This is a genomic window from Flavobacterium sp. 270 (assembly GCF_004368785.1).
Taxonomy (GTDB): domain Bacteria; phylum Bacteroidota; class Bacteroidia; order Flavobacteriales; family Flavobacteriaceae; genus Flavobacterium.
In genome coordinates, this window is the sequence record NZ_SODM01000001.1 from 749,727 (window position 1) to 1,211,099 (window position 461,373).

The 461,373-nt window shown below is 34.2% G+C and carries 421 protein-coding genes and 2 pseudogenes (2 of these 423 running past the window's edge); 232 read left to right on the forward strand and 191 right to left on the reverse strand.

The window, feature by feature from the left end:
• Positions 1 to 626, reverse strand: partial view of a M1 family metallopeptidase gene (locus EV144_RS03190; RefSeq protein ID WP_134146118.1) — the 5' end (the start) only. 1,645 nt of this gene lie to the left of the window's left edge; only the first 626 of its 2,271 coding nucleotides appear in the window; the start codon lies at positions 624 to 626; the stop codon falls past the left edge of the window.
• Positions 627 to 811: 185 nt separating this feature from the next.
• Here EV144_RS03190 and EV144_RS03195 point away from each other — a divergent pair, with 185 nt between their 5' ends.
• The 3 genes from EV144_RS03195 (at position 812) to EV144_RS03205 (ending at position 2,912) form a co-directional block, all read left to right on the forward strand.
• Positions 812 to 1,663: an aldose 1-epimerase family protein gene (locus EV144_RS03195; RefSeq protein WP_134146120.1), complete on the forward strand. Its 852-nt coding sequence runs from the start codon at positions 812 to 814 to the stop codon at positions 1,661 to 1,663.
• A 9-nt stretch (positions 1,664 to 1,672) separates the two neighbouring features.
• Positions 1,673 to 2,221, forward strand: a complete 549-nt coding sequence (locus EV144_RS03200; RefSeq protein WP_134146122.1) for a GNAT family N-acetyltransferase — start codon at positions 1,673 to 1,675, stop codon at positions 2,219 to 2,221.
• A 136-nt stretch (positions 2,222 to 2,357) separates the two neighbouring features.
• The gene (locus EV144_RS03205; RefSeq protein WP_134146124.1) at positions 2,358 to 2,912 is read left to right on the forward strand and encodes a DUF3575 domain-containing protein; all 555 of its coding nucleotides are present in this window, start codon (positions 2,358 to 2,360) and stop codon (positions 2,910 to 2,912) included.
• Here the strand turns inward: EV144_RS03205 and EV144_RS03210 are convergent.
• Together EV144_RS03210 and EV144_RS03215 are read right to left on the reverse strand one after the other, a co-directional pair.
• Positions 2,907 to 3,137 carry a VF530 family DNA-binding protein gene (locus EV144_RS03210; RefSeq protein WP_134146126.1) on the reverse strand — a complete coding sequence of 77 codons (231 nt, stop codon included), beginning with the start codon at positions 3,135 to 3,137 and terminating at the stop codon, positions 2,907 to 2,909. The two genes, EV144_RS03205 and EV144_RS03210, sit on opposite strands and share 6 nt — an antisense overlap.
• A 96-nt stretch (positions 3,138 to 3,233) precedes the next feature.
• A complete protein-coding gene (locus tag EV144_RS03215) occupies positions 3,234 to 3,872 on the reverse strand; it encodes an outer membrane beta-barrel protein (RefSeq protein ID WP_134146128.1) in 639 nt (212 codons plus the stop codon).
• Positions 3,873 to 4,010: 138 nt separating this feature from the next.
• Between EV144_RS03215 and smpB the strand changes: the two genes are divergently transcribed.
• From smpB to EV144_RS03230, 3 genes are all read left to right on the forward strand, one after another.
• Entirely contained in the window at positions 4,011 to 4,466 is a 456-nt protein-coding gene (gene smpB / locus EV144_RS03220; RefSeq protein ID WP_116754153.1) for an SsrA-binding protein SmpB, read from the forward strand.
• A gap of 80 nt (positions 4,467 to 4,546) precedes the next feature.
• Entirely contained in the window at positions 4,547 to 5,185 is a 639-nt protein-coding gene (locus tag EV144_RS03225; RefSeq protein ID WP_134146130.1) for a hypothetical protein, read from the forward strand.
• Between the two features lie 86 nt (positions 5,186 to 5,271).
• On the forward strand, positions 5,272 to 6,279 hold the full coding sequence (locus EV144_RS03230; RefSeq protein WP_134146132.1) for a helix-turn-helix domain-containing protein: 1,008 nt from the start codon (positions 5,272 to 5,274) through the stop codon (positions 6,277 to 6,279).
• A 25-nt stretch (positions 6,280 to 6,304) separates the two neighbouring features.
• On the opposite strand, the gene EV144_RS03235 is transcribed toward EV144_RS03230, so the two are convergent.
• Complete coding sequence (locus tag EV144_RS03235; protein WP_134146134.1) at positions 6,305 to 6,946, reverse strand: protein-L-isoaspartate(D-aspartate) O-methyltransferase; 642 nt, start codon at positions 6,944 to 6,946, stop codon at positions 6,305 to 6,307.
• A gap of 119 nt (positions 6,947 to 7,065) precedes the next feature.
• Here EV144_RS03235 and EV144_RS03240 point away from each other — a divergent pair, with 119 nt between their 5' ends.
• The 10 genes from EV144_RS03240 to EV144_RS03285 all read left to right on the forward strand — a co-directional run bounded on the left by EV144_RS03240 (position 7,066) and on the right by EV144_RS03285 (position 16,239).
• Positions 7,066 to 8,073 carry an RDD family protein gene (locus EV144_RS03240; RefSeq protein WP_134146135.1) on the forward strand — a complete coding sequence of 336 codons (1,008 nt, stop codon included), beginning with the start codon at positions 7,066 to 7,068 and terminating at the stop codon, positions 8,071 to 8,073.
• Between the two features lie 77 nt (positions 8,074 to 8,150).
• Complete coding sequence (locus EV144_RS03245; protein ID WP_134146137.1) at positions 8,151 to 9,116, forward strand: Gfo/Idh/MocA family protein; 966 nt, start codon at positions 8,151 to 8,153, stop codon at positions 9,114 to 9,116.
• Positions 9,117 to 9,204: 88 nt separating this feature from the next.
• Entirely contained in the window at positions 9,205 to 10,098 is an 894-nt protein-coding gene (locus EV144_RS03250) for a 3-hydroxyacyl-CoA dehydrogenase family protein (RefSeq protein ID WP_134146139.1), read from the forward strand.
• A gap of 12 nt (positions 10,099 to 10,110) precedes the next feature.
• Positions 10,111 to 10,770, forward strand: coding sequence for a YggS family pyridoxal phosphate-dependent enzyme (locus EV144_RS03255; protein WP_134146141.1), 660 nt, complete (start codon positions 10,111 to 10,113; stop codon positions 10,768 to 10,770).
• Between the two features lie 62 nt (positions 10,771 to 10,832).
• The gene (locus EV144_RS03260; RefSeq protein WP_134146143.1) at positions 10,833 to 12,194 is read left to right on the forward strand and encodes an exonuclease domain-containing protein; all 1,362 of its coding nucleotides are present in this window, start codon (positions 10,833 to 10,835) and stop codon (positions 12,192 to 12,194) included.
• A 28-nt stretch (positions 12,195 to 12,222) separates the two neighbouring features.
• On the forward strand, positions 12,223 to 13,062 hold the full coding sequence (locus EV144_RS03265; protein WP_134146145.1) for an ion transporter: 840 nt from the start codon (positions 12,223 to 12,225) through the stop codon (positions 13,060 to 13,062).
• A 164-nt stretch (positions 13,063 to 13,226) separates the two neighbouring features.
• Positions 13,227 to 14,147: a tRNA (adenosine(37)-N6)-dimethylallyltransferase MiaA gene (gene miaA / locus EV144_RS03270; RefSeq protein WP_134146146.1), complete on the forward strand. Its 921-nt coding sequence runs from the start codon at positions 13,227 to 13,229 to the stop codon at positions 14,145 to 14,147.
• A gap of 52 nt (positions 14,148 to 14,199) precedes the next feature.
• Positions 14,200 to 14,856, forward strand: coding sequence for a hypothetical protein (locus EV144_RS03275; protein WP_134146148.1), 657 nt, complete (start codon positions 14,200 to 14,202; stop codon positions 14,854 to 14,856).
• A gap of 2 nt (positions 14,857 to 14,858) precedes the next feature.
• A complete protein-coding gene (locus tag EV144_RS03280) occupies positions 14,859 to 15,452 on the forward strand; it encodes a hypothetical protein (protein WP_134146150.1) in 594 nt (197 codons plus the stop codon).
• Positions 15,453 to 15,492: 40 nt separating this feature from the next.
• Complete coding sequence (locus tag EV144_RS03285; RefSeq protein ID WP_134146152.1) at positions 15,493 to 16,239, forward strand: acyl-[acyl-carrier-protein] thioesterase; 747 nt, start codon at positions 15,493 to 15,495, stop codon at positions 16,237 to 16,239.
• A gap of 75 nt (positions 16,240 to 16,314) precedes the next feature.
• Here the strand turns inward: EV144_RS03285 and EV144_RS03290 are convergent, their stop codons facing one another.
• From EV144_RS03290 to EV144_RS03360, 15 genes are all read right to left on the reverse strand, one after another.
• Positions 16,315 to 16,860: a hypothetical protein gene (locus EV144_RS03290; protein ID WP_134146153.1), complete on the reverse strand. Its 546-nt coding sequence runs from the start codon at positions 16,858 to 16,860 to the stop codon at positions 16,315 to 16,317.
• Positions 16,847 to 17,536 carry a peptide chain release factor H gene (gene prfH, locus EV144_RS03295; RefSeq protein WP_134146155.1) on the reverse strand — a complete coding sequence of 230 codons (690 nt, stop codon included), beginning with the start codon at positions 17,534 to 17,536 and terminating at the stop codon, positions 16,847 to 16,849. Before prfH ends, EV144_RS03290 begins: the two co-directional genes overlap by 14 nt.
• A gap of 12 nt (positions 17,537 to 17,548) precedes the next feature.
• Positions 17,549 to 18,940: an RtcB family protein gene (locus tag EV144_RS03300; RefSeq protein WP_134146157.1), complete on the reverse strand. Its 1,392-nt coding sequence runs from the start codon at positions 18,938 to 18,940 to the stop codon at positions 17,549 to 17,551.
• A 613-nt stretch (positions 18,941 to 19,553) separates the two neighbouring features.
• Positions 19,554 to 20,270 carry a response regulator transcription factor gene (locus EV144_RS03305; protein WP_134146159.1) on the reverse strand — a complete coding sequence of 239 codons (717 nt, stop codon included), beginning with the start codon at positions 20,268 to 20,270 and terminating at the stop codon, positions 19,554 to 19,556.
• A gap of 3 nt (positions 20,271 to 20,273) precedes the next feature.
• The gene (locus tag EV144_RS03310) at positions 20,274 to 21,860 is read right to left on the reverse strand and encodes a sensor histidine kinase (RefSeq protein ID WP_134146161.1); all 1,587 of its coding nucleotides are present in this window, start codon (positions 21,858 to 21,860) and stop codon (positions 20,274 to 20,276) included.
• 59 nt (positions 21,861 to 21,919) lie between these two features.
• Positions 21,920 to 22,516 (reverse strand): dephospho-CoA kinase, encoded by a 597-nt coding sequence (gene coaE, locus EV144_RS03315; RefSeq protein WP_134146163.1) that lies wholly within the window; start codon positions 22,514 to 22,516, stop codon positions 21,920 to 21,922.
• A gap of 1 nt (position 22,517) precedes the next feature.
• Entirely contained in the window at positions 22,518 to 23,516 is a 999-nt protein-coding gene (locus EV144_RS03320) for a glycosyltransferase (protein WP_134146165.1), read from the reverse strand.
• 124 nt (positions 23,517 to 23,640) lie between these two features.
• Complete coding sequence (gene fabV, locus EV144_RS03325; protein WP_134146167.1) at positions 23,641 to 24,831, reverse strand: enoyl-ACP reductase FabV; 1,191 nt, start codon at positions 24,829 to 24,831, stop codon at positions 23,641 to 23,643.
• Positions 24,832 to 24,936: 105 nt separating this feature from the next.
• On the reverse strand, positions 24,937 to 26,589 hold the full coding sequence (gene recN, locus EV144_RS03330; protein WP_134146169.1) for a DNA repair protein RecN: 1,653 nt from the start codon (positions 26,587 to 26,589) through the stop codon (positions 24,937 to 24,939).
• 52 nt (positions 26,590 to 26,641) lie between these two features.
• Entirely contained in the window at positions 26,642 to 27,526 is an 885-nt protein-coding gene (locus tag EV144_RS03335; RefSeq protein ID WP_134146171.1) for a DUF4835 family protein, read from the reverse strand.
• Positions 27,527 to 27,599: 73 nt separating this feature from the next.
• On the reverse strand, positions 27,600 to 28,814 hold the full coding sequence (coaBC, locus tag EV144_RS03340) for a bifunctional phosphopantothenoylcysteine decarboxylase/phosphopantothenate--cysteine ligase CoaBC (protein WP_134146173.1): 1,215 nt from the start codon (positions 28,812 to 28,814) through the stop codon (positions 27,600 to 27,602).
• Between the two features lie 7 nt (positions 28,815 to 28,821).
• Entirely contained in the window at positions 28,822 to 29,139 is a 318-nt protein-coding gene (locus EV144_RS03345; protein ID WP_007807938.1) for a DNA-directed RNA polymerase subunit omega, read from the reverse strand.
• 9 nt (positions 29,140 to 29,148) lie between these two features.
• On the reverse strand, positions 29,149 to 29,943 hold the full coding sequence (locus tag EV144_RS03350) for an outer membrane protein assembly factor BamD (protein ID WP_134146175.1): 795 nt from the start codon (positions 29,941 to 29,943) through the stop codon (positions 29,149 to 29,151).
• A gap of 134 nt (positions 29,944 to 30,077) precedes the next feature.
• On the reverse strand, positions 30,078 to 30,959 hold the full coding sequence (gene dapA, locus EV144_RS03355) for a 4-hydroxy-tetrahydrodipicolinate synthase (protein WP_134146177.1): 882 nt from the start codon (positions 30,957 to 30,959) through the stop codon (positions 30,078 to 30,080).
• A gap of 14 nt (positions 30,960 to 30,973) precedes the next feature.
• The gene (locus EV144_RS03360) at positions 30,974 to 31,486 is read right to left on the reverse strand and encodes a DUF6913 domain-containing protein (protein ID WP_134146179.1); all 513 of its coding nucleotides are present in this window, start codon (positions 31,484 to 31,486) and stop codon (positions 30,974 to 30,976) included.
• 47 nt (positions 31,487 to 31,533) lie between these two features.
• Here EV144_RS03360 and EV144_RS03365 point away from each other — a divergent pair, with 47 nt between their 5' ends.
• Positions 31,534 to 32,313, forward strand: coding sequence for a 5'-nucleotidase C-terminal domain-containing protein (locus tag EV144_RS03365; RefSeq protein WP_134146181.1), 780 nt, complete (start codon positions 31,534 to 31,536; stop codon positions 32,311 to 32,313).
• A 132-nt stretch (positions 32,314 to 32,445) separates the two neighbouring features.
• A complete protein-coding gene (locus EV144_RS03370) occupies positions 32,446 to 33,357 on the forward strand; it encodes a bifunctional metallophosphatase/5'-nucleotidase (protein ID WP_134146183.1) in 912 nt (303 codons plus the stop codon).
• Here the strand turns inward: EV144_RS03370 and EV144_RS03375 are convergent.
• From EV144_RS03375 to rpsF, 11 genes are all read right to left on the reverse strand, one after another.
• Positions 33,344 to 34,039 (reverse strand): lysoplasmalogenase family protein, encoded by a 696-nt coding sequence (locus EV144_RS03375; RefSeq protein ID WP_134146185.1) that lies wholly within the window; start codon positions 34,037 to 34,039, stop codon positions 33,344 to 33,346. The genes EV144_RS03370 and EV144_RS03375 overlap by 14 nt on opposite strands.
• Positions 34,026 to 36,032 carry an NAD-dependent DNA ligase LigA gene (gene ligA, locus EV144_RS03380; protein WP_134146187.1) on the reverse strand — a complete coding sequence of 669 codons (2,007 nt, stop codon included), beginning with the start codon at positions 36,030 to 36,032 and terminating at the stop codon, positions 34,026 to 34,028. Before ligA ends, EV144_RS03375 begins: the two co-directional genes overlap by 14 nt.
• Positions 36,033 to 36,276: 244 nt before the next feature.
• On the reverse strand, positions 36,277 to 38,211 hold the full coding sequence (locus EV144_RS03385) for an OmpA family protein (protein WP_134146189.1): 1,935 nt from the start codon (positions 38,209 to 38,211) through the stop codon (positions 36,277 to 36,279).
• Between the two features lie 11 nt (positions 38,212 to 38,222).
• On the reverse strand, positions 38,223 to 39,155 hold the full coding sequence (locus EV144_RS03390) for a type IX secretion system membrane protein PorP/SprF (RefSeq protein WP_134146191.1): 933 nt from the start codon (positions 39,153 to 39,155) through the stop codon (positions 38,223 to 38,225).
• Between the two features lie 44 nt (positions 39,156 to 39,199).
• The gene (locus EV144_RS03395; RefSeq protein WP_134146193.1) at positions 39,200 to 52,600 is read right to left on the reverse strand and encodes a gliding motility-associated C-terminal domain-containing protein; all 13,401 of its coding nucleotides are present in this window, start codon (positions 52,598 to 52,600) and stop codon (positions 39,200 to 39,202) included.
• A 189-nt stretch (positions 52,601 to 52,789) separates the two neighbouring features.
• Positions 52,790 to 53,011, reverse strand: a complete 222-nt coding sequence (locus EV144_RS03400; protein WP_134146195.1) for a hypothetical protein — start codon at positions 53,009 to 53,011, stop codon at positions 52,790 to 52,792.
• Between the two features lie 1,634 nt (positions 53,012 to 54,645).
• On the reverse strand, positions 54,646 to 55,119 hold the full coding sequence (locus EV144_RS03405) for a DUF6495 family protein (protein WP_134146197.1): 474 nt from the start codon (positions 55,117 to 55,119) through the stop codon (positions 54,646 to 54,648).
• Between the two features lie 108 nt (positions 55,120 to 55,227).
• On the reverse strand, positions 55,228 to 58,398 hold the full coding sequence (locus EV144_RS03410; RefSeq protein WP_134146199.1) for a TonB-dependent receptor: 3,171 nt from the start codon (positions 58,396 to 58,398) through the stop codon (positions 55,228 to 55,230).
• A gap of 100 nt (positions 58,399 to 58,498) precedes the next feature.
• Entirely contained in the window at positions 58,499 to 58,939 is a 441-nt protein-coding gene (rplI, locus tag EV144_RS03415) for a 50S ribosomal protein L9 (protein ID WP_134146201.1), read from the reverse strand.
• Positions 58,940 to 59,009: 70 nt separating this feature from the next.
• Positions 59,010 to 59,306, reverse strand: a complete 297-nt coding sequence (gene rpsR, locus EV144_RS03420; RefSeq protein WP_002987043.1) for a 30S ribosomal protein S18 — start codon at positions 59,304 to 59,306, stop codon at positions 59,010 to 59,012.
• A gap of 5 nt (positions 59,307 to 59,311) precedes the next feature.
• Entirely contained in the window at positions 59,312 to 59,653 is a 342-nt protein-coding gene (rpsF, locus tag EV144_RS03425) for a 30S ribosomal protein S6 (protein ID WP_134146203.1), read from the reverse strand.
• Between the two features lie 178 nt (positions 59,654 to 59,831).
• Here rpsF and EV144_RS03430 point away from each other — a divergent pair, with 178 nt between their 5' ends.
• A complete protein-coding gene (locus EV144_RS03430) occupies positions 59,832 to 60,530 on the forward strand; it encodes a LytR/AlgR family response regulator transcription factor (RefSeq protein ID WP_095381883.1) in 699 nt (232 codons plus the stop codon).
• 2 nt (positions 60,531 to 60,532) lie between these two features.
• Here EV144_RS03430 and priA read toward each other — a convergent pair whose 3' ends face one another.
• From priA to nadC, 5 genes are all read right to left on the reverse strand, one after another.
• A complete protein-coding gene (priA, locus tag EV144_RS03435; protein WP_134146205.1) occupies positions 60,533 to 62,983 on the reverse strand; it encodes a primosomal protein N' in 2,451 nt (816 codons plus the stop codon).
• 24 nt (positions 62,984 to 63,007) lie between these two features.
• On the reverse strand, positions 63,008 to 63,760 hold the full coding sequence (gene bla-B1-FLAV, locus EV144_RS03440; RefSeq protein WP_134146207.1) for a subclass B1 metallo-beta-lactamase: 753 nt from the start codon (positions 63,758 to 63,760) through the stop codon (positions 63,008 to 63,010).
• Between the two features lie 24 nt (positions 63,761 to 63,784).
• Positions 63,785 to 64,216, reverse strand: coding sequence for a DUF2147 domain-containing protein (locus EV144_RS03445; protein WP_134146209.1), 432 nt, complete (start codon positions 64,214 to 64,216; stop codon positions 63,785 to 63,787).
• Positions 64,217 to 64,220: 4 nt separating this feature from the next.
• Entirely contained in the window at positions 64,221 to 65,141 is a 921-nt protein-coding gene (locus EV144_RS03450) for a YihY/virulence factor BrkB family protein (RefSeq protein ID WP_134146211.1), read from the reverse strand.
• Between the two features lie 144 nt (positions 65,142 to 65,285).
• Positions 65,286 to 66,143, reverse strand: coding sequence for a carboxylating nicotinate-nucleotide diphosphorylase (nadC, locus tag EV144_RS03455; RefSeq protein WP_134146213.1), 858 nt, complete (start codon positions 66,141 to 66,143; stop codon positions 65,286 to 65,288).
• Positions 66,144 to 66,357: 214 nt separating this feature from the next.
• Between nadC and EV144_RS03460 the strand changes: the two genes are divergently transcribed.
• The 7 genes from EV144_RS03460 to rlmH all read left to right on the forward strand — a co-directional run bounded on the left by EV144_RS03460 (position 66,358) and on the right by rlmH (position 71,920).
• The gene (locus tag EV144_RS03460) at positions 66,358 to 67,458 is read left to right on the forward strand and encodes a DNA alkylation repair protein (protein WP_134146214.1); all 1,101 of its coding nucleotides are present in this window, start codon (positions 66,358 to 66,360) and stop codon (positions 67,456 to 67,458) included.
• Positions 67,459 to 67,722: 264 nt separating this feature from the next.
• Complete coding sequence (locus EV144_RS03465; RefSeq protein WP_134146216.1) at positions 67,723 to 68,604, forward strand: pirin family protein; 882 nt, start codon at positions 67,723 to 67,725, stop codon at positions 68,602 to 68,604.
• A gap of 2 nt (positions 68,605 to 68,606) precedes the next feature.
• A complete protein-coding gene (locus EV144_RS03470; RefSeq protein ID WP_134146218.1) occupies positions 68,607 to 69,002 on the forward strand; it encodes an OsmC family protein in 396 nt (131 codons plus the stop codon).
• 6 nt (positions 69,003 to 69,008) lie between these two features.
• The gene (locus EV144_RS03475; protein WP_134146220.1) at positions 69,009 to 69,293 is read left to right on the forward strand and encodes a GNAT family N-acetyltransferase; all 285 of its coding nucleotides are present in this window, start codon (positions 69,009 to 69,011) and stop codon (positions 69,291 to 69,293) included.
• Positions 69,294 to 69,509: 216 nt separating this feature from the next.
• Positions 69,510 to 70,925, forward strand: coding sequence for an adenosine deaminase (locus EV144_RS03480; protein ID WP_134146222.1), 1,416 nt, complete (start codon positions 69,510 to 69,512; stop codon positions 70,923 to 70,925).
• 88 nt (positions 70,926 to 71,013) lie between these two features.
• Entirely contained in the window at positions 71,014 to 71,328 is a 315-nt protein-coding gene (locus EV144_RS03485; RefSeq protein WP_134146224.1) for an antibiotic biosynthesis monooxygenase family protein, read from the forward strand.
• A gap of 118 nt (positions 71,329 to 71,446) precedes the next feature.
• Positions 71,447 to 71,920: a 23S rRNA (pseudouridine(1915)-N(3))-methyltransferase RlmH gene (gene rlmH, locus EV144_RS03490; protein WP_134146226.1), complete on the forward strand. Its 474-nt coding sequence runs from the start codon at positions 71,447 to 71,449 to the stop codon at positions 71,918 to 71,920.
• A gap of 87 nt (positions 71,921 to 72,007) precedes the next feature.
• Here the strand turns inward: rlmH and EV144_RS24320 are convergent, their stop codons facing one another.
• Together EV144_RS24320 and folP are read right to left on the reverse strand one after the other, a co-directional pair.
• Positions 72,008 to 73,093 (reverse strand): hypothetical protein, encoded by a 1,086-nt coding sequence (locus EV144_RS24320; RefSeq protein ID WP_243854607.1) that lies wholly within the window; start codon positions 73,091 to 73,093, stop codon positions 72,008 to 72,010.
• A gap of 383 nt (positions 73,094 to 73,476) precedes the next feature.
• Positions 73,477 to 74,301, reverse strand: coding sequence for a dihydropteroate synthase (gene folP / locus EV144_RS03500; RefSeq protein WP_134146228.1), 825 nt, complete (start codon positions 74,299 to 74,301; stop codon positions 73,477 to 73,479).
• 158 nt (positions 74,302 to 74,459) lie between these two features.
• On the opposite strand from folP, the gene EV144_RS03505 reads away from it, so the two are divergent.
• From EV144_RS03505 to tpiA, 6 genes are all read left to right on the forward strand, one after another.
• Positions 74,460 to 75,002 (forward strand): DUF1599 domain-containing protein, encoded by a 543-nt coding sequence (locus tag EV144_RS03505; RefSeq protein ID WP_134146230.1) that lies wholly within the window; start codon positions 74,460 to 74,462, stop codon positions 75,000 to 75,002.
• 84 nt (positions 75,003 to 75,086) lie between these two features.
• Entirely contained in the window at positions 75,087 to 76,208 is a 1,122-nt protein-coding gene (locus EV144_RS03510; RefSeq protein ID WP_134146232.1) for a BT_3928 family protein, read from the forward strand.
• A gap of 116 nt (positions 76,209 to 76,324) precedes the next feature.
• Positions 76,325 to 76,795 carry a hypothetical protein gene (locus EV144_RS03515; RefSeq protein ID WP_134146234.1) on the forward strand — a complete coding sequence of 157 codons (471 nt, stop codon included), beginning with the start codon at positions 76,325 to 76,327 and terminating at the stop codon, positions 76,793 to 76,795.
• A 41-nt stretch (positions 76,796 to 76,836) separates the two neighbouring features.
• Positions 76,837 to 77,499 carry an alpha/beta hydrolase gene (locus tag EV144_RS03520; protein WP_134146236.1) on the forward strand — a complete coding sequence of 221 codons (663 nt, stop codon included), beginning with the start codon at positions 76,837 to 76,839 and terminating at the stop codon, positions 77,497 to 77,499.
• Between the two features lie 292 nt (positions 77,500 to 77,791).
• Positions 77,792 to 78,289 carry a TlpA family protein disulfide reductase gene (locus EV144_RS03525; RefSeq protein WP_134146238.1) on the forward strand — a complete coding sequence of 166 codons (498 nt, stop codon included), beginning with the start codon at positions 77,792 to 77,794 and terminating at the stop codon, positions 78,287 to 78,289.
• A gap of 90 nt (positions 78,290 to 78,379) precedes the next feature.
• Positions 78,380 to 79,132 (forward strand): triose-phosphate isomerase, encoded by a 753-nt coding sequence (gene tpiA / locus EV144_RS03530; protein ID WP_134146240.1) that lies wholly within the window; start codon positions 78,380 to 78,382, stop codon positions 79,130 to 79,132.
• A gap of 115 nt (positions 79,133 to 79,247) precedes the next feature.
• Here tpiA and EV144_RS03535 read toward each other — a convergent pair whose 3' ends face one another.
• Positions 79,248 to 81,581, reverse strand: a complete 2,334-nt coding sequence (locus tag EV144_RS03535; RefSeq protein ID WP_134146242.1) for a hypothetical protein — start codon at positions 81,579 to 81,581, stop codon at positions 79,248 to 79,250.
• Complete coding sequence (locus tag EV144_RS03540) at positions 81,541 to 82,677, reverse strand: hypothetical protein (RefSeq protein WP_134146244.1); 1,137 nt, start codon at positions 82,675 to 82,677, stop codon at positions 81,541 to 81,543. The genes EV144_RS03535 and EV144_RS03540 overlap by 41 nt, the downstream gene beginning before the upstream one ends.
• 124 nt (positions 82,678 to 82,801) lie before the next feature.
• Here EV144_RS03540 and prmA point away from each other — a divergent pair, with 124 nt between their 5' ends.
• The 11 genes from prmA (at position 82,802) to EV144_RS03595 (ending at position 90,803) form a co-directional block, all read left to right on the forward strand.
• Positions 82,802 to 83,635, forward strand: a complete 834-nt coding sequence (gene prmA / locus EV144_RS03545) for a 50S ribosomal protein L11 methyltransferase (protein WP_134146246.1) — start codon at positions 82,802 to 82,804, stop codon at positions 83,633 to 83,635.
• 34 nt (positions 83,636 to 83,669) lie between these two features.
• Positions 83,670 to 83,945, forward strand: coding sequence for an ATP-dependent Clp protease adaptor ClpS (locus tag EV144_RS03550; RefSeq protein ID WP_134146248.1), 276 nt, complete (start codon positions 83,670 to 83,672; stop codon positions 83,943 to 83,945).
• A 63-nt stretch (positions 83,946 to 84,008) separates the two neighbouring features.
• Positions 84,009 to 85,280 (forward strand): sterol desaturase family protein, encoded by a 1,272-nt coding sequence (locus EV144_RS03555; RefSeq protein WP_134146250.1) that lies wholly within the window; start codon positions 84,009 to 84,011, stop codon positions 85,278 to 85,280.
• 8 nt (positions 85,281 to 85,288) lie between these two features.
• Positions 85,289 to 85,969 (forward strand): lysoplasmalogenase, encoded by a 681-nt coding sequence (locus tag EV144_RS03560; protein WP_134146252.1) that lies wholly within the window; start codon positions 85,289 to 85,291, stop codon positions 85,967 to 85,969.
• Between the two features lie 78 nt (positions 85,970 to 86,047).
• Positions 86,048 to 86,500 (forward strand): 2-dehydro-3-deoxyphosphooctonate aldolase, encoded by a 453-nt coding sequence (locus EV144_RS03565; RefSeq protein ID WP_134146254.1) that lies wholly within the window; start codon positions 86,048 to 86,050, stop codon positions 86,498 to 86,500.
• Between the two features lie 150 nt (positions 86,501 to 86,650).
• Positions 86,651 to 87,091: a hypothetical protein gene (locus tag EV144_RS03570; protein WP_134146256.1), complete on the forward strand. Its 441-nt coding sequence runs from the start codon at positions 86,651 to 86,653 to the stop codon at positions 87,089 to 87,091.
• Positions 87,092 to 87,418: 327 nt separating this feature from the next.
• On the forward strand, positions 87,419 to 88,237 hold the full coding sequence (kdsA, locus tag EV144_RS03575; RefSeq protein ID WP_026982277.1) for a 3-deoxy-8-phosphooctulonate synthase: 819 nt from the start codon (positions 87,419 to 87,421) through the stop codon (positions 88,235 to 88,237).
• 18 nt (positions 88,238 to 88,255) lie between these two features.
• The gene (locus EV144_RS03580) at positions 88,256 to 89,161 is read left to right on the forward strand and encodes a hypothetical protein (protein WP_134146258.1); all 906 of its coding nucleotides are present in this window, start codon (positions 88,256 to 88,258) and stop codon (positions 89,159 to 89,161) included.
• Positions 89,162 to 89,273: 112 nt separating this feature from the next.
• Positions 89,274 to 89,948, forward strand: a complete 675-nt coding sequence (locus EV144_RS03585) for a YiiX family permuted papain-like enzyme (RefSeq protein WP_134146260.1) — start codon at positions 89,274 to 89,276, stop codon at positions 89,946 to 89,948.
• Positions 89,949 to 90,040: 92 nt separating this feature from the next.
• The gene (locus EV144_RS03590) at positions 90,041 to 90,493 is read left to right on the forward strand and encodes a hypothetical protein (RefSeq protein ID WP_134146262.1); all 453 of its coding nucleotides are present in this window, start codon (positions 90,041 to 90,043) and stop codon (positions 90,491 to 90,493) included.
• Positions 90,494 to 90,497: 4 nt separating this feature from the next.
• Positions 90,498 to 90,803: a hypothetical protein gene (locus EV144_RS03595; RefSeq protein WP_134146264.1), complete on the forward strand. Its 306-nt coding sequence runs from the start codon at positions 90,498 to 90,500 to the stop codon at positions 90,801 to 90,803.
• 216 nt (positions 90,804 to 91,019) lie between these two features.
• Here EV144_RS03595 and EV144_RS03600 read toward each other — a convergent pair whose 3' ends face one another.
• From EV144_RS03600 to corA, 12 genes are all read right to left on the reverse strand, one after another.
• Positions 91,020 to 92,408, reverse strand: coding sequence for a M20/M25/M40 family metallo-hydrolase (locus EV144_RS03600; protein ID WP_134146266.1), 1,389 nt, complete (start codon positions 92,406 to 92,408; stop codon positions 91,020 to 91,022).
• 169 nt (positions 92,409 to 92,577) lie between these two features.
• Positions 92,578 to 94,485 carry a discoidin domain-containing protein gene (locus tag EV144_RS03605; protein ID WP_410501174.1) on the reverse strand — a complete coding sequence of 636 codons (1,908 nt, stop codon included), beginning with the start codon at positions 94,483 to 94,485 and terminating at the stop codon, positions 92,578 to 92,580.
• 81 nt (positions 94,486 to 94,566) lie between these two features.
• Positions 94,567 to 95,346: a glycerophosphodiester phosphodiesterase family protein gene (locus EV144_RS03610; protein WP_134146270.1), complete on the reverse strand. Its 780-nt coding sequence runs from the start codon at positions 95,344 to 95,346 to the stop codon at positions 94,567 to 94,569.
• Between the two features lie 121 nt (positions 95,347 to 95,467).
• Positions 95,468 to 97,768: a beta-glucosidase BglX gene (gene bglX / locus EV144_RS03615; RefSeq protein ID WP_134146272.1), complete on the reverse strand. Its 2,301-nt coding sequence runs from the start codon at positions 97,766 to 97,768 to the stop codon at positions 95,468 to 95,470.
• A 10-nt stretch (positions 97,769 to 97,778) separates the two neighbouring features.
• Positions 97,779 to 98,492, reverse strand: coding sequence for a prolyl oligopeptidase family serine peptidase (locus EV144_RS03620; RefSeq protein WP_134146274.1), 714 nt, complete (start codon positions 98,490 to 98,492; stop codon positions 97,779 to 97,781).
• Positions 98,493 to 98,502: 10 nt separating this feature from the next.
• Positions 98,503 to 99,867: a glucoamylase family protein gene (locus EV144_RS03625; protein ID WP_134146276.1), complete on the reverse strand. Its 1,365-nt coding sequence runs from the start codon at positions 99,865 to 99,867 to the stop codon at positions 98,503 to 98,505.
• 76 nt (positions 99,868 to 99,943) lie between these two features.
• Positions 99,944 to 101,425, reverse strand: coding sequence for a RagB/SusD family nutrient uptake outer membrane protein (locus tag EV144_RS03630; RefSeq protein ID WP_134146278.1), 1,482 nt, complete (start codon positions 101,423 to 101,425; stop codon positions 99,944 to 99,946).
• Between the two features lie 4 nt (positions 101,426 to 101,429).
• Positions 101,430 to 104,432 carry a SusC/RagA family TonB-linked outer membrane protein gene (locus tag EV144_RS03635; protein ID WP_134146280.1) on the reverse strand — a complete coding sequence of 1,001 codons (3,003 nt, stop codon included), beginning with the start codon at positions 104,430 to 104,432 and terminating at the stop codon, positions 101,430 to 101,432.
• A 243-nt stretch (positions 104,433 to 104,675) separates the two neighbouring features.
• Positions 104,676 to 107,420: a LuxR C-terminal-related transcriptional regulator gene (locus tag EV144_RS03640; protein ID WP_134146282.1), complete on the reverse strand. Its 2,745-nt coding sequence runs from the start codon at positions 107,418 to 107,420 to the stop codon at positions 104,676 to 104,678.
• A gap of 101 nt (positions 107,421 to 107,521) precedes the next feature.
• Positions 107,522 to 108,706: an acetate/propionate family kinase gene (locus tag EV144_RS03645; RefSeq protein WP_134146284.1), complete on the reverse strand. Its 1,185-nt coding sequence runs from the start codon at positions 108,704 to 108,706 to the stop codon at positions 107,522 to 107,524.
• A 135-nt stretch (positions 108,707 to 108,841) separates the two neighbouring features.
• Positions 108,842 to 110,935, reverse strand: coding sequence for a phosphate acetyltransferase (gene pta / locus EV144_RS03650; RefSeq protein ID WP_134146286.1), 2,094 nt, complete (start codon positions 110,933 to 110,935; stop codon positions 108,842 to 108,844).
• Positions 110,936 to 110,994: 59 nt separating this feature from the next.
• Positions 110,995 to 112,065 (reverse strand): magnesium/cobalt transporter CorA, encoded by a 1,071-nt coding sequence (gene corA / locus EV144_RS03655; protein ID WP_134146289.1) that lies wholly within the window; start codon positions 112,063 to 112,065, stop codon positions 110,995 to 110,997.
• Between the two features lie 157 nt (positions 112,066 to 112,222).
• Between corA and EV144_RS03660 the strand changes: the two genes are divergently transcribed.
• Positions 112,223 to 112,930 (forward strand): hypothetical protein, encoded by a 708-nt coding sequence (locus EV144_RS03660; protein WP_134146291.1) that lies wholly within the window; start codon positions 112,223 to 112,225, stop codon positions 112,928 to 112,930.
• A gap of 152 nt (positions 112,931 to 113,082) precedes the next feature.
• Here the strand turns inward: EV144_RS03660 and EV144_RS03665 are convergent, their stop codons facing one another.
• The 3 genes from EV144_RS03665 to EV144_RS03675 all read right to left on the reverse strand — a co-directional run bounded on the left by EV144_RS03665 (position 113,083) and on the right by EV144_RS03675 (position 115,422).
• Positions 113,083 to 113,655 carry a DUF6252 family protein gene (locus EV144_RS03665; RefSeq protein WP_134146293.1) on the reverse strand — a complete coding sequence of 191 codons (573 nt, stop codon included), beginning with the start codon at positions 113,653 to 113,655 and terminating at the stop codon, positions 113,083 to 113,085.
• 179 nt (positions 113,656 to 113,834) lie between these two features.
• The gene (locus EV144_RS03670; RefSeq protein ID WP_134146295.1) at positions 113,835 to 114,275 is read right to left on the reverse strand and encodes a hypothetical protein; all 441 of its coding nucleotides are present in this window, start codon (positions 114,273 to 114,275) and stop codon (positions 113,835 to 113,837) included.
• Complete coding sequence (locus tag EV144_RS03675; RefSeq protein WP_134146297.1) at positions 114,265 to 115,422, reverse strand: AAA family ATPase; 1,158 nt, start codon at positions 115,420 to 115,422, stop codon at positions 114,265 to 114,267. The genes EV144_RS03670 and EV144_RS03675 overlap by 11 nt, the downstream gene beginning before the upstream one ends.
• Positions 115,423 to 115,731: 309 nt before the next feature.
• On the opposite strand from EV144_RS03675, the gene EV144_RS03680 reads away from it, so the two are divergent.
• Both EV144_RS03680 and EV144_RS03685 read left to right on the forward strand, forming a co-directional pair.
• A complete protein-coding gene (locus EV144_RS03680; RefSeq protein WP_134146299.1) occupies positions 115,732 to 116,781 on the forward strand; it encodes a restriction endonuclease in 1,050 nt (349 codons plus the stop codon).
• 126 nt (positions 116,782 to 116,907) lie between these two features.
• Positions 116,908 to 118,047: a hypothetical protein gene (locus EV144_RS03685; RefSeq protein ID WP_134146301.1), complete on the forward strand. Its 1,140-nt coding sequence runs from the start codon at positions 116,908 to 116,910 to the stop codon at positions 118,045 to 118,047.
• 13 nt (positions 118,048 to 118,060) lie between these two features.
• Here EV144_RS03685 and EV144_RS03690 read toward each other — a convergent pair whose 3' ends face one another.
• The 12 genes and pseudogenes from EV144_RS03690 to EV144_RS03745 all read right to left on the reverse strand — a co-directional run bounded on the left by EV144_RS03690 (position 118,061) and on the right by EV144_RS03745 (position 134,071).
• Complete coding sequence (locus EV144_RS03690) at positions 118,061 to 120,331, reverse strand: UvrD-helicase domain-containing protein (protein WP_166670531.1); 2,271 nt, start codon at positions 120,329 to 120,331, stop codon at positions 118,061 to 118,063.
• Positions 120,321 to 122,168: an ATP-dependent nuclease gene (locus EV144_RS03695; RefSeq protein ID WP_134146305.1), complete on the reverse strand. Its 1,848-nt coding sequence runs from the start codon at positions 122,166 to 122,168 to the stop codon at positions 120,321 to 120,323. Before EV144_RS03695 ends, EV144_RS03690 begins: the two co-directional genes overlap by 11 nt.
• Before the next feature lie 130 nt (positions 122,169 to 122,298).
• A complete protein-coding gene (locus tag EV144_RS03700) occupies positions 122,299 to 123,735 on the reverse strand; it encodes an RES family NAD+ phosphorylase (protein ID WP_134146307.1) in 1,437 nt (478 codons plus the stop codon).
• A 75-nt stretch (positions 123,736 to 123,810) separates the two neighbouring features.
• Positions 123,811 to 125,733, reverse strand: coding sequence for an AAA family ATPase (locus tag EV144_RS03705; protein ID WP_134146310.1), 1,923 nt, complete (start codon positions 125,731 to 125,733; stop codon positions 123,811 to 123,813).
• 342 nt (positions 125,734 to 126,075) lie between these two features.
• Entirely contained in the window at positions 126,076 to 127,866 is a 1,791-nt protein-coding gene (locus EV144_RS03710; RefSeq protein WP_134146312.1) for a hypothetical protein, read from the reverse strand.
• On the reverse strand, positions 127,866 to 130,022 hold the full coding sequence (locus tag EV144_RS03715) for an AAA family ATPase (protein WP_134146314.1): 2,157 nt from the start codon (positions 130,020 to 130,022) through the stop codon (positions 127,866 to 127,868). Before EV144_RS03715 ends, EV144_RS03710 begins: the two co-directional genes overlap by 1 nt.
• Positions 130,019 to 130,669 (reverse strand): hypothetical protein, encoded by a 651-nt coding sequence (locus tag EV144_RS03720; protein ID WP_134146316.1) that lies wholly within the window; start codon positions 130,667 to 130,669, stop codon positions 130,019 to 130,021. The genes EV144_RS03715 and EV144_RS03720 overlap by 4 nt, the downstream gene beginning before the upstream one ends.
• A 195-nt stretch (positions 130,670 to 130,864) precedes the next feature.
• Positions 130,865 to 131,335 (reverse strand): annotated as a pseudogene (locus EV144_RS03725) (JAB domain-containing protein).
• Positions 131,336 to 131,563: 228 nt separating this feature from the next.
• On the reverse strand, positions 131,564 to 132,880 hold the full coding sequence (locus tag EV144_RS03730; RefSeq protein ID WP_134146318.1) for a PcfJ domain-containing protein: 1,317 nt from the start codon (positions 132,878 to 132,880) through the stop codon (positions 131,564 to 131,566).
• Positions 132,877 to 133,257, reverse strand: coding sequence for a Cas9 inhibitor AcrIIA9 family protein (locus EV144_RS03735; protein ID WP_134146320.1), 381 nt, complete (start codon positions 133,255 to 133,257; stop codon positions 132,877 to 132,879). The genes EV144_RS03730 and EV144_RS03735 overlap by 4 nt, the downstream gene beginning before the upstream one ends.
• Positions 133,258 to 133,286: 29 nt before the next feature.
• The gene (locus EV144_RS03740; protein ID WP_134146322.1) at positions 133,287 to 133,646 is read right to left on the reverse strand and encodes a hypothetical protein; all 360 of its coding nucleotides are present in this window, start codon (positions 133,644 to 133,646) and stop codon (positions 133,287 to 133,289) included.
• Between the two features lie 35 nt (positions 133,647 to 133,681).
• Positions 133,682 to 134,071 carry a single-stranded DNA-binding protein gene (locus tag EV144_RS03745; RefSeq protein ID WP_134146324.1) on the reverse strand — a complete coding sequence of 130 codons (390 nt, stop codon included), beginning with the start codon at positions 134,069 to 134,071 and terminating at the stop codon, positions 133,682 to 133,684.
• Between the two features lie 361 nt (positions 134,072 to 134,432).
• On the opposite strand from EV144_RS03745, the gene EV144_RS03750 reads away from it, so the two are divergent.
• Together EV144_RS03750 and EV144_RS03755 are read left to right on the forward strand one after the other, a co-directional pair.
• On the forward strand, positions 134,433 to 135,044 hold the full coding sequence (locus tag EV144_RS03750; protein ID WP_134146326.1) for a hypothetical protein: 612 nt from the start codon (positions 134,433 to 134,435) through the stop codon (positions 135,042 to 135,044).
• 9 nt (positions 135,045 to 135,053) lie between these two features.
• A complete protein-coding gene (locus EV144_RS03755; protein WP_134146328.1) occupies positions 135,054 to 136,463 on the forward strand; it encodes a potassium channel family protein in 1,410 nt (469 codons plus the stop codon).
• A gap of 147 nt (positions 136,464 to 136,610) precedes the next feature.
• Here EV144_RS03755 and EV144_RS03760 read toward each other — a convergent pair whose 3' ends face one another.
• The 5 genes from EV144_RS03760 to EV144_RS03780 form a co-directional block, all read right to left on the reverse strand.
• Complete coding sequence (locus tag EV144_RS03760) at positions 136,611 to 138,971, reverse strand: type I restriction endonuclease (RefSeq protein ID WP_134146330.1); 2,361 nt, start codon at positions 138,969 to 138,971, stop codon at positions 136,611 to 136,613.
• A gap of 817 nt (positions 138,972 to 139,788) precedes the next feature.
• Positions 139,789 to 141,078: a competence protein CoiA gene (locus EV144_RS03765; protein WP_134146332.1), complete on the reverse strand. Its 1,290-nt coding sequence runs from the start codon at positions 141,076 to 141,078 to the stop codon at positions 139,789 to 139,791.
• A gap of 202 nt (positions 141,079 to 141,280) precedes the next feature.
• A complete protein-coding gene (mobC, locus tag EV144_RS03770; protein WP_134147525.1) occupies positions 141,281 to 143,257 on the reverse strand; it encodes a conjugal transfer protein MobC in 1,977 nt (658 codons plus the stop codon).
• A gap of 18 nt (positions 143,258 to 143,275) precedes the next feature.
• Positions 143,276 to 144,568, reverse strand: coding sequence for a relaxase/mobilization nuclease domain-containing protein (locus EV144_RS03775; protein WP_134146334.1), 1,293 nt, complete (start codon positions 144,566 to 144,568; stop codon positions 143,276 to 143,278).
• Positions 144,556 to 144,945 carry a plasmid mobilization protein gene (locus EV144_RS03780; protein WP_134146336.1) on the reverse strand — a complete coding sequence of 130 codons (390 nt, stop codon included), beginning with the start codon at positions 144,943 to 144,945 and terminating at the stop codon, positions 144,556 to 144,558. The genes EV144_RS03775 and EV144_RS03780 overlap by 13 nt, the downstream gene beginning before the upstream one ends.
• A 362-nt stretch (positions 144,946 to 145,307) precedes the next feature.
• On the opposite strand from EV144_RS03780, the gene EV144_RS03785 reads away from it, so the two are divergent.
• The 3 genes from EV144_RS03785 to EV144_RS03795 all read left to right on the forward strand — a co-directional run bounded on the left by EV144_RS03785 (position 145,308) and on the right by EV144_RS03795 (position 147,780).
• Entirely contained in the window at positions 145,308 to 145,601 is a 294-nt protein-coding gene (locus tag EV144_RS03785) for a hypothetical protein (RefSeq protein ID WP_134146338.1), read from the forward strand.
• 285 nt (positions 145,602 to 145,886) lie between these two features.
• The gene (locus tag EV144_RS03790; protein ID WP_166670532.1) at positions 145,887 to 147,398 is read left to right on the forward strand and encodes a MauE/DoxX family redox-associated membrane protein; all 1,512 of its coding nucleotides are present in this window, start codon (positions 145,887 to 145,889) and stop codon (positions 147,396 to 147,398) included.
• Positions 147,399 to 147,483: 85 nt separating this feature from the next.
• Positions 147,484 to 147,780 (forward strand): DUF6520 family protein, encoded by a 297-nt coding sequence (locus EV144_RS03795; RefSeq protein ID WP_134146342.1) that lies wholly within the window; start codon positions 147,484 to 147,486, stop codon positions 147,778 to 147,780.
• 55 nt (positions 147,781 to 147,835) lie between these two features.
• Here EV144_RS03795 and EV144_RS03800 read toward each other — a convergent pair whose 3' ends face one another.
• The gene (locus EV144_RS03800; RefSeq protein ID WP_134146344.1) at positions 147,836 to 148,321 is read right to left on the reverse strand and encodes an alpha/beta hydrolase family protein; all 486 of its coding nucleotides are present in this window, start codon (positions 148,319 to 148,321) and stop codon (positions 147,836 to 147,838) included.
• Between EV144_RS03800 and EV144_RS24400 the strand changes: the two genes are divergently transcribed.
• The 18 genes from EV144_RS24400 (at position 148,233) to EV144_RS03890 (ending at position 167,623) form a co-directional block, all read left to right on the forward strand.
• The gene (locus tag EV144_RS24400) at positions 148,233 to 148,499 is read left to right on the forward strand and encodes a hypothetical protein (protein WP_262712213.1); all 267 of its coding nucleotides are present in this window, start codon (positions 148,233 to 148,235) and stop codon (positions 148,497 to 148,499) included. The genes EV144_RS03800 and EV144_RS24400 overlap by 89 nt on opposite strands.
• A gap of 13 nt (positions 148,500 to 148,512) precedes the next feature.
• Positions 148,513 to 149,196, forward strand: a complete 684-nt coding sequence (locus EV144_RS03810) for a conjugal transfer protein TraI (protein WP_134146346.1) — start codon at positions 148,513 to 148,515, stop codon at positions 149,194 to 149,196.
• Between the two features lie 16 nt (positions 149,197 to 149,212).
• The gene (locus EV144_RS03815) at positions 149,213 to 149,830 is read left to right on the forward strand and encodes a hypothetical protein (RefSeq protein ID WP_134146348.1); all 618 of its coding nucleotides are present in this window, start codon (positions 149,213 to 149,215) and stop codon (positions 149,828 to 149,830) included.
• Between the two features lie 11 nt (positions 149,831 to 149,841).
• Positions 149,842 to 150,477 (forward strand): TerB family tellurite resistance protein, encoded by a 636-nt coding sequence (locus EV144_RS03820; RefSeq protein WP_134146350.1) that lies wholly within the window; start codon positions 149,842 to 149,844, stop codon positions 150,475 to 150,477.
• Between the two features lie 4 nt (positions 150,478 to 150,481).
• Entirely contained in the window at positions 150,482 to 151,678 is a 1,197-nt protein-coding gene (traJ, locus tag EV144_RS03825) for a conjugative transposon protein TraJ (RefSeq protein WP_208326833.1), read from the forward strand.
• A gap of 29 nt (positions 151,679 to 151,707) precedes the next feature.
• The gene (traK, locus tag EV144_RS03830; RefSeq protein ID WP_243854609.1) at positions 151,708 to 152,316 is read left to right on the forward strand and encodes a conjugative transposon protein TraK; all 609 of its coding nucleotides are present in this window, start codon (positions 151,708 to 151,710) and stop codon (positions 152,314 to 152,316) included.
• Between the two features lie 6 nt (positions 152,317 to 152,322).
• Positions 152,323 to 152,580, forward strand: a complete 258-nt coding sequence (locus tag EV144_RS03835) for a hypothetical protein (RefSeq protein ID WP_134146354.1) — start codon at positions 152,323 to 152,325, stop codon at positions 152,578 to 152,580.
• A gap of 11 nt (positions 152,581 to 152,591) precedes the next feature.
• The gene (traM, locus tag EV144_RS03840; RefSeq protein WP_134146356.1) at positions 152,592 to 153,881 is read left to right on the forward strand and encodes a conjugative transposon protein TraM; all 1,290 of its coding nucleotides are present in this window, start codon (positions 152,592 to 152,594) and stop codon (positions 153,879 to 153,881) included.
• A gap of 11 nt (positions 153,882 to 153,892) precedes the next feature.
• Positions 153,893 to 154,735, forward strand: coding sequence for a conjugative transposon protein TraN (gene traN / locus EV144_RS03845; protein ID WP_134146358.1), 843 nt, complete (start codon positions 153,893 to 153,895; stop codon positions 154,733 to 154,735).
• Between the two features lie 37 nt (positions 154,736 to 154,772).
• Positions 154,773 to 155,936, forward strand: coding sequence for a hypothetical protein (locus tag EV144_RS03850; protein ID WP_134146360.1), 1,164 nt, complete (start codon positions 154,773 to 154,775; stop codon positions 155,934 to 155,936).
• Positions 155,937 to 155,961: 25 nt separating this feature from the next.
• Entirely contained in the window at positions 155,962 to 156,990 is a 1,029-nt protein-coding gene (locus EV144_RS03855; protein WP_134146361.1) for a hypothetical protein, read from the forward strand.
• Positions 156,990 to 157,274, forward strand: coding sequence for a hypothetical protein (locus EV144_RS03860; protein ID WP_133525771.1), 285 nt, complete (start codon positions 156,990 to 156,992; stop codon positions 157,272 to 157,274). The genes EV144_RS03855 and EV144_RS03860 overlap by 1 nt, the downstream gene beginning before the upstream one ends.
• Before the next feature lie 653 nt (positions 157,275 to 157,927).
• The gene (locus tag EV144_RS24450; RefSeq protein WP_134146363.1) at positions 157,928 to 158,155 is read left to right on the forward strand and encodes a DUF6965 family protein; all 228 of its coding nucleotides are present in this window, start codon (positions 157,928 to 157,930) and stop codon (positions 158,153 to 158,155) included.
• 397 nt (positions 158,156 to 158,552) lie between these two features.
• Positions 158,553 to 159,737, forward strand: coding sequence for a DNA polymerase IV (dinB, locus tag EV144_RS03870; protein ID WP_134146365.1), 1,185 nt, complete (start codon positions 158,553 to 158,555; stop codon positions 159,735 to 159,737).
• On the forward strand, positions 159,737 to 162,793 hold the full coding sequence (locus EV144_RS03875; RefSeq protein WP_134146367.1) for a DNA polymerase III subunit alpha: 3,057 nt from the start codon (positions 159,737 to 159,739) through the stop codon (positions 162,791 to 162,793). The genes dinB and EV144_RS03875 overlap by 1 nt, the downstream gene beginning before the upstream one ends.
• Positions 162,794 to 162,921: 128 nt before the next feature.
• Positions 162,922 to 163,332, forward strand: a complete 411-nt coding sequence (locus EV144_RS03880; RefSeq protein ID WP_134146369.1) for a hypothetical protein — start codon at positions 162,922 to 162,924, stop codon at positions 163,330 to 163,332.
• A gap of 140 nt (positions 163,333 to 163,472) precedes the next feature.
• Positions 163,473 to 164,012, forward strand: a complete 540-nt coding sequence (locus EV144_RS03885; protein WP_134146371.1) for a sensor histidine kinase — start codon at positions 163,473 to 163,475, stop codon at positions 164,010 to 164,012.
• 329 nt (positions 164,013 to 164,341) lie between these two features.
• The gene (locus tag EV144_RS03890) at positions 164,342 to 167,623 is read left to right on the forward strand and encodes a CheR family methyltransferase (RefSeq protein ID WP_166670533.1); all 3,282 of its coding nucleotides are present in this window, start codon (positions 164,342 to 164,344) and stop codon (positions 167,621 to 167,623) included.
• A 216-nt stretch (positions 167,624 to 167,839) separates the two neighbouring features.
• Here EV144_RS03890 and EV144_RS03895 read toward each other — a convergent pair whose 3' ends face one another.
• The 3 genes from EV144_RS03895 to EV144_RS03905 all read right to left on the reverse strand — a co-directional run bounded on the left by EV144_RS03895 (position 167,840) and on the right by EV144_RS03905 (position 169,449).
• Entirely contained in the window at positions 167,840 to 168,142 is a 303-nt protein-coding gene (locus tag EV144_RS03895; RefSeq protein ID WP_133525763.1) for a hypothetical protein, read from the reverse strand.
• A 595-nt stretch (positions 168,143 to 168,737) separates the two neighbouring features.
• Entirely contained in the window at positions 168,738 to 169,088 is a 351-nt protein-coding gene (locus EV144_RS03900) for a hypothetical protein (protein WP_133525762.1), read from the reverse strand.
• The gene (locus EV144_RS03905) at positions 169,081 to 169,449 is read right to left on the reverse strand and encodes a hypothetical protein (RefSeq protein WP_133525761.1); all 369 of its coding nucleotides are present in this window, start codon (positions 169,447 to 169,449) and stop codon (positions 169,081 to 169,083) included. The genes EV144_RS03900 and EV144_RS03905 overlap by 8 nt, the downstream gene beginning before the upstream one ends.
• Before the next feature lie 1,280 nt (positions 169,450 to 170,729).
• Between EV144_RS03905 and EV144_RS03910 the strand changes: the two genes are divergently transcribed.
• On the forward strand, positions 170,730 to 171,185 hold the full coding sequence (locus tag EV144_RS03910) for a hypothetical protein (RefSeq protein WP_243854610.1): 456 nt from the start codon (positions 170,730 to 170,732) through the stop codon (positions 171,183 to 171,185).
• Positions 171,186 to 171,198: 13 nt separating this feature from the next.
• On the forward strand, positions 171,199 to 173,739 hold the full coding sequence (gene ligD / locus EV144_RS03915; protein ID WP_134146375.1) for a DNA ligase D: 2,541 nt from the start codon (positions 171,199 to 171,201) through the stop codon (positions 173,737 to 173,739).
• Here the strand turns inward: ligD (EV144_RS03915) and EV144_RS03920 are convergent.
• Together EV144_RS03920 and EV144_RS03925 are read right to left on the reverse strand one after the other, a co-directional pair.
• Complete coding sequence (locus EV144_RS03920; protein WP_134146377.1) at positions 173,736 to 174,506, reverse strand: Ku protein; 771 nt, start codon at positions 174,504 to 174,506, stop codon at positions 173,736 to 173,738. The genes ligD (EV144_RS03915) and EV144_RS03920 overlap by 4 nt on opposite strands.
• 998 nt (positions 174,507 to 175,504) lie before the next feature.
• Positions 175,505 to 175,753: a hypothetical protein gene (locus EV144_RS03925; protein ID WP_133525758.1), complete on the reverse strand. Its 249-nt coding sequence runs from the start codon at positions 175,751 to 175,753 to the stop codon at positions 175,505 to 175,507.
• Between the two features lie 363 nt (positions 175,754 to 176,116).
• Between EV144_RS03925 and EV144_RS03930 the strand changes: the two genes are divergently transcribed.
• Positions 176,117 to 178,108 (forward strand): PAS domain-containing sensor histidine kinase, encoded by a 1,992-nt coding sequence (locus tag EV144_RS03930; RefSeq protein WP_134146379.1) that lies wholly within the window; start codon positions 176,117 to 176,119, stop codon positions 178,106 to 178,108.
• Between the two features lie 108 nt (positions 178,109 to 178,216).
• Here the strand turns inward: EV144_RS03930 and EV144_RS03935 are convergent, their stop codons facing one another.
• Positions 178,217 to 178,726, reverse strand: coding sequence for a response regulator (locus EV144_RS03935; RefSeq protein WP_166638460.1), 510 nt, complete (start codon positions 178,724 to 178,726; stop codon positions 178,217 to 178,219).
• A 331-nt stretch (positions 178,727 to 179,057) separates the two neighbouring features.
• Positions 179,058 to 179,456 carry a hypothetical protein gene (locus EV144_RS03940; protein ID WP_134146381.1) on the reverse strand — a complete coding sequence of 133 codons (399 nt, stop codon included), beginning with the start codon at positions 179,454 to 179,456 and terminating at the stop codon, positions 179,058 to 179,060.
• Positions 179,457 to 179,834: 378 nt separating this feature from the next.
• On the opposite strand from EV144_RS03940, the gene EV144_RS03945 reads away from it, so the two are divergent.
• The 14 genes from EV144_RS03945 (at position 179,835) to EV144_RS04010 (ending at position 194,556) form a co-directional block, all read left to right on the forward strand.
• The gene (locus EV144_RS03945) at positions 179,835 to 180,491 is read left to right on the forward strand and encodes a DUF6766 family protein (protein WP_133525754.1); all 657 of its coding nucleotides are present in this window, start codon (positions 179,835 to 179,837) and stop codon (positions 180,489 to 180,491) included.
• A 53-nt stretch (positions 180,492 to 180,544) separates the two neighbouring features.
• Positions 180,545 to 182,719, forward strand: a complete 2,175-nt coding sequence (locus EV144_RS03950) for a hypothetical protein (protein ID WP_166670534.1) — start codon at positions 180,545 to 180,547, stop codon at positions 182,717 to 182,719.
• A gap of 164 nt (positions 182,720 to 182,883) precedes the next feature.
• A complete protein-coding gene (locus tag EV144_RS03955) occupies positions 182,884 to 183,642 on the forward strand; it encodes an SDR family oxidoreductase (protein WP_133525752.1) in 759 nt (252 codons plus the stop codon).
• Between the two features lie 178 nt (positions 183,643 to 183,820).
• Positions 183,821 to 185,962 (forward strand): catalase, encoded by a 2,142-nt coding sequence (locus EV144_RS03960; RefSeq protein ID WP_133525751.1) that lies wholly within the window; start codon positions 183,821 to 183,823, stop codon positions 185,960 to 185,962.
• 18 nt (positions 185,963 to 185,980) lie between these two features.
• A complete protein-coding gene (locus EV144_RS03965) occupies positions 185,981 to 186,562 on the forward strand; it encodes a ferritin-like domain-containing protein (RefSeq protein WP_133525750.1) in 582 nt (193 codons plus the stop codon).
• Positions 186,563 to 186,661: 99 nt separating this feature from the next.
• Entirely contained in the window at positions 186,662 to 187,471 is an 810-nt protein-coding gene (locus EV144_RS03970) for a mechanosensitive ion channel family protein (RefSeq protein ID WP_134146385.1), read from the forward strand.
• 8 nt (positions 187,472 to 187,479) lie between these two features.
• The gene (locus tag EV144_RS03975; RefSeq protein WP_134146387.1) at positions 187,480 to 188,220 is read left to right on the forward strand and encodes a transporter; all 741 of its coding nucleotides are present in this window, start codon (positions 187,480 to 187,482) and stop codon (positions 188,218 to 188,220) included.
• A gap of 10 nt (positions 188,221 to 188,230) precedes the next feature.
• Positions 188,231 to 188,959: a DUF72 domain-containing protein gene (locus EV144_RS03980; RefSeq protein WP_133525747.1), complete on the forward strand. Its 729-nt coding sequence runs from the start codon at positions 188,231 to 188,233 to the stop codon at positions 188,957 to 188,959.
• Between the two features lie 590 nt (positions 188,960 to 189,549).
• Positions 189,550 to 190,689 (forward strand): glycosyltransferase, encoded by a 1,140-nt coding sequence (locus EV144_RS03985; protein WP_133525746.1) that lies wholly within the window; start codon positions 189,550 to 189,552, stop codon positions 190,687 to 190,689.
• A complete protein-coding gene (gene glf, locus EV144_RS03990) occupies positions 190,686 to 191,819 on the forward strand; it encodes a UDP-galactopyranose mutase (protein WP_133525745.1) in 1,134 nt (377 codons plus the stop codon). Before EV144_RS03985 ends, glf begins: the two co-directional genes overlap by 4 nt.
• Positions 191,820 to 192,962 (forward strand): hypothetical protein, encoded by a 1,143-nt coding sequence (locus tag EV144_RS03995; RefSeq protein WP_133525744.1) that lies wholly within the window; start codon positions 191,820 to 191,822, stop codon positions 192,960 to 192,962. It abuts the gene before it with no gap.
• 23 nt (positions 192,963 to 192,985) lie between these two features.
• Positions 192,986 to 193,426: an adenylyltransferase/cytidyltransferase family protein gene (locus tag EV144_RS04000; protein ID WP_133525743.1), complete on the forward strand. Its 441-nt coding sequence runs from the start codon at positions 192,986 to 192,988 to the stop codon at positions 193,424 to 193,426.
• 1 nt (position 193,427) lies between these two features.
• Positions 193,428 to 194,039, forward strand: coding sequence for an SET domain-containing protein (locus tag EV144_RS04005; protein WP_133525742.1), 612 nt, complete (start codon positions 193,428 to 193,430; stop codon positions 194,037 to 194,039).
• A gap of 34 nt (positions 194,040 to 194,073) precedes the next feature.
• Entirely contained in the window at positions 194,074 to 194,556 is a 483-nt protein-coding gene (locus EV144_RS04010; protein ID WP_133525741.1) for a CinA family protein, read from the forward strand.
• Positions 194,557 to 194,669: 113 nt separating this feature from the next.
• On the opposite strand, the gene EV144_RS04015 is transcribed toward EV144_RS04010, so the two are convergent.
• Both EV144_RS04015 and EV144_RS04020 read right to left on the reverse strand, forming a co-directional pair.
• Entirely contained in the window at positions 194,670 to 194,903 is a 234-nt protein-coding gene (locus tag EV144_RS04015; RefSeq protein WP_133525740.1) for a hypothetical protein, read from the reverse strand.
• A gap of 3 nt (positions 194,904 to 194,906) precedes the next feature.
• A complete protein-coding gene (locus EV144_RS04020; protein WP_208110905.1) occupies positions 194,907 to 195,164 on the reverse strand; it encodes a hypothetical protein in 258 nt (85 codons plus the stop codon).
• A 410-nt stretch (positions 195,165 to 195,574) separates the two neighbouring features.
• On the opposite strand from EV144_RS04020, the gene EV144_RS04025 reads away from it, so the two are divergent.
• The 5 genes from EV144_RS04025 (at position 195,575) to EV144_RS04040 (ending at position 198,631) form a co-directional block, all read left to right on the forward strand.
• A complete protein-coding gene (locus EV144_RS04025; RefSeq protein ID WP_134146389.1) occupies positions 195,575 to 195,805 on the forward strand; it encodes a hypothetical protein in 231 nt (76 codons plus the stop codon).
• A 37-nt stretch (positions 195,806 to 195,842) separates the two neighbouring features.
• Positions 195,843 to 196,025: a DUF3606 domain-containing protein gene (locus tag EV144_RS04030; protein ID WP_133525737.1), complete on the forward strand. Its 183-nt coding sequence runs from the start codon at positions 195,843 to 195,845 to the stop codon at positions 196,023 to 196,025.
• A gap of 17 nt (positions 196,026 to 196,042) precedes the next feature.
• Positions 196,043 to 196,216, forward strand: coding sequence for a hypothetical protein (locus tag EV144_RS24070; RefSeq protein WP_166638458.1), 174 nt, complete (start codon positions 196,043 to 196,045; stop codon positions 196,214 to 196,216).
• A 55-nt stretch (positions 196,217 to 196,271) separates the two neighbouring features.
• Positions 196,272 to 198,329, forward strand: a complete 2,058-nt coding sequence (gene ligD, locus EV144_RS04035) for a DNA ligase D (RefSeq protein ID WP_134146391.1) — start codon at positions 196,272 to 196,274, stop codon at positions 198,327 to 198,329.
• A 77-nt stretch (positions 198,330 to 198,406) separates the two neighbouring features.
• Complete coding sequence (locus tag EV144_RS04040; RefSeq protein WP_133525735.1) at positions 198,407 to 198,631, forward strand: hypothetical protein; 225 nt, start codon at positions 198,407 to 198,409, stop codon at positions 198,629 to 198,631.
• A 444-nt stretch (positions 198,632 to 199,075) separates the two neighbouring features.
• On the opposite strand, the gene EV144_RS04045 is transcribed toward EV144_RS04040, so the two are convergent.
• Positions 199,076 to 199,657: a ferritin-like domain-containing protein gene (locus EV144_RS04045; RefSeq protein WP_166670535.1), complete on the reverse strand. Its 582-nt coding sequence runs from the start codon at positions 199,655 to 199,657 to the stop codon at positions 199,076 to 199,078.
• 378 nt (positions 199,658 to 200,035) lie between these two features.
• Between EV144_RS04045 and EV144_RS04050 the strand changes: the two genes are divergently transcribed.
• From EV144_RS04050 to EV144_RS04065, 4 genes are all read left to right on the forward strand, one after another.
• Positions 200,036 to 200,410 carry a response regulator gene (locus tag EV144_RS04050; protein ID WP_134146395.1) on the forward strand — a complete coding sequence of 125 codons (375 nt, stop codon included), beginning with the start codon at positions 200,036 to 200,038 and terminating at the stop codon, positions 200,408 to 200,410.
• Positions 200,411 to 200,490: 80 nt separating this feature from the next.
• A complete protein-coding gene (locus tag EV144_RS04055) occupies positions 200,491 to 200,847 on the forward strand; it encodes an SPW repeat protein (protein WP_133525732.1) in 357 nt (118 codons plus the stop codon).
• Between the two features lie 189 nt (positions 200,848 to 201,036).
• Positions 201,037 to 201,231 carry a hypothetical protein gene (locus tag EV144_RS04060; RefSeq protein ID WP_134146397.1) on the forward strand — a complete coding sequence of 65 codons (195 nt, stop codon included), beginning with the start codon at positions 201,037 to 201,039 and terminating at the stop codon, positions 201,229 to 201,231.
• Positions 201,232 to 201,389: 158 nt separating this feature from the next.
• The gene (locus tag EV144_RS04065; RefSeq protein ID WP_133525730.1) at positions 201,390 to 202,328 is read left to right on the forward strand and encodes a hypothetical protein; all 939 of its coding nucleotides are present in this window, start codon (positions 201,390 to 201,392) and stop codon (positions 202,326 to 202,328) included.
• A 170-nt stretch (positions 202,329 to 202,498) separates the two neighbouring features.
• Here EV144_RS04065 and EV144_RS04070 read toward each other — a convergent pair whose 3' ends face one another.
• The 5 genes from EV144_RS04070 to EV144_RS04085 form a co-directional block, all read right to left on the reverse strand.
• The gene (locus EV144_RS04070; RefSeq protein WP_133525729.1) at positions 202,499 to 202,750 is read right to left on the reverse strand and encodes a Rho termination factor N-terminal domain-containing protein; all 252 of its coding nucleotides are present in this window, start codon (positions 202,748 to 202,750) and stop codon (positions 202,499 to 202,501) included.
• Positions 202,751 to 202,788: 38 nt separating this feature from the next.
• Complete coding sequence (locus tag EV144_RS04075) at positions 202,789 to 203,022, reverse strand: hypothetical protein (RefSeq protein ID WP_133525728.1); 234 nt, start codon at positions 203,020 to 203,022, stop codon at positions 202,789 to 202,791.
• Positions 203,023 to 203,044: 22 nt separating this feature from the next.
• Positions 203,045 to 203,182 carry a hypothetical protein gene (locus EV144_RS24075; RefSeq protein WP_166638456.1) on the reverse strand — a complete coding sequence of 46 codons (138 nt, stop codon included), beginning with the start codon at positions 203,180 to 203,182 and terminating at the stop codon, positions 203,045 to 203,047.
• Between the two features lie 144 nt (positions 203,183 to 203,326).
• Positions 203,327 to 204,340 (reverse strand): chemotaxis protein CheB, encoded by a 1,014-nt coding sequence (locus EV144_RS04080; RefSeq protein WP_133525727.1) that lies wholly within the window; start codon positions 204,338 to 204,340, stop codon positions 203,327 to 203,329.
• Between the two features lie 103 nt (positions 204,341 to 204,443).
• Complete coding sequence (locus EV144_RS04085; protein ID WP_133525726.1) at positions 204,444 to 205,613, reverse strand: zinc-dependent alcohol dehydrogenase; 1,170 nt, start codon at positions 205,611 to 205,613, stop codon at positions 204,444 to 204,446.
• Between the two features lie 229 nt (positions 205,614 to 205,842).
• Here EV144_RS04085 and EV144_RS04090 point away from each other — a divergent pair, with 229 nt between their 5' ends.
• The 5 genes from EV144_RS04090 to EV144_RS04105 all read left to right on the forward strand — a co-directional run bounded on the left by EV144_RS04090 (position 205,843) and on the right by EV144_RS04105 (position 210,096).
• Entirely contained in the window at positions 205,843 to 207,426 is a 1,584-nt protein-coding gene (locus EV144_RS04090) for an FAD-dependent oxidoreductase (RefSeq protein ID WP_133525725.1), read from the forward strand.
• An 8-nt stretch (positions 207,427 to 207,434) separates the two neighbouring features.
• Positions 207,435 to 208,013 (forward strand): flavodoxin family protein, encoded by a 579-nt coding sequence (locus EV144_RS04095; RefSeq protein ID WP_133525724.1) that lies wholly within the window; start codon positions 207,435 to 207,437, stop codon positions 208,011 to 208,013.
• A gap of 120 nt (positions 208,014 to 208,133) precedes the next feature.
• Complete coding sequence (locus EV144_RS24080) at positions 208,134 to 208,271, forward strand: hypothetical protein (RefSeq protein WP_166638455.1); 138 nt, start codon at positions 208,134 to 208,136, stop codon at positions 208,269 to 208,271.
• A 97-nt stretch (positions 208,272 to 208,368) separates the two neighbouring features.
• The gene (locus EV144_RS04100; protein WP_243854611.1) at positions 208,369 to 209,250 is read left to right on the forward strand and encodes an SDR family NAD(P)-dependent oxidoreductase; all 882 of its coding nucleotides are present in this window, start codon (positions 208,369 to 208,371) and stop codon (positions 209,248 to 209,250) included.
• Between the two features lie 168 nt (positions 209,251 to 209,418).
• Positions 209,419 to 210,096 carry an SRPBCC family protein gene (locus EV144_RS04105; RefSeq protein ID WP_133525723.1) on the forward strand — a complete coding sequence of 226 codons (678 nt, stop codon included), beginning with the start codon at positions 209,419 to 209,421 and terminating at the stop codon, positions 210,094 to 210,096.
• 194 nt (positions 210,097 to 210,290) lie between these two features.
• Here EV144_RS04105 and EV144_RS04110 read toward each other — a convergent pair whose 3' ends face one another.
• Entirely contained in the window at positions 210,291 to 210,581 is a 291-nt protein-coding gene (locus tag EV144_RS04110; RefSeq protein ID WP_133525722.1) for a hypothetical protein, read from the reverse strand.
• A 253-nt stretch (positions 210,582 to 210,834) separates the two neighbouring features.
• The gene (locus tag EV144_RS04115) at positions 210,835 to 211,452 is read right to left on the reverse strand and encodes a ferritin-like domain-containing protein (RefSeq protein WP_134146401.1); all 618 of its coding nucleotides are present in this window, start codon (positions 211,450 to 211,452) and stop codon (positions 210,835 to 210,837) included.
• Positions 211,453 to 211,691: 239 nt separating this feature from the next.
• Between EV144_RS04115 and EV144_RS04120 the strand changes: the two genes are divergently transcribed.
• Together EV144_RS04120 and EV144_RS04125 are read left to right on the forward strand one after the other, a co-directional pair.
• Complete coding sequence (locus EV144_RS04120) at positions 211,692 to 212,084, forward strand: STAS/SEC14 domain-containing protein (RefSeq protein WP_134146403.1); 393 nt, start codon at positions 211,692 to 211,694, stop codon at positions 212,082 to 212,084.
• Positions 212,085 to 212,086: 2 nt separating this feature from the next.
• Positions 212,087 to 212,488, forward strand: coding sequence for a YidH family protein (locus EV144_RS04125; RefSeq protein WP_133525719.1), 402 nt, complete (start codon positions 212,087 to 212,089; stop codon positions 212,486 to 212,488).
• A gap of 163 nt (positions 212,489 to 212,651) precedes the next feature.
• Here EV144_RS04125 and EV144_RS04130 read toward each other — a convergent pair whose 3' ends face one another.
• Positions 212,652 to 212,891, reverse strand: coding sequence for a hypothetical protein (locus EV144_RS04130; RefSeq protein ID WP_134146405.1), 240 nt, complete (start codon positions 212,889 to 212,891; stop codon positions 212,652 to 212,654).
• Between the two features lie 321 nt (positions 212,892 to 213,212).
• On the opposite strand from EV144_RS04130, the gene EV144_RS24085 reads away from it, so the two are divergent.
• Both EV144_RS24085 and EV144_RS04135 read left to right on the forward strand, forming a co-directional pair.
• On the forward strand, positions 213,213 to 213,389 hold the full coding sequence (locus EV144_RS24085; RefSeq protein ID WP_166638454.1) for a hypothetical protein: 177 nt from the start codon (positions 213,213 to 213,215) through the stop codon (positions 213,387 to 213,389).
• Between the two features lie 24 nt (positions 213,390 to 213,413).
• On the forward strand, positions 213,414 to 213,881 hold the full coding sequence (locus EV144_RS04135; RefSeq protein WP_134146407.1) for a hypothetical protein: 468 nt from the start codon (positions 213,414 to 213,416) through the stop codon (positions 213,879 to 213,881).
• Positions 213,882 to 214,029: 148 nt separating this feature from the next.
• Here the strand turns inward: EV144_RS04135 and EV144_RS04140 are convergent, their stop codons facing one another.
• The gene (locus tag EV144_RS04140) at positions 214,030 to 214,467 is read right to left on the reverse strand and encodes a hypothetical protein (protein ID WP_133525716.1); all 438 of its coding nucleotides are present in this window, start codon (positions 214,465 to 214,467) and stop codon (positions 214,030 to 214,032) included.
• A 650-nt stretch (positions 214,468 to 215,117) separates the two neighbouring features.
• On the opposite strand from EV144_RS04140, the gene EV144_RS04145 reads away from it, so the two are divergent.
• The 10 genes from EV144_RS04145 to EV144_RS04190 all read left to right on the forward strand — a co-directional run bounded on the left by EV144_RS04145 (position 215,118) and on the right by EV144_RS04190 (position 228,739).
• Positions 215,118 to 215,501 carry a response regulator gene (locus tag EV144_RS04145; protein WP_133525715.1) on the forward strand — a complete coding sequence of 128 codons (384 nt, stop codon included), beginning with the start codon at positions 215,118 to 215,120 and terminating at the stop codon, positions 215,499 to 215,501.
• 139 nt (positions 215,502 to 215,640) lie between these two features.
• Entirely contained in the window at positions 215,641 to 218,919 is a 3,279-nt protein-coding gene (locus EV144_RS04150) for a CheR family methyltransferase (protein ID WP_133525714.1), read from the forward strand.
• A gap of 210 nt (positions 218,920 to 219,129) precedes the next feature.
• On the forward strand, positions 219,130 to 219,435 hold the full coding sequence (locus tag EV144_RS04155; protein WP_133525713.1) for a hypothetical protein: 306 nt from the start codon (positions 219,130 to 219,132) through the stop codon (positions 219,433 to 219,435).
• A 71-nt stretch (positions 219,436 to 219,506) separates the two neighbouring features.
• A complete protein-coding gene (locus EV144_RS04160) occupies positions 219,507 to 219,743 on the forward strand; it encodes a hypothetical protein (protein ID WP_133525712.1) in 237 nt (78 codons plus the stop codon).
• Positions 219,744 to 220,167: 424 nt separating this feature from the next.
• The gene (locus EV144_RS04165) at positions 220,168 to 221,088 is read left to right on the forward strand and encodes an SDR family oxidoreductase (protein ID WP_166638463.1); all 921 of its coding nucleotides are present in this window, start codon (positions 220,168 to 220,170) and stop codon (positions 221,086 to 221,088) included.
• Positions 221,089 to 221,300: 212 nt separating this feature from the next.
• Positions 221,301 to 222,020, forward strand: a complete 720-nt coding sequence (locus EV144_RS04170) for a YqjF family protein (RefSeq protein WP_133525710.1) — start codon at positions 221,301 to 221,303, stop codon at positions 222,018 to 222,020.
• A gap of 735 nt (positions 222,021 to 222,755) precedes the next feature.
• Positions 222,756 to 224,267, forward strand: coding sequence for an ATP-binding protein (locus tag EV144_RS04175; protein ID WP_134146409.1), 1,512 nt, complete (start codon positions 222,756 to 222,758; stop codon positions 224,265 to 224,267).
• 689 nt (positions 224,268 to 224,956) lie between these two features.
• Entirely contained in the window at positions 224,957 to 225,376 is a 420-nt protein-coding gene (locus tag EV144_RS04180; RefSeq protein ID WP_133525708.1) for a hypothetical protein, read from the forward strand.
• A gap of 124 nt (positions 225,377 to 225,500) precedes the next feature.
• Positions 225,501 to 227,285: a chloride channel protein gene (locus EV144_RS04185; RefSeq protein WP_134146411.1), complete on the forward strand. Its 1,785-nt coding sequence runs from the start codon at positions 225,501 to 225,503 to the stop codon at positions 227,283 to 227,285.
• A gap of 143 nt (positions 227,286 to 227,428) precedes the next feature.
• Positions 227,429 to 228,739 (forward strand): DUF389 domain-containing protein, encoded by a 1,311-nt coding sequence (locus tag EV144_RS04190; RefSeq protein ID WP_134146413.1) that lies wholly within the window; start codon positions 227,429 to 227,431, stop codon positions 228,737 to 228,739.
• Here the strand turns inward: EV144_RS04190 and nhaA are convergent.
• From nhaA to EV144_RS04215, 5 genes are all read right to left on the reverse strand, one after another.
• Positions 228,726 to 229,928, reverse strand: a complete 1,203-nt coding sequence (nhaA, locus tag EV144_RS04195; protein ID WP_134146415.1) for a Na+/H+ antiporter NhaA — start codon at positions 229,926 to 229,928, stop codon at positions 228,726 to 228,728. The genes EV144_RS04190 and nhaA overlap by 14 nt on opposite strands.
• Positions 229,929 to 230,492: 564 nt before the next feature.
• On the reverse strand, positions 230,493 to 231,968 hold the full coding sequence (locus EV144_RS04200; protein ID WP_134146417.1) for a DUF1254 domain-containing protein: 1,476 nt from the start codon (positions 231,966 to 231,968) through the stop codon (positions 230,493 to 230,495).
• 25 nt (positions 231,969 to 231,993) lie between these two features.
• On the reverse strand, positions 231,994 to 233,337 hold the full coding sequence (locus tag EV144_RS04205) for a DUF1214 domain-containing protein (RefSeq protein ID WP_134146419.1): 1,344 nt from the start codon (positions 233,335 to 233,337) through the stop codon (positions 231,994 to 231,996).
• A gap of 94 nt (positions 233,338 to 233,431) precedes the next feature.
• On the reverse strand, positions 233,432 to 234,256 hold the full coding sequence (locus EV144_RS04210; RefSeq protein WP_134146421.1) for a hypothetical protein: 825 nt from the start codon (positions 234,254 to 234,256) through the stop codon (positions 233,432 to 233,434).
• Positions 234,257 to 234,925: 669 nt separating this feature from the next.
• Positions 234,926 to 235,216 (reverse strand): IS6 family transposase, encoded by a 291-nt coding sequence (locus tag EV144_RS04215; protein WP_133525701.1) that lies wholly within the window; start codon positions 235,214 to 235,216, stop codon positions 234,926 to 234,928.
• A 307-nt stretch (positions 235,217 to 235,523) separates the two neighbouring features.
• On the opposite strand from EV144_RS04215, the gene EV144_RS04220 reads away from it, so the two are divergent.
• Positions 235,524 to 235,763: a hypothetical protein gene (locus EV144_RS04220; protein ID WP_133525700.1), complete on the forward strand. Its 240-nt coding sequence runs from the start codon at positions 235,524 to 235,526 to the stop codon at positions 235,761 to 235,763.
• A complete protein-coding gene (locus EV144_RS04225; RefSeq protein ID WP_133525699.1) occupies positions 235,753 to 236,499 on the forward strand; it encodes a zeta toxin family protein in 747 nt (248 codons plus the stop codon). The genes EV144_RS04220 and EV144_RS04225 overlap by 11 nt, the downstream gene beginning before the upstream one ends.
• Before the next feature lie 532 nt (positions 236,500 to 237,031).
• Here the strand turns inward: EV144_RS04225 and EV144_RS04230 are convergent.
• The 5 genes from EV144_RS04230 to dnaK all read right to left on the reverse strand — a co-directional run bounded on the left by EV144_RS04230 (position 237,032) and on the right by dnaK (position 242,125).
• Positions 237,032 to 237,373 carry a helix-turn-helix domain-containing protein gene (locus EV144_RS04230; protein ID WP_133525698.1) on the reverse strand — a complete coding sequence of 114 codons (342 nt, stop codon included), beginning with the start codon at positions 237,371 to 237,373 and terminating at the stop codon, positions 237,032 to 237,034.
• Between the two features lie 107 nt (positions 237,374 to 237,480).
• Complete coding sequence (locus EV144_RS04235; RefSeq protein ID WP_133525697.1) at positions 237,481 to 238,230, reverse strand: hypothetical protein; 750 nt, start codon at positions 238,228 to 238,230, stop codon at positions 237,481 to 237,483.
• A complete protein-coding gene (locus tag EV144_RS04240) occupies positions 238,227 to 239,486 on the reverse strand; it encodes a site-specific integrase (RefSeq protein ID WP_133525696.1) in 1,260 nt (419 codons plus the stop codon). Before EV144_RS04240 ends, EV144_RS04235 begins: the two co-directional genes overlap by 4 nt.
• Positions 239,483 to 240,037, reverse strand: coding sequence for a helix-turn-helix domain-containing protein (locus tag EV144_RS04245; protein ID WP_133525695.1), 555 nt, complete (start codon positions 240,035 to 240,037; stop codon positions 239,483 to 239,485). Before EV144_RS04245 ends, EV144_RS04240 begins: the two co-directional genes overlap by 4 nt.
• A gap of 204 nt (positions 240,038 to 240,241) precedes the next feature.
• Entirely contained in the window at positions 240,242 to 242,125 is a 1,884-nt protein-coding gene (gene dnaK, locus EV144_RS04250; RefSeq protein ID WP_134146423.1) for a molecular chaperone DnaK, read from the reverse strand.
• A 342-nt stretch (positions 242,126 to 242,467) separates the two neighbouring features.
• On the opposite strand from dnaK, the gene EV144_RS04255 reads away from it, so the two are divergent.
• The 8 genes from EV144_RS04255 to EV144_RS04290 all read left to right on the forward strand — a co-directional run bounded on the left by EV144_RS04255 (position 242,468) and on the right by EV144_RS04290 (position 248,191).
• Positions 242,468 to 242,941, forward strand: coding sequence for a hypothetical protein (locus EV144_RS04255; RefSeq protein ID WP_134146425.1), 474 nt, complete (start codon positions 242,468 to 242,470; stop codon positions 242,939 to 242,941).
• 30 nt (positions 242,942 to 242,971) lie between these two features.
• On the forward strand, positions 242,972 to 243,292 hold the full coding sequence (locus tag EV144_RS04260) for a hypothetical protein (RefSeq protein WP_134146427.1): 321 nt from the start codon (positions 242,972 to 242,974) through the stop codon (positions 243,290 to 243,292).
• Entirely contained in the window at positions 243,267 to 243,986 is a 720-nt protein-coding gene (locus EV144_RS04265; protein WP_134146429.1) for a TauD/TfdA family dioxygenase, read from the forward strand. Before EV144_RS04260 ends, EV144_RS04265 begins: the two co-directional genes overlap by 26 nt.
• 57 nt (positions 243,987 to 244,043) lie before the next feature.
• Positions 244,044 to 245,309 (forward strand): Na+/H+ antiporter, encoded by a 1,266-nt coding sequence (locus EV144_RS04270; RefSeq protein WP_134146431.1) that lies wholly within the window; start codon positions 244,044 to 244,046, stop codon positions 245,307 to 245,309.
• Positions 245,310 to 245,327: 18 nt separating this feature from the next.
• The gene (locus EV144_RS04275; RefSeq protein ID WP_134146433.1) at positions 245,328 to 246,047 is read left to right on the forward strand and encodes a hypothetical protein; all 720 of its coding nucleotides are present in this window, start codon (positions 245,328 to 245,330) and stop codon (positions 246,045 to 246,047) included.
• Between the two features lie 20 nt (positions 246,048 to 246,067).
• Positions 246,068 to 246,529 (forward strand): SRPBCC family protein, encoded by a 462-nt coding sequence (locus EV144_RS04280; RefSeq protein WP_134146435.1) that lies wholly within the window; start codon positions 246,068 to 246,070, stop codon positions 246,527 to 246,529.
• 48 nt (positions 246,530 to 246,577) lie between these two features.
• Positions 246,578 to 247,672: a nuclease-related domain-containing protein gene (locus EV144_RS04285; protein WP_134146437.1), complete on the forward strand. Its 1,095-nt coding sequence runs from the start codon at positions 246,578 to 246,580 to the stop codon at positions 247,670 to 247,672.
• An 81-nt stretch (positions 247,673 to 247,753) separates the two neighbouring features.
• The gene (locus EV144_RS04290; RefSeq protein WP_134146439.1) at positions 247,754 to 248,191 is read left to right on the forward strand and encodes an acyl-CoA thioesterase; all 438 of its coding nucleotides are present in this window, start codon (positions 247,754 to 247,756) and stop codon (positions 248,189 to 248,191) included.
• A gap of 78 nt (positions 248,192 to 248,269) precedes the next feature.
• Here the strand turns inward: EV144_RS04290 and EV144_RS04295 are convergent, their stop codons facing one another.
• Entirely contained in the window at positions 248,270 to 251,266 is a 2,997-nt protein-coding gene (locus EV144_RS04295; RefSeq protein WP_243854612.1) for a LamG-like jellyroll fold domain-containing protein, read from the reverse strand.
• A gap of 194 nt (positions 251,267 to 251,460) precedes the next feature.
• Between EV144_RS04295 and EV144_RS04300 the strand changes: the two genes are divergently transcribed.
• From EV144_RS04300 to EV144_RS04330, 7 genes are all read left to right on the forward strand, one after another.
• On the forward strand, positions 251,461 to 252,315 hold the full coding sequence (locus EV144_RS04300; RefSeq protein ID WP_134146441.1) for a mechanosensitive ion channel family protein: 855 nt from the start codon (positions 251,461 to 251,463) through the stop codon (positions 252,313 to 252,315).
• On the forward strand, positions 252,302 to 253,144 hold the full coding sequence (locus tag EV144_RS04305) for a maleylpyruvate isomerase N-terminal domain-containing protein (RefSeq protein ID WP_134146443.1): 843 nt from the start codon (positions 252,302 to 252,304) through the stop codon (positions 253,142 to 253,144). The genes EV144_RS04300 and EV144_RS04305 overlap by 14 nt, the downstream gene beginning before the upstream one ends.
• Before the next feature lie 113 nt (positions 253,145 to 253,257).
• Positions 253,258 to 254,250 (forward strand): alpha/beta fold hydrolase, encoded by a 993-nt coding sequence (locus EV144_RS04310; protein ID WP_134146445.1) that lies wholly within the window; start codon positions 253,258 to 253,260, stop codon positions 254,248 to 254,250.
• A gap of 135 nt (positions 254,251 to 254,385) precedes the next feature.
• The gene (locus EV144_RS04315; protein ID WP_134146447.1) at positions 254,386 to 254,775 is read left to right on the forward strand and encodes a DUF1398 domain-containing protein; all 390 of its coding nucleotides are present in this window, start codon (positions 254,386 to 254,388) and stop codon (positions 254,773 to 254,775) included.
• Positions 254,776 to 254,796: 21 nt separating this feature from the next.
• Positions 254,797 to 255,654, forward strand: coding sequence for a ThuA domain-containing protein (locus EV144_RS04320; protein ID WP_134146449.1), 858 nt, complete (start codon positions 254,797 to 254,799; stop codon positions 255,652 to 255,654).
• Between the two features lie 12 nt (positions 255,655 to 255,666).
• Positions 255,667 to 256,521, forward strand: a complete 855-nt coding sequence (locus tag EV144_RS04325) for a sulfurtransferase (protein ID WP_134146451.1) — start codon at positions 255,667 to 255,669, stop codon at positions 256,519 to 256,521.
• A gap of 15 nt (positions 256,522 to 256,536) precedes the next feature.
• Positions 256,537 to 257,766: an ATP-binding cassette domain-containing protein gene (locus EV144_RS04330; RefSeq protein ID WP_134146453.1), complete on the forward strand. Its 1,230-nt coding sequence runs from the start codon at positions 256,537 to 256,539 to the stop codon at positions 257,764 to 257,766.
• A gap of 117 nt (positions 257,767 to 257,883) precedes the next feature.
• Here the strand turns inward: EV144_RS04330 and EV144_RS04335 are convergent, their stop codons facing one another.
• Positions 257,884 to 258,927: an RluA family pseudouridine synthase gene (locus EV144_RS04335; RefSeq protein ID WP_134146455.1), complete on the reverse strand. Its 1,044-nt coding sequence runs from the start codon at positions 258,925 to 258,927 to the stop codon at positions 257,884 to 257,886.
• Entirely contained in the window at positions 258,917 to 259,540 is a 624-nt protein-coding gene (locus tag EV144_RS04340) for a PASTA domain-containing protein (RefSeq protein WP_134146457.1), read from the reverse strand. The genes EV144_RS04335 and EV144_RS04340 overlap by 11 nt, the downstream gene beginning before the upstream one ends.
• A 270-nt stretch (positions 259,541 to 259,810) precedes the next feature.
• On the opposite strand from EV144_RS04340, the gene EV144_RS04345 reads away from it, so the two are divergent.
• From EV144_RS04345 to EV144_RS04360, 4 genes are all read left to right on the forward strand, one after another.
• Positions 259,811 to 260,782 carry a D-alanine--D-alanine ligase gene (locus EV144_RS04345; protein ID WP_134146459.1) on the forward strand — a complete coding sequence of 324 codons (972 nt, stop codon included), beginning with the start codon at positions 259,811 to 259,813 and terminating at the stop codon, positions 260,780 to 260,782.
• A 218-nt stretch (positions 260,783 to 261,000) separates the two neighbouring features.
• The gene (locus EV144_RS04350; RefSeq protein WP_134146461.1) at positions 261,001 to 261,693 is read left to right on the forward strand and encodes a DUF421 domain-containing protein; all 693 of its coding nucleotides are present in this window, start codon (positions 261,001 to 261,003) and stop codon (positions 261,691 to 261,693) included.
• A 140-nt stretch (positions 261,694 to 261,833) separates the two neighbouring features.
• Positions 261,834 to 262,292 (forward strand): pantetheine-phosphate adenylyltransferase, encoded by a 459-nt coding sequence (gene coaD, locus EV144_RS04355; protein ID WP_134146463.1) that lies wholly within the window; start codon positions 261,834 to 261,836, stop codon positions 262,290 to 262,292.
• Positions 262,293 to 262,363: 71 nt separating this feature from the next.
• Complete coding sequence (locus EV144_RS04360) at positions 262,364 to 262,942, forward strand: PhnA domain-containing protein (protein ID WP_134146465.1); 579 nt, start codon at positions 262,364 to 262,366, stop codon at positions 262,940 to 262,942.
• A 202-nt stretch (positions 262,943 to 263,144) separates the two neighbouring features.
• On the opposite strand, the gene EV144_RS04365 is transcribed toward EV144_RS04360, so the two are convergent.
• Together EV144_RS04365 and EV144_RS04370 are read right to left on the reverse strand one after the other, a co-directional pair.
• Positions 263,145 to 263,588 carry a hypothetical protein gene (locus EV144_RS04365; RefSeq protein ID WP_134146467.1) on the reverse strand — a complete coding sequence of 148 codons (444 nt, stop codon included), beginning with the start codon at positions 263,586 to 263,588 and terminating at the stop codon, positions 263,145 to 263,147.
• Between the two features lie 312 nt (positions 263,589 to 263,900).
• Positions 263,901 to 265,259, reverse strand: a complete 1,359-nt coding sequence (locus EV144_RS04370; RefSeq protein ID WP_134146469.1) for a DEAD/DEAH box helicase — start codon at positions 265,257 to 265,259, stop codon at positions 263,901 to 263,903.
• 236 nt (positions 265,260 to 265,495) lie between these two features.
• Here EV144_RS04370 and EV144_RS04375 point away from each other — a divergent pair, with 236 nt between their 5' ends.
• On the forward strand, positions 265,496 to 267,223 hold the full coding sequence (locus tag EV144_RS04375; RefSeq protein WP_134146471.1) for a M14 family metallopeptidase: 1,728 nt from the start codon (positions 265,496 to 265,498) through the stop codon (positions 267,221 to 267,223).
• Between the two features lie 243 nt (positions 267,224 to 267,466).
• Here the strand turns inward: EV144_RS04375 and EV144_RS04380 are convergent, their stop codons facing one another.
• On the reverse strand, positions 267,467 to 268,075 hold the full coding sequence (locus tag EV144_RS04380; RefSeq protein WP_134146473.1) for an NUDIX hydrolase: 609 nt from the start codon (positions 268,073 to 268,075) through the stop codon (positions 267,467 to 267,469).
• A 7-nt stretch (positions 268,076 to 268,082) separates the two neighbouring features.
• Here EV144_RS04380 and pyrE point away from each other — a divergent pair, with 7 nt between their 5' ends.
• From pyrE to EV144_RS04395, 3 genes are all read left to right on the forward strand, one after another.
• The gene (pyrE, locus tag EV144_RS04385) at positions 268,083 to 268,727 is read left to right on the forward strand and encodes an orotate phosphoribosyltransferase (protein WP_134146475.1); all 645 of its coding nucleotides are present in this window, start codon (positions 268,083 to 268,085) and stop codon (positions 268,725 to 268,727) included.
• 133 nt (positions 268,728 to 268,860) lie between these two features.
• Positions 268,861 to 269,253: an SRPBCC family protein gene (locus EV144_RS04390; RefSeq protein WP_134146477.1), complete on the forward strand. Its 393-nt coding sequence runs from the start codon at positions 268,861 to 268,863 to the stop codon at positions 269,251 to 269,253.
• Positions 269,254 to 269,623: 370 nt separating this feature from the next.
• On the forward strand, positions 269,624 to 270,316 hold the full coding sequence (locus tag EV144_RS04395) for a hypothetical protein (protein WP_134146479.1): 693 nt from the start codon (positions 269,624 to 269,626) through the stop codon (positions 270,314 to 270,316).
• Positions 270,317 to 270,337: 21 nt separating this feature from the next.
• On the opposite strand, the gene EV144_RS04400 is transcribed toward EV144_RS04395, so the two are convergent.
• On the reverse strand, positions 270,338 to 271,066 hold the full coding sequence (locus tag EV144_RS04400) for a biotin--[acetyl-CoA-carboxylase] ligase (protein ID WP_134146481.1): 729 nt from the start codon (positions 271,064 to 271,066) through the stop codon (positions 270,338 to 270,340).
• Positions 271,067 to 271,159: 93 nt separating this feature from the next.
• Between EV144_RS04400 and rsfS the strand changes: the two genes are divergently transcribed.
• From rsfS to EV144_RS04435, 7 genes are all read left to right on the forward strand, one after another.
• The gene (gene rsfS / locus EV144_RS04405) at positions 271,160 to 271,531 is read left to right on the forward strand and encodes a ribosome silencing factor (protein ID WP_007809313.1); all 372 of its coding nucleotides are present in this window, start codon (positions 271,160 to 271,162) and stop codon (positions 271,529 to 271,531) included.
• A gap of 15 nt (positions 271,532 to 271,546) precedes the next feature.
• Positions 271,547 to 273,472: an ATP-dependent zinc metalloprotease FtsH gene (gene ftsH, locus EV144_RS04410; RefSeq protein ID WP_134146483.1), complete on the forward strand. Its 1,926-nt coding sequence runs from the start codon at positions 271,547 to 271,549 to the stop codon at positions 273,470 to 273,472.
• A 114-nt stretch (positions 273,473 to 273,586) separates the two neighbouring features.
• Positions 273,587 to 274,195, forward strand: coding sequence for a lactate utilization protein B/C (locus EV144_RS04415; protein ID WP_134146485.1), 609 nt, complete (start codon positions 273,587 to 273,589; stop codon positions 274,193 to 274,195).
• Position 274,196: 1 nt separating this feature from the next.
• A complete protein-coding gene (locus tag EV144_RS04420; RefSeq protein WP_134146487.1) occupies positions 274,197 to 275,087 on the forward strand; it encodes a phosphatidate cytidylyltransferase in 891 nt (296 codons plus the stop codon).
• Positions 275,077 to 275,730, forward strand: coding sequence for a phosphatidylserine decarboxylase family protein (locus tag EV144_RS04425; protein WP_134146489.1), 654 nt, complete (start codon positions 275,077 to 275,079; stop codon positions 275,728 to 275,730). Before EV144_RS04420 ends, EV144_RS04425 begins: the two co-directional genes overlap by 11 nt.
• A complete protein-coding gene (locus tag EV144_RS04430) occupies positions 275,731 to 275,991 on the forward strand; it encodes an acyl-CoA-binding protein (RefSeq protein WP_134146491.1) in 261 nt (86 codons plus the stop codon).
• A gap of 8 nt (positions 275,992 to 275,999) precedes the next feature.
• On the forward strand, positions 276,000 to 276,782 hold the full coding sequence (locus tag EV144_RS04435; protein ID WP_134146493.1) for a superoxide dismutase: 783 nt from the start codon (positions 276,000 to 276,002) through the stop codon (positions 276,780 to 276,782).
• Between the two features lie 286 nt (positions 276,783 to 277,068).
• Here EV144_RS04435 and EV144_RS04440 read toward each other — a convergent pair whose 3' ends face one another.
• Positions 277,069 to 278,940, reverse strand: coding sequence for an alpha-amylase family glycosyl hydrolase (locus EV144_RS04440; RefSeq protein WP_134146495.1), 1,872 nt, complete (start codon positions 278,938 to 278,940; stop codon positions 277,069 to 277,071).
• Positions 278,941 to 279,224: 284 nt separating this feature from the next.
• Here EV144_RS04440 and EV144_RS04445 point away from each other — a divergent pair, with 284 nt between their 5' ends.
• The 7 genes from EV144_RS04445 (at position 279,225) to EV144_RS04475 (ending at position 288,288) form a co-directional block, all read left to right on the forward strand.
• Complete coding sequence (locus EV144_RS04445; RefSeq protein ID WP_243854613.1) at positions 279,225 to 280,886, forward strand: OstA-like protein; 1,662 nt, start codon at positions 279,225 to 279,227, stop codon at positions 280,884 to 280,886.
• Between the two features lie 129 nt (positions 280,887 to 281,015).
• Positions 281,016 to 282,209, forward strand: coding sequence for an aspartate aminotransferase family protein (locus EV144_RS04450; protein ID WP_134146497.1), 1,194 nt, complete (start codon positions 281,016 to 281,018; stop codon positions 282,207 to 282,209).
• Between the two features lie 197 nt (positions 282,210 to 282,406).
• Entirely contained in the window at positions 282,407 to 283,804 is a 1,398-nt protein-coding gene (locus EV144_RS04455; protein WP_134146499.1) for a tetratricopeptide repeat protein, read from the forward strand.
• A complete protein-coding gene (locus tag EV144_RS04460) occupies positions 283,804 to 284,553 on the forward strand; it encodes a shikimate dehydrogenase family protein (RefSeq protein WP_134146501.1) in 750 nt (249 codons plus the stop codon). The genes EV144_RS04455 and EV144_RS04460 overlap by 1 nt, the downstream gene beginning before the upstream one ends.
• Before the next feature lie 65 nt (positions 284,554 to 284,618).
• Positions 284,619 to 285,365, forward strand: coding sequence for a lipid A phosphoethanolamine transferase (locus tag EV144_RS04465; RefSeq protein WP_134146503.1), 747 nt, complete (start codon positions 284,619 to 284,621; stop codon positions 285,363 to 285,365).
• A gap of 192 nt (positions 285,366 to 285,557) precedes the next feature.
• On the forward strand, positions 285,558 to 287,546 hold the full coding sequence (locus EV144_RS04470) for a DUF349 domain-containing protein (RefSeq protein WP_134146505.1): 1,989 nt from the start codon (positions 285,558 to 285,560) through the stop codon (positions 287,544 to 287,546).
• A 325-nt stretch (positions 287,547 to 287,871) separates the two neighbouring features.
• The gene (locus EV144_RS04475) at positions 287,872 to 288,288 is read left to right on the forward strand and encodes an OsmC family protein (RefSeq protein WP_134146507.1); all 417 of its coding nucleotides are present in this window, start codon (positions 287,872 to 287,874) and stop codon (positions 288,286 to 288,288) included.
• 210 nt (positions 288,289 to 288,498) lie between these two features.
• Here the strand turns inward: EV144_RS04475 and EV144_RS04480 are convergent, their stop codons facing one another.
• Both EV144_RS04480 and gyrA read right to left on the reverse strand, forming a co-directional pair.
• Positions 288,499 to 289,767, reverse strand: coding sequence for a tetratricopeptide repeat protein (locus tag EV144_RS04480; protein ID WP_134146509.1), 1,269 nt, complete (start codon positions 289,765 to 289,767; stop codon positions 288,499 to 288,501).
• A gap of 38 nt (positions 289,768 to 289,805) precedes the next feature.
• Complete coding sequence (gene gyrA, locus EV144_RS04485) at positions 289,806 to 292,445, reverse strand: DNA gyrase subunit A (protein WP_134146511.1); 2,640 nt, start codon at positions 292,443 to 292,445, stop codon at positions 289,806 to 289,808.
• A 257-nt stretch (positions 292,446 to 292,702) separates the two neighbouring features.
• On the opposite strand from gyrA, the gene EV144_RS04490 reads away from it, so the two are divergent.
• From EV144_RS04490 to EV144_RS04500, 3 genes are all read left to right on the forward strand, one after another.
• Positions 292,703 to 295,249: an ATP-dependent Clp protease ATP-binding subunit gene (locus EV144_RS04490; RefSeq protein WP_134146513.1), complete on the forward strand. Its 2,547-nt coding sequence runs from the start codon at positions 292,703 to 292,705 to the stop codon at positions 295,247 to 295,249.
• 139 nt (positions 295,250 to 295,388) lie between these two features.
• A complete protein-coding gene (gene rimK / locus EV144_RS04495; protein WP_134146515.1) occupies positions 295,389 to 296,759 on the forward strand; it encodes a 30S ribosomal protein S6--L-glutamate ligase in 1,371 nt (456 codons plus the stop codon).
• A 115-nt stretch (positions 296,760 to 296,874) separates the two neighbouring features.
• The gene (locus EV144_RS04500; RefSeq protein WP_134146517.1) at positions 296,875 to 297,393 is read left to right on the forward strand and encodes a DUF421 domain-containing protein; all 519 of its coding nucleotides are present in this window, start codon (positions 296,875 to 296,877) and stop codon (positions 297,391 to 297,393) included.
• A gap of 3 nt (positions 297,394 to 297,396) precedes the next feature.
• Here the strand turns inward: EV144_RS04500 and EV144_RS04505 are convergent, their stop codons facing one another.
• The 4 genes from EV144_RS04505 to hutH all read right to left on the reverse strand — a co-directional run bounded on the left by EV144_RS04505 (position 297,397) and on the right by hutH (position 302,543).
• A complete protein-coding gene (locus EV144_RS04505; RefSeq protein ID WP_134146519.1) occupies positions 297,397 to 298,797 on the reverse strand; it encodes an SMI1/KNR4 family protein in 1,401 nt (466 codons plus the stop codon).
• A gap of 170 nt (positions 298,798 to 298,967) precedes the next feature.
• Complete coding sequence (locus tag EV144_RS04510; RefSeq protein WP_134146521.1) at positions 298,968 to 300,302, reverse strand: inorganic phosphate transporter; 1,335 nt, start codon at positions 300,300 to 300,302, stop codon at positions 298,968 to 298,970.
• 33 nt (positions 300,303 to 300,335) lie between these two features.
• Positions 300,336 to 300,980 (reverse strand): DUF47 domain-containing protein, encoded by a 645-nt coding sequence (locus EV144_RS04515; protein WP_134146523.1) that lies wholly within the window; start codon positions 300,978 to 300,980, stop codon positions 300,336 to 300,338.
• A gap of 48 nt (positions 300,981 to 301,028) precedes the next feature.
• Positions 301,029 to 302,543, reverse strand: a complete 1,515-nt coding sequence (gene hutH, locus EV144_RS04520; protein WP_134146525.1) for a histidine ammonia-lyase — start codon at positions 302,541 to 302,543, stop codon at positions 301,029 to 301,031.
• 645 nt (positions 302,544 to 303,188) lie between these two features.
• On the opposite strand from hutH, the gene thrA reads away from it, so the two are divergent.
• The 7 genes from thrA (at position 303,189) to EV144_RS04555 (ending at position 311,436) form a co-directional block, all read left to right on the forward strand.
• Positions 303,189 to 305,636, forward strand: a complete 2,448-nt coding sequence (thrA, locus tag EV144_RS04525) for a bifunctional aspartate kinase/homoserine dehydrogenase I (protein ID WP_134146527.1) — start codon at positions 303,189 to 303,191, stop codon at positions 305,634 to 305,636.
• Between the two features lie 126 nt (positions 305,637 to 305,762).
• On the forward strand, positions 305,763 to 306,686 hold the full coding sequence (locus EV144_RS04530; protein ID WP_134146529.1) for a homoserine kinase: 924 nt from the start codon (positions 305,763 to 305,765) through the stop codon (positions 306,684 to 306,686).
• Between the two features lie 388 nt (positions 306,687 to 307,074).
• The gene (thrC, locus tag EV144_RS04535) at positions 307,075 to 308,364 is read left to right on the forward strand and encodes a threonine synthase (protein WP_134146531.1); all 1,290 of its coding nucleotides are present in this window, start codon (positions 307,075 to 307,077) and stop codon (positions 308,362 to 308,364) included.
• Between the two features lie 140 nt (positions 308,365 to 308,504).
• On the forward strand, positions 308,505 to 309,416 hold the full coding sequence (locus EV144_RS04540) for a GIY-YIG nuclease family protein (protein WP_134146533.1): 912 nt from the start codon (positions 308,505 to 308,507) through the stop codon (positions 309,414 to 309,416).
• 227 nt (positions 309,417 to 309,643) lie between these two features.
• Positions 309,644 to 309,967 carry a hypothetical protein gene (locus tag EV144_RS04545; protein ID WP_134146535.1) on the forward strand — a complete coding sequence of 108 codons (324 nt, stop codon included), beginning with the start codon at positions 309,644 to 309,646 and terminating at the stop codon, positions 309,965 to 309,967.
• 5 nt (positions 309,968 to 309,972) lie between these two features.
• Positions 309,973 to 310,476 carry a hypothetical protein gene (locus EV144_RS04550; RefSeq protein ID WP_134146537.1) on the forward strand — a complete coding sequence of 168 codons (504 nt, stop codon included), beginning with the start codon at positions 309,973 to 309,975 and terminating at the stop codon, positions 310,474 to 310,476.
• Positions 310,477 to 310,857: 381 nt separating this feature from the next.
• Positions 310,858 to 311,436: a hypothetical protein gene (locus tag EV144_RS04555; protein WP_134146539.1), complete on the forward strand. Its 579-nt coding sequence runs from the start codon at positions 310,858 to 310,860 to the stop codon at positions 311,434 to 311,436.
• Positions 311,437 to 311,441: 5 nt separating this feature from the next.
• Here the strand turns inward: EV144_RS04555 and EV144_RS04560 are convergent, their stop codons facing one another.
• The gene (locus EV144_RS04560) at positions 311,442 to 312,212 is read right to left on the reverse strand and encodes a hypothetical protein (protein WP_134146541.1); all 771 of its coding nucleotides are present in this window, start codon (positions 312,210 to 312,212) and stop codon (positions 311,442 to 311,444) included.
• Positions 312,213 to 312,368: 156 nt separating this feature from the next.
• On the opposite strand from EV144_RS04560, the gene EV144_RS04565 reads away from it, so the two are divergent.
• On the forward strand, positions 312,369 to 312,875 hold the full coding sequence (locus tag EV144_RS04565) for a GNAT family N-acetyltransferase (protein ID WP_134146543.1): 507 nt from the start codon (positions 312,369 to 312,371) through the stop codon (positions 312,873 to 312,875).
• Positions 312,876 to 312,980: 105 nt separating this feature from the next.
• Here the strand turns inward: EV144_RS04565 and EV144_RS04570 are convergent, their stop codons facing one another.
• The 3 genes from EV144_RS04570 to EV144_RS04580 form a co-directional block, all read right to left on the reverse strand.
• Positions 312,981 to 313,364, reverse strand: coding sequence for a DUF3037 domain-containing protein (locus EV144_RS04570; RefSeq protein WP_134146545.1), 384 nt, complete (start codon positions 313,362 to 313,364; stop codon positions 312,981 to 312,983).
• Positions 313,354 to 314,136 carry a HipA family kinase gene (locus EV144_RS04575; protein WP_134146548.1) on the reverse strand — a complete coding sequence of 261 codons (783 nt, stop codon included), beginning with the start codon at positions 314,134 to 314,136 and terminating at the stop codon, positions 313,354 to 313,356. The genes EV144_RS04570 and EV144_RS04575 overlap by 11 nt, the downstream gene beginning before the upstream one ends.
• A gap of 299 nt (positions 314,137 to 314,435) precedes the next feature.
• On the reverse strand, positions 314,436 to 315,284 hold the full coding sequence (locus EV144_RS04580; RefSeq protein ID WP_134146550.1) for an NAD(P)H-hydrate dehydratase: 849 nt from the start codon (positions 315,282 to 315,284) through the stop codon (positions 314,436 to 314,438).
• A gap of 234 nt (positions 315,285 to 315,518) precedes the next feature.
• Here EV144_RS04580 and gcvT point away from each other — a divergent pair, with 234 nt between their 5' ends.
• From gcvT to EV144_RS04620, 8 genes are all read left to right on the forward strand, one after another.
• Positions 315,519 to 316,601 (forward strand): glycine cleavage system aminomethyltransferase GcvT, encoded by a 1,083-nt coding sequence (gcvT, locus tag EV144_RS04585; RefSeq protein ID WP_134146552.1) that lies wholly within the window; start codon positions 315,519 to 315,521, stop codon positions 316,599 to 316,601.
• 338 nt (positions 316,602 to 316,939) lie between these two features.
• Positions 316,940 to 318,970 carry a S41 family peptidase gene (locus EV144_RS04590; RefSeq protein ID WP_134146553.1) on the forward strand — a complete coding sequence of 677 codons (2,031 nt, stop codon included), beginning with the start codon at positions 316,940 to 316,942 and terminating at the stop codon, positions 318,968 to 318,970.
• A 294-nt stretch (positions 318,971 to 319,264) separates the two neighbouring features.
• The gene (locus tag EV144_RS04595; protein WP_134146555.1) at positions 319,265 to 319,981 is read left to right on the forward strand and encodes a YebC/PmpR family DNA-binding transcriptional regulator; all 717 of its coding nucleotides are present in this window, start codon (positions 319,265 to 319,267) and stop codon (positions 319,979 to 319,981) included.
• 221 nt (positions 319,982 to 320,202) lie between these two features.
• A complete protein-coding gene (locus tag EV144_RS04600; RefSeq protein WP_134146557.1) occupies positions 320,203 to 320,595 on the forward strand; it encodes a hypothetical protein in 393 nt (130 codons plus the stop codon).
• Between the two features lie 55 nt (positions 320,596 to 320,650).
• On the forward strand, positions 320,651 to 321,196 hold the full coding sequence (locus EV144_RS04605) for an HD domain-containing protein (RefSeq protein WP_134146559.1): 546 nt from the start codon (positions 320,651 to 320,653) through the stop codon (positions 321,194 to 321,196).
• A 539-nt stretch (positions 321,197 to 321,735) separates the two neighbouring features.
• Positions 321,736 to 322,215, forward strand: coding sequence for a hypothetical protein (locus EV144_RS04610; protein WP_134146561.1), 480 nt, complete (start codon positions 321,736 to 321,738; stop codon positions 322,213 to 322,215).
• 17 nt (positions 322,216 to 322,232) lie between these two features.
• Positions 322,233 to 322,532, forward strand: coding sequence for a hypothetical protein (locus tag EV144_RS04615; protein WP_134146563.1), 300 nt, complete (start codon positions 322,233 to 322,235; stop codon positions 322,530 to 322,532).
• 176 nt (positions 322,533 to 322,708) lie between these two features.
• The gene (locus tag EV144_RS04620; protein ID WP_134146565.1) at positions 322,709 to 323,374 is read left to right on the forward strand and encodes a hypothetical protein; all 666 of its coding nucleotides are present in this window, start codon (positions 322,709 to 322,711) and stop codon (positions 323,372 to 323,374) included.
• 145 nt (positions 323,375 to 323,519) lie between these two features.
• Here the strand turns inward: EV144_RS04620 and EV144_RS04625 are convergent, their stop codons facing one another.
• From EV144_RS04625 to EV144_RS04640, 4 genes are all read right to left on the reverse strand, one after another.
• Complete coding sequence (locus tag EV144_RS04625; protein ID WP_134146567.1) at positions 323,520 to 324,431, reverse strand: LamG-like jellyroll fold domain-containing protein; 912 nt, start codon at positions 324,429 to 324,431, stop codon at positions 323,520 to 323,522.
• A gap of 316 nt (positions 324,432 to 324,747) precedes the next feature.
• Positions 324,748 to 325,638, reverse strand: coding sequence for a LamG-like jellyroll fold domain-containing protein (locus tag EV144_RS04630; protein WP_134146569.1), 891 nt, complete (start codon positions 325,636 to 325,638; stop codon positions 324,748 to 324,750).
• 211 nt (positions 325,639 to 325,849) lie between these two features.
• Positions 325,850 to 326,890 (reverse strand): PLP-dependent cysteine synthase family protein, encoded by a 1,041-nt coding sequence (locus EV144_RS04635; protein ID WP_134146571.1) that lies wholly within the window; start codon positions 326,888 to 326,890, stop codon positions 325,850 to 325,852.
• A 69-nt stretch (positions 326,891 to 326,959) separates the two neighbouring features.
• Positions 326,960 to 329,020, reverse strand: a complete 2,061-nt coding sequence (locus EV144_RS04640; RefSeq protein WP_134146573.1) for a S9 family peptidase — start codon at positions 329,018 to 329,020, stop codon at positions 326,960 to 326,962.
• 145 nt (positions 329,021 to 329,165) lie between these two features.
• Here EV144_RS04640 and EV144_RS04645 point away from each other — a divergent pair, with 145 nt between their 5' ends.
• Complete coding sequence (locus EV144_RS04645; protein ID WP_026982166.1) at positions 329,166 to 329,486, forward strand: YbaB/EbfC family nucleoid-associated protein; 321 nt, start codon at positions 329,166 to 329,168, stop codon at positions 329,484 to 329,486.
• 143 nt (positions 329,487 to 329,629) lie between these two features.
• Here the strand turns inward: EV144_RS04645 and EV144_RS04650 are convergent, their stop codons facing one another.
• Positions 329,630 to 330,649 carry a threonine aldolase family protein gene (locus EV144_RS04650; protein ID WP_134146575.1) on the reverse strand — a complete coding sequence of 340 codons (1,020 nt, stop codon included), beginning with the start codon at positions 330,647 to 330,649 and terminating at the stop codon, positions 329,630 to 329,632.
• A gap of 150 nt (positions 330,650 to 330,799) precedes the next feature.
• On the opposite strand from EV144_RS04650, the gene prfB reads away from it, so the two are divergent.
• The 4 genes from prfB to lpxD all read left to right on the forward strand — a co-directional run bounded on the left by prfB (position 330,800) and on the right by lpxD (position 334,907).
• A protein-coding gene (gene prfB / locus EV144_RS04655) for a peptide chain release factor 2 (protein ID WP_134146577.1) occupies positions 330,800 to 331,898 on the forward strand; the annotation gives its coding sequence in 2 pieces (ribosomal slippage) (positions 330,800 to 330,862 and positions 330,864 to 331,898; 1,098 coding nt in all).
• Positions 331,899 to 332,753 (forward strand): hypothetical protein, encoded by an 855-nt coding sequence (locus tag EV144_RS04660; RefSeq protein ID WP_134146579.1) that lies wholly within the window; start codon positions 331,899 to 331,901, stop codon positions 332,751 to 332,753. It abuts the gene before it with no gap.
• Positions 332,754 to 332,802: 49 nt separating this feature from the next.
• Positions 332,803 to 333,249 carry a peptide-methionine (R)-S-oxide reductase MsrB gene (gene msrB / locus EV144_RS04665; protein ID WP_134146581.1) on the forward strand — a complete coding sequence of 149 codons (447 nt, stop codon included), beginning with the start codon at positions 332,803 to 332,805 and terminating at the stop codon, positions 333,247 to 333,249.
• Between the two features lie 659 nt (positions 333,250 to 333,908).
• On the forward strand, positions 333,909 to 334,907 hold the full coding sequence (gene lpxD, locus EV144_RS04670) for a UDP-3-O-(3-hydroxymyristoyl)glucosamine N-acyltransferase (RefSeq protein ID WP_134146583.1): 999 nt from the start codon (positions 333,909 to 333,911) through the stop codon (positions 334,905 to 334,907).
• Between the two features lie 132 nt (positions 334,908 to 335,039).
• Here the strand turns inward: lpxD and EV144_RS04675 are convergent, their stop codons facing one another.
• From EV144_RS04675 to EV144_RS04690, 4 genes are all read right to left on the reverse strand, one after another.
• On the reverse strand, positions 335,040 to 335,246 hold the full coding sequence (locus tag EV144_RS04675; protein ID WP_134146585.1) for a hypothetical protein: 207 nt from the start codon (positions 335,244 to 335,246) through the stop codon (positions 335,040 to 335,042).
• Between the two features lie 17 nt (positions 335,247 to 335,263).
• The gene (locus EV144_RS04680) at positions 335,264 to 335,575 is read right to left on the reverse strand and encodes a DUF3817 domain-containing protein (RefSeq protein ID WP_134146587.1); all 312 of its coding nucleotides are present in this window, start codon (positions 335,573 to 335,575) and stop codon (positions 335,264 to 335,266) included.
• A gap of 5 nt (positions 335,576 to 335,580) precedes the next feature.
• Positions 335,581 to 336,039, reverse strand: coding sequence for a hypothetical protein (locus EV144_RS04685; RefSeq protein ID WP_134146589.1), 459 nt, complete (start codon positions 336,037 to 336,039; stop codon positions 335,581 to 335,583).
• A gap of 68 nt (positions 336,040 to 336,107) precedes the next feature.
• Positions 336,108 to 336,698, reverse strand: coding sequence for a TetR/AcrR family transcriptional regulator (locus EV144_RS04690; RefSeq protein WP_134146591.1), 591 nt, complete (start codon positions 336,696 to 336,698; stop codon positions 336,108 to 336,110).
• A 176-nt stretch (positions 336,699 to 336,874) separates the two neighbouring features.
• On the opposite strand from EV144_RS04690, the gene EV144_RS04695 reads away from it, so the two are divergent.
• The 5 genes from EV144_RS04695 (at position 336,875) to hemN (ending at position 341,583) form a co-directional block, all read left to right on the forward strand.
• Positions 336,875 to 338,503, forward strand: coding sequence for an acyl-CoA carboxylase subunit beta (locus tag EV144_RS04695; protein WP_134146593.1), 1,629 nt, complete (start codon positions 336,875 to 336,877; stop codon positions 338,501 to 338,503).
• Between the two features lie 124 nt (positions 338,504 to 338,627).
• On the forward strand, positions 338,628 to 339,050 hold the full coding sequence (locus tag EV144_RS04700; protein WP_134146595.1) for a DoxX family protein: 423 nt from the start codon (positions 338,628 to 338,630) through the stop codon (positions 339,048 to 339,050).
• 110 nt (positions 339,051 to 339,160) lie between these two features.
• Positions 339,161 to 339,508: a hypothetical protein gene (locus tag EV144_RS04705; protein ID WP_134146597.1), complete on the forward strand. Its 348-nt coding sequence runs from the start codon at positions 339,161 to 339,163 to the stop codon at positions 339,506 to 339,508.
• A gap of 114 nt (positions 339,509 to 339,622) precedes the next feature.
• Positions 339,623 to 340,099 (forward strand): hypothetical protein, encoded by a 477-nt coding sequence (locus EV144_RS04710; protein ID WP_134146599.1) that lies wholly within the window; start codon positions 339,623 to 339,625, stop codon positions 340,097 to 340,099.
• 119 nt (positions 340,100 to 340,218) lie between these two features.
• Complete coding sequence (hemN, locus tag EV144_RS04715) at positions 340,219 to 341,583, forward strand: oxygen-independent coproporphyrinogen III oxidase (RefSeq protein WP_134146601.1); 1,365 nt, start codon at positions 340,219 to 340,221, stop codon at positions 341,581 to 341,583.
• Positions 341,584 to 341,585: 2 nt separating this feature from the next.
• Here the strand turns inward: hemN and EV144_RS04720 are convergent, their stop codons facing one another.
• The 8 genes from EV144_RS04720 to EV144_RS04755 form a co-directional block, all read right to left on the reverse strand.
• A complete protein-coding gene (locus tag EV144_RS04720) occupies positions 341,586 to 342,287 on the reverse strand; it encodes a sulfite exporter TauE/SafE family protein (protein WP_134146603.1) in 702 nt (233 codons plus the stop codon).
• A gap of 4 nt (positions 342,288 to 342,291) precedes the next feature.
• The gene (locus tag EV144_RS04725) at positions 342,292 to 342,744 is read right to left on the reverse strand and encodes a FixH family protein (protein WP_134146605.1); all 453 of its coding nucleotides are present in this window, start codon (positions 342,742 to 342,744) and stop codon (positions 342,292 to 342,294) included.
• Positions 342,745 to 342,756: 12 nt separating this feature from the next.
• Positions 342,757 to 344,175 carry a cytochrome c oxidase accessory protein CcoG gene (gene ccoG / locus EV144_RS04730; protein ID WP_134146607.1) on the reverse strand — a complete coding sequence of 473 codons (1,419 nt, stop codon included), beginning with the start codon at positions 344,173 to 344,175 and terminating at the stop codon, positions 342,757 to 342,759.
• An 18-nt stretch (positions 344,176 to 344,193) separates the two neighbouring features.
• Positions 344,194 to 345,129 carry a cbb3-type cytochrome c oxidase N-terminal domain-containing protein gene (locus EV144_RS04735; RefSeq protein ID WP_134146609.1) on the reverse strand — a complete coding sequence of 312 codons (936 nt, stop codon included), beginning with the start codon at positions 345,127 to 345,129 and terminating at the stop codon, positions 344,194 to 344,196.
• A gap of 3 nt (positions 345,130 to 345,132) precedes the next feature.
• Positions 345,133 to 345,327: a CcoQ/FixQ family Cbb3-type cytochrome c oxidase assembly chaperone gene (locus EV144_RS04740; RefSeq protein WP_134146611.1), complete on the reverse strand. Its 195-nt coding sequence runs from the start codon at positions 345,325 to 345,327 to the stop codon at positions 345,133 to 345,135.
• A 7-nt stretch (positions 345,328 to 345,334) separates the two neighbouring features.
• Positions 345,335 to 347,521 (reverse strand): cytochrome-c oxidase, cbb3-type subunit I, encoded by a 2,187-nt coding sequence (gene ccoN / locus EV144_RS04745; RefSeq protein ID WP_134146613.1) that lies wholly within the window; start codon positions 347,519 to 347,521, stop codon positions 345,335 to 345,337.
• A gap of 2 nt (positions 347,522 to 347,523) precedes the next feature.
• Entirely contained in the window at positions 347,524 to 347,715 is a 192-nt protein-coding gene (ccoS, locus tag EV144_RS04750) for a cbb3-type cytochrome oxidase assembly protein CcoS (protein WP_134146615.1), read from the reverse strand.
• Positions 347,716 to 347,833: 118 nt separating this feature from the next.
• Entirely contained in the window at positions 347,834 to 350,218 is a 2,385-nt protein-coding gene (locus tag EV144_RS04755) for a heavy metal translocating P-type ATPase (protein ID WP_134146617.1), read from the reverse strand.
• A gap of 202 nt (positions 350,219 to 350,420) precedes the next feature.
• Here EV144_RS04755 and EV144_RS04760 point away from each other — a divergent pair, with 202 nt between their 5' ends.
• Entirely contained in the window at positions 350,421 to 351,107 is a 687-nt protein-coding gene (locus tag EV144_RS04760; protein WP_134146619.1) for a Crp/Fnr family transcriptional regulator, read from the forward strand.
• Here the strand turns inward: EV144_RS04760 and mazG are convergent.
• The 3 genes from mazG to def all read right to left on the reverse strand — a co-directional run bounded on the left by mazG (position 351,102) and on the right by def (position 353,099).
• A complete protein-coding gene (gene mazG, locus EV144_RS04765; RefSeq protein ID WP_134146621.1) occupies positions 351,102 to 351,872 on the reverse strand; it encodes a nucleoside triphosphate pyrophosphohydrolase in 771 nt (256 codons plus the stop codon). The genes EV144_RS04760 and mazG overlap by 6 nt on opposite strands.
• A 101-nt stretch (positions 351,873 to 351,973) precedes the next feature.
• The gene (locus EV144_RS04770) at positions 351,974 to 352,471 is read right to left on the reverse strand and encodes a DUF5606 domain-containing protein (RefSeq protein ID WP_134146623.1); all 498 of its coding nucleotides are present in this window, start codon (positions 352,469 to 352,471) and stop codon (positions 351,974 to 351,976) included.
• Between the two features lie 37 nt (positions 352,472 to 352,508).
• On the reverse strand, positions 352,509 to 353,099 hold the full coding sequence (gene def / locus EV144_RS04775; RefSeq protein WP_134146625.1) for a peptide deformylase: 591 nt from the start codon (positions 353,097 to 353,099) through the stop codon (positions 352,509 to 352,511).
• A 201-nt stretch (positions 353,100 to 353,300) separates the two neighbouring features.
• Here def and EV144_RS04780 point away from each other — a divergent pair, with 201 nt between their 5' ends.
• Positions 353,301 to 355,523 (forward strand): FUSC family protein, encoded by a 2,223-nt coding sequence (locus tag EV144_RS04780; protein WP_134146627.1) that lies wholly within the window; start codon positions 353,301 to 353,303, stop codon positions 355,521 to 355,523.
• Positions 355,524 to 355,562: 39 nt separating this feature from the next.
• On the opposite strand, the gene EV144_RS04785 is transcribed toward EV144_RS04780, so the two are convergent.
• The 5 genes from EV144_RS04785 to EV144_RS04805 form a co-directional block, all read right to left on the reverse strand.
• Positions 355,563 to 357,059 (reverse strand): malate:quinone oxidoreductase, encoded by a 1,497-nt coding sequence (locus tag EV144_RS04785; RefSeq protein WP_134146629.1) that lies wholly within the window; start codon positions 357,057 to 357,059, stop codon positions 355,563 to 355,565.
• Between the two features lie 123 nt (positions 357,060 to 357,182).
• Complete coding sequence (gene ruvX / locus EV144_RS04790) at positions 357,183 to 357,599, reverse strand: Holliday junction resolvase RuvX (RefSeq protein ID WP_134146631.1); 417 nt, start codon at positions 357,597 to 357,599, stop codon at positions 357,183 to 357,185.
• A gap of 19 nt (positions 357,600 to 357,618) precedes the next feature.
• The gene (locus tag EV144_RS04795; RefSeq protein ID WP_134146633.1) at positions 357,619 to 357,897 is read right to left on the reverse strand and encodes a type II toxin-antitoxin system RelE/ParE family toxin; all 279 of its coding nucleotides are present in this window, start codon (positions 357,895 to 357,897) and stop codon (positions 357,619 to 357,621) included.
• Complete coding sequence (locus EV144_RS04800) at positions 357,887 to 358,132, reverse strand: hypothetical protein (protein WP_134146635.1); 246 nt, start codon at positions 358,130 to 358,132, stop codon at positions 357,887 to 357,889. The genes EV144_RS04795 and EV144_RS04800 overlap by 11 nt, the downstream gene beginning before the upstream one ends.
• Before the next feature lie 143 nt (positions 358,133 to 358,275).
• The gene (locus tag EV144_RS04805) at positions 358,276 to 358,902 is read right to left on the reverse strand and encodes a PAS domain-containing protein (RefSeq protein ID WP_134146637.1); all 627 of its coding nucleotides are present in this window, start codon (positions 358,900 to 358,902) and stop codon (positions 358,276 to 358,278) included.
• A 284-nt stretch (positions 358,903 to 359,186) separates the two neighbouring features.
• On the opposite strand from EV144_RS04805, the gene EV144_RS04810 reads away from it, so the two are divergent.
• Complete coding sequence (locus EV144_RS04810) at positions 359,187 to 360,002, forward strand: 2,3,4,5-tetrahydropyridine-2,6-dicarboxylate N-succinyltransferase (protein ID WP_134146639.1); 816 nt, start codon at positions 359,187 to 359,189, stop codon at positions 360,000 to 360,002.
• An 84-nt stretch (positions 360,003 to 360,086) separates the two neighbouring features.
• Here EV144_RS04810 and EV144_RS04815 read toward each other — a convergent pair whose 3' ends face one another.
• The 3 genes from EV144_RS04815 to EV144_RS04825 all read right to left on the reverse strand — a co-directional run bounded on the left by EV144_RS04815 (position 360,087) and on the right by EV144_RS04825 (position 362,574).
• Positions 360,087 to 360,833, reverse strand: a complete 747-nt coding sequence (locus EV144_RS04815; protein WP_134146641.1) for a glycosyltransferase family 2 protein — start codon at positions 360,831 to 360,833, stop codon at positions 360,087 to 360,089.
• 7 nt (positions 360,834 to 360,840) lie between these two features.
• A complete protein-coding gene (locus EV144_RS04820) occupies positions 360,841 to 361,554 on the reverse strand; it encodes a polysaccharide deacetylase family protein (RefSeq protein WP_134146643.1) in 714 nt (237 codons plus the stop codon).
• Positions 361,555 to 361,824: 270 nt separating this feature from the next.
• Positions 361,825 to 362,574, reverse strand: a complete 750-nt coding sequence (locus EV144_RS04825; RefSeq protein ID WP_134146645.1) for a glycosyltransferase family 2 protein — start codon at positions 362,572 to 362,574, stop codon at positions 361,825 to 361,827.
• Positions 362,575 to 362,683: 109 nt separating this feature from the next.
• On the opposite strand from EV144_RS04825, the gene EV144_RS04830 reads away from it, so the two are divergent.
• Entirely contained in the window at positions 362,684 to 363,751 is a 1,068-nt protein-coding gene (locus tag EV144_RS04830; RefSeq protein ID WP_134146648.1) for a glycosyltransferase family 9 protein, read from the forward strand.
• 20 nt (positions 363,752 to 363,771) lie between these two features.
• Positions 363,772 to 364,542, forward strand: coding sequence for a glycosyltransferase family 2 protein (locus EV144_RS04835; protein ID WP_134146650.1), 771 nt, complete (start codon positions 363,772 to 363,774; stop codon positions 364,540 to 364,542).
• Here the strand turns inward: EV144_RS04835 and EV144_RS04840 are convergent.
• Together EV144_RS04840 and EV144_RS04845 are read right to left on the reverse strand one after the other, a co-directional pair.
• The gene (locus EV144_RS04840; RefSeq protein WP_134146652.1) at positions 364,523 to 365,296 is read right to left on the reverse strand and encodes a Kdo domain containing protein; all 774 of its coding nucleotides are present in this window, start codon (positions 365,294 to 365,296) and stop codon (positions 364,523 to 364,525) included. The genes EV144_RS04835 and EV144_RS04840 overlap by 20 nt on opposite strands.
• Before the next feature lie 12 nt (positions 365,297 to 365,308).
• Entirely contained in the window at positions 365,309 to 366,091 is a 783-nt protein-coding gene (locus tag EV144_RS04845) for a DUF5672 family protein (RefSeq protein ID WP_134146654.1), read from the reverse strand.
• Between the two features lie 313 nt (positions 366,092 to 366,404).
• On the opposite strand from EV144_RS04845, the gene EV144_RS04850 reads away from it, so the two are divergent.
• Complete coding sequence (locus EV144_RS04850; RefSeq protein ID WP_134146656.1) at positions 366,405 to 366,974, forward strand: L-threonylcarbamoyladenylate synthase; 570 nt, start codon at positions 366,405 to 366,407, stop codon at positions 366,972 to 366,974.
• A 91-nt stretch (positions 366,975 to 367,065) separates the two neighbouring features.
• Here the strand turns inward: EV144_RS04850 and EV144_RS04855 are convergent, their stop codons facing one another.
• Positions 367,066 to 368,190 (reverse strand): cysteine desulfurase family protein, encoded by a 1,125-nt coding sequence (locus EV144_RS04855; RefSeq protein WP_134146658.1) that lies wholly within the window; start codon positions 368,188 to 368,190, stop codon positions 367,066 to 367,068.
• Positions 368,191 to 368,276: 86 nt separating this feature from the next.
• Here EV144_RS04855 and EV144_RS04860 point away from each other — a divergent pair, with 86 nt between their 5' ends.
• Positions 368,277 to 369,290 (forward strand): hypothetical protein, encoded by a 1,014-nt coding sequence (locus EV144_RS04860; RefSeq protein ID WP_134146660.1) that lies wholly within the window; start codon positions 368,277 to 368,279, stop codon positions 369,288 to 369,290.
• A gap of 147 nt (positions 369,291 to 369,437) precedes the next feature.
• Here EV144_RS04860 and EV144_RS04865 read toward each other — a convergent pair whose 3' ends face one another.
• Positions 369,438 to 369,989 carry a Smr/MutS family protein gene (locus EV144_RS04865; RefSeq protein ID WP_134146662.1) on the reverse strand — a complete coding sequence of 184 codons (552 nt, stop codon included), beginning with the start codon at positions 369,987 to 369,989 and terminating at the stop codon, positions 369,438 to 369,440.
• Entirely contained in the window at positions 369,979 to 370,164 is a 186-nt protein-coding gene (locus EV144_RS04870; protein ID WP_134146664.1) for a hypothetical protein, read from the reverse strand. The genes EV144_RS04865 and EV144_RS04870 overlap by 11 nt, the downstream gene beginning before the upstream one ends.
• A 107-nt stretch (positions 370,165 to 370,271) precedes the next feature.
• On the opposite strand from EV144_RS04870, the gene EV144_RS04875 reads away from it, so the two are divergent.
• Positions 370,272 to 370,556 (forward strand): DUF2752 domain-containing protein, encoded by a 285-nt coding sequence (locus tag EV144_RS04875; RefSeq protein ID WP_134146666.1) that lies wholly within the window; start codon positions 370,272 to 370,274, stop codon positions 370,554 to 370,556.
• A 17-nt stretch (positions 370,557 to 370,573) separates the two neighbouring features.
• Here EV144_RS04875 and EV144_RS04880 read toward each other — a convergent pair whose 3' ends face one another.
• On the reverse strand, positions 370,574 to 371,275 hold the full coding sequence (locus tag EV144_RS04880; protein WP_134146668.1) for a DUF1003 domain-containing protein: 702 nt from the start codon (positions 371,273 to 371,275) through the stop codon (positions 370,574 to 370,576).
• A gap of 190 nt (positions 371,276 to 371,465) precedes the next feature.
• On the opposite strand from EV144_RS04880, the gene EV144_RS04885 reads away from it, so the two are divergent.
• The 4 genes from EV144_RS04885 to EV144_RS04900 all read left to right on the forward strand — a co-directional run bounded on the left by EV144_RS04885 (position 371,466) and on the right by EV144_RS04900 (position 374,797).
• Positions 371,466 to 372,257: a serine O-acetyltransferase gene (locus EV144_RS04885; RefSeq protein WP_134146671.1), complete on the forward strand. Its 792-nt coding sequence runs from the start codon at positions 371,466 to 371,468 to the stop codon at positions 372,255 to 372,257.
• A gap of 1 nt (position 372,258) precedes the next feature.
• Complete coding sequence (gene cysM / locus EV144_RS04890; RefSeq protein WP_134146673.1) at positions 372,259 to 373,146, forward strand: cysteine synthase CysM; 888 nt, start codon at positions 372,259 to 372,261, stop codon at positions 373,144 to 373,146.
• A gap of 101 nt (positions 373,147 to 373,247) precedes the next feature.
• The gene (locus tag EV144_RS04895; protein WP_134146675.1) at positions 373,248 to 374,234 is read left to right on the forward strand and encodes an aldo/keto reductase; all 987 of its coding nucleotides are present in this window, start codon (positions 373,248 to 373,250) and stop codon (positions 374,232 to 374,234) included.
• Positions 374,235 to 374,386: 152 nt separating this feature from the next.
• Positions 374,387 to 374,797 carry a hypothetical protein gene (locus EV144_RS04900; RefSeq protein ID WP_134146677.1) on the forward strand — a complete coding sequence of 137 codons (411 nt, stop codon included), beginning with the start codon at positions 374,387 to 374,389 and terminating at the stop codon, positions 374,795 to 374,797.
• A gap of 6 nt (positions 374,798 to 374,803) precedes the next feature.
• Here EV144_RS04900 and EV144_RS04905 read toward each other — a convergent pair whose 3' ends face one another.
• A complete protein-coding gene (locus tag EV144_RS04905) occupies positions 374,804 to 375,898 on the reverse strand; it encodes a sensor histidine kinase (protein ID WP_243854614.1) in 1,095 nt (364 codons plus the stop codon).
• 112 nt (positions 375,899 to 376,010) lie between these two features.
• Between EV144_RS04905 and rlmD the strand changes: the two genes are divergently transcribed.
• The 3 genes from rlmD to EV144_RS04920 are packed head-to-tail and all read left to right on the forward strand — an operon-like array spanning position 376,011 to position 378,787.
• Positions 376,011 to 377,423: a 23S rRNA (uracil(1939)-C(5))-methyltransferase RlmD gene (gene rlmD / locus EV144_RS04910; RefSeq protein WP_134146679.1), complete on the forward strand. Its 1,413-nt coding sequence runs from the start codon at positions 376,011 to 376,013 to the stop codon at positions 377,421 to 377,423.
• Positions 377,424 to 377,436: 13 nt separating this feature from the next.
• Positions 377,437 to 377,994: a DUF6452 family protein gene (locus tag EV144_RS04915; RefSeq protein ID WP_134146681.1), complete on the forward strand. Its 558-nt coding sequence runs from the start codon at positions 377,437 to 377,439 to the stop codon at positions 377,992 to 377,994.
• The gene (locus EV144_RS04920; protein WP_134146683.1) at positions 377,966 to 378,787 is read left to right on the forward strand and encodes a DUF6048 family protein; all 822 of its coding nucleotides are present in this window, start codon (positions 377,966 to 377,968) and stop codon (positions 378,785 to 378,787) included. Before EV144_RS04915 ends, EV144_RS04920 begins: the two co-directional genes overlap by 29 nt.
• Before the next feature lie 175 nt (positions 378,788 to 378,962).
• On the opposite strand, the gene EV144_RS04925 is transcribed toward EV144_RS04920, so the two are convergent.
• A complete protein-coding gene (locus EV144_RS04925; protein WP_134146685.1) occupies positions 378,963 to 379,202 on the reverse strand; it encodes a hypothetical protein in 240 nt (79 codons plus the stop codon).
• A gap of 167 nt (positions 379,203 to 379,369) precedes the next feature.
• Entirely contained in the window at positions 379,370 to 380,527 is a 1,158-nt protein-coding gene (locus EV144_RS04930; RefSeq protein WP_134146687.1) for a class I SAM-dependent RNA methyltransferase, read from the reverse strand.
• A gap of 158 nt (positions 380,528 to 380,685) precedes the next feature.
• On the opposite strand from EV144_RS04930, the gene EV144_RS04935 reads away from it, so the two are divergent.
• From EV144_RS04935 to EV144_RS04985, 12 genes are all read left to right on the forward strand, one after another.
• On the forward strand, positions 380,686 to 381,450 hold the full coding sequence (locus tag EV144_RS04935; protein WP_134146689.1) for a class I SAM-dependent methyltransferase: 765 nt from the start codon (positions 380,686 to 380,688) through the stop codon (positions 381,448 to 381,450).
• 20 nt (positions 381,451 to 381,470) lie between these two features.
• Positions 381,471 to 382,139: a ZIP family metal transporter gene (locus tag EV144_RS04940; protein WP_134146691.1), complete on the forward strand. Its 669-nt coding sequence runs from the start codon at positions 381,471 to 381,473 to the stop codon at positions 382,137 to 382,139.
• A gap of 266 nt (positions 382,140 to 382,405) precedes the next feature.
• The gene (gene murQ / locus EV144_RS04945; RefSeq protein WP_134146693.1) at positions 382,406 to 383,218 is read left to right on the forward strand and encodes an N-acetylmuramic acid 6-phosphate etherase; all 813 of its coding nucleotides are present in this window, start codon (positions 382,406 to 382,408) and stop codon (positions 383,216 to 383,218) included.
• Positions 383,219 to 383,360: 142 nt separating this feature from the next.
• Positions 383,361 to 383,582, forward strand: a complete 222-nt coding sequence (locus EV144_RS04950; protein WP_134146695.1) for a DUF6095 family protein — start codon at positions 383,361 to 383,363, stop codon at positions 383,580 to 383,582.
• A 27-nt stretch (positions 383,583 to 383,609) separates the two neighbouring features.
• Positions 383,610 to 383,771: a hypothetical protein gene (locus EV144_RS24090; protein ID WP_166670536.1), complete on the forward strand. Its 162-nt coding sequence runs from the start codon at positions 383,610 to 383,612 to the stop codon at positions 383,769 to 383,771.
• 75 nt (positions 383,772 to 383,846) lie between these two features.
• Positions 383,847 to 384,419: a pentapeptide repeat-containing protein gene (locus tag EV144_RS04955; RefSeq protein WP_134146697.1), complete on the forward strand. Its 573-nt coding sequence runs from the start codon at positions 383,847 to 383,849 to the stop codon at positions 384,417 to 384,419.
• A 2-nt stretch (positions 384,420 to 384,421) separates the two neighbouring features.
• Entirely contained in the window at positions 384,422 to 384,997 is a 576-nt protein-coding gene (locus EV144_RS04960) for a DUF1572 family protein (RefSeq protein ID WP_134146699.1), read from the forward strand.
• A gap of 235 nt (positions 384,998 to 385,232) precedes the next feature.
• Complete coding sequence (locus tag EV144_RS04965) at positions 385,233 to 385,604, forward strand: DNA topoisomerase IV (RefSeq protein WP_134146702.1); 372 nt, start codon at positions 385,233 to 385,235, stop codon at positions 385,602 to 385,604.
• A gap of 145 nt (positions 385,605 to 385,749) precedes the next feature.
• On the forward strand, positions 385,750 to 387,669 hold the full coding sequence (locus tag EV144_RS04970) for a DUF294 nucleotidyltransferase-like domain-containing protein (RefSeq protein WP_134146704.1): 1,920 nt from the start codon (positions 385,750 to 385,752) through the stop codon (positions 387,667 to 387,669).
• 2 nt (positions 387,670 to 387,671) lie between these two features.
• Complete coding sequence (locus EV144_RS04975) at positions 387,672 to 388,298, forward strand: PolC-type DNA polymerase III (RefSeq protein WP_134146706.1); 627 nt, start codon at positions 387,672 to 387,674, stop codon at positions 388,296 to 388,298.
• A 173-nt stretch (positions 388,299 to 388,471) separates the two neighbouring features.
• Entirely contained in the window at positions 388,472 to 389,953 is a 1,482-nt protein-coding gene (locus tag EV144_RS04980; RefSeq protein ID WP_134146708.1) for an alkaline phosphatase PhoX, read from the forward strand.
• A 68-nt stretch (positions 389,954 to 390,021) separates the two neighbouring features.
• The gene (locus EV144_RS04985) at positions 390,022 to 391,809 is read left to right on the forward strand and encodes a cytochrome-c peroxidase (RefSeq protein ID WP_243854615.1); all 1,788 of its coding nucleotides are present in this window, start codon (positions 390,022 to 390,024) and stop codon (positions 391,807 to 391,809) included.
• A gap of 57 nt (positions 391,810 to 391,866) precedes the next feature.
• On the opposite strand, the gene EV144_RS04990 is transcribed toward EV144_RS04985, so the two are convergent.
• On the reverse strand, positions 391,867 to 392,445 hold the full coding sequence (locus tag EV144_RS04990; protein WP_243854616.1) for a hypothetical protein: 579 nt from the start codon (positions 392,443 to 392,445) through the stop codon (positions 391,867 to 391,869).
• 3 nt (positions 392,446 to 392,448) lie between these two features.
• Here EV144_RS04990 and EV144_RS04995 point away from each other — a divergent pair.
• Positions 392,449 to 393,417 (forward strand): annotated as a pseudogene (locus EV144_RS04995) (AAA family ATPase); the annotation flags it as partial.
• A gap of 61 nt (positions 393,418 to 393,478) precedes the next feature.
• Here EV144_RS04995 and EV144_RS05000 read toward each other — a convergent pair.
• The 7 genes from EV144_RS05000 to ychF form a co-directional block, all read right to left on the reverse strand.
• Complete coding sequence (locus tag EV144_RS05000; protein WP_134146710.1) at positions 393,479 to 396,199, reverse strand: DNA gyrase/topoisomerase IV subunit A; 2,721 nt, start codon at positions 396,197 to 396,199, stop codon at positions 393,479 to 393,481.
• A gap of 155 nt (positions 396,200 to 396,354) precedes the next feature.
• Positions 396,355 to 398,223 carry a DNA topoisomerase IV subunit B gene (locus EV144_RS05005; RefSeq protein WP_134146712.1) on the reverse strand — a complete coding sequence of 623 codons (1,869 nt, stop codon included), beginning with the start codon at positions 398,221 to 398,223 and terminating at the stop codon, positions 396,355 to 396,357.
• Between the two features lie 158 nt (positions 398,224 to 398,381).
• Positions 398,382 to 399,560: a nicotinate phosphoribosyltransferase gene (gene pncB, locus EV144_RS05010; RefSeq protein ID WP_134146714.1), complete on the reverse strand. Its 1,179-nt coding sequence runs from the start codon at positions 399,558 to 399,560 to the stop codon at positions 398,382 to 398,384.
• 98 nt (positions 399,561 to 399,658) lie between these two features.
• Positions 399,659 to 400,633, reverse strand: coding sequence for a transglutaminase domain-containing protein (locus tag EV144_RS05015; RefSeq protein WP_134146716.1), 975 nt, complete (start codon positions 400,631 to 400,633; stop codon positions 399,659 to 399,661).
• A gap of 3 nt (positions 400,634 to 400,636) precedes the next feature.
• A complete protein-coding gene (locus EV144_RS05020) occupies positions 400,637 to 401,161 on the reverse strand; it encodes an NADPH-dependent FMN reductase (protein WP_134146718.1) in 525 nt (174 codons plus the stop codon).
• Between the two features lie 173 nt (positions 401,162 to 401,334).
• The gene (locus EV144_RS05025; protein ID WP_134146720.1) at positions 401,335 to 402,252 is read right to left on the reverse strand and encodes a YihY/virulence factor BrkB family protein; all 918 of its coding nucleotides are present in this window, start codon (positions 402,250 to 402,252) and stop codon (positions 401,335 to 401,337) included.
• A gap of 331 nt (positions 402,253 to 402,583) precedes the next feature.
• On the reverse strand, positions 402,584 to 403,678 hold the full coding sequence (gene ychF, locus EV144_RS05030; protein ID WP_134146722.1) for a redox-regulated ATPase YchF: 1,095 nt from the start codon (positions 403,676 to 403,678) through the stop codon (positions 402,584 to 402,586).
• Between the two features lie 313 nt (positions 403,679 to 403,991).
• Between ychF and EV144_RS05035 the strand changes: the two genes are divergently transcribed.
• Positions 403,992 to 406,658, forward strand: a complete 2,667-nt coding sequence (locus tag EV144_RS05035; RefSeq protein ID WP_134146724.1) for a TonB-dependent receptor — start codon at positions 403,992 to 403,994, stop codon at positions 406,656 to 406,658.
• 77 nt (positions 406,659 to 406,735) lie between these two features.
• Here EV144_RS05035 and EV144_RS05040 read toward each other — a convergent pair whose 3' ends face one another.
• The gene (locus EV144_RS05040) at positions 406,736 to 407,902 is read right to left on the reverse strand and encodes a hypothetical protein (protein WP_134146726.1); all 1,167 of its coding nucleotides are present in this window, start codon (positions 407,900 to 407,902) and stop codon (positions 406,736 to 406,738) included.
• 168 nt (positions 407,903 to 408,070) lie between these two features.
• Complete coding sequence (locus EV144_RS05045) at positions 408,071 to 408,421, reverse strand: 4Fe-4S dicluster domain-containing protein (RefSeq protein WP_134146728.1); 351 nt, start codon at positions 408,419 to 408,421, stop codon at positions 408,071 to 408,073.
• Positions 408,422 to 408,588: 167 nt separating this feature from the next.
• Between EV144_RS05045 and EV144_RS05050 the strand changes: the two genes are divergently transcribed.
• The 6 genes from EV144_RS05050 (at position 408,589) to EV144_RS05075 (ending at position 413,662) form a co-directional block, all read left to right on the forward strand.
• Complete coding sequence (locus EV144_RS05050; RefSeq protein WP_134146730.1) at positions 408,589 to 409,683, forward strand: acyl-CoA reductase; 1,095 nt, start codon at positions 408,589 to 408,591, stop codon at positions 409,681 to 409,683.
• A gap of 93 nt (positions 409,684 to 409,776) precedes the next feature.
• On the forward strand, positions 409,777 to 410,847 hold the full coding sequence (gene serC / locus EV144_RS05055; protein ID WP_134146732.1) for a 3-phosphoserine/phosphohydroxythreonine transaminase: 1,071 nt from the start codon (positions 409,777 to 409,779) through the stop codon (positions 410,845 to 410,847).
• Between the two features lie 204 nt (positions 410,848 to 411,051).
• Positions 411,052 to 412,002 carry a D-2-hydroxyacid dehydrogenase gene (locus EV144_RS05060; protein ID WP_134146734.1) on the forward strand — a complete coding sequence of 317 codons (951 nt, stop codon included), beginning with the start codon at positions 411,052 to 411,054 and terminating at the stop codon, positions 412,000 to 412,002.
• Between the two features lie 102 nt (positions 412,003 to 412,104).
• Positions 412,105 to 412,671: a hypothetical protein gene (locus EV144_RS05065; RefSeq protein ID WP_134146736.1), complete on the forward strand. Its 567-nt coding sequence runs from the start codon at positions 412,105 to 412,107 to the stop codon at positions 412,669 to 412,671.
• 211 nt (positions 412,672 to 412,882) lie between these two features.
• Complete coding sequence (locus tag EV144_RS05070) at positions 412,883 to 413,323, forward strand: DUF6146 family protein (protein ID WP_134146738.1); 441 nt, start codon at positions 412,883 to 412,885, stop codon at positions 413,321 to 413,323.
• Positions 413,324 to 413,356: 33 nt separating this feature from the next.
• Complete coding sequence (locus tag EV144_RS05075) at positions 413,357 to 413,662, forward strand: DUF6787 family protein (protein ID WP_134146740.1); 306 nt, start codon at positions 413,357 to 413,359, stop codon at positions 413,660 to 413,662.
• A gap of 2 nt (positions 413,663 to 413,664) precedes the next feature.
• Here EV144_RS05075 and EV144_RS05080 read toward each other — a convergent pair whose 3' ends face one another.
• Together EV144_RS05080 and EV144_RS05085 are read right to left on the reverse strand one after the other, a co-directional pair.
• Complete coding sequence (locus EV144_RS05080) at positions 413,665 to 413,955, reverse strand: hypothetical protein (RefSeq protein ID WP_134146742.1); 291 nt, start codon at positions 413,953 to 413,955, stop codon at positions 413,665 to 413,667.
• Between the two features lie 6 nt (positions 413,956 to 413,961).
• A complete protein-coding gene (locus EV144_RS05085) occupies positions 413,962 to 414,681 on the reverse strand; it encodes a phosphodiester glycosidase family protein (protein WP_134146744.1) in 720 nt (239 codons plus the stop codon).
• A 135-nt stretch (positions 414,682 to 414,816) separates the two neighbouring features.
• On the opposite strand from EV144_RS05085, the gene EV144_RS05090 reads away from it, so the two are divergent.
• The 3 genes from EV144_RS05090 to EV144_RS05100 all read left to right on the forward strand — a co-directional run bounded on the left by EV144_RS05090 (position 414,817) and on the right by EV144_RS05100 (position 417,951).
• Positions 414,817 to 415,482, forward strand: a complete 666-nt coding sequence (locus EV144_RS05090; RefSeq protein WP_134146746.1) for an ABC transporter ATP-binding protein — start codon at positions 414,817 to 414,819, stop codon at positions 415,480 to 415,482.
• A gap of 51 nt (positions 415,483 to 415,533) precedes the next feature.
• The gene (locus EV144_RS05095) at positions 415,534 to 416,298 is read left to right on the forward strand and encodes a TIGR02757 family protein (RefSeq protein ID WP_134146748.1); all 765 of its coding nucleotides are present in this window, start codon (positions 415,534 to 415,536) and stop codon (positions 416,296 to 416,298) included.
• A gap of 300 nt (positions 416,299 to 416,598) precedes the next feature.
• The gene (locus tag EV144_RS05100) at positions 416,599 to 417,951 is read left to right on the forward strand and encodes a DEAD/DEAH box helicase (RefSeq protein ID WP_134146749.1); all 1,353 of its coding nucleotides are present in this window, start codon (positions 416,599 to 416,601) and stop codon (positions 417,949 to 417,951) included.
• A 153-nt stretch (positions 417,952 to 418,104) separates the two neighbouring features.
• Here EV144_RS05100 and EV144_RS05105 read toward each other — a convergent pair whose 3' ends face one another.
• Positions 418,105 to 419,217, reverse strand: a complete 1,113-nt coding sequence (locus EV144_RS05105) for a lactonase family protein (RefSeq protein ID WP_134146751.1) — start codon at positions 419,215 to 419,217, stop codon at positions 418,105 to 418,107.
• Positions 419,218 to 419,500: 283 nt separating this feature from the next.
• On the opposite strand from EV144_RS05105, the gene EV144_RS05110 reads away from it, so the two are divergent.
• The 6 genes from EV144_RS05110 (at position 419,501) to EV144_RS05135 (ending at position 425,061) form a co-directional block, all read left to right on the forward strand.
• Positions 419,501 to 421,429, forward strand: coding sequence for a vWA domain-containing protein (locus EV144_RS05110; RefSeq protein WP_134147540.1), 1,929 nt, complete (start codon positions 419,501 to 419,503; stop codon positions 421,427 to 421,429).
• Positions 421,430 to 421,532: 103 nt separating this feature from the next.
• On the forward strand, positions 421,533 to 422,783 hold the full coding sequence (locus tag EV144_RS05115; RefSeq protein WP_134146753.1) for a dihydroorotase: 1,251 nt from the start codon (positions 421,533 to 421,535) through the stop codon (positions 422,781 to 422,783).
• 4 nt (positions 422,784 to 422,787) lie between these two features.
• Positions 422,788 to 423,114, forward strand: a complete 327-nt coding sequence (locus tag EV144_RS05120) for a hypothetical protein (protein WP_134146755.1) — start codon at positions 422,788 to 422,790, stop codon at positions 423,112 to 423,114.
• Between the two features lie 118 nt (positions 423,115 to 423,232).
• Positions 423,233 to 423,883: an alpha/beta hydrolase gene (locus tag EV144_RS05125; protein WP_134146757.1), complete on the forward strand. Its 651-nt coding sequence runs from the start codon at positions 423,233 to 423,235 to the stop codon at positions 423,881 to 423,883.
• A gap of 3 nt (positions 423,884 to 423,886) precedes the next feature.
• The gene (locus tag EV144_RS05130) at positions 423,887 to 424,477 is read left to right on the forward strand and encodes a hypothetical protein (protein ID WP_134146759.1); all 591 of its coding nucleotides are present in this window, start codon (positions 423,887 to 423,889) and stop codon (positions 424,475 to 424,477) included.
• A gap of 14 nt (positions 424,478 to 424,491) precedes the next feature.
• Positions 424,492 to 425,061 (forward strand): cysteine hydrolase family protein, encoded by a 570-nt coding sequence (locus EV144_RS05135; protein WP_134146761.1) that lies wholly within the window; start codon positions 424,492 to 424,494, stop codon positions 425,059 to 425,061.
• 145 nt (positions 425,062 to 425,206) lie between these two features.
• On the opposite strand, the gene EV144_RS05140 is transcribed toward EV144_RS05135, so the two are convergent.
• The 3 genes from EV144_RS05140 to EV144_RS05150 are packed head-to-tail and all read right to left on the reverse strand — an operon-like array spanning position 425,207 to position 426,959.
• Positions 425,207 to 425,632 carry a hypothetical protein gene (locus EV144_RS05140; protein WP_134146763.1) on the reverse strand — a complete coding sequence of 142 codons (426 nt, stop codon included), beginning with the start codon at positions 425,630 to 425,632 and terminating at the stop codon, positions 425,207 to 425,209.
• A 46-nt stretch (positions 425,633 to 425,678) separates the two neighbouring features.
• Positions 425,679 to 426,182, reverse strand: coding sequence for a hypothetical protein (locus tag EV144_RS05145; RefSeq protein WP_134146765.1), 504 nt, complete (start codon positions 426,180 to 426,182; stop codon positions 425,679 to 425,681).
• Positions 426,183 to 426,194: 12 nt separating this feature from the next.
• Positions 426,195 to 426,959, reverse strand: coding sequence for an MBL fold metallo-hydrolase (locus EV144_RS05150; RefSeq protein WP_134146767.1), 765 nt, complete (start codon positions 426,957 to 426,959; stop codon positions 426,195 to 426,197).
• A 90-nt stretch (positions 426,960 to 427,049) separates the two neighbouring features.
• Here EV144_RS05150 and EV144_RS05155 point away from each other — a divergent pair, with 90 nt between their 5' ends.
• Positions 427,050 to 428,510 carry a TonB-dependent receptor gene (locus tag EV144_RS05155; protein WP_134146769.1) on the forward strand — a complete coding sequence of 487 codons (1,461 nt, stop codon included), beginning with the start codon at positions 427,050 to 427,052 and terminating at the stop codon, positions 428,508 to 428,510.
• Positions 428,511 to 428,716: 206 nt separating this feature from the next.
• Here EV144_RS05155 and bcp read toward each other — a convergent pair whose 3' ends face one another.
• Positions 428,717 to 429,169, reverse strand: coding sequence for a thioredoxin-dependent thiol peroxidase (gene bcp / locus EV144_RS05160; RefSeq protein WP_134146771.1), 453 nt, complete (start codon positions 429,167 to 429,169; stop codon positions 428,717 to 428,719).
• Between the two features lie 261 nt (positions 429,170 to 429,430).
• Here bcp and EV144_RS05165 point away from each other — a divergent pair, with 261 nt between their 5' ends.
• On the forward strand, positions 429,431 to 430,081 hold the full coding sequence (locus EV144_RS05165) for an endonuclease III domain-containing protein (RefSeq protein WP_134146773.1): 651 nt from the start codon (positions 429,431 to 429,433) through the stop codon (positions 430,079 to 430,081).
• Between the two features lie 174 nt (positions 430,082 to 430,255).
• On the opposite strand, the gene EV144_RS05170 is transcribed toward EV144_RS05165, so the two are convergent.
• The 9 genes from EV144_RS05170 to EV144_RS05205 all read right to left on the reverse strand — a co-directional run bounded on the left by EV144_RS05170 (position 430,256) and on the right by EV144_RS05205 (position 444,718).
• Entirely contained in the window at positions 430,256 to 431,317 is a 1,062-nt protein-coding gene (locus tag EV144_RS05170) for a tetratricopeptide repeat protein (protein WP_134146775.1), read from the reverse strand.
• Positions 431,318 to 431,917: 600 nt separating this feature from the next.
• Positions 431,918 to 432,061, reverse strand: a complete 144-nt coding sequence (locus tag EV144_RS24095; protein WP_166670537.1) for a hypothetical protein — start codon at positions 432,059 to 432,061, stop codon at positions 431,918 to 431,920.
• 50 nt (positions 432,062 to 432,111) lie between these two features.
• Positions 432,112 to 432,696 carry an RNA polymerase sigma factor gene (locus EV144_RS05175; protein WP_134146777.1) on the reverse strand — a complete coding sequence of 195 codons (585 nt, stop codon included), beginning with the start codon at positions 432,694 to 432,696 and terminating at the stop codon, positions 432,112 to 432,114.
• Between the two features lie 328 nt (positions 432,697 to 433,024).
• Positions 433,025 to 433,783, reverse strand: a complete 759-nt coding sequence (locus EV144_RS05180; RefSeq protein ID WP_134146779.1) for a family 16 glycosylhydrolase — start codon at positions 433,781 to 433,783, stop codon at positions 433,025 to 433,027.
• A gap of 79 nt (positions 433,784 to 433,862) precedes the next feature.
• Positions 433,863 to 435,521, reverse strand: coding sequence for a family 16 glycosylhydrolase (locus EV144_RS05185; RefSeq protein WP_134146781.1), 1,659 nt, complete (start codon positions 435,519 to 435,521; stop codon positions 433,863 to 433,865).
• Positions 435,522 to 435,532: 11 nt separating this feature from the next.
• The gene (locus tag EV144_RS05190; RefSeq protein ID WP_134146783.1) at positions 435,533 to 437,146 is read right to left on the reverse strand and encodes a hypothetical protein; all 1,614 of its coding nucleotides are present in this window, start codon (positions 437,144 to 437,146) and stop codon (positions 435,533 to 435,535) included.
• A 12-nt stretch (positions 437,147 to 437,158) separates the two neighbouring features.
• Complete coding sequence (locus EV144_RS05195; protein WP_134146785.1) at positions 437,159 to 438,640, reverse strand: RagB/SusD family nutrient uptake outer membrane protein; 1,482 nt, start codon at positions 438,638 to 438,640, stop codon at positions 437,159 to 437,161.
• Positions 438,641 to 438,651: 11 nt separating this feature from the next.
• A complete protein-coding gene (locus tag EV144_RS05200) occupies positions 438,652 to 441,717 on the reverse strand; it encodes a SusC/RagA family TonB-linked outer membrane protein (protein ID WP_134146787.1) in 3,066 nt (1,021 codons plus the stop codon).
• A 241-nt stretch (positions 441,718 to 441,958) separates the two neighbouring features.
• Positions 441,959 to 444,718 carry a triple tyrosine motif-containing protein gene (locus EV144_RS05205; protein WP_134147542.1) on the reverse strand — a complete coding sequence of 920 codons (2,760 nt, stop codon included), beginning with the start codon at positions 444,716 to 444,718 and terminating at the stop codon, positions 441,959 to 441,961.
• Positions 444,719 to 445,128: 410 nt separating this feature from the next.
• Between EV144_RS05205 and uvrA the strand changes: the two genes are divergently transcribed.
• Complete coding sequence (gene uvrA, locus EV144_RS05210; protein ID WP_134146789.1) at positions 445,129 to 447,924, forward strand: excinuclease ABC subunit UvrA; 2,796 nt, start codon at positions 445,129 to 445,131, stop codon at positions 447,922 to 447,924.
• Between the two features lie 114 nt (positions 447,925 to 448,038).
• Here uvrA and EV144_RS05215 read toward each other — a convergent pair whose 3' ends face one another.
• From EV144_RS05215 to EV144_RS05240, 7 genes are all read right to left on the reverse strand, one after another.
• Positions 448,039 to 448,338, reverse strand: coding sequence for a hypothetical protein (locus EV144_RS05215; RefSeq protein ID WP_243854617.1), 300 nt, complete (start codon positions 448,336 to 448,338; stop codon positions 448,039 to 448,041).
• A 243-nt stretch (positions 448,339 to 448,581) separates the two neighbouring features.
• Positions 448,582 to 450,234: a mechanosensitive ion channel family protein gene (locus tag EV144_RS05220; RefSeq protein WP_134146791.1), complete on the reverse strand. Its 1,653-nt coding sequence runs from the start codon at positions 450,232 to 450,234 to the stop codon at positions 448,582 to 448,584.
• 96 nt (positions 450,235 to 450,330) lie between these two features.
• Entirely contained in the window at positions 450,331 to 451,800 is a 1,470-nt protein-coding gene (locus EV144_RS05225; protein WP_134146793.1) for a lipopolysaccharide biosynthesis protein, read from the reverse strand.
• 45 nt (positions 451,801 to 451,845) lie between these two features.
• Positions 451,846 to 453,132 (reverse strand): glycosyltransferase family 4 protein, encoded by a 1,287-nt coding sequence (locus EV144_RS05230; RefSeq protein WP_134146795.1) that lies wholly within the window; start codon positions 453,130 to 453,132, stop codon positions 451,846 to 451,848.
• Positions 453,133 to 453,438: 306 nt separating this feature from the next.
• Positions 453,439 to 453,609: a hypothetical protein gene (locus tag EV144_RS24100; protein WP_166670538.1), complete on the reverse strand. Its 171-nt coding sequence runs from the start codon at positions 453,607 to 453,609 to the stop codon at positions 453,439 to 453,441.
• The gene (locus tag EV144_RS05235) at positions 453,610 to 456,048 is read right to left on the reverse strand and encodes a YfhO family protein (RefSeq protein WP_134146797.1); all 2,439 of its coding nucleotides are present in this window, start codon (positions 456,046 to 456,048) and stop codon (positions 453,610 to 453,612) included. It abuts the gene before it with no gap.
• 50 nt (positions 456,049 to 456,098) lie between these two features.
• Positions 456,099 to 456,392, reverse strand: a complete 294-nt coding sequence (locus EV144_RS05240; RefSeq protein WP_134146799.1) for a DUF4834 family protein — start codon at positions 456,390 to 456,392, stop codon at positions 456,099 to 456,101.
• 122 nt (positions 456,393 to 456,514) lie between these two features.
• Between EV144_RS05240 and EV144_RS05245 the strand changes: the two genes are divergently transcribed.
• Both EV144_RS05245 and EV144_RS05250 read left to right on the forward strand, forming a co-directional pair.
• The gene (locus EV144_RS05245) at positions 456,515 to 457,501 is read left to right on the forward strand and encodes a transporter (RefSeq protein ID WP_134146801.1); all 987 of its coding nucleotides are present in this window, start codon (positions 456,515 to 456,517) and stop codon (positions 457,499 to 457,501) included.
• Positions 457,502 to 457,554: 53 nt separating this feature from the next.
• Positions 457,555 to 458,673, forward strand: coding sequence for a GNAT family N-acetyltransferase (locus EV144_RS05250; protein WP_134146803.1), 1,119 nt, complete (start codon positions 457,555 to 457,557; stop codon positions 458,671 to 458,673).
• Positions 458,674 to 458,764: 91 nt separating this feature from the next.
• On the opposite strand, the gene EV144_RS05255 is transcribed toward EV144_RS05250, so the two are convergent.
• Both EV144_RS05255 and EV144_RS05260 read right to left on the reverse strand, forming a co-directional pair.
• Complete coding sequence (locus EV144_RS05255; RefSeq protein WP_134146805.1) at positions 458,765 to 459,247, reverse strand: hypothetical protein; 483 nt, start codon at positions 459,245 to 459,247, stop codon at positions 458,765 to 458,767.
• Positions 459,248 to 459,369: 122 nt separating this feature from the next.
• A complete protein-coding gene (locus EV144_RS05260; RefSeq protein ID WP_134146807.1) occupies positions 459,370 to 460,632 on the reverse strand; it encodes an aminotransferase class I/II-fold pyridoxal phosphate-dependent enzyme in 1,263 nt (420 codons plus the stop codon).
• A gap of 367 nt (positions 460,633 to 460,999) precedes the next feature.
• Between EV144_RS05260 and EV144_RS05265 the strand changes: the two genes are divergently transcribed.
• Positions 461,000 to 461,373: the start of an NYN domain-containing protein gene (locus EV144_RS05265; RefSeq protein ID WP_134146809.1), read on the forward strand. The gene runs 403 nt beyond the window's last position; 374 of the gene's 777 nt are visible here — the first part of the coding sequence; it begins with the start codon at positions 461,000 to 461,002; the stop codon falls past the right edge of the window.

Sequence of the window (461,373 nt, forward strand, 5' to 3'; positions counted from 1 at the left end):
GTTTCTAAAACTCCCATTCTGTCAGATCCTTCAAAAGGAGCAATAAACGAAAATTCAATTTTAATTTTTACAGAAGCTCCTTTTGCGGCTAATTCCTGCGGAAGGAAAATCTGCATTCTAGTATCGGTAATGATATATTTTACAGCAGTTTCGGTTTTATTTTTTCCTGTAGAAATTACTTTTACTGATTTTATCTTATTTCCACCATCAAAAACCTGACCTTGAGCACCGTTACGACTTCCTGTTAATGGTACAACGGCATTTCCTCTTGAATCTTCTTTGAATAAATTCTGATCTAAATACAACCATAAAAATGATAATTTATCAGGGCTATTATTTGTATAGGTAATTTCGTCTGTTCCTACAATTTCATTTGTAGTTCCGTTAAGCTTCGCCGTTAATTGATAATCAGCTCTGTTCTGCCAGTACTCTACTCCCGGCTGACCGCTTGCTGTACGCGTAGATGTTCCGTTTTTAGTATAAAAATTTGGTGCAAATGCATCGTGATAATTATAATTATTTACTGGATTTGCTGTTGTAGATGCAGGCGTTTGCTGCGCCCAAACAGAAGAAATCCCAACAAATAAAGCCATGGTCAAAGTGACTTTTAAGGAATGCTTTTTCATATTTTTTAGCTGTTTATGTAGCAAATTAATGAAAAAAAAAGCTATCGAAAGAGAAAACTGGAAAGATAAATTGAATTTTAGCAAAATTTTATCAAAAAAATAAATTAAGCTTTTTTCCTAAAAAAATAAAATTTATAAAATACATTTACATCAATATAAAATTTATTCATTTCAATCTTACCACTTTGAATACAACAATCTCAAATTCAACACTAACTGCTTCAATAAAACATTTGGGGGCAGAATTGTTTTCATTAAAAGACAATCAAAATAAAGAATATATCTGGGAGGGAAACCCTGATTTTTGGGGTAAGCATTCTCCTATTCTTTTTCCTATAGTAGGCACTTTAAAAAACAATACTTATACAATTGAAGGAAAAGAATATCAATTACCGCGACATGGTTTTGCTCGCGACATGGAATTCATTCTAATTGAAAAAACCGAAAACAGCGCTGTTTTTTCTTTACAATCTTCTACAGAAACACTATCAAAATATCCTTTTGAGTTTGAATTACAGCTTATTTATACATTGCATGAGTATACTTTGGATATAGAATATAAAGTTATTAATAAAAGTGAAAATAAAATACCTTTTTCTATTGGAGCGCATCCAGCGATTGCTTTACCAGAAAATTTTGAAAATTATGCTTTTAAATTTGAAAAACAAGAAACTCTTACCTATTATCTTTTAGAGAATGATTTGATTTCTAATAAAACTAAAGTTTTGGAAACAAATAACAATGAAGTTCCTTTAAATTATGAATTATTTAAAAATGATGCTTTAATTTTTAAGGCTTTAGAATCAAATTCGCTTACGATTTTAGAAAATTCTAAACCATATATTAAAGTAGATTTTGAAGATTTTCCGAGTTTAGGAATCTGGACCAAAGAAAAAGCGCCTTTTATTTGTATAGAACCTTGGTTTGGCTATTCTGATACCGATAGTAATTCGGGAGATTTATTTGAGAAAGAAGGAATTATTGTTTTGGATGCTAATGCAGATTTCAATTCAAAATTTAGTATTAAAATATTATAATTCATAGAGATGTTAGAATTTAACTTTAGTCCTTTTCCAGTTATAGAGACAGAACGCCTGCTTTTAAGAAGAATAACTAATGATGATGTCAATGAAATTTTCGACTTGCGTTCGAATCCTGAAACCATGAAGTACATTCCGCGTCCGTTGGTAAAAAACAACGACGAAGCTTTGGCTCACATTACTATGATTGATGATAAAGTAAATGACAATACAGGAATTAATTGGGCAATTACTTTAAAAGATAATCCAAAACTATTAGGAATTATTGGATACTACAGATTACAGCCTGAAAATTATCGTGCAGAAATTGGTTATATGTTATTACCCAAATTTCATGGAAAAGGAATTATTTCTGAAGCCGTGATGCGATTAATACGATACGGTTTTCAAGATTTAAAACTACATTCTATTGAAGCAGTTATTGACCCTGAGAATATCGCTTCTGAAAAGGTATTACAAAAGTGCAGTTTTGTAAAAGAAGCTCATTTTAAAGAATCTGATTTTTGGGATGGTCAATTTCGCGATAAGGTAATATACTCATTATTAGAAAAATAACTTTTCGTTTGTTTTAAAAAGAAATAATTCACATTAAAACCTTATTGTGATGCACTAGAAACTATTCTATTGCGTTATATTTGCACGCAAAATAAGGAATCCAAACCTTATTATTTCCTAAAAACAAATAATTATTATGAGAAAATTTTTGCCACTAATTGTTCTTTTATTTACAATTCAATTACAAAGTCAAACTTTTATAAAATTTAATGCTGCTACAGCGTTAGTTGCCATTCCAAATATTGGTATAGAAACTAGTATTGGAGAAAAAACTACTGTAAATTTAGATGCTATGGCCTCTTTCTGGAAGTCTTTTAATGGTCATAGCCCAATGGAATTTTACACTTTTACGGCTGAATTACGTTATCATTTTAAAGAAAAATATAATGGTTTTTATGTTGGTGGTAATGCTGGACCAGATATTTATAAACTACAAAAATGGAATTATTTCGATTCGAATAGGTATGAACACGGTTATGGTTATCGTTTGGGAGTTAGTGTTGGATACAATATAAAACTCAACGATAAGTTTGTATTAGATATTTTTGCTGGCGGTGGCTGGCATCAAGGTTTTTATCATGGTAAATATAATGACGGAACTCCTGGTCGTTATGATAAGGCACAAAATTGGAACAAAAGCGGTGAATGGCTTCCGTACCGTGGAGGCGTAATGATTTCGTATAAATTATAGTTTAAAAAATTTAGGAAGCGATTTTATATAAAGATCTTCGACTTTTTTACGAGCCCAATCGGTTTTTCTTAGAAATGTGAGACTTGATTTTACGCTCGGATTTGATAAAAAACATTTTACAGGAATTAATTCTCCTAAAGTATCAAAGCCATAATAGTCTACTAATGATTCAACTATTTTTTGAAGTGTAATACCGTGAAGAGGATCTTTTGATTGATTTTCCATTTTATAAAATTTAAATAATATTAAAAGACCGTACTTAAAAGTACGGTCTTTCTTTTTTACAAAATTAGTAAAATCATTTCCTAATCTTTCTATGAATTAGAATAAGAATTTAAACCCAACAGAAAGTGGAGACGTTAAGTTTGGATTACTTCCTCCAAGCGCTGTATTGTAATATCCATCAACATTTGCAGCATGAGCAAGTCCGAAGTTTGTAACTGTTGTTTTTTCTCCATCTTTAGGATCAAGAGTTGTAGAAGTAAAATTGGCTAAGTCATAAGAAAACTCAACAGAAAAATTTTTGGTTACAAAATAATCAAATCCACCAGAAAGTGATAATCCAACCTGATTTACTTTTAATTCGCTTTCTTTTTCTTTTCCAGTAATTACAGGCAATGCTAATTGGCCAAAGAAATAAAGAGAACCGGCAACATTCCAATATTTTCTAGCCAAAGGCTCAATTACAATTAAATCTGTTTTTGCTGCAGTTCCATCATTAGAATCAGCTTTAATATTAATATATCCTACTGCAGCTCCAACTGCAACAGAAGGCGTTACAAATGTCCCAACAATTGGAAGTACAGATAAACTTGTATTTTTTACATCTGCCGTTTTAGTCTGTTGATAACCAAATTGAGAGGTTACAAACCAAGCGCCTTTTAAACCCTGGCTTGCATCTTGAGCTTTTGCAGCTAATCCGATTAATACTAAACTAACTAATGTTACAATTTTTTTCATTTTGAGTTTGTTTTAAATTATTCAACAAACTTATGAGTAAGCTTTTCTATCAAGAATGATGAAAATCATAGATTAAAAAAAAACTTTAATTATCTTTAGCAGTAATAAAGTTTTTCAATTTTGTCTTACATTTGCACTATGTTAAAATCAGTCAATATACTTAATAAAAGAGCACGCTTCGATTACGAAATAATCGATACTTATACTGCCGGAATTGTTTTATCGGGAACCGAAATCAAATCTATACGATTAGGAAAAGCGAATATTACAGAAAGCTTTTGTGAATTTAGCAACTTAGAACTTTTTGCAATCAACACTTATATTGAAGAGTATTCTTTTGGAAATCAATTCAATCATAAATCTAGAAGCGAACGTAAACTACTTTTGAATAAAAAGGAATTAAAAACGCTTCATAAAAATGTTCAGGCAAAAGGACTTACTATTGTTCCGCTTAAATTATTTACTAATGAAAAAGGACTTGCTAAACTTCAGATTGGACTTTGTAAGGGTAAGAAAAACTATGATAAACGCGAATCTCTAAAAGAACAGGATACAAAACGCGATTTAGACAGAATCAAAAAAGCTTATAATTAAAAAGCGTTTTTGAGCTAAATAATTGTTTTCTAATATTTTATACTTAAATTTACTGTAGTATTAATCTTAAGTATAAATTTATGAAGAAATATACACTTGTTTTAATCATTCTTCTTCTTATCGGTTGTGGCAGTAATACTTCTATTGTAAGCAGCTGGAGAGATCCCAAAATAACAGTTGCTCAGGAACAATTTAAAAAAGTTCTAGTGGTAGTTTTGGTTAAAGACGAAGCTTCGAGAAGAACGGCAGAAAACAGAATTGCTTCAAGCAGTCCGATTTTCAAAACTTCATACCAATACATGAATGGCACAACTTTGCATCTTAGTAAAGAGCAACAGTTAAAAATTCTTCAAGATGAAAACTTTGATGGCGTTGTTACAATGCGTTTAGTAAGCAAAGAAAAAGAAACCAATTATGTTCCTGGAAGTTACACAGGAATGTATTACGGAGGTTTTGATGGTATGTACACTGGGATATATGGTTACGGATTTGGAAATTGGTACGGAATGTATTCGCCAGCTTTCTATGATCCAGGATATTATCAGGAAACAACTTCATACATGGTGGAAACAAATGTTTTTTCATTAAAAGAAAATAAATTAATCTGGACAGGAACTACAAAATCAGAATATGTAACAGATGTTGGTCAAACCGTTGATGCTATTATGCAGGCTGTTGTAAAAGAAATGAGAAAAGACGGCTCTCTTCCTTCAAAATAGAATTTTCAAAGAAAGCAGTAATTTTATTATTGCTTTTTTTACATATGATTAATTGACTAATTTTGTCAAGACTAAAATTTTCATAAATGAAAAATCTTTTAAGAAATGCTCGTGAAAATAAAGGATTTAAAACCCGCGAACTAGCACAGCTTTCTAATATTGACCAGGCATTAATAAGTAAATTTGAATCGGGCACAAGAAAACCAACGAAAGATCAAATTACTCAACTGGCACAGCTTTTAGAAATTGATTATGAAACATTAATGATTGCCTGGCTTAAAGAAAAAATTCTTTATGAGATTGGCGATGAAGAATTTGCTTTGAAAGCTTTACTTTTAGCAGAACAGGAAATTCAAAATAGAAGAAAGAAAATAAACTCAGTAATTTTATCTTCACTTCAATCTGTTTTAGATGAAATCGAAACATTAAAAAATCAAATACAATCTTTTGATCATTTTGAATTACGTCAGGTTTCTAAAACTTTAGAATTAGAATTCATACATCAAAGTATTAGCCTAACCGGAAATTCTTTCACATTAGAAGAGACTAAATCTGTTATCAACGACGGATTGACTATTTCTGATAGAACCATGCAAGAACATCTGGAAGCAATAAATTTTCAGGAAGCGGTAGCTTATATAAAAAACCTGATCAATAAAAAAACAGGTGTAAATGAAAAAGAATTCCTCACATTACATAACTTAATTTTAAAAGGAATTACATCAGAAAATCCAGGAAAATATAAAAATGATCCACTGATTATTCGCGAGATGAATTTATTTTTTAATTGGGTTGAAACTCATAAAAACAGCTTACATCCCATAATTTTAGCTTCAGAATCCTATCTTAAATTATTAGAAATAAAACCTTTTGAGAATAGGAATAAACAAATGGCAAATTTAATATTCAATTGGATATTACTCCAGCATGACTATATATACACAACATTTAATAAAAATAATGATGCCTTGAATGAATATTCAACTGTCATAAAAGAATACCAAAACAAAAATGACAAATCAATCTTTACCAATTATATTCTTCGATTAGAAAAAGAAAACTTAAGTCGCGCCATTAAATTGGTGTCAAAATAAAAGCCCATTTTAAATGGGCTTTCTATTAATTTTTATCTTCTAACAAAGGAACAAATCTAAATTCTCCAAACTCGTGTTTTTCAAACTGAGTTTCGTTTTTACGAATTAACAACGTCATTATCTGGACATCTTCTCCTAACGGAATCACAAGCCTGCCTCCTATTTTTAATTGTGCCATTAACGGCTGCGGAATAAATGGTGCACCTGCTGTAACTATAATACTATCAAAAGGAGCAAAATTGGGCAACCCTTTATAACCATCTCCAAACGAAAGATGTTTGGGTCTGATATTTAATTTTGGAAATAAAACTGATGTTGTTTTAAACAATTCCTTTTGTCTTTCAACACTAAACACTTTAGCGCCAAGCATACACAAAACGGCTGTCTGATAACCTGAACCTGTACCAATTTCCAAGATTTTGTGTTCTTTTTGAACCTCTAATAACTGCGATTGAAATGCAACTGTATAAGGCTGCGAAATCGTCTGCCCCGCTCCTATAGGAAATGCCTTATCTTGGTAAGCATAATCTTCAAAACTTGAATTCAGAAAAAGGTGTCTCGGAATTTTTTTTATCGCCTCCAAAACAGCTCTATCGGTAATCCCTTTCTGTTCTAAAGTGCTTACTAATTGATTACGAAGTCCTTGATGTTTGGCAGTGTCTTTCAAAATGGGAAGGTTTTATTTTTGCAAAAATAAGAAAACAAATTATGAATTATCAAGTACTTTTTAATCATTTAATTTCTATTTTTGGTTTTTTATTTAACTCAGATAAATACTAATAATATATGAAGAAAATTATACTTGGCTTGTCTTTGTTTTTTTCCTTAATGGGAATTATAAGATCCTATTTTTTTGTTTTTTATGATTTTAGTGAAGTAACCGATTTTTTGAGTTTTATTATCTTTAACATCCAGGCATATAGTTTTGCCGGATTAGAGATTTACGTTAAAACGCATTTAATAAATGGGCGTTTAGAAAATGATTATATTTCAATGGCACTTTTAAATTTATCTTTTTTTCTAACTTTTTTAGCAGGAACCATTATTTATTACTTTTCACATTATAAAGAAACTAGATTATTAAAGTTTAATTATTCTTTAGTATTTTTAAATTCAATGATTTATATATTATCTCTTATTATTAATTTGAAAGAGAACAAATTGAATATTTACGCCTTTATTTACATCTTACTTGCTTTATTGTACATATATATTTCTTATAGGTTCATTACGAAAGATTTGAATGCTTTTGAATCCAAAATATTAGCAGATGAAAAAATAAAAAATGATGACGATCTTAAAAATGTATCAAATAACAAACGTTTTTTAAATTTATTCATCGATAATACTTTAATATTTGTGGTATCATATAAATTTATTGAATATGCAGAAAGACATGAGAATATCAATACAATATTTACCTCTTTTAAATCAATTGTAGGTGAAAAATTTAGTGCACTATTATTCTTTTGTATAATCAAATTTATCTACTATGTAATTTTTGAATTAGTATTTAAATCAACACCAGGAAAGTTCTTAACTGGATGTTACGTAACTGACGAAGATGGAGATATACCAACTTCTTCAGCCATCTTAAAACGTACTGTATGCAGATTTATACCTTTAGAAAGTTTTTCTTTTTTTGCTGGAATAAATATTCATGATAATTATTCAAGTACTATTGTTACAAATAACAAAAAAGATCTAACTAACGAAAAGTTATATTTATATACATTAGTAATTAATTTTATTATAATCTTAATTATTTATAGCCTTTGTCAATATCCCTATTAATTAAATCCAAAAATCTTTCTGACATTCATTTTCACTTTCAACAAATAAATTCTATTTTTGTTTAAAATACATTTCTCATGTTAAAAGTAGGAGTTTTAGGTGCTGGTCATCTTGGTAAAATACATTTACGCTTATTACAACAATCTGACAAGTACGAATTAGTTGGATTTTACGACGAAAATCAAGAAAATGCCGAAAGAATTTCAAAAGAATTTGGCTATAAAAACTTCAGCACAATTGCTAAACTTATCCACGCTGTCGATGTAATCGATATTGTAACGCCAACACTTTCGCACTACAAATGCGCAAAAGTGGCGATAAAATCAGGTAAACATATCTTTATAGAAAAACCAATTGCCAATACTGTAGAAGAAGCCGAAGAAATTATCGCTTTAGCAAAAGAATACAATGTAAAAGGTCAGGTTGGTCACGTAGAGCGTTTTAATCCTGCATTTATAGCAACCAAAAACATGATCGAAAATCCGATGTTTATAGAAACACATCGTTTGGCAGAATTTAATCCGCGTGGTACAGATGTGCCTGTCGTTTTAGATTTAATGATTCATGATATCGATGCTATTTTGAGTGTTGTAAAGTCGAAAGTAAAACATATTGACGCCAGTGGAGTTTCTGTTATCAGCGACACGCCAGATATTGCAAATGCAAGAATTGAATTTGAAAGTGGCTGTGTTGCTAATTTAACTGCAAGCAGAATTTCATTAAAAAACATGCGTAAATCCCGTTTCTTTCAGAAAGATGCTTATATTTCAGTTGATTTCTTAGAGAAAAGATGCGAAGTAGTTCGTATGAAAGACGCGCCAGAAGTTCCTGGAGATTTTGATATGATCCTGCAAAATGCTGAAGGTGTAAAAAAACAAATCTATTTTACGAATCCTGATGTTGAGCAAAACAACGCAATTTTAGACGAATTAGAATCTTTTGCTAACGCAATTAGTACCGATACGACTCCTGTTGTAACGCTTGAACAAGCTACAGATGCCTTGAGAGTAGCGTATCAAATTATTGATTGTTTCAAAAAATAAATAAATCTTTAAAAATAAATTAGCCACGAATTCACGAATAAATTGGTGAATTCGTGGCTAAATCATAAATATAATACCAATATATAATATGAAAACTATAGCAGTAATTGGCGCAGGAACAATGGGTAACGGAATTGCACATACTTTTGCGCAAAGTGGTTTCACGGTAAAATTAATCGACGTTTCTGAAAAATCATTAGATAAAGGAATGGCAACTATTGCTGCAAATCTTGATCGTATGCTTTCTAAAGGATCAATTACACAGGAAGATGTTGCTAAAACGATCACCAATATTATTACCTATACTGATATTAAAGACGGAGTTGTTGGAGTTGATTTAGTTGTAGAAGCTGCTACAGAAAATGTAGAATTAAAATTGAATATTTTCAAACAATTAAACGAAGCTTGTTCGCACAATACAATTTTAGCAACCAATACCTCTTCAATTTCAATTACACAAATTGGAGCCGTTGTTGCACATCCTGAACGTGTTATCGGAATGCATTTTATGAATCCAGTGCCGATTATGAAACTGGTAGAAATCATTCGTGGTTACAACACAAGCGATGAAGTGACCAAAATAGTAATGGAATTATCCGAGAAATTAGGTAAAACTCCGGTTGAAGTAAACGATTATCCAGGTTTTGTGGCAAACAGAATTTTAATGCCAATGCTAAACGAAGCAATCGAAACGTTATACAATAAAGTAGCCGGCGTTTATGAAATTGACACGGTAATGAAATTAGGAATGGGACACCCGATGGGACCGCTTCAATTGGCTGATTTTATTGGACTTGATGTTTGTCTTGCTATTTTAAACGTTATGTACGACGGTTTCAAAAACCCGAAATATGCTCCTTGCCCACTATTAGTAAATATGGTTCGCGCAGGAAAATTGGGTGTGAAATCTGGTGAAGGTTTTTATGATTACAATGAAAGTAAAAAGGCTGAGAAGATTTCGAAACAATTTATTCTTTCATAAAAAGAAAAAAATATGTCAATAGCATCAAATTTAAATACCATAAAAGCTTCATTACCAGAAAATGTAACCCTAGTTGCTGTTTCTAAAACAAAACCTGTTTCAGACTTGATGCAAGCGTACGAAGCAGGTCAGCGCATTTTTGGAGAAAATAAAATTCAGGAAATGACCGAGAAATGGGAAGAAATGCCAAAAGACATTCAATGGCATATGATTGGACATGTGCAAACAAATAAAGTCAAATTTATGGCACCATTTGTGAGTTTGATTCATGGTGTTGACAGCTTCAAATTATTACAGGAAATTGACAAACAAGCTATTAAAAACAATAGAATTATAGATTGTTTGCTTCAAATATATATTGCCGAAGAAGAAACTAAATTTGGTTTAGACGAAAAAGAATTAAACGAACTTTTAACTTCTCCAGAATTCAAAGAATTAAAAAATATTCGTATCTTAGGATTGATGGGAATGGCGACTTTTACAGACGATCAAAACCAGATAAAAAAAGAATTTACAAATCTAAAATCTACATTTGATTCCATTCAAAAATTACAAACTGAAAACTGCCAATTAGATACCATATCGATGGGAATGTCCGGAGATTATAAATTAGCAATTGAATGCGGAAGCACAATGGTTAGAATTGGAAGCAGTATTTTTGGAGGGCGCTAATTTAATTAACAAACGTAAGATGCAAAATTTGCGTCTCTACATATAGACACTGAACGCATAATTTGTACGCAATATTAGACATAGAAACAACTGGAGGACAGTTTAATGAAGAGGGAATTACCGAAATCGCCATCTATAAATTTGATGGATATGAAGTAGTTGACCAGTTTATTAGTTTGGTCAATCCCGAAATTCCGATTCAGCCCTTTGTGGTGAAATTAACCGGAATCAATAATGCTATGCTGCAATCTGCACCCAAGTTTTTTGAAGTTGCAAAACGCATCATCGAAATGACTTCAGATTGCATTATTGTAGCACATAATGCCTCTTTTGATTACAGAATTCTTCGTACCGAATTTCGTCGTTTAGGCTATGATTTCGAAGCAAGAACCTTATGTACAGTCGAACTTGCCAAAAAACTAATTCCAGAGCAAACTTCTTATAGTTTAGGAAAATTAGTTCGCGCACTCGGAATTCCGATGGCAGACAGACATCGCGCCAGCGGAGACGCGATGGCAACCGTAAAGTTATTTAAAATGCTTTTGGAGAAAGACTTAGAAAAAACAATCGTAAAAGATTTTATAAAACTCGAAGTCGAAAAAGGAATCGCTCCAAAATTCTTAGATCTTGTTTCTCAAATGCCTGCCAAAACCGGCGTTTATTATATTCATAATGAAGGTGGAAATCTGATTTATATCGGCAAAAGCCAAAACATCAAAAAAAGAGTCAATCAGCATTTTACCGGAATCACCACAAAAAGCAAAAGAATTCAGGCTGAAGTTTTTACCATTAAATATGATGAAACCGGAAGCGAACTAATTGCACTTTTAAAAGAAAGCGAAGAAATAAAAATAAACAGACCGCGATACAATCGTTCGCAGAAAAAAACATTTTTTCCTTACGCGATTTATGCAGAAAAAGATTCAAACGGTTATATCAATTTAAAATTGGAAAAAGCAGACGGACGCAAAAAAGAAATTGCTTCCTACGCTTCTTTACAAGATGGAAAAAATGCGCTTTTTAGGTTTACGTCTAAATATCATTTGTGCCAAAAACTAACCGGATTGTACATTACCAAAAAAGAATGTTTTCAATATAAAATAAAAGAATGCGACGGCGCTTGCATTGGCGAAGTTACGCCCGAAATATACAATGCTCGCGTACAGGAATTTATCTCTGAAAACAGCTTCGAAAATAAAAGTATGATTTTATTAGACCGTGGCAGAAATGTAAATGAGCGAAGTGCCATTTTAATAGAAAACGGAATTTATAAAGGTTATGCGTATTACGATTTAAATTATCAGATCACTAATATCGAAATCCTAAAAAATATCCTGATCCCGATGCAGCATAATCGCGATGCAAAAAACCTCATTCAAAATTACATGCGTAAAAGCAAGAACTTAAAAATTCTTCATTTTTAGTACTAAAAACTTTACGTATCTTCGCGTTATGACAAAAAGTAAATCAAAATACGAGATATTTAGAGAAAAAATCAAAATCGTTCTCTACGGCACCAACACCATTCTCGGCCGTATGTTCGATTTGGTACTTTTGGGGCTCATCTTGTTAAGCGTACTTTTAGTAATGCTCGACACAGTCGAAGGCATAAACCACAAATATCATGAGCAATTACTTATTTGTGAGTGGGTTATCACCGTATTTTTTACATTAGAATATGTCCTGCGTGTCATTTCGATTCAAAAACCTGTTAAATATGTCTTTAGTTTCTACGGAATTATCGATCTATTGGCAATATTACCCATGTATCTTTCGATATTTTTTCCGGCAACAAGCGTACTTACAATCGTACGAGTGCTTCGTTTTTTCCGATTATTCAAAATTCTGCATATTCCGCAAATTTCGCATCAATCCTTTCAGCTAAAAGAAGCACTCGAAGCCAGTAAAGAAAAAATTCTGGTCTTCATATATTTTGTCATGATTAGCGCCGTAATTATCGGAGCGATGATGTACGTAGTCGAAGGTAAAGAAAGCGGCTTTACAAGTATACCTGTCGGCATTTATTGGTCTATCGTAACCTTAACAACAGTCGGTTACGGAGATATTTCACCAGCAACCCCGCTAGGTCAGTTTTTAGCCTCTCTCGTTATGATAATGGGTTACGGAATCATTGCCGTGCCAACCGGAATTGTAACCGCAGAATTTGCCAAAAGCAGTTTAAGAAACAACTCCGTAAGCACAAAAAAGACCTGCAAAAAATGCAATTCGCAGGTACATTTTGACAATGCAAAATATTGTTACGAATGCGGAACTGTATTACCAAATAATTAATTTATGAAGCCAATCCAGCTGTACACTTCAACTCCTCATTACAATTGTTGTTTTTTTAAGGCATAAAAGCAGCTTCTCCCGAAGCGTCGGGAGTCGCTCTTTTACACCAAAAAAAACGAACAATTATAATTCCGGGGTTTCCGTTTCCATCTGGGCTAAAAAATATGAAGTATCTAATCACCATTGTCGGACCAACAGCTATAGGTAAAACTGCTTTAAGCATTGCTTTGGCACAACATTTTAATTGCGAAATCATTTCCTGCGACAGCCGTCAGTTTTTTAAAGAAATGACCATTGGCACCGCCGTTCCCAATCAGGAAGAATTGGCATCTGCGACGCATCATTTTATTCAAAATAAATCCATTTTCGAAAATTATACCGTTGGCGATTACGAAAAAGAAGCTTTACAAAAACTCGAAGAATTATACAAAACCAATGATTTTGCCATCTTAATTGGCGGTTCTGGATTATATGTTGATGCTGTTTTAAAAGGTTTCGACGAATTTCCCGAAATTGAATCTTCAATAAGAACCGAAGTAAATTCAAATTACGAAAAACTCGGAATCGAATATCTTCAGAAACAATTGCAACAATTAGATCCTGATTATTTTCAAAAAATAACAATCGAAAATCCACAGACTTTACAAAATCCACAACGTATGATGCGCTTTGTAGAAGTCTGCATCGGAACTGGAAAACCGTATTCTTCCTTTTTAAATCAAAAGAAAAACAATAGAAACTTCACTCCTATTTTAATTGGTTTAGAAGCCGAAAGAGAAATCATTTACAGCAGAATCAACCAAAGAGTTGATATTATGATGAATGAAGGATTACTTGTAGAAGCAGAAGCTTTATATCCAAACAAAGCCTTAAATGCGCTTCAAACTGTTGGGTACAGAGAATTATTCAGTTATTTTGATGGAGAATTTAAACTTGATTTTGCTATCGAAGAAATCAAAAAGAATACAAGACGTTTTTCTAAACGTCAATTAACCTGGTTCAAAAGAAACCAAAACACAAAATGGTTTGACTACAGCACAAACCGACAAAATATAATTGATTACATTAATTTAAAATTAAAATGAGAATTTTTTAAAAGTATTCTATATATTTAGATCATCTTAAAATTCTCACTAAATGCAAAAAACTTTACTTCTCTTTTTCTGTATTTTAATATGTTCGTCCTGCACAATTCAATATGATGGCGAAACAAGAATTGTTGTTCAAGGACAGTTAATTGACAAAAACAACAAACCTCTTTCTAATAAAAAAATAGAAATACAAACTTATTCTGGAGATACTTTTGTCGGCAGTGATTTAATAAGTTATACCGACACAGATGCAGATGGGAAATTTACTTTGATTTTTCCTGCTCCAAAAGGTGATGGAATCAGTATCATAACTTCGATTAATGACGAATATAACGAATTTCAATCTAAGCATATAAACGCTCTAAAGAAAAATTTCAGTAATTATAAATTAGACCTTAATAAAATTGTTTTATACGAAAACAATGATATTACCCAATTAGACTTGATTTTAAACAAAACGTCAACAAATAAAGAAATAACAGAAGCTCATATTGAAGGTCTTCAAGCAGATATTCATTTAGATTTAAATGCTGATGGACTAGAAAATCGATACTTAAATACACACTTTGATGTTATTAAAAATCAAAATGTAAAATTGAGTTACACCATAGTCGATTATTCAAATCCTTCTCAAACTGCTGCAAAACACGAAGCGGTTATTACAATCAATTCTGATAAAGTAACCCATATTATAACGTACTAATTATGAAATACAACGTTTTATTATTTTTATTATTTCTTCAGTTTTCGTACGGTCAGGAAACCGAAAATAAAAGACCTGTAAAATTTAATCACGATATTAGAATAAATGCTTTAGTTCCGTTTAATTCTGGCGATAATTTTTTAGCAAAAGCCAATGACCCACAATTTGGGATTGGAGTAAATTTTAGTTTTTTACGAATTTATGATTTTAAACTTGGTGCGGGCTACGACTATATTTATTACAATACAACCGATATAACGAGGGCTGGTAATGTAGAAAATGCCAGATTTAACAGCGTATATGGTGACATCTCTTATGAAATAAAAATAATCAAAAAGCTAAATATTGAGCCTTATTTTGGTATCGGTTCTGACAAAATCAATTTTAAATCACAGGATAGAAATTATGGACACCAAACAGGAAATGATTTTATAATTGGGTTTAATACCGATTATCAACTTGCTAAAAGATTGTCTGCATTTGTTGGTTTATGCTATTTAGAATCAAAACTAGATATTAATACCTCACCAGAATTTGTTTCGTTTTATAAAAATTCAAAAATGCTTCAATTGAATATTGGTTTAAAAATTCATTAATTTTGTATTCGTTTAATATCAAAATAAAAGAATACACAAAATGCCAATATCTCCAAATTTCACTTCAGTTCTAAGTAAAGACTGGGAAATCAATTTCACACAATGCACGCCAACGGGTTACCTAAAATATACCGATTTGTGCAACCTGTTGCAATTAACTGCAGCAGCACATTCTGAAGTTGGAGGAATCAGCTTTACCGATATGCAGAAATTTGACCAAGCTTGGGTTTTGAGCAGAATGCGTGTAGAAATTACCGCTTTACCAAAATGGCAGGATGTTGTAACGGTAAAAACATGGATCAACAGCCTTGAAAATTCACGCTCTGTACGTGCGTTGGAAATGTATGTGAATGGAGAAAAAATAGTAGGAAGCGAAACATTTTGGGCTGTTTTTAACACCAAAGCCCGTCGTCCGGAAGCATTGGCTTTACCATATGAACATTTTGAGCTTTTCCCAGAAAACAGAGCCACTGTAGAGGGCTTTTCTAAAATAAATATCAATCCGGAAAAAGAATCTGTTTTCGAAAAAACGGTTTATTTATCGGATTTAGACATTGTAAATCACGCTAATAACGTAAAATATTTAGAATGGTGTCTTGACCACGTTGAGCCAAAAAGAATTCTGAAGCAAGAAATTAAAAGTTTTGAAATGAATTTCTTAAAAGAACTTTCTCTAAACGATCAGGTTATCATTCACGAAAGTGAAAACGAAGACCAAACCGAAGTTACTTTCAGCATTACAAAAGACGACAAAACTTGCTTTGCTCTTGAATTGCATTGGAAATAAAAAAAGTTTCAGGTTTCAGGTTTCAAGTTTTTGAAACCTGAAACTAAAAAAACCTGAAACTTAATTTTACTTTTATCAATTTTTCTTTGATTTCTTTTTTGAATCTTTTTTAGATTTCTCAGGCTTTTTTTTCTTGCCTTTAACTAAATCAATTTTGCCTTTAATTCTTTTCTCAATTTCTGTAATTCCCGAATCATAATCATGCTGAATAGAATGAAGTTTGGCCGATTTTATTTCTTTTAAAGCTTCTTTAAATTTATGCTGTACTTCAAGCAATATGGCTTTCTTAATGAAAATTTCAGTCTTATTTATTCCTTTAATAGTCAAAGCAAAGTCGATTAGTTTTTGAGCTTCATCATAATCTTCATTCAAAATCAAAGCCTGCAAATAATACGGATAAACCTCAAGAGCATGAATATTAATCGCTAAAGCTTCCTGAAAATAAGACTTTGCATCTTCATAATTCAAGAGTTGCTCTGCCTGAATTCTTCCATACAAACATAAAACCATTGTGTTTTTATCATTATAAGAAAAAGCATAATCTAAAGATTCTATAGTTCCTTCAAGCCAATACGGATAATTATCCAAAGCCTGAAAAAGGTATTTATCAATTGTTTTCATTTCGTAAATCGTTTTTTAATTTTTGACGAGTTCCTTTGTAACTTTTCTCGATTTTATTGCGTTTAAAGTCAGTTCCGGAAAAAACGCGAATAGGATTTCCACGCTGAATATTCAGCTGATTTTCCCATTGTTTGCCAACATGATTTTTAAGTTGTTGGAGCGTCTCGTCTTCTAGTTTTTTAATTAATCTTTCTGTTGCCAGCTTTTTGTTTTGATGCTGCGAACGGCTGTCCATAGAAACCACCGCAATTCCGGTCGGAATATGAGTTGCCCTTACAGCAGAACTCACTTTATTTACGTGCTGACCGCCAGCGCCGGAACTTCGCATTGCCTGATATTGAATATCATTTTCTGAAACTGAAAATCCCTTTTGAGGTTCGATTTCAAAGATTCCAATAAACCAGTTTTTGCGTTTGTGCATTTTCCTAAACTGACTTTGCCCAATCCACTGAATTGTTCCAACCCAGGAATTCACAAATTGAGCTGCGTTTTTTCCTTTTATAGCAATCGAAGCTGTTTCTACAGTTCCGTTTTCTTCACCAGATTCTCTTTGTAGTAAAACGGTTTCCAGTTCTTGCTCGCGCGCTTCATCCAAAACTTTTTTAAGCACTTGGGCAACTACCCAAGTGCATTCTGCAGGTCCGCGACCCGCTGTTATCTGAATTATCTTTTCCATTTTTAAATTTCTTTATCGATCCATTCTAACAATCTTCGGAGTAAAAGTCCCAAGAATATCAACGAGTTCTGTTTGGTTTGCCATTACTTTTGTAATGTCTTTGTACGCCATTGGAGCTTCATCAATATTTCCTCCAATCAAGGTTACATCATTGGCTTTTAATACTTTTTTGATTTCGCTTTGCGTAAAAGTAGCTTTGCATTTAGCTCTCGAAAATAAGCGCCCTGCACCATGCGATGCCGAATTTAAACTTGCTGCATTTCCTTTTCCTTTTACAATGTAGCCCGGCGCAGTCATAGATCCCGGAATAATTCCCAACTGGCCTTCGGCCGCTGGAGTTGCTCCTTTTCTGTGCACAATGCATTCCTTCCCATCAACCATTTCTTTCCAGGCAAAATTGTGATGATTTTCAATCGTAACTACAACTCGCTTTCCTATCGCTTTTGCAATTCTCCTGTGAATATCATCGTGACAAGCTTTAGCATATTCTCCTGCCAAATTCATTGCCAACCAATATTCCTGACCGTCATGCGTATTCAAATCCAACCAAGCCAGATGTTGCACATTTTTTGGCAACGGACATTGTTTCGTCGCCATATACGTGTAATGTTTGGCAATATTTGCACCCAAACCTCTTGAACCGCTGTGCGAAAGAACAGCAAAGTATTCGCCTGCTCCTAACTTCCATTCATTTTCAGGATTTTCAATCTTAGCGATTCCAAATTCCACAAAATGATTTCCTCCGCCTGAACTTCCCAATTGCTTATACGCTTTTGGTAAAAGATTCTTTAACAGCGGAATATCTTGAAATTCACTTTTGTAAAAAACATCATGATCTACTCTGTTTGCGTGCGTTTCGTTCATTCCGAATTTGGTGTTATCTTTCAAAATCGCCTGCAGTTGATGTTCTTTTCCTTTGAAATAAGATGCCGGAATATCAAATATTGATAAACTCATTCGGCACCCAATATCTACTCCAACTCCATACGGAATAACCGCGTTGTCTGTTGCTAATACGCCGCCAATTGGCAATCCGTAACCAGAATGTGCGTCTGGCATTAAAGCTCCAGCAACTGAAATTGGCAATTTTAAAGAATCATACAATTGAAATTTTGCCTGCTGGTCAATCTCATTTTCTCCAAAAATGCTGAAAGGCGCCCTTGTTGTTTTCAATTGATGCATTCTTACCTGCACCGGATTTACTAAGCCTTCTGCGACTTTTCCCCAGGTTCCGTGACCTTCAAATTTTTCGGGGTGAAGTAATACTTCTTTCGCTTCTGTTAGAATAGACTCTTTTTTTTCTCTTTTTCTATATCTGTTTATCTGCCCTAAGGCGATGTTTATTGAATTATTTTTAGGAAAGCCTAACTTAATCAGGTCTTTTCCGGATAATTTATTTCCCATAAATTTTATTATTGTAACTGTTTTTTTTTGCATGCTATGCTGGTTCAAACAAATGGTCTGAAACAAACATAAGCGTACGGCATCTTTTACTCGTTGAGTAAATAATTGATCGTTATTCGGGAAAGTTTTGAAGTGTCTAGAATAAAAAAAGCCCGAAACTATTTGTCTTCGGGCTTTTTTATATATCTAAAAAGAATTTCTAAGATTGAAATAAGCCACGAAGAAGCGATGCACCAAATCCGTTTGGTGTGAAGCTTTGAGATGTTGATTTAAGTACAAACATTTTTTCTTCGTTATTAAGGGTTTATTATTTTTTTCGTCTGCAAAGATTCGTAATAGTTTTTTGATTTTCCAAATTTATTTTAAGAAAAATCATTCTAAAAAATATCTACTTAATACTTAAAAAACACTAAAACACTAAACAACAACAAGATAATACTTAAAACTTAATCAAGTTTTTTTTAGCCACAAAGTCACAAAGACGCGAAGAAAGATAAAAAACTTTGTGTCTTTGTGACTTTGTGGCTAAAATAAATGTAAACTTATTGTGTCAATATCAAGCATAAAAAAAAGCCCTGATTTCTCAGAGCTTATATTTTTTTAGGTGAATTCGTTATTCAGTTACTTTGCTTTTTACAACCAATCTGAAACCTTCTCCGTGAATATTTAGAATTTCTACATCTTCATCAGATTTTAGATATTTTCTAAGTTTAGCGATGTAAACGTCCATACTTCTTGAAGTAAAATAGTTATCATCTCTCCAGATTTTAGTTAATGCTAACTCTCTTGGCATTAAATCATTTTCATGAAGGATTAACATTTTTAGCAATTCGTTTTCTTTTGGTGATAATTTTATTGGTTCATCATTTTCAAAAGTTAAGAATCTCAATTTTGAATTTAAGTGGAATTTACCAATATTAAATTCAAACTGAACTTGTTCTGCTTTTGTATCAGCAGATTTTCTTTGAATGATTGCTTTGATTTTCATCAATAAAACTTCTGAATCAAAAGGTTTATTCAAATAATCATCAGCACCTGCTTTATATCCTTTTAAGACATCTTCTTTCATCGATTTTGCCGTTAAGAAGATAATAGGCACTTCACTGTTTTTCTCTCTAATTTCTTTTGCTAAAGTATAACCATCTTTATAAGGCATCATTACATCCAGAATGCATAAATCATATACATCTTTTTTGAACTTTTCGAAACCTTCCATACCGTTTTTAGCTAAAGTAACTTCAAAGTCATTTAACATTAGATAATCTTTAAGAACAGCGCCAAAATTTAGGTCATCTTCTACTAAAAGTATTCTTTTGTTAGTATTTTCCATATTTTAATTTATTAATGGTATTTTTATTATAAAGGTGCTACCTTTTCCTTTTTCGCTTTCAACATATACTTGACCGTTGTGATCCTCAACTATTCTTTTTACATACGCCAGACCTAAACCATGTCCTTTTACGTTATGTAAATCTCCTGTATGTTCTCTGTAAAATTTCTCAAAAACTCGTTTCTGAGCTATCTTACTCATACCCAAACCATGATCTCTTACTTTTATCAGAATCATGTCTTTGACATTTTCTGTAAAAATTTCAATTTTAGGTGCATCTGGAGAATATTTTATGGCATTTTCTAAAATATTTACCAACACATTTGTAAAATGCACTTCGTTTATTAAAGAAGTTGTTCTGGCGGCATTATAATGCCTTACAACGGTTCCTTTTCTGTCTTCTAATATTAAATTTACGTGCTCTATTGCATCGTCAATAATATCGTGTATTACTGTAGGCTCTTTTGTAATGTCTAATTCTCTTTTTTCTAACTTAGAAATACGAAGGACATTTTCTACCTGAGCATGCATTCTTTTATTCTCGTCTCTGATCATTTGAAGATAGCGAAAAACTTTCTCTTTATCCTCAATAATCTTAGGATTTTTTATCGCATCAAGTGCTAAATTTATCGTTGCTATTGGTGTTTTAAACTCATGCGTCATATTATTAATAAAATCGGTCTTGATTTCAGAAATATGCTTTTGACGTAATAATTGATTTAATGCACTAGTGTAAGCTACAATTATAATTAATGTAAAAACTATTGACAGGATCGTAATGCTTAACAATTCTGATAACAAAAATTTCTTTTTATGGGGAAACGTAATAAATAATTCATATTTACTATTTCCTTCATTATCGGTATAAATAGGCACGTGGTAACTTGCATCTTTATCGTAATGAAAACCATTAGATCTTACTTTTGTCGCTAAACCACTGTTTAGTACACCGTACTCAAATTTGGTGTTTACACCGTATTCTTCCAGTTCCTTCTTTAGCAGTTTTTGAAGTTTATCTTTTGTAATTCTTCCTTCTATTGGGGTTAAGGAAGCAATATCTTTGTACTGAATCTGTTGCTGTACTTTGTTTAATATATCTAAACTACCTGATTTCTCAATTTTAAGATCTGGTATGATTGTCTGCCCTAAGGAATTATTATCAATACCGTTATTGTTGTTATAAACTTCTGTTACTCGTTTTGAGCTAAAATTTTTAAATCTTTCGCTGCTGAATTTTTTATTAAAAAGCGATCCGCTTACATCGTAATCTTCTGAGGTAAGTGTATTAGAATAAACAATTGTCTTGTTTGTTTTTGTATTTCTCTGAACGTAAAGAACTTCAAGTAAATCTTCTTTTTTTGGAATTTTACCTGTGCTGTCTTTTATTCTATTATACTTATCATAAAAGCTATATTCTTCTTGTTGTTCCAACTTATCGGCAACATTACCAATAACTTGAGTAACATGATATTTAAACTGTTCGTCGTTATTTTTAAAAGACGAGTTGAACCAATATACTTGAACTAATATTATCCCTATTAAGGACAAGCTCATCAGTAAAACAAGTATTCTAAAAAATAATTTATTCATCGAAACAAAATTAATATTTTAACAATATACTAAATAATACATTAACCAAATATTAACATTTAAGACTGATTTTGTTTTATATTTAAAATTTTAAGAATTTTAACAACTTCTTCTTTAGCAATTTTAAGATTGTCGTTATTAATAACAAAATTGCTTAAAGAAATTCGTTTTTCATCATTCCACTGCATATTCATCCTGCTTAAGACCTGTTCACGAGTGGTATTGTCTCTTTTTAAAACTCTTTCAATTCTTACCTCCTCTGGGGCAGTAACGGTAATAATTACATCGCATTCTTTATATCGGCCGCTTTCAAATAAAATCGCGGTTTCATACATTACATATTCGTATTCTTTTTTTTCTGATACCCATTTTTTAAAATCATCGATAACAGCAGGATGAACCAATGAATTTAATTTTGCTAATTTATCAGCATCATTAAAAACAATTTCAGCCATTTTTGCTCTGTTTAAAATATTATCATCAAATAAAGACTCCCCAAAAGCCTTTTTTAATTCTTTGATAATACTTTCAGACTGCATTACTCTTTTAGCTCCATCATCGGCAATATAAACAGGGACACCCAATTCTTTAAAATAATCAGCTATCGTTGTTTTACCACTGCCAATTCCGCCTGTCAAGCCAATAATTTTTGTCATACTAGATTTTAAAAAACATACGAGGAAAAGCTTCTTGTGGTTTTCTTTTTAGTAAAATAATTTTTACAAATGATTCTAAGAATCCTATACCATAACCATAAAATTGTTTTCCTACTGCAATTACAGAAAGATATCCAATTTTAATGCTTTTATTTTGAATACTTGCTGTAAGAAAAATTATAACGAAATATACAAAATATAATTGTAATAAAATATCAATATTGAAAATTAACAATAAAAAAGCTAATAATAATCCTAACATAAAGACCGTAGGAAAAAAGAAAGTAAGCTTATTATGTTCTGGATACCAGCTATTTAAAATAGGTCTAGCATTACCAAATTTGTTTACTTGTATCGAAAACTTTTCCCAGTCAATTCTGCGTTTGTGATATACATAAGCTTCTGGAAACAATCGGGTTTCAAAACCTAAATTCCATAAACGGATTGACAAATCGGGATCTTCTCCTGGATGGATATTTCCAAAACCTTTTGAAGCTTCAAAGGCTTTTTTAGAAATTCCCATGTTGAAACTGCGCGGCTGAAATTTGTTAATCTTCTCAGAACCACCACGAATACCTCCTGTTGTAAGAAAGGAAGTCATTGCAAAATTAATCGCTTTCTGAATATCAGAAAAACTATCGAGCGCCTTATCAGGACCTCCAAAACAATCAACATATTTCTCATTTAACGCCTTTCTAACTTCCGTTAAATAATTAGGCGGAATAATGCAGTCTGAGTCAAAAATGATAAAATAATCTCCCCTTGCCTTCTGCATTCCGAAATTTCTTGAATCTCCCGGGCCTGAATTTTCTTTAAAATAATACGAAATATTAAGCTTTCCATCATAAGTCATTACTACATCTCTGCACGGAATTGAAGATCCATCTTCAACAAGAACAATTTCAAAAGCTTCATTATAATCAGATTTTGTGAGACTTTCTAAAAGTTCATCAACTTCATCCGGGCGATTATACACGGGTATAATTAAAGAAAAAATCATAACAGGGTTTGCGTATTAAAGTGGCAATTTTTTAAATTTCAAAATTTTAACAAAGATAGGCTATATTCATAAAAAAACCATCAATTTTTGATTGATGGTTTTTGTAATCCTTTAATAATGCTGTTTATTTGATGCTTTCAATTTCAACAACTTCATTTGCTTCTGCATTATAATCAACGCCTGCAAACTCAAATCCGAATAAGTTTAAGAAATCATTTCTATACCCAGCTAAATCTCCTATTTCTGGCAACGTTTCAGTTGTAGCGTCTAACCAAAGTTTAGCCACTTTCGCCTGAACATCATCACGCATTTCCCAATCGTCGATTCTGATTCTTCCTTTATCGTCTACAGGAACCTCAGATCCATTGTAAAGTCTGTCTTGAAACAAACGCTGAATCTGCTCGATACATCCTTCGTGAATTCCTTCTTCTTTCATAATTTTATACAAAAGAGAAATATATAACGGAATTACCGGAATTGCAGAACTTGCTTGTGTTACCAATGCTTTATTTACAGAAACGTATGCTTTTCCTCCTATAGATTTTAAACTGTCTGTAATTGTAAAAGCTGTAGCTTCTAAATGGTCTTTTGCACGACCAATTGTACCTTTACGGTAAACTGCTTCTGTTAATGAAGGCCCGATATAAGAGTAAGCAACTGTAACAGCGCCATCAGCTAATAAATTTTCTGCTTTTAAAGCATCAATCCACATTGCCCAGTCTTCACCACCCATTACAGCAACTGTGTTTTCGATATCTTCCTCGTTTGCAGGAGCTATAGAAACTTCAGAAACTTTTCCTGTATGAAAATCAACTGTTTTATTTGTAAAAGTCTGTCCAATTGGTTTTAAAACCGAACGATGCGTAACACCTGTGTTAGGATTTGTACGTACTGGAGAAGCCAAACTGTAAATTATAAGATCTACTTGTCCTAAATCAGCTTTAATTAAATCAAGAGTTTCTCTTTTTATTTCATTTGAAAAAGCATCTCCGTTGATACTTTTTGCATATAGACCTGCTTTGTGAGCTTCTTTTTCAAATGCTGCAGAATTATACCAGCCTGGAGAAGCTGTTTTTCCTTCAACTGGCGGCTTTTCAAAAAACACTCCGATAGTTGATGCATCAGATCCAAAAGCACTTGTGATTCTTGACGCTAATCCAAAACCTGTTGAAGCCCCAATTACCAATACTTTTTTAGCACCGGCAATTGTTCCTTTTGATTTTACATATTCGATTTGATTTTTAACATTTTGCTCTGCTCCCTTTGGATGGGCTGTCAAGCAAATAAAGCCTCTCATTCTAGGTTCTATAATCATATTTTCTTTTTTATTCGTTAATATAGCAATTGTCCGTTGAGACAATTAATTAACTTATTTACCTTTGTTTAACTCGTTTTTAGATCACAAATATAAAGTATTTCTTTAGTTCAACAAGGCTTTGGCGTGATTTAAAGCCGAATCAGAAACTACTGCTCCAGATAACATTTGAGCAATTTCTATAACTCTTTCGTCCTGAGATAAAAGCTTTAATTCTGATTGTGTATCGTCGTCTGTTGTTGATTTGAAAACTTTAAAATGAGAATCTCCTTTTGCAGCAATCTGTGGCAAATGCGTTATCGCAAAAATCTGCATTTTACTACTCATTTCTTTCATGATCTCCCCCATTCTAATCGCAATTTCTCCAGAAACTCCTGTGTCAATTTCGTCAAAAATTAAAGTTGGAAGTTTAGAATATTGTGCTAAAATTGCTTTTACAGCCAGCATAATACGTGACATTTCTCCTCCTGAAGCTACTTTTTTCAGCAAACCAAAATCTGTTCCTTTGTTGGCAGAAAATAGAAATTGCAATTCATCTTTTCCGTTTTGAAAATAGGTTTCTGATGGCAGAAGTTCCATTTTAAAACGAACATTTGGCATTCCTAATGTTTCTAAAATAGCAATTAATTGATTTGATAAAACCGGAATTGCTTTTATTCTATTTTCGTGTATTGTATTAGAAAAACGATCTAATTCTATCACTTTTTCATCAATTGCTTTTGATAAAACAGCAATATCTTCATCCATATTATCTAATTCAAGAAGAATATTTCCAAGATCAGTCTGAATTTGAAGCAATTCATCAACCGAACTTACGTTATGCTTTTTCTGTAAATTAAATATTAATTGCAGTTTTTGGCTTACAATTTCTAATTGCGCCGGATCGTTTAATAATTTTTCTGAACTGTTTTGCAATTCTTTAGAAACATCATCAAACTCAATTGCAACGCTTGTTATTCTATCAAATAAAGCTTGATATTCTGGCGAAAAAGTCGCTATTTTTTGTAAAGAAGCTTTGATTTCGTTTAGATTATGAAAAACACCAAATTGTTCTTCATTAGCAATTGCCAAAGATTTATCAATAGATTCTTTGATGATTTCGACATTATTCAGTTTCTCAAAATCAACTTCAAGTTCTTCTTGTTCTCCTGATTTTAATTTAGCCGAAACCAGTTCATTCAATAAAAAAGTATTGTATTCCTGCTCTTTTCCAGAATCACTTTGTTTTTTCAACAAAGCATTCATTTTAGATTTATCTGATTTGTATGCTTTTAGCAACGTTTGATATAAAACAATAGTTTCAGCATTGTTTGCAATGGCATCAATTATTTTGAACTGAACGCTTTCATCTGACAATTCCTGAGTTTGCTGCTGCGAATGAATATCAATCAAAAATAAGCTCAAATCCTGTAATTCCTGAAGATTAACGGGACTGTCATTTATAAAGGCACGAGATTTTCCAGAAGGTAAAATTTCACGTCTAATGATCGTATCGTCTTCATAATCTAAATCATTCGCTTCAAAAAACTCTTTTAAGTTGTATTTAGAAATTTCAAAATGCGCTTCGATTACACATTTTTCTTCTTTATTTTTTAAAGAAGTAAGGTCTGCTCTTTTTCCTAAAACAAGGCCAATTGCACCTAAAATGATAGATTTTCCTGCGCCTGTTTCACCTGTAATTATAGAAAAACCTTTTGAAAAATCTATAGCAAGTTTTTCTATCAGAGCATAATTTTTAATCGACAGTGAAGTAATCATGAGGAAAATTTATAAATATAGAAGGTTAGTAAAGAATGATGGTGCTTGACAATTAAAATTTAATCTGCGACCATTTGGTGGTATTTAATGGCGAAACTTTATTTAAAACATCTGTTAAGTCTGTAACCGGAATATTTGGCCCTCCAGAAAATATAGAGACAATTTCGTCTGATTTTGCATCAAAAAAGACACGGGTTAAAAAAGCATTTGGTTTAACTGCATTTAACTTGGCGATGTTTAATAAAGAAGCTTTAATTTTTTCTTTTGAAGTTTTTAAATCTGCACTCATTCCATCTAATCCTGTATGATATGCAAACATGATCTGACGTAAATCACTATAAGTTGGCGAAACCATATCGTTTATCAAATAATAACGATTTTGAAGTCCATCTGACTGGCTCCAGCCTTTAAAACCGCCTTGCTGTGCAACGTTGGCGATATTTTGTGCTGTTTCAAGATATTGAGTTCCTCCTGCTTGTTGAAATGTATCTGCATCTATTCCTAAAATTAAATAACTGTAAAAAGAAACTACAGATACAAGATTAGAGTCGAAAGTACTTGGATTAAACAATAATGGCTCATATTCTGTATATCTAAAATTAAAATCTTTATCGTTAAAATTTAGAATTGGCGAAGAATATGTTGAATTATAAATCAATCTGGACGCTTGTACCTGAATTGTTCCGGTAAATTGATCGGAACTATTTGAGGACAATGTAATATACATTGAGCAGTTAATACGTTCGTTTTGTTTTAGGGCAACTCCTGTCCAATCTGTTTTATTCACAAATTCAGACAAAGAAGTCTGCAATGTTTTAAAAACCTGCTGATTTGGATTTGGAAGTCTTTCCGTATTTATAGTTACTGTACAATTTAGCTGCTGCGCTTGTGCAGAGCCAACAATCAAGAGTAGTAAAAGAGTAACTATTTTATTCATAGCACGCGAGAATATTTTATTTTTAATCATCATTAGAATTTTCTATTGATGCATTAACGCAGATTTTAAAACTTTATGATTTCAAAAAGTAAGAAATCACTTTGTTTAAAATATCAACAGCTACAAATTCTTTTGATTTTAATTCCATTGGTTCGATTTTAAAATCTTTATCAATAAAGGTAACTTTATTGGTTTCTTTTTTAAAACCTGCACCTTCGTCTTGCAACGAATTTAGAACAATCAAATCTAAGTTTTTTTTCTGAATTTTCAACTTAGCATTTTCAATTTCATTCTCTGTTTCTAAAGCAAATCCAATTAAAAACTGATTTTTTTTGATTGCTCCTAATGAAGATAAAATATCTTTGGTTTTTTCGAGTTCAATCGAAAATTCGTCCGGAGCTTTTTTTATCTTTTGCAAAGCTACTACTTTTGGCTTGTAATCTGCCACTGCCGCAGCGGCAATTGCCACATCAGCATCATTAAAATGCAGATGACAGGCATCGTACATTTCTTGTGCAGAAACTACATTTATTACTTCAATCGAAGTATTTTTTACTTTAAAGTGTGTAGGCCCGGCAACTAAAATAACCTGTGCTCCTAAACTTGCTGCCTGATTGGCAATATCAAAACCCATTTTTCCGGAAGAATGATTTCCTATAAAACGTACAGGATCTATTGCTTCGTAAGTTGGTCCGGCAGTAATGAGTATTTTTTTTCCTTTAAGAGGTAATTTGCTTTCTAAATCGGCTTCGAGAAAAGCGATAATATTTTCTGGTTCTGCCATTCTGCCTTCTCCAGATAAGCCACTTGCCAGTTCTCCATTTTCAGCAGGAATCATTATGTTTCCAAACTGTTTTAAGGCATTAAAACTAGAAATTGTAGAAGGATGTTTATACATATCCAAATCCATTGCGGGCGCAAAGTAAACAGGACATTTGGCAGATAAATAGGTTGCTATCAAAAGATTATCGCAGTTTCCTGTTGTCATTTTAGACAATGTATTGGCCGTTGCCGGAGCAATTATCATGAAATCAGCCCAAAGTGCCAACTCAACATGATTGTTCCAGACAGCGTCTTCATTATCTTCATTAAAGAAACTGGAATGTACGGGATTTTTTGATAATGTAGATAAGGTAAGCGGGGTTACAAAATCCTTAGAAGCAGGTGTCATTATCACTTGGACATGTGCACCTGCTTTTATAAAAAGTCGTACCAATGGGGCTGTTTTATAGGCTGCAATTCCACCAGAAACTCCTAGTAAAACTTTTTTACCGTTTAAAACTGACATTGTACTATTATTTGTTTGAACCTCTGTGGTATGTTTTACCATCTAACCATTCCTGAACAGCTAGAGCGTGTGGTTTTGGTAATTTTTCGTAAAATTTAGAAACTTCAATTTGTTCTTTATTTTCAAAAACTTCTTCAAGACTGTCATTGTAAGTAGCAAACTCTTCTAATTTCTCAGTTAATTCTTTTTTGATTTCAGAATTAATTTGATTTGCTCTTTTAGCCATAATTGTGATTGCTTCATACACATTTCCTGTTGGCTCTTCAATAACTGTTTTATTGTAAGTTATTGTATTTACAGGAGCATTCGTCTTTTTTAAATCCATGACTTTATTTTATTTAGTAAATTTTTGTAAATCTGTTTCCACTCTAGCATTCATTTCGTCTGCTTGTTTTTTGTATTTTGTGTCTGCTTTAAACTTTATTAAGTTAGCATAAGACACTTTTGCAACGTTTAAACGATCCTGCATTTTTGAAGGAATACTGTTTATTGCTAATTGATATGCCGAATCGTATTTGTAAAATAAGGCATCTTCTTTAAATGGTGTTCCAGGAAAATCAGCGATAAAATTATCAAAGGCAATTAATGCTGATTTGTAGTCTGAAATTGTATTGTATCCTTTAGCATTTTCGTATGCTTTTTTCTCTAGTTTTCCGTTTAAAACCTTTACAACTTCATTGGCTTGAGCAATGTATTCTGAGTTTGGATAATTGTCTATAAAAGCTTGTAATTTCTCTAATGCTTTTACTGTATCTGATTGATCTAAACTGTAAACAGGTGCTAATTTTGAATAACTGTAAGCGCCTAAAAATGCTGCTTCCTGTACTTTTTCGCTTCGAGGATATCCTGAAACAAAACTTTCAAATTGATAACCTGCTAAATAATATTGTTTTGTTTTGTAGTAAGATTGTGAAAACATATAAAAAAGCTTTTCAGCCTGAGGTTTACCTCTATATGTTGGCGCTAATTGCTCAAAAAGACGAATTGCTTTATTGTATTTTCCTGCATCGTACATTTTTGTTGCCACATCAAACTTCGCTGCAACGTCTTCATTTTTTAATGCCTTTTGGTAATCGCTACAAGAACAAAAAAGGACAACAACAATTAATAGAGATACTATTTTTTTCATTTTCTTATTTATTATGATTTCTTAGACAATTATGCCAAAGCAAAATCACACCGAAGTTCCGGTGGCAAATTTAGTTATTAATTTAGCTACTACAAAATATTTTTTGGTATAATAAAATACCGTCAAATTTACTCTTATTTAATGCTGTTTTTTACAAATTCGTTCAATCTTTCTGCTAAAGAATCATCTACTGTTACCAATGGCAAACGCACAGTATTCTCAGCAATACCAAGGGCTTGAAAGATTTGCTTGATTCCTGCTGGGTTTCCCTGCTCAAAAATCATATCAATACAATCAGAAAAAAAGTATTGTGTTTTAAATGCTTCATTTACTTTTCTATTCAATCCTAAACGAATCATTTCTGAAAATTCTTTCGGAAAACCTTGTCCAATTACAGAAATTACTCCTGCTCCACCGGCTAAAACTATTGGTAAAGCGATCATATCGTCTCCAGAAATTACAAGAAAATCTTTTGGTGCATTTTTTATAATCTGTAAAGCCTGCGCCATATCTCCTGCTGCTTCTTTGATAGCTACAATATTTTTAAAGTCATTTGCCAGACGTACTACCGTTGATGGCAACATGTTACTGGCTGTTCTTCCCGGAACATTGTATAAAATTACAGGAATTGGAGATGCTTCTGCAATGGCTTTAAAATGCTGATAAATCCCTTCTTGCGTTGGTTTATTGTAATATGGTGAAACAGAAAGTATAGCATCAAAAGCGCTAAAATCTCCTGTCTTTAATTCTTCTACAATCTGCATAGTATTATTACCGCCAACACCAAGTACTAAAGGTAATCTTCCTTTATTTACATCAATAACTGTGGTGATAACTAATTCTTTTTCGGCTTGTGTAAGGGTGGCATTTTCTGCTGTTGTACCCATAACTACAAGATATTCAATCCCGCCGTCTATCGAAAAATTAACGATACGCTGTAAAGCCTCGACGTCTACTGAAAAATCTTTTTTAAATGGGGTTACAAGTGCAACACCAGTTCCTATTAATGATTGCATATTCTATTTTATAATTATTTTATATTTTTTAAATACTTAAACAGTTCTTTAACGAAAAGTTTATAGTTTTCTATATCAGTATTAATCATCCAACGATTTAAATTTTTATCTACTGATGAAAATCCTACCTTAAATTTAGCTTTTGATTTTTGCGTTACAAGCATTAAAATTGCTTTTTCTGCATCATAATAACTTATCAAAAGATCAAATTCTGTATTGACAAATTCTTCTAGAAAATCTTCTGTTATTTCTCCTTTCCAATCGATTGCTTTTTTATCAAAAGTTGGTCTTGAGTAGACTTTTTTCTTTTCTAATTTGCCTCTGTATACAGCAATTTTAACACTTTCGGGAGCTATTCCCTGTTGTATTAGTGTTTCGATTAGTTTTTCTGAATGCTGAAATTTTGTTTCATCTATCAATAAACCAATTGTTTGAACATTGCTTGTAAAGACTTCGCTTTTTATATTATTGAGGTTTTTATTTAATGTTTTTTTTACAAAAAACTCCTTTATATAATTTAAAAACATAGTACTTTTGCCAGATTACAAAATTAATTATTTAAGTCGCATTTAAGATGGTAAAACTAAAAAAGTATAACGGATTTTTAAAACTTTTTGTTATATTCTTAACACTTTTTTTTACAGTTTCCTGTAGTCAGAAAAATTACAATTTAACGAAGATAGAAGGAAAGCAACTTCCGATATCAGAAAAGACAAATGAAACTCCGGAAATTGAAAAATTTATTAAGCCCTATCGTGACCATATTAATAGAGATTTAGATAGTGTTCTGGCATATTGTCCTGAAACACTGGACAAAAGCACTGGAAAATGGCAAACGAGTATTGGAAACTTATTGGCAGATGTCTGCGTACAAAGAGGAAATATTGTTTTTAAAGCCCGCGAAAACAAAACTATAGATTTATGTCTTTTAAATCATGGCGGTATTCGTGCTATCCTGCCAAAAGGAAATGTAACTAGCAGAACTGCTTTTGAAATTATGCCTTTTGAAAACAATTTAGTTGTTCTTGCTATGAAAGGACAGCAAATTGAAGATATAGCTGCTTATATTATTAAGGAGAAAAAACCGCAGCCATTATCTGGAATGACTTTTACAATTACGAAAGCTAATACGGCAAAAAATATTCTGGTTCAGGGAAAACCTCTTGACATCAACAAAATTTACTATGTTGCCACAAACGATTATCTGGCTAATGGCGGTGACAACATGAGTTTCTTTGCCAAAAATGTTCAGAAATTTGATTTAAACTATAAACTTCGAAATGTGTTGATTGATTATTTTAAAGAGGTTGACACGATTCCGGTAACAAAAGATATTAGAATTACAGAAGAATAAAAAAGTTTGCTACGAATTACACAAATTTACACGAATTAATGTTTTCGTTTGACACGAAAAAAATTAGCGAAATTTGTGAAATTCGTGGCAAAAAAGCACCCAATTATATAGTTTCCGCAAAAAATATACAAAATGAAAAGAAGAGATTTTATCGAAAAAACAGCTGCAAGTACTGCCTTATTAAGTTTAGGTTTGTCTTTGAGCAGTTTTGGAACTGAAGATATTAAACATTTAACCATTCTACATACAAACGATGTTCACAGCCATATTGATCCTTTTCCGGCTGATGATCCGCGTAATCCAAATCAAGGCGGTGTTTCGCGTCGTGCAGCTTTAATTGAAAGTATCCGTAAAGAAAACCCAAATGTACTTTTGCTTGATGCGGGTGACATTTTTCAGGGAACTCCGTATTTTAACTATTACGGCGGAGAACTTGAGTTTAAGTTAATGAGCATGATGAAGTATGATGCTTCTACTATTGGAAATCATGATTTTGATAATGGTCTTGATGGTTTGTATGCGCAAATGCCTCATGCCACTTTTGAGTTCATTAATTCTAATTATGATTTTAAAAATACCGTGATGAACGGGCTTGTAAAACCGTATAAGATTTTTAATAAAAACGGTATTAAGGTTGGTGTTTTTGGTGTTGGTATCGAGCTTGCTGGTTTGGTTGACAAACAAATGTATAAGGAAACAGTTTATAACGATCCTGTAGAAATTGCTCAGGAAATGACTCAATTATTGAAAAAACAGGAAAAATGCGACTTGGTTATCTGCCTTTCTCATTTGGGTTATAAATATAAAGATGATGAGAAGAAAATTTCTGATTTGAAATTTGCAGCATTAACTCAGGATATTGATTTGATTATTGGCGGCCACACCCATACATTTTTGGACAAACCAACTGTTTTAAAAAACAAAGCCAATCAGGATGTACTAGTAAACCAAGTTGGATGTTACGGTATAAATTTAGGCCGAATTGATTTTTATTTCGACAAGGATAAAGCACACACGAATCAAGGTAAATCTATTGTTGTATAAGCCTTCTCCGTTTTGATTTTGCCTTTTCGAGAAAATATTCGACCATAAAATAGTAGCCTAATATTTGCGTGATATCGCGTATTAATACTAGAACTACTGAGTAGGTAAAGTACTCGTTGAAAATGTAAAATATATCCGAAAAGATATAGCTTATCGCCATTAAAGACATTAATAATGCAATATGAGTACCTTTTGTGATGTAGCTTACAAACGAGAAATAACTCATAAGGCTTAAAACGATTCCGTAAAAAGTATAAATAATATTAAACTTTTTCATGTTATCGAATTGCAGGCTTAGTACAGAAATCAGCAGATAAACAATAAAAATTACAACTATAGAAGTTGGCAGAATATCTTTTTTTGCCAACTTTAATTTTTCGTGTTCTCTTATAAATATTTTAAAGATTAAGAGGTACACAATCATGAAACTTAAAACGCCTCCAATTTCTGAAACCTCAACATCCATAAGGTCAAAAACCTGGCCTACGAAACAAAATAAAAAGATTAAACCTTCTGTTTTGCCAATTTTAAACTCGCTGCTTATTAAAAAATAAATGAATATGGCAGGCAGTACAATTGCTTTGGCGTAAACTGCCAAGAAATCTTGTTGTGTCCAATCAAAAATAATTGTAAACAGCAAGGCTAAAAAAAACAAAATTAAAGACGGTTTATTCGCTTTCATTTAATTTGGTTATAAAATCTTCTTCGGACAATATTGGAATATTCAATTTACTCGCTTTTTCTAATTTGGCTGGTCCCATATTGTCTCCTGCAACAACAAAATCTGTTTTTGCGGATATAGAACTTCCTACTTTTCCTCCATTATCTTCGATTGTTTTCTTTAATTCATCTCTCGAAAATTGAGCAAAAACACCTGAAACGACAAATGTTTTACCGATGAATTTTTCAGTAGCATTGGGGTTTATTTTTTCTACAATTTCAAATTGTACACCTTGATTTTTTAAACGTTCTATTATAATTCTGTTTTCTTCATTTTCAAAAAACTCGATAACGCTTTTTGCAATTCTTTCTCCAATTTCATCCACTAAAATTAAATCCATTAAAGAAGCCTGGCTTAATGCGTCGATATTCTTATAATGTTTGGCTAGTTTTTTTGCAACAGTTTCGCCTACAAAACGAATTCCTAAGGCAAATAATACGCTCTCAAAAGGAATTTCTTTTGATTTTTGAACTCCATTTACTAAATTCTCTGCAGATTTTTGCGCCATTCTTTCTAAATGCAAAATGTCAGCTACTTTTAATTCGTATAAATCAGCATAGTTATGAACTAAACCATTTTTGAAAAGTAAAGCCACAGTTTCGCCTCCAAGTCCTTCAATATCCATTGCTTTTCTGGAAATATAATGCTGAATTCTACCGATAATCTGCGGCGGACATCCATAAAAATTAGGACAGTAATGATTGGCTTCTCCAACATTTCTAACTAATTCTGTCTGGCATTCCGGGCAATAGGAAATATAATGTGTTACTTCTGAGTTTTCTGGTCGTTTTTCTAAATCTACTGCAATGATTTTCGGAATGATCTCTCCTCCTTTTTCTACAAAAACGGTGTCGTTTATTCTAATGTCTAATTTTTCGATTTGATCTGCATTGTGCAATGAAGCTCTTTTTACAATTGTTCCTGCCAATTGTACCGGCTCTAAATTGGCTACCGGAGTTATTGCTCCTGTACGCCCAACCTGATAAGAAATGGATTTTAGTTTTGTTGAAACCTGCTCAGATTTGAATTTGTAGGCCATAGCCCAACGCGGCGATTTTGCTGTATATCCTAATTCGTCTTGAAAATGTAAGTTGTTTACTTTTATTACAACGCCATCTGTTTCATAAGGTAATTTATGACGCTGGGTATCCCAATGGTCTATAAACTCAAAAACTTCCTGCATGCTGTGAACCAACTTGGCTTCGTTTGGAACTTTAAATCCCCATTTTCTGGCAGATTCTAATCCTTCGTATTGTGAAGAAAAAGGCAGGTTGTTTCCAGTTACAAAATACAATAAACATTCTAGCGGACGTTTTGCAACTTCTGCACTGTCTTGTAGTTTTAAACTTCCGGAAGCTGTATTTCTTGGGTTTGAATATGGAGTTTCGCCTATTTCAATTAATTCCTGATTCATTTTTTCAAATCCGGCAAAAGGCAGAATGATTTCGCCTCTTATATCAAATTTTGGAGGATAGTTTCCTTTTAATTGTAAAGGGACTGATTTTATTGTTTTGATGTTGTTGGTTACCTCATCTCCCTGAAATCCGTCTCCGCGCGTTAACGCCTGAACTAATTTTCCGTTTTCGTAGGTAATGCTAATTGAAGCTCCATCGTATTTTAATTCGCAGGTATATTGTAAATCTACATTTCCGAGTACTTTTTGAATTCGGGTTTCCCAATCCAGCAAATCTTCTTTAGAATAAGAATTATCCAGCGAGTACATTCTGGTTTGATGCGCAATGGTTTTGAAATTTTTGGTAATTGATCCTCCTACTCTTTGTGTTGGCGAGTTTTCATCAAAAAATTCTGGATGTTTGCTTTCTAAATCTTGAAGTTCTTTTAATTTAATATCAAAATCATAATCAGAAATTGTGGCGTTATCTAACACATAATAATTATAATTGTGTTGGTTAAGTTCGTTCCTTAAATTTTGAATGGTTTCTTGAATACTCATAAATATTAAAATAATGCGGATTGTAAGTCTGAATAAATGAATCTCAAAATTAGGATTATTTTTATTCAAATGCATTAAAAAACAAAAGTTTTAAAAAATCAAAAATCAAGCTGTAAATTCATACAGCCTGATTTTCTTCTTGTCCATCATTCTTAAAAAAGAATTAAGAAAAACCAACTTCCAATGGTTTCTTGGTTTTATATTTAAGCTCTGATAATCAAATTATTAAAACTCAAATATAAAACTATTTTTGGATAATGATAAAGTCGGAACGTCGGTTTAACAAATGCTCTTCTTCGGTACATTTTACGCCGTTTTTACATTTGTTTATTAATCGACTTTCTCCATAACCAATAGCGCTTTCAATTCTTGAAGCATCAATATCCTGCGAAATAATATAATCGCGTGTAGATTTGGCTCTGTTGTCTGAAAGTTTTAGGTTGTAAGCGTCTTTTCCTCTTGAATCTGTGTGTGATTCAATTTTGATTCTGATGTTTGGAAATTTTTTCATGATAAAAACTACTTTGGTCAATTCTTCGATTGCCAAAGGTGTAATATCATATTTGTCGTAATCAAAATAAATTGGGTTTACATCTACTTTTTCTACTCCTTTTTTCTTCACAACCAAATCGTCGTAATTGCTAAGTTCAAAGTTGATGTCTTTTACTTCGCCTTCATTTTCAGTTCCAGTTTCAACTGTTCTTTCATCACTGCTGTAATTTGGTTTTGCGGCGATCATTTTAACTACTTTTCCGCACGGAACTACTATCGCATATTTCCCTTCATAATTGGTTTTTGTTTCGCCAAGAACTTCACTATAAGAATTATATGCCATAACTACAACATCTGTAAGCGGCAGTTTCGATTTTCTGTCTAATGCCATTCCCGAAATATTCTGATTGCAGACTGGTTTTCCTTTTACAAAAGAATAAATGTCATCGTCGCCTTTTCCTCCTGCTCTGTTGGAAGAAACATATCCATATACACCTGCTTTATCGAGTACAAAAGAAAAATCATCTTTGTTACTGTTTATAGGCGCACCTAAATTGCGTGGAGTCGAGAAAGATCCGTCAGACATCATTGTACTTTCGTACACATCTAAATCTCCCCAGCCGTAATGTCCATCTGAAGAAAAATAAAGTACTCCGTTTCTGAAAAAAGGGAAAACTTCATTACCAAAAGTATTAATTTTTGGTCCCAAATTTACTGGCGAGCTCATCGTTCCGTCGGCTGCAATTTTTGCGTAATACAAATCTGTTTCGCCATAACCGCCCGGCATATCAGAGGCAAAGAAAAGCCATCTTCCGTCTTCACTTAAATAAGGATGTCCTACAGAATATTCGTCACTGTCGAAAGCTACTTTTTGCGGATTTTCTAATTTATTATTTACGATGTCGCCTTTGATGATCTGAAAATTATTGATTTTGTTTTCATCTACAACCAATTTATTTTTCTTCACAATATTGGTCGAATAGTAAATCGTTTTTCCGCTGCTGTCAAAAGATGCCGTTGCTTCGTGGTATTTGGTCATTACATTGGCTAAAAACAATGTTTCGTTGAACAAACTTCCGTCGGCAGGATTTCTTTCGGCCAAATACAGATTTAGAAAAGGCTGATTGTTCCAGGTGTATAACTTTTCGCTGAATTTTGTAGTATCTCTTGCGGATGTAAATACTATTTTATCCATGAAATAAGTGGCACCAAAATCAGATTTACTGGTATTAATATCTAAATTTTTAATGGTATAAAGAGATTTTGCTTTTGCCAGACTGTCCATTTGTGCTTTTTGCGCAACGTATCGATTGACTTCTTTTTGATCTCCTTTTTTCGTTAAATATTCTTTTGTAACTCTATCTGCTTCATCATAATCCATAACGGCTTTCATGGATTGAATGTAGCGTAAATAGTAAATATCGGTTAAATTATTGCCTTGTGCTTCATATAATTTTCTATACCATTTTAGCGCATTTTGCGAATCTGAAATAAAATAATACGAGTCGGCAGCATTTTTTAACGTTTGAGTCGATGGGCTTTTTATGTTTTGTAAAATTTCCTCGTATGCTTTTGAAGCATCTGCGTAGGAATAATTTTTAAACAAAGCGTCGGCTTTTTTTAAATTAGTCTGAGCATAACTAAATGTAAAACTCACGACTAAACTTAGGATATACAATTTTTTCATAGGTTTTAGATTTAGAAGAATCGAGGAGATTTAATTTTGTCTTGACTTTTAATGAACTGATAACGAAGGATGATTTCGTGTGAACCATCGTTGTATTTGTTCAATTCGCTTACGGTATAATCGAAAGCGTATCCGATGTAGAAACTTTTTGATATTTGGAAACCTGCCAATATACTAACAGAATCATCTGTTCTGTAGGCACCTCCAATTACAAATTTTTCTGCGATCATAAAATTCGCCGATACATCAGCAGAAAGTGGTGCTCCACTTACTGCTTTTACTAAAAATGCCGGTTTGAATTTTAAATTCGGACTTAAGTCAAAAACATAACCTCCCATTAAAAAATAATGCATACGCTCATAATCTACAGATTCCTGAACATCATCGTAATAATCGTTTTGAATGAAGTTTGGAATTGAGGCTCCTATATACCATTTGTCTGTGTAGTAATAGATACCTGCTCCAACTGCTAATTTCATCTGATTATCAATGTTTTGATTTAACAAAACATCATTATTATTATAATATCTTCCTTTACTCCAATCTATGTTTAACATTCTCATTCCTGCTTTTAGACCAAATGCTAATCTTTTTTCATAACCTAGAGGTACTGAATAAGAGAAGTTTCCGTCAAGATAGAGTTCGTTTGATGGACCAATTTTGTCGTTTACGACGCTTAATCCTAAACCAACTTTCTCGTTTCTAAGCGGTGACTGAATAGAAAACGATTGTGTCTGCGGCGCACCAGAAATTCCAACCCATTGAGAACGGTGGAGTAATGTTGCTTCTAAATTGCCGGTAGACCCAGCATAAGCTGGATTTACCGCCATTGTATTGTACATATATTGTGTGTACTGTGGATCTTGCTGTGCACTGGCACAAACCGTGATAAAAGAACATATTAGAATGAAATATGTTTCTATTGATTTTATATATAGTTTCATAACGATACTTATTTAGTTAATTAAATTAGATGATTAATAGAAGCTTATCTCATAATAGATAACCAGCCTTTTTTAACCGTTCCATCTCCAATGGTTATCACATAAAAATAAGTACCTGTTGGCAGCATATCTCCTCTATTAACAACTCCGGAAACATTGGCTGTTCCGTCCCAATCGTTTTCATAATGTACTTTGCTGTATACTAATGCACCGTATCTGTTATAAACTTTCAACTCGTTATTTGGATGTGTTTCGATACAGTCGATTCTGAACAAGTCGTTGGCTCCGTCATTATTTGGAGTAAACTCATTGTAAACTGTTAAACATATTGGTTCAACAGAAGCCGAAGCTGAATTGTTTGATGCATCAACATCTAATGGAGTTGAGATTTCTACAGTTGCCACATTTAGATAATTACCGCTTGGTAATACTTCAGCCACAATGGTTAACGTAACACTTTGTCCAGCATTTAAAGTTGGAATTGTCCAAAGCTGTGTTCCGTTATCGTATGTTCCTAAAGTTGTAGAAGCACTTATTAAATCATAACCACTAGGCAATAAATCACTAACTATTGTATTAATAAAACTACCTTCTCCAACATTGTTTACTGTTACAGTAAAGGTTACATGATCACCAAAATTAGGTGTCGGATTGTCTACTGTATTGGTAATTGTTAGATCAGAACATGTAGCAACGGTAACGTTTAATGTTTTAGTCGTTGTTTCGTCGCAGGTGTTAACGTAAGTAACTTTAACTGTACCTGGACCAATATCAGACCATGAAACTGTTACAGATCCGTCTGCGTTTCCGCCTCCAGAAGTAATGGTTCCGTTGGTAACTGACCAAACATAATTTGATTTTCCGTTTGCTATTGAATAAGTCACTCCTTGGAAAACACATGGTGTATTATCTGTAGAAGTAAGCTGTACTAAAGCATCGTTTTCAAAAGCAATTGTTATTGCTAATCTTGCCGCGCTGTCACAACCATTTGTTGTATTGCTTAAAGCTCCTGCATAATATGTTCCAGCTACAAGTGGCGTATTTGCCGCTAATGCTGTTCCTCCAGTTGCAGCAGAATAGAATACTACATTTGGCTCATTTACCAATATATTCGCTATTGTTGGTATTTTTGATAAACAGAATGTTTGTGTTGTTCTAGGTGTTGTAACAGTACCCGGAGTATTAACAATTACATTGACTGCTAATCTTACTGGATTTTCACATCCTATTGCACTTGAAACTGCACCGTAATAAGTACCAGTTGCTAAAACTGTTGCTGATGGAAGTGCTGTTCCGCCTGTTGCTGTTGTATACCAAATTACATTTGCTTCATTTACCTGAATATTACCAACTATTGGCGCATTTAGCGTACAGAAGTTTTGAGTAGCTGCATTTGTAGTTGGTGTTGCACTTGGGTTAACAACTGTAACATTTACTTGTAAACGTGTTGTGCTTTCACAACTTGTCAGCGGATCTATAATGTTTCCATAATAAACTCCTGTTGTTAATGCTGTTGTTGCAGGAATTGCTGTTCCGCCAGTTGCTGTACTGTACCAAACTACATTGGTTTGATTTACCTGAATACTTGCAATTGTTGGTGCATTTACTGAACAGAAAGATTGTGATGCATTGTTGGTTGTTGGATTAATTGTGTTTCCAACTGTAACAGTTACCATTAATCTTACTGAACTTTCGCAGCCTGTTACCGGATCTTTTATAGCGCCATAATAAACTCCTGTTGCTAAAGCTGTTGTTGGAGCAATTATTGTTCCGCCTGTTACAGTAGCATACCATACTACATTCGCTTCGTTTACCTGAATATTTGAAACTGTTGGATTTGTTCCTGAACAGAAAACCTGAGTTGCAGCAGTTGTTGTAGGCGTTGCAGGATTAGTTACTGAAATAGTAACAGCTAATCTTACATTGCTTTGACAACCTGTTGTTGCATCTAATAATGCAGCATAGTAAATTCCATTTGCTAATGCTGTTGTTGCCGGAATCGCTGTTCCGCCTGTTGCAGTGCTGTACCAAACCACATTTGTTTGATTAGTTTGAATATTTGCCACTGTCGGCGCATTCACTAAACAGAAATCTTGTGTTGTATCTGTTGTAGTTGGCTTTCCTGGATCGGTTACTGAAATCGTAACGGCTAATCTTACATTGCTTTCACAGTTTGTTACCGCGTCTAATAAAGCAGCATAATAAACTCCGTTTGCTAAAGCTGTTGTTGGAGCGATTGCTGTTCCACCTGTTGCAGCAGCATACCAAACTACATTGGTTTGATTTACCTGAATGTTTGCAACTGTTGGTGCATTTACTAAACAGAAATCTTGTGTTGTATCTGTTGTAGTTGGTGTGCCCGGATCGGTTACAGAAATCGTAACGGCTAATCTTATTGAACTTTCGCAATTTGTAACTGCATCTAATAATGCTGCATAATAAATACCACTTGCTAAAGCTGTTGTCGCTGGAATCGCTGTTCCGCCTGTTGCTGTGCTGTACCAAACTACATTAGTTTCATTAGTTTGAATATTCGCAACTGTTGGCGCATTTACTAAACAGAAGTCTTGTGTTGTATCTGTTGTTGTAGGCGTTGCAGGATCGGTTACAGAAATCGTAACAGCTAATCTTACATTGCTTTCACATCCCGTTACTGTATCAACTAATGCTGCATAATAAATTCCGCTTGCTAAAGCTGTTGTCGGAGCAATTGCTGTTCCACCTGTTGCAGAAGCATACCAAACGACATTTGTTTCGTTAGTTTGAATATTGGCAACTGTTGGAGCATTCACTAAACAAAAATCTTGTGTAGTATCTGCTGTTGTTGGTGTTCCCGGATCATTTATTGTTACGGCTATTGCTAATCTTACAGTGCTTTCGCAGTTTGTTGCTGCATCAAAGATTGCCGCGTAATAGTTTCCGGTTGCTAAAGCTGTTGTTGTTGGAATTGCTGTTCCGCCTGTTGCAGCGGTGTACCAAACTATTGTTCCTACAGCCGGTGCATCAATTTGAATACTCGCAACTGTTGGAGCATTCACTAAACAAAAATCTTGTGTAGCATCTGCTGTCGTTGGTGTTCCCGGATCATTTATTGTTACGGCTATTGCTAATCTTACGGCACTTTCACAGTTTGTCGCTGCATCAAAGATTGCCGCATAATAATTTCCAGTAGCTAAAGCTGTTGTAGTTGGAATTGCTGTTCCTCCTGTTGCAGCTGTGTACCAAACTATAGTTCCTACTGCCGGTGCATCAACCTGAATGTTTGCCACTGTCGGTGCCTCTAATAAACAGAACTCTTGTGTTGCATCCGCAGTTGTTGGTGTACCTGGATCGTTTACTGTTACAGCTATAGCTAATCTTACAGCGCTTTCACAGTTTGTTGCTGCATCAAAGATTGCTGCATAATAATTACCCGTTGCTAAAGCTGTGGTTGTTGGAATCGCTGTTCCGCCTGTCGCAGCTGTGTACCAAACTATTGTTCCTACTGTTGGTGAATCAACCTGAATGTTTGCTACTGTCGGTGCTGCTAATAAACAGAATTCTTGTGTCGCATCTGCTGTTGTTGGTGTTCCCGGATCGTTTACTGTTACGGCGATTGCTAATCTTACAGCACTTTCACAGTTTGTTGCTACATCAAAGATTGCTGCGTAATAGTTTCCAGTAGCTAAAGCTGTTGTAGTTGGAATCGCTGTTCCGCCTGTTGCAGCTGTGTACCAAACTATTGTTCCTACTGCTGGTGCATCTATTTGAATGTTGGCAACTGTCGGAGCATTCACTAAACAAAAATCTTGTGTAGTATCTGCTGTTGTTGGTGTGCCAGGATCATTTACTGTTACGGCGATTGCTAATCTTACAGCACTTTCGCAGTTTGTAGCTGCGTCAAAGATTGCTGCGTAATAATTTCCAGTAGCTAAAGCTGTTGTAGTTGGAATCGCTGTTCCGCCTGTCGCAGCTGTGTACCAAACTATTGTTCCAACTGCTGGTGCATCTATCTGGATATTGGCAACTGTTGGCGCTGCTAATAAACAGAACTCTTGTGTAGCATCCGCTGTTGTTGGTGTTCCCGGATCATTTACTGTTACGGCTATTGCCAGTCTTACGGCACTTTCACAGTTTGTTGCTGCATCAAAGATTGCTGCGTAATAGTTTCCAGTAGCTAAAGCTGTTGTTGATGGAATCGCTGTTCCGCCTGTTGCAGCTGTGTACCAAACTATGGTTCCAACTGCTGGTGCATCAATTTGGATACTCGCAACTGTCGGAGCATTCACTAAACAAAAATCTTGTGTAGTATCTGCTGTTGTTGGTGTTCCCGGATCATTTACTGTTACGGCTATGGCTAATCTTACAGCACTTTCGCAGTTTGTGGCTGCGTCAAAGATTGCTGCATAATAATTTCCGGTTGCTAAAGCTGTTGTAGCTGGAATCGCTGTTCCGCCTGTTGCAGCTGTGTACCAAACTATTGTTCCAACTGCTGGTGTATCTATCTGGATATTGGCAACTGTCGGAGCTGCTAATAAACAGAATTCTTGTGTTGCATCTGCAGTTGTTGGTGTTCCCGGATCGTTTACTGTTACAGCTATTGCTAATCTTACAGCACTTTCGCAGTTTGTTGCTGCATCAAAGATTGCTGCATAATAGTTTCCAGTAGCTAAAGCTGTTGTTGTTGGAATCGCTGTTCCGCCTGTTGCAGCTGTGTACCAAACTATTGTTCCAACTGCTGGTGTATCTATCTGGATATTGGCAACTGTCGGAGCTGCTAATAAACAGAACTCTTGTGTTGCATCCGCAGTTGTTGGTGTTCCCGGATCATTTACTGTTACAGCTATTGCTAGTCTTACAGCACTTTCGCAGTTTGTAGCTACATCAAAGATTGCTGCATAATAATTTCCGGTTGCTAAAGCTGTTGTTGATGGAATCGCTGTTCCTCCTGTTGCAGCTGTGTACCAAACTATTGTTCCAACTGCTGGTGCATCAATCTGAATGTTGGCAACTGTCGGAGCATTCACTAAGCAAAAATCTTGTGTAGTATCTGCTGTTGTTGGTGTTCCCGGATCGTTTACTGTTACGGCTATGGCTAATCTTACAGCACTTTCGCAGTTTGTTGCTGCATCAAAGATTGCTGCGTAATAATTTCCTGTAGCTAAAGCTGTCGTTGTTGGAATCGCTGTTCCGCCTGTTGTAGCTGTGTACCAAACTATTGTTCCAACTGCTGGTGTATCTATCTGGATATTGGCAACTGTCGGAGCTGCTAATAAACAAAATTCTTGTGTAGTATCTGCTGTTGTTGGTGTTCCCGGATCGTTTACTGTTACGGCAATTGCTAATCTTACAGCACTTTCGCAGTTTGTTGCTGCATCAAAGATTGCTGCATAATAGTTTCCAGTAGCTAAAGCTGTTGTTGTTGGAATCGCTGTTCCGCCTGTTGCAGCTGTGTACCAAACTATTGTTCCAACTGCTGGTGTATCTATCTGGATATTGGCAACTGTCGGAGCTGCTAATAAACAGAACTCTTGTGTTGCATCCGTAGTTGTTGGTGTTCCCGGATCGTTTACTGTTACAGCTATTGCTAGTCTTACAGCACTTTCGCAGTTTGTTGCTGCATCAAAGATTGCTGCATAATAATTTCCGGTTGCTAAAGCTGTTGTTGATGGAATCGCTGTTCCTCCTGTTGCAGCTGTGTACCAAACTATTGTTCCAACTGCTGGTGCATCAATCTGAATGTTGGCAACTGTTGGAGCATTCACTAAACAAAAATCTTGTGTAGTATCTGCTGTTGTTGGTGTTCCCGGATCGTTTACTGTTACTGCTATGGCTAATCTTACAGCACTTTCGCAGTTTGTGGCTGCGTCAAAGATTGCTGCATAATAATTACCGGTTGCTAAAGCTGTTGTAGTTGGAATCGCTGTTCCCCCTGTTGCAGCTGTGTACCAAACTATGGTTCCTACTACTGGTGTATCAATCTGGATATTGGCAACTGTTGGAGCTGCTAATAAACAGAATTCTTGTGTTGCATCTGCAGTTGTTGGTGTTCCCGGATCGTTTACTGTTACGGCTATGGCTAATCTTACAGCGCTTTCACAGTTTGTAGCTGCATCAAAGATTGCTGCATAATAGTTTCCTGTTGCTAAAGCTGTTGTAGTTGAAATCGCTGTTCCGCCTGATGCAGCTGTATACCAAACTATTGTTCCTACAGCCGGTGCATCAACTTGAATACTAGCAACTGTCGGTGCTGCTAATAAACAGAATTCTTGTGTTGCATCCGCAGTTGTTGGTGTTCCCGGATCGTTTACTGTTACGGCTATTGCTAATCTTACAGCACTTTCGCAGTTTGTCGCTGCGTCAAAGATTGCTGCATAATAATTACCGGTTGCTAAAGCTGTTGTAGTTGGAATCGCTGTTCCGCCTGTTGCAGCTGTGTACCAAACTATTGCTCCAACTGCTGGTGCATCTATTTGGATATTGGCAACTGTTGGAGCATTCACTAAACAAAAATCTTGTGTAGTATCTGCTGTTGTTGGTGTTCCCGGATCGTTTACTGTTACGGCGATTGCTAATCTTACAGCACTTTCACAGTTTGTTGCTGCATCAAAGATTGCTGCATAATAATTTCCAGTTGCTAAAGCTGTTGTAGTTGGAATCGCCGTTCCGCCTGTTGCAGCTGTGTACCAAACTATTGTTCCAACTGCTGGAGTATCTATCTGAAGACTGGCAACTGTTGGAGCTGCTAATAAACAGAACTCTTGTGTCGCATCCGCAGTTGTTGGTGTTCCCGGATCGTTTACTGTTACGGCTATCGCTAATCTTACAGCGCTTTCACAGTTTGTGGCTGCATCAAAAATTGCTGCATAGTAATTGCCGGTAGCTAAAGCTGTTGTAGTTGGAATCGCTGTTCCGCCTGTTGCAGCGGTGTACCAAACTATTGTTCCTACAGCCGGTGCATCAACTTGAATACTGGCAACTGTCGGTGCTGCTAATAAGCAGAATTCTTGTGTTGCATCCGCAGTTGTTGGTGTTCCCGGATCGTTTACTGTTACGGCTATTGCCAGTCTTACAGCACTTTCGCAGTTTGTAGCTGCGTCAAAGATTGCTGCATAATAATTACCCGTTGCTAAAGCTGTCGTCGTTGGAATCGCTGTTCCGCCTGTTGCAGCTGTGTACCAAACTATGGTTCCCACTGCTGGTGTATCTATTTGGATATTAGCAACTGTTGGAGCATTCACTAAACAAAAATCTTGTGTAGTATCTGCTGTAGTTGGTGTGCCTGGATCGTTTACAGAAATTGTAACCGCCAATCTCACTGAACTTTCACAATTTGTTACTGCATCTACAAGTCCTCCGTAGTAAACACCGCTTGTTAAAGCTGTTGTTGATACAATTGGTGTACCTCCTGTTGGAGATGCATACCAAAGAACTCCCGTTTGATCGGTTTGGATACTTGCAAATGTTGGAGCATCTAATAAACAGAAATCTTGTGTAGTGTCTGTAGTAGTTGGTGTTCCCGGATCACTAACGATAATTACTGCTTCCTGAAGATCTCCTGCTAAATTTTCACAGCTTGTATCGCTTGATACTGCTGCAAAATAAGATATTGGACTCAACGCTTTTGTTAATCCTGTAGCCGTTAAAGCTCCTGTTGTTGCATTTATTGCATAAGTAACTCCGTTAATTGAAGCACCATCTGCAATAGGCAGCGTTTTATTATTATCTAAATACCAAGTAAATATCGGATTTGTTAATGATGTAGTTGGTGTTAATACTCCATCAACATCATGACAAATTACTGCATCATCAACTGTAATATCTGTTGCTGTAGATGGTGGTAAAATTATAAATGTAATTTGTTTTCTATCTGCTGCTGCAGTTTCACAAAATTCATTTGAACTAACTCCAACATAATAAGTATATGTTCCCGGAGTTAAACCGTTTACAGTTAATTGATTTGTTATTGCACCCGGAATTAACTGGCTTGTAGTACCATTAAAACTATACCAGTAATAGACAGGATTTGTTAATAATGGAGTGCCACTTAAGCTTGTTGCTAAAGTTACAGTGCCACTTGGAGAACAAATTGAAGTTGTTGTTCCTCCATTTAAAGTAATGTCTGTTAAGGCATTTACTGGACTTGATGCTCTAACCTCAACGGTTACTTCACCTCTTGCCAAAGCTTCACAACCGTATCTTACAGGCTGAACATAATAAGTATAAATGCCTGCTGCCAATGTAGCCGGAACTGTATAAGTAATACCATTAGCAACGACGTTACCTCCTGTTGGTGCATCATACCAAACGTATGTAGAACAGGCCTCTTCTGGTATTCGTAAGGTGACATCTGTTCCCGGACAAACCGTTACCTTATTATTAGGATCAGCTCCTATTACTTCCGTATTGGCAACTCTTTCAACGGTATGAACTCTTAATTGATCTAATACTCCAACCACTCCTCCTAAACGAATTCTAACTCTATCGTATGGTTCCGGTTGTGAATTTACAAGAACTACAGCCATTGCATTTCCTGTTAATAATCTTAGATTTAGTAATGAACTACTATTATCAATTGGTGTTCCTACTGCAACATTTCCTAAATAGCGCTGTACACTAAATCCTGTAAGTAAGTTTACACCTAAAATAGTTCCTGGTTTTGAAATTACTATTCTTAATGTGTCGCTTACGATTGATGGAGTTTTAAATGCTACGGTTAAATCAGCTGCAGCAAGTGCCCCAACACCGCTGTACATGGTAGCATAAGTTGTAATATCATTATCTGCTACATTCCATGCATCGCTTACCCCAACTGTAGCAGTTAAAGCTCCTACGCCTAAATCTGTTGCTCCATAATAAATATCCTGAATATCTCCAGGCGTACAAGCTACTGTAGCTACAGATTTTGTATAATAAGCGTCAAATACTTTTGTATTTTGAGCAACACTTAAAATTGATGCTGATTGAATTCTAATTCCATCATAATCTTGTGGACCTGTAGCATTTGCAGGAACAAAAGTAAATTCGAATGCACTATCGCCAGACAATAAATTTAAAAGTGATCCTGAAACAGATTGTAAAGCTCCAATATCAACTCCGTTTTTAGTTCCGATTACTGATAAATTTTGTCCTAATGCTACTGCACTATATTCAGATCCTAATTTAATAGTTACTGGAGTTCCTTTTACAATATTAGCCGGCCATTTTAAATCCTGCCAAGTTGTTCCAATACCTAAAAGTCCTACTCCTGTAGTAATTGTAGAGAACGTTTGAGGATTTCCGTCAACCGCAGCTGCTCCGTTTGTTACTGCTCCGGTTATAATTGAATTTGATGTTTGTGTAGTTGCATACACTCTTTCAGTTAATAACTGACAAGTGCTTATATCAACAACATTTACAGTAACAGTACCTGTTCTTGAGCAATTTGCATTACTCGCAACTACTGTATATGTATATACTCCTGGTGTATTTAAAACTCCAGTTGTAAATGCAGGTCCAGTTAAAGCATTTCCTTGCTGATCAAACCAAGCTATAGTTCCGTCTGATGTTGCGTTTAATAACACACTATCTCCTGGATTTATAGAGATTGAAGAAGTTGTGATATTCAAAGTTGGCAATGCATTAATTGTAACTGTTACTGGTAATTTAACAGATGGACAAGTAACGCCGTTACCTTGAGCCTGAATAGAATAAGTACCACTTAAAGTTATATTTGCTGCCTGATCTGCAGTTATTGCATTATTTGATGGATCATAAAAAGTATACGTTGTATTTCCTGTATTATCATACGGTGTAATAGCATCTTTAAGATTTACACTTCCGCATCCTACTAATGGCGCTGCAGCAACTACTAAAGGAGTTAATACAGGATAAGTTACTGTTACTTCTTTTAAATCCCCAGCTGCATTTTCGCAATTTGCTGTAGAAACTACAGAAACAAAATAAGAATATGGTGCACCCGCACCAGTTAATCCTGTTACAGTTAATGCACTAGTCGTTGGGTCAATAGCGTAAGTCTGACCTACAGAACCTGTACCACCATCAACTATTGGAATCGTTTTTGCCTGATCTGCATAATATTTAAATTGTGCTCCGGCAAAAGCTGCCGTTGGAGATAAAACAATTCCTCCTGCACAAGTCGCTTCTTGAGGAGTTGCAATTGTAATATCAGCTGCAGTTCCATAAGGAAGTACAGTTACAGTAACAGGCTGACGAACACTATTAATACATGTTCCTCTTGTTGCTTCTAAATAAAAAGTCGTAGTATTAGCTAATGGCAATGTTGGATTAACAGCTGCTACAGCTCCTCCTGTTGGTGAATCATACCACGTAAATGTTTCAGTTCCTGAAGCAGTAGCTGCCAATGTTGCAGTTCCTCCTGCACAAATAGGCGCAGCATTACCAGTTATTGTCGCATTTGGATATCTGTATGAAGCTCCGTAAATTTTTAGACTTCTTAACAAAGAAACCGTTCCGCCTAATCTAATTTCAATTTTGTTAAATGCTGCTGCAGTTGTAAAACTAGCTTTAAATCTATTTCCTGATAATAATTGTACATTTAATAAATTACTAGTAATATTTACTCTGTCATTATTATAAGTAGTCCCGTTATATGTTGCCAAACTTATATAAGATAAAAGACTTAAATCAAGAAGTCCTCCAGGAACCTCTAATTCTACATCAATAATATCTCCTGCTTCTCCCGGATTCGGAAAAGTTAATGTTTGTTGTATATAACTTCCAAGTAAGCCAACTGTTACAGGTATAGTAAGTGTAGAAGCTGTGTTGATGTTTCCATCTACAGCATTAGCATCATCAGCAGAATTACAAAGTACACATAATAAGCCCGGATCTAATTCTACAAGTTGTGAATTAGGCTGCAAACAATTACTAACTGTATTAATAACAACCACATTTACAGCAGTTCTTACACTGCTTTTACAACCTCCAACTGTATTTCTTGCTTCAACATAATATGTTTTATTAGCCGTTAAAGCTGGTGAAGGAGTAAATGTTTCAATATTAGTAGCCAAAGCAGTTCCACCAGTTGCAACATCATACCAATCGTAATCAACACCAACAACTGGATTTGAAACTTGTAAAGCAACATTTTGTCCAGATTGAATTATTACGTTAGATGATACCACAGTTGGTGCTGCTGGCAATGGAGTAACAATTAGAGGTATCTCAGTTCGTGCAGGCGATATACAAGTTCCAATTACAGCTTCAACAAAATAACTTGTATTTGTTGTTAAAGCTGGAGTTGTAAACGAAGTACCTGTAGTTACTAAATTTCCTCCGGTAGCTGCATCGTACCAATTGTAAGTTGTTCCCACAACCGGTGATGTTACCGTAATGGTAGAAGTTCCTCCAGCACATAAATTTACCGGAGAAGCACTCAATGCAGGTGCAACAGGATCATTAACTAAAACGGTTACAGCAGAACGTTCGCTGTTTACACAACCATTTCTAGTTAATTCAACATAATAAGTTGTTGTTGCTGCTAATGTCGGAGTAGGAAATGCAGCTGTAGATGCTAATGCAGTTCCTCCGGTAGCGGCACTAAACCATTGCACACTTTCACCAACTGCAAGAGCAGCAGTCAAAGTTGTATTTTGTCCGCTGCAAATTGTTTTAGTTCCGGTAATTGCTGGAACTTTATATCTATAAGTAGCCTGATAAATATCTAAGCTGGTCAATACAGTAACTGCAGCTCCAAATCGAATTTCTACACGATCAAAATTTGCTCCGGCTGTTATACTCGCTTTAAAACGATTTCCACTTAATAATTGTAACGTAACCAACGAGTTGTTAGTAATTAAAACTCTATCATTATTATAAGTGGCTCCGTTATAGGTGGCTAAACTCACACCGCCTAATAAGGCAACATCAGCTAAACCACCGGGTAAAGCCAGTTCTACATCAACAATATCTCCTGCTTTTCCAGGATTATTAAATTGAACTGTCTGTTGAATATATCCGCCAAGTAATCCAACCGGAAGTGTCAATCGTGCAAAAGTTGCAGGATCACCATCAACTGAATTATTAGGATCTGTAGAAGTACATAATAAACAAAATCCGTTTGTACTCGTCTGTTGTGCACCAGCTCCTAAACATCCGCCAGGGGAAGTAGTAATAACAGTAACCGTTACCGGAATTCTTGAAGCACTTACACAATTTCCCGTTGCGCTTTGAGCCTCTACATAATACGTTTTTGTAGCTGTTAAAATTGGTGTCGTAAAGGTTGGCATGTTTGTCGCAACTGCTATACCACCTGTTGGCGCTTCATACCAATTTAAAATAACACCCGGTTCAGAAGTCATTGCGTTTAAAATCGCATTTTGTCCTGATTGAATAGTTACACTTTGCGTAAGTACAGTTGGCACTGATGGCACAGCAGTAGCTACTACATTAACCTGAGTTCGGGAACTTAAACAAGTTCCTATTGAGGCTTCGACATAAAAGCTTGTAGTTCCCAAAGGAACTGTTGGCGTATATGAATTTCCTGAAGCTAATGAAGGACCTCCAACAGGTCCTGCGTACCAATTATAAGTAGTTCCTGAAATTGGATTAATTACCGATAAAGTTGTTGATTGTGTAGCACCAGTAGAACATATTGCAGTTCCTGTTGTATTTATCGCTGGTGCTATAGGATTAGAAACATTTATAACAACAGGCAGACGATCATTTCCTTCACAGCTTGTCGCTCTTGATACACCTATATAATAAGTAGTATTAGCTGTTAAATTTGGCGTTGTAAAAGAATCACCTGTTATCAAAGGAGTTGTAGATGTTGCTGAGTCATACCAGGCAATATTAGTTCCTACTGCAGGTGTTGCAGATAGCGCTATTGAAGTTCCAGAACAAATTGTCTGTGCCAAACCTCCTGATACAGTTGGTTTTGCAAAATCTAAACGAACATCGTAAATTCTTAGATTAACTAATAAACTTAAAAGTCCACCGGCCTGAATTTGTATTTGATTGGTATCACCAGTTACAGTAAACCTTACCTGAGCAACTGAGTTACCATTTAGCAAATTCAAATTCAAAATTGGACTATTAAGCGATACGCTTGCGCCAACATTCGTTCCAGACAGCTTGGCCTGAACAGACACATTAGAAAACAAACTCAAATCCAACAAACCATTGCCTGTACCTAGATACATTACAATTTGGTCTCCCGCTTTCGCAGTCTGATTCAGTGTCAAGGTTTCTTGTGCAAAACACGCTAAACCAACTGCATTGGTCAGGGTTGCATAAGTCGCTAAGCCTGCGTCATTATCGTAAGCATTAGCAGGACTATCTACATTTAAACCTACACATAATAATCCGCCAACGCTGTTTGTTTGAGACACAGGTCTGCAAAACGATTGGCCAAACGAATTAGTACATACAAGTAATAAAAATAATAGTCCTAATAATCTCTTCGTGAAGAAGAAATCATAAATAGTAAAATTTTTTTTCATAATTTGGAAGATTAGAAAATGGACAATAAAATACTTGTTGCAATAAGCACGGGTGCTTAAGCAATTATAAAAACATTAAAAATCAATGAGTTAAAACGTAATTAAGAATCTTGGCAAATAAGAATTCAAATTACATTTCATAAAAAATATGTTTTCTGTTTATAAATAAACAGCAGAGAGAGCGTAACTTTATCCTGTCGAAAAAGCAGCAGATTTTACATGATGCCAAACATTTGCTGCAGGACTGTTTACATTTAAACTTACACATAACAATCCGCCTTCACTATTGGCTTTCGGCATAGAACCGTAAAACAATTTGTCAAGTGAATTTACACATTCATGTAATAGAATTAAAAGTCCTGAAAATCTCTTCTGAAAAGCGAGATCATAAAAATTAAATTTCTTTTTCATAATTTGGAAGATTAGAAAATGGACAATATTATGGCCGTTGCAATAAGCAGGAACGCTTAAGCAATTACAAAAACACTAAAAATCAATTAGTTAAAACATAATTTAAAAACTTGGCAAATAAGAACTCAAATTATATTTCATTAAAAAATATTTTATGGTTAATAAAATATTTACCGCATACTTATCCTGTTGAAAAAGCAGCTAAGCTTACATTATAACAACAAGCGTTGGCAGAATCATTTACATCTAATGTTGTACACGATAATTTAGCATGGTTAGTGGATTGCGACATAGAGCCACAAAACGATTGACCAAATAAATTAGTGCATGCAAACAATAAAAGTAAAAGTCCCGATAGCCTCTTTTGAAAGCAGAGATCATAAAAAATAAAGTTTTTTTTCATAATTTGGAAGATTAGAAAATGGACAATATTATGGCTGTTGCAATAAGCAAATAGGCTTAGGCAATCAAAATAAACGTTAAAAATCAATTGGTTGAGATGTAATTTAAAATCTTATAAAATAAGAATTGACATTACATTTCACTTAAAAAAAATGTTATTATGTACAAAAAACACTTAAGAACATATTCATCCTTTCGGAAAAAATAAAAACTTTTAGGGAATATTGATCTAAATCAATCTTCCATCCGGAGTGATTTGTTGTGCATAAATTTTCTAAAAAGAAAATTTAAATAATTGAACGGGGGAGTTCTTTAAAATATGCAGCTGCATTCAATAATTATAGAAGGTGATTAGTCATTCTATAAATTTTGCCTATTTAGAATTAATTCTAAAAATTGAATACATTAAATTTTAAACAATATTTCTTTGATTAAAGAAATACAAAAAGTTATCTATTAACAAGCCTCAGAGACTGGGGGTTGAAAATAAACAACTGACATAGGGAGATTTTTTTTGAAATAAGTTTACAAATAAATTAAAAGTAAATTTGAGAAACAATTTAATATTGTTTCTGAAAGTCAAAAATAAATCTAATATAATGAAAAGACCAAATGCAAACTCGATAAAGAAAGTAACTGTCAATTCCATAAGCAAACTAATTTAGTTAGTATTAAAATCTTCAAATTTGAATCCTAAAAAACATCAAAAAAATTATAATTCATTTTACCATATAAGTAATTAAAATATAGAACATTTTGATGTTGTTTAAAAAAGCAACAAAATGATTTTGTTTAACTTTTGTTTCTTAAAATTAAGAAAAATTTAAATATTAACCAAACTTTAAAACCCTTGTGTTTTCGGACTCTCAAAAAAAATAGTTTGAAAAAAAAGGTTAAAACATCAGAAAAATCAATGTATTTCAAGCAAAAAATGAATATGATAAATTTTACAAATAATTAAACAGTTTTTCGTTAAAGTTTTAAAAAGTAGTACAAATACTACAATAAAAAAGTTACAATCGATTGTTTTTTTAAGAAAAGTATCTTTTATGAAGAATAAAACTTACAATTTTTATACAAATTCAGTTTTATTGAATAATTATAAAAAAACAGGTAGAAATACGGGGGCAATAAAAATTAAAAATGTAAACAAATGTTAAAAAACAAAAAAAAGGCAAATAATTTAACACCAATCATTTACCTTTTTTAACTAAGTTTTATCTTATAAAATATTAAGATTCAATAATTGTATTGATCTGTTTAAACAATTGTCCATCGCTTAAGAAAGCTCCCTGCTGAATTAATTCAAAAATAGAACCGTTTCTATCCTCAGTAAAAACCTTCTTTCCAACCTTCATTTCAATGTTCTCTGTAAACATATTATCACTCAGCCATTGCAAACCATCTTTTGTTAGAAAATCGGTTTCAGGAACCAATGATTTTAGCACAATCGACTGAACATGAGTATCAAAACATTGAAACAAAAAGATATGATTTCTAGAAAAATGCTCTAAAAATTCCGCTCTGGACAACACACCTTCCCAGATCAAATCCGAAAAAATATCAAGTTCCTGCTCTGCCACTTCTGGTTTATTTTCTTTAATAGAATCCCATTCTGCTTTATCAATCGCTTGTGTCGCTAAAAAGCTAGAAAATTCTGCATGTAATTCATCAAATTGCTCTTTTGTTAATCTTGCGTATTTCATTATTATTTTTTCAAATTATGTCCCTAAATAGCTTTTTAATTTTCTAAAGTATTAGACAAAAAAAGCCCCCTCAAATGAGGGGGCAAATTTACAACATTTTTTAGCGGACTAGAAAATATATCTAATACCAAATTGCATCTGCCATCTGGAGTTTAAACTAGCATCATAACTAAATGTTTTAGTTTGTGTGTTAGTAAAAGTATAAGTTGGCGTATTTCCTGCAACTGTAACACCAATTGGCTGTACACTTGTAGGCACCTGAACAACTCCCCAATCTGAATTAAGCAAGTTGCCAAGATTTAAAATATCAATACTAAACTGAATCGTATTCTTTTTTTCTGAAGCCGAAGAAACTTTAAAATTATAATCCTGAAGGAATTTAAAATCCCATTTTCCTCTCCACGGAGAAATTGCTCCATAACGCTCGGCATATTGGCCTCTTCTGCTTCTCAAATATTCATCTTGTTCAATAAATTTATTAAAAGCGTCACCTTGTCCAGCTCCGGTAAATGTCATTTGTTCAATTTCTGCCGTCGTAGGAATATAAATTAGATCATTAACAGCAGATCCGTCATTATTAATATCACCTCCATACGTATAGCTAAAACGACCTCCCTGAGCATATTCAAAGAAAGTAGAAACAGTTGAAGCCCATTTGTCATTTCCATACTTCCATTTTTTTGAAGCAACACCAATAAAACGGTGATTATCTCCATATTTAGAATTAGAAAGAACATCTTTATTTACATTACCCAACGCAGGATTAAAGGCAAATGCATCACCGGTAATTTCTGCTTCTATTGAATTCACATCCTTAGAAACCAAATAATTATAAGCTAAACTTGCGTAAAGACCATTATCAAAAGTTTTCTGAAGCTTAATAGAACTGTTAAAAGCAAATCCTTTATTAGAATTTGTCATTACATAAGCATTATTGGCTCCTTTATCTGCGGCAGTATAAATCATTCTTCCATCTACGCCTCCCAAAGTTCCTGTTGGATCTTTTAAACCCCAGTTCTGTACGTGTACACCATTAATATCTTTATTATAAGACATATCCAGCGTTAAAATATAATTACCCTCAAACTTATAATCAAATCCTAGACTCGTTCTCCAAACCTGTGGCCATTTGTAATCCGGATCCATAATCTGAAAAAAACTGTCATCTGCCCCACTTACCTGATTACCAAGCCAAACAAAAGGAATTCTACCTGTAAAGATTCCCGATCCTCCACGCAGCTGCGAAGTTGCTTTTCCTTCAATATCCCAATTAAAGCCCAATCTCGGCGACCATAAAATTTTATCACTTGGTAAATCTGTCGAAATTAATTTTACCGCATTTCCAGTAGCCGGATCAAAATAATCTACAGTATTATCTCTTCCTGCTCCACCATTCTCAGTATCAATATATTTTTGAATTAAATCTGCCGTATTAAAGTACAACGGTTTATCTGCTCTTAAACCCAACGATAGCTTAAAATTATCCGCAATACTCCAATCATCTTGTGCATAAAAAGCCCATTGTCCCACATTTAATTCTGCCAATTTCCAGCCATTATCAGCTCCAACTGCAAAATTATTTTTAGCATCATAAATATCCTGAGCATACTGTAAATTTTGAGCAACTATACTCGTTGCATACGGCTGAGCAGCATCATTTAAAAAATCCTGCGTAGTAAAATAAGGCGTGAAAAAAGTTCCGGCATAACCATTCGGATTTCCGAAATTATCATATCCACCAAGATTAAATGAATTAGCAAATTTGAATTTCTCAAAAGAAGTTCCAAATGTAAAAGAATGTTTTCCAACTGTGTAATTCAAATTATCAGTAATCTGAATTACTTTTTGGTCTAAAGTATTGTTTATAGAAAAAGGCTCGTGACCCGCAATAATATAATTTGCTCCCGATCCGTCCTGAATATTAATTACCGGAGCTGGTTTAGAAAATGGATTTCTATAATCATTAAAATGCGTATATCCGGCTTGCAATTTATTAGAAACCGTTTCACTGAATTTAGAATTCAGTTCCAGCAAAAAAGAACTCAGTTTATTATTAATCTGATAGCCAGAATTTTGAAATTGAAGAATCGATGCATTCGGACCTCTAAATCCAAGAGCCGTTGGGTGTGCTGGTTTATCTTTAGAAGCATCAAGGAAATTGTAAATAACCGCTAATTTATGATTATCAGTAATATTCCAATCTACTTTAATAATTCCTTTACTAGAATTTGATTCATGAATAAAGCCCTGATAAGCACCTGTATCATAACCTAAATTTGCCAATGCATTTTTAACCGCTATTAAATCCGATTCTAAAACTCTGGATTCATTAATCCCAGTAACGCCGTCATTATTATTAGCAACAAAATTAGAACCTAAATCGCTTCTTTTATCAATTTCAAAATTTCCAAAAATGAATAATTTATCTTTAATAATCGGAGCTCCTAAACTAAATCCTGCCTGAGTTTGCTCTAAAGAAGGTACAAAGATTTTTTCGCCTTTTATTTTACTTCCCGTCAAATCTTGATTTCTATAAAATGCATAAGCCGTACCATGAAACTCATTTGTTCCAGATTTTGTTACCGCATTTACAGAAGCCCCCGTAAATCCAGATAATGTTACATCATAAGGAGCAGTTGCAACTTGAATTTGATCGATGGCGTCTAATGAAATTGGCTGAGAACCAGTCTGACCTCCCGGAGTTGCGGCATCTAATCCAAAAGGGTTATTAAAAATTGCTCCATTTAAAGAATAATTATTGTACTGATCGTTTCTACCTCCAAAAGAACCTCCGCTTGCCGTTGGTTCTAAACGTGTGAAATCATCCGCCGATCTGGAAATTGTTGGTAAAGCCGTTAATTCTCTTCTGCCAATTGTAGTTTCGGCACCAGTTCTATTGCTTTGAAATACTTTGTTTTTGGATACGACTTTGACTTCTTCTAAAGTTTGGCTTTGATCATTTAAAACAACATCTAGATTAAATGCTTTTCCTAAATCAAGATACACATCATTATATTCCTGATTTTGATAGCCTACAAAAGTAACCACAATTTTATATGGGCCGCCAATTCTCATATTCAAAATATTAAATCTTCCGTCTTCATTAGATAAAGAAGAATATTTTGATCCTGTAGGAGTATGAATTGCCAAGATGGTTGCTCCTGGCAGAAGTTCGTTGGTAGAACTTCTTACAATACCCTTAATACTCGATGTTGTAGTCTGCCCTAAACCGATGTTAAGGCTAAAGACACATAGTAATAATGCAAAGATTTTTTTCATTTTCCCGGTTTTGAGTGAGTTAATTCCCTCAAAATTAGGCAAAAAAAAATCACTCCTAGGAGTGATTTTTATAATTTATTAACAAAAAGCTAACATACTGTTATTTTTCTGCAACAATTTCGTATGGTAATTCAACAATTACATCTCTGTGTAAACGGATGCTTGCAGTATATTTTCCTGTACGTTTTACGATACCGCTTGTGATGAATTTTCTATCAATAGCGTTACCAGATTTTTCTAATGCCTCAGCAATATCGATGTTTGTGATAGAACCAAAAAGTTTCTCTCCACCAGCTTTAGCAGTAAGTTTAATCTCAAGAGCTTTAAGAGTTTCAGCTTGAGCTTTTGCATCTGCAACAACTTTAGCTTCTTTGTGAGCTCTTTGTTTTAAGTTTTCAGCTAAAACTTTTTTAGCAGAAGGAGTTGCTAATGAAGCAAATCCTTGAGGAATTAAAAAGTTACGACCGTAACCTGGTTTTACTGATACTACATCATCTTTAAACCCTAGGTTTTGTACGTCTTGTTTTAAAATAATTTCCATGTTGTTGTCCTTTATATTTCAGAAGTTAGGTTCCATTTGACCGGAAACCAACAACTATTTTTTTAATATACTATTTTAATAAATCGGCCACGTATGGCATTAAAGCTAAGTGACGAGCTCTTTTTACAGCTACAGAAACTTTTCTTTGGTATTTTAATGAAGTTCCAGTTAAACGACGTGGAAGAATTTTTCCTTGCTCGTTAACGAATTTCAATAAGAAATCAGCATCTTTATAATCGATGTATTTGATTCCTGATTTTTTGAAACGACAGTACTTTTTAGTTTTGTTTGTTTCAATGTTTAAAGGCGTTAAATATCTGATATCTCCGTCTTTTTTTCCTTTTGCAGATTGTTCTATTGTAGACATAATAATTAAGCTTTAGTAGATTTTAATTTAGTTCTTCTTCTTTCAGCCCAAGAAATAGCATGTTTATCTAAACTTACAGTTAAGAAACGCATAACTCTTTCGTCACGTCTAAATTCAGTTTCAAAAGCAATTAGAACTTCTCCAGCTACTTTGTACTCAAATAAGTGATAAAAACCACTTTTTTTGTTTTGGATTTCGTAAGCCATTTTTTTAAGACCCCAATCCTCTTTAGATACCATTTCAGCTCCTCTGCTAGTAAGAAATTCTTCAAATTTCGTTACTGTTTCCTTCACCTGAACCTCAGATAAAACGGGATTTAAAATGAAAACAGTTTCATAATGATTCATAAATACAATATTTATTTGTTAAAATTGGGTGCAAAAGTAATCATTAAATTTATATATACAACACTTTTTTTCTTTTATTCGTTATAATGCAAAAAATAACCCACGACTTTAGTTTTTTTACCAAATAAATAATACATTTACTATTGCTATCCTGAATTTATTCTAAATTTTAAATGTTATGAAGCTAAACTGTGTTGTTGTAGATGATAGTTCTATACAGAGGACAATTATTGCAAAATTAGTTAATAATCACCCAGGTTTGCACTTAATCGGGGACTTTTCTAATGCAATTGAAGCAAAAAGCTGTATTTCTCTTAATAATATTGACTTAATTTTTCTTGATATAGAAATGCCTGTTATTAATGGTTTTGATTTCCTTGACGGACTAAAATCAAAACCTCAGATTATATTTATTACTTCTAAAGCGGAATATGCTTTAAAAGCTTTTGATTATGATGCTACTGATTACCTGCAAAAACCAATCGCTGTTGATCGCTTTAATGCTTCGGTAAAAAGAGCAATCGATATGCATTTACTTAAAAAAGAAGTAAAAGAAGAAGAAGGCGAACATATTTTCATTAAAAGTAATCTTAAAAAACTAAAAATTTTTACAGCAAAAATCAAATGGATTGAAGCTTTTGGTGATTATGTAAGAGTGGTTACCGAGGACGATAGTAATTTGGTACTTTCTACAATGAAATCTTTTGAAAATGATTTATCAAAAGAAAAATTTATTCGCGTACACAAATCGTACATTATTAATATCGATAAAGTGGAACGCTTTAACAGTAAATTTGCTGAAATTGGAATTACTAAAATTCCTTTAAGCAGAAACAAAAAAGAAGACTTAGTAAGAGCACTTTCTACTTCTTCTTAAATTTAATAAAAATCGACGTTTATTACAACTTTTATAGCTCTGTATTGAGCAACAGCTTCAAAACTATTCAGCATTTTCTGAATAGTTTTTTTTGTGCCTCCTAACGGCACATTCTGCGGAATTTTAATTAAGATAGTACGAATGTATTCATTTCTGATTCTGCTTATCGCCGGCTCTTCTGGCCCGAGAACAGGCATTCCCAAATTCTGGCTTAAAACCTGATACAGCCACATAGAACCTTCCTTTAATTTATCAAAATCCTTGTGCTTCAAAGTCAGCTTTATGATTCTGAAATAAGGCGGATATTTATAAATTTGACGGTCATACAACTGTTCCTTATACATACCTATATAATTATGGTTTGTAACCTGCTGAATCGTATTGTGATTCGGATTATAAGTCTGAATAACTACTTTACCTTGTTTTTCTGCTCTTCCGGCTCTTCCGGCAACCTGAGTCATCATTTGATAACTGCGCTCAAAAGCTCTAAAATCAGGATGATGCAACATATTATCGGCATTCATAATTCCAACAAGACTTACATTATCAAAATCCAAACCTTTTGCCAGCATTTGAGTTCCAACCAAAATATCTATTTCTCTATTTTTAAAAGCATCAATGATTTTTTCAAATCCAAATTTACCACGCGTTGTGTCCTGATCCATTCGGCTGGTTTTAGCCTGCGGAAAAAGAGACAATAATTCCTGCTCAATTTGTTCTGTTCCAAAACCTTTTGTGGTCAAATCAATACTAGAACAGCTGTGACAATGGGTTGGTTTTGCAATAGCATAACCGCAATAATGACATCGAAGCTGATTTTTATGTTTATGGAAAGTCAAACTCACATCACATTGCTGACAATGCGGCACGTGCCCGCAAGTCATACATTCTATTATAGGCGAATATCCTCTTCTGTTTTGAAACAAAATCACTTGTTCACCCAAAGACAAAGCTTCGGCAATTTCTTCTATTAAAAGATCACTAAAATGCCCCGTCATTCGTTTTCTAAAATGCTTGTCTTTAAGATCGACCAAAAGAATTTCAGGCATTCGAACATTATTATAACGTTCTGTAAGCGATACTAAACCGTATTTATCGGTTTGTGTATTAAAGTACGTTTCTATGCTTGGCGTTGCCGATCCTAAAAGCACTTTGGCTTTATGAAAATTAGCCAAAACTATTGCAGAATCTCTGGCATGATATCTTGGGGCAGGATCAACTTGTTTAAAAGTCTGCTCATGTTCTTCATCAACAATCAATAAACCTAAGTTTGCAAACGGCAGAAATAAAGCCGACCTCGCTCCTATTACGATCTGTGCTTTTTCGGCATTTTCGAGTGTTTGTTTCCAAACCTCAACTCTTTCATTATTACTGTATTTGGAATGAAAAACCGCTACTTTATCTCCAAAATGAAGACGCAGACGAGAAACCAATTGCGTAGTAAGTGCAATTTCCGGCAATAAATACAACACTTGTTTACCAAGTGCTAAATATTCTTCTATTAACTTAATATAAATCTCTGTTTTCCCGCTTGACGTTAAGCCATGAAGAAGACAAACTTCTTTCTCAATTAAATTTTGTTTGATTGCTGTAAAAGCTGTTTCCTGAGCTTCGCTTAATTGCAATTGCTTGTCCGAAGCTTGCCCTTGATAAGAAACACGATCGTGCTGCAGAAAATATTCTTCAAGGATTTCTTTTTCTATTAATACTTTTACAACTGCCGAAGTTGAATTTGAAACTTCGGTTAATTTTTTAACTGTAATAGGTTTCTTTTCTGTAGCTCTTAATTGAAAATAAGCTAAAACAATTTCTTTTTGTTTAGCAGCACTTTTAAGAACTTCCAGCAATTGTCCTAAACCTTCGTCTGTTTCGTATTTGGTATGTAATTTCACATAACGAATCAGCTTTGGTTTGTAACTTTCTTTTATTTCTTCTTCTAAAAAAATAATATCTTTTGAAATCATTTTTTGAAGAATGGGGATAATGTTTTTCTTATTTAAAATCGAGATTATATCCTGAACTTTAAGAGAACTTTGGTGGTGTAATGCTTCGTATATCAAAAATTCATCATCAGAAAGTTCGCTGTCATTTATAACAACATCCGCTTTATGCGAAATAATCGTTTCACTTTCTAATAATAAGCCACTTGGAAAAGCACCACGGTACACGTCGCCAATACCACACATATAATAATCTGCAATCCAAAGCCAGTGTTTAATCTGGATTTCGGTCGCAATGGGTTTTTCGTCTAATATTTGATGAATTTCTTTTGCTTCGTATAAGTTTGGAGCATTTTCATGAATATCCAAAACCAACGCCGTGTATATTTTACTTTTACCAAAAGGCACCGTAACCCGCATTCCTTTTTTTATAAAATGGAATTCAGTTTCAGAAATACGATAAGTAAATGATTTAGCTAAAGAAAGCGGTAAAATAACTTCGACGAAATACATGTAAAGATTTTATAATCTGTAAAATTACTTTTTATTTAATTTATTAGACGTTTTTGAGTTATTATATTCCTGAACTAATTTTAAAGTATGAATGAGCGATGTTGTATCTGCCCAATCTTCATGACCTGGAATAATATATACCGGATTTTTAAATTTCTGCTGTACTTTTTTAATCGATTTTTCCCATTCTTTTACATCAGAATCGGCAAGATAACCTAAATCTTTCGCGGAAGCGCTTTTTATAAAACAAGCTCCGTAAAGCACTTTTTCTTTATCAAACCAAACAATAATATTATCAGGTGCATGTCCCTTTCCCGGATAATAAACTTCAAATTTATGCTGCCCAACTGTAAATATTGTATCATTTGGCACTATAAATTCGGCTCTTGGTTTATTCTCTTTCTTTAAAATTTCATCGGTAAGTTTTCCAGAGTAAGTCTTTCCTTTTTGTTTATAAAATGCAATTCCTCCTGCTCTATCATCATGAGAATGCGTTGCAAAACACATTATAACTTCTTTGTTATGTCTTGCTTTTATAGTGTCTAATAAAGGCTGAAACTGGGTTTCGTCCCAGGGCGCATCAAATAAAACAACACCTTTGCTGGTTACAAGATATAGCGCATTGGCAGAAATTAAAGTTCCGTTATAATCATGAAAAGTTTTATAAACATAAAAGTCACCCGTAAGATGACTTATTTGCAATGGCGAATTCTTAGTTTGTCCAAAGCTGTTTGACAGTATGGTTAAGAAAAAAATTATCGATGCTAATTTTCGCATTTTTATGATTTCAAAAATGATTTTTTAGTTTTTCACTCGTGTCCAGTATTGCGTTCTTCCCATAATAGCAACTCCTACATAACCACGAAGTTTTAGTTTATCAGCAGAATCTAATGTAATATAACATTTGTATTTTTTACCGTTTGTAGGATCTAAAATTGTACCTCCATTATACTCCTCACCGTCTTTTTTAAGACCGTTAATAATAACCATGCCTAAAATTGGCTTGTTTTTTTCGGCTCCGTCACATTTAGTACAAACATCTTTTTTATGGCTTTCACGCAGAATCTCTACAACTTTACCATATACTTTACCCGATTTCTCATAAACCTCAACAACTGATTTTGCTTCACCTGTTTCGTCATCAATCGTTTTCCATTTTCCAATAACAGTCTGGCTCTGAATTGATCCTATTGTTAGGAAGAATACACCAATCGTTAACATCCAATTTTTCATAATATTATTTCTTTTTTTGTTTTAATTTTCTGATAGAAGCGTTCAATTCGAACCCTAAAAGCAGAATCATACAGTTTATCCAAATATAAAACATTAGAATTAATAATGTCCCAATAGAACCATAAAGTTCGTTGTATTTTGAAAATTTTATAACCCAAATCCCAAAAAAGAACGAAGATATAACAATTAAGATGGTTGTAAAGACGGATCCAATGCTTATAAAAGGCACTTTATTGTACTGTTTAGTACCATAACGTAATAATATTGAGGATGTTATCAATATCATTAAAACTACAAATAAATATCGGCCTAAAATTATGAGTGGAATGTTGTCACTAAGTACATCCTGAATGATTGTTTTTTGGATAAATACCTCAAAAACGACAATTGTAGCTACTGTAACAAACAAAATAATAGTCATGACGAGCGAAATCGCCAGCGCAACTAAATACTGGCTGAAAAACCCACGTTTATCAAAGACATGTTTAGAAGATTCAAAACCACTTAAAATCCCGTTAATACCATTTGCCATCAAAAAAATAGAAAGCAAAAATCCCGATGATAATAATCCCGAATGACTATTATTTAAGATATCACTAATAATCTTATTGATTGCATCGTACGTATTTGGAGGAACGCCTTGCTGTACAAACTGCAAAAAATCCTGCTGAAATCCTTCTATCGGTATAAAAGGGATTAAGTTTAAAATAAATAAGGCAAACGGGAATAAAGCCATAAAAAAACTAAAAGAAACGGCACTCGCATGATACGAAAATGCTCCTTCAATAATTCCCAAAGTGTACATTTCAAGGAGATCATACAAGGAGAAACCTTCTAACCACGGAAGTTTTATGTTTTTAAAAAGCCGAACTACAGAACGCAGCAACGGTATTTTTTCAATCCGATTCTCTATCTCTTGAGACATAGCTTTATTTTAGATTTTTGATTTTAGAATGTAGATTTTTGATTTTTAGAATATAGAGTATAGATTTTAGAATATAGATTTATAAAATAGTATTTAAGTCAATTCTAATTAAACTCATAACTTATAATTCAAAACTCATAACTTTTAAAACGCTTTTAAACTCAAATCCATGTTGTAAACAGAATGTGTTAATGCTCCTGATGAAATATAATTTACACCGCATAACGCATATTCTCTAATGGTTTTTTCGTTGATGTTTCCCGAAGATTCTGTCTGGCATTTTGTGCCAATTAACTGTACAGCAGTTTTTGTATCTTCATAATTAAAGTTATCGATCAGGATTCTATGAACGCCGTCGCTCAAAAGGATTTCACGAATTTCATCTAAATCTCTGGCTTCTACAATAATTTTTAAATCCAGATTATTTTCTTTCAAAAATTCTTTGGTTTTCTTAATCGCCAATGTAATTCCTCCTGCAAAATCAATATGATTGTCTTTTAGCATTACCATATCATAAAGCGCAAAACGATGGTTTTCGCCACCGCCGATTTTTACAGCCCATTTTTCGGCTACTCTAAAATTTGGCGTTGTTTTACGTGTATCTAATATTTTAGTACCTGTCCCTTCAAGCAACTTTGCGTATTGACTTGTTTTTGTGGCAATTGCAGACATACGCTGCATGGTATTAAGAACTACTCTTTCTGATCTTAAAATAGATTGTGAACTTCCCGAAACCTCAAAAACAACTTCACCATATTCTACGTGCGTACCGTCTTCGATAAAAGTTTTAATTTTTAAGGAAGGATCTACATATTCAAAAATCATTTTTGCAAGTGCAACACCTGCAATAACGCCTTGATCTTTTACTAATAATTTAGCTTGACCGTGTGCTTTTTCTGGTATACAAGCTAACGAGCTGTAATCGCCTGAGCCTACATCTTCGCGAATTGCATTACTAATTAATAATTTTAATTCGGCTTGAAATTGTACTTCGCTAATCATTTTTTATACATTTTATTAAGATGCTAAAATAGGATATATTTTGTGGATTTAAAAGCTTCGGCACTTCTAAAAATTTTAAAACTCAAAAATACAGTTTAATTATTGAAAGAAAAAACTTAAAAAATAAAAACACCTGCATATTTAAATTTTCATACTAAAACCGACTTTAATTTTAAGAAACATTAAATATCTTTGAGGTTCATTAAACAAAATTATGGGACTAATTAAAGATATTTACTCGGTTGCTTTTTACGAAAATTTTGGTCAGGCTGTCGCCGAAGTACTTCCGGGATTCAATAAACAAAAGTTTATCGATACCATTTATGAAGGCGATTTTGCTCAAAAAGAATGGAAAGACCGAATGAAACATACTACTGTTGTCTTGCATCAGTTTATGCCGGAGAATTTTGGCGAAGCCACAGCTGCAATTGATAAAATCATTAATAAGCTAAAGAAAAATAAATTTACAGAAGGAAATCTGGCGTTTATCTTTTTTGCCGATTATATCGAAATGTACGGTTTAGACGATTTTAAAACTTCGGCAAAAGCCTTTGTTTCTATTACACAATTTATTAGCTGTGAGTTTGCCGTTCGTCCGTTCATTTTAAAATACAAAGAAAAAATGATCGACGAAATGACAAAATGGTCTTTGCATGAAAGTGCTCATGTACGCCGTTTAGCCAGCGAAGGAAGCCGTTCGAGGTTGCCGTGGGCAGCGGCAATTCCGTTTTTGAAGAAAGATCCAACTTCGATTTTGCCTATTTTAGAAAATCTAAAAAACGATCCCTCTGAATATGTACGTCGAAGCGTTGCTAATAGTTTGAATGATATTGCTAAAGATAACCCCGAAATTGTGCTGGAAATTGCCGGAAAATGGAAAGGTTTGAGTAAAGAAACCGACGGAATTATTAAACACGGATCAAGAACTTTATTAAAACAAGGTCATCCCGAAATTCTAAGTCATTATGGTTTAGAAAGTTCTAATATTGAACTTTCTGATTTCGAAATTAAAACGCCTGTTGTAAAAATTGGAGAATATCTGCAGTTTCAATTCAACCTGAAAAACCTTAATAAAGACCCCAAAACAGTTCGTTTAGAATATGCTGTTCATTATAAAAAAGCAAAAGGACATTTAGCAAAAAAAGTATTCAAAATAAGTGAAAAAATCTATCAGCCTAATCAATTAATTAAAGTCGAAAGAAATCAATCTTTCAAAATAATCACAACCCGCGTTTTTCATACGGGAATTCATGAACTTTCTATTATTATTAATGGAACTGAGAGTGAAAGTTTGAAATTTGAATTGAAAGATTAAACACGAATTGCACTAATTAGCACAAATTTCTCCATTTTTGTCAGGCTGAGCGAAGTCGAAGCTCTCATGCTGAATCACTTTGCGGGGCTTCGACTTCGCTCAGCCTGACAAAACTAGACTTTACTTTACAATAACATAAATGAATTGCATACTCATTCCTTTTTCTTACTTTTATAGTTAATACCAAAAATAAAATTTGTTAATCTAAATTAAGTTACAAATTTCCATCACAACTGTAATTTTGTTTCAACTAAAAAATACCACATGTCAAACATCAGTTTAATAATCGAAGAACGCGCCGCTAATATTGGCAATTTTATGGTAGGGAGATTACTTCCCTTTCGTGAAAAAAGAGCCGTTGGACCCTTTGTATTTATCGATCATATGGGACCTGCACATTTGAGTGACCATGAAAACATGGATGTGCCCCCACATCCGCATATCGGACTTTCTACTCTTACTTTTTTATTTGAAGGAAGCATTATGCACCGTGATAGTTTGGGAACAGAATTAGAAATAAAACCTGGCGCTGTAAACTGGATGACGGCTGGAAAAGGAATTGTACATTCTGAAAGAACGCCAGAATATTTAAGACATTCTGATAAAATGCTTCACGGACTTCAGATTTGGGTTGCGCTTCCGAAAGAATTAGAACAAATGGATCCGAATTTTGCTCATGTTGAAGCATCTGATATTCCGCATTGGGAAGAAAATGGCGTTTCTTATAAATTAATTGCCGGAGAAGCTTTTGGCAGAAAATCGCCAGTTCCTGTTTATAGTCCGTTATATTTCATTGAAATAAAAAGCGAAACGACTCAAAAAATCAATATCGGAAAAGATTTATTTGGAGAAAGCGGTTTGTATATTTTGGAAGGAAGCATTAAAAGTGGTGAACATACTTACGACCCAAAACAAATCCTGATTACCAACGACAGCACTTTATGTGAGTTTGAAATTACAGCAAATTCTACCGTTTATATTTTTGGAGGAACTCCGTTTCCGGAAGAACATTTTATCTTTTGGAATTTTGTTTCTTCTGATAAAGAATTAATCGAAAAAGCCAAAAGAGACTGGACAGCACAAACATTCCCAAAAGTTCCGGGAGAAACCGAATTTGTACCATTACCTGAACCAAGAATCAAATAACTATGGATACTATAGCAGCACAAATTGACACGCGATTATATCGCACCGAAATAAAATCAGCAAGTGGCAATATCCTAATTGCAGATGAACCTCAGGAAATTGGCGGTAAAAATTTAGGTCTAAATCCGACAGAACTTTTAGCAGCTTCATTGGCTTCCTGCACAGTAATAACTTTACGAATGTACATTAATCGTAAACAATGGGAAGTCTCTGAGATAAACGTAAAAATTGATTTTGAAAGAGATTCTGAACGAAGTGTATCGGTATTTACAAGAAAAATAGAAGTAATTGGCGAGGTCGATGAAACGCAAAGACAGCGATTAGAGGTAATTGCGAACAGTTGCCCAATACATAAAACACTAACACATTCAATAGAAATTAAAACTACATTAATATAATAATCAATGGAAATTCAACAAATAAACGATACCAGAAAAGGCTATTTTGAGGCTGTAGAAGACGGAAAAGAAGCTGGCAAAATGACTTATACCTGGGCCGGAGATTCTAAATTTATTATAGATCACACAGAAGTCAGTGATGAATTTGGAGGAAAAGGTGTTGGTAAAAAACTTTTGATGGCCGTTGTAGATTATGCCAGAACAAATAACGTAAAAATAATTCCGCTTTGTCCTTTTGCAAAAAGTGTTTTTGATAAGGTTGAAGATATACGAGATGTACTTTCTTCTTAAGAAACAGAGGTTCAGAGGCTTTTTACTTACTATAATAGAGACGCACAGATGTGCGTCTTTTTTTATCTCTTTAATTATTAAGGATGCTCTCTTTGAACCTAACCTTTGAACCTCTGAACCTTTGAAGCTCTGACACTCTGAAGCTTTGAAGCTTTAACAAAAATTTTCAAATCTCCTCTAAAACTCTTACATTTGCATGTAATTTAAACCTAGACTATGACAAGGATAATTACATTTTTCTGTTTTTTTATTGCTCAAATTGGCTTTTCTCAAACGGCTGCGACATATTTAGAAAAAATTAGAAACAACGAAGCACTTTCTACTGCTTTTTTTCAACAAATGCCTAAAGGAGGCGATTTACACCACCATTTTTCAGGATCTGTTTACGCAGAACCTCTTCTGGAAAGAGCTATTGCAGAAGACTTTTATCTGAATTTAGAATCTATGGCAGTTTCTAAAACCAAACCAGCAAAAGGCAATTGGGAAACTTTTTCTTCGCTTAAAAATAACGGAAAACTAGATTTTTACAAACAACAGGTTATGCAAACGTGGTCTGCAAAAGATTACAACGGATCTGTTCCTTCTGATGATTTGTTTTTTGATTCTTTCCAGAAATTCGAAACCACTATCGCAGGTCATTTTGCTGAAGGTTTAATCGAATTAAAAAAACGCGCCATTGCCGAAAATGTAAGTTATATCGAAACACAATTATCTACAATTCCCTGCGATATGAATGTTTCTGATTTAAGTGATTTCAATACAAAACTTCGCCAAACAGAAACACAAAAAGACGAAAAAGCGGCTTTTAAACTTTTAGATGAATTGTACAAATCTTTACAGCAAAAAGACGCTAAAAAATACGCCGAAGATTTCAACACCAACTTTATAGCAAAACTGCACAAAGATCTTAAAATGGACGACGATCGTTTTACGATGCGTTATCAAAATTTTGTGCTTCGTTTTATGGAACCGGTAGATTTATTCAAAAATCTAGTGATTGCTTTTATCTCAGCAAACGACAGCAAATTGGTTGCCGGGGTAAATATTGTTTCTCCCGAACATGGCGATAATTCTATGAAAGATTATTGGCTGCACATGATTATGTTTAAATACTGTCATGCAAAATACAGCGACGTAAAATATACGCTTCATGCGGGCGAATTAACTTTAGGATTGGTACAACCGGAAGAATTAACATGGCACATAAATTCGGCTATATATATTGCCGGTGCTAATAGAATTGGACACGGAGTTGATATTGCTTACGAAGCTAATTCATATGATTTATTACGTTATATGACAAAAAATAATATTCCGATTGAGATCAATTTAGCTAGCAATGAATTTATATTGAAAGTAAAAGAAAACAGACATCCATTTTCGCTTTATAAAGAGTTTAACGTGCCAATTGTAATCAGTACAGACGACGCCGGAATTCTGAGAACCAATATGACAGAACAATATGTTTTACTGGCAAAAAGATATCCTGATGTAACTTACGAAACGATTAAAAAATACGTTTACAACAGTATAAATTACAGTTTTATTAAAGATGAATCTGTAAAAAAACAACTTTTGAAAGATTTGGATAATCATTTTAAAACTTTTGAGACAAAATTCTCTAACAATTAAAAAATCAGCTGAATCTGCTAAATCTGCGAGAGAAAAATATAGTTCCCGCAGATTTAGCAGATTTGGCAGATATTTCAAATAAGATTATATGATTCTGGAAGCTGCTTTTCTTTATGTAAAACCTGATTTGGCACATCAATTTGAAAATGACTTTGCCAAAGCAAGTCAGTATATTTCGTCTATCGATGGTTATTTAGGGCATCGTTTAGAAAAATGTCTTGAAGTTGAAAACAAATATCTTTTATTGGTTGATTGGAATACGCTCGAAGACCATACAGTTGGTTTCAGAACTTCTTCCGAATATTTAGAATGGAAAAAGCTTTTACATCATTATTACGAACCTTTTCCTGTTGTAGAGCATTTTGAAACCGTTTTTGAAAATAAAAAAAAGCACACAGATTAGATCGATTAAACGGATTGGCACAGATTTCTTTAAGTATTAATTCGTGAAAATTCGTGTAATTCGTGGCAAAAAAATAATCCGTGTTAATCCATAAAATCTGTGGCAAAAAAACAAAACAATGAATATCAAACTTATCGCCATTGGCAAAACAGACAATAAAGCTTTACAAACTTTAATCGACGATTATACGAAGCGTTTGTCTTTTTATATCAAATTTGATTTGGAGATTATTCCTGACATTAAAAACGTTAAGAATTTATCTGAAAGTCAGCAAAAAGAAAAAGAAGGCGAATTGATTCTTTCGAAACTTACGCCAACCGATCAATTGATTTTGTTGGATGAAAATGGAAAAAACTTCTCGAGCGTTGGTTTTTCTGAAGAACTGCAAAAGAAAATGAATTCGGGTATTAAAACCCTGGTTTTTGTAATCGGCGGACCTTACGGATTTTCGGATACGGTTTATAGTAAAGCGCAAGGGAAAATTTCGCTTTCGCTAATGACGTTTTCACATCAAATGGTACGTTTATTTTTTATCGAACAATTGTACCGCGGATTTACTATTTTAAGAAATGAACCTTATCATCATCAGTAAAGATTTTGTTTCAGGTTTTCTTTGTTTTAGGTTTTAGGTTATTAGCCGCAAAGACGCTAAGTCGCAAAGCTTACTTTAAAATTAAGTTTACAAGATAAATTCTACTGGAAGTCTATCAAGATTGTAAGTCACATGTTTATGCAGTAAAATTTTATATTGAAGATATTCTTCGTAACTCATATTCTTATCAAATACAAATACTAAATCTGGTACTTTATTAAATTTTATACTGTAAAATTGCTTTAATATTTCTGATATTTTTATTTCCACATTTCCCATAAAAACCTGTTTTTTACCTTTCGTAAAGTAAACCACAAAATTTTCTTTATTTGGTCTTTCCATTTTATAATACACTTTCGTGAAAGGAACAAAAGCTAAATTCTTTCCGATTGAATCGGCATACGAATAATAGTTTTCAGCTTTTTCGTTTTTGTGTGCTTTTTCGGCGCGCTTTTTTTCCTGTAGTTTTATCACTTCCGGAATTACTAATTTTAGCGGTAAACGTTTATCAATATTAAAAATCCAATTGGTAGAAATGATGCTGTTTTTTCGGTTTACCTCTGCAATAGTATCTTTGCCATCGATTTTAAAAAAGATATAAATCGGCGAAAGATCTTCTACGTTTTTAACGATTGAAACGTTTGATTTTGGTAATAAAACGTCTTCTTTTTTTCCGCAGGAAACAAGAAGAGAAATAACCAACAGAATGCTGAAAAATTTTAGTTTAAACAATTTGAAACTGAATATAGTAATAAAAAACAGAACACTTCCAAATACAAGTATTCCTAAAAAAGCATCAATTAAATAACTTAAAATTTCTGTTACGGTATAATATTTAAAAATCAAACCCGGAACTTTCCAAACTACTAAAAATGCGGGAAGAAACATCAGGATAATAGTTCCTGTTTTTTTTATTTTAGAATCAGAATCAGAAAAATTGAATCTCAAGAAATTGCAAAAATTATCAATTACAGAACAAAACAGTAATACACACAAAATCAAAAAGTAACTAAAAAGAATAACATTGTTTTCATCAATATAAATATATTTATTACTTAATATTTTTAATTGTAATACATCTTTGTCAGTACCAAACATAGCTTGTAAAGCTGCTTTCAAATAAGTAAAAACATAATCTATACTCCATAAATTATTTTGATATTTTAATATCATAAACGAACAAATAATACCAATAGAGCATATAATTGTAGGAACGAATAGAATTATTATTTTTTTATATAATCTCTTAGTAAAAAAAGCAAAAGGCAAATCTTGTTCTGCAATAGCACGCTGCTCTTCTATTTCTGAAGTTTTCCCAAATATATTTATAAAAGAACTAGTCGGAAGCCATCCCAAAATAAAATTAGTTTCTCCGATTTTTTTAGTGTACAGAGAAAATCTTGGGCTTACAAAAATTGAAAATTCTAAAACTCTAATCCTAAATATAGAACATAGTAATAGATATAAAGAATTACACAAAAACATAAATAAAACAATTAAAAAACCTAGAATTACCAATTTGAAATTAAATAGATTCATAAAAATTAAATGTTTTATTATAGATTAAGTTTATTAAACAAAGTAACACATTCTACCGCCTCTTTCACATCATGAACACGAAGAATTTTTGCGCCTTTTGTCAAAGCAATTGTATTTAAGAATGTAGTTCCGTTTAAGGCTTCTTGCGGTGTATTATTTAATGTTTTATAAATCATCGATTTTCTCGAAATTCCAGACAAAACAGGCAATTCTAAAAGATTAAAAAGTTCCATTTTCTGCATTACTTCATAATTCTGATCAGTTGTTTTGGCAAAACCAAAACCAGGATCCATAATTAAATCGTTGATTCCTAAACTTCTTGCTTTTGCCACTTTTTCAGAAAAATAAAAAAGCATTTCTTTTATAATATCTTCATATTGCGTCATACTCTGCATGGTCTGCGGATTACCGCGCATGTGCATCATTATGTACGGAACATTGTATTTGGCAATTACATCAAACATATTTTCGTCAAGTCCGCCCGCTGCAATATCATTTATAATTGCTGCACCGCTTTCTATACTTGCTTTTGCAACTTCAGCTCTAAAAGTATCAATCGATAATAATGTATCCGGAAAATGCTTCAAAATCAATTCAATCACCGGAACAATGCGCTCAATTTCTTCTTGTTCAGTCACAAATTCTGCACTTGGTTTACTGGAATATGCACCGATATCGATAAAATCTGCGCCTTCAGAAAGCATTTTTTCTACCTGAGGAAGTATTTCAGATTCGTTATTATATTTTCCGCCGTCAAAAAAAGAATTTGGAGTTACATTTAGAATTCCCATTATTTTAGGAATACTCAAATCTATCAAACGGCCTTTACAGTTTATAAACATTTTGCTTTAAGTTTTTGTTTCAGGTTTGAAGTTTTAAGTTTCAGGTTGCCATTAACAATTTGTTTAGAAAAAACTTGAAACAAAGAAAACCTGAAACTTGAAACTATATAATATAATCCTTATTTTTGAAGAAATTTTAGCAAATATACAGCATATAAATGAAGAATACTTCCTTAGAATTTGATAATGTAATTACGGTTTGCCGCACTTTGTTTATCAATAAAATGACAGATTACGGCAGTGCATGGCGTATTTTACGACTGCCTTCGCTTACAGATCAAATTTTCATAAAAGCACAAAGAATCAGAAGTTTACAAGAAAATGAAATTCGTAAAGTTGATGAAGACGAAAAAGGAGAATTCATCGGCATTATCAATTATTCAATTATGGCTTTGATTCAGTTAGAGTTAGGTGTTGTAGACCAGCCAGATTTAAACGTAGAAAAAGCAACCGAATTATACGATGCTCAAGTTAAAATAACCAAAGATTTAATGGAAGCCAAAAACCATGATTACGGCGAGGCGTGGCGCGATATGCGCGTGAGTTCGCTTACCGATTTGATCCTCCAAAAACTCCTTCGTGTAAAACAAATTGAAGACAATAAAGGAAAAACTATCGTTTCTGAAGGTATCGATGCTAATTATCAGGATATGATTAATTATTCTGTTTTTGCTTTAATATTAAATCCAATTAATAAATAAAAATCCAATACTAAAATCCCAAATTCCAATACTGAAAACTTGGAATTTGGGATTTAAAAAATTGGAATTTAAATAAATCACCCCATGAAAAACATAATTACTCAATTCTCCCGCATTTTTGTCGGCGTACTTTTTATCATTTCCGGATTAATAAAACTGAATGATCCAGTTGGTTTCTCTTATAAACTGGCAGAATATTTTAGCGAGCCGGTTTTCAATATGCCTTTTTTAGAGCCTTTGGCTTTAGGATTAGCGATATTTTTAGTGATTTTAGAAGTAGTTTTAGGAGTAATGTTATTGGTGGGTTACAAATCTAAAATGACCATTTGGGCTCTTTTACTTTTAATCGTTTTCTTTACATTCCTTACCTTCTACTCTGCTTATTTTGATGTGGTAAAAGATTGTGGTTGTTTTGGAGACGCTTTACATTTAACGCCTTGGCAGTCATTTACTAAAGATGTTGTATTGCTTTTCTTTATCTTAATTTTATTCATTAATCAACGATTAATTAAACCATTATTTTCTACGCCACAAACCAATTTTGCAGTTTATGTAAGCGTTGTTTTATGTGCATTTATGGCGGTTTGGGTTTTAAATCACAATCCGATAAAAGATTTCCGTCCGTTTAAAGTTGGAAACAATATCGAGAAAGGAATGGAAATTCCGGAAGGCGCGCCAAAATCTGTTGTAGAAATGATTTTCATCTATAAAGTAAACGGAGTTGACAAAGAATTTACCGAAAAAGAATTAGGTAATATTCCAGCCGGAGCCACTTTTGTAGACAGAAAAGACAAAGTGATTACAGAAGGTTATGTGCCTCCAATTCATGATTTTACAATGGTAAAAGACGATTCTGATTATAAAGAAGAATTATTAAAAGAACCAAAATTAGTAATTTTTGTTACTTATGATTTGGCTTTATCTGATCCAGCGGGAATGAAAAAACTGGAAAAAGTAAATCAGGAGGCAAAAGCAAAAGGATATAAAGTTATTGGAATGACAGCTTCTGGCCCAGAAGAAATTGCAAAAGCAAAGAAACAATACGGCTTAAATGTTGATTTTTATTTCTGTGATGCAACAGCTCTTAAAACAATAGAAAGAGCAAATCCAAGTATTGTAGTTTTACATAAAGGGACTGTGGTTCAGAAAGTACATTATAACGATGCTGATGATTTAAAGTTTTCTGACATTGCTTATAGCCTTTAGAAAATAATATATTATTTTAGTTGACGCCAATATTCTTTTTATAGATTATTGGCGTTTATTTTTATCATATATATTTGAATAATTGCAAACATTAAAAATCTTATAAATTTCAATTAATGAAAAATTACACTTCTTTTCTTTTCTTATTTCTAATTCTATCTTGCAACAACAAACAAAGTCAGGTTCAACAAATTAATCCAAATGAACTTCATATCAATACTATTGTTCATGATTCTTTAACCTCAGAACAAATAGAAAAGATAAAAACTATTCACAATGTATTTGCAGAAGTTGATAAAAGCAGTTTGGAGCAGACTATAACAGATTTTAAAAGAGATTTACATCCTGAAAGTGAAATAGAAATTTGGCTTCAAATGGCAAATGCCTATGAAGGTTATCTTAGCAAAAACAAAAAAAATCTAGAAGAGAAAAAAGAGGTTTTTAAATTAATCCTGTCTCGATCAATGCAAAGTACTGAAGAAACTATTAAAAATACAGATTTAAAATACCTGAGTAAAGAAGATGCAGAAGAAGTTTTAAGTTTTTATACGAATGTTCCAAAACCTTTAACAGTTGAACATAAATAATAATTCTAAAATGCAGTTATAAAATCTAAATAAAAACCACAATGAAAAATTTATTTAATCAAATCTTTTTTCTATTTATCTTATTTTTTAGCATTTCAGGTTTTACCCAAACAAAAACAAATCCAGATCAAGCCTACATCTTTTTCCTTCACAATAAATTTATCGAAGAAAACGACCTCAACGTTGCGCATCCAGAATATGGAAAAGCCGAATACAACGAAATTATTAATTCTTTTAAAGCTTCTAACTTTATTGTTTTCAGCGAAAAGAGAAAGAAAGATACCAATGCCGCAGATTATGCAGAAAAGGTTGTAAAACAAATTAAAGGTCTTCTAAAAAAAGGAGTTAAGCCAAATAAAATTACCGTAATCGGAACTTCAAAAGGTGGTTACATCGCACAATACGTTTCTACTTATCTGGAAAATCCAGATGTGAATTTTGTTTTTATTGGTTGTTTTCGAGCTATAGATATTACAGAAATTCCAGATATTAATTTCTGTGGTAATATTTTAACGATTTACGAGAAATCAGATATCTATGGCGTGTCTGCGATTAAACGTAAAGAAACTTCAAAGCTGAAAGTAAATCATTTTAAAGAAATCGAATTGAATACCAATCTCAAACATGGCTTTTTATACAAAGCTTTAGACGAATGGATTGTTCCGTCTAAAAAATGGGCTAATGGAGATTATGAGCTTAAATAAAATCTAAAGTTCAAAAACATTTTTCACGACGTTTTTTTATCTGTTTTTTACTTTAGACAAATAAAAAAACATCATTTTTTTATTCCTTAAAAAATCGATTCTCGAAATTTCACTCAAAAAATCAATTTTCACAACGAACTATTACGATTTCAGACCCAATTTTCTAACCGAAATTTCTGGTTTTGTGATAAAATAATGCTGTGTTCAAATTTTGTTAATCTCCATTTGGCATTCGAATTGTTTGATTAACTTTGTGAATTCAGTACTATATTTAAAATAACAATAAACTTATATGAAACAAATTGCTTTATTACTAATTGCATTTATTACTTTTTCATGTTCTCAAGCACAAAAAACAAGTTTCTCTGAAGGAGCTTTGTCTGAAAAATTATTAACTCTTGACGGAAATCAAATTACTTTTAAAAAAATATTAAAAAAATACAAAGGAAAAACTTTGGTTATCGAAGTTTGGGCTTCTTGGTGCGGTGACTGTGTAAAAGCAATGCCTAAAGTAAAAGAACTTCAAGCCAATAATCCTGATGTTTCTTACTTATTCCTTTCTGCTGATAAAACGGCTGAAAAATGGAAAATCGGAATTGATAAACACGCACTTAACGGCGATCATTTTATGATGAATGACGGTATGAAAGGTGTTTTTGGAAAAGCAATTGATTTGGATTGGATTCCGAGATATATTATTGTTGACAAAACGGGTAAAATTGTATTGTACCGCGCTATCGAAACTGATTTTGATAAAATCAACGCTACATTACAAGGGTTAAAAAAATAATTTCAATGTCAATTGCAAAAAATCAATTGCAATACAAATGAAAATAAAACTTCAAAAAACAAAAATTAAAAGAAAACAAAAACTACCAAAATGAGAAAAAAGATTGTTGCAGGAAACTGGAAAATGCATAAAAACGCAGCACAGACTGAAGAATTATTAAGTGAATTAATTACTAAAATACCAGCGCAAACAAATGCACAAGTTATTGTGGCTCCAACATTTGTAAATTTACAAGCTGCAGCTGCAAAAGTAAAAAACACTACTATTAGTGTTTCTGCTCAAAACGTTCACCAAGCTGAAGGCGGTGCTTTTACTGGAGAAATTTCTGCAGAAATGTTAACTAGTATTGGTGTAAATACAGTGATTCTTGGTCACTCTGAGCGTAGAGCTATTTTTCACGAAAGTGATGCTTTAATTGCTAATAAAGTAGATACAGCATTAAAACATGACATGACAGTTATTTTCTGTTTTGGAGAAGAATTAAAAGATCGTCAATCTGGAAATCATTTCAATATTGTTGAAAATCAATTACGTGACGGTTTATTTCATATTGCAAAAGAATCTTGGTCTAAAGTTGTTCTAGCTTACGAGCCTGTTTGGGCTATCGGAACTGGAGAAACTGCTTCACCAGAGCAAGCACAAGAAATGCACGAATTTATTAGAGAAGTGGTACGTAAAGCTTTTGGAGCTGATATCGCTGACGAAGTCTCTATTTTATACGGTGGTTCTGTAAAACCAGAAAACGCTAAAGAAATTTTCTCTAAACCAGATGTAGACGGTGGTCTTATTGGTGGTGCAGCTTTAAAAGCAGATGATTTCTTAGCTATTGTTACGGCTATCTAATTTTAGATTTTAAAATCCTTATATAAAAAAAAGCGTTCGCATAGCGAACGCTTTTTTTATGCTTATTATTTCTTCACTTATAACTTATAACTCTAAACTCCTAACTTTAAAAAGCCTAATTTATAAACCATTGCAGCATCGGGCAATCGTATTTTTTGAAAGTTGAAGTAGTTTTATAAACCGAATAAAAATCATATAACTCCTTGCCTGCTTTAAACGGACTTGGTTTGTCTTCTACAGCCACATAATCGGCGTAGAAACCGTAATAATTACATTCAAAAAGCATTAAACTCGCCATTGCTTTCTGGTCTCTAGTTTTAGCCATTTTTAATGCTTTTTCATAATAGAATTTAGCCAATTTTAAGCCGTAGTAATTTCCATTTTGATATTTCTTTTCTGTCTCACTGTTTTCTCCATAAATATAATCGATATAAGAATCACTTCCAGACGACCAGTCATATGCCAGCATCATCCAGGAATTTCCTAAATACGAAACATTAAAATAAGCGTGTGCCAATTGCAGATTGCTTTCTGCTGTATTTTGTTTTTTCAGCTCGATCAATTTGGCAATAAAATCGGTTTTATTAAAATGATAATCGAATTTTCGTTCTTTATCTTTTTGCAATATTTTTGGTAGAAATGGATTTTCGTTTAGATAACTTTTGTACTCATAATTTTTATCCCAGAAATCTTTTGGCATACTAGAAAAGGTGCTGTAAGCCAATTCTAAATTATTGTTTCTAAAAGCAATTGTTCCTTTTAGATCTCTGTAATAATCTGCATTTGGCGCAATAGTTCCGGAGCAAATATATTTTTCAAAAGGCGTTTTATCTTTTTTCTGCTGTAAAGCAATCAAACGATCTGTATCTTCTACGGTGGCGTGACGGTCAAAATAACCAATATACGTGTAATAATACGGATTATTGTAGATCGAATAATCTCCTGCATTTTTATTCTCCGATTTCATAAACAATAATCCAGCCGTAACTCTATCGCCTTTTTTGAAAAATTCATCACTGGCAATTCGGTATAAAGTGTACAGATTTTTAAATAATCCGTTGTCTTGTTCTACTAAATTTTCAACAGAATCGAAATAAGTAAAAAGCTGATTTTGTACTTTTTCACTCTTTAGATCTTCTTGTTTTAATGCGACCAAAGCAAGCTGAATATTTTTCTGCATTTGTATAGACGCATTAGCATTCGCAGAAATCATATTGGTATATTTTTTCCCTAAATCTACCTCATCATCAATAAAACAAAGTTGTGCAATTGCTGTTGTTACATACTCTTTTTGCTCTCCAGAAGTTTGTTCACGAATACTTATCAAAAAGTCTTTTACTTGTCTTAAATACAAAATATCTTTAGAGAAATTTTCTTCTTTTGCTTTCACATAATTCTGATACCAAACTTCTTCATTAAAAACAACCGATGGAGATCCAGTTGTGTATTGAGGCGTAAAAATCCAATCTTCGAGTTTATTGATTTCTCTTCCAATCAAAAAGCTCAAATACATACTATTTGGACTTAATTTATAGACTTCTTCAATATTTTTTAAATCTGGCGCCGGATTGCGAAAACCTTCAATGGATAAAATTACGCTTCGTTCTTCATCGTTTTGTGCTAAAGCCAATGTTTCCTGCGTTAATTTCCAATTATAATGCTGTAAAACGGCAAACGATTTTTCTTCGCAAGTTGCAAAAACTTTACTTAACAAATAGTTTTGCAAAGGCAGATTATCAATACACAAAGCTTTATAATACAATGCCCACGGCTCTAAAATTGTGTTTTTATTATTGGCAAAATAGGTATCGTATAAACGAATAACTTCTTCTTTATCTTCGCTGTAAAAACTGTATCTTAAAATTAAAAAAGCATAACGCTGTTTTAAAAAAGCATCTTTTGCTTTGCTAATCTTTTTATCAAAATTATTTACGTCTGCTAGTTTATGATCTTTACTTTGATAACCAATAGTTTCCCACGATTCCCATTTTACATCAGTATTACTGTTGTATTCCAGTTTTTTGGCAAACAAAATATATTCTAAAAAAGCTTTGTTTTTAGGTCGCAATAAAGTTTCTATAAAAGTGTTTTTCTCAAAAACCTTTTTTAAAGAATTTGTTTCATAAGCGGTTTCAAATTGTTCTGCATCGGTTTGATATAAAATGAAATTAACATCATCTGTATTAATCTGATTTCCTAATTTTTTCTTCCATTCTAAACAATTTAATTCCTTGTCCGCATCAGAAAATTTATCTGTAAAATAATAGCTGTCTGCGGCATAATAAAATGGCATGAGTTTAAAAAAACCTTCCCGTTGTGCTCTAAACAAACTCAATCTGCTGGCTTCTCCCGATATACTCCAACCACAGGCAAAAGAAACCTGAAAGCTTAAAACTAAAAGTAAACTGCTAAAAACGCGCATAAAAATCGGATATGTTTTGTGTTCCATAATCGTTTATGTATTTATTATCAAAAGAGAAAAACGTAACTCTGGTTTGGTTGTCAATCTTAATTTTGTCTTTGATAATCGAAATCATTTTGTCTAATTCTTTATCAGAAATTTTCTCAATTCTAATTTCATCACCATTTCGCAAATACGTCTGCCCTACCAAAATATCGTCTTGCAAAACATATTTATCTGTATCTGTTTTCTTTAGTTTTATAGTATCACTTCTCAATTCATTATAATCAGATAAAATTCCTTTAAACTGATTTCCCCTAAAAACGACTGCCCAGCTGTACAAAGGCAACGCAATATCCAATGGGAGCTTATAATCGCCGTGTGTAATATATTGCGCCAATTCATCGCTGGTTCCGATAGAATTTTTGGTCTTAAAATCGTCTGGTTTTGTCAGGTTATAACACATTAGCAAACCTTTATCTACTGGCGGTGTTCCGGCTTTTTCGGCATATTTATATTGCCAAAGTCTAATTGTTGAAGCAATTTTAGAAGCCGGTGAATTTTCTTTTATTCTTTTAAGCAGATAAAAATAATTCTCCTTTGATTTTTCTGTCCAATCGCAATCAATTAGAATTTCTTTAAAATCAACTTTTAATTTTGACAATTCTGCTGCTTTTACAGAATCATAATTTAATGGTTTAGCATTTTCTTTTCTGGTATTAACTTCCGGATACATTATTTCGTAAGTTCGTGTTTGGGCTAAATTTTCATTCATTGCAATGCCAATTTTCTGAACGCGTCTGGCAATTCTGGCCGCTAAACTGTCTAATTGTTTTTTATTAGACTGCAAAACAACTTCATTCGTAATAAAAATACTTGGCGTTATATCAGGATTACTTTTACTCAGATTAATATCTTTTATGGTGGCAACCGGCAGCGGTTCTTTTGAGTACGGATTCCAATCGACATCAAAAAAACGAACATACAGATGTTTTACATTCATATTTTTCATCAGCGAATCTTCTTCTTTTTGAAAATTCAGCTCTGTTTTCCAATAACAAAATGACCGAACTACTTCGTGTTCTTTTTCACAGCTCGCTCCATTTAACGCTGCAAAAAGCAAAATAAAAATGATATTCTTCATATTTTAAAAATCCTTACAAATTCAACTCAAATTCAACTCAAAATTAACACTAATTAATGTAAGGATATAGAATATTTATAAACAACTTCTGCTTTGTATTCTTACCTTTGCAAAAAAATTATTTATGTCGAATATATATTTAGGGTATCATTTTACAATTGAACCAAAAGAACCAGGATCAGAAATTCTAATTGCTGAATTAGGCGAAAAAGCATTTGAAACTTTTACTGAAACAGAAACCGGAATCTCTGCATATGTAAAGAAAGATTTATGGGACGAGAATATTCTGGACGACATTTATATTTTACAATCGGAAGAATTTAAGATTGAATATACAGTTGAAGAAATCGATCAGGTAAACTGGAACGAAGAATGGGAAAAGAATTTTGAACCGATTGATGTTGATGGAAAATGCCATGTTCGCGCTCCTTTTCACGAAAAAACGGATGCTGAATTTGATATCGTAATCGAACCTAAAATGAGTTTCGGAACGGGACATCATGAAACTACACACATGATGATTCAGCATTTATTAGAAATGAATGTTGAAGGCATGAAAACTTTGGATATGGGTTGTGGTACTGCAATTTTGGCTATTTTAGCCGAAATGAAAGGTGCTCAGCCAATTGACGCTATTGATATTGACAATTGGTGTTATTTGAATTCTATCGAAAATGCTGAACGCAATAACTGTAAACATATTACCGTTTATGAAGGCGATGCTGCCTTATTGCCAGGTAAAAGTTACGATTTGATTATTGCAAATATCAACCGTAATATTTTGTTGAACGATATGCAGACTTATGTAGATTCTTTGAATCCAAAAGGAACTATATTATTCAGTGGTTTCTACGAAGAAGACATTCCGTTTATCGATGCTTCGTGCACAGAAAAAGGTTTGACTTATGTTAAAAAATTTCAAAGAAACAACTGGGTTTCATTAAAATACGTAAATTAGTTAGTAATTACAACAGTACAAAAAACTAAAAAAAATGAGTACTAAAGAAAAAGTAAAAGAGAGGGTTCGGGAAAAAGAAGCTGTTGGTTTTAATAACGAAATCATTGTTTACAATGACGACGTAAACACTTTTGATCACGTAATTGAGACTTTAATGCGTGTTTGCAGCCACACACCCGAGCAGGCAGAGCAATGTTCCTTAATTGTACATTACAACGGAAAATGCACGGTAAAGACAGGTCCGATGGATAAATTAAAACCACAATGTACACAACTTTTGGAAGCTGGACTAAGCGCCGAAATTGTTTAATTGCGAATAATATAAAAAACATTCAATTTTATTTTATATTTGAATAAAATTGAATGTTTTTTTATGGAAGAATACGGAAAGATATTAATTATCGCAATGCCTATTTTTTTGACATTAATTGTAATCGAGAAAATTTACGGCATTTATAAGAAAGACGATACTGCGCCTTTAATAGACAGCGTGTCCAGTATAAGCTCTGGAATTACCAATTCTGTAAAAGATGTTTTGGGGCTTAGTGTAACTTTTCTTTCGTATGAATGGCTGGTTTCTAAAATTGCTTTACAGCATTTAGAAGTTAGTGTTCTCTCCTATTTCATTGCTTTTTTTGTAATTGATTTTTATGGCTATTGGAGCCACAGACTGGCACATCAAATTAATTTTTTGTGGAATAAACACGCCATTCATCACAGCAGTGAAGAATTTAATCTTGCCTGCGCTTTAAGACAGCCCATTGCAAGTTTACTAAATCTATTTACTTTTCTATTGATTCCTGCAGCGTTGCTTGGCGTTCCGGCCACGGTGATTGCTATTACTTTACCGCTTCATTTATTTCTTCAGTTTTGGTATCATACCAAACACATTAAAAAAATGGGTTTTGTAGAAAAAATTCTTGTAACGCCTTCTCATCATCGGGTACATCATGCTATAAATCCAGAATATTTAGACAAAAATCATTCGCAGATCTTTATTTTTTGGGATAAACTTTTTGGGACTTTTCAGGAAGAACTAGATAATGTTCCGCCAGTTTTTGGTATTACAAGGCCGGCAAATACCTGGAACCCAATTCGTATTAATTTTCAGCATTTGACTTTATTGATTAAAGATGCGTGGCACGCACCAAAATGGAAAGATAAATTGACTATTTGGTTTAAACCAACGGGCTGGAGACCAGAAAATTTTGAAGAATTATATCCTGTAAACAAAATTGAGAATGTTTTTGATTTTAATAAATACGGCACGCAAAATTCTCAAAAACTAATTTATTGGTCTGTGGCACAAGTATTAATCACGCTTTTGTTTGTGAGTTATTTGTTTGATAATATTGCCAAAATTGGTTTGCCTAACATCTTTATTTACGGTTTTTTTATTTTTACCACTATTTATAGTTATACAGAGTTAATGGACAAAAGCAAGTACGCTGTTCTTTGGGAAGGACTTCGTTTTGTTGTCGTAATCGCGATTATAATGTATTATGGCGATTGGTTTGGTTTAAATCATGTTTTTTCCTCTAGTAATTACATCATTTTTAGTTATTTTAGCTTATCGCTTTTAGCTTCTATCTATTTTGTAACGATAGATTTTAAAACGAACCAAAACCAAACCGTAACTTCATAACCCCTATTATGAAAAACTCTTTATATTTTAAAATTTACATTGCGTTTAGTATCTTTTATCTTTTGATATTATTTTTACAATATGAGAGTTTCGATTTATTTCTAAAACCAATTTTAATTCCGCTTTTAGGTTTTGGAGTTTATTTTCAGCCTAAATTTCGCTTGCGAAAAACACTTCTAAAAGCTTTACTCTTTTCATGGATTGGCGATGTGGTTTTACTTTTTGCCGATATTGCCGAAATCTATTTTATTTTAGGATTGGTTTCCTTTCTAATTTCTCACCTTTTCTACTGCCTTCTATTTAATAAACAAACCAAAACTCAGAATAAAAGAAACAAAGTTTTATTTATCATCGGAAGTATTACCATTGCAGTTTATTTAATCGGGATGATCTCTTTTTTAATGCCGACTTTGGGCGATTTAGAAATTCCGGTAATTGTTTATGCCAGTATTATTTCTACAATGCTTTTGTTTGCTTTTAATGGATTTTTGGTTTGGGAAAAATCCGGACGTAATTATGTTTTTTTAGGAGCGCTGTTTTTTGTAATTTCAGATAGTATTCTGGCAGTAAATAAATTTCATTCTCCTATAGAAAAAAGTCCCTTTTTTATTATGTTAACTTATCTTGTGGCACAATATCTGATTGTAATTGGTATCATAAAACTTAATACTAACCGTGTCGAGGTTTAATCTGTTCTTTCTTAATTTAGATTAATGAAATAAAATGATTTTACTACTTACATTTGCAATACAAAATACGTTTTGAACATGAAAAAAATAACACTTTTTATCGTTTTAATTCTTTCAACTGCTTCTTGCATCAGCACAAAATCTACTTTGAAAAATGTAGATGACAATGCACCGGATTTGATCTTAAAGCAAAACAATACTTTTGCAATTACACTTTTTGCTACAGACAAAAAATACGGTTTTGATCCCGACTATCCTGTCAATATTTTTTACAGAAATACTAATGATGAAACTTTAAACGAAACTCGTTTCCTAAACGCTTTAGCAGGTCCAAACGGTGAAAAAATCACTTATACAAAATTAGAAACCTGTTGCCCTTTCCCGACCAAACGAAGCAATATGGGCGCTGGTTTTCTAAATGTTTACGAACTAAAATGGGAAGGTCAAAAGAAACCTGCTAAACTTTATTTAAACATTTACGAAAAAGGAATTTTAATGGTTCCGATGGGATTGAGTTTGAAGAAAGACTAGATTTAATTTTGATTGCGGGCACGAGCGGGACGCTCGCGCTAGCGATATGTAAACCTATTTAATGACAAGACAGTCATTGTATTTTCGCTGGCGCGAGCGTCCCGCTCGTGCACGTAAGGATGCTAAATTCAACTTTGCAATAATTATAACATGATTAAAACAAAAACAGCTTTTATAATTTTTATCGTTTTATTGCTTTTTGCATTTCCTTACTCCATTATACTTTCATCTTTTGATTCTGATTTTTTATCATCTATAATACCTGGCTGGAATACTACAATATATCCTTCAGGAGCTGTAGTTAAATTCTTTATTCTGCTATTTGTTTGTATTTTTTTATGGGAACTTTCAAAAATATCTACTGATGTAAGTGTAAAAAAAGCCATAATCTATTTTTTATTAACTATTCCAGCAATCTTAGCTGCAAAATTAAATCTTTATGAAATTTTTAATTTTAATTCAGATAATCCTGAAAATTTAATAGTACACATTAAAGTAATAACTTTTATAACTGTATTTATAAACACTATATTCTATCTGGGACAAATTCTATTTTGGATTTATTATAAGAAGCAACAAAAATTAACTTAATTTCTATCGCTAGCGCGAGCGTCCCGCTCGTGCACATACGTATATTAAGTCTTCTTAATAATCAAATATTCTAAATAAAATTAACTTAATTTCTCATAATTCCACTAAGGTCTAGTCCTGATAGAAGTGGAAATCATTTTTGTCTAAAATCTATTTTTTCCTGACTGGGCAGAGCGACTAACGCAAGCTTTTGAATAGATATTGGTAAAAAATATATTTTAAAGAAAAGTATTACAATTTTAACTTTTGTATTCATAAAAAAAACTTAAATCTTCATCTCTAAATCATAAATCATAACTACCTTTGCACTGTCAAAAAATTCATACTATGAACATACAACATATTCCACAAATTAAGCATACTGATAGCGGCAATTTCTTTTTACTAGCGGGGCCTTGTGCCATTGAAGGAGAAGAAATGGCTCTTAGAATTGCTGAAAAATTAGTTGGTATTACCGACAAACTTCAGATCCCTTACGTTTTTAAAGGATCTTTTAAAAAAGCAAACCGTTCTAGAATTGATAGCTTCTCTGGAATTGGTGACGAAAAAGCATTAAAAATCTTAAGAAAAGTATCTGAAACTTTTCATGTTCCTACTGTTACAGATATTCATACGAATGAAGATGCTGAAATGGCTGCACAATATGTAGACGTTTTGCAAATTCCGGCTTTCTTGGTACGTCAGACCGATTTAGTTGTCGCTGCTGCGAATACTGGAAAAGTGGTAAACTTGAAAAAAGGACAATTTATGAGTCCTGAAAGTATGAAACACGCGGTACAAAAAGTATTAGACTGCCACAACGAAAACGTAATGGTTACAGATCGTGGTACTATGTTTGGCTACCAGGACATGATTGTTGATTTTAGAGGAATTCCTACTATGCAGCAATATGCTTCTACAGTTCTGGATGTTACGCATTCTTTGCAACAGCCAAACCAAACAGCGGGTGTTACAGGCGGTAGACCAGATATGATCGAAACAGTTGCCAAAGCTGGTATTGCTGTAGGTGTTGACGGTATTTTTATCGAAACTCATTTTGATCCTGCTAATGCTAAAAGCGATGGCGCGAACATGTTACATTTAGACTATTTTGAAGGCCTAATGACCAAGTTGGTTGCTATCAGAAAAACAGTTAACTCATTTTAAATTATAATACTAAGTTCATTGAAAACAAAATTTTTATTTTTTGTTCTATTAGGTTTTTCATTAAACACTTTTGCACAAGAAGAAGTTACAGTAGAAAGATATACAGCTCACAATAAAGGAAAATTCTTTGTGTCATGGGGTGGTAACAGAGATAGTTTTACTAAATCTGATGTGAATTTCAGAGGTAAAGATTACAACTTTACAGTTGAAAACATGAAGGCTCACGATAAACCAAAAGGCTGGCATGTTGATTACATCAATCCGGCGAATATGACGATTCCGCAGACTAATCTTAGATTAGGTTATTTTTTTAGCGATCACTACAGTGTTACTGTTGGTTTAGATCACATGAAATACGTGATGACTCAGAATCAGATTGCAAATGTTACCGGAAACATCGATTTACCTGCAGATCAATCTGGTTCTATCTATAATGGAGTTTACAATAATACGCCTGTAGATATGTCTCAAAATGGTGCTATTGAAGGCGGTTATGAAAAAGGTGCAACTCAACCAGGTGTTCCTGCTTTTTTAATGTATGAGCATACAGATGGTTTAAACTACATTAATACTGAGGTTTCCAGACATGATGATATCTCAAAATTGTTTAGTTTACCAAATACAGATAAAGTTCAGATTAGTTTAACTGAAGGTTTGGGTGCTGGGGTTTTAATGCCGAAAACAAATGCAACTCTTTTAGGAAAAGAACGTCATGATGATTTTCACGTTTCTGGTTATGGCTTATCTGCAAAAGCAGGTATCAACTTTACTTTCTTCAAGTATTTCTATGTACAAGGAGAATTAAAAGGCGGTTACATCAACATGCAGGATATTAGAACTACGCAAAGTAATGAAGATAAGGCTTCTCAGGATTTCTTCTTCTTTCAAAGAATTATTATGTTTGGAGGAATTTTTAGACTCTAAAAAATACTCTAATTTATATTTTAAAAATAGCTGTCATTTTATTTGGCAGCTATTTTTTTTATCATTTACTTTGCAACTCAAAGTACTTTAATTGTACTTTTAAAAATATAAAATGAAAAAGTCAAAATATTTTCTTGTCGTTACTTTCTTAATTAGTTTTGCTTGCGCATTGTACGTTACGATGCAGGTCTTTCCGATGGATTCGTTTGGGAAAAACAAAACCGCAACGGGAGTTTTAAGTCAAGTTCAGGACGGAGATATTATTTTTCAAACGTCGGAATCAAAACAGTGCGAAGCGGTGAGAATCGCAACAAAATCTAAGTTTTCTCACTGTGGTATTATCTTTATTATTAATGGCAGACAATTTGTTTTTGAAGCTGTACAGCCTGTAAAACTCACATTGCTTGAAGATTGGATTAAACACGGCAGAGATAGCAAATATGTGGTAAAAAGACTGAAAAATTCTGCGACCGTTTTAAATGCACAAACCCTTGAAAAAATGAAGACTTACGCCAATACGTTTATGGGCAAAGAATATGACGCTTATTTTGAATGGACGGACACTAGAATTTATTGTTCTGAATTGATCTGGAAAATCTACAAAAATGGCGCTGGCGTTGAGCTATGTGATTTACACGAATTGAAAGATTTTAATTTGGAAGATGAAAGGGTGCAAAAAATCTTAAAAGAAAGATATGGAAACGATATTCCACTTGACGAAAAAGTGGTTTCTCCTTCTAACCTAGACGATTCAAAATTATTAGTTACTGTTATTAATACTTATTAGACACCATAAAAAGCTAATTCAAATCCTATTAGCTTTTTTATTTACTATTTTACTTTGAAATTCAAAGAACTTTTAAAAAAAACCAACCCAAAATGAAAGACAAAATAATTGAGCAGTTATACGAAAGCACAAAAAAGCCGTATCAAAAATATTTTAAAAAGAATAAACCGTGGAATATTGACAAAACTCAATTATTAGATTATCCAGAATATAGTTTGGGATATGCTCTGGGAAATTTTCTTTATAAAAATCATTTTGAAATACAGGAAAAATTAGAAGATCACGACATCATTCATGTCCTGACAAAAACAGGTGTTTCTGTAACTGAAGAAATTGGAATGCAATACTATCTTTTGGGAAACGGAAAAAAGAGCTTGTATTTGTTTTTAGTGATCTTATCCGGAACACCTTTTTATCCTAAATCCTTTTTTTATTTCATGCAGCAATTTAAAAAAGGATACCGCGCACATTCTTTTTATTATCTGAATTTTTCTAACATGCTGCACATGCCTATAGAAACGATTCAAAAAACTTTTAAAATCTAATCTTATGAAATCAATTAATAGAAAACCTTTTGAAGAAACGCAGTCTATTGACTTAACTATTGGAACTTTAGTAATCACTACCATTTTGTTTGTGCTGTACATGGTTTCTAATGAAAGTTCTAACATTTTGGTTCTTGCTTCGCCTTTTGCAGCTTCGATGCTGTTTCTTAATGCGATAATGTTCTTTCATTTAGTAGATAACTTTATCAAACTTCCAGAACAACGAATGGATATTGGAATTAAAATCCTGATTTTACTTTCTAACATTCCTATTACTTTTTTGTATTATTCAATTGTAATGAAATTATAGATTTAAAGTATATTAATAAACTAGTACATCAATCTTGTCGTTTCGAGCGGAGTCGAGAAATCGCACTCGTATCTCCACAATCAAAATCTAATCTTTGTCGAGCTACTTGCGGAGATTTCTCGACTCCGCTCGAAATGACAAGATTGTCGACTTAGAGATTTTAAGGCATAAAAAAAGCTGCAATTGCAGCTTTTTTTTATTTTCAGGAATTGATTCTTAGTTTGCTTTTGGAAGTTCGATTCCGTTTTGATCAATAAGATAGATTAATGAAGTCATTGTAGCGGCTCCAAGTTCTAATTCTCTTTTATTAACTGCATCAAATTTATCATTTGCTGCGTGGTGATAATCAAAGTAACGTTGTGAATCTGGTTTTAAACCTGCTTTTACAATCGCTTTTGAGGTTAAATGACTAATGTCTGATCCTGCGTGTCCAATTGTAAAACTATGAACTAAATAAGGCTCAAAAAAATCTTTAAATCCTTGTATTTTTTTCACGTTAGCATCGTCTGCTTCTATAGAAAATCCTCTTGGAGTAAATCCGCCAGAATCGCTTTCTAAAGCAAAAATATGGTTTTCGTTATTTTTCTTAGATTCTTCTTCGTATTTAGCACCACCTTTTCCGCCGTTTTCTTCATTCATAAACAAAACAACACGAATTGTATTTTTTGGTTTGTAATTTAAGTTTTTAAGGATACGAACAACTTCCATACTTTGTACTACTCCTGCTCCATCATCCTGAGAACCATCTGCTAAATCCCAAGAATCCAAATGGCCACCAACAACCATAATATTTCCAGGATTTACTGTACCGGTTAATTCACCAATTACATTATACGATAAAACGTCTGGAAGTGTTTGACAAGATTGTTTAAAATAAAATTTTAAAGCCGGGTTTACTTTTAATGATTTACTTAATAATTCTGCTCCGTTTGTACTGATTGCAGCTGTCGGGATATATTGCTCTTTTGGAAGATCACCGTAACTCTGTGCTCCTGCATGTGGGAAATCATCTAAACGTAAGTTCATCGAACGAACAATTGTTCCTACTGCACCAAATTTTGCAGCTTCTTTTGCTCCGGCAAATCTTTGGTCAACACAGGCTCCGTAAGATACAAATGTTTCAATATTTTCTGGGTTCATTGGTCTGTTGAAGAACACAATTTTTCCTTTTATTTTATCTCCTAATGCAGCTAAATCGCTAATTCCCTGTACTTCGATTATTTCTGCAGTAAGACCTGTTTTTGCAGTTGCTACAGATCCTCCTAAAGCGCAGATAGGCACAGCCGTTTTTTCTTTTCCATTCAAAATAAAAGCGGTTTCTTTTTCGCCGCGAACCCAATGAGGAACCATTACTTCTTGCAGATATACTTTATCCAATCCTAAGCTTTCTAATTGTCTTTTAGTGTATTGAACTGCTTCTTCGGCAGTTGCAGAACCTGATAAACGCGCGCCAATATCGTTAGATAAATATTCTAACCAGCTGTAGCATTTTGACTCGGTTAAAGCTTTTTTATAAAATAGTTTAATGTTTTTTTCATCATTTGACTGTGCAAAAGATGTCAATCCGTTTAAAACTAAAACAGTTAAAAGAATCGTTTTTTTCATGGTTTTTATAGCATTTTTGGGTTATTGCTTACTTTTTTTGTAAGCAAGACAAAGGAACAAAATTCCTTACAATTCAGACCCCTTTTCTTAAACCAATTCTCAAAAAAAAACCTCAAATAACAAATTTTTAGTTTGTTGTTTGAGGTTTTTAAATTTCAATAAAAGAAAATTATTTTACTTCTATAATCTTATTTTTTGTTCCAATTCCATTTTCGTTAAAAGGTTCAATTGTAAAGTAATATTTTGTTCCTTTATCCAAACCTCTAAAATCATAAGACTCATCTCCATAAACCATTATGCTATTGTATAGTTTATCTGGAGAAATTCCGTAATAAATATTATAACCAATGGCATCTGCCTGTTTTTTCCACGAAATCATCGCGTTTCTGGAATCAGCTGCATTTCTATTCACTTTAAAATTAGAAACCGTTTTTGGTTTATCTGCTAATCCATTTCCAAAAACTCTAAAATCAGAAACAGCAAACAGTCCGGAAGCATTATGAATGTTCACCATTTTGATATAACGCGCTTTGATTGCTTTTGACAATTCAACATAATCATGCGGAACATCTTTATCATTATTGGATTTATCAACCACTAATGTCCAGTTTTGGGCATCATCAGACATAAAGATTTTATATTGATAATAAATGTCCATCGCTTTATTGTACTGTGTTGCTTTATGATCTGCATAATTGATTTGCAAAGCATTAATTTCCATTTTTCTTCCTAAATCAAGTTGTAACCATTCGCCAGAATCGCTTGTTTTTGCCGACCAATAACTTTGAATGTTTTCATCGGTAAGATTTTCCGGGCCGTAGCAAAACTTTTCATATACTTTTTTACCCCCGTTATCTACTCGGTGCGTTTCTACTTCCATGCAATCTTCAGAAGAAGAAACGGTTACCGGTTTTTTATACGAAAGCAACATCCATCCAGAAGAAGCTCCTTTCGTCTGATCGCGCTGACTTGTTGGCAACACAATCGGGAAATCGCCGTAAGAAGTAATAGAATACATTACATCATCTTTATCAAATCCGGCAGGAAACATATCAACACGACGCTCAAAACGGTCTTTTATAGAAATTTTGCAAGTTCCTGTATTCCAGTAATTTCCAAAATTATCGGCAAAAGTATTTCCGTGTCCGGCTCCTATTACAAAACCTCCAGGTTTATAAGACATCGGATTGTGTTTTTGGTAAGTAAATGGTCCAAGCGGGTTGTCTCCAACATGCACACCATTTGCATAACCTTTAAACTCGGTTGCCGGCGCTCCGTACTGCATATAATATTTTCCGTTGTGTTTGGTCATCCATGCGCCTTCAATAAAATTTCCCCACGGTGCAGGTTCCATATCATTGTTTGGACCAAAACGCTCCCAGCCATGCGAGGCAGGATCTAAATTAACAACGGCTTTTGCTTGTCCGTAAGGCTTTTGAATATCTTCTACTTCTGTTGCTGCATAAAGCGGTGCGTAATCTGCTTGATTTCCTTTTGGAAGCCAAGTATTGTAATCTACCTCAACGCCTACAAGCGGCAGTTTTCCGCTTGAACCGTAGTACATATATACTTTTTTATCATCATCCTGAAAAATTGCAGGATCCCATGTTGGCAGCATTGCTCTATTTACATGTCTTGTCCATCTTCCTGATTTTGGATCTGCAGATTTCCAAACCGGGTGATCTTTTTGCCAAGTCGAACCTACATAAAATAGCGTATCGTTTACTACCCAAGCAGCAGGCGCACATTGATCATCGTCACCGGGATTTCTTTGGAAACTTCCGTAAACAAAGTTCCAATCTGACATGTCTTTGCTCCAGAAAAATCCTGCCTGATTGGTGGCAAATAAATAGTAATCTCCTTTGTAGGTAATAATTACGGGATCTGCACTCGAACGACGCGATTCTGGAATACCGTTGTGATTTTTGGTTGTAAAATTGTACCCAATATTTATAGGATTACAATAAGTTGTCGCCGGTCTATTGGGATCGAACCATTCTGTTTTTCCGGCAGTTTTTTGCGCCGAAATAGTAGTGTTAAAGCCAATCAAAAGCAACAAAATTCCTTTTGAAAGCATTAAAAATGTATTTTTCATTATCTAATTTTTTATGATTACCAAAAGCTTTAATAGTATTAAGAGAATTAAGGCTGTCATAGGTTAATTTTTATTCTTCAGTTTTTGTTCCAGAAGTTCAGGTTCGTTTGTGGTTATGTAATTGAATTTATTAGCAATAATCCAATCCATATCAGCAGCTTCATTTACTGTCCAGGCGTTTAGAATAATTTTATTGTCTTTTGCTTCTTTTATCCATTCCGGATGTTTTTTGAAAACCGAAAAATGATAATCAACTCCAGAAATATTATCTAGTTTTACTTCTTTTGGAGATTTATTTCCTTCTAAATACTGCAAAACGACTTTATTATCTACTAGTCTTATTTGTTTTAGAATGTCATAATCAAAACTAATGTAGATGGTATTTTTTTCTGCTTTAAGCCTTTTTACAGTTTCAACCGTTTTCAAGGCCGTATTTTTTCCTCGCTCTTTACTGATTTCTGATGGTTTTATTTCGCAGACCAAAAGTGTATGTTTATTATTTCTCTCTCCTTCAGAAATGTATTCGTATAAAGTCGGCAGTTTCTCTCCGTTTGAAAGTTTAAATTTCTGCAAGTCAGCATAATTGGTTTCTTCAATCAGCATTTTATTATAATGCGCATCGTGATTTATTACAAGCGAATCATCGGCTGTCATCCAGACATCAAACTCTGAACCTGCATTTTTCATATCAATTGCGTGTCTAAGCGATGCAATTGAGTTTTCCGGAAGGTTGTTTTTTTTCCATGCGCCGCGATGAGCAACGATACCCGTTTTTTCGACATTACAGGATGAAAAAATAATCAATATCAAAAGATTAACTGAAAGTATTTTAAAAGTATTCATTGTATAATAAGTTTAAATTCTATTTATCAGAAGAAAAATAATTCTTCTTTTACTTGTTTTTCTTTTAAAAAAAAGCCCTTCGCTAACCAAACGAAGGGCCGATCAATAATAAATAAACCAACTATTTAGTTAACTCGAAACTAACTTTCTTATCTGCGTTTGAATTTGTTCCAACAAAAACATCAAACTTTCCAGGTTCTGCTATAAACTGTAAATCAGAATTATAGAATTTTAAATCTTCTACTGTGATATCAAAACTCACCGTTTGTTTTTCGCCTTTTTTAAGCGTTATTTTTTGAAATCCTTTTAGTTCTCTAACCGGTCTTGTTACCGATCCAACTAAATCTCTAATGTATAATTGAACTGTTTCTTTTCCGTCAAAATTTCCTGTATTCGTAACGTCAACAGAAACGGTTACTTTTCCTGTAAAGTTCATTTTATCTGATGAAATTTTCACATTTGAATAATCAAAAGTGGTATAACTTAAACCAAATCCAAATGGAAATAATGGCTCGTTTCTTTCGTCAATATAATTTGATCTGAATTTTTCAAATTTTCCTTCTGTGTTAGAAAGTGGTCTTCCTGTATTTTTGTGTGCATAATAAATTGGCACTTGTCCTACGCTTCTTGGAAAAGTTGTTGTTAATTTTCCTGAAGGATTAACGTCTCCAAATAAAACATCTGCAATTGCATATCCAGCTTCTGTTCCTGCAAACCAAGCATTTAAAATTGCTGGAACTGTTGCTTCTTCTTCATTTATTACTAAAGGACGACCGTCAAATAATACTAAAACAACTGGTTTTCCTGTTTTAATTAAAGCTTGCAATAAGTCTTTTTGTGCTTGTGGAATTTCTAATTTTGTACGGCTGCTAGATTCTCCGCTCATTTCTGCAGATTCTCCAAGTGCAGCAACAATTACATCAGATTGATTCGCCACTTTTAAAGCTTCTGCTAATAATTCTTCTTTAGAACGTCCGTCGCGGTGTAAGGTTTTACCAAACATTGTTGCGTTCGTTTCAAAAGTTTCATCGTAATCTAAGTTGCTTCCTTTTGCATATAAAACTTTAGTATCTTTTCCTCCTACTTCTTTGATTCCTGCTAACAATGAAATTGCATTTTCCATTCTTGTAGCAACACTCCAAGTTCCCGGCATATTTTCTTTTGCATCTGCCAATGGTCCGATAAGTGCAATAGTTCCCGATTTTTTAAGCGGTAATACGTGGTTTTGATTTTTCAATAAAACCAAAGACTGCGATGCGATTTGGCGTGCTTCTTTTCTGCTTGCTGTTGTAAAAATTTCAGTTTTTGCTCTTTTTTCGTCGCAATATTTGTATGGATCTTCAAATAAACCTAAATCATATTTTGCTTCTAAAATTAATCGTACAGCATTATCGATTGTTTGGATAGTTACTCTTTTTTCGTCTAAAGATTTTTTCAATGTTGTTAAAAAACCTTCTCCAACCATATCCATCTCTACACCAGCGTTTAATGCTAAAGCAGAAACGTCTTGTAAGTTACCCATTCCGTGTTCGATCATTTCAGGGATTCCTGTAAAATCGGTTACTACGAAACCTTTAAAACCCCATTGTTTTCTTAAAACATCGGTCATTAACCATTTGTTTCCAGTTGCAGGAATTCCGTCGATTTCATTAAAAGATGCCATTGCAGAACCTACACCTGCATCTACAGCCGCTTTGTAAGGCGGAAAATAATCATTAAACATTCTGATGTGACTCATATCTACAGTGTTATAATCACGTCCTGCTTCTGGAGCACCGTATAAAGCAAAGTGTTTTACACAAGATAAAATAGAGTTGTTTTTAGACAAATCATGCTGTTGGTATCCATTTACCATTGCTTTTGCAATTTGGCTTCCTAAATACGGATCTTCTCCTGAACCTTCAGAAACTCTTCCCCAACGTGGATCACGAGAAATATCTACCATTGGCGAAAATGTCCAGTTGATACCGTCTGCACTTGCTTCCTGAGCAGCAATCTGAGCACTTCTTTCGATTAAACCCATATCCCAGGTACAAGATAATCCTAACGGAATTGGGAATGTTGTTTCGTAACCGTGAATAACGTCCATTCCAAAAAGCAACGGAATTTTTAAACGGCTTTGTTCAACAGCTATTTTTTGTACTTCTTTAATTTTTTGAACTGATTTAATGTTGAACAAACCTCCCACTTTACCTTCAGCAATATTTTTTGCTACATTTGAGCTGTTCGCTTGACCTGTAGTAATATCTCCTGATGTCGGCAAGTTTAACTGACCCAATTTCTCGTCTAAAGTCATTTTTGAAATTAACTCTGCTACAAATTCAGACTTTGGTTTAATTTTCACTGTAGTTTTAGTGTTCTTCTTTTGAGCATAACCCAAAACAGCACATCCTAAAAAAAGTAAGACTAATTTGTTTTTCATTCTATTATATTTATTTGTTCGTATTTGTTTTTTTCTGCTTAAACATCCAGTCATAAATAGCCTGATTGTCATAAACCCTTGTCCAGCTGTCGTGGCCGGCATCATCAAAAATAGTCAATTGCACATCTTTGGCATTGCACTTTTTTAGCTCTTTGTAAACGGTTATTGCATAATCTACTTTTACAACATCATCCATTAATCCGTGATAAATTCTGGTTGGAATATTGGCTATTTTACAAACTTCTTCTAACTGAATTAAATCAACAAAGCCAGCGACAGGTACGTTTGCGGCAAATAGATCGGGATGTGCAAAAGCCAAATTCCATGATGCCCAGCCTCCTGAGCTCAAACCAGTAACATATATTCTTTCTGAATCTATTTTATTTTCTTTTTGAATTTTCAAAATCAATTGATAAATGGATTCTGTATCCCAATTTTCATCTTCTTTGCATTGAGGAGCGAGAACATAAGCGTCTAATTCGTGGCTTTTTAAATACTTTAATGGGCCATGAATTTTGACTTTTTCAATGTCGGTTCCTTTTTCTCCATCACCAGAAATAAAAACTATTAATGGCTTTTTATCTTTTGTATTTGCTGGTTTGTACAGCGCGTAACCTAATTCGTAATTGGTTACTACGACTGTTTTTAGTTTTCCAGTTGTTTCGCTTTGCGCAAAACCAAATGCCGAAAATAATAGTATCAATAATGTTATTTTATATTTCATTTAATGGCTTTTAGATTCCGTATTTATTTGATTTAAATCCAAGTTTTGTTAAACCTTGTTTTACTTCCGGAGCATTCATAAATAATTTCCACAATAAGCCTGAACGGTAATTTTCGATCATTACTACTTCTGGTCCTTGATCTATTGCTAAATATCTTTTTGCTGTCCAGTTATTTTCTAAACTTACTGCGTCATAAAAGCCTGCAGTTCCCCAAGTTTCACTTTTATGATTTTCGTATAAATTGCGTATCACGGCAATTGATTCTTTTGGCGTATAAACTATTGAACTGATTGCTCCTGTTGGCGAAATAACGCCTTTGTCATTACTTGGCATGTGTGCATCATAACCTATTGATCCGTCAGGGTTTCTAGAATATGAGGCCGTTAATCCCCAATAATCTGCTCCGTAATATTTGAACTTTTTAGGGTTTTCGATACAATATTTATAATCGATTTCAACTTGATTTTTATTTAAATCCCAGTAGTTAGCATATTTATCGCTTAACTGATTTGGATCTAATCCAACATAAGAGTAATGCGCCCAGAATAATGGCCCTCCAAATTCTGCAGCACCATTGTGTTTTAGAATTAACGGAAGATTATATTTGGTATTAGAAGAAACAATAGCACCGTTTCTTGCCCAGCCTTCATGATATACTTTTGGATCTATCGAATGTGTTGGCGAAGATGCAGCCATGATATACGTAATTAAACATTCGTTGTATCCTTCTAGCGGAAAATTCATCTGCCAATCATAAGTTGGTGACCAATGCCAATACAATACATTTTTATTGTTGGTAAACCATTGCCATTCTACACCTTTCCAAAGTGCATCGTATTTTGCTGCTACAGCTTTCTCCTTTTCATTACCTGTTTTTAAATACTCACGAACAGTAATTATTCCTGAAATTAAAAATGATGTTTCGACTAAGTCTCCTCCATTATCTTTAGTCCCAAATGGTTTTACTTTTCCGGTATTTCCATCAATCCAGTGTGACCATGCTCCGTGAAAACGATCTGCTTTTGCAAGGAAATCAGCAATTTTATCTAATCTTTTTACTCCTTCTTCTTTTGTAACATATCCTCTGTCTATTCCAGATACAATTGCCATTAGTCCAAAACCTGAACCTCCGGTTGTAACTATATGTTTATCATTATCAGGGTAATTTCCGTCGGGATGAAAACGTTCTCTTGCTAAACCAGAATTTGGCTCTGCATAATCCCAAAAATATTTGAATGTTTGTTTTTGAACAGCGTCTAATAACTGATCGTCTGATAGTTTCTCTACAGAAGTGGTATTACTTTCTTTTTTATCCGAATGAACTCCGCAACTAAAAAAAGTTAGCGATAGTAATAGGAGTGAAAATCTAATCATTTCTAAAGTTTAATTTTAATATGGTAAATAAAATCACTTCCTCCAGAATTTGAAGGAAGTGATTTAAAGATTTTAATTAATAACCGCCTGGGTTTTGAGATGATAAACCTGCAGCTTGCTGTAGGAATGATGATGGAATTGGATACAATTCGTGTTTACCAACTACGAAAGTTTTTCCGTTCGGAAAACTAGGGCTTACATCAGCTTTCATTGCTGCTGCTGCTTGTCCTGTTCTAATAAGATCAAACCATCTGTCATGCTCAAAAGCTAGTTCTACTCTTCTTTCTTTCCAGATTGCAGTTCTTACGTCTGCCTGAGAAACCGCCGGAGTATCTCCTAAATTTGCTCTGTGTCTTACTTGATTTAAATAAGGAATTGCTGCAGAAGTTTGTCCTAATTCGTTTAAAGCTTCCGCTTTCATTAATAAAACTTCAGCATATCTTAAATATCTAAGATTGGTGTCTGTAAATTCCTGATTGTAAAATGCAGAAGAATAAGCTTTATAATTATATCTTGGATTACTTACGGTTGAAGGTACTTCTCTACCATCGTACAAAGTTGTTCCTCTAAAAATAATTGTTGCATTTTTTCTAACGTCTCCTGCTTCATATGCATTAGCAAGTCCTTCTGTTGGAGTATTGAATCCCCATCCCCATCCTCCAGCACCTCTTGGCGCTTGAGAAACACTGTAATTTCCGATTCCGAATCCTGGAGAAGAAGTTGTACCAATTCCGTTGATTTCAAAAATTGATTCTGGACCAAATTCTCCTTCTTTTTTAAACTGTATAGAATAATCAGACACTAAAGAATATCCTGTAACTTTATCACAGTTGTCAATAACTTTCTGCCAGTTTTTTTGGTACAAATTTACTTTTGCTAATAATGCATAAGCTGATCCCTGAGATACTCTTACTACATCTGCTCCTGTGTAAGTAGATTTTAATGGTAATTCCTGAGCTGCTGTATTTAAGTCACTTTCTATAAAGGCATAAACTTCAGCTGTAGTTTTACGTGTTAACTGCATAATTCTATCTTCATCATTACCAGGAATTGGTAAATGATCTACGATTGGCACTCCGCCAAATCCTTTTACCAAAGTAAAGTACATAAAAGCTCTTAAAAATTTAGCTTCTCCGTCTAATCTTGTTTTTAAAGCTGGAGTTACCTGATCTAATTTTGGCAACATTGCTATTGCCTGATTAGCTCTATTAATTCCTGCATAATTATAATCCCAAATACTTTGAAATGAAGGTGTTGAAGCATTATAAGTTAAAGCATCCAAAACATCTTTATCTGTACCTGTGTCTCCCGGATCAGATCCTTTGTCTGCATCATCAGAAATAATACTTGTTGCTCCGTTCCATGCAAAAGAAGACATGTCCCAAGCTAAAAATATGTTATAAACACTATTTATCATGGTAGTTGCTCCCTCATTACTATTAACTAATTCAGGGTCAGCAGGAATAGTTGCAGTTTGATCTACATCTAAAAATTCGTTTGAACATCCTGAAAAAAATAATCCAGAAAGTACAAAGAGTGATATATATAATCTTTTCATAATATTAAAATTTTAAATTAGCCCCAATAACAAATGATCTTAATGCCGGGTAAGCATCTAACTCAACTCCTTGAGTTCCTTTAACCAATTCACCATCTCCTAAAACTTCTGGCGAAAATCCTGAGAATTTCTGAGTGATGAATGGATTCATTGCATTTACATAAATTCTACAGAAACTGATAAAATTATCTTCGTTTAAAGGCAGTTTGTATCCTAAAGTAATGTTGTTGATTCTAAAGAAATCTGCTGATTCTAAATAGTAATTTGATGCTACTGGAACTTGGTTAAATGGTGCTGGATTTGAAGCATTTGTATTTGTTGGTGTCCAGAAATCTGTAGCTAAAGAAGCTTCTATATTCTCACCGTAAAAACGTTGTGCTTTTTTACCGTTGTACACTTTTGCTCCACCTGTACCGTAACCGTCTACAGAGAAGTCGATATTTTTATAATTTAATCCAAGAGTAACTCCGTAGTTCGCTGTTGGCAATACAGAACCCATATATTTTCTATCGCGGTTTTGGTCTAAAGCTCCCTGAGCAACTTTATCACCGTTTGCGTTAAAATATAACATTTGTCCGTTTGCAGGATCTACACCAGCATAATCGTATATGTAGAAACTACCAAGAGATCTGCCTACAGAAGTATTATCTAATATTTTAGTAACCTGACCGTTTCCTAAAGAACCTCCATTAGTTGTAGCTAACTGAACATTTTTTAGACTAGTCAATTCATTTTTGTTATGAGAGAAATTTCCTCCTACCCAGTAACTTAAGTTATCTGTGATTTTGTCATCCCAACGTAATGAGATTTCATAACCTTTGTTAGATACTTCTCCTACGTGTGTTGGAGATTCTAATGTAATTCCTGAAGTTGAGTATGGCTTAACATTTAAAATTGCATTATTAGTGTTTTTGTCATACACATCAAAAGTTCCTTTTAATCTGCTGTCTAATACTTCAAAATCTAAACCTACAGAAGATTCTTCTACAATCTCCCAAGATAAATTTGGATCAATTTGAGAGTTGATAGTAATACCAGAAACTCCATTGTAATCTAATCCAGAAGTAAATGACTGCACATTTAATGGTACATTTTGATTTCCTAATTTACCCCAAGAACCTCTAAGTTTTAATAAATTCAATCCTTTTACATCAGATAAAAAGCTTTCTTTTGTTACAATCCATCCTAAACCAACAGATGGAAAAGTTCCCCAACGATTGTCTTTAGAAAATTGAGAAGATCCGTCATGTCTTAAAGTACCCGTTAATAAATATCTGTCCATTAATTTGTACTGAAAACGTCCAAAGTAAGAAGCCAATCTTCTTTGATTCAAAGCTTCATCTTTATAACCTGTTACAGAAGACGCAACATTCACTCCTTCTAATGACCAATAATTAGAATTTGGATCTACATTTTTTCTGTCAATAGTTAATTTTTCTCTTGTTCCAGTTACATTAGACTCGATACCAGCTGTAACCTCAACATCATGTATTTCACCAAAAACTTTATTATACGTTAAGTAGTTTGATAAATTCCAGTTGAAATATTGATCTCTGCTTCTCGTTAATGTGTTTTTATTTAAACTGCTTGTATCATATCCTGACGCTACTCTGCTAGGATCTGCAGCTAACCAAAGTGCTAAATTATCAACATAATTATATTGCTTGTAAGTATAATATTCAGCATTAAATTGTGAAGTAAATTTTAATGATTTTGTAATGTCAAAATCCAATTTCAATCCACCTTGTAAGATAACTGTTTGTTGTTGTTCGTTAGCATAATCTAATGCAACAACTGGGTTTCCTACTGAATTGAATGAGTTTCCTGTTTCTGAAACTATACCATTTGAATCAAAAGGCACACCATATTTTCCGTCAGGAAAACGTACAGGAACTAATGGAGATTGTCTGTATGCTGAAGTAAATGCACTTAATGGTTTAGGCGTATTTTTGATTGAACTCACACTAAAATTCTGAGTTAATCTTAATCTGTCTGAAATTTTAAATTCATTATTACTTCTAAAAGTATTACGACCGTAATCTGTTCCGTTTAGAATACCTTTTTCTTCGTAATTACCAGCACTTAAGAAATATTTAATATTTTCTGATGAGCCTGAAAGCGAAACGTTATTTTGAGTATAAGTTCCTGTTCTTGTAATTTCGTCAAACCAGTTTGTATTATAAGGCTGATTTGCAGAAAATCTTCCGCTTGGGTAATCTTTTATTAACGCTGCATTACTATATTGTACGTATTGCGCACTATCTGCCATTTTAACTTTCTTTAAAGGTGTTCTAAAACCTGCATAGCTATCTATATCTACGGTTAGTTTTCCTTTACCTGCTTTAGTTGTAATCATGATTACACCATTTGCACCTCTTGTACCATAAATAGCAAGAGCAGAAGCATCTTTTAAAATTTCATAAGAAGTAATATCATTAGTATTGATATTATTAATGTTATCCGTTGGCATACCATCTACTACATATAAAGGACTTCTTCCTCCTAATGCGGTACCAACACCTCTAATAACAACTGAAGGCTTACTTCCTGGCTCATCTGATGTCGCTACCTGAACACCAGCAGCTTTACCTTGTATTGCCTGAGAAGCATTTGAGACTTTCATTTTGGTAATTTCTTCTGACTTGATTGAGCTGACAGCAGAAGTATTATCAATTTTCTTTCTCGTACCGTATCCAATTACTACTACTTCTTTTAGAGCAGTATCACCAGATTCTTTTAATGTGATTGTCATTGCACCTGCGGTCGCCGGTACAGATACTGAGTCAAAACCAAGCATAGAGATTTTTAGAGTTTCTCCAACTTTTGCATTAATGGCAAAGTTACCATCAAAATCAGCATCAGCAGAAGTTCTGGATTCTGGAGCACTTATTATTGCACCAGGTACTCCCATGCCGCTGCTATCTAAAACTTTTCCTTTTATTGTCTGTCCAGACATATACGCTGGCAGCAGAAGGAGCGCTAAAAAGCTAAAAATAAAATTTTTCATACAGAATGTATCGTTTAAGTTAGTAGAGCCAAATTAAACAATTACATCGTTGTAGTACATCAAATGCCACTACTACATAGCTACATCACTACATCATAATTCTTTATTAATAAGCTTTAAATCAATATTTTGACCTGATCTAAATTTTCATTAACATTACCTTATGATGTAGTAATGATGTATTGGAATTATATAAAAAAAGGATTGTAAAAATATAATATGTTCAAAAAATACATACCAATCTTACACAGTTAATAAAAATTTTGAGAGGTTTTCGTCTTGAGTTAGATTTAGTTTCTTTCTTAAACGATATCTGTGCAGTTCTACGCCTCTAAAAGAGATGTTCATCATAGGAGCAATTTCTTTTGAAGAAAGGTTCATTTTAAGATAAACACAGAGTTTAATATCTTTTGGAGTTAGATTTGGAAACTTCTTTGTGAGGTTAATAATAAACTCATTGTGAATTTGATTAAGGTTAGTTTCAAAAGTTTCCCATTCGTGTTTATTCACTTCGTTTATCTTAATTGCTTTTTTGATTTCGCTTTTAAGCTTATTAAAGTCTTTTTCAGAATCTAAAATATTCTGAATGTTCTCAATCATTTCGCTTTGTTTTGCAATTGATAAAGATTTCCCTGCAACTTCAGAAGATTTTGTTTGTAATTCTAATTCCAGAATGTGTTTTTCATATTCTTGTACATTGAGTTCATTTTCTGCTTTTAATTCCATCTCAAGAATTTCTCTTTGATGCTTCAATTCTTCTCCTTGTAGTTTTAACTTTTGTGTATAACGCAGCTTATTCCATTTATAATAGAAAAACAAAACTCCTCCTATTATTAATAGATACAATAAAATCATCCAAAATGAAAAATACCAAGGCTGTGCAACATTAAAGCTAAACTCTGATACTTTTTCCTGACTTGCGCCATCGTGTTTGTATATAGCGACAGAATGATAACCGCTGCTTAAGTTGTTAAGTACAATTACGCCATCTGAAACTGGAATAAAATCTTTCCCTTTATTTAATTTATAAAACAAATTTGGTTTACTGGCTCCGTAAATTCCAGAAATTACATTTATTTTAAGTTCTTTATTGAATTTAATTTTAGCATCATTTTCAACTAAAATATCATCGCTAAAAGCTTCTACTTTTAGTTTTTTGTGCTGTTTGTTTTCATATTTTAATTGTAGTGAGATAAAACCATCATCGAGATTTAAGAGATAATGATTGTCATATTTGAAAATTCTCAGGTTTTCGTTAATCAACTTTCCTTTATAATATTTCTCCTGAATGATATTCCATATAAATTTATTTCCCTCTGCATAAATATGATACAGAATTCCGTTTTGCAATACCATAAAATGATCTTCATCTATGGCGATGATATCTGATACATTTTTAAAATTAGCATCAAACAATTCGTTCTCTTCGAGTTTATTGGTAATCGAATTATAAGTGTACCAGGAATTGTTGATTAAGAAAAGTATCTCTTTTCTAAACTCAAAAATTTTAATGCCAAAATCGTTTTTTATTTTACTTTGCTGCGTAACGTTTTCTATTTTTTTCGTTTTGTAATTATCATCTAATAGAACACGATACAAGCCACGATAATTATCTGCTGCCCAAATTTCGTTACGTTTGTTTTGAGCTACGTATTTTATAGGTTTTGTAAGGTCTTTAATGATTTTAAACTTAGATAAATCAGAGAGATCGTCGTAAACTAAAATACCGCTGTAAGTAGATTGAAAATAAGTATTATTGATACTGCTTTTAGATAAATTCCATCCCCCGCTTACGCCATTAATTTTAGTCAGCGCGCCATTATCATAAGAAAAAGTTCCGTCGTTATGACCAATAACATAATTACTGCCAATTTTAGTAATATTCCAACCTTGGCCTTGCGTGTTGGGCATCATATTAAACCTGCCGGAACCAAACTCAAAAATACCATGATTTGAGGCAATTAAATATCCTTTATTCGTAGTTGCAACAGAGTAAACAGATCCTAATATTCCCGAATTATCATAAAAAAAAGAAATTGGAGAATTGACTTCTACGTGAGCAATTCCATTGTCTAAGCCAAGCCACAAATCATTTTCTTTATCAAAACCTATGCTTAAGATCGAATTGTTCATTAAAACATTGTTCCGATCAATATTCTTATAAGAATTAGAATTTAGATCTAAAATAAAAACACCTCTGTTTCCTGTACCGATAACCAATTTATTGCCTTTAATAAATTTGGCAACGTTTATTGTAGCCGATTTTAAAGTTTCATTTAATGGATTATTCCACGGTTTTAATCCGTTTTTTTCAACAATAAAGACCCCTTTTTTCTGTGTAAAAATATAGGTCTCGTTTTTGTATTTTTCTACGGCATGAACAACGGTATTTTTTAAAATATCCCATCCTTTTGGATTGCTGATATATTTGCCGTTCATTTTGTAAATACCATCTTTTACAGAAGCTGCATAGAGGTTTTTATCGACAAAAAAGCAATATGATATTAGAGATGGAAATTTTATTTTCTGAATGGTTTTTCCATTATAAATAAAAACATCATTGAAAGACTGAAAATAAAGTGAATCATTAAACCTGAATATTTTCCAAATTTCCTCGTTGTCTTTTTCATCAAATAATCTCAGGTTTTTGGTAATCGAGACATAATGCATTTTGCCTTCTTTTCTATACCAATAACCAAATTCTTTGTAAGAACCAGAATATATTTTATCTCCTTCTATTAAAATGGAGCGGATTATGGTTTTATTTGGCAGTGTATATTTTTCCCAGATCACACCATCATATCGTAACAGATAATGATTGTTCGCAAAATACATCGCATTATCATTTCCCTGCGCAACATTCCAGATTTGGTTATCTCCCTGATAATCTGATTTGCTGTAATTTTCTACGAAAGGAAGTAATTCTTGAGCTTGAATTTGAGAAGTGATGAAAAAGAAGAAAAGTAATTTTATAAGTATCGATTTCAAAATATTCAGATTTATATTCAAAGATACTGACAAATATTTAATTTCTATAAGTAAAAAAGCTTCTCGATTGAGAAGCTTTTTTACTTATAATATAGGATTTCTTAATTATGAAGCAAATGATAAACCTGATTTGCAATTTCGTATTCTTCATCAGTTGGCACAACCAGAATTTTAGTTTTAGAAGATTGTGTATTGATCTCTCGTATTTCTTTAGACCGAACCTGATTTTTTTCATCATCAATTTCAATTCCAAAATAATCCAAATCTGTACAAACTAGCTTACGCATATAAGAAGAGTTTTCTCCTATTCCAGCGGTAAAAACAATCGCATCCAAACCATTTAATACGGCAGTATAAGAACCAATAGTTTTTTTAATTCTATACGCATTCATTAATAAAGCCAGCTGGCAGTCTTTGTTTCCTTTTGCTGCTTCAGATTCGATATCACGCAAATCGCTATGACCTGTAAGGCCAAGCATACCGCTTTGTTTTAATAAAATCGAATTTACTTCGTCTGCTGTATAACCCAGACTTTTTACCATATAAAAAATTACCGACTGATCAATATCTCCGGCACGTGTACCCATTATAAGACCATTTGAAGGTGAAAATCCCATCGTGTGATCGATGCTTTTTCCGTCTTTAATCGCAGTCATACTGCAGCCATTTCCGAGGTGAATGGTAATAATTTTAGAATGATGTTCTAAATATGCTATCGCTTTCTCTGATACATATTTGTGGCTCGTTCCGTGAAAACCGTAAACTCTTACTTTATTTTCTGTGAGAAGATAATTTGGAATTGCATATTTATAAGCCTGAACTGGAATCGTCTGGTGAAAAGCAGTGTCAAAAACAGCAACTTGTTTAGCGTCTGCAAAAATTTCTTCGGCTACATTTATTCCAACTAAATGTGCTGGATTATGTAGTGGAGCCAATTCTGAAAGTTCCTTTATTTTTTCTTTTACTTCTTCTGTAATAATCGTGGTATCAGAAAAATAACTACCGCCATGCACGACACGATGCCCAACTGCTCCAATTTCTGATGTTGATTTTATAACTCCTTTTTCTGGATCTAAAAGCAAGTCGGCTACTTTCTGTAAACCAACTTTATGCGTTGGAATTGGCAATAATTCTTCATAAGAATCTGATACAGTTTTAAAAGTAATATTTGAAGTTTCTAAGCCAATTCTATCGATCATTCCCGTACAAATTACTTTGTTTTCGGGCATTACCATTAATTGATATTTTATTGATGAACTTCCTGAGTTTATGATTAGTATTTTCATTTTTTAAGGTTCTAAGAGGCTAAGGTTCTGAGGTGCTAAGCTTTTTTTTAAAGTTGCTAAGAGGCTAAGTTTCTAAGCAGATCTTCATTAAAAGCTTCAATATTTTTAATTTTTAATTCCTAATTTTTAATTGACTTATAATCCCTGCGCTTGTATCGCGGTAATTACAACTGTATTTATAATATCGTCAACGGTACAGCCTCGGCTTAAGTCATTTACAGGCTTATTTAAGCCTTGTAACATCGGACCGATGGCTAAAGCTCCGGTTTCTCTCTGAACGGCTTTATAAGTATTATTTCCTGTATTTAAATCAGGAAAAATAAGCACGCTCGCCTGTCCGGCTACTTCAGAATCTGGCATTTTGCTTTTTCCGACACTTAGATCAACTGCGGCATCGTACTGAATTGGTCCTTCGATTTTTAAATCTGGTCGTTTTTCTTTTACTATTGCTGTAGCAGCTCTTACTTTATCTACTTCATCACCTTTTCCTGATGATCCAGACGAATAAGAAAGCATTGCTATTTTAGGTTCTATTCCGAAAGCGAGACTTGACTCTGCAGACGAAATCGCAATTTCTGCCAATTGTTCTGCAGTTGGGTTTGGGTTAATGGCGCAATCTCCAAAAACCGAAACTCGATCTTCTAAACACATAAAAAATACAGAAGAAACTACTGATGAATTTGGTTTTGTTTTAATGAATTGTAATGCCGGTAAAATGGTATGTTGTGTAGTATGTGCTGCTCCCGAAACCATTCCGTCTGCGTGACCTTTGTACACCATCATAGTTCCGAAATACGAAACATCTTCCATTAAATCCCTTGCCATTGTAATGCTTACATTTTTGGCTTTTCGGAGCTCATAATACGTGTTAGCGTAATCTTCGTAAAGTTTAGATTTTATAGGATTGATTATGTTTACTTTAGAAAAATCAAAAGTAAGTCCGAGTTCTGTAACTTTACTTTCGATTTGTTTTTTATCTCCAATTATCGAAATATCAACCACATCCATGTCTAATAATCTTGACGCTGCCATGATAATTCTATCGTCATTTCCTTCTGGCAAAACGATATGTTTTCGATGTTCTTTGGCTCTTTTAACCATGTTGTATTGAAACATTTTTGGCGTCATGCCTTCTGGCTGAAAAGTGATCAATCTTTCGGATAAAGCATCAATAGCTACGTATTTTTCGAAAGTACTAATTGATGTTTCAATCTTGTGTGTATTGTTGGCATAGATTTCTGATCTAATGCTTCCTATTTTATTGGTAATATGATACGTTCCGCCATCAACCGCAATAATGGGAACAATTGCAGAAAGTCCTTCTATGAGTTTTAAAATACTGTCTTCCGGAATGATATTTCCTGTCAGGATAATTCCTGAAATAGTCGGATAATTAGCTGATTCATTAGCTTGTAATGCGCCCAAAATGATGTCTGAACGATCACCAGGCGTAATAACTAATGCATTATTATTTAAATGAACTAGATAATTATGCAATTGCATTGCTCCTACACTGTAATGTCCAATTTCGTTGTTTAAGTAATTTTCTCCAAATAAAACCTTGGCATTCAATTCATTTACAATTTCCTGCATCGTCGGATTATTCAAACTGGATATTAGCGGAATCGTATTTACCAAAACATTGGCTGGTAAATTTTTCTGCAGACTTTTTGTAACCAATTCTATATTTTTTGGCTGTACTTTATTGGCGAAAACAGATAAAACTTCAACTTCTTTTACTTTAAAGGAATCATAAACCAAATAAAGACTGTCTACTAATTCATCTAAAGTTTTCCCGATTCCAGATCCGATAATTATGGTTGGAATTCCGAGGTTTTTTGCAATTAAAACGTTTGTGTCCAGTTCTATTGAAGTTCCTTCTCCGGTAAAGCTTGTACCTTCGACCAAAACAAAATCAAAACGTTCTTCAAGTCGTTTGTATTTTTCGATAATCAAATCTAAAACTTCGCCTATTTTACCTTTATTTTTCTTTTTGATCAATCTGCTTTTGGTAATCGCATAAGCATCTTCAAACTTTATATCAAGGTTAAAATGCGAAAGAACTGTTTCTATATGATTGTCTACTTCGCCATCTACAAAATCTTCTACAATGGGTCTGAAATAACCAACTTTGGCCGTTTTTCCGATCAAAATACTCATTAAACCGAGTGTTATAATAGACTTTCCGCTATTCTGATCGCTTGTGGCAATATATACTGCTTTACTCATAACTATATTTTGAAGTGTAATAAATGTATTTTACATCTTTTTTTTAATGGAAATAAATGCTAAAACCAACGTCTTTTTTTGAAATAGATAATTAAAGCTATCACTAACAAAACCATACTGAACATGACAATAAAATAGCCGTTTTGCGTTTTTAATTCCGGCATATTTTCAAAATTCATTCCGTAAACTCCAACTATAAATGTAAGCGGAATAAATATGGCTGAAATGATCGTAAGCGTTTTCATAATTTCATTCATTTTTCGGCTTTGTTCCGAAAAATAAAAATTAGAAGCGCTTTCTAATGAACTCATATCAGATTCAATTTGTTCTAAAAGTTCTAAACTTTTTTGATGAAGTCTAATAAAAAAATTAAAGGTTTCTTTTTCAATTCCATTATACGTATCGTCATCTTTAATTGTTTTTAAATAATAAAGCGAATCCCGAAGCGGTACAATCGAACGTTTTAAAAAGTTTAAATTATCACGGTGATTTTCAATTTTCTCCAGAATAATTGGTTTTGCATCTTTTTTAGTCTGGTTAATTAAGGCTTCTACTTTATCTTCCTCATCTTCAAGCGTAATATAAAAATTTTCCATTACAGCATCCAGCAATAAGTAAAGCAAATAATCGACTTTTTTAGTTCTGACAATTCCGGCATGCGTGCGAATTCGCTCTCGAATGTGTGTAAAAAAATCGCTTCTTTTTTCCTGAAAAGATATTAAAATTCCATCTTTTAAAATAAAACTAATTTGCTCGGCGCTAATACAATCTGAATCTTCAGCAGGCAAAAGTGATTTTATATTGAAAAATAAAATATCCTCTTGTTCCTGAAGTTTGGTTCTCTTGGTTGTATTTAAAATATCTGCCAAAAGAAAGTCATCTAATTGAAAATGAGTCCCGATGGTTTTAATTAAATCAATATCGTTTAATCCGTGGATATTCAACCAGTTATTTTTTGTGTAATCGATACAGGTATCTAATGCCAGAATATTAAATCTATCATATTCAACTACATCTGTATTATTATAAACAAAAAGCTGCATCTCAGTCCGATGCTCTCTGTGAATACCTGTATATTCTAAATTAGTATGGTTTAACTTGCGTCCTTTCTTGTATTTAAGCTTTCTCATTCATGAAATGATTTATATAGTAATATTACAAAAAAGAATCCGAATGGGAAATGACAATTGTCAGTTTAACGGAGAGATTTTAAATAATTAAAGCAAAATAATAATTACTTATTATTAAAATTATTATTGCTAAATTTCCTTCACCAATAAAAGAAAAATGAGCCAAAAAATAAAAATCTCAATTCCAGAACCTTGTCATGAAAATTGGCTGGAAATGTCTCCAACAGAAAAAGGCCGTTTTTGCAGCAGTTGTCAAAAAAACGTAATGGATTTTACGAAATCTTCTGATAGGAAAATTATCAAAGAATTCAATACAAGCACAGATATTTGTGGACGCTTTCTAGTTAGCCAAACGAATAGAGAATTAAGTATTTCTAAAGAAAAAAAATCAATTTGGCTGGCAACAGTTTCTACAATAATAAGCTTATTAAGCTCTGGAAATCAGGAATTATTAGCACAGGGATCGGCTAAAAAGGAACAAACCGAAAACAAAATCAATACAGTAAATATCTTAAAGGAGAATGAGAATGAGAACGACAATGAAGAAATAGAAATTAACGGCCAGATTATCATTGATGATACAAATCCAAATTTTGAAGAAGTTGAAATTCTCGTTTATAACAAGAATAAAATATTTCATCCTTCTGCTGACGGTACGTTTTGCTTTACTGCAAATAAAAAGGATTCACTTATATTTAGCAAAACGGGTTTTGATAATTATAATACAATCGTATACAAACTATCTAAATTTGCTTACATAGAATTCTTTAAAGAAAATGAGAGAGTGAGTAATAGCTATACTGTTGGTGGTGCTTATGCCGTGAAAAAAAGAAATTTTTGGTATCGTCTTTTTCATAAAAATTAAATCAAAAAACCGAGAAAACCCGACAAGGTGTTAAAAACCTGTCGGGTTTATCAGAAAGTAAAATTACAACCCCCAATTGCAATTCACTCAAAGCAAACCTGACAGATTTTTAAAACCTGTCGGGTTTATTTCATTTTTATATATAATATTTTTTATTGCGCCTTAATAACTTTATAAGGTAAATTTTTAAAAACTCCTTTGGTAACTTCAAAAACATTTGGAGTTACGATTTTAGTCTGTAAAGCACCTACTTTTTCAGCTTTGAAACTAAATGTACCTGAAACTGTTTTTTTATCAGCATCCATAGCTGTAATCGTTATTTTTCCAGATTTAGGAAAATGCTCTCCATAAGAATTTCCATCTATAAGATAATAATTCAAAAACAATGCATTACTAGTGGTAACTACTGGTGTATCAACATCATCATCCTGATCTGTAAAAGTGTATTCTTTTAACGGCATTGCATCATTAGTTGTCAATTCACTTTCACAAGCCAATAAAAGCATTTGCGAATCGTCCTGAACATTGATATCAAAACGCTGTCCGCCGTCTTCACCTGGAACTTTAATTAAAGTAACACTGGTGATTTTTGTAGCTTTCCATTCAGTTCCATTGATTGTAGCTGAAACTGAGCCATTCTCATTGTTTTCTTCATTATCATCACTGCTGCAGCCTGCAAATAAAATTGATAACGATAATAATCCAATGCTTAATAATTTTTTCATGAGTGGTATTTATTTTGGTTTTGGTTAAGCAAAAAAACTACTAAAAAACCAGAAAAACATACGGGAAACCACATTGTAGAAAAATAATTTGAAAATAAAAAAAACGATAGGGTTTCAAAGCCTGTCGGATTTAACTTAAAAATTAGGACATAAAAAAACCGAGTCATTTCTGACTCGGTCTATTTTGGAATATATGGACAACATTTATTTTTAATTTCTAAAAGCCTTCCATATTTTTTAGCAAAAGCTTGTTTCAAATTATTAGTTTCTGTTCCTGACAATGGATTTCTGGAACTAACAATAAATCCAAATCTTTTTTCTTTAGGAATTTTAATAATACTAGATTCAAAAATGCTTATTGCACTAACTATCTGATCTAAAGCAACCTTAACGTCCTTTCCTTTTAATTCTACAAAATAAAATTCATCATTAGAATGTCTTACAAAACCAAAATCACATTTTTGAACTTGCTTTGAAGTTATTAAACAATCATCAATTCTAATTCTCGTAAAACACTCATTCGAAATAATTTCAAATCTTTTTCCATTCTCAGAAGCAACTTTACTTTTCAAACAACAATCTTGATTTGCTTCAATAAGATCATCAAAATTATTGTGCATATCGTAACTCTGTTAATTTATCAAATTCTTCAGAAATAATATCTGAAACTCCATCAATTGCATTAGTATCGATACTTCTGAATTCCTCATTTTTGATTGAATATACTTTTCCATCATTACGAACTTCATAAACAGAAATATCATCATACTCTATCCATTTGTCTTCAGATACAATCGAATTTATTTTTTCTTTTAAATAAGGATGTTCATTGAAAGTGTTTTTTGCAAGCATTAATGTATCAAGAGAGGAAAGAATATATGGACTATGGGTTGTTATTATAACTTTATGTTTAATGCTATTTACTTTTGATATAACATGGTCAATCAATTTTTTTTGTTTGATTGGAAATAAATTCAATTCTGGCTCTTCAATAATTATTCCTTTACTATAATTAAAAGTAACATCATTAGTTTTAATTTCATAATCAAGTACAAGTAATAAGGGAATTAATGATTGTACACCGCTTGATGCTTCACTTAATAACACTTTAGCATTGTTTATAAAAACTTCATCTATACCCTTATTATAAGTATAATTCAAAGCAAAACTTTCATATTTTACTTCTTTCATTTCATCTCTCGCAACTTCATATTTAGCTGCAAAATCTTTATAGCATTCAGGTAAAGCAACATTATTAGCTAATAAACCAAAAAGAGAGTTTCCAATTAAAGAAAATAGAATTCTTTCTGCAGGTACGTATGTTGAATTTCTATTTTTTAAAAAATGGTTTAGCGAAAACTTGAAAAAAATTTCTTTATCAAAATCTACAAATTGCGAAAGAACTGATTCTTTAGTTAATTCGTCTAATTTATTTTTAACATTATTAAGATTTTTATGTTTAAGCTTAACATCAACTAAAAAGATCTCATCATCTACCAATTGACATAAAACGTCATTCCCATCACAATATTTAATTTCTGTGTTATTTGTATCAAAATTAATATTATACCTTTTCAATTGACTTTTAAAATCTATTTTTAAAGAATCTGTAAGTGATAATAATAAAAAACTATCTCTAAATATCAAGATTAGCTTTGCCAAAACACTTTTTCCTGTAGAAGTATCTCCGATAAACACAACATATTTAGTCAAATCTATTTCAGCTTCTTTTATAGGTCCAAAATTTTTAACTATTAACTTTTCCATTTCTTATTTGTAATTACAATGTAAATATAACTAAAAAACCGAGTCATTTCTGACTCGGTTTTCATATTCAATATAAAAAAGTAAATTATTTTACTTCTTCAAAACTAACAAATACTGTATATCAACAATTTACAAATATATGGTACAAATAAGGTACAAATTAAATCTAATTTATTTCTAGAAAGCAGGTACTGAATAGAAAAAACATAACTATTAAATGAAAGGTTTTTCCGCTCATCTGACTTATATTAGAACAAAACTCTATTATTTTTACAAAGTTATTTTATAATAGTCCTTAAAACAATTTAAATGTCCTTAGAAAAACATATAGATTTTAATCAATTAACCCCTGATCAGTTCGAAGAGTTATGCTTCGAACTTTTGATTAAGCATGGCTTTACATCGATTACCTGGCGACAAGGTGGAGCCGATAATGGCAGAGACATAGAAGCAGATTTATCCATTTCTAATGGGGTGCTTGGTACATTCAATGAAAAGTTCTTTTTCGAATGTAAGAGATATGAAAAAGGGGTTCCTCCGTCTGAACTAAATTCAAAAATAGCATGGGCTGATGCTGAAAAACCGCAACATATAGTATTCTTTATTTCTTCGTACCTTACTAACAATGCAAGAGAATGGATTGAAAAAGTTAAGAAAGACCGATTTTTCAAAATTCATGTTGTCGAAGGAAAGACATTAAGTAGATTACTTGCCCAGCACGATGACCTGATTTCAAAATATTTTATAAAAAACAAATTTATTAATCTTTTAGATGAAACAATAAGTAAGTGGACTCTACATAACCTTACACCAAATTTTTGGACTTACTATTATCTTTTAGATAACCTCGACAAAGAGTCGCTGACTACCAACCAACTTGTATATCTTTATGTTCTATATTTCACTAACTATTCTAAATTAGAGGAACTGGAAAATGAAATTTATCATGGAATAGAAATTTCGGATCACATATATGAGCTAAGTGAAATACTAAAGAAAAAACATTCATGTGATCATTCGGTTTTAATTGGCGAATTTGATTTTGATACCCTAAGTGATGAAGGCTATCTAAAAGCGGACGAGGAAAGCAACTTAAAATTCAAATATGATTTTATTGCTTGTGAGGCTTCAACAAAACAACCAGATGGAAAAAGCTACAAATTATGTTATTATCTATTTAGACGTTTATCAGAAAATGAAAGTATTGAAATAATACTTCATCATACTTCGTCATTAGATTTTAAAATCCGCTACTCCAACAGCTACAATTTTGAACAATTCAGGGAAGCTCTAAACCTTGTCAACTTACGTCAGCCATTTCAGGATGAAGTTTTAGTACTTAGTAGTAATATGAAATAGAATTAATTCAGACTTTACTTTACTTCGTTTAATTTCACTGTTAGCTAATTAAATACAGAAGATAAAGCAGAAATATATGTTTTTTTTATATTTACTTAATACATTTTCACTAATCAAAATCAATAAATGCTACACGATTACGAAAAAATGACTTTTGAAAGAATACAAACTTTACCTCAAGGATTTTATCTTTCTTATGATAATGACGGAAATGTAGTTCTTTCGATTAAAGCAGTTGCCGGTGTAGTTACTTCTATTGTAAAGGGCTGCCCTATCACTTTATATTTAATTAAAGATGAAAAACTGACTACTTTGTATATTATTGATAATCCACAAATGCCATTATATTTTAAAGGGATGGATTTTACAGACAAACACACAGAATTCCCAAATTTCGAGGAAGTTGTGATAGAGCTGATCAAAGCAGAAAGTTTTTCATTAGTATTGTTGAACGAAGCAAATTATCAAATTGCAAATTCAAAAATCAACAAAGCAAATTCAATTAACATATTTAAAAAATGGCTTGGAGATAGTGAGCAAGTTTTTGAAATCATACTTTCCAACACCAGCTTAAAAACTGAAAACATGCCAATGTACATTGATTCATTTCAAAATAAAATATGGGATTACAAACTAATTCACAACAAAGCATATTTTAAGTTTGATGAGTACACTAAAGATGGAAAACATGGATATCATCAAGAGTTTTCATTTAGAAATATTCTTTCAATTTACTACGAACCAAATAAGGAATTATTTCATTCTATCAAAAAATCAAATGGAGAGGAATTTACAGATTTCGTTCTAATTTATGAAAGAGCGGTAGTGCTAATTGAATCAAAATATACTATTAGCTCTAAACAAACTATGTTTAATAAAGCAATAAGTAAAGCAGTAAAACAACTTGCGAATGCGGAAAAAACAGCAATAGAAAAGCCTGACTTCATTGCCGACCCTAAAGTGCGACAGGGGTTGGCAAATTTTGAAGTCCTTTTAAAAATATGCATTTTTTATGACGATGGAAGAGATTTATCAAACTCTTTTAAAAACATTTCTGCAAGTTTTACCCCTGAAACTTTACCTATTTTTATATCCATAGATATTTTTTATCAATTCGCTTCTTACCTACAAATTCATAATGAGAATTACAAATATTACATTATTAAAAATCTTCTGAGAATTAGAGCCGACTATTCAAAAAAGAACCAAATTATTATAATTAATGGTTTTAATATAAATACTGGCGTAATAGAACTTGTTAAATAGTACTAATTATATGTTATGTTACTAACAAAGCTTTATCTATCTCCCAAATTCCGCCTTTTGTATGACATAACATATCTAAGTAATCTTTTATATTTTCTTCAAGAACCACAAAACAAAGTAAATGCGTCGGTCTTGAAAATCCTACGTACATCATTTTTAAAGCTTCTTTTGCCCTGGCATCACCATCACTTCGATAATTATGATATTGGTTAAATAATGGATTAGGCAGAATTTCTTCAGGTCTTGTTTTTGTGCCTACTCTAGCAACTACCCTTAACTTGCTTGTTTCATATTTGAAATAAGAGGATTCAATATACATTGTGGCACAGTGGGTCTGTCCTTTTACGGCATGGATAGACTGTAGATCAATGTTTATTTCTTCATTAGAAGAAACCGAAACAGCCGGATTTTCTTCTTGTTCGAAGTTTACAGAATCGACAAATTCTTCTGACCTGCTTATGGAGCATGCTATAAAATCCTCTTCTTCAGCTGACCATCTTAAACCAATGAAGTCCGGGCCTTTTATAAATATTTTCAGATCTTGAAAAACCTCTTCTTTTTTTCCGTTAACAGTTGCATCAAATGCCCATGAGAATAGTTTAGCTTTAAAATCATTATAATATTCATCCCCCTGATTTTTCAAAAACTGCATTAGGGTGGATTTGGTAAATTTCCTTCCTCTTCCGTCGCGGATATACTCAAGGTCCAGGATTCTTGTAAGGCTGTTAAGAATGGAAGCTCTGGCAGCTCCCAGAGTCAATGCTCCTGCGTCGAAATGATAGATATATTTCTTCAGACAGTTAAAGTCCTCTTTTCTGACCCTGCTTTCCTTTGTATACTCGGAAAACAGCTTTTTCAGATAAAGTTCACTATTATCCTCCTCTTTGTCTGTTACCCAGCTAATTATCTTAAAGCCATTTTCAATATTTTTATCGCAGTTGTTTAACTGATGCTTTTTTATTAATTCAATAAATTTGCTTTTAATCTCTTTCCCTGTCGTGTCTCTGTTAATTAAAATTAAATGGGGATTTAAATCTGAATCTTTAAAAAGTCCCGTGACCTTATAGTTTTCAGGTCTCTGCAGTACAAATTTATCTACCAGATCAGCCGTTTTCGAACTTAGGCGCAGTGAATTTTGAATTCGCAGATCGACATAGGATTCTGCCTCCGCCTCTTCTCTTGTAATCCAGTCACAGGTCTGCTTTACTTTCCTGCCTGAACTGTAAATTGCCTGGTTTTTATCACCTATCCTCTGTATTACAGTTGGCGATTCTTTTCCAAAAAATATCTGATCAACGATATTTATCTGGTTGATTTCCAGATCCTGCATCTCGTCCACAAAAACATACTTGAAGCGCTTCTGGAGAATATTTTTCAAATCTGTATTGGATAAAATGAACTTTAAGGATAAGTCAAATGAGTCAATGTACTTAAAATAACCCTGTTTTCTAAGTTCATCATAAATCGTTTTGAGCTCCGCACCAGAAGGGGAAGAAAAAACCAGCCTTTTTTTCCAAGTTTTGGGAAAAATATCAGAATAAAAGCAGCAATCTTCTTCATTATATTCTATTCTTTTGACAAGCTCAATGATTTCAGTTAATGAAGGCTCATATCCTTTCAAAGTATTATTGAAATCGAACAGTATTTTTCTTTCCGTCTGTGTGAGCAGACTGGAGGTTATACGATCATAATTTTTTTGTATATTAAGAAGGGAATCATTTTTATCAATAAATTCTAGACTCCTAAACTTAACCAGCTGCTGTTTTTTATCAGCTATGCCATATTTCCCTAAAAAAACTTCTGTCAATGTATTGCGGCTTTCTTTGAGATATCGGCTTAAAATTGCATATATCTTGGATGATTTATTGTAAAAGATCTCTCTCGCAACCTTTTCATTAGAGAGTTCATCTTCATTTTTCGTGATATAGCTCCCATACTGTTCAAAACAAGCCTGGTTAGCAACATATCTATTGACAAAACTTTGAATAGTCCCTACATAATTTGGATATTGAAAAAGCTGCGGACAATGCTTCTTTATCTTTTTTTCAATTTCTTCAACCGCCGTATTGGTGTGGGCCAAAACTAAAATTCCAGATCCGTCTTCAAAAGGCATATTTTGTGCAATGCAGTACAGCTTCGCAATCAGCGCGGTCGTTTTTCCGCTGCCGGGAACAGCTAGGAGATCGCATGTTTCAAGATTTTTAATAAAATCTCTTCTTTCCTCATCAAAACTGCCACTGATAAATATCTTTTTTGCTTGAGTGATAAATTTTTCAATTTCCATTTTTACAGGCATGTTTAATTGCAGCGGCGATATAATAAAACGAGTCATCTTTCTTAAAACTGATCGTCTGCATTTTTTTAATCTCTTCACTCAACTCATAAGCCAGCTGCGTCTTTTGAAGACTTTTGCTCAATAACAGCTTTGCGAGTCCAATTTCCCACTCCATCTCACTGCTGCATGAAGTGAAAGTATCACTATGCACATTTTTTAAAACTTCTTTAAACAGACTGCCTAACAGTTCGGACCTTAATATGCACCATTCAAAAGTCCAAAACGGAGAAACAAACGGAATTACGAAATCACTATTTTTATCCAGGACTGCTTTCTTTTTTTCACTTCTAATCGTCTCAATGTCGTCAATTTTCTGCTTAATAAATTCATACTGAATATTCTTCCCAATTTTTATCGGCTTATCATCAGTACCAAGTTTTGGCTCTCTCTCATATTCTCTTTGGTCCAAATCAGTGATTACTGATACAGGCACTCCAAGTTCATCATCATCTGCCCTTAGGAAAATTTTAGAAAAGTGCAGATAGGCTGTGGATCCTACATTTACAATAGAGACTTCATTTTTAGTTAAGTCACAATTCATTTTTGAGGCGATTTCAGGAATTAGGATTTCTTCTGACCATCCTTCAACCAGAATTACTCCTCTTGCAAAAAAAAGATTGGATTTGGTTACATCCAAAAATCTTTTTAAGAATTCATAACTATTAGCATACTTACCTTCCTTTATCTCAGAACCTAAAAAAGTGTATTCTTCTCCCAAGGGAAAAACATTGCTGTTTTTACATATGATTAAAGACTTCAAATCAACTTTAGAGGCAATATTGGGACTGTGTGTACTGAGAATGAACTGAATATCGCTTTCGGCTTCTCTATCGAGCGTCTGAATAATCTTCATTTGGGCCTGGGGATGCAGGTGGGCTTCCAATTCTTCTATGAGGCATAACTTCAGACCCTCATAATTTTCCTTTTTTAAATGCAGCAGCTCCGCCGCCATAAAAAGCCGGTTCATTGTGCCTAATCCCAAGTTAGTGTGCTCATCAATGCCCAAAGATATTTTTTCAAGGATGCTTTTAATTTCGGCTTCTGTTATGTCAAATTTTGAAAAATGCCTTTCATCTATAAAATTTTTGAGAAACTTATTAATTGGTTTAACGATCTGGTCTTTATTGCTCTTTTGTCCTGTGGCTTTTTCATCATTATTGAAATAATCTTTAATCAAAGCATTCGCATCATCAAAGATTTCTTCCAAGTCATGTTTTCTGCCTTTTTCCTTTTTAAACAGTTTATGCTCCTGTAAAATCTGGGAGAGCCTGGAATTTTTCTTAGCCATCAACTCACTGTCAGCATCACGAAGAGCCTTAAGATATGTTGTTTTCAAGTACTCTCTCGCTTCTGCATTTAAAATATAACCTGTCCCATCCATGCCAGCTTTCACATCTGACGGGATTATTTTATCCTCTCGTAATTCCGCCTGATAAATTAGAATAAGCTTTGGTCTTGAAAGCCCATTTTCCAGCTCCCAGCCCAGCCATTCTATAAAATGCTTTGCTTCATCATTTGAGATGCCTTTAAAGTGCACTTCAATTCGCAACTTTTGCGAATCTTTAGCAAAATCCGATCTCTCCACTTTGATCCACTCGTATGCGTGGGTTTTGAGCACCAGTTTTAGTGCATCTATAATCGCAGACTTACCTGAATCATTCTCACCAATGAGAATGTTCATCCCTTTCTGAAAAGGAACTTCCAGATCAGCTGTTTCGATGTCAAAACCATTAGATCCTGAACCATACTTTCTAAAATTCCATAATTTTAATTCTGCTATATACATAAAATTTTTTAATGAAATACTTAATTTATGTTGGCAATAATATGTCATCCAAAAATAAATTAACATTTTTTAGATTATTTAAATGTTTGACATTCTATTGATGTCTGCTTCAAATCTTATTGATATTATTTTATTTATCTTCCACTTCATCAGATGAAATCTTATACTCTGTGCGATTAACATCGTATACTACGCTTTTAATTTCCACAGACTTAATGTGCGAAACTCTAATTGAATCCAAATCAATTGATAATGTCCCCTCTCTAAGATCAGCATCGTTTCTTTCCCATTCTTGTCCAGGTAAATCGAAAGGAAAATTTTGGGAATCTTTATCAGCATCTGGCTTTGATGGCATTCGCACCCACACTTTATAATCGTGCACTAATTCCTCACCATCCCAATCCATAAGGCTTACTTCAATAGTTGAACCCTTGATAACTTCAGGCGCAATAACTTTGGAAGCAGAATTAAATAAAGTTACATTAAGCCCTCCATCGGATTGAGCCGAAGGAAATATTATCCCATCAATTCTAAACTCTGATGCTAAAAACTCTGCAACAACTTGTGTAGCTAAATATTCAGCATGTTCGTCATCTGGCATTACCGGTTTAGTCAATCGTTGACTTAATTTTTTTAGAAATATTATATTCGTTATTCGACGAGCATAGCTTTCATCAAAATAACTTCCCTCTATATTTGTTAGCTTGAGAGCGCTTAAATCAAGTACCTGTAAAGTTCTCTTAATTTCAAAACGTGCTACTGCCACCTTACAACCTACTGGAGGTCTAATTTCTGCCAACGCTGTTTCAGGATTGACCGATCCGTAAAAAACTGAAATGCCTCTAGAGTTCATTCTACCTGCGGTAGCATATTCAGAAGGCGGCGGGCCAATTTCTTTATCGGGAAACTCCAGCGCGATTTTAAGTCTGTTATCGGATTGAAATGCCCTTGCCCTAAAGAGATGCCTCAATTGATTTTTAGGTCCAATTTTACGCACCACTGGTTTTTTTTTATGAGTATGCAAAGATTCAATATCCTCAAAAATAGATTTTAGAAGTTGCTCATGATTTTTATTAAAAAACCGAGTGCTAGTCTTAAGAGTATGCTCGAAATTTTCCCACTGCATCTGCCATTCAAAATCGTCGTGACTTTTAATTTCGTAAGATGAACCACTTTCAAACTCACTATTTTCTCCCATTTCCGCTGCGGAATGATCATAATGCCGATCTGCTAATATTTCTTGGACATCTGCCGCAATTTCTTCTTCAATTTCTGCAGCTTCCATAATTGCTTCAATTACTGGCATTCCATTATTTTCCCAACCAGAATTTTGCAGTTGATAAAAAGACCAGTTTTCTGGGGGATTTTCTGGTGATTGTATGTAATGCTGTTCAAATGCACTCTCTATTTTATCAGCTAAATCAATTAATGAAAAACCTTCAAGTCCATCATTTCCACAATAGGAACAACTGATTTTTGAACCAGTGTTTTTTATTATATTTTTTAAATGATTTTCACCTACACAATCATAACAAATATATTTTTCTGTACTAGTATCCGAATTCATAACTACTCACATTTTAGTAATAAATTGATATTGCGGCTTTATATATAAATAATGAGCTCTTGATAAAAGTACTCATTAAGATGCTGTAATTGCTTTAAAGAGTTGAATCCACTTTTCAATATATTCTTTTGGAATAGCATCTGTTTTTTTATTTTTTAATTGAGTCTTAGCAGCCATTGATACTACCACTTTCCAACCTTTTTCCAAGGTAACTCCGTTAGCTATTGCAAATTCTTCAATTTGACTAACAATTGGTCTTGACGGCGTGTAACTATCTTCAAAATCTACTTCATCTAAAGAATTAAAAAGTTTGTCAATAGCTTTTTTCAACAACTGATATGGTATCAAATCTTCTACTTCAGTTTGCTCAGTTCCGGTATATGCTTTCACTTCCAGTATTCTAGTTTCGAATCCCTTATATAATCCATCCAACAGCCTTTTCTTTGCATCTTCTCCACTTTTATCAGAATCTAAGATTATATGTGGCAAGTCATTTGCTTTACTTGATATCATACTAACCACTCCTGGTACACCTTTTACTCCACCTGACGGTATAAATACAATTTCCTGTTCAGGAGTTAAAAGCGATTCTCGAATCAAAAACCCTTTAATAGCACTAAGATAAAATTGGTCAGATGGCCCCTCAACCACTACACCCTGACAACCTTGTAAAAGAACATCTGAAACACTTAATCCTAAAGCAGCATGAACTGCATAAATGGATTTTTCATTTAGAGCATCACTACCTTGTCTTAAATTACTTGATGCGACTGTATATCCATCTTTGTCCATATACACTACTCTACATCTGTCAATATTAGAAGTATCGACAATAAACGGAGAATGAGTTGTGTTAATAATTTGATTATCCTCAGATAAATTATTAAAGAAAAGAGCTAGATCCTTTTGTGCTAAAGGATGTAAAGTAAGTCCAGCTTCATCAAGTAATAATATTGCATCTTTGTGGTTTTCTTGACTCTCTACGAGAAAAATCAGATAAAAACTAATAAACCATTGCAATCCTGTACTTCTAAGTTCTAATGCTACTTCATCTGTCCTGATACTATCTGAAACCCAAATTCGAAAATAATCGCCATCTGCTTCAAATCTAAATTTATATTCACCTTGTTTCCACCATTCTCTAAATTTCTTAGTTAAATCTCCAGACGCTGATTGTAAAAGGATACTACGTTCTTCTTTATCATTTTCTGCATCTTTAATTTCAGCGCTCGTGGGTTGTACATTTGCATGTCCTCCATTACGTTGAATTGCCATTTCTTTTGGATCTTTTCCTAATTCTAAGATTTCTTGTGGATCTAACTTAACAAAGTCAAAAAGTACTCTCAATGTTCTAACTTGGTCTTCATTTATTTCAATACCGCTTACACTTTGACCGTTAAGCCATTTAATTACATTTGGAAGATAGATTTTGGATGATAAATTGCCATAATTTGAATAATAAACAAAAGATGGTAATACATCTAGAATTGCCTGATGTAAATCTGCATCTTTATATGGAATAATAGTTAATTCTTCTTGTTTTAGTTCTTCTTCACCCTCTACTTCTGCAGCTTCTTCTCCTTTAACAATTTCGATGTTAGCTTTTTCCATTTTCGTTGATATTGGATTACCGCTCGGAAACTCGAATGTATAATGTCGATCATAATAACGTCTCACAATAACAGATTTATCTCGTTGTAAATTACATTCAATTTTGGATTCAATATAGGCTATGCTCTCATCATCAATTTCAAACTCAGCAGTTATAAATCCTATGTCTTGCGGAGTTTTTCGAAAGGTACTTAATTTAGAAACTGGCATATCGTGCAAGATATCAATACTTCCTTCTCTAGCAGGGTTTAATTTCCATAACGCTAAAAGTAAATTTGACTTTCCTGCTTCATTTATTCCTACCAATGTGGTTACATCATCGCAATCAATCCAACCACTATCAACAACTGACCGGAAGTTTTCTACTTTATATCTTTTTAATATCATAGTTAATAAATTTTTGAACAGGTTTGTTTCTTATTTTTAATCCAGAAGAATTGATCTTTTAGAATTTATATCTTTTTTGTAAATGGTAAGAAAGGTAAAAGGGCTTTTTCTACGAAAGAAATCGAAACAAGAAAGCAAATTTTACAATCACACACAATACGTATTTATACTTGATTTATTCTAAAATAAAATTTTCACATTAATATCTTAAAGAGTTGCAAAAATTAATTAGGAAAAGAATCGAGACATCCATTTATTGTCAACTCAAAAAGAATGTCCTATTCTTAGTTAATTGTTTGTTTGACTTTACACTTCTTAATTTATGGACTGCGTAACAAGGTACTATTTATAGGTGCTTTTCGAACTTGGTCCGGTACGATTTCCCGGTATCACCGCTGAAATCACGAAATCAGGATAACTGACCGCCAGATTTGTTGAGGGTTTCAGGTGATGGATTCTAAACCAGTCTTTAAAATTAGCAGGCGCTTCTTTGGCCTTATCACTGAGCTCAAGGAGAACAAAAATTCCCAGCTGGTCATATCCGGAGGTATAGGTCTGGGCCTGTGCAATATAATTCTTCTCCAAAGCGGCCTGATCGGGTCTGAAGAGTGATTTCTTTAATTCGATTGGGATGGTAATAATGTCTTTTTGATAAAGTATATCCACACGCCCTCCGTCAACAAATTTTGCTCTCTCATGCCCAAGCCCGTCCGCAATCTGGGAATGCTCGAAAAAAGAAATCATGCTCTCCTGCAAATCCTGCTCGCTGGCATCCTGTCCTTTTCCGTTTGTTTCTAACTTACTGTAAAGGAATGGAAAACGGCTTTTATCATTGTCTACAAAAGTGAGTCTGGAATATCTGATAACCTCTTCCAGTATTTTCAGAAATGCCGTTTTTCTCTCCTGATCGTAATTTTTAAGAAGGGAATCTATCTCTAATGACAGGGTAAGATAAACCTGCTCTCCATAAATGCTTCCGGTCTTAAAAGGCAGCTTATTGCTGATGTCATTCTTGAGAAGCTCCGCAATGGCTTTCTCCCAAGGCAGGTTTTTATTTATTATCTTCTGGTAGGCGGCAATTCCGTCGTCTCCAAATTTCTGCTGCAGGGAAATCAGAAGCTCGTAATTTTCTGGATTGGGCTGCTCAGCATCGGGGAAAAACCCCGTTATTTTATCTATAAATTGTATAAGGTCTTCTTTAGCTGCGGATTTGAGCTTATTGAGCCTTTTCTTTTCTGCCTGAAGATGGACTTTATAAATATGAGCTTCTACTGTACTGAAGAAATTGTCATCAATACTTTTCATGAGCCCTTTGGCGTTACCATTAAAACTCCGGTATAAGCCGATCTCTGCATTGAGATCCATCAGAACGCGAACATTTGTGCTGAAGTCCAGCCACTCTTCTGATGAGCGCAGCATATCATAACTGGATTTGATATTTCTGATCATTTTAAAAATCAGAAAATCAAGCTCTAGCCCGTCCCTTTCATAAAGGTTTCTGAGGAGCAGTGCCTTTTCAAGAGCCGATAATTTTTCATCTGAATCTGTGGCATTATCAACTATGGCGGCCAGTATCCATTGTAGCAGCAGCAGATAATAAGCCGCATCGTCACGATTTTCCACTGAATCTGATGCTGCCTGAAAATACCGCTGTGCCTGCTGAAGGTTTTCGATCAGCTCTTTTATATCATCGCCGTCTATATTTTCCGAAATGGCGAACAATCCCAGACATATCAAACACTGGCTGGCTATATCAGCATTGGGGCTATCAGAAAGCCTTTTAAGGTTTTCCTTTGTCTGCGCTGTGAATACCTCTGGAAAATAGGGCAGATATTTCAGGCTTATAACCAGCAGTTCCTCCTGATCGCTGTTCAAAAAATCATTAACCAGCCCAGCAGTTTTAAATCTGTTGGCCAGCATTCCCGTTAAGGTCAGGTCACTGATAATTTTAAAGCAGGAGCGTCTTACATAGAGGTTTGGGGAGTTCTCTGCTCCCAAAAACAGAACATCGGACAGCTCCGATGCGCTTAACTGACTGGCCTCATCACTGGTGTAAATGTTATCTAAAAACAAAACCTGCTCAAAGATGCTTCCTGTTTTAAAAAGGTCTGAGTGTTTCTGATAATTATCCATTAAAAAACAAATTCATCTGCGTTTTTCATAAAAGTGCGCTTTTTATCGGTGATCTCAGAGAATTCCCTTAAAGCAGAGCCCACAAATATCTGCAGTTCATTTTCAAATCTGTCATTCACATTTTTAAAAATTTCCGCTAGCCCTTTAAGATGCTGGGGCACCATTTCTTCGCTTCCGGGCGAGTCAAATATCAGAAAGCGCGGATGTCTTCCCAGACTGTGTTCAATATCGAGCTGGATCAGACTGAGATAAAAAGCCAGTTTTGCCCTGAGTTTTTCCCCTTCGCTCAAGTCATTAAAGCCGATCTGCACTTCATTCTGGGTGTATATCAATTCATATTTTTCATTAATGCTGACCTGTGTAATGCTTTTCAAACCAAAGGCATTCACTTCTTTGAGTATGAGTGTCTCCAGTTTTTCTAAAATATCCTGATTTAACCTGCTTCTTTTTTTCTCCAGCGAAGAGAGTGCAAACTCCAAAACAGCTCTTTTTAGATTCAGGCTTTCAAACTCTTCCGAAACTGGGCTACTTTCCGCGCGCTTTATTTCTTCGAGCTGGAAATCCAGCACGGCCTGTTCCTTTATGAGCTGTTCCTTCTTTTCGAGCTGCTCTTTGTGCTTTTCACGTTCTATGCCTATCTGGGCAATATGTTCTTCTATTTCACTCATTCTTTTATTGTCTGCTTCGGCAGTTGGAAGCGAAGAAATCTTTTCATTGTAATTTTCCGCATTCTTTTTTGCCTCGCCGATAAGTACTTTTTTCTCATCGAGACTTTTAATTATTTTTTCCAGACGCTGCTGATGCGTTGTAATTTCCTCCTGGATCTGAGCTGATTTCTGGTCGATTTCATCCTTCTCTATCTTCTGATCCTTTGGTTCTTCCCCGCACAGGCTGCAGACATGATGCTCTTTCTCCTTTTCCTTTTTAGTCTCGCTGACTGTGATTTCACAGTGCGGACAAGACTTAATATCCAGATTGGTAAAGAAGCTCTGGGACTGGCTGTAAAGCTCCATGTTCAGGACCTGCCTTTGAAGCCTTACAATTTCCGCTTCCACTTTCTTCCGGTCGCTCTTCAGGTTATCAGATTCATCTTCAATACGGTTTTGCCTTGATTTTTCCCCTTGATAGGACTCGGTAAGTTCTCTATGCTCTTTTCTGACTCTGGCAACCCTTTGCTGAACTTCGGCATATTCCTCCAATAAAGGGCGCTCCTGAAAAATAATTGCTACATTATCGGTACCTGTCTCCAGTTCCGCCGTTACTTCGTTATATTTTTTCTCAAGTCCCGCTTTCAAAGATTTGGCCGTATCGGCCTTTGTTCCGCTGACAAGCTTTAGTTGGCCAAGACTCACATTCACGAGGTCCTGCTGCACTTTTAGCATATTTATAGGATAAGTTAGCGGCAGTCCCAGAACCATTTCGAAGATTTTTTTTCCCTGCAGTCCAATGCCTTCCTGTTCGAAGAATAAATGCTTGTAATTACTGGATTCCAAATAAATTGATTTAAAATAGGTCGCCCAACTCAGACTTGAAGTATTTAGGTCAACTGAATCCTTTGCGCTGTTTTTCTGGGTAAATTTCAAGACATAATATGAAAACTGCTCAAAAAAGAAACTCTGGAGTTTCTCTTCAAGTTCCAATGCGCTTCTAAAAGAAAACTCAACCTGTTTCTCCAGCGTATCGAGCTTAAATCCGCTTTTATAACTTTTGTACTGGTCAATACTAAATCGGTAAAGGCTCCCCCTGTCGCGCCCGGTGCGATCAATATGGCAGGTATAAGTCACTTTACCTACGGTAAACTCCAGCAGAATTTCCTCTATCCAGGGCTTTATGTCTTTTTTGATGCTATCCTTTCCGGTAAGGGCAAATTTTATGATTTTGAATACGGTTGATTTCCCTTTCTGGTTATCGGCAATCCAGATATTAATTCCGCTGTGGAAAGGCTGGTCAAAATTTAACACAGCTCCGGAATTCCTTATCCCTGAAAAGACAAGCCTGTTCAGACGGAGCGCTTTACCCACAGAGGCTGGACTGTCTTTGTTGTAGCTTTCTTCCAGAAAAAGTATATCTTCTATTTCCTGAACAGATAATTTATCCTCGAATTGTTTGTGAACAAAAGCAACAAAGTCCCTGTAATTAATATCTGTACTGCTCATAATAACTGTTTATTAAATCTCTGCTCATAGGCGTTCCTTACTTTTGCATTTATATTCTGAATATGGCTCTTATAGGAGATATTGCTGTACTCTGCGTAATTATATTGTCTGGTTTTGAGCTGGGAGCCCGTAAAGTGTCCGAAATATTTTTTAATGAGTTCACAGCGCTGGAAATACCACTGCACTGCAGGAATTGTCTTCAGATGGCTTTCGATCCTTTCGGCACAGTAACGGGTAACGTAATAATTTTTATCATATGTTTTTCCATCAGTTCTTCGTCTGCTTTCGTGTTTTAGAAAACCAATGCTGACATGAAAGGCTACCGCTTCATCAATGCTTTCATAAGCCCCATGGAAAAATTTCTCCATTTCTTCCACCCTTAGCTGGGGTTCATTATTTAAATAAATGTCTTCAATAACAGAACTTACTTCCTCTGTGGAAATAACATTATCGGCATCCATCAGATCCATGAGTTCCATTGAAAGAAAATCGGGATATCTGAGCAGAAAATCCAGCGCCTGAATTTTTATTTCAGTGCGGAACAGTCCAAAATAAGGGGAACCGGCATCCTGGCTGCGCTCGCAGAAAACATACAGAATTATTATGATGCGCAGCCTGTCTCTGTATTTTCTGAGAAAATCCTCCATAAGATAAACAAATTACAAATAGTGTTCTTAAATAAATTAAGATTTTTCGCTAATATATAAATTATTAGCTATGTATTTAAAAATTAAATGCGCAATAAATCACAGTAGATCGAATGCCGAGTTTTAAAAAAGCGCAATTGAAACAGGATGCTATTCCGACTTAGAGCGTGTAAAATCCATAATAAACTGAAGGCGCTACAAAGCGCCTTCATCTACAAATGAATAATAGGTTTCAGGAGTAATGATAAGATGATCCAGCAGTGTAATATTGAGAATGCTGCCGGCCTCTTTGACTTTTCTGGTTATCTGTTTATCAGCTTCAGAAGGTTTTATCTGTCCCGAAGGATGGTTATGAATCATAATCAGCGCAACAGCATTTGCTTTAAGTGCAGCTGCAAATATCAGCCTGAGGTCAACCACAGTACCGGAAATACCTCCAGAAGATACTTCTTAAATACCAAGCACTTTATTGGATTGATTTAAAAGCAAGATTTTAAATTGCTCGAAAAATTCTATTGTATCAGGATTCCAGGACTGAACTGCCAGCTGGTAAGCCGTTTTGGAAGAATTGATAAAAGGTCTTTCGGATGCTTTTACTTTTGTTTTGTAGACCAATTGGATTTCTGCTACCTGATTCCAGTTCTGAAGTGTTTTTGAAGTTTCCATGATTTCTTAAGTTTAAAGATTAATAATGGAACCTGAATCGGGAATGAGAAAGCGAGCGAAAAAAGCAACGCAATAAAGCAGGTTTTTTCACCTGCGTTTATGGGGGAATTTTTTTCTGCGAACCGCCTTTCCTTCCCGAAATTTGTTTCGAAATTAAGCCTGAACCCTGAAACAATATCCCCTTCAAGTGTCTGCGCCGCGGAATTTTATCAAAAAAAAGGCCGAAATCTAATTTTCGGCTCTTTCTTCTTTTTTGTTTTTCATGCGCTTCTTTATCTGGTAGAGATTCTGATTGAGAAGCTTCAATATCTGCTTATGATGCAGGGAAATCTTGTTCTTGTCTCCACTGCACTGCAGGACTTCAAGCGAGGGAAGCGCCACCTCTATGGTCTCCACGGGTTTGTTTTCAAATTTAGCCGACAGGATGAGGGAGTTTCTCTTTTTGTAGTATTCATTGGTAAATACGCAGTGGCGGAGTATATCGCCCTGTTCGAGAAAATCATTCACGCTTTCAATAACGCAGATGGAAAGATTCTCTTTTGTGAACTCAAGCCCGAAAAACTGTTTTTTCTGTTCTTCATAGCTAATCTGCGCTTGCTGTATTTGGGCTCTTAGTTCCTGTATATGGAGACGTCTTTGGATTATGCGTTTTCTCTCCACAAGCCTGTCATGCACTTCTTCCAAATTCTTAGGACATACCAAATCAGGATTATTCAAATCCTTTTTGAACCATTTAAGCAAGGAGATGTAATCTTCCCAAAGTCCAAAGTCCTTTACCTTGTAATTGTTCTTGGCGCAGGTTTTGACTGCCTGCCAGTTCTCCCTGATGTGCTGTGAGTGTGAGATCAGATAATGAAAAAGAAAATCGGTCTGCCCTCTCTTTAAGAGCGTCTCTGCGTGGGAATCTTTCAAAAGAGCGGTAAAAAGAACCTGCGGAGCGATGCCGTAGAAACTGCCTTTGAAGCCGTTTCTTTTCAGCACGGAAATCGCTTTTGAAGACGGATAGACTTTATAGGGATTGATGTGGAATTTGGGAGAATCCTCAAAACTCTTCGGCCGGATTTCAAGAGAAGTATAATATTTCCAAGCATCATAGGCATTTGAGAAAACGTTGGTGCCGATCGAGAGCGTTCTCACCTCCCCTTTTTCATTAATCCAATGTTGCATCACTTCCTTATGAAAATAAGTCGGCATGCAGTTCTTTTTCATGTCCTTGTGCGAACATATGATGCGCACCACCTGAAATCCCCCGCACACATCCAAGACAGCGAAATACTCTATTTTCTTGAAATACACCTGATTAAACTGTTGCATTTTCAACTTGCCTCTGCATTCCGTACAGTTGATATACTTTTGACAGGATGCTTTCTGTGCATCAGGCTTCCAGGAGTGGGCGCAGTCAAGGCAGTGGAATTTTCCCCTTGAAATCACGCCCCATTTGATGAAAATGTTTTTTTCTGCCCAAACCTGGATCTTTTGCGATACAGGCGAAAGGGTCTCACTAAGGGACACAATCTGTTTTTCTATGATGGTTTTAGGTATCATAGGTCAAAGAGTGTTAAGGTTTTTGATTCGGCTTTGGGAGTAATGACTGCCGTTTTTGCAACAACTGTATTCTGCGGAAGTTCGGGCATACTGGTAAACAAATCAACCTTTGCAGGCGGACTAGCCACTACCCTGCAATTAATGGGCTGAGGCTCTCCGATGCTGTCATCGGTGTAGTATTTGACCGCCATGTCAAATATTTCCTGATTGTCAAAGGCGCACAGTCCTGTTTTTTTGACCTCGCCAAAAATGTAATTGCAACAGCCCTCCAAGTTTTTGGATTCCTTGGCGAAGTCATTTGCAAAGACAATATCGGCAAGGGCGGTCTGATTGAGATAGTTTTCTATAGCGGTCTTAAAATTTTCTGAAGCTTTCATAAGGCATGATTTAAGATGAAATAAAAAGATTATTCGAAAGAGGTTCTGTAGATGTCATAACAGTACTCTTCAAAACAAAGCCAGCACATAAAGGTGTAATGAGGCAGACCGTAGCGGTCTTTAACCGCTTCCCCAATGGAATCTTCCATTTCTTTTCTGATGTCTTCCAAATCGTCAAGGTGTTCGATATAGAACTTTTTACAGTCGGCATGATAGATAAACTCTGTGACCATACCGCTGATGCATCCGCTGCTCTGCATATCTTCAAGGAATGCTTTGAGCTGTTCTTTTTTTGTTCCGTCATAAGACTGCATTTCGAAAAGGACTATCTTTTGGAATGCATCGTGAACTTCATACTCGGCGTATATTGATTTTTTCAAGGCTTTCATAACTCATTTTTTTAAGCTTGTACAATTGATTCGGATTAAAAAGGCAGGTCGTCAGGCTGTTCCTTTTTGCTGTTTTTGGCGGGAACGGCATTAGCCTGCACAGGCTGAGCATCGGAGACAAACACCAATATTTTGATGTTGCTTGTGTGAAAAGAGAGGCTTGCTACAGCCTTGCCCTCAGAATTAATATAGGCGTTCACTCCTATCCTGCCGTATAGTTCCACCATTGCGCCTTTTTTGAGCCATTGCGCAACACCCGCACTGAGCCAGTATGAACAGTCGATATAGGTGACTATTTTTGTTGTTTCCGTACTTCCTTTGGCTTTGTACGTATCGTTAACTGCTATAGAGAAGTTTACCACCTCCCTGTCTTTTGCTGTTTTGGCAACTACTGCATCCCTTGTCAAACGTCCTGTGATTTCCATGATTTCTAAATTTTAAATGATTACTTATTTTTAAAATTCTTTTCCCCTGCCTTTCCCACAAAATGTTTTCAAAAGAAAAAACGGAAAAAAAGAAAGCAGGAATAAAGCGGGCATCAAGGAAACAGAGGGCTATAAGTCCCGAAGGGCGGCACCGCCGTTATGCGCCTGCAGGATCCGGTGCACGCTAACTTGGCTGCCTTTTTATCCGTTTCTAATGAAAACAGCACTTATAAATAACTAAAAAAACAGCTTCATGAAAACCATAACAATTAACCCGCTGATTATGACATCGACAATTAACAGTTAAATTCATATCAAAATATTGGTTATTTTAGCCACTCAATTACATTAAAATAAAGGCATGGATGAATTTAAAACGAATCTCATAGAAAGCTCTACTGATATTTTAGAGTACGGCATTGATTTTTTTACCGAGAATGAAATCATTAAAGATTTCCCTATTATTGGGACTGCAGTAAAGATCGGATTTACTGTAAAATCAATCAGTGATAGAATATTTTTAAAAAAAATCGAACGCTTTCTATTTGAATATTCAAAACTGACTTCTTTGGAAAAAAGCGTTATGCATAAAAAAATACAGCTGAGCGATTCTGAAAAGAAGAAGACTGGAGAAGCTGTAATACTTTTATTGGACAGATTCAGTGATTTGAACAAGCCATACTTTTTAGCCCAATGTTTTTCATCCTATATAGAAGGCCAGCTACCTTTTGAGGATTTCATACGACTAGGAAGTGCAATTGATGCAAGCCATTCTGCTGATCTGCAAGATTTTTTAAAAGAGCCTGATAACCAAAAAGTTTTGGACAGGCTATTAAGAAGCGGATTATCTGAGATTTCCAGAAATGCTTCCTCCATAACTCAAAGCGGATCTTCACCAATTTTACTCTCTCTTGTAAAAACGAGTCTCGGCAAGACCTTCATTAATGTTTTCAGCAATACCCACCACTCTTAAATTCGAAATATGACACCGAAAGAACTATGGAAATTAAGCATTGATGATTTTAATAAGTGGAGAAGAGAAAATGATCTGCTTAAACTTTTTAACTGTTTTCAGAAAACCCTTCCTCACTTTAACGATTGGCTGAATGAATTTAACTTTACAATTGATTTCATATTAAATACGGATAAGCCTGGGGGCTTCTTTTATTGGGATACTGAAACGATACTTGTAAAATCCAGCGAACGGGGATTTGACCATTACTTCTTTGTTCCAATTGAAAACGAAGCACATGATAAAAGGCTACGTAAAAAGTCTGGCAGTGACACAGCAGTAGAATATAGGTTTATGCCTTATCTGCGATGGGCCAAAAATAAGCTTAAGTACGAAAAAATTATTGAAAGCAAATACAGCAGCCATGAGACCTTTAGATTTGTCTTAACAAATGCTCCAGATTCTCCCGAGGCGTCACAGACATTTATCGCCCCCGGCATTCCTGTTCTAAAACTGGGCGGTACAAAAATTAAGGGATGGGGGCATACTTCACATGTAAATTTAGATTTTGCTGATTTGGATTTTCTTCATGTAAAAGGCAATCATCATTTCAGCAACGAAACTGATATTTTCTTTTCAAGCTGCAGGAATTTACTATTTGAAAACAGTACAGTGAATTTCACCAATTTCTATAGCTGCCATTTTGAAAAATTACAGATAAAAAATTCACGTTTTAGCGGCACAGCATTCTTTAAATGCGATCTGTTTGGGGCAGACATTGAAAATTCAACCCTGTTAAATTTCGTGATTGATGAATGTTACATGCATTCATTTTCATTCAATAGGGTTGAAACAGATAATCTCATATATATACCACCTAAAAGAAATTGGTATTCAGGAGGTTCATTGACCTATGAGAATATAATGCATAATTATAAAAGGCTTCGTGTCCTCTATCAGAATAATGGTCACAGAAAAGAAGCAGGTGAAGCTTATTTTAATGAGAGGCTATATGAATTGAAATACAATAAAAGCAGCATAGAACATAAACGACCGATTAGGCTTCTATTTCAAATGGGATCCGACTATTCAAAGCCATTGATAATGGAGAATATAAATAAAGCTGGCTCCATAGCTTCTGACTTCTTTTCCTATATTATTTGGGGGTTCGGAGAGCGACCTTTCCGCACCTTGATTTCTTCTTTCATAATTTTAACATTTTACGCCATTTTTTATTTTTTTAGCGGAATAGCCACCATAAATCATGATTTGTATAATTCTATCTATCTTTCCATTATTATGTTCAGTACACTGGGTTTTGGTGACTTTGCACCATTTCAAGATGGCTATTATAAAATTTTCATGGTTTCAGAGGCTTTATGCGGAGTTTTTATTTTTGGGCTATTTATTGCGGGCTATGCTAATAAATCGAAATATTAACACTCTGTTTTTCTATATTTGCAAAATTAGCAAACCATCAATATTGACAGTTGGGATGCAATAATAATTCCGATTAATTAATTATTAATTTGAAGTAAAATAAAACTCACGCAATATTTAATATTTACCTTAAAAAATTTAACAGGGTTACTTTTTCGCAAACTTCCTATATCTTTTATAAAGCCTTCTAAATTCAGCTCTTGAAACGTCTAACCCTAAATCTGCGTAGGCAAACATCCTGTATAATAAATCATTCTCATATTCCTTTATTATTTCTTCACAAATATTATCTACTTTACTGTTACTAAATTCATAAGAATTAATTGCAGCAATATACATTCGATGTAGCAACGGAAATAGTTTATTAATTTTTGCAGCTTTGAATAATTTCTCAAAATGTTCGGGATAATGCATAAGATTCGCTTTCATCGAAAGAACAATAGGTTCAACAATACCAATTTTGGTATCAACAAAAGCACCAAGTTCCTCGGATTCAAGCATTACAATACCAGAATGAAAGAAGATGTGATCAGCTCGCCTCTGTACAATTTTACTATTTCCTAATTTCCCAATCACCTGAAATCTTATTAAGTGCGGATCATCGGAATAGTCTCCAAAATTCATATATGTTAAATGGGCAAGTACTAAAAACGGAAATGCATTACCAAAAAATTTATCCTGAATTCCTTCTCCGCTTTTAATTGTTATATCTCCAATACCTTCGTAATACATCCCAAGCATTTTCTCACTATCCGTTTCTTCAACCGTCGGTTCGTCTTTTATTAACTTGTTAATAATTTGGGAAAATACCATTTCATTCTCAGAATTACCAATATCAAATAAGACTCTCGCTGCAACCATTTCCCCATATGGAAAATATTCACATGTTTCAAGAAAAGTGCTATATGCTACATCTAAACTACTTTTAAATAATGGTATAAATTTTTCTTTCAAATATTCAATGCTATAACCTGCAATCAGCTCTGGAAGCTTTGGAACATAAACCCATTTATAGTCTCCTACAGGTCTTTTTTCAATGAACCCTGCGTTAAGTAATCTTTTTATAAGTTTTTCATCTAAAAATTGATCTGCAAAGGATTCTTCTACAATTCCTAAATTATAAGCCATTAACCTCAATTCCGGTTTGTCTTTGAGTGTTGCAATACTTTCAACAAAGACTTGAGTGAATTTTCTAAAATCTATTACTGTTTGATAATCAAATTGAATACTGTTCGTAAATAAATCAAGAAAAGCAATACTAGGGATACTGTCAATATAACCCATGGCTCCTTCGGAAGGTTTTTCTTTTAAAGCATCACTAATTATTAATCGCCATATTCGGGGAGTTCTAAATTCACGTGCATAAACTCCACCTCTCAAAATTCCTAAACTATATTTTTCTTGTAAAAAATCATTTGCTTTAAAGTACTCATCAGTTGTAAAATTTGAAACATTTTGACGAATAAATTCCTTTCCAATTAACGTAAGTGAATTTCTGTCAGGATGTTTAACTAAATAGCGATAATTAGATGTGTCAGTGCAGAGAATAATTCTTTGTTCACTAAATTGAAAGATATCTTTTAGCTCAATAATATGACGTGAAATGTCGGGATCTCCCTCAATTCTTAAACTATCAAAAATTACATTTATCTTTTTCGTGCCTTGCGTGTGAAAACTTGAAAGTAACCACTCACGAACTTTAGTATCATCAATTGGATAGCTAAGAGAGCCTGAAAGGAAATGAGATAATTTTCTAAACAAGGAATAAAAAATATCTTGACAGTCTATATACAATGTTGCATTACCTTTTTCTTTTTCTGATTTGAAGAATTGATAAATAAGTGTGGTTTTGCCTACGAATGCATCGCCAGTCAACAAAATGAATTTATCAGTCTCAACCTTTAGAGTGAGATCAGAAAGTACTGATCTTGGTACGCAAAATGAATTAATGATTGGCTTATCAAATTGATTTACCGTGCCTGTTAATTTATCAAAAGAGTTTGCAGATATACTATTAATTATTTCAAATAATACTCCTTGGTCATTTTGGATTATAGTTTCTATACTATTACGCATTTCATCCGCAGCTATGGATAGATTAGTTTTAACCAGATCCAAAAAACCTCGATCAATTTGCGAAACACTAAAAGGTTCATTTTTAATAGTATCATAAATTATATGATCAATACCGTTAGTTACAATAGTAATGGGGGTTATTTTATCAGTTAATCTGGCGTATGATATTCCTTGTTTAATATCTTCATTAGTTAACGGCAAGCCGGGCTTTTTTAATTCCAGTAAAATAATAGGCTCTTCGTTAATATAAATAAGTAAATCATATATACTTCTCTTAGCGTACTTTGTAGGCTCCTTACCATCAACAATTACATTGTGATGTCCAAACTTAATTGAAAAGTTTCTTTGACATCTTATCTCAGCTTTACTAAATGTAGGTAATAATTTACTTAGTATGTCGTTTACTCGATTTTGAAATTCAGACTCATTCATATAGATACAATGTAATATAAAATTAAGGACTCCTCTAAAGAATTTAAATTATTTCATTAAATTAAACTTGTGGATTATATTATAAGTTTCGATCATAATTATTTTTTTTCGCTATTATTTACACATATGTAGATTTACACAAATGTAATATTCTTAAGTAAGTTTATCTTTTTCTTTTTTTATTATCTTCTTTCTTTAATATTAATATGCCCGGCTCCTATTATTCAACAATCTCTCTATATAATGCTAAATCATATTTCGAATACACATCTTACTCAGCAGTTAATTACGCGATATCAGACATTATCAAATTTACGTGAAGCCTTTATTTTCATATCGTCATTATCTTATTAGTAAGTGATTTGCAATCAATAACAATTTCGTGGCTGAAAGGCATTCTGATCTGATCGAAAGTGTGTAAATCCCAAAGACCGTACAAACACAGGTCATGATAGGCCACTGTCCACATGATGAAACGCCAGCTGTATATGCCTAAACAAAACATCAACTTACCACATCATAAGATGAAGCCAATCAAACAACTTTTTTATTATGGGCTGTTGTCAAGCTACTTGAGAAATAATTAATTAAATTGAATAGGAGACGCTTTCCTATTCATGGCAACGGGTTGAAGATTAAAATAAAATACCGTTTAGATGCTGCTTATTTGCTATTACATACATCGGCATTTTACCATTGCATCATATGGAATTCATCGCGGTTTTCTAATCCAAAGGGAAGAAATCATCCAATTCTGACCTAACGAAAAAACAAAAATCACTTTTGCCGGAAACTCAGTAATTTCGTTTATCTGAGACTAGATCTCACCAGGGTTATATTTACTTATAAAATCACAAACCTTTACAATACTGACTTTATTGTCGGGATGTTTGTAAAGCAGTTTACCATCACCGATGTCAAAGAAAATTGGCGCGGCAGCTAAGCCCCAGCTTTTCCTTTCGCGTTTCCAGGAAAGGGTCAGTTTGTCTTTATCTTTAAGAATTTTATTTCTTTGTTCATCAAAATCAGTTTCTATTTTTATTAAATTTGTCTTGATATAAATGTCGATTGAGGTTTTTAGCTCCTGATATTCACCAGCATTTTCAGCATTCTCCAACTTTAAAAACGAAATTTCTCTTTTAAGCTGGGCAATTTCGACTTCAAGATATAGATGCTGCGCAGCGACGGATTTCAATTCCTCCATCAGAGCCGGTTTCAGATTTTCAAGTTCAGTTAGAATCTCTTTACGCTCCTTAGAAAGTTTCTCAATTTCTACACTATTTTCAAGAGCTGCACTTAAGAAGTGCTTGTTGCGTTTCAAGTCTCCCAACAACCTAAAAAATGTCTTTTTAGTAGGTATTGTATCGTAACTGATAATCTCTATCAGGGAGGAGTCGACAAATAAGTTTTCGCTCTGCCATATAAGTATAATCTGCTCGGCAAATGTTTCTGCATTTTTATTGTAGCTTTTAAAAAGATCAGTCACAGACTGTAATTCTTCTAATGCATCTTCCCTAGATTGGATTTCCGAAATCAAACCGTTTTGTTTTTTCTTTAAATTCTGCAGTCCAACAGAATTGTGTTTACTTAACAGACTTCGCTGTGTCAAATATCGAAGCTCGATTTCTGCCAGTTGTGCATCTGATTTATTTTCAGTAATCAAATTATCTTTAAAAGTCTGCGCATTTATAACCCAAATCATTTTTTCATAAAATTTTTCCCGCTCGACAATAGTTGATGAAGAAATCATGGAATTTTGAAATTCTATTACAATCCCATTTGGCGTAAAAATATCAGCTATATGTTTTTCGTTGTTCTTTTCTATAATTGTTTCCTGCCAGTCAACTGGAAATTTGTTTTTCCAGACCCTATGCCACTCGGTTTCACCTTCCTTCCATAAGTCACAATCTGCGTTATGGACATGTTGCCAATGCCAAATGTAAATTTCTCCACATTTTCCAATTACCTCTTTCTTGCAGAAGTCGCAAACAGCCCTTTGGCCGGAATAAGCAGGAGTATTTTTTTTTCCGCTAATGTCAATTGCATGCTGCATAGTCGAAATAATGACAATTAAGTTATGAATGTATGATTCAAAATCACATTGCATATATTTCCAAATTTATCATTTTTTCATTAATAAAAACTGTCCCAGGCGAGAAACGATCGAAAATCATAATACTGGTCTTCAATCTAATATGTATATATTAACGAATATAGGTATACAAATATAAAATTCAGCATCTGACTGCTGACGCCTTTGTATCTGAATTGCTTTGACATCCAATTCGATTTTAAGTTTAATTCTTGTCCTATTTTTTTAACACTAAATAAGTCAGCGCTGGATCATTCAGCAGGCGTTCCATTTCGGAATGAATTATATCCTGAACATCCTGTTTTATCTGAAGGTAATTGCGCTGGATCATTGCATTGTCAAGTTTTCGAACTGGAGGTATTTCCTTATAATTTTCCATCTCTTTTCTCAGTGCTTCATGGTCATTTATAATTTCGTTATGAAAGGTTTTGAGTTCAATTTTACAATCCGGATCATCAGCCACCATGCCCACAAATTCGCCAGAACTTAGTCCTGAGATTTTCGAGGGCGGGACTGCAGATTCCAATTGTTTTGAACGGCTGATTGAAGTGTCGGCGCTGTTGATCGACAGGCTTTCCCTGTCCTGCATAATTTTTCCGAATCGCTCTGATAATTGTTTGGAAGTATCTCCTGTAACCTGTCCGCTTACTATATTTCCAACAATATTCATAATAACATCTGCCTGTTCCCGCCCATAGTCCTTGCGGAGCTGGGTAAAGTCCTGAATACCCAGACAGGTTGCCACTTTATTGCTTCTGGCAGTAGCAATTAAACTGTCCATATTGTTGAGATATATTGTTGGGAATTCATCGAAGATGAGACTTGATTTCATTTTGTCTTTTTTGTTTACCAGCTTTACAAGCCTGTTCACATAAAGGGACAATACGGCCCCATATATTTGTATTTTCTGTGGGTTGTTTCCCATGCAGACAATCTTAGGTTCCTGGGGATTATTGATGTCCAAAGTGAAATCATTTCCTGATAAAACATAGTATAACTGCGGGGAAGAAAGCCTTGCCATGGCGATTTTCGCCGTAGCAATCTGCCCCTCAAGCTGGTCTGTGGCTTCCTGGATATAAGCATTAATAAACGGATTTATCAGTACTTCAATTTCTTTCTCTGTCCGAAGAAGCGTAAAGAGACTGTCATAATCCATCTGCATGAGTTCAATTACATGAGGCAGGGTACAGAATTCGCCATCCTTATACTTTCTGAGATACCATATAACGGCCGATAAAAAATTGATTGGCGACTCTACAAAAAAGTCTCCCTGTCTTTTTATCCACTCCCTGTTAAGCCCCATTAGAATAGTCCTGGCTGATTCCGAAGCATCGGTTATATCTTCCATGCTCTGCGGGTCCAGCGGATTACACCTGTGCATAATATTATCAAAATTTATAAAGTAACATTTGGGCAGGATTTTATAAGCCTGTTTGTTGTTTTCAAATGTATTATAGACAATTTTTGAGAGGTCATCATATTTAAAATCATAAACAAACATACTGAAGCCTTTTTTTATATGCTGGGTAATAACGTGGCGAATCACAAAATAAGATTTACCCGATCCCGGAGTGCCCAGAACCATTAACGCCCTGAATGGATTTATAATATTTATCCAGCTGTTTCGCAGTTTATCTTTTAGATAATATCTGGCGGGAAGGTTAATAGAATATTCATTCTCCAACAGTCTTTCTTCCTGTGGAAAAGTCTCATTGAGCTTATTGAAAATGTCCTTGCTGTTCAGCGTGTTTTTTATAATCCGAGAAACCATCGTTCCGCCGGAAAGCATGATAAGAAATCCAGTCGAAGTAATTACAATATAAACTATTGCTTTATGTGTCTGCAATGAAAATAACAAAAGCGCAAAATAACTTATAAAATAAATGAGCATTCCAGAAATACAATAAGCAAAAGCAACTTTGTAACTGATCTTTTCATTTTTTCTACCCTTTGCACCAATAAGCGAAATCACGAGAAATCCGAGAGCAAAAAATTTCGATTTATGAAAATTATCAAATAGCCCTGCACGATAAATACCGCCTAAAATTTTATCGGTAAACGCGCTTACCAGCTGCCACTGCTTGAAGGCTGAATAACAATAATAGTAAAAGTGAATTACCAGAATGATAATCCCTATGAGCCTTGTCATATCCAAAATCTTTCTCAGTGCCTGGTCATTTTCTCCTGTCTGCATTCCCATGATATTAATTTTTTATTGATTGTCTGACTGCCCTTTTCTTTTTTTCTTCCTGCGTTTTGCTTTAAGCTGATTGGGCAGGTCAGCCTGCGCGGATTCCATCCTGGTCAATACATCCAAAACTTTAGCCAGAGCAGTATCAAAACCATCAGTTTTACTAATTTCAAATAAATCTTTATTTGATATACTTCCCATTAATTCAGCTTTAGATTTTATGTTTATGTCCTTATCGGAACCCTGTAGAGTTTTACCCATTAAATTACAGCGTTCCTGTACTACCTTTGCGCTGTACTGCCTGCCTAAAACGCTTCCATTAAATACACATTTTGTAGTATGATCCACATAGGTGATTCCGTAAATCATCCCGGCAGCACTTTTTCTTGAAATAATATTAATCCCTTCTTTTTCGAGCAGTTTTCCCAGCTCGGAAAATGAAATGCTTTTATTAAGAAGCGCCAGGTCCACGGCATTCTTTATCCTGTTTTTCATCGATACACTTCCACTACCTGCGGATATAAATTTTTGCTCTAAAAATTTAAGAGTCGGTTTATTATAAAAATCACTGGCTTTAATAGGAACACCGATAGGTTTTCCATCACTATCAAGTATTCGATACACTAATCCTTCTGCTTTAAAAATCCTTGAGTCTTCAGATCCCCTGTCAGCAAAAACATTGTAGAGTTGCAGCACTGCATTGAGTTCAGAAAGATTTGAATATTTATAGGTTGAAAGCACTCCGTTAAGCACTGCTGCAATCGCTTTTTTTGATTGCATCTTTCCGTATGAAACCTTCTGAACATTGATAGGCTTAAGAACCTTATCAATATTGTTTTTACGCCCCTGTGCGGCTACTAAAGAGAACATCTTCTCTATTTCTTTACGGGCTGTTTCAGACTGGTTCCTGCCAATATTGTGCATGTCGATCCTGCTTCCGTCCTGCTTTACCTTTATAGACACCAGATGAATGTGTGGGTGTCCAGCATCATGGTGGCGGTATACCAGATAAGGCTGCGCGCCAAAACCAATTTTCTGCATATAGACATCTGCGATCTGCATTAATTTTTCGTTGGTTAATGAGGTTTCAGAGGGATCAAAATTCAGGGAAATATGCACGCTATTGCGCTTTACATTCTCATTTAAAGTATTTTGATTGAGCAGTCTACTGAGTTTCATTGTGATACTCATTTTATCCACTTCAAGAGGATAATTCCCCTCGCCTATGCATTCCGCTGCACCTTGTTTTACCTTATTTTCATTATAGTTGAAAATGTTGTGCAGTGAAGTTCCTGTCTTAATTACTGCAACCATTTTCGGGAGATTTTCTCAATATATTTATTTATCTCTTCTACCTTATTCAAGAGTATACTTCGCTCCAGTTCATGATTGATAATCCAGGTTTTAAATTCCGGAATCTGCTGCAGTGTATGCAGCTTTTTTACTGCCTGATTAAAGTTGTTTCCCAAGGCCTTAAGTTCAGTTCTGAGTCTGATAATCTCGAACATAAATTCATCCAGGGACTGATTGCGGTAATTGGTTGTGATGGGTTTATTAAACAAATATTTACGAATATATTCACTTAATTTGCGACAGGTTGTAGCCTTCCATTTACGTTCAATTCTTGCATATTCTGCAGGCGTAAAACGCAGACCTACAATACGCGTTCTGTTTGAATTTTCCTTTTCCATCTTCTCTCATTTTCATTAATTTCAAACTCTTTTTCTTCTTTCAGTTTCACTGCTCACGAGTTCCGAGTAAAGAGCAGCCAGATTCGGTTGTTTAACAACCGGACATCTGGCCGATTGCAGGAACGTGGCAATCTTTAAGCTATTTTAAATATCATTTTAGAATTTCTGCATTTCTGCCGATCACTTAAATCAAATCGCAATAGAAACAGTATTTGAAAACATCTAAGGATTGTTTCTAAAACTATACGAAGTTAAGTAAGCTCCGTCTATTCAGCCCATCATGGACATATTATGTCCATGATAATTAAGAAGTCTATTTATACTTTTGTATTAATAAATATTAATTTAAAAACGTGAAAATTATGATGACAACAAATGACGTAGCAAAGGTTTTCGATACTATTTTTAGTATCCCGGGCATGAATGAAGTAGTGAAGATTGATATGAAAATTTCACGGAAAAATGTGCTTTTATTAAACCATGTAATTGAGCGTGGGCTCGCGGCAAAAGGCGATGATAAATCATCGCTCTTTTTGACCAGTATTCCCCAGGAAAATCTCCAGGAATTAAAACAATTTGGAGATGAAATTCTTCAAAAAGCGGGACTTATCGAATTCAGTGAAAAACTCAGTACGCTGAGCGATACCGGAAAGTAAATATGATAAGAAAACTAATTGATGCCAATAAACAAAATATTGTTTATTGGCATATCTTTTTTATGCTGGAAGGCAATCTTTATTTTTTAACTAACAATTGAATGCTATTGAATAATCCGTGCCTGTTTTTGGTAACAGCCAAGATAAGTGGTTGTTGTAGATTTGTTTTAGTTGTAATTAACAAAATATATTAACCTATTTGAATACTTTTTTAAGAATTACAAAGAGAGTTTACTTCGTATGTTAAACCTTAAAACTGATCAAATAATCACTTTAAATGAAATCATGAATTTAAACAAAAATATAAAGATTATCGCCCTAAAAATAATCTGTCTTTTGTATGTTATGCTTTTTATATATGCAGCTACCAGCAAAATATTGGATTTTGAGAACTTTGAAGTGCAGCTTGGACAGTCTCCACTATTAAGTATATATGCCTCTTGGATTTCCTGGCTGGTAATTACTATTGAACTATTAATCGCTGTAGCACTGCTGCTCCCCAAATCGCAGCTAATAGGTTTGTATGCTGCACTGGGTTTGATGACAATGTTTTCTGCTTATATTTTTATAATTCTTAATTTCAGTTCTTTTATTCCGTGTTCCTGCGGTGGAATCTTAGAAAAAATGAGCTGGAATATGCACTTGATTTTTAATTGCACATTTATTGCCCTGGCGCTTTTTGCAATTGTGCTAAACAAACGGCAAAACAATAAAAAAACCACAACTTTAGCCGCTACCGGGATAGTCAAATTAGCAGTTGGAATTATGACTTGCAGCATACTGATTGTCTTGATTTTATTTCTGTCTTCGGAAAATATCATACATCATAACAACCCTTTTATAAGACGTTATCCAAATCATCCTGCTGAGTTTTCAAATACAATAGATTTAAAACATCATTCATATTATATTGCCGGTTATACAAATAACAGGATCTATCTTGGAAACTATCAATATCCCATGTATGTACTTTCATTGGACCAAAATCTAAAGAACAAAAAATTAGATAAACTGCATTTCGATGCAAAAAAAATCCCCTTCCAATCAATTACGATAAGTGTCAGAGAACCCTATTTTTATTTATCGGACGGCAATGTTCCCGTGCTCCTTAGAGGGGATATGAAAAACTGGACCATCACTAGAGAATTAAACTCAGTCCCTTACTTTACAAGGTTAGTCCCAATTGACAGTAGCATGGCTGTATTCAGATCAAACAATTCAAAAAAGCTGGCAAATGTTTTGGGAATTTATAATGCTGACGCCGAACAAAAAACAACATATAGCAGAGAACTTCTGCAGAGTCGCAATGATGGCATTTTTGATACTGATGGAACGCTTTTGTACAGCGAAACGGCAAAGAAAATTGTCTACTTATACTATTACCGCAATGAATTTATGACCGCTGAAAAAAACGGAAAACTTATCACCAGAGGACATACCATTGATACCATAAGCCATCCAAATTTAAAAGTTTCACTCCTCAAGGATGGAAAACAATATGCAATGTCTACGCCATCATTTGTAGTAAATGCAAATGCCGCAGTAGTTAGCAATCTGCTCTTCGTGCACTCCAGGGTAAAGGGCAGGTATGAGAATAAAAAGTTATGGGATAAATCCTTTATTATTGATGTTTACAATTTAAAAAACCATAGCTATCTGCTAAGCTTCCCCCTCTTTCACACTTCCAGTTATGTTCTTAGTTCTTTTGTGACAACCGACACCCATCTATACGCTATAATAGGAAAAGACCTTGTGGTTTATGAATTCAAAAAAATAATAAAAGATCAAATTAATTGATCCAAAATTTACCAGCGCTGGTGACAGGAAATAGATCGAAACCTGTAGAAAAAGTAGATCAAATTATAATTTTAAAATTAATATTATGAAAAGTTTATTTTTAAAAAATGGAATGCCTGTGGCAGCCGTATTATTGGCAATGGCAGGCGCTTTTGCAACTACCTCCATGCAGAGTTCGACAAAAGCAGATACCCTTGCAATCCGACCAGGATACTTCCCTGATTCAAACGGAGATTGTACAGAAGAAGAACCAATAGATTGCTCTAACATTCAAAAGCCGCAGCTATGTCGTCTTAACGTGACATCAGGTCCTGTTGCTTATGAAAAAGATGACCAAAACAATTGTGTTCAACCTTTATATCGTGTTGTAAATGGTCAGTAATTTTCATTATCATGGAGAATGCAGTCCCCATTGGGACTGCATTTTTATATAATTTCTATTGCATTCCCTTGTCAATCCAAGAATAGGAACGATCATCCTTCAAAAAGTAATTAAACCATTCTATCATTCGTACGGTAATGTCCTTTTGATTATCAGGTTTTATTAAAACATGACCTTCGTCCTTATACAAAAGCATGATACTTTTTTTCTTTAGTCGGCGAAGTGCCAAGTAAAATTCCATGCTCTGATGTATATCAACCTGCTGGTCATTTTTACCGCTCCACAGCAGTACTGGTGACTGAATATTAACAGCATTTGGAAGAGGCGAATTTGCAGCATAGATTGACGGCATATCATGTGGAGATCCGCCCATATTCCATTGTTCGCCCTCAAAGCGCCACATTTCCGGATTTCCAGATCTGCCGACAGAATAATAAAGGCTTACCAGGTCCGTGATCGCCCCACTGGCGATTGCAGCAGCAAACATAGGGGTCTGTGTAATAGTAAAAGCGGTCTCATATCCGCCAAAAGAATGTCCCATAAGGCCGGGCGGAATATCATCAAAAGTATACAGAACCGAAGTTTCTTTAGAAGAGTATCTGGCTTACACCACCGAGGAAAGCGAGAAGGTGAAAATGAATGCTTACGCGGCAAAGTTCGGCGGTGATATCAAAAAAGGCATTGCAGCACTGGCCGGCGAGATGAGAAACGGAATTTAAATGAAAAGGAACAATGAAAAAAAGACTAATTACCTGCCTGATTTTGCTGCTGCTTGTTGGCACTCCGGCAAGACCTGCTGCGAAAACCGCGGCACTGCCGATACTTGAAATCGTAAAGGCAGTTACCAAAAAGGTCATCAAAGCCATTGACCTGAGGATCCAAAAACTTCAGAACAAAACCATCTGGCTTCAGAATGCCCAGAAACAGGTTGAAAATGTGCTCTCCAAATTAAAACTTGATGAGATCTCGGACTGGACACAGAAACAGAAAGACCTTTATAAAGGCTACTATGAAGAATTGGCTAAAGTAAAATCTATTATTACCTATTACCAGAGGATCAAAGATATTACCCAAAAACAGACAAAACTTGTACAGGAATACGAAAAGGCGTGGAACCTGCTCAAACAGGACACCCATTTCAAAGACAGCGAGATACAGTATATGGAACGTGTTTACTCGGGCATTTTGGAGCAAAGCATCAAGAACATTGATCAGATCTTTTTAATACTGGATTCCTTTACCACACAGATGAGTGATCTCAAAAGACTTGAAATCATCAATACCGCCGCTGACCAGGTTGATGCCAGCTATGATGACCTTAGGATGTTTAATGAGCAGAATATGCTGCTGAGCCTGCAAAGGGCCAAAACTGACGCAGATGCAACCCGGGTGAAACAATTTTACGGAATTCCGTAATGCAAAGAAAAAAATCATGAAAAAAGTGTTTTTACTGCTCTTGGCGGTACTATTAGTAACCCAGCAAGAGATCCATGGACAGGCAAAGCAGCGAAAGGAACTCCTGCTGCAGATTGCGGCACTTCAGGTATATATCGACTATGCCAAAAAAGGGTATTCAGCCGTGTCCAAAGGACTCAATTTTATCGGCGATGCAAAAAGAGGTGAAGTGAATCTGCACGGTGCTTATTTTACCTCACTGTTGAAGATTAATCCAAAAGTCAGGAACTATTACAAGGCTGCAGAAATTCTCTCAATGCAAATTAAAATAATGAAACTCTATAAAAAGACCTATGCCGATCTTAAGGCAGGCGATCTGTTTCACGGCAGTGAAATGGATTATATAGAACGTTCTTTTAAAAGGCTGCTTGAGAACTGCAGCTATACCCTGGACCAGCTTTTAGTTCTCACTACTGACTCGAAACTTGAACTCAAAGATGACCACAGAATTCAGAGGATTGATGAGCTGCATAAGGCCATGCTGGACGATTACAATTTCTGCATTTCTTTCAGCGGTGATCTCAAACTGCTTGCACTGTCAAAGGCGGCAGATCAAAAAGAGGCTAAAGATAGTAATGCCCATTACGGGCTATAAATTTATAAGTGATGAAAAAGATATTGATTTTAGGGCTGCTTATCTGCCTGTCTATAATGCCCGGCAAAGCCCGCGCCCAGTCAGCAGAAATACAGCAGCTGATCCTGAACATTGAAAAACTCTCCCAGTTTAAAAAGATCCTAAGTGATATGAAAAAGGGCTATGAACTGCTCTCGGGAGGTTATAAAACGGTGAAGGATATGTCGCAGGGCAACTTCAGCCTGCATAAAACTTTTTTAGACGCCCTTATGCAGGTAAGCCCGGCGGTAAAGAATTACAAAAGAGTGGGTGAAATTGTAAATTTTCAAATACAGCTGTTAAAGGAAAGCAGAAACGCGCTGAACCGGTTTGCGCGAAACGGCAGTTTCACTTCGCAGGAAATTGGATATTTTGAAAAGGTTTACGCAAATCTTCTCAGCCAGAGCCTGCGCAATCTTGATGAACTCACTATGATCATTACAGCTGATAAACTCAGGATGTCCGATGATGAAAGACTACAAGCGGTGGATATGATCTATCAGCAGATGCAGGATAAGCTTCTTTTTCTTCGAGATTTTAATGCATCGTCAAATATTCTGGCACTGCAGCGGGCTAAAGAAAAAAAAGATGTTTACGCTTCCAAAGAACTTCAGGAACTTAAAAACTAAAGACATGAAACTGCCAATAAAAAACAAAATTGTTCTCACAGCCCTGCTGCTGCCCTTTTTAAGCCAGGCCCAGGGACTGGGTGATAACATGCAGAGCCTGCACTTGGTGCTGGACCAGCTTTATGATGAGATGATGCCCCTGTGCGGCAACCTGCTGGCTGTAGGACAGGGAATTGCAGGGTTTGGGACCATCTGGTACATCTCCTCGCGTGTCTGGAGGCATATCGCGGCAGCAGAGCCGATTGATTTTTATCCGCTGTTCAGGCCTTTTGTAATCGGATTCTGCATCATGATTTTCCCCTCGGTACTGGCCCTTATCAACGGGGTTATGAAACCCACAGTTACCGCAACGGCTGCTATGGTAACAGGATCCAATAATGCGGTCGCGGTTCTTTTAAAAGAAAAAGAAAAGGCAGTGAAGCAGACCGATCCCTGGAAAATGTATGTAGGAATGGCAGGCACAGGAGACCGTGATAAATGGTACAAGTACACCCATGACGGCGCAGACCCATCTGATGAAGGCATGCTGGCAGGTATAGGCAACGATGTGAAATTTGCCATGGAAAAGGCTTCCTATAGTTTTCGGAATTCCGTTAAGCAGTGGATGAGCGAGGTGCTGCGAATTTTATTTGAATCGGCGGCGCTCTGCATCGATACACTCAGGACCTTTCAACTGGTGGTACTTTCCATTCTCGGACCGCTTGTTTTCGGCATTGCTGTTTTTGACGGATTTCAGCATACACTGACGGTCTGGCTCGCGAGATACATCAACATATACCTCTGGCTTCCTGTTGCTAATATTTTTGGAAGCATTATCGGCAAAATACAAGAACTGATGCTCAAGTTGGATTTGTCCCAGGTGCAGTCCACCGGCGATACGTTTTTCAGTACTACTGATATGTCTTACCTAATATTCATGATTATCGGCATTATTGGCTACTTCACTGTGCCTTCAGTGGCTAACTACATCGTTCATGCAGGCAGTGGCGGAGCCCTTGCCCAGAAAACCACAACCCTATTCAGCACCTCAGCCAGTTCTGCAGTTTCCAAGACATCGCAGGGGACAGCAATGGTTCTGGATTCAATGGGAAATGCCGCAGGAAGGATGTCGCAGAGCATGTCTGCCTCCTCGTCGTCTGCTCCTTATTTTGAGGAGAAAGGAAATTATATGAGCGACAGGCTTAAAGGAAATTCAAAATAAACTAAAAAGATCATCCCATGTTCAGCAAAATGAAAAATATAGATACCGCATTTAAATACGTGAGAGGCTTTACTATGCTGGTTGTTGCGGGCTGCATTGTGATATGCTGCTTTACGCTTTACAAAAGTTTTCAGACTGTAAGCCGGATGCAGGATAAGGTATATATCCTTGCGGCAGGAAAAGCTCTGGAAGCATATGCGTCAGACAGGAAGGATAATGTGCCTGTTGAAGCACGAGATCATATTAAAACTTTTCACCAATTTTTCTTTACCCTTGACCCAGACGATAAAGTAATCAAGTCCAATGTTACTAAAGCCCTTTATCTGGCTGACGAAAGCGCTAAAAGAATTTATGATGACCTGAAAGAAAACGGCTTTTATTCCGGAATCATTTCGGGCAATATAAGCCAGACCATCCAGATTGACAGTGTAACTGTCGATATACAGGACTATCCCTACCACTTTAAATGTTTCTCGCGGCAGAACATCATCAGAACTACCAGCATTTTGAAAAGAAACCTGATTACGGAAGGGAGTCTGCGCAATGTATCAAGAAGCGACAACAATCCGCACGGTTTTTTAATTGAACGTTTCAATACGATTGAAAACCGAGATTTAACTGTTGAAAACCGAAAATGACAGGTTATGAAATCATTGTTTAAAAAACGGGAAACTGCATTTACATACCATAGGCACTATCTCTCTGCACAAAAAAAATGGTCTGAAAAAATGAGCAGTCTGGCGGAAGGGTGTTCAAAGAGGAAGCTAATTTCTCTTCTCAGCTTATTTGTTATCCTATCGGCAGGCTACCTTCTTTATAACATTTATAATGCCTTTTCAGAAAAGGAAGTTCAACAGGTAAAATTTTCAGAACAGACTGTAAAAATTAAAATAATCGATTAAAAAATAAAGACATGGAACAGAAGACGATATCAATTAAAGAAGCAAAAAAACGAAAAATGCTTTTGGCTCTGCCGATCATAACACTTCCTTTTATTACCATTCTTTTTTATACTCTGGGAGGAGGAAAAATGGAAGCTGCAGTGGCTGAAAATGAAATAAAGAAAGGATTTAATTTTAAACTGCCGCTTCCAAATTTTAAAGAAGATTCTTCTTTGGATAAAATGAGCTACTATGACCAGGCTGCTGTAGATTCAGTCAAACTACAGGAGCAAATTAAAAAAGATCCAAACTATTCAAATCAAAAAGTTCTTGAAGAATCTTTAAAGGAGTTCCCGGAACTGGATTTTGCATCCCAGCGATATTCAAAAAAAAGAAGCGGCTTGAATGCAGTGACTCCGCAGGACAGAAACGAGCAGAAAATCTTTGAAAAACTGCAGCTTCTCCAGAAAACTATCAGCCATTCTGCAACGGTTAACAATTACAGCCAGGATATGAGGGAGTTCGAAAACTATGGCTCATCAAATGAAGTATCTGCCCAGATTAAGAACTTAGAACAGATGATGTCTGAAATGGGTGAAACGGCGCCGGATCCTGAGCTGCAGCAGCTAGGTGGCATGCTGGAAAATATACTGGATATCCAGCATCCTTCAAGAGTACAGGAACGTTTAAAACAGAATTCGGAAGATAAAAAAGGAAAAGTATATTCCGTAAACCTCAAAAATAACGCAGAAATTATCACCTCTTTACAAGAGAATACAGCACCTGCAAACACTTTTAAATTGAATGCCTTTTTCACCGCAGATGAAGATTTAAATCCAGATTATCAAAAAAATGCAGTTGGAGCTGCCGTGCATGAAACTCAGACCATTGTAAATGGATCGGTGATTAAATTAAGGCTCACCGCTGATATTACCCTTCAGGGAACTACAATTCCAAAAAACACTTTTGTATACGGCATGGCAATCCTGAAAGGTGAAAGACTTGAAATAAAGATAGAAAACCTCCAGCATCATGGTTCAATTTTTCCGGTGCAGCTATCAGTCTATGATATAGACGGAATTGAGGGAATATACATTCCTGGTGCCATCAACAGGGATGTGGCTAAAGCATCTGCAGACCGCTCGATTCAGACCCTTGGACTTGCCGGGGTTACTGATTCATGGGGAGCACAGGCTGCAGGAATGGGCATTGAGGCAGCAAAAAGTCTTATGAGTAAAAAGGTAAAACTCATAAAAGTACTGGTAAAAGCAGGATACAGGGTGCTGTTATATGATGAAAAACAAAAGAATTTAAAACCTTAAAAAAGAGAAAGATGAAAAGAATTAATTATTTGTTTTTAATGAGCCTACTGCTGGTTTCTGTTCTGGCTTATCCTCAGACAAACAGCAGCGAAACAGTTTTTTATGAAGACCAGTATAAAAATCTTCAGATCGGCTGTTCGAAAACTACCAGCATAGTTTTTCCCTACCCGATTAAAAGTATAGATAAAGGGAGCGCTGATGTGCTGGTGCAGAAAGCCAAAGGGGTAGAAAATATCCTGCTGGTAAAAGCGGCAAGACAATATTTTTTCCAGACTAACCTGACAGTAGTTACATCTGATGCAAAATTATACGTATTTGTACTGAATTACGATGAAGACTGCCCAGACCTGAATATAAAAGCAGAAAGTGCAGTTGCTGCAAGCAGAGATGTATTATTTACTTTAGAAAATGAAAATCAGAAAAAAATAGAGCAGTCTGCTTCACTGGCATTATCTAAAAAAATAAAGACCAGCGGTTTTAAAAAATCTAAATTCCAGATAAAACTGGAGGTCAGTGGCATTTTTATACATGAGGATGTACTGTATCTGCGCTTAGTATTTGAGAATAAATCCAAAATCAGCTACGATATCGACCAGCTGCGTTTTTTCATAAGAGACCAGCGAAAATCAAAACGAACTGCCTCTCAGGAAATAGAGATTCAGCCACTGTATTCAACTTCATCATCTGCGGTGATTCCTGATAAGTCTGAAATAATAAAAGTATTTGCGCTAGAGAAATTTACGATCCCAGAGAATAAGTATCTGACCCTTCAGCTCATTGAAAAGAACGGCGGAAGGCATTTAGAAGTCAACGTTAACAATAATCTGGCTGACAAAGTAATACCCCTCCCTTAATTCATAAATCTACTTTTAAAAACTCAAAAAACAGATTATGAATATAAACATCAATGAGACTGAAATGCTTTTAAGTCTTGCAGAGGAAATGGCTTCTTACGGCTACAAGTATGCCGCATTTCCTTGTGAAGTAATAACTGATCCCGATACCATTGAGTTCTTTATGAACTCATGGGATGCAATGGAACATTGTTATGCGATGACCACTGATAGAGACTATTTTAGGAGTATGACCATAGATTCACTTAAAAATGATTTAAATATAGTGATGCAGAGCGGTATTGACCTTTATAGCACCGAGAAACTGGATCTCACTGAATTTGTCCGATTGGAAAGAGAAAAGAAAGAACTATTTGAAAACAACTTAAATACAAACATTATGAATGAGAATAATTTAAAATACCTGAAAGACCAGCTGAAATATACTGGATTTGGAGAAACTTTCGATACTGAATTGAAAGAAAACATGCTGAAAGGAGATAAGGATTTTAAAATCATGCACACCGGCATTATCAACAATGGCGTCCCAAACCGAGATACCGTAACGGTTGAGCTGAACTTCAAGAAGTCAGACCAGACTGATATGTACTTTTTTAATTCCTATCATGTGAATCTTCAAAAAGAAGAAAACAAGCCGGGACTGCAGCAGACCTTTTACATCAATAATGATGCAGCCAGCATTACACTCAAAGAAGCCTATAATTTAATGGAAGGCCGTTCGGTAAATAAGGATCTTAAAACTAAAGAAGGAGAAAGTTACAATTCTTGGTTAAAATTCGATTTTAAACAGACAGACAATTCCGGAAATTTTAAGATTAACCATTACCATCAGAATTACGGCTATGATTTGGAAGCAAGCCTTGAGAAGCATTCCATAAAAGAACTCAGTACGCCGCAATATAAGGAAGACCTTGTAAATTCCCTTAAAAAAGGAAATCTGCAGTCTGTGACTTTTGTTGTCAGCGGCGTTGAAAGCAAAATGTTCGTGGAAGCAAATCCGCAGTTTAAGACTCTTAATGTATATGACGGAAACCTCCAGCGCATCAATCATCGAGAAAGCAAAGATGAGAAAAAATCTGAAGGAGAAAAAACTTCAGAAAAGCAATCTGACAAAAAACAGTCTGAGACCACTGAGGAGAATAGTGAAACTCCTTCGGCGAACAGACCCAAAAAAAGAAAACAGCAGTCTAATTCGGTTTAGAAATTTTAAAATTATTAAAGTTTAGATGATGAACCCGCAGTTTCCCGTAAATAGAGTAGAAATGGAATTCAGCCAATGGAAAGCAAGAGAGGAACGTTTCAATACGCTCTTTTCAATTACTGCGGCAGAAAACAAATCTTTATTGGCTGAGAAACTGCGGCAGTTCGACAGAATCAGAACGAAATACAAATCTTCAAAAAATGTTGAGGAGCAGCATACGCTTCAAATCCTTAAAATGGAAATCCATAGGATGTCAAAACAATTATATCCAAGTCTCATTTCACGTATCCTTAGGAAAATAATCACCAGCACGCAAAATCAGCTTTCACTTCGCAGTGAGGCAAAAAAAGACGAAAGAAACTTCAATTCGCTTAACGAGGAAGTGCAGCGTATCGGTTTTCCTGATTTATCCGAAAAATTAAAAAATCTTATTGACAAAGAACAGGAAAATTTCAGCATTCCTCTATCCTACTACATTAATGAAAAAGAAAAGATTACTCATACTCTTTCGTTTTCAAAAAATGCTGAAAGGCATTTTGAACTCGATGGATTTAAAAGCAGCATGCAGAATAATTCTGCACCAGAAGACAGCAGCAGGGAATATTACTTTAAAAATGGGCAGGAACGCAATTTTAAACTTAATGAAGTTTATAATTTATTATCAGGTCGTTCTGTAGAGCATAACCAATCATGGTTTCAGCTCGACTTTAATGATAGAGACGCTTCGGGCAATTATCACTTAAAAGAATTTCGAAATGAATATGCTTATGATTTAGAAAAGACTTTAAAGTCCATTCCTTTAAAAGAGATATCTAATACATACGAAATGGAGAAACTAAAACATGCTTTAAGACAGGGTGACAGAGTATCTGCTGTGCTGATTAAAAATGGACGAGAAAATCAGATTTATATAGAGGCCAATCCGCAGTTTAGATCATTGAATATCTATGACCGGCATTTTCGTAAAATCCAGACAGCTTCATCAAAAAACCAGGCAGCACCATTCCCGAAACAATCTGTCCAAAGAAGAATAAAATCTAAAATACAGCAGTGATGGAACAATTAAATCCTTTAACGGAATTCTTTAGATCGATAGAAAAAGACCAGCGCATCAGCATTACCCATATTGGAATTTTTGCGGCACTCCTTCAATTCAGAACAAATCAAGGCAATATCAATCCTATCAAAGCCTTCAGGCATGAAATTATGAAAATAGCCAAAATAACCGGCCCTGTCACGTATCACAGGTGCATAAAAGACTTAAATGACTACGGCTATATAAACTATGTCCCAAAAAAAAACAGAAATCAAAAAAGTATCATTTATTTTCTCGTTTAAAAGGCAGGTTCTGACATAGTTTTAAAATTAAACTTAAAGATCGAAATTATCGAAATAATAAAATGTAGAGGGTTAAGAAAAATATATCTATGAAACTATCACTGCAAGCGGCCCGCATCCAAAATTAATTATTGAATCATCACCAGCCGCAAGAATATGACTTGATTTAGGAGAAAATTTGAATTTCCTGCTCTTGTTTTTTTAAATATAATTATTGCTCAACTGAAGCAAAAAATTGGTGTATTCCTAACAGCCGGTAGCATTTTTTTAGCCCCGATAGAAGTGGAAATCCTTTTGTGCCGGGGTTCGGCGCAAAAGATTGAAACGAATAGCGGGAAAAAGCTCCTAAAAAAAAATTAATACAATTACAGATGCTAATCACCCCCAATTAGATTCCACCAATAATTCCCAATACCCGATTAATTCAGGCCGTGGAGAATTCTACTCACTTTTAGATTAAAAAGAAAAAAATCTATATTTTTCACAACACCATAGATTCCCTAATATTCGAAAATATCATTTAGGTGAATTTCAGCGCCAAAACTATGAAGATCAGACGCGTTTAAAAAAACAACCCCAAAACAAGAAAAATACTTTATACTATACGCCCCTCAACCCTTGCCCTGTCTATACTTTTTGACTAATTTTACACCATGACTCCCGATGAAATAAAACGCTATTTTGAAGCCACGCCACCACCAACCGAAGTGGACTGGAAGCCCTGGGCGAAAATCACAGATTCGCAGGTTTTTCTCAAAAGCTGCTACTCCACTATAAACAATTACAAAGGAAGCCTTGATATGTGCCCGGCATGGTGGCACTTAAAAGATTTCTATATGCTTGTAAGACGAAATTCACAGGAAACAAAAAGCGAGGATTAAACGGAATAAACTTGAAATTTCAGCTCTGTTTTAGATGCATCTTACACTTTCATCCTTCTAATTTTTACTTTTAACCGGTTATATTATTTTGCTGCCGCCTCTTTACGAGGCGGTTCAATCACAGTAATCAAAGCGCCGGAATAAGTTTTATTTAATAGGTTGTCTTTGTTCTTTTAAAAAAGATTCCCCGAAGATTTTCGGATAAATCCTGCCGTAAATTTTTCTAATTGCAATCCGCCGTAAATTCTGAATAAAGGGAAAATGCTTGTTTTTTACCTGTTTTGAAACCTCCCATAAAATAAGATATTTTCAATTTTGTTATCATTTGTAACATTATAATTTTTAAAATTGTTCTGATCTATATTAATTTTGACTTGTATAAAAAGGAGAAAAGAGAATGGAAAGGTCAATTGTACATATCGATATGAATACGTTTTTCGTGTCCTGCGAAAGGCTGACAAATTCCGAATTAAACGGAATACCGCTTATTATTGGAGGCGGTGAAAGAGGTGTTGTGGCATCATGCTCGTATGAGGCACGTCGTTTTGGAGTGCGCTCCGCCATGCCCATTCACATGGCCATGAAACTCTGCCCGCAGGCCAAAATCATGAAAGGGGATATGGAATTATATTCCCGGCTTTCCCATGACATCACCGAGATTATTCAGGAGAAATCCCCCGTGGTGGAAAAGGCAAGCATTGATGAATTTTATCTGGATATTACCGGCATGGACAAGTTTCATGGCAGCTACAAATGGACGAGTGAACTTGCCCAGACCATCACAAAAGAAACAGGCCTGCCCCTCACCTTTGCCCTTTCAATTAACAAGACCGTATCGAAAATCGGAACAGGAGAAGGAAAACAAAAACAGAATTTAGAGATTCCTGAGCATTTAGTGCAGTCTTTTTTGAATCCCTTGTCGGTTCAGAAAATACCGATGGTGGGCGACAAAACGTTCCAGCTGCTCTCACGCATTGGGATCCGAACCATTGAAACGCTCTCCAAAATGCCTTGCGAGGTACTGCAGCAGATGATCGGCAAAAATGGTTCGGAGCTCTGGAAGAAAGCCAATGGCATAGACAATAATCCTGTAGAGCCTTATACGGAGAGAAAATCCATTTCAACCGAACATACCTTCTCTCAGGATACCATAGATATTGACAGGCTAAAAAGGGTAATATTGGGAATGGTTGAAAAACTGGCTTTTCAATTGCGCTCGGAAGAGTGGCTGACATCGACTGTCACCATCAAAATACGCTACGCCAATTTTGATACCGAAACCAAACAGTGCCGGGTGCAGTATACTTCTGCCGATCACATCCTGACCAAAACCGTAACGGACCTTTTTGAGAAACTATACCAGCGCCGGATGCGCCTTCGCCTTATTGGTGTGCGCTTTAGCGGGCTGGTTCGCGGTACGTATCAGATCGATCTTTTTCAGGACACCGAGGAAATGCTCGCGCTCTATCAGGCGATGGACCGGATGAAAACCCGGTACGGATTTGACGCTGTGATGCGCTGCGCCGGGGCCTCCTTTAAACCCAATACCAAAAATGAAATTTTAAAACGCAAATCAGACTAATGTATCTCAATTGTCATTCCTTCCACTCCCTGCGCTATGGCACTATTCCCCTTGAGGATTTGATTTCTCATGCTGCTTGCTGTGGGGTTACCGCTATGGCGCTTACCGACATTAACACGGTAACTGGAATTTACGATTTTATAAAGGGGTGTGATGCTGCAGGGATAAAACCTTTGGTGGGCATGGAATTTCGCTCGGAGCATGAGCTGCGCTACATCGGCCTTGCCAAAAATGCATCTGGCCTTGCCGAGATGAACCGTTTTTTGACAAGCTACAATTATCAAAAAACTTCCCTTCCTCTCTTAGCTCCTGATTTTAATGATGTTTTTGTAATTTATCCTCTGGAGAATGCTCCGCTCTCACTTGCTGAAAACGAATATATTGGAATTCGTCCCGGACAGCTCCAAAAACTGGTCTTGTCGGAGTGGAAAACAAGACAGGAAAAAATGGTGGTTCTCCAGCCGGTGACCTTCCGCAGCAAAAAGGAATATAACCTGCACAAAATACTCAGGGCCATAGATCTGAACCTGATTTTATCACGGCTTTCTGTGGATGATTATTGCAAAGATTCCGAAATAATGGTACCTGAGCAAAGAATAGTGAACTGTTATGAGCAGTATCCGCATATTATTGCCAACACGCGCGAGATCATTGAGCGGTGCCATTTTGAATTTGATTTTGATACGCCTAAAAACAAGAAATTTTACACCAACAGCAAAAAGGATGATATGATCCTTTTGACCTCTCTGGCCAAGCAGGGCCTGGAATGGCGCTATGGTAAAAATAATGCCGAGGCGAAATCCAGAATGTTCAAGGAACTCAAAGTAATTGAGCAATTGGAATTTAGCGGCTACTTTTTGATTACAGCCGATATTATTCGTTTCAGCAACTCGCAGGGCTTCCTGCATATAGGGCGTGGCAGCGGTGCCAACAGCATCATCGCATACTGCCTGGGCATTACCGATATCTGTCCTTTGGAATTGGACCTGTACTTTGAAAGGTTCCTGAACCTCAACCGTAAAAGCCCTCCGGATTTTGATATTGACTGGAGCTGGAAGGAAAGGGATGTTATTCTTGAATACATTTTCTCACGCTACGGTTATGATCATGTGGCTTTCTGCGGCACCAATGTGGAATTTAAGTACCGTTCCATTTTCCGGGAAGTCGGAAAAGTCTTTGGGCTTCCCAAGGAAGAACTCGATGCGCTGGCTAAAAATCCGATGGAGCTGCATGCTACTAATAAAGTTGTGAAACAAGTCCAGGAATATGGAATGCTGCTGGAAAAATACCCCAACCAGCGAAGCATGCACTCCTGCGGCATCCTGATCTCCGAAGAACCTATTACCAATTACACCCCGCTTGAAATGCCCCCAAAAGGTTTTCCAATTGTGCTATTTGATATGCATATAGCCGAAGATATCGGCCTTGAAAAATTCGATATCCTGAGCCAGCGCGGGATCGGGCATATCGATGACAGCGTGAAGCTGATTGAGAAAAACCGGAGTATCCGCCTGAATATCCGCGATACCTCGATGTCAAAAAATGAAGCAAGCTGTAATGCGTATTTGGGAATAGGAAAAACTATCGGCTGTTTTTACATTGAGAGCCCGGCCATGAGGGGACTTTTGCGACGCCTGAAGTGCAACAATTACAAGACCCTTGTAGCCGCTTCCTCGATTATTCGTCCGGGTGTTGCGCAAAGCGGAATGATGAAAGAATATATTTTCCGCCATAACCATCCTGATCAATTCGAATATTTCCACCCTGTATTCCAGGAACAGCTTGGAGAAACCTATGGCATTATGGTCTATCAGGAAGACGTGATCAAAATCGCCCTGCATTATGGGGGACTTCCCGCCGCAGACGGGGATATACTCAGGCGTGCCATGTCAGGGAAAGGAAGATCCAAGGCGGCACTTCAAAAAGTGAAAGACAACTTTTTTGCTTCCTGTAAGGCGCAGGGGCATCCTGAGAAACTCAGCGAGGAAATTTACCGTCAGATCGAGTCCTTTGCCGGATACTCGTTCTGCAAGGCCCACTCAGCCTCTTATGCCGTGGAAAGCTACCAGAGCCTTTATCTGAAAGTGCATTATCCCATCGAATTTATGGTAGCGGTCATAAACAATCAGGGCGGTTTTTACCGCACCGAAGTTTATGTACACGAAGCAAGGATGTCAGGGGCTAAAATTCACAATCCGTGCGTGAACAAAAGCGAATTTGAAACCACCCTTTACGGCTTGGATGTTTATTTGGGTTTTATGCACCTGCAGAGCCTGGAATCCAAAATCGCAATACTGATACAAACCGAACGTGAACAAAACGGTGCGTATAAATCCCTGGAGGATTTTATTAACCGGATTCCCATCGGTATTGAGGGCATTCAGATTTTGATTTTCATTGGCGCGTTCCGTTTTACGGGCAAGACAAAAAATCAATTACTGGTGATTGCCCGGCTCATCATGGTAAATTTCAAGCCAGAGAACAGAAGCCTCATGCTTATTCAGGAACCTGTCAGGGAATATGAATTGCCCGAGCTGGCACGTTCTGCCTTTGAAGATGCCTTTGATGAGATCGAGCTTTTAAGTTTCCCTGTATCGCGCTCCCCTTTTGATCTGCTGCAGACAAAATTCCGGGGTGACGTAATGGCCAAAGACCTTTTAAACCACCATAAAAAGACAGTCCGAATGTTGGCCTATCTGATCTCCAGAAAACACGTGCCGACCAAAATGGGCGCCATGTATTTCGGCACGTGGATAGATGCCGAAGGAGAGCTCTTCGATACGGCCCATTTCACGGGAAGCCTTAAGGAGTATCCTTTTCAGGGAGGCGGCTGTTATTTGCTGCTGGGCCATGTGGAAGTAGATTATCACTTCCCCACTATTACCGTGACCAAAATGGCCAAGATGCCTTTCATTGCCGATCCACGCTATTCCAATGCTGATGACCGGCAGTTCACGACTCATGAAAAAATCAAGGAAGATGTAAGCATGACCCATAGGGCACCCTATCCGCAGGAACATGAAATTAATCTGCCAAGAAATAAAATGGCAAACTGAAGCATATTTGAGTCCGAAAATACAGTCCGTTTACCTTTTTATAATTGCAGTAATAGCTGCAGGTAAAGGGAAATGTATTAATTTAGACTGAACCGATCCGTTAAAATGTAACTGAAAACTATATAACAATGATCAAAACAAAAAAATTACCGGCCCTGGTGGTGCTATCACTTTTAATCTCCTGCACTTCAATATATAAATACCACAAGATGGTGCAAACAGACTATAACCTGAATCCATTCAGGGCCAGTGAGATTATCAGATCAGATACCACAGCAGGCAATTATATTGAGGCCGAAAAGAAAGAAAGCCTGTTTATATTTGAGGACAATAGTGATTTCATCTTTAAAGTTTCAAAAAATCCCCCTAAAATAGACATTGTGGACAGGGAAGGCAATAATTCCAGGTTTGTAGAAGAAAGAGGTTTTGAAATTACCAGCAAAAAAGCGGGGGACACTTTAATTGTGCGCTTTTTCCCAACCAAATCAACCCCTGATAACATATTGAAATTTGGGGCTGAATATAAATTTTTCAAATAAGACAATTGTTCGGGATAAGGAGAATTAGAAGTGTTTATTCACTTATTATACGGGTCTAGGTTCGAAATTGTATTACGCAGTTTTATTGTTATTCTACTGAGCTTCAAAATTGATTTATCTCTGATCAGTCCGCTGAGAGAATGCAAAGCATTGTAGAGGGCATCCTTGCCTATTCTACCCTGAATAAGAAAACCCAGCCCGTAGAGCAGATAAGCCTTGATGACATTATTGAGAACATAAAAGTTGACCTGGAACTTATCATAAATGAAAAAGGCGCCATACTGATCAAGGACGCGCTTCCCGATATACAAGGGGCACCTATTTTGATACACCAGCTATTCTATAACCTGATACACAATGCCCTGAAGTTCTCCAAAGCAGACCAGCCGCCGCGGGTCATCCTGTCTCACCTCATTATAAAGGATAAGCAAAGGGAGTTTATTGAAATAAGCATTAAGGACAATGGCATTGGACTTGACCCGGATCATTATGAAAAAATATTTAATGCTTTTGAAAGACTGCATTCCAGAGATCAGTACGAAGGGAACGGACTTGGCGTGACGCTATGCCGAAAAATTGCACTAAGGCATGGCGGCAGCATAATGGCTTTAGGCCAAAAAGATATCGGCGCGGAATTTATCGTTACACTGCCTTTAAAACAAACAGGAGATACTGTCTAGGAAATCACAACATCCTGCTTTGATATAATAAACAATCAGTATATTGTGAAATTTCCCTACCGTAAATACAAGGCGCCAATTAAAGATAATTGACGCGTTATTACACCCGTTCCCGAAAATTTTACACAAAAAGTTTATATTATGTAAGTTAATTCCAGTTTAATATAAAGAAATGTAAATAATTTCGCTTATATTTACCTTTATCCAGAAACCTTAAAATCTGCTTTCGCCAATTGCATTATTAATTTTAGTAACCTGGCTAATATAATTTTTGACCCTGGCATTCCAATTGGATGCTGCATTATTATATGGGCTTAAACTTAAACATAATGAGCGATTCAGAAACAAATAAAACAGCAAATAACTTTCCTGTTGTAGGTATAGGCGCCTCTGCGGGCGGACTTGACGCTTATCAAAAGCTCCTCTCGAAGATACCGGCAGATTCCGGAATGGCGTATGTCATCGTGATGCATTTATCCTCAGACTTTCAGAGCAATCTCAGTTCAATACTGTCAAAATATACGGCCCTTCCAGTTCAGGAGATTGTAAATGAAATTCATCTTGTCCCTGATCACATTTATGTAATCCCGCAAAACAATAACCTAATTGCAGTGGATGGAGTTTTAAAACTGTATAAAAGAAACCGCAGCGATAAAGTAAATAAGGCTATTGATATCTTTTTTGAATCGCTTGCCCAGGTACATAAAAGTTTTGCCATTGGAGTTTTACTTTCGGGCACTGCTTTTGATGGGACTGCCGGTTTAAAAAAGATCAGGGAAGCAGGCGGCGCCACAATCGCGCAGGATCCCGGGACAACACGTTTTAAAAGCATGCCCCAAAGTGCCATTGAGGCTGATACGGTCGATTTTGTGCTTGCGCCTGAAGCCATCCCTTCCAAATTAATTGATATCCGAAACAGTTATATCACTAGTCATGCCTACAGCGAAGAAGAGCATTTGTCTAAGGATGAAGAGCAAATCCTGGTTCAGATCATCCATCTTATTTTTTTAAGAACAGGAAATGATTTTGGCCATTACACGCAGCCCACAATTAGAAGACGCATTGCCAGAAGGATGGTTATCCTACAGAAACAAACCCTAGGAGACTACTATAATGCACTTCGAAACAGCAAGGAAGAGCAGGACCTGCTATTTAATGATTTTCTGATTCCCGTTACCTACTTTTTCAGGGACGAGCATTTTTTTGAATCGCTGCCCCATCTGGTTTTTCCTGAGTTGATCCAAAACATCCAAAACAATACCCTGCGTATCTGGGTTGCCGGATGCTCTACAGGTGAGGAAGCCTATTCACTGGCTATATGTCTTGATGAATATTTATCTGAGAATAGCCTGAGTGAAATTCGCGTAAAGATCTTTGCATCGGACATTTCGGAGAAATCAATAGCAAAAGCCAGAGCCGCCATCTATTCTTCGCAGGATGTCCAGCAAATCTCCGAGGCCAGACTGGCGAATTATTTTGCTAAAAAAGACGGCCAATATCACGCTCAGAAAGTGATTCGTGATATGTGCATTTTTGCGGTACATAACTTTATAAAAGATCCTCCTTTTGCCAGGATTGATCTGGTCTCATGCCGCAATGTGCTGATTTATTTTGATCAGACGCTGCAAAATAAAGCCTTGGGCTCCATTCATTATTCCCTGAAAGAAAAGGGTTTTTTATTGATCGGTAAATCAGAAACCACAAGCAGCGCAGAAAATTTGTTTGAGAGCATCGCAAAACAGGAAAAGATCCATGTACGCAAATTCAGCCCCGTTCGTTATGTGCCTGAGGCTTTTAAACCGGCACAGGTAGCTGAGCAAGCCATCACGGAAATAGCTAAAGTTCCCCCTCAAACTGATTTTAACAAAATAACATCAGGAATTTTACTTTCAAACTATACCCCGTCAAGTGTCATCATAAATGAGCAGCTGGAGATTGTACATTTCCATGGGGACACAAGCCCGTTTTTGTCACCGCCGGCTGGAAGGTCCAATTTTAATATACTAAAAATGGCAAGCGCGGAAATCAGCTTTATGCTTCAAGGTGCCATTTCAAAAATAAAAAAAGACAAAAAACCTATCCGTAAAGAGAACCTCCTTGTTAGAGACCAGGATTATAGCGTGTCTTTTGAAATAGTAACAATTCCTAATGATGAGTGTTATCTTATGATTCTTTTTCAAAAGAATTTGATGTCCGAGACTCAGTATGGGCAAAAAACTATAAAAAATAATATTGATTATAACCGTATTATAGAGCTTGAAAAAGAGCTTGACCAAATGCGTGAAGATATCAAACGCATTACCCAGGAACAGCAGACGGCACTCGAGGAATTACAGACCACCAATGAGGAGCTGCTCAGCAGCGGTGAGGAACTTCAGGCCCTCAATGAAGAACTTGAGGCTTCATCCGAGGAGCTGCAGTCCAATAATGAGGAATTGATGTGTGTAAACGATGAGCTTATGGACCGTCAGGATCAGCTTGTATCAGCGCGCAATTATGCGCAGTCAATCGTGAATACTATGCGCGAGCCTCTTATTGTTATTGATAAAGATGGCATAATAAAAAGTGCCAATCCCGCATTTTACAAATACTTTCAAACTACAGAATCGCAAACCGAGGGACACTGCTTTTTTGAAATTGGAAACTGCCAGTGGGATATTGCTGAATTTAAGGACCTTATCCTGAAGATACCGGCAGAAAATAAAGCGGTAGTAGATTACAAAGTGGATGTTGTCTGTCCGGGTATTGGCAAAAAAACAATGATGGTCAACGCGAACCCTATTGTTGATTCCAAACCCAAGGGAATGATTCTCCTGGCACTTGAGGATATCACAGAACTAGCTGCTGCCAATGAGCAATTAAGGTCTAAGAACAAGGAACTGCAAAAGAACAACGAGCAGCTGCAGATTTTTTCTGCTGCTGCCAGCCATGATCTTCAGGAACCGCTTCGTAAAATTCAGATGTTTTCCAGAAAAATCTTAGACCGTGATAAAAGCCTGGCTGAATCCACTATACATAACCTGGAGCGTATCGTGTTTTCAGCTTCAAACATGAGCCAGTTAATTGCCGATCTTATCAATTATACCAGAGTTAATTTTACGGATAAGGAATTTAAAAAGACCGATCTAAATTTACTTTTAAAGAAAACCCTTAGTAATACCAAAGAAACAATTAAAGAGAAAAATGCTGTTGTCTCTGTTTCGTCCCTTCCGGCGCTAACGGTAATACCCCATCAAATCCAGCAGCTATTCACCAATTTACTGACCAACTCCATTAAATATAGTAAAGAGGGTGCTGTGCCGGAAATTAGAATAGAAACAGCAGAACCTTCAAGTGAGGAAATAGCCGAATTTGTAGATAACCCTGATATTACTTATGTCAAAATCTGCGTTAGTGATAATGGAATGGGTTTTAGCAAAGATTACGAGGACAGAATTTTTAATCCTTTTTACAGGCTGCACAATCACAATGAATATAGCGGCAGCGGTCTTGGACTCACCCTTGTGAAAAAAATTGTAGATAACCATCATGGTTTTATAAAGGCATCAAGCAGAATCAATAAAGGAACAAAGATGTTTATTTATCTTCCCTTACAAGATCTAAAAAATTAGGACATCACGAAATATGAAAGGTACTGAATAAAATTCCACCTCAGTTCAGTGAATAAATTCAATGTATGCCTAATCGGAAAGGTGCCAACTGACAACATTGGCGCCTTTTTTTAATCCTTATTACATTATAAGTTACCATATCGGGCAAATAAATACGGGTACCTTAACATATATTATATATACATCCCAACATTGAACTGAAGAATTTATTGAGATTCAAAGGCAATTCCTTCTCAATCCTAACAAATGTCTATTTATCTGTTCAATTCTAATATAGGTTGGAAAAAAATTACGCGTGTGTTTTTCAAGCAGCGGTATAATCGAGACTATTTTGCCTTTATCTACTATATATTTTGCTGCTTCAATATACACTTGGCTCTCATCATCCATTTCAATTATAAAAGTATGATCAAATGGATCAGTAATCTCAACTGTGCAAAAATTCTCAACACAGGAGAACATACAATGCAAATCGATACAGTATCCTTTACATTCAACCAATATTATATATTCTCCCATCGGATTAGTATTTAAACTTACATATGAACTAAATTTACAAATGTTTAAAGAAATAAAAAATACATTAAACAAAATTTGCAATAAATTTATATAATCAAAATTAGATTATTAATCTCCTAGTAAATCCCGTAACTTAATAGTAATGGAATCTCAAAGATTAATATCTTAATCAGAGCTAAACAATTGGGGCAGAAAAATCAATTCTCCAAGACAAAAGAGGGCTTCTCGGGAGTCCTAGGCCACGATAGCATGAAATCTCTTTGTGCCGAAACCCGGCACAAAGAGATTTCAATGCATAGAGGGAAAAACTTCTGAAAACTGTTTTATAATCTTTTTCAACAACAGTTCCGCACCACGTGCAGGCATTATGGCTCTCGTCTTTTGTTATAATAATATCTATATCTTTTACAGGAAGTATCGATAAACCAGGCTTTACCTCTTTATGTTTATAGATGCTGAGTGTACCACAGTCCTCGATATAAACTCTTAACCTGTCCTAAATTTCTTATCTCTTTTTCCCGTAAAAGCTCAAATAACTGCTGTCTCGAAATAAAATGCTTTTCTAACTGTCCGATGTCAATAACTGAATCTTTAATTAGGGTAGCAACCTGCCCTGCATTAACTTCTCCCAGCTTCTGCTTATAAAAAAGTTTCTGGTAAGACTCCGCTGCAATACCAAAATTGTCAGTAATACTATTACTCCAATCACAATTCCGTGAGTTGGCCCGTGCATTGGCATTGCAACAATGGCACCTAGTGTAATGAATACCGCCTTTTCCGTTATAGTTAATATCGAATTGGTACGTTTTCCTAATAGCCGAACGACAAATACCAATGCCATATATAAAATAATGCTTCTAATGGCTACCTCAACTATAATTTCTGGAGGTGCTTCTCCAAATAAAATTCGATACCAATCATCAATTTTAATATCATCCTTATTCATAATGGGCTGTTTGTGTTCCACTACTTTCTTCTTTTCCAACCCTTAAACCTCTATCACCTCCGGATAGATTATTGCCAACTGGTTGAAATTCAGGCACAAGACCCATCACATTTATATAATATTTTTCAATACCCTCATCTGACACTTTCACCGCATCACTTAAAACCTCAACCTCTAAACCTATATGTTGCAACCAGCTTGCATTCTGTATGCAGAAGGATTTCTCATACCAATGAAAAGACCATTCACCCAAGATTAACAAATTTTCAACGGCATGATAGCCTTTAGTTTTTTCATTAAAACCACCAATCTTACTAATGTGCTTAGTAATTTCCTTTTTCTCTTCCTTGGTTATCAACATTCGAACTTTAAAAACCAAAGTTGCTTTCTAAGCTCCAGAGCATCATCACGATTAGTAGAAATAAAATCTAACTCATCATTTTTAAATAAGAATCAAATTAATTTGTACTCACGGCTTGCCGGATGGAAGCTACACACTTTAAATAGGTGTTGTTCTACTGCAATTTTTTCATTTGTGTTCACCTTCATTAATTTTAGAATAACAAAACTAACACAGATAGCAACAGCGTAACCCAGATTTAATGTTCCAATTTGAAACAAAATAAAAAAAAAATCAATAAAAAAGTCAATCTAACCAGATTGGCCTTTTTAAAATTAACACACTTTATTTTACTTTGCTAATTTTCTAATTCTCCAATTCTAGCCCTAGGGCAGATAGCAATGAAAATCCCTATGTGCCCGGGCTTGGCACAAAAGATTGGAACATTAGCGGGAAAAAGCTCCAAAAAGACAGCATTAAACACAATTGAAGATACTATTCACTCAAATTAGATTCCGGTAACAATTCTTAAATACTCGATTAATTCAAGCCCTGCAGCATTCTGCCCACCTGCATAACATCCAAGTCTCTTTCTGTAGCATCCGAATGATCTGGATTTGTTTTCTTTGAATTTTTCATTTCTTATCTTTTAAATGTTTGTGTATGAAGTGCATTTTTATAATGTCCAAACAAATTTAAAGCAACTAAAAATCAACTACTTACACAATTAACTCTGAGATTTATAACATTTTAGGTTTATTTCTTTTGCTCCATTATTTATCTGGAATAAAACACATTAAAAGACTGATAATTATACAATTACAAACTTTAATTCTATAAAAAAAAACACAAAATTGATACTAAATTTGATTTGATTAAAAGCTCTAAACTGACAAAGAAATTGTTCAATTAAATTTTAATATCATGGAAAATATCCTTAATCCTCAAACCCGCGGAAATCCCGGTTATTTAGCCGAAAAAAAAAATCTCGCCAATATCTGTCAATAAAATATTATACTGTACTGCAGGTTCTTTATTATTAGGAACTACTCTAAAGATTGCAGGAAAACGTTCTGTAGGTTCCTGGATCGCAAAATGGGCATTACCGCTACTTGCAGTTGGCTGCTATAAAAATTCTCTCCTTCTTCGTCTGATTTGCAAACAGAATAACAAAAGGAATAATAATCCTGACAAGACTGAAACGAGAAAACAATTTGGATCAATGTACTTCCTGAATCTTAAGAAAAAGGTGCAGGAAGTATATTTTCTATCCTTTATTAATTTAAATCTAAAAATATCAAATGATGGACTTTTACACTTTTATACAGCTTTTAATAGTTTCGATTATCGCAACGGCGGCAATGACATCGTTTAGTTGTTTTATGTCAAAACAGTTTCAGGAGCTTTACAAAGAGCCTGTTTTACTTTCGTTTGTACTTTCCAAATTAAAGATGGAATTGTCTGTCAAATCAGAAAAAATATTGGGCTGGCTCCTTCATTTTTTGATTGGTTTTTTGTTTGTGTTGGCCTATTATGTCCTTTGGGTAAAGGATATTTTGCCAATCTCAACTCTTAGTGCCCTATTATTGGGTGCTATCAGCGGAATAATTGGCATTATTTGCTGGATGTTTATTTTTAAAATGAGTAATCATCAGCCTCACATTGATTTTAAAGGCTATTATTTGCAGCTCTTTTTTGCTCATATAATTTTTGCCATTATAGCAACTGCTTTTTACTCGCTTTCATTAACTTTTTAATACTTACAAAAGCATGTCACTATCTAAATACAATCAGAAAAGAGATTTTAAAAAAACTCAGGAGCCAAAAGGTAAAATTGGAAAATCTGCACATGAATTGATTTTTGTGGTGCAAAAACACGCTGCATCTCATTTGCATTATGATTTTAGACTTGAAATGGATGGCGTACTCAAAAGTTGGGCAATCCCAAAAGGTCCGTCAACGGATCCTGCTGTTAAACGTCTTGCTGTAATGGTCGAAGATCATCCGTATAGTTATAAAGATTTTGAAGGTACAATTCCGGAAGGAAATTATGGTGCAGGAAATGTGATTGTATGGGATAATGGAACATATCAACCTGAAGATTTCTCTGAAAATCCTGAAAAAGCATTGATGGTCGATCTTAAAAAAGGACATTTGAGTTTTATTCTGAAAGGCAAAAAACTTAAAGGAGCTTTTTCATTGGTAAAATTACACGGCAAACAAGAAAATGCCTGGCTGTTAATTAAAAAAAACGATGAATATGTATCACATACTGATATCCTGACTCAAGACAAATCTGTACTATCACAAAGACCATTAGAGGATTTAGAAAAAAAATCAGAAAAAATAGTTCCCCAAGAAAAGGCAAAAACACCTTTTAATAAAAAGACTAAACGTTCCTTAAGTAAGGCTTCATTTATAAAACCAATGTTAGCAAATACAAAAACGGAAGCATTTGATGATTCGGAATGGGTTTTTGAAAAAAAATATGACGGTTATCGTGCCATCGCAGTAATAAATCCAAATAAAGTGGAACTATTTAGTAGGAATGAAATTTCCTTTGATATTCAATTTAAACCAATTGCCGATGAGTTAAAGAAAATTGATCATATTGCGGTTTTAGATGGCGAAATTGTGGTAGAAGATGAAAAGGGAAAAGCTAACTTTCAATTGCTTCAAAACTACCTCAAAACAGGTTTGGGAAAATTAAAATATTATGTTTTTGATCTTTTGAATTTAGATGGAAACGAGATTACTGAATTGTCTTTGCTCGAAAGAAAAGAATTACTCAAAATACTGTTTAATAAATATGCTTTTACAAATGTCTTTTATTCGGAACATACTTTTGAAAAAGGAATAAAACAATTTGAAATAGCCGAAAAAAATAAGGAAGAAGGAATCATTGCTAAAAAAACAAACAGTACTTATTTACCGAATAAAAGAAGCAGCGACTGGTTAAAAATTAAAACGTCTGATCAGGAAGAAGCGATCATTATTGGAATCACGAAACCTAAGAATTCACGCCAATATTTTGGAGCATTACTACTTGCCCAATATTACGGAAAAAGACTTCAATATATTGGAAAATGCGGAACTGGTTTTTCTGAATCAACGCTGAAAGAACTTTATACAAAACTTGAACCTTTATTTATTAGTGAATCTCCGCTCAGCGAAAAAATTAATTTGAGAGATGAAATTCAATGGGTAAAACCTAAACTGGTTTGTCAAGTAAAATTCTCTGAATGGACTCAGGATAAAAACCTTAGACATCCGGTTTATCTCGGTCTTAGAATTGATAAAAAAGCATCTGAAGTTTTTGTACCGTCTGATGTTAACAATAATACTCCCTTAAAAGAAGAAAAAATGAAAACTAAATCCCAGGATAAAACAGAAAATGATTATGACTTGAAAGTTGGGAAAACCGTACTTCATCTAACCAATCAAAACAAAATATATTTCCCAAAAGACGGAATTACAAAAGGTGATATTGTACAATATTATAATGAAGTTGCTCCTTTGATTTTGCCTTATCTTAAAAATCGTCCGGAATCCATGAATCGTTTTCCTAACGGAATTGATGCTCCTGGTTTTTATCAGAAAGATGTGGATATCGAAAAAATTCCGTCCTGGCTAAAAACTAAAAAAATATTCTCTGACTCGACTGATGCAAATGTAAACTATCTAATATGCAATGACAAAGAGACTTTGTTGTATATGGCAAATCTTGGTTGTATCGAAATTAATCCGTGGAATTCTACTGTACAACATATTGAAAATCCAGATTGGCTGGTAATTGATATTGATCCTGATAAAGATGATTTTAAAGAAGTTGTAAAAACGGCATTGGTTGTAAAAGAAGTTATGGAAGAATTGGAAACTCATTGTCTGTGCAAAACTTCGGGCGCTTCAGGATTACATGTTTATATTCCGCTTGGAGCAAAATACGATTACGATTCCATAAAAATTCTTGCTGAATTACTGGCGAAAGAAATCCAATTGCGTTTACCTGAAGCTACATCACTCGAACGCAGCATTAAAAAGAGAAATCACAAAATTTATATTGATTATCTGCAAAATCGCAGAGGACAAACTTTAGCCGCACCGTATTCTGTTCGCCCGAAGCCAGGGGCAACGGTTTCAACACCTTTGGAATGGAATGAGGTGAATGATAAGTTACATCCGTCGCAATTTACCATTAAAAATGTATTGTCCAGATTTGAAAAAAAGGGAGATTTGTGGGCACCGGTTTTATCAAAAGGTGCCAACATTAAGCACATTCTTAAAAAATTGGAAGAAAAACAAAAGGACTAAGACGAGTTTTTTCTTTCTAAACTCGCCTTAAGCATACTCATTAAATCATCACTTTGTTTGTGAACAACTTTTAATTCAGTTGGTTTCTGAACTTTTCCTTTGGCTTTCTTTTTAATTATATCCAAAAGTTTCGCTGTATATTCATCTTTAAAAGTGCTGATATCAAATTTCTCCGTTAGTTGTTCAATTAACTTATTGGCCATATCCAGTTCTTTTGTTTTTACTTTTGAAGCTGGAGGAAGTTTTAAATCTGTCGTATTTCTAATTTCTTTTTCGAATCTTATTCGGTTTAGAACAATGACATTTTTATAAGGTTTTAAAATAGCCAGGCTTTCTTTGTTGCGTAAAACAAAACGTGTTACACCAACTTTTCCCGAAGCTGCAAGCGAATCACGAAGCAATGCATAAGCATTCATAGCGCCTTTGTCAGGCTCCAGATAATAGGGCTGTTCATAATAAATACTTTCGATTTCTTTTTCGAAAGCAAAACTTTCAATATCTATCGTTTTGGTTTTTACAGCATCTGCCGCTTCAAAATCTGAATCTTCCAGAATTACATATTTATCATCGAGTTTATACCCTTTTACAATATTAGCAAAAGTGACTTCTTTGCCTGTATTTTCATTGACACGTTTAAACTTAATATTGGCATGATCTTTTTCATCAAGCATATCCATATCCAGACTGCTTTCCTGAACTGCCGAAAATAACTTAATTGGAATATTAATTAAACCAAAACTAATAGCTCCCGTCCATATTGCTCTCAAAGTTTGATGAATTAAAATTATTCTAAATTTAATACATCAGCGCTAATGGAGCCTTACATAATCTTTAAAAAATATTATATTTTTTCTTTGGACATTGCACATTTAAAAGAAGAAAACATTTACTTAAATATGTTTGTTACAAAAATTGATATAATTCTTTTTAGCTTTAATCATTAACAACTTTGAATATTAAAAAATCATCACGTTAATTTTAAAAAACTGGTCTACTAAAATAACTTACATAAAATGTTTAAAGACTGACATTTAAGCTTTCGTGGCAGAATCGTGGCACATGTAATATTGGAATGGATACCTTTTTTGCGACAATAAGCTAAGACGGTTTTGAAAAAGAGATTAACAATTTCTGACTCTACATTTTCGTGCGATCCCCAACAGGACATCCAAAGTAAATTCTTTAAGCAAATGAAAGTCAGGCACTACCAATAGTAAGCCAAATCCTCAATAAAATTTATAGAAATTCGTCCTGTTCCTGTCACAACAAGCCAAATGGCGCCAATTGAAGACAATGAGCGCCATTTTTTATTCAAAAAATTACTAATTAAAATATTTGGTAATTTTTTGTTTTCGCTTCCTTTTTTCAAATCACACCAGAAAAAAAATACCCGCAAACAATGCATTAAACCGCCTCAATATTTACAAAAATATAGGATATCCCATTGTCATTCTCGGTCCAATATGATTATGGATTTTAATTTTTATAAATAAAGTTCTTAAAATTTAATCTCCTGCTGAATCTTCGCATCGTAAAACGGTAAAATCTGAAAGATGCAATATATTAATCAGAGGTTAAACAATTGAGGCGAATATCAGTTCTCAGAACAAACAGGGTGCTGCAGCAGCCCTAGCCCCGATTGCTTCGCCAGTTCGCTTCGCTCGTGTGCCGTGAAAATCCTTTTGTGCCGGTGTTCGGCACAAAAGATTGCAAAGAATAGCGGGAAAAGCTCCTGAAAACCACTACTAAATATTCCACTCAATAACTACTTGAAAATAGAGATACTGTCCTCGAGTTGCTCCCGGGCAATAAAAGCCGTAATAAACTCTCGCACTTCAATGCCCGTTCCGCTCTCAATGTCAAATGAATTGATATGAAATTCTTCGTCCTGATCCAAAATATGTATGATCTGGGTGTAGCCCTTTGAAATCAAACTGCCCTTTAATTTAATAATATTGGACTGCTGTCTGCCGTCGAGCTGCTTTCGAACCTTTAGCTTCATCCCTTTTTCCATTGCCGGTAATTTAAAATAATATGTTTTTGGTATTTCATATCAAATGTAAAAAATATAAAATAATATTTAGTTCAGATACGCGAATTTAACTTGGAAAATTGATAATCAGAATCAAATAGCACTCAAATGAAAATTTAATAAGAATTGTGCATTTTTATATAAAAATAACTGAAGCTATAGTTTTAATTTTAAGCCTACTAACTTCTAAACTAAAAGTTATGCATCACGTATTACCATCACTGAACTGAAGAATTTCAGAGATGTACTTTTGATAACCTGAAAAATGCGCAAAAACAAACATATTCCCTCCATCTTTTGAGTCTTAAAAATTGGGGAATCTCCGCCTTATTTAAATCTAAATATATGAATGTCGAAAACACACAGGAACTTTATTTATTAGTGATGAATGCACCAGTCGGCATTTGCGTTTTAGATGCCCAAACACTGGTGGCCGAAATTGTAAACGACAGCTTTATAGAAGTGGCAGGAAAACCGCGCGAGGCAATTCTGGGTAAATTTTACTGGGATACTTTTGCCGAGGTAAGCCCATACTACCAAAGCGTTCTTGAAACTGTAATTTCTAAGGGCAAGCCCTACTCCATAAATGAAGCTGAACTTTCCCTGATCAGACACGGGAAGGCAGAAACTGTTTACGTAACTTTTGTTTATGCGCCTTTAAAAGATAACACCGGTGAGGTAAAAAAAGTGGCTGTATGGGTTATGGACAATACCCTGCAGGTGCTTCAAAGGCATAAGGTTGAAGAAAGTGAAAAATTTGCGCGTACTGTTTTTTACAATTCCCCTGTGGCAAAATTGGTTTACACCGGACCTGAAATGGTCCTTGTCCAGGCCAACGAGAAAATGCTTGAAATTTTCGGTAAGGGAGATTCCATTATTGGAAAGCCCATCATGGAAGCAGTGCCCGAGATGCAGCAGACGCATTTATTTGCTGCCTACCAGCACGTACTTACAACCGGGGAAATCCATTCCCAGAAAGCCGCCCGGATCATGTTTGTCAAGAACGGTTCGCCTTATTACGGTTATTATGATTACACTTACAAACCACTGCACGATCCAAAAGGCAGGATTCATGGTGTCATCTGCACGGCTATTGACGTAACGCAACAGGTAAAAGCCAACAACAGTCTTGAAGAAGCCGAGCAAAACATGAGAGGTGCAGTTGAACTGGCGCAGCTCGGCACATGGACCATTGATGTGGCCACCAATGGGCTGACCTATTCAGACCGCCTCATTGAATGGTTTGGCTATGATCCTTCTGCTCAAAACTATAGTGAAGTTATACCAATTCTTCTGGAAGAAGATCGCCAGCGTGTTGCAGATGCGGTAGCATGGGGACTCAATCCTGAGTCCGGGGGATTGTATGACGAGATCTATACGGTAATACATCCCATAACGGGAAAGAAAAGAATATTGCATGCCCAGGGCAAAACTGTTTTTGATCCCGAGGGCAAGCCTGTACGCATGAACGGGACTGCCCAGGATATTACCATCCAGATCGAGCTGCAGACCCAGCTGGAAAACCAGGTGCAGCAGCGTACCGAAGAGACAGCCGCGGTTATAGAGGAGCTAAGGGCTACAAATGAAGAATTGGAACAAACCAATGTGCAACTCATACATTCCAATGAGGAACTCGAAGAGTTTGCCTACATAGCCTCGCATGACCTGCAGGAACCGCTTCGCAAAATCAGCACCTTTGTGCAGCTGCTCGAGGGCAAAATTAGAGAGCATCTGGACGAAAAATCAGCAGGCTACGTCGATAAAATAAAAGACGCTACAAGCCGTATGAGCAAACTTATCCGGGATGTGCTCGCCTACTCTGCCGTGCCAAAAGATGACAGGGCTTTGGTTGCTGTAAACCTTGAGCATACTGCCAAAAATGCGCTGGAAGATTATGACCTGGTCATGGAGCGCACAGGGGCCAAAGTTACCTGGAACACCCTTCCGGTAATCCAGGGCATACCCCTGCAGATGTCCCAGCTGTTTTTCAATCTGATTGGAAATGCGTTAAAATTCAGACGCCCTGATGTGCCGCCCAGAATTAATATTCATTGCAGTATTGCCTCCCCTGAAGAGATCCGCTCGGCACATCTAAAAGAAGCAATGTCCTATTATAAAATCCAGTTTACCGATAACGGTATAGGGATGAAGCCTGAAGATACGCAGAAAATTTTTAGCATATTTAAAAGACTTCACGGGAAAAATGAATTTGCTGGTACGGGAATAGGACTGGCAATGTGCAAAAAAATTGTCCAGAACCATAATGGGGAAATCGATGCCAGTGAGAGCAGTGAAAACGGAGCGGTATTTAAGGTATATCTTCCAGCGAAAAATTAATATTTTCTAATTGGTGGCAGATTCATAATCAAGGCAGCAGACAAAATTGTGCTGTAATTATAATTTTACACTCAGTCCGGCAAGGGAAATGGAATGGTTCAAACTTTTTTATTCCTTTTGAGATATATTTTTTTCAGATACAAAAAAAATATTTTTAACCGGATTCACTAAAGCTTTTGCCCAGTGCAAAAGGAATACTCTTTTCAAAATCAGGATAAAGCCCGTAAAAGAGCTTGGTTTTTGTATATAGAGGTTTGCCCCTTTATTGAAAGTATCTTCAATATCATTGGGGTGATTGGAAGTGGAGAGCATAACTGTGGGAATCTCTTTTAGTTCCTGATCGCTCTTTATTTCTGCCAGTGCCTCCTTACCCCCTTTAACAGGCATATTTATATCGATGAAAACAATATCAGGTTTTGGTTCAGCCGGATCTTTCAAAGTATTGACCAGTTCCTGACCGTTCTCTACCGTAATTACTTCAGAAGGAATTTTTGTGGCACTCAGAGCTTCCTTAAACAATTCCTGATCATCTTTATCATCCTCGGCCAATATGATTTTTACTGGCTCTTTTTTTTCTAAGCCTTTAGCATTTCCGACGGGATTTTCAGAATTGATCATTTTAACCATTTTTTATAATTTTCCAAAAGTACTATATTAATGCGTACTAAAAAATGCTTTCAATCAACAATTTAAAAGCATTAATAATTTAGCATCCGGCGATATTGTTAATACCCTTGATTGGCTTATGAAAATTTCACAATTTTGTTTCAAAATTTCTTAGAAGCCACAAATTCAACCTTATGCATGGCGACTTCATTTCCCTATTGCGTTATTGTATAAGTAATGCTATGAAGGATTTTCTAAAACCTGTTAAAGCAGGGGTGCTATTACTGACAGAGCCTAAAGATATGATAATGGCTTTATGTTATAATTTAAGTCATTACATCCATTATTTTTTATTTGCTTTTTTTTCTTTTGAAGCTTTAGCTTTAGCCTTACTACCTAATTTGGTAGTATCCTTTTTTGTTTGTGAAGATATATCATATACTGAACCATCTTTTGCACTTGGTCCGGGACCAGTTCCGTTATTAGCCGTAGTGGTTTGTCTGTTTGCGGGCTTTTCTGGAGAGGAAATACTTCCTGCGCCAGTAACGCCTTTAGGTTCAGTATCGCTTGTACTGGTAGCATTTGTGTCAGTTCCTGTTTTTGGTCTAGCTGCTGATGCAGTATCAGTGGATGCTTTTGTTGTATCAATCTCATCGCTATATCCATCTTTATTATTTTTGCAGGAAAGTAACCCTATTGTTAATATGATCAGAATCATTTTTAATTGAGATAGTGTTTTCATAATAATAAGTTTTTCTGTTGCTAATAGTCAAATTTAAAATTAACATTACACCGGTTTTTACATAATTTACTTTGTATTTTATAAATCTTTAACTTAAATTTTAAAATTAAGGATTACACTCGCAATTTAAATTGTAATGAAAGAAGTCTATAACTTTTCACGATATTAATTTTTAGAAGAAACAAGGAGTTTTAATTTTAGCATTTGTTTTTAAAGGACTCATAACAAGGAAATATCTTGTGAAAGTAAGCACCAGTAAGGAAACTTCGCCCCAGCAGTTGGTACCAATGTTTAGTAATGAAATCATGTAAATCTTTGCGATAATTCTGTAAAAAAATAATGTATCAGTTTCTGAAATTTGTTAGAAAACAAATTGAAATGAAAAACCTATTACGCAATAACGGATTATGTATTTGCTTCTTACTCTTGTTTTTAGCATCTTGGGCTGGCCAGACAATCTTTGGTTTTAAAGAGCATAATAAGGAACTGATTGAAAATGGAAGCACAGCTATTAATCTTTCTGCATATCTCATTTCAGGTCATTTTATTCAATCGACTTTTGAAAACTGGGAAAGCGAGTTTCTTCAAATGGCATTATTTGTTGTCCTGACTATTTTTTTAATGCAAAAAGGTTCTTCAGAATCTAAAGATCTTGATCAGGAGGAAGAAGTTGACAGAGAACCCTCGCCTTCGCGAAAAGATGCACCATGGCCTGTAAAAAAAGGCGGATGGATCCTAAAAATTTACAAACATTCACTCACAATTGTTTTGTTCTTATTGTTTATACTTTCCTTTTTTGCCCATTTTTATGGAAGCTTAAAAGATGAAAATGAACAATTAGCATTAAAAGGAATGCCACTGGAATCTGCCTTTGATTATATTGGGGATTCGAGGTTTTGGTTTGAATCTTTTCAAAACTGGCAAAGCGAATTTCTATCTGTTTTTGCCATTATAATGCTTTCCATTTACCTCAGACAAATTGGCTCTTCACAGTCTAAACCTGTTGATGCTCCACATATGGAAACAGGAGAATAGTTAAAGTTATTTAAAGCAGAAATAAAATCTTATTATCAATAAAACTTATCATTATGCATACAGTCACACCATGGAGCGCAACGGCTCAGGCAGATATTGAAAATAGTGAACTGCTATTAGAAAGAAAAATTCCTGATTATACCTATCAATTTTACAACACGGGCGATTCTTTATGGATAGTTGCCATTATGCCCGAAAACGGAAAAATAGCTTTTCGTGCCGCATTTGCCATGAACAGCTGTTTTGAAGTTGCCAATCTTTTTGATGATCAAGACACGATTGTTATTGTCCTGAATTCCAGATTAGGAAGTTATGAAGTTCGTGTAAATTTCCCGGACTCTGTTTTGCATTATACTACGACATTTACAGCAAATACGCCTTTGATGATTCCGTTTTCGCCACGGGATATAATTCCCCTTACACAAAACGGAAGTGTAGAAAACACCAGTGGAAAAATTCATATGGAGCAATTTGGGTCACGATCCGGATTGTTATTTGCAAGCATTACAAAACCACAAACAGGATCGTTTTTTTATTTCCAAAATTTAACTTCCCTGTCGGAATACTGCGAATCAACCAAGACAGAATCAAAAAATACAGTTGGCGGAACCTGGCCCGAAATTGGGTTTCAGCTACCAACAACCAACGAGTTACCAATTCCTGCCGGCAAAGGTTTTATTATATCAGATGCTTATGTAATATTAGATACTGAAATATTTGAAGAAACAATATCTATTTGTGAACACTTCTTAAATAATCTTGTCAAAATATATAAAGTGCTCGAGCAGCCAAGAATTGAGTATCACAACTGGCCGGAAATTGCTCAAAAAGTAGTGGCAGATTTAACAAATAATAAAGGATCGTGGACACAAAAAGACGGGATTCCCTATTTAAGCGCCTATTTATGCGACTATGAAACACCGCCTGAAAGCATGGTTCAGCTTGCCGTATTAGCTCCATTTAAGGAATATGAAAAATGGAGTGGTGAAAAACAATCCGTTTGTGAGGATTTGATCAAAGGACTGCCCGCTTTTTATGATCCGAAAATAAATTGCATCAATCGCTGGCTTCCTTCAATGGTAGACAAACTGGATGAATCTGAGGAACAAAAGAAAGAAATGGTGATGGATTCCTGGTACCTGCATCACCCGTTAATGAATCTGGCAAGGCTGGCATTACACGGCGAGAAAACAGCCGAAAAACTCTTATTGGATTCAATTGATTATGTTATAAAAGTGGCGCATCATTTTAAATATGAATGGCCCGTATTTTATAATATGCAAACTCTGGAAATAATCAAGGAAGAAACGGCTCCGGGTGCCGGAGGAGAAAGAGATGTTCCAGGCTCCTATGCGCACTTAATGCTTCTGGTTTTTAAATTAACCAAAGAAAAACGTTACTTAAACGAAGCAGAAAAAGCAGCAAAAAAGTTAGCAGATCTGGGGCTTAATATTTTATATCAGGCCAACAATACCGCCTTTGCGGCCGGTGCATTATTAGAATTATACAAAATAACCAATAAAAAGTTATACCTGAATTTAAGTTATACCTGCCTTACCGGATTATTTAAAAACATACAGCTGTATGACTGCAAATACGGATATGGTAAAAACTACACCAATTTCTTTTCCATCTTTCCTCTCAATGACGCGCCCTATACTGCTGCTTATGAAGAGTTAGAAGTATATGCTGCTTTATCAGAATATATGAGTCAGACAAATGGTGTTGCCATTTTACCAGCTTTAAAAACACTGCTTCCGGAATTCATTAAATATGCAGTTGGCAGAATTGCCTATTATTATCCTACAATGCTGCCTAAGGAAATGCTCTCGGAAGAAGTTAAAACAGGAGAAATCCAAGCTAATTTGTGGATTCCATTAGAGGATTTATACAACGGCTGGGAAAAAAGCGGTCAGGTAGGGCAGGAAGTATATGGCGCCGGAATGGCTTTTGGCGTTGTGCCAAGGCAATATATTAAAATAGACGACAATTTTCTGGTCTTTATTGATTATCCAATTATCGGGCAAACCAAAAGAGGAAATTCGATCACCATAAAATTAGATGGCGATACCGATATGAATTGTAATTTGAAAATTATAAAACTTAAAAACAACAAAATTCAAATGACAATTTCGCAGGATAAAGAAACCCTTAAACCCTTCACAGACAACGCCAATATACATGAATATAAAGTTTCAGGTCAGGGTTCTGTAAAAATTCAATGGTAATTTTTTTTAGAATTCGGCATAAGGAATTATAGTATGGATGAAAAAGTATTTTGTGCCTGACGGTTTTGTTTTTGAATTCTGGCAGCTTTTCATTATTCTGTTTTGCTACGGTTCATCAGGAAATTTTTTTGAATATCATAAAATCACCCTATAAAAATCAAATAATGGAACAATTAACAAATTACTTTGGACAAAACATTAAGGACAGACGAATTGTCGTAACTGGCGGAACAACTGGCATTGGAAAAGCAATTGCAGATGTTTTAGTGTCTCTTGGCGGACGTGTTCTAATTTTCGGAAGGGATCATGAAGATTTCAAAAACGCTGTTGCGGATCTAAAAAAGCAATTTCCGGACCGCGAGGTTTATGGCACTCCCGCCGATGTGACCAAAAAAGAAGACATCAATAAAATCTTTGAGATAGTAGATACTGAATTGGGGGGAATTGATATTCTTATCAACAACGCAGCATTAGCAGCTCCCGGAATCACACAGGAAACCTATGAAGATTATAAGTATATTATTGATACCAACATTACGGGTTATCTTGCTTTTGCTCAGGAAGCTGTCAAAAGAATGAAAGAACAAAAATCCGGACATATTATTAATATTGGATCAATGAGCGCTGAAAGCCGCAATCCCGAAAGTACTATCTATGTCGCAACTAAAACCGCGATAAAAGGCTTTAGTACCTCGCTGCGTAAAGAATTAAATCCGCTTGGCATTAAGGTTTCTCTAATTGAGCCTGGAGCGGTAACAAGCGATATGCAAACTGACCCTAAAGAAGTGCAGCGCGAAAAGGTAGACAAATTAGAAATGCTTGAAGCGTATGATATTGCCATGAGCACATTATTTTGTTTGTCACAGCCAAAGAGATGCGACATCGTTTCGATGCAAATTCGCCCACATCTTCAAATTATATAAAAATGGAGCGATTGATTCTCAGGATGGTAATTCTACAATCTGGAGGTAATAATATTATAAATTCAGATTAATTGTAAGAACTAAATTTGATTCTGTCGATTCTCAACATCACAAACACCCCATAATGTGAATAATAAACAAATCAAAAAATTAAATCTAACAAAAAGAAAAAAACTATATGAAAAATTTTCAAGACGAAAAACAGCGTGATTTGTCGACCAACAAATCTGATGGAACAAATAAGTTTCTGACTACTGATCAAGGCGTTCGCATTAACGACGATAATAATTCGCTAAAAGCCGGCGAAAGAGGACCTTCCCTACTCGAAGATTTTATCTTAAGAGAAAAAATCACACATTTTGACCACGAACGTATTCCGGAAAGAATTGTACATGCACGTGGTTCAGGAGCGCACGGTTTTTTTGAAGTCACAAACCCGATTCCCGAATTAACAAAAGCTGGATTTTTGCAGGAAGCAGGATTAAAAACTCCTGTATTTGCACGTTTTTCTACAGTTGCGGGTTCGAGAGGTTCTACAGATTTGGCCAGAGATGTACGAGGATTTGCTGTGAAATTTTACACACAGGAAGGAATTTATGATTTGGTTGGTAACAACATTCCTGTATTTTTTATTCAGGACGCATCAAAATTTCCTGATTTAATTCATGCCGTAAAACCGGAACCTCATAACGAAATGCCTCAGGCTGCATCTGCGCACGATACTTTTTGGGATTTTATTTCGCTAATGCCAGAATCGATGCACATGATTATGTGGGCGATGTCTGACCGCGCTATTCCAAGAAGTTACAGAATGATGGAAGGTTTTGGCGTTCATACTTTTAGATTGATTAATGAAGCCGAAGAATCTACTTTTGTAAAATTTCACTGGAAACCTAAATTAGGAACTCATGCCGTAGCCTGGGACGAAGCCCAGAAAATTTCAGGAAAAAATCCCGATTTTCATCGTGAAGATTTATGGGAAGCCATCGAAATGGGAAATTTCCCTGAATGGGAATTAGGCGTGCAAATCATTCCTGCAGAAGATGAACAAAAATATGAATTTGATTTACTGGACCCAACTAAAATTGTTCCTGAGGAATTAGTGCCCGTAACAATTGTGGGAAGAATGGTATTGGATAAAAATCCGGATAACTTTTTTGCAGAAACAGAGCAAATTGCTTTTCATCCGGGACATGTGGTGCCGGGAATAGATTTTTCGAATGATCCGCTTTTACAAGGAAGATTGTTCTCTTATACAGATACACAATTATCAAGATTAGGAAGTCCGAATTTTCATGAAATTCCAATTAACCGAAGTGTTGCGCCGGTTCACAACAATCAACGTGACGGACATATGCGTCAGGAAATTAATAAAGGACGTGTAAGTTATCACCCCAATTCTTTAGGAGGCGGATGTCCTTATCAGGCTAAGATTGCCGAAGGCGGATTTGCAAGTTTCAACGAACGTGTCGATGCACACAAAGTGAGGGAAAGAAGCGAAAGTTTTGCAGATCATTTTGGTCAGGCAAGATTATTTTTTAACAGCCAGACCGATGTAGAAAAAAGCCATATTGTAAAAGCATTGCGCTTTGAGCTTGGAAAAGTAGAAACGACAGCGGTGAGAGTTAGAATGCTGGGGCTTTTATCTCAGATAGATACACAGCTGGCAGAAAAAGTAGCGATGGGACTTGGCGCTACAGTACCACCAATATTAGAAACTCCAATTAATCATGGTGTATCTCCGGAAAACGAAAACGGAAATCAGGAACCTCAAATAGTAGATTCTTCTGTTGATAACTCTGATGCACTTTCTATGCTAAAAAACCCAACCAATTCGCCTACAATTGCTTCTCGAAAAGTAGCTATTATTGTTTCTGACGGCGTTTCTGAAGCCGCTGTTCAAAACATAAAAAAGGCGCTTTTAAAAGAAGATGCAAAAGGTTTAATTGTTGCACCACATTTAGGTTCTGTTCTAACTGATCAGGACGGCGCGCTTGCAGCAGATTTTAGTTTCTTAACCGCGTCATCTGTTTTATTTGATGCCGTTTATATTCCGCATGGTTTGGGATTGGGCGTTTTAGCTGAAAGTGACGATGTAATGGAATTTTTAAACGACGCTTATAAACATTGCAAAGTTATTGGTGCCGATGGCGAGGCAACAGGATTGTTGAACGATACACCTTTTGCTTCAAAAATAACGAATGACGATTCCGGAATTATTTTATCGGGCCAGGCAGGTACAGAATCGTTTGCATTAGAGTTTATAGAAGCTATGGCACAGCACCGTTTTTGGGAACGCGAACCAAACTTATACAATTAACATTCAAAATATAAAAATATGAAAAATCAGGAAAAACCAACAGAAAGCAAAGTTGCTGCAAAAGTCAGCAAACCAAATACTAGTGGTAATATTGTACAGCCTGCATCAGATGCAGCCGAAGATTTGAGAGCTTTATTTATTGATAGCCTTAAAGATATTTACTGGGCAGAAAATGCACTTGTTGGCGCTTTGCCCAAAATGTCTGCAAATGCAACAGCTTCCGGTCTTTCGAGCGCTATTATAGAACATCTTTTAATTACACAAAATCAGGTAGCAAGACTTGAAAAAGTTTTTGATTTACTTGGAGAAAAAGCAGAAGGAAAAAAATGCGAAGCTATGGCCGGATTATTAAAAGAAGGCGACAGTATTTTGCTTGAAACAACTCCTGGCGCTGTTAGAGATGCGGGTATTATTTCGGCATCGCAAAAAATCGAGCATTATGAAATTGCAACTTATGGCACCTTAGTCGCTTTTGCAAAAGCATTGGGCGAGAATGATGCTGCAAAATTATTAACGCAAACACTTGCCGAGGAAAAAGAAGCTGACTGCATTCTTAATGATGTTGCTTTAAACACAGTTAATGTCGTAGCGGCAGAATAAATAACAGTAATCTTACTTATTTTCATTTTACCTGAAAACATCTGTACTTCGTGCAGATGTTTTTGCATTCAAATTAAAATTTACATTAAAAATCACAATATGGAAGAATTTTTGCATGACATCGCTCAGCACATTGAAGGATATTATCAAAGTATTGTTGACATTACGCCAAAATTATTACTCGCGATTTTAGTAGTTTTAATTTCCTGGTTTATAGCTTCACGTGTTCATGGTTTTGCAGATCGAAGATTAAAAAGCAGAATGCACGATCCGTTATTGGCCACCTTTATTGCCAATCTTATTAAAGCAGTGCTTATTGTAATTGGGTTTCTTTTCATGTTTCGTGTTATTGGTCTTACCAGTGTTGCGCAAAGTATACTTGCCGGTGCTGGAATCTCGGCCTTTATTATTGGTTTTGCCTTAAAAGATATTGGCGAAAACTTTTTGGCTGGTATTTTACTGGCTTTCAAAAGACCATTTTCTGTTGGGGATATTATCGAAAGCAACGGTGTAAAAGGCAAAGTAGTAGCATTAAATCTTCGTGATACACAAATAAAAAGCGACAGTAAAAACATTTATATTCCAAATGCATTATTAATAAAAAATACGCTGGTTAACTTCAATAGCGGCGGTTATCTTCTTCAGGATTTTACCATTGGTATTGAATATGGATCTGATTATAAAAAAGCCCTCGAATTGATTGCAAGCGTTATGAAAGATGATACTGAAATTGTAGACAAAGGCTATTCTAATTCGGCAGTAGTATCAGGAATCGCGGGCGCTGTAATACAAATTATGGTTCGTTATTGGGTAAAAACAGACTTAAAAGTGACCGATGGTAAACACCGCTCTGAAATTGTAATTAAAGTTGCCGGGATATTAAACGCAAATGGGTTTGTTTTAAAATAAATGTTATTATGAAATTACTAAGAAAATTGATTGCGGCGAGCTTGTTTTGCATTTCTTATAGCACTTCGGCACAACAAATACAGACAGACAGGCCAAACGAAACCGAAAGTCCAAACGCTATTTCCAGGCATCATTTGCAAGTAGAATCCGGCTTTACGTTTGAACAGGACGATCACAAAAAAATCTTTGAAGTTCCGGAAATCGTTTTGCGTTACGGACTCGTAAAGAATCTTGAATTTCGTGTTGAAAGTGCTTTAAAAACAGAACATGAACAAAATAATGACCATTACGGAATTAAACCCATTGTTGTGGGTTTAAAATACCACATTGCAGATCATAAAGGTGCAATTCCTGATATTGCATTATTAGCTCGCACAAGTATACCATGGTTAGCTGATAATGCGTATCAGGAACCCAAATACAGTCCTGAATTACGGGTTTTAGTGCAGCATGAACTTTCCAAATCTTCTCATTTGGGCTATAATGCAGGGGTTCATTGGCTGCCTGAAAGGTCTAACCCGGAATATATTTATACCATTTCAGGAGATCATTCTTTAACCAAAAAAATTAAACTTGTTGTTGAAGCTTATGGTTTTGCTGAACCTGATCACCATGCTAAAAATACGGCTGATGCAGCCTTATTATTTCTTGTAAATAAAAATCTGCAAGTAGACTTTATAGCCGGAACGGGCGTGATGCATGCTTATTCAGATAAATTTGCAAAAATTGGATTATCATTTCGAATTTAAGTAAATCATTATGAAAAATCACAGAATTTATATTGGTACTTCGGGCTGGGCTTATAAGCACTGGATGGGAACATTTTATCCTGAAGGAACAAAAGCCAAAGACCGATTTGCTTATTATCTTGAAAAATTCAATACCGTCGAAATCAATAATACATTTTATGGTATGCCTTCAGAAGAAACTTTTTTGAATTGGAAAAATAACACACAGGATAATTTTGTCTACGTCATTAAAGCCAATAAATTTATTACCCACAACAAAAAACTGCACGATCCTGAGGTAACGCTCCCTCCTTTTATGGATCTTGTACAATTATTAGGCAAAAAACTGGGCCCTGTTTTATTTCAGCTTCCGCCATTCATGAAATCAAACATAGAACTTTTAGAAAATTTTTTAAAGGCTTTACCGAAGAAGTATCGATTTGTATTTGAGTTCAGAAATGCGGACTGGTATAAAGAAGAAGTTTTTACTTTACTGGAAAAATACAATTGTGCTTTTTGCATTTATGAATTAGCGGGACATATGTCTCCGCTTAAAATCACGGCAGATTTTGTATACCTTCGATTACATGGTCCGGGCAATAAATATCAGGGCAGTTATCCTTATGAAACTTTACAGCAATGGGCTGACCAGTGCTTAAAATGGGCAGCAACTAAAGATGTCTTTGTTTACTTTGACAACGACGAAAAAGGCTACGCGGCTTTTAATGCCTTAAAACTTCAGGAATTAACTTCTGGATAATTAATTCTCACATTAAAAACAAAAAAAAAGTTTACTAACATTAGTACACTTTTTTACATTTTTCAAACACTTTTTATCGTTTAGGAGCAGTTGTATTTGAATCTGTTCCCACAGAAGTAGTTTTCTTTGTGTTGCTTCTGCACCACCAGAACCGGTAGCGCCTTTTCTCGTTACGCTGGTAGTTTTCGTTTGTTCCGGTACTCGAAGATTTGGTGTCAAAACTGGTGCCTACTATTCTAGTGCTGTTTTTGTCAATTCAGTCGTGTTGCCTTAATTATCTGTCGGAACAGTTTCATTCTTTTTTAGGAAAATGAAAGCCCTGCAATGACCAGAAGCAATGTGGCTTTCGATTAAGTAAAGTTTTGACAAGAATGTTTTTATTAGTTTTTACATTTTAAAAAAAACAAATACAATACTTATTTGCTTATATAATTATTTACAAAATTTATAGACTAAACACCTGTAAATTATATAAGCAATCCATGTTTTTTTGTAAGAAAATGACCGCTGTCAAAAATACATTTGCTATAATATCAATCACTTAAACTCTATAACCCATTACAAACAAATTACTTTAATCACTATATACCATGATAAACAATTTAACGAATACCCAAAAAAAAACTATTACAAAAACAGATTTACTTAACAGCGGCGCGCTACAATATTATGACATGATTGTGTTTTGCCACCTTAGATGGCAATTTGTATACCAGCGTCCACAGCATATCATAAGCAGACTGGCATCTAACATGAAAGTTTTATTTATTGAGGAGCCAATTCATAATCATCAGGATGATACTACATCTGGAAATCTAATGGTTATAACGGAGAAACTGCATGTTTTACAACCGTATACAAAAGATATTGAATCTATAATAGATGTTCTTCCTGCTTATATTAAAAACAAAACAATTCCGGTTGGCTGGTTTTATTCGGCTTCATTTTCTCCTTTATTGGAACAAATTAATTTTGAAACTATTGTTTATGATTGTATGGATGAACTTTCACTTTTTAAAGATGCTCCGGTTCATCTTATCAATCAGGAAAAATACCTTATGGCGCATGCGGATATTGTTTTCACCGGCGGAAAATCATTGTATGAATCTAAAAAACAGCTGCATTCAAATGTATACTGTTTTCCTAGTTCTGTAGACGAAGCCCATTTTGCACAAGCCTTAAACGGAATTTCTGCCGCAGCCGATATTGCCAGTTTACCAAAACCAATTGTGGGTTATTATGGCGTAATTGATGAACGTATTGATTTGGATTTACTTCACCAATGTGCCAAAAAACTGCCTGACGTTTCTTTTGTTATGATTGGTCCTTTGGCTAAAATTGAAGATGCTGATCTTCCCAAAGAAAACAATATTCATTATTTAGGAATGAAATCTTATAATGAACTTCCTAATTATTTAAAAGCTTTTGACATCGCTATGATGCCATTTGCCCTGAATGATGCTACAAAATACATAAGCCCTACCAAAACCCTGGAATACATGGCGGCGGGAAAACCAATTATTTCTACCAAAATTACAGATGTAGTTCGCGATTATAGCGACAGTGTAACCTTAATCGAAAATGATGGTGAATTTTGTGATGCGATAGAAACTTTGCTTTCAAAGAATCGTCTGGAGATGGAAATGGAATACAACAAAATTCTGGAAAAAACGTCGTGGAATTCAACGGCAGATAAAATGGAATCAATCATTAAAAAATTTGCAAAATGAAACAAATAGACATTTTAATTATAGGTGCCGGAATCTCCGGTGCTGTAATTGCAGAACGGTATGCCTCGATTGGAAAAAAAGTTTTAATTATCGAGAAACGCAATCATATTGCAGGAAACTGCTATGATTACAGGGATGAAAATGGCATATTGGTTTCTAAATATGGTGCGCATTTATTTCATACCAATGACGAAGAGGTTTGGAAATATGTAAACCAATTCTCTGACTGGTATGAGTGGGAACATAAAGTAATCGCCAGAGTAGATGGCAAAACAGTGCCTATTCCGGTAAATATTACTACTGTAAATAAGTTGTTTGGCATTGCCATTTCTAACGAAGAAGAAATGAAAACCTGGCTCGAAGAACACCGCTCGCCAATTGCCAAACCTGCAAATGGTGAAGATGCTGTTTTGAGCCGCGTTGGACCATTTTTGTATGAAAAAATGTTTAAACATTATACGAAAAAACAATGGGATAAATATCCTTCAGAACTCGATGCTTCGGTTTTAGACCGAATTCCGGTTAGGACTAATTTTGATGACCGATATTTTTCAGATACTTATCAGGCATTACCCAAAGGCGGTTATACACAATTATTTGAAAAAATGCTGGATCATCCAAACATCGAAGTTTTACTGGAAACAGATTATTTTGATGTAAAAGATCAGTATGAAAATTACGAAAAACTGTTTTATACAGGACCAGTAGATCGCTTTTTTGAATTCAAACACAGTCTTCTTGAAAAATTGGAATATCGTTCTATCAACTTTGTAAGTGAAACCATCGACGCCGAATTTTTTCAGGAAAACTCCGTGGTAAATTACCCGGGAACTGAAGTTGATTTTACCAGAATTATCGAATACAAACACTTTGGAAACCAAAAATCAGATAAGACTACTGTTGTAAAAGAATTTACTGTAGATGAGGGAGAACCTTACTATCCGGTTCCCAACCCCCGCAATCAGGAAATTTATGCGCGCTATAAAGAAGAAGCCGACAAACTTGTGGATGTTCACTTTGTGGGAAGACTGGCCAATTACAAATATTTTAATATGGACCAGGCTTTTAAAAATGCACTGGATCTTTTTAATACATTAGAAAATAAACTTAGTTATAAAACAGCTGTTTAGATGGAACCTTTCACTACTTTTTTTATGGGGGGTTATGAATGTGCAGATCACATTAACCGCTCTGGCGAAAGAATTAATCTTTTGAAAGAAACACAGCATGATATTCGTTTTTCTGATGATTATCAGGCTTTGGCTTCCATTGGTATTAAAACGGTGCGCGAAGGGATTTGTTGGAGTGTAGTGGAGAAATCTCCTGAAGTTTTTGACTTTTCTGAAGTTCATAATCGAATGCTTGCCGCAGAAAAATTTGGGATTCAGCAAATTTGGGATTTGATTCATTTTGGATATCCAGACGGAATTTACCCTACTCATCCTCATTTTTGCAGTCGTTTTGAAAAATTATGTGAAGCTTTTACTTTGTTTTATAAACAGCATTCAAAACAGCCTTTATTTGTTGTCCCCATAAACGAAATCAGTTTTTTGTCCTGGCATTCAGGAGATGTGAGAGGGACAGTTCCTTTTGCGGTAAATAGTGGCTGGGATATTAAATACCATTTGTGCAAAGCCGCAATTTTAGGTATAAAAAAAATAAAAAATACAGATCCTGAAAGCCACATTATTTTGGTCGAACCGTTGGTAAAAATACACTCCTCTGATCCGGAAACTTTAAATGAAGTCTTTGATCTGAATGAAAATCAATATCAGGCCATGGATATTATTGCTGGCAGAATGTGTCCGGAACTTGGCGGATCTGAAGAGTTTCTCGAAATTTTGGGTTTTAATTATTACTGGAACTGCCAGTGGGAAATAAATGGGCAGCCAGTAGACTGGCCGGATTCAGGCCAAAAAAGAATTCCTTTTTCAGAATTACTGCAACAGGCATACAAACGTTATGAGAAACCATTGTTTGTTTCAGAAACAGGACATTTTGGATCAGGTCGTGTTGAATGGCTAAATGAAATTTCATCTGAATGTTTATTGGCCCAAAAAAATGGTGTCGATTTAAAAGGGATCTGCATTTATCCCGTAACAGACCGGCCAGATTGGGATGATCTTACCAAATATTGTGAATGCGGCATCTGGGACCTGGACGAAAACAGCAACCGGATTCCACACCAGCCATATATAGATGCTTTGCTGAAAGCACAGCTCAATTTTAAGAAAAAGAACTTTTTCAATCAATTTGTTGATTTTTTTAAATAATGTTTAATCAAAAAAAATATAAAATGGAATTAACGAAAACAATAACCGGAATTACATTTAGTGCATTTGATTTATTGCATGCCGGTCATGTAAAAATGCTTGAAGAAGCAAAATTACATTGTGACTATTTAATTGTAGGCCTTCAGACTGACCCCACAATTGACAGACCTGAGAAAAACAAACCCACACAATCTGTCGTAGAAAGATATATACAACTCAAAGCCTGCAAATTTGTAGATGAAATTATTCCGTATGCCACAGAGCAGGACCTTCAGGATATCCTTCAGTCATTTGCTATTGATGTTCGAATCCTGGGCGAAGAATACAAAGATAAAAATTTTACAGGACGCGAGTACTGCGAAAAAATGGGTATAAAACTCCTTTATAACAAGCGCAACCATCGTTTCTCAAGCAGCGGACTCCGAAAAGAAGTTTACGAACGTGAATGTTTAAAATTAGTATAATATGATACATCCCGATACAGAAGTACGCTTTATAAGCAAAGAAAAAGGATATGGCGTTGTGGCCACAAAACTAATTCCGAGAGGAACAATAACCTGGGTTCAGGACGATCTGGATCAGGTTTTTAGCAGAGAGAAAACAGCTAATCTAAAACCGTATATAAAAAAATACCTGGACACCTACTCTTTCACCAATAAAAATGGCGAAATGGTTTTGTGCTGGGATAATGGCAAATTTGTCAATCATAGCTTTAGGCCAAGCTGTTTTAGTACGCCGTACGATTTTGAAATTGCCATAAGAGATATTCAGCCGGGCGAAGAACTGACAGATGATTACGGTTATCTGAATGTCGAAAAACCCTTTTATGTTATTGATGAAGGCACCGAAAGAAAAACCGTTTATCCGGATGACATTCTTACTTTTCACGAAGAATGGGATGCCTTAATTAAAGAAAATGCTCCGGAAGTACTTAAAGTCGAGCAATCTTTAAGGACACTTATTCCTGAAAAGACGTGGAATGAATTTGTAAATGCTGTTTATCATGCCAATTCAATGAAATCGATATTGGAGTGTCATTATCAGCGTAATAATGTTGCTGTAAAAAGTGCGTCTTAGTTTGTACATTAATAATTTAACTAAAGTTTATTTTATGCCTTCAAATATTGTTATAAAATGCAGTAATACCATTGCTGCCAAAGGATGGAATATTGCTTTTGCAGAAAGCGCAAGCGCAGGAAGAATGGCTGCTGAATTTTCTATGACCGAAAAATCAGGAGCTATTTTGCGTGGCGGAATTGTTTGTTATGAAGTATTTGTAAAGGAGCAGATTTTAAATGTTCCTCACAGTATAATTGAAAAATGCACTCCGGAATCTGCAGATGTAACCAAAATACTGGCACAGCAAACCTTAAAAATATTCAATTCAAAAATAGCTGTTGGTATTACCGGGCTTACAACTCCCGGTGGCAGTGAAACTAAAGAAAAACCAGTAGGTACAATGTTTTTTCATATCATAACGCCAGATGATAAAATAAGTCACCGTGAAGTCTTTAAAGGCACACCAGAAGAAATTGTTTTGCAGGCAATTGATAAAACAGCAGAGCTCATAATAGAAAGTATTGCCAGACTTTAAATAAAAAAAACTGTATCAAATGGTGATTACAGGTTTTTCTTTCCTTATAAAAACAGAAAAATATAAGCTGCTCAATGGCAGCTTATATTTTTTTAATGCTTTACAGCATATTATTAATTATTTGATTTCAGGGTTCCTGATTCGTCCTGCTGTAAATCTGTTGGAGATTCAGGTTCATCATTTGTATTTAATGATGATTTCAAAGTCTCCTGATCATTTTCGTTCGGTTTTTCCTGTTCATCAGGGCTGAAATCTCCAGATCCGCTATATTGATTTCTTGCATTAAAACCCTGATCCGTATCTTTAAATTCCTCATTATCGGAATTTACTTTTTTTTGCTTTTCCATAATTTATTCATTTACGTTTCTATCTTCAGCATCATGACCTTCCAATTTTACAAGTTTGTTATAAATTCCAAGCAGTAAAAAAGGAGCAGCCCATTGCCCTACAAATAATGCATTGTGGCTTTTACCCAAACATTTTAGGGTAAGTGATGTTCCCATTGCAGCCAATGAGGCATACAAAAATAAATCTGACGGCAGTTTTGAAGTTTGTTCCTCAATAGCTTTTGCCGTAGCACCTTCTGTGTTTTGATTTTCTGATATCATAATAAATTTATTTAAAATTAATATTTGGAAAATTAAGCAGCTCAGGTAAGGTTATCTTACAGAATTTATTTCAAAACTTACAACATTATAAACATAAACCACATATAATCAACAAATTAGTAATATTTATTGTTTTTACTTTTCTTTTTTATTGTTTCATTCTCTCATCAGCTCCGTCATCTACACCACGTCCTTCAGGTATAGGCTGGTAAAGAGACCTTTAGTATCAGAGTATCTTACGCCATGCTTATATAATTTAAGTTGTAGTTAAAGTTCACATTTTCATTTATTAAACAATTATTTAGAGTTTCATTACAGATGTAAATTCAATAACAAATTGAAGTTTTTTTATAAAAAAAACATGATGTATTAAATTAATTTTAAGCTTTAATCCTCTAATAACTAAGCAAATGGAAAATTTAGAAAACGTAGACAACAAACAAAAACATCATTTTCACAGTCAGCATACCGACGCATCTGATAAAGACTCACGCGAAAATGCAAATACCGGTGACTGGGATGATGAACGTGATGATACCGGCACAGACCCTAACCGCTATAGCCCTGATAAATTTGAGCGAGGCAGTAACGATAACTCCGGCGGTGCAGGAAGCAGCGGAAGTGCGGCAACAAATAGTTAATCCTTAAAAAAAATTTACTTACTATAATTTATTAATCATGAGCGACGATTTAAACAAAAAAGGAATGCAGGACAGATCAAGAATTAATATGAATGAACCACATGAGGTCAGATACTGGACTGATAAATTTGGAGTTACCAAAGAGGAACTTCAAAAAGCAATTGAAAGAACAGGTACCAATTCTGTTTCAGAAATTGAAAAGGCACTGGATATACAATAACGTAAAAGATAAATATTATGCCGTGGTATAATGGGGATTACCCTCCATCTTATAAAAATCAGCCCGTAAAACTTCGGGACAAGGCTGTAGAAATTGCCAATGCACTACTAAAGGAAGGTACGGAAGAAGGTATTGCAATTGCAACCGGACTCAAGCGCGCACGTGAATTTTTTAAAAATGAGAAGAAATAAAACCACAATCTCAATAGCGCAGATAGGATATCCTGTTGATATAAAATGATAAAAGATGATGAAAACAAAAAATGAACCAAAGAGAACTATTTCGAAAAAAACAGATGTATTGTTAAAAAAGGGTGTATCGGCTAAAATTCCTTCTGGCATAAAGCCGATGCTTGCTACATTGGTCAATGCCCCATTTGATGATCCCGATTGGATCTATGAAGTAAAATGGGATGGCTATCGGGCTGTTTCTTATATAGACAAGGGTTCTGTTTCTATTTCATCGCGCAATAATAAATCTTTTTCAGAAAAATATTATCCTATTACAGCTGTCATGGAAAAGTGGCCCATTAGTGCGGTTCTTGACGGTGAAATTGTTGTTATTGGCAAAGATGGCAAAGCCAATTTCAGTGCCCTTCAAAACTGGAGAAGTGAAGCCGATGGCAATCTGATTTATTATGTTTTTGACCTTCTTTGGTATAATGGCATCGATATTATGTCGCTCACTCTTGTTGAAAGACAATCCATTCTAAAAGAAATACTTCCTGTGGGCGATGATCGTATTCGTCTGAGCCTGGCTTTTACCGGCAATGGACTTGACTTTTTTGCCGCTGCAAAAAAAATGGGCCTTGAAGGAATAATGGCTAAAAGAGCCACTTCTGCTTATAGCCCTGACAGCCGAAATAAAGAATGGCTAAAAGTCAAGGCAAATTTGCGTCAGGAAGTAGTAATTGGCGGTTTTACAAAAAATGACGGCTCGTCTAAACAATTCAGTTCTTTATTACTCGGTGTTTTTGAGAACGGCAAATTTCAGTATGTTGGCAAAGTTGGCACTGGGTTTAGTGATAAACTTCAAAAGGAAATGATGCTTCAATTTGCTCCACTAATTACAGAAAAAATTCCTTTTGCTAATGAACCTGATATTAATAAACCTTCACGATTCCGTCCTAATCCGCCAAATGCAGTAGCAACATGGCTAAAACCTGAACTGGTTTGTGAAGTTAGTTTTGCAGAAGTGACCAGCGATGGTGTTTTTCGACATCCTTCGTTTGAGGGAATGCGCTCAGACAAAAAAGCTATTGAAGTAGTGCGTGAAACTGCGGTCACAACCACAGAAATTATATCAGATCTTGAGAAAAATACAGGAGATAAACCCAACCTGGTTACTGCCCCTAAAAATACAGACCGAAAAACCCTGCTGAATCCTACCGAAGAATCTCAGGTAAAAAAGATAAAAGGACACAGCTTAAAGTTCAATAATTTAAGCAAACTATACTGGCCGGAAGACGGTTATACCAAACGTGATATGTTCAACTATTACTATCAGGTTGCTGAATATATTTTACCTTATCTTAAAGATCGTCCCTTATCTCTTAATCGTTTTCCGGGCGGCATACACGGACCTGGTTTTTATCAGAAAGATGTAAAGGGAAAAGCTCCTGATTGGGCAAAAACATTTCCTTATACAACAAGTGATGGCGAGGATAAGGAATTTCTTGTGGGCGGAGACGAAGCTACACTTTTGTATATGGCTTCACTGGGCTGCATAGAAATGAATCCGTGGTTCAGCCGGATTCAGCATCCCGATAATCCTGATTATTGTGTGATTGATCTTGACCCTGATAAAAATACCTTTGATCAGGTTATAGAAGCCGCAAAGGAAGTAAAAAAAGTACTCGATGCTATTGAGATCCCTGGTTTTGTTAAAACATCAGGATCTACAGGAATTCATATTTATATACCTCTTGGTGCAAAATACTCGTATGACCAGTCGCAGATGTTCGCAAAACTTATTGTATCAATTATTCATGAACAGCTGCCTGAATATACTTCTATGGAACGCCAGATCAAAAACAGGAAAGGAAAAATGTATCTGGATTTTCTTCAAAATCGTCCCGGCGCAACAATTGCAAGTCCTTATTCACTTCGGCCAAAGCCAGGCGCAACGGTATCTATGCCACTACATTGGGATGAAGTCAAAAAAGGGCTCACTATGAAAGATTTTACTATCCGGAATTCAATTGAGCGTATTAAAAGTGAAGGTGATCTTTTTAAAGGTACCCTGCAAAAAGGCATTGATATAGCCGCAGCACTTACAAAGGCGCAAAGCATCTTTTTTAAATAAAAAACACAAATTGTTGTGAGATTTTTGAAATCAAATACTCATTCAAAAAAATATTTCTACTATAATAATTTCAAAAAATGGAGGACATTATAAAACAATTTGAAATAGGTTTAAGGGCTCACCTCGAAAGTACATATGCTATTTTTAATGACCAGGATGAACTCAAAAAAATAGATGACATAGAAAAAACCGTCAATGATTTTGTTGATAGCTATTTACTTGAAACGAACTTAATAGCAGGAGATGTGGCGGTATCTGCGCAACGGGTTGTTGATGATTTTATACAATCAAAAATACTATAGAAAACAATTTTGTACCATCGGCAATTGTTATGTACACTATAATTTTTACAACAAATACAACGCATAAAGACGACATGGGAATTATATAACAATTTTGGAAAACTATATAAAAACAAGGTTTTTGTCACATTTATTTTTGTTTCAATCCTATTAATTATAAACTATTTCTTATGTATAAATCTAAACCAACTGTAGTTTTATTTCTTCTCTTCTCCTCTTTTATAAGTATTAATTGTGGAAATTGTGATGATGAAAATTACACAAGAGAAAAGAAAGAAAATCTACATGTAAAAAAGACCGATACCCTGACTTTTAAAAAACAGCCTTAGTTCATCAGCTACAACTACTGTTTTTATGTATCAATTATTTATTAAGCTTTAAAGTATTTGAAATAATTTATTTTTACTTAAAAACAAGATTCAAAATAATTATATCCATTTAGATTTAATGAGTTTTTCTCCTATAATAATGAGAGGCTAAAAATTTATTTTCATCAATCGCTGCATCAAAATTTATAGTATTATAAGCAGCCTCAGATAATACGATATCCGTTTGTTTTTCCTCAATAAGTATTTTACTGAGTAAATCAACAATAGCATCTTTACGCAATACTTTGCCAAATTCAATAAGTGTTGTAATAGCCGCGATGGAATAGTGTTCAATTTTTTGAACATTGGCAACAATAGCCGCATCTCGTACAGGGCCCTGTTCAGTGTATTCCAAGGTGCTTTTACTTTTGTTTATAAGGGCTTGAATGACAACACATTTTTTACCCTTACCTTTTACATCATTAAGTTCTAAAGCCTTTTGAAGTCTTATAATCTGATTTCTTGTAACCGCAGCATGATCATTCATAATAAAAATTAAATTTGGTGAAGATATATTGTGGATCAATTTTGGAATTGTTTTACTAAATAATCTCTTAGACCAAATCATTTCTCTTAATTGGTTCATAAATAATTTATGCAAACTATAATCCGTCGATAATGGGCTTGTGGCTTTCAATCTTTTGGTGGTGACTTTCATAAGTTTTCTGATTTTGTTACTTTTCAAACTTAAAACAAATAACATATTGATTCTTACATATTTAAGCATAAATATTATATTTTAATAATCTTTATTTCTTATCGTAATATGGAAATTATATAAGGAAAATGAAAAATTATGTAAAATCACTTGCTGCACTCATTATATTTTTGAAAAACACTAAATAGAAAGAAAAAAACTACAATACTATTTAAAATTTTAAATTTTAATCGATTAAATACTTATTTCATCGCTGAATAACATTTTTTAAACCTCTAGACCATTGTTGTTAATTTTAAAAAAAAAATAAGATTAAAAGTGAATCAATATTACCACGGACCATAAACAAATTTTTCAACCTTGCTAAAATGAAATCTTATGAAGTATAAAAATATTTTACAAATTGATGATGATTATGATGATTGTGAATTTTTTGAGCAAGCCTTAAAAGCTGTCTCACATGCACATTATACCGCAGTAACTAATCCGCTGGACGCGTTAAGGCTATTAACCAATAAAGAGATAAAGCCAGATCTTATTTTTATGGACGTTAATATGCCTCTGATGTCTGGTCCTGAATTATTGACAGAAATAAAAAAAAGGGAAGCCACAAAGGATATTCCGGTGATTTTATTGTCGACCTCCGGTATAATTTCTAAAAATCATGGTAAAGTGTCCGGAGCTACAGATTATCTTATTAAACCAAATACTTTCAATGAACTTAAAAATTTGATAAGAAATACACTCGTTTAATCGTAGATGAGTCTATTTCTTCTTCAACTAAAAATTTCAAAAAAGAAAATTTGAACCCCAATTCATTAAAATACAAAATCATGAAATTAATCACGACAAAAACACATGCGTATCTTGACTATATTGTGGGAATCTTTCTGTTATTTGCGCCTTTTATTTTAAAACTGGATCCTAAAGGGCCTGAAGGTCTCCTCTTTTTTATACTGGGTGCCGGATTGCTTTTTTACAGCATAATAACCCATTATGAATTAGGTCTTTTTAAAATAATTCCAATGAAAATTCATTTATTTCTGGATATACTTTCCGGAATTTTTCTTGCTGCTTCTCCATGGATATTTGGTTTTTCAGATCGGGTTTATCTCCCTCATTTGATACTGGGCTTATTTGAAATCAGTGCCGGTTTACTAACAAGTTCAAAATCAAATACAACTCTTTAATAAATTGCCACACAGAAAAGGAAATAATCTGCGGCAAAAAATGCAATTGTCATAAAAACAAATTTAAAAAGAGTAATGTTTTAGCATAGATCTAAACATGTAGATATCGTAACAAATTAGATTTTTTATATAAAATTAATTTCTAAACAGAATTTAATTTAGCCCACAGAACCCCTAAAAACATTAGTCATGAAAAATTCAAACAATACCTCTCACGGCCAGCTTAAAAAATGCCCTTATCATGTTTCAGTATATGGTGAGAATGGTTGCGAACTAATATACACTACCAAGTATAAGGGTGATTGGGGAGACTGGGATGAAGCTCCAAACAAGAGCAATGAAAGAAACCCAAAAGAAACCAGTACTAAAAATTCTCCAGCTTAATATACTTTCCGGTTTACTGAATTTTTATTTTTTAGACGAAAGCTGGAATTTATGGAATTATATAAAATTGGGCTAAGTTTATAAAAACAGACATTTTCCTAATTTCTCGCATTTGAAAAACATAGTCAAAGAGTTGATATCTATTATTTTAAATACAAATGAGAAAGTTTATATTGTTTATTTATTGCATAACTATTCCTGCGCTTACCTATTCGCAAGTACAAAATTATACACCAAAGGTAAAATTTGCTATTGAAACTTATGCATTTCTTAAAGGCCAAAGCACTGCTCTTGAAATGGTAGCCTTACAATTTCCCAAACTAAAACCTGATGTGACGGCTGTAGCAAAAAAAACCGTTTTATTTGAACGGGCACAACGAAATATAGAAAATTTTTTGAAAGATGAACTAAGTGATTCAGATTTTAATGTGATCGAAAACCGGATTAATTTTCTTTTAAAAGAACAATTCAAAAACCCCATTGAAGAGGAAAAGTATGCACGGGATTTTCTGGAAAAAGTCAAAGAAAGATCTCATTTTCGTGGGGATACATTGTTAGCAAAAGGAATTATCTCCTTTGCCTACCAGGATGCTCCGCATCAGGAAATTACTGATGGCCATGTAGAGACTTACACAACAAAAGGAAATCCTAAGGCAGAGCAGGAAACCGTAAAGATTCCTGTGCCCAAAAGCTGGCTGGCGGAAGAAGCAGAAATGCCCGAAACGGTTCAGCAGTTTACAAGTCATTTTGGAAATGGCAACGAGAAAATGCTGCTGGTAATTTATGATCTTCCTGAGGAAAACTTTATTTTGAATGCAAAGTCAATTACAGAGATGATTCCGCCCCAAACTAAACTTATTCGGACAGAAATATTAAAAATCGATGAAAATCCAGCAATCATGGTTGAGGTTGAAGAAACTGTGAATCAGGACAAGACAAAAATAAGAATGCTGCAGTTTATGTTTACTCAAAAACAAAAACTGTATTGCCTGCAAGGAAGTATAGGACCTGTTGAGATAAAGAAAAATCTGGAACCTGAGATAAAAAAATACGAACCACTATTCCGTCTTATTGCTGAGGGAACACAAATAGATTAAACATCAAATTCTAATATTTTATCAATTTTCTTATAAATTTATCTTTAGGCAAAATTTTATCTCTATTTTCTAGAGAATCAAAAAATTAAATAGAACCCCGTTTAAAGCAATAAAAAAATCGGAATAAAATTAATTTTATTCCGATTTTTTATTCTAATAATTCTAGAATCTTAATTGTTGCGTAGTGCGTGCATTAATTCTTTTTTATTCATCCTGGATCTTCCTTTAATGTCTGCTTTTTTTGCTTCGGCATAGAGATCTTTTTTACTTCTTTCCTTATAATCAGAGCTTTCTCCGCCTCTTTTTTCAGCTCCCTGACTATTTGATATTCGCGCAGATTTTTGTTTGCTATAGCCTTTATCGCGCAATGCTTCATATTGGTCCTTATCTTTTATTTGGGGACCCGGACTTTTACCTGGCATACTATTTAAATTTTAAAGTTAAAAATTGATTTGTAATCTTACAGATCAGATGTGTCTTTTTGATCAAAATCTTCATCTGAAGCGCTTTGTTCAGCATAACTTTCATCTCTTTTATGTCGAATATCATACTCTTCTTCGGTATCAGAACCGCTATTTTCATGTTGGTTAATCGCCGGATCTTTATTCTCCATAGTTTCAGAATTTATCTGATCTTCTTTTCGGGTAGAATTACGATTTTCAAAACCGTAACTTTCATGGGTTCCTGTTGTCATGATTTTAAATTTTTATAATTAATTATTTTTTCAAAAGTGGTTTTTTGATTTCAATTGTCGATTTCTCGTTAGTTCTGGATGAAGTGGGTTTTGATTCCGTTTTTCTAGCTGATGCTCTTGCACTCTGCGAAACATTATTATTGTGATTTAATACATTCATAATATTTTATTTAATGATAATTATCAAATTTACCGCAATCAAAAGCAACAAACTTATACTATTTCACAGCAATAATTACATTATTATCAGCATGTTACATAAACAAAAAAACACTTTTCAGAATTAATCAATAAGAACTGGAAATTATGCGCTTTGATTATCATCTGTACTATCAAATAATTTTATAACCAGATTCTTTAAGCGCAGTATATGTTCACCAAAATCCTCAATTCGTTTATTGAGAGAAAAAATAGTTGAATCATCTTTACTTCTACTTTTTCGTGATGCCAGTAATTGTAACATATTTCGCTTTTCTTCCAACATTCTGATAGAAACCCAAATAGATTCTTCAATCTTTAAATCCTGAATATCCTGCAATAATTTTTCTGTATAGACATGTCCTGTATAACATCGATATCTATCTGCGGGATCATTTTTTACTTTCCATAATCCACCGCCACAATCCGGACATACAAAATCACTTTGCACAGCAATTTTTTTAAGTTGATTTATATCGCTCATCATTTTTTCGGTTATATCAGCTTCTAGTTTCAATTCGTTAGGAATAGCAATCTGTGGAGGAAGAGGTTGACGCAAAAGGTCTTGTATGATATTTGGAATTTGCTCCAGATCTGCTACGTGGTCTACTTCTATTTTACGCAAAACATTAAATGGCATGTCCGGATATTCAGCCTCAGATGGACTTTGTACCATGCAGCGTCCGCCACAAGTTTTTATGGCATACATTCCAGATGTTCCATCGGCGAGCATACCGGTAAGAATAACACCAATCACCTTGTTTCCAAAATGAACGGCTGCGGAACGAAAAAGAACATCAATGGAAGGACGATGTTTATTCTCTTCCGGACCTTGATTGAGACGCATAATTCCCTCGCTTATTAATAAATGATTTTCGGGAGGAGCCAGATAAATTTTGCCTGCTTCTATTTTCATTTTATCCATGGCAACAACACATTTTATTGGGGTACTTCTTTGAAATATCTCAACAATATTATAAGCGCTGGATTTTCTTGACACATGAAGTACGATCATTACAGCAGCATCAATTGCTTGCGGCAATCCTTCAATTACTTTTACAATTGCCCTGATACCTCCTGCAGACGCACCTATGACAATAAGATTTCTTACTTGATTCATAATTATTTTTTCAATTCAAAAAATTTACATTTGATAACTTTCTATTGTTTAATAAAATCCTAAATAAGATAGCCTCATTTAGGATTTTATTATTAAACAAAAATTATTGCCAGGGATCCAGTACCACCTTCACACAATTATCTTCCCTCTTTTTAAAAATATCATAAGCATGTGAAATTTCAGACAAGGGCAGTCTGTGTGAAATAATATCATCAAGTTTTACTTTTCCCTGAATTACATATTCTAAAAGTTTATCTATATGCTTGTGCGCAGGTGCTTGTCCTCCCTTTAAAATGATTCCTTTATCAAAAAACTGACCCAAAGGAAAATTATCATAATTAACAGGATAAACACCCAATACCGAAACAATTCCGCTTCGTCTCACAGCACTCATACAGGCTTCTAATACTTTTATTGATCCTTTTTCAAAATTTACTGTTGCTTTTACGCGATCAGCAAAACTTCGATCGGGTTCAAAGCCTACCGCATCGATACAAACATCTGCTCCCCGACCTTGTGTAAGAGCCCTAATTTGTTCTACAACATCTTTTGCACCATCTTCCCAAAGTATGGTTGTGGCTCCTGTTGTTGCTTTGGCTTTGTCTAATCGATATTGCAAAGTGTCTACAATAATAACCTGATCAGCACCACGAAGCCAGGCACTTTTGGCCGCCATTAAACCAACGGGACCTGAACCAAAAATAGCAACGGTCTCACCGCCTTTTACTTCTCCCCAATCGACACCTGTATATCCGGTTGGAAAAATATCGGTCAGGAAAAGAACCTGTTCATCTGATAAATCTTCGGGAACTATTCTTGGTCCGTAATTAGCATATGGTACCCGAACATATTGCGCTTGCCCTCCATCGTATCCTCCATAAAGATCTGTGTAACCAAAAAGCGCTCCGCCTTTTTCGGTGAGTATTCCGCCTTCAGGTCCGTAATGTTCGGGATTACTATGTTCGCAATTTCCCGGAACATCATGATTACAGAAAAAACAATTTCCGCAAGCAATAGGAAAAGGGACTACAACACGATCACCTCTTTTAAGGTGTGTTACCGCTGATCCTGTTTCTTCGACAATGCCCATAAACTCATGCCCAAGAACCATAGGCCTTGGCTGAGGTAATCCGCCAGAATAAATATGGAGATCAGATCCACAAATTGCTGTGGAAGTAACTTTTAAAATTATATCATCTTTCTCTTTTAATTTGGGATCATCTACTGTATCATATTGTACAGATCCTGGTCCATGGATAACTGCTGCTTTCATATATTAGATTTTTTCAATTAATAAAAACCTAATTAATTACAATTAAAGGACTTACACTTACATTATTTGTTATAAATCTTACATATAAAACACAACTGGCAATCCTATAAATTTCAAAATTAAAATTGTAAAAATTCTATCATATTACTTTTTAGTTTTGATATGTAACGCTTTAGAAAAAGTTCATCCAAATAATTTGTTTTCACTAAACTTCTTAAAATATAAGATCATGAATAAATCAAACGATAAATTAAAAAGTGCCAGTATTACATCTGGCGATAATGTTTCTTTTTGGATAGATACTACATCTATTATCTCATACAATAAACCAGATCAGGATATACAAACAGAAGTACTTATTATTGGTGGCGGAATAGCGGGTCTTACCACAGCCTATAAATTGCTTAAGGCCGGTAAAAAAGTAATAATCGTAGAAGATGGTTTTATTGGCAGCAGTGAAAGCGGGCGTACAACGGCACATTTAACGTGCGCTCTTGATGATCGCTACTATTACCTTGAAAGTAAATTTGGTGAAGAAGCCGCAAGATTGGCGGCCGAAAGTCATAGCGCAGCAATTGATGAAATTGAGAAAACAGTAACTGATTTAAATATTGATTGTTCCTTTAAAAGAGTCAACGGATATTTATTTAGTCACCCAACTGATAAAGAAGAAAATCTGGACAAAGAACTTCAGGCCACACAAAAAGCGGGATTAAGAACTGCAATTTTAAAAGGAACTCCTGCCCTGGCAAATGCTGAAAACCAACGATGTCTGGCTTTTAGCAATCAGGCACAGTTTCATATTCTGCATTATTTAAAAGGTCTTGCCCAGGCTGTTACTTCTCTGGGTGGAATTATTTATACTGAAGCGCATGCAGAAAATATTACCAAAAAAGGAGCAAAAGTAAATGGTTATACTTTTTCGGCAGAATATATTGTTGTGGCAACTAATACTCCGGTTAATGATATAGTAACGATGCATACCAAACAGCATGCGTACAGAACTTATGTAATTGGCGGAAAAATTCCCAAAGGACTGCTTCCCTATTCGCTCTGGTGGGATACGGGAGATCAGGAATCGAAATGGGTTTCTCAGCCCTATCATTATGTTCGTGTGGAAAGTTATGACGAAAAATATGATTTGCTTATTTCTGGTGGTGAAGATCATAAAACCGGTCAGGCCGATGAGGAAGGAATTCCGGAAGCATCACGATATGACCGTCTTGAAGCCTGGACACGAAATTATTTTCCAATGTTAGAAGATGATTTAACATACAGATGGTCTGGTCAGGTGATGGAACCTGTAGATTCTTTGGGATTTATGGGGAAAAATCCCGGCGATGACAACATTTATATCATTACAGGAGACTCAGGAAATGGTATGACGCACACTACAATTGGCGCCATGATTATTTGTGATAGTATTACGGGCATTAAAAACAAATGGGAAGATTTATACAGTCCTTCCAGAATATCTCTGAGTACAGCTGCAGATTTTGTTAAGGAAACCACTAATATGGCTTCTCAATATTTGGATTGGATTAGTGGATCTGACTTAAAAAATACGGCTGATTTACCTGTTGGAGAAGGATCTGTACTTTCGTCAGGACTTAAAAAAATTGCTGTTTATCGTGATTACGACAATTCGCTAAAGGCTTTCTCTGCCGTATGTCCGCATTTGGGCTGTATCGTACATTGGAATAATGATGAAAAATCATTTGATTGCCCGTGTCACGGCTCCCGTTTTACTGTTGATGGAACCGTTATCAATGGTCCTGCCCAAAATGATTTAAGTAAAATTCATATCAAATAACAACAATTATGAAAGCTATTATACTTTTAGGAACCTTAAAAAATAAAGGCCTTTCGAATACTGAAATCCTTGTAGAATTTCTGGGCAAATATCTTGCCGAACAAAATATTGACTTTGAGGTAATCAGGCTGGCTAATCACACTATTGTTCCGGGAACCTACACACATATGGATGTCAAAGATGACTGGCCTGCTATTTATAATAAAATAATTGAAGCCAAAATAATATTATTTGCAACACCTATTTGGTGGAACAGTCATTCATCTGAATTGCAGCGCTGCATAGAACGACTTGATGAAGTTTATGATATTATCCTTGAGGGCAAAGATTCCCCGCTTGACGGCAAAATTGGCGGCGTAATTGTTACCGGAGATTCAGATGGCGTAGAGCATATTACGGGAAACATTGCTAATTTTTTCTGTAGTATAGGTGTTACAGTTCCTGCCTATACATCGCTGGGCGTCATTTGGGAAGGCCACGCCAAAAACGCGAAAAAAACCAAAGCTCAAATCCTCAAATATTATAAAACAAATTACGACAAGGATGCGCAGGCAATGGCTGAATCGCTGAAAAAAGCCAGCCAGTAAAACTGCAACTATACACCCATAAAATCCTGATAATTATATAATTATGAATTACAATTGTATAAGATTTAGACATTTGATCCATATAAATTTGACTGTATTAATTTTAAAAAACTTCTTATTATGAGCACAAAAGATTCTACATCACATGCTGCCAAAAATGGTGGCAATGATAAAAAAACAAGTTCAAAAAGTACGGATCAAAAATCAGAAAAAGATGGAAGTAAATCGGCAGTCAAAAAAAGCCCTGCTAAAAAGTGATCTTAAATAAAACACTTTATAGCCCATCTTTATAACTCTATAAAACCCCTTCCAAGAGCGGTTTTATAGAGTTTTTAAAAGTTCTAATACAATGGATATGAAAAATAAAAATGTACTTATTACCGGCGCCACAAGCGGAATAGGCTATGAATTTGCCAAAATATTTGCTGAAAAAAATTATAATCTTATACTGATTGCGCGCAACAGGGAAAATTTGAAAAAGACAGCACTTGAAATGAAGAAAATTTCAAATAATATTGAAATAACAGAAATTGCTATTGATTTGTTTGAAAGAGATGCTGCACGCGAAATATATAAAATCACAAAAGAGCGTCGGATTTTTGTTGATATTTTAATTAATAACGCCGGACAAGGCGAATGGGGCAAATTTAATGAAACTGATCTTGACCGTGAAATAAGCCTTGTAGATCTTAATATTAATTCGGTTTTGAGTTTAACTAAATTTTATCTCAAACCTATGCTTAAAAACGGGAAAGGAAAAATTTTGTTTGTTGCTTCTTCAGTATCAAAAGCACCTTCTCCGTATATGGCGGTTTATGCGGCTACCAAAGCCTTTATTTTATCTTTTGCCGAAGCAATATCGAATGAAGTAAAAGATACCAGTATTACAATAACAGCGCTTCAGCCTGATGCAACTGATACGGATTTCTTTCATAAAGCAAAAGCTGAAAATACCGTGACCTATAAAGAGAAAAAATTAACAAATCCTGAAAAAATTGCCAGAGAAGGTTATGAAGCTTTAGAAAAAGGAATAAATGTGGTGCAGCCCGGATTTAAAAATAAACTTCAGAGCGTGATCAATAATATTATTTCGGATGTTGTTATTGCCAATACTATGGAAAAACAAATGAAAATAAGCGATAAGGAAAAAGGCCGATTAAAGCCGGTACATGTGGCTTCTTTACGCGAACGTGAATCAATAAACTTTTATAAAAAAGCCAGTAATGGTGATTACTAATCTCATTTTTACACACTATTTACTTAAATATCTGATAAAACAGTGTACTTCCTTGTTTTAGATCTTGCTGAATCATGCTGATAATTTACTGTTTTTTACTATTTCTTCAGGATTGACACTCTGGAGGTACACTTTATCAGGTATAATTTAATAACTAAAAAAAATATTATGAAAACAACCACATCTCTGCCAGAAGCTTCCAGTAAAGGAACTTCTAAAATTAAAACAAATGTTTCAGCACTAGAAAGAATCCTTATGATCACGAGCGGCGGTTATCTATTATATAAAGGATTATCTCAAAATGATAAAAGTATTGCCAAGATAGGTTCTGGCACAGCAATGCTTCTAAGAGGAGTTTCTGGATATTGTCCCGTTTATGACGCTGTAGATCATCTTAAAAATGATAAATCCTCAAATGTAAATATCAGGATAAACAGTGTTATCGATAAACCTATCAGCGAAGTATACTCTTTTTGGCGTGACTTTGAAAATCTGCCAAAATTCATGAACCACCTTGAATCTGTAAAACCAATTAGTTATACCACTTCGCAATGGACGGCTAAAGGCCCTGGCGGAATTGGAAAAATTACCTGGAAAGCTGAAATTTTGAAAGATGAAAAAGAAAGGCTGATCAGTTGGAGTTCGCTTCCTGACGCCTCAATTAAAAATGCCGGAAAAGTTGTTTTTAGACCAAGCGGAAAAGGCACGGAAATCATTGTTACCATTTCTTATCATGCTCCCTTGGGAATTGCCGGCGAAAGTGCCGCAAAACTTCTCAATCCGTATTTTGAGAAACTGGTAAATGATGACATCATGAATTTTAAAACTTATTTGGAATCTCGTTAAACTTGGTTTCAGATACTTTTTTCTCTTAAAAAAGGAAGGCCTGTAATTCGTTACAGGCTTTTTGAATTTATATCTCTACAGAGAAAAGTCGTTTCTGTTCGAAACCAAGTATACTACTAATAAACATGATATTCTAATAAAAATAAAAACCTGTAATGATAGCATTACAGGTTTATTATTTTTCCCGACATTTATTATCGTCTTGGAGTTGTTGCAGTCGAATCTGTTTTTACAGATGTATTTCCTTTTTGAGTGGTCCCGTCTGCTCCTGACCCCGTAGAACCTTCGCCAGTTGCACCTGTAGTACCACCGGAATTAACCTTTGTTGTGTCGCTTGTAGAATTTATAGTGTCTACGGTTGTTTGCATTGTGTCTACTTCATTAGAATAATTATCTGCCGGAGCGGTTTCATTTTTTTTGCATGAAAATGCAAGTCCGGCTACCATAATAAGTAATGCTGCTTTGGTTTTAAATAGGGTTTTCATAATAATTATTTTATAGTTTATATTTTTTAAAAATAAAATAATACATAGTTATTTATTTATAGAATTATTCAAAAAAATTACAAACTACGCACCTGATAATAAGGCAGATGCTAATTTTATATGGAATTTTATATGAAATATTTTTATAATCCAGGACACGTTGCGATCATTTAATGGAATGCTTTATTACAAAAAAACCTGTAATCTCAATGCTAAGATTACAGGTTTTTTATGGTAATAATTCCCAAAAAAATTATTCTTCCTCTTCTTCACTTTCCTCATCAGAAGCTTCAAAATTGATATTGTTGTAAGCCACTTCCGTTAAGAGTGTATCAGCTTCTTTTTCTTCGTCCAGAGTTTGCTGTAATAAATCCAGTGCTTCATCTTCTCCTAAAGTATGTGCAAAAGCTGCCAATGTACCGTAAGTAGCAATCTCATAATGTTCAATTTTTTGTGAGGCAGCAATAATTCCCGCATCACGCACCGGGCCTTCCTGGGTTTCTTCCATAATGCTTTCGCCCTCTTTAATAAGACCTTCCATAGCTTCGCATTTTTTTGCCGAAGCTTTTTCGCCAATCAAATCAAATATCTGCTCCAATCTTGTTACTTGTTCCTCTGTAACTGTTAAATGATCGTTTATGGTAGTTATAAGATTTTCCGAAGTGGCATTTTTTGCCATTTTAGGCAATGCTTTTGTTAATGCTTTCTCTGCCCAGTAAATATCTTTTAGAGAATCAACAAATAGCTCTCTTAATCCGTCAGCTGCCGAAGATTTGGCTTTTACAGTTCCGCTTCCTTTTGCTCCTGACGGCTTTTTACCAGTTTGATTTTTGCCTGCTGATGTTTTTTTAGTTTGTTCTGATGTTTTCATGATAGTTTTAATTTAAATTAATAATCTCAAAAATATAACCTTCATTGTATCAGATTTTTATAAAATTACAATACCATTTTATAAAATTAACATAGATTTTTTAAGCAAATTGAGCAGCGTTGAGATTCTATAAAATTAGAATATTAATATATAAAAAAATTCACATGCGTCATTCTATTTTTGATAATAAAGGTTTTAAAAATAAAATTTAATTAGAAAAAATTTAAAATTATTACAACATGATACAAAAAATTGAATCGCCACAAAACGTAGTTGCTTTTGAAGCAATTGGAGAAATAACAGCGGATGATTATACCAATGTTGTGGAGCCGGCTATTAAAGAATTGATAAAACAAATAAACGAAATCAACTTCTTGTTTTTAATAGATACAGAAATTGAAAATTTTACTATGGCTGCCTGGATGGAAGATGCTTGGATTGGACTTAAAAATTTAGGAAAATGGAATAGAGCCGCAATTGTTACGGATTCTGAAAAAGCAATCGCGTTTACAGACAAATTTAGCTATGTGGTTCCCGGAGAATTTAAAGGATTTAGAAAAGACGCTTTTCACGAAGCAATGAATTGGGTTGCGGGAATAGCAAATAAAGAAATTGACAATCATTATAATTAATCATGCAGGGCGATAATAAAAAAAGAATCAACGAACACATGTCCAATGAAAGGACATTTCTTTCCTGGGTCAGAACCGGTATTGGCATCATGGTATTTGGCTTTGTAATTGTTAAATTTTCATTGTTTGTCAATCAGTTGCCGGCAAGTTTTTTTCAGGATTCTAATATTCCAAAAAATGGCTTTACTATTCTTATAGGTATAAGTTTAGTCTTTACAGGCGCACTTACCATTGTTCTGTCGTATTATAAATACAAACAAACGCATAAACTGCTTCAAAAAGGCGAATATTTGTATTCAACATTATTATTGACCATTCTCACAGTAACTATTTTTGTTATGAGTATTATCATAATAGCTTATTTAATTGTAGCTGCCTATCCGTTCACTTTTCAAAGTTTGTGATACTATTGTAAATTAGACAGTTTAAAAAATATTTCGCAATTACAATCCGCTTTCGGTAAAAAAAATCCCATTTTTAAAAATAAAAAGCCACTAGAATTTTAAAAATTCTAGTGGCTTTTTTTAATTAAAAACTCTGTGTTTAATAGCAATAAGAAAAAAAAGATTAAGGTTTTGTACCGGTAGAATCTCTACGGGGAGTATTTGTCGTAGATGATTTTCTTTTATTGGTTTTTTGCTTGTTCACCGTATCTGTTTTATGGGGCGATGAATGCTTTGTTCCTTTTGTACTTTTCTTCTTAGTAATTGTGTCAGTTTGCGTTGTTTTTCTTGGAACTTCCTGTGCAACTGCTACAGCAGTACCAAAAGTTAGAAACATTGCGCACGTTAAAAATAAATTTTTCATAATAACTTTTTTTTAAATTAATAATTTGACTATAAAGACCATAGGCATTTATCTTACGTCCTTTATGTTACAAATTTTGACAAGAAAACGAACTTTTTTTTATAATTATAAATTCATATTTATCATTATTCCCATATAAATCCAATTATTTTTTTTATTTAAAAATCGAATGATTGCTTTTTATAAGCTTTTTTATTATTACAACAACGTAAAGCACTGATAATTATATAATTGATAATTCTAATTTTATAAAAACCAATTCACTTAGAGGACTAAATTTGGTTTATTAATATTTAATTTATTAACTATAAACTTTAAATTATGAACACAAAAAATGCAGTTTCAGGCGCTACCAAAAATGGTGGTACTGATAAAAAAACAAGTACAAAAAGTACAGACCACAAAACAGGGACATCAAAAGACGAAAGAAAGTCTTCGTCAGGGAATCACAAAAAATCAGATACTGAACATAAGGAATCAGGTTCGTCTGGAAAATAATTTCAACCTTATATACTATTTGCTATGATAAATGACAACAACGAAAAATATGGTCAAAATGATCATATTTCTCAATCGGAGAATGAAAGTATGACTTCAGAAAGAATCGAGAAAAGAGATCCTTCAATAAATCAACATCACAACGATTCTTTGAACACATCTTATAATACTGATCAGTATGACTTGGATCGCAACCAAGGCGGAGATGATTTAAATGATAATGATCAAACTGATCCTTATTTTCAGAAAAATGCAGAAATAGCCCAGGATCTTGATAATGAACTCGAAAATGATAATGATCCCGAGAGAAGGACATTAGATGAGTATAGTGCCAATGATGATAATCGTGATGGCGATGATGATTTAGAGGAAGATCTTGAGTATTTGGATCAAGAGGATTTGGATGATGATTTGGAAGAAAATAATGAAGATGATTTTGATCAAAATGATACTCCCGATCTTGGAGATGATGAGCACAACGATAACATTTAGATCAGGACTTAGAAAATTCAAATATCAATGATCCGAGTCCTTTGCACCTCAAAGGTTTTAATTAGTAAGCCGTTAGAAAAAATTCTAACGGCTTTCATTTTTATTTGCTTTAAATTTCAAAATAAAAGAAGCTGTTTTATAAATTAAATTAATCTGCAGCATATTTATTATTCCAATACAACATTAAAAGTAAGGTAACAATGATACAAGAAGCGGTACCTTCAAAAAGTAAACACAAACAATATGTTGATACAGAAGGTTCTCCTCCAAACATAAAAGCCGAAGACAATGATTTTACATATGAGTCTCCGCCTTTTGCGTAACTATAAATAAGCAATGCCAAAATACTAAGCACAACCCCTGTGAAGGAAGTTACCATGGCCGATATTGCGTTTGGAACAAAACTATTTTTGCCTTCTGCAAGATTCATTTTTAACGTTCGGTTTACACCATAAAAAATGAAAAGAACATTCAGTAAGCGTAAATAAAATAGATGTGAGAGATTTAAAATTTCCATGAGAAGAAAAAAAGCGGCGATTCCTAAAAATATAAAAGAACCATTAATTATTTCCTTAGGTATTTTCATAATAAGACTTTTTAATTACACATAATTCGATCATAGATTTGATTAAATATAAAATTAATTTTTATGGATAAATATGAGGAAAAATAAACGACTATCATTACAAAATTAAGATTTGGATTTTATATTATTAAAAGATCTCACAGATGCATAAAGTTTATAAGAACAAACATGCGTTAAAAAACATGAGAATTATGTAACAAATTAATAAAATTATATAAATCCATCATATGTATCAATTTTAAATTTACAAATATCACCTACCAATTCTCAAAACACCGTTATGAAAACACAGAACATACTTACATATTTCTTTTTTTTTAATTTTAATGATAAATGCAAATTGCGCTCCAAATTGTGATGATGAAGACTATAGACGCGATGCAGAAGAAGCTTATACTATTCATACAGATACAATTTATATGTCACTAACAGACTAATTTTTTAACATACTCAATTTTTTTAAAAAAAAAAGCTTGTTGTTACAAACAAGCTTTTTTTGACACTAATCATTGCTTAATTATATAAAAAAATCTTACGAATGAAAACTGTTTTCTAATTTGCAAAACCAAAATCCAAACATAAATACCACTTACCATAAAATCTAAATTTCATATTTAATTAAAAAGCAACCCCACTTTAAAACAAACATTATGAAATATAAAAATATTCTACAAATTGATGATGATTATGATGACTGCCATTTCTTTTTTGAGGCACTTGCCGAAGTTTCATCTGCCGCATATACTGCTATTCATAATCCTGTAAATGCTTTAAAGCAGCTTACTGACAAGCAAATAAATCCTGATGTCATATTCTTAGATATCAATATGCCCGTTATGAATGGTATTGAGGTGCTGACTGAAATTAAAAGGAAAGAAAATATAAGACACATTCCAATAATTATATTTTCAACCTCCATACCTTCTGAAATAAAAACCATTTTAAAAAATCTGGGGGCCGAGGGTTATTACACAAAACCAAATGATTTTAATGTGCTAAAAAAACTTTTAAATAATTTATTATTTAAAAAATAATTATTGGCAAACTTTTAGGTTTAAAGTTCCTTCCATTTTTAAAAAACATGCGCTTTAACAATACCTTATATCCATTAAAAAAAACATTTTTAAAAATTGAAAAAGACTTCTTACCTTTGATTAAATAACAGCATTCTTAATGAAACTTCCTGTAATAAAACCTGAAAAAACCGAACAAAATTTTCCTGTCGTAGGTATTGGAGCCTCTGCAGGAGGATTGGATGCTTTTAAGAAAGTACTTAAATCTATACCAGAGAATTCTGGAATGGCGTATGTAATTGTACAGCACCTATCGCCGGATCATCCCAGTAATCTGACCGAAATTCTCTCTCAAAGCACAACCATTCCGGTTCATGAAATTATTAATGATATTAATCTGGCTCCCAATCATATTTATATTATTCCCGAGAATAATAACCTCATTGCAGAAGATGGCGTTTTAAAACTTTACACCAGAACCCGTAGTGATAGAAACAATAATATTATTGACACCTTTTTTGAATCTCTGGCCAATGTGCATAAAAGCTTTGCAATAGGGGTAATTCTATCAGGTACTGCTTTTGACGGCACTAACGGTTTCAAGAAAATAAAGGAATCTGGCGGTACAACTATTGCACAAGATCCCGACTCTGCAGCCTTTAAGGGAATGCCTCAAAATGCCATTGATGCAGATGTAGTAGATTATATTCTGGCTCCTGAACTTATAGCCCCGCAATTATTGCAGATACAGAAAAACTATACAACCAATCATGCCTTTAGTGAGGAGGAACATATACCAAAAAATGAAGAGGAAATCCTTTACCAAATTTTAAACCTTGTTTTTTTAAGAACCGGAAATGACTTTAGCCATTATAAACAACCTACAATCAGAAGGCGCATTGCCAGACGAATGGTTATTGTTCGCAGAGAATCATTTGAAGATTATTTTAATTTTATTAGAAATGATAAAACAGAGCAAGACTTGTTATTTAACGATTTTTTAATACCTGTTACCTATTTTTTCAGGGATTGTAAGTTTTTTGAGTCCTTACCCCATATTGTTTTTCCATCCTTAATACAAAATACAGTCAATAATACACTGCGTATCTGGATTGCAGGATGTGCCACCGGGGAAGAAGCCTATTCTATAGCAATATCCCTGCACGAATATCTTTCTGATAAGAATAATAAGGATATTAAAGTGCAGATTTTTGCCTCGGATATTTCTGAAAAATGTATCACCAAAGCCCGTACCGCAATTTATTCGGCACAGGATGTACAGCATGTTTCTGCGGCAAGACTACAAAATTATTTTACAAAACGCGATGGGCATTATCACATTAATAAAGCGGTTCGTGACATGTGCATTTTTGCCGTACATAACTTTATCAAAGACCCCCCATTTGCCCGAATCGATTTGGTTTCCTGTCGAAATGTACTGATCTATTTTGATCCTTTTTTACAAAATAAGGTATTAAGCTCTTTTCATTATTCCTTAAAAGAAAAAGGAATTCTGCTTTTAGGCAAATCCGAAACGACCACAAATGCACAAAATTTATTTGAGCCTATTGGTAAAAACGAAAAAATATATGTTCGCAAATTTGCTGCGGGACGATATGTACCTGAAGCTTTTAAACCCGCTAATATAAATGCGCGCGAAAAAGCCAATTTAAAGGATAAAAAAAATACTCCTGAAACAGACTTTAGAAAAATTGCATCTGATCTATTATTTTTGAAATATACTCCTGCAAGTGTCATCATAAATGAACACCTTGAAATTGTTCATTTTCATGGAGATACAAGTTTCTTTTTATTGCCATCACCAGGAAAGCCCAATTTTAATGTTTTGAAAATGGCGCGTGAAGGAATTAGTTTTGAACTCCGTAATGCTATTTTAAAAGTAAAAAAAGACCACAAGAACGTGGCAAAAGATAATATTGTAGTAAAAGGCCAACCGTATCTGGCTTCTTTTGAAGTAGTTGCCATCCCTAATGATGAAGAACATCTTATGGTTCTTTTTTATAAAAAACCGCTTCCCGAGTTCGATGCTGATAAAGCAAACGCGAAAGGATCTGACAAGCAGCGTATCATCGAACTTGAAAATGAACTTGCGCAGCTTCGTGAAGATATCAAACGCGTAACGGAAGAACAGCAGACAGCATTTGAAGAACTTCAGACTACAAATGAAGAACTACTAAGCAGCAATGAGGAATTGCAGGCAATGAACGAAGAGTTGGAAACCTCTACAGAGGAACTTCAGTCTAATAATGAAGAATTGATGTGTGTCAACGATGAATTAATGGATCGTCAGGACCAATTAACCTCGATGAGAAATTATTCAGAATCTGTTTTTAAAACTATTAGGGAACCTTTGGTGATTATCGACAGGGACTTTTTTGTTAAAAGTGCTAATCCATCATTCTACAAATACTTTCAAACCACTGAAAAAGAAACAGAAGGCCATTCTTTTTTTGAAATCGGAGATTGCCAATGGGATATTCCGGATTTTAAAGAGCTGATCTTTAAAATGGTTGGCGAGAAAACGGAGATTGAAGATTTTAAGGTCGAGACAATGTGCAAAGGCATTGGCAAAAAAATCATGATGGTAAATGCACGACGGGTTTTAAATGCCAAACCGGCCGGAATGATTTTACTGGCACTCGAAGACATTACAGATCTGATTACTGCAAATGAACTTTTAACGATCAAAAATTCTCAACTTCAGACTTATAACGAACAGCTTGAAGCATTCAGTTCTGCAGCAAGTCATGATTTGCAGGAACCACTTCGCAAAATTCATATGTTTTGTAAACGAATTATCGATAATGAGCAAAATTTAAGCGAATCCACCAAACATAATCTGGAACGCATGTTATTTGCTGTAACCAATATGAGCCAGCTAATTGCCGATTTAATCGATTATTCGCGTATCAATTTTATAGAAAAGGAATATAAAAAAACAGACCTGAATGTACTTTTCAAAAAAATTATTACAGATATAAAAGACACTATTGTAGAGTCGGGTGCTGTGATAACAATTGCTCCATTTCCGCAATTGAATATAATACCTTATCAAATACAGCAGCTTTTCACTCATTTAATCCTTAACTCTATCAAATACACCAAAGAAGGAATTACGCCGGACATAAAAATTGAGACCAAACAGCCTTCAACGGAAGAAATTCTGGAAATTGGCGCTAATAAAGATCTTAATTATGTAAAAATTCTGGTAAGCGATAATGGTATTGGTTTTAATCAGGAGTTTGAATCAAAAATTTTTGATCCGTTTTACAGATTGCACAACCATGACCAATATCAGGGCAGCGGACTTGGTCTTACCTTATCTAAAAAGATTGTATTAAACCATAATGGCTATATAACGGTCAGGAGCAAAGTAAATGAAGGAACAACTTTCTTTATTTATTTGCCATTGTCCTAAACAAGTACAAAAGATATCAGCGATGGTATCTTTTTTGCATTTTATAAAATAAATGTTCAAGTCATTTTTCTTTAGCGTTTTGATTCGAAATCTATTTTTCTTCCATGTATAATGTTTTATTTATTTTTAAATAAGAACCTTTGGATCGAATACATTTGACGATAAAAAGAACAGTAATGATTAACGTTTCTCAGGAACAATTCTTCGCAATTGGCAACATATTATTTTCATTGGCACTGGCATGTGAAGCAGCAGATTCTTTTGATAGTCACCGTTCGCTTATTGCAGTTATTAGGAAAAATAATTGCCGCTTATGAACTCACCAAAGCTATTCAGATTAAAAGACCAGCGCAGATTGTAAATCTTGGATCAGCACAAAGCAAATCATTTTCTAAAAGAAGATTTTATTGTTGTAATCAATTTGTAAAAAGCGATATAGATTCCAGAGATTGGGATTCGCCTATTATGAAACGCCGCCAGGCTTGTCTGTGCTTCTTCAATCCGGTCTTGCAATGACAGGTTTACAGGAAAGAATCTGCGGAACCGGCGAGATTTGAAATGGGCATCTTAGAAAAATATACAACACCATGAAAGCCAATGCAAGAGAGAGCATTGCGTTTCTTCACCTGAAATATATATCAGATGGAGCCGATGAGAATGCCGCTGAAATTGGATGGTTCAACCACAAAAAGCAACTACCGCTTTTGTCTTATTTTAATTTAAATAAAGCAAGGGCAGTAAGGAAAATCTGCTGTTCTTCCTTAGCATCGCCAATGAGTATAATATGGTTAAATTTCATAAATCAATATAAAAAAATTAGTTGATTTATTTCAGCATTTAAACCATTACAACTGCGCTAATGGGCGCCCTTCAACTAGTAGGGAGGATTTTTATCCAAAAAAACAGGTAAATAGATTGATTACCCAAGAATATAATCTGTATCCTATTTAAAAAATGACATAACATATTTTCTCATTTCTTTTATTTAAACAAGGGAGTTCTTTGGGATTTTTTTATAATCGACTTTGTACTTTATCTGATTATCTTTTTATAACAAAATCTAATAATTCTATAAAATGTTTTCTTACCACGTTTTTATATTTGACTCATTATCAACAAATAGTAATTAAATCACTTTTTTTAGGAACGCAAAATTGAATTATTATGAAAACTGAAAACACGATATCACGCCGCTCCGCGCTTACTGGTATGGGAGCTGTATTGGCAACTGCCTCAATAAATCCTATAATGGCCAATGCACTAAATTCCAATGAAATTTATATTTCAAATGGGACAGAAGATCCAAATACAAAATATCCACGACCACCCTTTAAAGAACAGTCTCAACCCTGGCCGGGTCTTGTCAGTAAAATGAATCCCAGACCAGACCATGGAGAAAAAAGCTATAAAGGCACAGGAAGATTAAAAGGACGTAAAGCACTTATCACGGGTGGTGATTCCGGAATGGGGAGAGCTGCTGCAATTGCTTACGCAAGAGAAGGAGCTGACGTGGCTATAAATTATTATCCTACTGAGGAAGAAGATGCCAGAGAAGTAATCCAATTAATAAAAGCCGAAGGACGTAAAGCTGTAGCAATTCCCGGTGATTTGCGAGATGAGGCATTTTGCAAATCACTTGTAGAACAAGCTGCAAAAGCACTTGACGGACTTGATATTGTAGTGAACAATGCTGCAAGGCAGCAAACACACGCATCAATACTCGACATTACAACAGAAGAATTTGACTGGACAATGAAAACCAACATTTACGCGCCATTCTGGATTATCAAAGCTGCCTTGCCCTATCTTAAGCCCGGAGCTTCTATAATAGGAACAAGTTCAGTACAAGCCTATGCTCCTACTGAGGATCTTTACGATTATGCCCAGACTAAAGCAGCCACTACCAATTATATTAAATCTCTCGCCAAACAATTGGCTCCAAAGGGAATCAGAGTAAATGGTGTTGCGCCCGGACCAATATGGACTGCCCTTCAGGTGAGTGGAGGGGCCACTATGGAAAAACTAAAAGAATTTGGTTCGCAAACCCCAATGGGAAGACCCGGACAACCAGCCGAATTAGCGTCTATCTATGTGCAGCTAGCCGCAAATGATGCGAGCTACGCGACCGGCCAGATCTATGGCTCCAGCGGGGGGGAAGGTAATCCATAATAGTAAAAAAAGATAACCGAAGTAAGTTACAAAGCGATGGGTCGCTCAAGCTAATAATCCACAAAAACGGATTTATAGTTCTGATCGGTTTGACCAATGTTCACAAAGTATATTATTTTACTTGCCATCGTGTCAATATAAACAAACGGACAAGGCATGTGATCATGATTGTCTTTGTTATTAATTTATTCTGATCCTTATAATTGCTCTATATGAAAAATCCAGATAAAATATTAACAAATATTCATAACAGACAATATCCGCTGCCAAAGAAGAAATGGAAATATTTTCAGCAATGGCATAAAACCATTTTTGTACATTGGGAAGTGCCTGTTTACTTTTTAGAAGAATATATTCCAGAGGGAATTGAATTGGATACTTATCAAAACATGGCCTGGGTTTCTCTGGTAGCTTTTGAAGTAAAAAATATGAGATTGAGAAACCTTCCTCCTTTCCCTTTTATATCTAATTTTCACGAAGTAAACCTAAGAACATATGTTATTAAAGATGATAAACCTGGTATTTATATGTTTTCAATTGAAACAGACAAACTAGCTGAAGTCTTACTTACACGAATATTTATTGGACTTCCCTACCAAAAGTCTAAAATAAAGAGAACATCAAGTCGGTTTGTTTCTAATAATAAAACGCTAAAACAAAATCTGGATCTTACAATTGGAAAAATCAGACCTCAAAAAGAAAAAACGGCATTAGACTTCTGGCTTACTGAAAGACATGCCCTGTATGATTATACGTGCAATAAACTCTTCAGGTTTGATATACATCATACACAATGGGACCTACAGGAATTGGATGTTACTGTAAATGATATTTGTTACAAAGCAGGAAAATATAATACCAGCATCTTGCCGGACAAAGTTCAATATGCGGAAAAGACTGATGTGGTTTTATGGGGAAAGGTTGCCATCTAGCATAAAAATAAATCCAAGGATCTATTTAATTATTCAAATAAAAAATCCTTCGCTTGTACCAACCTTTACAATGAGACCATTATATGGCTGGTATAAATTAGTTATAGGACATAACTGAAAAACCGATAGAATTCAACTCCACCAGCAGATCGGAAGATGTGAGTATGGACAGCCGCCTGCCGTACCGGCAGGAACATAAAATTAGCCTGACCAGATTAAGATTAACAATTAGGAAGTTTTTTTATTTGATTGTTGTGGGCCAATTTGCATCTATCCAAAACAGGGCTGATCAGCAGCCCTAGCCCCGATGGAAGTGAAAATCCTTTTGTGCCGGGGCTGGGCACAAAAGATTGCAGCGTATAGCGGGAAAAAGCTCCTAAAAATAATATTAGACCTCAAAAACAGTAGTATATACAATTGACCCGGGCCTGGGCACAAAAGATTACTTCACCGGTCAGTCGGCGCTCCGGTACAGCGTATAGCGGCAAGAGAGCCCCTAAAAAATGATATGACCGCTCTGGGTTTATTTCAAGAATCTCTGTTGCTCAATATGATGGGCAATGCCCTCTTTGGGATGGAAACCATCATCAAAAATAAATCATTGCTGCAAAATTCTGATTATTCCACAGCGCTGTAAAATTTTTATATTGGAATTATGAAACAATCTTTTATATTTACGTAACACCTTAAAACTGAATTAAAGATATTTTCGTTCTAATCTAAACTCACCCACCAATGTATGATAACCTTATACTTTTGAAAGACATTGTGGATAATACCCCTCTGCCTATAGCTGTTTATACCGGAGAAGAACTCCGGATAGCACTGGCCAACCCTGCCATGATCAAAACCTGGGGGAAAGGAGAGGATGTAATGGGGAAAAATTATCTCGAGATCCTTCCCGAAATTGGAAATCAGCTGATCTTTGACCAGGCACTCGGCGTATTTAAAACCGGGACTGCTTTTCATGCCAAGGACAAAAAGGTAGAGCTGATCATTGACGGGGTTTTAAAAACTTTTTATTTCAACTACAGCTTTATCCCCCTTTTTGACGCCCAGAAAAACATCTATGGCGTAATGAATACCGGTGTGGATGTAACGGACCTGCACCAGGCCAGAGAGCAGGTGCAGAATTCAGACCATTGGCTGCGTATGGCCGTCGGCTCCTCGGGCATGGGAACCTACCAGATCGACCTTGCGAGCAAAAAAATCACAACCTGCGGCAATTTCAATATCATCTGGTCCATAGAAGGGGAAGTTACCAATGAGCAGCTTATTGCCAGACTGCATCCCGAGGACCAAAAACTCCGTGAAGAAGCGCACCAGCAGGCGCAGACAACGGGAAAAATATCCTACGAGGCCAGAATTGTACATGATGACGGCTCTCTTCGCTGGGTAAAGATAGACGGCAAAATCATCAAGGATGAAAATGGAAACCCCACCACCATCATTGGCATTGTTCAGGATATCCACGAGCAGAAAGCCTTTGAGCAGGAGCTCAAAAGACAGGTTGCCCAAAATACAGAGGAGCTGCAAAGATCCAATGATGACCTGCTGCATTTCGCCGGAGTGGTGAGCCATGACCTTAAAGAGCCTGTGCGAAAAATAAAAACCTTTAACAGTCTTCTCAGAGGAGAACTGCAGACCCTTTTTAATGAAAATGCAGAAAAGTACCTGGATAAAGTAGATCAGTCCGCCCAGAGAATGCAGACGATCATCGAAGGCATCCTTGCCTACTCGACACTGGACAAAAGAGCACAGCCTGTTGAGGAAATAAACCTTGACCTGGTCATTGAAAATATCAAAACCGATCTGGAACTGATCATAAATGAAAAAGGAGCCATTCTGGTGATAAGTGAGCTTCCCCAGATCCAGGGGGCGCCTATCCTTATCCACCAGCTTTTTTACAACCTGATACATAACGCGCTGAAGTTCTCAAAAGCCGATGAGCCGCCGCGGGTGATCATCACTTCTACTATTATAAACAATCCACAAGGCATTGAGGTGCTGGAAATAAAAATAAAGGACAACGGCATTGGACTGGATCCCGTTTTTGCCGAGAAAATATTCACGGCCTTTGAAAGGCTGCACTCCAAGGACGAGTTCGAAGGAAACGGTCTCGGACTTGCCCTGTGCCGAAAAATAGCCAAAAGGCACAATGGTTCCATTACAGCTGGCGGGGAGAAAGACAATGGCGCTGAATTTACAGTGACCCTTCCTTTAAAACAGGCAGATGATTATATTTAGAAGCTTTTAAATAAATTAAAAAATTCCCATCGCCTATACTGCTTTTCAAATTGTGAATTTCAATTTGCAGATCATTCAACATATACTAAAAAGTTTTTAAGTAAACATAAAATGGAAGATTATGTTTATGGACAGCCCGCCCTGTACTTAATTGTATCTGGCGGGTTTATCAAAAATGGGCTCCTCAGCAGCCCCAGCCCCGATAGAAGTGGAAATCCTTTTGTGCCGGCGTTCGTCGCAAAAGATTGCTTCGCCAGTTCGCATGCGCTCGGGTGAAACGTATAGCGGGAAGAGCTCCAAAAAGACAGCATTATTTTCCCACAGCAAAACAAAGATTCCCTAATGCCCAAAAAAAAAGCTCTTGGATGCATTTCGATGTGCACAACCATGATGCTGGCTGCAGAAACCACTGATCTATCGTTTTTCCCACAGCCGCACGTTTTATAAAGTTCCCGATCAGCCGCCTCAAACCAAATTAAAAGAACTTTCCTGTTTTCTTCCATAATGCAAAAAAATAGCTTGATCAAATACAAATAGAATTATTTATTTAAAAACACAAAGCCCAATTCAATTGGGCATTATATCTGAATAACATCACAGCATCTGGATAAATTGTCCCGGCATAAAAAAACAGATAAGAATCCCAGATAAAAAACCACTACCTTTAAATCAGCGAACAGTAATCGAAAATGGATAGATTTTTTGAAAAATTAACCTCTCATCTGGCAAAAAATCCCAGACGACTTTTCTTAATTGACTCTGCGGGGGCTCTGCTAACCGCTGTGCTGCTCTGTGGAGTGCTTTCAAATCTAAGCCCCTATATTGGCATGCCCAAGACAACACTGGATTTACTCTTCTCCATAGCGGCTTGTTTCTGGCTTTACTCATCGGTCTGCTTTTTATTTTTAAAAACACAATGGACGCTTTACATCAGACTAATTAGTTTTGCCAATTTACTGTACTGCGCGCTGACCATTGCCTTTTTATTCATTCATTACAACAAGCTTACAATTCTTGATTTTACATACTTTTTAACTGAAACAGCAATCATCTGCCTGCTTGTTTATACAGAGCTTAGCGTATCGGGAAAAATTCTAAACAAGCGGTAATGGCAGTCAAATTATCTCGCGCCGTAAACCCCGCCTTTAAAATTAGCATTACATTAACGTTTGGTTTTTCCCAGAAACCCCTTTGAAGAGGTAACTTTGCGATTCTACAATACAATTTAGTAAAATGTTCAAAAAACAATTCGTAAAGGCCAAAAACCTGCTGATCTGGGGACAGGAAAAATTAACCAAAAAACAGTTTATTTTTCTCTCCAGTGTCCTTATCGGAATTATTTCCGCCTTTGCCGTGATCTTCTTAAAAGCCTTTGCGCACTGGGTCTATTCTTTTGCAACCTATATCAACGGCACCTTAAAGCTGAGTTTTATAAACAGCATCCTGCCGGTTATTGGTATCCTTTTAACTGTTTTTGTGGTGAAAAGAGTACTCGGTGGCACCCTGGAGAAAGAGACTTCACAGATTTTATATATTGTGGCCAGAAAAGCCAGCATTATTCCCAAAAAACAGATGTATGCCCAGATTATCACCAGCTCGCTCACCGTAGGGCTTGGAGGATCTGCAGGACTGGAAAGCCCCATTGTGATCACAGGCGCCGCTTTTGGCTCCAATTTTGCCCAGCAGTTCAAGTTAAGCTACCAGGAACGCACGCTGCTCATTGGCTGCGGTGTGGCCGCCGGTATAGCGGCCGCCTTTAATGCGCCGATTGCCGGGGTGCTCTTTGCTATCGAGGTGCTGCTGGTGGATGTCACCATTTCGGCCTTTACCCCTATTATGATTGCAGCTGCCACCGGAACACTGGTTTCCACCATAGTGCTTAATGAGAATATACTGCTGACCTTCAGGGAAAAACAGACTTTTGATTACCATAATATTCCCTTTTACGTCTTGATGGGGCTTTTCACGGGTTTTATTGCTGTTTTTTACGCCCGGAAATTTTTAAAAACCGAGCACTATTTTGCCCATTTAAAACTTGGCATCTATAAAAAAGCGCTAATCGGAGCCTGCGTTTTAGGACTGATGATCTTTATATTTCCCACTCTTTTTGGTGAAGGGTACGAAAGCATTAAAACCCTGGCCGATAAAGAGCCCGGAAAACTTCTGGAAAACACGCTCTTTGGAGATTATGCGAGCAACAGCTGGGTACTGCTGGCCTTTGTTGGTTTTTCAATGATGCTCAAGGCATTTGCCTCGGGAATAACTTTGGGAAGCGGCGGTAACGGCGGTAATTTCGCCCCTTCGCTCTTTCTTGGATCTTACGCCGGATATTTCTTTTCCAAGTTTTTAAACCTTACCGGCCTTACTGATCTGCCTGTCAGCAACTTTACCCTTGTGGGGATGGCAGGGATCCTCAGCGGCCTGTTTCATGCGCCGCTAACGGCTATTTTCCTTATCGCTGAGATAACAGGAGGATACGATCTGATGATTCCCCTTATGATTGTAGCCTCTGTGAGTTTTGCTGTTTCCAAGCGTTTTGAAAAACACTCGCTGGATGTAAAGAACCTGGCAAAAAAAGGAAATGTTTTTACCGGCAACAAGGATACCAATATCCTGTGCACCCTTGAAATTGAAGACCTTGTAAAAAAAGATTATCTTACTGTAGAGAGCAGTCAAAACCTTGAAAATGTTGCCGATCTTCTCGCGCACTCCGATCAGGTTATTTTTGGGGTTGTAAACGGTGAAAATGACCTGCAGGGACTGGTGTATTTTAATGATATAAGGGAGGTGATTTTCGATAATCTCAAAGCGGAAAATATCCTGGTAAAAGATATAATGGTACAGCCCATTCAGACTGCGGACCTCTTTGACAGCATGCAGACCGTTATGAACAAGTTTGAAAAAAGCAATAAGGCCTTCCTGCCGGTGCTTAAAAACGGGAAGTACTATGGTTTTATAACCAAATCAGATGTACTGGAATCGTATCGAAACAGGCTAAAATCAATGATTTTTGAATAAAACCTTCCTTGTATAAGCATCACTCAAACTGGCTTTGAGCTGTCATTTGCCCAATTTCAATAAATAATTTATTAAAATTAGTCTTATCTTAGCAATGCATGCCAAAAATAAGGCATTACAAAGCCCTGCTAATTTTATAGATTATGAGAAAAATTACAGACCTGCTCAACCTTCGAGACGGAGAAGATGACAGGGTAAAAACCCTGGAAGCGGTAAAGAACAATATAACGTTCAAAGGAGCAAACCTTTGGATTTTAGCCTGCGCCATTATTGTCGCCTCGGTTGGGTTAAATGTAAACTCAACAGCTGTGATTATCGGGGCAATGCTCATATCCCCTCTTATGGGACCCATTGTGGGGGCCGGATTCGCATTGGGTATTTATGATTTTTCATTGCTGAAAAGATCACTCAAAAATTTACTGACTGCAACAGTAGTAAGCCTGGTGGTTTCGACCTTATATTTTTACCTTAGTCCCTTCAAGGATGTGCAGTCCGAACTGCTGGCCAGGACTTCCCCAAATATCTATGATATCCTTATTGCCTTTTTCGGGGGTGTTGTGGGAGTGATTGCCGTTACAAGGTCAGAAAAAGGCAATCCAATTCCCGGAGTGGCTATTGCAACTGCCCTTATGCCGCCCCTGTGTACGGCCGGTTACGGGATTGCCACCGCGCAGTGGACGTTTTTTTTAGGGGCCTTTTATCTCTACTGCATCAACTGCGTCTTTATAGGAATTGCTACTTTTTTAATCATTAAATACCTTAACTACCCGGCCGTTAAACAGGTGGATGAAAAACACCAAAAACGGGTAAAGTATACCATTGCTTTTTTAATAACAGTTATGCTCGTTCCCAGCAGTTATCTGGCTTACTCGCTGTACAGGGAGCAGCAGTTCAAAAAAAATGCAGATCTTTTCATTGAGCGTGAATTCACCAATAAAGGATATACCATAGTGTATAAAAAAACTGATTTTACCCCTAAAGCTAAAAAACTCGAGCTGGCTTTCCTCTCCAGACGGTTTTCTGAATCAGAAATAAAAGAGCTTAAAGATAAAATGAGCCAAAATAAATACCTGGCCGGCACACAGTTGCAGATCCGTCAGGACAGCACTGACCGCTTCAATGCTTTAAAGGGCGATATCCTGAGCCAGATTAAAAGCAGTGAGAATGAGATGAACGTCAAGGACGTTAAGATCATGCAGCTGGAAAAGCAGCTGAGAAAGAACAAATTTGACAATCGTCAGATCTTAAAAGAAACCAGGGCTTTATTTCCCGAGGTAAGTTCACTCTCCATCAATAAAAGCAGCCTTGTTAATCAAAAAGACAGCATTACAACGATAACGGCCGTTATCTATGACGGCGCTAAAACTCTAAGTCCGGCCCAGAGCGACAAACTCAAGCTGTGGCTCAATGAGCGCCTGCTGGTAAAAGATGTGGAACTTTTCAAGAAACATTAAGTATCCCCAAGCGCTTTTTCTGCTTTTTATTGTACAGGCTCAAAATACAAAATCCTGAAATACCGGCAATTGTAGAGGCAATGAGTATCGCGAATTTGGCTTCATTTTGATGCAGTGCATCTCCAAAGGAAAGAAGTGCTATAAAAATCGACATTGTAAATCCGATCCCGCCCAGCAGACCAAGCCCCAGCACATGCATCCAGGTAACAGACTGGGGAAGTTCGGCAATTTTCAGCTTGACCGACAGCCATGACATTATAAAAATTCCAATGGGTTTGCCTAAAAACAATCCAAGGATAATACCCAGTCCCAGATTACTGAAAAGCCCTGATATCATCTCAGATTCAAAGGTGATGTTGGTATTGGCAAGTGCAAAAATGGGCATGATAATAAAATTCACCGGACGGGTCAGGGCATGTTCCAGTTTTTCAAGAGCAGACTCCGTATCATCCTCAGTAGTGGGCAGTGTTATGGCAACAAGAACACCGGCTATAGTGGCATGAATACCCGAGTGATGAATAAAATACCAGATAACTGCTCCGGGGATCAGGTAAAAAAGCAGATTTTTGACACCCATTCGATTAAAGATTATCAATAGGACAAACAATGCCCCTGCATATCCTAAATAGAGAAAATTAAGTTCCGAGGAGTAAAATACGGCTATTACTAAAATCGCAATAAGGTCATCGACAATAGCCAGCGCGGCCAGAAATATTTTAAGTCCCGAAGGCACCTTACTGCCTAAAAGCGATAAAATCCCCAGTGCAAAAGCAATATCGGTAGCCATTGGAATCCCCCAGCCTTTGGCCGTATGCGGATCGCCGTTGTTAAAAAAGAAATAAATTAAGGCCGGAACCGCTACACCTCCCACTGCGGCAAGCACCGGAAGGGAAGCCTGGGCAAATGAAGAAAGCTCCCCTTCCACTATCTCCCTTTTTATTTCCAGTCCTACAAGAAGGAAAAAAACAGCCATAAGCCCGTCATTGACCCAGAGTAGGACCGGATATTTTAAATGCAGCGAAGAAGTATGGAATCCCAGTTCAAAATTAAGCAGTTCCTTAAAACCATCCGACCATCCCGAGTTGGCAATCAAAAGCGATAGAAGTACACAGATTAACAATATGATTCCACCTGCAGAGGAGGATCGGAAAAAATGAGAAAAGACCTTAAGATTTATGAGTTTTGCCATAAATACAAATTTAACCCTTAAAAAATTATTCTCCGAGCTTATTTTAAAAATTAATCAAATTTAGACCTATCATAACCATAAAATAAGAGAGGCAGCACATACGGTCAATATGTCGTCATATTCCGAACTGTTACCTGCTGGCCATAAATTTAAAAGCCCCCAAAGTCATTAACTTCAGGGGCTTTTTGGATAAAATTTATATTCAGCAGCTCAATTTGACAGAGGGCCTCTTACTGCAGATTTTGATTCAAGGCTTATACAGGTTATTCAAATACCTTGCCTTATACAACTTTAAAAATTGCTCTCTGGCCTTTTAGCCTTTCATATGCAGTTTTGTATGATCTTAAATATTCTGATGGAGCTACCCCGGCATGTTTTATAAAAGCCCGGTAGCCGGTCGTCCTGGATTTAAATCCTGAGGCTAAAATCATTTTTCTTTTTGGAAATTAGAATGCTTTCCAATTTTGCTAAATAAAAATGTTTTTCTTTAGATGTTAATTTTTCAAATCCCATATTTTATTGATCTAATATCCAAAGCAATACCTACCTCATTTAATCCAACTATCATCTGATCTCTTTGATATCATCCATTTTCCAGCTTTTGTCAAAGTAAGCCGCGGTTGGCCCGTAAAAACGCATGTAGGTAAACCAGTGTTTCCCTGGCAGGGTCTGTACCCAGTTTTTCTCTTTTCCTGCAGGCGCCTTTGGACCAAAGTACAGGTCAACAGAGCCATCTTCATTTTTTATCAGGTCCTTACGCGAAGACAGATCAGCATTTTTCTGAGCATTATCAATCAGACAGCGTGTTGCCGAATCATAAATGGTAATGGACCAGAAATTAACCGCCGGCGGATTGGCGGGAACATTCAGCGTGTAATTTTTTCCCCCGTCCAGCCAGCTTCCATTGCTGTCATAATAGGATCCCAGATAAGCCTGGCCCACATTGGGGATTTTGGTAATCATGGCTTTTGAATAGGTAACCGCCTCGTAGAAATAAGAAGTCCTTTCGAAAAACTCATCATAATTGTCAGCATGCTGCGAGGGATCTTTGATAATCATCACATAATCCCATTTTTTGTCCGGCCAGTGTTTAACGTTTTCAAAACGTTTATTGAATGAATTTGCCATTGCCATCTGCTGTCCTTTTTCGGCCGCAGCAATTAATATTTTCTTTTGGCGCTCGTCCGGATTAAATGGTTTTCCTTTCTCTATTCCGAGATTCCGGAGCCAGGCCATAAAAAAGCGATCACGATCTTCTACCGGCTCATTTTGCAAAATAGCATGAAGCCTTTCCCAATAAGCAATTCCGGCGGGCTGAATTCCGTACCATTTTTTACCCGCCGGCGGGCTCACGACTTTTGTCGGTGTCGGATTAGCACGCTTATCATACGGATAAATTTTCACCTGTTTTACCAGAGTTTCAGTGACTTTTGGATCAGGATCCAAAGCCCTGAATCCAAAAAACATATTCACGGTATTGCAGGGAACTATAAAATATCCTGCAGGTTTGAAATCTTTCATAGTGGGCGGCACCAAAATATATTTTCCCCCTTTTCCTTTGTCCGGCCCCATTTCTCCAATTACGGCCTGCTCGCGCTGCCAGAAATCTCCAAGTCCGCCAGCGGTATGCCCTGCTGGCATTTCAATAACCGTTGGCCCGTTTGCCGCCAGATCAATAAAAGACATTATATAAGGCGTTGTAGCATTTCCGGTCAGGATTCCCAATCGATCATTGTAGGTGTTATAAAAAACCAGGTCATTGCTTGATGCATTGAATGTTTTATAATGAATCTGCTGCCACTGGGCAAAAGCCACAATTGGCAGTCCCCATAAATAACACTGCGTGGCCTGCTGAAAATCCATCTCGTCAAACAAGGCTGGAATTGATTCTTTTGAAGGCAGTTCTCCATCCATTTTTATTTCATTTCCCGAAGATGTTTGAACAGTTGTCGATGCAGTGTTTTCCGTTTCGGGCTTTTTACATCCAATATTTAAAATCAATGCGCAAGCCGTTAAAATTAAGAGGCATTTACTTTTCATGATGATCATTTTATATGGTTAAGCATTATTTAATTTCTTGAATTGGAGCAGGAAACCATTTGCCGTCCAGCACCGGTTTTTTCGACACATACATACGCATGGTAAGCGCAAAACCTTTTCCTGCCGGGGTTGGCAGCCAATTGCTTGGGATGGCAACTTTGGGCAGGGAAGAACCCAGCCAGATACTCAAAGAACCATCGGCATTTTTCTTTAATCCCGAAACGTTGTTCAGATTATAGCGCTTCAGTTTATTGTCCACCACCCTGTAATCCGGTACGCTGTACAAAGTGACAGACCAAAAAGCATTGACCAACAAATCGGGAATATCATCTTTTGGAAATTTAATCTCATAAACTTTGTCCCCGCTTAATAATTCTTTTTTGGAATCTGTAAGCCCGACAAAATAAATGGCCTCTTCTATTCGGTTGGCCCACAAGCCCCCGTAATTGACAATAGCCCTGGCCATAATATCATCGCCAAAATTACCCGCGGCATACGATACGGACCAGCCTCCTTTTTGGGTGCCAAAACCTTTTGCGCCTTCTAAAAATGCAGGAATTGCTTTTGTTTTAACAACCTGATCAATACGCTCTTTTGCCTTATTACCAGTTTTGGCATACTGGCCAACCGCAATTGCTTTTGCCTGATATTCTTTGGCTTTTGGCATTGCATCAGATGCTGAATCGAGAACCTCCTGGACCTTATCAAAAATTTCACCGCCAATGGGCGCTTTTGGAGTAAAATCAGGAATGGTGAGAGGCGGTGCGATTTTAATACCGTCTGGAACTATAAAAGTAAATTGCTCCTGAAGCTTTTTGGCCGTGGCCGAAGTTCCTTTTAATTCTACCCTGGCCAGCATTTTTACTTTTTCCGATGGCAGTTCCACTTTTACAACATCTGAAGGAATTGTCGGATTTGAACCTTTTAGAACCAGAGCAAATTTTCCCCAAGGTGTTTTGGGAAAATTTCTTTCGTTAATATTGGTTATTACTTCTCCCCAGCCATCGAGTAATTGAGCGGTATAATAACGTCCTTCAATTTTAGGAACATTCAAAATAACAGCATGATCCTTATCAACAGCGATCCAGGCTTCCAGATAAGCGACATCCAGATTTGGGTTTACAAACTGCGCAGAGCCAAGCGGGTTGTATTTGATTTTATTATACCCTGCTTTCTCCACATTAATATCATGATTTTCCTGCTGGATTACCAGATATCTTCCGTACAGATACGTATATGCGTCAATGATATCCTGATCAGATGGAACTGCAGGCTTTTCAGAACTTGCAGCAGCAGTTGGAGATGTGTTTTCTTTCTTGCATCCAGCTGCGATAAAAACCACAAAAAGTGTAATAAGTATTTTTTTCATTTTGCTAAATTTAATTAGGTATCAAATTTTATATCTCTATTTTATCAAAAATCCTTTTCAAGGACTATAATCTTTTAGTTTTTTAATGACCAAATTATTGTGGAAATATAAAAGAGACAACAGCTCGGAGTCCCCAATCGGGTCTTATATTGGAATGACCGACAACTGGTATTAAAGGCATAACGGCAAATTGCATGGTCTGTCCGCCTAATTTTGTAATGGCTCCAACATTTGGACTAACGGTAATAAGGGTTGTTTTTCCCTCCCAGTTTTGGGTAATCTCTGATGTGATTCCTAAACTCGCCCCGCTTTTATAACTGTGCGTTAAAAATATCTGGGTATAAAACTGATTAAAATCAGCCCGGTTTTCATTTCCCGCCACAGACCATATCTGATTGGCTAAAAAACCAATAGAAAGTCCTTTTCCCTGATGCATCACCAAAACACTTGGACCAATACCAAATTTTTCGGTTCCTAAAAATTTTTCGGTTGCAGTCGGGACCAAAAAAGCGGGACCAAATCCCAAAATAATGCCCTTGGTTTTAGGAGCAAAAAAAGCAGTTACAGTGGCATCACTTAAACCAAATTCATGCATATTTTCTCCTGTTACATCCTGCTGGTCTACCACGGGAAGAATGTAGCGTGTAATCAGGTTTAAATTATCACTCAATTTAAAAGGAATAACAGGCTGGATATTGATTTGGTATTTTGAACCGTTATAGGGACCAATTCCGTATGTTAAATTATTCTGCAGGGGAACACTGATCAAACTTGCAACAGGATTGGCCAGTTTATCTGCCAGTTCCTGGGCACTTGATCCCGATTTTTCAGGTTCTTCCTGTGCTGCGACGGAATAAGGAATAAGATAAAAAAATGCCATTGTCGCTATAAGGTAAAAGTGATGTTTAGAAAATTTCATAGTTAATGGTTTTATGTCAATATGCTAATGGAACTTTACAATTATAAAGACGTTTGAATTTAATGGATTCTAATCAGTCTTCTTTTATAAAAGTAGGAAAAATTACAACAAACAAAACACAACTGATTAAAAATTAATGCATTAATTTTATATCTATGATTTTTCAATGAAAATATTTAACTAAAAAAACTAATAACTGCTTGTGGTTTTCCATTCTTTTAACAGCGTATTTTGAAAATAAATTTACAAGTTTTTTCTTTAAAAGAGTTGTTGCAGATTTTGCCACAAAAGCTAAGTCGGTTTTAACATCAAGAAGTTTAACGATTGCTTTTTTGATTCTTTCATTCAATCCCCAACGGGACATCCAAACCAAAATACTAAAGACATAGAGAGACGGACACCTACATCCAGAAAGCCAATCTCTTCAAATCGTCCATAAATTTTATAGAAATTTATCCTGTTCCTGTCACAAACAAGCCAAATGGCGCCAATTGAAGACAATTGGAGCCATTTTTTATAATCTCACTTATTTTTATTAGTCTAAAGAGCCGGGCTCTCCAGCCGCCCTAGCCCCGATTGCTTCGCCAGTTCGCTTCGCTCGTGTGCAGTGAAAATCCTTTTTTGCCGAGGCTGGTCACAAAAGATTGGAACTTATAGCGGGAAAAGCTCCTAAAAAATAATATTAAACCTAAAAATAATATTAACACCAAAACCTTTTACTTTGATATAGGTTTCATCCAATCTCCAACTCGCCCCCACTCTGCCTTTTCTCTTCTTCATCTCTGACTCAAGCAAAGGTGTAAACTTATAAACCCAGCGCTGAATAGCAGCATGATCAAGAGAAGCTCCTCGCATTTTCATGATCTCTTGAGCATCCCGATAGCTTAATGTAAACCTAAGCTTAAAATATACGGCCTGCAGTATAATAGACTTCGGATAGCAATGACCTTTAGTATTCATGAGTTTAAGAATTAAAATGGCAAAGATAAAACTTAGCTTTAGATGCGACAGAACCAAAATTTCATACTAAAAATTATTTCGGAAACAATTCGATTGTGTCCAAACTCATACATAATTGAAACAGATAAATAATCTTTCTTGAGATTCCATATTAACTTTTAAATTGTGTCCACGCAGTAATATACATATTAAAGAAATTGTTCACTTACTTCCACATAGTTTCTTCTGTAATTTGCTTAGAAACTTAGTTCATCTTTGTATTGTTAACGATTTTCATTATATTTGTATTCCATATACTTTCTTTCATATGAAACCTTCTAAATTATTCAGAAACGACTTCAAACAAACTAGATCACTTGTAGAAGCTGGAATAACCAGTGCCAAAAATGCTATACGTCAATCAAAAGCTTTAGATCTCCCGGTTACCTATATTAAAAATGATATAATTTATGTTGAGGATAAATCTGGTGTGAAACAGCAAGGTACTATTGTACGAAAAGAGCAGCCTAAAAATTTAATCAAAGGAATGATACTTCGTGCCAAATAATAAAAGAATACGCGTTTTTGCAGGTCCAAACGGATCTGGAAAAAGTACGCTTCAAAAAGAACTTTCCAAAACTTACTTTTCTGAAATTTTTGTGAATGCTGACGAAATTGAAAGAAAATTAAAAGACTTTAAGCTTATTGATTTAAATGATTATGGAGTAGTTGGATCAGAAGATAGTTTAGCTGAATTTAAAGATCTTCCAGACTCAATCTCACTGATAGAAAAAGCTACTGCTGATAATCATAAAATCAATATCACTGTAAATGAAAATTGCATTGTAGATTATTCAGATTCTAAGCATACTTATGAGGGTTCGTTTATTGCTTCCTATATTAGACATCTAATGGTTAAGCACAATAAATCTTTTGTATTTGAATCTGTTTTTAGTCATCCATCAAAAATTGCACAACTTCAAGATGCAATATCCAAAGGATATAGAATTTATCTATATTTTGTATGCATTGACAGTCCAGAGGTAAATGCAGCACGGGTTGAAGACCGCGTTAACAAAAATGGACACGATGTGGAATACTCAAAGGTAGTACAGCGCTATTACAGGACGCTTAAATATTTGCATCAAATATTACCTTTATGTTACCGAGCTTATCTATTTGATAATTCAGGAACTAAACAAGAATTAATTGCTGAATTATATCACAACGATATGAAAATTAAATCCGATAACTTTCCTAACTGGTTTTTGGATTATGTACTACCATATTACACAGCGGAATAATTATTCTTTATATTGATTTAGAAATATAAAACTCTCATCAGCGTTGAGAGAAATTCACTCTAAAGCAATTAAAATCTAAACACAAAAAATATTTTTAGTTTCTATACCAATTACCAATAGCAACGAATGTTAATTTATTTTTATAATTCTTTGAAATACTCTTGAAAGTGATATATTAATTGTGTCTACTAAAGATATTTCACTGATCTAAGCAGCTATTGTAGCGCTAATTAACTTTGGTAGGGGTACCTTTTTTGCAACAAAACTTAAGGCGGCTTTTACGAAATATTTAACCCGTTTAAGTTTTGTGGCAGAATCGTGGCACAATGAAAAAGTACAACCACAGCAAAATAAGGCTCTAAAAAGTTTAGGTTCGAAAAGTGTATTACGCTCCTTGAAACAGTTGAAATCGTGTCAAAGAAATGAATACTGAAAGGATATAGTATTTTTCTTTAGATAACTTATCACATGTACTAAATCTCTTTAATAATATAATGGAGTAATATAAGTATCCTTGCGGCCTATTATCCCCCTATTTATTTCGATTATTATTATACTTCAATACTTCTGATTCGATTTCCTGTATTGTTTTCTTTTTGCCTTTAGAAATCCATTCTAAAAGTTCTTCTTCAAAAAAGTACAGCTTTTTACCATATTTATAGCACGGAATTTTTCTCTGCCTTACAAGAGTGTAAATTGTAGACTTTGCTTTTCCTATCAACCGGCTCGCTTCTTCAATACCGATGGGAATACTTTTTTCTTTAGATTCATATACCTGCACATTCTGAATCAGAAGTTTGATCTCGGCAATTTCTTTCACTAAGTGAGCTACTGCTTTGGGCAGATTCTCAAAAGAGATTTCGTTTGTGTCCATAACTGTCGTTTTTAATAGTTATGGTGCAAATGAAAAAAGTGTTTCAGCTGTGTTGTTCTTCACAGCTGAAACACCTGAAAAACACGGTGCTTTATACCTGTTGGTATTTAAAAATCTGCAAGATCTTCCATAATCTTTATAAGCCCTTTCTGTTCATCATCTTTGAGATGCGTTTTAATGCTGTTCTGCTCGACATCTTTTAAAGCTTCAGCAAAAGTCAGCTTTAAAAATTGTGCTGCTCTGTCCTGTATGCTGGCTTTAAAACAATTCCAGATATTCCAGCCAAAATGATACAGATCCAGATTGGACAGATCTTTTACTTTTACTGGTTTAATTTTTTCAAAATTTAGGTCTTCAGCATATATGATTATATTGCTGCCCAATTGCTTCAAATCATCATCCGACATGTACAGCGCAAACTCCTGCTGTGCATAACGGATGGCTGTATCAATTCTGGCCTGTTTTTTATTTCTGGCTGCATTTTGCCGCTCCTCCCTTATCTTCTCAATATCAATGGTTGCATTTTTATTTTCAAGCATTTCGGGCTTAATTAAAGCATCCTGCAGCTCCTCTTCTATTTTTACAAGGTCTTCATTTGGAATGGGGCTTTCAGGCGATTGCTTTTTTTCAGCCTTCAAAAAGCGATTCACCAATCTCTCTGCCAAATCGTTTAGAAATAAGCTTAGAATTGCAAACATTAAAACTCCAAATCCAGTGCTGATCCAAAAGAAAACGCCGGCCGTATATTCATCGGCGCCTTTTTCCAGCAGCACCAGTCTTCCGATTGCACCGACAAAGACACAGACTAAAAAAACAGACAGGTAAACTGTAATATATTCGAAGTACTTTATTTTCATTGCGCTCTTTTCTTTAAAGATTCCAATTGTATTGCCTGAGAAGCTCTGTTTTTCTTCTCATCTATTACCTTGGCGTAGATTTGGGTAGTTTTTACGTTGGTATGCCCAAGCATTTTGCTGACCGTATAGATGTCTGTCCCGCTGGACAGCTGCAGTGTAGCAAATGTATGGCGGAAGCAGTGGAAGGTAATGTTTTTTTTAATGCCGGCAGATTCAACCCATTTTTTCAGAGGTCTTGAAATCCACGATGGGTCCATCAGATCCTCAAAAACAAGCTGCCCGGGAAGCCTTGGCTCTCCGCAGAGTTGCAAAGCCTGCTCAGAAATAGGCATATATTCGACACCCCTTGTTTTTTTCTGGGTGAAATGCAGTTTGGCCATGTCGTCTTCCAGGTTTATCTCTTTCCAGCGGAGTTTCTGAATGTCGGAATGCCGCAGGCCGGTAAGCGCTGAGAAAAGCGCGGCTCTTTTAAGGACATCTTTTTCGCAGGGCGTTTCAGCCAGCACGTTCAATTCTTTAATGGTAAGATATTCGCGTCTTGATTCCTGCTCAGGTATGCCTTTTATTTTTGAAGACAAATCAACGGTTAGATATCCGTCGATAAAGGCCTGTTTTAAAGCCGCTTTAAATATGGAAAAATACCTTGCTGCAGTGTTGCGGGAAAGTATTCCTTTTTTGCCTCCGCCGAGCGGCGCAGCCAGCAGAAACAGCTTAAAATCTTCCGCCATTCTGCTGTCAATCTGGGAAAACACCAGCCTGCCTTTGGAATAGCTTTTTAAAAACTCTATGGTCCGCTCCCAATTGATCATAATGGATTTTGAACTTCGGGCATGCCTTTTTGCTGCCACAGAGGCAATGTATTTGATAAAATCCTCTTTTGCTTTTTCTTTCTGTTCAGCCAATAGGTTCTCAGCATCACTGTACAGATCTGTATTATCATATTCTTTCTGCCTGATTTTACGCACTCCGTCGGCATAGAGCATAATTTCACGGTCGGTTTCGCTTCTGGTGATTATTATTCCGTTATCGCTGCGTCTGGGCTTATAGGATTTTATGCCCTGCGCATCTGTACGGGCGGTTCTCTGCTTGTCCCACTCCACGGTTTTTACGGTTCTGTTTAAGTATTCACGGATTCTCTGTGGCGTTTTCTTTCCGGAAACCTCAACAGGATAGCTTTCTATATAGACATACCATTCCTCTCGGTCTTCTGCTTTTCGAAGACGCACAGTCACCTTGGTTTTTGCTAATTGTTTCATATAAAATCATTTCCGTTATACAAGTTATCAATTTCGCTTTTTGGAGCATATACATGCTTTCCGATCTGCCTGGTAGGTATTGAATATTTCCTGATATGGCTGTAGACAGAACCTTCAGATATCTGAAATCTCTGAGCAATTTCACCAATCGAATAGCAGTCTTCTATTTCAAGACTGTATAATTTTTTCTTCGGTGGGCTTTCAGCCTGCTGCAGGATGCTTGCAGGGCCGAACATCTCTTCCATAACTCTGCGGTCTATTCTTATAAGGCGAGTCCCCAGATTAACTGAAGGAATTTTTCCCTGACCGACAAGCCGGTAAAGGGACTTATTGGGAATGCCAAAAAGCATGCCAGCTTCCGCGACAGAAATAAATGCCCTGTTCTGGGGTATTTTATCTACCAGCGCTTTGATCCCCACTTCCTTTTTAAGCCGTATCATCTTCTGTTTGTATGCTTTTTTACTGCATACATGCGAGCAGTAAACAGAAGTCACGGTTTTAGGCAGGAATTCTTTCCCACAATTAAGACATTGTTTATCAGATCTTTTCATAGTCTTTGTCTCCCATTAAGGTACTATAAGGGTACATAAGGGACACTTTGTCTCCCTTTAAGTGCCGGTACAAATATGGTACAAATATATGATAAAAAACGATTAAAAAACAGCAGAAACAAAAATGCATAAAAAAGAAAAACCGCTGTAAACTTTACGTTTACAGCGGTTTAGCACTTATTGTTAACTGATATTAATCAGTACTTATTTGACTTCTTCGAATTCAACGTCTTCAACATTGTCACCTTGAGACTGCTCTTGTTGAGGAGCCGCTTGTTGACCTTGTTCACCTTGAGCGTACATAGCTTCTGTAGCTGTTTTCCAAGCTGCATTGATGTTGTCAAGAGCAGTTTGAATAGCAGTTAAGTCTTGAGATTGGTGAGCCATTCTCAATTCAGTAAGAGCATACTCAACAGCAACTTTGTGATCGTCAGCAAGTTTACTTCCTAACTCTTTCAATTGACTTTCTGTTTGAAAAATCATGCTGTCAGCTTCGTTTAATTTCTCAGCTCTTTCTTTAGCTATTTTATCAGCATCAGCATTAGCTTCTGCATCTTTTTTCATTTTTTCGATTTCTTCAGCTGTTAAACCAGAAGAAGCTTCGATACGGATATCGTGAGATTTTCCAGTTCCTTTATCAGTTGCAGAAACTTTGATGATACCATTTGCATCAATATCAAAAGTAACCTCAATTTGAGGAACTCCTCTTGGTGCTGGTGGAATACCATCTAAGTGGAAACGACCGATAGTTTTGTTATCAACAGCCATTGCTCTTTCTCCTTGTAATACGTGGATTTCAACAGATGGTTGAGAATCAGCAGCAGTAGAGAATACTTGAGATTTTTTTGTTGGGATAGTTGTGTTAGACTCAATTAATTTAGTCAATACACCACCCATAGTTTCGATACCTAAAGATAAAGGAGTAACGTCTAATAACAATACATCTTTTACATCTCCAGATAAAACTCCACCTTGAATAGCAGCTCCAATAGCAACAACCTCATCAGGGTTAACACCTTTAGATGCTTTTTTACCGAAGAATTTCTCCACTTCGTCAGCAATTCTTGGCATACGAGTAGAACCTCCTACAAGGATAACTTCGTCGATATCAGATGTAGACAAACCTGCATCTTTTAATGCTTTAGCAACTGGCTCCATAGAACGTTTTACTAAAGAATCAGTCAATTGCTCAAATTTAGCTCTTGATAATTTTTTAACTAAGTGTTTTGGTCCTGAAGCAGTAGCTGTTACGTATGGCAAGTTGATTTCAGTTTCTGAAGAAGAAGATAATTCAATCTTAGCTTTTTCAGCAGCTTCTTTCAAACGTTGCAATGACATTGGGTCAAGACGTAAATCAATACCTTCTTCAGATAAAAATTCAGTAGCTAACCAGTCAATAATTTCGTGGTCAAAATCATCTCCACCTAAGTGAGTATCACCGTTTGTAGATAATACTTCAAATACACCGTCTCCTAATTCAAGAACAGAGATATCAAAAGTACCTCCACCTAAATCGTAAACAGCAATTTTTTGATCAGTTCCTTTTTTATCTAATCCGTAAGCAAGTGCAGCAGCAGTTGGCTCATTGATGATACGCATAACTTTAAGACCAGCAATTTCTCCAGCTTCTTTAGTAGCTTGACGTTGTGCATCGTTAAAGTAAGCAGGAACAGTAATAACCGCTTCAGTTACAGTTTGACCTAAATAGTCTTCAGCAGTTTTTTTCATTTTTTGAAGAGTCATTGCAGACAATTCCTGAGCAGTATATAAACGACCATCAATATCCACACGTGGTGTATTGTTGTCACCTTTTACTACACTATAAGAAACTCTTTTAGCTTCGTTTGTAGTCTCAGCAAAAGTATGTCCCATGAAACGTTTGATAGAAGCAATCGTTTTTGTAGGATTCGTTACTGCTTGTCTTTTTGCAGGATCACCTACTTTAATTTCTCCACCTTCAACAAAAGCGATGATAGATGGTGTAGTTCTTTTTCCTTCTGCGTTAGGGATAACAACTGCTTCGTTACCTTCCATTACAGAAACACAAGAGTTCGTCGTACCTAAGTCAATTCCGATTATTTTACCCATTTTTTATATATTTAATTTTTGATTTAATTTTTAAACTCATGTGGCATAAGTCAATCTTTGTGCCAATATAAAAAACCAAATAAAATTGTCAGTTTACTATTGGCACGCCAAAAAAATCTGCCAACATGACATTTTCAGAACCTGACAAGTGTGGCAAATCAGTGCTTTAGCTGTCATTAAAGAGCTGTTTCTTGTCCCGACAGCTATCGGGACTGATATCTTTTTCTTGCTAAAGGAATAAGAAAAAAGATGTAGCTGCCATCAGGGCTAGACAATTGTTTCATAAGAAAAATTATTATTACAAATAGTATTAAAATTAATACATTCGTAAAAAATAAAAAAATGAACCCAGAATTAGAAAGCCGTTTCGACGAATTTGATAAACCTTTAATTATTCGCAGAAAATTATTGCCATGGTGGATGAAAACATTTTGCTGGATATTTATGATTTTGAGTATAGTAGCGATTGGAGGATTACTTTCAACTCCATTTTTTCCTAATTTTCATCTATCAATCTACGGTTTTGAAACCAATACACCAATTTCGGGAATAGGGATTTTTATCATTGCCATTATGATTTTTAAAGGATATGCTGCATATTCACTTTGGTTCGAAAAAGAAAATGCGATAAACATCGGTAAAATAGACGCTATTTTAGGAATTGTTATTTGCGTTGCTTCAATGTTTTTTGCACCGCTTGCTTCTGGCCCGGAAAATAATATTTTACCTTTAAGATTAGAAATTCTGCTTTTGGTACCTTATTATTGGAAATTGAACAAAATAGAATATACATGGGATAATTTAGAAGAAATTTAAAGCAACACTTTAACTTAATAGTTTTATATAATGAACATTGAATTATTTTTAGATTTAGATTATGATAATCAAAAATCTCAAATCATAACTATAGAGATAAACGAAAACTTATCTATTGGAGAACTTTTATCTAAAATTCATAAAAAAACAAAAACAAATCCATATAGAGAGATCAAATGGGGTGAGAATGTGCACAAAATATCATGTAGTTATTATTTTAAATCTGGAACTGAATTTGGTAATTTCCAAATGATTAGTGATTTAGAGCAAAAAATTAGTGATTTTCCAAAAAATGGAAAAAATCAAGAATTAAGCTTATTTATAGATGAAAATTTTGGACTGGTTAACTAACTACAACTTTGATCATAATTTAAGTTATTCATGTATAGTTGAAGATTTAAAAAAAAAAAACACTCTTGTTCTAATAGAAAACTTTCCCTTATGTGATAATGATTTTCAATTTTTCATAGATACTATTGGAGTTTCAATTATAGAAAATAGAAATAATAATAGACAAGCTGTTTTTGATGTAAAAGTAGCTAGACAAAATTCTTTTTTCGAATCGATTGCAAACTCAAACTTAGCCTTTCCATTACATACAGATTGTGTTGATTTTAATTCAATTCCAAATTGTATAGCTTTTTTATGTGTAGAACCAGCTAGCTTGAAAGAAGGAACAAATAGCTTTATGTTCTTAAATAACGTTATAAAACAATTATCTGAAAATACAATTCAAGAATTATTAAATAAAAAATGGAAATTTAGAAATCAATCTAGAAGTATTTTAACAATTGAGGATGAGCAATACAAAATTTGTTACGACAGAATAACAATGGAATCTTTTTCAGAAATAAGCAAAATTGAAATAGATAAGCTAAATAAACTTGATGAACTTTTTGAAAGTAACTCATTCAATATTAAATTAAAAAAAGGCGATTTAATTTTGTTTAGAAATGATTTAATGCTGCATGGGAGGAACGGAATTAATATAAATTCAAATCGATTAATTAAAAGAATAAGGTTTAACATTGATTTAAAAACTTAAAGCAGGTAATATTATAAAATAAATAATCTCGTAAAAAAACTTAGTAAAACCCAAATAATGGAAAACTACAGCATCATAATCTTCATTCTAGCAATAGTAATAGGTCTTTCAGCATTCGCAGACAAAGCAAAACTGCCCTATCCTATTTTATTGGTCATCGTTGGCGTTGCAATTGGTTTTATTCCAACTATGAAAGAAATCGAAATTAATCCCGAGATTATTTTCCTGATATTTCTTCCTCCATTATTATATGATGCTTCTTTTAATATTTCTCCAAAAGATTTTAAAACCAACATCAATACCATTAGTACTCTGGCGATTTCTTTGGTTTTTATGACTGCTCTAGGAATTGCAGTTGCAGTACATTATATGATTCCAGAAATGACATGGCCACTTTCTTTTGTTCTTGGCGCCATTCTTTCTGCTACAGATGCCGTCGCAGCAATCAGTATTACAAAAGGCTTAAAAATATCTCATAAAACAATCACAATTCTCGAAGGCGAAAGCCTTATTAATGATGCTTCTGCATTGGTGGCGTATCGTTTTGCCGTTGCTGCCGTGATGGGTTCTGCGTTTGTACTCTGGAAAGCAACTGTCGAATTTATAGTACTGCTTGGAGGCGGTTTTTTAGTTGGATTTGTACTGGCAAAAATTCTGGCTTTTATACTTAACAGGGTTCATAAAAACACTAATGTTACCATTAGCTTTATGCTTTTGATGCCTTTTATCGCTTATCTTGTTGCTGAACATCTGCATGTTTCGGGTGTAATTGCTGTCGTTATTTTAGGATTAGGTATTGCGCGTTTTAGCAATAAAATATTTCCCGAAAGCCTAAAAAACAATTCAAAAGGACTTTGGGATTTAATCATCTTTCTTTTAAATGGTTTGATTTTTATTTTAATCGGTCTCAATTTTAGGTATATTTTAAAAGACATTCCTAGCGAAATGATTCTGCCTTACATTGGTTATGCAGCTATTATCACTGTTGTTGCCTTATTAATTAGAATGGCAAGAATATTTCTTCAAAAAATCAATCTTCAAAAAGCGTTTCAGAACGAAAAAGGAAGAAGAAAAATCAGCGAACATGCACTTTTAGATTATAACAACAGTATTATTTTAAGCTGGTCCGGAATGCGCGGTATTGTGTCGCTGGCAATCGCAATTGGTTTACCTAAATTTCTGGAAGACGGAACTCCATTTCCTGAAAGAAATGCCATTATTTTTATTTCTGTGGCAGTTGTATTATTAACTTTGATAGGACAAGGATTGACATTGCCTTGGGTGGTAAAAAAATTGAATTCAAAAGAAAATAATCAAATTTAATTTCTAAAAATTTCTACAATGAAAAAAGGAGTCTATTTACTAATAACAGTCTTAATTTTTTCTTCTTGTAAACAATCTGAAAAACAAAAAGAAACCGAGAAACCTGAAAGTAAACCGGAGCAAATTGAAATTAAAAAAGAAACCGTAAATAGTGATTCTATTAAAAAACATGACACTTTTAATGAAGCTATTGCCGTTGCAGCTGATAATTTAAAAACATTTATTCCGAAAGATTACGAAGCAATTAATGTTGCAAAAGGCGATCTTAATCTGGATGAATTTAATGATGTAATTTTAGTTTTGCGAAAATCAACTGAAGAAACCACCTCAAATTATAATGAAAACAAACCTGATAAAAGGCCTTTATTAATTTTATTAGGTCAAAAAAATAATACTTATAAATTAGCTTTTAAAAACGATAATGCCGTTTATTGTATTGACTGTGGCGGTGTATTTGGAGATCCGTTTACAGGAATCTCCATTAAAAAGGGCTTTTTTTCTATTGAACATGGAATTTCGGGAGGTCATCATTGGGAGAATATTAGTACTTTTAAATATAATAAGGCTAAAGAAAATTGGTTTTTATACAAAGATCATTATCTAAATTACGTTTTAAACAGTGATACGAGTGACAATGCCGAAGCTTTAGTGGTTGATGTTGACAAACTTAAAACTGTAAAAGATTTTGGCGAAATTTCATTTCAGAATTTTAATATTTATAATGAAGAAGGATATTAATAAACTAAAACAATTAAATCATGGAATCTGAAATTATCTCAACAACACCAGAATCTGAAATTGTTACTACGAGAATTCTGAATTTTCCGCAAGAACTTGTTTTTAAAGCATGGAAAAATCCAGAGCTTTTAAAAAACTGGTGGGGGCCAAAAGGTTTTACGAATACTTTTCATGAGTTTGACTTTCGCGAAGGCGGAAACTGGACTTTTACGATGCATGGTCCCGATAAAGGCAATTATGAAAATGAAGTTGAATTTATTAAAATAGACGAACCAAATTTAATCGCCTGGAAAAGATATTCAAAACCACTTTTTCAGATTTTAACCACTTTTGAAAGTATTTTTGAAAACCAGACCAAAGTAGTTTTTAAAATGCTTTTTGAAACCGCAGAAGAATGCAATAAATTGAAGCCTTACGTGGTTGATAAAAATGAAGAGAATTTTGATAAACTTGAAGTTGAATTATCAAAAATAACGCTGTAAACAGATCATACAATTATATCTTATGATAACAACTAATCAAAAGAGAATATGTGTAGAGTTTATAATACAATTGGATGCTTAAATACTATACAGCTTGAATTAGTCAAAAATGATATTGACGAATTTAATTCGTTAAATGAATTAATTGATTTTCAAAAGAATTTTCATGTCAATAAAGAAAAGATTATTTCAGATCATAACATTCTTATTGAAGAAGAAAGGAAACTTCTAGAAAATGAAATTACAGAATTTAATATTCTTATACCACAAAGAATAAATGATCTAGAAAAACAATTAAGGAACAAACTTGATTATCTAAATCAGAAAATTGAAGATTTACCTCAAGCCAATTCTATTGTTGGAATTATTAAAGATTATTGGATAAATCTTGTCATCCATATCAACTTTTGGTATATACAATTTTTATTTCCCTTAAGAATTAACTTTTTCAAATATCAGGCAAAAAAGTTGATTTTAAATAAGAAAAAACGGTTCGAATATCTTTCTACAAATTTTAATGATGCTGTATACAAAAGCAGCTTATTAGATTTACAAAAAAATGAAAGAAAAAATGAAATTATAAATACACTTAATAATACAATTTACGGTGCTTTCGGTGAACAAAAAGTAGAAAATGTATTTAAAAAACTGTCTGACGATTATATTCTGATAAATGATTTTTGTTATACATTCCAAACTGCACTGAAACATAATGGTGATTATATTAAATCTATTCAAATTGACCATCTTTTAATTTCTCTATCAGGAATTTTTCTAATTGAAACAAAGAATTGGAGTAATGATTCGATAAATAATCTCGATTTACGATCTCCTGTTGAGCAAATACATAGAACTAGTTTTGCATTATTTAAAATTTTATCTGAGATTACAAGTAAATCAAATTTGAATTTTACAAGACAAAATTGGGGCAATAGAAAAATCCCTGTAAAAAATATTATTGTATTTACAGGGAATGTTCCCAAAGAACAATTTCAATTTATAAAAATCTTGGGCTTAACACAATTACTCTCTTATATAGAATACTTTAATGCAAGTTTTACACCAAATGAAACACAACAAATTGCAGATTCTTTAATTAATCTTTCAAGGCAAACACAAGTTACATCTAGATTAAATATTTGAATAAATCCATAAAATCTAACCATTATGAAAATTCCATTTGTTTTTATTGTAATTTCGATTTCTCATTAAATTACACAAAAAATGGTTTCATTTATAAAAGAATTATCTTTTCGCTGGTCAGATTTAGATCCAAATTTTCACGTTCGTCATAGTGCTTATTATGATTTTGGTGCACAACATCGTATCGAAATATTAGAGCAATTGGGATTAACTTTAAAAGTAATGCAGACGCAGAGTTTTGGACCTGTTTTATTTAGAGAGGAATGTGTTTTTAGAAAAGAATTAAAACTTTCGGATAAAATATTCATTCATACTAAAACTTCAAAAATGAAAGCCGATGCTTCGCGTTGGTCTATTGTTCACGAGTTTAGAAAAGAAGACGATACACTTTGTGCCGTAATTACGGTTGATGGCGCCTGGATGGATACTAAATTACGAAAACTAGCTTCGCCAACGCCAGCAATTGCAATCGAAGCTTTGAGTATTTTTCCAAAAAGTGATGATTTTGTTGGGCTTTAAAAATAAAAATCAATCCTTTATAAAATTCAAAAACCGCTGTAAATCAATACAGCGGTTTTTTTTATTTCATTTAAAATATTATTCGGCTATAATTTTAAAATTACGATTTAAATCTTCACCTGAAATATGGAGCATGTACAAACCTGATATTTTTTTATTGGCAATATTTAAAGCAAAAAGTCCATTTCCGTCAGAATCAATATTTTCCTTAAGAATAATTTTTCCAGTCATATCGCTTAAAGTTGCTGTTGCGTGCAATACATTATTATCTGGAATATGAATAAAAATTTGATTTTTTACAGGATTTGGATAAACTGTAATACTGGTTTGACTCTGATTAAATTTTTCATTGTTTAAAAATTGCTGTGTGTATAAAGCGGCAGTTTGTGTCGCATCCAGCGGATAATTAAATATTTGAAGTTCATCAAACAAACCTTTGTAAGATGCAGGAGCCGTTCCAGATGCCAATTCAATTTGTCCAATATTTCCAATAATCAAATCGCTCGCTTCGGCAATTCCGGTAACCGCAGTTTCGTCAAGTTCTGCAGAAAAAACGCCGTTGGTGTAAATTCTCATTTTGTGAGCCGTAACATCCCGCATAATAACCACATTTACCCATTCTCCTGTAAAATATTTTGCTGCAGCTGTTGTAAGTTCTTTTTTGGTGATATCATCGTCTATCGCAAAACGTAGAAGTCCGCCTTTGATCTCTATATTATATCTTTTACCCGTTGCTCCTGTTGTAGCATTTTTTGTAAATGAGCCTTTGCATAATACATAAATACTCGTAGAAGAAGAACTTGGCAATAATTCGGGCGCTGCTTTCATCCAAAATGAAAGGGTAAAAGAGCTTTTATCAAACAACAAATGATCTTGATTTGGGATATTTACCATAGCTTTATCACTTGGAGAAGTGGCAAAATCTATAGCATTATTTGCTTTTCCGGCTACTCTTACATTTGCATTATCATAAGCTGCATTTAATTTCCCGTGATTGGCATAACTGCTAATATCGGTAATTTTTTCTCCTGAAAGTGCAGCTTCTTTAAAAGGCCAATGTCCGACAAGACTTGGTGTAAGTGCGTGAAAATTCCATACATCGCCCGTTATTGTTCCTTTTGCATTTGTGGCATCAATTCTCCAGTAATAAGTTGCTGTAGTATTTAAACCCGTAACCTGATACGATGGACTTGCAACATAAGCGACATCACCCAATTTTGTTAAGTTTGAAGCATCTGTACCCAAATATACCGAATACGTTACGGTGTTAGCACTTCCGCTCCATTTTAGCGCTACATTACCATTTGTCAATTCTACACTATTTGATCCTGAAGCCGGAGTTGGAGAAATTGCTTTGGTCGGCGGTGTCGGAATTGCCGGCGTCGTTACAGAAGTTACTGTATTATAAACTGACGATTCTGTACTATTTGTTGCTTTAACTCTATAAAAATATGGTGTATTTGGCGTTAAACCAGAATCGTTATAAGTTGTAGTATTGGCTCCCAATGTGCTGATTACAGTAAAATCTGTTCCGTTTGCAGAACGCTCCAAAACATAATTGGTTTCGTTTGTCGCGTTGTCTCCCCAATTTACAGTTAAAGAACTGGTAGCCAAAACTTCGTTGGTTACGACGTTGGTAAAAGTCGCATCAGATGGCGGAATAATAAAATCAGGAGGCGTTTGATTGGTGAGTCCATTGATATATACTTCAATATTTAAATAAGGTGAATGCGATGTGCTTACAGCCAAAGCATCCGCAGTATTTTTATTCAAACCGTTGGCATCTTCCCAAGCATCAGGCATTCCGTCATTATCTGAATCTAAAGGAGCTGGAGCGCCATAAACATGTCCGGCTCCGCCATTAATAAAGCCAAATTGTGTTGTTAAATCAGTTTGTAGATAAACGTAAGTTGCAGTTGTTCCTTTAGAAGCTAAATCTGAAATCATTAAATTTTCTACCTGATCACGTCTCGGATACGATGCACCAACATTGGCTACAATTTTATTATAAGCATCCTGAGCTGATAACGCTGGATTTTTCATCGGATAATCATACGGCGTTGTCAAAATTGTGGCAATATCTCCGGTAGGATATCCTGTTAAATCTGATGGAACCAATGTTCCGTTTAATATACCGTCTTTATTATTGTCAAAATAATTTCCTGCGCCGTACAAAGAGAAATTATCATTTCCTCTGTTAAAAGGCGTTGTGATAGTCGTACTTGTATTTGGTCCTCCAATAAAATAATTATTAATGATATTTACATCTGAACTTCCTGCAGAATCTCCGCCCATAATATAGGCATCTCCAGATTCGGCATGTCCGTATGTATTTCCGTAGTTGCCCCAATTGTAGACAACATTATTTACAAACTCATTAATTCCTTTTATTTTATTGTTGCGTGTTTTATTGCAGATGTATAAATTCCCTATTAAACTTATTTTTCCGCCAGAAGGCTGAATCAATCCGCCTGCAGAGTGATTGTGACGATGTAATCCCTGCCCGATTATACAATTCTGAATTGTAATATTATCAGGACTTAAACCTTTACTGTCCCAGTTTATAGAAAAAACTTCGTCTGTTCCCCAGGTAAAAGTCATGTGGTCAAAAATCATGTCTGTACCATTTGCTAATCCCGAAGCGTCCTGATTCTGAGCCGTTCCGCCATAACGAATACGAAGATATCTTGCAATAGTATTGGTAGCTCCGGTAAAGGTAACTCTCGGTCCTAAAAACACAATTCCTTCTCCTGTTGCAGTCTGCCCCGCAATGGTAGTATTAGGAGCAACTACAACCTGAGTTAGTAAATTGACAATTCCTCCTACTCTAAAAATCACAAATCGGCCTTCCTGACTCACAGCATCCCGAAATGAACCGTGTCCGCTGTCGTTTAAATTGGTTACTAAATAAATCTGCGGATTTGCAGCACCTCGCGCTCCTGTGGTAAACCGGCCAAAACCCGTGGCTTCTGGAAATGCCAGTGTTTGAGCGCTTAAATGGCTAAATGTGCCAAATATTAAATAAAGCATTAAAATCTTAAAAACATTTTTAAAAGTAAAAGTATTTATTTTCATAAAAGTGTGGTTTGGGGGTTAGTTATATCCGAATTTAGCTATAAAATCAAAAGAGACTATCCTGTTCTACCCTGCTTTACACTTCTAATTATCAGTATTTTAAATTGTTTTATTGGAATTTAAAACAGGCTGTATTTCTTATTTTGGATGAAATAAAAATTGTGTAAATTAGCTTCTTCAACTCCAGAAGAATTATGATTGATTATTTAAAAGACTTTAGAATTGGGATTTTTATCGCAATTATTGTGATCACCACAATTATTTTGGGAGCAATAACCGAAAGGGTTCTTAAATACTTTTTATATCGAAAATTAACCGATAAAGAATACGATGCCACAGGTTTTAGATTCTTAAAACATTTGGTAATCACCGTTATTTATATTTTAGGTTTTGCTTTTGCTTTGATTCAAATTCCTGAATTTAAAATCATCGGACATTCTTTTCTGGCTGGTGCCGGAGTAATTTCTTTAGTTGCGGGTCTCGCTTCTCAGCAAGCTTTAAGCAATATTGTAAGTGGTATATTTTTAGTAATTTTTAAACCTTTTAGGATCAATGATAAAATTACGATCAACGGTTTTATTGGTACAGTAGAAGATATTAATTTAAGACAGGTAGTGCTTAAAGATGCAGAAAACAATAGAATTATTATTCCAAATTCAGTTATCAGCAATCAGATTATTGTGAATACCAATATGCACGATACTAAATGCTGTAAAATAATAGAAATTGGTATTGGCTACGAATCGGATATCGAAAAAGCATTAGAAATAATGAAGGATGAAGTCGCCAAACATCCGCTTTTTATTGATACCAGAACCGACGAAGACAAAGAGAAAAACACACCGCTGATAAATGCACGCGTCGTGGCACTTGGAGCTTCAAGTGTAAATATAAAAACCTGGGCGTGGGCAAAAAACTCTACAGATGGATTTGTAATGTATTGTGATTTACTGCAAAGCATAAAAAAACGTTTTGACGAAGCCAATATCGACATTCCATATCCGCAGCAAGTAGTTACTATAAAAAACAATCCTAATGAACTCTCTTAAAAATATTCCAGTCGAAACTTTAGCTTTATTTGCTGTTTTAGACGATTTGTTAATTGAACTTTTAAATTCGCTTACGGAAGAAGAATGGAATGCGCCAACTGTTGCCAAAAAATGGACTGTAAAAGATATTGCTTCACATTTGCTTGACGGAAATTTAAGAGGATTATCCATTTCCAGAGATCAATATTTTGGAGAAAAACCAGAAAACATCAATTCTTATGCAGATTTAGTGAACTTTCTAAATCAGCTTAATATGACTTGGACTAACGCCACAAAAAGATTGAGTCCAAATGTTTTAATCAACTTATTAGAAACAACCGGAAAACAATATCAGGAACATTTACAAACCTTGAATCCTTTTGAAAATGCTATATTTTCGGTCGCTTGGGCTGGAGAAGAAACATCTTTAAACTGGTTTCATATCGCACGTGAATACACCGAAAAATTCCTGCATCAACAACAAATTAGAGATGCTGTTGGAAAACAGGCGCTTTTAAACCAAAAATTATTTCTGCCTTTTATCAACACTTTTATGTATGCTTTGCCTCATACGTATCAAAATGTAAGTGCACCAGAAGGAACAATCGTAACGCTTATTGTGACGACAGAAATTGGCGGTCAGTGGAGCATTATAAAAAAAGAAAAACATTGGGAATTTATTGATTCTTTTGATAAAGAACCCGAAGCAACAATAAAAATTGATCCTGATGATGCGTGGTTATTATTTTCTAAAGGAATGACACCAGCAGACGCCAAACAAAAAGTAGAAATTCTGGGAGACAAAACACTCGGCGAAAACGCTTTGAACATTATCGCTGTTATGGCATAAGTTTTTTTGAAGTTCTAAACGCACATATTTTCTGATAATTTTAAGACTTTAAGCTTTGTTTTAAAAATGGTTAGCTTTAATTTTATAAGACTTAATCCAAAATTGGTCAGAAAATGAAAATAATAAAGCTCTTCCTATTGATATTTCCGCTCTTATGTTTTTCGCAGGAAGGAAATATAAAAGTATTAGATATAGATTTAAGCAATTATGAATATCCGTATCCTGTACATTTTTTAGAATTGAACAGTCAGCGCCAGTATCTAAAAATGACGTATATGGATGTTGTTCCGGAAAATTATAACAACAAAAATATCGTTTTGCTTCACGGCAAAAACTTCAATGGAGCGTATTGGGAAACGACTATAAAAGCCTTGACAAAAGAAGGTTTTCGGGTTATTGTTCCCGATCAGATTGGTTTTGGAAAATCTACAAAACCGGATAATTTTCAATATACATTTCAGCAATTAGCCGAGAATACCAAAAAATTATTAGACCATTTAGGAATTCAAAGAACGGCAGTTTTAGGGCATTCTATGGGTGGCATGTTAGCAACAAGATTTGCTTTGATGTATCCTGAAACTACCGAAAAATTGATTCTGGAAAACCCAATTGGTCTGGAAGACTGGAAATTGGTCGTTCCCTACAAACCTGTAGAATGGTGGTACGAATCGGAATTAAAACAAAATTACGAAGCCATAAAAAAATATCAAATGGCGAACTATTATGACGGTAAATGGAATGCTGATTTTCAAAAATGGGCAGAATTGAGCGCCGGATGGACTTCTGCGCCAGATTATGACAGAGTTGCCTGGAATTCGGCTTTATTATACGACATGATATTTACACAGCCGGTTTTATATGAATTTAAAAACATCAAAAGCCCAACACTTTTAATCATCGGAACGAGGGATAAAACAGCTTTGGGAAAACCTTTGGTGTCTGAAGAAGTAAGAAAAACAATGGGTAATTACGCCGAATTGGGAAAAGCAACCCAAAAAGCAATTACGAATTCTAAATTGGTCGAAATTCCAAATACCGGACATTTACCGCATATTGAATCTTTTGATCAATTTATAAAACCATTAATTGTATTTTTGAAACCCTAATTTTGTACTTTTTTTTGCTGCAAATTATACAAATTTACACCAATCAATTTATAACTCTTGTAAATAAAAAATCGTGTAAATTTGTGCAATTAGTAGCAGTTTTAATCTGAAATCTATAATCTAAAATTTAAATATATGTTTACAATCGAGCAAATAAAAGAAGCACATGCAAAAGTTAAAAGTGGTGCAGATTTTCCAAATTATATACAAGACTTAATCATTTTGGGCGTAAAAGGATACGATACATTTGTACACGACGGTCATGTTGAATATTACGGAGTTAACAATTATAATGTTACTGCCGATGAAAAATATGCAGAAATTAAAGTAGCTGATTTTCCTAATAAAGAACTTTTTATTGAGCTTTTGGTAAAACATCAGCACGGAGAAACCGATTATCTTACTTTCTGTAATGATGCTGCACAATGCGGTATCGCAAAATGGCGTGTTGATATTCTCGAAATGACTTGTACGTATTTCGATAAATCTGAACACGAACTTTTGATTGAAAAAATTCCCAGTTAAATTTTAAAACCTTAAAAATATATGACGCTGACTTTCGACCAAAAAAATGTTTCTGCTTTCAAAAAAATAGTTTTAGCTGTTTTTGCACTTGTTTGTTTTACAGGATATTCACAACCTAAAAAAACAAACCCAAAGTTTAAAGTAATTGCTTTTTATACGGGCAAAAATGATCAGGCGCATATTAGTTTTGTGCATGAAGCCAATAAATGGTTTCCAAAAATGGCAGAAGAACATCATTTTGAATACGATTCGACCAGTAATTGGGACAATCTGAACGCAAAGTTTTTGGCGAAATATCAAGTCGTTTTATTTTTAGATACACGACCAGAAACCCCAAGTCAACGCGAAGCATTTCAGCAGTATATGGAAAAAGGCGGCGCGTGGATGGGATTTCATTTTTCGGCTTTTGCCTTAAACCATTCGACTTATCCCCAAAACTGGGATTGGTACCACAATACTTTTCTGGGTTCTGGCGAATACGGAAGCAATACATGGCGTCCGACATCGGCAGTTTTAAGAGTCGAAAATCAGCATCCTGTCACCAAAAATCTGCCAAAAACTTTTTCATCGGCACCAAACGAATGGTACAGATGGGGTAATGATTTGCGAAAAAATCCAGATATCAAGATTCTTTTAGCGATAGACGAAAGCAGTTTTCCGCTCGGAACCGGGCCAAAACAAAGTGAAATTTGGCACAGTGGTTATTATCCCGTAGTCTGGACGAACAAAAACTATAAAATGATCTATGTAAATATGGGTCATAATGATATTGATTACGAAAACAAAACCAACAAAACGCTTTCGTACACATTTGAAAACAAAACTGAAAGCGAATTCATTTTGAATGGATTGTTTTGGCTGGCAAAATCAAAAAAATAAAATTCTACAGGCATGTCACATAAACTTTCTCCAATTATAAATCCAGAAGAATTAGAAGCATTAGATTCTTCTTCCATTATATTAATTGATGCAAGAGCTGGAAATAATGCGGAAGAAAATTATAAAAACGAGCACCTAAAAAATGCTCGTTTTGTTGATTTAAATCGTGATCTGGCAACGGTAGAAAAAGATCCGGCAAATGGCGGGAGACATCCTCTGCCCTCTTTATCAAAGTTTTCAGAAGTATTAACGAAACTCGGAATCTCACCTTTGAGTCATATTATTATTTATGATGATAAAAATGGATCAAACGCAGCTTCGAGATTTTGGTGGATGCTGCGCGCTGTCGGACACGAAAAAGTACAGGTTTTAAATGGAGGTTTGCAAGCGGCTAAAAACATTGGTTTTCCGGTAAGTTCAGAAACTGAAGTTTTTGATGCAGTCGAAGATTATCCTGTTAAAGACTGGCAGTTAGGCTTATCCAATATTGATGAAGTCGAAAACGCTCGAAATAACAACGATTTTATTGTAATTGATGTACGAGATAAAAATCGTTTTGATGGCCTTACAGAACCGCTGGATTTAATTGCAGGACATATTCCCGGAGCTGTTAATGTTCCGTTTAGTGAAAATTTAGACGAGAATGGCTTTTACAAATCTCCAGCAGTTTTAGAAGAAAAATATAAATCTATAGTTGAAAATAAAAATTCAGAAAACATAATCGTACATTGCGGTTCGGGAGTTACAGCCTGCCATACTTTATTAGCTATGGATTATGCAGGACTGCCAATTCCGAAATTGTACGTCGGTTCATGGAGCGAATGGTCAAGAAATGACCGCGAAATGGCATTAAAAGAAAATACATAATACCAACAAATTAAAATGCAGCATTGGGACATACTTTTATCTAATCAGGTAAATAAAAAAGCATTCATAGAAATCTTATTATCAGGCGAAGTCACAGGAGAATTAGCCATTTTTAACAACCAAAAGGGAATCTTATTTTCTGATATTGCGATCGAAAAATTTATAGAAAAAGAATATCAATATGACAGCGTAGAAGCTTCTCCGGATTCTCACAGACAATTACGAACTTTTTCATCTGGTGAACGCAAAAAAGAGTTTTTAAAATACTGCATCAATCAAAAACCGGATTTTATCATTTTTGATAATCCGTTTGATCATTTAGATCAGGCATCAAGAGTAATTTTAGCTGAATCATTAAAAGATTTAACCGAAGATATTGCCATTATTCAATTGGTAAATCGCGTCACAGATGTGCTTAGTTTCGTTGAGAATAAAGCACAAATTAAAGACAATACGTTTGAACTGCATCCTATTTCTAAGATCATCGATACTCAATTTAAAACCTTAAATACAGCCGGAATTCCAAAAGCTTTAGAACCGCATTCCTTTCACGAAAGTGTCTTAATTAAAATGGAAAATGTTTCGGTAAGTTATGAAGACAGAAAGATTGTAGACAACATTTCCTGGACAATAAAACAAGGTGAATTCTGGCAGCTTATCGGACCAAATGGTTCTGGAAAAAGTACCATTTTATCGTTGATAACCGGCGATAATCCAAAAGGTTTCGGACAAAATTTATTTTTATTCGGAAGAAAAAAAGGAACTGGCGAAAGTGTTTGGGATATCAAAAAACAAATCGGAATCTTCACCACTTCTATGACCGATTTATTTCAAAAAAGCCACACTTTAGAGCAAATGATTCTTTCGGGTTTCTTTGATTCTATCGGTTTGTATATCGAGCCAACAACGCACCAAAAACAGATTGTAACGCAATGGCTTGAAGTAATTGAAATGACGGCTTTAAGAAAAAAACGTTTCATCGATCTTTCAATCGGGCAGCAAAGAGTCGCTCTTATTGTTCGTGCAGTTTTAAAACATCCGCCTTTATTAATTTTAGACGAACCTGTAGAAGGTCTCGACGACGAAAATGTAGATTTGGTGATTCAGCTTATTAATACTATAAAACAAGAAACAAATGTGAGCATTTTATATGTTTCGCATCGTATAGAAGCTGGCCTTGCTCCTACTTCTGTTTTCGAACTTCTGCCAACGCCAACCGGATCAATTGGCCAAATAAAGCACTAAAACCATTAAGAGATTAAAACACAAATTCCACTAATTTACACGAAAATTAATCTGTGTAAATTAGTGGAATTTGTGTTTAATAAAATTATCTAATTTTCTAATTAAAAAATTATCTAATTAATTCTCTTCTTCCTCAGTATTATGCGATTTTGAATAGTTTCTCCATCTTTCCAGACAATCCTTAAAATCATCAGGAAGTTCAGTATCAAAACGCATCATTTCGCCCGTGTTTGGGTGTACAAAACCAAGCGTTTTAGCATGTAGCGCCTGACGTGGTAATGCTTTAAAACAGTTGTCTATAAACTGTTTGTATTTTGTAAAAGTTGTTCCTTTCAAAATTAAATGTCCACCATAACGCTCGTCATTAAACAACGGATGCCCAATGTGTTTCATGTGCGCACGAATCTGGTGCGTTCTTCCCGTTTCAAGTTTGCAGGAAATCAGCGTAACATAACCAAAACGTTCCAAAACTTTATAATGTGTAACCGCTGGTTTTCCAATCTCAGGATCAGCAAAAACAGCCATTTGCATACGGTCCTTTAAGTGTCTTGCAAGGTTTCCTTCAATAGTTCCGGCTTCTTCAGCAACATTTCCCCAAACAAGGGCAATATATTCGCGTTCAGAAGTTTTAGCTTCAAATTGTTTTGCAAGATGCGTCATTGCCGCTTCTGTTTTAGCCACAACCAAAAGTCCAGAAGTATCCTTATCAATTCGGTGAACCAAACCTGGACGTTCGCTGCTGTTCATTGGCAGATTATCAAAATGATGTGCCAAAGCATTTACCAAAGTTCCAGTATAATTTCCGTGACCGGGATGCACCACCATTCCGGGTTCTTTATTAATAAGCAATAAAGCATCGTCTTCATAAACAATATTCAACGGAAGATCTTCCGGAAGAATATGGTTTTCAAACGGTGGATGCGTTAACATGACCGTAATCAGATCAAAAGGTTTTACTTTATAATTTGATTTTACAGGAATATCATTTACAAAAACGCTTCCTTCGCTTGCTGCATTTTGAATTTTATTCCGGGTTGCATTCGGAATCATATTCATCAAATATTTGTCAATTCGCAATAGCGCCTGACCTTTAGGTACATCAAATCTAAAATGTTCGAATAATTCGTCTTCCAGATCTAAATTTTCAATATTATTGTTCATCTTTTGGGGTTTCAGTAGTTGGCGCAGCTGTGCTATCTGTCGCCTGACTTTCATCTACATAACTTGCTTTTCCATCTCCTAAAACCAAATCAATTTTAGAAGCTTTCAGCACACGGTCACCTACTTTTAAATTTCTTCCTTTGTAACGCATCTCTAAAACCATATCTTTTCCAAGATTCGGAATATAGGTAATTGTTCCTTGCTCAAGCCCTAAAGCTTTAAGAGTTGGAACTGCTTCACGATACGTTTTCTCAATTAAATCTGGAATTCTAACAGAAGAGAATCCAGAAGCATTAATTTTAATATATATTTTTCTTCCCACTTTTACTTTAGTTCCCGGCAATGGATCTTGCTCTACAACACTAAATTTTGGGAATTCACTTCTATAATCAACACTATCCAAAAGTACGTAGTCTAAGTCTAGTTCGTCTAATTTTGCTTCAACTTGTTCTTCTGTCAATTTAGCTAAATTCGGAACTGCAATTTCGTGTCCGTGATCCGTTGTAAAAGTCAGCCAGTGCATAAACAAATAACCTAAAACCGCAATAATTGCAGCAGCACCTAATACTTGTAAAAAAAATACACGACTTGTTAAATACTTACGTAAACTCATAAATTTATTTTTAGTTGTGGCAAAGATAAACCTATTTCGTTTCAAAAAAAATGATAATTTTGTTTAAAACAAGAAAGGTTTCAATGCCTGTTATTTTTAAAGGAGCCGTTTTATTACAGCGAAGTTTAAAATTAAAAATAATAACGAGAAAACAGAAATTTTGGTTCATTTAAACAGATTTATTTAAATTAAAAAAGTTTGCCCCGAATTTCAACTTGAAACCTGAAACAAAAAATTAAAACCTGAAACAAAAAATATAAAAATATAAAAATGAAAAACATTGCCATTATCATGGGCGGCTATTCCAGCGAATATAAAATTTCTTTAATCAGCGGAAACGTCGTGCATCAATATCTTGACAAAACAAAATACAACGGATTCCGAGTTCATATTTTTAAAGAAAAATGGGTTTATGTAGACGAAAATGATGCTGAATTTGCTATTGATAAAAATGATTTTTCGATAACGGTAAACGGCCAAAAAATTACTTTCGACTGTGTTTTTAATGCGATTCACGGAACTCCGGGCGAAGACGGATTAATGCAGGCTTATTTTGAATTACTTGGAATTCCGCAATCTTCATGTGATTATTACCAATCGGCTTTAACTTTTAATAAAAGAGATTTGCTTTCGGTTTTAAAACCTTACGGAATCAAAACGGCAATTTCATATTATTTAAATAAAGGTGATGTAATCAATACGGACGAAATTGTAAAAAAAGTTGGTCTGCCATGTTTCGTAAAACCAAACAAAGCAGGTTCAAGCTTCGGAATTTCAAAAGTAAAAACGGCTGCAGAATTGCCAATTGCAATTGAAGTTGCCTACAAAGAAGACAACGAAATCATCATAGAAAGTTTCCTTGACGGAACTGAAGTTTCTGTTGGTGTAATCAATTATAAAGGAGAAATTATCGTATTGCCAATTACAGAAATTGTATCAGACAATGATTTCTTTGATTACGAAGCCAAATACGAAGGAAAATCTCAAGAAATAACGCCGGCAAGAATCTCAGACGAGTTGACTCAAAAAGTTGGAGAAACTGCAAAACGTGCGTACGAAGTTCTTAAAATGAAAGGTTTTTCAAGAAGCGAATTCATTATTGTAGACAACGAACCGTATATGCTGGAAATGAATACAATTCCGGGATTAACTACAGAAAGTTTGATTCCACAGCAAGCAAAAGCAGCTGGAATTTCTTTGGAAGATTTATTTACCAATGCGATTGAGTTGGCGTTAGCTTAAACAAAGCTGCTAAGATACTGAGGTGCTAAGATTCTAAGATTTTAGCACCTTTTTTTATTCAAAAAACTTAGAAGCTTAGAAGTTCAGCACCTCAGAACCTTTAAAAAAAATCTATCATAATTTCCAGAAAAAAATAATTCTAAACATGGAAATTTAAATACAATTGTGCTTTAAAAACTTAGTAACTTAGTTTCTCAGAACTTTAGCACCTCAAAAAAATGAAACAAATTTTCGAATGGGAAAGACTTCTTTTTAATAATCTCCCACAGAATTTTCTGCTGGAAGTAATATTTCGTTCTACAGTTATGTTTATCATTTTACTGCTGACACTAAAAATGGCAGGAAAACGAGGCGTAAAACAACTTTCTATTTTCGAAACCGTAATTATAATTGCGCTTGGCTCTGCAGCCGGCGACCCGATGTTTTATGAAGACGTAGGTATTATTCCTGCTGCTGTAGTTTTTACTGTAATCATAATTTTATACCGTGCCGTAACCTGGCTTACAGGAAAAAGTAAAAAGTTTGAAGAATTTATAGAAGGAAAAACCGAATGTTTAATCAACGATGGTAAATTTTCGGTATCAACTTTCAAAAAAGAAAGTCTCGCCCAAGATGAATTTTTCACAGAACTCCGCATTAAATCAATCGAACATTTAGGTCAGGTAAAACATGCTTTTATAGAAACCAGCGGTGAAATCAGTGTCTTTTATTATGAAGACAAAGAAGTCGGATACGGTTTGCCTATTCTTCCGTCATTATTCAGTACAAAAAGTAAAATCATTCCAAATGATGGTATATATTCCTGCACCTTTTGCGGTCACACCACACAACAAAAAGCAGGAACAGCAAAATGCGATGTTTGTCATAAAGAAGAATGGGTTGTGTCTATAAATACTTTGAGAATTACTTAAATAAAATTCAATGGCAATAGCAATATCAATCTCAAAAAATAATACAATAAAAAAGCTTTAGCAACTTAGGAACTTTGTAACTTTGATACTCTAAAAAACTTAGACTCTTAGTAACTCAGAACCTTAGAAACTTTAAATAAATGCGCAAAGCCATATTTCCGGGATCATTTGATCCAATAACACTTGGTCATGAAGATATTATAAAAAGAGGAATTTCTCTTTTTGATGAAATCGTAATTGCAATTGGTGTTAATGCCGAAAAAAAGTACATGTTTTCACTCGAAGAAAGAAAACGTTTTATTGAAGAAACCTTCAAAGATGAGCCAAAAATTTCTGTAATCACTTATGAAGGACTTACAATAGATTTAGCCAAAAAACAAAAAGCTCATTTTATTTTAAGAGGTCTTCGTAATCCAGCCGATTTCGAATTTGAAAAAGCCATTGCACATACTAACAGAAAACTTTCTAAAATAGAAACTGTATTTCTTCTAACCGCTGCAAGCACTTCATTTATTAGTTCCAGCATTGTTCGTGATGTATTGCGAAATGGCGGTGAGTACGAAATGCTTGTTCCAGACGCTGTAAGGGTTCAGAAGTAAAACAACTTGCATATAATTTGTAAACGAAGTTATTAATAAGTAATTTCGCGCTTTCAAATAATTACAAAAAAATGAGCATAGATAGAGAATTAAGCAAACGAAGCGGATCGAAATGTGAACTTTGCGGCGCAACAGAAAACCTAAAAGTATATACTGTTTTACCAACTCAAAAAGGCGGCATTGACGAAAGTGTATATGCGTGCAGCACTTGTGTTGACCAAATCGAAAATCCGGATAATGTAGATTTAAACCACTGGAGATGTCTAAACGACAGTATGTGGAATGAAAACGTTGCCGTACAAGTTGTCGCTTGGCGTATGTTAAGCCGTTTGCGCGCTGCAGGTTGGCCTCAGGAATTGCTTGATATGATGTATTTAGACGAAGATACTTTGGCTTGGGCGCAAGCAACCGGCGAAGGCGAAGATGATGAAAACAAAATCATTCACCGCGACAGCAATGGTGTTATTTTAGAACATGGAGATTCTGTTGTTTTAATCAAAGATCTTAAAGTAAAAGGATCAAGTATGGTTGCCAAACAAGGAACTGCAGTTCGTAACATTCGCTTAGATCACGAAAATGCAGAATACATAGAAGGAAAAGTAGACGGACAACAGATTGTGATTATTACACAATACGTGAAAAAAATATAGCTTTTTTTGAGGTTCAGAGAAGCAAAGGTACAGAGCAACAAAGTTTTCGAACTGGAAAACAAACCTATGAACCTTTGCTGCTTTGAACCTTTGGACCTTAAATAAAAAAAGCTGTTCGATTAGAACAGCTTTTTTTTATGATTAGAGATAATGTTAGAAAAACTTTGTCTCTTTGTTGCTTTGAGGCTTTGACCCCAACAAATTATTTTTGGAATAATTTATTGATTTGATCTTTTACGAATGGCTCAGAAACATTATTTGTTGCTGCGTCTCTTTCTTTACCAGAAACCATAAATTGTACAGTTGCTTTGTCTGGAACTACGTTTCCAGTGTAGTGCAACCAAATGTAGTTGTTAGGTAACTCTAATTTGATGTCGTACAAAGGCGTTGCTGAAAAACCATTTACAATAATGCTGTATAAAGAGTTGTAAGCATTGTCTAAGTTTTTAAATGAAAATTTTCTTAAAGTCGACTCATCATCACTTTGAACGATGGTGTAATACACAGTGTATTCGTCTCCAATTTTCTGAATATAATTGTTATTTACTTTTCCTAATTTCTCAACAGGAACCGTTTCAAGAACCTTAACTTGTGCAAAAGAAACAAAACTAAAAAACAATGCGGTAAGAGTAATAATCTTTTTCATATGGTATTTGGGGTTTACTATTTTACGATCACAAAAAAACATAGAAATAATGAAAAAACACCCATCAAATCATTATTTTTTTAACACAAAATTGTAAATTTTATTGACAATAGATTAAATTACTGAAAATCAATAAATTATAATTTTAAATTTAACATTATAATTCACATTAGATGTATTTTAAAGCATGCATCCTGAGCGTAGTCAAAGGGTACGAACTGTAAATATATCACAAACGTCCTTCGACTACGCTCAGGATGACAAACTATAAATCTATACTATCAAAAAAATCTAAAATCTTAAATCTTAAATTTAGTACTTATCTTTCTCTTCTTCTTTCTTAACAACATTGCGGGCAACTTCAATCTTAAACTTTTTGCCCTTCATTTTTTCATCTTTAATATTTTTCAGTAAATCTTTTACTTTATTAAATTTTACCGCTGCAAAAGAGACAAAATCTTTAACTTCGATTAAACCAAGATCTTCTTTTTCTAATTTTCCTTTTTGAGAAAAGAAACCAACAATATCAAATTTATTCAATTTTGTTTTCTTTCCGCCACTAATATAAATGGTCTGATATTGAGGTGGTTTTGGCAATGAAGTTATATTATCTACATTTAAAACATCCATTTCGTAATCAACGTAATCCAATTTCTTTTCACTTTCGTGAATGATTAAATACGCCGTTCCAGATGCCTGCATACGCGCCGTACGTCCGTTACGATGAGTAAATTCGTCTTCTTTTAATGGTAAATGATAATGAATAACGTGTTTCATTTCCGGAATATCCAATCCACGTGCAGCCAAATCGGTAGTAATAAGATAACTCACACTTCCATTTCTAAACTGAATCAAAGCACGTTCACGCTCGTCCTGATCCATTCCACCGTGATAATACACAGAGTAAATTCCTTTTTCGTTTAGTGTATCGCTAATACGTTCTGCAGCATCACGGTGATTACAAAATATAATTGCCGATTCTGATTTTAAAGAACAAATCAAATTAAACAAACTTGTCAATTTATCTTTCGCAGGAGAAACTACCATTTTCATTGTAAGATTGGTCTTTTCTTCTTCCTCTGGAATAAAATCTAAAACTGTCGGATTTATGACTCTGGTATATTTTGGAATTTCAATATCTGAAGTCGCCGAAACCAAAACTCTTTTATTCAGTTTTGATAATTTTCCAATGATAAAAGACATTTGCTCATGAAAACCCAATTGCAAAGATTTGTCAAATTCATCCAGAATTAAAGTCTGAATTTTATCCAGTCTAAAAGTTCCTCTTTCGATATGATCGGCAATTCTACCCGGCGTTCCAATTAAAACCGCTGGCGGATTGCTTAAATTTTTAATTTCAGTATCTATAGAATGGCCTCCGTAACAGATATTTACTTTATAATCAGTTCCCATTTTTTTCCAAACCTGTTCAATCTGCAAACCTAATTCGCGTGATGGAACCAAAATTAAACATTGAACCGAAAGAATTTCTGGCTGCAACAATTCTAAAATTGGCAATAAAAAGGCTAATGTTTTCCCAGATCCTGTCGGAGAAAGTAATAAAACATTATTGTCGTTAAGAATCGCATCTTTAGCAGCTTCCTGCATTTCGTTTAAGCTCTCAATGCCTAAATTCGAAAGTATATTGTTGGAATGGTGTTTTTTATTCATTTTGCAAAAGTAGACAAAAAAGTTTTCTTTGTTTCTTTGTTTCTCCCGAAGCTTCGGGATCACGTTGAAATACTGGTTTATTTCAACGCAAAAGTTTGAAAAGCTTTATAAATATTTTGTTTCACGCAGATTTAAAAAGATTTAAGCAGATAAATAATTTATCAAATCTGCTCTAATCTGCAAGATCTGCGTGAAACAAAAAAACTATATTTGAATTCTGTTTTAAATATCTATTCATGAAACATTTTACTTTTCTTTTTTTACTTTTCTCGCTTACTACTTTCGCTCAAAACAACAAAAAATACGATACTTTTTTTGAGAAAGGAAACGGAAATCAAGCGGCAGATTATCAGGAAACCATAAATTATTATACCCTTTTAGCAAAGGATTTCCCGACGATTCAAATGGTAGAAATGGGCTTAACAGATTCTGGATATCCGCTGCACATGATTACTTTTAATCCAGAGAAAGAATTCGACTTTAATAAAATTCAGAAAAATAAAGCCGTTTTATTCGTCAATAACGGAATCCACGCGGGCGAACCTGATGGAATTGACGCTACAATGCAATTGTTTAGAGATTTGGCTTTAGGAAAAATTAAAGCGCCAAAAAATACCGTAATTGTTACGATTCCGGTTTATAATATTGGTGGCGCATTAAATCGAAACTCTACAACAAGGGCCAATCAGGACGGGCCGGAAGTTTATGGTTTTCGCGGAAATGCCAGAAATTATGATTTGAATCGAGATTTAATGAAATCAGATACTCAAAATACAAAAAGTTTTGTTGAGATCTTTCAGAAAATAAATGCCGATGTTTTTATTGATAATCACGTAAGTAACGGTTCTGATTATCAATATAAACTGACTTACATCATGACGCAGCACAATAAACTGGGAACTGTTTTGGGTGATTTTATGAATACCGAAATGATGCCGGCTTTAGTAAAAGATCTTCAAAATAAAAAAATAGAAACTACGCCTTATGTAGATTCTTTTAAAGATACACCAGACAAAGGTTTTGGGCAATTTGTTGATAGTCCGCGATACACTACGGGATATACTTCGCTTTTTAATACGATTGGTTTTGTAGTCGAAACGCACATGTTGAAAAAATATGCCGAACGTGTAAAAGTAACCTACGAATACATGAAATCGACAATTGATTTTATGGATGCTAATTATCAAAAAATTAAAGAGCTGAGAATTAAAAACCTTGAACAATATCAGCCGAAGAAAAAATACACTTTGCAATGGGAAATGGACAGTACTAAAACTACAAAATTCTCCTTTTTAGGTTACGAAGCAGGGTATAAAAAAAGCGAAGCCACAACCGGAAATCGTTTGTATTACGACAGAAGCAAACCGTATAAAAAAGACGTTCCGTATATAAAAGAATTCAAATCGGTTAAAGAAGTTGTCATTCCTACGGCTTATATAATTCCGCGTGGTTATTGGAATATTATAGAGCTTTTGAAGAATAACGGAATTACGTATTCTCAGCTTAAAAACGATACCATTGTTGAGGTTGAAAGTTACAAAATTGCCGATTTTAAAACGGCTTCTTCAGCTTACGAAGGTCATTATATTCATAGAAACACAACTATAACTTCTAAAATAGTTAAAACCGCTTTTGCGAAAGGTCATTACATCGTTTCAACAAACCAAAAAGGTGTAAAATATCTCCTTGAAGCTTTTGAACCAGAAGGCGTTGATTCGTTTTTTAACTGGAATTTCTTTGATGCAATTTTACAGCAAAAAGAACATTTTTCTGATTATGTTTTTGAAGATACGGCAGCAAAAATTTTAAAAGAAAATCCAACTTTAAAAGCAGAATTAGATTCTAAAAGACAAAGTGATGCCGTTTTTGCAAAAGATCCTGAAGCGCAGTTAGAATGGATTTACAAGCATTCTGTTTATTATGAAAAGGCACATTTGCAGTATCCTGTTTATAGGGTTTTGTAGTTTTTTTTTAACCGAAAGGTTTTTGGATTTTTGATTTGTAGATTGAAAGCTGTTGTACGAAGAGTAATAAATTTAATTTGCTTTATGGATTTCCATAATATATATTTATCAATTGCTAGCGCGAGCGTCCCGCTCGTGCCCGCCATCTAAATCAATAAAGATTCGCTAAATAATTGGAACGGGCACGAGCGGGACGCTCGCGCTAGCAGATGGAATTTGGAATTTAAAAATTGGAATTTATTACTATTCTTGATTCTTAACATTTTCTTCTTCAAACAACAACTTAATATTCTCATAAGAATTTTTAAGTGCCTCTTTGATTTGCTCCGGATTTAGCCATTCAACTTTTTCGATTCCTTCTTCCGCTTGTCCGTGTGTAATCCCTTCAAAATCAGACTGCATTTCGAACCAATGTGTGATTTTAAGTTTATATTTTCCGTTGCGTTTAAAAACGTGGTAGGTTTTTTCTAGTTTATTGGTAATCCTTAGTTGTCCAACACCTGTTTCCTCCTCGACTTCACGCATGGCGGTGTCTTCAATCTCTTCACCTTTTTCAATTCCGCCTTTTGGAAGATCCCATTTTCCGTTTCTGAAAATAAATAAAACTTCTCCTTTTTTGTTGTAAACCAATCCCCCGCCTGCTTTACTGACAGGAATTTTGGCCTTTAGGGTTTTCATTATTTCTTTTTCATCTGGATGATATAGATAGGCTTTTTGAATTTTATTTTGAAATATTTTTACTATAAGTTGCTCTATATCAATACTCTCCAATAGGAACAACTGAAAATTAGTCTCTTTCGAGATTTCATTTGTCAAAAAAAGTGGTTTGTCGTTTACAAAAACTTTATACATTTGTAGTATGATTTTTAACAAAGATACTGCCGAAAAAACAGCCGAATTGCTTTTGCAAATAAATGCAATTAAATTGAATCCAGAAAATCCTTTTACATGGGCTTCTGGCTGGAAATCTCCTATTTATTGCGATAATAGGTTAATTCTTTCATTTCCATCGATCAGAAATTATGTTCGTGATGAGTTTGCAAAGAATATTGAGAAACAATTTGGGAAACCAGATGTCATTGCCGGTGTAGCTACTGGCGCTATTGGAATTGGTATTCTTGTGGCTGAAAGCCTTGGACTTCCTTTTGTATATGTGCGTCCTGAAGCTAAAAAACACGGAAGACAAAACCAAGTTGAAGGTTTTTTACAAAAAGGACAAAACGTGGTTGTGGTTGAAGATTTAATTAGTACAGGAAACAGCAGTTTATTGGCTGTGGAGGCTTTACGTAACGAAGGTGCCAATATTAAAGGAATGGCTGCGATTTTTACGTATGGTTTTAATGTTGCTGAAGAGAACTTTAAAAACGCTAATATCGATTTGTACACGCTGAGTAATTATGAAAATTTACTAAACTTAGCAGTCGAAAAACAATATATTACAGAAGATCAGCAATCTGCTTTGCAGGAATGGAACGAGATTCCATCTACTTGGGGACAAGAGTAAATGATTTTAGATTTTAGAATGTAGATTTTAGATTTTGAAATGAGATTAAGATTGAAAATTGATTTTCATTTGGAATTTGGAATTTAAAATTTTGGAATTTAATTAAGAGGTTAAATATAAAAAACAAAAATATATGAACTTAGAAAGTCCAAAAGTTACCGTTCAGAAATCAGCTCAGGATTTATTTGATTTGTTGTCTGATGTAAAGAATTTTGAAAAATTAATGCCGGATAATATCGCTAAATTTGAAGTGATCGGCGATGATGCTTTTATTTTTGGATTGAAGGGTATGCCGGAAATCAAATTGAAAATGAAAGAAAAAGTAGCGCCAAACAAAATTGTTTTGGGTGCAGCAAGTGATAAACTTCCGTTTACATTGGTTTCTAATATTGACAGTGTTTCTGATTCTGAAAGTGCTGTTCAGTTGGTTTTTGATGGCGAATTTAACGCTATGATGGCTATGATGATTAAAGGGCCTATTAGTAAATTTATTGAAACTTTAGCTGCTAATATGACTAAGCTTTAATATTTATTAGCTCACATAAAATTATAAGTCCGATTTTACGATCGGACTTTTTTTTGTCCTTAAGACGCTAGGTTACAAAGTTTTTTTTGCTCGCAGATTTGGCAGATTGTGGGGATTTATTTCTCGCAAAGCCCAAAAGTTTTGTTTCACGCAGATTCTGCAGATGATTGTCTAAAAGTTAAATCTGCCTTAATCTGCAGAATCTGCGTGAAACAAAACTTTGCGTCTTTGCGACTTTGCGAGATTAAAAAAATTCAACATAACTCAAAATAAACATTTCATCCTGAAAAAACCACAGTTCAGAAACATAAATTATTTTACGTTAGACTGATCCCCGAAGTTTGTCCCATAAACCAAAACAAATATCAAAATGGAACCAGCTATTAAGATTTTAATTTACATTCACGCATTTTTTGGAGGACTTGGATTAATTACAGGAATTGGAAGTATTGTCGTTAAAAAGGGCGGTAAACTTCATAAACGAATGGGAAAATTATTTTCTATCGGAATGATAATGAGTTCACTTATTTCTTTGCCAATTTGCTGGATGCCAAAACATCAGAATGTATTTTTATTTCTTATTGGTTTATTTACCATTTATCTGGTTATTTCTGGAAACAGAGCACTCACTTTTAAAACCAAACCTAAAGCGGATATACTAGATAAAATTATTTCCGGAAGTATGCTTTTCTTTTCTGCAATAATGATTTCGATTGGATTATACTGTCAGTTTAATAACATCGCAAACGGAATCTTATTTACTTTCTTCGGCGGATTTGGACTTTATATGACGGTTAAAGATTTTATATTTTTCAAAAACTTTTCTGAAACCAATAGAAACTGGGTTTCTAAACATATAGGAAAAATGATTGGCGCTTTAATCGCTTCTATAACAGCTTACATTGTTGCCGGTCTAGGAATTGGAAATCTAATTGCGTGGATTACTCCATCAATTCTAGGAACTATTTATATCCTATATTGGAACAGAAAAATTACGCCTAAGGGACAAAGTAACAAAGAAACAAAGCTACAAAGTTCATCAGCTCAACCTATGAACCTCTGAACCTTTGCCCCTATGCCCCTCCTAATAAAGCATCTGAATCTCCTTAATATCAAATTCTGAAATTGAATCGTCTTCTAGCAAAACTTGTAATTTTCCTATTGCAGAAACACCCTGAATTATGCCCATGAAATTTTGATTTGCTGTATTTTTAAATGGCATCGGAATTCCTTTTCTAAACAAATTATTAAAATAATTTTTCGAAAAATCCTCAGAATCATTTTTCCATAAATCAATATTCTGCTGGATTTTTTCGATAATTAAGGCTGGCAGTATTTCTTTATCAAAATCATGTCCTGAAATTACTGCCAAAGAAGACGCGTTTGGTAATTCGTCGAAATTAGTTTGATTGACATTAAGACCTAATCCAACTACTGACACGATTCTGCCATCACTTTTGATGGTATTTTCGATAAGTATGCCACCAATCTTTTTAGTGTATGACATGATGTCATTTGGCCATTTTATACTTAATTCAGGAATATCAAAAGTTTTCAACACCTCAATTACAGACATTGCTACTATTATGCTAAGGTTAAATACCTGTTCGTTATCAAACAGAAAATCCTTTACCAACGCACTCATAATTAAGTTTTTACCCGACTCAGACTGCCACTTTGCTCCCATTTGTCCTTTCCCTTTTGTCTGATTTTCAGCCGTTACCACCGTAAAATTCTCTAGTTCATCCTGGCTGAATAATGATTTTAGGAAATCATTTGTAGAATCTATGGCATCGAGTTTGATTAGTTTCATTTAAGTAATTTAAATAACTTAATTTAATATTTTGTTAAGGTTCAAAAATAATGACAAATTTTGGTAACTTTACAAATTCATATAAAATAATTCATGGCGAAAAAGACTATTAATAATGATGTTCTGTTGGCGAACATAATAAAAGGGATTGAGGAAGTAAAAGGAAATGACATCGATATTCTTGACTTAAGAGAGATTGATACTGCTGTATGCGACTATTTTGTTATTTGCAACGGTAGCTCAAATACCCAGGTTAATGCCATTGTAAACTCAATACAAAAAACAGTATCAAAAGACCTTAAAGATAAACCTTGGCACGTAGAGGGAACCGATAATGCAGAATGGGTTCTTATGGATTATGTGCATATCGTGGTACATGTTTTCCAGAAACACATTCGTGAATACTATAATATCGAGAGCCTTTGGGGTGACGCCAAAATAACTACAATCGAAAACAAATACTAAAGAAAATTTTTCCTAATGGCTAAAGATAATAATCCAAATCCGAGTAAATTTAAAATAAGTCCTTGGTTAATATACACCGCAATACTTTTAGTTTTTTTATTTATAAGTTTTGCCACAGGAGGATCTAACTTAAGCGAACCAGCTCAATTAACTTCTTCTAAATTCAATACTTTATTAGAAAAAGGACAAATTGAAAAAGTTATTGTTTACAATAAAGCTGAAGCTGAGGTATATTTAACACAAGCTGCGCTAAAAGATGCAGCAAATAAAAAAGTAGCTAAAGATATTTTTGAAAGACCAAACAAAGGTCCTCACTATACTTTGGAAATTGGTAACGACCAGATTTTTCAAACTAAATTAGAAAAAGCAGTTGGCGAAGGCAAACTGAAAGATTTTAACTTTTTACAGAAAAACAACTGGAGCGATATCCTAATCAGCTTACTTCCTATCATCATCATTATTGGTGTATGGATTTTCATTATGCGTAAAATGTCTGGCGGCGCTGGCGGCGGCGGCGGACAAATTTTTAACATCGGAAAATCTAAAGCTAAATTGTTTGATGAAAAAACTGACATTAAAACTACCTTTAAAGATGTTGCTGGTTTAGAAGGTGCAAAAGAAGAAATACAAGAAATTGTAGAATTCCTTAAAAACCCTGAAAAATATACTAATCTTGGAGGTAAAATACCTAAAGGTGCTTTACTTGTAGGTCCTCCGGGAACGGGTAAAACATTATTAGCAAAAGCTGTTGCCGGCGAAGCTCAAGTTCCTTTCTTCTCTTTATCAGGTTCTGATTTCGTAGAAATGTTTGTAGGTGTTGGTGCTTCTCGTGTACGTGATTTGTTTAAACAAGCTAAAGAAAAATCTCCTGCTATTATCTTCATTGATGAAATTGATGCTGTTGGTAGAGCGAGAGGAAAAAGTAATATGTCTGGCGGAAACGACGAGAGAGAAAATACTTTGAACCAATTATTGACAGAAATGGACGGTTTTGGTACAAACTCTAACGTAATTGTTTTGGCTGCAACAAACAGAGCTGATGTTTTAGATAAAGCTTTAATGCGTGCAGGACGTTTTGACAGACAAATTTTTGTTGACTTACCAGACATTCGTGAAAGAGCTGAAATTTTTGCTGTGCATTTAGCACCAATCAAAAAAGTAGAAGGATTAGATCTTGATTTCTTAGCCAAACAAACTCCAGGTTTCTCTGGTGCTGACATTGCCAATGTTTGTAACGAAGCCGCATTAATTGCTGCGCGTAACAATAAAACGGCTGTAGACAGACAAGATTTCCTTGATGCAGTTGATAGAATTATTGGTGGTCTGGAAAAGAAAAACAAAATCATTACTCCAGAAGAGAAAAGAGCAATTGCAATACACGAAGCTGGTCACGCAACTGTAAGCTGGATGTTAGAGCATGCTGCACCACTTATTAAAGTAACTATTGTTCCTCGCGGACAAAGTTTAGGAGCTGCTTGGTATCTTCCAGAAGAAAGACAAATCGTAAGAACAGATCAAATGTTAGACGAAATGTGTGCTACAATGGGCGGAAGAGCTGCTGAAAAAGTAACTTTTGACAGAATTTCGACTGGTGCATTGAGCGATTTAGAAAAAGTAACACGTCAGGCTCGTGCTATGGTTACGATTTACGGTTTGAATGATAAAATCGGAAACGTTACTTATTACGATTCAAGCGGACAAAGCGATTATAACTTCTCTAAACCATATTCTGATGAAACTGCAAAAGTTATTGATGCTGAGATTTCAGAATTAATTGAAGGACAATACCAAAGAGCTATTCAGATCCTTGAAGAGAACAAAGACAAACTAAATCAGCTTGCTGATATTTTGATAGAAAAAGAAGTTATTTTTAAAGATGACTTAGAAACAATTTTCGGAAAACGTACTTTTGATAAAAACTTAGAAGAATACGTTTCGTAAATTATTCAACAAATATGTAATATTTTTTAAAATCTTAATTCAAAACACCCTTTTGAATTAAGATTTTTTTATCTTTGAACGTTTTCAATTAACATGTAAAGTATTTCATATAAAATGAATTTTTTCAAAAAAATATTTGGCTCTAGCGATGCCGCTTCTGACGAAGAAAACGAAAGTGAATATGGAGGAGGAAATCCAGCTCCGGATGGTCATTTATCTATAGACGAAAGATTCATTTTTAATTTTAAGAAAAATGGCGGTAAATTTTTGTATTGTGAGAACAAACAAGAAGTTGCTGAACAATTTGAAAACATTCTGGAAGAAAACGACTGGTTCGAAAATGAAGTTTTGTGTTACGAACCTGGTTTATTCAGTTTATTAGAGGAAAATAAATTACTTTACATTTCTCCTAGAAATCCTAAATTTTTACTTGCTTCTTGCGAAAATCTTATTGCAGACGAAGGTTCTATTTTATTTTCGTCTAAACAAATTAGACAAGACAAGCCAAACGAGTTACCTGCAAGTATTGTCATAATAGCCACAACAAGTCAAATACTTGCAATGAAAAGTGATGGTTTAAGCGCCATTAAACGTAAATACGAAAGAGACTACCCTACTAATATCACCACAATAAAATATTTCGAAAAAGCAAAAGAAGAAGACTTTACTCAATACGGAAGTGTTGCAAAAAACCTTTATTTGTTGCTTTTAGAAGATCTTTAAGATGAACGAAACACTTAAGAGAGCCATTTCTGGTGCTGTTTATATCGCTTTACTTTTAACTTCAATCTTGTTTTCTACCGAAAGCTTTATTATTCTTTTTGGCGTTTTTCTAATTATCACAATCTACGAATTTTCTAATTTAGTAAGTTTGAATAAAATCTTTTCGATTTTGTTTGGTACATTATTATATTCTATTATTGTTTTAATTAGTCATTACAACAAACAAACTTCTGCTTATCTAAATACTACTTTTAAATCTGATATTACTTTAGAAACCAATATTCAGCAGTTAGACCTTATACTTCTTGCCGTTACGGTCGTAATATCAATTAAATGTATTTTATTCTTATTTTATGACTCCGTTCAAAAAATAAGCATTTCCTCTAAATATTTATATTTATTGGGATACATTACGCTTCCTTTTATTTTTATTGTGAAGATTTCTTTTGGAACTAATGATTATAACCCAAAGATCATTATTGGTTTATTTGTACTTATCTGGACCAATGACACTTTTGCATATCTTGTTGGGAAATCAATGGGAAAACACAAGTTATTTGAACGTGTTTCTCCTAAGAAAACTGTAGAAGGCTTTTTGGGCGGTGCTGTTTTTGCTGCTTTTGCGGGCTTTTTAATATCAAAACTTTATATTCAGCCTAATCCTGATTTTAGCAGCAGGTCTATTTTAATATGGACAATTATTGCTGTTATTGTAAGCGTTTTTGGAACGATCGGCGATTTGATCGAATCAAAATTTAAAAGAATTGCTGGCGTAAAAGACAGCGGTTCTATAATGCCAGGACACGGAGGTATACTAGATCGCCTAGATAGTGTTATATTTGTAGCACCAATAATATTTTTATTTTATCAAATTTTATACTATGTTTCATAAAGAGGGAGGCCCGTCCATTTTATTAGGTACTACGTTTGCAGTAGCTGTATTATTAATTGCTGATAGATTTATTGATATCGCTTGGCTAAGAATGCTTGTGCAAATTGCCGGCGTTGTAATTTTGATTATCATTTTGCAATTTTTTAGAAATCCTAAAAGAATTGCAGTTAGAGACAGTAATCATATTCTTGCTCCAGTTGATGGAAAAGTTGTGGTTATTGAAGAAGTTTACGAAGGTGAATATTTTAAAGATAAACGTTTACAAGTTTCTATTTTTATGTCGCCAATCAACGTACACGTTACGCGTTACGCTATGGATGGTATTATTAAATTTAGCAAATACCACCCGGGTAAATTTTTAGTTGCATGGCATCCAAAAGCTAGTGAAGAAAACGAAAGAACTACTGTTGTAATCGAAAACGATACATTCGGACAGATATTATACAGACAAATTGCTGGTGCTTTGGCCCGCAGAATTGTAAATTATGCTGAAGAAGGTATGCAGGTTATCCAGGGAACTGATGCTGGTTTTATTAAATTTGGTTCTAGAGTAGATTTATTTTTACCATTAGGTACGCCTATTAATGTTGAATTGAACCAAAAAGCAATTGGCGGAAAAACTATAATTGCGACAAAAGCTTAAATGACCGAAAAAGACTTAGATACTCGTTTTTCTGAGGCTGTTGAAATTGCTTTGAAAATGACACAAGCCTCGCTGCCACAAGATGTGCAGCTAAGACTTTATGCCTATTACAAACAAGCAACTTTTGGAAGCGCTATATATCAATCAGACAATTTTGATCTTCGAAATGCATTTAAAACAAATGCATGGATGCAGATCAGCCATATTTCTATTGAGGAAGCAAAAGAGAAATATATCGAAATCATTAATTCACTAAAATAACTATCATTATGAAGAAAAGCATTGTTTTATTCAGTATTTCGGCTTCATTTTTATTCTTATTTTCTTGTCATGATAAAGACAAGCTGACTGAAGTTGTAGAAGTTCCACTGCCTACTAAAGAAGAAAAGATTACGATTGGATCTCCAAATGATGTAAAAGCAAGCCCTGGTTCTTTTGAACTTACGAAGCTTCCTTTTGCTTACGACGGATTAGCTCCCGGAATTAGATCTTTGACTCTAGAAACGCATTATTCTAAACATTATTTATCGTACACAAACAATTTGAATAAAGAAATTGTTTCTACAGAATATGAGAATATGTCTATTGAAGATATTCTTAAAAAGCTAGATTTAAATAATGCAAAACTGCGTCAGAATGCGGGAGGATATTACAATCATACGCTTTATTTTAATATTTTAACTCCAAAAGAGCAAACACCAAAAGATACTTTGGCAGGTTCTATAAATAAAGAGTTTGGTTCTTTTAATAATCTTACCAATCAATTTAAAGGTCAGGCCGAAAAGCAATTTGGTTCTGGATGGGTTTGGCTGGTTGTTGACAGATACGGAAAATTGCAAGTCACTACTACAGAAAACCAAGACAATCCTTTAATGAAAAATGCTTTGATTCCCGGAACTCCTATTTTAGGAATTGATTTATGGGAACATGCTTATTATCTGGATTATCAGAATAAAAAAGGAAGTTATATTGATGCTTTTTATCAACTTATAAATTGGGAAAAAGTCAACGAAAATTATATTGAGGCTTTGAAGAAAGTCAAGAAAGTATAAAACATAAAAAAAAGCTGATACAAATGTATCAGCTTTTTTTTATTGCTATTTTATCAATTAATAACTTTATATCCACAATCTTGTCATTTCATTTCGACGAAAGGAGAAATCGCACGCAGGATTCAATATTGTGGTCACGAGTGTGATTTCTCCTTTCGTCGAAATGACAACTTTATGCGTTTCTATCATTTATAAATAACAAAACTGAGCAGAAAAATCATTTTAATCCTTAAAATCTGTGGCCAAACTTTAAAAAATTGATTAGGCTTCTGCAGAAAATTACCCGTTATTCCACTTCATAAATAAAAGATTCAGATGGCTTGATTTTAATTTGCGCCACTCCTTCTCCATTCTTTACGGTTAAATATGTTTTACTTTGCTGATACAATTGATCTAAAAGTACGTAAGAACCATCTTTTAAATTCCATTTTGAAATAACATCAGCAGGAATCTTCAATTCAAATTCGCTTGTTTTATCAGAAGAAAAGTTAGCAACAACAATCAATTTTTGTTTTTCTGACCAACGAACATACGAATAAATCAATTCATCATAACCAGCATTATTTTGACGGTTTACAGATTGAATTTCCTGAAAATTTCCCATTAAAGCCGAACTCTTAATAGAGAAATTCAATAATCGTTTATAGAAATCACGCAGGTTTTTCTCGGATTCCGAAAGTTGTCCGCCATCAAATTTACCTTCATTCATCCAGTGTTGGTGATTTGGAACTCCGATATAATCAAAAATTGAAGTTCTGGAACGCGTTCCAAAACCAGCATTTTCATTTCCGGCTTCTCCAACTTCTTGTCCAAAATAAACCATTGTTGGCGATGTACTTATAGTTGTAGAAACCACCATTAGAGGTTTTCCTCGCTCTGGAGTTCCTGCAAATTCTGGACTTGCTAAACGTTGTTCGTCATGATTATCCAGAAAATGAAGCATATGATGTTCTATATCTGCCATTCTGTTTTGAATATCTGATAATCCGTTTGGGGAAGATTTTCCTCTTATAACGTCTTTCAGCTTATCATAGGTTTCTACCTTATCGTATAAGTAATCCATTTTTCCTAAACGAATGTAGTTTCTATATTCGTTCGGATTATAAACCTCCGCTAAAAGAAAAGCATCCGGATTTTTCATTTTAATTGCCGAGTTCATATAACTCCAAAATTCATAGGGAACCATTTCTGCCATATCATAACGAAAACCGTCTACACCTTTTTCAGTCCAGTACAAAGCAATGGCTTTAAATTTTTTCCAGGAATCTGGAACGTCTTTATCCTGCCAAAAAGCAAAATGATCCTGATATGATTTTTGATCAAAACCAGCCGGAAGTTCCGGAAAATCTTTAGATCCGTCAGGACGAATTCCATAATTTACTTTTACCGTTTCGTACCAGTCGTTTTGATCTGGTTTTACTTTACGCGAACCATTTCCTGTCCATTTAGCAGGATTTTCATCAAAAACGCCGTCAACAAGGGCATTCTTTTCTCCGTTTAACGGAATATCTCCATCGGGAATTAGAAAATGTTCATTCGGGATGTAGTAGAAATTATTATTTCTATCGTATTCAACTTTTACATTATCATCGGCACCAAAATCTCTCACGCCTTCGGGATTATTTTTCCCTTCGTATTTGCGCGCAATATGGTTGGGAACAATATCTATTATTAATTTTAAACCTGCTTTGTGTGTACGAGAAATTAAGGCTTCAAATTCCTGCAGTCTATTGGCAGGATTTACAGCCAGATCTGGATTTACATTGTAATAATCTTTTACTGCATACGGAGAACCGGCACGGCCTTTTACCACTTCTGGATCATCATTTGAGATTCCGTATGCTGTATAATCGCGAACTAATGCATGATGCGGAACGCCGGTATACCAAATATAGGTTACGCCTAAATCTTTGATTTCGTGAAGTGCTTTGTCTGTAAAATCATTAAACTTTCCAACGCCATTTTCTTCAATTGTTCCCCACGGTTTATTGGTTGTATTTTTATTTCCGAATAGGCGTGTAAAAACCTGATACACGACAATTTTCTTATCTGCAGGAACTTCTTCTTTGTATGCATTCATTTTTAAATCTTTTGTTTTACATGCCGCAAACAGCATTGTTACAGCCATTCCTGCAACAAAAATTCTTTTATTTATCATATTTAATTTTATAAACAGATTCTTTTCTAAATTAAAATTAAAGCAGCAATTTAGAAACCATTTATTAAATTTAGACTAATTTTTAAAATTCAGAAGAAACGAAAATCAATTTGTGTTGTTTTCATTTTAAAAAACTGAACTACAACGAAAGAGTGCTGTTTTTTGTTGATAACTTAAACTTTCAACATTCTTATATTTTAGAGTGAAATTTATGAATTATAAATTAATCCTAATATCCACAAAGGTTGCCTCCTTTTTCTTAAATTTGACAAAAATTTAATCAGTTGAAGAAATCACTCTTTTACATATCTTGTTGTCTGCTTTTATTAAGCGTACAGTTTACTTTCGCGCAAGCACCAAAAAAAATCAATATAGAACATTCTGATTATTTAGATGTTGATCAGGCTACAGCACCTGATGCAGTTTTGCTTACAGGTAATGTAAAAGTAAATCATGACGGCGTAGTGCTGACTTGTAATAAGGCGTATTTTTTTCAGAAAGAGAATTATCTAAAAGCTTTTGGAAATGTACAATTAGTACAGGGAGATACTTTATATCTTAACAGTAAGTATGCAGAATACAGCGGTAACTCTAAAAAAGCTTTTGCAACAGGCGACGCGGTAATGAGTTCTCCTGATACTACTTTAAAGACGGATACTATTAATTTTGATAGAAATGTACAGCAGGTTTTTTATAATACTAAAGGTACTATTGTAAATAAAGACAATACTTTGGTAAGTAAATCTGGAAGGTATTATGTGGCTGAGAAAAAATTTCAATTCTTAACTGAAGTTGTGCTTACAAATCCGAAATATGTGATGAAATCTAATCATTTGGATTATTACACCACTTCTGGACATAGTTATTTATTTGGCCCGTCGACAATTACAAGTGATGCCAATTATATTTATACTGAAAAAGGTTTTTATGATACCAAGAAAAATCTCGCGCATTTTTTACGAAAGTCTTATATAAAATACAATGACCGGCGTATAGAAGGCGATAGTTTATTTTATAACAGAAATACAGAATTTGCATCGGCTACGCGAAATGTAAAGATTACAGATTCTATAAATCGCGGTGTTGTAAAAGGGCATTATGCTGAACTTTATAAACTTAAGGATTCTATGTTTGTGACCAAAAGAGCGGTTGCGATTAATTTGGTCGAAAATGATTCTGTTTATATTCATGGAAAAAAATTGATGGTTACCGGAAAGGAAGGCGAAAGAATTTTAAGAGCTTACAACAACGTTCGTTTCTTTAAAGTTGATATGAGCGGTAAATGCGATTCTATTCATTCTAATTCTAAAACTGCTTTGACCAAACTGATCGGAAATCCGATTTTATGGAATGGCGAAAGTCAGATTACGGGAGATTTAATGCATTTAATTGGAGACAATCAAACAAAAAAAATAGATTCCCTAAAGGTTATTAATAATACTTTTCTGCTCTCGCGGGATACGCTCGGAACGGGTTTTAATCAGGTAAAAGGTCTTAATTTATTTGGAAAATTCAGGGACGGAAAACTGCATGATGTGGATATTGTCAAAAATACCGAAGTAATTTTTTACAGTCGAAATGATCAACACGAGCTTGTTGGAATCGATAAAAGTGTAAGCAGTAAAATCAATTTGATTTTAGAAAATAATGCCATTGAAACCATCACGCTTATCAATAATGTTGACGGAGATCTTTTCCCCGAAGATGAATTGCCCGAAAATGCCCGAAAACTTAAAGGCATGAAATGGCGCGGCGATGAACGAATAAAATCGAAAGATGATATTTTTACTGCCGAAGAAAATGAACTTAACGATAAATTGGTTAAAGAAGGAAAAGACGAAGAAGCAAAAGAAAATGTGCCAATGAAAATAAGGGAAGAAACCCTTAATTACGACAAAAAGAAACCAGCTGTAAAGCCAAAAGAAAAAGCAAAAGCGAAAAAATAGTTTTTTTGTTTCAAGTTTCAGGTTTAAGGTTTCAAGTTATGAAAAGCTAAACTTAGAATCTTAGCCTCTCAGAACCTCAGTAGCTTAAAAAAACCTTTGTCCCTCAGAACCTCAGTACCTTAAAAAAAAATGACCGATTTCATAAAATACCAGGCACAAACATCTCCATATCCTTTAGGAATGGAAGTTTCGCATGCCATTGGCTCTTATATTTACGACACAAACGATAAAAAATATTTAGATTTTGTAGCTGGAGTTTCCGCTTGTACATTAGGACACCAGCATCCGAGAGTAAATCAGGCGATAAAAGACCAGTTAGACAAATATTCTCACGTAATGGTTTATGGCGAATATTCGCAAAGCCCGGCGGTAGAATATTGCAAATTAATAGCTTCACTCCTGCCAGAATCATTAAATAAAACCTATTTAGTTAATTCGGGCACAGAAGCAATCGAAGGTGCGCTGAAATTGGCAAAACGTACAACAGGACGCAGTCAGCTTATTTCGTGTCATAATGCTTATCATGGCAACACAATGGGGTCTATGAGCGTTATGGGATTTGAAGAACGCAAACAAGCCTTTCGCCCATTGTTACCGGATGTTGACTTTATTACTTTTAATAACGAGGAAGATTTACAAAAAATAACCACTAAAACAGCTGCAATTCTTCTTGAAACTATTCAGGGCGGTGCAGGATTTATTCAGCCGGAAAACAACTTTTTAGAAAAAGTACGTAAACGCTGTGATGAGGTTGGCGCCATGATGATTCTAGATGAAATTCAGCCTGGTTTTGGAAGAACAGGAAAACTTTTTGGTTTTCAGAATTACGATGCTGTTCCAGATATTTTGGTCATGGGAAAAGGTATGGGAGGCGGAATGCCTGTGGGTGCTTTTACCGCTGCTGAGGAAAAAATGGATCTTTTGACAGAAAACCCAAAGTTAGGTCATATTACGACTTTTGGAGGTCACCCTGTCATTGCGTCAGCTTGCCTGGCTACTTTGCAGGAATTAACTGAAACAAATTTAATGGCGGAAACTTTAGAGAAGGAAAAACTCTTTAGATCGCTTTTGGTACATCCTTTGATAAAGGAAGTTAGAGGAAAAGGATTAATGCTTGCCGCCATGACAGCAACAGCAGAAATCACTAATGAGGTGATTCTGAGCTGTCAAGATAAAGGGCTAATATTATTTTGGTTGCTTTTTGAAGGCTGTGCAATACGAATTACGCCTCCGTTAACCATTTCTGAGGAAGAAATAAAAGAAGGATGCGCTATAATTTTAAATGTTATGGATGAAATAATGAAGAGAGAACAAAACGTTTAGTTCTTATTCATTATTTCGAATTAAAACAATACTAATTTTGAAATAAATCGCTAAAACGTAGTAAGATTTATTCTAAACACAACATAAAAATAACGCCATATTGTTAATTAAATTGTTCAAAACAATTAATTTTCATTCTCCTCAATACTAATATGGTTGCCTAAATTTATAACAGGCTAATTTCAAAAAAACAAAGTATGCAATTAAGCAACGAAGAAGAAGATTATAACCTATCCCTATCCAAATTTGAGTCGATGTTAAAAACTAACAAAGTTCTCTTTTTTGATTCTGAAGAATTTGAAGAAATTATTCTTCATTATTTAGACATAGGCAAGGCTAATTTAGCAAAAAAGGCCTTAAAACTTGCATTAGATCAGCATCCAAAATCTACAGGCTTAAAATTAGTACAAGTAGAAATGCTGGTTTACGACGACAAACTGGATATCGCTGAGAAGCTTTTGAATGAGTTGTACGCAATTGAACCTAACAACGAGGAAATTTACATCCAGAAAGCCAATATCTGCTCTAAAAGAGATCAACACGAAAAAGCGGTAGAATTATTAAAAATTGCTTTGCAATATACTGATGATTATGCTGATGTGTATAACTTGATTGGAATGGAGTATCTTTTTATGGATAATCTCGAGATGGCAAAAGACAGTTTCATCAAATGTCTTGAAGAAGATTTAGAAGATCAATCTGCTTTGTATAATGTGGTTTATTGTTTTGAATTTTTAGATCAAAACCAGGAAGCAATTGTATATTTAAATGATTATATTAATAAAAACCCATACAGCGAAATCGCCTGGCACCAGCTTGGCCGTTTGCATTATGGTGTGAAAGAATACGAAAATGCGATTCGTGCTTTTGATTATGCTACTCTTATTGACGATGAGTTTTTAGGCGCTTTTATGGAAAAAGCAAAAGCTTACGAACGTCTTAAAAAATACAATGAAGCTATTGAAAGCTACAACCGCACCATCGAGTTGGACGATGCAACTTCTTATGCGCTTTTGCGAATTGGGAAATGCTACGAAAAACTAGGTAATTCGGCGAAAGCAATTCAATATTACAACCAAACTGTGCACGAAGATCCGCTTTTAGACAAAGGCTGGATTGCTATTACAGATTTTCACGTTCGCCAGAAAAACTTCCAGAAAGCTTTATTTTTTGTAAACAAAGCGTTGGCAATCGACAATCAAAATCGTTTGTACTGGAAACGTTATGCAACGATCAATAAACAAATGAACTTTTTTGAAGAAGCTGAATTTGGTTATAGAAAAGCGGTAGAATTTGGAGATTATGCGTTGGATACTTGGTTATTTTGGGTTGATATTCTTCAGTTTTTAGGAGAATTTGAAAGTGCTATTCAAACTTTATTACAGGCTACTGAATATTTTCCGGAAGAAAATGAAATCGAATATCGTTTGGCTGGATTGTATTTTATGATTCAGGATAACACAAAAGCCAAATTTCATTTAAGCAACGGATTACGATTAAACTTTGATAATTACATACTTATCGAAGATTTATTTCCAGTTGTTTGGAGCAAGAAAACAGTAAAGAATTATATTGAAAAACATAGAAAACAATAATGGTTGATAATTTAAGAAGGCGTTTTGGCTTATTGGGCCGTAATATTAGTTACTCTTTTTCGAAAGGATATTTTACAGAAAAATTTGATAATGAAGTTTTTGCAGGCAACAGTTACGAGAACTTTGATATTTCTGAAATTGACCACTTAACTGGATTATTGAAAAACAATCCAGATTTAAAAGGGCTAAATGTTACGATTCCTTACAAAGAGCAGGTAATGCCTTTCTTAGATAAACTTTCAAAAAAAGCAGCACTTATTGGCGCTGTTAATACCATTAAGTTTACCAAAAGCGGAAAATTAAAAGGTTATAATACTGACTATTATGGTTTTAAAAAATCATTAAAACCGTTATTAGAACCGCATCATAAAAAAGCACTAATTCTAGGCACAGGCGGCGCATCAAAAGGTGTAGCTTTTGCACTAGATGAACTTGATATTCTCTACACTTTTGTTTCTAGAGAAGCCAAAGAAAACATTATAGATTACGATTTAATAAACGCTACAACTTTTGATAATTTTCAGATTATCATCAATTGCACGCCAGTTGGTACAAGTCCGAATATTGAGGCTTGCCCTGATCTTCCGTATGAGTTTTTTACAGAAAAACACATTGCCTACGATTTGATTTACAATCCGGCAGAAACTACTTTTTTGAGAAAAGCGAAAGAAAATGGTGCTGTTATAAAAAACGGTTATGACATGCTGATTTTTCAAGCAGAAAAAGCATGGAAGATCTGGAATAAATAAAAAGGGATCTAAATAAAGTATTTATATTTTTTTTGTAATTTTATACTACTCAATTTTAAGTAGTTATGAAAAAACAATTACTTTATATTTTGCTTTTTTCTGTCACTTTCTCTGCAAATGCGCAAGAAACAAAAACCGAAGAAAAAATTCCGTTTGCAGAACCACGCTTTCACTATTTTCTGAAAACGTTACTCTTTTTCAACGAATATCTGGATACTGATGCTGGCTCATTTAATACTACACAATTACGAGCATTAGTTCCTATTGGTAATAAAGCCTGGAATTTAAGATTTGATCTTCCTTTAATATCAACAAATACTACGAACACAAATAAAACCGGAATTGGCGATGTGGGCGCTGGTATTACGTATATTCCTTACAGCAAGAACAATCAAGGTATTGCTGTAAGAGCAAGAGTTTATGCTAATTCTGCAGTTGACCCTGCTTTTGGGTCTGGAAAATGGGTATTTATGCCTGCCTTTTTTTATGGCTCTTACTTTTACGAAAGAAAAATTCTTTGGATTTCTACTCTCGAATATCAACGAAGCTTTGCAGGATCGAATACACGCGCTGATGTAAATACTGCTGTTTTGGACAATGTATTGCTGTATTTTTTTGGCAAAAACTGGATTTCCGGCGACGTAGCTTTTAGATACAATAACACCGTAAAGGGCTATCAAAACAATGCTTTTGTGGAGTTTGGCAGAAAAATAACCCCTACTAATCTTGCATATATACATCCAAGCGTGGCTTTTGGCGGCGATAAAACCTATAATTATGGCATAGAAGCCGGATTTCTTATCCTTTTTTAATTATTCTTTGATAATATTAAATTTACATTTACTGTAAAGAAAGAATCAAATCACTATATTTTTTTTATAAAGCATTTGTATAAAATAGGGATTTCATCGGAAAATCTGTTATAAATAAGGGATTTATTTTGTATTTAGGAACACCTTTAGTATCTTTCGCTCTGTTTACAATAAAAACCTTATACATTTAAAATGTTAGAAGAAAAGAATGATAACCTGCAGGAAGCAGACGGAAAATTAGAAATCGAAACTAACGATTCTACTCAAGATAATGCGATCGATACGTCGGATGCTGAAACAACAGCTGAAAATCCAGTTTCTACTACAGAAACTGAATCAGAAAATACTGTTGCTCCAGAAGATGATCATCAGGATGCATTAGATGCTATAACAAATTCGAATGCTGAAGAAAGTGAAGATGAAACGCTGAAAGAGCGTCATGACATTCCTATGCAGGATTACAACACTTTTGCAATGGATGCTCTTGTTGATGAGTTAAAAAAACTGATCAATATTGATAAAGTAATGTCTGTAAAAGATCACATCGAAGAAATTAAAAAAGCATTTTTACTACAATACAGCCATCTTTTAGACGAAAAAAGAGACGAATTTAATGCCACAAATCAAGATCCAAATGAGGAATTTGAGTATCATTCTCCTTTAAAATCTAAATTTGATGAATATTATAATGTTTTTAGAGAAAAAAGAAATGATCATTTTAAACATTTGCAAACCAATCTAAAAACGAATTTAGAAACCAGACTTGCTATAGTTGAGGAATTAAAAGAACTTATAAATCCGCAGGAAAACATTAAAGACACGCTTAAACATTTTAATGATTTAAGAGAAAGATGGAAAAATGCTGGATCAATTCCGAAAGACAAATACAACCACGTTTGGAATAATTATCACTTTCATGTAGAAAATTTTTATGATTATCTGCACTTAGACCGTGAAGCAAGAGATTTGGATTTTAAATACAATCTGGATCAAAAACAAAAAATAATTGCACGCGTTGAAGCTTTAGTCGAAGAAACTGACATTAGTAAAGCTTTCCGCGAATTGCAGGATTTACACCGAATCTGGAAAGAAGATATCGGACCAGTTTCTAAAGAGCACCGTGATACAATCTGGAACAAGTTTAGTGAACTGACTAAAAAAATCCACGATAAAAGAGAGGTTTTGTTTGAAAGCCAAAGAGCCAACGAACAACAAAATCTTGAAGTTAAAAAAGAAATCATTGGTAAAATTGAAGTTTTAGCTACAGAAAAAGTAAATTCTCACTCACAATGGCTGGTACAAATTCAGAAAGTAGAAGAACTTAGAAATGCATTTTTTGCTGCCGGAAAAGTACCATCTGAAGTAAACGAAGAAACTTGGGCTGCATTTAAAACTGCTGTTAGAAATTTTAATGCTTTTAAAAATTCGTTTTATAAAGACATTAAAAAAGACCAAAACGACAATTTAAACAAAAAAATGGCTCTTGTTGCAAAAGCCAAAGAATTGCAGGAAAGCACCGATTTTGGAGCTACAACTCCAATCATGAAGCAGATTCAGGAAGAATGGAAACAAATTGGACACGTTCCTAAAAAATATTCTGATAAAATCTGGAAAGAGTTTAAAGATGCCTGCAACCATTATTTTGATAAACTAAAAGAGCATAAATCTGAAGAAAACGTTGATGAGGTTGCTGCTTTTGATAATAAAAAAGCATACTTAGATATTTTAAGAGCTTTTGTATTAACTGGAGATCACAAAACAGATTTGGATGCTATAAAAGCGCATATCGAAATCTGGAAAGGTTACGGAAAAGTACCTTTCGCCAGACGTCATATTGAAGGAAAATTCAATAAAATTTTAGATGCACTTTTTGAAAAATTAAGTTTGAGTAAAAAAGAAACTGAAATGATGCGTTTCTCTAACCGCATTGATTCTTTGTCTGACAGCAATGACACACGTAAATTAGACAATGAAAAGATTTTCTTAATGCGTAAAATTGAAGAAGTTCAAAATGAAATTTTCCAATTAGAAAACAATATTCAGTTCTTTACCAATACTAAAAATGCTAAGAAAGAGAACTCAATTGTTCTTGAAGTACGTAAAAACATTGCTATCCATAAAGAAAGCCTTGATGTATGGAAAGATAAATTAAAACAATTAAGAAACTTAGGTCAGGAGTAATTCTAGTTTCTAATAAATATAAAAGCCGTAATGATGATTTTCATTACGGCTTTTTTTTTATGTCTTTACTTGTATTAAAAGTGTTTGCCACGAATTACATTAATTTCACTAATTTTTTTATTTTGTTTGTGTGTATAATAGAATATAATTCGTGTAATTCGTGGCAAAAAAAATCTAATCCTTTTAATCTGTCTGATTTGTGGCTTAAAAAAACACTAACTATTTGATAAAGTAAGAGTGTAAAATATTCCTTATATTTGATAGATTAGTAACTATTGACAATCAACCGAATAACATTCAATTATTAATTTTAATAACTAAGAAAATGAAATTTACAAGAAAAGCACACGCCAATTGGAAAGGAACTGGTATGGAAGGTACAGGAAGTATCAGTACACAAAGTACTACTCTAGATAATGCTCAATTATCATTTAAAACAAGATTTGCAGACGGTGTTGGAACTAATCCTGAAGAACTTGTCGCTGCAGCGCATTCAGGCTGTTTTACAATGCAATTAAGTTTTTTATTAAACGAAGGAGGTTTTACTGCCGATGATTTAACTACAGAAGCAACAGTAACGTTTGAAGACGGAACAATTACTTTAATCCATTTAGATTTAAAAGGAAAAGTTCCTTCAATTTCAGCAGAAGAATTTGAGGCAACTGCAAAGAAAGCAAAAGAAATCTGTCCGATTTCTAAGTTATTAAATACTACTATTACTTTGTCTGTTACTCTAGAGTAATAATATTTGCTCATTTTTTGTCATTCTGAGCGAATTCGAAGAACACGCAAAAAAATCCGCAACAAGGATTAAACTTTGTAGAATCTCTAGTGCGATTTCTCCTGTGTCTAAATGACAAGATTGAGAAAAAATAAAGAAAGCACAAAATCTTAAGCATAAAAAAACCAAGACTCACGTCTTGGTTTTTTTTATTCTAATAAAGAGATCTGATTACATTGTAGCTTTTAAAGCTTTTGCCTCAGCAGTCATTTCTAATGCTTTATAAACTCCTAATAATGTTTTAGAAACATCTTCATTTTTAGGATCTAACTCGTTTGCTTTTTTAAGGTAAGGAATTACACCTCTAAAAACTGACTCTCTTTCTGCTTTTAAAACGTCGTAACGTTTCATATCTTTTGCAGAAGTTCCCAATTTATTCATTTCATCAATGATTGGCTTCTCAGCTTCTAATTTTAAAGCAGCAAGGTTAAGATAAGCGTTTGTATAGTTAGGATTGATTTCTATTGCTTTTAAATAATACTTTTCAGCATCAGCATTATTTTTAGAATTTCCACTAATAACTCCTAAGTTGAATACTAAATCAGCATTGTTTGGTTCTTTTTGTAAAGCCTCACCAACTAATTTTTTGTATGTATCAAAATCTTTAGACTCTAAGTATAAATTAGCTTCTGTAAGAATTAAAGAAGCATCTTCTGGGTTTGCTTTTCTAGCATCAGCGATTGCTTTTTTAGCATCTTCGCTGCGTCCTTTTTGAACTAAAATTAACGCTAAGTTTTTGTAGATCTCACCTCTTTTAGAAGGAATAGCTTCTGTTTTAGGCTTTTCGTGAGTTCCTAATTTTACAGCTAAGTCTCTTTCGCTTGCAGTATTAAAACCGTCTTCGCTTCCTGAAACTTTGTTTAAAGCAGTATAACTAGTTCCTTTTCCAGAATAGTTTAACTTTTTTAACTCTTCGTACATTGGCAAAGCAGCATCATAATCTTGTGCATTTACAGAAGTTGAAGCCGCATAGTATAAATTGATTGTATCTTTTTTATCCAATTGATATGCATCGTATAATTTTTTTGCACCTTCAGCACTTTTGTTAGCCTGAGTATCTGCAATAGCTGCATTAATCAATTTTCCTTTAATTTGAGCAATTGAAGCTGCTGCCTGAGTTGAATATTTCTGTTTTCCAGAAGCATTTTCAATATCGATCAATTTTTTATAACTCTCTGCAGAAAGAGATAGATTTTTACCTGTCTCAATATTTTTGTCTGCAAGTTGTAAATAAGAGTTTCCTTGTATAAAATAATACTGAGCCTGTTCTACATCTTTTGCATTTACAATAAGATTTTCAGCATCTTTTAGTTGTGTAAGTGCTCCTTGAGCATCACCACTTTTTAATGCTTTTTCAGCATTCTTTAGTTGATCTTTCTGAGCAAAAGTCGCCGCCGAAATCAACAAAGCTGACGCGACTATTAGATATTTACTTTTCATAATGGTTTTTGTATATTTAATTTAATTATCTCTCTAGTTTATTCTTCAGATTCTTCTTCTTCAGAATCATCTTCGTCTTCTACTTCTTCTTCAGAGTCATCTTCATCATCTTCTGCTCCGCCTTCGTCTTCAAGAACTTCCAAATCTGGTTTTACTCTTTCGATCGCAGATTCAATAACATTTCCGTCTTCGTCAACAACCACTTCTGCTACATCGTCTTTCATAACTTTTGTAACTGCAGCGATAGAATCTTTTCCTTTCAGGTTAATTAATCTAACACCCTGAGTTGCACGACCCATTACACGAAGGTCTTCAATTGCCATTCTAATCGTTAATCCAGATTTATTGATAATCATTAAATCATCAGCATCTGTAACGGCATTGATAGAAATTAGTTTACCTGTTTTTTCTGTGATATTAAGTGTTTTAACACCTTTTCCTCCACGGTTTGTAATTCTGTAAACATCTTCTCCGTCTTCGTCAACTAATTTAGTACGTTTACCGTATCCGTTTTCAGTAACAACTAAGATCTGAGAATCATTAACATTCTCTCTATCAACAGTAACCATACCAATAACTTCATCAGTATCGTCTTTTAGTGTAATACCACGAACTCCGGAAGCAGTTCTTCCCATCGGACGTGTTTTTGTCTCCTCAAAACGAACTAATTTACCAGATTTAACGGCCAGGATAATTTGACTGTCTCCGTTAGTTAATTTTGCTTCTAATAATTCATCGCCTTCTTTAATAGTAATTGCAGCAACACCATTAACACGAGGTTTAGAATATTTCTCTAAAGATGTTTTCTTAACTTGTCCTTGTTTGGTTACCATTACAAGGTTATGACTGTTGATATAATCTTTGTCTTTTAGATCTTGTGTACAAATGAAAGCTTTTACTTTATCATCACTTTCAATGTTTACCAAGTTCTGGATTGCTCTTCCTTTTGCCGTTTTACTTCCTTCCGGAATTTCGTAAACACGCATCCAGAAACATTTTCCTTTTTGCGTAAAGAACATCATATATTGGTGGTTGGTTGCTACGAACATGTGCTCAAGGAAATCCTGATCTCTTGTTCCGGCGCTTTTTTGTCCAACTCCTCCTCTATTTTGTGTTTTGTATTCTGTAAGGTTGGTACGTTTGATATAACCTGCGTGAGAAATTGTAATTACTACATTTTCATCAGCAATTAAATCTTCGATACTTACATCGCCACCAGAATATTCAATTTGAGAACGACGATCATCACCGTATTTCTCACGAATTTCTTCTAGTTCTTCCTTAATTAATGCTGTTCTTAAATTAACGTCTGCTAATAAAGCTTTCAAATGCTCAATTAATTTCATTAATTCTTCAAACTCAGCTCTTAATTTATCTTGCTCCAGACCTGTTAACTGACGTAAACGCATCTCAACAATGGCACGAGCCTGAATATCTGATAATTTGAATCTTTCGATTAATTTTTCACGAGCTTCTTCTGTGTTTTTAGAACCTCTAATAATCGCAATTACTTCATCAATATTATCAGATGCAATAATTAATCCTTCTAAAATATGAGCTCTTTCTTCTGCTTTACGTAATTCAAATTGAGTTCTTCTAACTACAACATCGTGACGGTGCTCGATAAAGTAGTGAATCATATCTTTTAGGTTCAACATTTGCGGACGGCCTTTTACCAATGCAATGTTGTTTACACTAAAAGAAGATTGTAAAGATGTATACTTATATAAGGTATTTAAAACTACGTTTGGCGTAGCGTCACGTTTAAGGATATAAACGATACGCATACCAGTTCTATCCGATTCGTCACGAATATTAGCAATACCTTCAATTTTTTTATCGTTAACTAAATCAGCCGTACGTTTGATCATTTCGGCTTTATTAACCTGATATGGAATTTCGGTAACAATAATACATTCTCTTCCGTCAACTTCTTCAAAACCAACTTTTGCACGCATTACAATACGTCCTCTACCGGTTTTAAAAGCTTCGCGAACTCCTTCATAACCATATATTACACCACCCGTTGGAAAATCCGGAGCTTTAATATAAGTCATCAATTCGTCCACTTCAATATCATTATTATCAAGGTAAGCTAACGTACCATTGATAACCTCAGTTAAATTGTGTGGTGGCATATTGGTTGCCATACCAACTGCAATACCAGTTGCTCCGTTTACTAATAAAGTAGGAACTCTTGTCGGCATTACTTTTGGTTCATATAAAGTATCGTCAAAGTTCAATTGAAAATCAACTGTCTCTTTTTCGATATCTGCCATAATATCCTCAGAAATCTTGCGCATTCTTGCCTCAGTATAACGCATTGCTGCCGGACTGTCACCATCAACAGAACCAAAGTTACCCTGACCATCAACTAATAAATAACGCATACTCCATTCCTGAGCCATACGTACCATTGCATCATAAACAGAAGTATCACCGTGTGGGTGGTACTTACCTAAAACCTCCCCTACAATTCTCGCAGATTTTTTATGGGCAGATCTTGAAGTTACACCTAAATCATACATTCCGTACAGCACTCTTCGGTGCACCGGTTTCAAGCCATCTCTAACATCAGGAAGTGCTCTCGATACAATTACAGACATCGAATAATCGATGTAAGCAGATTTCATTTCATCCTCTATGTTAATGGGAATTAACTTTTCTCCTTCAGACATAAGTTGTTATATTAAATAATTATATTAGTTTCAAAGCGTGCCAAGATACGTTTTTTTGAAATTTTTTCAGCCATTTACTTACACTTATTTCAATGATTTATTAACAACTTTATTTTAGGTTTTAGTTAATAAATTAAGCGTTTTTTAACGCTTTTATTGTTATTTTTTTTGTCTATTAGCTGTCAGGAGTTCTTGAAGGGTACGGTTTTTGTTTTTCAAACTGTAAATCATTAAATTTACAATATCAATTATACATTATGGATGATAATTTTTCACCAAGAGTAAAAGATGTTATTACATACAGTAAAGAGGAAGCCTTACGCTTAGGCCACGACTTTATTGGTACTGAACATCTAATGCTGGGCATTTTAAGAGATGGTAACGGAAAAGCTATTCATATACTTAATAACCTTGCAGTCGATTTAGACCATTTACGCAGAAAAGTAGAAGTACTTAGCCCTGCTAATCTGGGCGTTGAAGTAAATGCCGAGAAGAAGAATCTTCATCTTACCCGACAGGCCGAAAGAGCCCTGAAGACAACCTTCCTCGAAGCAAAAGTATTTCAAAGCTCCTCAATTAGCACCGCGCACTTACTTTTATGTATCCTGCGAAACGAAAACGATCCAACAACCAAGCTGTTGAATAAGCTAAAAATAGATTATGACATAGCTAAAGAACAATATTTAAACATGACGCCAAACGAAGAAGAATTCTTAGAAAACTTGCCAAGAAACGAATCGTATAATGACGATTCAGGACAAGATGACAGTCTTAAAGAAAGCAGTTTTAATAATCCAGCCAATAAGTCAAACAAAAAATCTAAAACTCCGGTACTAGATAATTTTGGGAGAGATTTAACAGAAATGGCAGAAGAAGGAAAACTTGATCCTGTTGTAGGACGCGAAAAAGAAATTGAACGTGTTTCTCAAATCTTAAGCCGTAGAAAAAAGAACAACCCACTCCTTATCGGAGAACCTGGTGTTGGTAAATCTGCTATTGCAGAAGGATTAGCATTGCGCATTATCCAGAAAAAAGTATCTCGTATTCTTTTTAATAAACGTGTCGTAACTCTTGATCTTGCAAGTTTAGTAGCAGGAACAAAATACCGCGGGCAGTTTGAAGAGAGAATGAAAGCCGTGATGAACGAGCTTGAGAAAAACGATGATATCATCTTGTTTATTGATGAAATTCATACTATTGTAGGTGCAGGTGGCGCAACAGGTTCGCTTGATGCTTCAAATATGTTTAAACCTGCTTTAGCAAGAGGAGAAATCCAATGTATTGGAGCTACAACTCTTGATGAGTACAGACAATATATTGAGAAAGACGGAGCTCTTGAAAGACGTTTCCAGAAAGTAATTGTAGAACCAACCTCTGTTGAAGAAACAATTGCAATCTTAAACAACATAAAAGACAAATACGAAGATCACCACAATGTAACTTATACTCCAGAAGCCATTGAAGCTTGTGTTAAATTAACAAACAGATATATGTCTGAGCGTTTCTTACCAGACAAAGCTATCGATGCACTGGACGAAGCTGGATCTCGTGTACACATTACCAATATTGATGTTCCAAAACAAATCTTGGATTTAGAACGTCAGTTAGAAGAAGTTCGTGAGCTTAAAAATATGGTTGTTAAAAAACAAAAATATGAAGAAGCTGCCAAACTTCGCGATGATGAAAAACGCATAGAAAAAGACTTAGCTGCAGCGCAAGAACAATGGGAAGAAGATTCTAAAAACAACCGCATACAAGTTACAGAAGATAATGTAGCTGATGTTGTTTCTATGATGACTGGAATTCCTGTAAACAGAATTGCACAAACAGAAAGTAACAAATTAGCCAAATTACCTGAATTAATTCAGAACAAAGTAATTGGTCAAAACGAAGCTGTTCTTAAAATTGCACGTTCTATACAACGTAACAGAGCCGGACTTAAAGACCCGAACAAACCAATTGGTTCGTTTATTTTCTTAGGTCAGACTGGAGTTGGTAAAACACAATTAGCGAAAGTTTTAGCAAAAGAATTATTTGATTCTGAAGATGCATTAGTTCGTATTGATATGAGCGAATACATGGAAAAATTTGCGATCTCTCGTTTAGTTGGAGCGCCTCCGGGATACGTTGGTTACGAAGAAGGTGGTCAATTGACAGAAAAAGTTCGTAGAAAACCATATTGCGTTGTTCTTTTAGATGAAATCGAAAAAGCGCATCCAGATGTGTTTAATATGATGTTACAAGTTTTGGATGATGGATATTTGACAGACAGTTTAGGTCGTAAAATCGACTTTAAAAATACTATCATTATCATGACTTCGAATGTTGGAGCACGTCAGTTAAAAGATTTTGGACAAGGTGTAGGATTCGGAACTGCTGCGAAAGCGGCTCAGGCTGATGAAAACTCAAAAAGCATTATTGAAAATGCATTGAAGAAAACTTTTGCTCCAGAATTCTTAAATAGAATTGATGACGTAATCGTGTTTAACGCATTAGAAAAAGCTGATATTGATTTAATTATCGAAATCGAACTTAAAAAACTATATTCTCGTATTGCTGAGTTAGGATACAACTTAAGCCTTACTGACAAAGCCAAAGCATTTATCGCAGAAAAAGGTTTTGACAGACAATTTGGTGCAAGACCTCTAAAAAGAGCGATTCAGAAATATGTTGAAGATTTATTAGCCGAAGAAATCATTACTTCTAAAATTCATTCTGGTGATGAAATCTTAATGGACTTAAAAGATGATTCTCAAGAACTTTCTGTAGAAATACACAAAGCCGAAGAGCCGACTAATCAATAAATTAGTTTACATTTATAACAAAAATAATTTACCCGTTACGTTTTCATAACATAACGGGTATTTTTTTTGCATAATTTACTATCTTTAGTAAAAGCAAATAGCTATTTTTGAATTTAAATTATATAATAACAAACAAAGTATGCTTCAGAACAAGGTCATTTTAGGCAGCGAAGAATGGTGCTCTTTTCCCGAATTAGGAATTCCGACAATTAAAGCTCGTGTAGACTCGGGTGCCAAAACATCGGCAATGCACGCCATAAACATAGCTCCTTTTATTAAAAATGATGCCAATTGGGTAAAATTTGACATTAACCCAATTCAAAATAATATTAAAACTATCATTCATTGCGAAGCGCCTTTGGTTGATAAAAGAATTGTAAAAAGTTCGAGCGGTTTTAGAGAACATCGTTACGTAATTCAGACCAGCCTTAAAATTGGCGATGTAAAATGGCCAATAGAAATGACTTTGACCAATCGTGACTCGATGGGTTTCAGAATGCTTTTAGGACGTGAAGCTATGAGCGGTCGTGTGTTGGTAGATCCTGAAGAAAAATATTTATTAGGACAGCCAACAACTGAAGCTTTAAAAGAATTATACCAAAACTCAGAAAAAGCAAGTTCTGGTTTAAGAATTGGCGTTCTGGCCAGTAATCCAGAACTATATAGCAACAAACGTATTATGGAAGCCGGCGAAATGCGCGGTCACGAAATGCATTTTTTGAACATCAAAGAATGTTATATGAAATTGGATGCTAAGACTCCCGAAATTCATTACAGAGGCGGGAAAATCCTAAATCAGTTTGACGCTATAATTCCGAGAATTAGACCAAGCATTACTTTTTATGGATGTGCACTTACGCGTCAGTTTGAAGCTTTGAAAGTTTTTGTTTTAAATTCTGCTACAGCCATAACACAATCGCGTGATAAATTATATTCGCTACAATTATTATTAAATAGCGGAATCGACATTCCAACAACCGGTTTTGCCAATTCTCCTTTGGATACTGACAATTTAATTAAAATGGTTGGCGGTTCTCCTCTAATCGTAAAATTATTAGAAGGAACACAAGGAAAAGGTGTTGTTTTGGCTGAAACTAAAAAAGCAGCAGAAAGTGTTATTAATGCTTTTAAAAGCTTAAATGCCAATATCCTAGTACAAGAATTCATTAAAGAAGCAAACGGAAAAGATATTCGTTGTTTTGTTATTGACGGAAAAGTAGTTGCGGCGATTCAGCGTGAAGCTATGCCGGGCGAATTTAGAGCCAACATCCATCTTGGCGGAACAGCTTCTGTAATAAAAGTTACCGCCGAAGAGAAAAAGATCGCTATTAAGGCCGCAAAAGCTATGGACTTAAAAGTTGCAGGTGTAGATATAATTCGTTCCTCAAAAGGACCTTTATTGCTTGAGGTAAACTCTTCTCCAGGTCTTGAAGGAATCGAAGGCGCAACCAACAAAGATGTTGCCGGAGAAATGATTAAAGCGATTGAAAAGAATTTTAAACTGATATAGACATTTGTTCTTCAAAAGATTCATTTTAACTTAATGTCTCTTAAATATTTTAGCAGCTTTGTCAAAGTTTTAAAACTTTGACAAAGCTTTTTTATTTAACTTTAATAAAAAAATTATGTTGTTTCCCTATTCAGATATCATAATCAGAAGTATCGCTGTCTATTTTTTCATGACGATTGCGCTTCGGATTTTTGGCAAAAAAGAACTTTCGCAGTTAAATACCGCAGACATAATTCTGATTTTATTAATAAGCAACTCTGTTCAAAATGCGATGGTTGGGCCTGACACAAGTTTAATTGGTGGCTTAGTCGCAGCTTTGGTTCTGTTTGTTATTAATTTTATCATCAAAAAAATAACCCGCAAATACAAAGTAATTGGCGATTTGCTTTTAGACAAACCCGAAATCTTAATTCATGACGGAAGATTAGATTTTAAAGCGTTAAGTAAACTAGATATTTCTGATGAAGAACTGAAAGAAGCAATGCGCGAACACGGCATAGAATTCTTTAAAAACGTAAAATTGGCAATGCTGGAAATCGACGGCACAATTAGTATTATTTCTGAAGATCAGGATAAATTAAAACAAACGCACTATAAGCGAAAACACAATCATAAAAATCTACAGAAGTTTTAAATCTTATTTCTTCCAGAACTCATACCATTTCTTTTTAATATTCGACATTTTAAAATTGTCTATATTAAGGTTTTTTATTGTTGCTGTTGACAAACCAAATTCTTCAAGTCTATGATTCAGATTTACCAAAATATAATCTTGTTCTTTTGGGAATCGTTCTGCTATATTTTTATAATGAATTAAAAGCTTTTTATCTTTCATTCCTTTTAAGGCTTGTAGTGTGATATGAATTACCCTGTTTACATTGTCATTTAAACCTTGTATAAAGACTTCAAGATGATCATGTTTATTTTTTAATAAACCAAGAGAATAATACGTAGTAATCCTGATTTTTTCATTTTCATGTGAAGTGAATGGAATTATTACAGAACTGTAATCAATATCCATTTCTTTCAATAAATAAGTACAAAAAGAAAACGTCTCATCATCATCTATTCTGGATATATTCTTTTTAATTACTTCCAGCCAATCAGCGCTTTTATCTTTTGCGTACCAAAAAACAAACTGAAAAACAGCCAGTAAATTTTCTCTTGTATATTCAGTTAAGTAATTATGCGCTCTATCATAATCAAATTTGGTCAGGATTTGAAGGAAAATTTCTTTGAGTTCGCCAGAGCTTGTTTGGTATTGTTCTTCAATGAGATTCAAAATTTCAATATCAAGGTCTGCTTTTTTTAAAATAGCATACAGACAATCTTTTTTAACTTCAAATTCCACTGTAGAAGAATAAGTCTCTAAAAGATCTTTTGAAGAACCTCCCATACCATATCCAAACCAACTTGGAGTATCAATAATCAAATCACCAGAAATCACTTCATCAAGCCATCTTTCATACCAATCTAAAAATGTGGCCTCAAAAGCAAATTTAGGTTTTTGCCTGTCAATATCAATATTAACAACTTTTCCTTTATATTCCCCATTTAAAACTAGTCCATGTATATAAGAACAGCCTTGCGAGCCTAGAGGTAAAATACCCGAAAAGATTTTTCCTAATTCTTTTTCGTAATCTTCATCAGAAATATCTTCTTCATCAATTGCTTGTATCAAACTTTCCCAATACTCATCGGACATTTTAGGATATAAAATACAATTTGCCTTTAGATAATATGTTTCATCAAATAATTCATTTGTATTTTTCCCTAATGGATAAATACCATAAAATGGTCCTGCACAAGATGAACCATAACTCACTCCTCCATTTCCAATATGCAGTAAAAATGCTTTATAACTTTCAGGAAGAGAAACAGCATAATCATTTTCAAATTTTACAATATCATCATGATTTACAATTTCACCCACAATATAATTATGACTGCCGGCACCAAATACCTTTAAATCTTTATCAGCTTCTTTTGCTAAAATCAGCTTCTTTTTAATTCTTTCAATTTGATTCAACTTTTCCATTTCCACCTTTAAAACATTCATTTTTTCAATTCAACAAACATAAAAAAAATAGCACAAAATACTTGAGATTATTTAAAACAAAAAAGCTGAATTCAAAAGAATCCAGCTTTTTTTTATTTTGAATAAAATATGATTTATATCTCACATTTTATTAAATATCATTTTACGAATTAAGATATAAATACGCTTAAAAAGAAATACACAATACCTGCTAAAATAGCCGAAATTGGAATTGTTAAGATCCAAGCCCAGATTAAACTTACCGTTACTCCCCATCTTACTGCAGAAACACGTTTTGTTAATCCAACTCCGATGATAGATCCTGTAATTGTGTGTGTTGTACTTACCGGAATTTTTAAATGCTCTGTAAAGTATAATGTTAAAGCTCCTGCAGTTTCTGCTGCTACACCTTCAAAAGAACTTACTTTTGTGATTTTAGAACCCATTGTTTTTACAATTTTCCAACCTCCGCTTAAAGTTCCTGCTGCAATTGCAGAATAACAAGCTAAAGGAATCCAGCTAGGCATTACTCCTTTTACTCCCAATTCATCATTTGGCAATACAACATCTAACCAAGAAGCCATATGAACACCCGGATTTGTATTGATATAAACTGCAACTGCTGCTGCAATAATACCCATAACTTTTTGAGAATCATTTCCTCCGTGTCCTAAACTAAAAGCTGCAGAAGATACTAATTGCATTTTCTTTAATGCAGCATCTGCCTGATGAAGATTTAAGCTGCTAAATATTAAACAGAAAAGACTAACTGTTAATATAATAAAAGCAACTAAAAACCATTTAATATTATGCGGATCAAAAGCTACACTCCAAAAATGAGATTCAAATCTTGGCTTTTCAATTTCAGAAAATGGTACCATCTGAGTGGCTACGAACCAAACAGTTGCAATCATTAAAGCAACAGTGAAGATTTTAGGTCCAATACTTTTACGAGAAGCGTTTAATAACCAAATCGATATTAAATAAGAAGCCAGCGCTCCTAATAACGGTGCCAAAACAATAAAAGCAATAATGATAACAACTCCCGAAGGCATACCTCCATCTTTTCCTGCCTTATACCAGCTTACAATTTGATACCAATAATGAGTTGTTCCATCTTCGCCAATATAACCAGAAAAACCGTGTACAGCTATTGCGTGAGCGACTGCCGCCCCTGCAAAACCACCAATCAAAGTATGCGAAGAACTAGAAGGAATTCCTAACCACCAAGTCAATAAATTCCAGCAAATTGCTGCAATAACACCCGCCAGAATTACAACCAGGTTAATCTCCATAGTGTGCGCTGTTTTGGCAACAGTATCTGCAACACCAAATCCGAAAACCCAATAAGCCAGAAAGTTAAAAAATGCTGCCCAAAGTACGGCCTGAAAAGGCGTTAATACCTTTGTCGCAACAACTGTAGCAATAGCATTTGCCGCATCATGAAAACCATTGATGTAATCAAAAATTAAAGCTAATACTATAATAATTATAAGTAGCGTCATAAAATTATAACTTCAGAATGAAATGAAATTGAATTAAGAATGTTTTACAGAAATAGATTCCAGAATGTTTGCAACACTCTTACATTTGTCTGTAGCTGATTCTAAAACAGATAAAACTTCTTTATATTTAATAATGTTTTTAGCATCTGTTTCGTTTTCAAAAATTTCAAAAACTGCTTTATTGTAAACGTTATCAGACTTGTTTTCTAGTTTATTAATTCTAGCACAAGCATCTTTAATAATGTTCATATTTTTTAAGTTGCTCAACTCTTTTACTGCACTATCAATGTTTTGACAAGCCTCAAGGTTGATTTCTGTCATTTTTCTGATCGATTTTGTAATCTTGTCAACTTGGTATAATCTCATTCTGCTCGCTGCACCATGAAGGTAATCTGCAACGTTATCAATAGAAGTAATTAAGGTGTGAATATCTTCTCTATCAAATGGAGTAATAAAGTTTCTGCTCAATTCTAGATTGGTCTGACGTGTAATGTCTTCTCCTTTTTGCTCTAATTCATCAATTTTTTGAAAAAGAACTTCTCTTTCTTTTAATGGAAGATTTACAGCTTCGTGTAAGTTAGAAGCTAATTCAATTAAATTACTTGAAGCCTCTTCAAAAAGTGGAAAGAATTTTTTGTCTTTCGGCACTAAAAATTGGAAAATACTGTTTATTGACATTTTTATATTTTTGATAGTGCAAAATTACTTCATTAATACTTTGTAATGTTAAGCCATTGTTAACAAATCGTTTTCAATTTGGAAACTACCCAAGAACGACACGGTTTTCTCAATGTCGTAATGTAAGATCCTATCTTCCTTAACCAGAGGCACTACCTCTCTATAACTGCTCAAAAACATCTCTATAAAATCACTCGATTTTAGCGGTTCTCTGTAGGCAATTGCCTGTGATGCATTCATCAATTCAATGGCCAGAATTCGCTCTAAATTTTCTAAAACACGTAACGCTTTTGTGGCTCCATTTGCTCCCATACTTACATGATCCTCCTGCCCGTTGCTCGACACAATACTGTCAATACTTGACGGAGTTGCCAACTGTTTATTTTGGCTTGCAATGCTTGCTGCAGTATATTGCGGAATCATAAATCCGGAGTTTAATCCCGGATTATCCACTAAAAATGCCGGAAGATTACGCAATCCCGAAATCAACTGATAGGTTCTTCTTTCAGAAATACTTCCTAATTCTGCCAAAGCAATCGCCATAAAATCTAAAGCTAAAGCCAAAGGCTGCCCGTGGAAATTTCCTCCAGAGATAATTTGATCCGCTTCAATAAAAATATTTGGATTATCGGTTACGGAGTTGATTTCTGTTTTGAATACTTTTCTAACATAATCAATTGCATCTTTTGAAGCGCCGTGAACCTGTGGCATACAACGGAATGAATAAGGATCCTGAACGTGCTTCTTTTGCTGCGCGATAATTTCGCTTCCTTCCAAAAATTCGCTAATCCTCTGAGCCGTTACAATTTGCCCTTTGTGCGGACGTATATAATGTATCAATTCATTAAAAGGTTCAATTCTTCCATCAAAACCTTCCAACGAAATAGTTCCGATTAAATCTGCCAAATAAGAATATTTATAAGCTTTGATTAAAATATGAGCACCGTAAGCACTCATAAACTGAGTTCCGTTTAACAAAGCCAAACCTTCTTTAGACTGCAAAACGATTGGTTCCCAGTTAAAATGTTTTAAAACTTCAGCTGAAGTCCTTTTTTCTCCTTCAAACAAAACTTCACCTTCACCTAATAATGGTAAAGACAAATGAGCCAAAGGCGCTAAATCTCCAGATGCACCCAGCGAACCTTGTGTATATATAATAGGAAGAATATCATTATTATAAAAATCAACCAAACGCTGTACAGTCTGCAATTGAATTCCAGAATGTCCGTAGCTTAAAGATTGAATTTTTAATAAAAGCATCATCTTTACAATTTCGGAAGGAACTTCGTCTCCGGTTCCGCAGGCGTGCGACTTTACTAAATTCTCCTGAAGTTTAGACAAATTTTCGTTAGAGATTTTTACGCTATAAAGCGATCCAAAACCAGTATTGATTCCGTAGATTGGTTCAGAATGAGAGGCCATTTTTTTATCCAGATAATCACGGCATTTTTGAACGTTTACCTTTGCTTCTTCCGACAACTCGAGTACTTTATCAAAACTTAAGATTTCTTGTAAAGTTTCTAAAGTTATAGTTTCCGTACTGATATAATGGACTTCTCTCATGATGATTTTAAATTTAAAACGTCAAAATTCAACAAATCAACATTAAAAAGCAACATTTTATCACAATAATTAAAAAATTAGCAAAAAGGATTATTTACTTTTAATACTCAATAAATGCTAAATAAGGCATTATTAACATATTTTAAGCTGATTTTCATTTAAAAATCAAACCATTACTACTATAAAACTTTACCAATTATAATCTGAAATATATCAAAACCTCAACTTAACAGTTTTAATTTTAACAAATACTCAATATTGAAATACTCAAAAATGAAATATTAAAATATTCGCAAAAAGGAAAATATGGTTTTTTAACTCTTGCAAAAACTGTACTTTTGAAAAATCAAAAATGAAAAGTAACAGCACAAAATATCAATCTACAATGACAGTTCAAACAGGAACTGCAATTGCTGCTACAACAATTTCTACTACAACAATTACTACCCCTTAGGGGTATACACATTTACATATAATCCTGATTATCTATACTTTTTTCTTAAAAGAAGAAAGGTATTGGATACATAAAAATATTTGCATAAAAAGAAAAAAAAAAAACAATAGTCATAGTTTTCAGTTTCAGTTCACAGTTTATAACCTTTGAACCTTTGTAACTAAGAACCTTTGCACCTAAGACAAAACAAAATGAAAGTATTAAAATTTGGCGGAACTTCGGTTGCCAATGCTCAAAATATAAAACTCGTTCTCGAAATAATAAGTCAAAAATCTAAACAAGACAAAGTAGCTGTAGTAGTTTCTGCTTTAAGCAAAGTAACCGATTTATTGCAATTGGCAGCAGCAAAAGCAGCAGCAAACGACGAAGGCTTTAGAGAAATTGTAGCCGAAATCGAGAAAAAACACCTTGATACCTTAAAAGAATTAATTCCTGTAAGCGAGCAAAGCAGTCTGTTAAGCCACGTTAAAAGAATTATCAATCATTTAGAAACGCTTCTTGACGGTTGTTTTTTATTAGGCGAATTATCTCCAAGAACTGCCGATACGATTTTGAGTTTTGGAGAATTACTTTCGTCTTATATAATTGCGCAGGCCTATCAGCAAATTGATAAAAATGCAGTTTATAAAGACAGCAGAGAATTAATTAAAACAAATGCTGATTTCGGAAAAGCAGCGGTTAATTTTGAAATTTCAAACCAATTGATTCAGGATTATTTTGCTTCGAATGAATCAAAAATCAATATTCTGCCAGGATTTATTGCGCAGACTCTTGACGGAATCACATCGACTTTAGGACGCGGCGGTTCTGATTATACTGCAGCAATTATTGCAGGAGCAATTGATGCTGAACAACTTGAAATCTGGACTGACGTAAACGGAATGTTTACTGCAAATCCAAAAATTGTAAAACAAGCACAGCCAATTGCAACGATTTCTTATCAGGAAGCAATGGAGCTGTCGCATTTTGGTGCTAAAGTTTTGTATCCGCCAACAATTCAGCCGGTTTTAAGAAAAAATATTCCGATTTTAATTAAAAATACTTTTGAACCGGAAGCTGAAGGAACTTTGATTTCAAGCCTTCCTTCTTCAAATGATACTGTTGTAAAAGGAATCAGCCATATTGATAACATTTCACTTTTAACACTTGAAGGTCCTGGAATGATTGGAGTTGCGGGTTCTTCTAGACGCTTATTTGAAGTATTATCTCAGGAAAAAATCAACGTGATTTTTATTACTCAGGCATCTTCTGAACATTCTATTTGTATCGGAATTTTGAATTCTGATGCTGAGAATGCCGAAGCTGCAATCAACAGAGCTTTTGAAATCGAAATCGCTCAAAACAAAATCGATCCTTGTTATGTAGAGAAAGATCTTTGCATTATCGCTTTGGTTGGTGAAAACATGAAAAATCACCAAGGTCTGAGCGGAAGAATGTTCAGCACTTTAGGAAAAAACAACGTAAACATTCGCGCCATTGCGCAAGGTGCTTCTGAACGTAATATTTCGACTGTAATCAACGAAAGAGACGTTAAAAAAGCGTTGAATACTTTACACGAAAACTTCTTTGAAGAAAACACCAAACAGCTGAATTTGTTTGTAATGGGAGTTGGAAATGTGGGTGAAAAATTCATCGAACAAATCCACAACCAAAAGAAATTCTTAAAAGACGTTTTAAAAATTAATGTTCGCGTCATTGCTTTATCAAACTCAAGAAAAATGATTTTTGATGAAGACGGAATTTCGTTGAAAGACTGGCAGTCAACTTTAGATAAAGGCGAAGCTGCTATTCCAACAGAATTTATCGCTCGTGCCAAAGAATTGAATTTACGCAACAGTATTTTTGTAGATATTACTGCAAATGCAAGCGTTTCTGAAATGTATGAGAAATTCTTAAAAGAAAGTATTGCCGTTGTAACTTGCAACAAAATTGCTTGTTCATCTGCTTACGACAATTATAAAAAATTAAAAAGTTTATCACGCCAATACAACGCTCCGTTTTTGTTTGAAACGAATGTTGGTGCGGGATTACCAATTATTGATACGGTAAAAAACTTAATCGCTTCTGGTGATAAAGTGCATAAAATTCAGGCGGTTTTATCTGGAAGTTTGAACTTTATTTTCAACAATTTTGATGAGAATAATTCTTTCCACGATGTGGTAAAAGAAGCTGGAGTTCAAGGTTTCACAGAACCGGATCCAAAAATTGACCTTAGCGGAATCGACGTTGCTCGTAAAATCCTGATTTTAATTCGCGAAAGCGGTTACGAAATGGATATTGACGCCATTGCAAACGAATCGTTTTTACCGGCAGAATGTCTGGCAACAACAAACAACGAAGATTTCTTTGCATCGTTAATCAAACACGCTCAGCATTTCGAAAACATTTACAAAGAAGCTTTAGCCAAAGATTCAAGATTGAAATATGTAGCGCAATTCGAAAACGGAAAAGCAAGTGTTGGTCTTCAGTTTATTCCAAAAGATCATCCGTTTTATAATTTAGAAGGAAAAGACAATATTGTTCTTTTCTACACAGATCGTTATGTAGATCAGCCTTTATTAATCAAAGGTGCCGGAGCCGGTGCAGCCGTTACCGCTTCAGGAATTTTTGCTGATGTAATCCGAATAGGTAATATTTAGCCGCTAAGACACTAAGGCGCTAAGTTTCTAAGTTTTTTAAGCTCAGAAACTTAGAAACTTAAAATCTTAGCAACTTAGAAAAAAAATCTTTGTGACTTTGTGCCTTCGTGGCAAAACCAAAAAATAATGAAAGAAATAAAACTATTCTGTCCCGCTACAATCGCAAATCTCTCGTGTGGATTTGACGTACTTGGACTTTGCTTAGACAATGCGGGTGACGAAATGATCGTTCTAAAATCAGATCAAAAAGGAGTTCGAATTACTAAAATCGTGGGTGCCGATTTACCTCTTGAAACCGAGAAAAACGTTTCTGGAGTTGCAGCTTTGGCGATGTTAGCGACTTTAGACGAATTGGATTTTGGTTTTGAAATCGAAATTTATAAAAACATCAAAGCCGGAAGCGGCATCGGAAGCAGTGCTGCAAGTTCTGCCGGAGCGGTTTTCGGGATCAACGAATTGCTTGGAAGACCGTATTCCAGAAAAGATTTGGTTCAGTTTGCGATGCAGGGTGAAAAATTAGCGAGCGGAAATGCACATGCCGACAACGTTGCTCCTGCCCTTTTAGGCGGGTTTACTTTGGTAAGAAGTTATGCTCCGCTGGATATTATTAGAATTGATAGTCCGGAAGAATTGTTTGCTACTGTTGTGCATCCTCAAATTGAATTAAAAACATCTGACGCACGTTCGGTTTTAAAACAAACGGTTTCCTTAAAAAGCGCGATTATGCAATGGGGAAATGTCGGCGGATTGGTTGCGGGTCTTTACACCAAAGATTACGAATTAATTGGTCGTTCGCTTCATGACGAAATCGTTGAGCCATTAAGAAGTGTTTTGATTCCGGGTTTTGATTTAATTAAACAAACGGCTTTAGAAAATGGCGCTTTAGGTTCTGGAATTTCAGGTTCCGGCCCGTCGATTTTCGCTTTAAGCCGAGGAAAAGAAACCGCAGAAAAAATTGCAAAAGCCATGAGCGACGTTTACGAAAAAATGAATTTACCGTATGAAATTCATGTTTCGAAAATTAATCCTGATGGTGTTAGGATTTTATAACACGGATTTCGCGGATTTACATAAATTGGTTTGTGAATAAGGATTAGGACAAAGTTTTGCACGCAATAATTGTCAGGCTGAGCGGAGTCGAAGCCCGCGCAAAGTATGAACACAACGTTTGTCATTTCGACGAAGGAGAAATCTCCGCGAGAAACTCGACAAAGATTGGAGATTATCTGTACGGAGCTACTTGTGGAGATTTCTCCTTCGTCGAAATGACAAACTCTGAGAATTTACTATATGTCTTCACTTTGCGAGGGCTTCGACTCCGCTCAGCCTGACAAAAACGAATACATAATTGAAAATATAAAATATTGGAATTTGGAATTTTAAAATTTGGGATTTACTCTCCAAAAAATCTAAAATCTAAAGTCAAAAATCTAAAATAATGAAATACTACAGTTTAAACCATAATGCCCCAAAAGTTTCTTTTCAGGAGGCTGTAATACAAGGATTAGCAAGCGACAAAGGATTATATTTCCCAGAAAATATCACGTCTCTTGATCCTTCCTTTTTTGATACAATCGAAAGTTTAAGCCACGAAGAAATTGCCTTTGAAGCTATCAAACAATTTGTGGGCGATGAAATTCCGGAAGCCAAATTAAAAGAAATCATTGCAGATACTTTGGTTTTTGATTTTCCAGTGGTGAAAGTCGAAAACGGAATTTATTCGTTAGAATTATTCCACGGACCAACAATGGCGTTTAAAGACGTTGGAGCACGATTTATGTCACGTTGTTTGGGTTATTTCAATAAAGATAAAAAAGACGCTAAAAATACGGTTTTAGTAGCGACTTCAGGCGATACAGGCGGAGCGGTTGCAAGCGGATTTTTAGGCGTTGACGGTGTTGACGTTGTGATTTTATATCCGTCTGGAAAAGTGAGCGATATTCAGGAAAAACAATTAACGACTTTAGGACAAAACATCAAAGCTTTGGAAGTTGATGGTGTTTTTGACGATTGTCAGGATATGGTGAAAAAAGCATTTTTGGATGAAACTTTAGCACACAAAAACCTGACTTCGGCAAACTCTATTAATATTGCACGTTGGTTACCACAAATGTTTTATTTCTTCTTTGCTTACAAAGCTTTGAAAAGCCAAAACAAACCATTGGTTTTCTCTTGCCCAAGCGGCAACTTCGGGAATATCTGTGCGGGAATTATGGCAAAGAAATTAGGTTTACCAATCGAACATTTTGTTGCTTCTACAAACGTAAACGACACCGTACCAAGATTTTTAGAAAACGGAAAATACGACCCGAAACCTTCTAAAGCAACGATTTCTAACGCCATGGATGTTGGAAACCCAAGTAATTTTATTAGAATTCAGGAATTATACAATAATGATTTAAAGGCTTTCGAAAAAGATTTCTCTTCTTATAGTTATACCGACGAAGAAACGCTGGAAGCTCTGAAGAAAATTTATAACACCGACGGTTACATCGCAGAACCTCACGGCGCGGTTGGTTATTTAGGTTTGAAAAAAGAACTTCAAAATTTTCCTAATGCAATTGGTATTTTCTTAGAAACGGCTCACCCTATTAAATTCTTAGATGTGGTTGAACCTGCTTTGGGAATTACGCTTCCGATTCCGGCGCAGATTGAGAGTGTTATTAATGAGGAGAAAGTTAGTGTGAAGATTGGGACTTATGAGGAGTTGAAGGCGTTCTTGGGGTAACTGTAACTATTTCTCTTATATATATTTTTTGACCACGAATTCATTTATCTATTTGATGTGATTTGTGGTTTTCTTTTGAATACAGTTAGCTTTTTGTAAGTAAAATTATTATGTTTGAATCTTAGTATTAATCTTATCATATGTCATTAGGAAAATCTGTCAGAATATATTTAAAGGAAGGGAATGTCTCGGGAATTAAACTTGGAGAAGTTGTAAACCATACGATTCAAGCTCTTTCATGCCCAAGAAATAAAATTTCAGACTTAAATAAATACTTCTCAAAGGAAGTAAATCGCCCAGGAGTTTATTTTTTAATTGGAGAAGATGAGAATAATTTTAATACGGTATATATTGGAGAGGCTGAAAATGTTTGGGAAAGATTAAAAAATCACGATACAAAGAAAGATTTTTGGAGTGAAGTTATTTTATTTTCCAGCAAAGATGAAAATCTAACTAAATCTCATGTAAAATATTTAGAAAGCAGACTTATAAATATAGCACAAATAGCGGATAGATATAAAGTTGAAAATTCTAATTCTTCCAACTTAAGTTCTCTACCTCTACCTGATCAAGATTCAATGGAAGATTTTCTTCTAAATGTAAAATTACTTAATGGAACACTGGGACATAAATTTTTAGAAAATCCAATAAACATTTCTGAAACAAAAATTATTGATATTCCATTAACTACAACAACAGAAAGTTCTATAATTATCAATTCAATTGGCAATTTAAAGCTTGAATTAAAAGTAAAAGATATACTTGCATCTGCCCTTCAAACTGATGAAGGAATTGTAGTTTTAGAAAATTCTCAGGTTTCTGATAAAACCAAACCATTTGGCTATAGCACTTTAAGATCTGAATTAATTAAAAATGAAACAATCAAAGGTAATTCTCACGGAAGTCTGTATTACGCTAAAAATTATCTATTTGATAGTCCATCTGCGGCTGCGGCTGTAACATTGGGTTATTCTGTTAATGGCCGAAATGTTTGGAAAGACGAAAATGGAAAATCATTAAATGAAATTGAACAAGCTCAAGTAAATAAATAGAATTTTAAAAATACCCCCGCTCTCCGCAGTGTTGCGATCGCTGTGCGAAGTCTCCCGACTTCGTACCCGTTCCAATTAGTCTCAAAGTAAAATATAAATAATTGGAGCGGAATATAGGGCTGGGTACGAAGTCGGGAGATTTCGCACAGCACACGGTTATTGGAGTCGGAATATATAAATCAATATTTTATAGTTTCGATTTTAATTTTGTGTCATAATAAAAACTTATGAAAGGATTATTATTAATTGACAATGAAAAAATCGGCGAGGTAAATCTTATGGTTATTGATGAACCTATGGGTGCAATTGGCGGAGATTTTATTCCTTTCGAAAGTTACCAAAAATATCAAATTGAAATTCAGAAATACTATGATAAAAAAGGAATTGCAAATGTTCACGATTTCAATTTTAGAATTATACTTTCTGATAACACAGAACTTTATCCAGAAGGAGGAATTGGTGTAATTGATTCAAGAGATTTTAATGATATTTATGTTGAATCTGCCGGAAATTCTGAAGATGTAATTTTAAAAATAAAAAATAATACTTAAAATAAATGGCAATCTGGCAATATCTTCTAATCGTTGTTCCTGAAAAATCTATTCAAAATGATTATCAATGTATTTTCAAAAATAATAAAACCAAATTTTTACCCCAAACAAAATCTTTTTGGAAGGTTTATGATAAAGATGTTTCATCTATAATATCAGGAATTGATCAAATCATTAAAAGAGCTGACTGGAGTAGTGAGACTTTATTATCATGGAAAGGAAATACTACAAATGAAGAAGACAATGATTGTAGTATTTCTATAAACAAAGATAAAACACGGATTAAGGAATTTCAATTTCGAGTTGATTTAAGAAAAGAATCAAATCTTATAAATTTTCTTATCCCTATTTTGAAAATTTGCGAAATGAATAAATTAGTTTTAATTGACTTAAAAGGAGAAATTCATAAACCAAAAATTGAAGATATAATCACAAGTATCAAGGCTTCAAATGCAACAGCTTTTCTTAATGATCCAATAGCATTTTTGAAAGGTTTACCCAGCTCTTAAAAACTAAAGAAGAAACAATATCAAAAACATGAGCAAAATATACAATTCTGAAAAATTTGAAGTCATTAAAAGTTTAATAAGAATATCATCATGGTTCTTAATTTTAATATTGTTTTTTGCTATAATTTTCACTTTACTTTCTACTGGATTTGAAAGTTATTTCATTAATTATTGTATTGTCTTTCTATCCATTTTCGGATTATTTTTCAATGCTTTAACCCTACTTGTAGTTTCCATTTTATATAAATTAAAGAAGGAAAAAATATTTTATAATCTCAAAAAAGAATTAATATTATTTCTAACATCTTTTGTTAGTCTGATGCTTTTAAGTGGTTTAATACATTTAAAATATTAAAGAAAATAAAAAATTCATAATTAAATATGAAAGGTAGTAATTTTACTAAAAGAATAATTCAACTTATAATTGTCGGCGGATTATTTATGTTTATCCTTTATCGATCATATCAAACTGATAATATATTTGCCAACTTTTTTTATCTTATTTTAAGTGTTTTAGAAATCATTTTACTATCAAACGTGATTTCTGAGAACTTCATCAAATTTAAAAGAAATAAAAAAATTCAAAGTCTGGCACCGACTTTTGTAGCTTTCTTTCTTATTTTTTCGACTTTAAGCTTATACATCTATTATGAAACCCTCGAAAATTCTAAAACCTACATCCATGCATACGGAAATGGATTAATTATAGATTTAAAAGAAAATGGAAACTATATAATTAAAAGTGGAAGCTGGGGAGATCGGACTCATCATTATGGGACATACACAAAAAGTGATAGTATAATATATCTTGACAAAAAGATATTTGGAAAGATCAAAATTACTGGAGAATTCAAGCAAGGCAAAATTTATATAGATAAAGAAAAAGTTTCTGAAAATGTACTTTTTGAAACTTATAAAAGTAAAACATTCAAAAATGCTGATTACTTTTATATAGAATAATAATTCTACTTTTTCGTTCCCAACAAATACAAAATCTTAGTTGGCCCAGATTTTACTTTTCCAATTTCCCAATTAAAATTTGCTGCATTATTTAAATTCGAAACCAATACATTCATTTCGTCAACAGAATACGTTCGTAGAGAAGAAACAACGCCATCCCATAAAATTAAAATTGGCACGATCGGAATAAGATACGTAAAAATAATTCTGCCAATATTAAAAGGCCTGATAAAAGGCGTTGTCAGCAGAACAGTAATTGGCGAACCAATCATCGCAAGAATACTTTGAAAACTTCTTTCCTGACCTTCAAAAATAGCAATCGAACTATTACTGTCAACAGCATTTTGCAGGATTTGCTGTGCGTCTTTTGGCTTGAAATGATGTAGGGATAAAAACTGCGTTCGGAGTCCGTTTAGGTTTTCGGGAACGTTTCTGGCATCGATTGATGTTTTTATAAACTCGAAATTATTGGCTTGTTTTTGTGTGTATTCGAATGCATTAATATTTGGAAAATAATCGGTTAAAAGAATTTTTAAGTCCGGAATGTTCTTTCGCAATTCTTTATTGATCCAAATCAATCCGCCGCCACCGCCAGAACCTAAATCAATTATTTGATTGGTTTTGCTTTGTTTTAAACCTTTTTCTATAATCGGCACAATTCCTTTGTACATGGGAGTTTTATTAGAAAGAAACTGTAGAAAATCGGTCATATAATTTCTAATGAAATTCGGAAGCCAACTTTGATCTTCAAATTCGAACAAATGAATTCTTGCCATAATATTTTATTTTTCAAATAATTACAAATTTCAACAATCTTTTTTAAATATTTACTTACATCTATTTAAATATCTTCTTTTTCATTCCGTTTCAAATTGTAATTTTGCCGATCGTTTATAGATGAGTATTTCATTTTATATTTTATATCAAAAAACATGATTACAAAAGCATTACTCGAAGACATTCCTGCATTAAACATATTGATAAATTCTGCTTACAGAGGAGAATCTTCTAAACAAGGCTGGACAACCGAAGCAAACTTATTGGAAGGAAAAAGAACAAATGAAACCGAATTAAAAGAAATACTAAACAATCCAAAAAATACAATTCTGAAATTTACAGAAAACGATAAAATTATCGGTTCGGTTTTATTGGTTCAAAAAGAACATCAATTGTATTTAGGAATGCTCACAGTTTCTCCAGAATTGCAAAACAGCGGAATCGGAAAAAAGATGCTGGCAGAAGCTGAAGTTTTTGCAAAATCTTTGGGATTATCTTCGATCGTTATGACGGTAATTTCGGTTCGTGAAGAATTGATTGCCTGGTATAAACGCCATGGTTATGTTGATACTGGCGAAAGAGAAGCTTTTTCGCAGAGCGATATTCATGTTACAATTGCTGATAAACCTTTGGAGTTTATTTTTATGGAGAAAAAGATTTAGGGTTTAACCATAAAGTTTTTTATGCCACAAAGTCGCAAAGACACAAAGTTTTATTTTATTTTCTTTGTGTCTTTGCGACTTTGTGGCAACTTTTTTTTGTTTCTTTTAAAGAACAAGTTCAGTAAACAATCTCTGAATCGTTTTCTCCAGATCTTCACACAAACCGGGATGCGGTCTTGAAGTTTGAATCGCAGAACTTCTAATCGCCGTAAGCCATCTAAAACGTTCCGGAATTTCAAATTCCGCAATTGGTCCGCCGTCTTTGGCACCGTTAGTGATTTTTTCCAATGAAGTTAAATTGCATTCTAATTGTTCGATATCAAAATCATCAGAAAGTGCTTCAATTTTTGTTTTATTAAGATGAAAAAGTACTTTTATAAATTTAGCTTTTTTGCAAAACAAAATGATTCCAATATTTAGGAATTCTTCGCGTTCTACTCTTGGTACTACACGAATCACGGCATACTCATATAAGTGACTATCTTGCATTTTGAGCCTGATTTACAAAGATTTCGGAATTGTTTAATCTGGTCTGCAAAAACTGTAAATATACATTTCGCAATGCTTCCGGAGTTTCGTCTGTGTCTTCCCATTGTAACCATTCGAGGGGAATTGTATTTACAATTTCTTCTAAAATTTCTGGAGTTAAAATCGCTCTATATTCGGCATCAACTTCTTTTAAAAGTGAAGCCTGAGGCAACAAAACATGATCTTTTATCAACGCAAACGGACTTTTGGCATGTTGTTCCCAATTGTTCCAGGAATGATGAAAATACAAACACGCACCGTGATCTATAAGCCAAAGTTCTTTATGCCAGATCAGCATATTGGTGTTTTTAAAAGTTCTGTCGACATTGGTAATGTAAGCGTCAAGCCAGACAATCTGCGACGCCAATTTAGCATCTACAGTTGTTACAACGGGATCAAAAGTAATCGCGCCAGATAAAAAATGAAGCGCCAAATTTAAACCTTGACTTCCTTGCAGTAAATCCTGAATTTCTTCGTCAGCTTCGGTTCTTCCAAAGGCTTCGTCGAGGTTTGCGAAAACTAATTCTGGCAATTGTAGTTTTAAGGCTTTTGCAATTTGTCCGCCTACTAATTCGGCAATTAAAGCTTTTACGCCGTGTCCGGCTCCTTTAAATTTTAAGACGTATTTAAAATCGTCATCAGCTTCTGCCAAAGCTGGCAGTGAACCTCCTTCACGCAAAGGCGTAATATATCGGGTAACGTTTACCGTTCTAAGATCGAAGTTGTTTTCCATATTACAAACTTACGATTTTTGATTTTAGAATGTAGAGTGTAGATTTTAGATTAATTGTTTAAACGTAAAATTTTGTTTCACGCAGATTTTAAAAGATTTGAGCTGATTTAAATAGATTTTATTCTCTTTTTTTTGTCCTCCTGAGCGGAGTCGAAGGATCGCAAAGTTATTCCTCAAAGTTTAATTTCGTTGACGATTTTCTTTGTAGAGCTACTTGTGGCTCTTCTCCCGAAGCCTCGGGATCGCTCAGAGTGACATACTGTATAAAAAATTATCTAATTATCAAATTGCCACATTTTCTAATTCTCTAATTCCAAAAAAGCTTTTCCTAAATACTTAATAATAGTAGAAGCCGTAAAAGATTCGTAACCAAATTTTGGTAAAGCAATATCAGCAGTTAATCCGTGAAGGAAAACACCAATTTTAACGGCATATTTGGGTTCGTAACCTTGAGCTAAAAGACTTGTGAGGATTCCGGTTAAGGTGTCGCCGCTTCCGGCGGTTGCGAGCGCGGCGTTTCCCGTTGTATTTTCATATACAGAATTTCTGTTGATTACAAATGTAGGAGCGCCTTTCATGACAACAATGACTTTGTATTTTTCAGAAAAAGCAATTGTCTTTTTAAACTTATCCGATTCTGAAGTCCAACTGCCAATCAAGCGTTCTAATTCTTTTGGATGAGGTGTTAAAATGGTGTCTTCTGGAACTAATTCTAACCAGGAAATATTTTCTGAAATAATATTTAAAGCATCCGCATCGAGAACTAAAGGAGATTTATTGATTCGCAGAAATTCGAATAATGCTTTTTGTGTCGCAAGCTCCTTCCCTATTCCCGGGCCAATTCCGATGGCCTGCGGTTGTAAAGGAATATTAATATTGGTGATGGAATTTGCATTTTCGTCTGTAATTACCATAACTTCTGGTATGCTGATTTGCAGAATCTGATAACCACATTTTGGTACAAAAGCCGTTACGAGTCCGCATCCGGATTTGATACAGGATTTTGAGGCTAAAACGGCCGCTCCTATTTTACCATAACTTCCGGCAATAATTACGGCATGACCTTGTGTTCCTTTGTGTGCCTGAGGATTTATTGGTTTGTAGAATTTAAGAATTTCTTCTTTTGTAATTAAATAAGGACTTTTCATTGGGTTGTAATTATCTATTAAAATTACATAAAAAATAAAGACGAAATAGTTTCTTTTGAAACCTACTGCCCTAGCCCTGGTAGTAGCGGCATCCTTTTTATTTTTTCTTTAAAAACAAAAAGATATAGCGGATAACAGGAAATAGCTCCTAATCATTGCGAAATTTATAATTTAACCTATCATAATTTGATATTTTTTAAATAAATTTGCGATTCAATTTTATATAACAACACAATGAAAAATACTGCGCTTACGCACATACATGAAGGTTTGGGAGCAAAAATGCTGCCTTTTGCGGGTTACAATATGCCAATTACTTACGAGGGTGTTAATGCTGAACATGAAACGGTTCGTAATAGTGTGGGCGTTTTTGACGTTTCGCATATGGGCGAATTTTTACTTACGGGTCCAAATGCTTTGGCTTTGATTCAGAAAGTAACGTCTAATGATGCTTCGACTTTGACTATTGGAAGAGCGCAATATTCTTGTCTTCCTAATAATGACGGCGGTATTGTTGATGATTTGATTGTGTATAAAATGAAAGAGGAACAATATTTACTGGTTGTAAATGCTTCTAATATAGAGAAAGACTGGAACTGGATTTCGTCGCACAATGATTTGGGTGTTGAAATGAAAAATATTTCTGATGATTATTCTTTGCTGGCAATTCAGGGACCAAAAGCGGTTGAAGCAATGCAGTCTTTGTCTTCAAAAGATTTAGCAGCGATTCCGTATTACCATTTTGAGGTTGGTGATTTTGCCGGAATTGATAATGTAATTATCTCTGCTACTGGTTATACTGGTTCTGGCGGTTTTGAAATTTACTGTAAAAACAGTGAAGTAGAGCAAATCTGGAATAAAGTTTTTGAGGCTGGTGCACCTTTCGGAATTAAACCTATTGGTCTTGCGGCGCGCGATACTTTACGTCTTGAAATGGGTTTCTGCCTTTATGGAAATGATATTAATGATACTACTTCTCCGCTTGAAGCTGGTTTGGGATGGATTACGAAATTTAATAAAGATTTTACGAATTCTGAGAATCTGAAAAAGCAAAAAGAAGAAGGTGTTTCTAAAAAATTGGTTGCTTTTGAAATGCAGGAACGTGCGGTGCCAAGACATGATTACGAAATTGTTGATGGTTCTGGTGCTGTAATTGGTGTTGTAACTTCTGGTACTATGTCGCCTTCTATGAATAAAGGGATTGGTCTTGGTTATGTTACTGTACCAAATAGTACTATTGACAGTGATATTTTTATCAGAATTAGAAAAAATGATGTTCTTGCAAAAGTGGTAAAATTGCCTTTTTATAAGAAATAAAAAATTCTAAAATATATTGAAATGCGTTGCGATGAAAATTGTAACGCATTTTTTTTTGTTTTTTTGCCACGAATTTCACGAATCTTCACTAATTATTTGCCACGGATTAAAAGGATTCTAATCTGGTAAATACATTAAAAGTATATTTAAAATATACAATAAATATAATTCGTGCAATTCGTGGCAAAATTTAATCCTTTAAATCCGTATAATCTGTGGCAAAAAAATAATTTGTGCTGTTCGTAGTTTTTATTAATTCTCTCGTCGATATTTTGAAGTAATTACTGTCATTTATCAAAAAATTACCGTAATTTTAGTGTAAACGATGACTTTGACTTATGAAAAAAATACTATTAGTGTTTCTATTAACTACAAGCGCCCTATTGGGTCAAAATAGCGCTGCGACATGCGAAATACTAAACAAAATAAATGCACTTGTCCAGACCGAACATATTAGACCAAAACCTGTCAACGATAGTTTGTCGGTTTTTGTTTTTGATAATTTAATGAATGAATTGGATCCGTCGAGAAATATTTTCTTTAAGAGCGAATATGACGAAATGAAAGCTAAATACCGCTTAAAATTAGACGATCTGATTCTTGCAAACGATTGTAGTTTTCTCACCGACATTAAAGCTAAATATATAAATGGACTTACCAGAACTAAAAGTGTTTTGGAAAAGTTACAATTACAAGCTTTTGATTATAGCAAAAAAGATACGATTCGGTTTTATAAAAAATCATTTCCTTTTTATCTGAAAAAAGAGGATTTAGAAAAAGTATGGACTAAAAAACTGCGTTATCAGGTTTTGGATGAAATGGCTGATTCCAGCGAAAATCTAGATTCGCTTAAAACTAATTTTACGTCGATAGAAGCGGCTACAAAAAAACTTATTCTGTCTAATGAAATCTGTCGTATCAGCACGCTTTTAGAAAGTGCCGATAAACAGGAAGAGAAGTTATATAATTTTTTCTGTACTTATTTCGATCCGCATACTGCTTATTTCAGCGATGATTCTAAAACCAGTTTTGTGGCTTCACTTTCTAAAGAACATTTTTCTTTGGGAATGACGGTTAATCTGAATGAGAAAAACGAAATTATAATTGCCGAAATAGATCCGAATGGCCCGGCTTATCAAACGGGACAAATCAAAAAAGGCGATCAGATTATTTCGATTTCTAATCAAAAAGAAACATTAAAAGTTTCGTGTGCTTCGATGGAATCAATTTCTGATATGATTTTATCCGAAGCAAATAAACATATTACGCTTACGCTGAAGAGAAGTACTGGTAAAAGCTTTGATGTTTTTATTGAAAAACAAGTCATGAAAGACGAAGAAAATTCGGTTTTTAGTTTTATGATCGGGAAAGACAGTAAAATTGGATATATCAAAATTCCGAGTTTCTACGCTGATTTAGATGGAAATAGCAGAAAAGGCTGCGCTGATGATGTTGCCCGCGAGATAATAAAACTGGAAAGAGATAATATGAAAGGTTTGGTTATTGATTTGATTGATAACGGCGGCGGTTCTATGGAAGAAGCTATAAAATTAGCCGGTATGTTTATTGATTATGGGCCAATTTCGATTGTGGTTGATAATAAACAAGGAAAATCTGTGATTAATGATCCTTTTAAGGGACTTATTTATAAAGGGCCAATTGTTATTCTTGTTAATAGTAACACGGCTTCGGCGAGCGAATTTTTCTCTTCAATTTTACAGGATTATAACCGTGCTTTATTATTAGGAAGTACTACGCTCGGAAAAGCTACGATGCAGACTATTTTACCGCTTGATGAAGATAAAAGTACTGATTATTTGAAAATTACGATTAATAAATTCTACCGAGTTACAGGCAAAAGCCATCAATATGTTGGAGTTACTCCAGATGTTGTTCTTCCTGAATTTTATGAAGATATTTATCAGAAAGAAAGTGATTTTCCGACTGCTATTAAAAACGATAGTATTGAACCTATTTTAAAATACAAAACGTATGTAAAACGAAATCTTATTGACAAACTGGCTCAAAATAGTACTGCAAGACTGGCTGATAATTATTTCTTTAATAATATTAAAAAGATAAATGTAAAGATTGATCAGCTTGTAAATACTCCAAAGGCAGAAATTCCGATGACTTTAGAAGATGTTTTTGAGCAAAAGAAAATTGTCAATTCTCTTTGGAAGGAAATAAATACTTTTAATGATGAAAACAATCCGCTTGATGTTTATAATTCGAGTGTAAATCAATTATTACTAGGCGCTTATCCAAATGACAAAACAATCAATCAATATCAAATGGATAACCTGAAGACGAATCCGTACCTGAATGAGGCTGTAAATGTGATTAATGAGTTTAATGGAGCTAAATAGTTTTGTTTTTTGTTTCAGGTTTATTTTTGTTTCAAGTTTCAGGTTTCAAGTTTGATGAGTTTGCCATACCTAGGAACGAGGGAACTCCGTAAGAAACTAACATTTAGCATTTCTTAGAACATTAAAATTGTTTTCGAAATTCTATAGTCTTTATATGAAAAAAAATGCTGACAATTGAAATTTGGAATTTTTCTATTGAAATTTAATACATTCACTTATAAAAAAAAGAATACTTTTGATTTTGGAAAAATAAGGAATAACCGTATTTTTGCATCACAAAACTAAAAATTAGAAATGGGAAGAGCGTTCGAATTTAGAAAAGGAAGAAAAATGAAACGTTGGTCAGCAATGGCCAAAACTTTTACCAGAATTGGTAAAGATATCGTTATGGCTGTTAAAGAAGGCGGACCAAACCCAGATGCCAATTCTAGATTAAGAGCTGTTATACAGAATGCTAAAGCGGCCAACATGCCTAAGGACAATGTGGAGCGTGCGATAAAAAATGCAAGTAATAAAGATACGGCTAACTATAAAGAAATTTTGTTTGAAGGTTACGCGCCTCACGGAATTGCAATTTTAATTGAAACTGCTTCTGATAATAATAACAGAACGGTAGCGAATATTAGAAGTTATTTTAATAAATGTAACGGTACAATGGGAACTCAGGGTTCTGTTGAGTTTATGTTTGACCATACTTGTAACTTTAGAATTGCAAAAGGAAATCTTGATCCGGAAGAATTAGAATTAGAACTTATTGATTTTGGTGCTGAAGAGGTTTTTGAAGACGAGGACGGAATCTTAATCTACGCTCCTTTTGGAAGTTTTGGTGCTTTGCAAAAAGAATTAGAAAACAGAGGTCTTGAAATTTTATCTTCTGGCTTTGAGCGTATTCCGCAAATTACCAAAGAACTTACAGAAGCTCAAATCGCTGACGTTGAGAAATTAATCGAAAAAATCGAGGAAGATGATGACGTTATGAACGTTTATCATACTATGCAGGAAGAAGCATAATTTCTCTCTTTTATCATATACAAAAGCTCTGATTTTTTTCAGGGCTTTTTTGTTTTTGGTCTGTTTTTAGTGATTCAGATTTAAATAAAAATTTATATTTGTTAAATCTCATTATTAAACAAATTAAAAATACCATGAATTCAAAATATACCAAAATTGCCGTAATCGCATTAGTTCTACTTTTTCTAGTTCTTAGTGTTATCAGCTAGACAGTAAAATAAATGAGTTCTTATTTTAATAGATTTCAGGGCGGTATATTTACAATCATTAAATTCGATAATAAATGTTCTGTTTATTTTGGAGAGAATTCCTGGTGGCTTTTAGATGATTGGGAAAGCGATATTTTAAGCAATAATTACTTGAAACAAATCGAATTTTTAAAACTTGAATTTGAAGAAATAAGTAATGCATATAAAAGTGAGCAGTTTAATCTAAATAAAACTTATCATTATCTTCCTAGTTTATACCTTGATTTTGACAATAGAGAACTTTATACCCACTTCTTTGATCAGGCAATAGAAAATAGACTGATTGAAGGATGGAAAGGTTTGTTTATTGAAAATCAAAATACATTTTTAGAATTGTTTCCTCCAGAATCTCAATATTGGAAATAAATAATAAGAGACGTTTAGTCAACTAATAAAGTTTAAAACTAACATTCTATAAAATATGAATAATTGGTCAATAGATAATTTACAAAAAACCTGGTACTTAGTTTCTAAATTGCATCAAGGTCAAAAATACGGTGGAGACGAAGAGGGTTTACAAATTGAATATATTAATCATATTGGGAGCGTTGTTTTTGAAATTATAAACGCTTTAAACTACGATCAAAGTTTAAATGCTGAATTCGCTATCACTTGCGCCATGTTACACGATACAATAGAAGATACTGATTTTTCATTTGAAAAAGTTAAAGAACTATTTGGAGAAGAAATTGCAAATGGAATTAATGCTTTATCAAAGGACAGCAACATCAAGGATAAATCGGTACAAATGGAACAAAGTTTATCAAAAATTAAACAACAGCCTAAAGAAGTCTGGGCGGTTAAAATGGCCGATAGAATATGCAATTTATATGCACCGCCGTATTATTGGACTACAGACAAGATAGTAGAATATCATAAAGAATCTTTGCTCATTTATGAAGCTTTAAAAGAAGGAAATACTTATTTAGCCAATCGATTAAAAGAAAAAATAGATCATTATATTTAAGATGGCAGTTGCTCTTTAGCTTTTAAAAATTACAACTCAATCAACAAATAAAATTTTACATTTGCGATCTCACAAACAAACTAAAATACTATTAAAACATCAAAATATATTAAAGTCGCAGTAATTGCATCAGCAATATGTTTTTTTAGTATTAGCGTTATCAGCTAAAATCTAAAGCAAAAAAAGCTTTCTAAGTTCAAACTCAGAAGTCTTTTTTATTGACAGACTTTAAATTACTTTTTTGTGTTATTAGTTGTTTTAAGTCAATAAGTAAAAACTAAAAAAGAAGTACTTTAAGGGATAAAGATGTTAATGCTATAGTAAATTTTTAAATATGTTTTTTAAAATTGATATGAAAGGCTTTTTCCAAACAAAGGCAAGGTGTTAGGGCATGCAAATGGAGAATTTATACATGATGTAAAAACTATTTTACTAGTATTGGAAAAGGAGAAATAATCAAAAATACTCCTATTTTCGGTTATTTCTATTTCCAAAGGATATGTTCTGCAGAAACCGGCTTAATTATTAAATTTTAAAGTATGAATTTATTAGATTATAAAACATTTCAGACTGATATCGAAAAATATCTTTACGAATCCATTAATACTTTCAAATTAAGATTAAATGTAGATTTGAGTAAAACAGAAAACGAATCCCTTGATTATTATTTATTTTATGAAAATGAACATTGCATAATTTCTCTAAATCTTATAGATAGCTTTCCTTATTTAGATGTAACTCCTAAATTTTATTTAAAAAACTCAGATGAGCACATTGAAATTAATCAAGTCTATTTAAAACCATTTCTTTCAATTGATGAAAAAGAATTTGAAGCCTATTGTTTAGAAAATTATAATAATCGTTTTCTATATTCAGATGATTTTAACGATAAGGATAAAGGAACTATCTATTATAGTTTATATTCATTAAATGAAATTTTACTAAAGTATTACTACGATTTGTTTAAAGGCAAATACTCAATTATAGATTATAGAACATTTTCTAAAAGGCAAATTTAACTTTTTCATTTTCACGCTTGCGAAAGGGTATTATATCCAAGTGGTTATATGAATACGAACAAAGAACGGGCAAGAAAATTACCTCAATAAATGAAGCACAAACCCTTGTAAAAGAAATACGAGTAGCTGATAAAGCAGGTACTTTTAAAAATGATAAAGTAATTTTAGCTAATATTGAAAAATCTCCTGCTGTAGATGGTATATTTCAAAAAACTGGTCAGGGAGTACAAATTAAATCATGTACCGCAAATAAATTTATTGCAAGAGTAAATGATTCTTATAAGACGGCAATTGAGAATGAGCAAACAATTTATTGACAACATAAAAATATCTCTGTTCATATCGAAGTAATTGATGCAACTAAATCTGATATAATAAAAAGTTAGAGTAAATTGCAGTCTAATTCCCAAATTAATCAAAACATAAATACAATTGAAGAAATTGTAGTACATTGTATAGATGGCACTACCTCACTTAAAGTCCCGAAAAAATTATGATTATATTCAGAATATCTGAAGACGTAGAACGAAACATCAAAAAAATAAATCCTAATGGTAGAATTATTGGTGATTGGACCGGAAGAATTGTTATAAAAGAAAAAGAAGATCTGACATCTTTTGCAGTTGTTAATTTGTTGAAAAAAATGTTGACCATCTCAGGAAGACCATCCAAATTATTAATGTCTGATATGAAGCGTGTAAAAACAAACGATTATGCAACATGGGTAGCAGATACAGAAGACTTTGATTCATGGTTAGATAACCTTCAAGTCATTGATAACAGCATAGAATCTACTTTAGCTAATTATTATTTTGATTTATGTCTTGAAGGAAAGGAAAAGCATGTCATTAAAGATGGTGCTACTTTTTTATTGGCAGCTGATGATTATCCAACAAGCAGTATTTCCTTATCATTATGGTTGAAAATAAATGTTTTTTCAGAACTAATATGGGCAGGATTCAATGAAGAATCAAACCAACCTAATAAACTTTTATTGGGAAAAGAATGTGCCGAACATAATCGAAATGTTTTATCTGGTATAATAGAGCAAATAAAGAAAGATTTTCGAATAGAGCAACCTTTTATTTTTGAATCTGAAAATATGAACGGTATATGTGCAACTGGTTTTAAAAATGATTGTAATCAATTTAGATTTTAATAATTAATTAAAAAAATAAGTAGAAATCTCTTAACAAAACAAAAGCCTTCAGAAGTTCCAGTTCCGAAGGCTTTTTAATTCCAAAAAAATAATGCTTACTAAACAACATAAAAACTAACTAACTATTATTACCAAAGTTTAACTCTTATTTTGAAGTTATTTTTTTTGAAGGTGCATTTGTTATTTTCAACAAATAAGTTCCCTCTGGAAGATCACTGATAGTTAAACCATTACTTCCGATGATTTTTTGCCCTTGCGAATAAACCTCAACATTTTTATTTTCATTTACATCCTTTGTTGCAATAATACTACTCGAAGTTGTAGTTTTTGCTAAGGATTTGATTTTACCCGCTGTAGTATTTTTTGCAGCTGGTGATGAATCTGCCGAAGTCACAATAATAGCTTTAGAACTATCGTAAAGTTCTTCCACTTGTTCATCTGTCAAAGTAACATTATAAATCTTTAAATCGTCTATATCTGCATTTATACCAACTGTAGTGTTGATTTCTCCCAATCTAAAAATATTACCTTTAGTAGAACGGGTTATACCGTTTACAAATTTCAATAATTTACCATCACGGTATATTTTAGAAACTGTTCCGTCAAATGTTATCGTATAATTGTACCAGGTATATTTTTCAAGACGGGTAGAAACGATAACATCATTTGATGCGCCCCAGCCCGCCAAACTCAAATCTGAATTGGAAGATGTTGTTGCCTGTTGTAGTAAACCGCAGTATTGTGCATTGTAAGCAGTTCCGTAACCCCAAACATAATTTGCCGACGAAATATCGTTAAATCTCACCCAGATACTAACTGTTCTGGCACTGTTGCCTTGTGGAAGATCATCTATAACAGCTTCCATTGCCTTATTAGTAAGACGCTGTGCACTTTTTACAACTCCAGATCTATCCGTCACGAAATTATCCGTTCCCATGAAAGAAGTTGTATTACTAATATTATTTAATGTACCATTGAAATTAAATTCCTGAATCGGTGTTTGCGCATTAACATTCAAATAACTTACAAACATTAATGTGAGTAGTGATTTTTTCATAATAGTAGACTTTAGGATATTAAAAACATTCCGTGATTTTAACATAGCTAAACTAAATTATTATGTTTTTGGGAAGAAATTTTTCCGATAACTAACCTAAATAATCGTCAAAATAACCAAAACTGATCAAACTTACTATAATTAAAACCATACATTCTTACGTATAAATACGGTATTTATAATTACAAAAAGAATATTAACATTTAAAAAAGTAATGAAAACAAAAAAAAGCTGTTTGAAATTTATCCAAACAGCTTTGTCAATTAAAAAAAATCTATAAAATAATAAATTAGATTTTCTATAAATTCTATATCATCTATTTTGAAGTATTGGTTATCTTCAATAAATAAGTTCCTTCTGGCAAATCACCGATATTTGAGGCATTGCTTCCCATTATCTGTTTTCCTTGCGAAAAGACCTCAACTTTTTTAGGTCCGGTATATTTATCTGCTGGCAACGCTGTTTTTACAGGAGCTACAGCTTTTGCTGCAACAACAGCAGTTTTCTTTGCCGAACTAGAAGCTGGAACGGTCTCAGGCGCAGCTCCAGAAGGTTTTGAGCTTTTATAAGACTCCATAACCTGTTCATCTGTCATGGCCACGATATATATTTTAAGATCGTCAATATCAGCATTGATACCAACTGTTGCATTCATTTTTCCCAAACTCAAAATATAGCCTTTTGTTAAGCGCGGAATTCCATCTACAAATGCTAATAATTGACCATTACGATATATTTTTGAAGTATTACCATCATAAGTAATGCAGTATTGGTACCAAACTTCTTTAGCAAGTGGTACTGAAGCTACAATATTATTTGCTGTTTCCCAACCAGTCAAACTTAAATCAGCCTCGCCATTGGATACAGCTTGCTGTGATAATCCAAAATATTGAGCACTTAATGGCGTACCATAACCTAAAATATAATGTGGAGAAGTAACAGTATTAAATTTAACCCAAACCGATATTGTTCTGGGCTTATTAGCTTGCGGAAGATCACCCACTACAGCTTGTAAAGCTTTGTTTGTAAGCCGAACAGCTCCTTTAGGAGTCCCCATTCTGTCATTTACAAAACTAGCAGTTCCTAAAAAAGAAATTGTATTATCCTTACTGCTCGTATTTCCATCGAAATTAAATTCCTGAACAGGATTTTGTGCATTTGCATTTAAAAAACTTACCAACAATAAAGTGAGTAATAATTTAGCCATAGATTCTAGGGGTGTAGTTTTATTTAGATATTTTGTTAAAACTATAATTTTAATTCAACAGTACCAAAACATTCCTACATGTAAATGCATTATTCTCACAATAATTTAAAACATCAACACTCAAACATCAATATAGATATCTATAATATAGCCTCAAAAAAAAAACTCCATCACTTAGAATGGAGTTTATATCTCAAAAAGTAGTTTTTAATTACTTTACAAATTCAATTTTTTGAACTTCTTCTTCATTGATACTATCAAAGAATCCTTGTTCGTTCATCCAGTCATCACTAAATACTTTGCTCATGTAGCGTGAACCGTGATCTGGAAAAATAGCAATAATATTGCTGTCTTTTGTAAACTCACCTTCTTCTGCATATTGTTTAATCGCCTGCATTACTGCTCCTGATGTGTAACCCACAAATAAACCTTCTTTGCGAGTGATTTCTCTTGCAGAGTGGGCACTTTCTTCGTCGGTTACTTTCATGAATTTATCAATAATATCAAAATCTGTAGCTGCCGGAATCAAGTTTTTACCTAAACCTTCTATACGGTATGGATAAATTTCTTTGTTATCAAACTCTTTTGTTTCGTGGTATTTTTTCAATACAGATCCAAAAGCATCAACACCTAGAATTCTAATATTTGGATTTTGTTCTTTTAAGAATTTTGCTGTTCCTGAGATAGTTCCTCCGGTTCCGCTGCAAGCAATAAGGTGGGTAATTTTTCCTTTTGTCTGTTCCCAAATTTCAGGACCTGTAGAGTTGTAATGAGCATCAATATTCAGTTGGTTAAAATATTGATTAATGTAGACTGAACCTTTTGTTTCTTCGTGTAAACGTTTTGCTACATTATAATAAGATCTTTCATCATCTGCTGATACGTGAGCCGGACAAACATAAACTTTTGCTCCTAAACTTCTCAACATGTCAATCTTGTCTTTGGATGATTTTGAACTTACTGCCAAAATACAGTTGTAACCTTTTATTATACTTACCATTGCTAAACTAAATCCTGTATTACCAGATGTCGTTTCTATTATGGTATCTCCTGGAGAAAGAATTCCTTTTTTCTCTGCTTCTTCAATAATATATAATGCGATTCTATCTTTTGAGGAATGACCCGGATTAAAAGCTTCTACCTTTGCGTAGAAATTTCCTTCTAACTCTTCGGTGATTTTATTTAGCTTAATAAGTGGGGTGTTACCTATTAACTCTAAAACATTATTGTAAGCGTTTATTTCTTCTTTCATAAAAAAATAGTTAATCAAGGTATTTTTAAATAACCCTGATAGGTTGCAAATTTAACAAAAATTTTTTAATTAGCTTTCAATTTTTTCTAAATCTAATAAAAAACTAAATTCTTTTGCTAAGTCTTTTAAAGCCTCAAAACGTCCAGAAGCTCCGCCATGTCCGGCATCCATGTTAGTATCCAAAAACAAAAGGTTATTATTTGTTTTTAAATCCCTCAACTTGGCTACCCATTTGGCTGGCTCCCAATATTGTACCTGAGAATCGTGCAATCCTGTAGATACGTACATATTTGGATATTTTTGAGCTTTTACATTATCGTAAGGTGAATACGACAACATATAATCATAATATTTTTTATTGTTTGGGTTTCCCCATTCGTCATATTCTCCAGTTGTAAGCGGAATACTGTCATCCAGCATCGTGGTAATTACGTCTACAAAAGGCACCTGAGCAATGACTCCATTGTATAATTCAGGGGCTTCATTTACGATAACTCCCATCAATAATCCTCCGGCTGATCCTCCTTCTGCATATAAATGTTCAGGAGATGTAAATTTTTCGTTAATTACAAATTTAGAGCAATCAATGAAATCTGTAAAGGTATTTTTCTTTTTTAACAGTTTTCCATCTTCGTACCATTGTCTTCCTAAGTCCTCACCTCCTCTAATATGGGCAATTGCATACACAAAACCACGATCTAACAAAGAAAGTCGCGTTGAAGAGAAATATGCATCCATAGTAATTCCATAAGAGCCGTAAGCATACAGTAATAATGGGTTTTTACCGTTTTTCTGAAGTCCTTTGCGGTAAATCATCGAGATCGGAACTTTTACTCCGTCTCTGGCAGTTGCCCAAATACGCTCTTCGATATAATTTTCTTTATTAAAATTGCCTCCTAAAACCTCATGTTCTTTTAAGATTTCTTTGGTTTTAGTTTTCATATTAAAATCAATAACAGAAGATGGCGTTGCCAGCGATTGATAGCTGTAACGCAAAACATCGGTATCAAAATCGATATTGGTTGTGGTGTAAGCATTGTAAGTTTCGCTTCCAAAAGGCAGATAATAATCCGATTCCTCATTCCAAGGCATGATACGAATATGATTTAATCCATTTGAACGCTCCTCTACAACTAAGTAATTCTTGAAAATCTCAATATCTTCTAATAAAACATCTTCGCGATGCGGAATTACATCTACCCAAAATTTCTTTGCTGTCTTGTTTTCAGGCGTTTTCATCAATTTAAAATTCGTCGCCTTGTCTTTATTCGTCAAAATGTAAAAAGAGTCCTCATAATGGGAAATACTATATTCTAAACCGCGGACGCGAGGCTGAAACACTTCAAACTCTCCGTCGGGAGTATTAGAATCCAGAATTCTATACTCGGTTGTAAGTGTACTTCCTGAGCCAATTACAATATATTTTCTTGATTTTTCTTTGCTTATCGAAACATTAAAAGTATCGTCTGTTTCATTAAAAACCAAAACATCATCTTCTGTGTTTGAGTTTAATTTATGCCTAAAAACCTTGTCTGCTCTTAGCGTAACCTCATCTTGTCTAACGTAAAAAATAGTATTATTATCATTTGCCCAAACAGATCCTCCAGTTACATTTTCGATTTTATCTTCCAGAATTTCTCCCGTTTCTAAGTTTTTAATCTGAATGGTATAAATTCTTCTGCCGACAATATCTAGTCCAAAACTGGCAAATTTATTATCTGGACTTATACTTAAACCTCCAAGTTTAAAATAAGCGTGTCCTTTTGCCATTTCATTACAGTCAAATAAAATTTCTTCCGCTACAGTTAGGCTTTCTTTTTTTCTTGAAAATATTGGGTAGTCTTTTCCGGTTTCAAAACGGGTAATATAAAAATATCCATTATAGAAATACGGAACAGATGAATCATCTTCTTTAATTCTGCTTTTCATTTCTTCATACAATTTTCCCTGAAGGTCTTTTGTATGCGCTGTCATACTTTCGTAATAAGCATTTTCCTGATTTAAGTAGTCGATTACGTCTTTGTTTTCGCGGTCATTAAGCCAGAAATAATTATCAATTCGGGTTTCTTTATGTTTTTTTAATTTTTTTGAAATCACATTGGCCTTTGGAGCCATTATATCGTTTTGCATTGAATGAGCATTAGTTTTTTAAATACGAAGAAGCAAAAATAGTACAAACACAACAGAACAGAATTAATATTTTCTTAAAATATTCTATTGTTATACTATAGCAATATAGTAATTTTGTATGAAATAATTTAAAAATCAACAAAAAATGGATTTAATGGGAATGATGGGTAAACTTAAAGAAACCCAACAAAAAATTGAAGATACAAAAAAGCGTTTAGATACTGTTTTGATTGATGAACAAAGCGCTGATGGATTATTAAAAGTAACACTAACTGCTAACAGAAAAGTGACTTCTATTTCTATTGATGATTCTCTATTAGAAGATAAAGAACAACTAGAAGATTACTTAATTGTAACTCTAAATAAAGCTATTGAAAAAGCTACAAACGTAAACGAAAGAGAACTTGACGCTGTTGCAAAAATGGATATGCCAATGATTCCTGGAATGGATAATTTGTTTAAATAAGGTTCAAAGGCTCTGAGGTTCAAAGGGACAAAGATTTTCTCGTAGGAGTAATTCTTTGTCCCTTTTTTTATTGTTTAGATTCGCAGAACCTTAGAAGCTAAGCACCTTTGTCCCTTTGAACCTCAGACCCTTTGAACCTTTGACTAAAATTTCGTAAGCGTTTCCACAACATACGTATGCATTACTTCTTTGTAATCCAGATGCGTAACGATTCTTAGTTTATTGGGTCCTAAGGAACTTATTAAAATATTTTTCTGTTTTAATTTTTCTATCAAAAGCTGATCGCTGTAACCTTCGGCAAGTGAAAAAATCAAGATATTAGTTTCTACAGGTTCTATTGCTTCGATCCACGATTTTGTATTTAAAACTGCTGCGATTTCTTTAGCTCTTCTGTGGTCTTCTGCCAATCGTTCGATATTATTTGCCAAAGCATATAATCCGGCTGCTGCTAAATAGCCCACCTGACGCATCCCTCCGCCTAATATCTTTCTGATTCTCAACGCTCTATGAATATCAGCTTTACTTCCTAATAACACAGAACCTATGGGAGCGCCCAGTCCTTTTGACAAACAAACAGAAATGGTATCGAAAATTGCCCCAAATTCTTTTGGATTTTGTCTTTTTGCAACTAATGCATTCCAGATTCTGGCACCATCCATGTGGAATTTCAAATTATTGGCATCGCAGACTCTTTTTATATCTTTTAAATCATCTAAATCGTAACAAGCTCCACCGCCTTTGTTTGTAGTGTTTTCAACACATACCAAAGTTGTTAACGGACAATGTATGTCTTCAGGATTATTAATTGCTGCAGCAACCTGAGCAGCAGTTATCATGCCTCGGTTTCCGTCTACAAGACAGCAAGAAACTCCGCTATTAAAAGCAATTCCTCCGCCCTCATAGTTGTAAATATGCGAATATTTATCTGTAATTAACTGATCGCCGGGCTGTGTATGCAATTTAATTGCCACTTGGTTTGCCATAGTTCCAGAAGGAAAAAAAAGTCCCGCTTCCATACCAAAAAATTCAGCTGTTCTAGTTTCCAACTCAATAACCGTCGGATCCTGTCTGTAAACATCATCACCTACATGAGCATTAAACATATATTGCAGCATTTCGTATGTAGGTTTGGTAATGGTATCGCTAATTAAATTTATTTCCATATTCTAAAAACTATATCTTATTTTTGTACAGCAAAATTACGTATTAGTAGTAGTTATTCTGAGTAAGTTTCAGTAAATTTTAACTTGCACATTTCTACACACCAAATTAACGTAATAATTATAAAAAACATATAAAACTAGTATTAATTTATGACAACAACCGAACAAATAAAAGGTATTGTGGAGCGCCTTGGTGCGTTGAGGAGGTATCTTTGACGTTGATGCCAAACTAATTGAAATTGCTAACGAGGAAGAAAAAACCTTTGCACCCGATTTTTGGAACAATGCGAAAGAAGCCGAACTTATTGTAAAAAACCTTCGAAACAAGAAAAAATGGATTGAAGATTACAATAAAGCGATCGAGCTGACGGACGAATTGCAATTGGCGTATGATTTTTATAAAGAAGGGGAACTTTCTGCAGAAGAATTAAGCGAGCATTATAATACAACTGAATCTCATATCGAGAACATCGAATTTAAAAACATGCTTTCTGACGAAGGTGACAGTTTGAGTGCAGTTGTACAAATTACTGCCGGAGCCGGTGGTACTGAAAGCTGTGACTGGGCGGGAATGCTGATGCGTATGTACATGATGTGGGGCGAAAGTTATGGCTATAAAATAAAAGAACTTAACTTTCAGGAAGGTGATGTTGCCGGAATTAAAACCGTAACTTTAGAATTTGAAGGCGATTATTCTTTTGGATATTTAAAAGGAGAAAATGGTGTACACCGATTAGTGCGTATTTCACCTTTTGATAGTAATGCAAAACGTCATACATCATTTGTATCTGTTTATGTTTATCCGCTTGTGGATGATAGTATCGAAATTGACATTAATCCTGCCGATATCGAAATTACAACTTCACGCTCGAGTGGTGCCGGTGGACAGAATGTGAACAAGGTTGAAACTAAAGTACAATTGGTACACAAACCAACCGGAATTCAGATTCAGTGTTCAGAAACACGTTCGCAGCAAGATAACAGACAACGTGCCATGCAGATGTTACGTTCTCAGTTATACGAAATTGAATTAAAAAAACAACAGGCACAACGCGCTGATATCGAAGCCGGAAAAATGAAAATCGAATGGGGTTCGCAGATTCGTAACTACGTAATGCAGCCTTATAAATTAGTAAAAGATGTTCGTACAGGTTACGAAACCAGTGATGTTGACGGTGTTATGAACGGAAATATTGATCCTTTCCTAAAAGCATTTTTAATGATGATGGGACAAAAAGAGGAAGAATAAATGAATAAATATCTTAAAGGCTGTTTCTTTTTTATCGGGACTATAATTTTAATTTTTGCCCTGATAATAGGCCAATTTTTCTGGTCGTCTTATAACAAAAGAAAAAATGCCGAAATTGATTCAATAAAATATTCAAAAGAATGTGATTCTAATGATTCAATTACCGAACAGCCTGAGATTTCATTTATAAGCTTCAAAAAAACAGAACTCAGTCCTCTAAAGTTTCAAATACTAAGAGATGGAAAATTCATTCAGGATACTGTAATTACAAATGATTTTACAAAAGCCAAATACGATCCAGATTATAAGCATGTAGTTATTCCTTATAAGATTTTTCTAAAAACAGATACAATTGTTGTAACCACAAAAAATAAATTAATCTATTACATTTCCGGTTATCATCATTATGCTTATTTGCATTACGGCATGTTTGGTTATTTAGGAAGTCATGACTGTAGATTTTCTGACAATCCTACAATCAATAATCAGGTTTTTTCAAGCGCGGTACTTATTAGAGAATACGGCTGGATTAACCCTGAAATATCAAAACATATAAAGAAAATAAGTGTATCTGATAGCGTCGAATACTATAGTTTTGCTAAAAAATGCAAGATAAAAATAAAAGATACTGAACGGATTCTAAAGGAGAAAAGAAAAAATCAGGTTTTAAGATCTACCTCAATCGATGGATTTGAAGTTGGGCCGGCAAATAGTTACTACGTATTTGGCGAAGAAACAGAATCAGGAACACTTCCCGATGATTTAGTTCCCAGAAATCTTAAGCGTTATGTAATTAAAATAAATTGTGAAACCGGAGAATACAAACGTTATGCAAATTATCCTTTTGAGAATTAAGTTTTAAATTAAAGTTAGTATCTTTATTACTATACAAAAATACATCGTTATGATAAAATGGGCCGACATTATACATTTTTCTAATAAAGGAAATCCAATTCCTGATAAAAGAGTCGAAAAAACAGAAGCAGAATGGAAACAGCTTTTAACTCCCGAAGAATTTCAGGTAACACGGCTAAAAGGTACAGAAAGATCTTTTAGTTCTGAATTGTGCAGTTTATTTGATCCGGGAATTTACGAATGTAAATGCTGTGGTACTGTACTTTTTGATGCCAGCGAAAAATTTGAGTCTGGAACAGGATGGCCGTCTTTTACACAGCCATTAAAAGAAAATGCAATTGCTTACCATGCCGATAAATCATACGGAATGATTCGTGTTGAGGTTGTCTGCAATACCTGCGATGCACATTTAGGACACGTTTTTCCTGATGGTCCAGAACCAAGTGGTTTGCGTTACTGTATTAATGCTGTTTCTCTTTCTAAAATAAAAGAGTAAGTAAGTTAATTTAAAAATATTTCAAAAAGCGATTCCTTTACAAAAGCGAATCGCTTTTTTGTTTTAAGTCAATTAATAACCAGAATTTAGCTTTGGATATCGCTTGCTTTCTCTTCAACAAAAAAAGCATTGCTAGAATTTATCTTACTAATTATTCCCTTATAAAAATCAAATTCATAACATTTAACTAAAAACCATTTTTTACTCCTATTTCATCCAAGAAGTTTAGTCGGAAAGAATAAAAAAAGCACATTAAAGGAAATTCATACCAAAATTAACAATAATACGAATTCATTGTCTTAGTTTCTTACTTTTTCAAAGAACAAAAGCAACAAATACAGCCTCTAAAGTCTTACAATTACAATTTAAAAAAAGACATATTATAATGATAATCAATAAAGTATGCATGCATAATACTCTATTGTGAAAAGAAGTTTTAAACCTACAAATGACATATTTAAATGAAAAATCGAATGTTAACAGAAGTTCTAAATATTAGAAAAGAGTTAAAAAATTAATACATTTAATGTTAAATTTGTAATATTTAAACTATTATTTAAAATTATATCTAAAAAACTTGAAAATAAGATTAGGTAATTCAAATCTAATTTATTTTATTTGGTGAAAATTAGTTCCCTAAATCAATTTAATTCCAGTCAATGAAATCCTATTCAATTCAAGAAATTAATGAAGTTATACAAGGTGAAATTTATGGCACAACATCACAATGTATAACTGCAACAGAGCAATTAGAAAAAGCAACAACTTCCGAAATTTCGTTTATAGGAAACAAAAAATATGAAAAATACTGGGAATCTTCAAAAGCTTCTATAGCAGTAGTTAATGAAGATATTTCTATTGAACCAGGAGACAATCGTGCGTTTATTAAAGTAAAAAATGCTGATTTGGCCATGTCTCAAATTCTAGCACTATTTGCACCTCCTGCACCATTATTTCACAACCATATTCACAGAACTGCTGTAATAGACGAAACTGCTGTTATTGGCGAAGGCGCCCGTATTGGAGCAAACTGCTACATCGGTCCAAAAGCTGAAATTGGAGCTAATGCAACAATTTATCCTAATGTAACGATTTTAGACGAATCTACTATCGGAAAAAATACTGTGATTTGGTCAGGAACTGTAGTTCGTGAGCGTTGTCATATTGGTAACGATTGTATCATTCATCCAAATGCAACAATTGGAGCTGACGGATTTGGATTCCGTCCTTGTAAAGAAAAAGGTTTGGTAAAAATTCCACAAATTGGAAATGTAATCATCGGAAACGGAGTCGAAATTGGTGCAAACACTTGTGTTGACCGTGGTAAATTTAGCTCGACTATCTTAGGAGATGGATGTAAAATTGATAATTTAGTTCAAATTGGACATAATAGTAAATTGGGTAAATTCTGTATCATGGCAGGAAACAGCGGTTTGGCTGGTTCTGTAACTTTAGGAAACGGAGTTATTATTGGCGGAAGCGCTTCTATAAAGGACCACACTACAATTGGCGACGGCGCTGTTGTTGGAGCCGGATCTGGAGTTGTTGGCGATGTTCCTGCAGGGAAAACCATGCTGGGTTATCCGGCTGTTGAAGCTCGTGATGCTCTAAAACAATGGGCGATTTTAAAAAGAATGGTTTGTGATTCTAAAAAATAGATTCTTAGATTCTTAGATTCTTAGATTCTTAGATTCTTAGATTCTTAGATTCTTAGATTCTTAGATTCTTAGATTCTTAGATTCTTAGATTCTTAGATAAAAAAGCAGAAGCTGTTGCTTCTGCTTTTTTGTTTATAATGCTTCGCATTCGAAGCCTGTGATTTTCATTAAAATTATAATCTCTTTTATAATATTATTTTCGGTTTCAAAACGCAGGATATTATCACAATCTTCCAGATCGAAATTCCATTTTGTTTTTGGAAATAACCTATTCAATTTTGGAGAAACCTTTTTTACTTTCGAGATTGTATTGACATTTGTTTTAAATACTAAAACCATCGTTTTTTAAATTTATATTATTCAGCCTTTATCTTACTCAGGATTTTATTGTCGATGTAGAAAGTTCCAAACGGAATTATACACGCCAAAAGCACTTTCCAGGTTGTATGTTTAAATTTCCAATTCTGCTCTACGCCTACACTTAAAGTATTAAAGATAAAAAGCAAAAACAAAGCGCCATGAATTGTTCCGATTGGACGCGTTAAAAAAGGCTGATTAAAAATATATTTTAAAGGAACGGCTATAAAAAGTAAAGTAATAAGCGAAGTTCCTTCTAAAAAACCAATAATTCGTAATCTTCCGGTATTGGTAAGCAGTAAATTTTTCATAATAATTATCTAATATAAGGTCGGTTTGCAAGCGGTGAAAATGGCCACGGAATGGCTATAAAAATGAGAAATAAGGCAATGGAAAACCAAAAAAGCATGGTTCTGAATTTCTCTCTGTCTGTTTCTTTTCGTTTAGTCAAAGCAGAACCAATTGTAATAAAAACAATTGCCGTCAGCATTAATAAAATGTGGATTATTCCGAAGAAAGTAAAATCTAAATCCTGACTGGCTTCTTTAAAATTCTTCCAAAAATATTTAACTAAAGGACTTTGCACATAAACCAATATTCCAAAAATTAACTGAATATGTGCAATCGTAGCCGTCCAATGCCGAATTAAATTATCTTTTTTGGTAAAAGACAATTGTTTTGAATAGCCTTTATAGGCGATGTAAATCGAGTATAATAAGCTCGCTAACACAAACCATCTGATAAGAGAATGGAAGAACAAAAGAGTTGAATACATTGCTTCTGGATTAAGTCAATGCAAATATATTCAAAAACATACTAAGTAGTATGTTTTTGAATTGAAATTTATTTCAAACCATTCAAATAATTCCTAAACTCTTTTAAATAAACGACATAGCAGGAATTATCATCCTGAAGTTTTCCGAAATTCCGAATTCCCCAATAGCCAGACATCATAAAAAAAGCAACTTGTCTGCCATTTACATCTTTTCTTATCAATCCAGAATCCTGTCCTTTTATAACCGCTTTTTCGATATTTTCTATCCATAGATTTACAAGTTCAGAAAGTGCCTGGCTGAATTTAGTATTCCAGGGTGTCATTTCCTGCGTTAGATTTCCAACCGGACATCCGTATTTTACCTGCAAAAAAGGATCTTCAAGCAACAAATAAGAAATCATATTGTAAAAATCATCGATTGGATTTACGGAACTTTTTGCCGGATTTATAAAACTTTCCAGCATTGTTGGTCGTAGGATTTCATCAATAATCGCGATTCCCATTTCATCTTTATTTTTAAAATGGTAATAAAAAGCCCCTTTTGTAACCTGCGTATTGGCAATAATATCATCAATGCTAGTGGTCTGATATCCTTTAGAATAAATCAATTCAAAAGCTTTATTAAGAATCGTAAGTCGTGTATTGGCTGCTTTAGACATAAAAAATACTAATTAGTATGAAAAAACAAATTAAAGCAAAAAAAAGGACTTAACACTAACAGCCCAATTTTAGAATTGATTACTAAAAAGTATCTATTTAAAAATTCAGGAATCTCATTTATTTCAATTGATTTTGTAAATTAGCCAAGACTATTTTGTAAAAACATCAATTTCTTATGGATTTAAACTTCAATAAAAACGAAGATCACAATAAACTATTACTTTCTGATTTAAAACTAAAATTTGCCAAAGTAAAATTGGGCGGAGGCGAAAAACGTATTGCAAAACTTCATGGCGAAGGAAAAATGACAGCCCGCGAACGTATTGCTTATTTATTGGACGAAAATTCTAAAAGCATCGAAATTGGTGGTTTTGCCGGAGAAGGAATGTATGCCGAACACGGCGGTTGTCCGTCTGGCGGCGTAGTTGTAAAAATAGGATACATAAAAGGAAAACAATGTATTGTAGTCGCAAATGATGCTACTGTAAAAGCCGGTGCCTGGTTCCCGATTACGGGAAAGAAAAATTTACGCGCTCAGGAAATTGCAATGGAAAACAGACTGCCAATTATCTATTTGGTTGACAGCGCTGGGGTTTATCTTCCGATGCAGGATGAAATTTTTCCTGATAAGGAACACTTCGGACGCATTTTTAGAAATAATGCTCAAATGAGCAGTATGGGAATTACGCAGATTGCGGCCGTAATGGGAAGCTGTGTTGCCGGCGGTGCTTATCTGCCTATCATGAGCGACGAAGCACTGATTGTAGATAAAACAGGAAGTATTTTCCTTGCCGGAAGTTATTTGGTAAAAGCCGCCATTGGCGAAACTATTGATAATGAAACTTTAGGCGGTGCAACAACACATTGCGAAATTTCGGGCGTTACAGATTATAAAGCAAAAGATGATAAAGATGCTTTAGATAAAATAAAAAACATTGTAGATAAAATTGGCGATTTTGATAAAGCAGGTTACAGCCGAATTAAAGCCGAAAAACCTGCTCTGGAACCAAAAGATATATACGGAATCCTGCCGAAAGCCAGAAACGAACAATACGATATGATGGAAATCATTAATCGTTTGGTTGACAATTCAGAATTTGAAGCGTATAAAGAAGGTTACGGACAATCTTTAATTACAGGTTACGCCAGAATCGACGGCTGGGCAGTTGGTATTGTGGCCAATCAGCGAAAAGTGGTAAAAACCAAAAAGGGCGAAATGCAGTTTGGCGGTGTTATTTATTCTGACAGTGCCGACAAAGCAACGCGTTTTATTGCCAATTGCAACCAGAAAAAAATTCCTTTGGTATTTGTACAAGATGTAACCGGTTTTATGGTTGGATCAAAATCAGAACATGGCGGTATTATTAAGGATGGTGCCAAAATGGTAAATGCCGTAAGTAATTCTGTAGTTCCAAAATTTACTGTTATTGTCGGAAACTCTTATGGCGCAGGAAATTATGCCATGTGCGGAAAAGCTTATGATCCGAGATTAATTTTCGCATGGCCAAGTGCAGAATTGGCGGTAATGGGCGGTACTCAGGCTGCAAAAGTGTTAGCACAAATTGAAGCTTCTTCGCTTAAAGCGAAAGGAGAAATCGTTGATGAAGCCAAAGAAGCAGAATTATTCAATAAAATAAAAGCGCGTTACGACGAGCAGACTTCACCGTATTATGCTGCTTCGAGATTATGGACCGATGCTATTATTGATCCTCTGGATACAAGAACCTGGATCTCAATGGGAATCGAAGCTGCCAACCACGCTCCTATCACAAAACCTTTTAATCTGGGTGTAATTCAGGTATAGATTCTAAAATTAACAAACGCGTTAAAAATTTAGTAAAAAACTCATTTTCAGTGACATAAAATTAAATATATCATAAAAAGTTAGTAACTTTATTATGAATAATTTTTTAATCAAATGTAGTATCATGGAAAATGTAAAAAGTTTGAATAAATGGGCAAATTCGCACACTTATTTACCAGTAGATTTGGTACGTATTGTTTTGGGTGTTTTTTTATTTATGAAAGGTGTTTCGTTTGTCACCAACGTACAATACCTGCATGATTTAATTTCTCCAATCGATCAGTTTGGCGGCGGTATGTTTTTATTGCATTACATCGCTCCTGCACACATGATTGGCGGTATAATGATTGTTTTTGGATTACTCACCCGTTGGGCAATTGCAGCGCAGTTGCCAGTGCTATTTGGTGCAGTCCTTATAAATTTTATGGGACATATGCATTCTGAAAGCTTAATTTTAGCACTCGTAGTTTTATGCGTTTGCATTTTCTTCTTATTTTACGGAGGTGGAAAACACTCAGCAGATTACTACTTTAAAATGCAGCAATAAAAAAATTATCCTCAACTTAAAAAGTTGAGGATAAAAATCAGCATTTTTTAGAATGTTAATTAATTCTTTAAAATTTCGTTTTTTCTGTTTTATGAGCTAAATTCGCCACCATGAATTGGATTCGTAAGACCGTAATTTTTGTATCCCTTGTGATCATGACTTTTTTTGCTTCGCAAGCAGGAGATTCGGCCATACAAATTGTTGAAAAACAAAAAACCGATACCAATTTTTCTAAAGATATTGCCGATTCTCAGGCCTTTATTCAGCCTCAGGCAAGTTATCATTTTGCAGCAAACATCAAAACAAACTATCTTGGTGTAACCAAATGGTTTGATTCTTTATTGTTTGTTGTACCACAGCATCAAGTTGTAAACACAGTATCAAACTTTGCATACCAATTTTTTACGCAGAGCAAAAAAGTACTGTTATTGCTCTACGCATTCCATTTTTTCTGGTAAATAAATAATGAATTCCAGTCACTGGAAGAATGCTTTTCTTCTGGTCATTTAATCTTTTTCAATTCGAAAAAGATTTACTCTCATTATCATTTTATCACATTTAAAAGAACAAAAATGGAAACAAGTATTGTCCTCATCGGGCTTGCAATTGCTCTTATAGTAGCAATTCCCGTATATTTTTCTGCACGATCGAACGCTGCAAGCAAATCAAAAATTTTAGATATTAAAAAGAGATTCAATCCGGCACATCCGGAGAACTTTGACTTAACAGAATCTCAAAGCAATAAAACCTTAACAATTGATCAGAAAAACAAAAAATTTATTCTGATGAATTTCAATCCAAATCAGCAGGAATCAATCTTTGTCGATTTGAATACCATATCATCCTGCAAACTCATTCCAACCACAGATTCACATTCTGATACCATCATAAAGATTGATTTTGAATTTCAGGAAAAAGACACATCAAAAAAAATCACGATTCCTTTTTATGATTTTGATGATGACCGCATCAAACAAATAAGTGTCTATCAAGACCATATGTTTGCAAAAAAATGGCTTAAAATCATCCAAGATTCTATTTCACGTTAGTTATTTAATTCAATAAAAGAGGCTCAATTTGAGTCTCTTTTTTTTGCTTAATACATGACATTTGTCATTTTATTCTTTTGGCACATATTTTAATTTTGATGTAAACTAAATCCGTCATTATGAAAATTTCGCTGACTCAAAAATACAATGTTCCCGGCCCCAGATATACGAGTTATCCAACGGTACCGTATTGGAACGAAGCAAATTTTACATCAGAAAAATGGACAGCTTCTTTTCAGAAAGCATTTTTAGAAAGTAACTCAGAAAACGGAATTAGTTTATACATTCACCTGCCTTTCTGCGAAAGCATGTGTACATTTTGCGGTTGCAACAAACGTATTACAAAAAATCATTCTGTAGAAGAAACCTACATCAAAGCCGTTCTTAAAGAATGGAGTTTGTATTGCAAATTACTTCCCGAAAAACCTCTTATAAAAGAAATACATTTGGGCGGCGGAACTCCCACTTTTTTCTCTACAAATAATTTGGAACATCTTATAAATGGAATTTTCAGCTATGCTAATAAAGCTCCAGATTATGAATTTAGTTTTGAAGGACATCCTAATAATACAACTTACGAACAACTCCAGAAATTATACAATTTAGGCTTTCGCCGAGTGAGTTTTGGCGTTCAGGATTATGCAGAAAAAGTACAAAAAGCTATACATAGAATTCAGCCTTTTCATAACGTGGCAAAAGTTACTTTTTGGGCAAAAGAAATAGGTTATACTTCTATTGGTCATGATATTATTTTTGGTCTGCCCTATCAAACTATTGAAAATGTTGTGGATACGATCGAAAAAACAAATTCATTAAAACCAGACCGACTTGCATTTTACAGTTACGCACATGTGCCGTGGATTAAAGGAAACGGACAACGAGGTTTTAATGAAGAAAACCTGCCAAAAGATGCTGAAAAAAGAAAGTTATACGAAATTGGAAAACAATTACTTTCTCAAAACGGTTATCACGAAATCGGGATGGATCATTTTGCTTTAACTTCTGACAGCCTTTATAAAGCAGCGCAAAATAAAAAAATGCACCGAAATTTTATGGGTTACAGCGCTTCTAAAACACAGCTTATGATTGGATTAGGTGTTTCTTCTATTAGCGACAGCTGGTACAGTTTTGCTCAAAATACCAAAAATCTCGAAGATTATTATCAATTGTTAGAATGGGATAAAATTCCGGTTGTAAAAGGTCATATTCTAAACGAAGAAGATTTAATTATCAGAAAACATATTCTGAATTTAACCTGTCAGCTTGAGACTTCCTGGAATAGTAATTCTCTTTATTTTAAAGAAATTGATGCTGTTTTAGAAAATTTAGAAGAAATAGAAAATGATGGTTTAATTATAATTGAAGAAGGAAAACTCATTATTACGGAAGCTGGAAGACCTTTTGTGCGTAATATTTGTATGGCTTTTGATTTGCATTTAAAAAGAAAATCACCAGAAACCAATTTGTTTTCCATGACGGTTTAAGTTTAATGACAATTTGGAGTTGGCTGAACAAATAAACTCATATTTGAAGGTGAAATATAAGGAATTCCTAAACCCAAACCTCTCAGAATAAACAATACACCTATAATCACGGCTGCATAAGGAATTGCCTTTTGGATTTTATTTCTAAAAGGCATTCTTATTAATGAATTAATGTAAACTACAATAGTCATTAACGGCACCGTTCCTAATCCGAATAAAAGCATATACAAAACTCCAAAACTGGCGCTTTGCATTGCGATTGCACCAAACAAAGCGATGTAAACCATACCGCAGGGTAAAAATCCATTTAACAAACCAATAGTAAAAATAGATTTATAAGTTCTGCTTTTAAATTGACTGCCTAGACTTGATTTTATTTTGGCGATGATTTTATAAACTGGTTTAGAAAAGTTGTACTGCGCAAAAGTTTTTTCTGGAATTAAAACCACAATTATCATGGCTAAACCAATAAATATAGACATTTTCTGCTGTATTCCGGCAAGAAAAAAACCTCTGCCAAGTAAACCAAAAATTAAACCAATTACCGCATAAGCCGACAATCGGCCTAAATGATAGGTTATGATTTGAGTAACTCTTTTGGCTTCATTTTTACGATCTACAGGAAGCATCATAGCAATTGGCCCGCACATTCCGATACAGTGCAGACTACTAATAAGACCTAATATAAAAGCAGAATACAGCATTTTTTTAGTTTACATAAATTACTTCTTTCGTCAGGTATTTTTTGCCGGCGTACTGCCATTCCATATTAATATCCCAACGCCCTTTTATAAGTTTGTTTTGTGGAATAACTAAAGCGCTATTTGTTAAGGCAATTGATGTATTAAAGTCAAATTTTTTGTTTGACGGACGATACAACAATACATTTCCTTTTATTTTATCACTTTCAAATGTTGCTGGAAAAGCTATTTTCACTCCTTCAGTATTTTTATAAGTAATCGAAGGTTTTTGCTGTAAATCATGTGCATTCTGAATACGCGCCATTTCTTCCTGAAAATGCGAATCGTGTTTGTAATATTCTTCAACAACCAAATCATTATCGTATTTACTATTTGACTGTACTTCAAAAACAAAATATAAAATAAAGGTCATAAATAATGCAAACGCAATGACAATTCCTGTTCCCCAATTAATTTTCATAATCTTCTTTTTTTAGTTAAAACTTCGTGGTCCTAAAAAGTTTGTTGTGGTAGTTTCAATCAGGTTTTTGCCGTTATAAATTCCAATTTTCACTTTGGTTTTATCACTTTCAAGCAATGCCTGATCTATTTCTATAAATAAAGTTCCTTGTGAGATTCCTTCTTTTATAACTTTAAAATGCGTGTTACCCACATTTTTTATGCTTCCTTTTTGATCGATTAATTCAAAATGTATATCCTGAAAATCTTTCATTGTTTTGTTGACAATTTTATACGTATAAACATTACTGATTTTATCTCCTTTGTGCTGAAATAACTGTCCCGGTAAGCGCAAAACAATAGCTTGTACATCGTTTCTTAAGAACAACATGCCGACAAAAACGCTCAATAAAATACATAAAACCGCAGTGTAGCCTTTCATTCTGGCAGTAAACTTAAACGGCTCTTTTTTCTCTATTTCATCTTCAGAAGCGTAACGTATAAGTCCTCTTGGTAAACCAACAGAATCCATTATATGATCGCATTCATCTATACAAGCGGTACAGTTGGTACATTCTAACTGTGTTCCGTTTCTAATGTCAATTCCCATTGGGCAGACATGTACGCATTGATGGCAATCGATACAATCTCCTTTTCCGGTTAAGGCTCTGTCTTCTTTTTTACTGAATTTTGCACGGCCTTCTTCTTTTTCGCCACGTACAAAATCATAAGCAACATTAATTGATTTGTTGTCTAAAAGTACGCCCTGCAAACGTCCGTATGGACAGGCAATAATGCAAACCTGCTCACGAAACCATACAAAAACAAAGTAAAAAACACTGGTAAAAATAAGTAGGGCAATAAAATTACTCGATTGCGCAATTGGCCCTTCTTCAATCATTAAAAACAATTGATCACTCCCGACTAAGTAAGCTAAGAAGACATTGGCAATACCAAAAGAAATAAGGAAAAAGATTGTCCATTTTAGGGTTCTTTTTCTAATCTTTTCTCCGTTCCATTCCTGTTTAGACAAGCGCAGCTGAGAACCGCGATCACCGTCTATCCAGTATTCTATTCGGCGGAAAACCATTTCTAAAAATATAGTCTGGGGACAAATCCATCCACAAAAAATTCTTCCAAAAACAACTGTGAACAAGATGATAAAAACAACTCCTACGAGCATTGATATCACAAATAGATAAAAGTCCTGGGGCCAAAAAGGAAATCCAAAGATGTTAAATCGACGTTCTATAATGTTGAACATCATAAATTGATTTCCGTTAACTTTTATAAATGGATTTGCAACCAGAATAGCTAATAAAACATAGCTTACTATTTTTCTATAATCGTAAAATTTACCAGACGGCTTTTTAGGAAAAATGAACTTTCTTTTACCGCCTTCATCAATTGTTCCGATGGTATCTCTAAATGCTTCGTCTGGTAAATTTGACATGATATGGTATTATTGGTATTATTTTACTTGTGTAGTATCTGCAGTTTTTTTGCCTGCAGTCTCTTTTTTTGGAGCACTGTCATCAACCCAAATCTCACCATCTGGTGCTTTTGGATCTTTTGGATTGCTTCCTTGCAATGACAAAATATAACTTGCCACTTTCTGAATTTCTTTTGGTTTTAAAGTTCCTTTCCAGGAAATCATTCCTTTTCCGTCACGTCCTCCGTTGGTAATAGTGTGGAATAAATTTTTAATTCCTCCACCTAAAATCCAATGATCGTCTGTTAAGTTTGGCCCGATTTGTCCGCCGGCATCGGCGCGGTGGCAGGCAGCACAGTTTGTTGTAAAAATTACTTTCCCAGCTGCTAAATCTGCTTCATCAGTTAATAAAACAACCGTTTTTTCATCCATTAAATCTGGTGCTGTTTTCAAGTATTCTTCAACATCTACTTTAGCCTGAGCCATTTCCATTTTTAATTCTGTTTCCTGATCATTTCCTCCAAACAATTCGTAACGGGCAACATAAATAACTCCAAAAATGATACAGATATAGAATAAATACACCCACCACGGCGGTAAGTTATTGTCTAATTCTTTGATTCCGTCATAATCATGGTCCATTAGCAAATCGCCTTCTCTTTCTATAGGCTGCGTTTTGGTCAGTTTTTGCATCAAGTTTTTGTACCATTCTCTTTCATTAAAACTCAAACTATTTTCATGTTCTAGTTTGGCTTTTTCTTCTGGTGTCATTAATTGATACATGACACGGTTTACAGCATTTAATGTAATTTCTATTGCGATTAAAACGAATAAAAAGACAACTAAAAAAACCGAAAGCATTGGGTATTTTATAAATGCAGGACGATCTCCTGAATCAATAAAATATTCCATTAAACCAAAAACGATGAAGAAAATCACTGGGACTCTTACATATACTGGAAAAAACTTTTTCATTTTTTATCTATCTTTTGAAGTTATAATAAGTCCTTCATCCAAAGGAATTTCGCTCATTTCTCTAATCTTGTCTTTTTTATAGGAGAACACCCAAAAGGCTAAGCCCACAAAGAAGAAAAAGAATATTAGCAGAGAGAGTATCGGGTAAATTTCTATACCCGATATAGTCTCCATATTGTGTTTAATTTGTTCAAACATAGCGCTGTTATTTAGCTGTTTCTTTTACTTTTATATCAGTACCCAATCTTTGGATGTAAGCAATAAGAGCTACAATTTCACGCTCATTCATCGGAATGAATTTTTCGCCTTGCGCTGCTGCTTTTTTCTTGCTGTCCTCATAACTTTTTACAAAATCAGGATCGTTTTCTAAACTTTTTTCTATCGAAATTGCCTGTGTTCTTAATGCTTGCTGCGCATTTGCAATTTCAGCTTCAGAATACGGAACACCAAGTGAAACCATTGCCTGCATTTTCTTTTGCGTTAAAGAAATATCCATTGGTTTGTTATCAAACAACCATTTGTAACCTGGCATAATTGAACCTGCTGAAATACTTTGCGGACTCCAGAAGTGATTGAAATGCCAGTTGTCGTTATACTTCCCTCCAACTCTTAATAAATCTGGTCCTGTACGTTTTGATCCCCAAAGGAATGGATGATCGTATACAAATTCACCTGCTTTTGATTGTGGCCCATAACGTTCAACTTCACTTCTAAATGGACGTACTGATTGTGAGTGACAACCAACACAACCTTCACGGATGTATAAATCACGTCCTTCAAGTTCTAATGGCGTATATGGTTTTACACTGCTTATTGTCGGAATATTTGATTTGACCATAATCGTTGGCACGATCTGAATAATACCACCAATTAGAATCGCAATTGTAGCTAAAATGGTCAACTGAATTGGTTTTCTTTCTAACCAAGAGTGGAATTTTTCGCCTCTAATTCTATTACTGCTGATTCTTTGTAAAGCTGGAGCCTGAGCCAATTCGTCTTCGATAGTTTCACCAGCTCTAACTGTCATTATGATATTGTAAACCAATGTCAGCATACCTATAAGGTATAAACTACCACCAATTGCTCTCATCCAATACATTGGCATAATCTGCGTAACGGTTTCAAGGAAATTTCCGTAAGTTAAAGTTCCGTCTGGATTAAACTGTTTCCACATAGAAGCTTGCAGAAAACCTGCAACATACATTGGTACCGTATATAATATAATTCCTAAAGTACCAATCCAGAAATGGAAGTTGGCTAATTTTTTAGAGAATAAATTGCTTTTTGTCATTCTTGGAATCAACCAATAAATAATACCAAAAGACATAAATCCGTTCCAAGCTAAAGCACCTACGTGTACGTGTGCAATAATCCAGTCTGTATAATGCGCGATAGCGTTTACATTTTTAAGCGATAACATTGGACCTTCAAAAGTTGCCATTCCGTATCCGGTAATTGCTACTACGAAGAATTTTAAAACTGGTTCTTCACGAACTTTATCCCACGCGCCTCTTAAAGTTAAAAGTCCATTGATCATACCTCCCCAAGATGGAGCGATAAGCATTACAGAAAATGCTACACCTAAATTTTGAGCCCAGTTTGGTAAGGCTGAATATAATAAATGGTGCGGTCCTGCCCAGATATAAATAAAAATTAAAGACCAAAAGTGAATAATAGACAAACGGTAAGAGTAAACGGGTCTGTTGGCTACTTTTGGAATAAAGTAATACATTAATCCCAAGAACGGAGTCGTTAAGAAAAACGCTACTGCATTATGTCCGTACCACCATTGTACCAAAGCATCCTGAACTCCTGCGTAAACAGAATAACTTTTTAGTGCCGAAACCGGAATTTCGATATTATTAAAAATATGCAATACAGCTACGGTTACAAATGTTGCCAGATAAAACCAAATTGCTACATATAAATGGCGCTCTCTACGGCGAAGCATTGTACCAATCATATTGATACCCATTATTACCCAGATTAATGCAATTGCAATATCTATTGGCCATTCTAGTTCGGCATATTCTTTTGATGAAGTATAACCTAAAGGAAGCGTAATGGCTGCAGCAACGATAATAAGCTGCCATCCCCAGAAATGGGCATTACTTAAAAAGTCACTAAACATTCTGGCTTTTAGCAATCTTTGCATCGAATAATACATACCCGCAAAAAAGGCATTACCTACAAAGGCAAAAATTACTGCATTGGTGTGCAATGGCCTTAATCGGCCGTAACTCAGCCACGAAATCCCATCTGTCATGTTGGGAAAAAGGTACATAACCGCTAAGGTCAGCCCCACTAACATACCCACAACCCCAAACAGGATGGTGGCGTAAATGAACTTTTTTACAATTTTGTTGTCGTAATAAAACTGTTCCATTTCCATAATTATACTTGTTTTTCTTCTGTTTTTGATTTCTTGTCTTGAGAGGGAAATTTAGTTTCGTCATCAAAAAGCATTCTGACCGAAGGCGTATAATCATCATCGTACTGTCCAGATTTGACAGCGACTATAAAAGCAATAAAGAAGCCTATTGCCACGAAAATACTTACTGTGATTAATAGATAAATGACACTCATAACTTAAAATTGTGTTAACAAAATTATAAGGTAAGAGGCGAATAAAATATGATATTTATCATGCGTAGAGAAGAATGTTAAAATTAAAAAAAATATCAATACATTTATCGATATTTAATCATAATTTTCTCTTGCTGAAGTAGTTAGACATAAAAGTCACAAAACTTACAATCGTAATTGTACTCAAAGGCATTATAATAGCAGCAACCAGCGGCAGAAGATTTCCGGTAACGGCAAATGCAAGACCTATAACGTTGTACAGCAATGATAAAGCAAAACTCATTTTGATAATTAAAATGGCTTTGTGAGATAATTTTAAAAAGTAATTGAGACGCGAAAATTCGCTTGCATCTAAAATAGCATCACAGGCAGGAGAAAAAACATTGACATTTTCTGAGATCGAAATACCAACATTACTTTGAGCCAAAGCTCCGGCGTCGTTTAAACCGTCTCCGACCATCATAACGTTTTGTCCGTTTTGCTGGAGTTTTTTTATAAAATCAAGTTTTTGTTCGGGTTTCTGATTGAATATCAGCTCTGTGCCTTTGGGTAGAATATTTTCTAAATTGCCTCTTTCGCCATCATTATCTCCCGAAAGTACCTTTATTTGATAGTCTTTACTAAGCGTGGCAAAGAGCTTTTCTAAACCTTCTCTATATTGGTTTTCGAAAAGAAATTTCCCGTAATAAACATCATTTATTTTAATGTGAAGTGATGTTCTTTCTATTTCTGATGAATCTAAAACTGGACTTTCGACAAATTTTCCAGAACCAATTTTAATTGATGCATTTTCGGCGAAAGCTAAAATTCCTTTTCCGGTTATTTCCTCAAAATCGTCAATTTTGATTTTCTTTGTTTCTGGCAGAAAATCATACAGCATCCGGCTTAATGGATGGTTGGAAGCGCGAAGTGTATTTTTTATTAATATAAAATCTTCATCAGAAATTACAGTTCCTTCGTAGGTAATATTCGATTTTTTATTGGTTGTAATTGTTCCTGTTTTATCAAAAACGATCGTATTAACTTTTGCCAATTGTTCTATTACTAAAGCATTTTTGAGATACAATTTCTGTTTGCCTAAAATCCTTAAAATGTTTCCAAAAGTAAATGGCGCAGTTAACGCTAATGCACACGGACAAGCAACAATTAATACAGCTGTAAAGACATTAAAAGCAGTATTAGCATCAAAAAATATCCAATAACCAAATCCTGCAAAGGCAATTAAAAGCAAAATGGGCGTAAAATATCGGCTTATCGTATCGGTAATCGTTTTGTGTTTTTGGTCTACATTTTTCTGGAAAATCTCATTACTCCATAACTGCGTCAAATAACTTTGAGAAACAGAATGTAAAACTTCCATTTCTACAACTTTACCAATTTGTTTTCCGCCGGCAAATATTTTATCACCAGATTTTTTGGTAATTGGCACGGCTTCACCAGTCACAAAACTATAATCAATTTCGGCGCTTTCGCTGATTAAAATTCCATCAACGGGAATTAGCTCCTGATTTCTGATTAATAATCGATTTCCTTTTTCGACATCATAAATGGGAAGATTTTCTTCTGATGAATCTGGATTTATTCTGGTAACAGCAATTGGAAAATAGGATTTAAAATCACGTTCGAAACTTAAAAAACTATAGGTTTTTATTTGAAACATTTTTCCTAGTAACATAAAAAATACAAGGCCGGCCATACTGTCGAAAAATCCTGAACCGTAATTCATTACAATATCATAAGTACTTCGTACAAACATAATAATGATTCCTAAGGCAATAGGAATATCTATGTTTAACATTCTGGATTTAATGCTTTTATAAGCCGAAATATAATAACCGCTCGCAGAATATAAAAAGCTTGGCAAAGCCAGAATAAAAATTAAACCTCTAAAAAACGGTTTGTAATTATCGAGCCAAAATTCTTTTATTTCAAAATATTCGGGAAAAGACAACAGCATTATATTACCGAAGCAGAAAAAGGCAACACCAAGTTTATAAGTCAGACTTCTGTCGACATTGTTTTTACCTGTTTCGTAATTTTCTAAACTAATATAAGGTTCATAACCTATTGAACTTAATGTGTAAACGATAGTTTTAAGCGAAACCTGATCTGAATCGTAGGTTATACGTACTTTTTTCTCGGGAAAATTAACTTGAGAAATGTTTATGCCGGGTTGAATTCGGCTAAGATTTTCGAGAATCCAAATACAAGAACTGCAATGAATATGGGGAATATTTAAGGATACAATTGCGGTGTTTCCTTCTTGAAATTCTAGTATTTTGGAGCGTATCGCTTCGTTTTCTAAAAAATCGTATTTGCCTTGTATGTCTTGTGGCGTCGCTCCGGGAGATTTTGCAAAATCGTAATATGAGGTTAAATCGTGGCTGCTAAAAATTTCGTAAACTGTTTTACAGCCGTTGCAGCAAAAAAGTTTTTCATCAAAATGTATTTCTTCATTTTCATCAATGGCCAGACCGCAATGATAGCAATTTTGCGCACTCATAATTTGTTTTTTTAATGATGCAAAGGTCAAAACAACACCTTATTATAAACATGATAATTATCATTGCATATTTAAATTGAATTCTAATTTAAGCAAATAAAATATCGAAATCACAACGATTTGTATTTTCTTTATAAATTTAATAGAGATTAAGGCGTAAAACTCCGAATAATGCTTAATTTTGCAGCAAACAAATCTTGTCATGAATAAATGTGATCAATGCATTGTAAGACAGCTAAGCTCATTAAAAGCCCTTAATAAAGAAGAAGTAATACAACTAGCGAATAGCAAGACTACTTATACTATTAAAAAAGGAGAAGCTATTTTTGAGGAAGGAGAAGTAACCAATGGTGTTTTTTGTATAAAAGACGGAGTTGGAAAACTCTCTAAATTAAGTGCTAACGGCAAAGACCAGATTGTAAAACTGGTTAAGTCGGGAGAACTTTTAGGACAGCGCTCTATGATTAGTAATGAGCCTGCCAACTTATCTGCAAAAGCGATTGCTGATATGGAAGTTTGTTTTATTCCTAAAACCGAAATCTTAACTTTTTTCAACAACAACAATCAGTTTTCTTTAAACATGATGCAGTCTGTCTGCGAGGATTTAAAAGAATCTGAAAACGATAAAATTGCTTTAGTTCAAAAAACGGTAAAACAAAGATTGGCAGAAACTTTATTGGAACTGCACGATAATTTTGGCGAAAATGCTGATCATACGCTGAAAGTACAACTTACAAGAGAAGAATTGGCGGGAATAATTGGAACTGCAACTGAAAGCTGTATCCGATTATTATCTGATTTTAATAAACTGGAACTTATTGAATTATCTGGTAAAAAAATTATACTTAAAGACGTAAGAGCTTTAAAAAAACTGGCTGAGCAGTTATAGTTTTTTAGCTTCATTCCAAAATACATCCATTTCGGCTAAAGTCATATCCATTAAAGGTTTTCCTAATTCGCCGGCTTTTGATTCTAAGTATTGAAAACGTTTTATAAATTTTTTATTGGTGCGTTCTAACGCATCCTCCGGGTTCACATTTAGAAAACGGGCGTAATTGATCATCGAGAATAAAACATCGCCAAATTCAGCTTCTATTTTATCCTGATCTCCGGCTCTTACTTCTTCCTGAAGTTCTTCGAGTTCTTCTTGTACTTTATCCCAAACCTGATGCGGTTCTTCCCAATCAAAACCAACACCTTTTACTTTGTCCTGAATTCTACTTGCTTTTACTAATGCAGGTAAACTTCTTGGAACGCCTTCTAAAACTGATTTTTTGCCTTCTTTAAGCTTCAGTTTTTCCCAGTTTTGTTTTACTTCTTCTTCGTCTTTCACGACAGTGTCACTGTAAATGTGTGGATGACGGTGAATTAGTTTTTCGCAGATTTCATTGCATACATCTGCAATGTCAAAATCATTGGTTTCACTGCCTATTTTGGCATAAAAAACAATATGCAGCAACAAATCTCCCAATTCTTTTTTTACTTCGTTTAAATCATTATCCAAAATAGCATCTCCAAGTTCGTAAGTTTCTTCAATCGTAAGATGTCTTAAGGTTTGCAACGTCTGCTTTTTATCCCACGGACATTGTTCACGAAGTTCATCCATGATAATTAATAATCTTTCGAAAGCCTTAAGTTGAAGTTCTTTGCTCATTTTATTGAAGTATTTTGATTTTATAACCTATGTGTAAAAGTAAAAAATCCTGTCAAGAAAACATCTTAACAGGATTATTATATTTTGAATGTAACTAATTACTATTCTTCTTTTTTAGTAGCTGCTTTTTTCGCTGGAGCCTTTTTTGCCGGCGCTTTTTTAGCTTTTTCTTCTACAACTGGAGTTTCTTCTTTAGCTTCTGCTGCAGCCGGAGCTAAATCTGTTACTAATCCTTTTGCCTGAAGTGTGTTGTACCAGTTTAGTACTTTTTTGATATCTGAAGGATAAACTCTTTCTTCGTCATAATCAGGTAAAATTTCTTTAAAGTAAGCTGCCAGTGTAGCGTTGTCTTCTTTGTGAGAGATTGCTTGTCCTTTATTTTCCTTAGTAGCAATAAGTTTCATTACTTCGGTCAATGGTTTTTCGCCACCATGCGTATAAATCGAAATTTCAGATAATAAACTTACATTACTTTTTAAGCTTACAGTGATTTTTTTACCATCTGTTAATGATTCTGCTACAAATCCTGTACGAGTCTGCACCTTCAATTCGTATAAACCTGGTTTCCCAGAAACAGCTAATATTTTTTCTAAATTCATGTTTATTATAATTTGTATTAAGAATTTCGTTTATTATTTATCTTCCTTTTTTGGCTGCAAAAAATTTCATTCTATACTCCTGAAACGTTTTACCTTCGGTAATGTTTTTCAATTTCTTTTGTATTAAACGCTTTTTTAATGATGATATTTTATCAGTAAATAAAACCCCTTCGATATGGTCGTATTCGTGTTGAATAACTCTTGCAATCAATCCATCAAAAACCTCTGTTTTCATTACAAAATCTTCTTCGCAGTATTCAATTGTAACTGTTGGTTTTCTGTACACATCTTCACGAACGTCTGGAATACTCAAACAACCTTCGTTAAAACTCCACTCTTCACCTTCTTCTTTTAGAATCTTAGCATTTATAAAAGTTTTTTTGAAACCTTTTAAATCTTTTTGTTCTTCTGACGGTAAATCCTCATCATCACTAAAAGGTGTTGTATCAATAACAAACAAACGAATCGGCATACCTACCTGCGGTGCAGCAAGCCCAACACCGTAAGCGTTGTACATGGTTTCATACATGTTTGCTATTGTTTCTTTTAAGTTTGGATAATCTGGCGTAATCGCCTCACCCACTTTTCTTAAAACAGGATCACCATATCCTACTATTGGTAATATCATTTGTATTTTTTTAATGTATTTATCTACTGAAAAACCTGAATTTGATTCTCATAATTCAGCTGGCAAAAATAGTAAAAAATAGTCAATGAATAATTCTAAACCTATATTATCTTATTTTTTTGTCTGCTTCTTAAAATCTTATCCATAATTATGCCAAAATAATTCGTACAATATCTTATTTTTGCTAGTAAACTTTAACATATGTTTGACCGTATCTCCAAATTTACTAACAGTACATCTTTCTTAAATGCTTCAAAAGTAACGATTGCTTCTGTTGTTCCGGTCTTGATTTTGAATTTTTTGGGATATTTTGAAATTGGCTTTACAATTGCGTTAGGAGCTTTCTATACTTATCCAAGTGATATTGCAAGTTCATTGAGCCATAAAATAAAAGGGCTTATTGCAGCTTCTTTTATTGTTGCTATAGTAAATCTGCTTGTAAATTTTGCTTATCCTTATCCTGTTATATTTTATCCGTTTCTGGGATTTTTATTGTTTTTGTGTTCGATGATTTCTGTTTACGGACAACGCGCTACATTGGTTTCGTTTTCTGCTTTACTTTCTATCGCACTATCTTTTGGGCATATGCACGAAGGCTGGGAAGCTATTCAGTATTCGGGTTTTATTTTTATTGGAGGAATTTTATATTTAATTGTATCGCTTGTTTTTCATTTTGTACAACCTTATAAGTATGTTGAATTACAAATTGCAGAGGGAATAAAATTAACAGCAAAATATCTAAAGCTAAGAGGTGATTTGTGGAGTCCGGCAGCCAATAGAAAAACCATAATTGAGAAACAGCTGGCCGTTCAGGTTGATTTAAATTTGATTCACGAAGATTTAAGAAAACTGCTTATTGGTAATCAAAATGCATCTGCAACAACAAGCCAGAACAGAAAAATGCTGCTTGTGTTTATTACATTGGTCGAAATTCAGGAACTTGCTTTATATACTTCTTTTGATCATAGCAAACTGCATGAAAAATTTGCCAAACATCCTGATGTGCTTAGAACGTATCAAAATGTGGCTTATAAATTGGCTTCGACTTTAAAAAAGCTTTCTAAAAACGTGCATAATATTTCTGTCTATGTTGACAAACAAGAATTGAAAAATGAGCTTGATGCGCTTGAATTTGCGATTTTTGACTATGAAAAAAGTTTAGGTAAAGAAGAAGCTGCAAAAGGTGTTTTGATGCTGACGAATATGCTGAAATATGCTAAAAATCAGGTTGGAAAAATTAAAATTATCCAGCGTGCTTTTTCACTTGCTATGCAGTCTTACAAACTAAAAGATAAGGATAAAGAATTGGAGAAATTTCTAACGCCTCAATATTATCCTTTACGCACGCTGACAGAAAACTTAACTTTTTCTTCTTCTATTTTCAGGCATTCGATCAGGCTTACTATTACTATTCTTATAGGATTGCTTTTGGGAGATTTACTGCATCTTGAAAATAGTTATTGGATTCTGCTGACTATTGTTGTAATCATGAGACCGGGTTATGGTTTAACGAAAGAACGTTCTTATAATAGAATTTTCGGGACTATCTTGGGCGGTTTACTTGCTTTCGGAATTGTATCGGTGGTTCAGAACCATGTGGCTTTGAGTATTTTTACTATTATTTGTATGCTGCTTGGAATTGCTTTTACACAAATAAATTACAAAATAAGCGCAACTTTTGTGACTATGTACGTGGTTTTTGTTTACGGAATTCTAACTCCAAATGTAGTTGAGGTAATTCAGTTTAGAATATTAGATTCGCTTATTGGTGCCACTTTGGCTTTTATGGCAAACCAATTTTTATGGCCTGCGTGGGAGTTTATCAATACTCCTATTCATATCGAAAATTCAATTCGCGCCAATAGAAATTATCTTAAAGAAATTGCAGGTTATTATAATCAGAAAGGAGAAATCCCTACTTCTTATCGATTGGCAAGAAAGCATGCTTTTGTAGAAATTGGCAATTTGATGACTTCGTTTCAGCGTATGATGCAGGAACCAAAATCAAAGCAAAAAACACTGCCTTTGGTTAATAAACTGGTGGTTTTAAATCATTCTATATTATCGGCGCTGGCTTCTTTGTCAACTTATATTCAGTCGCACCAGACGACATCTGCATCAGAATCTTTTAATTATATTATAAAAACCATTTTATCAAACTTAGATCATTCTATTTCTATTTTAAGAAATGAAACGATTTTAACAGATACTTTTTTTGATAAGGAAGATGTGACGCTTCAGTTTGAAGAATTAAAACGTAAAAACTTTTTACGTCTGGCTACAGATGATGAATTGGATAAAGAAACGCGTCAGGCGAAAATGCAAGAAGCTCAAATGGTTATTGAGCAATTGATCTGGATGAGTAATCTTGCCGAAAAAATCTATAAAAACACAATAGACTTAAAAGCAACAAATCCAGATTAATTCATCTGGATTTGTTTTTATTACTTATAAAATTTGAGCTTAATTGTTTAGTTTTAAAACTTCTGAAGTTTGTTTTCTAAGTTTTTCTAAAAGCTCTGGTTTATCGTTTAATGTCTGACCATAAGAAGGAATCATATTTTTCATTTTTTCTTCCCATTCTGGTGTTTTAATTTGATCTGCAAAACATCTTTTGATCAAATCAATCATAATGGCAACGGCTGTAGAAGCACCAGGAGAAGCTCCTAATAAAACTGCCAAAGAACCATCATGTGTATTAATTACTTCTGTACCAAATTCTAAAACACCGCCTTCTTTTTCATCTTTTTTAATAACCTGTACACGTTGACCTGCTTTTTCAAGTGTCCAGTCTTTTGAACGTGCAGATGGAAGATATTCGCGTAAAGCTTTCATTCTGTCTTTTGGAGACTGACGTACTTGCTCGATCAAATATTTCGTTAAAGGAATATTGTGTAATCCAGCGGCAATCATCGGAATTAAATTATTCGCTTTTATAGATAATGGTAAATCTAAATAAGATCCATTTTTTAAGAAACGTGTTGAGAATCCTGCGAATGGTCCAAAAAGAAGTGCTTTTTCGCCATCAATTACGCGGGTATCAATATGAGGAACAGACATTGGAGGTGCTCCGACACTTGCTTTCCCGTAAACTTTTGCCTGATGTTTAGCAATAACCTCAGGATTGGTGCATTTTAGCCATTGTCCGCTTACAGGGAAACCGCCGTAACCATTTCCTTCTGGAACATTTGCTTTTTCTAATAAAGGTAATGAACCACCACCTGCACCAATAAATACAAATTTGGTATATGCTTTACGTTTTTGACCTGTAGATAAATCTGTGATTTTTATTCTCCAGGATTTATCTTCACGTTGTTTTAGTTTTTTTACTTCGTGATTAAAGTATAAAGAAACACCGTCAAGTTTTTCTAAATAATTAAACATACTTCTTGTCAAGGCACCAAAATTTACATCGGTACCAATTGGCATATAAGTAGCTGCTAATTTTTCGGTATTTTCTCTGCCTTCCATTACAAGCGGCATCCAGTGTTTTAACTGATCAAAATCAGTACTGAAAAGCATTTGAGAAAAAAGAGGATTTTGCTGCAGTGCTTCAAATCTCGTTCTAAGAAATTCTACATTATTTTCTCCCCAAACAAAACTCATGTGAGGAACGCTTTTGATAAAATTTTCCGGAGACGGAACTTTATTCTGTTGTACTAAATACGTCCAGAATTGACGGGAAAGTTCAAAAGATTCTGCAATACTAATTGCTTTCTTAGGATCAACGCTTCCGTCTGGCTTTTCTGGCGTATAATTTAATTCACAAAAAGCAGAGTGACCTGTTCCTGCATTATTCCAAGCATCAGAGCTTTCGGCAGCAGCAACATCTAATCTTTCGTAAATTTCAATCTTTATATCGGGTTGTAATTCTTTCAAAATCACTCCAAGAGTGGCACTCATAATTCCCGCTCCAATAAGTACTACTTCACTATTTGAACGTATTGTTTCGTCAGGCATAACAGTATTTTATTTTAAAGTGCAAAGGTACTTTTTTAATTGCAAAAAAAAAGTAATTTTTACATGATAAAAGTTAGGATTTTCTAAAAATTTTCAAAATTTGAGTCAAATTCAGACCAAAACTTAAAAACGCTTAGAAGAAAGATAGTCCTGAAGCATAATTGTTGCAGAAATTTCATCGATCAAACCTTTGTTCTGACGCTGTTTTTTGCTCAGTCCGCTGTCGATCATAGTTTGAAAAGCCATTTTTGAAGTAAAGCGTTCATCAACGCGAACGACTTTCATATCCGGAAAAATATTCGAAAAATGAGTTACAAAACCTTTAATTATTGAAGCACTTTCAGATGGCTGTCCATTCATTTGTTTTGGTTCTCCAATTAAAACTGCTTCTACTTTTTCTTTAGCAAAATAATCTTTCAGAAAATCAATTAAGGTATTTGTTGGAATTGTAGTTAAACCAGAAGCAATAATCTGCATTTCATCAGTAACGGCAATTCCGGTACGTTTTTGTCCGTAATCTATCGAGAGGATTCTAGGCATTTTTTTTAGTGAATTTTAATTAAAATAATCGGTGTTTTAAAATACCTATAACATGCACAATTTCACTATTTAAGTCAATTTTGATAATTGTTATATATCCTTTAAAAATATAATCCCGATAATCTCCATCATCAAAATATATAGACTTTTTAAAATGAAAAGGATTTACTAAATCCTTTTTTAAATTTTTTATTAATTCATTCTTGAATTTTCGCGCAGCAATTGGTTTATCTTTAGCAATAAAATGTACAATATCATTTAAATCATAACTAAATTCAATAGTTAGTTTAATCTTCATATTTAGAAATTGTATCTTCTAGTAAAACATCCAACTCTTCAAATGTACTGTATTGTACAGTGCCATTTTCTATTTTGGCAGCGCGTTCTTTTAGTTTTTTCTTGTCTTGCTCAAAATCAGGATCAGAAAAAGAGTCTTCTTCTACTATTTTTAGTTCATCAGAAGAAAATGAACTTAATAATTTCAAGATTTTCTCTTTAATCTCTGGCTGAAATTCTAATCTTATCGCTTCCATAATAGGTTCATTTTACAGATACAAATATAAACTTTTTTGAATCGATGTTTTTTAAATTAAGCTTAAAACTAAAAAATCCGTTCTGAAAATTCAAAACGGATTAGAATCCAACTATTAAAAAACTAAAAGAAAATTCAACAAACCTATCTATTAAATAATCTTTTAAAGAAACCTCGATGTTCTTCCTCCTCCTCTTCTTCCTCGTACTGTGCAAATTTAGATTGCGCTTTTTCGTGTTCGTAAATCAGCTCTTTGATATACTCTACATAAGATCTCTTTTTTTCTTCTAAAAATCCGATCAAATATTTCTCGCTAAATTCTACACCGCTTGCCGCTTCAATCTGCAACAGCTTTTTATATAAAGGCTCAATGTGCAGCGAAATTACTTCTTGTGGAACGGCTTGCCTTCTTCCAAAATAATTTACAATAACACCATTTTCATCTCTCGCGATATCAAAATCGGTAATTACCCAATAATATCTTCCCGACTTGGCTAAATTTTTGACAATGGCATGAAAGTTTTTTCCGTTTTTAAGATTTTCCCAAAGCACTTTAAAAATCACTTTTGGCATATCAGGATGGCGAATAATATTGTGCGGCTGTCCCATTAATTCGTAATCTTCGTATCCGCAAACGTCTATAAAAACTTCATTTGCATATTCTATAATACCAAATGCATTGGTTTTACTCATAATTACCTGAGTTTTATCCCAGGAAACTTCTTTATCTATAATCGTCTTTTGGTTTGGAAACTGATTTTCTTGATTCATGTTGTACTTATATATAATGACTTGGTAAGACTTTATAATTTTTGAATTTTGTTTCTAAAAATTAATGATGCAAAACTAATTAGAAGTAAAATCTCAAAATCTGACTTTTGTCATATTCTGATACAAATAAAACTTTTAGAGGTTGTTGAATTATTCTTAAATCATATAAATCAAAAATTTTTATTTATCAAATTAAAAACAAAAAGTTAAATCTGTAACATTTTCAAAGAGCATTCCTTTTTTGCATTTGGACAAATACGTTATCTTTGCCAAAAATTAAAACTATGAATTCTTTACAGACTATAATCGAACAAGCTTGGGAAAACAGAGCTTTATTACAAGAAACTACTACAACAGATGCTATTAGAGAAGTTATCGAGTTGATTGACGCAGGAAAATTAAGATGTGCTGAACCAGTTGGTGATAAATGGCAGGTTAACGAATGGGTTAAGAAAGCGGTTGTAATGTATTTCCCAATTCAAAAAATGGAAACATGGGAATCTGGTATTTTTGAATATCACGATAAAATGCTTCTTAAAAAAGGTTTTGCTGAAAAAGGAATTCGTGTTGTACCAAATGCTGTAGCGCGTTACGGAGCTTATATTTCTAGCGGTGTTATCTTGATGCCAAGTTATGTAAATATTGGTGCTTATGTAGACGAAGGAACAATGGTAGATACTTGGGCAACTGTAGGAAGCTGCGCTCAAATTGGTAAAAATGTTCACTTAAGTGGTGGTGTTGGTATTGGTGGTGTTTTAGAGCCATTACAAGCAGCTCCGGTTATTATAGAAGATGGTGCTTTTATTGGTTCTCGTTGTATTGTTGTAGAAGGTGTACACGTTGGTAAAGAAGCAGTTCTTGGCGCAAATGTATGTTTAACAGCTTCAACAAAAATTATCGATGTAACTGGTGATGAGCCTGTAGAAATGAAAGGTTTTGTTCCTGCTCGTTCTGTAGTAATTCCTGGAAGTTATACTAAAAAATTCGCAGCTGGAGAATTTCAAGTTCCTTGTGCTTTAATTATTGGTACTCGTAAACCATCTACAGATTTAAAAACTTCATTAAATAATGCACTTCGTGAATACGATGTAGCGGTATAAAGAAATAAATCTCAAAAAATAAAAAATCCAAATTCCAATTGTATGATTGGGATTTGGATTTTTTTTATTGGAATTTCTTAAAGGTTATTTTTTGTTTTGAAGTTTTAAAAGCTTGGCATATTTCATATAAGATGAGAAAGCCTGAATCATAGAAAATGTAAATCCATCTAATCCGTTTAAAAAACCTTTTTTAAAAAAATAACATCTTACAAAAGATACTGTACCATTTAATAGAGGTTTAAAACTATCCGTTCTTTTTCCTTTATCATAAAGCTGTTGAGCTCCCCACGTTGTATACAAATTTTTCTTAGCGATAAATTGATCTAAGTTTTCCCAAGCGTAATGATTTATATGAACGTTTAAATGAGCTTTACTTTTTCCTGAAACTTTTTGATGCACTCTGTCTTTTGATGGAGAAGCTGTTTTTTTATTAAAAAAACGTGCTGTTTTATCTGGATACCAACCTGCAAAATCTATTTTTTTATCTCCCAAATAATTATACAGCCTAAAAGTATAAACATCAAAATTTTGATTTTCATGTTTTCCTGATAATATAAATTTTTCGGCATCTTCTGCTAAAATTTCATCTGCATCCAGATTTAAAATCCAGTCATTTTTGCAATATTGAAGTCCATGAACTCGCTGTGGTCCATCGCCCAAAAACGTCTGGGGAATAACTTTAGCTCCTTTTTCTTCTGCAATTTTTACTGTATTGTCTGCACTTAATGAATCTACAACAATTACTTCGTCACATATTCTAAACAGTGCATCTATACATTTACCTATATTTTTTTCCTCATTATAGGTAATAACCAACCCGCTAATTTTCATGTATCTTTTAAAATAATTTAAGTTTTCCGATCTTCAATTTTAACCTAAATCTAAACAGACTGTCCTCGCCTTTTATGTCAATTCTTTTTACTAAATAATTATTTTTAAAAGGAAATTTATTTACTCTGTTCCCAATTCGCAACCCATATTTTATGCCATTATCGCGCATAACTTTTTCAAAAACAGCAAATTCAGTCTCTTTCTTAGCATAATTACCAAAGGGATATGCCAAAATGGGTTTTATATCTAAATTATTTTTTAATATAAAATCATTCGACTTAATAAAATCAGCTTCTAATTCTTCTTTTGATAATGAACTATATCTTTTATGTTCAAAAGAATGATAACCCAACTCAATAAGATCACTGTTCAATCCTTTTAATTGGTCAACACTCATTATTTTTTCCTTTCCTTCAATCCAATAATCAAAATTACCAACGAAAGAAAATGGTATAAAAAAAGAAGCTTTTAATTGGTATTTTTCAAGCAAAGGAATTGCATACAAAAGCTGGCACTCTGTAACATCATCAAAAGTGATAATAACGCTTTTTAAAGGGAGCTCAGTTAAATTCTCTAGATCTTTAAAATGAAATGTGGTATAATTATTATCATACAGGAACTTCAATTGCGATTCTAGCTTTGACACAGAAATACTTAAATTCAAAGATTTAGCTTCCTCCACAACAACGTTGTGATACATTAAAATGGGTAATTTTGACATGCAATTTTTTTGCAAATCTATAGATAAATAGAATTGATTTAATCACAAAAAAGAAAAAATTAAACTAAAAATAATATTGGATACAGGAATAATTCTTTAATATAGGATTAAAAATCATTTTATTAATTGGCGAAAAAAGCTACAAGACATTAATACACAATAATATAAACACCATAAATACAACAAAGAAATTGTTCTTTTTTATTAAGATATTTAATAAATTACCTTGTGTATTTATGGGTATTATTTTTACAAAAAAGTTGTTTTTCTTTATTTAAGCTTATTTTGAAGTTTTAAAAGCTTAGCATATTTCATATAAGAAAAGAAACTTTGAATCATGGCGATAGACAAACCGTCGATTCCGTTAAAAATTCCTTTTTTGAAGAAATAACAACGAATAAAAGCAACACTTCCGTTAAGAACGGGTTTAAGCGCATTTATTCTCCTTCCCTGATCGTACAATTGCTGTGCATGCCAGCCAGAATATTGATTCTTTTTGGCAATAATCTGATCTAAAGAATCCCAGCCATAATGCAATATGTGCACTGAAACTTTTTTCTGGTTTTGGGCAATTATCTTTTGATGAACAATAGAATCAGACGGATGTGCTGTTTTTTTATTGAAAAAACGAACTTTATGATCTGGATACCAGCCCGAAAAATCGATTAATTTATCGGCAAGAAAGTTTTTAACTCTAAAACTAAAAGCATCATAATTACCATTAAGATACTTTTCTTTTAAAATAAATTCTGTTGCATCTGCATCAAGAAATTCATCTGCGTCAAGATTTAAAATCCAGTCGTTTTTACAAAATGGCAAGCCGTGTGTGCGTTGCGGGCCATCTCCTAAAAAAGATTGTTCGACAACAACAGCGCCTTTTTCTTTGGCAATTTGAACTGTTCGATCTTTACTAAACGAATCAACGATAATGACTTCGTCACATACTTTTTGTAAAGCATCGATACATTTACCAATATTTTTTTCTTCATTGAACGTAATTACTAAACCACTAATTTTCATTGGGGAGGAAATTTGATTATACACAAAAATATAACTTTTAAATTTAGTTTAGATTGTACACTTCTTAAAATAGTTTGTAATTTAGCCGTCTAAAGCGAATTTATACTCAATGAAAATATTAATTATTCAGCAAAAAAGAATCGGTGACGTATTAACAAGTACTATTCTTTGTAATAATCTAAAAGCAAAATACCCAGAATCTACTATAGATTACATGTGTTATCCTAATTCTATAGATGTTTTGATAGGAAATCCTAATATTGACAATATAATTCCTTTATCTAATAAAGTTAGAAAATCGATTCCGTCTTTATTTAAGTTTATTTTTCAGATTAGAAGAAAAAAATACGATGCTGTAATTGATGTTTACTGCAAATTAGAAACCAATTTAATTACGTTGTTTTCTGGCGCAAAGTACCGTGTTTCTTATCATAAATGGTATTCAAAATTTTTCTACAATTATAGTTACGAACGTTTTGATGCCGTAAAATCGGAGCATGGTTTAGCGATTGAAAACAGATTGTTATTGCTTAAACCTTTTATTCCGGAAAAAATATTGGATGTAAAACCTAAAGTATTTTTGACAGATGCTGAAATTACATCGGCTAAAAATCTTTTGAAAAGCAACAATATCAATACTGCTGAAAAGCCTTTGATTATGTTTGGAATTTTAGGAAGCGAGGTTTACAAAACTTATCCGCTCGAAAAAATGGCCCAAATTATTGATTTTACAGTCGCTAAAACCAACGCAACTATTATCTTCAATTATATTCCAGATCAAAAAGAACTGGCTTTAGAAGTATATAATTATTGCTCTGAAGAAACGAAAAAGAATATTGTTTTTGATTTATATTGTACGGAATTGAGATCTTTTCTTGCGCTTCTTTCGCAATGCGAAATGCTGATTGGAAACGAAGGTGGCGCTGTAAATATGGCAAAAGCACTTGACATACCTACTTTCTCTATTTTCACGCCTTCTGTAAGAAAAGAAACATGGCAGATATTTGAGAATGAAGCCAAACACACTTCTATTCACCTTAAGGATTTAAAACCTGAAATATACGAGCAGTTTACAGAACAACAGATAAAAGATAAGACTTTTATGTATTATGATGAATATCCGTTATCATTGATGCTGGAAAAACTAGACGCTTATTTTCAGGAATATAAAAATTGAGTGAGGTAAAAAATATCTTAATGAATAAAGAAAAGCAAAAACTATCTGTTTTAATTATTACATTAAATGAGGAACTTCATATACAATCGTTACTAGAAGATTTAGATTTTGCTGATGAAATAATTGTTGTAGATTCTTTTAGCAATGACAAAACTGTAAGTATTATTGAGGGTTTTCAGAATGTAAAACTAATCCAGAACAAATTTGTTAATTATACTTCTCAGCGAAATTTTGCTTTAGATCAGGCAAAGTATTCGTGGATTTTATTTTTGGATGCTGACGAAAGGCTGACTCCAGATTTAAAAAGCGAAATTTTGTCTAAAATAAACGATTCAAATCCTGCAAGTGCTTATTTGATTTACAGAATTTTTATGTTTAAGAATGTAAAATTAAATTTTAGCGGCTGGCAGACGGATAAAATTTTCAGGCTTTTTAATAAATCAAAATGCAGATATGCCGAAGAACGTTTTGTGCATGAAAAATTAAATGTTGACGGAACTATTGCAGTTTTAAAACATAAATTGATTCATTATTCCTACGCTGATTATGCTGATTATAAACTTAAGATGAAAAATTATGGCATCTTGAAAGCGCAGGAAAAACAAAAAAAAGGACAAAAATCATCTTTTTTACTGATGGCTTTTCATCCTTTATATAGTTTTCTGTACCGCTTTTTAATTCGTCTTGGTTTTTTAGACGGAATTAAGGGAATTATTATCTGCTATTTAAATGCGTACAGCATCTTTATTCGATATAAAGAACTTCGCAGGCTTACTTCTTCCAGAATTTAAGTTTCTTTTTCAGGCGTTTTTTTCTATGAAATTGCTCCTGAAAATCTGAAGTAAACTTCCATAAAATATCAAATATTCTTTGCTCCGATTCTACTGTGTATAGTTTTGCATATTCGTTTGCCATTACAGCAACCATTTCTTTTACCGGAGTTAAACGGCATAAGTTTTTCATACGCATTTCAAAAGTCATCGATTCGTGAAATTCCATTCTGTTTAAATCTACCAGATAAAAACTATACTTACCGTCTAATTCTTTTTTAATCAAAGTATTTCCTGGCGAATGGTCCAAAAATTCAATTCCTTGTTCATGAAGATCAAAACTAAATCTGGTAAACTGTCTTAAGATATTATCATGATCTGGATAATCTGGAATTTCTACCAATTCTCTATAAGTCAATTCTGTAACCAAATGTTCGCTGGCATAATAACTGTCTCTAAGCCCAAGCCAGTTAAAATTTTCCAGAAAAGCAATTGGTTGCGGTGTTCCGATACCTCTTTCTAATAAAATTGTTGCATACTCAAACGAACGTCTTGCTTTAGATTTTCTAAAGTATTTGTAAGCAATTTTGTTTATTAAATTCGGAATTTTAAACGATTTGATATTGATTGTTTTACCATTCAAATCAAACAATTTTATTTTATTGCGATCTCCATTTCCAAAAAGTTCACCCAATGAAGAATTGAATTCTTCTATAAAAAAGAAAACTTCTTTTGTATCGTTGAATCCTTTAGAAAACTTAATTTTTTTGATCATTTAATTTATACTTTAATATTTTTCTAATATGGGTTTCCAAAAATCAATCACTTTCGGTTTATTTATTCCGTGGCATCCAAAAGGCAATTGATTATTATTAATTTTTAAAGCTATTTCTGGCTTGCGGTCAATAGCAAAAGCTACACCTTCTTTATAATCCGGGATTTTAAAATCAGTATTAAATTCTGGGGCTTTCAGCGACCAAAACACATCTTCCATAAAATAAATTTCCTTTTTATCTGCCTTTAAAAAGTCTGTAATAAACTCACTTTTCTCTTTTGCAATGGCATAATGCGAAGCCACTTTACGAAGTGAAAAACCACCATTCCCAACTTTATAAAAAATCTGTTCTCTAATCTTTTTCTTTTTTGATTTGAAGTTTTTAATAACGGCATTCAATACTTTCTTTCCAAAAGTATCAACTGGAGTTGCAATCCATGGCGCGCCGATATAATCGTATCCTTTTTGACACCATTCTTTCAAATCATTTTTAAAAACAAAAGCATCCAACTGATAAATCAGCATGTACTCAACATCTAAAAAAGCTTCGTAAAATGAACTCGAAAGCAATAACTCATTATATCCTTCTATGTTTTTAAAATAGTGTTTAGGAAAGCTTTTTACTTCTATTTGGGGATAATTTTTAGTGATATAAGAATTGTCTAAACCTTCTGGCTGCACTAAAACAATATCAAATTCACCTAATAATTTTACACATTGCAAAAAGGATTTTTCTTCAAGTTCTCCAAAATGATCTTTATAAATTGGAATTACAATTTTTACCGAATCTTTCATTTTCTATAGTGATATTTTGTTTTTTATGGGTTTTAAAAAGCTGCCTTTAAAACAATTCAATTTTAGCTGCAAAACTTGAAAGGAACAAAAATAATCTTATAATTATGAAAAACTGAATTATTATGAACTAAATTTTAAAACTATACATTACAAGCAATAAAACTTGTTTACAGATTAAAAATTGCTTGATGAATATTCTATTTATGTTTAAAACACCTTCATAAAATTACCTTTTTGACACTCTATAATATGGCATAATTATGGAGTTTATTGTATCTTTGGCACTTCTTTGCCGTTAAAAAAGAATTAAATTATGGGAGATATAAATCAAGAAATCATAAACGCATACGAAGTCATTAAAGAAGGAGGAATTATTCTTTACCCAACAGATACGGTTTGGGGAATTGGATGCGATGCCACAAATGCTGAAGCGGTTGCTAAAATATACAAACTAAAACAACGTGCCGAAACGCAGAGTATGATTGTATTGATGAATGGCGAAAAGATGATGTACAATGTCTTCAAAAATATTCCCGAAGTGGCTTGGCAGATTTTAGATTTATCTGAAAAACCAACTACTTTAATTCTGGACGAACCAAGAAATGTCGCTAAAAATATTATTGCTACGGATAACTCTCTTGGAATACGATTGGTTAAAGAGCCTTTTTGTTTTAAATTAATGGAAAGAATGAAAAAGCCATTGGTTTCTACTTCTGCAAATATTTCAGGACAACCTACTCCAATTGCTTTCAAAGACATTAATCCAGAAATCGTAAAAGGAGTTGATTACGTAGTAAAATTAAATCAGGATAAAGTTGCCGGAAAACCATCGACAATTATCAAATTAACGAATGATTCGCAGGTACGCGTAATACGTAAGTAATTTTAGATTTCAGAGTTTAGATTTTAGATTGAAAACCTTTGTCATTAAGCTTTAGAAACTTAGCACCTTAGAAGCTTAGTTTCTCAGAACCTTAGACAGTTTTCAAACTCTCTATCAACCAATCAATATCTTCTTTTGTATTGTAATGGCTGAATGAAATTCTCAGGTTTGGTAATTTTAAATCTTCTTCTGAAAGCATTTCTTTTAAAACGTGCGAAGGTTTTATGCTTCCTGATTGGCAGGCGCTTCCTCTGGAAACCGCAATTCCTTTCATATCTAAACTAAACAAAAGCATAGAAGTTTTTTCGGAGGAAAAAGGCAGAATAATATTGATGATATTATAAAAATCTTCTTTTTTTCCATTGATTCTAAAGTTCGGAAAATGAATTTCGAGCTGTTCGATTAAGTATATTTTTAAATCGGAAATGTATTTTCTTTCCTCGTCTAAATTTTCGTAAGACAGAGACAACGCTTTTGCCATTCCGGCAATTTGATGTACCGCTTCGGTTCCGGCGCGAAGCCCTTTTTCTTGTTCTCCTCCAAAAATTAAAGGTTGTAATCCTGTATTTTTTCGAACAAAAGCAAAACCTACACCTTTTGGCCCGTGAAACTTATGTGCACTTGCTACTATGAAGTCAACAGGAGTCTTTTGCAGATCAATTTCTGTTTTACCCACAGATTGCACCGTATCAGAATGAAATAAGACGCCATATTGCCTGCAAATGGTTGTTACTCGTTCTAAATCTAATACCGTTCCTGTTTCGTTGTTTACGTGCATTAAACTCACGATTGTCTTTTTTTCATCAGACAGCAGATTAGACAAATGTGTTAAATCGATCGTTCCATCAGGATTGATATTGACATAATCAACCTGGATATTATAATCGGACTGCAACGCAAGTGAGGTATATAAAACGGCGTGATGTTCTATTTTTGAAGTAATGATACGTTCGACTTTGAGATCTTCTACGGCAGAGCGAAGAATCCAATTATCGGCTTCTGTACCGCCAGAAGTAAAAATAATTTCTTGTGCAGTGCAGTTTAAATGTTTGGCAATACTTTTTCTGGAAAGTTCTAAAATCGTTTTTCCGTTTCTGCCAAAACTATGAGTAGAAGACGGATTTCCAAAATCTTCTGCCATAACTTTGGTCATCTCTTGGATAACTTCAGGACGCATGGCAGTTGTAGAAGCGTTATCGAGGTATACTTTTTTCATTGTTGCAAAGTTAAGAAATATCAATTGTGAAATCTTAAATATCATTTGCCAAATTTTTCACTATTTTTGACCCAAATAAAATTACGATGAAAAAATATGCAAGCCTTTTGTTATTTGCGCTTTTACTAAACGGTTGTGACGATGGTGATTTAATGGTAGACACAATCAATTTTGAAGATATACTAGAATCTCAAAGCTGTCCTACAACAACTTCTGAAAATACCTTGATCTATAAACTTAAACCACAGGAAGCTCTTATGCTTCAAATGCCAAAAATAGGTGGTCTTATAGAAGATGATACAATTTACACCCGTGATATTAATAATAGCACCTTTAGAGTAGTTTACAGAGCTTATGACGGTGCAGTAGTCACAAATAATATCTGTAGCACTATACCGCCAAGTACACCTAAAGTTACCGAGGAATGGCTGGCAACAAATGGAAAAATCAATATTACATCGGCAGCGCTAACAACAACCAATGACACAGATGGAAGCAGCGTGATTACAGGCTACAGCAATAATATTGAATTTACCAATATAACATTTGCAAAATCCTCATCATCAATACCACAAACTAATATTCTTTATAAGTTTGGAACTTATTCTACTACAACTAAAATTCCGGCTTCTTTGATTTTTAGATCTACGACTGTTAATATGTGTCCAATTAATTCAAAAGCTTCAGATATTAAACAGGTTTATAACTATAATAATTCTTTTTATATTTCTATTGAAAATATCAGCAGCAATCTAATCGTAAACCAAGCTACAGAACCAGGTAAACCAAGAACAGCTTTAATTTCTGCTACAAATAACAAAGTATTTTATCGTACTACAGCACTTGATACAGGTACGCTTACCGATAGCTATTTTTGCAATTCAACTCCTCCTGTAACTCCGGCTATTGATCAAGAGTGGAGCGGACAAATTGCTGTGCCAAATGTAAGTGGGATTATAGAAGTTACAACAGAATCTGCCGCTAATATTTATACACATAAAATTGTGCTTAAAAATGTTATTATGGGAAAAAACCATAGTACATTTAAATTAGGAACAAGCTTTGTTTTGGGTACACTGACAACATTAGCTACGCCATAAAAGTTACCGCAAAGAATTTAAACGCAAATAAAATATTCTTACAAAAAAACGTCCGTTTTTCGACACTGATTTCAGGATTAAATCAGCTAGAAAAACGGACGTTTTTTTATACTTTAAAATGAGCTTTTTTACCTTCCGAAAAATAACTTATTTATTGTTTTGTCTAAAATAAACTTCGGTTGCTCCCAAGCCATATTTTTGATAATTGGCGTCGTGAAAATCAATCCCGTCATAACGGCCCAATAAAAAATCAAGTTCGGCTTTTAAAATTCCTTCTCCGACTCCGTGAATAAAAACGATTTTCGGGATGCGATTTCTAATCGCAAATTCGATATGTCTTTTTGCTGTTTCTGTCTGTAAAGTCAAAATATCATAATTAGACATGCCGCGTTTGTTTGGAACCAGTTTTTCAATATGTAAATCAAATTCCGGAGCCGAAATTTCACGTTTATCCTTGCGTTCTTTCACAAAACTTCTCGGTTTTGGCTCTGTTTTCTCTTCTGTAATTTTATCTAAATCAATTCTTTTAATAGAATTCATTAAATTACTGGAATCTTGAATCTTAAGTAATTCGTTGACAAAAAATGTCATCGTAAATCCATCCGTAGTTTCTACCAAAACCTCATTATTTTTTACCGAAACTACCGTTCCGTTAATGGCTTCGTCTAAGACAGAAACCTTATCTCCTTTAGTCAACATCCTGCTCTTCTTTATCTTGATTTTTACTTGGCGTTTTTGCACTCAGCTGCATCATTCCTAACATAAAAACTACAATTGCAATTACTGTAATGTAAATGTTTTTTTCTACGGATACCTGCTCATAAAGTGCTACCGAAATAGCAAGTATCATGATTATAATTTTAAACGTTTTCATTTTTTAAGTCCTTAAGATTTCAAAAGTAAGAAACTTTAAAATACCAGTACTTACCTCTAACTGTATTAGCTAAATATTTTTTCGTAAAATTGCAAAAAATAATCCCCATGAATTTAGAGAAATACATGATTCCCTGCCTCTTCAAAAAGCTCTTCGGAATAGAGTGTTTAGGCTGCGGTTTTCAGCGTTCTTTACTCCTACTTTTTCAGGGTGATTTTTCAGCATCTTTTAAAATGTATCCGGCTGTTTTTACTACCCTGCTTTTTTTCGGTTTAGCTGCTTTACATTTTATGGATAAATCAAAAAACTATCAAAAAATAATTTGGAAATCGGCGCTTCTAAATATCGTTTTTATGATTGGCGGTTATTACTACAAACATTTTTATTTTTGATGTTTTTGTAAGAAAAATTATTTTTTAATCTGATCCAGAATATCGTTCATCATCTCAATTTGAACTTTCTGAATTTCGATTAATTCTTGCTGCTGGTGCATAATCAAATGATCAATTTTATCATGAATCATTCTGATTTCTAATTCAGATTTTAGGTTGATCATATAATCTTTTTTGGCACGGGTACGGTCTTTTTCTTCCTGACGATTCTGGCTCATCATAATCACGGGAGCTTGCAGCGCGGCAATACACGACAGAATTAAATTCAGTAAAATAAAAGGATACGGATCAAAACCTTTATCGATTAATATCCAGACATTCGAACCAATCCAAATAATAATAAAAAGTAAAAACGAGATAATAAACGTCCAGCTTCCTCCAAAATCAGCAACTTTATCGGCTATTTTTTGACCAAAATTTCTGGTTTCTTCTTCATCTTCAACACTGCTTACAATCGATTTATCTTCTTTTAATGATGAAATAACATTTTTTTCGAGATCAGAAAGTGCTCCAATTTCTGTAGATAAATAGTTTGAGATGTACTTTTGGCGGTACACATTCAGTTCTTGCACGCCAATACAGTCTTCATCGCAAAAAGATGGAAAATCTTTTACAATTAATCCCAAAATAGGATCGTGTATAGAATTTCCACAAATTTTCTCACTTTCAGGAAAAGAAAGATCTGAAATTGCACTTTTAAAAGTCGGATTGTTTTTCATTTTGATAAATTTTACCGGCTAATTTACGCATTTAACTTCTTAAGAATCATATAAAATATTATCCTTTCTATTTCTTTTATTTATCACAAATACGATTCTCAAAACAAAATTTCTTTAGTTAATTGATGTTCTTATTTACAAAAAACACCTTACTTTTAACGTTTCAAAATTATTCATTCATTTTACCATTGTGACAAAAGACACTATCATACAAAACATCAAAGCGCTAAAAAGCCATTCAAACATAAATTACGGCATTAAAACCAAAACAGAAGACTTTACAGAGAAGCTTTTTTATACGCTTTTTGATTCGAATGCTGCATTGGACGAAAGCATTGACGAACTTGAAATACGCTTTAAAGAAATTGCTGTTTTAGCGTGCAAAAAACCAGAGAATTTATGCGGCTCTATCTGGGACAGGTTTCTGGAAAAATTACCTGTGGTTTTAGAAAAACTAAATCAGGATGCTGAATATATTCTGGAAAACGATCCTGCATCAAACAGTATCGATGAAGTTTATTTAGGTTATCCGGGCTTTTTTGCCATTGCTATTTACCGTTTAAGCCACGAATTATATCATCTTGATTTATTGCTTTTTTCGAGATTAATGAGCGAATATGCGCATAGAATTACAGGAACAGACATTCACGCAGGTGCCGATATTGCTTCCCCGTTTTTTATTGATCACGCTACCGGAATTGTAATCGGGGAAACAAGTGTTATCAAAAAACACGTAAAAATTTACCAAGGTGTTACTTTGGGCGCCTTGAGCGTTAGCAAAGACATGAAAAATGCCAAAAGACATCCAACTGTTGAGGCCAATGTCTGCATTTATGCGAATGCTACTATTTTGGGCGGAGGCACTATTATTGGAAAAAATAGTGTTATTGGCGGAAACTCATGGGTAACAAAATCTATTCCCGAAGATTCTATTGTTCTGAATACCACTACTACAGAAGTTAAAATAAAAGAAAAAAAATAATATGAATTCACATAAATTGCTAAACCTAATTGGAAATACTCCATTGATGGAAACTGTCAATTTGGTTAAAAATAAAAACGTAAAACTTTTGCTAAAACTCGAAGGAAATAATCCTGGCGGAAGTGTAAAAGACAGAGCGGCTTACAATATGATTGCTTCGGCTTTGGAAAGAGGCGAAATTAAAAAAGGCGATAAATTAATTGAAGCTACAAGCGGCAATACCGGAATTGCTCTGGCAATGATTGCGCAGTTGTTTCAAATCGAAATAGAATTAGTTTTACCTGAAGATTCGACAAAAGAACGCACACAAACAATGCGTGCTTATGGTGCTACAGTGATTTTAACGCCTGCCAGCGAAGGAATTATTGGTTCTAGGGATTATGCCGACAGAAAAGTGGCAGAAGGCGGTTATATCATGCTGAATCAATTTGCAAATGATGATAACTGGAAAGCGCATTATAAAACGACCGGCCCTGAAATCTGGAATGATACTGATGGAACGGTTACGCACTTTGTTTCGGCAATGGGGACTACGGGAACTATTATTGGAACTTCGACTTATTTAAAAGAAAAAAATCCAGCCATTGAGATTGTTGGCGCACAGCCAAGCGACGGATCTCAGATTCCGGGAATTCGAAAATGGCCACAAGAATATTTACCTAAAATTTTTGATGCTTCGAAAGTGGATACTGTTGTTGATGTAAGCGAAGAAGAAGCGCGCATTATGACAAAAAGACTAGCGTTGGAAGAAGGTGTTTTTGCCGGAATGAGCAGCGGTGGCTCTGTTGCCGTAGCTTTAAAAATTGCAGAAAAATTAGAATCGGGAGTCATTGTAGCCGTAATCTGCGATCGCGGTGATCGATATTTGTCTTCGGATTTATTTGATTAACAAAGATGCTAAGCGACTAAGCCTCTAAGGCGCTAAGCTTTTTTAGAAACTTAGAAAAACTTAGAAGCTCAGAAGCTTATAAACTTAGAAACTTAAAAAAAATGCTATACAGAAAACTAGGAAAAACAAACTTTAATATATCCGAAATCTCACTTGGCACTTGGCAGGTTGGGGGAAAATGGGGATCTGCTTTTGATAATAAATCGGCAGATGAACTTTTGAATACTGCTATTGATAATGGCGTAAATTTTATTGATACTGCAGATGTTTACGAAAACGGACTAAGCGAAACTGCTGTTGGAAGAGTTATTCGTTCCAGATCTGAGCGCATTTATGTTGCTACGAAATGCGGTCGTCATATTAATCCGCATGTAAGCGAAGGTTATCAGCCAAAAGTACTTCAGAAATTTGTTGAAGACAGTTTAAAGAGAATGGGATTAGAAACCATTGATTTAATTCAGTTGCACTGTCCTCCTACCGAAGTCTTTTATCGTTCTGAAATCTTCGAACTTTTTGATCGTTTAAAAGATCAGGGGAAAATATTAAATTTAGGCGTTAGTGTCGAAAAAGTAGAAGAAGCTTTAAAAGCAATCGAATATTCGAATGTAACTACCGTTCAGATTATTTTTAATTTATTCCGTCAGCGTCCTTCAGAGTTATTTTTCTCAGAAGCCAGAAAAAAAGATATCGGTATTATTGCGAGAGTTCCTTTGGCAAGCGGACTTTTAACGGGTAAATTTGATACCAAAACGACATTTGATCCTCAGGATCATCGTAATTTTAATCGTAACGGAGACGCGTTTGATAAAGGTGAAACTTTTTCTGGTATTGATTACGAATTGGGTTTAAAAGCTGTCAGCGCTTTAAAAGCTTTATTTCCAGAAACAGAAAATCTTGCTCCAATCGCCCTACAATGGATTTTGAGTTTTAAGGATATCAGCTGTATTATTCCCGGAGCTTCAAAAGAAAGCCATGTAATGTCTAACTTATCGCTGTATGGTTTACCAAAATTATCTCCAGAGAAAATTACAGCAATGAATAAAATCTACGAAGAATATATTAAGCCGTCTGTACATCAGAGATGGTAAAATAAGGTTCTAAGACTCTAAGGTTCTAAGGTTCTGAGTTTCTAAGTTTTTAATTCTTAGCAGCTCAGAACCTTAGAAACTTAGAAGCTTTTTCACGCAACCATTTCAACATTCTTCCATCTTATATAAAACTAACCAACCATTCACTAACCATGAAAAAATTAAGTTTTATATTAATTGTATTTTGTTTCGCATTTGCATCTTGTAATAATGACGACAAAGAAAGTACGATAGAAGAAGATGTTGCGAAATTAGAAAAGATGTACGATGATATTATCGTTTATTCGCAAGCTAATACTCTGCCATGTACTAATTCTACAGAATGGGGAATTATACAAGCACAACATGATGCATGCGGTCCAAGTAAAGGATATATTCCGTATGCAAAAAAGATAGATTTAAATATCCTCCAAAAAAAGATTGAAGCTTACAGTAAAGCACTTGGAGATTATTATACTAAATGGGAGATTTTTAATGATGTCTGCCAATGGAGTCCTCCTCCTACTGGTGTTGAATGTGTTGACGGAAAACCAAAATTGGTATTTAATCCTGGCGGATATTAGCCTAAATTAAATATCAAATTCAATTCTAAACTCAGCGCCTTTGTTTTTACCATCACTTACAGCACTTAGTCGGCCTTGATTTCTTTCGATAATTTTTTTACAAAGATATAATCCGATTCCTGTAGAAGATTCGTTTGCGGTTCCTAAACGGCTCATTTTGGTGAATTTCTTAAACAATTCGTCAATTTGATTTTTATCAAAACCAATTCCGGTATCAACAACAGAAACTATAAAAGTAGAATTTTCGCTATAGATTCTCACTTTAATTTCACTGTCAAAATAAGAAAACTTAACCGCGTTGCTAATTAAATTTACGATGACCTGTATCAGTAAACCTTCATCAATACGAAGTTTAGTCTCAACAAGTTCCAAGCTTAAACTCAGCTTTATATTTTTATCCAGCAAACGCTGTTCAACCTGTTCATTAATAAAAGGCAGAATATTAGGAAACAAAATAGACTTGGCTTCATGGTTTGATTTTACAACCCGGTCTTGTTCGTTTAATAATTTAATAAAATTTTCGATGTACCTAAATTGCAAATTGGTCGATTCGCAGATTAATTCAGCCAGACTCGTTACCGATTCTGATGGATTTTCACTTATAATTAATTTCGCCAAACCTTGCGGATTTCCGGCAAAATTTTTTAAATCATGAGAAAGCATATAAATCAAGTCCTGCTTTTCGTTGATAAAACTTTCAGCTTCATAAATTGATTCCTGAATATTACAAAGCAGTAAACCGGCCTCATCTGTATATTCTGTTGGCAATAACGATAATTTTCTGGAATTTCGATAATCGTTTAATGCTTTAGAAGCAATTGCAATAGGTTTTATTAGTCGGTTTAAAACCAAAAGCGTGATTAACGTTGCCAGCAATGTCATTCCTAAAGAAAAAACCAAAATAGAAGCTGGTGAAATATCGTGTCTAAAATAGAGTACAAAAAATAAAATTCCGATTAAGGGAATGTGTATACCAACAAATGCAACAAAAAGAAATTTGAATGCATAACTATTTTTCAGAAAGCTAATTTGTGATAAATTGTGATACAACTGCATAAAAAGTCGGCAATAATAGTAAGTTAGAATGTAATTTTTGGGCATATTACATAAACAAAGTTAACTTTTAAAGTTAATTAAACTATTATTTTAAAGAATTTCTAAAATATTTTCAAATTTAAATTTGTAAAAGTTTTCAAAGCATTATTTTTGCGCTATGGGAAGAAAAAATACAGACAAAATTGTCTTTCATCAAATTCAGGTTCTTGATGCAGGAGCCAAAGGAGTATCAGTAGCAAAAGCTCCTGACGGAAAAGTAATCTTTATACCGAACGTCGTTCCTGGCGATGTTATTGACATACAAACCTTCAAAAAAAGAAAAGCTTATTATGAAGGAAAAGCAGTAAAATTTCATGAATTATCAGAGCATCGTATAGATCCAATCTGTGAGCATTTTGGAGTTTGCGGAGGTTGCAAATGGCAAAATATGAAGTACAGCCAGCAGTTGTATTACAAACAAAACGAAGTAAAAAATCATTTACAGCGTATTGGAAAAATCGAACTTCCGGAATTTGAAACTATTTTAGGTTCAGACAAACAGTTTTTTTACAGAAATAAAATGGAATTTTCGTTTTCTAACAGCCGTTGGTTAACAGAAAAAGAAATTGACAGTACAGAAGATTTAGGCAACAGAAATGCTTTAGGATTTCATATTCCGAAAATGTGGGATAAAATTCTGGACATTTCAAAATGTCATTTGCAGGAAGATCCTTCAAATGCAATTCGTAATGAGATCAGGACTTTTGCTAACGAACATAATTTAGCATTTTTCAATCCTAGAGAACATTCAGGATTATTACGTACTGTAATGATTCGTACTGTTTCTACGGGAGAAATCATGGTTTTAATTCAGTTTTTTGAAGAAGATAAAAAGAACAGAGAATTAATTCTGGATCATTTATACGAAAAATTTCCACAGATTACTTCATTACAATATGTTGTAAACGGAAAACCAAACGACACTATCTACGATCAAAATATCATACTATATAAAGGTAGAGATTATATTTTAGAAGAAATGGAAGGTTTAAAATTTAGCATCAATGCAAAATCTTTTTACCAGACCAATTCTGACCAAGCGTATGAATTATACAAAATAACCCGTGATTTTGCCGGACTTACCGGAAACGAAACCGTTTACGATTTATACACAGGAACAGGAACAATTGCTCAATTCGTTTCTAAAAAAGCCGGAAAAGTAATTGGTGTAGAAAGTGTTCCAGAAGCAATTTTGGATGCCAAAGCCAATGCAGAACGCAATAATATTACGAATTGTGAGTTTTTTGTTGGAGACATGAAAGTTGTCTTTAACGAAGCTTTTATTGCCCGCCACGGCAAACCGGATGTTATTATAACTGACCCGCCCCGCGACGGAATGCACAAAGATGTTATAGAACAAATTATGAAAATTGCTCCACAAAAAGTAGTTTACGTAAGCTGTAACTCGGCAACGCAAGCACGTGATTTGGCTTTAATGGATGAAAAATACAAAGTAACACGCGTGCGACCAGTTGATATGTTTCCGCAGACGCATCATGTTGAAAATGTTGTACTTTTAGAACTTCGATAACATCAAATAATAAATGAAAAAAATAATTTCTTTCTTTTTAGTCTTAACTTTTGGCTTATCCAGCTGCGAGAAAGATGATATTTGTGATGCAGGCACGCCAACCACTCCGCGATTAGTGATTTCGTTTTTAAATAGCGCAAGCCCGACTCTACCAAAAAATGTTCAGAATTTAAAAGTAATTGGCGAAGGTCAGCCAGAAGGAATTATTTTTAACACAAGTGCAGTAGACAATACAAAATATCTGGCTAACGGCAGCAAGATTTTAATTCCGTTAAAAACCGATGATACAGGAACCGTTACTTACAGTTTTATCTATAATTTTGGTAACACAACGGGAACAAATACAGATGTTTTAACCTTTAATTACAAGACTAAACAAGTATATGTTTCCAGAGCATGTGGTTTTAAAACAACTTTTGAATTATTGCCAGAAGCAACGCTCCCGTTACCTGGCACTCACCCATTTGTTGTAGAACCAGATCCTGACGGTATCATCTGGATGAAGCAGATTAATGTAATAACCCCTAACATTGAAACAGAAAATGAAACACACATTGAAATACTTTTTTAGTTTTTGTTTATTGTTTTCAGTGTTATTAGTTCAGGCACAAGATACACTACCAACACCAACAAAGAAAATTGTTCAGGAGAAGCCAAAAACTGATGCTGCCAAAACTGCTAAACCAGTTATTAATGACGTAAAAAATGATACTGTAAAAACAGATCGTTACGGTTTGCGAGTAGGTGTCGATTTATACAAATTAACCCGAGGATTTTATGATAAAGATTATAAAGGAATCGAAATTGTAGGTGATTTTCGTTTAACGAAAAAATATTATCTGGCTGCAGAACTTGGTTTTGAAGATAAAACCACAGATGATGACAGATTAAACTCGTCTGCAACCGGAACTTATATAAAAGGAGGTTTTGATTATAACTTTTACCAAAACTGGCTTGACATGGAAAACCTTATTACAATTGGTTTACGTGGAGGTTTTAGTACTTTCAGTCAGCAGTTAAACAGCTATAAAATCTATAATCCGAACCCATATTGGGGAGAACAATCTACAATTATAGACGGAACAAAATATAACGGACTTACAGCGGGATGGCTTGAAGTAGCAATGGGACTAAAAGCAGAAGTTTTCAATAATCTTTTTGTTGGTTTTGGTGTACAGCTAAAATTATTAGTAATGAACCAAAAACCAAGTGGTTTTGATAACTTGTATATTCCAGGTTTCAACAGAACTTACGACGGAAATTTTGGCGTAGGTTTCAACTATACCGTTTCGTATTTTATTCCGATTTTCAAAAGAAAAGTCATTATTCCGGAAACGCCTAAAAAAGCTGCACCGAAAAAGTGATCTAAGGTTATAAGAGACTAAGAGACTAAGATTCTAAGGTGCTAAGGTTTCTAGCTCAATAATAAAATAAGCCACAAATTCAAGAATTAAATGATTCATGAATTTGTGGCTTTTACTTTTAATTAGCCCTAAAAAAAAGCTTAGTATCTTAGTAACTTAAAACCTCAGAGCCTTCTTACGAACCTATCTCCCTAATTCCTTTTACAAAAATCCATTTCATAAAAAGCTTCTCGCCGTCTTTGGTTTTAACAGCCTGAAATTTAGGTGCAATCAAAGTTGCCACGATAAAAGCAGTCATCGGAACCCAAAGGCCCGTTAATTCGGTATATCTAGCAACTAAATATCTGCCTAGGATAAATAATATCGCAAAGCATCCTAATTGATATAAAAAACCTCGTAATTGTAGTTTTGTCATTTTTTTTTAAGCTTCTAAGGTCATGAGATGCTAAGGTTCTAAGATTTTAATCTTGATAATTTAGCAAACTTGACCTTAATTATTTTAAATATTAACTTTATACTTATTTAGTTATAAATTCAGAAACTTAGCACCTCAGAACCTTAGCATCTTAGTAACTTAGTAACTTAGACTTGAAACTTCGTTCTCTTACTTCCTTCGTACATTTCGTATTTTACCAAACGCGCTTCTAAACTTGCATTAAAAAGTTTGATTTTTCTTGAAGGTTTTAATCCCACAAATTTCAAAGCTTCAAGATTTGCTGTGATAAACCATGCGTTTGTTCCCGGATAGCTTTTCTTTAAAGTATCACCAATATTTTTGTAGAACTCTTCCATATGAATATCCAAACGTTCATCATAAGGAGGGTTAAAAACCATGTGTAGTTTTCCTTCAACCGCTTTTTCAGAATCAAAAAAGTTATTTTCAGAAACCGTAACGTAATCCTCTAAATTGGCATTTCTAATATTATCCTTAGCTTTATTTACCGCACTTGGCGCTTTATCAAAACCTTTAATAGTATAATGAAATTCTTTTGTCTTTTTCATCAAACTGTTTACAATCTGATCAAACAAATCGTTGTCCCAGTCTTTCCATTTTTCAAAAGCAAATTCCTTACGGTTTATATTTGCCGGAATATTGCAGGCAATCATTGCAGCTTCGGCCAAAAAAGTTCCAGAACCACACATTGGATCTAAGAAATGGCTCTGCCCTTCCCAACCTGATAATAATAAAATACCAGCTGCTAAAACCTCATTTATAGGCGCAATATTAGTAGCGGTTCTGTATCCACGCTGATGCAGTGAATTTCCAGAAGTATCCAAAGCAACAGAAACTTGATCTTTATCAATATGTACATTAATACGTAAATCAGGAAAAGCTTTATCAATACTTGGGCGTTGCCCAGTTCTCTCTCTAAACTGATCTACAATAGCATCTTTACACTTTTGAGAAACAAACTCAGAATGGTTAAAATAAGTAGAATGCACCGTAGCATCAATCACAAAAGTCTGATTTGAGTTTAAAAGTTTAGACCAGTTTACACCAGAAATGCCTTTATACAAAGCCTGCTCATTATTAGCTCTAAAAGAATAAATAGGTTTCAGGACTTTAAGCGCAGTACGCAACGATAAATTAGCTTTATACATAAAACCTTTATCACCCTTAAAACTCACCATTCTTACCCCTTTCTCCACATCCTGAGCACCAAGCGCACGCAATTCATTCTCTAATATCTCTTCAAAGCCAAAAAAACATTTGGCAATCATTCTAAAATTTTCTTCCATCTTTATATTTGAATTAAAACAGATTTCAACCAAAAGTAAATCTGCAATAAAAACTTTACCCTGCACACAACGATTCATGAGGTATCGCTACGAAATAGTTATTTTTCGGCAAAAATACACTAAATTTGCGGTACTTTGAATTAATTGAAATAGAATAAATGTCTGAATCGCATAAACCGTCAAATCCAAATAACGAACCAAACAATCAAAACTGGTACACTTCATGGTTTGATACGCCTTATTATCACATTCTTTATAAAGATAGAAATTACCGCGAAGCACAAATCTTCATGGATAATCTTACGCATTATCTCAACCTGCCAGAAAAAGCAAAAGTGCTGGATTTGGCCTGCGGAAAAGGACGTCATTCTATTTATTTAAACCAATTAGGATTTGATGTTCTTGGCGCCGATTTATCAGAAAACAGCATTGCCGAAGCCAGCAAAAACAGTAACGAAACCCTGCATTTTAAAGTGCACGATATGCGCGAACCTTTTGAAGAAAAATTTGATGCTATCTTTAATTTATTCACCAGTTTTGGCTATTTCGAAAACGACGAAGACAATCTTACAACCCTAAAAGCTGTAAAAGAAAGTTTATCAGAATACGGTTTTGCCGTTATCGATTTTATGAACGTAAATAACGTAATCGAAACCTTAGTTCCGGAAGAAGTAAAAACCGTTGACGGAATCGATTTTAAAATCAAAAGATATCTTGCAGACGGACATATTTTCAAAGAAATAGATTTTGAAGATCAAGGCAATACCTATCATTTTACAGAAAAAGTAAAAGCCTTAACTTTAAAAGATTTTCAGGATTTAATGGATGAAGCCGGTATTTTTCTGCTAGATATTTTTGGAGATTATAAACTAAAAAAGTTTCATAAAACCGAAAGCGAACGATTAATCATGATATTTAAATAATCAACGATTAAACCCAAACGATGAATTATCTATTACCCTTATTCTCTGTACTTTTAGGATATATTGTGGCTTTATTTTTAAAACCACAAAACAAAACCAATTTAAAATTATTGTTGGCATTCAGCGGTTCGTTTCTATTATCATTAACCGTAATGCACCTTTTACCAGAAGTTTACGAAACTCATAATCATAAAATTGGTTTATTTATAATGGTCGGGATTTTATTCCAGATCATTCTGGAATTTTTCTCCAAAGGCGCAGAACATGGACACGTACACGGACACGCACAAATGTCGCAAATACCGTGGTTACTATTTATAAGTCTCTGTATTCATGCATTTCTAGAAGGATTTCCCGTAAGCCATCACCACGATTTAGCCATCGGAATTGCCATTCATCATCTGCCGATAGCCGTAATTCTAACGACATTTTTCATCAATGCAAACCTAAACAAAAAAGCCATTTTTGCTTTTATGATTACCTTTGCCATCATGACACCGCTAGGCACAGTTGCATCAGACTTTCTACCCATTTTAAACGATTATTACACCGAAATTACAGCCATTGTAATCGGTATTTTATTCCATATTTCATCGACAATAATCTTTGAAAGCAGCGAAGGACACAAATTTAATGTTGCCAAAGTTTCGATGATCGTACTCGGAATTTTATTGGCATTCTTTCTATAATCAGGGCGTGACCATATCATTATAAAAGGGCAAACTTACTTTACGCTTATACGCCCTTTTACAACGATACGGTCGGGCTATCCGCACTACTTCGGTAGTCTGCTCCTATCCCTCACGCAAAAAACACTCAGAATCAAACAAAATTCGTTATTAAAAGCCTTAAAATCTGAAGCTTTAAAGCTTTGCAACTTTGAGCTTTTTATAACTTAGAACCTTAAAAAAACTTTGTAACTTTGAGGCTTTGCAACTCTGAACCTTAAAAAACAATGACCTTTACAAAAACCACAGAACAAGCATCAAAATACGAACATTTAGAAACAATGTCCGTTCACGAACTGCTTACCAATATCAATAACGAAGACAAAACCGTTCCACACGCTGTAGAAAAAGCAATACCACAAATTGAAGCCCTTGTTGCTCAAGTAGTAAACAGGCTAAAATTGGGTGGAAGAATATTTTATATCGGAGCCGGAACATCAGGACGTTTAGGTGTTGTAGATGCCTCAGAATGTCCGCCAACTTTCGGAGTTCCTTTCGATTTAGTAAACGGAATCATTGCCGGCGGTGACACAGCCATTCGTCGCGCTGTAGAAAATGCAGAAGACAACGCAACACAAGCCTGGATCGATTTACAAGCACATAATATTGGAGAAAATGACGCCGTAATCGGAATTGCAGCATCCGGAACAACTCCGTACGTAATTGGAGGTTTAGAAACCTGCAATCAAAAAAATATCCTTACAGGTTGCATTACCTGCAACGCAGGAAGCCCGCTGGCTTTAACAGCACAATTTCCTATAGAAGTTGTTGTAGGCCCAGAATTCGTTACCGGAAGTTCAAGAATGAAAGCAGGAACAGCGCAGAAATTAGTTTTAAATATGATTTCTACCGCAGCCATGATTCAACTTGGAAAAGTAAAAGGAAACAAAATGGTCGATATGCAATTGAGTAATATTAAATTGGTAGATCGCGGTGTGAAAATGATTATGGGAGAAATTCCTGTTTCTTATGATGAAGCTTCGGAGTTATTACAGAAATACGGCAGCGTAAGAAAAGCTATTGATAATTATAACTTATAAGATACTGTTTGTCATTTCGAGGAACGAAGCAACCTCAGTTACAAAATAACACTTTAGTCAATTGCTAGTGCGATTGCTTCGTTCCTCGCAATGACAACCTGAAACTTGAAACAACAAAAAACCTGAAACAAAAAATCAAAAAATGTCAACAAATAAACAATTATTAGGAAAAGGAATTAAATACTTAACTGGCGCTTTGCCATTGATGTTTCTTGGCCCATCGTTGATTTACAATGCATTTCAAAATCAACAAAACAATTGGCATTATCTTGTTTTAGGTATTGGAATTGTAGCTTGTTTAAGTTCTATGTTTTTAATTTTCTACGGATTGAAAACGATTATGAAAGGTTTGTTTAATGACTAATTTGTATCTTTACTAAAATTCTCTATCATGGATATACAAGCAGAAATAAATTGGATACATCAAGAAATTATTGATTCAAACACTGTATATAATATAGATATAAATAATGCCTTAGAAGATATTTCAAAAGGAAATGTTTATAGCGAAGATCAAGCTAGAGAGATTGCAAAAAAATGGGGAAGAAAATAATTTAGACTACTACTTCCCTACAATAATTTATATTCTTCGAGTGCGACATAATGCACAACAACCTAAAAAACATTCATGGAAGGTATAATCCACATTCAGAAAACATTCGAGAAAGTCATTTATATTGATAAAAAAATAAACAATCGCGAGTTTGAAGATTGTGTTTTTAAAAACTGTGATTTCTCTAACAGCAATTTTGCTTACAATTCTTTTTTAGACTGCGAATTTATCGACTGCAATTTGTCTATGACAAGTCTGGCAGGTACGAGTTTAAAAAATGTTTCTTTTAAAAACTGCAAACTTTTAGGAATCGCTTTTAACGAATGTGATGATTTTCTTTTTCAGGTTTATTTTGAAGAAACAACTTTAGATTATGCCTCATTTGCTAATAAAAAAATGCCTAAAACAAAGTTTATCAATTCTTCTTTAAGAGATGTAACTTTCATTGGTGTTAATTTAACCAGTTCGGTTTTTGACAATTGCAATTTAGAAGGCGCTATTTTTAATGATACACAATTGGCAAGCGTCGATTTTAGAACCGCTTACAATTATAAAATTGATCCGGAATTTAACCCAATGAGAAAAGCACAATTTTCGACTCAGGGAATTGTGGGACTTTTGGATAAATATGATATTAAAATTGTATAATTATGAATGTATCAGAATCTTATTTAGAAAGTGTTAAGAAGCAATTTTTATATTATAAAATGTTGGGCGAAAAAGCCATAGCGCAACTCGAGCCGGAACAACTTTTTGTTTCTATTAACGAAGATAGAAACAGTATTGCGACAATTATAAAACATATTTCGGGCAATATGCTCTCGCGCTGGACTGATTTTCTAACTTCTGACGGCGAAAAGGAATGGAGAAACCGTGATGCTGAATTCGAAAATGATTGGCAATCTAAAGAAGAAGTTCTTTTGGCTTGGAATAAAGGCTGGGAATGTTTTGAGAATGCTTTAAACAGCTTAAAACCAGAACAGCTTTCTGATATTATTTATATTAGAAACGAAGGCCATACGGTTATCGAAGCGATAAACAGGCAATTAGCACATTATCCGTATCATGTTGGCCAGATTGTTTTTTATGCCAAACAATTAAAGAAAAGTAATTGGGATAGTTTGTCGATTCCGAAGAATAAATCCGGAAATTACAATGCCGAAAAGTTTGCTAAGGAAAAAGAAATTAAGAACTTTACAGACGATGAATTAAAGAGATTGAAATGATAAATTATTATGCGAATTTTGGCGGAACATGCTGGTGGATTTTAATTAAATTCTGTCAAACCAATTTAACGGAAGAACAGAGTTTTAAAAACAAAAAACGAAATTTGCTTTTTCTGACTTTTTTAACTTTGGTAATTTTCTTTTTATTCTTTAATTAAAAAGATCTTTTGAAAACGAATGTCCTAGCCCTGATGGGAGTGGCATCTTTTTCCTTAAAATACAACTTACAATTTATATGAAAAAAATTATATTCTTACTTCCGTTATTGGCCTTAGTATCGTGTTATAATGCAGAACATAACTGCAAGGATTTTAAAAACGGAAAATTTAAATTTGAATTTGAAGTAAACGGCGTTAAAAAAACTACTTTTTTTGAACGTAAAGATGGTATCGAAATCGAAACTTTTGATGGAAAAACCGATACTTCGACTGTTCGCTGGGTAAGCGACTGCGAATACATTCTGCAGAAAAAACATCCAAAAAATATGGCCGAAGAAAAAGCCATCAGCATGAAGATCTTAAACACAAAAAAAGATTCTTATACTTTTGAATTTGGAATGGTGGGTTCTGACGAAAAACAACGCGGAACGGTTTACAAAGTATACTAAAAGTTTAAGCTTTTACTGCCACAAAGGCACAAAGACGCAAAGAAATTAAATGCTTAGTGTCTTTGTGCCTTTGTCGCAAATTATTGTCATGTGTTTCTTTTACATTTCTTTTTTTAATAGTATTTTAGAAGCCTAATCTAACCAAATGAAAAATACCATTTCGCATAGAGTTGCCGACTTTTTGAAGAGTTATCCGCCTTTTAGTTTTTTGCATCAAGGAGATCTTGAAAAACTATCAGAACAGATTTCTATTGTTTATAAAGATAAAGACGCTGTTATTTTTGCCGAAAATGACAAAACTCATGACTCTTTTTATGTAGTTCATAAAGGTGCTGTGGCTTTAAAGAAAAGTGCTAAAAATACTGTTTTGGACATGTGTGACGAAGGCGATATTTTTGGTCTGCGTCCGCTTTTGGCGCAGGAAAACTATATTATGGAAGCTGTAGCGCACGAAGAAAGCATTCTTTATGCCATTCCTATTGCGGTTTTTAAACCTTATGCGCTCGAAAACAGAACTGTTGGTAATTTCCTGATTGAAAGTTATGCTTCTAACACTCGAAATCCGTATTCTGATATTCATAAAGACAAACTTTACGGCGATGATCTTGAGCATGATTCAATGCATTCCGAAACGCATTCTTTTGATTTACAACCTATTAAATATTCAAAGAAAATTGTAACCTGCAGTCCGTCGACAACAGCCAGAGATATTGCCAAAATCATGACGAAGAAAAAAGTCGGCGCAATATTGATTGTGGATGAAATGCTGCCAATTGGCATTATTACCGATAAAGATCTTCGTAATAAGATTGTTACGGGCGATTATTCAATTCTGACAACGGCAGAAACTATCATGACAAAACCTGTAATTACGTATCCTAAAAAAATGACGGTTACAGAGGCACAAATGGCAATGATGAAAAGCAATATCAGCTATTTATGTCTAACGAAAGATGGAACTACAAATACGAAAGCGGTTGGGATTTTATCGAAACACGATGTTATGGTGGCGTTGGGAAATAATCCCGCGGTACTGATAAAAGCACTGAAAAGAGTTAAAAAAATAAAAGAAATTAAACCGATTCGTAACCGAATTATGCAGCTGCTTCAAGGATATTTAGATCAAAATATTCCGATGAGCCTGATTGCTAAAATTATTACAGAACTGAACGAAGCTTGTACAACTCGCGTTATCGAAATGTCTATTGAAAAAATGAGCAGTCCGCCACCGGTAAAATTTGCGTGGCTGGCGCTTGGAAGTCAAGGCCGAAGCGAACAAATGCTGCATACAGATCAGGATAATGCGATTGTTTATGAAAATGTTTCGGATGTTTTTAAGGATGAAACCAGAATTTATTTCTTGAAATTTGCAGCGCTCGTTAACAAAGGTCTTTTTGAAATTGGTTACGATTACTGCCCTGCCGAAATGATGGCATCGAACCCAAAATGGTGTATGAGCCTGGATGAATGGAAAAATCAAGTGCATCATTGGATTACAAATCCGGGGAAAAATGAAGTTTTGCTTTCTTTCATATTTTTCGATTACAGCTTAACGTATGGTGACTCTTTCATTACAAATCAACTTTCGGATTATATTTTTGAAACCGTAAAAGCGAATCCTATTTTTTATGTGCATTTGGTAAGTGGTGCATTGCAAAGTCCTTCTCCTACAGGTTTTTTCAGGCAATTTTTGGTAGAACAAGATGGTGCCAACAAAGATAATTTTGACATTAAAAGAAGAGCTTTAATGCCTCTTACAGACGCTGCAAGAGTTTTGATTTTGTCACATTCTGTAAAATCGATCAGCAATACGTCTGAACGTTTTGAAAAATTAGCGGAGCTTGAACCTAACAACCGTGAATTGTATTTGTCTTGTTCGTATTCGTTTAGAGCTTTATTAAAATTCAGAACCAAACAAGGTCTTCTGCACCATGATTCTGGTCAATTTATTGCACTGGAAACTTTATCTAAAATGGAAAAAATAAAGCTAAAACGTACTTTTAAAACTATAAAAGAACTTCAGGAATTAATTAGCGTTCGATTTAATATTTCAAACATCGTTTAGATATGAGTTTATTTAATTTCTGGAAAAAAGAAGAAAATTTATTCGATGAACATATTACGATCGAAGAAACCCGTTTTGTGGTTTTAGATACCGAAACTACAGGTTTTGATTACGAAAATGATCGTATTTTGTGCATTGGCGCTTTAGTTTTACAAAACGGAAGTATCAATATTCAGGATAGTTTTGAACTTTATATTGAGCAGGATCATTATGATAAATCTACCGCACAGATTCATGGTATTTTAAAAGCCTTTGTCATTCAGCGTCCGAGTGAATTAGAGGCTTTGCAACAGTTTCTAGCTTTTTTAGGAGACTCGATAATTATAGCGCATCATACTGTTTTTGATGTCACGATGATTAATAAAGCCTTAGAAAGAAATGGACTTGCGGAATTGTCTAACAAAAGATTGGACACTGCTATTTTATATAAAAATACTTTAATTAAATCGCATTTGTTTGAACGCAAAGATCATTACACACTTGACGATCTTGCAGACAAATTTGATATTTCTAAAAAAGACAGACATACGGCTTTAGGGGACGCTTATATTACTGCTATTGCATTTCTAAAAATTGTAAAAAAACTAAAAGAAAAGAAAATTATTAATCTAAACCACCTTTTTAAATAAAGCCAAGATTATTTTTTAAGTTTTATTTATGAAGCTAAAATTTACATTTAATACCTAATATTTACATTTTAGTAATACATCCCTTATTATTTGTTAGCAATTATAAAAAATTAGCATAACATCGATTTCGTTATTGAATAATAGCTTTGTTTAAAAATAAAAAGCAAAGCATTATGAAAATTAATTTTTTAAAATCCGTAGCAATTCTAGGAATTACAGGTCTTTCTGTAATTGGTTGTCAAAATGATGACAATAAAGATTCGAACACTGTAAACGCTGAGATCGATTTTACATCAAATTCTAAAGTACCTCCATTTGTATATGCAATGAGTGGTTTTGAAAATCTTAAAATCAGTACGTTGATCAGTAGTGCAGATGTTTTACCACAGTCACCAACATTTGTTTATGGAGCACAGCCAGATGGAGCCGGACTTATGAAAAATCCAAACGGAGAAGGTTATATCATGATTACAAATCACGAAATAATACAATCTGTTTCTAGAGTTTATTTAGACAAAACCTTCAAACCTGTAAAAGGAGATTATCTTGTAGATGCAGTTGGTGGTATGACTCGTTTGTGTTCTGCAACTTTGGCAACTCCAGAAATTCACGGATTTGGTCCTATTTTTTTAACTGCCGGAGAAAGTGGTCAGGAAAGTATGGTACACGGAATTAATCCGTTAGGATTATCTACAGACAAAAGCAGAATGGATAGAGTTTTACCAGCTTTAGGAAAAGCGAGTATGGAAAACGCAGTGCCGTTGCCAAAAGAAGCTTATCCAGGAAAAACAATTATTCTTATTGGTGAAGATCAATCTTATGCAACGTCTCACGTAAGTGCAGGACAGTTGATTATGTACATGAGCAATACTGTTGGAGATTTATCAAACGGAAAATTATATGCTTTAAAAAGAACTGATGGAAATCAGGTAGAAACTACAATTAAGTTAAACAATTCATATCCAGTTTCTTTCGTTGAGATTCCGAACGCTAAAAACCTTACTGGTGCAGAAATTAATACGACAGTAAATGCTGCTGGAGCTATTCGTTTTTCTAGAGTTGAAGATGTTGATTACAGAAAAGGAAGCGCAAGCAACAACAGAGAAGTTTACTTTACTGCAACGGGACAGGCTACAGCAAATGCTCCAGTTGACGGATATACAATGTGGGGAAGAGTTTATAAATTGAAAATGGATGCAACAGATCCTTTAAAAGGGACTTTAGAATTGGCTGTAGAAGGTGACAGTACACCGGGAACAGGAATTATAAATCCTGATAACTTATGTGTTACAGAAAACTATGTTTACATTCAGGAAGATGGTGATAGTTATTATGCCGATGCAAAACACGATTCTTACATCTGGCAGTATAATATCGCATCAAAACAAAATAAACCGTGGTTAAATATGAATCACAAAAGAACTGATGCTGCCTGGAACGCTTTATACAACCAAGTTGGCGAAACAAAATTAGGAAGCTGGGAGTTTGGTGCTATGAATGACATTTCAGATTTAATCGGTGTTCCAAATACTTTTACAGTAAACATTCACCCTCATACCTGGCAGTTAGACGCATTTAAAAATGCAGATGGTTCTGGTACAAGCACTAACAAAGAAGGTGGACAAACTGTTATTATTAGAAACGTAGAGAAATAATTATTACAAGTCTTACTAATTCACGACCCTTATTTTTCTTAATAAGGGTTGTTTTTCTTTTTAATACTATGATGAAATTGAAACACTTTATTTCTCTTTTTTTACTTCTTTGTTTGTTATTTTCCTGCAAAGAAAATCAAGTTACAAAAGCTACCGTAAAACAAGATCTGTTTATTGATTTAAATAAATTAAACAATGAAATTGTACAATTTCAAAAAATTGTGAATGCCAACAAATCACAAAAAGAAATTGTAGAACAGTTTAAAAAATCCCGTCTGGCTTATAAAAAAGTAGAATGGGCTGTTGAATATTTCATTCCCGAAACGGCCAGATTTATGAATGGGCCGGCATTGGATGAAATGGAACTGGAAGAAAACAGATCTTTTGAACCGCATGGTTTTCAGGTTATAGAAGAACTTATTTACCCTGAGTATACTATTGAAAGTAAAGAAGATTTAGTGCGGGAAATTAAAATATTTGCTTCGAATATAAAACAGGTAAAAAATACTTTTGAGGTTATTACAATAAGTAATGATCATGTTTTAGACGGAATTCAGCAAAATGTTTTTAGAGTAATTGCTTTGGGAATTACCGGTTTTGACAGTCCAATTTTACAATCTTCAATTCCAGAAGCGGGCGCAAGTTTAATTAGCATTTCTAGTTATCTTGAAAAAATTAATGCCAACAGCAAAACACTTGCAGAATTAAAAAAGCTGACTCAAAAAGCACAGGAATATTGTTGGGCCAATACTAATTTCAACAACTTTAACAGGGCCGTTTTTATAACAGAATATCTCAATCCGATTTCTAAAAAATTAAAAGCTTTCCAGAAAGAAGAGAAGATAAAAAACATTAAAAAAAGCAGCCCGCTAAAACCAACAGCAGTAACGTTGTTTGACAAAGATGCATTTGATGTTAATGGTTTTGTTCTTTCTGAGGATTATAACTATACAGGCGATAAAGCTGTTTTGGGCGAAAAATTATTTTATGACCAAAAACTTTCTAAAAACAAAGACAGAAGTTGTGCAACCTGCCATCATCCGGAAAAAGCGTTTACAGATGGATTAAAAACAAATGTTTCGCTAAATGGCAGTAATCTAATGAGAAACACGCCTACCCTAACCTATGCTTCGCTACAAAACGCCCAATTTTGGGATATGCGACAGTTAGATTTAGAAAAACAAAGTATGGATGTGATTCAGAATAAAGACGAAATGCATGGTTCATTACAAGATATTCATGCTCAGATTTTATTGGATGATGGATATATCAAGCTTTTCAAAAAAGCCTATCCAAAAACAGCAAAGCCAGAAGCATGGCAAATTCAGAATGCGATTGCCAGTTATGTACGATCTTTAAATTCTTTTGATTCGAAGTTTGATCTTTATATGCGAGGACAACAAAATAACCTGACAAATCAGGAAATTGAAGGAATGAATCTTTTTATGGGAAAAGCAAAATGTGCAACCTGTCACTTTACTCCTCTCTTTAACGGAACTGTTCCGCCAAGTTATTCTAAAACAGAACATGAGGTGATAGGAATTCCAAAAGATATTTCCGGAAAATCCTTAAGTCCAGATACCGGACGCTATTTATATAATCAAATGCCTCAGTTGGTTGGAGCTTTCAAAACGCCAACATTGAGAAATGCTGCTATAACAGCACCATATATGCACAATGGTGTTTATAAAACCTTAGAAGAAGTTGTAGCTTTTTATAACAAAGGCGGTGGAAAAGGTTTAGGATATGCCGTAGACAATCAAACGCTTCCTTTTGATGAATTAAAATTGAATGTAAAAGAAGAAAAAGCATTAGTTGTCTTCATGAAAACCCTAACGGATAAAAGATACCAATAAAACCAAACTATATTATTACAAACAAAAACGCTGAGAATTTCTCAGCGTTTTTTATTCTTAGTTTTCTATAAACAAACGATACGGAAATACATTTGACGATCTGCTTTTTAAGTGTTTCATAAAGCTCTCGCACAAATAATCCCACTCCGTTGTAGATAATTTTTCTTTTTCTACCGAATTTGCTTTTATAAAAATATCAACCGTTCTACTGAATCCGGCCTTTAAAGAAATTTCTTTTCGCGTTCCTTTTTCAATTCTGACATCAGAAATTGTATTTTTAAAATGATTAAAACTCAATGCTTTTATATCGGCTGCGGTTACAATTCTTCCGTGTGTCAACAAAGCGTTGCGATACGCCAGAATTCGGTCTCTATTATTTTGCTTGTTTGTACCGCCTACAGTATTCGTCATTAAAGTTATCTGCCCGCTTACAAAAAACATATCGTCTGAAGATCCTAAAATTGTTCCAGCTTTTATATCATTTCCTTCTTCGGCGCAAGTTGACCAATAATTTATTCCAAATGATTTATTTGCAGATTCCGCATTTTTTGGTCGAATCATTAAATAGGGATCATTGTTTTTAGTGAAATTAGTTTCTTTGGCCTGTTGCTCTACCGAAGCGAGTAATTGGTTCATTTCACCGGAATTCCTGCAGGAAAATTAAAAGCAGAAGAAAAACAGAAACTCAACTCTATTGAACAAGTTTTAGCTCAGCGCGTTATCGGTCAAGATCACTGTATTGCAACTATTGCAGGTTCGATTTTAGAATCGCGCTCCGGATTAAGCAAAGCCGGACAACCCATTGCTTCTTTCTTCTTTCTAGGACCAACTGGAACTGGAAAAACGGAGCTTGCAAAAAGTCTGGCAGAATTTCTTTTTGATGATGAAAATGCCATCATCCGTTTTGATATGTCCGAGTTTAAGGAAGAACATTCTGCCGCGCTGTTGTATGGTGCGCCTCCGGGATATGTGGGTTATGAAGAAGGCGGCTTGCTAGTGAATAAAATCAGACAAAAACCATATTCCATAGTTTTATTTGATGAAATTGAGAAAGCACATACTTCTGTTTATGATGTTTTTCTTCAAATTATGGATGAAGGAAAACTGCATGATCGATTAGGAAAAGAAGGTGATTTTTCTAATGCTATCATTCTTTTTACATCAAATATTGGAGCAGATCATATTGTAGAAACTTTCAATCAAAATCAAATTCCGACACCAAGTTCTTTAATGGAAATTATGGCTAATTATTTTAGACCTGAGTTTTTAGGACGTCTGACCGAAATTATTCCGTTTGCTCCTATCAGTAAAGAAAATGCACTAAAAATATTTGAAATTCATCTTAAAAAAGAGTTTTTAGATTTACTAAAAACGATGAATATTACTGTTGAAATTCCGCTTGAAGCCAAACGTTTTCTTGCTGAAAATGGGTTTAATAATAAATATGGTGCAAGACCCATAAAAAGTATTATAAAAAGCCATTTGAGAAGACCGTTGGCTAAAAAAATCATTTCCGGAGAAGTAAGTGATGGTGATAAAATAATTGTTGCTATCGAAAACGGAGAAGTAAAATGGATAAAAGAAAATATTTTGGGAGTTACTATTTAAGTTAATATTAATTAACCGCATAAAAAAAACGCTGAGAAATTCTCAGCGTTTTTTGTTTATTTTAATCTAAAACCAAACCTATTTGACCGTCATCATCAAGTTCTGTTCCAACAGAATCTTCTTCTGGTAATTCTGGTTTTTCTGGAATTTCCTCTATTGGTTCTTCAAAAGGCAGTGGTTCTAATAAATTTACCTGTCTTAATTTATCAGCTGTTAATTGATTTCCTAAAGCTTTAAAACCTTTTACAGCAATAAAATCTTCAACATCAATATGTAAATCTTCTTTCTGAACTCCTTTCACTTTCGCAAAAACCAATTGCGCCATCGGACGATAATCTGTCGAAACGATTTCTAATTGCGAATTTGGATGATCTGTAATGAAACTTTCTTCTTTTCCTTCACTTTCCACAAGAAAACGTTTTAAGAAATAACGTTCTTTTTCTCCGTCGTAATAAATAGCCGAAATTGGTTTTTTCGGTTTCCATTTTTCCAGAACAATCATATCTTCATCAAAGTGCGTTGACAATTCAGGAATAATAACCTTCAATTTACCAGATTGGCTGATTACTAATATTTTATCACTTGGCTTAAATTCTCCCAATAATTCACCTCTTGCATCAACATTTAGACGTTTTACCGTATCATCAAACCAAACTTTTCTTGGAAGTAAGGTCGAAATTCCTTTCTCTTTTAATTCGATTTTCTTGATCGGATATTTAGTTACTAAATTTCCTTTTGAAGCTCGGCCTTTAATAGCCAAAGCAGCAAAATCTATATCGAATTTCAATTTCTTAATCGTTCCTATCTGGCGAAGTAAAATAGTAACTACCTCAGCTTCTCCGTTTGGATTATGAGAAAAATATACAACTTGCGAACCGTTTGTTCCGTTTGTCAAATCATAAGGTTTATCTCTTGTAACTCCCGTAACGTTGAAACGTTTAATATAAGACGGACCCGACTTTCCGTCACGATAAATCATATTGTAAATCGTGCGTTTATCGCTTTTGTCAAAAACGGCAATATGAATGATATCTTTACCCACAAACGTTTTGGCATCGACTTTTGTAATCATCATTTTACCATCTCGTAAAAACACAATTACATCATCAATATCCGAACAATCGGCTACGTATTCGTCTTTTTTCAAACTTGTTCCTACGAAACCTTCTTCTCTATTTACATACAGTTTTGTGTTTCTTAAAACCACTTTTGTAGCCTCAACATTATCAAAAACACGAAGTTCAGTTTGGCGTTCGCGACCTTTTCCGTATTTCTCTTTTAGTTTGGTGAAATAAGCAATGGCAAAATCAACTAGATGCTCTAAATGATGCTCTACTTCTTTCATTTCGTCTTCTAACCTTGCGATCAAATCATCGGCTTTATCAGAGTCGAAACGCGTAATACGAATCATCGGAATCTGCGTTAATCTTTGCAAATCATCATCGTTTATTTCTCTAACGAATAATTTTTTGAAAGGCTCAAATCGATCGTACAAGTATTTGTACAATGATTCTCTGTCTCCGTATAATTTAAAGTCAATGTACATTTCTTCACGAATGAAGATTTTTTCTAAAGTAGAAAAATGCCATTTATTTTTTAATTCTTCTAATTGAATTTCTAATTCCTGACGCAATAAATCAACGGTTCTTTCTGTCGAAATTTTCAACATATGAGAAACTCCGATAAATAACGGCTTATTGTCTTCGATAACACAACCTAAAGGCGCTACAGAAGTTTCGCAGGCTGTAAAAGCAAACAAAGCATCAATTGTTTTGTCTGGAGAAACGCCTGGGAAAAGATGAATTAAAATCTCAACGTCTGCCGCCGTATTGTCTTCAATTTTCTTGATTTTGATTTTACCTTTATCATTGGCTTTCAAAATACTATCAATCAAAGTTGTTGTATTGGTCGAGAACGGGATCTGCGTAATTACCAGAGTATTTTTGTCTAATTGGGCAATTTTAGCACGCACGCGCACACGTCCGCCACGCAATCCATCATTATAGTTGGATACATCTGCAATACCCTGCGTCATAAAATCCGGGTAAAGCGTAAATGGTTTTCCTTTTAATATTTTAATCGAAGCATCGATTAATTCGTTGAAGTTATGAGGCAAAACTTTCGTCGAAAGTCCAACCGCAATACCTTCTGCTCCTTGTGCCAAAAGCAACGGAAATTTTACCGGTAGATTATTTGGTTCTGCACGACGACCATCGTATGAAACACCCCAATCGGTAATTTTTGGAGAATACAAAACCTCTAAAGCAAACTTAGATAAACGCGCCTCGATATAACGCGAAGCCGCCGCACCGTCGCCTGTTAGTATATTTCCCCAGTTTCCCTGGCAGTCAATCAATAAATCTTTTTGGCCAATTTGCACCATTGCATCACCAATACTCGCATCTCCGTGTGGGTGATACTGCATGGTGTGGCCAACTACATTGGCAACTTTATTATAACGACCGTCATCCAACTCTTTAAGCGAGTGCATAATACGACGCTGTACAGGTTTAAAACCGTCTTCGATAGCAGGAACAGCACGCTCTAGAATTACGTACGAAGCATAGTCCAAAAACCAGTCTTTGTACATTCCGGTTACTTTCGTAATAACGTCTTCTCCTTCTTCTTCCTGATTTTCGTAAAAATGCTGTCCTTCAAATTGCTTAGCATCTACATCAATAATTTCGTCTGAATCATCGTCTTGATTTTCATCATTCTGATTTTCATCGTAATTATTTTCGTCTTCGTTTGGAATTATGTTATCGTCTTCTTCGTCTTTCATTTATTTTGATTCCGAAATTATTTATTTAACCTTACTATTTTCAATTGCATTCTGATTGTCTTTCTTTTTTAAACTTTTAATTATAAAAAAAGTAAGAGCAAAACTCAAAATGAACGCAATTATCATGTAAATCAATGTTTTCTTATTCATATTTTCTAAGCTTCTTCAAGTTCATCAATTTCTACCTTCAGATTCTTGATAATAAACTCTTGTCTGTCCGGCGTATTTTTTCCCATATAGAAAGATAATAATTGCTCTATCGACGTATTTTTATCCATCATAATTGGATCAAGGCGAATGGTATCTCCAATAAAGTTTTTGAACTCGTCTGGCGAAATCTCTCCTAAACCTTTAAATCGGGTGATTTCCGGTTTTGGTTTTAGTTTTTCTATCGCGTCTTTTCTTTCTTCTTCAGAATAACAGTAAATGGTTTCTTTTTTGTTTCGAACTCTGAAAAGTGGCGTTTGTAAAATATACAAATGTCCTTCTTTTATTAATTCTGGGAAAAACTGTAAAAAGAATGTAATCAACAACAAACGAATGTGCATTCCGTCGACATCGGCATCGGTTGCAATTACGATGTTATTGTATCGTAGTTTCTCTAATCCGTCTTCGATATCTAATGCGGCTTGAAGTAAATTGAATTCTTCGTTTTCATACACGATTTTTTTACTCATTCCGTATGAATTCAAAGGCTTACCACGTAAACTAAAAACGGCTTGCGTATTTACGTCGCGCGACTTTGTAATTGATCCCGAAGCCGAATCTCCCTCAGTAATAAAAAGTGTACTTTCTAAATTTCTTGGGTTTTTGGTATCTGGAAGATGCGCGCGGCAATCTCTTAATTTTTTATTATGAAGATTGGCTTTTTTAGCACGGTCTGTGGCCAGTTTTCTAATTCCTGATAACTCTTTACGCTCGCGTTCTGCCTGAAGGATTTTACGCAATAAGGCTTCTGCTGTCTGTGTATTTTTGTGTAAATAATTATCAAGTTTAGTTTTAACAAAATCATTTACAAAAGTACGAACAGAAACTGCCGGTGTTCCATCATCAGAACCCATATCTGTAGAACCTAATTTGGTTTTGGTCTGAGACTCAAAAACCGGTTCCATTACTTTAATACTAATCGCACTTACAATGGATTTACGAACGTCTGATGCTTCAAAGTTTTTATTGTAAAACTCACGAATGGTTTTTACAATTGCTTCTCTGTAAGCCGCTAAGTGCGTTCCTCCCTGCGTGGTGTTCTGACCGTTTACAAAAGAGTGATATTCTTCGCTGTATTGTGTTTTACTGTGCGTTAGGGCGATTTCGATATCGTGATCTTTCAAATGAATAATCGGATATTCTAAATCTTCTTCATTAATGGTTTCTTCTAATAAATCACGAAGACCATTTTCTGAAATGTATTTTTCGCCATTAAAAATAATCGTCAATCCATTGTTTAGGTAACAATAGTTTTTGACCATTTTAATAACATATTCTAAACGGAATTTAAAGTTTTTAAAGATCGATTCGTCTGGCGTAAAAGTGACTTTTGTTCCTTTACGTTTTGTAGTATCGATAACATCTTCTTCCTGAACCAGGTTTCCTGCAGAGAATTCTGCAGCTTTTTGTTTATCGTCACGAACAGATTCTACACGGAAATAATCAGACAAAGCATTTACGGCTTTTGTTCCGACACCGTTAAGACCAACTGATTTCTGAAAAGCTTTAGAATCGTACTTTCCTCCGGTGTTCATTTTCGAAACTACATCGACTACTTTACCCAACGGAATTCCACGTCCGTAATCACGAACAGAAACTGTTTTGTCTTTTATTGTTACCTCAATAGTTTTTCCGGCACCCATAACGAATTCATCGATACAGTTGTCAAGAACCTCTTTTAAAAGAATATAAATACCATCATCCGGTGATGATCCGTCCCCTAATTTCCCGATGTACATACCCGGACGCATACGAATATGTTCCTTCCAATCGAGTGAACGAATATTATCTTCGTTGTATTGATTTTGCTCTAGCATAAATGAATTAGGATTTTTGGCTAATGTACCATTTCTCATCAAAAAATAAAAGCGTATTTCTTTTTTGTTATGAATAATAACAGTTTAAAATCTATTTAAATTGATTTTAAAAAAATACAACAGCTAAAAATATAAAAAATCAGTTATTTTACAAAAAATTAAGATTTAATTCCAAGTACTTCTTTTGCCAGCGCAATCATTTCGGGAGTTCCCGTATTTTTATTTTTTTCGTCAGAAAGCTTAACAACACCTTGCCATTGTCCGTGATCCGGTTTTGTTTCTGTTAATTTTATCACCATATTCATAGCCGGAAGTCCAACATCGTTGGTAAAATTGGTTCCGATTCCGAAAGACATTTTTATTTTATCTTTGCAAAAATCGGAGATGATTTTTACTTTATCAAAATTGAGTGAGTCAGAAAAAACTATCGTCTTAGATTTTGGGTCAATTCCCATTTTAACGTAATGCGAAATCACTTTCTGGGCAAATTCTACAGGATCGCCGCTGTCGTGTCTTACGCCGTCAAAAAGTTTAGAATATTTTTTATCAAACTGGTTGAAAAATATATCTGTTGTATAAGTATCCGTTAGTGCAATTCCGAGGTCGCCGCCGTACACTTGCGTCCAATGTTCGAGTCCGATTGCGTTTGCAACTTTAAAACCATATTGCGCCGCATGAAACATAAACCATTCGTGCGCATGAGTTCCCAGCGGACGTTTATCATTGACCATTGCAAAGTGCACATTGCTTGTTCCGATAAAACTTTCTGAGCCAAAAGTTCGAAGTGTTTCGTTTACCAAAACATGAACATCATAAGAATGGCGACGTCTCGTGCCGAATTCTAAAATAGAAACGCCTAATTTATTGTAATTATCAATTTTAGATTTTGTGATTTCTTTTATCTTTTCATCGTGCAGACGAATTAAATGATTGGCTTTGTAAAATAGCTCCGAAATTAAAGCCATTAATGGTACTTCCCACAAAATAGTTCTGTACCAAAATCCTTCAATTGTTACTTTTATTTCTGAACCTTCCTGTGTGATTGTAATTTCAGAAGGATCATAGCGATAACCTTGCAGGAAGTCTAAATAAGTAGGATCAAGATACGGACAATATTTTGCCAGATACTGTTTTTCGTCTTTTGTTAATCGTAAATCAGCCATTGCATTGACCGAGGTTCGAAGTAAATTGGCAAATCCCGGTGGGAAAATATGTTTACCGCGATTTATAAATCCATAACGAACTTTTGCCTTTGGAAAAAGCTTTATTACAGCATGCTGCATTGTAAATTTATAGAAATCGTTGTCTAAGATTGATTTCAGGAAAGTTGATTCCATAAGTACTAACTTTTATACACTTATTGCTAAGATACGGCAATAAGACAGAAGAAAGAAAATAAGAAATTACTTTAACAAACAGTTTGAGAATTTTATTTCTAAATAACTTTAAAAGAAACAATACTATTATTATCCATAAAAAAAGTGATGTACTCGCCAATATTTTTATCGATAATGATATCAAATTCTAAGCCTCCTCTTTTTTCTTTTGAATTTACAATTCTAACAGGCTGGTTCTTTTTGTTGAGATAAAAAAGGACATCTTTCTTCGAAATATTTTTAATTCTAAAGGTAACTTTATCGCCATTTTTAGCTTCAATTAAACCCGATTTTGGCTCTAAAACTTCAGCATCATTTTCGATTAATTTATTATAAACTAAAGGTCCGTCCAGAAAATCTTCTTTATCTAATCGATCTCCAAGAAATTCTCCCGAATCTGGAAAATGTTTCGTAAAAAAATATTCCGGCGGCGTATCAAAATAAATGGGCGCAAATTCTTTGGTCATTCTGCCTTTACTGCTGTCGTAATATCCCTGTCCCCAGGTTACATCAACTAATCTCCATTTTCCATCAATATAAACCATATTCCAGGCGTGGTCTGATCGAGAAGTTGTTCTGCCAATATCGGCAAGTCTGGTTTTTGAATCTCCTCTTATAATTTGAGATTTCAAACCAACTAAAGTGGCTAAATGACTGTACAAAGCTGTAAATCCCTCGCATACTGCTTTTTGAGATTTGAATGCTTTATTGAGCATATTATCATTTAACTGCTTTATTTTTTGCTGTTTTTCCTGCTCTGTTCTATAACTGAATCCTTGAGATCTTTGTGGATTTAAAAATGCATTTAAATCATAATTTATATTAAAAGCCATCCAGCTGAAAATTGCTCTGGCTTTGTCCCGATCTGAAGAGAAATCTTTCTGAATTCTTTCCGCCAAATCTTCTGTCGTATCAAAGCGTTTTGGATATTTTAAAACGATTTGATCGACTTTATTATAATTTTGCGAAAATGCAGGCGATAGAAAAATTACATTCAAAAGAAAGAATGTAAAAAGGATTTTTTTAATTGTCATTTACTAAAAATTATAATTAATAAGATTTAGCAAATTGGTTCTCAATTCTTCATTAGAAATTTCACCTTTTTGTACATCAAAATTGGTATTGAAACTTGGCAGTGAAAAACTTGCTTTGATTTCTCCTCCATAACGCGAGAAAGCATTTCTAGCGATTTCTAAAACTGTAGCACCGCCTCTTGGTCCAGGTGATGTAGACAATAACAACATTGGTTTATGCTGAAAAACATCTTTTTCGATTCTTGAAGTCCAATCGAAAACATTTTTGAATGCTGCTGAGTAATTTCCGTTATTTTCTGCTAATGAAACTACTAGAATATCTGCTTGTGAAATCTTTTTAAGGAATTCTTGCGCTTTTGGTTCCTGCCCTACTTCTTTTTCCAGATCTACACTAAATAATGGCATTGCAAAATCGTTTAAATCTAAAACTTCGACTTCGCCATTTTCAAATTGATTTGCAGCGTAAGCCGCTAATTGTTTATTGATTGAATGCTGGCTGTTACTTCCTCCAAAGGCAATAATTTTCATAATGTGGTATTTTTTACAATATTAAAACTTATAAGTGATATAAGTAAATATAAGATCTTAATTAAATTTATATTTAAAGTTAAAATATTACTTTATTATTCTGTAAACAAACACAGTACCAAAATTATCAAAACTTAAATTTATTTATATCACTTATATGGTTTCAAAAAAAATCATTCTTCTTTAACTTCAAAGATTTCTTTTTTTATTTCGACTGAATAATCGTTTGGCGAAATTTTTCCTCCATAAGACTGTGCATAAACTTTAGTAAATTCGGCTCCGAAATATAATATGATTGCAGAATAATACACCCAAACCAAAATTATAATAACCGAACCAGCAGCGCCGTAAACAGAAGCAATTGTAGAATTACCTAAATATAATCCGATTGCAAATTTACCTATCATAAATAATACGGCGGTGCAAGATGCACCTATAAATGCATCTTTCCATTTTATAATACCATCTGGCAGTGTTCTGAATATAATGGCAAAAAGTAGAGTGATACTAGCAAATACAATAACGATGTTAACGACATAGAAAAAATATACCGTGCTTTCTGGAAAATACAATTTTAGTCTGGCATTTAAAACGTCTAATGTCGCGTTTAGCATTAAACTGACTAACAATAAAAATCCAACAGAAACAATCATAGAAAACGACATTAATCTGTTTTGAATAAATTTCTTTAGACCTTTATTAGGTTTTGCGCGAAGTCCCCAAATGAAGTTTATGGAACTTTGTATTTCTGCGAAAACTCCCGAAGCTCCTATTAAAAGCATTACAACTCCAAAAACAGTCACAAAAACATTACTGTCTGAAAGTCTGACATTTTTTATAGCTTCTTGTATTTGTACAGCAGCTCCATCGCCGACTAAGCGGTTTATCTGTCCGTATAATTCGCCTGTTACTGCTTCTTCTCCAAAAAAGAAACCGCAGATTGTAATGATGATAATTAATAAAGGAGGAAGCGCAAATATGGTATAATAAGATAATGCGGCGCTTAGTTTTATGGCATTGTCATCATTAAATTCCAGAAAGGTATTTTTTAGTAAATGCCAGGATTTTGAAAATATATTTTGCTTTTTCACAGATCGTAATTTTTGAGATACTCTCAAATTTACTAAATATTGAAATATTGCGTATTTCGATATTTTTTGAAAAATTTATTTTATTTCCATGTGATTTTTTTTTGTCTCTCGCAGATTTGGCAGATAATGCAAATTTATTTATCTCAGTTTTGTCCTCCTGAGCGTAGTCGAAGGACACGCAAGTAGCTCTACAAAGTTAATCGACAATCTTTGCGGGGCTTCGACTACGCTCAGCCTGACAAGTAAATACTACATTTTTAAACACAAAAAAACCGCTGAATTTCTCCAGCGGTTTTCTCTATATTCTTTATTCTATCTTCTTTAGAAAAAACTACACATTAAAACGGAAATGCATTACATCACCATCCTTAACAATATATTCTTTTCCTTCTACTTTGAATTTCCCTGCTTCTTTTGCTTTTGCTTCAGAACCGTATTGTACGTAATCTTCGTATGAGATTACTTCTGCACGGATAAATCCTTTTTCAAAATCAGTGTGGATAACTCCAGCTGCTTGTGGCGCAGTCGAACCGATATTGATTGTCCAGGCACGAACTTCTTTTACACCTGCTGTAAAATAAGTTTGTTGTTTTAATAATTTGTAAGCAGCACGAATTAAAACTGATGCTCCCGGTTCTTGTAATCCCATGTCTTCAAGGAAAACCTGACGCTCTTCGTAGCTTTCTAATTCTGTAATATCTGCTTCTGCTCCTACAGAAAGAATAATAACTTCTGCATCTTCGTCTTTTACTAATTCACGAACCTGATCTACATATTTATTTCCGTTTACAGCAGCACTTTCGTCAACATTACAAACGTATAAAACTGGCTTTGCAGTAATTAATTGGAAAGATTCCATTAAAACTTCTTCGTCATTTCCTTGAGGAACAATTGTACGAGCTGATTTTGCCTGTAATAAAGCTTCTCTGATTCTGTCTAAAAGTGCTTTTTCTGTCTGCGCTTCTTTATTTCCTGTTTTAGCAGCACGATTTACTTTTTCTAAACGTTTTTCAACAGTTTCTAAATCTTTTAGCTGTAATTCGATATCAATAGTTTCTTTGTCACGAATTGGGTTTACATTTCCGTCAACGTGTACAATATTATCATTGTCAAAACAACGTAAAACGTGAATAATAGCATTACACTCTCTAATGTTTCCTAAAAACTGGTTTCCAAGACCTTCACCTTTACTTGCACCTTTTACCAAACCTGCAATATCTACGATATCTACAGTTGCCATTTGTACGCGCTCTGGTTTAACCAATTCTTCCAATTTGTTGATTCTTGGATCCGGAACGTTTACAACACCAATATTAGGTTCGATTGTACAAAACGGAAAGTTTGCACTTTGCGCTTTTGCATTAGATAAACAATTAAATAATGTTGATTTTCCAACATTTGGTAATCCTACAATTCCTGCTTTCATCTGTTGTTTCTGTTTACTTTTTATGTAAGCCTAGATTTCTCAGGGCTTTTTCATCAAAATAATTCATTATCTGAATCAATTTTAATGGTTTATGATTTACGTATTGATTTTGTGTTTCTACCAAAATGATATTTTTTGGCTTTAAAATTTTGCAAATATAAGATTTAATAGCTCGCAAGTGAAGTAAAAATGACGATTAATGCTTTTTAGAGTATTTTCTTAAAAATAATTAAACTTATTATTAAGTTTTTGTTAAAAAATATTACTTTTATCATTGATCAAACAAATAATTAAACCAAAACTCGATTAAACCATGAAAAAAATTGCATTATTTTTATTACTACTCAACACAGCATTTCTCTTTGCGCAAAAAGAGATTACTGGTGTTGTAAAAGACAAATCCGGCGCACCGCTTCCCGGTGTAAATATTCTCGAAAAAGGAACTTCAAACGGTGTTTCTACCGATTTTGAAGGAGGTTATATGATTAAAGTGAAAGAAGGTGCAACATTAATTTTTAGCTATGTTGGATACGGAACGATCGAAAGAGCCGCTTCGAGCAGTAAAATTGATGTTGCTTTAGACGAAAGCGACGGACAGGTTTTGAATGATGTTGTAGTTGTTGGTTCCAGAAACGCAAAAAGAACGGTTGTAAATTCTGCTGTTCCTATTGATATTATTAATGTGAAAGATGTTACAACACAAAGTGGAAAATTAGAAATAAACGAATTACTGCAATATGTTGCTCCGTCTTTTAATGCCAATAAACAATCGGGTTCTGATGGTGCCGATCACGTTGATCCGGCTTCTTTAAGAGGTATGGGACCAGATCAGACTTTGGTTTTGATTAACGGAAAAAGAAGACATCAATCTTCATTAATTAATTTATTTGGTACTCGCGGACGCGGAAATACAGGAACGGATTTAAATGCAATTCCGGCTTCGTCTATTAAAAGAATTGAGATTCTTAGAGATGGTGCTTCGGCGCAATATGGTTCTGATGCGATCGCAGGTGTAATAAATATTGTGACTAATGACAGTGTTGACGAATTAACCGGATCTATTACTTATGGTGTTTTTAATACAAATGCCAAAGGTGATTTCTTGCCTGGAACGCCAAACACAGATGGTTTTAGACTGGATCAGCACGGAAATGGAAATTCGTACGGAAAAGATCAGTCTTTTGATGGTGGCTCTGTAAAAATCGGTGCGAATTACGGAACAAAGATTGGAACAAATGGTGGTTTTGTTAATATTACAGGAGAATTTTTGAATAAAAATAAAACGCTTAGACCAAGTTATGATTTTAGAAAAGGTTTTGGTGATGCAGAAATTCAGGGTGTAAATTTATTTGCTAATCTTGCAATTCCAATTGCTGAAAAAACAGAATTTTATGCTTTTGGCGGTAGTAATTTTAGAGATACAGATGCTTATGCTTTTACCAGAAACGATGGCGAAAGAGTTGTAGAATCTGTTTATCCGGGCGGTTACACACCAAGAATTACTTCAAAAATTAATGATAATTCTATCGCTGCAGGAATTAGAACTGAAACTTCTGGCGGATGGAAATTGGATTTGAGTAATACTTTTGGAAAAAATAAATTTCAATACGATATTAAAGGAACTATAAATGCTTCTCTTGAAGACAAATCTCCACTAGAATTTGATGCTGGAGGACATAGTTTATTGCAAAACACGACTAATTTTGATGTTTCTAAAAATTATGATACTGTTTTAAAAGGTTTCAATCTTGCTTTTGGAGCAGAATTTAGATTAGAAAAATTCCAAATTTTTGCTGGAGAAGAAGGCTCTTACACTACTTACGATACAAACGGAAAACCAATCACGGATCCCACAACGCAAAGTGCACCTACAATTCCTAATCCTGATTATGATCCTACAGATCCTGATTCTTCGCCAACAATTGCAAGACCAGGAAGTTCTCAAGGTTTTCCGGGATACAGCCCTGCAAATAAAGTAAATGAAAACCGTACGAACTTCTCTCTTTATACAGATGCTGAGTTGGATATTACAGACGCCTTGATGGTGAGCGGTGCAGTTCGTTTTGAAAATTACAGTGATTTTGGAAGTACCGTAAACGGAAAATTAGCTTCTAGACTTAAACTTTCTGATCATATTAATTTAAGAGGTTCTGTAAGTACAGGTTTCCGTGCGCCTTCTTTGGCTCAGGTTTACTATAATTTACGTTTTACCAACTTTAACGCCAGCGGTGCGACAGAAGTTTTATTGGCTCCAAATGACAGTCCGGTTACGAGAGCGTTTGGAATTCAGAAATTAAACGAAGAAAAAGCAGTAAATGCTTCTCTTGGATTAACAGCAACTTTTGGAGATTTTACAGCAACTGTAGATGGTTATTATATTAAAGTAAAAGATCGTATTGTTCTTACCGGATATTTTGATGCAAGCGCTTTAAATCTTGGTGTTTCTGAAGCGCAGTTTTTTGCAAACGGAGTTGATACAAGTACTCACGGTTTGGATTTGGTTTTTTCTTGGAAGAAAACTTTTGATTTCGGACAGTTCGGAGCCACTTTGGTTGGTAACATTAACGATATGAAAATTGATAATGTAAAAAATGGAAATCTAGATGCTGATACTTTCTTCGGAAAACGTGAAAAAGCATTTTTATTAGCTTCTGCTCCTGACAGCAAATTTGGTTTAAACTTAAACTATTCTAAAAATAAATTTGATGCAGGTTTGGCTTTCACACGTTTCAGCAAAGTAGTTTTGGTAGATTATGCAGACGAAGACGATGTTTACAATCCTAGATTGGTTACAGATTTAACGATTGGTTACAAACTAACAAAAAATCTAAAATTAAGCGTTGGAAGCAACAACTTATTCAATGTATATCCTTCTAAACAAGATGAACAAGGAAATACCGAAGCTGGTGGATATTGGGATGCTGTACAAATGGGTTTCAGCGGAGCGTATTACTATGCAAGACTTGGATTTAATTTCTAATAGTTAAAGATAATTTTAAATAAGAAACCCGACAGATTTCAAAAATCTGTCGGGTTCAATTTTGCATTTTTTCAAACTTACATCTTAAAATCCAAAGCGCTTATAAGTCCTTTTTCTTCTTCTGTGGCTGTAAATCCTGATATGTCCCAGTAATTGGTTAAAATCTTATTCTTTTTATTAAACAGAGATTTCTCTTTAAAAACATCACTTTCATTATAAGTGAAATTTTGTTTGTTGAAGTTTGTAGTAATAAAATTGTTTCGAACCTGAATATTTTTGACCTGATCTTTTAAAATAAGATTATAGCCGATTTCTTCATTAGAACTCAATAAATAATAATCTGTGCCATCAAACCTGTAATTTACTTTTACCACAGATTTAGTAATATTCTTAGCGCCAATTTTTGTGATATCTTCCATCGCTGCAGCCGTTCCCGGTGTAATAACAATAGAAAATTCCATTATTAATTTCTTAATCGGATCGTAAATAATTTCAAACGTATCTACCGCTTCCTTAGAAGTATTCAATGGTGTTATAGACATTACATAATAATCCTTATTTGTAGAATGCCCTTTTATACCATATTCATATTCTTTCTTTGCTTTTGAATTTAAAACAGGATCAAAATAATTTAAATTATAATAGTTTTCCATTATATTATTCAAATTATAACCTTGTAAATCAGAACTTACATCGGTTTCAAGCAAACCGTAAGATCTGTTTTGTTCAACCAATAAAGTAGTTGTCGCTTTCTTTTGGTTTATCGCAAACTGAAAATTTACAAGACCGTCATTATAATAGGAATATTTGTTGTCGAGCATAAAAAACTCTCTAACATAAACTTTTAAACGGCTGGAAACCGCTAATTTTTTTATGGAATTGGAGACAATTTTCTGAAGTATTTTTTCTGGCGATTCTTTAGACAAAACAACTTCATCCAGCTTATTATCGTTGCTTTTTAGATAAACAACAAATTTTTGATCTCCGTTTAAAGATGTCCAACGTACATTGACAGTTTCGTAATCCGTTTGAGAAACCTGAACATTTGAGCCTCCGGTAAGCATAAAAGTTACTTTTCCCTCTGGATTACTCAATAAAATTTGTTTGGTTTTCATTATTACCACAGTTGCATTTTCTATGGGCAATTGGGTCTCAATGTCTTTTACAACAATAGAATATTCTGTGTTTTGAGCAATAATACCCACACTAACGAATAAAAAAAATAAAAGTATCAGTCTCCTCATAGGCTGTTTTTAAAATTATTTAAACAAGTGTTAAAAAATTATTACCAAATTAAGTGAATTAAATCATTAAATGCCAATACAATACCAAAATAAAATAAGAAATTAGCGAATAAAAAAAATCTCAAGCGCATTACTTGAGATTTTTCTTATTTTTTAGAATAAATAAATTTATTCGTTATGTAAAAACGCCTGACGCGCTAACAAAGTTTCTTCGTCTTCTACGTGATTATCATCTGGCACACAACAGTCAACTGGACATACAGCAGCACATTGAGGTTCATCATGAAAACCTTTACACTCTGTACATTTCCCCGGAACGATATAATATACTTCATCAGAAATTGGGTTTTGAGCATCATCTGCATCAACCTCAGTTCCGTCAGGTAAAATTATTTTTCCAGAAAGAGCAGTTCCATCTTTATATCTCCAGTCATCAGCACCTTCGTAAATTGCTGTATTCGGGCACTCTGGTTCACAAGCCCCGCAGTTAATACATTCGTCAGTTATAATTATAGCCATGTGATATTATTTTTTACCTTTTGCCGAAGCTCAAAGTCATTTTTAAATATTCTTTTTTTTATTTTTTTCCTGATAAATAAAGCTTCTTTAATAAAGCTGAGTGCTTACCATTAAAAAAACTTATTTTTGTGCAAAATTACAATCAAAACAATTCATAAGCAAACATTATGACATTAGAAACAAAAAAAAGTGTTTTTGTTGAATTAGGAAAATTTCTAAAACAATTTTCAGAATCCGAAACCATTCAAAAATCAGATGTTTTACACAATGATTTATTTTTTGATGATTTTCAAAAACTAATAGCTTTATCGCAGTCTCATAATGGCTGGTATACACCAGAGCAGGTTTATTTTGCGATACAATCCTGGGCAGATGCATTAACAGAAGAAAACATAAGTAAATGGCTTTCTAATTATTCTTTTGAGGAAGCTCAGAATGACTTAGAAGCACATCAGGAAGATCAACATTCAAAAACCGTAGCCTTAATATTAGCAGGAAATATTCCGTTGGTAGGATTTCATGATTTTTTATCTGTATTGATTACCGGAAATAAAGCCTTAGTAAAAACTTCTTCAAACGATCAGCATTTACTGCCATTTTTGGCCAAATATATTATTGCCGTTAATCCTGAATTTGCAGATAAAATCACTTTCGTGGAAGGAAAACTGGAAAATTTTGATGCTGTAATTGCCACCGGAAGCAATAACACGGCACGATATTTCGAATATTATTTTAAAGATAAGCCATCGATTATCCGAAAAAACAGAAATTCCGCAGCTGTTTTAAACGGAAAAGAAACCAAAGAACAATTAGAAGCTTTGGGTGAGGATATTTTTAGATATTTTGGTCTTGGATGCCGAAACGTTTCTAAACTTTTTGTACCTAAAGGCTATTCTTTTGATGCCTTTTTTGAAGCTATTTTTAAATACCAAGACGTCATTCATTACGAGAAATACGCTAATAATTACGATTACAACAAGGCGGTATTTTTAATGAGTAATTTTAAATTATTAGATAATGGTTTTCTAACAATAAAAGAAGACTCAAGCTACGCCTCGCCTATCTCGAGCGTTTTTTATGAATATTATGAAGACCTAGAAGACCTTAAAAATCGTCTTGCTTCTGATTCAGAACAAATTCAATGCATCGTAAGCAATAATTTAGTACCAAATAATACCGCATTCGGAGTGACCCAAAAACCTCAATTGTGGGATTATGCAGATAACGTAGATACTATAACGTTTTTGTTAACAACAAAGTAATAAATTGTTTAATTATTTCGAATTATTTATCGCTTTTTCGGCTCGTATTGCCGAAATTTGCGTCTTTAAAATTTTCGACTATTAACAACAACCATGAAAAAACACAACTACAGCGCAGGACCGAGTATTTTACCTCAGGAAGTTTTTGAGAAGGCATCACAAGCAGTATTAAATTTTAACAATTCTGGACTTTCTATCCTAGAAATTTCGCACCGAAGCAAAGATTTCGTTGCAGTTATGGATGAAGCTCGTTCGCTTGCTTTAGAATTACTTGGACTTGAAGGAAAAGGATACCAAGCTTTATTTTTACAAGGTGGTGCTAGTACAGCATTCTTAATGGCGCCATACAATTTGATGAAAGAAAACGGAAAAGCCGCATATTTAGATTCAGGAACTTGGGCAACAGCTGCCATCAAAGAAGCTAAATATTTTGGAGAAACGGTTGTCGTAGCTTCGTCAAAAGACCAAAATTATAACAATATTCCAAAAGGATACGAAATACCTGCAGATGCAGATTATTTTCACTGTACAAGTAACAACACTATTTTTGGAACTCAAATGAATGATTTTCCAGCTACAAACGTACCTGTAGTTTGCGATATGAGTTCAGATATTTTCTCACGTCAATTGGATTTCTCTAAATTTGATATTATCTACGCCGGAGCTCAAAAAAACATGGGACCTGCAGGAACTACTTTAGTGGTTATCAAAGAAGAAATCTTAGAGAAAAACGGAAGAACAATTCCTAGTATGTTAGATTACGCTAAACATATTAAAGCAGAAAGTATGTACAATACGCCACCTGTTTTTTCTGTATATGTTTCGTTATTGACTTTACAATGGATTAAAGCTAAAGGCGGTATTGCAGCAGTTGAAAAATTAAACGATGCAAAAGCAGCTTTACTTTATGCTGAAATCGACAGAAACCCATTATTTAAAGGTGCAGCAGCTGTAGAAGACCGTTCTAAAATGAATGTTACTTTCTTACTAAACAACGACGAACATGCAGCAACTTTTGATGCTTTATGGAAAGAAGCTGGAGTTTCTGGATTGCCAGGACACCGTTCTGTTGGTGGTTACAGAGCTTCTATTTACAACGCTATGCCTATCGAAAGTGTTCAGGTTTTAGTAGATGTAATGAAAGCTTTAGAAACTAAAGTTTAGTTTTTAATCTGCTTACAAGAAATATCTTAAATACCGGAGTTCTAGCCCTGATAGTAGTGGAAATCCTTTTATTTTTTTCCTTTAAAAAAATAAAAGATTGTAACGGATAGCAGGAAACAGCTCCAAATTCAAAAAAGAAAATTTAATCTAACTGAGTTTCTTTGCATTATACAATTCAAAGAAACAAAACAAGAAAAACATAAAATGAAAGTATTAGCGAATGACGGAATTTCTAAAAGTGGAATTCTAGCTTTAGAAAAAGGTGGATTTGAAGTTATAACTACAAAAGTAGCTCAAGAACAAGTTGCTAATTTTGTTAACGAAAATAATGTAAGCGTAGTTTTAGTACGTAGCGCAACTAAAGTTCGTAAAGATATTATCGATGCTTGCCCAGGTCTTAAAATTATCGGACGCGGTGGTGTTGGTATGGACAATATTGATGTTGATTATGCTAAAAGCAAAGGGATTCATGTAATTAATACGCCAGCTTCATCTTCAGAATCTGTTGCTGAATTGGTGTTTGGACACTTGTTTAATGGTGTTCGTTTTTTACATGATTCTAACAGAAATATGCCACTAGAAGGAGACACTAATTTTGAAGGTTTGAAAAAAGCTTACGCAAATGGTGTTGAATTAAGAGGAAAAACGCTTGGGATTGTTGGTATTGGACGTATCGGTCAAGCTACTGCAAAAATGGCGCTTGGTTTAGGTATGAAAGTTATCGCTGCAGATAGTTTTATTCCGCAAGTAGATATTAAAGTTGAATTTTTCGACGGACAATCTGTAACTACTACAATTGTATCTCAATCTTTAGAGTCTTTATTTAAGGAAGCAGATTTCATTACACTTCACGTTCCTGCTCAAGATGGTTACATCGTAAGCGATAAAGAATTTGCTATCATGAAAGATGGTGTTGGAATCGTAAACTGTGCTCGTGGTGGTGTTATTGATGAAGTAGCTTTAGTAAAAGCTTTAGATTCTGGAAAAGTTGCTTTTGCAGGTTTAGATGTCTTTGAAAGCGAACCAAAACCAGAAATGGCAATCTTAATGCACTCTAAAATCTCTTTGACGCCGCACATTGGAGCTGCAACTGGAGAAGCACAAGACAGAATTGGTACAGAATTGGCTTCACAAATTATTACATTGTTGAGCTAGTAAGAAAATAAATATTTATCTTTAAAGGGATTTATTACAAAGTTGTAGTAAATCCCTTTCTTTTTTCGTTAATTTTGTTGTCTAATTTTAAACTAATAAACCATGTTTGAACAATTAACACAATTAGTACAACAGTATGGGCACACAGCTGTTGTAAATAATAATGCCGTTCCAAACGAGCATAACGAAGGCGTAATAAATGAAGCAAATAATTCTATTTTTTCGGGATTACAAAAAATTGCTTCAGAAGGTGGTGCAGAACAATTGGCAGGTTTATTCAGCGGTAAAACTCCAATTGACAACTCCAATCCCGTTGTAAAAAAAATAACACAGCAATTGTCTGGAACTCTTGGAGAAAAATACGGATTAAGCAGTGAAGCATCGTCTGGAGTTGCTTCGGGCATGATTCCGCAAATTTTAAGTTCATTAGTAAACAAAGCAAAAGATCCAAACGACAGTAGTTTTCAAATTTCGGATATCATTTCTGCAATTTCTGGAAACAGCGGACAAGCATCTGGAATTATGGACACGATTTCTAAATACGGAATGCAATTTGGCTTAGATCAAAATAATGACGGAAAAGTAGATGTTGCCGATGTTCTTGTTGTGACCAAAACTAAAGGCGGAATAGCCGGATTTATTGGAAAATTATTTGGAAGTAAAGCGTAAGATTGAGGTTCTAAGATTCTAAGGAGCTAAGCTTCTAAGCTTTTTCTATTTAGTTTCTTATTGCGATATTATATAAAGCTGTTTTTAAAAACAGCTTTATTTTTTATACAGTTTCTCACTTAGAACCTTAGATACTTAGAACCTTTGTTGCTTAGAGCCTTATTATGTTAAATACTGAAAATCACCACTGATTTTTTTGTAAATTTATGAGATGAAAAACTGCATTTACATTTTAGTTATTTTGTTTACGATAATTGCATGCTCTACAGCTTCAAAAAATGTAGCAGATGCAGGAAATCCGCCTGTAACAAAAGCTGTTGGAAATGACACCGTAAGAATTGCAAACGATTCATTAGAATATGAAGTTATTATAATCGATAACGGTTTTACCAGCTGGCTGGCATCGAGAGCATTTCCAAGAAATTATTATTCGCTATCTTATCTCGAAAATAAAAATTACATGTACGTAACAGAATGGAATATAAGAGCGCAGCAACCACAGCGTTACAATCCAAATTTATACGAAATGACAATCGATTATCAGCCACACATTCATTATGGATACGAAGTAAATTATCTGATTTATAACTATATGATTTATTTTCAAAATACATACAAACAAAAACTCGGAGGCTATGTTCCGATACGATAATGTTACTATATTTGTAATCGTTACAAATAAAGAATGGAAAGATTAAAAAAGCGCTGGGGCATCACCTCAAACCTACAAGCCGTAATTATATTTATTGTATTTGCCATCACCGGATCGGCATCTGCATGGGTTTCTAGACCTTTTTGTGACTGGCTGGGCATCTACAAAGAAGATTTTGGCGTATTGTGGTTTACGCTAATCCGTTTAATCATTATTCTTCCCTTATATCAAATATTACTTGTTGCCATTGGAACTCTTTTCGGTCAATTCCGTTTCTTTTGGAACTTCGAAAAGAAAATGCTAAAAAACATGGGGCTTGGTTTTTTATTCAAAGATTAATTTCAATCTTTTTTCTGAATATAATACGTATACAACCACGTTAATGTAAACGATGGAATAATATCTGTAAACGGCAGAATTTCTTCTAAAAAAGCAAAAAAACCAGCCACCTTCCCTACGCGTCCTTTATACATATACGACATCAGGAAACCTGCAAGCGGCGCCCAGATAACATCTCCAAATTCTCCAACCAAAGGAATGGTAAACGAAAGCATTCCTATAGCATCAAAAAACAAACCCATTATAAGCTTTCTCTGTTTTTCCTCTTGTAAAACTATATTTTCTGTCTTCATCACTTTTTATTTTTTTGTAGTTACTGCAAATAGCACACCAAAATTTCCATCAGTCTGGATCCAGTTTTCAGACGGAACATATGCCCGAGATACAAAACCGTCTAAATATAAGGCATTTCGGCATCCTAAGTCTTTAAAATATTTTGCAAAATCGTAAAAATTAATCTCTTTTTTAGATAAGACAAACAGCACTTTTCCGTTTGGCAGAATTCCAACTCCGTTTCTTATATTCACATTCATTGAACCTTTTTTAAAAGCAGGATGAATCTCATTATCAATCACCAGCATCGGACCAGATTGCGTTGCATATTTAATTTTTCCATCATTTGTAAATTTTTCTGTCGTACAAATTTTAGGAATATTTTCAGTAGTTATATAAAACACACCATTTGGTTTCAAATAAAAATTGCCTGTTGCAGTAGTCGTATCCAAAGGAGATAAAATCTTTTGGTTTTCAATATAAAGTCCTTGAGGCGAATTATCTTGTTTGTACATTCCGCCATTCATTGCAAAATCAAGTTCTAAACCTTTTTTCTCTAGTATAAGTTTTAAATTCTCAATACTTCCAAAATTTTGATTCTTATCATCTTTCCAGAATAATTTCAAGTCTTGTTTTTTCAGATCAACTGTATAAGACAAAAAGAGAGCATCAGAGTATATTTTTGCATTAATAAAAAGCACAAAAAATACCATTGCCAATGTCACAAAACCAATTTTAACCTTCATCGCTTTCTGCACTATTTTCTTATAAATATAAAAGTTTTTTTTCAATAATCCTTTATACCAAAATCTTCATAAAATTTGTCAGAACCCATTCAATATCGACAGAATCTTTGTTTCTTTGTAAAAACAGTTTCATAAATGATACACGCAAAAAATATACATAAATTCTACGATCAGCTTCAAGTTTTAAAAGGAGTTGACTTGCATATTAAAAAAGGAGAAATTGTTTCTATCGTTGGCGCTTCTGGTGCAGGAAAAACAACACTTTTACATATTTTAGGAACGCTGGACAAACCGGCAAAATCAGATACTGAAACTACGCTAACTATAAACGGAGAAAATATATTAGCATTAAACGATAAAGCTTTATCGAAATTTAGAAATTTAAATCTAGGTTTCATTTTTCAATTTCACCAGTTACTGCCAGAATTTACAGCTTTAGAAAACGTGTGTATTCCGGCCTATATTGCAGGAAAAAGCCCATCTGAAACAGAAGCAGAAGCCAAAAAATTATTGAATTTCTTAGGTCTTTCGCACCGTATTGATCATAAACCTAGCGAACTTTCTGGCGGAGAACAACAGCGCGTTGCCGTTGCCAGGGCTTTAATCAACAAACCCGACGTTATTTTTGCCGACGAACCTTCTGGAAATCTGGACACGCTTTCTGCCGAAAATCTACATCAATTATTCTTTCAGCTTCGTGATGAATTCGGTCAGACTTTTGTGATTGTAACCCATAACGAAGAATTAGCCAATATGGCAGATCGAAAATTAGTTATGGTCGACGGCTTAATTAGTAATTAGGAGCTTAATCCTGCTAGGCCTTTACGTAATTCAAGAACTTTCATTTTTATCATGAATCAAAAAGAACTTAAAGAATTTTTAGACGAAAAAGTCATTCAATATAACAATCAGGATTTTATAGAAAGTGATCCTGTGCAGATTCCGCATTTGTTTACTCAAAAAGAAGATGTGGAAATTGCTGGTTTCTTAAGCGCTTCAATAGCGTGGGGAAATCGTAAAATGATCATTAAAAACTCACACCGAATGATGGAATTAATGGGCAACACGCCTTACGATTTTGTTATGTCGCATTCTGATGAAGATTTAGCCAGATTAGAAAATTTTGTACACAGAACCTTCAACGGAAATGATTTTGCAGGTTTTATAAAAGGCCTCCAAAATATCTATAAAAACCACAACGGACTTGAAGCTGTTTTTGCAAAAAATCAGGAAAATGATAGCTTGCAAAAAAGCATTCATGAATTTAAAAAAATCTTTTTTGAAACTGATCATCTTCCCAGAACACAAAAACATATTTCAGATCCCTTAAATAATTCCGCAGCAAAACGCATTAACATGTACCTGCGTTGGATGGTGCGTCAGGATGCAAAAGGCGTAGATTTAGGAATCTGGAAAAGTATTTCTCCCGCAGCATTATCATGTCCGCTTGATGTACATTCTGGAAATGTTGCGCGCAAGCTCGGAATTCTTTCGCGAAAGCAAAATGACGCTAAAGCTTTAGCAGAATTAGATCTTAAACTTAGAGAAATGGACGCGAACGATCCCGTAAAATATGATTTTGCTTTATTTGGATTGGGCGTTTTTGAAGGGTTTTAAATAACTTAAATTCGATTTTTTCTGTTTTTGTTTTCCCTAATCTTGTCATTTCCACGAAGGAGAAATCACACTCGTAACCATAACGATTATCAATTATTTTTGCGGAATCCCGCGTGTGATTTCTCCTTCGTCGAAATGACAAAATTAAGAGAATCATAATTTTCGTGAATTTAAATGCGTGCTTTTCAAACCTTTCAACATTGAATATCAGACAATTAAACATCTAAATTCTTCGAATCATTTGATAATCTAACAAACAAACCGTTATTTTAACGTACATTTGCACAAAATTTAATGTAAATGAGCACTTTCGAACAATTCAATCTTCCAAAATCACTGCAAAAAGCAATCGACGAATTAGGTTTCGTTAAACCTACTCCGATTCAGGAAAAAACTTTTTCTGTGATTATGTCAGGTCGCGATATGATGGGAATTGCACAAACCGGTACCGGTAAAACATTTGCATATTTATTGCCACTTCTTAAATTGTATAAGTTTACCAATACCAATACTCCAAAAATTGTAATTCTGGTTCCAACTCGTGAACTGGTTGTACAAGTTGTAGAAGAAGTTGAAAAACTGACCAAATACATGTCGGTTAAAACTCTTGGTATCTTTGGTGGAGTAAACATCAATACACAGAAAAAAGCTGTTTACGAAGGAATTGATATCTTGGTGGGAACGCCAGGAAGAACAATGGATTTGGCTTTGGACGCCGTTGTTCGTTTTGATGAAACTCAAAAATTAGTAATTGACGAGTTCGACGAAATGCTAAACTTAGGTTTCCGTACGCAATTGACAGCTCTTTTAGCAATGATGAAAGCCAAACGTCAGAATATTTTATTTTCGGCAACAATGACTGACGAAGTTGATGCTGTTTTAAATGACTTTTTTGATTTTCCGGAAGAAGTTACATTGGCCGCATCTGGAACTCCATTAGAAAAAATCACACAAATTACTTATAACGTTCCTAACTTTAATACAAAAGTTAACTTACTGAAACACTTATTACAAACAAACGAAAGCATGGATCGTGTTTTGGTTTTTGTGAATAATAAAAAGATTTCGGATATGCTTCATACACGTATTGAAGAAGATTTTGAAGGTCAGTTTGGAGTTATTCACTCTAACAAATCTCAAAATTATCGTTTGAGTACGATGGCAGAATTTCAGGAAGGAAATTTACGCGGTTTAATTACAACCGATATTATGGCGAGAGGTTTGGATATTTCTAATATTTCGCACGTTATCAACTTTGAACTTCCGGAAGAACCGGAACTTTATATGCACAGAATTGGTCGTACAGGTCGTGCAGATGCAAGCGGAACTGCGATTAGTTTTGTAACTCCTCGTGAGGAAGAATTTAAAATTGAAGCAGAAGTTTTAATGAACACAGAACTTGAAATCACTGATTTCCCAGAAGAAGTTGAAGTTTCAGAAAAACTAATCGAACCAGAGAAAGATCGTCAGCCGATAAAATTCTTAATGAAAAAAGTGAAACTTGATGGTGATGGTGCATTTCACGAAAAAGCTAAAAAGAACAAAAAAGTAAATCTTGGAGGCCCATCAAAAACCAAAAAGAAAACACACGGTTCTGTAAATAGAAATATGTTGAAGACTAGAGATAAGAAGAGAAAAGATAAGGATAAATAGATTTCTTTTTAAGCTTCTAAGGTGCTGAGATTCTGAGTTGCTAAGTTTTTTATTCTCAATATTAAAATATAAAGGCTCAAAGATTAATTCTTTAATCTTTGAGCCTTTATATTTATCTTAGAAGCTTAGCACCTTAGAAGCTTTAAAAAAAAACTATATCTTCGTAAAAACCAAACCAACTGGCGAACACAACTCGATTTTTTTATTGGTATCAGTAAGTTTTCCTGTTGTTTTATCTCTTTTAAAAATAATAATATCATTAGTATATTGATGTCCTACTAAAAGGTAATTTCCTGTAGGGTCAATTGCGAAATCTCTTGGGCCTTTTCCTAAAGTACTTACTTGCTCCACCAATTCTAAACTTCCGGTTTTAAGAATTTTGTAAACCGAAATCGAGTTAGCGTCTACACGGTCAGATACATATAAAAAAGCTCCGTCAGGTGAAATTTTAATCGCTGCTGCACCAGTTCCGCCCTTAAAACCTTTAGGCAAAATACTCGTTTCTGCTACAATTTTCAAGCTTCCGCTTTTATCGTAACTTAAAGTAGTCAAAGTTCCGTCTAATTCCTGAACTAAATACACAAATTTGCCGTCTTTACTAAAAGTCAAATGTCTTGGCCCGCTTCCTTTTTTTACATCAACACTTCCTTTCAGCGTTAAGATTTCATGCGCTGCGCCAGCACTGTACTTATAAATAAAAATTTTATCCAATCCTAAATCATTCGACAATACAAACTTTTTATCTGGAGAAAACATTACCATGTGCACATGAGCCTTTTCCTGACGTGCTGCATTTGGTCCTTTACCTTCATGCTGAATTAATTGTTGTCCTTCCGTAATACTTCCGTCGGCATTTTTCTTAAATACAGCAATGCTTCCGCCAGAATAATTGGCAACAATTACATTTTTATCATCATTAATTAAATGACAAGGATCTGCCCCTAAAGAAGCATTAGAATTTATAGGTTTTAGTTTTCCTGTTTTTGAATCATAACCAAAAGCACTTACAGCACTTTGTGTTCCGTTTTCGTTTACAGCATAAATAAATTTATTATCTGCCGAAACGGATAAATAACTAGGACTCACCACATTTTCTGAAGAATTTTTTAATGTAAATGCGCCAGTCGAGGCATCAAATTCGTAAACGTAAATTCCGTTGCTTTGACATGTGTTTGTATAAGTCCCTACCAGCAGATTAAATTTATTTTGCGCTTGGAGTGATGCACAAGATAAAGCTGAAAAAAGCACTATATATAATCTTTTCATATTTTTTATTATTTTTTTAATATGCTAAAATAGGGAATATTCTTTTTAGCCCCTTTATATTTAGTTACAAATAAAGTTACAATAGTTACATTTTTTAAACCACACTTCATTTTTAAATCATATAAGTTATATAAGTTCATTCTAGTAAAATGAGTAAAAATTTGAAAGCTCGATCTTAATTGAACTTATATAACTTATATGGTTAAAATAAAAAAACAAATTTGTATTTTTGACCAGTATCTTTGTGAAAGGCAAACTTTACGAAGTAAAAATCGAGGCCATAATGCATTTTAAACAACCCGAAATTCTATACTTTCTGTTTTTATTGATTGTTCCTATTTTGGTTCATTTATTTCAATTACGACGCTTTAAAACTTCCTTTTTTACCAATGTCCGCTTCTTAAAAGAACTTGCGGTTCAGACCCGTAAGAGTTCAAAAATCAAAAAACGATTATTATTAGCAACACGTTTATTACTCCTTACGTGTGTTATATTGGCTTTTGCACAACCTTTTTTTGAAGCCAAAGACAGTAAAAATGCAACAAACGAAATGTATATTGTTTTAGACAATTCGTTTAGTATGCAGGCTAAAGGAAAAAAAGGTGAATTGCTAAAACGTGCCGTTCAGGAATTATTAGAAAATACTCCAGAAACTGCTCAATTTTCATTGCTTACCAATACCGAAAACTATTGGAATACTGATATAAAATCATCCAAAAGTGCTTTACAAAACTTAAATTACAGTGCGACTCCGTTTGAGCTTTCATCAATTATGGCAAAAATAAAAGCACACAAATCGGCTCATAAAAAAGACATTGTAATTATTACAGATGCTGTTGGCTTGGCTGAAAAAGATGTCAAAAACATTGATTCTGAAGACAAACCATATTTCATAATTCCAGAAGCAGAACAAAAAAACAATATCGCGATTGATAGTGTTTACATCAATCAGACTTTAGAAAACTTTTACGAAATCAGTGTAAACTTATCGGCTTATGGCGAAGATTTCAAACCTGTTTCGATGGCGCTTTACAATCAAAATAAACTGATTGCCAAAACAATTATCAAGTTTGATGCTAAGAAAAATAAAATCAATTTTACGATTCCAAAAGAAGCATTTCACGGATATGTAACTATTGACGACAATGGTTTGAGTTACGACAACAAACTTTATTTTAGTATTTCGAAAACTAAAAAAACGAATGTAATTAGTATTGGAGATCCTGAAAAAAGTAATTTCTTATCCAGAATTTACACTTCAGCTGAATTTGATTATCATAATTATGCTATCAGCAGTTTAGATTATAATAGCTTAGAAAAACAGAATACTATTATTTTAAATGAATTAGAAGAAGTTCCGCAAGCTTTACAGACCACTTTAAAAGCATTTGTTTCTAAAGGTGGTAATTTAGTTATCATTCCTTCTGGAAAATCTTCGGTTTCTAATCTAAATACTTTTTTAGGCAATTTTGGAAAAATTCAGTTTAAAAATCTTGAAACCAAAAACAAATTGATTACCAAAATCAATTTTGATCATCCGTTGTTTTCTGGTGTTTTTGAAAATAAAATCACGAATTTTCAATACCCAAAAACTAATTCATCATTTGATGTTTTAAGTTCGTATCCTGCGGTTTTATCATATGATGATCAAACGCCGTTTGTAACTGCAATTCAAAATCCAGTTTCTGGAATTACCGTTTTTACTGCGCCAATAAATGCAGTAAATTCAAACTTTCAGCAATCGCCGTTGATTGTACCCCTTTTCTATAAAATGGGACAGAACAATCAAAAAACAGGTGTAAATGCATTGACAATTGGCAATAATCAACCTTATTTTGTGGATGTTTTATTGACTAAAGATGCTATTTTGGAAGTAAAAGGAAATGATGATTCTTTTATTCCGATTCAACAAATATTAAATAATAAAGTCAAATTAACATTTAATGATTTTCCTGAAACGGCTGGAAATTACAGCGTTTTTGATAAAAAAGAATGGGTAGAAAACCTAAGTTTCAATTATAACCGAAGCGAAAGTGATTTAAGCCAAGTCAATACAAATGTTGTTTCTGATTTTAAAACCGCCGATACTATTTCTACTATATTTAATACGCTGCAAACTGAGCGAACCGACAGCCAAATTTGGAAATGGTTTGTTATCTTTGCACTGTTATTTTTAGCATTAGAAATGGCAATTATAAAATTTGTAAAATAGTTTTTACCATTAAGAGTACTAAGCTTTTCCTTTATTAACTTAATTACTTAATGGTTTAAGAAAATTAAGATTAATGTTTCAATTAAAATAAATTTCTCTATATATGAAAATAATCATCAAAAGCGCCAAAATTATCGACTCTCAAAGTCCGTTTCACAATCAGACCGTTGATCTTTTAATTGCAGATGGTTTAATCGAAAAAATTGGGGTTTCACTTCCTAATGACGATGCAGAAATAGTACGTTTTGATGATCTTCATGTTTCTCAAGGCTGGTTTGACAGCAGTGTTTCTTTTGGAGAACCTGGTTACGAAGACAGAGAAACTATTGCAAACGGATTGAATGTGGCTGCAAAAAGCGGTTTTACCGCAGTAGGTTTACAACCTAACTCCTTCCCTGTTATCGACAACCAATCTCAGGTAAATTTTGTAAAAAACAAAGCAAATGGTTTTGCAACCGAAATTTTTCCTATTGGAGCTTTGACAAAAGCCAGCGAAGGAAAAGATATGGCTGAACTTTTTGACATGAAAAAAGCCGGAGCAATTGCTTTTGGAGATTACAATAAAAGTCTTGACAATGCCAATCTGCTTAAAATTGCTTTGCAATACGTACAGGATTTTGATGGTTTGGTAATTGTTTATTCGCAAGATCCAAACATTAAAGGAAATGGTGTTGCCAATGAAGGAATTGTTTCTACAAGATTAGGACTTAAAGGAATTCCGAATCTAGCTGAGGAACTGCAAATATCCAGAAACTTATTTTTATTAGAATATACGGGAGGAAAACTTCATATTCCGACAATTTCTACAGCCAAATCGGTTCAATTGATTAGAGAAGCTAAAGCGAAAGGTTTAAATCTTACCTGTAGCGCTGCTGTTCATCATTTGGTTTTGACTGATGAAAAATTAGACGGTTTTGATACTCGTTTTAAAGTTACGCCGCCGTTACGTACCGAAGTTGACAGACAAGCTTTATTAAACGGAATTGCTGATGGAACTATCGATATGATTACTTCAGATCATAATCCGATTGATATTGAATTTAAAAAAATGGAATTTGATACGGCTAAAAACGGAACTATTGGACTTGAAAGTGCTTTTGGAGCTTTATTAACGGTTTTACCATTAGAAACTGTAATTGCAAAATTAACTTCTGGAAAAGCGGTTTTTGGTCTTGAAAATAATACTATTGAAGAAGGTGCAAAAGCTAATTTTACATTTTTTACACCAGAAGGAAAATCAACTTTTACGAAAGAAAATATTCTTTCAAAATCTAAAAATTCTGCTTTTTTAGGAACTGAAATTAAAGGTTCGGTTTATGGAATTTTGAATCAAAATCAACTTGTTACTAAATAATAAAATGAATAATACAATCGACGAAGGCAAATCTATTGCAATCACCAGTTATATTTTAATCGTTGGCGTATTGATTGCTATGTCAATGAACTCTGAAAACAAAAATTCCTTTGCTTCATTTCATATTCGTCAGGCTTTAGGACTATCGCTTACTTTTATTTCTTTTGGAGCGCTGACCAGCAATTTTGACAGCTTTTTTATCACGTTTCCAATGTGGATTTGTGTTTCTATTTTGTGGGGTTATGGCATTTTTAGTGCTATTCAAGGTCAAACTAGACCAATTCCTTTGGTTGGTGGATTATTTCAGAAATGGTTTAAAAGTATCGGATAGATCAATTTCAAATTTTTAAATTCCAAATTCCAACTCGATAACTTTGTCAAAGTTTAAAACTTTGACAAAGTTCAGCTAAACCTAACAACTCTTAACTTATAACTCATCATTTCCGGCAATGAATCTATCTTTAGAATATAAAATACAAGCACCAAAAGTAATCTTAGACAAAAATCCCGTTTTGCTTTTATTACACGGTTATGGAAGTAACGAAGCTGATTTATTTTCGTTTGCTACAGAACTTCCAGATAACTATTATATCATTTCTGCGAGAGCGCCTTATGATTTGCAATACGGAGCTTATGCTTGGTACGCTATCAATTTTGATGCTGATCAAAACAAATTTTCAGATAACGAACAAGCTAAAAGTTCACGTGATTTAATCGCAAAATTTATTGACGAATTAGTTGCTAATTATCCTATTGATGCTAATAATGTTACTTTAGTTGGTTTTAGCCAAGGTTCTATTTTAAGTTATTCCGTTGCGCTTTCTTATCCTGAAAAAATACAGCGAGTAGTCGCAATGAGCGGTTATTTTAATGAAGAAATTATTAAAGAAGGTTTTGAAAATAATGATTTTTCAAACTTGAGAATCTTCGCTTCTCACGGAACTGTAGATCAGGTTATTCCGGTTGATTGGGCTAGAAAAACACCTGCTATTTTAGAGAAATTGAATATTCCGGTAGTTTATAAAGAATATCCTGTTGGCCATGGAGTTGCGCCACAAAATTTCTTTGATTTTAAAAATTGGCTGGAAAAACATAATTAAATTATGAAATCATTATTATCTATTTTTTTTCTTTTACAAGTATCATTTTGTTTTTCTCAGACTTATTATGGTCAAATTATTAATAAAGAGAATGATACTTTAAATGTACAGATTTCGATAAAAGGAAATATGATTTTTAAAAATAATAAAATATTATCTCTTCAAGAAAAAATCACGGTTATAGAAAATGGAACTTCAAAAGATTATTATCCAAAAGATCTAAAATCTTTTAAGATTAAAATGGAAGATAAAAAAGCTGTGACATATGACAATATTAATGATAGCATTTTCGGAGAAAGATGGTATTCGAAAAAAGTAAAGCTTTATTATACGCTTATAAAAGTTGAAACAAGGCAAAGTCCTTATTTTGCTATATATAGAGTGTTTTTGATTAAAAAACCTGGTCAGGAAAAAGTAACTAACTTAATTCCAAATGGGTTTAGCAGGTTAATTACACAAAAAGAAATGTTAGAAAAATTTACTGACTGCCCTATCTTATATGATAAAATCAAAACTGATGAAATTAAAATTAAAAATGAGGATGCATTAGTAAATTTTATTATTGATTACGAGAAAAATTGTTTTAGCAATTAAAAAATCTATTAAAAATGAGCTTTACAAAACTTGATAATCCCGCATTAATTTTAATTGATATTCAAAAAGGATTTCTTGATACTTCATATTGGGGCGGAGATAGAAATAATACAAATGCTGAAGAAAAAGCCGGAGAACTTCTGAAAATATGGAGAAGTAAAAACCTTCCGATTTTTCATGTTCAGCATTGTTCTTCTAATCCAAATTCAATTTTAAATGAAACTCACGCTGGAAATGATTTTCAAGATGTTGTAAAACCTCTACAAGGTGAAATCATCATTAAAAAGAATGTAAACAGTGCTTTTATCGGAACGAACTTAAAAGAGTTATTGGATAATGCTAAAATTACAAATCTTGTTATTATAGGTTTAACAACAGATCATTGTATTTCTACAACTACAAGAATGGCAGGAAACTTTGGTTATAATGTTTATTTGGTTTCTGATGCTACAGCAACTTTCAACAAAAAAGGAATAAATGGCGAAAATTTCTCTGCAGAAATAATTCACCAAACAGCTTTAGCAAGTTTAAATGAAGAATTTGCTACAGTTGTAACTACTGACTTTATCAAAGATATTATTTAGTTTCTCTGTCTTTGTCACAATAAAAATGATTTTTCTCTCGCAGATTTAGCAGATCAAGCAGATAAAAAAATCCCGCAAAATCTGCCAGATCTGCGAGAACCAAAATTGGAATTTGGAATTTTAAAAAATTGGAATTTCACTAAACTTATTGTCCAGTGTAAATAATCTTTCCAGCTTTCTTTAAAACATAACCTTTCCAAGGAATTAGCTGTAAATCATCTTTTATCCAAGAATCGCCTTCGGATTTTCTTTCTAAAGTGATGGATTCTTTTTGAGTATCGAGAAAAAGTTCGGCTTTGTTTCCATCAAAAATTACATATGCAACTGTTGTATAAGTTTTACCATCTTCGGCGTGAGTTAATTTCGTTCCGATTTCAAAAAGTCGAACGCATTCTTTTTTGAGAATTGACCACGTATAACCTGCTGAACCTTTGCATCCGTGTGCATCTGCATCTCCGCCTACAAGTTTTGGTTTGGCTTCTTCTTTTATCGTTTTAGTTTCCTGAGAAACCTTTTTCGCGCAGGAAAAAGAAAGTGTGATAAGAATCGAAAATAAAATTAGCTTTTTCATAGTCCTATTTAAATTTTAAAGGCAAAAAAAAATAGGATTTAAAATCCTATTTTTGATACAACCAAGTTTGATTTACTTCAAATGTAATATTTTCATCCATATCAACAAAGTATTTTAACAAGACTTCTCCCCATAATTCTCCGTTGCTGTAATCTGCAATGATCCATCTGTGGTTTAAAATTTTTATTTTATTGATGATAAATTTGTTCGCCCCTATTTGGTCTTGTCCTGTATATGGATTCCCTTTTGGATTTGAGTTTAGGTCTAATAATTTTTCGGTTACAACCGGAATCAGTTTTTCATACAAAATCACTTTTCCTCCGGAAGCGCTGTTATCAAAATAATCTTGTGCTTTTTCATTATGTTCTAAAGAAAAATAATCTGCGTCTGCTAATTTAGTCGCAACTAAATTTATACTGTCTCTTAGCTTTTTGGTTGTTTTCTCATATCTTTCTTCGCCAAATTTTACTTCGCGACTGTAAAACATATAAGTAAAAACATTCATTAATATCGCAAGGATAAAAAGATAAAGCATTAAGGATTTTTTCATTTTATAATATAATTAAATTGTAATTTCTAAATTATCGTAAGCCAAAAAGACGTTTTTAGGAAGTTGTTTCTGTACTTCTTCATGAAAACCTAAAACATGGCTGATGTGCGTAAGATACGCCACTTCTGGTTTGACTAAATCTATAAAATCTAAAGCTTCCTGCAAATTAAAATGTGTATCATGCGGTTCTACACGTAAAGCGTTTACAACTAAAACTTTTAAGTTTTTAAGCTTACTCACTTCCGTTTCGTGTATTGTTTTTACATCAGTCAAATAAGCAAAATCATCGATTCTGTACCCAAAAACCTGCAAATCTCCGTGCATTACATTTACCGGAATTGCTGTTTTATCTCCAACGGCAAAAGGTTCATCATTTTTTACTTCGATTGTTTTTACGCTTGGTGCGCCGGGATATTTGTTTACGGTTTCAAAAACATATTCAAAACGACGTCTAAGATTATCTATTACACGCTGATGTGCATAAACAGGAATTTCGCCCTGTCTGAAATTAAACGGACGAATATCGTCTAAACCGGCAGTATGATCTGCATGTTCGTGTGTAAATAAAATTGCGTCAAGTTTTCTGCATCCGCAAGACAACATTTGCTGTCTGAAATCTGGACCGCAATCGATAACATACGAATGATCGTCCCACGTAATCCAGATAGAAACGCGCAGCCTTTTGTCCTTAGCATCAGTGCTTTTACAAACAGGATGATCGACCCCGATAATTGGGATGCCTTGAGAAGTACCGGTACCTAAAAAATAGATCTTCAATTGGAGTTAATTTTTTTACAAAAATAGGATTATTTCTCTTTCATTAGAAGCCTAATTTGCTAACTTTGTAACAAATCTATTTAAAATAAAATGGGTACAGAAATAAAACTCAAAGGTGACAAGGTCATCGAACAGATTCCTTCTATAAAAGACAAAGCGTTACGCATTAATTTAAACGAGAACATCTACGGAACATTTGCTGAAATTGGCGCTGGACAAGAGACAGTTAGGCATTTTTTTAGATCTGGAGGTTCATCGGGAACAATTGCAAAAGCTATGTCTGCCTATGATAAAGATTTTAGTGATGCGGTTTACGGAATTGAAGGTGACGGTAGATATGTGACCGAAAACCGTCTTAAAAAAATGTTGACTTTTGAGGGAGAATTGATCGAAGAGCGTTTAAGCCGCGAGAAACATCCTAATAAACTTTTCTTTAGTTACGCCAATACTGTTGCAACAATAGATTTTGCAAAACAATTTAAAGGTCACGGCTGGGTTGGAATCCGATACCAAATTGAACCAGACGAAGCGTATAACGAAATTATTCTTCACATTCGTTTTAAAGAAACTGACGCTAGACTTCAACAAGAAACACTTGGAATTTTAGGTGTAAACTTAATTTACGGTGCTTTTTACAAATACAACGATCCAAAACGATTACTTCGTTATTTATACGATCACTTAGATAAAGACCAATTAGAAATCGATACGATTAACTTCTCAGGACCTCGTTTTGCAGATGTTGATAACCGTTTGATGAGTTTACAATTGGTTAAAAACGGAATGACTGATGCCGTAATGTTTAATCCGGAAGGAAAAAACATTCTGCCTGCAGCTATTTTGTACAAAAAAAACCTTTTGGCTTTAAGAGGAAGTTTTCGTCCGGTTACGAAAGTAAACATGGATATGTATGAGAAATCATTGAAAATGTTCCTTGACGAAAATAAAGTTGAAAAAGAAAATACTTTGGTGGTTTTTGAAATCACGCTTTCGAATTTACGTTCGGATGGTGAAATTGACGAACGTGACTTTATGGACAGAGCTGAGTTGCTTTGTTCTCTTGGTCAAACTGTTATGATTTCCAATTTCCAGGAATATTATAAAGTTGTTGAATATTTTGCTAATTATACCAAAGCGCGTATGGGATTGGCAATGGGTGTAAATAACTTAGTTGATATTTTTGATGAGAAATATTACCGTCACTTAAGTGGTGGAATTCTTGAAGCGTTTGGAAAATTATTCTACCGCGATATGAAAGTTTTCTTGTATCCGATGTTGGATGAAGATGGTGTTCTTATGAATTCTAGTAACTTAAAAGTGCATCCGAGAATGAAAGAATTATACAAATTCTTTAAATTTAACGGAAAAGTGGTTGACGTTGTAGATTACGATCCGCATAATTTAGAAGTTTTCTCTCGCGAGGTATTAAAAATGATCAGTCAGGGAAAACCGGGATGGGAACCAATGCTTCCGCCGGGTATCGCCGAAATTATAAAAGAACATCATTTATTTGGTTATCATCCTGAAAAGGAATTGAATCAGACTAATTAGATTAATTAGACAATTTAGATAATTTTAAATAATTAGATATTAAAAAAAATCCCTAAAAGAAAGAGTTTCTTTTAGGGATTTTTTAATGATTTTAGTTTTCATTTTATATGTCAGGCTGAGCGAAGTCGAAGCCCAGCTCGATGCCCTTCGACTTCGCTCAGGGTGACAACTTGAAACCTGAAACAAAGAACACTTGAAACAAAAAACTATTTCAAAATCTGCGCAGCGTGCTCTTTTGTTTTTACTTTTTCGATTACTTCATCAATAATTCCGTTTTCGTCGATTACGAAAGTTGTTCTGTTGATTCCGTCGTATTCTCTTCCCATGAACTTTTTAGGTCCCCAAACTCCAAATGCATTGATTACGGTTTTGTCTTCGTCGGCTATTAACGGAAAAGGAAATTCGTATTTGTCTTTAAATTTCCCTTGTGCTTTCTGACTATCAGCGCTAACTCCAAGAAGTTCGTAATTATTCGCTTTAAAACGCTCAAAATTATCTCTTAAATCACATGCTTCTGCCGTACAGCCCGGCGTGCTTGCTTTTGGATAAAAGAAAACTACTAATTTTTTTCCTGCGTAATCTGCTAATTTATGTGTGTTTCCGTCTTGATCTGTTCCTGAGAAATTTGGTGCTTTATCTCCTTTTTTTAGTGTAATCATATTTTTATTTTAGATTTTAGATTGTTGATTTTAGATTCCTGCAAGGTTTTTAAAACCTTGCAGGTATTATTTTTATAAACAATGATAACATTTTATCATGCTTAGTGTTTACTTTGAACTTAGATTATACCTACAAGGTTTTGTCCCGAAGTCTCGGGATTGCAGGAGAGCGAATTGTTAAACTTATAATTTATAACTCCTAATTTACAACTCTTAACTCTTAACTTAATTCACTATTTTTACGGGATTAAAATTACGGAAATGAATAAAGAAGCTCGCGTACAATTTGTTATAAATACGTTAAAAGAACTCTACCCTACTATACCTATTCCTCTTGATCATAAAGATCCTTATACTTTACTAATTGCTGTTTTACTTTCTGCGCAATGTACAGATGTTCGTGTAAATCAGATTACACCTTTACTTTTTGCTAAGGCTGATAATCCGTATGATATGATTAAAATGTCGGTGGAAGAAATCAAGGAAATTATTCGCCCTTGCGGATTGTCTCCAATGAAATCTAAGGGAATTCATGGTTTATCGCATATTTTAATTGATAAACATGACGGAAAGGTTCCGCAAAGTTTTGAAGCTCTTGAAGAATTACCTGCTGTTGGTCATAAAACAGCGAGTGTTGTTATGTCACAAGCTTTTGGAGTTCCAGCGTTTCCGGTTGATACACATATTCATAGATTGATGTACAGATGGAATCTTTCAAACGGAAAAAATGTGGTTCAAACAGAAAAAGATGCCAAAAGGTTATTTCCAAAAGAAACCTGGAATGATTTACACCTTCAGATGATCTGGTACGGTCGTGAATATTCGCCTGCACGAGGCTGGAGTTTAGAAAAAGATATTATCACCAGAACAATCGGAAAAAAATCTATTATTGAGGAAATGACGAAAGTTTAGAGTTTAGAGTTTGCATAAAATTGGCGCAGCCAATTTTGATATAAATAAGAAAGCCGAAGATTTATCTTCGGCTTTCTTATTTATAAAGTTTATTTCTTAGCACCTTAGAACCTCAGCACCTCAAAAAAACCTCAGCACCTTTGGAACTTAGAACCTTTGAACCTCAAAAAAAACCTACATCCCTGCTTTCAGAGAATTATATTCTGCTGTCATATCAAGAGATCTATAAATTCCTAGAAGTGTTTTTGTTGCTTCTCCATTTTTAGGTTCTATAGTCAGTGCTTTTTTAAGATACGGAATTGCACTTCTCGTTATATCATCTTTTCTTGCAGTTAATTTATCATATTCCTGCATTTCTTTTTTGCTGTTTCCTAAAGCATCTATCTGCTCTACTAAAGCTTTCTTAGATTGCAATTTTGCATAAGCAAGATTAATGTAAGCATCCAGGCAATTAGGATCCATCTCTAAAATCGAATTATAAGTTGCTTCTGCTTTTGGTAAGTCATTTTTTTCTAAATAAGAATACGCCAGGTTTTTGTTTACTTCCATTTTTTTAGAAGGAACAGACTCGGTTCTAGGTTTTTCATAAAGTCCAGTCTCGATAGCAGCTTGTCTCGCTTTAGGAGAAATAAAAAGATCTTCTTCTTTTGATTTTTTATTTGTCGCAAAGTAAAGAACGCCTTTTCCTGAGAAGTTAATTTTTTTAAGATGCTCGTAATACTTAATTGCCGAGTCAAAATCTTTTGCGTTTAAAGATGCGGCAGCGGCGTTAAATAAGTTAAGTGTATCTTTTTTGTCAAACAAATAAACCTTATAACTTTTTTCTGCGCTTTCTTTATATTTTCCAGCCCTAAAATCGTCCATTGCACCATTTACAAGGCTTGATTTCATTTGTTTTAATGCAATATTTGCTTTTATACTCGACTTAAATTTACCTGATTCATTTTCGTATAAAATTACATCCTGATAGGACTGAGATGCCAGCGTAAAGTTATTAGCTGCATCAATATTTTTAGTCGCTAAATCTTTTAATACATTTCCTTTTAAGAAATAGAAATCAGATTTATCTTCATCTGGTGCATTAAGAATAAGGTATTCGGTTTTGGTTAAAATTCCGATTGCATCCTGAGAGTTTCCTTTTTCGAAAGCATTTTGTGCTTCTTTTATTTGTTCTTTTTGTGAATATACACTAACGTTTACCAATAGTATTGATAAGATTATATATTTTATGTTCATAATAGATTAAGTTTGATTGTTGAAATAGATTTTTGGGTTTTATCTTTTACGCAATTTTTGAGTAACTGCACTGATTTCTAAATCTTTTATAAGATTTAAAATTTCATCAAACTGAACATTAATTAGAGTAGTTTTTTATCATATTAAATAATTTATTGGTTAAACTTCATTTTTTCTCTTTCTCAATTATACCTACAAATAAATACCTTTTTAACAATATTTACATTATAAATATCTTTTTAATTATTATTTTTTAAAAACAACATAATTATTTACCTAAAATAAAATTAAAAATCGAATACACAAATAAAATAACGGTATTTTTTCTATAAAACTTATTGTTTTAAATATCATAAACAATAACTTACTAAATATCAATATTAAACGATATTATTATTACAAAATGATTGTTGGAGAAAAATGAGCATAAAAACTATGATTACGTTTCTGCTTTCTTTGAAGTAATAAATTTAGGTTTTAAAAATAACCTAAATAAAAAACTCACTATCTGTATTTGCATACAAATAGTGAGCTCTTAAACCAAAACGACCATTTGGTTTTCTTTTGAAATAAACATCCGACAAAAAGTAGTGGGGCTGTTTAATTAGCTATAATTTCAAAACTCTTATCTTCAATTTTCACAACCTTTAACGCTTGTGAATAATTTAGTAAAAAAGAAACAACTTCTTTTTTAGGTTTTAAATCTTTAGAAGCTAATGCTTTTTTAGAGTAAATTTTCGCCATACTTTCAAAATGTTTTATACTAGTATAACGAGGTATTATCTAAAATAGTATTAGTTGGTTAAAATAATTTGATGTTTGTCAATTATTTTTCTTAAATTCATTAGCGCATAACGCATTCTGCCCAATGCTGTATTGATGCTAACACCTGTAAGTTCTGAGATTTCTTTGAAACTCATATCCTGATACATGCGCATTACTAATACTTCTTTTTGATCTTCCGGAAGTTCTTCGATGATTTTTTTAAGATCAACTTCTACCTGATCTACAATCATTTTATTTTCGATAGTTAAAGAATCGTCAGACATGATAGAGAAGATCGAAAATTCTTCGGTTTCTCTATACATGGGCATTTTTTTGGTTTTGCGAAAGTGGTCTACAATTAAGTTGTGAGAAATACGCATAACCCAAGGGAGGAATTTACCTTCTTCATTATAAGAGTTGCTTTTTAAAGTTTTAATTACTTTAATGAAGGTATCCTGGAAAATATCATTTGAAATATCTCTATCTGAAATCTTCGAATATATGAAACCATATATCTTAGATTCGTGTCTCTTTATTAATGTTGCTAAAGCACTTTCGTTGCCGTCAACATAATTTTTAACTAATAGAGCGTCTGGAATATGCAGATCAGCCATAGTACTACTTTTTTAGTTTCTGTTTTAAAATTTGGAGTAATTTTTTCTAAAAAGTAGTTTTGTGATATAGGCGTATCTTTTGAGTTATGTTAATATTGTGACCAAATTTAACAAATTAATATTTTAAAAAGCAAATAAAATGAATAATAATTGATACTAAAACATTAATTAATGTCAATTAAACTTAAACTTTACATTAAATATACTAAAATAATTCAAATTACAGTATATTTTTACAATAAAAAAATAGACATAAATAACTTACAACTAAGCAATTAAATAGCATTTATGTCTATTTTGAATTTATTTCTTAAAATTTTTCATTTTTTTATTGATACACGCGTACGTAATCAACATAATATTTTTGAGGCAGTACTTTATCATCTACGTCTGGTCCGCCAAAATTTCCTCCAATAGCTAAATTTATTAGAATGTAAAATGGCTTATTAAATGGCCAAGTATCGTCATTTTTAACTGGTGGATTGAAGGTATAAACTAATGTTTTATCTACAAAAAATTCAATTTTGTCTTTGTCCCATTCTATTGCATATACGTGATAACCTTCTTCGATTTTTGGAAATGCTGTTCTTTTTGTATTAATTGTATTTCCGTGGCTGTCTTGTGTATGCAGGGTTGTGTAAACCATATGCGGATCTCTGCCTATGTATTCTAAGATGTCAATTTCTCCTGTTTTTGGCCATTTTACCTCATCAATATTAGCTCCCAGCATCCAGAATGCCGGCCATAAACCATGACCAACGGGTAGTTTTGCTCTGGCTTCTATTCTACCGTACAGGAATTCTTTTTTCCCTTTTGTAGTAATTTTGGTCGAGGTGTATTTTTCTCCTTCTTTACGGGCTTCTATTACCAGATTTCCATCTTTAAATTCATGGTTGGTTGTGGTGTAAATCTGCCTTTCGTTATTTCCCCAGCCGCATAGATTTGGACATCCATCGCCTAGTTCAAAATTCCAAAAAGATTCGTTTAAACTTTTTTTATTAAAGTTTTCTTCCCAAACTAGTTTTCTTTTTTGCTGCTGTGCAAAGCAAAAACTGCTTATCATTAATACTATAAATATTTTTTTCATAGTGTTGTTACGTTTTCTAAAATCAAGAAGGCCAGCCGAAACTGACCTTCTATCTTCATTGTTACTAATTAATCTAACCTTATTGATATACTTTTACATAATCAATCTCCATAGAAGATTGTGCAAATGCAGGATCAATAGTACCGCCAAAATTACCTCCCATTGCTACATTCAAAATTAAGAAGAAGTCTTTGTTAAAAGGTAAAGTTGCATCATTAGGAACGGAATGAATTAACTCATCATCTACATAAATTTTTAGTGCTTCCGGACTCCAGATTGTTTTATAGATATGGAATTCTGTAGAAACATTTGCTATTGTTTTAGAACCTGTATTGGCGCTTCCTCCTGAGTGTCCAGGATAATGAAGTGTGCCGTGTATTAGGTTTTGGCTGTTTCCAACGTGCTCCATAATATCTATTTCTCCACAAGAAGGCCAAGCGTTTGTTGCATAATTTGCTCCCAGCATCCAGATAGCCGGCCATGTTCCGCCGCCAATTGGCAGTTTGGCACGCACCTCAACTTTACCATAAGTAAAAGCATATTTACCTTCTGATTTAAGTCTTGCCGAAGAATAATTAGATCCTCCAGATGCTTCTTTTTTAGCCGTAATTTTAAGCATGCCGCCTTGTACAATTACATTTGTTGCCGAGTTGGTATAATTTTGTTGTTCGTTATTACCAAAACCTCCGTTTCCTAAATCATAACCCCATTTAGCTGGGTCTGGTGCGCCATCTGTATTAAAATCATCTGACCAAACTAACTTTGTATAATCTGTTGTTCCGGTATTTTGATTTGGTTTTACAGTTGTAAAAGTATGGTACCATGCCAATGCCGGATTACCTCCCATTACTGCTCTTACGGTCATTCTGTTTTCTGTAATCGATAAGATTTCATAAGAACTTTGTCCGATATAATACCCCATAAATCCTCCGTCTGAGAAATTCATTGTAGTTCCTCTTGTTTGCTCAGCGTGTTTTGGATTTGCCATTACAACTGATTCAGATGGACTTAATAAAACCGTTTTAACTCCTTTTGCGTTATAAGCCACACAACCATCTTCTGTTAGAGTTGCTCCTGCTACGCTTGCAAAATCTTTATTAAAGAATGTTGCACCGCCGTTATCCAATTCATATTTCAACTGATCTCCAACAAGAGAAAAAGTTAATACATTTTCGTATAAACAGCTGCTTGATGGCGAACCTGCTTTTTCGAAAGGTGTTGCTCTGTAATAATCCGGAATGAAATTTTTCTCCGCATTACCATCATTTGGTCCAACTCCTAAATGTCCAACTTCTGATGCTGCCCAATACCATTTTTTAGATGTTCCGCCAGTTAACAGTTGTACTGCCTGATCGTCACTAAAGTTACTTTTTACTGTAACCTCTATAGTGGCAACACTTGCTACACCACCTTTTCCAGAAGCCATTACGGTTACTGTATAGGTATTTACTCCCGTTTTGGTAAAACGTTTTGTAGTTATTCCGTTTGGAGCATTATCTGTGGTTCCGTCGGTATATACATATTTGTATGATATAGCATTGTCTGCTTTGGCAGTAAATTTTACTGTTCCAGATCCGTCTCCGGTTGGATCTCCGGCTGTTTTACCTATGATTTCTGCAGTTACCTGAAGATTGGAAGGTGAATCGATTGCACCGAATGTAAAATCGTCTTTTTGACAACCCATCATCAAGAGAATCGTAAATAAGGATACTATTTTTATAATTATTTTTTTGCTCATGATTTCTTCTTTTAATTGGATTGTTTGATATCATCAAAGTAATAATCTACTCCAGTTCCTGCAACTCCAAAGTCTGGGAATAAGATTACTCTGTCGTATTTTATGCTGGCATTAAAGTTTGGTGCAGCTGAAAGATCAAATGTCAAAACCTGCCAAGCATTTGCTACAGTTGTTGTAGCGTGTGCTTCAAAATTTACGCTTGGATTTCCGTTTCCATCTTTTGGAGATGTAGAAAGTTCCATTTTGTATAAGATATCAGCTCCTACTTTTGGTGACCAAACGGTTACTTTTACTTTTGTTCCTTTATTAGCATCAAATGGAGTTTCTAAGTCTAAACTTGCTCCTGCCCAGGTTTCTGCTCCTGATTTTTTCTCTAATTTCACTACTTTATCAGAAACATTTAATCCGGTTTTATTTGGATTTGCTACTACAGAAGCATTAACATTACCAAAACCACCCCATGCAAAAGTTAATGCCGAAGATTCAAAATCAAAAGGCAATGATACTGATACTGCCGGCGATTTGTAGAAATAGATATTGTCTATAAATACTGTTCCTCCGTTTGTAGGTTTTGCAACAAATTTTAACTGGAATAAGTTTGCAACACTAAAATTGTTCTGACTTGTAAATGCAGAAATCGGAATATCAATACTTGTCCATTGATTGGCTGTAAGATCTTTTACAACTGGTCTTTCGTCTGGTCCCGGTTTGATTAGAGAAGTTTCAATTTTTGCTAAATCTGCTGTCCAAACATCCATGTGTAGATATTCCATGCTAGAAACGTCTATTGTTACACCGTCTGCCAAAGCAATTCCCTGATAGCTAAGTTTGATATAATTTAGCATTTTATCTCCATTAAGATCAAATTCTGCCCAGCTGCTTCCTTGTCCTGCTTGTCCCCAATCTGGGAAATAATTAGTTCCTGCTACATTCGTGTATTTAGAACCGTAAATTGAGATTACATCTGCCGCTTGTCTGTTTGGCGGCGTTGGTGCCGATGCAGTTGGCGAAACAATCAGTTTTGCAGTAACTTGTGCAGTATACTCTGTTGTTTTAATTGCTGCACTTTTAGAAACTACACGAACCGTGTAAACTCCAGCTTCCTGATACGTATAAGAAACAGATTCGCCGTTGTTTACTTTGATAGGATCTGGTTTTCCTGTTTCTCCAAAATAAACTTCATAAAACAAGGCAAAATCTGCCGTTGCTTTTACGGTTACTTTTTTAGATACAGATAAATCACTTTCTATTGTAACTACTAAATGTTCCGGAGCTTTAAAAGAAACTACAACATCATGATCTGCTTCTGTAGTTTTTCCGTTAACATTCATTGCAATAATCTTCGATTTATAAGTTCCTTCTTTATACGTATGAACGATATTTCCTCCTGATGGAATAAAATCTGATAGCGGACTTCCGTCTCCAAAATTTATTTGGTACTGCGTTGCACCATCTCCTTTAGGTATAAAAGTTACTTTTCCGGTATTATCCTGTGTAACTGTTGTTAGTGCCGAAACGTTAGCCGGTAAAGCTGCGCCATCTAAATCAACATCCAGAGTATCGCTTGAGCAAGCTATCAGCGTTGCTAAGACGAAAAGATTTATTATTAAATATATTTTTTTCATAATTGCTATTTTTTAATATCCAGGATTTTGTGCCCAGTTTCCGTTTGCAAACTGAATTTCTTCAATTGGAAGTGGAAATAATTCGTTTTTATTAGCTTTAAAACCAGGAATTGTTCCTACTGCTTTTCCTGTTCTAACTAGATCGAAGAAACGATGTCCTTCTCCAAAAAGTTCCAATCTTCTTTCAGCATAAATAAGATCTGTAAGTGCTGCTCCAGAAACTGCAACATCATGGTTATTGTCTCCAAAAGCACGTCTTCTTACCTGATTCAAATATTCTCTCGCTTTTCCGTCGTCAATTGCGCCTCTGTTATACGCTTCTGCTGCCATTAATAAAACGTCAGCATAACGAATTGATCTGTAATTGTTCGGATTCGTTAAGTTTAAATCTCCGGCTGCTGCAGCACTTCTTTTACGAGGAAGATATTTTCTATTGAAGTAACCTGTGTCTTCATTTCCTTTTCCGTAAGATACTCCGGCATTTGCTGCTGCAAAAGCGGCGATGTCCAGAATAGCAACGTCTTTACGTTTGTCTCCGGCTGGAAAAGCATCTGCAGATTCTTTTGTTGGGATATTAAAACTAAATCCTGAAGAAAAAATTGGTCCTGTATAGTTTCTAACACCGCTAAAACCTACCGCAACGTTACCTTCACTACATTGTAAACATCCAAATCCTGCTCCTTCGATATCTGTGTATTGTACTTCAAAAACCGATTCTACTCCGTTTTCTCCTGCCATTTCAAACATTGAATTGTAATCTGTTACCAGAGAATAAGAACCTGAATTTATTACGGCTTGTAAAGTTGTAGCTGCTTGTGCAAATTTATTTTGATACAAATACGCTTTTCCTAATAAGGCTTGTGCAGCACCTTTTGTAGCTCTTCCTTTTTGAGCAGCAATTGGAGATAAATTCGCAGCTGCAAAAGTTAAATCTGCTTCGATAGAAGCGTAAACTTCTGCTGTTGTGGAACGAGGCACTGTCGTTTCATCTCCAATTTTGAACCTTGCATCTCCTTTCATCGGGATACCACCAAACCATTTTACTAACTCAAACTGGTAGTATGCTCTCAGAAAACGTGCTTCGGCAATTAGCTGTGTTTTTCCTGTAAAATCGGTTTTATTCTGAAATTCAAGAATATAATTTGCTCTCTGAACTCCTGCAAACATCCAGTTCCAGATATCTCTAAGATTACTGTTTGTCGGCGTATGAATCATGTCGTCTATCTGCTGAAAACCAATAACGTCTGTTGGGCTTTCTCCTCCTGCCAAAGTATTGTCTGAGGCAATTTCTCCTAATAAAACATTTACATAAGAAGATTGCAATAAATCGTAAGCACCAATCAAAGCGTTATCGTAATCTGCTTTAGAATTAAAATAATTCTCGGAGTCAATAGAATATGCTGGAGTAGGATCAACAAACTCGTCCGAACAAGAGGTCGTTACGGTCGAAAGTACTGTTATCGCTACTAACGTTGTAATAAAATATTTTTTCATTTTAATTGAAATTAAAAATTAATGTTTAAGCCCAATAAATAGGTTCTTGGCACTGGATAAAATCCATAATCAATTCCGGCTCCAATAGGAGAACGAGATACATTATCTGCGTTTTGAGGTCCTGATGAAGCCCCCGGATCAAAACCTCTGTATTTGGTAAATGTGTATAGATTATTTACACCTGCGTAAAGTCTTAATTTTGAGATTCCGGCTTTTTGAGATACTGCTGAATTAAGCGTATATCCTAATTGTACATTTTGAATTCTGATGTAAGATGCATCTTCTACAAAATAATTAGATAAAACATTGTTTGCAGTTGCACCTGTTGTTACTCTTGGTGTTGAGTTGCTTGTTCCCTCACCTGTCCATCTGTCTAAAACATAGTTTAAACGATTGGCATCAGAAAGTGTTCTTTCGTAATTACGAACCATATCGTTTCCTACAGAAGCAAATGTGAAAACAGCAAAATCAAGGTTTTTATAATTCATTTGTAAATTGAATCCCATTGTAGCATCCGGAATCGGGTCGCCGATGTTCGTTTTATCTTTAGCATCAATAACTCCATCACCATTTATATCTGCATAACGAAGATCTCCAGGCGATGCATTTGCTCCTAAAGCCAATTGAGACGGATGTGCATCAACTTCTGCTTGGTTCTGAAAAATTCCATCTACTTTATATCCGTAAAAATATCCTAATGGTTTTCCAACTTCCATACGTGCAGCTGCAGGTTGTCCAACTCCAAAGTTTCCACCTTCCATAAACCCAGTTCCGTTATTTACTTCTAACACTTCATTTTTAAGAAAAGTTACATTGTAACCTAAACTCAATGAGAATGAATCAGAAATTTTTTCTTTGTAATCTATAGCAAATTCCAAACCTGAGTTTCTAACCGTTCCTGCATTTACAGTTGGAGAACTTGCTCCCGGTGCACCAATACCTGTAATTCCAGAAACCGGAATAGTTGGTATTAATAAATCTTTTCTGGTATCAATAAAATAATCCGCTACGATAAAGAGTTTATCATTCCATAATTTCATATCCAAACCAACATCAAATTTTTTGGCTTCTTCCCATTTCAAAGCAGGATTTGGAACCTGTCCTTGTGCCGTTCCGTTAGATAAAGCACCATCAAAAACATAAGTAGCTTCACCATCTAGAAGTCCTATATAACCGTAAGTTTTAATTTGATCATTTCCTAAAGTACCATAACTTCCTCTTAATTTTAAGAAATTCAAGAATTTAGATTCTCCAAAAAAGCTTTCGTCAGAAATTACCCAGCCCGCTGTAAAAGAAGGAAAATAACCTACTTTGTTTCCTGGACCAAATTTAGTCGAAGCATCACGTCTGATCATGGCAGAAAACAAATACTTCCCTTTGTAATCATATTGAAGTCTTCCGAAATAAGAAAGTCTTCTTTGATCGTAGTTGTAAGAAGTGTTTGTAAGCGTTTCAGAAATCCCTTTTGTCAAAGAAATATCTGCAAATTCCCAAGAATTATTCGGAACATCATAACCAGTTGCAGTAAGTCCGTTACCATATTCTTTAAAGATAGTAGTACCAAGAGTTCCTGTTATGTTATGATTTTCTAAGATTTTTGTATTGTAAGTTCCAAAAAGGTCAAACGAATAATTATTATCATTTACTGCACCTTGCGTAACTGTACTTCTTTGTACATCAAATACTTTTCCTCCGTAGCTGATTTGTTTTGCAAATGTTTTTGATTCGCTGTTTGAAGTATTAAAACCTATTGAACTTGACAATGTAAATCCTTTGAAGATTTTATAATCTAAACCAAAATTTCCGTTTATTTTTTTATAATTATAATCGTTATACGTATTTGCAATTTGTGCTAACGGGTTTATAATTTCTGTTCCTAATCCTGTAGTACTTGGCACTAAAGAAAAATCGCCGTTTTCATCATGAGGTTTTAATGTTGCCGGAACGTTTAATGCATTAAATAAAACAGATCCAAGACCATTTTCATTCAATGTATTTCTTGTAAAATAAGTATAGATTACATTCGTTTTCAATTTAATTTTACTGCTCAAATCAGCTCCTAAACCAATTCTTGCTGTATTTCTAAGAAATCCTGATTTGTCTCCGCCAATAATACCTTCCTGATCTAAGTGTGAACCGCTTATAGAGTAGGTAATTTTATCTGAACCTCCAGAAATAGTCAAATCATTATTAATGATTGGAACTCCTTTCTTAAAAACTTCATCCTGCCAGTTCGTGCCTTTTCCTAAACCGCTAACATTTGGGTAAGGAAGTGCTTTACCGCCGTTAGCATAACTTTCGTTTAATAAAAGTGCATATTCTGTAGCGTTTAGCGTTGGTAATTTTCTAGACGTTTCCTGAAAACCTGCATAACTATTAAAAGTAACTTTAGTTTTAGAATTCTTTTTACCCATTTTGGTCGTAATCAAAATGATTCCGTTTGCTCCAATTGTTCCATAAATAGCCGCTTGAGCATCTTTAAGAACCGTAATTGTTTCGATATCGTTTGGATTAAGGATTCCTAAATCTCCAACATATCCATCTATAATAACGGTAGGCGCGCTGTTTCCATTCGTAGCTATACCACGAATTTTAATATCCAGCGGTGCACCCGGCGAACCCGATTGTGTGGTTACGTTTACACCAGAAATAGTTCCCTGTAAAGCCTGCTCAATTCTGGTTGGTCTTAAAACATCTAATGTTTTACTGTCCAGAACCGCTACAGCTCCTGTAACTTCTCTCTTTTTTTGGCTACCATAACCAATAACAACAACTTCTTCTAATGATTTAGCATCATCAGCCATTTTTACAGTTACTTTCTGGCCCGACACTACAACTTCCTGCGTGCGAAAACCAATGTAACTAAATACAATTGTGGTTCCTTTTGGGATACCAGATAATTTAAAAGATCCGTCGAAGTCGGTGGTTGTGCTTTGCGACGAATTTTTAACTTTTACATTCACGCCAGGTAATGATAAACCTGCGCCATCAAGTACAGTTCCGTTTACATCTATATTCTGCGAAAATGCAAAAGATGTAAACAGCAACAATACCATTTGTAATAATTTAGATTTCATAATTAGTTAGTTTTTATTGAAAGATAAAATTATCCGTTCCACTTAAGAATACGTTAAAATTAACCTCAACAAAAAACATACATCCTAAAAAAAATAAGCTCTAAATACGGATTTCGTAAAATATATCCTTATTTAACTATAAATTCAGAATGTTAATTTCTTTAACAAATACAACAAAAAACCCCAACAAAAAGTTAATGTTGAGGTAATGTATAGTTTTTTTGAGTGATTTTTTGCTGTCCTATACAGCCAGAATATATTCTACTAAACCGATTTCGTGCTGTAAATCCATTTTTTTACGCAAACGGTATCGTTTTATTTCAACGCTTCGTACCGAAATGTTAAATAGCGGTGCAATTTCTTTTGAAGAAAGATTTAATCGCAAATACGCACAAAGTCGTAAATCGTTTGGCGTTAATAAAGGATGCAGTTGTTTTATTCTTTTTAAGAAATCTTTATCGGCATTATCAAAAGCTTCTTTAAAGATTTTCCAGGAATCTTCCTCTGTTATATTTTTGTTGATCGTACTAATAACCGATTTAATATTACTGCTGTCGTTTTGGTTGGTTTTCTTTAAATCTTCTTTTATAAAACTCAACAATTCATTTTTACTGTTTAAACTCATTGTAGAAACTGCCAGTTCTCGATTTTTAGTATCAACGTCAAGCGAAAGCTGTTCATTTCTTAATTTCATTAATTGCTGTTCATTTTCGAGTTCTTTAATCTCTAATAACAAATTGTTCTCTTCAATTAATTTCTCTTCCTGCTTGCGATAAAAATCATGATACGCTTTGTTTATAAAATATGCGCCGGCAACCATAATCAGGAAATAAATAAACCAAGCCAAATTGGTCAAATACCACGGTTTAGAAATTACAAAAGTATATACGGCATCATTCTGCAGAATTGTATTGGCATATTTCGCGCGAACTTTAAACGTGTATTTTCCCGGCGAAAGATTTTTAAAATTCACCGTAGCTTTTGTACTCCATTCGCTCCATTCGTTCTGAAAACCTTCGAGCAGATATTGGTATTCAGAATTGATGTATTTGTTGTATTCGGGAACCGTATAATTTATGGTGATATTATTTTCATTTGCATGAAAGCTTTCCTCATTAAGAATATCAACATTTCTTAAAGCTTCATTTTGTTTGTTGATGCTGATATCGGTTATTAAAACATTATAATTTTTAAAACTTAAATCATCAATATTTAAAGTATAATAACCGTCTGTAGTTCCGATTAAATACGTTGATTTTGAAATTTGCGTAATATTCTCAAATCCCTGCATCGAATTGGTAAGCGATGATGGAATCGGAATTACATTTTGTTTCAACTGATTACTCAATTTACTGGCAGAAAAATAATGAATGTAGTTTTTAGAAAACAGCCAGATTTTATTCGAATTATCTACAATAAGCTTCCCCGAAGTATATTCGTCTTTTTCGAAAATAGAACTTAACAAAGCATCTTTCTCAAAAAGTTTTGTTTTAGGATTTAGTTTAAAAATACCGCCTTTGTACGCATAATAAATAGCATTATTGAATTTGGTTAAACTGGCATTTTTTCCTTTCAACGGCGATTTATAAGTATAAAAACCATGAGCCTTGGCTAAAGATTTATCCAGCTTTAATCTAAAAATTCCTTTGTATTCGTGGCTTACATAAACATCAAAATTAGTAGTGATTTCAAAATAACGAGAAGAATAATCAAAACCCGAAATCTTATTTTTGAAAACCCATTGATTGTTTATTTTTTCTAAAACCGAAATTCCATAATAATTTCCCTGTAAAAGCTGGTTTTTATTTCCTGGAACAGGCTCAAATTTCCAGCTTCCCGAAGCCGAAAAAATACTTCTGGCCGAATCATTCGAAATAATAAAAGTACCCGAATCGTGTCCACAGAAAAGCGTATTATCATATACAAAAAGCGACCACACCTGTCCTTTTGTTCCGTTTATAAATTTAAACTCAGTATTGCTTTGGTTTGGCTTATAAAACAATCCCTGATTCGTCCCTACATACAAATTTCCGTTAAAAACTGCCGAAGCGTACACCGTTCCTAAAACTCCTGTATCATCCGTAAAACTATGCACAGGCGATTGAATATTAATACAATTAATACCATTATCAAGTCCTGCCCAAAGATTTTGGTCTTTATCCTCAAAAAGTGACAAAGCCGTATTATTACTCAAACCTTTGCTCTGCGAAATATGATACTTTAATTTCCCAGAATCCGATAAAATAAAAATTCCGTTAGAAACCGTTCCCAAAGCAAAACTTCCATCCTTCAGCATCTGGCTGCTGTAAACAAAACTCGATTTTAATTCTGCATCCACATCAGTTGCAAAACGCGTTAAAGTATTTCCGATTAAAGTATAAATCCCATCCAACTGCGTCTGAATCAGCAAACCATCATCAATCGGAAAAACATTTACAATCGTAAACTTTTTCAGAATCGGGTTATCAGAAATTAACTTTGCTTTACCGCTTTCAATCTCAAAAAGACCTTCTTTTATGGTTTGGAAATAAATTGCATTTTTGGCAGCAAACGATTTTATAACGCCATTTTTAGGCGCAATGATTTTAAATTTTCCAGTTTTAGTATCATAAATATAAATTCGGTTTAAGGATTGAAATAAAATCCATTGATCGTATTTCAGAATGTTCCAAAACTGCTCGTCATCTAAAATTTTACTTTTAATCGTATCGCTCAGCGAAGTATATTTTAGCTTGCCATTAGACTGTCTTGTCCAATAGCCAAAATTCATATAACAGCCCGTGTAGATTTTCTTTCCAATTACTTTAACCGATCGAATAATCGTTTCGTTTGGCGCAGGATAAAGCTGCCAAGTTGTTCCGTTATATTCCAGCAGCCCTTCATTATTAGCAAAATACAAATAATTCTGATCGTCCTGAGAAATCATCCAACTCTGGTTTCCCGCACCGTAAACAGCCGAAGAATACTTAACAATTGGCGGAAACTCCTGCGAAAATAGCATCGTGCTCAATAAAAGCAACAGTAAAGTAATTTTAGTTTTCAAATTTCTGGCAGTATTAATTTAATGTAAAAACAGTCCTAAAATAGCTTATTTTATGATTATATGAGCTGTTTAGAATGTAATTAATTTCTAACACATAGCTAAAAAAATGGGATCAAATGCAAAATTGTCATTTCGACGGAGGAGAAATCGCACTAGAAATTCCGTAACAATAATTCGTAATCTTTGTCAGGCTGAGCGAAGTCGAAGCCCCGTGCCAATTGGAGCGCCCTTCGACTCCGCTCAGGGTGACAAGATTACAATACTACCAAAAACCCAGCTGTTCAGACAAATACTGTTACAAATTGGAACAATGTCCTTAACAAAACTCAATTCAAAATTGATTACTTTTGTATAAATTGATTTTTTTTATGCAGATTGATCTTTCTACACTAGACCCAAAACATAATATAATAATTAAAGGAGCGCAGGTACATAATTTAAAAAATGTAGATGTAGCCATTCCAAGAAATAAACTTGTTGTAATTACTGGCCTTTCCGGCTCAGGAAAATCGAGTTTGGCATTTGATACTTTGTATGCTGAAGGACAGCGCCGTTACGTAGAAAGTTTATCTTCTTACGCGCGTCAGTTTTTGGGACGTTTAGACAAACCAAAAGTAGAATACATAAAAGGTATTGCGCCGGCAATTGCGATTGAGCAAAAAGTAAACACAACCAACGCTCGTTCTACTGTTGGAACTTCGACTGAAATTTACGATTATATGAAATTGCTGTACGCCAGAATTGGCCGTACGTACTCGCCTATTTCGGGACAAGAAGTCAAAAAAAACACCGTAACTGATGTAGTTTCTGATGTGAAAAAATTAGAACTTGACAGCAAATGGCTTTTATTAGCGCCTATTCATTTAGAAGAAGGACGTCAGCTCGAAGACAAACTAAAAGTGCTTTTACAGCAAGGTTTTGCCCGTATTTTGGTCAATAACGAAATGGTGCGTCTGGATGAATTTGAAGGTGCCAATCTTCATCAATTAGACAATAAAGACATTCTTCTTGTTATTGACAGGATTGTTGTTAAGGAAGAAGAAGAATTTTACAACCGTTTGGGAGATGCCGTACAAACCGCTTTTTTCGAAGGAAAAGGAATTTGCTTTCTACAGGAATTAAACTCAGATAAAAGATTTTCTTATTCTAATAATTTCGAATTAGACGGAATCACTTTTTTAGAACCCAACGTACATTTATTCAGTTTTAATAATCCTTACGGAGCGTGTCCGGTTTGCGAAGGTTACGGAAATATAATTGGTATTGATGCCGATTTGGTAATTCCAAACACATCGCTTTCGGTTTTTGAAAGCGCTATTTATCCGTGGCGAGGTGACAGCATGAGCTGGTACAAAGACGAATTGGTAAAACATGCTTACAAATTTGATTTCCCGATACACAAACCATTTTTTGAACTTTCTGAAGACCAAAAAGATATACTTTGGAAAGGTAATCAGTATTTTCAAGGTCTTAACGACTTCTTTAAGGAATTAGAGGAAAAAAATTATAAGATTCAGAACCGTGTTATGTTGTCGCGCTACCGCGGAAAAACAAAATGCCATGTCTGTCGCGGAAAACGTTTACGCGTTGAAGCTTCTTATGTAAAAATAAACGGCAAAACTGTTTCTGATTTAGTTGATTTGCCAATTAAACATTTGGTTACTTTTTTCAAAAATATCGAATTGGATGTTTACGAACAGCAAATTGCAAAACGTTTAATGATCGAGATCAACAATCGTTTGTCGTTCCTGACAGAAGTTGGTTTGGATTATCTTACTTTAAATAGAAATTCTGCAACACTTTCTGGTGGAGAATCGCAGCGTATAAACCTTGCAACTTCTCTCGGAAGTAGTTTGGTGGGTTCGATGTATATTCTGGATGAACCAAGTATTGGTCTGCACCCAAAAGATTCTGAACGTTTGATAAAAGTTTTGCTTTCGCTTCGTGATTTAGGAAATACTGTAATTGTGGTAGAACACGACGAAGATATCATGAAAGCTGCCGACATGATTATTGATATTGGACCCGAAGCCGGAACCTTTGGAGGAAATCTTGTCGCGCAGGGAACTTACGACGAAATCCTGCAATCTGAATCTTTAACAGCGAAATATCTTAACGGAGATTTAGAAATTTCGGTTCCTAAAAAACGCAGAAAATATAAAAATCATATTGATATCATTGGTGCACGCGAAAACAATCTTAAAAATATCGATGTTACTTTTCCTCTAGATGTTCTTACTGTTGTAACAGGAGTTTCTGGAAGTGGAAAAAGTACTTTGATTAAGAAAATTTTGTTTCCGGCCATGCAGAAAAAACTGGAAAACGCCTCCGAAAAAGCAGGTCAGTTTACCGACATAAAAGGTTCTTTTTCGCAGATTAAACATATTGAATATGTAGATCAGAATCCGATTGGAAGAAGTTCACGATCTAATCCCGTTACCTATATTAAGGCGTATGACGATATTCGTGATTTGTATGCCAAAGAGAAATTATCTAAAATAAGAGGTTATCAGGCTAAACATTTCTCTTTTAATGTTGATGGAGGCCGATGCGAAACTTGTAAAGGAGAAGGTTCTATAAACGTTGAAATGGTCTTTATGGCCGATGTGCAACTGCCGTGCGAAACTTGTGGCGGAAAACGCTTCAAAAAAGAAATTTTAGAAATCAATTTTGATGATAAAAACATCAATGACATTTTAACGATGACTATTGATGATGCCATTGCATTTTTCGAAAAAAACAAACAGACAAAAATTACTCAAAAACTACAGCCACTTCAGGATGTTGGTTTAGGATATGTACAATTAGGACAATCTTCTTCTACACTTTCTGGCGGTGAAGCGCAGCGTATTAAACTAGCTTCGTTTTTGGTAAAAGGCGCAACAAAAGATAAAGCTTTATTTGTTTTTGATGAACCAACAACGGGTCTTCACTTTCATGACATTAAAAAATTACTGGCTTCTTTTGATGCTTTAATAGAAAAAGGACATTCGATTATTGTTATTGAACATAATCTTGATTTAATAAAATGTGCCGACTGGATTATAGATCTTGGACCTGAAGGTGGTGAAAACGGCGGTCATTTATTAGCCGAAGGAACTCCTGAAGATATTGTGAAGGTTAAGAAATCTGTAACCGGGATTTATTTGAAAGATAAACTTTAAAAAGAAATTCCAATTTTTTAAATACCAAATTCCAATTCTTTCGAAAACACTTTTCTAAAAAAGTAATATCAGAAAATTGGAATTTGGTATTTAAAAAATTGGAATTTTAAATTTTTACGCTACTAAACATTTTTCCTCAAATGGAAAACCGTCTTCATCAATTGCAACTAATATTTTCTTTTCTTTTGATGCTTCTAAAGTAAGATAAAGCCATGCAAATGACCATAAGCCCAACGTAAGGCAAAAAATCATAAAATTTAAACCGTGGTTTACCGCTTTTCCTCCTTTAGACAAAACAGCAAAAAGAAATTCGTCGTTTCTTTCTTCAAGTGTAAAACCTTTATGAATCTTCTTTGATATCATATTAGAAAATACTTGTAAGCTCTGCTCCTTCACTGGTAGTCTCCTTTTCATAAGCTTAAAATTTTAAATTAATTTCTATATTATAAATTATAATACTTTTCTACTTGTTAATTTCAGCAAAAATAAGTAAGAAAAATCAATCTTGCAATACCTGCTTTTAGTGATTTTATGTTTTATTCTTAACAGAAACAAAAAAGTGTTAATAATTTGAGAATATAAATTTAGTTTTTATTGTATTAACTGCATATAAAACAACTGTTAAATTTATAGTACAAAAGCTATAAAATCAGATTGTTAACTTTTGTCTTTAAATACAAACGGAGGAGTTTCATAGTTATTGTCAAGATAATTTTCTGGAATGGTAGTTTTGTTGCCATCACGCAATGCACCATAATGCGGTGACATAATTTCAATTCCTGCTTCATTAAAAGAATCCTGAATATTTTGATGCAGCGACGAATAAATCCTTGGCTGTTTTGTGGGTTCTTTAGTGTAAACATTAATTTGATAAGAAACATAAAAATCATCTAAACTTGTCTGAAGCACAAACGGAGGCGGTGTCTGCTCTGTCATTTCTGTTTTCAACGCAGCTGCAATCAAGGCTTTGTGAATGTCTTTCCACGGTACATCATAACCAATTGTAACGGTAGTATGAATTAGTAAACCATTTGTAGCTTCTTTTGTATTTGCAGAAAAATTAGTTGAAGTACTGGATAATACGGTAGCATTAGGAATCGTAATATCTTCAAATTTTGGTGTTCTTATTCGGGTTACTAAAGCCGTTTTTTCGATTACTTCTCCGCTTACATCTCCAATCTTTATAAAATCACCAATCTTAAACGGACGCATATACGTAATTACTAATCCTGCAACCATATTAGCGATTGCATTAGAAGAACCTAAAGAGAATAAAATACCCACAAATACCGAAACTCCTTTAAAAATAGTAGAATCCGAACCTGGCAGATACGGAAAAATAATCACCAGCATAAAAGCAAACATCAAAAACCGAACGATATTAAAAGTTGGCATTGCCCAGTCGCTGTAGAAACCGTCTATCTTTATGTTTTCCTGTTTTATTTCATCAAAAAAGAATTTGATAATTTTTAAGGTATATTTAAATATTATAATAATAACAATTATGGCAAATAAACTTGGCAGAAAACCCACAAATCCCATAAAAGCAACTTTTGCAGGTGTAAGAACCCAGCGAAGTAAAGTGGTTGTATAATCTTCTGTAGCGGGAAAAATGCTGAACAATATTGGTAAAGAAAAATAAACAATCAAAATAAAAGTTACAATTTTAATGAATCCATAAAATCGCATTACAACAAATTGCTGTTTCTGTGGCGAAAGAATATTTATTGTATTATAATTAAAACCTTTAAAATACTTATCGCTGTTTTTTAAAATATAAACTTTTATTTTACTGAAAATCTTTCCGGCTAAAAACAGAACAAACCCAATAATAAAAATGAGAAGTGCTGTATATCCTAATCTTTTTGGAAGCTGTGAATGGTTTTCATTCTGATAAATAATCGCTTTTTTGATTAAAGCTAAATTTCGCTTTGCAATAAAAACAGCAGAATGATTTTCGACTTTGCCGTCAATATCCAAAATCGACATGATAACAAAATCGTCTTTGTAAACAATGTCCTGAGTAATTTCTGAAGGTACAATCCTGATGGAGTCTTTTTCAAAAAAAGAATCTTCGTAAAGTTTTCTAATCTTTTCTGTAATAGTATTTGCCCTGTTTTCTGCAGCAAAAGAACCTACTTTATTGTATACATAAAATAACGTGTCTTTAAAAGGATTTACTGGATATCCTTTTAATTTGACTAATTTTTCAGTTTTTACTGTGTCTTGCGATTTGTTTTGCTGGGCAAAAGTTGCAGAAGAAAACAATACAATAAAGAACGCTAGAAAATAAACTAATCTTTTTTTCATATTTTATTAGAAATAAGTTGATTACCCTTTCTAACAAATATAAAAACAAATAAGATGTGATTTTTAAATTACGGACTGTTTTATCGAAAAGTCTTATTAAATTTTAACTCCTATCTTTTTCAAAAGTGAATCAATAACTGTATTGATATCTGTAGATATTTTAAACTTATAGTTTAAATAGATATACAATATGGTTACTAAAATCGATTTTAAAGCAATACTTATTAATTGATAAAATGGGAATTCCCAGAAGTAAAACAATAAAAACAATGCAAAGGTTAAGAGAATAGAATGTACTGTCTGCTTTGTAAACGGATAAAGATGCAGTTTTTTAACCACAAATTGCAGTTTAGCTAAACTATATAAAGTAATCGATAATAACGTCGCAAACGCAGATCCAAATATTCCCCAAATCGGGATAAAGATCATATTTAAAACAAAGGTTAAAAACACCAAAAGCAATCCTAAATATAAAACCATTCGGTAGTATTTAGTATTAAAAATAATGGCATTATTATTCCCCAAAATCAAATCAAAATATTTAGACATTCCGATCATAAATACAACCGGAATTCCTCCACTGTATTCTTTAGGAACCAATTCGTACAACTGGCTGATGTTTACAAAAATACACAGCATTACAAAACCTCCCACAAACTGCAGGTTAATCGAGGTTTTCTTGTATAAAGTATTCAGTTCTTCTTGTTTGTTATCGTGCATTAATTTTGCTGTAATCGGATATACAATCTGATGCATCGCACGACTCGGAACAGAAATTACCAAAGCAATGTAAGTCGCTACAGAATAATAAGCGATATTCTCAATTTTCATATATTGATTCAGCATCAATTTATCTCCGTCTAAAAGTAAATTGGCAACACTTCCAGAAAGAATAATGAAAAAAGTATATTCCATTACGTCTTTTACGTTTTGTGGAATGTTGATCTGAAATTTAGGCTTCTTGATGTAAAAAGCATAAAACATGGTTATTAAAAATGCAAGGAAATAAATAGCTGCAGTTACATAAACAAATTCTACCAAAGAAATCCAATGAAAATACAATCCTACTAAAGCAAAAGAAGAAAACAATCTAAGACCAACTTCTTTTATAAAATTGCCAAAAACGGAATGCATATGTACTCTTGCCCATGCATAAAAAATCTCAAAATATGCCATACAAATTCCTATAAAGGGAATTAAAAGCATAAACTCTTTTACAACTGGATTTTCTTTGGAAACGAAAGCCGTAATGTCATCAAAGAAAAAGATTCCGATAATTCCGAGTGGAACACACATTAGAATTGGAAATAATGCCGTAAAAGATAAAAACTGTTCTCTTTCTTGTTCTGTTTTATACTGCGAATAAAATTTGACCAGCGTATTTTGCATTCCAATTGCAAACAAAGGCATGATTACGTTTGCTGCAGATAAGATATAATTGGTTAATGCATAATAAGTTGCCCCTAAAAAAACTGGATATAAATAAAGCGTATTAATAGCCCCAATACCGAAGCCAATGTAAGTTATGATGGTGTTTTTGAAAGACTGATTTAAGACAATACCCATTTTTAATTTTAGATTGTAGAGTTCAGATTTTAGATTTTTGGATTATTATTCTTTAATCAGCTGCGCTAATTGTTTCGTTAGGTTTTTTCTGGAATATTGTTGTAAACCAACGCCGTAAGACTGTAATTTACCTTCTAAAAACTGATTATAAAAGTCCAAAATTACACTTTTTAATTTCGCTTTTTCAGAATAATCAAAAAATACTCCAGTATTTGTTTCCTTAATAATATCGGCAAAGTCAGAACCTTGCGGGCCAATGGCAATTATTGGACGGTTTGAGACCATGTATTCGAATAATTTCCCCGGAATAATACTTTTTGTATCTTCAGAATTAATCTCGATTAAAAGTAAAACCTGAGATTTTTTCTGATGCGCAATGGCTTCATGATGCGAAACATATCCTAAAAGGTTCAAATAATCATTTAGCATAAAATGAGCAACAGAATCTAGTACTTCCTGACTTACTGCTCCAATTAATTTTATTTCTAAATGCGTTTTAAAATCTGGAATTTCATTTAATAATTCTACCAGACATTCCCATAAAAACTGAGGATTTCTATCGGATAAAAACGAACCAATATGTGCCAGTGTAAATTTGGTATCTAAAGTCTGTTTTTCGACATTTTCGATATCGTAACCATTTGTAATAACCGAAATTGGCTTATTTGTAATGGCCTGAAATTCAGTTTTTGTAGTTTTGCTGGTAACAATAATAGTATCGGCAGCATTAAGCACTTTATGTTCTAGCTTTTTATGCTTGTTTGCTGCGTAATTAGACAAACGCAAAGATTTATGGTAACCAATAGTTGTCCACGGATCGCGGAAATCGGCAAACCATTTTACATTCAATTTCTCTTTTAATTCTAAACCAATTAAATGTAAACTGTGTGGCGGGCCAGACGTAACAATAGTATCTATATTGTTTTCTTTAATGTATTTTTCTAAATAAGAAACAGAGGGCTTTACCCATAAAACACGGGCATCTGGAATAAAAAGGTTTCCACGAACCCAAAGAAAAATTTTGTCTAAAAAACTTTGCTTTTTCTTATTCGGCATAATGCCTGATGCAATTTTTTTTGTTTTATTTTTTGAAAATATAGAAGCTAATTGATAAGGTTCTAAGATTTTATTTTTAAGAACAATTACCTTATCTGATACTTCGCTGATCAAACCCTCGTCTACAATAGGATAAGTTGGATTTTCTGGAACATAAACAATCGGCTGAACGTCAAATTCAGGCAGATATTTTACAAATTTCAACCAGCGTTGTACGCCAGGGCCTCCGGCTGGCGGGAAGTAATAAGTAATAATTAAGAGTTTTTTTTGTTCCAAGAAAATTGGTTTAAAATTAAAAATGTAAATGTAAAAGTTATTAGATCTTTTTTAAAATCATTTTCTTGTAGAATCTATAAAAGACATATAATATTAAAAGTACGTTTAAGACTAACCATAAGTTATAAAAAACCCAAATCACTTTATATTGATTTTTCATACTTGATAAACTGAAATATTCGCCCTGACTTTCATTATAAAAGTCATCATATCCCATCATAAATACTCCGCAAAAAATAAAAACTAATAAATCTAAAATTATAAAGCTAATAACTTTAATAATCAATTTATTTGAAATTTTCATATCTATTTCGATGATTTGGCCTTTATTATTTTACCATTTTTCAACATATAAGATAATTCAATAAGTACAAATAATCTCTCTAATCTTTCTAAATAAGAAAGTGATTTTATTTCAGTAATTCTTTTATACTCTAATTCTTCTGGTGTACCAGAATTTAATCTGCCGTTATTCATTTAAGAATTTTCAGCTTTACGATTTTTGCTTTCAAAATAAATTCCGCCAATCAATAACAACAACATTATTACAGAACTTGCTAATGCAATTGTACTTCCGGTTTTAATTACCTGAGGTTCAAACTTAAACTCTATAGTATGTTTTCCGCCTGGAATTTCCATTGCTCTTAAAACATAATCTACAGGAAAATGATCTGTTAATTTACCATCAACATAAGCATTCCATCCGTTTTTATAATAAATTTCAGAGAAAACTGCTAAACCGTCTTTTGCGTTATCTGATTTATATTTGATGTAGTTTGGTTTGTATTCTACAACTTTTATAGTTCCAGTTGTATCCCATTGTTTCTCTAAACGGGCATTTTGAAATTTGTTTTCATGATCATGAACATTAAAAACGGCTGTTTTCTTTGTATCAAGATGATCTAAAGCTTTCATTACATCGTCTGGCTTATTAACCAGTCTTACGTAGCTTACAAACCATGCGTTTCCGTTGGCATCAGGATTTATAGTCGGAATTTCTTTTCCTTCTTTGTCTGTTTGAATAACATACTTAACATTCAACATATTAAGTACTTCTAAATTATTTTTAGCAATTTGATAGTCAAATAACTGCTGCATTCTTCTAGGTTTTGCAGCATGATAACCTCCAATAGAATGATGAAAGTAAGACGCACGTGCGCTTGACATATTGCCGCTTACCTCAAAAACTCTATAATGTGTTGTGTCATGTAAAATCTGAGCATCGGCAGGAGTTTCCTGAAATGGTGCTGCAATTTCTACCGGACTTAAAAAATCTTTTGCCGAAACATATTTTCTATCCACAAAAAACAGATCAAAAATCATTAAAACACCAACAATGATTAAGGTTGTAGTCTGTGCAAATTTATTTTTAATAAACAGCCATAAAACTCCAAAAGTAACTACAATAAAGAATCCTGAACGTAGTAGATCTGCAGAATACAAAGTCATTCTGTCTTCTTTTAAAGCATCTACAAAACCTGGACCGTAAGATTGTAAATAATATTCGTCGTTAGCACTTGTGAAGTGGAAAAATCCTTTGGCAATTACAAAAATGATTATAATTCCTAAACCGAAAACTCCGGTTTGTATTAAAGCTTTTTGTTGTTGTTTTGGTTCGTCTTTTGCTTTGAAGAACGATTGTAATCCCATAACTGCTAAGACAGGGAAACACAATTCTAAAATTACCTGAATAGAAGATACGGCTCTAAATTTATCGTACATTGGTACGTAATCGATAAAGAAATCCGTCAATAAAGAGAAGTTTTTCCCCCATGAAAGGATTAAAGAAAATAAAGCTCCGGAAAGAAATACATATTTTATTTTTCTATCGTCTATAAATAATCCTAAAACGGCAAGGAAGAAAACTACAACACCAATATACGCAGGTGCAGCAACAATAGGCTGATCTCCCCAATAGGTTGGCATTCCAGATACAAAATCCTCTGCTTGAGAAGCAGGAACTCCCTGTTCTGTCATAAACGAATACATACGGCTGTCTGGCCCAACATTTTCATGATTAGAACCTCCAAAAAGTCTTGGAGCAATCAAGTTGAAACTCTCGGCAATTCCGTAACTGTATTCCGTAATATAATCGCGGCTTAAAGCATTTTCGTTAACCTTTTTTGTTCCGTCAGGATTATAAGTTAACTCACTATTGCTACGTGTACTAAACTTAGCGTATTCGCTTGTAGCCAATAAATTCGTTGCGTTTGCTCCGATCGCAAAAATTCCGGCTGCTGCCAAAACGCCAAACGAAATTAAAAGCGGTTTATATTCTTTTTCTTTGATAAAATTGAAAGCAAAATAACCTGAAAGTATCAATAAGAAAATCAATAAATAATAGGTCATTTGAAAGTGGTTGGCATTAATTTCTAATGCTACCGCAAACATGGTGAGCAATCCTCCCCAAATATATTTCCGTTGAAAAACGAGAATAAATCCGGCAATAACCAATGGCATATACGCAATAGCATGTGCTTTGGCATTATGACCAACTCCTAAAATAATAATTAAATAAGTAGAAAAACCAAACGCAACTGCACCTATAAATGCTTTTAACGGATCTGTTTTTAAAACTAATAACAATCCATAAAAACCTAAGAAGTATAAGAATAGATAATCAGCCGGACGTGGTAAAAAACGTAAAACGTCGTCTATTTTACCCACAAAATCGTTTGGATAATTAGCTCCCAACTGATACGTTGGCATACCGCCAAAGGCAGAATTTGTCCAATAAGGTTCGGCATGTTCTGTAGCTCTAAAGTCATTTTGCTCTTTTGCCATTCCGGTATATTGAGCAATATCCGACTGGAAAATTTGTTTTCCTTGTAAAACTGGATAAAAATAAATTAAAGAAACGAGAATAAAGCCCAGGATTACAAGGGCATGCGGATAGAACTTATTTACTATTTTCAATTTAGGCTGGTTTGGGTTAAATGATGAATCCTATATTTTAGGACACAAATCTAATCTATTTCTTCGTAATCAACGTAATCGCCAACTTTTTTGGTCTCGCGTGAAGTTTTTGCATTTGTAGTATCAATAATGATCTCGTCATTATTTTTACGAGTATTTTGCTGCCATGCATTACCTTGGCTATATTGTTGCTGTTGTTGTCTTGAAAAATTTTCGCCTGCTTTTTCAACTGCTTTTTTTACCAATACTGGCAAAAAGATTCTAGCTAAAAATTTAAAAATATAATAAAAAGCTATAACCCACACGATGGTTCTTAATAAACCTGAAAATGATGCTTCTTGCATAACTGTATAATTTTTTCCAAAATTAATAAATCCATTGTTTAAAATTAAAATATCAATCTTAAATAAATAATAAAATATGTACATTTGAAATGCGTTATTATTTTTTAATCAAAAAAACGTTTATGTCAAAAATTAAAAACTTACTTGCCCCGGTACTTTTTTTAGTTCCCCAGATTTTTTTCGCACAATACACCGATGTTATCAATTCTAATCGTCCCGGAGAAACAATGTCTGCTTATGCAGTTGGAAAATCAGTAATTCAGGCTGAAATTGGAGTTTACGGCATCAAAGAAAAACACGATTTACTAGATTATGACGGCAGCGGTTTTGGTACCGATATTACACTTCGATATGGTGCTTTTCTTGAAAAACTGGAGTTTGTTCTGGATCTGGAATATCAGGCAGAGCATTTTAATACTCCTTACACCAGTTATAAAAAAAACAATTTCAGACAAACTGTTCTTGGTGCTAAATATTTAATTTATGATCCTTTTAAAAATTACGAAAAAACAAAAAATATTTACAGCTATAAAGCCAATCATAGATTTGACTGGCATTCTTTAATTCCTGCCGTTTCTGTATTTGCCGGAGCAAATTTTGTAGGTGCAGATAATCCGTATTCTTTTTCGCCGCAGTCTAGTATTTCGCCAAAAATTGCCTTGATTACACAAAATCTTTTTGGAGATGGAAGATGGGTTTTTGTTACTAATATTATTGCAGATTATATTACTACAGATTACCCAAGTTACGGATATGTATTAACTTTGACGCACGGATTTAACGACAAATGGTCTGGTTTTGTAGAAAATCAAGGTTACAAAAGTGATTTTTACAGTGATGCCATTATTCGTGGCGGTGCGGCTTATTTAATTAATCCAAACTTGCAGGTTGATGCTTCTTTGAGTACTAACTTTAAAAATACGCCTTCTATATTTTACGGCGGTGTTGGAGTTTCCTGGCGCTATGATGCAAGTTATAAAGAAAAGCAAATGGAATTTAAGGCTGATAGAAAAGCCAGAAAGAACGACGATAATTTAAAAGATCCAAAGGATAAAAAAGAAACAGATTATCAGGAACAAGAAAGAAAACGTAAGTCTAAATACGAATAATTTAATAACAAAACCTCTTCATTAAATAGAAGAAATTTTACAATAAGTCTTAAATGATTACAATAAAAGAAGCCAAAACCAAAAAAGAACTAACTGAATATATTAAGTTTCCGTTTTCACTGTATCAAAACAATCCATATTGGGTTCCTCCTATTATTGCAGATGAATTAGAGTCTTTTGATAAAACAAAAAATCCTGCTTTTGATAATGCTGAGGCTTATTTTTATCTGGCGTACAAAAATAACGAAATTGTAGGTCGTATTACGGCTATCATCAACTGGGCAGAAGTAAATACCCAGCATAAAAGAAAGGTTCGTTTTGGATGGTTTGATGTTATTGATGATATCGAAGTAACTAAAGCTTTGCTTGAAAAAGTGTATGAATTAGGAAGACAAAACAATCTGGAACATGTAGAAGGTCCGATGGGATTTTCAAATTTAGATAAAGTCGGCGTGCTTACTGAAGGTTACGACCAAATGGGAACTATGATTACATGGTACAACAATCCGTATTATGTAACTCATTTTGAACAATTAGGCTTTCAGGTTGAGAAAGAATATATAGAAAGTATTTTTCCTTTTTCAAATGTAAAACCTGAATTTTTTCTAAAAGCTCAGGAATTAATTAAAAAAAGATACGGCTTAAGATCGCTTACTTTTACAAAAACAAAAGACATTATGCCGCACGTGGACAAAATGTTTGATTTGTTTAATGAATCGTATGCAAAATTGGCTTCGTTTGTAGCGATTTCAGACGTTCAGAAAGAATATTTTAAAAAGAAATACATCAGTTTTATCAATCCAGAATACATCAAATTTGTGGTTGATAAAGACGATAATTTAGTAGCTTTTAGTATTGTAATGCCAAGTTTTTCTGAAGCTTTACAAAAAGCAAAAGGAAAATTATTTCCGTTTGGATTTATTCATTTATTGAGAGCCAGAAAAAAGAGTAAAGATGTTGTTTTCTACTTAATCGGAGTGCATCCGGATTACCAAAACAAAGGAGTTACGGCTATTATTTTTGATGAATATTTTAAAACTTTTTCAGAAAAAGGAATTCAAAATTGCATCAGAACCCCAGAATTGGCCGAAAATACAGCCATTCATTTACTTTGGAAAAACTTTGACCCAAAAATTCACTGTCAAAGAAAAACGTATAGATTGGAGTTATAGATTCTCAAGATACAAAGACTCAAAGGCTCATAGGTTCAAAGCAACTTACTTTGTCCCTATGAGCCTTTGAGTCTTTGTACCTAACAAAAAACTATTGTACCGGTTTACAATCAACTTTTACGAGAGTATTTTTTTGATCAAATTTTAATTTTGATTTATCTTTAAAAGTCACTTTGTCATTTGCTTCTATAGTGTCACCATATCCTTCGATAAAAGTGGCGTCTTTATGTAAAAATGCGACTTCGCGAACAGAAGAAACTCCTTCAGATGTAAAGGTATATTCTGCAATAAGAGTATCTCCTTTCATGTTTCCAACCAGGATTCCTTCATTTTTATCTTTACCGCTTATATTGTAACTCAATGTACCGTTTACTTCCTGATGTGAGTTTACATTAAAACTTAAATCTACCATACTGTTATTTGCTGAATAACTATAACATTGATTTCCTGCAGGTTCTACAACTTCGGCTTCTTTTGGTGCGCTTGGAGTTATCGTGGGAGCCACTGGTTCTGTTTTTTTGCAAGAAACAAAAACAACCAAAATCATCATCGTTAGTGCTAATACTTTTTTCATAATGTCTTTATTTTATATTTTACTGTAGTATAAATTTAAGTGAAATATAAAAAAAATCCATTCTGTATAAGAATGGATTTTTTTACATAATTCCCATCTTAGGGAATCTATTTTTTTAGAAATTAAGCATCTAAATCAACTGTTGTTCTGCTTGCAATTTCTTTGTATGTTCCGTTTTCTAATTTTTCACGAATTGCTTCAAAAGCTGTAAGCGTTTCATCGATATCTTCTAGTGTATGTGAAGTTGTTGGGATCATTCTCAACAAAATAATTCCTTTTGGAATTACCGGATAGATTACGATAGACAAGAAAATACCGTAGTTCTCTCTTAAGTCATTTACCATAACCATTGCTTCTGGCACACTTCCTTGTAAATAAACTGGTGTTACACAAGTATTTGTATCTCCAATATTAAAATTTCTAGAACGTAATCCGTTTTGTAAAGCGTTTACATTTTCCCAAAGTTTATCTTTTAATTCCGGATGGTCACGTAATAATTGTAAACGTTTTAACGAACCAATTGTTTGAATCATTGGCAACGCTTTTGCAAACATCTGAGAACGTAAATTGTATTTTAAGTAATCGATAATGTCTTTATCTGCAGCGATAAATGCTCCAATATTTGCCATTGATTTTGCAAAAGTAGAGAAGTAAACATCAATATCTGCCTGAACTCCCTGCTCCTCACCTGCTCCGGCTCCTGTTTTACCAAGTGTACCAAAACCGTGTGCATCATCAACCAATAATCTAAAATTATATTTTTGTTTTAACGCAACAATCTCTTTCAATTTTCCTTGTTGTCCGCGCATTCCAAAAACACCTTCAGTAATAAACAAGATTCCTCCTCCAGTTTCAAGTGCCATTTTAGTAGCACGCTGTAGGTTTTTCTCCATACTTTCAAGATCATTATGCTTATAAGTAAAACGTTTACCCATATGCAGACGAACTCCATCAATAATACAAGCGTGAGAATCTACATCGTATACAATAATATCATTTTTAGTTACTAAAGCATCAATAGTAGAAACCATTCCCTGGTAACCAAAATTTAATAAATAAGCAGATTCTTTCATAACAAAAGAAGCCAACTCATTTTCTAACTGCTCGTGGTACTTGGTGTGACCAGACATCATACGCGCTCCCATTGGGTAAGCAGCTCCGTATTCTGCTGCTGCATCAATATCTGCCTGACGCACTTCTGGGTGATTTGCAAGACCTAAATAGTCATTTATACTCCAGTTCAAAATATTTTTCCCACCAAATTGCATTCTTGGACCAAGTTCTCCTTCTAATTTAGGGAATACAAAATACCCCTCAGCTTGTGAAGCCCATTTTCCTAATGGTCCTTTATTGTTCTGAATTCTTTCGAATAAATCTTTTACCATAAATATATTTTGAAGTAATAATTTTATTTTAACAGGGAGCAAAAATAATGATTATTATTCTAAAATAGAGTCAGCCATTTATTTTTATTGAAAAATACAATGAATATAAACCTTTCCAAAGTTTTCTTATTCAAAATGCTTTTCATATTAATAAGATTTAACTTTAAAAAACCAGCAAAAACATAGCTTAAAAATGAATTTACTGGTAATAAACGACAATTTTTCTTTAAATTTCCATTATGTAATTATTCTTATTTATAACCAGAATAATTTAAATCAGTTTGCGTCATTTATTCCCTAAACTTGGCGGTTTGTAATCAATTTTAGTTTTACCTTTGGTAGTATATAATTTTGTAAAATGTAAAAAATGGCTTTAAGCACCTCAAAAGATTTAAAATTAGCCGTTCTTATTGATGCCGACAACGTACCATACAGTAATGTAAAAGGTATGATGGAAGAAATAACAAAATTTGGCACTCCGACTACCAAACGTATTTATGCCGATTGGACAAAACCAAACTCAAATGGCTGGAAAGGAGTTTTACTAGAACATGCGATTACCCCAATTCAGCAATACAGTTATACAGTTGGAAAAAATTCTTCTGATTCTGCTCTTATTATTGATGCTATGGATTTACTTTATTCGGGAAAATTAGACGGATTTTGTATTGTTTCCAGCGACAGCGATTTTACGCGTTTGGCAATCAGGCTTCGGGAATCTGGCATGAAAGTAATTGGTAT

Bases quoted from the DNA above. Each gene is read 5' to 3' on its own strand.
- EV144_RS03200 (WP_134146122.1), top strand. From the start codon at position 1,673: ATGTTAGAATTTAACTTTAGTCCTTTTCCAGTTATAGAGACAGAACGC.
- EV144_RS03205 (WP_134146124.1), top strand. From the start codon at position 2,358: ATGAGAAAATTTTTGCCACTAATTGTTCTTTTATTTACAATTCAATTA.
- EV144_RS03210 (WP_134146126.1), bottom strand. From the start codon at position 3,137: ATGGAAAATCAATCAAAAGATCCTCTTCACGGTATTACACTTCAAAAA.
- EV144_RS03215 (WP_134146128.1), bottom strand. From the start codon at position 3,872: ATGAAAAAAATTGTAACATTAGTTAGTTTAGTATTAATCGGATTAGCT.
- smpB (WP_116754153.1), top strand. From the start codon at position 4,011: ATGTTAAAATCAGTCAATATACTTAATAAAAGAGCACGCTTCGATTAC.
- EV144_RS03225 (WP_134146130.1), top strand. From the start codon at position 4,547: ATGAAGAAATATACACTTGTTTTAATCATTCTTCTTCTTATCGGTTGT.
- EV144_RS03230 (WP_134146132.1), top strand. From the start codon at position 5,272: ATGAAAAATCTTTTAAGAAATGCTCGTGAAAATAAAGGATTTAAAACC.
- EV144_RS03240 (WP_134146135.1), top strand. From the start codon at position 7,066: ATGAAGAAAATTATACTTGGCTTGTCTTTGTTTTTTTCCTTAATGGGA.
- EV144_RS03245 (WP_134146137.1), top strand. From the start codon at position 8,151: ATGTTAAAAGTAGGAGTTTTAGGTGCTGGTCATCTTGGTAAAATACAT.
- EV144_RS03250 (WP_134146139.1), top strand. From the start codon at position 9,205: ATGAAAACTATAGCAGTAATTGGCGCAGGAACAATGGGTAACGGAATT.
- EV144_RS03255 (WP_134146141.1), top strand. From the start codon at position 10,111: ATGTCAATAGCATCAAATTTAAATACCATAAAAGCTTCATTACCAGAA.
- EV144_RS03265 (WP_134146145.1), top strand. From the start codon at position 12,223: ATGACAAAAAGTAAATCAAAATACGAGATATTTAGAGAAAAAATCAAA.
- miaA (WP_134146146.1), top strand. From the start codon at position 13,227: ATGAAGTATCTAATCACCATTGTCGGACCAACAGCTATAGGTAAAACT.
- EV144_RS03275 (WP_134146148.1), top strand. From the start codon at position 14,200: ATGCAAAAAACTTTACTTCTCTTTTTCTGTATTTTAATATGTTCGTCC.
- EV144_RS03280 (WP_134146150.1), top strand. From the start codon at position 14,859: ATGAAATACAACGTTTTATTATTTTTATTATTTCTTCAGTTTTCGTAC.
- EV144_RS03285 (WP_134146152.1), top strand. From the start codon at position 15,493: ATGCCAATATCTCCAAATTTCACTTCAGTTCTAAGTAAAGACTGGGAA.
- EV144_RS03290 (WP_134146153.1), bottom strand. From the start codon at position 16,860: ATGAAAACAATTGATAAATACCTTTTTCAGGCTTTGGATAATTATCCG.
- prfH (WP_134146155.1), bottom strand. From the start codon at position 17,536: ATGGAAAAGATAATTCAGATAACAGCGGGTCGCGGACCTGCAGAATGC.
- EV144_RS03300 (WP_134146157.1), bottom strand. From the start codon at position 18,940: ATGGGAAATAAATTATCCGGAAAAGACCTGATTAAGTTAGGCTTTCCT.
- EV144_RS03305 (WP_134146159.1), bottom strand. From the start codon at position 20,270: ATGGAAAATACTAACAAAAGAATACTTTTAGTAGAAGATGACCTAAAT.
- EV144_RS03310 (WP_134146161.1), bottom strand. From the start codon at position 21,860: ATGAATAAATTATTTTTTAGAATACTTGTTTTACTGATGAGCTTGTCC.
- coaE (WP_134146163.1), bottom strand. From the start codon at position 22,516: ATGACAAAAATTATTGGCTTGACAGGCGGAATTGGCAGTGGTAAAACA.
- EV144_RS03320 (WP_134146165.1), bottom strand. From the start codon at position 23,516: ATGATTTTTTCTTTAATTATACCCGTGTATAATCGCCCGGATGAAGTT.
- fabV (WP_134146167.1), bottom strand. From the start codon at position 24,831: ATGATTATAGAACCTAGAATGAGAGGCTTTATTTGCTTGACAGCCCAT.
- recN (WP_134146169.1), bottom strand. From the start codon at position 26,589: ATGATTACTTCACTGTCGATTAAAAATTATGCTCTGATAGAAAAACTT.
- EV144_RS03335 (WP_134146171.1), bottom strand. From the start codon at position 27,526: ATGAATAAAATAGTTACTCTTTTACTACTCTTGATTGTTGGCTCTGCA.
- coaBC (WP_134146173.1), bottom strand. From the start codon at position 28,814: ATGTCAGTTTTAAACGGTAAAAAAGTTTTACTAGGAGTTTCTGGTGGA.
- EV144_RS03345 (WP_007807938.1), bottom strand. From the start codon at position 29,139: ATGGATTTAAAAAAGACGAATGCTCCTGTAAATACAATAACTTACAAT.
- EV144_RS03350 (WP_134146175.1), bottom strand. From the start codon at position 29,943: ATGAAAAAAATAGTATCTCTATTAATTGTTGTTGTCCTTTTTTGTTCT.
- dapA (WP_134146177.1), bottom strand. From the start codon at position 30,959: ATGCAATCATTAATAGGAACTGGTGTTGCACTTGTAACCCCATTTAAA.
- EV144_RS03360 (WP_134146179.1), bottom strand. From the start codon at position 31,486: ATGTTTTTAAATTATATAAAGGAGTTTTTTGTAAAAAAAACATTAAAT.
- EV144_RS03365 (WP_134146181.1), top strand. From the start codon at position 31,534: ATGGTAAAACTAAAAAAGTATAACGGATTTTTAAAACTTTTTGTTATA.
- EV144_RS03370 (WP_134146183.1), top strand. From the start codon at position 32,446: ATGAAAAGAAGAGATTTTATCGAAAAAACAGCTGCAAGTACTGCCTTA.
- EV144_RS03375 (WP_134146185.1), bottom strand. From the start codon at position 34,039: ATGAAAGCGAATAAACCGTCTTTAATTTTGTTTTTTTTAGCCTTGCTG.
- ligA (WP_134146187.1), bottom strand. From the start codon at position 36,032: ATGAGTATTCAAGAAACCATTCAAAATTTAAGGAACGAACTTAACCAA.
- EV144_RS03385 (WP_134146189.1), bottom strand. From the start codon at position 38,211: ATGAAAAAATTGTATATCCTAAGTTTAGTCGTGAGTTTTACATTTAGT.
- EV144_RS03390 (WP_134146191.1), bottom strand. From the start codon at position 39,155: ATGAAACTATATATAAAATCAATAGAAACATATTTCATTCTAATATGT.
- EV144_RS03395 (WP_134146193.1), bottom strand. From the start codon at position 52,600: ATGAAAAAAAATTTTACTATTTATGATTTCTTCTTCACGAAGAGATTA.
- EV144_RS03400 (WP_134146195.1), bottom strand. From the start codon at position 53,011: ATGAAAAAGAAATTTAATTTTTATGATCTCGCTTTTCAGAAGAGATTT.
- EV144_RS03405 (WP_134146197.1), bottom strand. From the start codon at position 55,119: ATGAAATACGCAAGATTAACAAAAGAGCAATTTGATGAATTACATGCA.
- EV144_RS03410 (WP_134146199.1), bottom strand. From the start codon at position 58,398: ATGAAAAAAATCTTTGCATTATTACTATGTGTCTTTAGCCTTAACATC.
- rplI (WP_134146201.1), bottom strand. From the start codon at position 58,939: ATGGAAATTATTTTAAAACAAGACGTACAAAACCTAGGGTTTAAAGAT.
- rpsR (WP_002987043.1), bottom strand. From the start codon at position 59,306: ATGTCTACAATAGAACAATCTGCAAAAGGAAAAAAAGACGGAGATATC.
- rpsF (WP_134146203.1), bottom strand. From the start codon at position 59,653: ATGAATCATTATGAAACTGTTTTCATTTTAAATCCCGTTTTATCTGAG.
- EV144_RS03430 (WP_095381883.1), top strand. From the start codon at position 59,832: ATGAAGCTAAACTGTGTTGTTGTAGATGATAGTTCTATACAGAGGACA.
- priA (WP_134146205.1), bottom strand. From the start codon at position 62,983: ATGTATTTCGTCGAAGTTATTTTACCGCTTTCTTTAGCTAAATCATTT.
- bla-B1-FLAV (WP_134146207.1), bottom strand. From the start codon at position 63,760: ATGCGAAAATTAGCATCGATAATTTTTTTCTTAACCATACTGTCAAAC.
- EV144_RS03445 (WP_134146209.1), bottom strand. From the start codon at position 64,216: ATGAAAAATTGGATGTTAACGATTGGTGTATTCTTCCTAACAATAGGA.
- EV144_RS03450 (WP_134146211.1), bottom strand. From the start codon at position 65,141: ATGTCTCAAGAGATAGAGAATCGGATTGAAAAAATACCGTTGCTGCGT.
- nadC (WP_134146213.1), bottom strand. From the start codon at position 66,143: ATGATTAGCGAAGTACAATTTCAAGCCGAATTAAAATTATTAATTAGT.
- EV144_RS03460 (WP_134146214.1), top strand. From the start codon at position 66,358: ATGGGACTAATTAAAGATATTTACTCGGTTGCTTTTTACGAAAATTTT.
- EV144_RS03465 (WP_134146216.1), top strand. From the start codon at position 67,723: ATGTCAAACATCAGTTTAATAATCGAAGAACGCGCCGCTAATATTGGC.
- EV144_RS03470 (WP_134146218.1), top strand. From the start codon at position 68,607: ATGGATACTATAGCAGCACAAATTGACACGCGATTATATCGCACCGAA.
- EV144_RS03475 (WP_134146220.1), top strand. From the start codon at position 69,009: ATGGAAATTCAACAAATAAACGATACCAGAAAAGGCTATTTTGAGGCT.
- EV144_RS03480 (WP_134146222.1), top strand. From the start codon at position 69,510: ATGACAAGGATAATTACATTTTTCTGTTTTTTTATTGCTCAAATTGGC.
- EV144_RS03485 (WP_134146224.1), top strand. From the start codon at position 71,014: ATGATTCTGGAAGCTGCTTTTCTTTATGTAAAACCTGATTTGGCACAT.
- rlmH (WP_134146226.1), top strand. From the start codon at position 71,447: ATGAATATCAAACTTATCGCCATTGGCAAAACAGACAATAAAGCTTTA.
- EV144_RS24320 (WP_243854607.1), bottom strand. From the start codon at position 73,093: ATGATATTAAAATATCAAAATAATTTATGGAGTATAGATTATGTTTTT.
- folP (WP_134146228.1), bottom strand. From the start codon at position 74,301: ATGTTTATAAACTGTAAAGGCCGTTTGATAGATTTGAGTATTCCTAAA.
- EV144_RS03505 (WP_134146230.1), top strand. From the start codon at position 74,460: ATGAAGAATACTTCCTTAGAATTTGATAATGTAATTACGGTTTGCCGC.
- EV144_RS03510 (WP_134146232.1), top strand. From the start codon at position 75,087: ATGAAAAACATAATTACTCAATTCTCCCGCATTTTTGTCGGCGTACTT.
- EV144_RS03515 (WP_134146234.1), top strand. From the start codon at position 76,325: ATGAAAAATTACACTTCTTTTCTTTTCTTATTTCTAATTCTATCTTGC.
- EV144_RS03520 (WP_134146236.1), top strand. From the start codon at position 76,837: ATGAAAAATTTATTTAATCAAATCTTTTTTCTATTTATCTTATTTTTT.
- EV144_RS03525 (WP_134146238.1), top strand. From the start codon at position 77,792: ATGAAACAAATTGCTTTATTACTAATTGCATTTATTACTTTTTCATGT.
- tpiA (WP_134146240.1), top strand. From the start codon at position 78,380: ATGAGAAAAAAGATTGTTGCAGGAAACTGGAAAATGCATAAAAACGCA.
- EV144_RS03535 (WP_134146242.1), bottom strand. From the start codon at position 81,581: ATGGAACACAAAACATATCCGATTTTTATGCGCGTTTTTAGCAGTTTA.
- EV144_RS03540 (WP_134146244.1), bottom strand. From the start codon at position 82,677: ATGAAGAATATCATTTTTATTTTGCTTTTTGCAGCGTTAAATGGAGCG.
- prmA (WP_134146246.1), top strand. From the start codon at position 82,802: ATGTCGAATATATATTTAGGGTATCATTTTACAATTGAACCAAAAGAA.
- EV144_RS03550 (WP_134146248.1), top strand. From the start codon at position 83,670: ATGAGTACTAAAGAAAAAGTAAAAGAGAGGGTTCGGGAAAAAGAAGCT.
- EV144_RS03555 (WP_134146250.1), top strand. From the start codon at position 84,009: ATGGAAGAATACGGAAAGATATTAATTATCGCAATGCCTATTTTTTTG.
- EV144_RS03560 (WP_134146252.1), top strand. From the start codon at position 85,289: ATGAAAAACTCTTTATATTTTAAAATTTACATTGCGTTTAGTATCTTT.
- EV144_RS03565 (WP_134146254.1), top strand. From the start codon at position 86,048: ATGAAAAAAATAACACTTTTTATCGTTTTAATTCTTTCAACTGCTTCT.
- EV144_RS03570 (WP_134146256.1), top strand. From the start codon at position 86,651: ATGATTAAAACAAAAACAGCTTTTATAATTTTTATCGTTTTATTGCTT.
- kdsA (WP_026982277.1), top strand. From the start codon at position 87,419: ATGAACATACAACATATTCCACAAATTAAGCATACTGATAGCGGCAAT.
- EV144_RS03585 (WP_134146260.1), top strand. From the start codon at position 89,274: ATGAAAAAGTCAAAATATTTTCTTGTCGTTACTTTCTTAATTAGTTTT.
- EV144_RS03590 (WP_134146262.1), top strand. From the start codon at position 90,041: ATGAAAGACAAAATAATTGAGCAGTTATACGAAAGCACAAAAAAGCCG.
- EV144_RS03595 (WP_134146264.1), top strand. From the start codon at position 90,498: ATGAAATCAATTAATAGAAAACCTTTTGAAGAAACGCAGTCTATTGAC.
- EV144_RS03600 (WP_134146266.1), bottom strand. From the start codon at position 92,408: ATGAAAAAAACGATTCTTTTAACTGTTTTAGTTTTAAACGGATTGACA.
- EV144_RS03605 (WP_410501174.1), bottom strand. From the start codon at position 94,485: ATGCTTTCAAAAGGAATTTTGTTGCTTTTGATTGGCTTTAACACTACT.
- EV144_RS03610 (WP_134146270.1), bottom strand. From the start codon at position 95,346: ATGAATACTTTTAAAATACTTTCAGTTAATCTTTTGATATTGATTATT.
- bglX (WP_134146272.1), bottom strand. From the start codon at position 97,768: ATGAAAAACAAATTAGTCTTACTTTTTTTAGGATGTGCTGTTTTGGGT.
- EV144_RS03620 (WP_134146274.1), bottom strand. From the start codon at position 98,492: ATGAAATATAAAATAACATTATTGATACTATTATTTTCGGCATTTGGT.
- EV144_RS03625 (WP_134146276.1), bottom strand. From the start codon at position 99,867: ATGATTAGATTTTCACTCCTATTACTATCGCTAACTTTTTTTAGTTGC.
- EV144_RS03630 (WP_134146278.1), bottom strand. From the start codon at position 101,425: ATGAAAAGATTATATATATCACTCTTTGTACTTTCTGGATTATTTTTT.
- EV144_RS03635 (WP_134146280.1), bottom strand. From the start codon at position 104,432: ATGAAAAATTTTATTTTTAGCTTTTTAGCGCTCCTTCTGCTGCCAGCG.
- EV144_RS03645 (WP_134146284.1), bottom strand. From the start codon at position 108,706: ATGAAAATACTAATCATAAACTCAGGAAGTTCATCAATAAAATATCAA.
- pta (WP_134146286.1), bottom strand. From the start codon at position 110,935: ATGAGTAAAGCAGTATATATTGCCACAAGCGATCAGAATAGCGGAAAG.
- corA (WP_134146289.1), bottom strand. From the start codon at position 112,065: ATGAGAAAGCTTAAATACAAGAAAGGACGCAAGTTAAACCATACTAAT.
- EV144_RS03660 (WP_134146291.1), top strand. From the start codon at position 112,223: ATGAGCCAAAAAATAAAAATCTCAATTCCAGAACCTTGTCATGAAAAT.
- EV144_RS03665 (WP_134146293.1), bottom strand. From the start codon at position 113,655: ATGAAAAAATTATTAAGCATTGGATTATTATCGTTATCAATTTTATTT.
- EV144_RS03670 (WP_134146295.1), bottom strand. From the start codon at position 114,275: ATGCACAATAATTTTGATGATCTTATTGAAGCAAATCAAGATTGTTGT.
- EV144_RS03675 (WP_134146297.1), bottom strand. From the start codon at position 115,422: ATGGAAAAGTTAATAGTTAAAAATTTTGGACCTATAAAAGAAGCTGAA.
- EV144_RS03680 (WP_134146299.1), top strand. From the start codon at position 115,732: ATGTCCTTAGAAAAACATATAGATTTTAATCAATTAACCCCTGATCAG.
- EV144_RS03685 (WP_134146301.1), top strand. From the start codon at position 116,908: ATGCTACACGATTACGAAAAAATGACTTTTGAAAGAATACAAACTTTA.
- EV144_RS03690 (WP_166670531.1), bottom strand. From the start codon at position 120,331: ATGGAAATTGAAAAATTTATCACTCAAGCAAAAAAGATATTTATCAGT.
- EV144_RS03695 (WP_134146305.1), bottom strand. From the start codon at position 122,168: ATGTATATAGCAGAATTAAAATTATGGAATTTTAGAAAGTATGGTTCA.
- EV144_RS03700 (WP_134146307.1), bottom strand. From the start codon at position 123,735: ATGAATTCGGATACTAGTACAGAAAAATATATTTGTTATGATTGTGTA.
- EV144_RS03705 (WP_134146310.1), bottom strand. From the start codon at position 125,733: ATGATATTAAAAAGATATAAAGTAGAAAACTTCCGGTCAGTTGTTGAT.
- EV144_RS03710 (WP_134146312.1), bottom strand. From the start codon at position 127,866: ATGGATAATTATCAGAAACACTCAGACCTTTTTAAAACAGGAAGCATC.
- EV144_RS03715 (WP_134146314.1), bottom strand. From the start codon at position 130,022: ATGAGCAGTACAGATATTAATTACAGGGACTTTGTTGCTTTTGTTCAC.
- EV144_RS03720 (WP_134146316.1), bottom strand. From the start codon at position 130,669: ATGGAGGATTTTCTCAGAAAATACAGAGACAGGCTGCGCATCATAATA.
- EV144_RS03730 (WP_134146318.1), bottom strand. From the start codon at position 132,880: ATGATACCTAAAACCATCATAGAAAAACAGATTGTGTCCCTTAGTGAG.
- EV144_RS03735 (WP_134146320.1), bottom strand. From the start codon at position 133,257: ATGAAAGCTTCAGAAAATTTTAAGACCGCTATAGAAAACTATCTCAAT.
- EV144_RS03740 (WP_134146322.1), bottom strand. From the start codon at position 133,646: ATGAAAGCCTTGAAAAAATCAATATACGCCGAGTATGAAGTTCACGAT.
- EV144_RS03745 (WP_134146324.1), bottom strand. From the start codon at position 134,071: ATGGAAATCACAGGACGTTTGACAAGGGATGCAGTAGTTGCCAAAACA.
- EV144_RS03750 (WP_134146326.1), top strand. From the start codon at position 134,433: ATGGATGAATTTAAAACGAATCTCATAGAAAGCTCTACTGATATTTTA.
- EV144_RS03755 (WP_134146328.1), top strand. From the start codon at position 135,054: ATGACACCGAAAGAACTATGGAAATTAAGCATTGATGATTTTAATAAG.
- EV144_RS03760 (WP_134146330.1), bottom strand. From the start codon at position 138,971: ATGAATGAGTCTGAATTTCAAAATCGAGTAAACGACATACTAAGTAAA.
- EV144_RS03765 (WP_134146332.1), bottom strand. From the start codon at position 141,078: ATGCAATGTGATTTTGAATCATACATTCATAACTTAATTGTCATTATT.
- mobC (WP_134147525.1), bottom strand. From the start codon at position 143,257: ATGCAGACAGGAGAAAATGACCAGGCACTGAGAAAGATTTTGGATATG.
- EV144_RS03775 (WP_134146334.1), bottom strand. From the start codon at position 144,568: ATGGTTGCAGTAATTAAGACAGGAACTTCACTGCACAACATTTTCAAC.
- EV144_RS03780 (WP_134146336.1), bottom strand. From the start codon at position 144,945: ATGGAAAAGGAAAATTCAAACAGAACGCGTATTGTAGGTCTGCGTTTT.
- EV144_RS03785 (WP_134146338.1), top strand. From the start codon at position 145,308: ATGATGACAACAAATGACGTAGCAAAGGTTTTCGATACTATTTTTAGT.
- EV144_RS03790 (WP_166670532.1), top strand. From the start codon at position 145,887: ATGAATTTAAACAAAAATATAAAGATTATCGCCCTAAAAATAATCTGT.
- EV144_RS03795 (WP_134146342.1), top strand. From the start codon at position 147,484: ATGAAAAGTTTATTTTTAAAAAATGGAATGCCTGTGGCAGCCGTATTA.
- EV144_RS03800 (WP_134146344.1), bottom strand. From the start codon at position 148,321: ATGGGACATTCTTTTGGCGGATATGAGACCGCTTTTACTATTACACAG.
- EV144_RS03810 (WP_134146346.1), top strand. From the start codon at position 148,513: ATGAAAAAAAGACTAATTACCTGCCTGATTTTGCTGCTGCTTGTTGGC.
- EV144_RS03815 (WP_134146348.1), top strand. From the start codon at position 149,213: ATGAAAAAAGTGTTTTTACTGCTCTTGGCGGTACTATTAGTAACCCAG.
- EV144_RS03820 (WP_134146350.1), top strand. From the start codon at position 149,842: ATGAAAAAGATATTGATTTTAGGGCTGCTTATCTGCCTGTCTATAATG.
- traJ (WP_208326833.1), top strand. From the start codon at position 150,482: ATGAAACTGCCAATAAAAAACAAAATTGTTCTCACAGCCCTGCTGCTG.
- traK (WP_243854609.1), top strand. From the start codon at position 151,708: ATGAAAAATATAGATACCGCATTTAAATACGTGAGAGGCTTTACTATG.
- EV144_RS03835 (WP_134146354.1), top strand. From the start codon at position 152,323: ATGAAATCATTGTTTAAAAAACGGGAAACTGCATTTACATACCATAGG.
- traM (WP_134146356.1), top strand. From the start codon at position 152,592: ATGGAACAGAAGACGATATCAATTAAAGAAGCAAAAAAACGAAAAATG.
- traN (WP_134146358.1), top strand. From the start codon at position 153,893: ATGAAAAGAATTAATTATTTGTTTTTAATGAGCCTACTGCTGGTTTCT.
- EV144_RS03850 (WP_134146360.1), top strand. From the start codon at position 154,773: ATGAATATAAACATCAATGAGACTGAAATGCTTTTAAGTCTTGCAGAG.
- EV144_RS03855 (WP_134146361.1), top strand. From the start codon at position 155,962: ATGATGAACCCGCAGTTTCCCGTAAATAGAGTAGAAATGGAATTCAGC.
- EV144_RS03860 (WP_133525771.1), top strand. From the start codon at position 156,990: ATGGAACAATTAAATCCTTTAACGGAATTCTTTAGATCGATAGAAAAA.
- EV144_RS24450 (WP_134146363.1), top strand. From the start codon at position 157,928: ATGACTCCCGATGAAATAAAACGCTATTTTGAAGCCACGCCACCACCA.
- dinB (WP_134146365.1), top strand. From the start codon at position 158,553: ATGGAAAGGTCAATTGTACATATCGATATGAATACGTTTTTCGTGTCC.
- EV144_RS03875 (WP_134146367.1), top strand. From the start codon at position 159,737: ATGTATCTCAATTGTCATTCCTTCCACTCCCTGCGCTATGGCACTATT.
- EV144_RS03880 (WP_134146369.1), top strand. From the start codon at position 162,922: ATGATCAAAACAAAAAAATTACCGGCCCTGGTGGTGCTATCACTTTTA.
- EV144_RS03885 (WP_134146371.1), top strand. From the start codon at position 163,473: ATGCAAAGCATTGTAGAGGGCATCCTTGCCTATTCTACCCTGAATAAG.
- EV144_RS03890 (WP_166670533.1), top strand. From the start codon at position 164,342: ATGAGCGATTCAGAAACAAATAAAACAGCAAATAACTTTCCTGTTGTA.
- EV144_RS03895 (WP_133525763.1), bottom strand. From the start codon at position 168,142: ATGGGAGAATATATAATATTGGTTGAATGTAAAGGATACTGTATCGAT.
- EV144_RS03900 (WP_133525762.1), bottom strand. From the start codon at position 169,088: ATGAATAAGGATGATATTAAAATTGATGATTGGTATCGAATTTTATTT.
- EV144_RS03905 (WP_133525761.1), bottom strand. From the start codon at position 169,449: ATGTTGATAACCAAGGAAGAGAAAAAGGAAATTACTAAGCACATTAGT.
- EV144_RS03910 (WP_243854610.1), top strand. From the start codon at position 170,730: ATGATGGACTTTTACACTTTTATACAGCTTTTAATAGTTTCGATTATC.
- ligD (WP_134146375.1), top strand. From the start codon at position 171,199: ATGTCACTATCTAAATACAATCAGAAAAGAGATTTTAAAAAAACTCAG.
- EV144_RS03925 (WP_133525758.1), bottom strand. From the start codon at position 175,753: ATGGAAAAAGGGATGAAGCTAAAGGTTCGAAAGCAGCTCGACGGCAGA.
- EV144_RS03930 (WP_134146379.1), top strand. From the start codon at position 176,117: ATGAATGTCGAAAACACACAGGAACTTTATTTATTAGTGATGAATGCA.
- EV144_RS03935 (WP_166638460.1), bottom strand. From the start codon at position 178,726: ATGATCAATTCTGAAAATCCCGTCGGAAATGCTAAAGGCTTAGAAAAA.
- EV144_RS03940 (WP_134146381.1), bottom strand. From the start codon at position 179,456: ATGAAAACACTATCTCAATTAAAAATGATTCTGATCATATTAACAATA.
- EV144_RS03945 (WP_133525754.1), top strand. From the start codon at position 179,835: ATGAAAAACCTATTACGCAATAACGGATTATGTATTTGCTTCTTACTC.
- EV144_RS03950 (WP_166670534.1), top strand. From the start codon at position 180,545: ATGCATACAGTCACACCATGGAGCGCAACGGCTCAGGCAGATATTGAA.
- EV144_RS03955 (WP_133525752.1), top strand. From the start codon at position 182,884: ATGGAACAATTAACAAATTACTTTGGACAAAACATTAAGGACAGACGA.
- EV144_RS03960 (WP_133525751.1), top strand. From the start codon at position 183,821: ATGAAAAATTTTCAAGACGAAAAACAGCGTGATTTGTCGACCAACAAA.
- EV144_RS03965 (WP_133525750.1), top strand. From the start codon at position 185,981: ATGAAAAATCAGGAAAAACCAACAGAAAGCAAAGTTGCTGCAAAAGTC.
- EV144_RS03970 (WP_134146385.1), top strand. From the start codon at position 186,662: ATGGAAGAATTTTTGCATGACATCGCTCAGCACATTGAAGGATATTAT.
- EV144_RS03975 (WP_134146387.1), top strand. From the start codon at position 187,480: ATGAAATTACTAAGAAAATTGATTGCGGCGAGCTTGTTTTGCATTTCT.
- EV144_RS03980 (WP_133525747.1), top strand. From the start codon at position 188,231: ATGAAAAATCACAGAATTTATATTGGTACTTCGGGCTGGGCTTATAAG.
- EV144_RS03985 (WP_133525746.1), top strand. From the start codon at position 189,550: ATGATAAACAATTTAACGAATACCCAAAAAAAAACTATTACAAAAACA.
- glf (WP_133525745.1), top strand. From the start codon at position 190,686: ATGAAACAAATAGACATTTTAATTATAGGTGCCGGAATCTCCGGTGCT.
- EV144_RS03995 (WP_133525744.1), top strand. From the start codon at position 191,820: ATGGAACCTTTCACTACTTTTTTTATGGGGGGTTATGAATGTGCAGAT.
- EV144_RS04000 (WP_133525743.1), top strand. From the start codon at position 192,986: ATGGAATTAACGAAAACAATAACCGGAATTACATTTAGTGCATTTGAT.
- EV144_RS04005 (WP_133525742.1), top strand. From the start codon at position 193,428: ATGATACATCCCGATACAGAAGTACGCTTTATAAGCAAAGAAAAAGGA.
- EV144_RS04010 (WP_133525741.1), top strand. From the start codon at position 194,074: ATGCCTTCAAATATTGTTATAAAATGCAGTAATACCATTGCTGCCAAA.
- EV144_RS04015 (WP_133525740.1), bottom strand. From the start codon at position 194,903: ATGGAAAAGCAAAAAAAAGTAAATTCCGATAATGAGGAATTTAAAGAT.
- EV144_RS04020 (WP_208110905.1), bottom strand. From the start codon at position 195,164: ATGATATCAGAAAATCAAAACACAGAAGGTGCTACGGCAAAAGCTATT.
- EV144_RS04025 (WP_134146389.1), top strand. From the start codon at position 195,575: ATGGAAAATTTAGAAAACGTAGACAACAAACAAAAACATCATTTTCAC.
- EV144_RS04030 (WP_133525737.1), top strand. From the start codon at position 195,843: ATGAGCGACGATTTAAACAAAAAAGGAATGCAGGACAGATCAAGAATT.
- EV144_RS24070 (WP_166638458.1), top strand. From the start codon at position 196,043: ATGCCGTGGTATAATGGGGATTACCCTCCATCTTATAAAAATCAGCCC.
- ligD (WP_134146391.1), top strand. From the start codon at position 196,272: ATGATGAAAACAAAAAATGAACCAAAGAGAACTATTTCGAAAAAAACA.
- EV144_RS04040 (WP_133525735.1), top strand. From the start codon at position 198,407: ATGGAGGACATTATAAAACAATTTGAAATAGGTTTAAGGGCTCACCTC.
- EV144_RS04045 (WP_166670535.1), bottom strand. From the start codon at position 199,657: ATGAAAGTCACCACCAAAAGATTGAAAGCCACAAGCCCATTATCGACG.
- EV144_RS04050 (WP_134146395.1), top strand. From the start codon at position 200,036: ATGAAGTATAAAAATATTTTACAAATTGATGATGATTATGATGATTGT.
- EV144_RS04055 (WP_133525732.1), top strand. From the start codon at position 200,491: ATGAAATTAATCACGACAAAAACACATGCGTATCTTGACTATATTGTG.
- EV144_RS04060 (WP_134146397.1), top strand. From the start codon at position 201,037: ATGAAAAATTCAAACAATACCTCTCACGGCCAGCTTAAAAAATGCCCT.
- EV144_RS04065 (WP_133525730.1), top strand. From the start codon at position 201,390: ATGAGAAAGTTTATATTGTTTATTTATTGCATAACTATTCCTGCGCTT.
- EV144_RS04070 (WP_133525729.1), bottom strand. From the start codon at position 202,750: ATGCCAGGTAAAAGTCCGGGTCCCCAAATAAAAGATAAGGACCAATAT.
- EV144_RS04075 (WP_133525728.1), bottom strand. From the start codon at position 203,022: ATGACAACAGGAACCCATGAAAGTTACGGTTTTGAAAATCGTAATTCT.
- EV144_RS24075 (WP_166638456.1), bottom strand. From the start codon at position 203,182: ATGAATGTATTAAATCACAATAATAATGTTTCGCAGAGTGCAAGAGCA.
- EV144_RS04080 (WP_133525727.1), bottom strand. From the start codon at position 204,340: ATGAATCAAGTAAGAAATCTTATTGTCATAGGTGCGTCTGCAGGAGGT.
- EV144_RS04085 (WP_133525726.1), bottom strand. From the start codon at position 205,613: ATGAAAGCAGCAGTTATCCATGGACCAGGATCTGTACAATATGATACA.
- EV144_RS04090 (WP_133525725.1), top strand. From the start codon at position 205,843: ATGAATAAATCAAACGATAAATTAAAAAGTGCCAGTATTACATCTGGC.
- EV144_RS04095 (WP_133525724.1), top strand. From the start codon at position 207,435: ATGAAAGCTATTATACTTTTAGGAACCTTAAAAAATAAAGGCCTTTCG.
- EV144_RS24080 (WP_166638455.1), top strand. From the start codon at position 208,134: ATGAGCACAAAAGATTCTACATCACATGCTGCCAAAAATGGTGGCAAT.
- EV144_RS04100 (WP_243854611.1), top strand. From the start codon at position 208,369: ATGAAAAATAAAAATGTACTTATTACCGGCGCCACAAGCGGAATAGGC.
- EV144_RS04105 (WP_133525723.1), top strand. From the start codon at position 209,419: ATGAAAACAACCACATCTCTGCCAGAAGCTTCCAGTAAAGGAACTTCT.
- EV144_RS04110 (WP_133525722.1), bottom strand. From the start codon at position 210,581: ATGAAAACCCTATTTAAAACCAAAGCAGCATTACTTATTATGGTAGCC.
- EV144_RS04115 (WP_134146401.1), bottom strand. From the start codon at position 211,452: ATGAAAACATCAGAACAAACTAAAAAAACATCAGCAGGCAAAAATCAA.
- EV144_RS04120 (WP_134146403.1), top strand. From the start codon at position 211,692: ATGATACAAAAAATTGAATCGCCACAAAACGTAGTTGCTTTTGAAGCA.
- EV144_RS04125 (WP_133525719.1), top strand. From the start codon at position 212,087: ATGCAGGGCGATAATAAAAAAAGAATCAACGAACACATGTCCAATGAA.
- EV144_RS04130 (WP_134146405.1), bottom strand. From the start codon at position 212,891: ATGAAAAATTTATTTTTAACGTGCGCAATGTTTCTAACTTTTGGTACT.
- EV144_RS24085 (WP_166638454.1), top strand. From the start codon at position 213,213: ATGAACACAAAAAATGCAGTTTCAGGCGCTACCAAAAATGGTGGTACT.
- EV144_RS04135 (WP_134146407.1), top strand. From the start codon at position 213,414: ATGATAAATGACAACAACGAAAAATATGGTCAAAATGATCATATTTCT.
- EV144_RS04140 (WP_133525716.1), bottom strand. From the start codon at position 214,467: ATGAAAATACCTAAGGAAATAATTAATGGTTCTTTTATATTTTTAGGA.
- EV144_RS04145 (WP_133525715.1), top strand. From the start codon at position 215,118: ATGAAATATAAAAATATTCTACAAATTGATGATGATTATGATGACTGC.
- EV144_RS04150 (WP_133525714.1), top strand. From the start codon at position 215,641: ATGAAACTTCCTGTAATAAAACCTGAAAAAACCGAACAAAATTTTCCT.
- EV144_RS04160 (WP_133525712.1), top strand. From the start codon at position 219,507: ATGAAAGCCAATGCAAGAGAGAGCATTGCGTTTCTTCACCTGAAATAT.
- EV144_RS04165 (WP_166638463.1), top strand. From the start codon at position 220,168: ATGGCCAATGCACTAAATTCCAATGAAATTTATATTTCAAATGGGACA.
- EV144_RS04170 (WP_133525710.1), top strand. From the start codon at position 221,301: ATGAAAAATCCAGATAAAATATTAACAAATATTCATAACAGACAATAT.
- EV144_RS04175 (WP_134146409.1), top strand. From the start codon at position 222,756: ATGTATGATAACCTTATACTTTTGAAAGACATTGTGGATAATACCCCT.
- EV144_RS04180 (WP_133525708.1), top strand. From the start codon at position 224,957: ATGGATAGATTTTTTGAAAAATTAACCTCTCATCTGGCAAAAAATCCC.
- EV144_RS04185 (WP_134146411.1), top strand. From the start codon at position 225,501: ATGTTCAAAAAACAATTCGTAAAGGCCAAAAACCTGCTGATCTGGGGA.
- EV144_RS04190 (WP_134146413.1), top strand. From the start codon at position 227,429: ATGAGAAAAATTACAGACCTGCTCAACCTTCGAGACGGAGAAGATGAC.
- nhaA (WP_134146415.1), bottom strand. From the start codon at position 229,928: ATGGCAAAACTCATAAATCTTAAGGTCTTTTCTCATTTTTTCCGATCC.
- EV144_RS04200 (WP_134146417.1), bottom strand. From the start codon at position 231,968: ATGAAAAGTAAATGCCTCTTAATTTTAACGGCTTGCGCATTGATTTTA.
- EV144_RS04205 (WP_134146419.1), bottom strand. From the start codon at position 233,337: ATGAAAAAAATACTTATTACACTTTTTGTGGTTTTTATCGCAGCTGGA.
- EV144_RS04210 (WP_134146421.1), bottom strand. From the start codon at position 234,256: ATGAAATTTTCTAAACATCACTTTTACCTTATAGCGACAATGGCATTT.
- EV144_RS04215 (WP_133525701.1), bottom strand. From the start codon at position 235,216: ATGAATACTAAAGGTCATTGCTATCCGAAGTCTATTATACTGCAGGCC.
- EV144_RS04220 (WP_133525700.1), top strand. From the start codon at position 235,524: ATGAAACCTTCTAAATTATTCAGAAACGACTTCAAACAAACTAGATCA.
- EV144_RS04230 (WP_133525698.1), bottom strand. From the start codon at position 237,373: ATGGACACAAACGAAATCTCTTTTGAGAATCTGCCCAAAGCAGTAGCT.
- EV144_RS04235 (WP_133525697.1), bottom strand. From the start codon at position 238,230: ATGAAAATAAAGTACTTCGAATATATTACAGTTTACCTGTCTGTTTTT.
- EV144_RS04240 (WP_133525696.1), bottom strand. From the start codon at position 239,486: ATGAAACAATTAGCAAAAACCAAGGTGACTGTGCGTCTTCGAAAAGCA.
- EV144_RS04245 (WP_133525695.1), bottom strand. From the start codon at position 240,037: ATGAAAAGATCTGATAAACAATGTCTTAATTGTGGGAAAGAATTCCTG.
- dnaK (WP_134146423.1), bottom strand. From the start codon at position 242,125: ATGGGTAAAATAATCGGAATTGACTTAGGTACGACGAACTCTTGTGTT.
- EV144_RS04255 (WP_134146425.1), top strand. From the start codon at position 242,468: ATGAACCCAGAATTAGAAAGCCGTTTCGACGAATTTGATAAACCTTTA.
- EV144_RS04260 (WP_134146427.1), top strand. From the start codon at position 242,972: ATGAACATTGAATTATTTTTAGATTTAGATTATGATAATCAAAAATCT.
- EV144_RS04265 (WP_134146429.1), top strand. From the start codon at position 243,267: ATGAAAATTTTGGACTGGTTAACTAACTACAACTTTGATCATAATTTA.
- EV144_RS04270 (WP_134146431.1), top strand. From the start codon at position 244,044: ATGGAAAACTACAGCATCATAATCTTCATTCTAGCAATAGTAATAGGT.
- EV144_RS04275 (WP_134146433.1), top strand. From the start codon at position 245,328: ATGAAAAAAGGAGTCTATTTACTAATAACAGTCTTAATTTTTTCTTCT.
- EV144_RS04280 (WP_134146435.1), top strand. From the start codon at position 246,068: ATGGAATCTGAAATTATCTCAACAACACCAGAATCTGAAATTGTTACT.
- EV144_RS04285 (WP_134146437.1), top strand. From the start codon at position 246,578: ATGTGTAGAGTTTATAATACAATTGGATGCTTAAATACTATACAGCTT.
- EV144_RS04290 (WP_134146439.1), top strand. From the start codon at position 247,754: ATGGTTTCATTTATAAAAGAATTATCTTTTCGCTGGTCAGATTTAGAT.
- EV144_RS04295 (WP_243854612.1), bottom strand. From the start codon at position 251,266: ATGAAAATAAATACTTTTACTTTTAAAAATGTTTTTAAGATTTTAATG.
- EV144_RS04300 (WP_134146441.1), top strand. From the start codon at position 251,461: ATGATTGATTATTTAAAAGACTTTAGAATTGGGATTTTTATCGCAATT.
- EV144_RS04305 (WP_134146443.1), top strand. From the start codon at position 252,302: ATGAACTCTCTTAAAAATATTCCAGTCGAAACTTTAGCTTTATTTGCT.
- EV144_RS04310 (WP_134146445.1), top strand. From the start codon at position 253,258: ATGAAAATAATAAAGCTCTTCCTATTGATATTTCCGCTCTTATGTTTT.
- EV144_RS04315 (WP_134146447.1), top strand. From the start codon at position 254,386: ATGTTTACAATCGAGCAAATAAAAGAAGCACATGCAAAAGTTAAAAGT.
- EV144_RS04320 (WP_134146449.1), top strand. From the start codon at position 254,797: ATGACGCTGACTTTCGACCAAAAAAATGTTTCTGCTTTCAAAAAAATA.
- EV144_RS04325 (WP_134146451.1), top strand. From the start codon at position 255,667: ATGTCACATAAACTTTCTCCAATTATAAATCCAGAAGAATTAGAAGCA.
- EV144_RS04330 (WP_134146453.1), top strand. From the start codon at position 256,537: ATGCAGCATTGGGACATACTTTTATCTAATCAGGTAAATAAAAAAGCA.
- EV144_RS04335 (WP_134146455.1), bottom strand. From the start codon at position 258,927: ATGAACAATAATATTGAAAATTTAGATCTGGAAGACGAATTATTCGAA.
- EV144_RS04340 (WP_134146457.1), bottom strand. From the start codon at position 259,540: ATGAGTTTACGTAAGTATTTAACAAGTCGTGTATTTTTTTTACAAGTA.
- EV144_RS04345 (WP_134146459.1), top strand. From the start codon at position 259,811: ATGAAAAACATTGCCATTATCATGGGCGGCTATTCCAGCGAATATAAA.
- EV144_RS04350 (WP_134146461.1), top strand. From the start codon at position 261,001: ATGAAACAAATTTTCGAATGGGAAAGACTTCTTTTTAATAATCTCCCA.
- coaD (WP_134146463.1), top strand. From the start codon at position 261,834: ATGCGCAAAGCCATATTTCCGGGATCATTTGATCCAATAACACTTGGT.
- EV144_RS04360 (WP_134146465.1), top strand. From the start codon at position 262,364: ATGAGCATAGATAGAGAATTAAGCAAACGAAGCGGATCGAAATGTGAA.
- EV144_RS04365 (WP_134146467.1), bottom strand. From the start codon at position 263,588: ATGAAAAAGATTATTACTCTTACCGCATTGTTTTTTAGTTTTGTTTCT.
- EV144_RS04370 (WP_134146469.1), bottom strand. From the start codon at position 265,259: ATGAATAAAAAACACCATTCCAACAATATACTTTCGAATTTAGGCATT.
- EV144_RS04375 (WP_134146471.1), top strand. From the start codon at position 265,496: ATGAAACATTTTACTTTTCTTTTTTTACTTTTCTCGCTTACTACTTTC.
- EV144_RS04380 (WP_134146473.1), bottom strand. From the start codon at position 268,075: ATGTATAAAGTTTTTGTAAACGACAAACCACTTTTTTTGACAAATGAA.
- pyrE (WP_134146475.1), top strand. From the start codon at position 268,083: ATGATTTTTAACAAAGATACTGCCGAAAAAACAGCCGAATTGCTTTTG.
- EV144_RS04390 (WP_134146477.1), top strand. From the start codon at position 268,861: ATGAACTTAGAAAGTCCAAAAGTTACCGTTCAGAAATCAGCTCAGGAT.
- EV144_RS04395 (WP_134146479.1), top strand. From the start codon at position 269,624: ATGGAACCAGCTATTAAGATTTTAATTTACATTCACGCATTTTTTGGA.
- EV144_RS04400 (WP_134146481.1), bottom strand. From the start codon at position 271,066: ATGAAACTAATCAAACTCGATGCCATAGATTCTACAAATGATTTCCTA.
- rsfS (WP_007809313.1), top strand. From the start codon at position 271,160: ATGGCGAAAAAGACTATTAATAATGATGTTCTGTTGGCGAACATAATA.
- ftsH (WP_134146483.1), top strand. From the start codon at position 271,547: ATGGCTAAAGATAATAATCCAAATCCGAGTAAATTTAAAATAAGTCCT.
- EV144_RS04415 (WP_134146485.1), top strand. From the start codon at position 273,587: ATGAATTTTTTCAAAAAAATATTTGGCTCTAGCGATGCCGCTTCTGAC.
- EV144_RS04420 (WP_134146487.1), top strand. From the start codon at position 274,197: ATGAACGAAACACTTAAGAGAGCCATTTCTGGTGCTGTTTATATCGCT.
- EV144_RS04425 (WP_134146489.1), top strand. From the start codon at position 275,077: ATGTTTCATAAAGAGGGAGGCCCGTCCATTTTATTAGGTACTACGTTT.
- EV144_RS04430 (WP_134146491.1), top strand. From the start codon at position 275,731: ATGACCGAAAAAGACTTAGATACTCGTTTTTCTGAGGCTGTTGAAATT.
- EV144_RS04435 (WP_134146493.1), top strand. From the start codon at position 276,000: ATGAAGAAAAGCATTGTTTTATTCAGTATTTCGGCTTCATTTTTATTC.
- EV144_RS04440 (WP_134146495.1), bottom strand. From the start codon at position 278,940: ATGATAAATAAAAGAATTTTTGTTGCAGGAATGGCTGTAACAATGCTG.
- EV144_RS04450 (WP_134146497.1), top strand. From the start codon at position 281,016: ATGACCGATTTCATAAAATACCAGGCACAAACATCTCCATATCCTTTA.
- EV144_RS04455 (WP_134146499.1), top strand. From the start codon at position 282,407: ATGCAATTAAGCAACGAAGAAGAAGATTATAACCTATCCCTATCCAAA.
- EV144_RS04460 (WP_134146501.1), top strand. From the start codon at position 283,804: ATGGTTGATAATTTAAGAAGGCGTTTTGGCTTATTGGGCCGTAATATT.
- EV144_RS04465 (WP_134146503.1), top strand. From the start codon at position 284,619: ATGAAAAAACAATTACTTTATATTTTGCTTTTTTCTGTCACTTTCTCT.
- EV144_RS04470 (WP_134146505.1), top strand. From the start codon at position 285,558: ATGTTAGAAGAAAAGAATGATAACCTGCAGGAAGCAGACGGAAAATTA.
- EV144_RS04475 (WP_134146507.1), top strand. From the start codon at position 287,872: ATGAAATTTACAAGAAAAGCACACGCCAATTGGAAAGGAACTGGTATG.
- EV144_RS04480 (WP_134146509.1), bottom strand. From the start codon at position 289,767: ATGAAAAGTAAATATCTAATAGTCGCGTCAGCTTTGTTGATTTCGGCG.
- gyrA (WP_134146511.1), bottom strand. From the start codon at position 292,445: ATGTCTGAAGGAGAAAAGTTAATTCCCATTAACATAGAGGATGAAATG.
- EV144_RS04490 (WP_134146513.1), top strand. From the start codon at position 292,703: ATGGATGATAATTTTTCACCAAGAGTAAAAGATGTTATTACATACAGT.
- rimK (WP_134146515.1), top strand. From the start codon at position 295,389: ATGCTTCAGAACAAGGTCATTTTAGGCAGCGAAGAATGGTGCTCTTTT.
- EV144_RS04500 (WP_134146517.1), top strand. From the start codon at position 296,875: ATGTTGTTTCCCTATTCAGATATCATAATCAGAAGTATCGCTGTCTAT.
- EV144_RS04505 (WP_134146519.1), bottom strand. From the start codon at position 298,797: ATGGAAAAGTTGAATCAAATTGAAAGAATTAAAAAGAAGCTGATTTTA.
- EV144_RS04510 (WP_134146521.1), bottom strand. From the start codon at position 300,302: ATGACGCTACTTATAATTATTATAGTATTAGCTTTAATTTTTGATTAC.
- EV144_RS04515 (WP_134146523.1), bottom strand. From the start codon at position 300,980: ATGTCAATAAACAGTATTTTCCAATTTTTAGTGCCGAAAGACAAAAAA.
- hutH (WP_134146525.1), bottom strand. From the start codon at position 302,543: ATGAGAGAAGTCCATTATATCAGTACGGAAACTATAACTTTAGAAACT.
- thrA (WP_134146527.1), top strand. From the start codon at position 303,189: ATGAAAGTATTAAAATTTGGCGGAACTTCGGTTGCCAATGCTCAAAAT.
- EV144_RS04530 (WP_134146529.1), top strand. From the start codon at position 305,763: ATGAAAGAAATAAAACTATTCTGTCCCGCTACAATCGCAAATCTCTCG.
- thrC (WP_134146531.1), top strand. From the start codon at position 307,075: ATGAAATACTACAGTTTAAACCATAATGCCCCAAAAGTTTCTTTTCAG.
- EV144_RS04540 (WP_134146533.1), top strand. From the start codon at position 308,505: ATGTCATTAGGAAAATCTGTCAGAATATATTTAAAGGAAGGGAATGTC.
- EV144_RS04545 (WP_134146535.1), top strand. From the start codon at position 309,644: ATGAAAGGATTATTATTAATTGACAATGAAAAAATCGGCGAGGTAAAT.
- EV144_RS04550 (WP_134146537.1), top strand. From the start codon at position 309,973: ATGGCAATCTGGCAATATCTTCTAATCGTTGTTCCTGAAAAATCTATT.
- EV144_RS04555 (WP_134146539.1), top strand. From the start codon at position 310,858: ATGAAAGGTAGTAATTTTACTAAAAGAATAATTCAACTTATAATTGTC.
- EV144_RS04560 (WP_134146541.1), bottom strand. From the start codon at position 312,212: ATGGCAAGAATTCATTTGTTCGAATTTGAAGATCAAAGTTGGCTTCCG.
- EV144_RS04565 (WP_134146543.1), top strand. From the start codon at position 312,369: ATGATTACAAAAGCATTACTCGAAGACATTCCTGCATTAAACATATTG.
- EV144_RS04570 (WP_134146545.1), bottom strand. From the start codon at position 313,364: ATGCAAGATAGTCACTTATATGAGTATGCCGTGATTCGTGTAGTACCA.
- EV144_RS04575 (WP_134146548.1), bottom strand. From the start codon at position 314,136: ATGGAAAACAACTTCGATCTTAGAACGGTAAACGTTACCCGATATATT.
- EV144_RS04580 (WP_134146550.1), bottom strand. From the start codon at position 315,284: ATGAAAAGTCCTTATTTAATTACAAAAGAAGAAATTCTTAAATTCTAC.
- gcvT (WP_134146552.1), top strand. From the start codon at position 315,519: ATGAAAAATACTGCGCTTACGCACATACATGAAGGTTTGGGAGCAAAA.
- EV144_RS04590 (WP_134146553.1), top strand. From the start codon at position 316,940: ATGAAAAAAATACTATTAGTGTTTCTATTAACTACAAGCGCCCTATTG.
- EV144_RS04595 (WP_134146555.1), top strand. From the start codon at position 319,265: ATGGGAAGAGCGTTCGAATTTAGAAAAGGAAGAAAAATGAAACGTTGG.
- EV144_RS04600 (WP_134146557.1), top strand. From the start codon at position 320,203: ATGAGTTCTTATTTTAATAGATTTCAGGGCGGTATATTTACAATCATT.
- EV144_RS04605 (WP_134146559.1), top strand. From the start codon at position 320,651: ATGAATAATTGGTCAATAGATAATTTACAAAAAACCTGGTACTTAGTT.
- EV144_RS04610 (WP_134146561.1), top strand. From the start codon at position 321,736: ATGAATTTATTAGATTATAAAACATTTCAGACTGATATCGAAAAATAT.
- EV144_RS04620 (WP_134146565.1), top strand. From the start codon at position 322,709: ATGATTATATTCAGAATATCTGAAGACGTAGAACGAAACATCAAAAAA.
- EV144_RS04625 (WP_134146567.1), bottom strand. From the start codon at position 324,431: ATGAAAAAATCACTACTCACATTAATGTTTGTAAGTTATTTGAATGTT.
- EV144_RS04630 (WP_134146569.1), bottom strand. From the start codon at position 325,638: ATGGCTAAATTATTACTCACTTTATTGTTGGTAAGTTTTTTAAATGCA.
- EV144_RS04635 (WP_134146571.1), bottom strand. From the start codon at position 326,890: ATGAAAGAAGAAATAAACGCTTACAATAATGTTTTAGAGTTAATAGGT.
- EV144_RS04640 (WP_134146573.1), bottom strand. From the start codon at position 329,020: ATGCAAAACGATATAATGGCTCCAAAGGCCAATGTGATTTCAAAAAAA.
- EV144_RS04645 (WP_026982166.1), top strand. From the start codon at position 329,166: ATGGATTTAATGGGAATGATGGGTAAACTTAAAGAAACCCAACAAAAA.
- EV144_RS04650 (WP_134146575.1), bottom strand. From the start codon at position 330,649: ATGGAAATAAATTTAATTAGCGATACCATTACCAAACCTACATACGAA.
- EV144_RS04660 (WP_134146579.1), top strand. From the start codon at position 331,899: ATGAATAAATATCTTAAAGGCTGTTTCTTTTTTATCGGGACTATAATT.
- msrB (WP_134146581.1), top strand. From the start codon at position 332,803: ATGATAAAATGGGCCGACATTATACATTTTTCTAATAAAGGAAATCCA.
- lpxD (WP_134146583.1), top strand. From the start codon at position 333,909: ATGAAATCCTATTCAATTCAAGAAATTAATGAAGTTATACAAGGTGAA.
- EV144_RS04675 (WP_134146585.1), bottom strand. From the start codon at position 335,246: ATGGTTTTAGTATTTAAAACAAATGTCAATACAATCTCGAAAGTAAAA.
- EV144_RS04680 (WP_134146587.1), bottom strand. From the start codon at position 335,575: ATGAAAAATTTACTGCTTACCAATACCGGAAGATTACGAATTATTGGT.
- EV144_RS04685 (WP_134146589.1), bottom strand. From the start codon at position 336,039: ATGTATTCAACTCTTTTGTTCTTCCATTCTCTTATCAGATGGTTTGTG.
- EV144_RS04690 (WP_134146591.1), bottom strand. From the start codon at position 336,698: ATGTCTAAAGCAGCCAATACACGACTTACGATTCTTAATAAAGCTTTT.
- EV144_RS04695 (WP_134146593.1), top strand. From the start codon at position 336,875: ATGGATTTAAACTTCAATAAAAACGAAGATCACAATAAACTATTACTT.
- EV144_RS04700 (WP_134146595.1), top strand. From the start codon at position 338,628: ATGGAAAATGTAAAAAGTTTGAATAAATGGGCAAATTCGCACACTTAT.
- EV144_RS04705 (WP_134146597.1), top strand. From the start codon at position 339,161: ATGAATTGGATTCGTAAGACCGTAATTTTTGTATCCCTTGTGATCATG.
- EV144_RS04710 (WP_134146599.1), top strand. From the start codon at position 339,623: ATGGAAACAAGTATTGTCCTCATCGGGCTTGCAATTGCTCTTATAGTA.
- hemN (WP_134146601.1), top strand. From the start codon at position 340,219: ATGAAAATTTCGCTGACTCAAAAATACAATGTTCCCGGCCCCAGATAT.
- EV144_RS04720 (WP_134146603.1), bottom strand. From the start codon at position 342,287: ATGCTGTATTCTGCTTTTATATTAGGTCTTATTAGTAGTCTGCACTGT.
- EV144_RS04725 (WP_134146605.1), bottom strand. From the start codon at position 342,744: ATGAAAATTAATTGGGGAACAGGAATTGTCATTGCGTTTGCATTATTT.
- ccoG (WP_134146607.1), bottom strand. From the start codon at position 344,175: ATGTCAAATTTACCAGACGAAGCATTTAGAGATACCATCGGAACAATT.
- EV144_RS04735 (WP_134146609.1), bottom strand. From the start codon at position 345,129: ATGAAAAAGTTTTTTCCAGTATATGTAAGAGTCCCAGTGATTTTCTTC.
- EV144_RS04740 (WP_134146611.1), bottom strand. From the start codon at position 345,327: ATGTTTGAACAAATTAAACACAATATGGAGACTATATCGGGTATAGAA.
- ccoN (WP_134146613.1), bottom strand. From the start codon at position 347,521: ATGGAAATGGAACAGTTTTATTACGACAACAAAATTGTAAAAAAGTTC.
- ccoS (WP_134146615.1), bottom strand. From the start codon at position 347,715: ATGAGTGTCATTTATCTATTAATCACAGTAAGTATTTTCGTGGCAATA.
- EV144_RS04755 (WP_134146617.1), bottom strand. From the start codon at position 350,218: ATGAGTGCGCAAAATTGCTATCATTGCGGTCTGGCCATTGATGAAAAT.
- EV144_RS04760 (WP_134146619.1), top strand. From the start codon at position 350,421: ATGAATAAATGTGATCAATGCATTGTAAGACAGCTAAGCTCATTAAAA.
- mazG (WP_134146621.1), bottom strand. From the start codon at position 351,872: ATGAGCAAAGAACTTCAACTTAAGGCTTTCGAAAGATTATTAATTATC.
- EV144_RS04770 (WP_134146623.1), bottom strand. From the start codon at position 352,471: ATGAATTTAGAAAAAATATTAGCTGTTTCTGGGAAACCAGGTTTATAC.
- def (WP_134146625.1), bottom strand. From the start codon at position 353,099: ATGATATTACCAATAGTAGGATATGGTGATCCTGTTTTAAGAAAAGTG.
- EV144_RS04780 (WP_134146627.1), top strand. From the start codon at position 353,301: ATGTTTGACCGTATCTCCAAATTTACTAACAGTACATCTTTCTTAAAT.
- EV144_RS04785 (WP_134146629.1), bottom strand. From the start codon at position 357,059: ATGCCTGACGAAACAATACGTTCAAATAGTGAAGTAGTACTTATTGGA.
- ruvX (WP_134146631.1), bottom strand. From the start codon at position 357,599: ATGCCTAGAATCCTCTCGATAGATTACGGACAAAAACGTACCGGAATT.
- EV144_RS04795 (WP_134146633.1), bottom strand. From the start codon at position 357,897: ATGAAGATTAAACTAACTATTGAATTTAGTTATGATTTAAATGATATT.
- EV144_RS04800 (WP_134146635.1), bottom strand. From the start codon at position 358,132: ATGGAAGCGATAAGATTAGAATTTCAGCCAGAGATTAAAGAGAAAATC.
- EV144_RS04805 (WP_134146637.1), bottom strand. From the start codon at position 358,902: ATGAATCAAGAAAATCAGTTTCCAAACCAAAAGACGATTATAGATAAA.
- EV144_RS04810 (WP_134146639.1), top strand. From the start codon at position 359,187: ATGAATTCTTTACAGACTATAATCGAACAAGCTTGGGAAAACAGAGCT.
- EV144_RS04815 (WP_134146641.1), bottom strand. From the start codon at position 360,833: ATGAAAATTAGCGGGTTGGTTATTACCTATAATGAGGAAAAAAATATA.
- EV144_RS04820 (WP_134146643.1), bottom strand. From the start codon at position 361,554: ATGTCAAAATTACCCATTTTAATGTATCACAACGTTGTTGTGGAGGAA.
- EV144_RS04825 (WP_134146645.1), bottom strand. From the start codon at position 362,574: ATGAAAATTAGTGGTTTAGTAATTACGTTCAATGAAGAAAAAAATATT.
- EV144_RS04830 (WP_134146648.1), top strand. From the start codon at position 362,684: ATGAAAATATTAATTATTCAGCAAAAAAGAATCGGTGACGTATTAACA.
- EV144_RS04835 (WP_134146650.1), top strand. From the start codon at position 363,772: ATGAATAAAGAAAAGCAAAAACTATCTGTTTTAATTATTACATTAAAT.
- EV144_RS04840 (WP_134146652.1), bottom strand. From the start codon at position 365,296: ATGATCAAAAAAATTAAGTTTTCTAAAGGATTCAACGATACAAAAGAA.
- EV144_RS04845 (WP_134146654.1), bottom strand. From the start codon at position 366,091: ATGAAAGATTCGGTAAAAATTGTAATTCCAATTTATAAAGATCATTTT.
- EV144_RS04850 (WP_134146656.1), top strand. From the start codon at position 366,405: ATGGGAGATATAAATCAAGAAATCATAAACGCATACGAAGTCATTAAA.
- EV144_RS04855 (WP_134146658.1), bottom strand. From the start codon at position 368,190: ATGAAAAAAGTATACCTCGATAACGCTTCTACAACTGCCATGCGTCCT.
- EV144_RS04860 (WP_134146660.1), top strand. From the start codon at position 368,277: ATGAAAAAATATGCAAGCCTTTTGTTATTTGCGCTTTTACTAAACGGT.
- EV144_RS04865 (WP_134146662.1), bottom strand. From the start codon at position 369,989: ATGTTGACTAAAGGAGATAAGGTTTCTGTCTTAGACGAAGCCATTAAC.
- EV144_RS04870 (WP_134146664.1), bottom strand. From the start codon at position 370,164: ATGAAAACGTTTAAAATTATAATCATGATACTTGCTATTTCGGTAGCA.
- EV144_RS04875 (WP_134146666.1), top strand. From the start codon at position 370,272: ATGAATTTAGAGAAATACATGATTCCCTGCCTCTTCAAAAAGCTCTTC.
- EV144_RS04880 (WP_134146668.1), bottom strand. From the start codon at position 371,275: ATGAAAAACAATCCGACTTTTAAAAGTGCAATTTCAGATCTTTCTTTT.
- cysM (WP_134146673.1), top strand. From the start codon at position 372,259: ATGAATTCACATAAATTGCTAAACCTAATTGGAAATACTCCATTGATG.
- EV144_RS04895 (WP_134146675.1), top strand. From the start codon at position 373,248: ATGCTATACAGAAAACTAGGAAAAACAAACTTTAATATATCCGAAATC.
- EV144_RS04900 (WP_134146677.1), top strand. From the start codon at position 374,387: ATGAAAAAATTAAGTTTTATATTAATTGTATTTTGTTTCGCATTTGCA.
- EV144_RS04905 (WP_243854614.1), bottom strand. From the start codon at position 375,898: ATGCCCAAAAATTACATTCTAACTTACTATTATTGCCGACTTTTTATG.
- rlmD (WP_134146679.1), top strand. From the start codon at position 376,011: ATGGGAAGAAAAAATACAGACAAAATTGTCTTTCATCAAATTCAGGTT.
- EV144_RS04915 (WP_134146681.1), top strand. From the start codon at position 377,437: ATGAAAAAAATAATTTCTTTCTTTTTAGTCTTAACTTTTGGCTTATCC.
- EV144_RS04920 (WP_134146683.1), top strand. From the start codon at position 377,966: ATGAAACACACATTGAAATACTTTTTTAGTTTTTGTTTATTGTTTTCA.
- EV144_RS04925 (WP_134146685.1), bottom strand. From the start codon at position 379,202: ATGACAAAACTACAATTACGAGGTTTTTTATATCAATTAGGATGCTTT.
- EV144_RS04930 (WP_134146687.1), bottom strand. From the start codon at position 380,527: ATGGAAGAAAATTTTAGAATGATTGCCAAATGTTTTTTTGGCTTTGAA.
- EV144_RS04935 (WP_134146689.1), top strand. From the start codon at position 380,686: ATGTCTGAATCGCATAAACCGTCAAATCCAAATAACGAACCAAACAAT.
- EV144_RS04940 (WP_134146691.1), top strand. From the start codon at position 381,471: ATGAATTATCTATTACCCTTATTCTCTGTACTTTTAGGATATATTGTG.
- murQ (WP_134146693.1), top strand. From the start codon at position 382,406: ATGACCTTTACAAAAACCACAGAACAAGCATCAAAATACGAACATTTA.
- EV144_RS04950 (WP_134146695.1), top strand. From the start codon at position 383,361: ATGTCAACAAATAAACAATTATTAGGAAAAGGAATTAAATACTTAACT.
- EV144_RS24090 (WP_166670536.1), top strand. From the start codon at position 383,610: ATGGATATACAAGCAGAAATAAATTGGATACATCAAGAAATTATTGAT.
- EV144_RS04955 (WP_134146697.1), top strand. From the start codon at position 383,847: ATGGAAGGTATAATCCACATTCAGAAAACATTCGAGAAAGTCATTTAT.
- EV144_RS04960 (WP_134146699.1), top strand. From the start codon at position 384,422: ATGAATGTATCAGAATCTTATTTAGAAAGTGTTAAGAAGCAATTTTTA.
- EV144_RS04965 (WP_134146702.1), top strand. From the start codon at position 385,233: ATGAAAAAAATTATATTCTTACTTCCGTTATTGGCCTTAGTATCGTGT.
- EV144_RS04970 (WP_134146704.1), top strand. From the start codon at position 385,750: ATGAAAAATACCATTTCGCATAGAGTTGCCGACTTTTTGAAGAGTTAT.
- EV144_RS04975 (WP_134146706.1), top strand. From the start codon at position 387,672: ATGAGTTTATTTAATTTCTGGAAAAAAGAAGAAAATTTATTCGATGAA.
- EV144_RS04980 (WP_134146708.1), top strand. From the start codon at position 388,472: ATGAAAATTAATTTTTTAAAATCCGTAGCAATTCTAGGAATTACAGGT.
- EV144_RS04985 (WP_243854615.1), top strand. From the start codon at position 390,022: ATGATGAAATTGAAACACTTTATTTCTCTTTTTTTACTTCTTTGTTTG.
- EV144_RS04990 (WP_243854616.1), bottom strand. From the start codon at position 392,445: ATGAACCAATTACTCGCTTCGGTAGAGCAACAGGCCAAAGAAACTAAT.
- EV144_RS05000 (WP_134146710.1), bottom strand. From the start codon at position 396,199: ATGAAAGACGAAGAAGACGATAACATAATTCCAAACGAAGACGAAAAT.
- EV144_RS05005 (WP_134146712.1), bottom strand. From the start codon at position 398,223: ATGCTAGAGCAAAATCAATACAACGAAGATAATATTCGTTCACTCGAT.
- pncB (WP_134146714.1), bottom strand. From the start codon at position 399,560: ATGGAATCAACTTTCCTGAAATCAATCTTAGACAACGATTTCTATAAA.
- EV144_RS05015 (WP_134146716.1), bottom strand. From the start codon at position 400,633: ATGACAATTAAAAAAATCCTTTTTACATTCTTTCTTTTGAATGTAATT.
- EV144_RS05020 (WP_134146718.1), bottom strand. From the start codon at position 401,161: ATGAAAATTATTGCCTTTGGAGGAAGTAACAGCCAGCATTCAATCAAT.
- ychF (WP_134146722.1), bottom strand. From the start codon at position 403,678: ATGAAAGCAGGAATTGTAGGATTACCAAATGTTGGAAAATCAACATTA.
- EV144_RS05035 (WP_134146724.1), top strand. From the start codon at position 403,992: ATGAAAAAAATTGCATTATTTTTATTACTACTCAACACAGCATTTCTC.
- EV144_RS05040 (WP_134146726.1), bottom strand. From the start codon at position 407,902: ATGAGGAGACTGATACTTTTATTTTTTTTATTCGTTAGTGTGGGTATT.
- EV144_RS05045 (WP_134146728.1), bottom strand. From the start codon at position 408,421: ATGGCTATAATTATAACTGACGAATGTATTAACTGCGGGGCTTGTGAA.
- EV144_RS05050 (WP_134146730.1), top strand. From the start codon at position 408,589: ATGACATTAGAAACAAAAAAAAGTGTTTTTGTTGAATTAGGAAAATTT.
- serC (WP_134146732.1), top strand. From the start codon at position 409,777: ATGAAAAAACACAACTACAGCGCAGGACCGAGTATTTTACCTCAGGAA.
- EV144_RS05060 (WP_134146734.1), top strand. From the start codon at position 411,052: ATGAAAGTATTAGCGAATGACGGAATTTCTAAAAGTGGAATTCTAGCT.
- EV144_RS05065 (WP_134146736.1), top strand. From the start codon at position 412,105: ATGTTTGAACAATTAACACAATTAGTACAACAGTATGGGCACACAGCT.
- EV144_RS05070 (WP_134146738.1), top strand. From the start codon at position 412,883: ATGAAAAACTGCATTTACATTTTAGTTATTTTGTTTACGATAATTGCA.
- EV144_RS05075 (WP_134146740.1), top strand. From the start codon at position 413,357: ATGGAAAGATTAAAAAAGCGCTGGGGCATCACCTCAAACCTACAAGCC.
- EV144_RS05080 (WP_134146742.1), bottom strand. From the start codon at position 413,955: ATGAAGACAGAAAATATAGTTTTACAAGAGGAAAAACAGAGAAAGCTT.
- EV144_RS05085 (WP_134146744.1), bottom strand. From the start codon at position 414,681: ATGAAGGTTAAAATTGGTTTTGTGACATTGGCAATGGTATTTTTTGTG.
- EV144_RS05090 (WP_134146746.1), top strand. From the start codon at position 414,817: ATGATACACGCAAAAAATATACATAAATTCTACGATCAGCTTCAAGTT.
- EV144_RS05095 (WP_134146748.1), top strand. From the start codon at position 415,534: ATGAATCAAAAAGAACTTAAAGAATTTTTAGACGAAAAAGTCATTCAA.
- EV144_RS05100 (WP_134146749.1), top strand. From the start codon at position 416,599: ATGAGCACTTTCGAACAATTCAATCTTCCAAAATCACTGCAAAAAGCA.
- EV144_RS05105 (WP_134146751.1), bottom strand. From the start codon at position 419,217: ATGAAAAGATTATATATAGTGCTTTTTTCAGCTTTATCTTGTGCATCA.
- EV144_RS05110 (WP_134147540.1), top strand. From the start codon at position 419,501: ATGCATTTTAAACAACCCGAAATTCTATACTTTCTGTTTTTATTGATT.
- EV144_RS05115 (WP_134146753.1), top strand. From the start codon at position 421,533: ATGAAAATAATCATCAAAAGCGCCAAAATTATCGACTCTCAAAGTCCG.
- EV144_RS05120 (WP_134146755.1), top strand. From the start codon at position 422,788: ATGAATAATACAATCGACGAAGGCAAATCTATTGCAATCACCAGTTAT.
- EV144_RS05125 (WP_134146757.1), top strand. From the start codon at position 423,233: ATGAATCTATCTTTAGAATATAAAATACAAGCACCAAAAGTAATCTTA.
- EV144_RS05130 (WP_134146759.1), top strand. From the start codon at position 423,887: ATGAAATCATTATTATCTATTTTTTTTCTTTTACAAGTATCATTTTGT.
- EV144_RS05135 (WP_134146761.1), top strand. From the start codon at position 424,492: ATGAGCTTTACAAAACTTGATAATCCCGCATTAATTTTAATTGATATT.
- EV144_RS05140 (WP_134146763.1), bottom strand. From the start codon at position 425,632: ATGAAAAAGCTAATTTTATTTTCGATTCTTATCACACTTTCTTTTTCC.
- EV144_RS05145 (WP_134146765.1), bottom strand. From the start codon at position 426,182: ATGAAAAAATCCTTAATGCTTTATCTTTTTATCCTTGCGATATTAATG.
- EV144_RS05155 (WP_134146769.1), top strand. From the start codon at position 427,050: ATGGGTACAGAAATAAAACTCAAAGGTGACAAGGTCATCGAACAGATT.
- bcp (WP_134146771.1), bottom strand. From the start codon at position 429,169: ATGATTACACTAAAAAAAGGAGATAAAGCACCAAATTTCTCAGGAACA.
- EV144_RS05165 (WP_134146773.1), top strand. From the start codon at position 429,431: ATGAATAAAGAAGCTCGCGTACAATTTGTTATAAATACGTTAAAAGAA.
- EV144_RS05170 (WP_134146775.1), bottom strand. From the start codon at position 431,317: ATGAACATAAAATATATAATCTTATCAATACTATTGGTAAACGTTAGT.
- EV144_RS24095 (WP_166670537.1), bottom strand. From the start codon at position 432,061: ATGGCGAAAATTTACTCTAAAAAAGCATTAGCTTCTAAAGATTTAAAA.
- EV144_RS05175 (WP_134146777.1), bottom strand. From the start codon at position 432,696: ATGGCTGATCTGCATATTCCAGACGCTCTATTAGTTAAAAATTATGTT.
- EV144_RS05180 (WP_134146779.1), bottom strand. From the start codon at position 433,783: ATGAAAAAAATATTTATAGTATTAATGATAAGCAGTTTTTGCTTTGCA.
- EV144_RS05185 (WP_134146781.1), bottom strand. From the start codon at position 435,521: ATGAGCAAAAAAATAATTATAAAAATAGTATCCTTATTTACGATTCTC.
- EV144_RS05190 (WP_134146783.1), bottom strand. From the start codon at position 437,146: ATGAAAAAAATATATTTAATAATAAATCTTTTCGTCTTAGCAACGCTG.
- EV144_RS05195 (WP_134146785.1), bottom strand. From the start codon at position 438,640: ATGAAAAAATATTTTATTACAACGTTAGTAGCGATAACAGTACTTTCG.
- EV144_RS05200 (WP_134146787.1), bottom strand. From the start codon at position 441,717: ATGAAATCTAAATTATTACAAATGGTATTGTTGCTGTTTACATCTTTT.
- EV144_RS05205 (WP_134147542.1), bottom strand. From the start codon at position 444,718: ATGCTATTTTCGCAGGAGTTTCCGCCAATTGTTAAGTATTCTTCGGCT.
- uvrA (WP_134146789.1), top strand. From the start codon at position 445,129: ATGCAGATTGATCTTTCTACACTAGACCCAAAACATAATATAATAATT.
- EV144_RS05215 (WP_243854617.1), bottom strand. From the start codon at position 448,338: ATGAAAAGGAGACTACCAGTGAAGGAGCAGAGCTTACAAGTATTTTCT.
- EV144_RS05220 (WP_134146791.1), bottom strand. From the start codon at position 450,234: ATGAAAAAAAGATTAGTTTATTTTCTAGCGTTCTTTATTGTATTGTTT.
- EV144_RS05225 (WP_134146793.1), bottom strand. From the start codon at position 451,800: ATGGGTATTGTCTTAAATCAGTCTTTCAAAAACACCATCATAACTTAC.
- EV144_RS24100 (WP_166670538.1), bottom strand. From the start codon at position 453,609: ATGAATAACGGCAGATTAAATTCTGGTACACCAGAAGAATTAGAGTAT.
- EV144_RS05240 (WP_134146799.1), bottom strand. From the start codon at position 456,392: ATGCAAGAAGCATCATTTTCAGGTTTATTAAGAACCATCGTGTGGGTT.
- EV144_RS05245 (WP_134146801.1), top strand. From the start codon at position 456,515: ATGTCAAAAATTAAAAACTTACTTGCCCCGGTACTTTTTTTAGTTCCC.
- EV144_RS05250 (WP_134146803.1), top strand. From the start codon at position 457,555: ATGATTACAATAAAAGAAGCCAAAACCAAAAAAGAACTAACTGAATAT.
- EV144_RS05255 (WP_134146805.1), bottom strand. From the start codon at position 459,247: ATGAAAAAAGTATTAGCACTAACGATGATGATTTTGGTTGTTTTTGTT.
- EV144_RS05260 (WP_134146807.1), bottom strand. From the start codon at position 460,632: ATGGTAAAAGATTTATTCGAAAGAATTCAGAACAATAAAGGACCATTA.